Source organism: Saccharibacillus alkalitolerans (assembly GCF_011090185.1).
Taxonomy (GTDB): domain Bacteria; phylum Bacillota; class Bacilli; order Paenibacillales; family Paenibacillaceae; genus Saccharibacillus; species Saccharibacillus alkalitolerans.
In genome coordinates this window covers 1-461373 of record NZ_JAAFGS010000004.1, presented here as the reverse complement: position 1 = coordinate 461373, position 461373 = coordinate 1, and the positions used below count along the sequence as shown (strand labels likewise).

The 461373-nt window shown below is 58.1% G+C and carries 370 protein-coding genes, 1 pseudogene and 1 riboswitch (1 of these 372 only partly in view); of the genes and pseudogenes, 281 read left to right on the top strand and 90 right to left on the bottom strand.

Going from position 1 to position 461373, the window contains the following annotated elements:
- From GYN08_RS13875 to GYN08_RS13865, 3 genes are all read left to right on the top strand, one after another.
- Nucleotides 1-482 carry the 3' end of a histidine kinase N-terminal 7TM domain-containing diguanylate cyclase gene (locus GYN08_RS13875; RefSeq protein ID WP_166275168.1) on the top strand. 1090 nt of this gene lie to the left of the window's left edge, so the window shows 482 of its 1572 coding nt (coding positions 1091-1572); its start codon lies beyond the left edge, outside the window; it ends in the stop codon at nt 480-482.
- A 111-nt stretch (nt 483-593) separates the two neighbouring features.
- Complete coding sequence (locus GYN08_RS13870) at nt 594-1562, top strand: radical SAM protein (protein WP_166275166.1); 969 nt, start codon at nt 594-596, stop codon at nt 1560-1562.
- A 186-nt stretch (nt 1563-1748) separates the two neighbouring features.
- Nucleotides 1749-1910, top strand: coding sequence for a DUF3934 family protein (locus GYN08_RS13865; protein ID WP_166275164.1), 162 nt, complete (start codon nt 1749-1751; stop codon nt 1908-1910).
- A 153-nt stretch (nt 1911-2063) separates the two neighbouring features.
- Here GYN08_RS13865 and GYN08_RS13860 read toward each other — a convergent pair whose 3' ends face one another.
- Nucleotides 2064-2900 carry a YkgJ family cysteine cluster protein gene (locus GYN08_RS13860; RefSeq protein ID WP_166275162.1) on the bottom strand — a complete coding sequence of 279 codons (837 nt, stop codon included), beginning with the start codon at nt 2898-2900 and terminating at the stop codon, nt 2064-2066.
- A 251-nt stretch (nt 2901-3151) separates the two neighbouring features.
- Here GYN08_RS13860 and GYN08_RS13855 point away from each other — a divergent pair, with 251 nt between their 5' ends.
- Genes GYN08_RS13855 through GYN08_RS13840 form a run of 4 tightly spaced genes read left to right on the top strand, consistent with a single transcriptional unit; the run spans nt 3152 to nt 6233 of the window.
- Nucleotides 3152-4132 carry an NUDIX hydrolase gene (locus GYN08_RS13855; protein ID WP_166275160.1) on the top strand — a complete coding sequence of 327 codons (981 nt, stop codon included), beginning with the start codon at nt 3152-3154 and terminating at the stop codon, nt 4130-4132.
- On the top strand, nt 4129-4686 hold the full coding sequence (locus GYN08_RS13850; protein WP_166275158.1) for an NADAR family protein: 558 nt from the start codon (nt 4129-4131) through the stop codon (nt 4684-4686). The genes GYN08_RS13855 and GYN08_RS13850 overlap by 4 nt, the downstream gene beginning before the upstream one ends.
- A 1-nt stretch (nt 4687) precedes the next feature.
- Complete coding sequence (locus GYN08_RS13845; RefSeq protein ID WP_166275156.1) at nt 4688-5740, top strand: TIGR02452 family protein; 1053 nt, start codon at nt 4688-4690, stop codon at nt 5738-5740.
- 25 nt (nt 5741-5765) lie between these two features.
- Nucleotides 5766-6233 carry a macro domain-containing protein gene (locus GYN08_RS13840; RefSeq protein ID WP_166275154.1) on the top strand — a complete coding sequence of 156 codons (468 nt, stop codon included), beginning with the start codon at nt 5766-5768 and terminating at the stop codon, nt 6231-6233.
- A gap of 501 nt (nt 6234-6734) precedes the next feature.
- Here GYN08_RS13840 and GYN08_RS13835 read toward each other — a convergent pair.
- From GYN08_RS13835 to GYN08_RS13825, 3 genes are all read right to left on the bottom strand, one after another.
- On the bottom strand, nt 6735-7727 hold the full coding sequence (locus tag GYN08_RS13835) for a catalase family peroxidase (protein WP_166275152.1): 993 nt from the start codon (nt 7725-7727) through the stop codon (nt 6735-6737).
- 250 nt (nt 7728-7977) lie between these two features.
- Entirely contained in the window at nt 7978-8271 is a 294-nt protein-coding gene (locus tag GYN08_RS13830) for a putative quinol monooxygenase (RefSeq protein ID WP_166275150.1), read from the bottom strand.
- A 33-nt stretch (nt 8272-8304) separates the two neighbouring features.
- Nucleotides 8305-8928 (bottom strand): DedA family protein, encoded by a 624-nt coding sequence (locus GYN08_RS13825; RefSeq protein WP_166275148.1) that lies wholly within the window; start codon nt 8926-8928, stop codon nt 8305-8307.
- Between the two features lie 433 nt (nt 8929-9361).
- On the opposite strand from GYN08_RS13825, the gene GYN08_RS13820 reads away from it, so the two are divergent.
- Together GYN08_RS13820 and GYN08_RS13815 are read left to right on the top strand one after the other, a co-directional pair.
- The gene (locus GYN08_RS13820; RefSeq protein WP_166275146.1) at nt 9362-10321 is read left to right on the top strand and encodes a helix-turn-helix transcriptional regulator; all 960 of its coding nucleotides are present in this window, start codon (nt 9362-9364) and stop codon (nt 10319-10321) included.
- 158 nt (nt 10322-10479) lie between these two features.
- The gene (locus GYN08_RS13815; protein ID WP_166275144.1) at nt 10480-11037 is read left to right on the top strand and encodes a GyrI-like domain-containing protein; all 558 of its coding nucleotides are present in this window, start codon (nt 10480-10482) and stop codon (nt 11035-11037) included.
- Nucleotides 11038-11152: 115 nt separating this feature from the next.
- On the opposite strand, the gene GYN08_RS13810 is transcribed toward GYN08_RS13815, so the two are convergent.
- Entirely contained in the window at nt 11153-13828 is a 2676-nt protein-coding gene (locus GYN08_RS13810; protein ID WP_166275142.1) for a DUF4084 domain-containing protein, read from the bottom strand.
- 180 nt (nt 13829-14008) lie between these two features.
- On the opposite strand from GYN08_RS13810, the gene GYN08_RS13805 reads away from it, so the two are divergent.
- The 3 genes from GYN08_RS13805 to ypfJ all read left to right on the top strand — a co-directional run bounded on the left by GYN08_RS13805 (nt 14009) and on the right by ypfJ (nt 17732).
- Nucleotides 14009-15580, top strand: a complete 1572-nt coding sequence (locus GYN08_RS13805; protein ID WP_166275140.1) for a sigma-70 family RNA polymerase sigma factor — start codon at nt 14009-14011, stop codon at nt 15578-15580.
- Between the two features lie 69 nt (nt 15581-15649).
- Nucleotides 15650-16561, top strand: coding sequence for an EcsC family protein (locus GYN08_RS13800; RefSeq protein WP_166275138.1), 912 nt, complete (start codon nt 15650-15652; stop codon nt 16559-16561).
- A 310-nt stretch (nt 16562-16871) separates the two neighbouring features.
- Nucleotides 16872-17732: a KPN_02809 family neutral zinc metallopeptidase gene (ypfJ, locus tag GYN08_RS13795; RefSeq protein ID WP_166275136.1), complete on the top strand. Its 861-nt coding sequence runs from the start codon at nt 16872-16874 to the stop codon at nt 17730-17732.
- Nucleotides 17733-17895: 163 nt separating this feature from the next.
- Here ypfJ and GYN08_RS13790 read toward each other — a convergent pair whose 3' ends face one another.
- Nucleotides 17896-19293: a DUF2252 domain-containing protein gene (locus GYN08_RS13790; protein ID WP_166275134.1), complete on the bottom strand. Its 1398-nt coding sequence runs from the start codon at nt 19291-19293 to the stop codon at nt 17896-17898.
- A gap of 245 nt (nt 19294-19538) precedes the next feature.
- On the opposite strand from GYN08_RS13790, the gene GYN08_RS13785 reads away from it, so the two are divergent.
- Nucleotides 19539-19895 carry a nucleotide excision repair endonuclease gene (locus tag GYN08_RS13785; RefSeq protein WP_166275132.1) on the top strand — a complete coding sequence of 119 codons (357 nt, stop codon included), beginning with the start codon at nt 19539-19541 and terminating at the stop codon, nt 19893-19895.
- 113 nt (nt 19896-20008) lie between these two features.
- On the opposite strand, the gene udk is transcribed toward GYN08_RS13785, so the two are convergent.
- The gene (udk, locus tag GYN08_RS13780) at nt 20009-20647 is read right to left on the bottom strand and encodes a uridine kinase (RefSeq protein WP_166275130.1); all 639 of its coding nucleotides are present in this window, start codon (nt 20645-20647) and stop codon (nt 20009-20011) included.
- 305 nt (nt 20648-20952) lie between these two features.
- Here udk and GYN08_RS13775 point away from each other — a divergent pair, with 305 nt between their 5' ends.
- The 5 genes from GYN08_RS13775 (at nt 20953) to GYN08_RS13760 (ending at nt 25827) form a co-directional block, all read left to right on the top strand.
- Nucleotides 20953-22356: a GGDEF domain-containing protein gene (locus GYN08_RS13775; protein ID WP_166275128.1), complete on the top strand. Its 1404-nt coding sequence runs from the start codon at nt 20953-20955 to the stop codon at nt 22354-22356.
- Nucleotides 22357-22589: 233 nt separating this feature from the next.
- Complete coding sequence (locus tag GYN08_RS24075) at nt 22590-23510, top strand: methyl-accepting chemotaxis protein (RefSeq protein ID WP_328802947.1); 921 nt, start codon at nt 22590-22592, stop codon at nt 23508-23510.
- A gap of 245 nt (nt 23511-23755) precedes the next feature.
- Complete coding sequence (locus tag GYN08_RS23735; protein ID WP_235946244.1) at nt 23756-24049, top strand: PAS domain S-box protein; 294 nt, start codon at nt 23756-23758, stop codon at nt 24047-24049.
- Between the two features lie 15 nt (nt 24050-24064).
- A complete protein-coding gene (locus GYN08_RS23730) occupies nt 24065-24664 on the top strand; it encodes a methyl-accepting chemotaxis protein (RefSeq protein ID WP_328802946.1) in 600 nt (199 codons plus the stop codon).
- Nucleotides 24665-24837: 173 nt separating this feature from the next.
- A complete protein-coding gene (locus GYN08_RS13760; RefSeq protein WP_166275126.1) occupies nt 24838-25827 on the top strand; it encodes an LLM class flavin-dependent oxidoreductase in 990 nt (329 codons plus the stop codon).
- A 321-nt stretch (nt 25828-26148) separates the two neighbouring features.
- Here GYN08_RS13760 and GYN08_RS13755 read toward each other — a convergent pair whose 3' ends face one another.
- The 3 genes from GYN08_RS13755 to GYN08_RS13745 form a co-directional block, all read right to left on the bottom strand.
- Nucleotides 26149-27087, bottom strand: a complete 939-nt coding sequence (locus GYN08_RS13755) for an SDR family NAD(P)-dependent oxidoreductase (RefSeq protein WP_166275124.1) — start codon at nt 27085-27087, stop codon at nt 26149-26151.
- A gap of 209 nt (nt 27088-27296) precedes the next feature.
- Nucleotides 27297-28073 (bottom strand): sporulation protein, encoded by a 777-nt coding sequence (locus tag GYN08_RS13750; RefSeq protein ID WP_166275122.1) that lies wholly within the window; start codon nt 28071-28073, stop codon nt 27297-27299.
- 91 nt (nt 28074-28164) lie between these two features.
- Nucleotides 28165-29520 (bottom strand): hydroxysqualene dehydroxylase, encoded by a 1356-nt coding sequence (locus tag GYN08_RS13745; RefSeq protein WP_235946243.1) that lies wholly within the window; start codon nt 29518-29520, stop codon nt 28165-28167.
- 149 nt (nt 29521-29669) lie between these two features.
- On the opposite strand from GYN08_RS13745, the gene GYN08_RS13740 reads away from it, so the two are divergent.
- Complete coding sequence (locus GYN08_RS13740) at nt 29670-30590, top strand: CPBP family glutamic-type intramembrane protease (RefSeq protein WP_166275118.1); 921 nt, start codon at nt 29670-29672, stop codon at nt 30588-30590.
- A gap of 30 nt (nt 30591-30620) precedes the next feature.
- Nucleotides 30621-31388 (top strand): MerR family transcriptional regulator, encoded by a 768-nt coding sequence (locus GYN08_RS13735; protein ID WP_166275116.1) that lies wholly within the window; start codon nt 30621-30623, stop codon nt 31386-31388.
- Nucleotides 31389-31421: 33 nt separating this feature from the next.
- Here the strand turns inward: GYN08_RS13735 and GYN08_RS13730 are convergent, their stop codons facing one another.
- Nucleotides 31422-32336 carry a TIGR01777 family oxidoreductase gene (locus GYN08_RS13730; protein ID WP_166275114.1) on the bottom strand — a complete coding sequence of 305 codons (915 nt, stop codon included), beginning with the start codon at nt 32334-32336 and terminating at the stop codon, nt 31422-31424.
- 206 nt (nt 32337-32542) lie between these two features.
- Here GYN08_RS13730 and GYN08_RS13725 point away from each other — a divergent pair, with 206 nt between their 5' ends.
- The 3 genes from GYN08_RS13725 to rhaM all read left to right on the top strand — a co-directional run bounded on the left by GYN08_RS13725 (nt 32543) and on the right by rhaM (nt 35814).
- Complete coding sequence (locus tag GYN08_RS13725; protein WP_166275112.1) at nt 32543-34054, top strand: HD domain-containing phosphohydrolase; 1512 nt, start codon at nt 32543-32545, stop codon at nt 34052-34054.
- A 200-nt stretch (nt 34055-34254) separates the two neighbouring features.
- On the top strand, nt 34255-35331 hold the full coding sequence (gene rlmN, locus GYN08_RS13720; protein ID WP_166275110.1) for a 23S rRNA (adenine(2503)-C(2))-methyltransferase RlmN: 1077 nt from the start codon (nt 34255-34257) through the stop codon (nt 35329-35331).
- A 168-nt stretch (nt 35332-35499) separates the two neighbouring features.
- Nucleotides 35500-35814, top strand: coding sequence for an L-rhamnose mutarotase (rhaM, locus tag GYN08_RS13715; RefSeq protein WP_166275108.1), 315 nt, complete (start codon nt 35500-35502; stop codon nt 35812-35814).
- 90 nt (nt 35815-35904) lie between these two features.
- On the opposite strand, the gene GYN08_RS13710 is transcribed toward rhaM, so the two are convergent.
- The gene (locus tag GYN08_RS13710) at nt 35905-37416 is read right to left on the bottom strand and encodes a peptide MFS transporter (RefSeq protein ID WP_166275107.1); all 1512 of its coding nucleotides are present in this window, start codon (nt 37414-37416) and stop codon (nt 35905-35907) included.
- A 256-nt stretch (nt 37417-37672) separates the two neighbouring features.
- On the opposite strand from GYN08_RS13710, the gene putP reads away from it, so the two are divergent.
- The 6 genes from putP (at nt 37673) to GYN08_RS13680 (ending at nt 42723) form a co-directional block, all read left to right on the top strand.
- A complete protein-coding gene (gene putP, locus GYN08_RS13705) occupies nt 37673-39121 on the top strand; it encodes a sodium/proline symporter PutP (protein ID WP_166275105.1) in 1449 nt (482 codons plus the stop codon).
- A gap of 337 nt (nt 39122-39458) precedes the next feature.
- Complete coding sequence (locus GYN08_RS13700) at nt 39459-39671, top strand: hypothetical protein (RefSeq protein ID WP_166275103.1); 213 nt, start codon at nt 39459-39461, stop codon at nt 39669-39671.
- A 153-nt stretch (nt 39672-39824) separates the two neighbouring features.
- Nucleotides 39825-40436, top strand: a complete 612-nt coding sequence (locus GYN08_RS13695) for a hypothetical protein (RefSeq protein WP_166275617.1) — start codon at nt 39825-39827, stop codon at nt 40434-40436.
- On the top strand, nt 40433-41623 hold the full coding sequence (locus GYN08_RS13690; RefSeq protein WP_166275101.1) for a glutathionylspermidine synthase family protein: 1191 nt from the start codon (nt 40433-40435) through the stop codon (nt 41621-41623). The genes GYN08_RS13695 and GYN08_RS13690 overlap by 4 nt, the downstream gene beginning before the upstream one ends.
- Nucleotides 41624-42313, top strand: a complete 690-nt coding sequence (locus GYN08_RS13685) for a hypothetical protein (protein ID WP_166275099.1) — start codon at nt 41624-41626, stop codon at nt 42311-42313. It begins immediately after the preceding gene.
- The gene (locus tag GYN08_RS13680; RefSeq protein WP_166275097.1) at nt 42313-42723 is read left to right on the top strand and encodes a DUF350 domain-containing protein; all 411 of its coding nucleotides are present in this window, start codon (nt 42313-42315) and stop codon (nt 42721-42723) included. The genes GYN08_RS13685 and GYN08_RS13680 overlap by 1 nt, the downstream gene beginning before the upstream one ends.
- Before the next feature lie 72 nt (nt 42724-42795).
- Here the strand turns inward: GYN08_RS13680 and GYN08_RS13675 are convergent, their stop codons facing one another.
- Nucleotides 42796-43308: a DUF4178 domain-containing protein gene (locus GYN08_RS13675; protein WP_166275095.1), complete on the bottom strand. Its 513-nt coding sequence runs from the start codon at nt 43306-43308 to the stop codon at nt 42796-42798.
- A 186-nt stretch (nt 43309-43494) separates the two neighbouring features.
- On the opposite strand from GYN08_RS13675, the gene GYN08_RS13670 reads away from it, so the two are divergent.
- Nucleotides 43495-44523, top strand: coding sequence for a potassium channel protein (locus GYN08_RS13670; protein ID WP_166275093.1), 1029 nt, complete (start codon nt 43495-43497; stop codon nt 44521-44523).
- A gap of 309 nt (nt 44524-44832) precedes the next feature.
- A pseudogene (locus tag GYN08_RS13665) lies at nt 44833-45117 on the top strand (winged helix-turn-helix transcriptional regulator); the annotation flags it as partial.
- A gap of 414 nt (nt 45118-45531) precedes the next feature.
- Here the strand turns inward: GYN08_RS13665 and GYN08_RS13660 are convergent.
- Nucleotides 45532-47556, bottom strand: a complete 2025-nt coding sequence (locus tag GYN08_RS13660; protein WP_166275091.1) for an ABC transporter substrate-binding protein — start codon at nt 47554-47556, stop codon at nt 45532-45534.
- A gap of 299 nt (nt 47557-47855) precedes the next feature.
- Here GYN08_RS13660 and GYN08_RS13655 point away from each other — a divergent pair, with 299 nt between their 5' ends.
- A complete protein-coding gene (locus GYN08_RS13655; RefSeq protein WP_166275089.1) occupies nt 47856-50516 on the top strand; it encodes a cation-translocating P-type ATPase in 2661 nt (886 codons plus the stop codon).
- Between the two features lie 106 nt (nt 50517-50622).
- Here GYN08_RS13655 and GYN08_RS13650 read toward each other — a convergent pair whose 3' ends face one another.
- Nucleotides 50623-50805: a Fe3+ hydroxamate ABC transporter substrate-binding protein gene (locus GYN08_RS13650; protein ID WP_166275087.1), complete on the bottom strand. Its 183-nt coding sequence runs from the start codon at nt 50803-50805 to the stop codon at nt 50623-50625.
- Nucleotides 50806-50963: 158 nt separating this feature from the next.
- Here GYN08_RS13650 and GYN08_RS13645 point away from each other — a divergent pair, with 158 nt between their 5' ends.
- Nucleotides 50964-51998 (top strand): ABC transporter substrate-binding protein, encoded by a 1035-nt coding sequence (locus tag GYN08_RS13645; RefSeq protein WP_166275085.1) that lies wholly within the window; start codon nt 50964-50966, stop codon nt 51996-51998.
- A gap of 221 nt (nt 51999-52219) precedes the next feature.
- On the opposite strand, the gene GYN08_RS13640 is transcribed toward GYN08_RS13645, so the two are convergent.
- Entirely contained in the window at nt 52220-52654 is a 435-nt protein-coding gene (locus tag GYN08_RS13640) for an Rrf2 family transcriptional regulator (RefSeq protein ID WP_166275083.1), read from the bottom strand.
- Nucleotides 52655-52892: 238 nt separating this feature from the next.
- Here GYN08_RS13640 and GYN08_RS13635 point away from each other — a divergent pair, with 238 nt between their 5' ends.
- The 5 genes from GYN08_RS13635 to GYN08_RS13615 all read left to right on the top strand — a co-directional run bounded on the left by GYN08_RS13635 (nt 52893) and on the right by GYN08_RS13615 (nt 56377).
- A complete protein-coding gene (locus GYN08_RS13635; RefSeq protein ID WP_166275081.1) occupies nt 52893-53264 on the top strand; it encodes an IDEAL domain-containing protein in 372 nt (123 codons plus the stop codon).
- A 200-nt stretch (nt 53265-53464) separates the two neighbouring features.
- The gene (locus GYN08_RS13630) at nt 53465-54523 is read left to right on the top strand and encodes a glycosyl hydrolase family 18 protein (RefSeq protein WP_166275079.1); all 1059 of its coding nucleotides are present in this window, start codon (nt 53465-53467) and stop codon (nt 54521-54523) included.
- A gap of 122 nt (nt 54524-54645) precedes the next feature.
- Nucleotides 54646-55266, top strand: coding sequence for a hypothetical protein (locus GYN08_RS13625; protein WP_166275077.1), 621 nt, complete (start codon nt 54646-54648; stop codon nt 55264-55266).
- 188 nt (nt 55267-55454) lie between these two features.
- The gene (locus GYN08_RS13620; RefSeq protein WP_235946238.1) at nt 55455-55778 is read left to right on the top strand and encodes a PadR family transcriptional regulator; all 324 of its coding nucleotides are present in this window, start codon (nt 55455-55457) and stop codon (nt 55776-55778) included.
- 77 nt (nt 55779-55855) lie between these two features.
- Nucleotides 55856-56377 (top strand): DUF2812 domain-containing protein, encoded by a 522-nt coding sequence (locus GYN08_RS13615; protein ID WP_166275073.1) that lies wholly within the window; start codon nt 55856-55858, stop codon nt 56375-56377.
- A gap of 225 nt (nt 56378-56602) precedes the next feature.
- Here the strand turns inward: GYN08_RS13615 and GYN08_RS13610 are convergent, their stop codons facing one another.
- From GYN08_RS13610 to GYN08_RS13595, 4 genes are all read right to left on the bottom strand, one after another.
- Entirely contained in the window at nt 56603-57016 is a 414-nt protein-coding gene (locus tag GYN08_RS13610) for a hypothetical protein (RefSeq protein ID WP_166275070.1), read from the bottom strand.
- Between the two features lie 248 nt (nt 57017-57264).
- Nucleotides 57265-57801, bottom strand: coding sequence for a DoxX family protein (locus GYN08_RS13605; RefSeq protein WP_166275068.1), 537 nt, complete (start codon nt 57799-57801; stop codon nt 57265-57267).
- 260 nt (nt 57802-58061) lie between these two features.
- Nucleotides 58062-58724 (bottom strand): TetR/AcrR family transcriptional regulator, encoded by a 663-nt coding sequence (locus GYN08_RS13600; protein ID WP_166275066.1) that lies wholly within the window; start codon nt 58722-58724, stop codon nt 58062-58064.
- The gene (locus GYN08_RS13595; protein ID WP_166275064.1) at nt 58717-59943 is read right to left on the bottom strand and encodes an MFS transporter; all 1227 of its coding nucleotides are present in this window, start codon (nt 59941-59943) and stop codon (nt 58717-58719) included. The genes GYN08_RS13600 and GYN08_RS13595 overlap by 8 nt, the downstream gene beginning before the upstream one ends.
- A gap of 197 nt (nt 59944-60140) precedes the next feature.
- On the opposite strand from GYN08_RS13595, the gene GYN08_RS13590 reads away from it, so the two are divergent.
- Together GYN08_RS13590 and GYN08_RS13585 are read left to right on the top strand one after the other, a co-directional pair.
- Nucleotides 60141-61622, top strand: coding sequence for a DUF3999 family protein (locus tag GYN08_RS13590; RefSeq protein ID WP_166275062.1), 1482 nt, complete (start codon nt 60141-60143; stop codon nt 61620-61622).
- Nucleotides 61623-61714: 92 nt separating this feature from the next.
- On the top strand, nt 61715-62413 hold the full coding sequence (locus tag GYN08_RS13585; RefSeq protein WP_166275060.1) for an NAD(P)H-dependent oxidoreductase: 699 nt from the start codon (nt 61715-61717) through the stop codon (nt 62411-62413).
- A gap of 219 nt (nt 62414-62632) precedes the next feature.
- Here GYN08_RS13585 and GYN08_RS13580 read toward each other — a convergent pair whose 3' ends face one another.
- The 4 genes from GYN08_RS13580 to GYN08_RS13565 form a co-directional block, all read right to left on the bottom strand.
- A complete protein-coding gene (locus tag GYN08_RS13580) occupies nt 62633-63922 on the bottom strand; it encodes a WD40/YVTN/BNR-like repeat-containing protein (RefSeq protein ID WP_166275058.1) in 1290 nt (429 codons plus the stop codon).
- 218 nt (nt 63923-64140) lie between these two features.
- Nucleotides 64141-65769: a formate--tetrahydrofolate ligase gene (locus GYN08_RS13575; RefSeq protein ID WP_166275056.1), complete on the bottom strand. Its 1629-nt coding sequence runs from the start codon at nt 65767-65769 to the stop codon at nt 64141-64143.
- A gap of 127 nt (nt 65770-65896) precedes the next feature.
- Nucleotides 65897-66490 carry an immunoglobulin-like domain-containing protein gene (locus GYN08_RS13570; RefSeq protein ID WP_206023745.1) on the bottom strand — a complete coding sequence of 198 codons (594 nt, stop codon included), beginning with the start codon at nt 66488-66490 and terminating at the stop codon, nt 65897-65899.
- Nucleotides 66491-66693: 203 nt separating this feature from the next.
- Nucleotides 66694-68109 carry a family 43 glycosylhydrolase gene (locus tag GYN08_RS13565; protein ID WP_166275052.1) on the bottom strand — a complete coding sequence of 472 codons (1416 nt, stop codon included), beginning with the start codon at nt 68107-68109 and terminating at the stop codon, nt 66694-66696.
- 293 nt (nt 68110-68402) lie between these two features.
- Between GYN08_RS13565 and GYN08_RS13560 the strand changes: the two genes are divergently transcribed.
- From GYN08_RS13560 to GYN08_RS13500, 13 genes are all read left to right on the top strand, one after another.
- On the top strand, nt 68403-69725 hold the full coding sequence (locus tag GYN08_RS13560; RefSeq protein ID WP_166275050.1) for an extracellular solute-binding protein: 1323 nt from the start codon (nt 68403-68405) through the stop codon (nt 69723-69725).
- Nucleotides 69726-69767: 42 nt separating this feature from the next.
- On the top strand, nt 69768-71582 hold the full coding sequence (locus GYN08_RS13555; protein ID WP_166275048.1) for a cache domain-containing sensor histidine kinase: 1815 nt from the start codon (nt 69768-69770) through the stop codon (nt 71580-71582).
- Entirely contained in the window at nt 71575-73209 is a 1635-nt protein-coding gene (locus GYN08_RS13550; protein WP_166275046.1) for a response regulator, read from the top strand. Before GYN08_RS13555 ends, GYN08_RS13550 begins: the two co-directional genes overlap by 8 nt.
- A gap of 985 nt (nt 73210-74194) precedes the next feature.
- Nucleotides 74195-75517: an ABC transporter substrate-binding protein gene (locus tag GYN08_RS13545; protein ID WP_166275044.1), complete on the top strand. Its 1323-nt coding sequence runs from the start codon at nt 74195-74197 to the stop codon at nt 75515-75517.
- A gap of 262 nt (nt 75518-75779) precedes the next feature.
- Nucleotides 75780-76715: a carbohydrate ABC transporter permease gene (locus tag GYN08_RS13540; protein WP_166275041.1), complete on the top strand. Its 936-nt coding sequence runs from the start codon at nt 75780-75782 to the stop codon at nt 76713-76715.
- Nucleotides 76716-76732: 17 nt separating this feature from the next.
- A complete protein-coding gene (locus GYN08_RS13535) occupies nt 76733-77545 on the top strand; it encodes a carbohydrate ABC transporter permease (protein WP_166275039.1) in 813 nt (270 codons plus the stop codon).
- Between the two features lie 94 nt (nt 77546-77639).
- Complete coding sequence (locus GYN08_RS13530; RefSeq protein ID WP_166275037.1) at nt 77640-79481, top strand: glycoside hydrolase family 2 protein; 1842 nt, start codon at nt 77640-77642, stop codon at nt 79479-79481.
- 313 nt (nt 79482-79794) lie between these two features.
- A complete protein-coding gene (locus tag GYN08_RS13525) occupies nt 79795-79980 on the top strand; it encodes a hypothetical protein (RefSeq protein ID WP_235946237.1) in 186 nt (61 codons plus the stop codon).
- A 198-nt stretch (nt 79981-80178) separates the two neighbouring features.
- On the top strand, nt 80179-80460 hold the full coding sequence (locus GYN08_RS13520) for a hypothetical protein (protein ID WP_166275033.1): 282 nt from the start codon (nt 80179-80181) through the stop codon (nt 80458-80460).
- A 161-nt stretch (nt 80461-80621) separates the two neighbouring features.
- Entirely contained in the window at nt 80622-81665 is a 1044-nt protein-coding gene (locus GYN08_RS13515) for an alpha/beta fold hydrolase (RefSeq protein ID WP_166275031.1), read from the top strand.
- Between the two features lie 26 nt (nt 81666-81691).
- Nucleotides 81692-82699 (top strand): alpha/beta fold hydrolase, encoded by a 1008-nt coding sequence (locus GYN08_RS13510; protein ID WP_235946235.1) that lies wholly within the window; start codon nt 81692-81694, stop codon nt 82697-82699.
- A 98-nt stretch (nt 82700-82797) separates the two neighbouring features.
- Nucleotides 82798-83673, top strand: coding sequence for an SDR family oxidoreductase (locus tag GYN08_RS13505; RefSeq protein WP_166275029.1), 876 nt, complete (start codon nt 82798-82800; stop codon nt 83671-83673).
- A gap of 171 nt (nt 83674-83844) precedes the next feature.
- Complete coding sequence (locus GYN08_RS13500) at nt 83845-84432, top strand: GNAT family N-acetyltransferase (RefSeq protein WP_166275027.1); 588 nt, start codon at nt 83845-83847, stop codon at nt 84430-84432.
- 211 nt (nt 84433-84643) lie between these two features.
- On the opposite strand, the gene GYN08_RS13495 is transcribed toward GYN08_RS13500, so the two are convergent.
- The 5 genes from GYN08_RS13495 to nikA are packed head-to-tail and all read right to left on the bottom strand — an operon-like array spanning nt 84644 to nt 89565.
- Nucleotides 84644-85432: an ABC transporter ATP-binding protein gene (locus tag GYN08_RS13495; RefSeq protein WP_166275025.1), complete on the bottom strand. Its 789-nt coding sequence runs from the start codon at nt 85430-85432 to the stop codon at nt 84644-84646.
- Nucleotides 85429-86226 carry an ABC transporter ATP-binding protein gene (locus tag GYN08_RS13490; protein WP_166275023.1) on the bottom strand — a complete coding sequence of 266 codons (798 nt, stop codon included), beginning with the start codon at nt 86224-86226 and terminating at the stop codon, nt 85429-85431. Before GYN08_RS13490 ends, GYN08_RS13495 begins: the two co-directional genes overlap by 4 nt.
- Nucleotides 86223-87080: a nickel transporter permease gene (gene nikC, locus GYN08_RS13485; RefSeq protein WP_166275021.1), complete on the bottom strand. Its 858-nt coding sequence runs from the start codon at nt 87078-87080 to the stop codon at nt 86223-86225. The genes GYN08_RS13490 and nikC overlap by 4 nt, the downstream gene beginning before the upstream one ends.
- A complete protein-coding gene (nikB, locus tag GYN08_RS13480; protein ID WP_166275019.1) occupies nt 87077-88024 on the bottom strand; it encodes a nickel ABC transporter permease in 948 nt (315 codons plus the stop codon). Before nikB ends, nikC begins: the two co-directional genes overlap by 4 nt.
- A complete protein-coding gene (nikA, locus tag GYN08_RS13475) occupies nt 88024-89565 on the bottom strand; it encodes a nickel ABC transporter substrate-binding protein (protein ID WP_166275611.1) in 1542 nt (513 codons plus the stop codon). The genes nikB and nikA overlap by 1 nt, the downstream gene beginning before the upstream one ends.
- A gap of 180 nt (nt 89566-89745) precedes the next feature.
- Here nikA and GYN08_RS13470 point away from each other — a divergent pair, with 180 nt between their 5' ends.
- Nucleotides 89746-89919, top strand: coding sequence for a hypothetical protein (locus GYN08_RS13470; protein ID WP_166275017.1), 174 nt, complete (start codon nt 89746-89748; stop codon nt 89917-89919).
- 95 nt (nt 89920-90014) lie between these two features.
- Here the strand turns inward: GYN08_RS13470 and rluF are convergent, their stop codons facing one another.
- The 4 genes from rluF to GYN08_RS13450 form a co-directional block, all read right to left on the bottom strand.
- The gene (gene rluF, locus GYN08_RS13465) at nt 90015-90728 is read right to left on the bottom strand and encodes a 23S rRNA pseudouridine(2604) synthase RluF (protein WP_166275015.1); all 714 of its coding nucleotides are present in this window, start codon (nt 90726-90728) and stop codon (nt 90015-90017) included.
- 151 nt (nt 90729-90879) lie between these two features.
- Nucleotides 90880-91482, bottom strand: a complete 603-nt coding sequence (locus GYN08_RS13460) for a response regulator transcription factor (protein ID WP_166275013.1) — start codon at nt 91480-91482, stop codon at nt 90880-90882.
- Nucleotides 91483-91485: 3 nt separating this feature from the next.
- Nucleotides 91486-92727, bottom strand: coding sequence for a sensor histidine kinase (locus tag GYN08_RS13455; protein WP_166275609.1), 1242 nt, complete (start codon nt 92725-92727; stop codon nt 91486-91488).
- A gap of 229 nt (nt 92728-92956) precedes the next feature.
- Nucleotides 92957-94030, bottom strand: coding sequence for a fatty acid desaturase (locus GYN08_RS13450; RefSeq protein ID WP_166275011.1), 1074 nt, complete (start codon nt 94028-94030; stop codon nt 92957-92959).
- 240 nt (nt 94031-94270) lie between these two features.
- On the opposite strand from GYN08_RS13450, the gene GYN08_RS13445 reads away from it, so the two are divergent.
- The 6 genes from GYN08_RS13445 (at nt 94271) to GYN08_RS13420 (ending at nt 99773) form a co-directional block, all read left to right on the top strand.
- On the top strand, nt 94271-95053 hold the full coding sequence (locus tag GYN08_RS13445; RefSeq protein ID WP_166275009.1) for an MBL fold metallo-hydrolase: 783 nt from the start codon (nt 94271-94273) through the stop codon (nt 95051-95053).
- 23 nt (nt 95054-95076) lie between these two features.
- Nucleotides 95077-95808: a response regulator transcription factor gene (locus GYN08_RS13440; protein WP_166275007.1), complete on the top strand. Its 732-nt coding sequence runs from the start codon at nt 95077-95079 to the stop codon at nt 95806-95808.
- A complete protein-coding gene (locus tag GYN08_RS13435) occupies nt 95792-96952 on the top strand; it encodes a sensor histidine kinase (protein WP_166275005.1) in 1161 nt (386 codons plus the stop codon). Before GYN08_RS13440 ends, GYN08_RS13435 begins: the two co-directional genes overlap by 17 nt.
- A gap of 79 nt (nt 96953-97031) precedes the next feature.
- Entirely contained in the window at nt 97032-98126 is a 1095-nt protein-coding gene (locus GYN08_RS23725) for a M23 family metallopeptidase (protein WP_235946232.1), read from the top strand.
- Nucleotides 98127-98151: 25 nt separating this feature from the next.
- Nucleotides 98152-99102 (top strand): helix-turn-helix transcriptional regulator, encoded by a 951-nt coding sequence (locus GYN08_RS13425; protein ID WP_166275003.1) that lies wholly within the window; start codon nt 98152-98154, stop codon nt 99100-99102.
- Nucleotides 99103-99167: 65 nt separating this feature from the next.
- Nucleotides 99168-99773: a DinB family protein gene (locus GYN08_RS13420; protein WP_166275001.1), complete on the top strand. Its 606-nt coding sequence runs from the start codon at nt 99168-99170 to the stop codon at nt 99771-99773.
- Nucleotides 99774-99894: 121 nt separating this feature from the next.
- On the opposite strand, the gene GYN08_RS13415 is transcribed toward GYN08_RS13420, so the two are convergent.
- The gene (locus tag GYN08_RS13415) at nt 99895-100476 is read right to left on the bottom strand and encodes a TetR/AcrR family transcriptional regulator (RefSeq protein WP_166274999.1); all 582 of its coding nucleotides are present in this window, start codon (nt 100474-100476) and stop codon (nt 99895-99897) included.
- Nucleotides 100477-100700: 224 nt separating this feature from the next.
- On the opposite strand from GYN08_RS13415, the gene GYN08_RS13410 reads away from it, so the two are divergent.
- The 3 genes from GYN08_RS13410 (at nt 100701) to GYN08_RS13400 (ending at nt 105441) form a co-directional block, all read left to right on the top strand.
- Nucleotides 100701-103745, top strand: coding sequence for a hybrid sensor histidine kinase/response regulator (locus GYN08_RS13410; RefSeq protein ID WP_166274997.1), 3045 nt, complete (start codon nt 100701-100703; stop codon nt 103743-103745).
- A gap of 95 nt (nt 103746-103840) precedes the next feature.
- On the top strand, nt 103841-104290 hold the full coding sequence (locus GYN08_RS13405) for a LytR/AlgR family response regulator transcription factor (protein ID WP_166274995.1): 450 nt from the start codon (nt 103841-103843) through the stop codon (nt 104288-104290).
- Entirely contained in the window at nt 104275-105441 is a 1167-nt protein-coding gene (locus GYN08_RS13400; RefSeq protein WP_166274993.1) for a response regulator, read from the top strand. The genes GYN08_RS13405 and GYN08_RS13400 overlap by 16 nt, the downstream gene beginning before the upstream one ends.
- Before the next feature lie 152 nt (nt 105442-105593).
- Here GYN08_RS13400 and GYN08_RS13395 read toward each other — a convergent pair whose 3' ends face one another.
- The 6 genes from GYN08_RS13395 to pepT all read right to left on the bottom strand — a co-directional run bounded on the left by GYN08_RS13395 (nt 105594) and on the right by pepT (nt 112178).
- Entirely contained in the window at nt 105594-106319 is a 726-nt protein-coding gene (locus GYN08_RS13395) for a DsbA family oxidoreductase (protein ID WP_166274991.1), read from the bottom strand.
- 199 nt (nt 106320-106518) lie between these two features.
- Entirely contained in the window at nt 106519-107139 is a 621-nt protein-coding gene (locus GYN08_RS13390) for an acetate uptake transporter (RefSeq protein WP_166274989.1), read from the bottom strand.
- A gap of 392 nt (nt 107140-107531) precedes the next feature.
- Nucleotides 107532-108653 carry a 5-methyltetrahydropteroyltriglutamate--homocysteine S-methyltransferase gene (locus tag GYN08_RS13385; protein WP_166274987.1) on the bottom strand — a complete coding sequence of 374 codons (1122 nt, stop codon included), beginning with the start codon at nt 108651-108653 and terminating at the stop codon, nt 107532-107534.
- Nucleotides 108654-108904: 251 nt separating this feature from the next.
- Nucleotides 108905-109852, bottom strand: coding sequence for an aldo/keto reductase (locus GYN08_RS13380; protein WP_206023744.1), 948 nt, complete (start codon nt 109850-109852; stop codon nt 108905-108907).
- 466 nt (nt 109853-110318) lie between these two features.
- Complete coding sequence (locus GYN08_RS13375; RefSeq protein ID WP_166274985.1) at nt 110319-110924, bottom strand: pentapeptide repeat-containing protein; 606 nt, start codon at nt 110922-110924, stop codon at nt 110319-110321.
- A gap of 18 nt (nt 110925-110942) precedes the next feature.
- On the bottom strand, nt 110943-112178 hold the full coding sequence (gene pepT, locus GYN08_RS13370; RefSeq protein ID WP_166274983.1) for a peptidase T: 1236 nt from the start codon (nt 112176-112178) through the stop codon (nt 110943-110945).
- Between the two features lie 412 nt (nt 112179-112590).
- On the opposite strand from pepT, the gene GYN08_RS13365 reads away from it, so the two are divergent.
- The 13 genes from GYN08_RS13365 to GYN08_RS13305 all read left to right on the top strand — a co-directional run bounded on the left by GYN08_RS13365 (nt 112591) and on the right by GYN08_RS13305 (nt 126301).
- Nucleotides 112591-113142, top strand: coding sequence for a guanylate kinase (locus GYN08_RS13365; RefSeq protein WP_166274981.1), 552 nt, complete (start codon nt 112591-112593; stop codon nt 113140-113142).
- 1058 nt (nt 113143-114200) lie between these two features.
- The gene (locus GYN08_RS13360) at nt 114201-114401 is read left to right on the top strand and encodes a cold-shock protein (protein WP_018976919.1); all 201 of its coding nucleotides are present in this window, start codon (nt 114201-114203) and stop codon (nt 114399-114401) included.
- 119 nt (nt 114402-114520) lie between these two features.
- Nucleotides 114521-114736: a cold-shock protein gene (locus GYN08_RS13355; RefSeq protein ID WP_166274979.1), complete on the top strand. Its 216-nt coding sequence runs from the start codon at nt 114521-114523 to the stop codon at nt 114734-114736.
- Between the two features lie 263 nt (nt 114737-114999).
- Nucleotides 115000-115998, top strand: coding sequence for a beta-ketoacyl-ACP synthase III (locus tag GYN08_RS13350; protein WP_166274977.1), 999 nt, complete (start codon nt 115000-115002; stop codon nt 115996-115998).
- Between the two features lie 127 nt (nt 115999-116125).
- Nucleotides 116126-117412 carry an ATP-grasp domain-containing protein gene (locus tag GYN08_RS13345; RefSeq protein ID WP_166274975.1) on the top strand — a complete coding sequence of 429 codons (1287 nt, stop codon included), beginning with the start codon at nt 116126-116128 and terminating at the stop codon, nt 117410-117412.
- Between the two features lie 237 nt (nt 117413-117649).
- On the top strand, nt 117650-118657 hold the full coding sequence (locus tag GYN08_RS13340) for an NAD-dependent epimerase/dehydratase family protein (protein ID WP_328802945.1): 1008 nt from the start codon (nt 117650-117652) through the stop codon (nt 118655-118657).
- A complete protein-coding gene (locus GYN08_RS13335) occupies nt 118654-119583 on the top strand; it encodes an MBL fold metallo-hydrolase (RefSeq protein ID WP_166274971.1) in 930 nt (309 codons plus the stop codon). The genes GYN08_RS13340 and GYN08_RS13335 overlap by 4 nt, the downstream gene beginning before the upstream one ends.
- Nucleotides 119584-119755: 172 nt before the next feature.
- The gene (locus tag GYN08_RS13330; RefSeq protein ID WP_166274969.1) at nt 119756-121099 is read left to right on the top strand and encodes a F390 synthetase-related protein; all 1344 of its coding nucleotides are present in this window, start codon (nt 119756-119758) and stop codon (nt 121097-121099) included.
- On the top strand, nt 121077-122315 hold the full coding sequence (locus GYN08_RS13325) for a GNAT family N-acetyltransferase (RefSeq protein ID WP_166274967.1): 1239 nt from the start codon (nt 121077-121079) through the stop codon (nt 122313-122315). The genes GYN08_RS13330 and GYN08_RS13325 overlap by 23 nt, the downstream gene beginning before the upstream one ends.
- A 168-nt stretch (nt 122316-122483) precedes the next feature.
- Nucleotides 122484-123608, top strand: a complete 1125-nt coding sequence (locus GYN08_RS13320; protein WP_166275603.1) for an ABC transporter ATP-binding protein — start codon at nt 122484-122486, stop codon at nt 123606-123608.
- Nucleotides 123598-124416, top strand: a complete 819-nt coding sequence (locus tag GYN08_RS13315) for an ABC transporter permease (protein WP_166274965.1) — start codon at nt 123598-123600, stop codon at nt 124414-124416. Before GYN08_RS13320 ends, GYN08_RS13315 begins: the two co-directional genes overlap by 11 nt.
- Nucleotides 124413-125234 carry an ABC transporter permease gene (locus GYN08_RS13310; RefSeq protein ID WP_166274963.1) on the top strand — a complete coding sequence of 274 codons (822 nt, stop codon included), beginning with the start codon at nt 124413-124415 and terminating at the stop codon, nt 125232-125234. Before GYN08_RS13315 ends, GYN08_RS13310 begins: the two co-directional genes overlap by 4 nt.
- Nucleotides 125231-126301, top strand: a complete 1071-nt coding sequence (locus GYN08_RS13305) for an ABC transporter substrate-binding protein (RefSeq protein ID WP_166274961.1) — start codon at nt 125231-125233, stop codon at nt 126299-126301. The genes GYN08_RS13310 and GYN08_RS13305 overlap by 4 nt, the downstream gene beginning before the upstream one ends.
- A gap of 120 nt (nt 126302-126421) precedes the next feature.
- Here GYN08_RS13305 and GYN08_RS13300 read toward each other — a convergent pair whose 3' ends face one another.
- Complete coding sequence (locus tag GYN08_RS13300; protein WP_166274959.1) at nt 126422-128005, bottom strand: M56 family metallopeptidase; 1584 nt, start codon at nt 128003-128005, stop codon at nt 126422-126424.
- A gap of 32 nt (nt 128006-128037) precedes the next feature.
- Nucleotides 128038-128445 (bottom strand): BlaI/MecI/CopY family transcriptional regulator, encoded by a 408-nt coding sequence (locus tag GYN08_RS13295; protein ID WP_166274957.1) that lies wholly within the window; start codon nt 128443-128445, stop codon nt 128038-128040.
- Nucleotides 128446-128713: 268 nt separating this feature from the next.
- Between GYN08_RS13295 and GYN08_RS13290 the strand changes: the two genes are divergently transcribed.
- Entirely contained in the window at nt 128714-130642 is a 1929-nt protein-coding gene (locus GYN08_RS13290) for an acyltransferase family protein (protein WP_166274955.1), read from the top strand.
- Between the two features lie 162 nt (nt 130643-130804).
- Here GYN08_RS13290 and GYN08_RS13285 read toward each other — a convergent pair whose 3' ends face one another.
- Together GYN08_RS13285 and GYN08_RS13280 are read right to left on the bottom strand one after the other, a co-directional pair.
- Entirely contained in the window at nt 130805-131320 is a 516-nt protein-coding gene (locus tag GYN08_RS13285) for a hypothetical protein (protein WP_166274953.1), read from the bottom strand.
- A gap of 204 nt (nt 131321-131524) precedes the next feature.
- Nucleotides 131525-133600, bottom strand: a complete 2076-nt coding sequence (locus GYN08_RS13280) for a DUF2207 domain-containing protein (RefSeq protein WP_166274951.1) — start codon at nt 133598-133600, stop codon at nt 131525-131527.
- Nucleotides 133601-133758: 158 nt separating this feature from the next.
- Between GYN08_RS13280 and GYN08_RS13275 the strand changes: the two genes are divergently transcribed.
- The 8 genes from GYN08_RS13275 (at nt 133759) to GYN08_RS13240 (ending at nt 141523) form a co-directional block, all read left to right on the top strand.
- Complete coding sequence (locus GYN08_RS13275; protein ID WP_166274949.1) at nt 133759-134742, top strand: aldo/keto reductase; 984 nt, start codon at nt 133759-133761, stop codon at nt 134740-134742.
- A gap of 90 nt (nt 134743-134832) precedes the next feature.
- Entirely contained in the window at nt 134833-135474 is a 642-nt protein-coding gene (locus tag GYN08_RS13270) for a pyroglutamyl-peptidase I (protein ID WP_166274947.1), read from the top strand.
- Between the two features lie 330 nt (nt 135475-135804).
- On the top strand, nt 135805-136362 hold the full coding sequence (locus tag GYN08_RS13265) for a hypothetical protein (protein ID WP_166274945.1): 558 nt from the start codon (nt 135805-135807) through the stop codon (nt 136360-136362).
- A gap of 149 nt (nt 136363-136511) precedes the next feature.
- Nucleotides 136512-137048: an RNA polymerase sigma factor gene (locus GYN08_RS13260; RefSeq protein ID WP_166274943.1), complete on the top strand. Its 537-nt coding sequence runs from the start codon at nt 136512-136514 to the stop codon at nt 137046-137048.
- Nucleotides 137045-138454 (top strand): DUF4850 domain-containing protein, encoded by a 1410-nt coding sequence (locus GYN08_RS13255; RefSeq protein ID WP_166274941.1) that lies wholly within the window; start codon nt 137045-137047, stop codon nt 138452-138454. Before GYN08_RS13260 ends, GYN08_RS13255 begins: the two co-directional genes overlap by 4 nt.
- A complete protein-coding gene (locus GYN08_RS13250) occupies nt 138451-139425 on the top strand; it encodes a hypothetical protein (protein ID WP_166274939.1) in 975 nt (324 codons plus the stop codon). Before GYN08_RS13255 ends, GYN08_RS13250 begins: the two co-directional genes overlap by 4 nt.
- 113 nt (nt 139426-139538) lie before the next feature.
- On the top strand, nt 139539-140210 hold the full coding sequence (locus GYN08_RS13245) for an NAD(P)H-dependent oxidoreductase (RefSeq protein ID WP_166274937.1): 672 nt from the start codon (nt 139539-139541) through the stop codon (nt 140208-140210).
- Between the two features lie 653 nt (nt 140211-140863).
- A complete protein-coding gene (locus GYN08_RS13240) occupies nt 140864-141523 on the top strand; it encodes a LysE/ArgO family amino acid transporter (protein ID WP_166274935.1) in 660 nt (219 codons plus the stop codon).
- A 544-nt stretch (nt 141524-142067) separates the two neighbouring features.
- Here GYN08_RS13240 and GYN08_RS13235 read toward each other — a convergent pair.
- Nucleotides 142068-143567 carry an alpha-amylase gene (locus tag GYN08_RS13235; RefSeq protein ID WP_166274933.1) on the bottom strand — a complete coding sequence of 500 codons (1500 nt, stop codon included), beginning with the start codon at nt 143565-143567 and terminating at the stop codon, nt 142068-142070.
- A 381-nt stretch (nt 143568-143948) separates the two neighbouring features.
- Between GYN08_RS13235 and GYN08_RS13230 the strand changes: the two genes are divergently transcribed.
- Complete coding sequence (locus GYN08_RS13230; protein ID WP_166275601.1) at nt 143949-144536, top strand: nitroreductase family protein; 588 nt, start codon at nt 143949-143951, stop codon at nt 144534-144536.
- A 108-nt stretch (nt 144537-144644) separates the two neighbouring features.
- Here the strand turns inward: GYN08_RS13230 and GYN08_RS13225 are convergent, their stop codons facing one another.
- On the bottom strand, nt 144645-145562 hold the full coding sequence (locus GYN08_RS13225; RefSeq protein WP_166275599.1) for a DUF72 domain-containing protein: 918 nt from the start codon (nt 145560-145562) through the stop codon (nt 144645-144647).
- A 177-nt stretch (nt 145563-145739) separates the two neighbouring features.
- Here GYN08_RS13225 and GYN08_RS13220 point away from each other — a divergent pair, with 177 nt between their 5' ends.
- Nucleotides 145740-147167 (top strand): DUF3658 domain-containing protein, encoded by a 1428-nt coding sequence (locus tag GYN08_RS13220; RefSeq protein ID WP_166274931.1) that lies wholly within the window; start codon nt 145740-145742, stop codon nt 147165-147167.
- Nucleotides 147168-147266: 99 nt separating this feature from the next.
- On the opposite strand, the gene GYN08_RS13215 is transcribed toward GYN08_RS13220, so the two are convergent.
- The 3 genes from GYN08_RS13215 to GYN08_RS13205 all read right to left on the bottom strand — a co-directional run bounded on the left by GYN08_RS13215 (nt 147267) and on the right by GYN08_RS13205 (nt 151285).
- Complete coding sequence (locus GYN08_RS13215; RefSeq protein ID WP_206023742.1) at nt 147267-148766, bottom strand: amidase; 1500 nt, start codon at nt 148764-148766, stop codon at nt 147267-147269.
- Nucleotides 148767-148965: 199 nt separating this feature from the next.
- Nucleotides 148966-150585 carry a histidine kinase N-terminal 7TM domain-containing diguanylate cyclase gene (locus tag GYN08_RS13210; protein WP_166274927.1) on the bottom strand — a complete coding sequence of 540 codons (1620 nt, stop codon included), beginning with the start codon at nt 150583-150585 and terminating at the stop codon, nt 148966-148968.
- 190 nt (nt 150586-150775) lie between these two features.
- The gene (locus tag GYN08_RS13205) at nt 150776-151285 is read right to left on the bottom strand and encodes a hypothetical protein (protein WP_166274925.1); all 510 of its coding nucleotides are present in this window, start codon (nt 151283-151285) and stop codon (nt 150776-150778) included.
- Between the two features lie 205 nt (nt 151286-151490).
- Here GYN08_RS13205 and GYN08_RS13200 point away from each other — a divergent pair, with 205 nt between their 5' ends.
- On the top strand, nt 151491-152090 hold the full coding sequence (locus GYN08_RS13200; protein ID WP_235946230.1) for a TVP38/TMEM64 family protein: 600 nt from the start codon (nt 151491-151493) through the stop codon (nt 152088-152090).
- A gap of 190 nt (nt 152091-152280) precedes the next feature.
- The gene (locus tag GYN08_RS13195) at nt 152281-154380 is read left to right on the top strand and encodes a glycoside hydrolase family 36 protein (protein WP_166274923.1); all 2100 of its coding nucleotides are present in this window, start codon (nt 152281-152283) and stop codon (nt 154378-154380) included.
- 270 nt (nt 154381-154650) lie between these two features.
- Here the strand turns inward: GYN08_RS13195 and GYN08_RS13190 are convergent, their stop codons facing one another.
- Nucleotides 154651-154827, bottom strand: coding sequence for a CsbD family protein (locus tag GYN08_RS13190; protein WP_166274921.1), 177 nt, complete (start codon nt 154825-154827; stop codon nt 154651-154653).
- Nucleotides 154828-155430: 603 nt separating this feature from the next.
- Between GYN08_RS13190 and GYN08_RS13185 the strand changes: the two genes are divergently transcribed.
- Nucleotides 155431-156957 (top strand): ATP-binding response regulator, encoded by a 1527-nt coding sequence (locus GYN08_RS13185; RefSeq protein ID WP_166274919.1) that lies wholly within the window; start codon nt 155431-155433, stop codon nt 156955-156957.
- 117 nt (nt 156958-157074) lie between these two features.
- Here GYN08_RS13185 and GYN08_RS23965 read toward each other — a convergent pair whose 3' ends face one another.
- Nucleotides 157075-158526: an HNH endonuclease gene (locus GYN08_RS23965; RefSeq protein ID WP_268952879.1), complete on the bottom strand. Its 1452-nt coding sequence runs from the start codon at nt 158524-158526 to the stop codon at nt 157075-157077.
- Between the two features lie 137 nt (nt 158527-158663).
- Entirely contained in the window at nt 158664-160028 is a 1365-nt protein-coding gene (locus GYN08_RS13175; RefSeq protein WP_166274917.1) for a TrkH family potassium uptake protein, read from the bottom strand.
- A 295-nt stretch (nt 160029-160323) separates the two neighbouring features.
- Between GYN08_RS13175 and GYN08_RS13170 the strand changes: the two genes are divergently transcribed.
- On the top strand, nt 160324-161277 hold the full coding sequence (locus GYN08_RS13170) for a 1,4-dihydroxy-2-naphthoate polyprenyltransferase (protein ID WP_166274915.1): 954 nt from the start codon (nt 160324-160326) through the stop codon (nt 161275-161277).
- Nucleotides 161278-161426: 149 nt separating this feature from the next.
- Here the strand turns inward: GYN08_RS13170 and GYN08_RS13165 are convergent, their stop codons facing one another.
- A complete protein-coding gene (locus tag GYN08_RS13165; RefSeq protein ID WP_166274913.1) occupies nt 161427-162233 on the bottom strand; it encodes an alpha/beta fold hydrolase in 807 nt (268 codons plus the stop codon).
- Between the two features lie 540 nt (nt 162234-162773).
- On the opposite strand from GYN08_RS13165, the gene GYN08_RS13160 reads away from it, so the two are divergent.
- The 11 genes from GYN08_RS13160 (at nt 162774) to GYN08_RS24070 (ending at nt 176582) form a co-directional block, all read left to right on the top strand.
- Complete coding sequence (locus GYN08_RS13160; protein WP_166274911.1) at nt 162774-164012, top strand: ABC transporter substrate-binding protein; 1239 nt, start codon at nt 162774-162776, stop codon at nt 164010-164012.
- A gap of 279 nt (nt 164013-164291) precedes the next feature.
- Nucleotides 164292-165158 carry a carbohydrate ABC transporter permease gene (locus tag GYN08_RS13155; protein WP_166274909.1) on the top strand — a complete coding sequence of 289 codons (867 nt, stop codon included), beginning with the start codon at nt 164292-164294 and terminating at the stop codon, nt 165156-165158.
- Nucleotides 165158-165985, top strand: coding sequence for a carbohydrate ABC transporter permease (locus GYN08_RS13150; RefSeq protein ID WP_166275593.1), 828 nt, complete (start codon nt 165158-165160; stop codon nt 165983-165985). The genes GYN08_RS13155 and GYN08_RS13150 overlap by 1 nt, the downstream gene beginning before the upstream one ends.
- A gap of 238 nt (nt 165986-166223) precedes the next feature.
- On the top strand, nt 166224-167387 hold the full coding sequence (locus tag GYN08_RS23960) for a winged helix-turn-helix domain-containing protein (RefSeq protein ID WP_166274908.1): 1164 nt from the start codon (nt 166224-166226) through the stop codon (nt 167385-167387).
- Between the two features lie 115 nt (nt 167388-167502).
- Nucleotides 167503-168828, top strand: coding sequence for an MFS transporter (locus GYN08_RS13140; protein WP_166274906.1), 1326 nt, complete (start codon nt 167503-167505; stop codon nt 168826-168828).
- A gap of 251 nt (nt 168829-169079) precedes the next feature.
- Complete coding sequence (locus tag GYN08_RS13135; RefSeq protein ID WP_166274904.1) at nt 169080-169925, top strand: hypothetical protein; 846 nt, start codon at nt 169080-169082, stop codon at nt 169923-169925.
- Nucleotides 169926-170011: 86 nt separating this feature from the next.
- Nucleotides 170012-170824 (top strand): ABC transporter ATP-binding protein, encoded by an 813-nt coding sequence (locus GYN08_RS13130; protein WP_235946228.1) that lies wholly within the window; start codon nt 170012-170014, stop codon nt 170822-170824.
- Nucleotides 170825-170828: 4 nt separating this feature from the next.
- Nucleotides 170829-172532 (top strand): hypothetical protein, encoded by a 1704-nt coding sequence (locus GYN08_RS13125; protein WP_166274902.1) that lies wholly within the window; start codon nt 170829-170831, stop codon nt 172530-172532.
- Between the two features lie 151 nt (nt 172533-172683).
- Nucleotides 172684-174129, top strand: coding sequence for an ATPase domain-containing protein (locus GYN08_RS13120; RefSeq protein ID WP_166274900.1), 1446 nt, complete (start codon nt 172684-172686; stop codon nt 174127-174129).
- Nucleotides 174130-174145: 16 nt separating this feature from the next.
- Nucleotides 174146-174391 (top strand): hypothetical protein, encoded by a 246-nt coding sequence (locus tag GYN08_RS13115; RefSeq protein WP_166274898.1) that lies wholly within the window; start codon nt 174146-174148, stop codon nt 174389-174391.
- Between the two features lies 1 nt (nt 174392).
- Nucleotides 174393-176582, top strand: a complete 2190-nt coding sequence (locus GYN08_RS24070) for a LuxR C-terminal-related transcriptional regulator (RefSeq protein ID WP_328802944.1) — start codon at nt 174393-174395, stop codon at nt 176580-176582.
- A gap of 132 nt (nt 176583-176714) precedes the next feature.
- On the opposite strand, the gene GYN08_RS13105 is transcribed toward GYN08_RS24070, so the two are convergent.
- Nucleotides 176715-177398 carry a CidB/LrgB family autolysis modulator gene (locus GYN08_RS13105; RefSeq protein WP_166274896.1) on the bottom strand — a complete coding sequence of 228 codons (684 nt, stop codon included), beginning with the start codon at nt 177396-177398 and terminating at the stop codon, nt 176715-176717.
- Nucleotides 177395-177766 carry a CidA/LrgA family protein gene (locus GYN08_RS13100; RefSeq protein ID WP_166274895.1) on the bottom strand — a complete coding sequence of 124 codons (372 nt, stop codon included), beginning with the start codon at nt 177764-177766 and terminating at the stop codon, nt 177395-177397. The genes GYN08_RS13105 and GYN08_RS13100 overlap by 4 nt, the downstream gene beginning before the upstream one ends.
- Nucleotides 177767-177952: 186 nt before the next feature.
- On the opposite strand from GYN08_RS13100, the gene cidR reads away from it, so the two are divergent.
- Nucleotides 177953-178864 carry a cidABC operon transcriptional activator CidR gene (cidR, locus tag GYN08_RS13095; protein WP_166274893.1) on the top strand — a complete coding sequence of 304 codons (912 nt, stop codon included), beginning with the start codon at nt 177953-177955 and terminating at the stop codon, nt 178862-178864.
- Nucleotides 178865-178969: 105 nt separating this feature from the next.
- Here cidR and GYN08_RS13090 read toward each other — a convergent pair whose 3' ends face one another.
- Together GYN08_RS13090 and GYN08_RS13085 are read right to left on the bottom strand one after the other, a co-directional pair.
- Nucleotides 178970-179200 (bottom strand): hypothetical protein, encoded by a 231-nt coding sequence (locus tag GYN08_RS13090; RefSeq protein WP_166274891.1) that lies wholly within the window; start codon nt 179198-179200, stop codon nt 178970-178972.
- Nucleotides 179197-180102, bottom strand: a complete 906-nt coding sequence (locus GYN08_RS13085) for a helix-turn-helix domain-containing protein (RefSeq protein ID WP_166274889.1) — start codon at nt 180100-180102, stop codon at nt 179197-179199. Before GYN08_RS13085 ends, GYN08_RS13090 begins: the two co-directional genes overlap by 4 nt.
- Before the next feature lie 187 nt (nt 180103-180289).
- Here GYN08_RS13085 and GYN08_RS13080 point away from each other — a divergent pair, with 187 nt between their 5' ends.
- From GYN08_RS13080 to GYN08_RS13060, 5 genes are read left to right on the top strand one after another with little or no spacing between them, the layout of a single operon-like run.
- Nucleotides 180290-181060 carry an ABC transporter ATP-binding protein gene (locus GYN08_RS13080; protein WP_166275587.1) on the top strand — a complete coding sequence of 257 codons (771 nt, stop codon included), beginning with the start codon at nt 180290-180292 and terminating at the stop codon, nt 181058-181060.
- Complete coding sequence (locus tag GYN08_RS13075; protein WP_166274887.1) at nt 181057-182001, top strand: hypothetical protein; 945 nt, start codon at nt 181057-181059, stop codon at nt 181999-182001. The genes GYN08_RS13080 and GYN08_RS13075 overlap by 4 nt, the downstream gene beginning before the upstream one ends.
- A complete protein-coding gene (locus GYN08_RS13070; protein ID WP_166274885.1) occupies nt 181994-182791 on the top strand; it encodes an ABC transporter permease in 798 nt (265 codons plus the stop codon). The genes GYN08_RS13075 and GYN08_RS13070 overlap by 8 nt, the downstream gene beginning before the upstream one ends.
- A 56-nt stretch (nt 182792-182847) precedes the next feature.
- Nucleotides 182848-183528, top strand: coding sequence for a response regulator transcription factor (locus GYN08_RS13065; RefSeq protein WP_166274883.1), 681 nt, complete (start codon nt 182848-182850; stop codon nt 183526-183528).
- Entirely contained in the window at nt 183516-185174 is a 1659-nt protein-coding gene (locus GYN08_RS13060; protein ID WP_166274881.1) for a HAMP domain-containing sensor histidine kinase, read from the top strand. Before GYN08_RS13065 ends, GYN08_RS13060 begins: the two co-directional genes overlap by 13 nt.
- A gap of 193 nt (nt 185175-185367) precedes the next feature.
- Here the strand turns inward: GYN08_RS13060 and GYN08_RS13055 are convergent, their stop codons facing one another.
- A complete protein-coding gene (locus GYN08_RS13055; RefSeq protein WP_328802943.1) occupies nt 185368-187257 on the bottom strand; it encodes an LTA synthase family protein in 1890 nt (629 codons plus the stop codon).
- A gap of 313 nt (nt 187258-187570) precedes the next feature.
- Between GYN08_RS13055 and GYN08_RS13050 the strand changes: the two genes are divergently transcribed.
- From GYN08_RS13050 to GYN08_RS13000, 11 genes are all read left to right on the top strand, one after another.
- Entirely contained in the window at nt 187571-188743 is a 1173-nt protein-coding gene (locus GYN08_RS13050) for a C40 family peptidase (RefSeq protein WP_166274877.1), read from the top strand.
- Between the two features lie 226 nt (nt 188744-188969).
- Complete coding sequence (locus tag GYN08_RS13045; protein ID WP_166274875.1) at nt 188970-191261, top strand: helicase C-terminal domain-containing protein; 2292 nt, start codon at nt 188970-188972, stop codon at nt 191259-191261.
- Nucleotides 191262-191529: 268 nt separating this feature from the next.
- The gene (locus GYN08_RS13040; RefSeq protein ID WP_235946224.1) at nt 191530-192051 is read left to right on the top strand and encodes a MarR family winged helix-turn-helix transcriptional regulator; all 522 of its coding nucleotides are present in this window, start codon (nt 191530-191532) and stop codon (nt 192049-192051) included.
- Entirely contained in the window at nt 192048-193796 is a 1749-nt protein-coding gene (locus tag GYN08_RS13035; RefSeq protein WP_166274873.1) for an ABC transporter ATP-binding protein, read from the top strand. Before GYN08_RS13040 ends, GYN08_RS13035 begins: the two co-directional genes overlap by 4 nt.
- Nucleotides 193793-195661 carry an ABC transporter ATP-binding protein gene (locus GYN08_RS13030; protein ID WP_166274871.1) on the top strand — a complete coding sequence of 623 codons (1869 nt, stop codon included), beginning with the start codon at nt 193793-193795 and terminating at the stop codon, nt 195659-195661. The genes GYN08_RS13035 and GYN08_RS13030 overlap by 4 nt, the downstream gene beginning before the upstream one ends.
- 243 nt (nt 195662-195904) lie before the next feature.
- Complete coding sequence (locus tag GYN08_RS13025; protein WP_166274869.1) at nt 195905-197953, top strand: putative bifunctional diguanylate cyclase/phosphodiesterase; 2049 nt, start codon at nt 195905-195907, stop codon at nt 197951-197953.
- Nucleotides 197954-198140: 187 nt separating this feature from the next.
- The gene (locus GYN08_RS13020; RefSeq protein ID WP_166274867.1) at nt 198141-199094 is read left to right on the top strand and encodes a diacylglycerol/lipid kinase family protein; all 954 of its coding nucleotides are present in this window, start codon (nt 198141-198143) and stop codon (nt 199092-199094) included.
- 220 nt (nt 199095-199314) lie between these two features.
- A complete protein-coding gene (locus GYN08_RS13015) occupies nt 199315-201537 on the top strand; it encodes an MMPL family transporter (protein ID WP_166274865.1) in 2223 nt (740 codons plus the stop codon).
- A gap of 261 nt (nt 201538-201798) precedes the next feature.
- Complete coding sequence (locus GYN08_RS13010; protein WP_166274863.1) at nt 201799-202749, top strand: nucleoside hydrolase; 951 nt, start codon at nt 201799-201801, stop codon at nt 202747-202749.
- Between the two features lie 311 nt (nt 202750-203060).
- On the top strand, nt 203061-203534 hold the full coding sequence (locus GYN08_RS13005; protein WP_166274861.1) for a Dps family protein: 474 nt from the start codon (nt 203061-203063) through the stop codon (nt 203532-203534).
- 224 nt (nt 203535-203758) lie between these two features.
- Nucleotides 203759-205024 carry a nitric oxide synthase oxygenase gene (locus GYN08_RS13000; protein ID WP_166275583.1) on the top strand — a complete coding sequence of 422 codons (1266 nt, stop codon included), beginning with the start codon at nt 203759-203761 and terminating at the stop codon, nt 205022-205024.
- Nucleotides 205025-205146: 122 nt separating this feature from the next.
- Here GYN08_RS13000 and GYN08_RS12995 read toward each other — a convergent pair whose 3' ends face one another.
- Complete coding sequence (locus GYN08_RS12995; RefSeq protein ID WP_166275581.1) at nt 205147-205869, bottom strand: 3-ketoacyl-ACP reductase; 723 nt, start codon at nt 205867-205869, stop codon at nt 205147-205149.
- Between the two features lie 275 nt (nt 205870-206144).
- Between GYN08_RS12995 and GYN08_RS12990 the strand changes: the two genes are divergently transcribed.
- The 3 genes from GYN08_RS12990 to GYN08_RS12980 all read left to right on the top strand — a co-directional run bounded on the left by GYN08_RS12990 (nt 206145) and on the right by GYN08_RS12980 (nt 208575).
- On the top strand, nt 206145-206615 hold the full coding sequence (locus GYN08_RS12990) for a hypothetical protein (RefSeq protein WP_166274859.1): 471 nt from the start codon (nt 206145-206147) through the stop codon (nt 206613-206615).
- A 141-nt stretch (nt 206616-206756) separates the two neighbouring features.
- The gene (locus GYN08_RS12985; RefSeq protein WP_328802957.1) at nt 206757-207257 is read left to right on the top strand and encodes a sigma-70 family RNA polymerase sigma factor; all 501 of its coding nucleotides are present in this window, start codon (nt 206757-206759) and stop codon (nt 207255-207257) included.
- Nucleotides 207250-208575: an anti sigma factor C-terminal domain-containing protein gene (locus GYN08_RS12980; RefSeq protein ID WP_166274855.1), complete on the top strand. Its 1326-nt coding sequence runs from the start codon at nt 207250-207252 to the stop codon at nt 208573-208575. Before GYN08_RS12985 ends, GYN08_RS12980 begins: the two co-directional genes overlap by 8 nt.
- A 53-nt stretch (nt 208576-208628) precedes the next feature.
- Here the strand turns inward: GYN08_RS12980 and GYN08_RS12975 are convergent, their stop codons facing one another.
- Genes GYN08_RS12975 through uxuA form a run of 5 tightly spaced genes read right to left on the bottom strand, consistent with a single transcriptional unit; the run spans nt 208629 to nt 216516 of the window.
- Nucleotides 208629-209435, bottom strand: a complete 807-nt coding sequence (locus GYN08_RS12975) for a Nif3-like dinuclear metal center hexameric protein (protein WP_166274853.1) — start codon at nt 209433-209435, stop codon at nt 208629-208631.
- 28 nt (nt 209436-209463) lie between these two features.
- A complete protein-coding gene (locus GYN08_RS12970; protein ID WP_166274851.1) occupies nt 209464-211617 on the bottom strand; it encodes a glycoside hydrolase family 3 C-terminal domain-containing protein in 2154 nt (717 codons plus the stop codon).
- 27 nt (nt 211618-211644) lie between these two features.
- Nucleotides 211645-213732, bottom strand: a complete 2088-nt coding sequence (locus GYN08_RS12965) for an alpha-glucuronidase (RefSeq protein WP_408015068.1) — start codon at nt 213730-213732, stop codon at nt 211645-211647.
- Nucleotides 213729-215423, bottom strand: a complete 1695-nt coding sequence (locus GYN08_RS12960) for a mannitol dehydrogenase family protein (RefSeq protein WP_166274849.1) — start codon at nt 215421-215423, stop codon at nt 213729-213731. The genes GYN08_RS12965 and GYN08_RS12960 overlap by 4 nt, the downstream gene beginning before the upstream one ends.
- Nucleotides 215407-216516 (bottom strand): mannonate dehydratase, encoded by a 1110-nt coding sequence (uxuA, locus tag GYN08_RS12955; RefSeq protein WP_166274847.1) that lies wholly within the window; start codon nt 216514-216516, stop codon nt 215407-215409. Before uxuA ends, GYN08_RS12960 begins: the two co-directional genes overlap by 17 nt.
- 203 nt (nt 216517-216719) lie before the next feature.
- Between uxuA and GYN08_RS12950 the strand changes: the two genes are divergently transcribed.
- Entirely contained in the window at nt 216720-217400 is a 681-nt protein-coding gene (locus tag GYN08_RS12950; protein ID WP_166274845.1) for a GntR family transcriptional regulator, read from the top strand.
- Between the two features lie 163 nt (nt 217401-217563).
- Here the strand turns inward: GYN08_RS12950 and GYN08_RS12945 are convergent, their stop codons facing one another.
- The gene (locus GYN08_RS12945; RefSeq protein WP_166274843.1) at nt 217564-219867 is read right to left on the bottom strand and encodes a hypothetical protein; all 2304 of its coding nucleotides are present in this window, start codon (nt 219865-219867) and stop codon (nt 217564-217566) included.
- A 174-nt stretch (nt 219868-220041) separates the two neighbouring features.
- The gene (locus tag GYN08_RS12940) at nt 220042-221580 is read right to left on the bottom strand and encodes an FAD-dependent oxidoreductase (RefSeq protein WP_166274841.1); all 1539 of its coding nucleotides are present in this window, start codon (nt 221578-221580) and stop codon (nt 220042-220044) included.
- 202 nt (nt 221581-221782) lie between these two features.
- Here GYN08_RS12940 and GYN08_RS12935 point away from each other — a divergent pair, with 202 nt between their 5' ends.
- Nucleotides 221783-222034: a hypothetical protein gene (locus tag GYN08_RS12935; RefSeq protein WP_166274839.1), complete on the top strand. Its 252-nt coding sequence runs from the start codon at nt 221783-221785 to the stop codon at nt 222032-222034.
- Nucleotides 222035-222316: 282 nt separating this feature from the next.
- The gene (gene abc-f / locus GYN08_RS12930) at nt 222317-224317 is read left to right on the top strand and encodes a ribosomal protection-like ABC-F family protein (RefSeq protein ID WP_166274837.1); all 2001 of its coding nucleotides are present in this window, start codon (nt 222317-222319) and stop codon (nt 224315-224317) included.
- 449 nt (nt 224318-224766) lie between these two features.
- Here abc-f and GYN08_RS12925 read toward each other — a convergent pair whose 3' ends face one another.
- Nucleotides 224767-225633, bottom strand: coding sequence for a manganese catalase family protein (locus GYN08_RS12925; protein WP_166274835.1), 867 nt, complete (start codon nt 225631-225633; stop codon nt 224767-224769).
- 352 nt (nt 225634-225985) lie between these two features.
- Here GYN08_RS12925 and GYN08_RS12920 point away from each other — a divergent pair, with 352 nt between their 5' ends.
- The 4 genes from GYN08_RS12920 to GYN08_RS12905 all read left to right on the top strand — a co-directional run bounded on the left by GYN08_RS12920 (nt 225986) and on the right by GYN08_RS12905 (nt 231020).
- The gene (locus tag GYN08_RS12920; protein ID WP_166274833.1) at nt 225986-226924 is read left to right on the top strand and encodes an aldo/keto reductase family protein; all 939 of its coding nucleotides are present in this window, start codon (nt 225986-225988) and stop codon (nt 226922-226924) included.
- Nucleotides 226925-227147: 223 nt separating this feature from the next.
- Nucleotides 227148-227864, top strand: a complete 717-nt coding sequence (locus tag GYN08_RS12915; protein ID WP_166274831.1) for a hypothetical protein — start codon at nt 227148-227150, stop codon at nt 227862-227864.
- Nucleotides 227865-228141: 277 nt separating this feature from the next.
- Nucleotides 228142-229536 carry an MBOAT family O-acyltransferase gene (locus GYN08_RS12910; RefSeq protein ID WP_166274829.1) on the top strand — a complete coding sequence of 465 codons (1395 nt, stop codon included), beginning with the start codon at nt 228142-228144 and terminating at the stop codon, nt 229534-229536.
- Between the two features lie 32 nt (nt 229537-229568).
- Nucleotides 229569-231020: a copper amine oxidase N-terminal domain-containing protein gene (locus GYN08_RS12905; RefSeq protein WP_166274827.1), complete on the top strand. Its 1452-nt coding sequence runs from the start codon at nt 229569-229571 to the stop codon at nt 231018-231020.
- A gap of 109 nt (nt 231021-231129) precedes the next feature.
- Here the strand turns inward: GYN08_RS12905 and GYN08_RS12900 are convergent, their stop codons facing one another.
- From GYN08_RS12900 to GYN08_RS12890, 3 genes are all read right to left on the bottom strand, one after another.
- Complete coding sequence (locus tag GYN08_RS12900; protein WP_166274825.1) at nt 231130-232494, bottom strand: helix-turn-helix domain-containing protein; 1365 nt, start codon at nt 232492-232494, stop codon at nt 231130-231132.
- A gap of 10 nt (nt 232495-232504) precedes the next feature.
- Nucleotides 232505-233842, bottom strand: a complete 1338-nt coding sequence (locus tag GYN08_RS12895; RefSeq protein ID WP_166274823.1) for a hypothetical protein — start codon at nt 233840-233842, stop codon at nt 232505-232507.
- Nucleotides 233843-234443: 601 nt separating this feature from the next.
- On the bottom strand, nt 234444-235670 hold the full coding sequence (locus GYN08_RS12890) for a DNA-binding protein (RefSeq protein ID WP_328802941.1): 1227 nt from the start codon (nt 235668-235670) through the stop codon (nt 234444-234446).
- 632 nt (nt 235671-236302) lie between these two features.
- Here GYN08_RS12890 and GYN08_RS12885 point away from each other — a divergent pair.
- From GYN08_RS12885 to GYN08_RS12865, 5 genes are all read left to right on the top strand, one after another.
- Nucleotides 236303-237163 (top strand): uroporphyrinogen-III synthase, encoded by an 861-nt coding sequence (locus GYN08_RS12885; protein ID WP_166274819.1) that lies wholly within the window; start codon nt 236303-236305, stop codon nt 237161-237163.
- Nucleotides 237164-237240: 77 nt separating this feature from the next.
- Nucleotides 237241-237627 carry a phasin family protein gene (locus GYN08_RS12880; protein ID WP_166274817.1) on the top strand — a complete coding sequence of 129 codons (387 nt, stop codon included), beginning with the start codon at nt 237241-237243 and terminating at the stop codon, nt 237625-237627.
- A gap of 1 nt (nt 237628) precedes the next feature.
- Nucleotides 237629-239302 carry an ABC1 kinase family protein gene (locus GYN08_RS12875; protein WP_166274815.1) on the top strand — a complete coding sequence of 558 codons (1674 nt, stop codon included), beginning with the start codon at nt 237629-237631 and terminating at the stop codon, nt 239300-239302.
- A 266-nt stretch (nt 239303-239568) separates the two neighbouring features.
- The gene (locus GYN08_RS12870) at nt 239569-241011 is read left to right on the top strand and encodes a SulP family inorganic anion transporter (protein WP_166274813.1); all 1443 of its coding nucleotides are present in this window, start codon (nt 239569-239571) and stop codon (nt 241009-241011) included.
- A 106-nt stretch (nt 241012-241117) separates the two neighbouring features.
- The gene (locus GYN08_RS12865; RefSeq protein ID WP_166274811.1) at nt 241118-242740 is read left to right on the top strand and encodes a DEAD/DEAH box helicase; all 1623 of its coding nucleotides are present in this window, start codon (nt 241118-241120) and stop codon (nt 242738-242740) included.
- Between the two features lie 492 nt (nt 242741-243232).
- Here GYN08_RS12865 and GYN08_RS12860 read toward each other — a convergent pair whose 3' ends face one another.
- Nucleotides 243233-243670, bottom strand: a complete 438-nt coding sequence (locus tag GYN08_RS12860) for a MarR family winged helix-turn-helix transcriptional regulator (protein ID WP_166274809.1) — start codon at nt 243668-243670, stop codon at nt 243233-243235.
- Between the two features lie 255 nt (nt 243671-243925).
- Here GYN08_RS12860 and GYN08_RS12855 point away from each other — a divergent pair, with 255 nt between their 5' ends.
- The 4 genes from GYN08_RS12855 (at nt 243926) to GYN08_RS12840 (ending at nt 247941) form a co-directional block, all read left to right on the top strand.
- Nucleotides 243926-244168: an aspartyl-phosphate phosphatase Spo0E family protein gene (locus GYN08_RS12855; RefSeq protein ID WP_328802939.1), complete on the top strand. Its 243-nt coding sequence runs from the start codon at nt 243926-243928 to the stop codon at nt 244166-244168.
- Between the two features lie 393 nt (nt 244169-244561).
- Nucleotides 244562-244993 carry an AbrB/MazE/SpoVT family DNA-binding domain-containing protein gene (locus tag GYN08_RS12850; protein WP_235946222.1) on the top strand — a complete coding sequence of 144 codons (432 nt, stop codon included), beginning with the start codon at nt 244562-244564 and terminating at the stop codon, nt 244991-244993.
- A 320-nt stretch (nt 244994-245313) separates the two neighbouring features.
- Nucleotides 245314-246186 carry an ABC transporter ATP-binding protein gene (locus tag GYN08_RS12845; RefSeq protein ID WP_166274805.1) on the top strand — a complete coding sequence of 291 codons (873 nt, stop codon included), beginning with the start codon at nt 245314-245316 and terminating at the stop codon, nt 246184-246186.
- Between the two features lie 360 nt (nt 246187-246546).
- On the top strand, nt 246547-247941 hold the full coding sequence (locus GYN08_RS12840; protein WP_166274803.1) for an FAD-dependent oxidoreductase: 1395 nt from the start codon (nt 246547-246549) through the stop codon (nt 247939-247941).
- 80 nt (nt 247942-248021) lie between these two features.
- Here GYN08_RS12840 and GYN08_RS12835 read toward each other — a convergent pair whose 3' ends face one another.
- Entirely contained in the window at nt 248022-248990 is a 969-nt protein-coding gene (locus GYN08_RS12835) for a phosphotransferase family protein (RefSeq protein ID WP_166274801.1), read from the bottom strand.
- Nucleotides 248991-249248: 258 nt separating this feature from the next.
- On the opposite strand from GYN08_RS12835, the gene GYN08_RS12830 reads away from it, so the two are divergent.
- On the top strand, nt 249249-250082 hold the full coding sequence (locus GYN08_RS12830; RefSeq protein WP_166274799.1) for a formate/nitrite transporter family protein: 834 nt from the start codon (nt 249249-249251) through the stop codon (nt 250080-250082).
- A 600-nt stretch (nt 250083-250682) separates the two neighbouring features.
- On the opposite strand, the gene GYN08_RS12825 is transcribed toward GYN08_RS12830, so the two are convergent.
- Both GYN08_RS12825 and GYN08_RS12820 read right to left on the bottom strand, forming a co-directional pair.
- Entirely contained in the window at nt 250683-251267 is a 585-nt protein-coding gene (locus GYN08_RS12825) for an LOG family protein (RefSeq protein ID WP_166274797.1), read from the bottom strand.
- A gap of 168 nt (nt 251268-251435) precedes the next feature.
- Nucleotides 251436-252224 carry a hypothetical protein gene (locus GYN08_RS12820; protein ID WP_166274795.1) on the bottom strand — a complete coding sequence of 263 codons (789 nt, stop codon included), beginning with the start codon at nt 252222-252224 and terminating at the stop codon, nt 251436-251438.
- Nucleotides 252225-252576: 352 nt separating this feature from the next.
- On the opposite strand from GYN08_RS12820, the gene GYN08_RS12815 reads away from it, so the two are divergent.
- The 3 genes from GYN08_RS12815 to GYN08_RS12805 all read left to right on the top strand — a co-directional run bounded on the left by GYN08_RS12815 (nt 252577) and on the right by GYN08_RS12805 (nt 256568).
- Nucleotides 252577-254697, top strand: coding sequence for a molybdopterin-containing oxidoreductase family protein (locus GYN08_RS12815; RefSeq protein WP_408015071.1), 2121 nt, complete (start codon nt 252577-252579; stop codon nt 254695-254697).
- Nucleotides 254698-254794: 97 nt separating this feature from the next.
- Nucleotides 254795-256015, top strand: coding sequence for an MFS transporter (locus GYN08_RS12810; RefSeq protein ID WP_166274791.1), 1221 nt, complete (start codon nt 254795-254797; stop codon nt 256013-256015).
- A 49-nt stretch (nt 256016-256064) separates the two neighbouring features.
- Entirely contained in the window at nt 256065-256568 is a 504-nt protein-coding gene (locus GYN08_RS12805) for a GNAT family N-acetyltransferase (RefSeq protein WP_166274789.1), read from the top strand.
- A gap of 40 nt (nt 256569-256608) precedes the next feature.
- Here GYN08_RS12805 and GYN08_RS12800 read toward each other — a convergent pair whose 3' ends face one another.
- A complete protein-coding gene (locus tag GYN08_RS12800) occupies nt 256609-257166 on the bottom strand; it encodes a GNAT family N-acetyltransferase (protein ID WP_166274787.1) in 558 nt (185 codons plus the stop codon).
- A gap of 214 nt (nt 257167-257380) precedes the next feature.
- On the opposite strand from GYN08_RS12800, the gene GYN08_RS12795 reads away from it, so the two are divergent.
- Entirely contained in the window at nt 257381-259084 is a 1704-nt protein-coding gene (locus GYN08_RS12795) for a glutamine--tRNA ligase/YqeY domain fusion protein (RefSeq protein WP_166274785.1), read from the top strand.
- 414 nt (nt 259085-259498) lie between these two features.
- Nucleotides 259499-259831 carry a KGG domain-containing protein gene (locus GYN08_RS12790; protein ID WP_166274783.1) on the top strand — a complete coding sequence of 111 codons (333 nt, stop codon included), beginning with the start codon at nt 259499-259501 and terminating at the stop codon, nt 259829-259831.
- Between the two features lie 172 nt (nt 259832-260003).
- Here GYN08_RS12790 and GYN08_RS12785 read toward each other — a convergent pair whose 3' ends face one another.
- The gene (locus tag GYN08_RS12785) at nt 260004-261236 is read right to left on the bottom strand and encodes an MFS transporter (RefSeq protein ID WP_166274781.1); all 1233 of its coding nucleotides are present in this window, start codon (nt 261234-261236) and stop codon (nt 260004-260006) included.
- Nucleotides 261237-261597: 361 nt separating this feature from the next.
- Between GYN08_RS12785 and GYN08_RS12780 the strand changes: the two genes are divergently transcribed.
- A complete protein-coding gene (locus GYN08_RS12780) occupies nt 261598-262266 on the top strand; it encodes a TorD/DmsD family molecular chaperone (protein ID WP_166274779.1) in 669 nt (222 codons plus the stop codon).
- Between the two features lie 177 nt (nt 262267-262443).
- Nucleotides 262444-264030, top strand: coding sequence for a gluconokinase (locus tag GYN08_RS12775; protein ID WP_166274777.1), 1587 nt, complete (start codon nt 262444-262446; stop codon nt 264028-264030).
- Between the two features lie 121 nt (nt 264031-264151).
- Here GYN08_RS12775 and GYN08_RS12770 read toward each other — a convergent pair whose 3' ends face one another.
- The 5 genes from GYN08_RS12770 to GYN08_RS12750 form a co-directional block, all read right to left on the bottom strand.
- Nucleotides 264152-267508, bottom strand: a complete 3357-nt coding sequence (locus tag GYN08_RS12770; protein WP_166274775.1) for an efflux RND transporter permease subunit — start codon at nt 267506-267508, stop codon at nt 264152-264154.
- Between the two features lie 215 nt (nt 267509-267723).
- Nucleotides 267724-268671: a TetR/AcrR family transcriptional regulator gene (locus GYN08_RS12765; RefSeq protein ID WP_166274773.1), complete on the bottom strand. Its 948-nt coding sequence runs from the start codon at nt 268669-268671 to the stop codon at nt 267724-267726.
- Nucleotides 268672-268855: 184 nt separating this feature from the next.
- Nucleotides 268856-269170 (bottom strand): DMT family transporter, encoded by a 315-nt coding sequence (locus tag GYN08_RS12760; RefSeq protein ID WP_166274771.1) that lies wholly within the window; start codon nt 269168-269170, stop codon nt 268856-268858.
- A 1-nt stretch (nt 269171) separates the two neighbouring features.
- Nucleotides 269172-269546, bottom strand: coding sequence for a DMT family transporter (locus GYN08_RS12755; protein ID WP_166274769.1), 375 nt, complete (start codon nt 269544-269546; stop codon nt 269172-269174).
- Between the two features lie 32 nt (nt 269547-269578).
- The gene (locus GYN08_RS12750) at nt 269579-270163 is read right to left on the bottom strand and encodes a TetR/AcrR family transcriptional regulator (RefSeq protein WP_166274767.1); all 585 of its coding nucleotides are present in this window, start codon (nt 270161-270163) and stop codon (nt 269579-269581) included.
- Nucleotides 270164-270400: 237 nt separating this feature from the next.
- Here GYN08_RS12750 and cls point away from each other — a divergent pair, with 237 nt between their 5' ends.
- The 7 genes from cls to ychF all read left to right on the top strand — a co-directional run bounded on the left by cls (nt 270401) and on the right by ychF (nt 279956).
- On the top strand, nt 270401-271915 hold the full coding sequence (cls, locus tag GYN08_RS12745; protein ID WP_166274765.1) for a cardiolipin synthase: 1515 nt from the start codon (nt 270401-270403) through the stop codon (nt 271913-271915).
- Nucleotides 271916-272207: 292 nt separating this feature from the next.
- Entirely contained in the window at nt 272208-273761 is a 1554-nt protein-coding gene (locus GYN08_RS12740) for a phytoene desaturase family protein (protein ID WP_166274763.1), read from the top strand.
- Nucleotides 273758-275233, top strand: a complete 1476-nt coding sequence (locus GYN08_RS12735) for a phytoene desaturase family protein (RefSeq protein ID WP_166274761.1) — start codon at nt 273758-273760, stop codon at nt 275231-275233. Before GYN08_RS12740 ends, GYN08_RS12735 begins: the two co-directional genes overlap by 4 nt.
- On the top strand, nt 275230-276102 hold the full coding sequence (locus GYN08_RS12730; protein WP_166274759.1) for a phytoene/squalene synthase family protein: 873 nt from the start codon (nt 275230-275232) through the stop codon (nt 276100-276102). Before GYN08_RS12735 ends, GYN08_RS12730 begins: the two co-directional genes overlap by 4 nt.
- A gap of 142 nt (nt 276103-276244) precedes the next feature.
- A complete protein-coding gene (locus tag GYN08_RS12725; RefSeq protein ID WP_166274757.1) occupies nt 276245-277384 on the top strand; it encodes a glycosyltransferase in 1140 nt (379 codons plus the stop codon).
- 100 nt (nt 277385-277484) lie between these two features.
- Nucleotides 277485-278534: a type 2 isopentenyl-diphosphate Delta-isomerase gene (gene fni / locus GYN08_RS12720; RefSeq protein ID WP_166274755.1), complete on the top strand. Its 1050-nt coding sequence runs from the start codon at nt 277485-277487 to the stop codon at nt 278532-278534.
- 321 nt (nt 278535-278855) lie between these two features.
- Nucleotides 278856-279956: a redox-regulated ATPase YchF gene (ychF, locus tag GYN08_RS12715; protein WP_166274753.1), complete on the top strand. Its 1101-nt coding sequence runs from the start codon at nt 278856-278858 to the stop codon at nt 279954-279956.
- A 106-nt stretch (nt 279957-280062) separates the two neighbouring features.
- Here the strand turns inward: ychF and GYN08_RS12710 are convergent, their stop codons facing one another.
- From GYN08_RS12710 to GYN08_RS12700, 3 genes are all read right to left on the bottom strand, one after another.
- Complete coding sequence (locus GYN08_RS12710; RefSeq protein ID WP_166274751.1) at nt 280063-281325, bottom strand: DUF2087 domain-containing protein; 1263 nt, start codon at nt 281323-281325, stop codon at nt 280063-280065.
- 191 nt (nt 281326-281516) lie between these two features.
- Nucleotides 281517-281978 carry a chemotaxis protein CheX gene (locus tag GYN08_RS12705; protein WP_166274749.1) on the bottom strand — a complete coding sequence of 154 codons (462 nt, stop codon included), beginning with the start codon at nt 281976-281978 and terminating at the stop codon, nt 281517-281519.
- The gene (locus tag GYN08_RS12700) at nt 281969-282832 is read right to left on the bottom strand and encodes a response regulator (RefSeq protein WP_166274747.1); all 864 of its coding nucleotides are present in this window, start codon (nt 282830-282832) and stop codon (nt 281969-281971) included. Before GYN08_RS12700 ends, GYN08_RS12705 begins: the two co-directional genes overlap by 10 nt.
- 412 nt (nt 282833-283244) lie before the next feature.
- Between GYN08_RS12700 and prfA the strand changes: the two genes are divergently transcribed.
- From prfA to GYN08_RS12285, 83 genes are all read left to right on the top strand, one after another.
- Nucleotides 283245-284312, top strand: a complete 1068-nt coding sequence (prfA, locus tag GYN08_RS12695) for a peptide chain release factor 1 (RefSeq protein WP_166274745.1) — start codon at nt 283245-283247, stop codon at nt 284310-284312.
- Nucleotides 284313-284331: 19 nt separating this feature from the next.
- Nucleotides 284332-285228, top strand: coding sequence for a peptide chain release factor N(5)-glutamine methyltransferase (gene prmC / locus GYN08_RS12690; RefSeq protein WP_166275575.1), 897 nt, complete (start codon nt 284332-284334; stop codon nt 285226-285228).
- Nucleotides 285229-285580: 352 nt separating this feature from the next.
- Complete coding sequence (locus GYN08_RS12685) at nt 285581-286837, top strand: FtsW/RodA/SpoVE family cell cycle protein (protein ID WP_166274743.1); 1257 nt, start codon at nt 285581-285583, stop codon at nt 286835-286837.
- Nucleotides 286838-287004: 167 nt separating this feature from the next.
- Nucleotides 287005-288285 (top strand): FtsW/RodA/SpoVE family cell cycle protein, encoded by a 1281-nt coding sequence (locus GYN08_RS12680; protein ID WP_166274741.1) that lies wholly within the window; start codon nt 287005-287007, stop codon nt 288283-288285.
- Nucleotides 288286-288328: 43 nt separating this feature from the next.
- The gene (locus GYN08_RS12675) at nt 288329-289564 is read left to right on the top strand and encodes an L-threonylcarbamoyladenylate synthase (RefSeq protein ID WP_166274739.1); all 1236 of its coding nucleotides are present in this window, start codon (nt 288329-288331) and stop codon (nt 289562-289564) included.
- Nucleotides 289565-289603: 39 nt separating this feature from the next.
- Nucleotides 289604-290185: a low molecular weight protein arginine phosphatase gene (locus GYN08_RS12670; protein WP_166274737.1), complete on the top strand. Its 582-nt coding sequence runs from the start codon at nt 289604-289606 to the stop codon at nt 290183-290185.
- Between the two features lie 172 nt (nt 290186-290357).
- Nucleotides 290358-290440: riboswitch (ZMP/ZTP riboswitch) on the top strand.
- Between the two features lie 177 nt (nt 290441-290617).
- Nucleotides 290618-291202 carry a TIGR01440 family protein gene (locus tag GYN08_RS12665; protein WP_166274735.1) on the top strand — a complete coding sequence of 195 codons (585 nt, stop codon included), beginning with the start codon at nt 290618-290620 and terminating at the stop codon, nt 291200-291202.
- Nucleotides 291203-291303: 101 nt separating this feature from the next.
- Nucleotides 291304-292551, top strand: a complete 1248-nt coding sequence (locus tag GYN08_RS12660; RefSeq protein WP_166274733.1) for a serine hydroxymethyltransferase — start codon at nt 291304-291306, stop codon at nt 292549-292551.
- Between the two features lie 545 nt (nt 292552-293096).
- A complete protein-coding gene (locus tag GYN08_RS12655) occupies nt 293097-293978 on the top strand; it encodes a carbohydrate ABC transporter permease (protein ID WP_166274731.1) in 882 nt (293 codons plus the stop codon).
- On the top strand, nt 293978-294814 hold the full coding sequence (locus GYN08_RS12650) for a carbohydrate ABC transporter permease (RefSeq protein WP_166274729.1): 837 nt from the start codon (nt 293978-293980) through the stop codon (nt 294812-294814). Before GYN08_RS12655 ends, GYN08_RS12650 begins: the two co-directional genes overlap by 1 nt.
- 13 nt (nt 294815-294827) lie before the next feature.
- Entirely contained in the window at nt 294828-296099 is a 1272-nt protein-coding gene (locus GYN08_RS12645; protein ID WP_166274727.1) for an ABC transporter substrate-binding protein, read from the top strand.
- Between the two features lie 288 nt (nt 296100-296387).
- A complete protein-coding gene (gene upp / locus GYN08_RS12640; protein ID WP_166274725.1) occupies nt 296388-297017 on the top strand; it encodes a uracil phosphoribosyltransferase in 630 nt (209 codons plus the stop codon).
- A 141-nt stretch (nt 297018-297158) separates the two neighbouring features.
- The gene (gene wecB, locus GYN08_RS12635) at nt 297159-298331 is read left to right on the top strand and encodes a non-hydrolyzing UDP-N-acetylglucosamine 2-epimerase (RefSeq protein WP_166274723.1); all 1173 of its coding nucleotides are present in this window, start codon (nt 297159-297161) and stop codon (nt 298329-298331) included.
- Between the two features lie 256 nt (nt 298332-298587).
- Nucleotides 298588-298830 (top strand): AtpZ/AtpI family protein, encoded by a 243-nt coding sequence (locus GYN08_RS12630; RefSeq protein ID WP_166274721.1) that lies wholly within the window; start codon nt 298588-298590, stop codon nt 298828-298830.
- Entirely contained in the window at nt 298823-299281 is a 459-nt protein-coding gene (locus tag GYN08_RS12625; protein WP_166274719.1) for an ATP synthase subunit I, read from the top strand. The genes GYN08_RS12630 and GYN08_RS12625 overlap by 8 nt, the downstream gene beginning before the upstream one ends.
- Nucleotides 299274-300086, top strand: a complete 813-nt coding sequence (gene atpB / locus GYN08_RS12620; RefSeq protein WP_166274717.1) for a F0F1 ATP synthase subunit A — start codon at nt 299274-299276, stop codon at nt 300084-300086. Before GYN08_RS12625 ends, atpB begins: the two co-directional genes overlap by 8 nt.
- Before the next feature lie 128 nt (nt 300087-300214).
- Nucleotides 300215-300439, top strand: a complete 225-nt coding sequence (gene atpE, locus GYN08_RS12615; protein WP_087798618.1) for a F0F1 ATP synthase subunit C — start codon at nt 300215-300217, stop codon at nt 300437-300439.
- Between the two features lie 124 nt (nt 300440-300563).
- Entirely contained in the window at nt 300564-301049 is a 486-nt protein-coding gene (gene atpF / locus GYN08_RS12610) for a F0F1 ATP synthase subunit B (RefSeq protein WP_166274715.1), read from the top strand.
- Nucleotides 301046-301591, top strand: coding sequence for a F0F1 ATP synthase subunit delta (locus GYN08_RS12605; RefSeq protein WP_166274713.1), 546 nt, complete (start codon nt 301046-301048; stop codon nt 301589-301591). The genes atpF and GYN08_RS12605 overlap by 4 nt, the downstream gene beginning before the upstream one ends.
- Nucleotides 301592-301609: 18 nt before the next feature.
- Nucleotides 301610-303124 carry a F0F1 ATP synthase subunit alpha gene (atpA, locus tag GYN08_RS12600; protein WP_166274711.1) on the top strand — a complete coding sequence of 505 codons (1515 nt, stop codon included), beginning with the start codon at nt 301610-301612 and terminating at the stop codon, nt 303122-303124.
- Between the two features lie 186 nt (nt 303125-303310).
- Nucleotides 303311-304174, top strand: coding sequence for an ATP synthase F1 subunit gamma (gene atpG / locus GYN08_RS12595; protein WP_166274709.1), 864 nt, complete (start codon nt 303311-303313; stop codon nt 304172-304174).
- Nucleotides 304175-304198: 24 nt separating this feature from the next.
- Complete coding sequence (gene atpD, locus GYN08_RS12590; RefSeq protein ID WP_166274707.1) at nt 304199-305599, top strand: F0F1 ATP synthase subunit beta; 1401 nt, start codon at nt 304199-304201, stop codon at nt 305597-305599.
- Nucleotides 305600-305630: 31 nt separating this feature from the next.
- Complete coding sequence (locus GYN08_RS12585; protein WP_166274705.1) at nt 305631-306053, top strand: F0F1 ATP synthase subunit epsilon; 423 nt, start codon at nt 305631-305633, stop codon at nt 306051-306053.
- 356 nt (nt 306054-306409) lie between these two features.
- Nucleotides 306410-306664: a DUF1146 family protein gene (locus GYN08_RS12580; protein ID WP_235946220.1), complete on the top strand. Its 255-nt coding sequence runs from the start codon at nt 306410-306412 to the stop codon at nt 306662-306664.
- Nucleotides 306665-306826: 162 nt separating this feature from the next.
- Nucleotides 306827-308173 (top strand): UDP-N-acetylglucosamine 1-carboxyvinyltransferase, encoded by a 1347-nt coding sequence (gene murA, locus GYN08_RS12575; RefSeq protein WP_166274701.1) that lies wholly within the window; start codon nt 306827-306829, stop codon nt 308171-308173.
- A gap of 207 nt (nt 308174-308380) precedes the next feature.
- Nucleotides 308381-309379 (top strand): rod shape-determining protein, encoded by a 999-nt coding sequence (gene mreB, locus GYN08_RS12570; RefSeq protein WP_166274699.1) that lies wholly within the window; start codon nt 308381-308383, stop codon nt 309377-309379.
- 161 nt (nt 309380-309540) lie between these two features.
- Entirely contained in the window at nt 309541-310419 is an 879-nt protein-coding gene (locus GYN08_RS12565) for a flagellar hook-basal body protein (protein WP_166274697.1), read from the top strand.
- A gap of 16 nt (nt 310420-310435) precedes the next feature.
- Nucleotides 310436-311242 (top strand): flagellar hook-basal body protein, encoded by an 807-nt coding sequence (locus tag GYN08_RS12560; protein WP_166274695.1) that lies wholly within the window; start codon nt 310436-310438, stop codon nt 311240-311242.
- 105 nt (nt 311243-311347) lie between these two features.
- Nucleotides 311348-311566, top strand: a complete 219-nt coding sequence (locus GYN08_RS12555) for a DNA-directed RNA polymerase subunit beta (protein ID WP_235946217.1) — start codon at nt 311348-311350, stop codon at nt 311564-311566.
- Between the two features lie 198 nt (nt 311567-311764).
- Entirely contained in the window at nt 311765-312199 is a 435-nt protein-coding gene (gene fabZ, locus GYN08_RS12550; protein WP_328802935.1) for a 3-hydroxyacyl-ACP dehydratase FabZ, read from the top strand.
- Between the two features lie 51 nt (nt 312200-312250).
- Entirely contained in the window at nt 312251-313963 is a 1713-nt protein-coding gene (locus GYN08_RS12545; protein ID WP_166274693.1) for a phospho-sugar mutase, read from the top strand.
- Nucleotides 313964-314156: 193 nt separating this feature from the next.
- Nucleotides 314157-316175: a DUF5693 family protein gene (locus GYN08_RS12540; protein WP_166274691.1), complete on the top strand. Its 2019-nt coding sequence runs from the start codon at nt 314157-314159 to the stop codon at nt 316173-316175.
- Nucleotides 316148-317275, top strand: coding sequence for a polysaccharide pyruvyl transferase CsaB (csaB, locus tag GYN08_RS12535; protein WP_166274689.1), 1128 nt, complete (start codon nt 316148-316150; stop codon nt 317273-317275). Before GYN08_RS12540 ends, csaB begins: the two co-directional genes overlap by 28 nt.
- Nucleotides 317276-317284: 9 nt before the next feature.
- Complete coding sequence (locus GYN08_RS12530; protein ID WP_166274687.1) at nt 317285-318052, top strand: WecB/TagA/CpsF family glycosyltransferase; 768 nt, start codon at nt 317285-317287, stop codon at nt 318050-318052.
- A gap of 101 nt (nt 318053-318153) precedes the next feature.
- Nucleotides 318154-319275, top strand: a complete 1122-nt coding sequence (locus GYN08_RS12525; protein WP_166274685.1) for a glycosyltransferase family 4 protein — start codon at nt 318154-318156, stop codon at nt 319273-319275.
- A 261-nt stretch (nt 319276-319536) separates the two neighbouring features.
- On the top strand, nt 319537-323454 hold the full coding sequence (locus tag GYN08_RS12520; protein WP_166274683.1) for an S-layer homology domain-containing protein: 3918 nt from the start codon (nt 319537-319539) through the stop codon (nt 323452-323454).
- 168 nt (nt 323455-323622) lie between these two features.
- Nucleotides 323623-323964 (top strand): hypothetical protein, encoded by a 342-nt coding sequence (locus GYN08_RS12515; RefSeq protein WP_166274681.1) that lies wholly within the window; start codon nt 323623-323625, stop codon nt 323962-323964.
- A gap of 557 nt (nt 323965-324521) precedes the next feature.
- On the top strand, nt 324522-327494 hold the full coding sequence (locus GYN08_RS12510) for an S-layer homology domain-containing protein (RefSeq protein ID WP_166274679.1): 2973 nt from the start codon (nt 324522-324524) through the stop codon (nt 327492-327494).
- A 181-nt stretch (nt 327495-327675) separates the two neighbouring features.
- A complete protein-coding gene (gene metK / locus GYN08_RS12505; protein ID WP_166274677.1) occupies nt 327676-328878 on the top strand; it encodes a methionine adenosyltransferase in 1203 nt (400 codons plus the stop codon).
- 138 nt (nt 328879-329016) lie between these two features.
- A complete protein-coding gene (locus tag GYN08_RS12500; protein WP_166274675.1) occupies nt 329017-333402 on the top strand; it encodes an Ig-like domain-containing protein in 4386 nt (1461 codons plus the stop codon).
- Nucleotides 333403-333696: 294 nt separating this feature from the next.
- A complete protein-coding gene (locus GYN08_RS12495; protein WP_166274673.1) occupies nt 333697-336393 on the top strand; it encodes a stalk domain-containing protein in 2697 nt (898 codons plus the stop codon).
- Between the two features lie 81 nt (nt 336394-336474).
- On the top strand, nt 336475-337671 hold the full coding sequence (locus GYN08_RS12490) for a sensor histidine kinase (RefSeq protein ID WP_166274671.1): 1197 nt from the start codon (nt 336475-336477) through the stop codon (nt 337669-337671).
- Nucleotides 337643-338368: a response regulator gene (locus tag GYN08_RS12485; protein WP_166274669.1), complete on the top strand. Its 726-nt coding sequence runs from the start codon at nt 337643-337645 to the stop codon at nt 338366-338368. The genes GYN08_RS12490 and GYN08_RS12485 overlap by 29 nt, the downstream gene beginning before the upstream one ends.
- Nucleotides 338369-338612: 244 nt before the next feature.
- Nucleotides 338613-340787, top strand: coding sequence for a DEAD/DEAH box helicase (locus tag GYN08_RS12480; protein WP_235946216.1), 2175 nt, complete (start codon nt 338613-338615; stop codon nt 340785-340787).
- Nucleotides 340784-341614, top strand: a complete 831-nt coding sequence (locus GYN08_RS12475; protein ID WP_166274667.1) for a ComF family protein — start codon at nt 340784-340786, stop codon at nt 341612-341614. Before GYN08_RS12480 ends, GYN08_RS12475 begins: the two co-directional genes overlap by 4 nt.
- Nucleotides 341615-341750: 136 nt before the next feature.
- Complete coding sequence (locus GYN08_RS12470; protein ID WP_166274665.1) at nt 341751-342146, top strand: TIGR03826 family flagellar region protein; 396 nt, start codon at nt 341751-341753, stop codon at nt 342144-342146.
- A 198-nt stretch (nt 342147-342344) separates the two neighbouring features.
- Nucleotides 342345-342617, top strand: coding sequence for a flagellar biosynthesis anti-sigma factor FlgM (gene flgM / locus GYN08_RS12465; RefSeq protein ID WP_166274663.1), 273 nt, complete (start codon nt 342345-342347; stop codon nt 342615-342617).
- Between the two features lie 107 nt (nt 342618-342724).
- On the top strand, nt 342725-343225 hold the full coding sequence (locus GYN08_RS12460; protein ID WP_166274661.1) for a flagellar protein FlgN: 501 nt from the start codon (nt 342725-342727) through the stop codon (nt 343223-343225).
- 20 nt (nt 343226-343245) lie between these two features.
- Nucleotides 343246-344838 carry a flagellar hook-associated protein FlgK gene (gene flgK / locus GYN08_RS12455; protein ID WP_166274659.1) on the top strand — a complete coding sequence of 531 codons (1593 nt, stop codon included), beginning with the start codon at nt 343246-343248 and terminating at the stop codon, nt 344836-344838.
- A 20-nt stretch (nt 344839-344858) separates the two neighbouring features.
- Complete coding sequence (gene flgL, locus GYN08_RS12450; RefSeq protein WP_166274657.1) at nt 344859-345764, top strand: flagellar hook-associated protein FlgL; 906 nt, start codon at nt 344859-344861, stop codon at nt 345762-345764.
- A gap of 108 nt (nt 345765-345872) precedes the next feature.
- Complete coding sequence (fliW, locus tag GYN08_RS12445) at nt 345873-346319, top strand: flagellar assembly protein FliW (RefSeq protein ID WP_166274655.1); 447 nt, start codon at nt 345873-345875, stop codon at nt 346317-346319.
- Nucleotides 346319-346549 (top strand): carbon storage regulator CsrA, encoded by a 231-nt coding sequence (gene csrA / locus GYN08_RS12440; RefSeq protein ID WP_166274653.1) that lies wholly within the window; start codon nt 346319-346321, stop codon nt 346547-346549. The genes fliW and csrA overlap by 1 nt, the downstream gene beginning before the upstream one ends.
- A 122-nt stretch (nt 346550-346671) precedes the next feature.
- Nucleotides 346672-347439: a flagellin N-terminal helical domain-containing protein gene (locus tag GYN08_RS12435; RefSeq protein ID WP_166274651.1), complete on the top strand. Its 768-nt coding sequence runs from the start codon at nt 346672-346674 to the stop codon at nt 347437-347439.
- Between the two features lie 205 nt (nt 347440-347644).
- The gene (locus tag GYN08_RS12430) at nt 347645-348412 is read left to right on the top strand and encodes a flagellin N-terminal helical domain-containing protein (protein ID WP_166274651.1); all 768 of its coding nucleotides are present in this window, start codon (nt 347645-347647) and stop codon (nt 348410-348412) included.
- Nucleotides 348413-348565: 153 nt separating this feature from the next.
- A complete protein-coding gene (locus GYN08_RS12425) occupies nt 348566-348943 on the top strand; it encodes a flagellar protein FlaG (protein WP_166274649.1) in 378 nt (125 codons plus the stop codon).
- 12 nt (nt 348944-348955) lie between these two features.
- A complete protein-coding gene (fliD, locus tag GYN08_RS12420; protein WP_166274647.1) occupies nt 348956-350449 on the top strand; it encodes a flagellar filament capping protein FliD in 1494 nt (497 codons plus the stop codon).
- An 18-nt stretch (nt 350450-350467) separates the two neighbouring features.
- Nucleotides 350468-350851 carry a flagellar export chaperone FliS gene (gene fliS / locus GYN08_RS12415; protein WP_166274645.1) on the top strand — a complete coding sequence of 128 codons (384 nt, stop codon included), beginning with the start codon at nt 350468-350470 and terminating at the stop codon, nt 350849-350851.
- Nucleotides 350851-351195, top strand: a complete 345-nt coding sequence (locus GYN08_RS12410) for a hypothetical protein (RefSeq protein ID WP_166274643.1) — start codon at nt 350851-350853, stop codon at nt 351193-351195. The genes fliS and GYN08_RS12410 overlap by 1 nt, the downstream gene beginning before the upstream one ends.
- Nucleotides 351196-351407: 212 nt before the next feature.
- Nucleotides 351408-353189, top strand: a complete 1782-nt coding sequence (locus GYN08_RS12405; RefSeq protein WP_166274641.1) for a motility associated factor glycosyltransferase family protein — start codon at nt 351408-351410, stop codon at nt 353187-353189.
- A gap of 16 nt (nt 353190-353205) precedes the next feature.
- Entirely contained in the window at nt 353206-354192 is a 987-nt protein-coding gene (locus GYN08_RS12400; protein ID WP_166274639.1) for an SDR family NAD(P)-dependent oxidoreductase, read from the top strand.
- Nucleotides 354193-354216: 24 nt separating this feature from the next.
- Nucleotides 354217-355116 (top strand): aldo/keto reductase, encoded by a 900-nt coding sequence (locus GYN08_RS12395; protein ID WP_166274637.1) that lies wholly within the window; start codon nt 354217-354219, stop codon nt 355114-355116.
- Nucleotides 355113-355901: an SDR family NAD(P)-dependent oxidoreductase gene (locus GYN08_RS12390; RefSeq protein WP_166274635.1), complete on the top strand. Its 789-nt coding sequence runs from the start codon at nt 355113-355115 to the stop codon at nt 355899-355901. Before GYN08_RS12395 ends, GYN08_RS12390 begins: the two co-directional genes overlap by 4 nt.
- Nucleotides 355895-356578: a cytidylyltransferase domain-containing protein gene (locus GYN08_RS12385; RefSeq protein ID WP_166274633.1), complete on the top strand. Its 684-nt coding sequence runs from the start codon at nt 355895-355897 to the stop codon at nt 356576-356578. The genes GYN08_RS12390 and GYN08_RS12385 overlap by 7 nt, the downstream gene beginning before the upstream one ends.
- Nucleotides 356575-357660: a UDP-2,4-diacetamido-2,4,6-trideoxy-beta-L-altropyranose hydrolase gene (pseG, locus tag GYN08_RS12380; protein WP_166274631.1), complete on the top strand. Its 1086-nt coding sequence runs from the start codon at nt 356575-356577 to the stop codon at nt 357658-357660. Before GYN08_RS12385 ends, pseG begins: the two co-directional genes overlap by 4 nt.
- Before the next feature lie 61 nt (nt 357661-357721).
- Nucleotides 357722-358768, top strand: a complete 1047-nt coding sequence (gene pseI / locus GYN08_RS12375; protein WP_166274629.1) for a pseudaminic acid synthase — start codon at nt 357722-357724, stop codon at nt 358766-358768.
- Nucleotides 358768-359724 carry a dTDP-glucose 4,6-dehydratase gene (locus GYN08_RS12370; RefSeq protein WP_166274627.1) on the top strand — a complete coding sequence of 319 codons (957 nt, stop codon included), beginning with the start codon at nt 358768-358770 and terminating at the stop codon, nt 359722-359724. The genes pseI and GYN08_RS12370 overlap by 1 nt, the downstream gene beginning before the upstream one ends.
- 35 nt (nt 359725-359759) lie before the next feature.
- Nucleotides 359760-360935 (top strand): UDP-4-amino-4,6-dideoxy-N-acetyl-beta-L-altrosamine transaminase, encoded by a 1176-nt coding sequence (gene pseC / locus GYN08_RS12365; RefSeq protein ID WP_166274625.1) that lies wholly within the window; start codon nt 359760-359762, stop codon nt 360933-360935.
- Between the two features lie 5 nt (nt 360936-360940).
- Nucleotides 360941-361417 carry a GNAT family N-acetyltransferase gene (locus GYN08_RS12360; protein WP_206023735.1) on the top strand — a complete coding sequence of 159 codons (477 nt, stop codon included), beginning with the start codon at nt 360941-360943 and terminating at the stop codon, nt 361415-361417.
- Nucleotides 361418-361482: 65 nt separating this feature from the next.
- Nucleotides 361483-363456 carry a glycosyltransferase family protein gene (locus tag GYN08_RS12355; protein ID WP_166274621.1) on the top strand — a complete coding sequence of 658 codons (1974 nt, stop codon included), beginning with the start codon at nt 361483-361485 and terminating at the stop codon, nt 363454-363456.
- Between the two features lie 211 nt (nt 363457-363667).
- The gene (locus tag GYN08_RS12350) at nt 363668-363865 is read left to right on the top strand and encodes a cold-shock protein (protein ID WP_037287260.1); all 198 of its coding nucleotides are present in this window, start codon (nt 363668-363670) and stop codon (nt 363863-363865) included.
- A gap of 434 nt (nt 363866-364299) precedes the next feature.
- Nucleotides 364300-368121 carry a collagen binding domain-containing protein gene (locus tag GYN08_RS12345; RefSeq protein ID WP_166274619.1) on the top strand — a complete coding sequence of 1274 codons (3822 nt, stop codon included), beginning with the start codon at nt 364300-364302 and terminating at the stop codon, nt 368119-368121.
- Nucleotides 368122-368423: 302 nt separating this feature from the next.
- Complete coding sequence (gene hpf / locus GYN08_RS12340) at nt 368424-368990, top strand: ribosome hibernation-promoting factor, HPF/YfiA family (protein ID WP_166274617.1); 567 nt, start codon at nt 368424-368426, stop codon at nt 368988-368990.
- 196 nt (nt 368991-369186) lie between these two features.
- Nucleotides 369187-371634, top strand: a complete 2448-nt coding sequence (gene secA / locus GYN08_RS12335) for a preprotein translocase subunit SecA (protein WP_166274615.1) — start codon at nt 369187-369189, stop codon at nt 371632-371634.
- A gap of 229 nt (nt 371635-371863) precedes the next feature.
- Nucleotides 371864-372980 (top strand): peptide chain release factor 2 gene (gene prfB, locus GYN08_RS12330; RefSeq protein WP_166274613.1). Its coding sequence is split into 2 segments (ribosomal slippage): nt 371864-371935 and nt 371937-372980, totalling 1116 coding nucleotides; the frame shifts between segments, so codons are not numbered across the junction.
- Between the two features lie 9 nt (nt 372981-372989).
- Nucleotides 372990-373865: a YitT family protein gene (locus GYN08_RS12325; protein ID WP_166274611.1), complete on the top strand. Its 876-nt coding sequence runs from the start codon at nt 372990-372992 to the stop codon at nt 373863-373865.
- Nucleotides 373866-374262: 397 nt separating this feature from the next.
- Nucleotides 374263-375315 carry an N-acetyl-gamma-glutamyl-phosphate reductase gene (gene argC / locus GYN08_RS12320; protein ID WP_166274609.1) on the top strand — a complete coding sequence of 351 codons (1053 nt, stop codon included), beginning with the start codon at nt 374263-374265 and terminating at the stop codon, nt 375313-375315.
- A 38-nt stretch (nt 375316-375353) separates the two neighbouring features.
- On the top strand, nt 375354-376586 hold the full coding sequence (gene argJ, locus GYN08_RS12315; RefSeq protein WP_166274607.1) for a bifunctional ornithine acetyltransferase/N-acetylglutamate synthase: 1233 nt from the start codon (nt 375354-375356) through the stop codon (nt 376584-376586).
- Between the two features lie 117 nt (nt 376587-376703).
- Nucleotides 376704-377471: an acetylglutamate kinase gene (argB, locus tag GYN08_RS12310; protein ID WP_235946268.1), complete on the top strand. Its 768-nt coding sequence runs from the start codon at nt 376704-376706 to the stop codon at nt 377469-377471.
- A gap of 398 nt (nt 377472-377869) precedes the next feature.
- Nucleotides 377870-379063 (top strand): aspartate aminotransferase family protein, encoded by a 1194-nt coding sequence (locus tag GYN08_RS12305; protein ID WP_166274603.1) that lies wholly within the window; start codon nt 377870-377872, stop codon nt 379061-379063.
- Between the two features lie 103 nt (nt 379064-379166).
- Nucleotides 379167-380123, top strand: a complete 957-nt coding sequence (gene argF, locus GYN08_RS12300) for an ornithine carbamoyltransferase (RefSeq protein ID WP_166274601.1) — start codon at nt 379167-379169, stop codon at nt 380121-380123.
- Between the two features lie 199 nt (nt 380124-380322).
- Nucleotides 380323-381555 carry an argininosuccinate synthase gene (locus GYN08_RS12295; protein ID WP_166274599.1) on the top strand — a complete coding sequence of 411 codons (1233 nt, stop codon included), beginning with the start codon at nt 380323-380325 and terminating at the stop codon, nt 381553-381555.
- A gap of 763 nt (nt 381556-382318) precedes the next feature.
- Entirely contained in the window at nt 382319-383722 is a 1404-nt protein-coding gene (gene argH, locus GYN08_RS12290) for an argininosuccinate lyase (protein ID WP_166274597.1), read from the top strand.
- Nucleotides 383723-383919: 197 nt separating this feature from the next.
- Nucleotides 383920-385044 carry a diguanylate cyclase gene (locus tag GYN08_RS12285; protein WP_166274595.1) on the top strand — a complete coding sequence of 375 codons (1125 nt, stop codon included), beginning with the start codon at nt 383920-383922 and terminating at the stop codon, nt 385042-385044.
- 86 nt (nt 385045-385130) lie between these two features.
- Here GYN08_RS12285 and GYN08_RS12280 read toward each other — a convergent pair whose 3' ends face one another.
- A complete protein-coding gene (locus tag GYN08_RS12280; protein WP_166274593.1) occupies nt 385131-385919 on the bottom strand; it encodes an alpha/beta hydrolase in 789 nt (262 codons plus the stop codon).
- A 256-nt stretch (nt 385920-386175) separates the two neighbouring features.
- Here GYN08_RS12280 and GYN08_RS12275 point away from each other — a divergent pair, with 256 nt between their 5' ends.
- Genes GYN08_RS12275 through GYN08_RS12265 form a run of 3 tightly spaced genes read left to right on the top strand, consistent with a single transcriptional unit; the run spans nt 386176 to nt 389165 of the window.
- On the top strand, nt 386176-386754 hold the full coding sequence (locus GYN08_RS12275) for a prepilin-type N-terminal cleavage/methylation domain-containing protein (RefSeq protein WP_166274591.1): 579 nt from the start codon (nt 386176-386178) through the stop codon (nt 386752-386754).
- On the top strand, nt 386735-387286 hold the full coding sequence (locus GYN08_RS12270) for a pilus assembly FimT family protein (protein WP_166274589.1): 552 nt from the start codon (nt 386735-386737) through the stop codon (nt 387284-387286). The genes GYN08_RS12275 and GYN08_RS12270 overlap by 20 nt, the downstream gene beginning before the upstream one ends.
- 34 nt (nt 387287-387320) lie before the next feature.
- Nucleotides 387321-389165, top strand: coding sequence for a hypothetical protein (locus GYN08_RS12265; protein WP_166274587.1), 1845 nt, complete (start codon nt 387321-387323; stop codon nt 389163-389165).
- A 105-nt stretch (nt 389166-389270) separates the two neighbouring features.
- Here GYN08_RS12265 and GYN08_RS12260 read toward each other — a convergent pair whose 3' ends face one another.
- Complete coding sequence (locus GYN08_RS12260) at nt 389271-394190, bottom strand: DUF5057 domain-containing protein (RefSeq protein ID WP_166274585.1); 4920 nt, start codon at nt 394188-394190, stop codon at nt 389271-389273.
- A gap of 421 nt (nt 394191-394611) precedes the next feature.
- Here GYN08_RS12260 and GYN08_RS12255 point away from each other — a divergent pair, with 421 nt between their 5' ends.
- From GYN08_RS12255 to GYN08_RS12195, 13 genes are all read left to right on the top strand, one after another.
- Nucleotides 394612-396276, top strand: a complete 1665-nt coding sequence (locus tag GYN08_RS12255; protein WP_166274583.1) for a GspE/PulE family protein — start codon at nt 394612-394614, stop codon at nt 396274-396276.
- Between the two features lie 47 nt (nt 396277-396323).
- Entirely contained in the window at nt 396324-397373 is a 1050-nt protein-coding gene (locus tag GYN08_RS12250) for a type IV pilus twitching motility protein PilT (protein WP_166274581.1), read from the top strand.
- On the top strand, nt 397373-398581 hold the full coding sequence (locus tag GYN08_RS12245; protein WP_166274579.1) for a type II secretion system F family protein: 1209 nt from the start codon (nt 397373-397375) through the stop codon (nt 398579-398581). Before GYN08_RS12250 ends, GYN08_RS12245 begins: the two co-directional genes overlap by 1 nt.
- 135 nt (nt 398582-398716) lie before the next feature.
- Nucleotides 398717-399229 (top strand): prepilin-type N-terminal cleavage/methylation domain-containing protein, encoded by a 513-nt coding sequence (locus GYN08_RS12240; RefSeq protein ID WP_235946212.1) that lies wholly within the window; start codon nt 398717-398719, stop codon nt 399227-399229.
- 297 nt (nt 399230-399526) lie between these two features.
- The gene (locus tag GYN08_RS12235) at nt 399527-400282 is read left to right on the top strand and encodes a prepilin peptidase (protein WP_166274577.1); all 756 of its coding nucleotides are present in this window, start codon (nt 399527-399529) and stop codon (nt 400280-400282) included.
- A gap of 15 nt (nt 400283-400297) precedes the next feature.
- Nucleotides 400298-401968 carry a pilus assembly protein PilM gene (gene pilM, locus GYN08_RS12230; RefSeq protein ID WP_166274575.1) on the top strand — a complete coding sequence of 557 codons (1671 nt, stop codon included), beginning with the start codon at nt 400298-400300 and terminating at the stop codon, nt 401966-401968.
- Nucleotides 401949-402602, top strand: coding sequence for a type II secretion system protein M (locus GYN08_RS12225; protein ID WP_166274573.1), 654 nt, complete (start codon nt 401949-401951; stop codon nt 402600-402602). The genes pilM and GYN08_RS12225 overlap by 20 nt, the downstream gene beginning before the upstream one ends.
- A 407-nt stretch (nt 402603-403009) precedes the next feature.
- Nucleotides 403010-403696 carry a cell division ATP-binding protein FtsE gene (gene ftsE / locus GYN08_RS12220; RefSeq protein ID WP_166274571.1) on the top strand — a complete coding sequence of 229 codons (687 nt, stop codon included), beginning with the start codon at nt 403010-403012 and terminating at the stop codon, nt 403694-403696.
- Nucleotides 403686-404594, top strand: a complete 909-nt coding sequence (gene ftsX, locus GYN08_RS12215; protein ID WP_166274569.1) for a permease-like cell division protein FtsX — start codon at nt 403686-403688, stop codon at nt 404592-404594. Before ftsE ends, ftsX begins: the two co-directional genes overlap by 11 nt.
- Before the next feature lie 53 nt (nt 404595-404647).
- The gene (locus tag GYN08_RS12210; protein WP_166274567.1) at nt 404648-406030 is read left to right on the top strand and encodes a M23 family metallopeptidase; all 1383 of its coding nucleotides are present in this window, start codon (nt 404648-404650) and stop codon (nt 406028-406030) included.
- A gap of 204 nt (nt 406031-406234) precedes the next feature.
- Entirely contained in the window at nt 406235-407686 is a 1452-nt protein-coding gene (locus GYN08_RS12205; protein WP_166274565.1) for a S41 family peptidase, read from the top strand.
- Between the two features lie 68 nt (nt 407687-407754).
- On the top strand, nt 407755-409155 hold the full coding sequence (locus GYN08_RS12200; RefSeq protein WP_166274563.1) for a PDZ domain-containing protein: 1401 nt from the start codon (nt 407755-407757) through the stop codon (nt 409153-409155).
- 263 nt (nt 409156-409418) lie between these two features.
- On the top strand, nt 409419-411257 hold the full coding sequence (locus GYN08_RS12195) for a methyl-accepting chemotaxis protein (protein WP_166274561.1): 1839 nt from the start codon (nt 409419-409421) through the stop codon (nt 411255-411257).
- 89 nt (nt 411258-411346) lie between these two features.
- Here the strand turns inward: GYN08_RS12195 and GYN08_RS12190 are convergent, their stop codons facing one another.
- The gene (locus GYN08_RS12190) at nt 411347-412165 is read right to left on the bottom strand and encodes an OmpA/MotB family protein (RefSeq protein WP_166274559.1); all 819 of its coding nucleotides are present in this window, start codon (nt 412163-412165) and stop codon (nt 411347-411349) included.
- Nucleotides 412162-412941, bottom strand: coding sequence for a flagellar motor protein (locus GYN08_RS12185; RefSeq protein ID WP_166274557.1), 780 nt, complete (start codon nt 412939-412941; stop codon nt 412162-412164). Before GYN08_RS12185 ends, GYN08_RS12190 begins: the two co-directional genes overlap by 4 nt.
- A gap of 440 nt (nt 412942-413381) precedes the next feature.
- On the opposite strand from GYN08_RS12185, the gene uvrB reads away from it, so the two are divergent.
- The 7 genes from uvrB (at nt 413382) to GYN08_RS12150 (ending at nt 429078) form a co-directional block, all read left to right on the top strand.
- Nucleotides 413382-415376 (top strand): excinuclease ABC subunit UvrB, encoded by a 1995-nt coding sequence (gene uvrB / locus GYN08_RS12180; protein ID WP_166274555.1) that lies wholly within the window; start codon nt 413382-413384, stop codon nt 415374-415376.
- Between the two features lie 415 nt (nt 415377-415791).
- Nucleotides 415792-418668, top strand: a complete 2877-nt coding sequence (gene uvrA / locus GYN08_RS12175) for an excinuclease ABC subunit UvrA (protein WP_166274553.1) — start codon at nt 415792-415794, stop codon at nt 418666-418668.
- Between the two features lie 281 nt (nt 418669-418949).
- The gene (locus tag GYN08_RS12170) at nt 418950-419996 is read left to right on the top strand and encodes a S1C family serine protease (RefSeq protein ID WP_166274551.1); all 1047 of its coding nucleotides are present in this window, start codon (nt 418950-418952) and stop codon (nt 419994-419996) included.
- 43 nt (nt 419997-420039) lie between these two features.
- Complete coding sequence (locus tag GYN08_RS12165) at nt 420040-421911, top strand: stalk domain-containing protein (RefSeq protein ID WP_166274549.1); 1872 nt, start codon at nt 420040-420042, stop codon at nt 421909-421911.
- A 195-nt stretch (nt 421912-422106) separates the two neighbouring features.
- Nucleotides 422107-423732, top strand: coding sequence for a PA2928 family protein (locus GYN08_RS12160; RefSeq protein ID WP_166274547.1), 1626 nt, complete (start codon nt 422107-422109; stop codon nt 423730-423732).
- Nucleotides 423733-423890: 158 nt separating this feature from the next.
- On the top strand, nt 423891-426317 hold the full coding sequence (locus GYN08_RS12155) for an S-layer homology domain-containing protein (RefSeq protein ID WP_166274545.1): 2427 nt from the start codon (nt 423891-423893) through the stop codon (nt 426315-426317).
- Between the two features lie 247 nt (nt 426318-426564).
- Nucleotides 426565-429078 carry a U32 family peptidase gene (locus tag GYN08_RS12150; RefSeq protein ID WP_166274543.1) on the top strand — a complete coding sequence of 838 codons (2514 nt, stop codon included), beginning with the start codon at nt 426565-426567 and terminating at the stop codon, nt 429076-429078.
- 115 nt (nt 429079-429193) lie between these two features.
- Here the strand turns inward: GYN08_RS12150 and GYN08_RS12145 are convergent, their stop codons facing one another.
- Complete coding sequence (locus GYN08_RS12145; protein WP_328802956.1) at nt 429194-431533, bottom strand: O-antigen ligase family protein; 2340 nt, start codon at nt 431531-431533, stop codon at nt 429194-429196.
- 363 nt (nt 431534-431896) lie between these two features.
- Between GYN08_RS12145 and GYN08_RS23695 the strand changes: the two genes are divergently transcribed.
- The 14 genes from GYN08_RS23695 (at nt 431897) to GYN08_RS12075 (ending at nt 449856) form a co-directional block, all read left to right on the top strand.
- Nucleotides 431897-433285, top strand: coding sequence for an ABC transporter permease (locus GYN08_RS23695; protein ID WP_235946208.1), 1389 nt, complete (start codon nt 431897-431899; stop codon nt 433283-433285).
- Between the two features lie 11 nt (nt 433286-433296).
- Complete coding sequence (locus GYN08_RS12135; RefSeq protein WP_166274539.1) at nt 433297-434562, top strand: ABC transporter ATP-binding protein; 1266 nt, start codon at nt 433297-433299, stop codon at nt 434560-434562.
- A 26-nt stretch (nt 434563-434588) separates the two neighbouring features.
- A complete protein-coding gene (locus GYN08_RS12130) occupies nt 434589-435506 on the top strand; it encodes a class I SAM-dependent methyltransferase (RefSeq protein ID WP_328802933.1) in 918 nt (305 codons plus the stop codon).
- A gap of 2 nt (nt 435507-435508) precedes the next feature.
- A complete protein-coding gene (locus tag GYN08_RS12125; protein WP_166274535.1) occupies nt 435509-437074 on the top strand; it encodes a coiled-coil domain-containing protein in 1566 nt (521 codons plus the stop codon).
- Between the two features lie 10 nt (nt 437075-437084).
- Nucleotides 437085-438869: a glycosyltransferase family 2 protein gene (locus tag GYN08_RS12120; RefSeq protein WP_166274533.1), complete on the top strand. Its 1785-nt coding sequence runs from the start codon at nt 437085-437087 to the stop codon at nt 438867-438869.
- A gap of 152 nt (nt 438870-439021) precedes the next feature.
- Nucleotides 439022-439969, top strand: coding sequence for an acyltransferase family protein (locus GYN08_RS12115; protein WP_166275563.1), 948 nt, complete (start codon nt 439022-439024; stop codon nt 439967-439969).
- Between the two features lie 21 nt (nt 439970-439990).
- Nucleotides 439991-440734 carry a sugar phosphate nucleotidyltransferase gene (locus tag GYN08_RS12110; protein ID WP_166274531.1) on the top strand — a complete coding sequence of 248 codons (744 nt, stop codon included), beginning with the start codon at nt 439991-439993 and terminating at the stop codon, nt 440732-440734.
- 18 nt (nt 440735-440752) lie between these two features.
- Nucleotides 440753-441301, top strand: coding sequence for a dTDP-4-dehydrorhamnose 3,5-epimerase (gene rfbC / locus GYN08_RS12105; RefSeq protein ID WP_166274529.1), 549 nt, complete (start codon nt 440753-440755; stop codon nt 441299-441301).
- A gap of 55 nt (nt 441302-441356) precedes the next feature.
- The gene (gene rfbB, locus GYN08_RS12100) at nt 441357-442376 is read left to right on the top strand and encodes a dTDP-glucose 4,6-dehydratase (protein WP_166274527.1); all 1020 of its coding nucleotides are present in this window, start codon (nt 441357-441359) and stop codon (nt 442374-442376) included.
- Complete coding sequence (gene rfbD, locus GYN08_RS12095; RefSeq protein ID WP_166274525.1) at nt 442376-443218, top strand: dTDP-4-dehydrorhamnose reductase; 843 nt, start codon at nt 442376-442378, stop codon at nt 443216-443218. Before rfbB ends, rfbD begins: the two co-directional genes overlap by 1 nt.
- Nucleotides 443219-443230: 12 nt before the next feature.
- On the top strand, nt 443231-444157 hold the full coding sequence (locus tag GYN08_RS12090) for a glycosyltransferase family 2 protein (protein ID WP_166274523.1): 927 nt from the start codon (nt 443231-443233) through the stop codon (nt 444155-444157).
- A 205-nt stretch (nt 444158-444362) separates the two neighbouring features.
- Nucleotides 444363-447338 (top strand): S-layer homology domain-containing protein, encoded by a 2976-nt coding sequence (locus tag GYN08_RS12085; protein WP_166274521.1) that lies wholly within the window; start codon nt 444363-444365, stop codon nt 447336-447338.
- A 179-nt stretch (nt 447339-447517) separates the two neighbouring features.
- Nucleotides 447518-448471, top strand: coding sequence for a glycosyltransferase family 2 protein (locus GYN08_RS12080; RefSeq protein ID WP_166274519.1), 954 nt, complete (start codon nt 447518-447520; stop codon nt 448469-448471).
- A complete protein-coding gene (locus GYN08_RS12075; protein WP_166274517.1) occupies nt 448444-449856 on the top strand; it encodes an undecaprenyl-phosphate glucose phosphotransferase in 1413 nt (470 codons plus the stop codon). The genes GYN08_RS12080 and GYN08_RS12075 overlap by 28 nt, the downstream gene beginning before the upstream one ends.
- Nucleotides 449857-450118: 262 nt before the next feature.
- Here GYN08_RS12075 and mraY read toward each other — a convergent pair whose 3' ends face one another.
- A complete protein-coding gene (gene mraY, locus GYN08_RS12070) occupies nt 450119-451072 on the bottom strand; it encodes a phospho-N-acetylmuramoyl-pentapeptide-transferase (RefSeq protein ID WP_166274515.1) in 954 nt (317 codons plus the stop codon).
- Nucleotides 451073-451363: 291 nt separating this feature from the next.
- Between mraY and galU the strand changes: the two genes are divergently transcribed.
- The 8 genes from galU (at nt 451364) to ligA (ending at nt 461030) form a co-directional block, all read left to right on the top strand.
- Entirely contained in the window at nt 451364-452260 is an 897-nt protein-coding gene (gene galU, locus GYN08_RS12065) for a UTP--glucose-1-phosphate uridylyltransferase GalU (RefSeq protein WP_166274513.1), read from the top strand.
- 124 nt (nt 452261-452384) lie between these two features.
- Nucleotides 452385-453104 (top strand): glycosyltransferase family 2 protein, encoded by a 720-nt coding sequence (locus tag GYN08_RS12060; protein ID WP_166274511.1) that lies wholly within the window; start codon nt 452385-452387, stop codon nt 453102-453104.
- Nucleotides 453101-453496 carry a DUF2304 domain-containing protein gene (locus GYN08_RS12055; protein ID WP_166274509.1) on the top strand — a complete coding sequence of 132 codons (396 nt, stop codon included), beginning with the start codon at nt 453101-453103 and terminating at the stop codon, nt 453494-453496. Before GYN08_RS12060 ends, GYN08_RS12055 begins: the two co-directional genes overlap by 4 nt.
- A complete protein-coding gene (locus GYN08_RS12050) occupies nt 453480-454028 on the top strand; it encodes a GtrA family protein (protein ID WP_235946206.1) in 549 nt (182 codons plus the stop codon). Before GYN08_RS12055 ends, GYN08_RS12050 begins: the two co-directional genes overlap by 17 nt.
- Complete coding sequence (locus GYN08_RS12045) at nt 454029-455300, top strand: ArnT family glycosyltransferase (RefSeq protein ID WP_166274507.1); 1272 nt, start codon at nt 454029-454031, stop codon at nt 455298-455300.
- A 354-nt stretch (nt 455301-455654) separates the two neighbouring features.
- Entirely contained in the window at nt 455655-456359 is a 705-nt protein-coding gene (gene pcrB / locus GYN08_RS12040) for a heptaprenylglyceryl phosphate synthase (RefSeq protein ID WP_166275559.1), read from the top strand.
- 226 nt (nt 456360-456585) lie between these two features.
- Entirely contained in the window at nt 456586-458955 is a 2370-nt protein-coding gene (gene pcrA, locus GYN08_RS12035) for a DNA helicase PcrA (protein WP_235946197.1), read from the top strand.
- Between the two features lie 62 nt (nt 458956-459017).
- On the top strand, nt 459018-461030 hold the full coding sequence (gene ligA / locus GYN08_RS12030; protein WP_166274504.1) for an NAD-dependent DNA ligase LigA: 2013 nt from the start codon (nt 459018-459020) through the stop codon (nt 461028-461030).
- Nucleotides 461031-461373: the final 343 nt, after the last annotated feature.

The following is a 461373-nucleotide window of genomic DNA, read 5'->3' as shown; positions in this document are numbered from 1 at the left end:
TCGAAAATTCGGAGCGGGCGCTTGGGCGGCAGGCCGAAGGCGGGCCCGGCGTGTCGGTCATCATGTTCGACGTGGATCATTTCAAGCGGGTCAACGACACGTTCGGGCATGAGGCCGGAGACCGGGTTCTTACGGAAGTGGCGGCCGTTATTCGCGGCGTGCTGGACGGCCGGGGCATCGCGGGCCGCTACGGCGGCGACGAATTCGTGCTGTGCCTGCCGGACACCGGACCTCGGGACGCCTATGCGTATGCCGAGCGGATTCGGGCGGCCGTCGAAAAGCTTGAAATTTTCGTGGAAGAGCGGGTGGTCAGGGTGACGTCCAGCTTCGGCGTGTCGAACGTGGAGCCGGAACGCGGCAGCGAGGCGCTGTCCATGCAGACGCTGATGCGCCGGGCCGACCATGCGCTGTACGAAGCCAAGCAGCTCGGAAGGAACCGGGTGTGCTTGTACCGGGAATCCGAGCGGCGGGAAGCCGAATGAACGGGACGTTAGCTTTGTCATACCGGAACCGAAGCCGCCTTCGTTATAATGGCGAAGGATTCCGTGCCGCACGGAGGCATGGGAAATTCGGGGCGGAAGAGGTTGAAAGCATTGACGGTCGAAAACAAATACAAGGCGCTCGAACTGGAGACGCCGGGCGTGTACGAACTCGAAGGATTGGAGGTCGGCGTGACGTCCAATTGCAATTTCAAATGCGATTACTGCTGCGCGTACCGCCGGGACGACGGCTCGAAGATCGGCGCGGAGGAAGTCATCCGGCTGATTCGGGACATTCCGACGCTCAAGCGGGTCCGGCTATCGGGCGGCGAGGTCACGCTGCGCTTCGAGGACTGCGTGAAGATCGTCGCCTACTGCACGGAGAACGGTCTGGCCACGCAGCTCAACACGAACGGGAGCCTGCTGAGCCGCGAACGGATTCTTCGCCTGAAGGAGGCGGGGCTGTCCAATATCCACCTGTCGTTCAACTTTACCGATGCCGAGTCGTTCGGCGCTTACTACGGGATGGACCCGAGAGTATATGACAAAGTGGTCGAGAACATCCGTTTATGCGTCAGCGAAGGGTTGGAGACGGTGCTGGAGACGCTGCTCTTCGGGCCGACCCAGGAGAACATGCCGGCGATCAGCGCCATGGTGCATGATCTCGGCGTGCGCATTCACGAAATTCAGAACAGCATCGTCATGGATCATGCGGATCGTCCGGGCTGGAACGCCGTCGCGTCGCGCGAAGCGCTGGTGCGTTCGGTGAACGAACTGATCGCGAACCGCCGGCCGGACACCGAGCTGTACCTGACGTGCATGGATCGGTTCATGGACGAACTGGGCTTCAAGGAAGAGCCGGGCGTCTATTTTTCCAACTGCGTCGACGGCAAAAAGCAGCTTCATCTTCACGGCAACGGCGATATTCTGATCTGCGAACTGTGCCGGCCGGAAGTGATCGGGAACGTGTACGAGGGTACGGATTTGAAGAGCATTTACGCGAATCGGCCGAAGGCGCTGGCGGAGTTCCTGGAGAACCTGCCGTGCCCGGCTTACGACGCTTTGTTTCCGGCGGGGAGCTAGCGGATTGCGCCTGACGGGAAAGCTCCGGGCAGCGGGGGAAGGAGCCGTGCAGCCGGCGAAGGAAACGGATTGCTTCTTGTGTCTTGGCCGTCTCTGACGTACGATAGGACGACAGACGTTCATTCGCATCCGGAAGCGGCCACGCCGCGCTGGAGGCGGGGACGCGAAAGCGAGGCGAACAAATCGATGGCAAGCAAGAAAGGCGGCACGGGCCGAGGAACGGGCAAGAAGGGTTGGAACCGCTGGCAGAAGGCGGAGAACCGCAAGAAGAGCGCGCCCAAGCCGTACAAGAGCAAGGGCGAGGCGGAAGAAACGAAATCCGGAACTACGGGTTCGGACAGCGAATAAGCGGATCGTCCGGCTGCGGCCGGTGCAGATACAGCGAGGCGCCGCTTCGCCAAGGATCGGCATGCCAAAAAGGATCGTTCCCCCATCGGGCAGATGGAAGGGACGGTCCTTTTTTTGTCGGGCGGAATCTGGCGTTTCCCCGATTGCCTTACTTTACTCTCCGTGCGCTGCCATTCTCGCGTTGTGCTCGGACAACGGCAGGTCGAAGTTGTCGCGGCTGCCGAGCTCGGCGGTCCGGCCGCTGCCGTGCCGGCCGTACAGGACGAGCCAGTAAAAAATCGGGTACTGGCGCAGCAGGCGGCGCCGCGCTCCGACCCGCACGTCGGCAAGCTCTTCGTAGAGCGGCCACAGATCGGCGACGTTCGGCGTTATTTTGCGATGCGAGCGGCCTCCGTCGATATGCTCGCAGACCCGCTCCGGCTGCAGCCGCTCGCGCCACGATCCGTAAAACGTATGCGAGCTGCCGTGCGTCCGGCAGAGGAACGGCCGCGCCGGATAGACTCGGCAGCGTCCTTTCTCGCGGTCGAGCAGCGGGCAGGGAAAGCTGTTGCGTCCCGCATGATGCCGCACCGCGTCCAGCTCGCCTTTGCGGTCGACCGGATGCGTCAGCGAGGCGTGCATCTGCGGGTTTTCGCGTTCGAGCAGGAGCAGATTTTCTTCCGCCCGGTCGAAGGCTTCCTCGATCTCGGCCCTGCTCCAATGCCGCTCCATGTAGACGAGCAGCAGCTCGAACTCCACCTGGGAAACGGGGAAATAATCCGAACAGCACGCGCCGCAGCCTTCGCGGCAGGGCGGCTGCTTGGGGCTGTCCGCGCGGTAGCTCTCGATCGTGCGTTCGACTTCGCGGTAGAGACGGGTCATATGAGCGGCCCGGCTGTCCGGCGAGGCGGTCTTGTGGCAGCTGCGCAGCTTGCGTCCGCTTCCGCAGAAGCAGGGTTCGTCGTCGCTCGGATTTGTCGTGCGCGCCTTGGCTTCGGACGTGTTCGGCATGGGTTCACTTCCTCGGAATTGGATTCTGTTCCCATTATACGCCTGCGGCGGCGTTTATTCGAATCTGCGCGAAAACCCGGACTTTTCCCGCTCTCTGCCTGGAGGGCGGAGGCTCCGAACTTGACAGGAAGACGATAAAGTTTTATGTTTATTGATAGTAATATTTAGATAATATCAAAAAGGTTATAACGACAAAGCCCGCTCCGTTTCGCTTGCGCGAATGGTGCCGCGGGCGAAACGGAGGACTGAAAATGACGGACGGAAAAGCGGAGCGGCCGCAGGGCCGGAAGCCGCGGCGCGATGCCGACGGATTGACCGAAGAGGAGTTTCTCGCCGGGTACGACGCGGGCGATTACGAGCGGCCGTCGGTCGCGGCGGACATGGTCATTTTTACCGTGGCGGGCGAAAAAGAAGAGAATTACCGCAAGCTGCCTAAGCGGTCGCTGCGCGTGCTGCTGGTTCGGCGCGGCGGCCACCCTTATCTCGGCTGTTGGGCGCTTCCAGGCGGGTTCGTGCGACCGAACGAGACGGCCGGCGAGGCTGCGGAGAGAGAGCTGCGCGAGGAGACGGGCGTGGATCGGGTCTACATGGAGCAGCTGCATACGTTCAGCGACGTGGGACGCGATCCGCGCACCTGGGTGATGAGCTGCGCGCATATGGCGCTCGTGGACAGCGGGGAATTGAAGGTGCGGGCGGGCGACGATGCCGAGCATGCGGCCTGGTTCGAGCTGACTTACCGACTCAAGAGCGAAAGCCGGGAGAGGTTGGATGAGGGCGGAATGCTGCACGTCCGGCGCTGCGAGTTGAGGCTGACCCCCGTCCGAAGCGACGGAGAAGAAGCCGGCGACCCGCCGACGGACGGCGATGAGCTGACTGCCGTCGTCGAACACCGGCGTATCCGCACGAATCGGGCTTCGACGGAAGAGTACGCGATCGCGGGCAATAAAGGGCTGGCGTTCGACCATGCGAAGATCGTCGCGATGGCGGTCGATCGGCTGCGCGGCCGGCTGGAGGAAGGCGAACTGGCGCTGCATCTCATGCCGGAGCTGTTTACCCTGACGGAGCTGCAGCAGGTATACGAAGCGATTCTGGACCGGGAACTGCTCAAGGCGGCGTTCCGCCGCAAAGCGGAGCCTCTGGTGGAGAAGACGGACCAATATACGGAAAACGCGGGGCACCGGCCTTCGAGATTATACCGGCGCAGCCGCGAGGAATGGGGCGATTACTCATGATCTATACGCTGGAAGAACTGCGCAAAGCGCACGGCGCGGGAACCCGCTTGAAGTACTTGCTGTTCTGGGGACATACGCCGAAGACGCCCGGCACGGTCGACGCAAGCTGTCTGAGCCAGTGGTGGCCGAGCCGCTTTGCCGTCGACGGGATCGAATACAGCTGCGCGGAACAGTACATGATGGCGGAAAAAGCGAGACTGTTCGGCGACGAAGACGCCCGCGACAAAATTTTGGGAGCCAAGCATCCGAAGCAGATGAAGGCGTTCGGCCGGGAAGTGCGGAATTTCGACGACACGGTCTGGAAAAAGGAAGCGTACGGCATCGTGAGACGCGCGAGCACGGAGAAATTCCGGCAGAACGAAGAGCTGTGGAGCTTTCTCAAAAAGACGCGCAGCCGGATTCTGGTCGAAGCCAGCCCGGTCGACCGGATCTGGGGCATCGGTCTGGACAGGAGCGATCCGAACGCGGAAAATCCGCTTAAATGGCGGGGAACGAACCTGCTCGGCTTTGCGCTGGGGGAAGCGCGGGACGGGCTGCTGAAGGAGGAAGAATGAAGTGAACGAACGAGAGAACGGGCGGGTCGGGGACGGCCGGGAAGCGGCCAGAGACCGAATGAGACGCATCGCGGCCGAGACGGTGGAGATCGCCCGCGGCGGAGCTTACGTCTGCCGCGGCGAGAAGATCGTGATCGAAGAGGCGCAGCGCCGTTCCGAGGAGGACAGCATCCTCATTACGCCGGAGCGGGGTGCGAAGATCGTGCGAGAGTTCGGGCGGGCGGAGCCGGATGTTTCGTCGGCGCTTCGCGAAGAAGCCGAACCGGAAAGCGATAACGGGGCGGCAGCGAGCGGCGAAGCGGCCCTGACGGCAAAAAGAGCCGAGCCGCGGGAAGGCGCGGGCGAAGCTGCGGACGGCGAGGCAAAACGCGCCGCCTCGGCGGGCCCTTTGTCTGCCGGCCGCCCGCGCACGGACTACCGCGTCGTGAACGAATCGGCGGTGAAGACGGTCCGCGACCTGGCTTCTTCGGGAACGGGACGCATCGGCCTGCTGAACTTTGCCAGCGCGAAAAATCCCGGCGGAGGCTTTCTGAACGGCGCCAACGCGCAGGAGGAGAACTTGGCGATCGCGAGCGGGCTGTATCCGACCCAGCTCAAGCATCCCGGTTACTACGACGCCAACCGGGCCAGCGGCACGATGATGTATACGCATCACGCGATCTACTCGCCGGACGTCGTCTTTTTCCGCGACGAGCGCTTCGAATTGACCGCGCCTCCGGTGCGGGCATCGGTGCTGACGCTGCCCGCCGTGAATTACGGGCAGGTGCTGCTTAAGGGAGAGGATGCGGAGCTCGCCAAAGCGGTCATGCTGGAGAGAATGCGGCTGGCGCTCGCCGTCTTCGCCGAACGCGGCGATCGGGAGCTGGTGCTCGGCGCCTACGGCTGCGGCGTGTTCCGCAACGATCCGGCCGACGTCGCCGGATGGTGGCGCCGTCTGCTGGACGGCGAAGGCTGGGCCGCGCATTTCGACCGCGTGGTCTTCGCCGTGCTGGACCGCTCGAAGGACGGACGGACGATCCGCCCGTTCGAGCGTATATGGGGCCGGGCGCTGTAACGGGAGAAGCGGAAGGGGGACGGTTATGAATTTCACGGAGATCGAAGGCGACCTGTTCGCGCTGCCGGACGATTATGTGCTGGCGCACTGCATTTCGGCCGACGCCAAGATGGGCAAAGGGATCGCGGCCGAGTTCGTGCGGCGGTTCGCCCTGGAGCCGTTGAAGGCGAAGGCCGCGGCCGCGCCGCTCGAGGTCGGCGCGTGCTACCGGGAGGGCCGGGTGATGAACTTGGTGACGAAAGCGAAGTATTTCAATAAGCCGACTTACGCTTCGCTGACCGCCGCCGTCCGCTCGCTGCGGGACATCTGCGAGAGGGAAAGCGTGACGAAGCTGGCCATGCCGCGGATCGGCAGCGGCCTGGACCGGCTGCGCTGGGAGAAAGTGCGCGAAATCGTGCGGGAGCAGTTCGCGGGAATGGAGATCGAAGTGCGGGTATGCGTGCTTCCCGGTACGGAGAAGTCGGAGCCGCAGCGAGAACGGGAACAGACATAGCAGGAACGGGAACGAACATAGCAAGAACGGAAACGAACATAAAAACAGAGCGAAAATAAGTGCAGGAGAGCACTTATTTTCGCTTTTTTTTACGTTTTTGATGAAATAACTGCGCTGGAGCACTTATTTTCCGTTTTTCATGCGCAGAACCGCTTCTTTTCGCCAAATAAGTGCTCGTGTGCAGTTATTTGGCGATTTTATGGCGATTCGCGCCAAATAGCTGCTCTCATGCACTTATTTAAAAAGGCCGTCATGCCGTAACGCTAGCGCCAAGCCGCACGCGGCCAAACCGCACACCGCCAAGCCGCACGCCGGCAAGCCGCACGCCGGCAAGCCGCAGCAAAGCCGCCAGCCCGGCCGACCGCGGGCCTGCGGCCGAAGTCAGCCGCGGCACAGACCGAAAAAAGCCCGAAGCGCGGCATGTTCGCGTCTCGGGCCTGCGTCCTATATCCTGCTTGAAGCTTGCTTTCGAAGCGTATCACGGTACCACGGCCGCTGCGGTCAATGCCCGCCGCTGCGGCGTTTCAGCGATTCGGCATAGGTGTCGCGGCGGAAGTTGAGGATCGGGTCGTCGGACAGCGCGATGCCGTCGGTCACGGAGGTCGGGTCCATGATCAGGCCGTGCGGCTCGGCGACCGGTTCCAGCAGCACGAGACGTCCGGCGTCGATGCGGCGGCGGTCGCTCGGCCAGCGCTTGGTCGGATCGTCGGTCGGATCGCCTTCTTCGCCGAACACGATATTGAGCTTGAACGAAGGCGGCTGTTCCCGAAGCCTCGACTCCAACTCGCGTTCCAGGTAGTCGTCGGGCATCGCGGCGGCATCGTGAATGGATAGGGTCTGCACGCCCGAATCGGGAATCCATTCGAATTTGACCGGCCGGCGGCGTCCTTCTTCGTCGACGAGGAAATAGACGTGAATGCAGTAATACAAGTTGGTCGCGTAACTGGCCGGCGGCTTCAAACGCTTAAGCGCCAGCAGGCTTTGACGGCTTTCGCCGAAATGGCGCGCGAAGCGCCGCAGCGCTTCGGCCTTCGGCATCCGCCCCGACTTGGTCCGATTCAGCGTCATGAGCATCTCCATGAACGATTCCGGCGTCCTGGCGAAAAAGACCGGCACGGTCACGCCGACCAGGCTGGATCGCCCTCCGTCGGGCAGCAGGAACTGGACCGCCATGCCTTTGGCCGGCGACAGCAGATCCGCCAGTGCGGGATCGGTCGAGCTGCCCGAGAAGCGGACGATCGCCTTGACCTCCTGCTCCTGCAGATGCGGAGCGGTCGTGAAAGGGGCGGCTTTGCCGCTCGGCAGAAACGAAGCGCGGCAGCAGAAGCCGCGTGCGTGCGCGCGCCGATAACCCGGATGGGTGCCGGATACCCGTTCAAGTTCGTCGACGGCTTCTTCCGCCGGCGCGGCATACAGCGCTTCGCGGCCGTCGGGAGATTCGGGCGGGCCGCCGAACACGCCGTCCGCGGAATCGAATTCGGACTTGCTGGACATAACGCTCGTTCACCTCAGGCTTTCGGTTGATTGGAATTTGAATTGTCCGTTAATTCGGGCTTTACCCTTTCTTACCCCCATTTCACGCAAATAGAACCGCCCTACGCCCAACCGGGCGAAAAGCGGTTCTGTCGCGGAGCACGAGAAAAGCGGCAGCCTAGGCAACGTATCTGACGGAAGCCGAAGTACGCCTCAAAAGCCCGCGTAGGAATCTGCCCGTCCGCGGGCTTCGGCGTGAAGGGAAGGCCGGTCAGGCCGTTACCGGCTGCAGCCGGTAGACTTCGCGGCTCTCGACCAAATCTTCGATCGCCAGGCGGTAAGCCTTATAATGGTCGCTCTCCAGGTGAGCCTGAACGGCGTCCGCGTTTTCCCAACGCTCGTAAAACACGAACGTGAGCGAATCTTCGATCGATTCGTTCAATACGTATTCCAGGCAGCCGGGTTCGGCGCGTGTCGGACCGATCACTTTGATCAGCTCCCCGCGCAGTTCGTGCTCCCGTCCCGGTTTGGCTTTGAGCACGGCGGTCACGGTGATGGCTTCCATAACAATCCCCTCCTTTACTTCCCTCATACCCGCTTACGATCCGTTTTTAACTCCCCGGCTTCTTTTGCGGAAAAAGAGGAAGATCCCCGCCGCCAGCAGCAGGCCCAGAATGACGTATACCACGTTCGAGAACACGTCCATCTGCCCGACGACGCTTTCCCACGATTCGCCGACGGCGCTTCCGATCAGCGTCAGAACGGTATTCCAGAGCAGCGATCCGAGCGTGGTCAGGGTCAGGAAAGAAACCAGGTTCATGCGCACGCTGCCGGCCGGAATGGAGATGAGACTGCGCACCAGCGGCACGAGACGGCACAGGAACACGGCCCATTTGCCGAAGCGGTCGAACCAGCCGTAGGCTTTGCCCACGTCTTCCTTTTTGAGCCTGAGCCATTTGCCGTGTTTTTCGATAAGACGTTCCATGCGTTCCTGCTTCATGACGGCACCGAGCGCATACAGCGCGCCGGCCCCCGCCACGGACCCCAAAGTCGAAGCAATGATGACGCCGACGATGTGCATGTCCGTTTGCGTCGTCATGAAGCCTCCGAACGTCAGAATCACCTCGGACGGAATCGGCGGGAAAATGTTTTCGAGGGCAATCAGCAGAAAAATACCGAAATAACCCCAATCGTTCATGAAACTTGTGATCCAATTTTCCATGTTATTCACCTCGGTTCTGATTTTTGGCGGGACCCGGCTCCCGGACCGGCTGACGAACAAACATTGGCGGACGTGCAGAGTTGAAAGCCGAAGACGGCAGCTTGTTCTAATATGTAAGTATCGATATATTTTCAGAAAAAGAGGGATGTTTTCATTTTCGCTTAGCGGAACTCGCTTGAAGGCAGGTGTCCGGTACCCGCCCCGAAGTCCTCTTCCTGATAGTAAGGGATGGGAGAAGACGGTTGCAAGTTTGGAAAAAAAAGGGGCTTTTCGAGAGGGAGCCGCACAGAATTCGAACAATCCGGACGGCGGAAAAGAAAGCCTTATTTTTCGCTGCACTGGAACGTTTGTTTGCCGTACAATGAAGGTATGCATCTTGAACGTATACATAAGGAAGCGCGGAGCATTCTGGCGCGCGAGGAGGGATCAAGCGATGAAAATCGATCGTCTGCTGGCCATTACGATTCTGCTGCTGAACCGGCGAAGGATCAGTGCGGGTGAGCTTGCGGAGAGGTTCGAAGTCTCGACCAAAACCGTCTACCGGGATATCGAAACGCTGAGCCGAGCGGGCATTCCCATCGTGTCGCATCAGGGGGCGAGCGGCGGCTTCGAGCTGATGGAGCGCTATACGATCGGGCGGCAGATGCTTACTCCCGGCGAGATCGAAGCGCTGCGCAGCGCGGTCAAAGGAGCGGCGACGGCGCTGGACGACCGGACTTTCTCGGATTTGACGGAAAAAGTGCAGGCGCTGCTGGGAAGCGCGGGAGACGGAGCGTCCGGCCCGGGCGTCGTATTCGATTTCAATCCGTGGAGTCGGAGCGTGTCGGTACAAGGGCGCATCGATCGCCTGCGGAAGGCGGCCCGGGAATCGCTGCGGGTAGAGGTTCGCTACCTCGACATGAACGGCCGGGAAAGCCGGCGTACGCTGGAGCCGGCCATGCTGCTGATGAAAGGCGGCGTCTGGTATTTGCAGGCCTACTGTTTGCTGCGCGGGGAATTCCGACTTTTTCGCTTGTCCCGGATGCTGGAACTTAAGGAAACGGGGGAGCCCTTCATACCGAAGCCGGCGCCGCCGCTGGAAGCTTACGAATGGAAAGACGATTGGGACCCGGCGCCGAGGATCGAAGTGTCGCTGCGCTTCCGTCCCGAAGTGCGCTTGCGGGTAACGGACGAGTTCGACCCCTCGAGGATTGCCGAACTTGCGGACGGAAGCGTACGGGTCGGCGGCTCGTTCGCGGCCGACGACTGGTTCTACGGCATGCTGCTCAGTTACGGAGACCGGGTAATCGTCGAGTCTCCGGGCGAGATCGCGGCCGAACTGGTTCGGCGGGCGCGGAGCATCGTCGAAAGTTACGCGGCGCAGCCGCTATCGAGCGGTTCGGAAATCCGTTAACGAAGCCGGACGGAGAACGTGGACAGGAAGCTGTCCGCTTTGGGCGTGTATGCTGATGGAAATTGACCGAAGGCGCGCTTTCGGTTCCCGCTGCCGCGGTTCGGGCTTTTTTGCGGCCGGGGGAGATTCGGGGAGCGCCATAGAGAGGATGATTTTCGATGAACGCGTACAATGCCCAACATCTTGATTTCCTGCCGGCCGACGATCGGGCGGTCTATACGGATCGGGAAAGCTTTGCGCTGACCGGCGTGGCGGTGCGAACGACCAATGCGGCCGAGGCGGGAGCGAGCGGCCGGATTCCCGGCCTCTGGCAGGCTTATTATCGCAGCGGGCTTGCCGTAGAGCCCGGCATTCGCAATCCCCACTTGATTTACGCGCTGTATACCGATTACGAAAGCGATGCCTCCGGCGCTTATACGCTGGTCATCGGCCACGAATCCGCTCCCGCCTCGGAAAAATCGTCCGGCGAAGAAAGCGAACCGTTCGGGAGCGGTCCGGAACGTCTGAGAGCGTTCGTGCCGGGCGGCCGCTACCGCGTCTTCCAGACCCGCAAAGGTCCTTTCGGAGAAGTCGTGGCGGAAGCCTGGGCGGATATCTGGGCTCATTTCGAACGGTCGTCGGAGCGGCGGGCCTATACCGGCGATTTCGAATTGTACGACACCCGCGGATTCGATCCGGCTGCCGCCCAGGCCCGGATCTATATCGCCATTCGTTAAGCAAGACGAAGCCAAACGAAGCGAGACGAAGCAAGACGAAAATCCCTGCCGGACCCGGCAGGGATTTTTGTTTGATTCTTCTTCGGTCGGAAAAGACGCGCCGCCCAAGCGCGTCCTACAGCTCCGGTTGAAGCGGGAGCATGCGGCTGATCTCCTCGGGCGGAACGGGATGCCCGAACAGATAGCCCTGCATCTCCACGCATTCGATCGCCCGAAGGATGGCGGCCTGGTTCTCGCTTTCGACGCCTTCGGCGATTACGCTCATCTCGAGCGTGCGGGCCAGGTCGACGATATGCGAGACGATCATCCGATTGACCTGGCGGTTCTCCAGCTTGCTGGTAAATTGACGCGCGATCTTGATCTTGTCGACCGGGAACGTCTCCAAATAAGAGAGGGAAGAATAGCCGGTGCCGAAGTCGTCGACCGAAATCGTCAGGCCCAGCCGCTTGAGCTCCTGCAGGCGGACCAGTACAAGCTCGGGACGGCTCAAGGCGGCGGATTCCGTGATCTCCAAATCGAGCAGCTCCGGCGGCAGTCCGGTCTGCTCCAGCACGTTCCGCACCTGATCCGCGATATCCGGCCGATGCAGCTGCTGCGGCGAGAGATTGACGCCGACCTTGATCGGACTGCCTTCGTCGCTCCAGCGTTTGGCCTGCGTGCAGGCCTCCGACAATACCCAGCCGCCGATGGCCCCGATATGCCCGCTCTCCTCGGCGATCGGGATAAACTCCGCCGGAGACACCAACCCGAACTCCGGATGGTTCCAACGGATAAGGGCTTCCACCCCTTTCAATTCGAGCGTGCCGGAATCGATTTGCGGCTGGTAATGGAGGAACAGCTGCTCTCTCTCCAGCGCCAGACCGAGGTCTTTTTCCAGAATGAACTTCCGGGAAGCGCCGGGGTCGGTCTCGCAGTACATCCGGTGATGGCCCCGGCCGCCGTATTTGACTTGGTACAGCGCGATATCCGCTTTTTTCATCAAGCCGACCGGCGTATCGTCGTCGATCGGATAGACGGACAGTCCGATGCTCGGCAGAGCGAGGATTTCGTGTCCGTCGAGCGTATGGGAAGGGGTGAGCGCCTCCAGAATTCGCTGGGCGGCGGCTCGGGCCCCTTCCCGGTCTTGGATGCCGCGCAGGATAAGCGTAAATTCGTCTCCGCCCTGGCGGGCTACCGTATCTTCTTTGCCGATGCGGCGCTTCAGCCTCTCCGCGACGGAGATCAGAAGGCGATCTCCCACGTCGTGGCCCAGCGTGTCGTTCACGTTTTTGAAGCGGTCGAGATCGATGAAGACGACGGCGAACGTCTCGTTCGACTGCCCGGCTTCCTCGATCGCGGTTTTCAATTCTTCGTCGAACGCCGCGCGATTGGACAGCCCCGTCAGCGAATCATGGTAAGCCAAATAACGGATGCGTTCCTCGTTCCGCTTGTTGACCGTAATATCCCGGCCGATGCCGAAAATGCCCACGATCCGATTCCGAACGCGGATCGGAATATGCGTCATGCTGACCACGCTGATCCTGCCGCTCAGGCTGCGAACTTCGGCCTCGTAACGCTGAGGCTGCCCCGATCTGGCGGGAATCAGATGATTTTCGGCTTCCGCCAGGCTTCCGGCCGCAATAAAATCGGTATGGGACCTGCCGAGCAATTCTTCGCGCCCGCAGCCCAGCAGTTCCGAACAGGCGGCATTGGCGCTATCGAATCTGCCGTTCGAATCAAGCGAATACACGGGGTCCGGATGGTACTCGAACAGCGATTTGTAGCGCTCTTCGCTGAGTTCGAGCTCTTCCGTTTTGCGGTATACGCTGAGCAGCAGCTGACGGTTTTCCAGAAGGATCAACAGCTGGCGCACGATGACGAGCAGGATCGAAATGCCGGTGCCGATCGTGAAGGCGTCGATGCCCGCGGAACCGGAAATCATGAACAGGAACAGAACCATGACGTTCACGTAGGGAAGCAGCAGCCGCGGAATATCCAGACGTTCCACGCCGGCCTCTTCCTCTTCATCCGGCAGTTCCGCACGCTTGCTCTCCGGCTGCTGAAGAAAGCCGGCGTAGCCTACCAGAAGGAGGCTTAGCATGAAGAACGGATCGATCAAGCTGCCCGAGACGTAGCTGTCCGTCGACAGCAAATACAGATAAGCGGAGTCGACAAGAGCCTGAGTCATCAGGCCCATGAAGATGAACAGGATCAGCCGCTTCGGGAAGACTTTGCGGGTTCCCCAGTACAAGCTCATCGCCCCGAACAGCAGCGCAAGGTCGGTAATCGGATAAGCCAGATTGACAAGGAGAGTCAGCCAAGAGGCGCCGCCTTCCCGCAGGGTCGGGCCGATCAGATAATGCCAGCTGAACGTCGCGGCTACCGCCATAACGATCAAGATGTCGAAGACGAGCTTGAACGCGCCGTAGCTTTTTTTGAGACGGGTAAACGGATAGACGAAGGCGGCGAGATAGCAGACCACCTGCATAATGTAAAAGAAATCGGTCCAGCCGGGAGACGGCGGCTCGATCATCAGCACTTTTTCGTCGTACATCCAGACGGCTTCGGCAATAAAATAATTCCAGCACCCGGCCGAAAGCAGCGCCCAAAACGTTCGCTTTTCGCGGACCGATCGTTTGGCGGCTCCGGCCAACCAGAGGGCGGCGATCAAGCTGCCGGCCATCGACAGTACGTTTCCGCCCCAGGTGGACATCGATTCGTCATGACTCCATATCGTAACCCAAGCGTAGTAGAAAGTCGTGAATAGTAAAATAAAGAGAAAAGCGGCTGCGTTTTTTGCTGGATTGCGCATAAGGGGTTCCCTCTTTTTTATATAGTTCTTTAGTTCTATTATCATAATAGTATATCTTCCTTTTCATCGGTACAAAATAAAGAATAATTAGAGAAATATTGTCGAAATTGAGGACGCGGGTAACCGATTGTCCGGCGGGCGGCACTATAAGGGCAGGAACGCGCGGAAGGAGAACGAGGGATGAAAGAATGGGTGGAACAAGCGAGGCGGGGGAATGCCGAAGCGTGCGAGCGGATTTTTCGGCGGTTCAGCGGCATGGCGTACGCGGCCGCTTACGAAAAGACAAGGGATGCGCATCTGGCGGAAGACGTCGTACAGGAAGCCTTTGCCGAAGCTTTTGCCGGATTGGAAAAGTTGGAGAACGCGGAAGCTTTTCCGGGGTGGCTTCGAACCATCGTCATACGGAAAGCGGGCCGCCTGCTTCGACGCAAAAGAATACCGGTGCTGCCGATCGGGGAAGCGGCCGAAGCCGCAGCCGACGAAGGGGCCGATACGGCGAAGACGGCCGAGCTGCGCGAACTGCGAAGCCGGCTGTACGATTCCGTAGGCCGGCTGCCGAGCGGGCAGCGGGATGCGGTTCGGCTGTATTATTTCGAAGGTTATCCGGTACGGGACATCGCCGCCTTTCTCGGCGTGTCGGAATCGGCGCTCAAAAAGCGGCTGTTCGACGCCAGAAACCGGCTGCGTTCCGCCCTGCACGTCGCCGACTTCTCCGCCGCGTTCCGCGACTTGCATGAAGGAGGAAAAAACATGCTGCATATCGTAAACGGAGATCATACCGCGAAGCTGGTGCGGGAAGCGGGAATCGAAGGGGAAGTGCTGGTTTGGAGAGAATTGTATCCGTTCGGACCGGCGTTCGCCGATATGGAAGAAGCGTCGGCACGCTTCGCGCGGGCCGACGTTCTCGAACGGGAGCTGGGCATTCCGCGCTCTGTTTATTTGGACGGCTGCGCGGAGCAGGAGCGGCGCCTGCGGGAGCTGGAACGTTACGAAGAAGCGGTGCTCTGGTTCGAACACGACTTGTTCGACCAGACGATGCTGGCGCTGCTGCTGAACCGGATCGGCCGCGCGAAGTCCTGGCAGACCCGGGTCAGCCTGCTCTGCATCGGCGAATTCCCGGGCATCGAGGTGTTCCATGGACTCGGCCAGCTGCGCGCCGAACAGCTGAAGACGCTGTCCGGCACCTGGCAGCCGGCCGGCTCCGAGCAGTTTGAGCTCGCTTCCCGGTTCTGGGCGGCCTACAGCTCGCCGGACCCGGAAGAGCACGTCCGCTTTCTCGAAGCGGACAGCGCGGCACTGCCGTTCGCCCGCGCCGCGTTCGAGGCGCATCTGTCGCGCCTGCCGTCGGCGGAAGACGGCCTCGGCAGCATCCAGCGCGCCGTGCTCGAAGCGGCGGCTTCCGGCGCCGCCGGCCCGATCGAGCTGTTCCGGCGCTCGACGGACAAGCTGGTCGCCCTGGGGCTGGGCGACCTCGAATTCTGGCGGCATCTGGAACGGATGGCCGCCGGGCCTTCTCCGCTGCTGAGCGTCAGCGGAGAAGGGGCGTTCCCGAAGTACGGCCGTGCCGTGCCGGACTTCGGGAACCGGAAGTTCGCGCCGTCGGAACTCGGACGGCGCATTCTGGCCGGCGAAGCCGCCGCGCCCGCGGATGCGGCGGCTTCGCCGGAGTGGGCCGGCGGCCTGCGGCTCGCCGGCGCAAGTCCGCTCCGCTGGGACGCCCCCCTGCGGCGGATCGCGGAGCCGAATTCGTAACCGCTGCGGCCTCCCCGCGTATAAAGGGTAATCATACTGGAGATCCAGATACCTACGGGAGGGAAGCGAATGACGAACGAATGGGATGAGACGCCGCGCACGGATAGCGAGGGAGAAGAGGACGGAGCGGGAAGCGCGGACGGCCGCGAGCCGGCACCGTCCGTTCCCGACAGCCGAGCCCAGCTTCAAGCCGCGCTGGTCGAAGCGGAAAAGTGGATGAAAGATCAGCGCAAAATGCCGATCTGGGACAAGATTGCCCGGATTCCGTTCAAACTGCTCGACAAAGTCACGCCGAAATTCATTCACGAGAAGATCGGCAGCCTGCTCGACGAGCTGGGCAGCTATGTCCAGAACGGCGGCAAATACTTGATCGCCCGCCGCCGCGTAACGGGAATGCTGGAGAACATCGCCCGCAAGCGCGACGTGCCGGAAGCGGGTCCTTATCCGCTGTCGGTCATGGACGAGGCGGCCGGCCGCTTGGCCGGGGAGAGCCGCAATCTGGCTGCGGCGCAGGGAGCGACGACCGGAATCGGCGGCGTATTCACGCTGGCCGCGGACATTCCGGCCGTACTGGGTCTGTCGCTTAAAGTCATTCAGGAAATCGGGCTCTGCTACGGTTACGACGCGAACGACAAGGCGGAGCGGGTCTTCGCCGTCAAGGTGCTTCAATTCGCCTCTTCCGATCTCGTAGGCAAGCAGTCGCTGCTGGACGAGCTGAACTTGAAGGCCGGCGAGGACGGCAAACTTCCGCCTTCCGTCACCGCCATGTCGAAGATCCAGGGATGGAGGGAAGTCGTGACGACTTACCGCGACAGCTGGGGCTGGAAAAAACTGCTGCAGGCCGTCCCGATCGCGGGCATCGTGTTCGGCGCGTTCGCCAACCGCCAGACGCTGGGCGACGTGTCCGAAGCGGCTCATATGCTGTACCGCAAGCGCCGGATTTTGCAACGGCTGGACGCCCTGGAACCAAATCAGGGGTAGACGTTCGGGAAATCGCGTTCTTTCAAGCTGTTTTCAAAAAAGGCACACGGCGGGCAGCCGCCTGCCCTTCGATAAGTCCGGCATGGTTTCCGCCAAAAGGGAGCCGTGCCGAACTTTTTGGTTTGAAGAAGCCTTTTTGGAGATGTCGGCTCCCCGCTCTCCGCGTTGAACGCTGCAATCCGGGTTAATTCTGTGAAAGAGAGCAGGGGACGCGCCCGGCATTCGGAAGAGCAATGGGCGCGGCGGTCCCGAATCATAAGAAGCGGCGCGCGGCGGGAAGCCGGCGCACCGGCATCAAGGAGGAGCATCCATGCAGTGGAAGGGCAGAAGGGCGAGCGGTAACGTCGAAGACCGGCGCGGCCAAAGCGGCGGAGGGGGCGGGTTGAAGATCGGAGGCGGCCTGGGGATCGGCGGGATCGTCATTGTCATCATCGTCATGCTGATGGGCGGCAATCCGGGCAGCCTGCTCAGCGGCATCACGTCGACGGAGACGCAAACGCAGACGGCGGGCACTTATCAGGGAACGGCGGAAGAAGAGGAACTGGCCGACTTCGTTTCCGTTGTGCTGGCCGATACGGAAGACGTCTGGGGACAGGTATTCCGCGACAACGGGATGACCTATCGCAACCCAAAGCTCGTTCTGTTCACCGGCAGCGTGCAGTCCGCCTGCGGAACGGCGAGTTCGGCCGTCGGACCGTTCTACTGTCCGGGCGACGAGAAGCTGTATATCGACCTCAGCTTCTATGACGAATTGAAACAGCGCTTCAACGCGCCCGGCGATTTCGCCATGGCTTACGTGGTGGCTCACGAAGTCGGACACCACGTCCAGAAGCTGCTCGGCACGAGCGACAAGGTCGACCGGCTGCGCCGGACGCTCAGCGAGACGGAATACAACAAATACTCCGTCAAGCTGGAACTGCAGGCGGATTATTACGCGGGCGTCTGGGCGCATTACGAGCAGGGCCGCAACCTGCTGGAGCAGGGCGACCTGGACGAAGCGCTGAGAGCCGCCAGCGCCGTCGGCGACGACAGCATTCAGCTGCAGTCGCAGGGGTACGTCGTGCCGGACAGCTTCACGCACGGCACGTCGGAACAGCGCAAAAGCTGGTTCTACAAAGGATTCGAGAGCGGGACGATCCAGGGCGGAGACACGTTCGGCGGAAGCTTGTAAAGAGCTCGCCCGCAAATGACCCGGGACGGCTGCTTGCCGGGCGATTCCCGCCCGTTCGAATAAAAGCTTCGACATTTCGACGCATGCGAAAACCCCCGGATTCAGGCGAAGTCGCTTGAATCCGGGGGTTTTGTCGAACCGGCGTCGGAGTCGGCATTCCCGCTTACGGAGTTTCCGCCTGCGGCACGGCTTCCGTCCGCGTCTCCGGGAAACGCTGCGCGATCCATTCGCCGAACAGGGCGTAGTCCCGCTCGACGACGTCCGCGTAAGCATAAGCGAACTGCGAGAGATGCTTGACGAATGCCCCGCAGTCGTCGCCCATCGCCTTGACGATCTCTTTTTCGCTGTGATAAGGCAGAATACCCAGACTGACGTCGAAGTCGGCTCGCGCGTGCATTTTGGCGGTCAGCCGGCCCATCAGCGTCAGCACGCGCCGCATGTCTTCCGTCGTCCGCAGCGCTTCGAGTTTCAGCCGCTTTTTGTACGGCGAGCGCTCGCGCGCGTAAAAATGGCGGCCGTCGATCGTCAGGAACCCCAGGTAAGGATCGGCCTGGTGATGCATCGCCTGCTGCGTCGCCGTGACCCGCTTGCCCTGATGCGAGAACGTCTCCCAGAACGACTCGGAATAAGGCATGAAATAGGCCGGCACGGGTACCCGCACTTCCTTCACTTCCAGCACGGTGTCGTCGGAATCGCGGTCGCCCGTCGATTCGGCCGAACCGCCTTCGATCAGCACGTAGAAGCGGTCCAGCCCGATCGACGCGGTGCCCGATCCGTGCTTCACGGCAATATCCTTGATCCGGTAATGTTCCTCGCCCGAACGCCGGGACAGAACCGTATCCATATAGAACGGCCAGGCCTGTTCCAGGCCCTCGCGTTCTTCCGCCGACGGTTCGACCAACTCGGCGTTTTCAAGAAAGGCCCGTCCGGTTTCGCCCTGCATCCGAGCGGTCACCTTTTCCAGGAAATGTCCCTGCTGACGCTTCTCCAGCTTGCACAGCAGCTTGCGGACCGGTCCTTTGGCGCAGGAAGAATCGACCGAGAATCTTGCCGGGTCGTCCTTGCCGGAGGCGAACTTGTCCATCTGTTTGTAGTAGGAACGTACGTAGTGCGCCGCCGCTTCAAGCTGGCCTTCCGGCGAATAGCCGAGCTGACGGCCGACGAGCACGACGCTGACCGCCATCCTCACGACGTCGTACAGATAAGAACCGACGTATCCTTCGTCAAAGTCGTTTACGTCGTAGACGATGCGTCCGTCCCCGCTCTGAAAAGCGCCAAAGTTTTCGAAGTGGAGATCGCCCTGCACCCAGGTCGGTCGATCTTTCGGCGTATGGTAAGGGAAATACTGTCGGGTAACGTCGAAGTAGAACAGATAAGCGCTGCCCCGATAAAAGGAAAACGGGCCGAGCGCCATTTTGCGGTATTTTTCCGTCCGCTTGGCGTCGTTTAACCCCATTCGCTCTCCGTCGAATTCTTCGAAAATCGAAATCAGCGTATCCTGGCGCAGCTTCTTGCGCGTGCGCAGAACCCCCTCGGTGATGCTTGCATGAACGGTGGACATCGGTCTTCACTCCTTCAAATTCGGAAAATCGGCGGCAGTCCGTGCCTCTGCGCTTCGGTATCCATTCTCTCCCCGCGCTGCCGATTCCTGCATGGAAGAGCATACGCGGAAGATGCCATGAAGGTTGCGGGGCTGCCGATTTTCATGGCGCGGCAGAGAATTCTGTGGTAGGATGGCAGCGCCGGACGCGCTTTTTGCAAAGCCGGCGGGCATTAGCGCCAACCGAAAAAGAGGACGTGAACAGCATGATTCAAATTACGGTGCCGAAGCCGGACGTCTCCATCGAGAAGCAGGAGAACCCGCAGCTCAGCCACATTTACGGATTTACCGATTTTCACCTGATTACCCGGGAAGAAGGCGGCATCTTCATGTTCTACGGCGCGGACGGCGAGCTGCTCTTCGTAGGCAAAGCGCGCAAGCTCAGACCCCGCATCAAAAAACATTTCGAAGACAGCGTATCGCCGATGAAAAATCATCGCGACGAAGTGCGGCGCATCGACGTGTGCCTGGTCGCCGATCCGACGGAGCGCGAAATTTACGAGACCTATCTCATCAACAGCGGACGGGCCAAATACAACGTCGATAAAGTTTTTTACAAGTAAGCCGGGTCAAGTAAAGGCGTTTCGGCCGGGACAAACCAAAGAAGCTTATCTTTCGCAGGGCGCGAAACGCGCCTTTGACGGAAGATAAGCTTCTTTTTTTGGCGGGAATGCCTTTACGGGCGGCCGTTCCACTTGTGGTCGCCCGACAGATATTTTTCCGTCAGGATCGACAGCAGCTGAATGCCGACTTCGTTGTGTCCGCCTTCCGGAATGATCAGGTCGGCGTATTTCTTCGACGGCTCGATGAATGCCTCGTGCATCGGCTTGACCGTCGTGAGGTACTGATCGTGCACGGAACGGATGTTGCGGCCGCGTTCTTCGATGTCGCGCAGCACGCGGCGCAGGATGCGCACGTCCGGATCGGTATCGACGAACACCTTGATGTCGAGCAGCGCGCGAAGATGTTCGTCCGACAGCACGTGCAGTCCTTCGATGATCACGATGTTGTTCGGCTTAAGTTCCACCGTCTTGTCCGCGGAACGGGCATGGATGGTGAAGTCGTACACCGGAGCATAGGCCGTGCGGCCTTCCTTCAGTGCGTTCAGGTGCTCGACCATCAGGTCGTTGTCGAACGCGAAAGGATGATCGTAATTGATCGCTCCGCGCTCCTCAAGGGTCAGATCGGGATGATCTTTATAATAGTTGTCCTGAGATATGAAAGTGACTTTGCCTGCGCCGAGCCGGTCGATAACGGATCTTGCGACCGTCGTTTTGCCGGAACCGGTGCCGCCGGCTATACCAATAATAAGCATGGCGATCGATAAACCTCCCTAGGATGATGGCCGATTGCAATGGGATGCAATTTCAGTATTGTAGCATAGCGCGGCCGTTTTTTCACTCGATTTTATCCGATTCCCGCGGTCGTTTGCGCGTTTATCGAAAATTTTTGGCCTGACGCTCCCATCCTGTCTACAAAATGGATTGCGCGCGATGTAATCCGCCGCTACAATTGAGGAACGCGGCTGCTTTTAGCCTATGCTTTCGGAACGGCATTTCGCCCATTTCCCCGGCACGGGCTTTTGTGGGATGCGATACAGAAGAACGGGAGGAAGTCCTCTTGACCCATAAAACCGGCAGCCCAAGCTTAAGCCGGCTGATTCGCCGTTCCATGAATGCGTCCACGCTGTTTACCATTCTGGTGTTCGCGGTCATCGTCACCATATTGCTTTCGGTGGTGATCCGCCCTCTCGCGCAGCTCGGCGCGCAGCTCGTCGCCCATTCCACCATGCGCGAGATGACGTCTCCCGCTTTCCCGGAAAACCACGGCATCGACCGGCTCGAAGACCTTTCGCCCGCCGCAACCGGATTCGAACGCTGGTGGAAGACGGTGGAGCGGCAGGAGGTCGTGAATTACCGGATTCCTTTGATCGACGGGGACGAACCGCTTGTGTACGACGAAGGCCGCGAAATGCCGCGCGCGCTGCACACGGTCGATATCGTGGTCGAGCTGGGCGGAAAAGAGCTGTATCGCAGCGCTTACCTGCCGTCTGCCGGTACCGCCCGGGCAGCGCTCGAAGAACGGAACTGGCTGTACGAATATTTCAACAAGCCGTACTACGCCCCGATCCTGAGCGACGGCGGCGAAGAGATCGGCCTTATTACAGCCCGCATTTATCCGCCGCTGCTGGTCCGGATCGTCGGGGTGACGGCCGTCTTGATGCTGCTGCTCGGCCTGCTCTGCTTTTACGTCAACTACCTGCTGGGCAGGTGGCTGATCGGGCCGCTGCTTCGTTCCATGGCCCAGCTTCGCGGCGTGTTCCGCCGGCTGGCCGACGGCGATGTCGACGAGCTGTTCGAAAAGGGAATCCGGATGGACCGGTCTTACTCGGAAATCGAAGAGATCGCCGTGGAAGCAGGCCGGATCATCGACAATACGAAGATGTACATGGAGCAGCTGAAAGAAAAAAACGAGGAGCTGGAAGCGCAGAAAAAGGTGCTGACCCGGCAGGCGACGATCGATTCCCTGACCGGCCTCGTCAATCGGCGGTACTTCGTGGAGCAGGTTGTGGGAAGGCTCGATGAGCCGGGATTGATGCTCATGCTGTTGGATATCGACGATTTCAAGCGAGTCAACGACACCTACGGCCATGCGGCCGGCGATCTGATTCTGGAAGGGTTCGCCTCCGTTCTGGATGCCGGTTTCGGCGGAGAGGCGCTTACGAGCCGATTCGGCGGGGAAGAGTTTGCCGTGTTTATAACGCGGTTGACGGAAGAAGAAATGCTGGCAGGAGCGGAACGGCTCCGCGCGGCGATCGAAGCCTCGACGTTCGACCTGCCGGGGAGCCGCTCGATCGGGGTCACATCCAGCATCGGCATCGCTTATACGGACCCGCGCGGCCTGAACTTCGAAGAATTGTATCAGCAGGCGGACGCCGCGCTGTACGTATCGAAACGCGGCGGCAAAAACCGGGTTACCGTATTCGGGGATGCGTCCCCGCCTCAGGCGCCGACGGGAGACTGACCGTCCGCGCGTAAAAGGTCGGGCAAAAGTGAATGAGATCGGCAGAAAGGACGCTTCGACAGCTCGGAGCGTCCCTTTTACCGATCAAAAGGCTCCCGATTTTTGAAAAAAGGAGAGAAGACTAAGGAATCGGGGAATTTGTACCGATATAGTTGACAAGAAAGTTTGATGGGAAATATACTTGTGCAAAACCCTTATTATAACAGGAAAATAAAGGAAGGTCCGGTGGTTTAGTGAGCGGATTGAACGAACGGCAAGCCGAAGAGCAGGTAAGCGATGATTTGGTTGTAAAAGCGCTTGAAGAAAATTTGGCGATTATTCGGTTCGATCTGAACCGCCGGGTCGTCTACGTTAACCATAACTTCGCCAATGTAATGGGTTATTCGAAGGAAGAAATGCAGGGTATGGATCACCGCCGATTTTGTCTGCCGGAATTCGCGGGCAGTCCGGCGTACGACAAATTTTGGCGCGATCTGTTCAGCGGACGCAGTTACGAAGACAGAATTCAGCGCGTGACGGCATCCGGGCGCGTAATTTGGCTGCAGGCCACGTACATGCCGGTGTTCGGAAGCAACCGCCAGGTGCTTGGGGTATCCAAAGTCGCCACGAACATCACGGAGCGCATCGAGACCATCTCGACCGTCATGGACGAGCTGCAGCAGATGTCCGACGGATTGAATATTCGAGCCGAAGGCGGCATTCAGCGAAGCCAAGCGCTGCTTCAGAGCATCGAACATATTGCGCAGGTGTCGCAGGAGAATATGAGCACGCTGGCCAGCCTGCAGCGCCAGGCGGATTCTATCCGGGGCATCGTGCAGACGATTCAAGAGATCGCTTCCCAGACAAGCCTGCTGGCGCTGAACGCCGCCATCGAAGCGGCGCACGCCGGCGAGCACGGCAAGGGCTTCGACATCGTAGCCAAAGAGGTTCGGAAGCTGGCGAATCGGGCCGGCGATTCGATCGTGGAAGTCCGCCGGAACATCGAAGGCATTACGAAAGAAGTCGACAATATGGCGAACGGCACGAATCTGGCGCAGAACACCGTAACGGAGAGCCAGGAGCAGATCCGGCTCGCGATCGACGAATTTGCCGAGATTTCGGCGGCTTCCGGCGAACTGGACGCTCAGGCCAAGGAGTTTTCCAAGCTGCTTTAATTAAGGGCGATCCATATACGGAAAAAGCAGAGAAAAGAACGGGGCAGGACGTCCGGTTCTTTTTTTTAGGCTTATAATCCTGTTTTCCGGAAATTCAGGAAGGAATTTTTGAAAAAAATGTCGAAAAACATAAAACAAAGTCTTAAAAAGACGATATAATAGACAAGCAACCATTGCGCAAAATTAGATTGAGGGGTTTTTAATTTGGCGGTTTTAAATTAATTTAAAGAAACGGGTGATTACACATGGATAAGGGAACGGCAAGCGCCGTCAATAACGACCTGCTTGTGATGGCTTTGGAACAAAATCTGGCAATTATCCGTTTTGATTTGAACCGCCGGGTTGTTTACGTCAATCGCAGTTTTGCCGGAGCAATGGGATACACGGAGCAGCAGATGATCGGCATGCAGCACCGGCAGTTTTGTTTTCCGGAGTTTGCGAACAGCCCGGCGTACGACAAATTTTGGCGCGATCTGCTGGCCGGGCGCAGCTATCAGGACAAGATCGAACGGATGGATGCCCGAGGCGAACGGATCTGACTGGAAGCGACTTATATGCCGGTGCTGGACGAAGGCGGCAAAGTGCTGGCCGTGTTCAAAGTCGCAACCGATATCACCCGCCGTCAAAAGAATATCGAAGAGGTCGTGACCGAGCTGCAGCAGATGTCCGAGGGACTGAATGTGCGCGCGGAGTCGGGAATCGTGCGCAGCCACGAGCTGATGAAGAGCATCGAGGGCATATCGGAAGTGTCCGAAAAAAACATTTCGACGCTGGCCAGCCTGCAGAGCCAGGCGGAATCGATCCGGGGCATCGTGCAGACCATTCAGGAGATCGCTTCGCAGACGAGTCTGCTGGCCTTGAACGCCGCCATCGAAGCGGCGCATGCGGGAGAACACGGCAAAGGCTTCGATATCGTGGCGAAGGAAGTGCGCAAGCTGGCGGGCCGCGTCAGCGAGTCGATCGTCGAAGTGCGCCGCAATATCGAAGGCATCACGAAAGAAGTCACCAATATTACGGAAGGCACGAATCTGGCTCAGGACAATATCAGCCGCAGCCATTCGCAGATTCGTACCGCCATGGAAGAATTCGAGGATATTTCCGCGGCTTCCGAGCAGTTGGACGCGCGCGCGAAGGATTTTAACAATATTATTTGAGCGGCTCTCTATGGATTTCGCGAGGACGGCTGGCGATAAGCGATCGCGGCGCAAGGATGAAGGGCCAGCAAAACAAGCCGGGCAGGCGAAAACTCTCGGCTTTTTTTTCGTGCGCGGAGATATCGTATAATAGAAAACGGATACGGAACGGCACACGAAAGGAAGGTGACGGCATGCAGCTGTCGATTTTGGACTATTCGGAGATTCGTTCGGGCGCTTCGCCGGAACTTGCCCTGGAGGAAACGCTGCGGTTGGCCCGGGCGGCGGAACAATGGGGTTATCGCCGCTTTTGGGTGTCGGAGCATCACGGCAACCGGGTGCTGGCCGGCTCGGCGCCGGAGGTTCTCGTCTCCGCGCTGGCGGCTGCGACCCGGGGAGACATGCGGATCGGCTCGGGCGGCGTCATGCTGCCGATGCACAGTCCGTTTAAAGTAGCGGAAAGTTTCTCCGTACTCGCTTCCCTGTATCCGGGACGGATCGATCTGGGCGTCGGACGCTCGACGGGCGGGCGCGCCGAGACGTCGGCGGCTCTGCTCGACGGACGCAGCGGGTCGTTTCGCCGTTATCCCGAACAGGTCGCGAAGCTGGCCGCCCACGTCCGCGGCGAACAGGGGCCGGTCGTGACGCCGACGCCTTCGTCGCCGCCGGACTTATGGCTGCTCGGTTCCAGCGACAGCGGTGCGGAGATCGCCGCCGCGAACGGAATGGGACTGGCGTTCGGGCATTTCATCCGCGGCAGGGCGGGCCGCGAAGCGGTGCGGACTTATCGCGAACGATTCGTTCCCTCGGCCGAAGAAGGGCGCCCCCGGGTGCTGGTCTCCCTGTTCGCGGTCTGCGGAAGGGACGAAGCCGAGGCGGAGCGGCTGGCCGCCGTGTTCGACGATTACCTGCTCGATATCGCGGAAGGCGGCCGACTGGACCGCGTTCCCTCGCTGAGGGAGGTCGGCACCCGAACCTACACGGACGAACAGCGGCAGAAAATTCGGGCGGGACGCGGCCGCATGGTGGTCGGCGATCCTGCCGGCGTGCGCAGGCAGCTGACCGTGCTGGCCGACCTGTACGAGGCGGACGAGCTGATGCTGGCGACGGTGTCGCCGGATTTCGACATGAAAATGAGAATGTACGAGATGCTGGCGGAGACGTTCGGCCTCGGACGGGCATAAAAAAAGAAGCCGGAACGTTTCGTTCCGGCTTCCAACGTGTCGAGAAAGTCTAATGTAGCTAGAAGCGAGACGGCGGAGAGAGAAATTCAGTGAAGGAACGATAGTGTTCGCCTTTGAAATCGGGAAAATTCCGCTAAAATTCGATCTCTTTTCCCGATTTCAACACGCGACCGGAACGAATTTCTCTCGGAGCCGGCTTGCTTCTCTCTACTACGTGACTTTTTCGACAGCCTGGAAGCCGGAACGTTTCATTCCGGCTTCTTTCGCGTTTTTAGCAGCTGCGGGCCGCGGGGAAGTCAAAGTCGATCGTACCCGCCTCCTTTAAGGCGATACCTGATCGTCCGGCGATGCGCCGTCCGACTCGTTCTGCCGCTTCATCCGTTTGCGGATACCGCCGGAGACGCCGACGCCCGTCGCCATCGGCTCGTGAATGCTGCCCGAGGTATTTTCGGCGGGAGGCGCGTCCTGCATCACTTTTTGCAAATACTTGGCGTTGAGATCTTCGGTCAGGCCGGGCATCAGATTGCTGGAGATCGTCGATCCTTTGGTCTTGACGCCGACCTCGACCGATTCCTGCGGATCGTCGAGCAGCTTGACGATGGCGTCGACTACGCTGTCCGCATCGTCCATCGGCTTCATCTGGGCTTCGTGCCCGCTGTAATTGCCGGCATGTTCGAACCACGGCGTATCGGTCGCCCACGGATGCACGGCGCAGACGTGAATGTCTTCGAAGCCTTCAAGCTCCATCTCCTGATGAAGCGAGCCGTTCAAGCCGGCGATGGCATACTTGGTCGCGGAGTACGTGTTGTAGTAAGGGAAAGAAATCTTGCTCGTCACGGATGCGAGATTGATCAGCGTGCCGGCGCGGCGTTCCTTGAAATGCCGCAGCGCGTAATGACTGCCGTAGATCGTGCCGAAGACATTCGTTTCGACGACGCGGATATGATCCTTCAGCGGAATGTCCGTAAAAGGCCCGATCGCGCCGACGCCGGCATTGTTGATCCAGACGTCGACCTTGCCGTATTTGGCGATCGCCGCCTCGAACAGGCGGGCTACGTCTTCTTCCTTGGCGACGTCGGTCGTCACCGCGATCGCGTTGCCGCATTCCAACGCCAGTTCGTCGATCAGCGAAGTGCGGCGCGCGGCCAGCACGAGCTGGGCGCCTTCGGCAGCGAGCCGCTTGGCGACGCCGCGTCCGATACCGCTTGAAGCGCCCGTAATGACGACGGTCAGCAGGCTTTTGGGAATCTTGTTGGACATGAAGAGTTCCTCCTTCGGTCTCCCGGCCGAGCCGGGGCTTTTTGTAACCATACCCGTCCCGAAGAAAGCTTAACCCGGTTTCGTGCGGAAAAACGCCGGCGTAGGCGAATCGCAAGGAACGACCGCATGACAAAAAGGACCGCGGAAGGCGGTCCTGCATGCGCGGCGGCTGCCCGGCGGAGAAGCCGGAGCCGTGCTCCGCCGTAGGATCAATGCGCGTAGCGCGAAATCGTGTCTTCCAGAATGTCCGCGACGTGGTGAGGACCTCGGCCGAGGTCGCTTCGCGACAGGTTCAGGCGTACGAGACTCTCGTCGGTTCCCATCGCTTCGGAGAAGAATCCGCCCAGACCGCGCGCGCGCCGGTCGACTTCGAGCAGCAGCTCGAGATCGCCGTGCTGCTGGCGGAAAAGCACTTCCAGTTCGTCGAGATGGCCGCGGAACTTGGTCGTCGGCACGTATTCGAATTCCTGCACGAACGGCAGCGGTCCGCCCAGGCGCGGCGCGTAGTCGTTCGTTACTTCGCGCAGCCGGAAACCCAGCAGTTCGATCGCGTCGAGCGCGACCTGAATTTCGTCGCTCGGCGTCACGTTCAGCGCGTCGCGGTCCGTCGCGTCGGCGGCGCTCGGGATATCGAGACCCGTCTCGATCCAAACGCCGGAACTGCGCAGCGTAACCGGCGTGTATTCCGGCAAAGTGAAGCGGAACGGGACTTCTTTGCGTTCGCCGGCGCGCAGCGTAAAGCGCTCCGTCAGCAGGAATTTGGTGATCGTCGCCGTTTCGCGCACTTTGCGGTCGTCATGCTCGCGAATGTACTCCGATTTGAGGAACAGATAGATCCGGTCGACCTGCTGCTCCACCTGGCCGCCCTGTATGTATACGACGCCCGAAATGTCTCCGCCTACCGGAACTTCCGCGGAGTCGAGCACCGTATCCACCTTGGCATTTCCGATTCCTACGCTGGCCAACATTTTTTTGAAGAACGACATTATAGTTCACCCTCCGTTTGATTGATGCCAGATATACGCGGCGCCGCGTAAGGCGGTTTCGTTTCTGTTCGAAAATTTTCCGAAGGGACATTTAAGCTTTCAAAATGCCCCTCGCCGCCCGCTGACCCGAAATGACGGCGCCTTCCATCGTAGCCAGAAACGGCTGCTTCGTGTAGTCGCCCGCCAGGAACAATCCGGGAATCGGCGTAACCTGCTTCGGCCGCTTCTTCTCGTTTCCGGCAGCCAAGCGGTAAAAGTTCTCGTCGCCCCGAATGATCCGGTAATCGGTCGCGTTATCCACGCCGTCGAGCCCGATCGCTTTGAGACTGTCGACGGTACGCCGCCAAACTTCCTCCTCCGGCAGGTCGACCAGCGCGTCGGGGTCGACCAGAATGATCGACGTTCGGCCGGCTTTATCGCGGAACGTCGTGCGCGCCTGCTCGCCGAACGAGCCGAGCTGGGTGCCCGGACCGAACGTCGTCCGGTCTTTCGGCAGCAGAGGCTCCGTCAGCTCGAACTGGGCGGTAACATGCGGCATCGCTTCCAGTTCGAAAAACGGTTTGAACGCGGATACCGAGCTGAAATGCTCGGACAGCAGCTTCTGCGCGCGGCGGATATTTGCCGCCACGACGACCTGCGCGGCCCGCAGACGCTCCCCATTTTCCAATTCGACGCCGCGCACGGCCCCTTCTTCCGCGATCAGGCCGCGAACCGGGGCCGATGTGCGCACCGTGCCGCCCAGCCGTTCGATCGCGTCCGCCAGCGGCCGGCACATCACGTCGGTCATGCCGCCGCTGAACGCGCCGATCCGCATTTTGTGCAGGCGCGGAATGCCCGGAGCGAACAGGCCGAAGAAAGCGTACGACGAATACTGCTCCGGAGGCAGGAAGAAGATGCCCGACGACAGCGGCTCCAGAATGCGTTCCAGCGCCTGCTCCGTGACGTGATGGCGTTCGGCATATTCTTTCACCGGAATCTCGTCGAGCTCCTCGGGATTGGACAGATAATCTTTGAATCCGGCCGTAAAAAAAGGAATAAGCGACGCTTTGTCGGCCGGGGTGAGATAGCTGTTGTTGCCGAGCGCGCCGAGTACCGTCTTGAGCGGGGCGCGGACGAGATCCAGACCGAATACGCCGGGTTCCTCCGCTTCCGGGTGGCGGGCTTCCATCGACTTTTCCCAGAACAGCATATCGTTCAGCTTGATGCCGGCGCGCTCCAACAGTTCCGGCAGCAGCGTATAGTAGCCGATGAATTTATGGAAGCCGGACTCGACTTCCATGCCGTTCTCGTTCCAATTTGCGGTACGGCCGCCGACATAAGGGGCGGCTTCCAGTACCAGCACGGGCTTGCCCTTTTCGGCAAGTTCGAACGCGCAGGTCAGACCGGCCAGACCGGCACCGACCACGATCGTCAATTCTTCGGATGGAACCTTCGGATTTTGCGACAAGGGATTTTCCTCGCTTTCGGTTTGAGAGTCATAGCTTCCATTACCCGCTTCGCGCATCCTTGCGCTTGACTCTCAAGTATACCTGAGGGTTTATAGTGGCCCTAAACGAAGCGGAAAGAGCGGCTTCGGACCGAAGGAGGAGACGGGATATGGAATTTGGCATGAAACCTAGCCGGGAATCGAAATCCGATAAAAAGCCGAAAACGGGCAGGGGAGCCGCAGTAGGCTGGGCGAGCTTCGTGCTGGCTTTGTATGCGGCGGCCGCGGCGTATCAAGCGATGGAGCATTCGGGTATCGCCGTGCCGATTCGGCGTTCGCTCCAGGCGCTGATCATGGTCCTCATCGTCGTGCCGGCCGTGCTGTCGGCGTACAGCCGGAGAAAAGACGAGTTTCCGCTGCGCTTGCGGAACGGGTACTGGAGGAGGGAGATCAGCGCCGGATTGCTTGCGGCCGGAATCGCGGTTGCGCTGGCGGGCGCCGCATTCGGGATCGCGCACGGTCTCGGCTGGATCGTCGTCGAGGAGATCCGCTTCACGGGAACGCTGCTGACGGCAATGGCGTTCAATCTCTGCTTCGCGCTGTTCTATGAAGCGCTGCCGGAAGAGCTCGTGTTCCGCAGCTTGATTCCGGATGCGCTCGGCCGCCGGATGCGGGCCGCCGCCGCTTTTTTGCTGGCTCCGGTACTGTTCGTGCTGGCGCCGATCGCGACGCGCGCCCTGCAGGCGGCGACCGGCTTGGAGGCTCAAGCAGTCACCGCCGATTATGTCGTGCTGCTGTTCTTTTTTGCGATAGCGCTGCAGGCGGCCCGTTTCGCGCTGGGCGGATTGGGAGGCAGCATCGGCTTCCATCTGGCCTATCTTATGCTGGCACGGTTTGTCGTATTGGCGGAACCGGGCGAAGGTCTGGTACGCTACGTCGAAGCCGAACCGGAGACGGGCCGCCTGTTCGTGCTCTTCCTGGGCGTCGTGGTCGGCGGCGCTGCGGCTTTTGCCGTTATGGCGGGACTGCGCCGCCGGCGTTTGGCAGGGGGCGCGAAGCCGGGCTTGCCCCGAGCGCGGCGGTTGAGGTAAGCTCGCGGAGAAGCGAAAGGAGGAGACGCGATGAACGGAGAAACGTACAAAGTCGGCGAACTGGCCCGGCGTTCGGGCGTCAGCGTGGCCGCGCTTCATTATTACGAGGAACTCGGCCTGCTGCGGCCCGAACGCCATCCGGACTCCGGCTACAGGCTGTACGGGCCGGAAGATCTGGTTCGACTGCAGGAAATCGCCGTGCTCAAAGCGATGGGATTCAAGCTGTCGCAGATCGGCGATATGCTGCCGGCCGAAGCCGGACGGTCCCGCGAAGAGTCTTGGAAAAACGCGCTGCTGAGACAATCGGAATGGATCGCCGCGCGCATGGAGGAACTCGGCGCCATGAAAAAGCTGATCGACTCCGGTTTGTTCTCGATCGAAGTGAATCGGCAGGTCGTATTGGCAGACATGGCCGATTTCGTGCGCCAGCTGGAAGACTTCGGCTCCGCCCGCAAAGGCGCGGGGCGCGCGGCCTTTTTCTCCGACGAAGAGCTGCGCAGGCTCCCGCAGCCGGCCGAAACCGGGCCGGAAGCGGAAGTCTGGGCGGCGCTGCTGCGCAGAATCCGCGCGAACCTGCATCGTCCGCCGGAGTCGCCGGAATCGCTCGAGCTTGCGCGCGAGCTGCTGGGGTACGCGGCAGACGCATTCGGCGGCGACGAGCGGCTGATTGAGCGATATTGGACGTTCATCCGGCCGGACGAAGGCGAACAGGCACGGATTTACGGACTGGACGAGGAGGCTTTCGCTTACATCGAAGCGATCACGGACGAATATATGCGCCGGGACAGCGGCAAGTAGAACAAGCGCCGGGCGACGCTTGGAGCCGATGCTTCATCTGGCGATCTCCGCCATCGCCTCGCGCAGCGTCGGATAGCGGAATTCGAATCCCGCGCGAAGCATCCGTTCCGGCGCGACCCAGCGGCTTTTGAGAATCAGTTCCGTTTCCGTCCGGATCGCCACGGCGCCCATTTCCAGCATCCAGGCGGGGGCCGGAAGACCGAAGCGCCGTCCGTAGGCTTCGCGCATGATTCGCATCTGCTCGGCGTTCGTCACCTGCTCGGGGGCGGAAGCGTTGAAGACGCCCGACAGGTCCTGCCGCTCCTCCAGAAATTCGACCATGCGGCACAGGTCTTCGAGGTGTATCCAGCTGAAGCGCTGGTCTCCCGGTCCCTGATGCCCGCCGAGGCCGAAGCGGACAAGGTTGACATAAGGGGTCATGACGCCGCCGCCTTTGCCCAGCACGATCGCGATCCGCAGCACCGCTTTGCGCGTACGAGGCGTATCGGCCGAGAAAAAGGCTTCTTCCCATGCTTTGGCGACGTCGACGGAGAAGCCGCTGCCGATCTCTCCGCTCTCCTCGGTCATCGGGCGGTCGCGCGCGTCCCGATAGATCGTGGCCGTGCCCGAATTGATCCACAGCGCCGGCGGATGGGGCAAGGCGGCTGCCGCTTCGCCCAGAATCCTGGTCGTCTCCGTCCTCGACTCCATGATCTCCCGCCGGTTGCGTTCGTTGTACCGGCAGTTGACCGAACGCCCGGCCAGGTTTACAAGCAGATCCGCCCCGTTCAAAGCTTCCGCGATCTTCGCGAAATCATTCCAGGCAATATGTTCCGGGCGCCTCGAAATCATCTTGACGTCGTATCCTTTTCGGGCATACCGTTCCTGCAGGGCGCCGCCGATGAAGCCGGTCGCTCCGGCGAGAACGATTTTTCTTTTTTTATCCGGTCTCCCCGTTTCGAATTCCATTATTATCCTCCCTTGAGTCCCAAGTGTTTATCCGCAGCGCCGAAGCGCCGCCGTTTTGGCTTTTTACGCGAATTATAAGGAATTTGTACCCTTCCTCCCTTCAAATCACTCGCCAAGTTGACGATAAAGCGAAAAGGACGGAATCTATTTATAGTAAGAACGGGATTTCACGAAGCACGATCGACAACGGCTGGAGGAGAATCGGAATGAACGGATACCCGGGGAACGGGCAGAGCAGCCCCTCGACCGAGGGCGAATGGAATATTTTATTGATTGCGAACGAACGGAACGAAGCCGTACTGCTTTCCCGTCTGTTGGCCGATTTTCGTTTCGAAGGCCGCGGCGTTCGGCTGCTGTATGCCGACGGAGCCCTGGAGGCTCGCCTCGTGCTGGAGGAAGAGCGGGACATTGCGGTCGTAATGATGGAACTGGACGATTCGGGAGACCGTCAGCCGCTGGCGTTGATCGCCCACATTCGTCAAACGCTGCTGAACGCGGCCGTCCGGATCGTAATCGTAGCCGACAGGTGTTGGGCGGAAGCCGAAGAAGAGATCATGCAAAATTACGATATCAACAACTTCCGGCTCAAAGGCGAGTTCGACGGAGGAACGGCGCGCCTGAAGTCCGCTTTGGTCGGCTCGCTGCGAGGCTATCGGGACTTTAAAAAAACCGAGGACGAGAAAAAAAGTTTGGAGTACGTGGCGCTGTCCTCCTCGCTCATGCTGAACGCGGGCACGCTGGAAGAACTGGCGCAGGACGTGCTGCGCCATCTCGCCTCGATCCTGAACGCCCGGGCTTCTTTCGACGGATTGGTTCTGCAGAGAAGCGACCGGAAGTGGCGCAAGTTGGCCGCCGTCGGCAGATACAAGGAACTCGACGCGTCGACGCTGCCCCGCGAGGTCGAAAACGTGCTTCCTCGGCTGCGGACGCTCGATCCGGCTTCGCTGACGCTGGAAGGCTTCAGCTTCTATTCGCCGAGCGGCGCGGGCACCGAGCGTCTGATTTTCGTGGGCGGCGGCCGGACGCCGAGCGAGTGGGAATATTACCTGGCCGAGTCTTACTGCGCCAACACGGATGCCGTGTTCGAAAATATGGAACTGCGCCACGAAATCGAAAGCACGCAGAAGGAGATCATCTATACGCTCGGCGAGATCGCGGAGACCCGCTCCCAGGAAACCGGCTTTCACGTCAAACGGGTGGCGGAATATACCAAGCTGCTGGCGCTCAAATACGGGCTTTCGGAAGAGGAGGCCAACTTGCTCGCGCTGGCCAGCCCGATGCACGACATCGGCAAGGTCGGCATCAGCGACGCCATCCTCAACAAGCCGGGAAAGCTGACGGCGGAAGAGTATGCGACCATGCAGAGCCACGCGCTCTCCGGCTACGAGATGCTGAAGCACTCGAACCGTCCTATTCTTAAGACGGCCGCGATCATCGCGCTTCAGCATCACGAGAAGTACGGAGGCGGCGGTTATCCGCAGGGTCTGAAAGGCGAGGATATTCATTTGTACGGCCGGATTACGGCCATTGCCGACGTATTCGACGCGCTGGCCAGCGACCGCGTTTACAAGAAGGCTTGGCCGCTCGCCGATATCGTCGAGCTGTTCCGCAAAGAAAGAGGCGGCCATTTCGATCCGATACTTACCGATCTGTTCCTGGAGCATCTGGACGAATTTTTGGCAATTCGGGCCAGCTATGCCGACGAGAAAGTATTCTGATCGGCACCGGCGGTCACCGGGCGCAGGAACGCGGTTCGAGAGACGCGGGTTGCCCGCGCCTCTTGTGTTCATGCCTAAAATTTGGGACAATGAAGGACGAACGCTCGGCTGTACGGCTTCCCGCCGCACAGTCGAATTTTACGTACCGGAAGAAGGCGCAGGGCGCGTCTTTGCCGGTGTTGAAAAGAGGGTAACGCAGCATGAATAACAAACCGTCCATTTACGGACTGACATTGGAGGCGCTGTCCGGCTGGCTGACGCAAAACGGGGAAAAGAAATCCCGCGCCGCGCACATCTGGGAAGCGCTGTATAGCGCAAGAGTGAGCGACTTTTCGCAGATGACGGCGGTCAACGCGGCCTGCCTGGAGCTGCTGAAAGAGCGTTTTTCGTTGAAAACGATGACCGAGTTCGTCAAGCAGGAAGCTTCCGACGGCACGGTCAAATTTTTGCTTCAATTGCATGACGGAAGCTTGATCGAGACCGTGCTGATGCGCAAAAAGTACGGCTTGTCCGTCTGCGTCACGACGCAGGTCGGCTGCAACATCGGCTGCAGCTTCTGCGCGAGCGGCCTGATCAAGAAAAGCCGCGACCTGACGGCCGGCGAGATCGTCGAGCAGATCATGACGGTGCAGCATTATTTGGACGCGGCCGGCAAGGGCGAGAAGGTCACCAATATCGTCGTGATGGGCATCGGCGAGCCGTTCGACAACTTCGAGCATTTGATCAACTTCCTCGACGTGGTCAAGGACCGCAAGGGACTTGCGATCGCCGCCAAGCGAATCACCGTGTCGACGAGCGGCATCCCGGACAAGATCCGCGCTTTCGCGGATCTCGGCACGCAGACGCATCTGGCGATTTCGCTGCATGCGCCGAACAACGAGCTGCGTACGCAGATCATGAAAATCAACCGCGCGTTCCCGCTGGAGAAGCTGATGGACGCCGTCCGTTATTACCTCGAAACGACGGGCCGCCGGATCATGTTCGAGTATATTTTGCTGAGCGAGGTCAACGACGGCCTCGAGACGGCCGCGCAGCTCGCCGACCTGCTGGACGAGTTCAAGGAACTGGCGAGCATCAACCTGATTCCGTACAATCCGGTCGACGAGCACAGCCAGTATCAGCGCAGCACGCCGGAGGCGATCAACGGCTTTTACGACGTGCTGAAGAAGCGCGGCATCAACGCGACCGTACGCATGGAGCACGGCACCGACATCGACGCGGCCTGCGGACAGCTGCGCAGCAAGCAGATGAAGAAAGATCAGACGGCCGTTTCCTGAGCGAATCTGAGCGAATCCGAAAGGATTCGCTTTTTTGTGCTTTATGCTTTCCGCCCGGAAGAATATTGCGGCAATCATCCGAAAAATATCGATCGCCCGTATTTTTGAAGCGCCGGAAAAGATATAATGAATCCGATTATGGATAACGCTTACATAGGAGGGGAAATCATGATACGCAAAGCTTCGGTAATGAAGGTGTACAAGGAGCATCACGACGAATACCGCAGACGGCACGACGAACTCTGGCCCGAAATGGAGCAGATGCTGCGAGAACACGGGATGGTCGAATACTCGATTTTCCTTGATCCGGCGACGGACAATCTGTTCGCTTACCTGGTGATTACGGACGAAGAGCTCTGGGCGCGTTCCGCGGATACGGAAGTCTGCCGCAGATGGTGGGCTTACATGAAGGACATTATGGAGACCCATGCCGACGACAGCCCGGTATCCTTCGAACTGACGGAAGTGTTCCGTCTGGATTGACGTCGGAAGCTTCGGGCGCGCCATACCGAAAAGGCCTCATGCCGAGTGGGCAGAGGCCTTTTTGGTGCCGGTTCGGTGCGATATTCACGTCTAATGAATGCCTCGCATCGCCTTTCGGATGACCGGAGCGATCAGGAACAGCACGACGCCCAGCGCGATCGAAGCGCCGCCGATAATGCCGAAATACAGCGTCTCGTTCTCTTCCGAATACAGTTGGCTGATCAGGGCGTTGATCGCCTGGGCCGCCGCCGGTGCCAGAAACCAGAGGCTCATCGCCTGAGCCGAGAAGGCTTCCGGCGCCAGCTTGGTCGTCGTCGAGAGGCCGACCGGCGACAGGCACAGCTCGCCGAGCACAACGACGAAGTAGCTGAGCACGAGCCACAGCGGATTGACGAGCCCGCCGCCGCCGAATTGGCCCGGGAGCAGGATAACCAGGAACGAGAGGCCGGCGAACAGCAGACCGAGCGAGAACTTGACCGGGACGCTCGGCTGGCGGTCGCCGAGCGACGTCCACAGCCAGGCGAACACGGGAGCCAGCACGATGATGAACAGCGGATTGGCCGACTGGAACCAGGACGGCTCGATGTGGATGCCGGCGAAGTCCAGCTGCGTCCGCTGGTCGGCATAGACGCCGAGGATCGTCGCGCCCTGCTCCTGGATCGACCAGAACATGACCGCCGCGATAAACAGCGGAATGTAGGCGAGCAGGCGGGAACGCTCGATATCGGTCGTTTTGCCGCTTCGGTACATGACGGTGAAGTACGCGACCGGAATCAGCACGCCCAGGATGCTGATCGCGACCGTGAACGACCGGATCGTCAACCAGCCCGTCCAGGCGGCGGCCGCGACGATCGCCGCGACGATCAGCGCGCCGAGGCCGAGCCGGGTCAGCACCCGTCCGCGTTCCTCGCGGGTGAGCGGATTCGGCACGGTCGCGCCGGCGAGTCCCAGGTACTTTTTGCGCGTGAACAGGAAGACCAGCAGCCCGGCCAGCATGCCGACCGCGGCCAGGGAGAAGCCGAGATGATAATCCACCTTCTGCCCCACGGTGCCGACGATCAGCGGAGCGATCAGGGCGCCCATATTGATGCCCATGTAGAAGATGCTGAAGCCCGCGTCGCGCCGATTATCGTTTTCCGCATACATTTCGCCTACCACGCTCGATACGTTCGGCTTCAGCAGCCCCGTACCGATAATGATGAGGCCCATCGAAGTGTACAGCGTCGGCGCCCCGCCAGGAAAAGCCAGCGCGATATGGCCCAGCATGATCAAGATGCCGCCGTAGAATAACGACTTCGACTTGCCGAGCACGCGGTCCGCCAACCAGCCGCCGATAATGGTCGACATGTACACAAGCGACCCATAGACCGACATGATCGCGACCGCGGTCGACTGGGTAAAGCCGAGCCCGCCGTTTACCGTCGTATCGTAAATGTAGTACAGCAGAAGCGCCCGCATCCCGTAATACGAGAAGCGCTCCCAAAATTCCGTGAAAAATAGCGTCAGCAATCCTTTCGGATGACCGAAAAATCCGGTTTGCGGCACGCTGTCCACGATGTTTTGCTTGGTGACTTCCGCATTTTTTCCGGCACTGCCTTTCATTGATACCCCTCCACCTTTTCGACTTGCCTATTGCTTACATAACCCTAAACGGGCAGCACGACTAATAATATAAGGTTTTTTGGCCTAATGCACCGTCTTTATGCAAGAAATTCGCCGAATTCGTTTTCGAATTTGACATTTGCTCATGAAATCGTCAATTATATTGCTCTGCCGCGGTAAATCGATTACGATCATAAAATGGCTTTCGAAAACGGAAGGTCCAAAGAGACAACATGAAAGAAACCGGGGGAACAACATGATCAATACGCAAATTTTGATTTCGCTGACGGTATATTTGGCCGGAATGCTGCTGATCGGCTGGTTCGCGTACAAACGCACGTCGGGCTTATCCGATTACGTGCTGGGAGGGCGCAGCCTCGGACCTGCCGTTACCGCACTCAGCGCGGGGGCGGCCGACATGAGCGGCTGGCTGCTGATGGGACTGCCCGGGGCGATGTTCGCGCAGGGACTCAGCGCCGGCTGGATCGCCGTCGGGCTGACGATCGGCGCGTACGCCAATTGGCTCTACGTGGCGCCCCGCCTGCGGACCTACACGGAGGAAGCGGGCGACGCGATGACCATTCCTTCCTATCTGGAAAACCGCTTCGGCGACGGAACGCGGATCGTTCGCCTGGTTTCCGCGCTGGTTATCATCGTATTCTTTACTTTCTATATCTCATCCGGAATGGTGTCGGGCGGGGTGCTGTTCCAATCGAGCTTCGGACTGGATTACCGCACGGGGCTTTGGATCGTGGCGGGCGTCACGATCGCCTACACGTTGTTCGGCGGTTTCCTGGCCGTCAGTTGGACCGATTTCGTGCAGGGGCTGATCATGTTCCTCGCGCTGATTCTCGTTCCGGTCGTCACGCTGATCCATACCGGAGGAGTCGGCGGGACGCTGAGCGAGATTCGCGCCTTCGATCCCACGCTGCTCGATCCGCTCAAAGGCGCCAGCACGCTCGGCATCGTGTCGCTGCTCGCCTGGGGGCTCGGTTATTTCGGCCAACCGCATATCATCGTCCGCTTCATGGCGATTTCTTCGGTCAACGAAATCAAGAAAGCCCGGCGGATCGGCATGTGCTGGATGATCTTCTCCGTCTGCGGCGCCATGCTGACGGGTCTGATCGGCGCGGCTTACTTTTCGCGAAGCGGCCGGAATCTGGCGGATCCGGAGACGGTGTTTATCGAGCTGTCGCGAATCATGTTCCATCCTCTGATTACGGGCTTTCTGCTCGCCGCGCTGCTGGCTGCCGTCATGAGCACGATCTCTTCGCAGCTGCTCGTGACGTCCAGTTCGCTGACGGAGGATCTTTACCGGATTCTGCTGCGCCGCGGCGCTTCGGAACGGGAGCTGACGGCGGTCAGCCGCTCGGCGGTGCTGGTCGTGTCGATCGTCGCCCTGCTGCTGTCCTATACGAAAAACGATACGATTCTGACGCTGGTGGCTTACGCCTGGGCCGGTTTCGGCGCTTCGTTCGGCCCTGTCATCTTGCTCAGCCTGTATTGGAAGCGGATGAACCGCTGGGGCGCGCTTGCCGGCATGGCCGCCGGGGCGATTACCGTCATCGTCTGGGCCAACATCCCGGTCTTGAAGGAATCGCTGTACGAGATCGTACCCGGCTTCGCGGCCAATTTGATCGCGATCGTCGCCGTCAGCCTGCTGACGGGCGGGAAAAAGCCGGAGCTCCGCAAAGCCCGGACGTAAGCGCGCGCCTATGCGGCTTGCCGGAGAACGCCGATCGGCTGCGCGCCGCGGGTCCTTGATCTCTAACGTCGCCAGCCCGGCGTCCGCGCCTCAATGCGCGGGCGTCTTTTTGCCGTGTCCAAATATGAGAGCGTTTTCGCGGAATCCGAGTGCCGGTATATTGCCTTCATCGGAAAGACATCGTATGCTGGATGGGAATATCGGGAAGAAAAGGCGGCTCGGATACTTTTCGCAACGAATTCCGCGGACGTGCGTATACAGAAACCGTGAGCTGAAGAAAAAAAGCAGCGTGCACAGAAAAAAGCTGCGAATCCAATCCAAGAAGAGGGAGGATGCAATGGGACAGGATATCGGAGTCGTGCTGTTTGAAAAAATGGTGGGCGGCGAATTAAGACAGATCGAAGAGCGGCAGTGGAGCATGAATATGGTAGCCGCGCTCGAACATGCCAATTACCTCGTGGTACAGGGCAAAGAATACGAAGCGGTCGAAGGCCGACTGAATGTCGATACGGGCAAGCTGGAACTTCTGCTTGTGCCAATGCACGGCTAAAGAGCAGGGAGGCAGTTTTCGCTCAGAGGGAGGGAATGAAGGTTGGACCATAAAGAGAATCAACAAGCAGAATCGAAGTCCGGCGGCCGACAGGCGTCGGCCGATGCGCGGCCGCGCGTTAGCCGGGATTCCGATCCGGTTACGAGCCGGCCGATCAAAGTGCTGTCGACGTCGCTCGGCCTCGCGCTGATCGCCAATACGGCATTGGTGCCGGGCGGCGCGCTCGCTTCGAACGCGTCCGGATCGTCGGAGCCGAAGCTGGTGGAATGGTCGTCGGACGAAGTGAAGCAGTATTACGATCCGACGGTCGATTGGAGTCTTCCGATTACGCCGGAAGATCTGCGGGAAGAAGAACAGACGGCGCCTCCGGCTTCCGAGACGGGCGGTTCCGGCGACGGGACGACCGTCGTCAACAACTATTACGGCGGTTACGGTTCGCATTTCGGCTGGGGCGACCTGATGCTGTATCATTTCTTGTTCAATAACGCCGGCGTTTATTCGTCGCGCGGATGGTATAACAACCGGGGCGGTTACTACGCGGGCACGAGCCGTCCTTATACGCCGCGAAGCTACAACAGCGGCAGCTTCCAGAACCGGCCGGTATCCGGCTCCAGCGTCCGGCCGAAGACGTCGAACTCGACGGGCAAGATCACCCGGCGATCGACGTCGGCCGGATCGGGCAGCATCGGCGGCAAATCGAGCGGGCTCAGTTCCTCCGGTTCGAAGTCGTCCGGTTCGCGTTCGGGAGGATTTTTCGGGGGATGAGCGGCCTATTCGAAATTGTCGGCCGTCCGTCCCCGGACCGGGCGGCACGGGTGGAAGAGCTGCGTCGCCTGGGCTTTACCTGGGCCGATTACGAGGATGAACGATATTGGATCGACCAGGCCGCCGCGATGGACGAAGCCGTCCATGCCGAGCTTGAAGAAGCGTCGCGCCGGCTGTGGTCGGTGTTCGACAAAGCGGTGCGGTACGTTCACCGCCGCCGCGAGCTGTACGAACTGATCGGCATTCCGCCCGTCCTATGGAACATGCTCGATCAGGCGCCCGTGGCGGAAGGACCGGTAATCAGCCGCTACGCGAGGTTCGACTTCGCCGTGACGAATGAAGGCATCAAGCTGCTGGAGCTGAACGCCGATACGCCGACCGGATACGTCGAAGCGTCGATCGCCACGCCTTGGATGTGCGAGCAGGCAGGCATCCGCAGCATGAACGGTTCCATGCCGGAGCAGGTGCGGTCGGCCTGGGAGGCGGAGAAGCCGGATACCGCGGCCTGCATCGCCTACGGCGAGCACGCGGAAGATTCGGGGACCGTCGAAGCGCTGGTCAAGCACAGCGGCCGGGACATGCGGCTCGTCGACTGTCTGGAGCTTACGATCGACGACGGGCTGGTCAAAGACGGAAGCGGCGCTCCGATTCATCGGATGTTCGCGCTGTACCCGAAAGAATGGATGTCGGTCGACGACGGCGGCGAAGCGCTGGCTTATGCGGTCGAAAGCGGCCAGCTCAAGCTGTTCAACCCTCCGCATGCCATTCTGCTGCAGTCCAAAGGCATGATGGCGGTCGTCTGGGGGCTGCACGAACTGGGCATGCTGTACGACGAAGAAGAGCGCGAAGCGATCGGGCGGTATATGCTGCCTACATATAACAAGCCCGTTTTTTCCGGCGATTACGTATCCAAGTCGATGTTCGGCCGCGAAGGCGGCTCCGTGCGCATGTACGGGCGCGAAGGCGAGCTGGAGCTTCAGGACGAAGAAGGTTACGACACGAGCGGTCTGTTTCCCGTCGTGTATCAGAAAAGGGCGGACTTGCCGCGCGTGACGACGGCCGAAGGCGAACTGCATCTGCTCACCGGCATGTTCGTCATCGACGGCGTTCCGTGCGGCATGCTGGGCCGCGCCGGCGGATTGATCACCGGCAATGCCAGCCATTTTATTGCGTTGGGAGTGAAATGAATGCGGCGAAATATCGAAGCTGCCGGGTCGGCAAGCGGCCGGGCAGAGAGAAGCGGACAGCGTGCGCCGCGAAGCTTGGGCACAGGAAGACTGCTGCTGCTCCCGGTTCTGCTGCTGCTTGTGTTGGCGCTGGGAGCCTGCTCGAAAAATTCCGTGCTGAGCACGAATGCAGACGACGGTCCGGGCACCAATACCGTACCGTGGGATTACCGGATTCAGGAGGGCGAAGTCGGCGACCTGATCGGAAGCGACATGACCGTCCTGCCGGATAACGAACTGCTGCCGAACGACAACAATTACGCGACCGGACAAAAGGTCTGGACGCTTCAGTACATGAACGCCGAACTGACGACGGACGAAGAAGGACGCAACGATGTCCGCTTGTCCGGCTGGACGACGCTCAAGTCGTATCCGGACGAGGCGGCGGCAATGGCCGATCTGGAGAACTTGAAAGTGTCGGTTACGACGGATATCGACGTGGTCGGCGTGTACAAGACCGAGTACAACGGAGAAACGCGCAATTTCGCCGTACTTGAGCTGCCTTCGGGCAACCGCATGAAGCAGCCGGTCGACGAAGGTCGCTACGGCAAGCTTAAAGATGCGAAAACCGCTTCCGTCGTTCTGGAGGAAGTGCACGACTTTGCCGATTACGATCTGGCATATGCGAAATTTCGGGGGTGGGCCAAATAATGGACTTCGAGTTTGATTGGATCATTTTGTACAACCTGGTGATCAGCCTGGTAGCGATTATTGTGCTGCAGGTAGTAGGCATGCTGATTTTCTTCATCAAGACGCCGTTCAACGACATGGACGAGCTGAAAAAAGGCAATGTGGCGGTAGGACTGGCGCTCGCCGGCAAGTTTATCGCGACGGGCATCATTCTCGGCATTTCGGCTTATACCAATACGTCGATCTGGCATATGGCGCTGTGGTTCGTAGTCGGACAAGTCTGCCTCGTCATCGTGTACTGGGTGTTCGAGCTGCTTACGCCGAAGTTCAAAATCGCCGATCAGCTGCAAAAAGGCAATGTGGCCGTCGGGCTCCTGCTGTGCGCGGTATTCATCGGGACAGCGATCTCCATCAGCAGTCTGATTATCTAAACGCAGAAAAAAGGCCGCGTCCGCTGTGAGCAGCGGGCGCGGCCTTATCCAACTGGGCGAAAGGGGCTTGGCTTACGCGCCTCCGCCTCGAATGACTCTTACGTCGGCCGGAGGAATATCCTCGCCTTCGTAGAGCATGAAGCGGCCGTCCATCCATTCGATGCGCAGCAGCTTCATATTGTCCGACTGATACTGCCAGACGGACTGGTCGCCGCCCTGCATGAACGGGGTGCGGCCGGTCGTCGCGACGTGGCCGTTGTACTGCTCTTCGAGATGGTAGACGATACCGTCGAGTTCCATCGTCGTCGGGACTTCCTCGATCGAGTCGAGCCGCCCGTCGATGGGATGGTACAGCGCGTACTTGTTCTCTTCGCGCTCTTCAATAACCAGATAAGACAGATTAGAACCGTCGCGCAGCGTCAGGACGACGCTGTTGCGGCGGCTGTTGCGGGTCCGGCCGACCACTTCGTACGTGACGAGCGAGACTTCGCAAATGTCGCCGGGACCGATCTCGAGAATGCCGCGTTCGCGGATCGGAGCCTCGGGCTTGGCGAAAATGTTGCGGATGCGTTTGAACATGGACATGGATTTGACCTCCAACTTCGGGATAGCCCGGCGACTTTCGGATTTTTCTTCGGAAAGGCGCCGGCGCGGAATTCGAATGGACAACCTTATAGGTGGTACGTAATTTTCAAAGCCGCGTTTCGGAAAAAGCGTTCTCGCCGTATCATAGACGATTCGCGGTTCATTTCCAAGCAAGGAGGAGCGGGCGTGCACTTTTTTATCCGGCTGTCGACCAAGCTGATGCATTTAAGAAAAACGACGATCGGCATCATTATCGGAGTTTTCGTGCTGTTCAGCGCTTCGGTCGCTTATTCGATAGAACCATCTACCTTCGGGGACTGGTTCAACGCCTTCTACTGGGTGCTGACGACGATGGCGACCGTGGGCTACGGCGATTACTTCATGGAGTCGGCCGAAGGCAAAATATTCACCATTTTCCTGTACATATTCGGAATCGGGCTGCTCAGTCTGGTCATCGGCAAAGTCGTCGATTCGATTGCGGAGGTACAGCGGAAGAGAGGAGCGGGATTGTTGAGCTATCAGGGACAGGGACATGTCGTCATCGTCAATTGGAGCAAAAAGGCCAAATCGGCCATCGAAGAAATTCTGTGCTATGATCCCAGAACGCATATCGTGCTGATCGACGAATCGTCGCATCATCCGGTCGAGCATATGGAACAGGTTCACTTCGTCAGCGGCGATCCCGCGTCGGACGAAGTGCTCACCAAAGCGAGCATCGCGACCTGCCGGGCGGCGATCGTGTTCGCGGACGAACGGATCGAAGAGTCGGCGCTCGTCGACGGCAAGTCGCTGCTTATCGTGTCCAGCATCGAACGATTGGCGTCCGACGTGCATACGACCGTGGAGATTACCCAGGAGCAGCATGTGCAGAATTTCCGGCATGCGCACGTCAACGAGTTTATTTTGTCGCACGATGCCATCTCGAGGCTTGCCGTCCGCGCGGCGCTGCAGGAAGGCAGCTCCGACGTGATCAGCCAGCTGCTCAGCCGGGGCAACGGCAGCGACCTGTACGAGGTGGCGGCGAATCCTTCCTGGAAAACGTACCGCGACGCGTTCGACGATCTGCTGCTGCAGGGAGCGACGCTGATTGCCGACCGTGACGACCTCGCCATCAACCGCAAGCTGGACGCTCCGCTTCCGGCGGAAGCGAAGCTGTACGTGGTGGCCGACGCGGAGACGCACCGGAAGATCTCCATGGGCCGGGCCAGAAAATAAATGCAGCGCGAATCAAAGCTTGAACAGAAGGCGGTCGCGCGGTTTCGGGGTTGAAGCGGGCGGCGGGCCGATGCGGATCGGACCGCGGCATCGTTAACGGAAAGCCGCGTTTTGCGCAAGCAGCTCCAAACGATTAAAGCCCGGTCCGCCGTTCATGGCGGACCGGGCTTTGCGTTTTTCGGCACAACGGGAATTCGCTTACTCTCCGAATCCTTCCACGACCAGTTTGCCGATCATGCTGCCGCTTTCGAGCCTGCGGTGCGCTTCGCGCATGTTGCCGCGTTGAACGGGGAAAGGCGCCCGCTCGGCGTCGTCGAAGGGCCGAAGCGGTTCAACGAATTCCGCCGCATCTGCCCGACGATCACCCGACGGATGCTGACGCTGCAGCTGCGGGAATTGGAGAAAGACGGCGTCGTGCACCGCGAAGCGTACCAGCAGGTGCCTCCGAAGGTCGAATGTTCGCTGACCGAATTCGGCCGCACGTTGGAACCGATCATCCGGAGCATGAAAATATGGGGCGAGACGTACGGGAGCCAAAACGCCGGAACGTGCGGAACGGCCGAAGTGCGCGGGGAGACTGAAACGGCGGAGTAAGCGCGGGAATATGCTGAACCAGGAGTCCGGGAATCGGGCAATTCGGGGGCGGCGGGAGATCGTTTCGAGTCCGCGCCCGGCTTCCGCCGGGAAAAGAAGCGGGTGGACGCGCAGAATGGCAGGACGGCCGCTCGACAATCCGGGATAGGAGGACATCGCAGCAGGCGGCAGGCGAAATTGTTGCAGGAATCCATCATTTTGCCCGGCAGGGAGACACGGAAGACAAAATTGCTGCAGAGATCCATCATTTTTTCCGTTCTGAGTCAGATTCGAAGGCTGAGCGGAAAAATGATGGATGCTCGCAACATTTTAGCGCGGAATCGGCGAAGTCCTCAGTAAATGTTGGATGTTCGCAACATTTTGGTTTCCCGTACCGTGCAGTCATGCCGCTGCGCCGAAAACGAAAAAAGCCGCTTAGCGCTGCCGGCTTTCTTCCGTTTTTTCGGCTGCCGCCGGAAGAGCTTCGCCCGGCGGAAACCAGACCGTCCGCAGATCGATCCAGCCCTGCGAACCGAAGCGCAGTCCGCGGATGCGGGGCAGATACGTCGTCTGCAAAGGCGTCTCGTACAGCACATGCAGCTGATGCTCCGCGATCAGCGCAGTCTCGATTCCGTCCAATTCCCGCGCCCGGCCGCGAGGAGTCGCCTCGTCGGCGGCCCGGCGAAGCGCGCGCCGGACAAAGAGTCTCGTCTTGGAGTCCGCGTGCTCCGACATCGTCAGGTACAGGTCGAACAGCCGCAGCTGCTCGTCGCGGTCGCGGATCAGCGAGAACAGGATCAGGTCGGTCGCAAGCCGGGTCCGGCCTTTGAAGTCGTCTACCGTGACGATGCGTACCCGGCACCGATAGCCGTGCCGCTCCAGCCGCTCTTTGATGAGAGCGGCGTCTTTACGGTACTGCGGAATCGTGAGCAGGCTCAGCGCCGGCGTCTCCGGCGCTTTCGGCATCTCCGGCGGCTCCGTCCCGCCGCCCGAGACCGCGCCAGCGGCCTGCCGTCCCGCCGCCGGCAGTTCCCGCGCTCCGTCCGCCGCACGCCGGGCGTGCGGCTCTTCCGCGCCTGCGTCCCGCGCCCCCGCGGGCGCTTCCCCGGCTTCTGCGCCGCCAGGGCCTCCCGGCTCCGCGCCTGCCGCCGCGCTCCGCTCCGCCAGGGCGGCCATGACGGCCGCGCGCAGCGCCGGGTCGCGCAGCGGCCCGCTCTTCGTGTTGCACGTCACGAACTTGCGGGAGAATACCTCCGCATGCGCGCGGCTCCAGACCTCGCCGCGCGCGGCTTCCCGCGCCGCCGCTTTGTTGGCGGCGTGCGCCTCGCCTTTCCCGGGCGCCTCCTCCCCCGCGGGCATCCCGCTTTCCCCTCGCGCCGCTTCGCGTTCTCCGTCATCCGCCGGGACGCCGACCGGTCCGAACCCGGGCCACACGTGAAACGGCGAATCGCTTTCGCCGCCGCTCCAATCCCCGCCCTGCATGTTCCACGGGATATTGACGATCTCCACCCGGTCCATATGGGCGCGGCCCATATAATACGGGCCGAACGCTTCCAGCACGCAGAGGTCGCGTCCGAATTCCGCTACGCGGAACGGTCCCGTGCCGATCGGCCGCTGACCGAATTCCCGATCGCCGCGGCGCAGCGCGTTTTTCGGCACGATCGCCGCCCGGCTCGTGCACAGGAACGGCAGGAACAGCGCGTGGGCGCGCTTCAGCCGCATTTTGACCGCCAGCGGTCCCTCCGTCGCTACCTCCTCGATATTCCGCGCCATGAATCCGTACAGCACCCGTTCCGGCAGCCTCCGCATTCGTTCGAACGTATAAGCGACGTCCTCGGACGTCAGAACGCGTCCGTCATGAAACAGCACGTCTTTGCGCAGATAGAACGTCCACAGCCGCCCTTCCTCCTCCGCTTCCCAATGATGGGCCAGCGCGTGCAAAATATCGCCGGAGCTCTCTTCCTGCCGGACCAACCCGTCGAAGACGTGCCCGACGACGAACGATTCGGCGAGCAGGTTCGTGCGCAGCGGGTCCAGCGAATGAAGCTGCTGGCGGATCGGAAGCCGCAGCGTGTCGATCTGCCTGCCCGTCGACGTCTCCGAGTGATGGCCGAAATAAGCGCGCAGCGATTCCCTCAGCCGTTCCCGCATCCCGGGCGGCGGCGCGCCGCCTTCCGGTTCCCCGGCGATGCCCCGAATGTCGCCTCGGCCGATCGCCTCCGCGACCGACTCCGCCGCGATTTCTTCCGGCGTCACGATAAACGAAAGTCCCGACCTTTTCCCCCGTCCCCGGCGCGAATCCCAACGGACCCAGTCCGCTTCGGCCATCTTTCCGATGACCGTCAGCGCGCTGCGATGCGTGCAGTCGAGCGTTTCCGCCACCTCCGCCAGCGTGACCTGCGCTTCGCTTTCCGATCCGTACCTTTCGTGCAGCAGCAGAAATTGTTTATGCAGTTTCATGCCTTTCCCCCTTCGAAAATGCGAAAAAGCTTTTCCGATCCTTAATGCTCATTTTCTTATTTTAACATTCGGAATGGAAAAAGAATACAAAAGTCGTCCGGATTCCGGGAGTACGGGAAGCTGCTGCCGGAATCTTCTTTTCCGTCAAACTTACGAATCCATGAAATTTGCTGAAAAACGAGCGGGATTCGGAACTGTGCCGGCGTCTTATGGGTAAAAAGGAGAGAACGGCCGGCCGAAGCATCCGCTTCGATTCCATCCATAAGCCGGATCGTGCCGAATGGAAGAGGAGGGATTCCGTGGAGTTTTATCGCAAAAGCGGGGAAGAAACGTTGAAGGCGCTGAATGCCCGTCCGGAAGGAATGGAATCGGGAGAAGCGGGCAGAAGGCTGGAGGAGCACGGTTATAACGAGCTGAAGGAACGGGAAAAAGACCCGGTGTGGAAGCTGATTCTCGAATCGTTCAAAGATCCCATGGTGATCGTGCTGCTGGCGGCGGCAATCGTGCAGCTGGCGCTGGGCGAAGTCATCGAGTCCGTCATCATCTTCGCGGTGCTGATCATGAACTCGATCATCGGCGTGGTCCAGACCAAAAAAGCGGAAAGCTCGCTCGACGCGCTGAAGCAGATGTCGGCTCCCGCGGCCAAGGTCAAGCGGGACGGGCGCGTGCAGACGGTCGAGGCGAGGGAAGTCGTGCCGGGCGATATCGTGCTGCTCGAAGCGGGAGATTACGTGCCGGCCGACGGACGGCTGCTGGAAAGCAGCTCGCTGAAGACGGACGAAGGCATGCTGACGGGCGAATCGGAAGCGGCGGAGAAGCATACCGAAACGATCGGGGAGGAAGCCGGGATCGGCGACCGCCGCAACATGGTGTTCAGCGGAGCGCTGGTCGTCTACGGACGCGGCACGCTGGTCGTCACGGGCACGGGCGCGAACTCGGAGATCGGCAAGATCGCCGGGCTGTTGGAGAGCGCGGAAGCGAAGCAGACGCCGCTGCAGCGCAAGCTGGAAAGTTTCAGCAAAAAGCTGGGCGTCTTCATTCTGATTCTGTGCATCGTGATCTTCGGCGTCGAAGCGGGGCGCGAATGGTTCTCGGCCGGTTCCGGAGATAACGGGGGAGACATGACGGGGGCGATCTTAAGCGCCTTTATGTTCGCCGTAGCGGTCGCGGTCGCGGCGATTCCGGAGGCGCTGTCTTCGATCGTCACGATCGTGCTGGCCGTCGGAACGAACAAGATGGCCAAGCGGCATGCCATTATTCGCCGTCTGCCGGCGGTGGAGACGCTCGGTTCGACCCGCGTCATCTGCACGGACAAGACCGGTACGCTGACGCAGAACAAGATGACGGTCGTGGACGATTACGTGCCGGAAGGACGAACGGAACAAATTCCGGACGATCCCGCGGAATGGACGGAGTCGGAGCAGTGGCTGATGCGCATCGCCGTGTTATGCAACGATTCCCGCATCAACGAGGACGGACAGGAGATCGGCGATCCGACGGAGACGGCGCTGCTCGCCTACAGCGCGAAGAAGAACCGGAATCAGGAAGAGGTGCGCAGCGCTTACGGGCGGGAGGACGAGATTCCGTTCGATTCCGACCGCAAGCTGATGTCGACGGTGCACACGATCGGCGGACGGCGCCTGCTGCTCGTCAAAGGCGGCCCCGACGTCCTGTTGGGACGCTGTTCCGGCATCCGGATCGACGAGCGCGAAGAGGCGTTCACGGACGAGTGGCTGGAGAAGATCCGGGCCAAAAACGAGGAGTTTTCGGACCGGGCGCTGCGGGTACTGGCATTCGGCTACAAAGAGCTTGCCGGCGGCGGTTCCGTCAGCGAAGAAGACGAGAACGACCTGGTCTTCGTCGGTCTGACGGCGATGATCGATCCTCCGCGCGACGAAGTATACGGCGCGATCGAAGAGGCGAGAAGCGCCGGGATTCGTCCGGTCATGATCACCGGCGACCATAAGACGACGGCTCAGGCGATCGGCCGCGAGATCGGGCTGATGGAAGAAGGCGACGAGGCGCTGACCGGCCGGGAGCTGGACGGCCTGTCGGACGAAGAGCTGGACAATCGCCTTGAGCGCATCGCCGTCTACGCGCGCGTCTCGCCGGAGAACAAGATCCGCATCGTCCGCGCCTGGCAGAAGAAGGGCCGGATTACCGCGATGACCGGCGACGGCGTCAACGACGCGCCCGCGCTGAAGCAGGCCGATATCGGGGTGGCGATGGGGAGCGGCACGGACGTGGCGAAGAACTCCGCGGCCATGGTGCTGACCGACGACAATTTCGTCTCGATCGTCAGCGCCGTCGAAGTCGGTCGTACCGTATTCGACAACATCAAAAAGTCGATCGCTTACCTGTTCTCCGGCAACCTGGGCGCGATTATCGCGATTCTGTTCGCGCTTGTGTTCGATTGGATCAATCCGTTCACGGCGCTGCAGCTGCTGTTCATCAACCTGCTGAACGATTCGCTGCCCGCGATCGCGCTGGGAATGGAGAAGGCGGAGCCGGACGTGATGCGCCGACAACCGCGCGATATCGACGAAGGCATCTTCGCGGGCGGCACGCTGCAGACGGTGATTGTTCGAGGCATCCTGATCGGAGCGGCCGTTATCGCGTCGCAGTATATCGGCCTGCAGGAATCGCCGGAGATCAGCGTCGCCATGGCGTTCACCACGCTGATTCTGGCGCGCACGCTGCAGACGTTCGCGGCGCGTTCGCAGACGCAGACGGCGTTCGGCGCCGGATTTTTCGCCAACAAGTACGTCCTGGGCGCGGTGCTGTTCTGCTTCGTTCTGTACGCGGTCACGCTGATTCCCGGCGTCCGCGGCATCTTCTCGATTCCGGCCGAATTCGGCGCGAATCAGTGGCTGATCGCGGCCGGATTGGCGCTGGCGGCCGTCGTGCTGATGGAGATCATCAAGATGATCCGGGTACGGCTGGAACGGAAAAAGGCGTAAAGCGCGGCAAAAAGGAAGCCCGGGGCGCTGCCCGGACTTCCTTTTCGCGTTCCGCGAAGCGGACGCCGTGCCGCTCGAGCGCCTGTTTTCTCCGCCGCTTCGCCTGCTAGTCCCGCTCCGTCCAGCGTTCGCCGAAGCATTTTTCGCAGACGAAGCGGGCCTCGTTTTTCAGGTACGCTTTGATCTCGGTAAATCCTTTGCGTTTCGGATAACGCATCTTGAGCAATACCGTTTCGTCGCCTTCGATAGTTCTGCCGCAGATCGAACATCTTGCCTCGCCGCCCGGCATGCCTTTCGCCTCCTCTGTTTCCGTCCTGTTATCTTATACGGGGAAAGGGACGGGACGTTCGAAATATTCTTGATCCGGAAGCTTGCGCAGAGCGTATAATGCCGTTATATTTGTGGGTATGAGAATGATTATCAGATAAACGACAGGGGCTGTTCACCATGACAAAGAAAACGTTCAAAAGCTTGGCATTTACGCTGATCGGCGGCCTGGCGCTCGTCGTGAGCGCCTGCTCGAACGATACGGCAACAAATAACGCGGCAACGAAGGAACCGGCCTCCGAGCAGGCGGCAGGCGGCACGGCCGTTAACGAAGCGCCGGCGGCGGAAGAGACGGCGGCTCCGGCCGAAGACCGCGTAATGAAGGACTCCATGGGCCACGAAGTAACCGTTCCGGCCCAGCCGAAAGCGGTCATCGCTTCGTATCTGGAAGACAGTCTGGTCGCGCTCGGAGTGAAACCGGTCGCCCAGTGGATGGTCGGTACCGACACGGTTCAGGCCTATCTGCAGGAATCGCTGTCCGGCATTCCGGGCATCCCGTCCGACCTGCCGCTGGAAGTGGTAGCCAGCTATTCGCCGGATCTGATCCTGATGGACAGCGCCGAGCTGGTAGCGGGCGACAAATACCGGCAGTATTCGGCGATCGCTCCGACTTATGTGGTGGGCAACGCGCAAAACAACGACTGGAGACAAGAGCTGCTGACGGTCGGCGAAGTGCTGGGCAAAAAAGCCGAAGCGCAAAAAGTGCTGGACGATTACGAAGCCAAAGCCGCCGACGCCAAGGCGAAGTTGGAGGAAGCGGCGGGCGGAGAGAAAAAGGCGGCCGCGCTGTGGGTGCTCGACAAGGATGTGTATGTGGTCAATCAGAACCTGTCCAGCGGCGACGTGATTTACAACGATCTCGGCATGGCCGTGCCGGACGTCGTGAAGCAGGCATCGGAAGCGAGCGAAGCGAACTGGAGCAGCCTGTCGCTGGAACTGCTCGCCGGCATGGACGCGGATTACATCTTCCTCGTCAACGGAAGCGGCAAGGATAAGGAGCAGGTGTTGGCCGATCCGGTCTGGAAGAACATTCCGGCCGTCAAGGAAGGCCGCGTCTACGAGTTCGGCAGCGACAGCAGCTGGCTGTATACGGGCGCCGTCGCCAACGGCCAAATGATCGACGACGTGCTGAGCAGCGTCGCGGGCGCGAAGTAATTCGGGCAATCGCGACGCGCGAATAAGCGGCGGAAGACAAGCAAGCAGACGAACGGAGAAGCGCGGGCCGCCCGAAGAGGGCCGCTCGGCGCAGGCGACCGAACCGGGAGCGGGAACGGTCGTCCGAAAGCCGAAAAGCCGCGTCCGAAGACGCGGCTTTTCGGCGTTTTTGTATCTGCGGCTCGGTCCGCTTCCGAAGAGGCGAACCTTCCGCCCGGGATTCAGCGAACGTGAGGCTCGCCGCCGTTCACGATCCGGTCCAGCACGTCCTGCACCGTCACTCCGTCGAAGTAGTCGAGGTAGCGGCGTTCCGCTTCGCCGAAATAATGATCCATCGCGCCGGAGATGCCGGACGCGATCGCGCAGCCGCTTTCCGGGCTGCCGGTGCCTTTTCGCGGGCGCAATCCGTCGCAGCAGGCGGCCCGGTACACGTCGGCCAGGCGAATCTCCGAAGGCGCGGCGCTCAGGGAATAGCCGCCGCCGATTCCTTCCCGGGTGCGGACCCAGCCGTTGTCCCGCAGACAGCCCATCGTTTTGCGAACCCGGGCGGGATGGGTGTTGACGCTGCGCGCCAGTTCCTCGCTGTTGGCCGTTCCGGAAGGCGCGTGGGCGAGGTAGACGAGCAGATGCACGGCCGCAGGAAATTCGCTGTTCATTGTTTATCCCTCCTGAACTTGACTTAATATAAGGATAAGCTCCGAAGGTCTTGCGCAGAAGAGCGATGAATGCACGGTCTGACGTCATAACGGACGGAGACGGCGGATATCATCCTCACCTTCCTTGACCTATCGAACTGTATGATTTATAATTACAGTTATACTTCGAGTATAAATCCTTCAGCCGGATCTGACAAACAACAAACTTCTTAAACGGGGAAAAGAGAGGTGTATCAAGATGAGTAAATGGACGACGGGAGACTGGGTTCAAGCATATACCGACGACGGCGCTCTGGTACACGGTTATCTGATTGCGGCGAGCGCGCCCATTCAGACGGCTCTGCTGCAGGTAACCCACAGCGACAACCGGGAGTTGATGGGCAAAGAAATCGCCGTATCGGATCGCGGCATGAAGAAGTTGTCGGAGAATCCGCGCAAGAGCGAGCAGGAGCTGAGAAGCCTGATCGATCTGGCTCTGCAGATTCGCGACGAGGAATGGTTTACGGAACTGACGAACGAACTGCGGAGCGGTCCGAAGCGGGCCAGACGCAGAGACGACGGACAAGGATTCCGGCCGGTGAATCGCCTCGGCTCTTCGGATATCCGGTAAGACTGCGCAGCGGCGCGGGTGATCTTGCAAATTCGGCTTGACTATATAGATTGGCAGCTTGGGCATAAAGCGGGAATCGTCCGTAGGACGGGATCCGCTTTTTTGTATGCGCTCGGAGCGGACGCCGGGGATGCGGCCGCTTATAATGGGAAGACGCAGGAGAAACGAAGCAAGCCAATACGAACTCGGGAGGCGAAGACGTGCGGAAATATCGGGGAACGGCCGCTTTACTGGCCTTTTTTATGCTGCTGGCCGGATGCAAAAACGCGGAATCCGTGCAGGCGGCCAATGCGGACAAGCCGGTCGTGCTGGCTTATTATACGGGCGAATCGAACCGCTCGTTGAACCGGTACGGCGGTTATTTCGATGTCTTGTCGACGGATACGCTCAATACGGACGCGACAGGGAACCTGGTCGGCGGGGTGCCGGAGCAGGCGCTCGAGCGCGCCGAAGACCGGAAGATGGATCTGTACGCGCTGGTATCGAATTATGGAGAGAACGGATGGGATACGGATATCGCCGGCCGTGTGCTTAACGAGCCGAAAGCCAAAATTCGTCTGATTCGCAATATGCTGGATACGGTCCGGAAATACGGATATGACGGCATCAACATCGATTTCGAAGAAGTGCGGCCGGAAGATCGGGAGGCGCTCAGCCGTTTCGTGCGCGATACGGCGAGAGAGATGGGCAAATACGGGAAAAAGACGATGGTGTCCGTGCCCGCCAAGATGTCCGACGACCCGGAAAACGGCTGGTCCGGCGCTTTCGATTATGCGGCGCTGGGTCGTTACGCCGACCTGCTCCAGGTCATGACTTACGACGAGCACGGTATGTGGAGCGATCCCGGCTCGTCGGCGGGACTGGATTGGATCGACGCTTCGCTTAAGTTTGCCGTCTCGGAAGTCAAGCCGTCCAAGGTGCTCATGGGCCTGCCGGCGTACGGCAACGATTGGAACCTGTCCGATCCGAAGGACGAGAGCGGCTCGATGCTGACGTGGACGAAGGCTCACGCCCTGGCGCGCAAGCTGAAGAGCGGAGGAACGCGCGACGCGGAGTCGCTGTCCATGGTGCTGCGCTACACGGCGCCAGGCGGGGACCGGCATGTCGTCTGGTACGAAGATGCCTACAGCGTCAAGATGAAGACCCGGCTGGTCGGCAAGTACAAGCTGGCGGGCATATCGGTGTATGCGCTGGGAATGGAGGACGGGACGTTCTGGCAGGCGTTGAAAGCGGGGCTCAAGCCGGCGGGCCGGCCATGATTTTATGCGAAAAATCCGTGCCTTAAAATACGAAATTTAGTCTCCTTTTATCTTCTCTTTATCTTCTTATTTTATTCACTAAAATAAAAAGTAAGAAGAACGATCCAAGAGGAGGAACAAGCGTGCAAAACGGAAAGAGCGAAGACGTTATCCGGATTCGGGTGCTGCCGGAAGAGGCGACGGAGGTCGCGGAATGGGCGGGTCTGATGCTGAGCGAGCTGGTGGAGGACGAGTCGGCGGGAAACGGAGAGCCGGTGCGGCTTCGCGATCCGGAGCGGGCGGCGGAGCTGCTGGAGCTGCTCGTGCTGTGCGCGGAAGAAGGGGCGGACGCTTCGGCGGCGCTGGAGCCCGCGATGAAGCTGCGCGAAGCGGCGCGGGAGCGGAACGAAGGGCTGGAAGCTGCCAGGCTGCCGGACTCGAACGATTCGGCGCGGCCTGAAGCCGCTGCTGTCGGCTGCACGAGGATGCGGGGGGCAGGCCGCTTCGCTGCGGCTGAGTCGGAGCGCTTCGCCGCCGGTTACCCTTCCGATTGGCATCCCTACTACGGGAGCGGCACGGAGGATTTTTCGGAAAACGAGGACATTCCGGCTTACCGCAGCGGCGAAGAGCGCGATGAAGTGCTGATGGCCGTCCGTTTCGGCGCCTCCGCTTTGATCGACCTGGCGCGAAGTCACGGTATGCGGGTTCCGGATCGCAAGATGCCGGGGGAAGGCCGGCCTCATCCGCCCCGGTTTATTCCATGAATCGGCTTCGCGAATGATTCGAGCCGTTCAAAACGAGAAGAAGGCGTCTCCGCCGGAGACGCTTTTTTTGGTTGTGCGGAAGCAGCTGAACGAAAAATCGATGCGGCTATATCGACAGGCGATATAGTTCGTGTTATTATATCGTCATGCGATATATCGCTTGGCGATATTGGGAGGAGGATCGACGCTTGGAAAATCGGGACAGTCAGCCTCTCACGGAGGCTGCGTACTACATTCTGCTGGCTCTGCACGAACCGCGGCACGGCTACGGCATCATGCAGACGGTGCGGGAGATGAGCCGAGAGAGGGTCAATATGGGGCCGGGCACCCTATATGGAGCCTTGAAGAATATGACGGAGAAGGGGTGGATCGAGCCGTTCGGACCGGAATCGGAAAGCCGGAAAAAAGAATATTCGATTACGGACGAGGGCCGCCGAATAGCGGCGGCCGAGCTCGAACGTCTTCAGGAACTGGCCGCCGAAGGAGTGAAGATCATCCTCGGAAGCGGATGATGCGGACGAGGAAGCTCCGTGCGACGAGCAAAAGGCCGCAAGCCGAAGATTTTGAGAGTACTGGGGGGAGAGCCGATATGATCATGAAGCGGACCAAATGGTTTTTCGATCACGAAAAGGAAGAAAAGTGGCTGAACGAAATGGGAAAAGACGGCTGGCAGTTAAAAAAAGTCAAAGCGAGACGGTACACGTTCGAGCGCGGAAAGCCCGGAAGCCACGAATACGGCATGCTGCTGCTCGATGCGGTGCCGGCGCTGTCCCGAAACAGCCGTTCTTACATAGACTTTATGGAAAGCAGCGGAGCCGAATACGTATCGCGTTGTTTTCGTTGGGCCTATTTTCGGCGCGAAACGGACCAAGGGCCTTTTCGCGTTTACACCGATCGGGACTCTCTGCACTCGCATTACCGCCGAGTCGCGATGATGAACGGGCTTATCGGCGTCGCGAACGTCACGATCGCGCTGAGCAACCTGGAACGCGGAATCGAGATCGGCTGGGTGCTTTCGAACGCGATCGTGTCGCTGCCTTTTCTGTGGGCGGCGTACCTATACGTGGGGAAGATGCGAAAAGCGAAAAAAGACGAAGCTTTATACGAATAAAGGAAGACCGCGGCGGAGCCAAGACCCGGATATGCCAAAACGGCCGTTATACCGAGCATTTTTGCGAAGATTCGAAATCTCGTTTTCCGACGTTTTCAATACGAAAGCAGTCTCCCTGGCTTGCCGGATAAGGCCAAGGGAGACTGCTTACGATGTCGTCCGACAGGAGTCCGCGTCCTTAAGCTCGCGCATCTCCGTTATGTATGAAGGCTTAGTTGTACAGAATCAAGCGGCGTGACGCTCGATCAATTCGTCGATCTTGGACAGTTTCAACTCGTTCTGACGAAGCGCGCGCAGTCCGAGGGTCCCCAAGACGATAATTTGCGCCACGCTAATGACGCCGGTCAAAATAGAGCTCAGACCCAGCGGCCAAGCCAAATAACCGCTGCCGCCGAACAAGGCCCCGATGCCGCCGAAGACTCCCAGTATGCTGCTTCCCAGCGGCACGATCATCGCGACCAGCGCAAACGCGATCGCCACCACTACCGCTTTAAGGGCGCTTTTCTTCAACCATTCGTTCGATTCGAACAGGAGCACGTAACCCGCTGCGATGATAAGCGCGGTCGTGTTTACCATAGCCAGAAAATATACCCCCGCAGCCAATAAACCGACCGAAATTCCGACTCTTGATTTTTCCAACCCAATCTCTCCTTTCCGTATTTTTATAGGTCGACTGACCTCCGCTCTCGCGAACGTAAGCCTAAGCTTGGTAGCTTGTTTTCATTATAGAAGGAATTGTTCTAATTAACTGTATAAAATCTATATTTTCCCTTAAAATAATTCAATATGCCTGGTTTTTTATACCAAAAGATCGCCTCCTCGTTTTTCAGAGCGAGGGGCGATCTTTTAGGGCTTTTCTATTCAAGGGTAAGGGTCAGAAGAGACGTTTAAGCGGTGGCTTTGGCTCGGCTGCCCGGTGCGCTCTCTGCGTCTTGTTTATTGTTTTTGCGTCCCCAGACATGAGCTCTGAGGTAAGGGATCACCCAGCGGTCCAGACCGATTTTGCCGGCGTTCATGGCGGCGACGACGATGAAGATTTCAGCCAGGATCAGGTACGGGTTGGTGCTGACGGTGCCCGAGAAGAGGAACGCGAAGTTCATGACCATGCCCATCAGAGCGGCGAAGGTGGTGAACGTGCCGAGGATCAGGCCCAAGCCGACGGCGAATTCGCCGATCGGAACCAGTACGTTGAACAGTCCGACGTTCGGGATGGCGAAGTGTTCCAGGAAGTTGGCCCACAGAGGCTGCACGGCCGGATGGTCGCCGCCCGCCTGCGCCAGAGCGCCCTGCAGGAAGCCCGTAGCGTCGAATCCTCCGCCGGTCAGTTTGCCCCATCCTCCTTCGATCCACTTCAAGCCGATGTATACGCGCAGTACGGTCAGCAGCCACATTGCCACTTTGTTGGTTCTCAGCCAGTTGTTCATTCTTTCCACTCTCCTATAAGTTTATTGAGTCGTCTTTAGAGGCGGCTCTTTTTGTCTTTGGTTGATGATCATCTCTTCCATGTCCTTATCTTAAATTAAATCTAAAATTTTAAATGTGATAAATATCACAAAGTATAAATAAAATTTAAAATAAATAGGTTCGCGGCGGGAAAAAGAAAGCCGGCCCTGTTCTCTTTATTAAAAAGAGGGCAGGGCCGGAAGATTATCGGGCGGCATTTGTCGTTTCGTTGATCGGGAGATTACGCTTCGCCTCGCAGCGAGCCGAGAATCGTGTCGATCAGCCGCCGCGAGATGCTCCGGTGCCGGTCGTCCGAGGTTTCATGCCCGGCATCGTCATCCGTTACATAGGCGAGGCTCAGTTTTTGCAGCAGGCCCATCATCGCCGTAAAAATGAATTCGCCGGTCTCGCGCAGATCGAGGTCGCGCCGCAGCGAGCCGTCGCGTATGCCGGCTTCCAGCGCATCGTTGAGGAAATGCCGTTCCTTTTTCTCGAGGATAAACGTCCGGTAACGCTCCCGAAGCGCCTTCTCCGGAGGATAGGCATCGTAATGCAGATCGAACAGCAGGATGAATTTCATGTAATCCCGGCTGCGCGCCGCGTAAAGGCTCCACGCCTCGAGCATGGCCCGAAGCAGGGAAGCGCCGTCGGCCCATCGGGTTTCGGCCGCGGTCTTTTTCACGAAGTTCTCCATATGTTCCAGCGCTTCCATCTGCACTTCGAACGCGAGCTCGTCGATCGAATCGAAGTGTTTATAGTAGGTCACGCGGCTGATGCCGGCGAGCTCGCAGACGTCTTTGACCGTCACGCCGGGAAACGCGCGCCTCAAAAATAAGGTCCGTCCGGCGGCGACCAGTTCTGCGCGGTTGCGATGTTTGCGGTTTTGGTGCCAGGTCTCAGTCATGGTTCCTCTTCCGTTTCCTTGCCGGCGCCGTGGCGCGTTCTCCCGTCAGAAAGAGCGCCGCCAGCAGAATTACAGCTCCCAAAATATAAGGCGAATTCAAGCGGAAGTCAAACAGCCAGCCGGCGAGGAGAGGGCCGATCATGCTGCCGAGGCTCGTATATGTCGTGTTCAGGCCCGCCGCGTAGCCCTGCCGATCTCCGGCGGCGTTGGCGATCAGCGTGCCGACGGTCGGCCGCAGGAAAGCGTTGAACGCGAAAAAGAGCGCCGATACCGCCAGCAGGTAAATCAGGTTGATCTTGACGAGCATCAGCAGCAGCGCCGCCGCGGTGACGATCAGCGAGAGACGGATCAGCTTCGTCTCGCCGAAGCGGCGAACCATGCGGTCCAGCAGCCATACCTGGCAGACGATGCCGATCACCGCTCCCAGCGTGATGACGACGGAGATTCGGCCAGCGTCGAAGCCGTATTTTTGCTCGACGAACAGCGCGTAGACCGTTTCGTAATTGACCAGTCCGAGCGTCATGACCAGGACGAGCAGCAGATAGCGGAAGTACGGCGTGCGGAACGAGTCGGCGACCTGCCGCGCGATCGGCGCGCGTCCGGTCCTCCCGGCGCTTAGCGCCGCCGCTCTGCGCTCGGGCGTCAGCGTCTCGCGCAGCAGCAGCGACATGATCGTCGCCAGCAGCCCCAGCCCGGCGGCACAGTAATAAGGCACGCGGATGCCGAACTCGGCAATGATCCCGCCCAGTCCGGGGCCGAGCACCATGCCGAGATTCATCGACGCGCCGAGATAGCCCATGCCTCTGGCGCGGGTGTCGGGCGTCGTGCTGTCGGCGACGTAAGCCATGACGGACGGGACCATCAGGCCGAGCCCCATGCCGCCGATGAAGCGTGCGGCGTACAGCAGCGTCAGCGTATGGCCGACCGCGAATAAATAATCCGAGATCACGGTCAGGAACAGGCCGGCGATGATAAGCTTTTTCCGTCCGAACCGGTCGGACAGCTGCCCGCCGATCGGGGAAAACAAGAACTGCGCCGCGCCGAAAGCGGCGACCAGATAACCGGCGGCCGTTCCCGCGGCGCCGAACTGCTTCAAATAATCCGGCAGAATCGGAATGACCATACCCTGCCCGAGCAGCGCGATAAACAGATTGAGCATCAGCACGAACATCGGAAGGCCGACAGCGGCTGGCTTTTCGGGAGAAGAAGAAGGGGACATGCGGCGGGCTCCTTTTTTAAGGTTTACACTGTGTAATCCTTGCATGGATCAGAATACTCTTTTTTACCGGCAAAGTAAATGTCTCGGATTCCCGGTGTTTAAGGCGTAAACGGGTAAAAGAAGGGCAGGACCCTGTTGATGAACGGAACAGACCGATTGCTGCGCTGCGAATTGGCCGGCCCGTGAGGAGGATGAAAATGCAGAGAAAGAAGCGAAATGGATCGGATAATAGAAACGGCGTCGCAAAAGTCGCTCGGCCGTCGGAGGCTGCTGCTTCGGAGCGGCGCAGAAGCCGGGCGGCGCGTACCGGATTATGCGCGCTGCTGCTGGCCGGGGCGATTGGAGCGATCCTGCCTTCCGGAGCCGAAGGACCGCTCGGCGCGGCGTCCGCCGCGTCCGTAAGCGCCCGTCCGGCGGAAGAAGAAGCGCAGGCGTCCGGCGTATGGACGTTTTCGAAACAGATTCAAACGGAGCAGGGAGCTCGCTATCAAGCGCTGATGCTGGATTCGGACATTTACGCACGGGCGCAGGAAGATCTGAGCGACGTGCGGATCGCCGACGCGTCGGGACGTTTTGTTCCTTATTACACGGATTCGGGCGAAACGGGAGAACCGGGGGAGAAGCGCGGCTACATGCTGGAGCGAATCGCCCGGGTCGTGGGAGCGGAGGAGAGCGTATTCGATTTTCGGGTCGTGCCTTCCGCAGAAACCGAAGAGATCCGGGGGACTCGCTTGAGATTCGATCTGCCGGATAATTCCGTTCTCGAAACGGTGAAAATCGAAGGCAGTTACGACGGCAAACGCTGGGAAAAAGCGGCGGAAGGGGAACTGTATTCAACCGGCGAGGGCGTGTTTCGCAACATCATCGAGCTGGATGCCTCGGAAACCTACGGGTATTACCGCTTGACCGTGCCGAAAGAGGCGGAGAACGTCGACTTTGTCGACGGCATACTGTTTGACGTCGGCGGCAGCGTTGTCGGCAGCGCGTTCCGCCGTGCGAAAGAGCTTCCTTTCAATGTGGAGCCCGACGGGCAGATGTCCGAAATTGTGCTGTATAATGCAGACAAGCTCAAAATCGACAGGATTAAGGTGAACGCTTCCGCCGCGGACGGATCGGATCGTTTCAGCCGCTTGTATTACGTGAGTCGGGAAAAAGGCAGCGATATCGCCACCCAGATTCTGTCGCCGGATCGGCTTAATCGGCTGGAGATTGCGGGAAAGCAGGTCGATGATACGGAAATCCGCTTGGCGGAACCGATTCGCGGCGAACAGCCGAGGGTTGCCATCGTCAACGGCGGCAATCCGCCGCTGAGCATCCGTTCGATCGAGGTCGGCTACCGGGTCGATCGGCTGGTATTCGAGGATACGGGAACCGGCCCGTATCGGCTGTTGTACGGAGCGGAAGGACAATCGCCGCCGGAGTACGAAATCTCGGCGTCCCGTAAGGAGATCGAGGGGACGGGACCGGGGCAGGCCGAGCTCGGACCCGAGACGGCGGAGCAGTTCGTGCCTCCCGATCTTCTCGAAGTGTCGGGAAGAGCGGAAGAGAGCGAGGCGATGGTCGGACCGGGCGATTCGCTTCGGATCTTTCTGTACATCGTGCTGGGCGGGACGGTTCTGCTGCTGATCGTATGGTGGAGCCGAAGACGGAAAGGGAAGCGTGGAACGGAGGAAACATGACGGGACGGGCAGGCGGAACGCGGGCATGGAGCCGGAGGAAGAAGTGCGCTAAAATTGAAGGGATACCGTAACGCAGGGAAAGGGGAACTCCAATGAACGATCAGATGAACACCGAGTCGGCGGCTCACGATTCGATCAAGCGCCGACTGCTGGACGCTTACCAATTCCGTCACGCCGTGAAAGATTTCGATCCCGGGCGCAAAATTTCTTCGGAAGATTTCGATTTCATTCTGGAATCCGGGCGCCTCTCGCCGAGTTCTTACGGTTTCGAGCCGTGGAAATTCGTCGTCGTGCAGAACCCGGAACTTCGGGAGAAGATTGCGGCGCATGCCGGCGGGGCACGCCGCCAGCTGGCTTCGGCCAGTCATGCGATGCTCGTGCTGGCGCGTCTGCCCCACGAGATGGTCGCGGACTCGGATTATATCTCGTACATGCTGAACGAGGTGCAGAAGCTGCCGCCGGACATCGCCGAGATGAAGCGCGGGACGTACGACACGTTTCTGCGCACCGGTTTCGCGCTGCAGGGCAACGAGCGCGCCATGTTCGAATGGGCCTGCCGCCAGACGTATCTGGCGCTCGGCAACATGATGACCGCCGCCGCGATGATCGGCATCGATTCCTGTCCGATGGAAGGCTTCGTCAAGCACGAAGTGGAGCGCGTGTTGACCGAAGAGGGACTGATGGACGCGGGCCGCTTCGGCCTGGCGTGCATGGCCGCTTTCGGCTACCGGGCCGGCGAGGCGCCGGCGAAGACGCGGCGCGCCGCTTCCGAAGTGGTGGAGTGGCGGTAGGCAACCCGCCAATCCGCCAAGCCTTTAGGCTTCAAGGAGCGTAGGATGCGGCCTGCCGGCCTGCGAAGCCGGACGATCCGTCGGAGCCGCTGCCGAAAAAAGACCCCCGAGCCGCTTCAGGCTCGGGGGTCTTGAGCATTTCGGGGAACCGGTATCCGGCTCCCTTTATTCGCGAAGCGTACGGCATACGGCGTACGGAAGATGACGCATGCCTGAAATTTATGATTTCGCGTCCGCATCGCCGGCCGAGGAAGCCGGATAGATGATCTCCCAGGTCTTGCCGTCGTCGAGCGTGCGGGTCAGGTAATTTTGTCCGTCGGCCATGCTGCCTGCCGCATAGCCCTTCCCGCCGGCGAAGCGCTGGGCGAAATCGACATCGTATCCCGCTTCCGTGCCGTTGACGAACGTTTTGCCTCCGTCGCGGGTCATCAACAGGCCGCCTTCCACGGGACCGGCTCCGGGCGAAGCGAAGATCCAGCCTTTTTGTGCGTCGACAAAGTCCATGCCCGTCAAGAGCGGCCGATGGCTGCGCAGCTTGGCGTGGACTTTGGTCCACTTTTTGCCGCCGTCCGTCGTACGGTACAGGTCGCCCGCCATCATGCTGGGATCGTCGGTCAGCAGGAAGCCCGTCTTGGCGTCCGGAAAATCGAGCGCGGCGCTGCGGAGTCCGCTGCTGTCGCTGTTTTCCTCGTCGGTCGGACCGGCGGCCAGCTGTTTTTTCCATGTCTTCCCGCCGTCCGAAGTATGCAGCACGACGACGTCTTTGGCGTCGACCGCCCCTTTGAAAGGCGGCATCGTGCCCGATACCCAGCCGTTCTTCGCGTCGGCGAAGGAAACATGCTGCGGTTCGAATTCCGGGTAGCCCAGCGGCGCTTCGGACCAGGCGCTTCCGTCGTGCGTAATCAGCAGTCTGCCGCCGACAAGCGCATAGGCGCCGGTGCCGCCGGTCGCGACCAGATTGTTTTTCGTCGGGAATTCCTCCGTATAGGAGACGGCTCGGCTCCACTGCGTCTGCCAGGTTCGTCCGCTATCCTTCGTATGCAGAAGGCGGGCCCGGGAGTAGCTCACCGTTCCCGATTTTTCCGATGCTCCGTCATAGACGAGAGCCCAGCCGGCTTTCGCGCTCGACAGGCCGAGTCCGGCCGCATATTGGCCCGGAAGCCGCTGCTCGCTCCAACTGCGTCCGCTGTCATGCGTCGTCAGCAGCCGAAGCGGCTGCCGGTCCGCGTCCGAATCGCCCGAGCGGACCATCCAGCCCGTCGTCGCGTTCAGGAAGCGGATCTGCTGCAGCCGCACGAATTCCGCTTCCGTCTTGGCTTCGTTTCCCGCCGCTGCCGTGAAGGAAGAGGGAGAGGCCGGGAGGGAGGAAGCCGCCGCCGGTGCCGGCTTCGATCGTCCGGCCGCTTCCGCCGTATCCTGTCCGGATAGTCCGGCTCCCATCGCGATTCCCGCCGTCAATATTCCCGCGCCCAATAGAGGGAGGATGATTTTGCGTTTCTGTGCTGCCATATTTTCAGCTCCTTGTCTCGATCGTTAAGTAAGTTTTTTTCAATAAGTATGCCTTTACCATTTTCAGGGATCTGTCTGCGCCGTTCAACCCGCGGATTGTTACCGGGGGTGCCAGTTTTGTAACCTTGAGCCTTCGAGGGGAAAGCGGCGGGCAGCAAAAAGGACGGAGCCGGCACGGCCGGTTTCCGTCCTTTCTTTATTGCGGCGCTCTCTTTTCGTTACAGCAGCCCTTCGATCGTTCCGTCTTCCTCCAGCGTCATCCGCTGAGCGGCCGGCGCTTTCGGCAGCCCGGGCATCGTCATCGTATTGCCGGTTTCGACGACGACGAACCCGGCCCCCGCCGACAGCGATACGCGCGATACGCTGACGGCGAAGCCTTCCGGCGCGCCGAGCAGCGAAGCTTGATCGGAGAAGGAGTACGGCGTCTTCGCCATGCACACGGGCAGGCCGCCGAAGCCCCGCCGTTCGAAATCGGCCAGCGCTTTGGAAGCCGCGGGCGAGTAATCGACGCCGCTTCCGCCGTACAGTTCCGTCACGATCGTTCCGATCTTGTCTTTCAAGCTCGGCGTCAGCCCGTACAGCGGCTTGTACGCGGAAGGCTGCTCGAGCGCGCGCAGCAGGGCGCGGGCCAGCGCCTCGCCGCCGGCCGCGCCTTCCGCCCAGACGTCCGACAGCTCGGCCGGGACGCCGAGTTCCGCGCAGGCGTCCAAAATCAGCCGCAGCTCGCTCTCGGGGTCGGCGGCAAAGCGGTTCACCGCCGCCAGTACCGGCACGCCGAAGCGCCGCAGATTGCGCAGATGCCGCCGCATATTGCCGAGACCGGCTTTCAGCGCCTCGGGGTTCTCCTCGCCCAGTTCCTTGACCGGCACGCCGCCGTTGTACTTCAGCGCTTTGGCCGTGACGACCAGCACCGCCGCATCCGGCTGCAGCCCGGCCTGCCGGCACTTGATATCGAAAAACTTCTCCGCGCCCAGTTCCGCGCCGAAGCCCGCTTCCGTCACGACGACGTCGCCCAATTTCAGCGCCGTCTTCGTGCCGATCACGCTGCTGCAGCCGTGCGCGATATTGGCGAACGGACCGCCGTGGACAATGACCGGCGTCCCGTCCAGTGTCTGGACCAGATTGGGCTTGACGGCGTCCTTGAGCAGAATCGCCATACCTTCGGCGGCGTGCAGGTCGCCCGCCGTGACGGCTTCGCCTTCGGTCGTATAGCCGACGACGATTCGCTTCAGCCTTTCCTTCAGGTCGGCCGCGTTTTCGCTCAAGCAGAGCACGGCCATGACTTCGGAAGCGGAAGTAATCAGGAAGCCGCTCTCCTGCGGCAGTCCGTTGCCCGCGCCGAGTCCGGTCACGATGCTGCGCAATCCGCGGTCGTTCATGTCGACGGCCCGTTTCCAGACGATCCGCTTCGGATCGAGCCGGAGCGCGTTGCCGTGATAGACATGGTTGTCGATCATCGCGGCCAGCAGATTATGGGCGGAGGAGATGGCGTGCAGATCGCCGGTAAAATGCAGATTGATGTCTTCCGCCGGCACGATCTGCGCCCTGCCGCCGCCCGTCGCGCCGCCCTTCATGCCGAAGCACGGGCCGAGCGACGGCTCGCGCAGCGCGGCGACGGTCTTCGTGCCGAGCGCGTTCAGCGCCTGAGCCAGTCCGATCGTCGTCAGCGTCTTGCCTTCGCCGGCCGGCGTCGGGTTAACGGCGGTGACGAGCACCAATTTGCCGTCCGGCCGGTCTTTGTGTTCCTCCGTCAGCGAAGGATTCAGCTTCGCTTTGTACTTGCCGTACAGCTCCAAATGCTCTTCGTCGATGCCGGCTCTCGCGGCCACTTCGTAAATCGGTTTCATGCCGGAACGTTCCTCCTGCTTTCGATTGATAGATCGATGGGTAGTTCAATGGATACGAACAGAGGTATTATCGTCGATGCCGGCAGGAGATGCAGCGGAAATTGTCACGGGCTTCTCGCCCGCTCCCTTACTCGCCATCCTGCTTTACGGTAAACCCGCCGTACACGGTCTTCGTTTCTCCGCTTTTTTCGAACTCGACACTCTTGACATAACGGTAGATGCCGGGAGGGAAATCTTCCAGCTGGACCTGCTGCCGCCCGACGCCGCCCGGAGGCACGCCGAGTCCGATCGCGTCGATCGCGACCGTTCGGCCGAAAGGGACCCTGCTCCAGGAGCTGCCGGTCTTCATCTCGATCCCGTAATCGACGCCGTAGTACGCATTTTCTTCTCCTATATTGAACAGCGCCATCGAGATCTCGGAGTCGGGACCGTAGACTTCCTGCTCCGCCAAGACGTAGAACGTTTTTCCGCCGCTGCTCCACCCCGCAATTTCGGCGCGGCCGTCATCGGCCGCATCGCCGTACCCGGTCGGCCAGTGTTTGCCGCCGAAGTCGTCCGGCAGTCCGGAGCCTCCCGGACCGCCTCCGCAGCCCGCCGACAGCAGAAGCGGCGCCAATATCAGTACGTACAGCAGCGCGGATGCGTTTTTGCGGATTCGTCTTCCCTCCGCGGCATACCGCTTGGGATTCCGTTCGGATCGGGTTCGAATCATAGCCATCATGCCTCTCCTTCCCGGCCGATGGGCCGCCGTCCTACGTTCGTTCTTTTAATAAAACGGAACAACGCGAAGGAAAGTTGCCTCGCGCATCGCAATCCGCCTCCGCCGAAACGCCGAAAAGCCCTGAATGCGCCAGGCATCCGGGACTTTTCGGCGTTTCGCGTATTCGGGTCGCAAGGACAAACGACTGATTTTACTGCGCGCGCCTACTTTCCGATCCGGAACAAGTCGAACCCGTCGAGTTCCGCGTATCCGTTCCCTTTCGCGAAACGGATCGTATGCTTGCCTTTGCTCAGGCTCATTTTTTGCGTCGAGGTGCCCCAGTTGTCCCAGCCTTGATTCGTCACGAAGAAATCGCTCGGCTCGCCGCCGTCCACGGACAGCTTCAGCGTCGACCAGTCTCCGCCTTCGGTGCCGTTGCCGGTGCGCGCGTAGAGGATGTACGTTCCGCTCTTTTTCACGTTCACGTCGATTTCCACGTAGCTGTCCGGGGTATCGATATAACCCACCTTGGCGCCGCCCGAACTGTCTTGATGCCGCGAGACTTTCGCCGTTCCGGCGAGCCGCCCGTCTTCCGCTTCGTAGCGGTCGCGCTCCGGCTCGCCGCTCGGCAGCTCGATCGGCGCGTTCGGATTCGCCGGAGTGCCGAAGTTCGGCGTCTTGTCGGCGTTCCACGTGAAGCGCTGCGCCCGCACCTCGCGGTCCCAGCCGGAACCCTGCCGCTTGGCCGCATGGTAGACGATCCAGTCTTCCCGGCCGTCCGGCGACTTGGTAAAGCTGGCGTGCCCGGGTCCGTATACGCCGTTCCCCGTCTTGAACACCTGATCCGGCCTTTTGGTCCACGAAGCCGGGTCCAGCAGATCGGCGCTTTTCTTCGCCGTGAGCAGGCCCAGCGAGTAGTCGTCGGTCCAGCTGCCGCTCGCGGAATAGACGACGCTGATGTCGTTGCCTTTGGTGAGCACCTGCGGGCCTTCGTTGACGTAAGGCGTATGGTTGGTCTCCCAATCATGCTCCGGACGCGCGATCTCCACTCTCGGCGAGTCGATCGTCCACGGATTGCTCATATGCGCGATGTAGAGAATCTGCTGCACGTTCTCCGTGCCTTCCCAGCCCGACCAGATAAAGTACAGCTCGCCGCGCGCTTTCAGCACCGTGCCGTCGATCGCCCAGCGGTCGGTGGAATCCGTAATCGGTCCCTTGTCCGTCCAAGTGCCTTTCATCGGGTCGAGCGAACGGTTCTCCATGACGTACATCCGGTGATTGGCGTTGTCTCCGTCGTCCTTCGCGTAGTAGATGTACCAGGCTCCGTCGATATGGTGCAGCTCCGGCGCCCAGACATTCTGCCCGCCCGTCTCGATCACCCGGGTCTCGCCCGCGTCGACGCCGGTCAGCGTTTTCGACTTCCAAAGCGTGACGTTGCCTCCGGTCGTTTTGGTGTAATAATAGTAGCCGTCGGCATGCCGATACATGAACGGGTCCGCCCCGTCCTGCATGATCACGTTGTAGAAATCGTTCTGTTTTTGCGTCGAAGCGGCTTGGGCCGAATCGAAACTCCCTCCGCTCAGCGTCGTGCCCAGCAGCATGAGCGCGAGGCCGCCTTTGATCCACGTTGTTCGGTTCATTTTTCCGTCTCCCCTCGATTTTTCTTCCCTGTATAAGCGCTTACAAAAATCTCGCGGTGTTGGCGAATGAAGGTACACGAACAACGTAACGCAGCCGCCGCGCGGTGAACAGGACGGATCTTTGGAGGGAGCGGTCTTATTTTTTGAAAAAGGCTTTCTTTTGCGATCGAATGGACATATTTTTAGGTATAGACGGTATTTTGGGGAAAAGGCCGGAAAGCGGCGCTTTTGCGCCTTTTGGATTTACAATGGGGAAAAGGCGGAATGGGACCGAAACGAGGAGGAGAAGCGGGATGCGCCGTTCGGATTTTTGGTATGGGAAAAGAACGCCGCTGTGGCTGGTACCCGTGCTGGCCGGAGGAGTGCTGCTGCTCGGATGGTGGTTGACGGGAGAAAATGAAAGCGGATACGAAACGCCGGCTGCCGCGGAAGAACCTGTAACGATCGAATTCTGGACACCTTTCAGCGGCGGGGACAGTTCCTTCATGAACGCGCTGGTCGCGCGGTACAACGAGGAGAACGGCGACGGCGTGACGGTGCGGATGAACAACAACAAGCTGGACGATTATTATGCGAAGCTGTCCACCGCCATCGTGACCGGAGAAGCGCCGGATATCGCCATCGTGCATGCCTCGAAATACGCCCAATACGTGCCGGCGGAATTTCTGTCGCCCATCGGGGAAGACGAGGCGGTGAAGGCGGGCGTGGACTGGACGGGCTACAACCCGAATATCCTGCGCCGAACCGAAGTGGACGGCAGTTATTACGGAGTGCCGTTGGACGCTCACTTCGGAGTACTCTATTACAACAAAAAATGGCTCGAGCAGGCGGGGCTGTACCGGAACGGGAAGGTGAGCATCGAGCCGGGAGAGCGGGGTTTTACCGATTTTCTCGAAAAAATCCGCGCCGAGGTGCCGGAAGACGTCGCGCCGCTCGCCGTGCCGAATATCCGCATCGATTCGCTGTGGCTGTGGTGGTCGCTGTACAGCCAGATCGACGGCGGCGGCAGGCTGTACAGCGCCGACGGCATGCACGCCGATCTGAATACGGCCGCGGCGAAGAGGTCGCTCGATTACGTCGATTCGCTGTATCGGGAAGGGCTGATCCCTCCGGATATCAACGATGCGACCAGCCAGTTTGCCCAGGGAAAGGCGGCTACGCTTTTCCTCGGCGTCTGGTCGATCGGGCTGTTCGAGCAGGCCGAGAGTCTCGACTTCGGCGTAATGCCGCTGCCGCAAATTTACGACCGGCCGGCCTCATGGGGCGACGCGCATACGCTGGCGCTGCCTGCCCAGGCGGAAGCCGACCCGGCCAGACGGCAGGCGGCGCTGCGGTTCGCCGATTGGCTGACGCGCCGCGGCGGCGTATGGGCGCAGGCGGGACATATTCCGGCTTACGAAGCCGCCGCGCATTCGCCGGAATTCCTGGCGCTGCCGCATCGCCGCGATTATGCCGAAGCCGCCGACGACGTCGCCTACTTCCCGGATCACCCGAAGCAGGGAAGAGTGAACGACGAGCTGGTGGCGGAATTGGAGCGGCTCTGGTCGGGCAGCCTGACGGTCGACGGCCTGCTGGCGAGGTTAGGGCCGAGAATCGACCGGATTTTGGAAGAATAGCCTATGCGCAACCGCGTCTTATCGGATTTGGAGGGATCGACTATGCGCAACATCGCGGCTTACTGGAGAGACCGGTATTGGAAGGACAGGGGGCTCGCGTTCAAATTGATCTGGATCAACCTGGTGTTGATTGCCGTTCCGCTGCTGCTCTCCTCGCTGCTGAGCGGCATCGGCTATTCCAAGTCGATGCAGCGCAACGTCGGGGCTTATCAAGCGGACGCGGTGCGGGAGTTCAGCGCCAATCTGGATATCTACATGAACGAGCTGGCGCTGCTGTCGACGCTGCCTTATCAGACGCCCGACCTGCTTGATTATCTGGAGCGGAGAAATGCGGGAGAAACGTCGGTGTACGAGGAACGGATGCTGCTGGAGGACTTCATGCGCCGCATCCGGGTCAACGGCCGGATCGATACGATCGGAATTACGCTGCAGGCGGAGAAGGTTCGTTCCTACGTCGAACCGCCGGACAGCCCCGGGCGCTTTACCGAAAAATACGACCCGGATCTGAGCGCCTTTTACGTATCCGCCTCTTCCGGCCGGGCGGTATTCGCGGGGCCGCATACGGTGCGATCGGACAACGGTTCGACCTACAGCGTATTCTCGGCCGTGCGCGTGATCCGCAGCCTGGAGAGCGGCAGTCCGCTTGCCGTGCTGAAGATTGACGTGCCTTCGAACGATCTGCGCGAGCGGATCGCCAATCTGTCGGGAGACGGAGAGCGCTCCGTGGCGGTACTCGACGACCGGGGCATTCCGATCTACGAGAGCGGAACTTTTCCCGACTCGACCGGAAGCTTGGCGGCCTATCGCGGCGCGGGTACCGTGACGCTGGGCGGAGGCAAGGCTTCCGTGCTGATGACTTACGTGACTTCGCCGGTGACGGGCTGGACGGTGCTGCAGGCGGTTCCGCTGAGCGTGCTGCTGCGGGACGCCGAGACGGTCAATCGGCAGATGCTGCTGGTCGGGCTGGCCTGCCTGGTCGCGTCGATTCTGGTTTCCGTTCTGTATTCGCTGCGGATCACCCGGCCGCTCAGCCTGCTGCGCCGTTCGATGAAGCAGGTGGAAAAAGGCGAGTTCGGCATTTCGATCCCGGTCGAACGGGAAGACGAGATCGGCCATCTCAGCCGGACGTTCAATCTGATGGTTTCCCGGCTGGGGACGCTGACCTATCGGCTGTACGAAACGGAAATCCGCGAGAAGAACGCGGAGATCGCGTCGCTGCAGAGCCAAATCAATCCGCATTTTCTCTATAACACGCTGGGGTCGATCAGCATGTACGCGGAGCTTGAAGGCAACCGCGAAGTGGTCAGCATGACCAATCATCTGAGCGCTCTGCTCCGCTACAGCATGGGCGGCGGACGAGCCGAAGTGACCGTTCGCGAAGAGATCGAGCATATCCGAGGTTATCTGGCCATCCAAAGCATCCGCTACGAGGAACGGCTGCGGTTCCGCATCGAAGCCGCGCCGGGCCTGATGGAGCAGCCGGTGATCCGCCTGACGCTGCAGCCCGTGGTCGAGAACGCCATCGTGCACGGATTGGAGCGCGGAAGCGGCGAAGTCGAGATTCGGATCGCGATCGCGGAGGACGGCGGGCGCGTCGTGATTGCCGTCGAAGACAACGGGCCGGGCATGGACGACGAATCGCTGCGGCGTCAGAACGCGAAGATGGAGGAGGGACGGCTGCCGGAAGGACCCGGCGGACATGGGCTCGTGAACGTGCACCGCAGGCTGGCGTTGAAATACGGCGGCGGATTCGGAGTCTCGCTTGAGCACTCGGCGAGCGGCGGCATCCGCGCGCTGATCCGGCTGCCCGCGATTCGGGAAGAAGAACAGGGAGAAGGGAGAGAGGGCATTGGCTGAACGAAAAGTGCTGGTCGTCGACGATGAAGCGATCTTCCGCAGAGGGCTGCGCCATCTGATCGGAATATCCGGCACATCTTGGGAAGTCGCCGGGGAAGCGAAGGACGGGCTCGAAGCGCTGGAAGAGATCGAGCGTCTAAAGCCTGAACTCGTCATTACGGATATTCGGATGCCGAGGCTGGACGGCATCGGGCTGCAGGAGAAGATTCGCGAACGCTACCCGGATATCCGCTGCTTCGTGCTGAGCGGATACAACGATTTTCGCTACGCGCAGAGCTCGCTGCGCTACGGAGCAAGGGATTATCTGCTGAAGCCGATCGACAAGGAAGAGTTGTACCGGGTGCTGGATCTGGTGGACCGCGAACTTCGGCAGAAGGAAGAACAGGCGGGTGAGCGCCTGCGGGGAGGCCGCCCCGCCGCCATTTCGGCGGAAGACCGGGAGCGGCTGCTGGACGGCTTGGTCCGCGGCGAACTGCCGCATGCGCGTCCGGGCGAGCTGCGCGAATCCGGCATCGAGTTCGAACGCGGCATATACTGCCTGGTCGCCGAGCTGGACAAAGATTCGGTGGAACGCAGCCGCTACGAGCGTCAGGAGGCGGAGCTGTTCTCGCTCTATATCCGCCAGTTCATCGAGGAAGCGCTGGCCGGCATCCGTGCGGGGTTCGTGTTCAGACGCGGAGAAAGCGTCGTGGTGCTGCTGGACGCCGAAGTCTCGGAGACGTCCCGCGAAGAGATCGCGGGATTGGCCAGGCATGTCGCGGCGAAGATTCGACGCGACGCGGATCTCACGATTACGATCGGAATCGGCGGAGGGGTGCACGGCGTCGAAGAAGTGTCGAAGTCTTACGGCGAGGCCAAAATCGCGCTGCTGTACCGGCTGACGTCCGGCGGCAACCGGGTGCTGCTGTACGAGGACCCGCCGCGTCAGGAAGCGTCGTCGGCGAAGACGCCGCTGACCAACCGCGGGTACCTGGAGCAGGCGCTGCTCGAAGGCGGAGGCGAAGATTTGGGCGAGCGGGTGCGCGAAGGCATCGAGCAGCTGTGCGGCTCCGCGGCAAGTCCCGGCATCATTCACGAGCAGGTGTGCCGGATGCTGCTCGAAGCGTACGGATTGGCCGCGGATCGCGGCCTGCAGGACGACTGGCCGGAAGGCCGCGACATCGGCGGCGCGCTGCAGGGGGCGCTGGCGATCAGCTCGCGCACGGAGCTGTCCGCCTACTGCGCGGGGCTGCTGCGTTCGCTGCAGTCGCTGATCCGCCGGAGCGACGAAGGCGGAGGGCTGCATGCGGTAGACAAAGTCGTCCGGCATATCGAGGAGCATTACGCCGAGCCGATCACGCTGGGGAGCATGGCCGAACTCGTGTATCTGAACGCGTCCTATTTGAGCAGCTTGTTCAAAAGCCGCCTCGGCCGCTCGTTCGTGGAGATTCTGACCGCCGTGCGGGTGCGCGAAGCCTCGAAGCGCCTGCTGCACACCGACGACAAGATCGCCTCGATCGCCTACGAGACCGGTTTTTCCAACATCCGGCATTTCAACCGCGTGTTCAAAGCCGAGACCGGCCGGACGCCGAAGGAGTTCCGAGAGGCGCTGCGTCCCGAGCGGGAATCTCCTCATTCTCCGGCTTGATCCGTCTGATTGATCGCCTGGCTGATCGCTTGACTGACTGATTGTCTGGCCGATAGCCCAACTGGTCGTCTGACCGATCGCCTGACCGATCGCCTGACCGATCGCCCTCCTGACCGATCGATAGGCAAAACGGCGTTTATTCTCGCGGGGACAGCGTGCCGTGTCGCAGTCTTCCCAAATAACTGCGTATGAGCACTTATTCGGCTTCAAAGTGCTCTTTTTAAGAAAATAACTGCATGGGAGCAGCTATTTGAAGTTTGAGCCGCCTTTTTCCGCCTTTTTTCGTAAAATAGCTGCTCTGGCGCAGTTATTTCGAGAAATCGAGCAATATCTGCGCAAATAGCTGCTCTGGTGCAGTTATTCTTAAGAACCGAGCAATATCTGTGCAAATAGCTGCTCTGGCGCAGTTATTTCGAGAAACCGAGCAATATCTGCGCAAATAACTGCTCCTACGCAGCTATTTAACAAAAATCGCCCGCAACCCCCTCCGCTTACTCGAACGCCTTTTCCCTTTATCCCTCATCGTCTTTTTCCATGACGAATAGAGGGCGGGAGAATCTTCGGGCAGACGGACACCCCGAACCCGGCCTTTCGTTCAATAAGCCGGCTCCCCGTTCGGCGAGCCGGGTTTCTCGTCGGCCCGGCAGTCCGAAAGCCGGGAAACGGCCGGAACCTTCCAGCCTTTTCCCGACCTTTTTCCGCTGCCGCCGCATGCCGCCATGCCGACTCGATTAACCTTCGAATTAACATAGACGCCTCTTGCACTCCTTTTCCGCGCTTAAGTAAGCATGTGGGTAAATTCTAAAGATATGTCCACTCCGCCTAAAGAAGCGTCATTCAATAAACCCCTCCCCCGCTTTATGATATTCATGTAAGCGCAAACAAAACGACGGATACGGACGGCATGCCGATCGGTGGGGACAGCGCGCCCGCCGCTTCGGATTCTGTCCGGCCGATTCCACAACATTCAGGGGAGGCCAGAGAAATGAGAAAAAGACGCACGTTCAAAATGGGCGCGATGGCCATGACGCTCATGCTGCTGCTGAGCGCCTGCGCCGCGGGCGGTCCGGGCACGGCGACGGATACGGGCACGACGGGCAGCACCGGCGAAGGCGGCGAAGCGCCTGCCGGCAAGACAAGCATTTCGTACTGGACGCCGTTCAGCGGCGGCGACGGCGAGTTCATGACGCAGATGATCGAGAAGTTCAATTCGGAAAACGAAGAGATTCACGTGGAACAGCTCGCGAATGCCGCAGGCGATTATTATACCAAGCTGCAGACGGCGATCGCTTCGGATCAAGCGCCGGACCTTATGGTTCTGCACTCGTCTCGGATGCCGCAGTTCGTGCCGTCGGGGTTCGTAACGCCGCTCGACGATCTGGCCGCGGAAACCCAGCTCGATTGGGGCGAATTCAACCCGACCATTTTGGAATCGACCGTCTACGAAGACAAGCACTATTCGATTCCGCTCGATACGCACGCCATGGTCATGTATTACAACAAGGAATACCTGGAGAAAGCCGGCGTGCTCGGCGAAGACGGCAAACCGGTCTACGACCAATCGCCGGAGGGCTTTACGGAGTTCCTGACCAAGATCAAGGACGCCGTTCCGGCCGACGTGGCGCCGCTCGCTCAGCCGGACGTGCGAATCGATTCTTACTGGATGTTCTGGGGCTTCTACAATCAGCTCACGGACGGAGGCAAGTTCTATGACGCCGAAGGCAAAGCCGAGCTGAACAACCCGCAGGCGCTGGAAGCGCTGGAGTACGTGAACAGCCTCTACACGTCGGGCCTGATTCCGCCTAAGATCAACGACGCGGTCAAGCTGTTCCAGGACAAGCGGGCTGCCGTGCTGATTACCGGCGTATGGAGCACAGGCTCGTTCGAAAGCATCGAAGGCCTCGATTTCGGCGTCGTGCCGATGCCGCAAATCTACGACCAGCCGGCAACCTGGGGCGACTCGCATACCTTGGCGCTGCCGAAGCACGGAACGGAAGACCCGGCCAAGCAAAAAGCGGCGCTCACGTTCGCGAAATGGCTGGCGGACAACGGCGAAATGTGGGCCAAAGCGGGCCATATCCCGAGCGTAACCCGAGTGCTGGAATCGCAGGCGTTCAAAGACATGCCGTACCGCAGCGATTACGCGCAGTCGGCGGACTTCGTCAAATACTGGCCGCGGCACGAGAAGCAGGGCCAGATCAACGATAACATCATCAAAGAATTCGAAAAGATGATGGCCGGCAAGCAGGATCCGAAAACGACGCTCGAAAAGGCCGACGCGGTCATCGACAAGACGTCGGGCAACTGAGCCGGCGGCGGAAAAAGAGGGAAGCGGACGGGTCGGTCCTGACGCCGTCCGCTTTCTTTTTCATCGCGGGAACGCCCGCGGCTTTCTTTACCGGCGCCGCTTTCGTACGTCGCCCGTCTCGCTCAGGGGGCTGCGGCATTCGGCTCGGCGGCCGCTTCCTTCCGGGCTCCGCGCGACTTCCGCTGCCCCGGTTCGCGGTTTCCGCGATTCGTTTTCCGAGTTCCCGTTCCATATTCCGAATTCGAAAGGAGTGGCCGTAACCATGGCTTCCAAGACATTGAGCGAAGGCGGCAGTACGGGCGCTCGCGCCCGCGCGCCGAGAAGTTCGCTGCGCCGACAGGGTTGGATTACCGGTGTCATGATGGTTCTGCCGTACACGATCTTTTTCCTGCTGTTCTCGCTGATCCCGATCCTGTACGGGTTCGGCGTCAGCTTCTACGATTGGTCGCTGCTCGGCGACAAAACGTTCGTCGGCCTGGAAAACTACGGCAATCTGATGCAGGACGAAGAATTCCGCGCCAACCTGCTGCATACGGTACTGTTCACCGTCGTCAGCGTGCCGCTGATCACCGGCTTCGGCCTCCTGCTGGCGGTACTCGTCAACGGCATCCGCAAAGGCCAGGCTTTTCTGCGGATTTCGTTCTTCATGCCGTATGTGCTGTCCGTATCCGTCATTTCTAGCATCTGGGTCATTTTTCTTCAGCCGTATACGGGACTGTTCAACCAAATCCTGCGCGGCATCGGATTGATCGACAGCGAGATTTTCTGGCTGTCCGATTCGACGCTGGCCTGGGTCTCGATCATCATGGCGACGGTATGGTGGACGATCGGCTTCGTGTTCGTGCTGTTCCTCGCGGGCCTGCAGGATATTCCGGAATCGTTCTACGAGGCGGCGGGGCTGGAAGGGGCGAGCCGCTGGCAGACGTTCCGCTACATTACGTTCCCTTCGCTGTCGCGCGTAACCGTGCTGGTCGTCGTGCTGCAGACGATCGCGTCGTTCAAAATTTTCGGTCAGTCCAAGCTGATCACCGGAGGCGGTCCCGCGGGAGCCACCAAGACGGTGGTGTTTTCGATCTACGAAAACGGCTTCCAGACGTTCCAGATGGGCTACGCTTCGGCGATCGCGTTCGTGCTCATGCTGGTCATTCTGATCATTTCGCTGCTGCAGACGCTGCTGCTGCGCAGATTCGGAGAATAGAATAAGGAGGAGTCCACATGCTCGATCGCATTTATCCGTACGTCGTCCGCATCGCGGCCGTCCTGTTTGCCGTCATGTTCCTGATCCCGATCGTTTGGATGCTGGCGCTCTCGCTGACGCCCGAAAGGGGCAGCCTGTTCTCCGGCGGCTTCAACCTGTCGCTCGACAACTATATGACCGTGCTGAACCGGGCGCCGATCTTCGGTTGGATGGGAAACAGCTTAATGGTATCGTTGATTACGACGGCGCTGGTGCTGCTGCTGGCGTCGATGGCGGCGTATTCGTTTTCCCGCATCCGCTTTCCCGGCAGCAAAGTGCTGTTCGTCCTGTTCCTGTCGGCGATGATGATTCCGGGCGAAGCGACGCTCATTCCGCTGTACCTGCTGATGCGCGACGTCGGCCTGCTGGGCACGCGCACCTCGCTGATTCTGCCGGCGATCGCCGGCCCGATGGGCATTTTCATCCTGAAGCAGTTCTTCGACGGACTGCCGAAAGATCTGGAGGAAGCGGCGCGCATGGACGGAGCCGGCTTTTTCAAGATCTGGTACCGCATCTTTCTGCCGCTGTCTCGTCCGGCGCTGGCCGCGCTCGGGATCTTCACTTTCATCGGCGCGTGGAACGACTACGTCTGGCCGCTGATCTCCATCTCGGACAAGGCGTACATGACGATCACGCTCGGCCTGCCGATGTTCCAAAGCTCGTACAACCAGGAGTACGCCCTGCCGATGACCGCGAACGCGCTCGCCGCCATTCCGGTGCTGATCGTGTTCCTCATTTTCCAGAAGCAGATCATCAAAGGCATCGCGTTTACCGGCGGCAAAGAAATGTAAGAAGAAGGCTTGACTGCCGCGAAAAAAAACAACACGGCGAAACGAAGCGTCTTCTGCGCGTCGTTCGGGCCGGTTGAACGTTCAAGGAGGGCTTATGTCTAATTCCAACCAATCTTCGCTTCGGCAATCGCAAAACGGCGCTCAGGCGCTGCCCCGTCCCGAGTATCCGCGGCCGCAGCTGCAGCGCGCCGAATGGTCGAACCTGAACGGCGAATGGGAATTCGCGTTCGACGACGAGCGCCGCGGGGACCGCGAGCGCTGGTACGAGCCGGACGGAGCCGGTTTCGACCGCGTCATCCGCGTGCCGTTCGCGTTCCAGAGCAAGCTCAGCGGCATCGGCGATCCCGGCTTCCACGATCTGGTCTGGTACCGCCGCCGCTTCGATTCCCCGTCCGAATGGGCGGGCAGACGGATTCTTTTGCATATCGGAGCCTGCGATTACCGATCGACGGTCTGGGTGAACGGCCGATGGGCGGCTTCGCACGAAGGAGGCCATACGCCTTTTCATGCGGACGTGACCGACCTGCTGAACGCCGACGGGGAGAACGTTGTCGTCGTGCGGGCCGAAGACTTCAGCCGCGACGTGACGCTGCCCCGGGGCAAGCAGTTCTGGAAGGAAGGGTCCGAGAGCATTTTCTATACGCGCACGACGGGGATCTGGCAGACCGTCTGGCTGGAGCCGGTGCATGAGGCGCATCTGGAAAAGGTGAAGTTTACGCCCGATATCGATCGCGGCGAGATTCGGATGAGGATGTTCTTCTCGCGGGCGGCCGCGGACGCGGGAAGCCGGGCGGGGGACGGTCCGATCACCGCCGTCATCCGCGTATCGTTCGAGGGGCAGCCGGTCGCGGAGGAGCGCTTCCCGGTGCTGCACGCCGAGGAATCGAGGGCGATCGGACTGAACGACTTCAACGATCACGGTCTCGGACGCTGGTGGACGCCGGAGAAGCCGAATCTGTACGACGTCGAAATCGAGCTGATCCGCGGCGATCGGACGCTCGATAAGGTCGGCAGCTACTTCGGCATGCGCAAAGTCTCGATCGAGAACGGCCGGTTCAGCCTGAACAACCGTCCGTACTTTATGCGTCTGGTGCTCGATCAGGGTTATTTCCCGGACGGCGTGCTGACCGCTCCGACGGACGAAGATTATGCGCGCGATATCCGGCTGACCAAGGAAATGGGCTTCGACGGCGTGCGCAAGCACCAGAAGATGGAGGACCCGCGCTTCCTGTACTGGTGCGACAAAATGGGGCTGCTCGTCTGGGGCGAAGCGGCGAACGCCTACGCGTATTCGGAGGAATACGTCCGCAGCTTCACCCGCGAATGGCAGGAAGCGCTCGACCGCGATTACAATCATCCGTGCATCGTCGTCTGGGTGCCGATGAACGAGAGCTGGGGCATCCCGAACGTGCAGATCGACCGCAGGCAGCAGGAACACGGCCTGACGCTGTACCATCTGACGAAATCGCTCGACGAGTCGCGCCCGGTCATTTATAACGACGGCTGGGAAATGATGAAGACGGATATCGTGGCGATTCACGATTACGAATGGCGCGAGGAAGTGCTGAGCGAGCGGTATGTCTCGGCGGAAAAAGCGACGCAGGCCATGCCGGCCAACCGGCGCATCTTCGTCGGCGGCAGCCGCTACGAAGGGCAGCCGATTCTCGTCACCGAGTTCGGCGGCATCGCCTACAAGAAAAGCGAGTGGGAAGGCTGGGGCTACTCCGGCGCGGAGAACGACGAAGACTTCCTGGCCCGGCTGGGCGCCGTCATTCGTCCGCTGACCCTCTCCGGCGTCGTGCAGGGCTTCTGCTACACGCAGTTGACCGACGTGGAGCAGGAGATCAACGGATTGGTGACGTACGACCGCGTGCCGAAGGTGCCGACGGAGGAGATCCGGGCGGTGGTGCGGGGCGAACGGCAAGAAAGCGAATAGGCATTTCGTGAAAACGGCTGTCCGTGTCCCTTGGGGGCCGGCAGCCGTTTTTTTGTGAACGGCGGAGCGTCTTCGAGAGGAGCGTGAAGGCTGAAAGTTCAAAAATAAGGTATGTCCTTCAAAAGCGGACATGTTTCTTCTTCCTTCATACAAACCTCCTTTTGACACATAATGTTCACCGTAAAAGCTGTGTTTTCAGTGTGGACGCCTCTATCCATTCCTTACATCGCGAGTTATAATGAAAGCGTAATCAAATTCACATGAAGACGTCGATGAAGACGTTGATTTTCATCATCCAAGGAGGATGGGGAGCATGATGGCAGGACTGAAAGAATTCAAAAGTTGGATCAGCGGAACGCGGCAGATGGAAGTGGCTTGGGGAGAAGAGGATTACCGGAAGTTGGAGTTCTCGGCAGCGCGTCACCTGCATACGCCCGAAGTGCGGAGTCCGATTACTTACGAGGAAGAAGCGCGGATGAAGATGGTTCAATACCATTAATCCGCTGCCCGCGTTGTCGATATAGATGCACGAAGCGAACCGGATCTCAGATCGGGCCGCGGCTGCCGGGAAATCCGGCAGCCGCGGCCTTTATTTATTTGTCCGAGGTCATTCCCGGATGGGCCATGCCGTGCTTCTTATGCTACAATTGGAGCGCGTGCAATCGCCGCGAGACGATCTGCGAAAGGATGAACGAGAATGAGCGAACAACAGGTGAACGAACGCGAGCTGATCGCGTATATCGTCGATAAAACGGGAGCGGACGAGGCCGGCATCAAAACGGTGCTGAAGCACGAGCAGGCCTTCATCGAAGCGGCGGCCAAAAAGCCCGGCGACACGATCGAACTGGACAGCGACGAGCTGGTCGACTACGTGATGAGCCGCAAAGACGTTAAGCTGAACGAACTGCAAGTCGAGAACGTGCTGGATGCCGAGATGGCTTATTTGATCGACAAAGGACTGGCGGGGTACGAGGACTAGACTCCGGAGGCTCGTACGGAACCGCTGCAGGAAGACGCGTCTGTACGCGGAAATTTGCGGGATGCGCTGCACGGCGGATCGCCCGGCAAACTTTCGCGGAACGGGACGCGTCTTTTTGTATGGAGAGGCAGGCGCTTGCCCGCGACGAAAGGGGAATGTAAATGGAGAGATTGGACGGCACGGATCGGAACGAACCTGCGGAACGACCGGCGAAGCCGGCACGGAAGCCGAGAAGGCCGCTGCGGCGAATCTTGACGGTATTCAACGGGATGCTGATCGTCCTGCTTGTACTGCTGCTGGCGGGTTTCGTCTACCAATGGTTCGGCGAGCGAAGCGACCGGGAAGCCTATGTCGCGCCCGGACAGCGGGTCGAGGTGGACGGGCGCATGATGCACGTCTATCACGAGGAGAAGCCGGGCAAAGCGGCGGACGAAGGCACGGTGGTGCTGATCTCGGGATGGGGCACGGCCAATCCCTACGCCGACTTTTCGCCGGTCTATCCGCTTCTGCGGGACAAGGCTTCCTTCGCCGTCGTCGACCGTTTCGGCTACGGATACAGCGACGTGACGGACGAGAAGCGGAAGATCGACCGCATGGCGGAAGAGCTGCACGAAGGATTGAAAAAAGCGGGCGTACGGCCTCCGTACGTGCTGACCGCGCACTCGCTGGGCAGCTTGGAAGCGATCCGTTTTGCCCAGCGTTATCCCGACGAGGTAAAAGGAATCGTCATGATCGACAGCGGATCGCCCGAATTCTATCTGGATTTCCCGGTACGCACGATGCAGCTGCAGCGGGTGGCCATCAAGTCGGGCCTCGTGCGGGCGCTGTATCATGTCAAAGGATTCGATGCCTACCTCAACGGCCAGAGAAACGGGCTTAAGCTGCTGTCCCCGGAGATGAAGGAGCAGGACCGGCTGGCGACGCTGCTCGTGGCGATCAACGACAACGTGACGAACGAAATACGGGAGGCCGCCGCCAACGCGGGCAGGGTGATCGAGGACAAGAGCCGGCTCGATCTTCCGATGACTCAGCTTGTCGCCGACCAGTTCGGAGCGGTGACGGAAGAATGGCTGGACGACCAGCGGCGGTTCGGCGAATCGTGGTCCGAAAGTTCGAGCGTGGTTTTGGTACAGGGCAGCGCGCATTCCATTCAGGCTTATCATCCGGAGGCGGTTGCCGAAGCCGCGCTTGAGCTGGCGGAGTAAGCCGACTTCCGCAAGAAGGAGAGAGGATGTTGAAGAAAAGAAACAGAACGCTGCCGCATCGGCTGGTCACATTTTTCATCCGGACGCTGCTCATCCTGCTTGCGCTGCTGCTGGCGGGTTTCGTCTACCAATGGTTCGGCGAACGGAGCGACCGGGAAGCCTATATCGCGCCCGGACAGCGGGTCGAGGTAAACGGGCATAAGATGCACGTGTACCACGAAGAGAAGCCGGGAAAGGCGGCGGACGAAGCGACCGTGGTGCTGATCGCGGGCTGGGGCACGCCGAATCCGTACGCGAATTTTTCGCCGATCTACGATAAGCTCAGAGGCAGAGTGAGCTTTGCCGTCGTGGAGCGGTTCGGATACGGCTACAGCGAGGTGACGGACGACAAACGGGAGATCGACGCGATGACGGAGGAACTGCACGAAGCGCTGGAAAAAGCGGGCGTCCGTCCTCCTTACGTATTGGCTCCGCATTCGCTCGGCGTGTTGGAAGCGATCCGGTTCTCGAAATTCCACCCGGACGAGGTCAAAGGACTGGTCATGATCGATACGGGATCGCCGGAGTTCTACGAAACGTTCCCGTCGCAGGCGCTGCAGTCGCGGCTGCAGCGGATCGCGATCAAATCGGGCATCGTCCGCGCTCTGTACCATGTGCCGGGATTTGCGGAACGGGTCGCCGCCGGGCGCAACGGGCTCAAGCTGCTGACGCCGGAGATGAAGAAGCAGGACCGGCTGGCCACGCTGCTGGTCGCCAACAACAAGAACGTGACGGACGAAATGCGGGAAATGCATGCCAACGCCCGCAAGGTGGTTCAAGACAAGGAGAAACTGAACATTCCGATGACCGTGCTGGTCGCGGACCATTTGGGCAGAACGAGCGAGGAACGGATGGACGCGCAGCGGCAGTTCGCCGAGACCTGGTCGAACGATTCGCAGGTCGTGCTCGTGCGGGGAAGCGGTCATTCCATGCAGGCTTATCAGCCCCAGGCTATCGCGGATGCGCTGATTGAAAGGGTAGAGAAAACCCGCTGACGAAAAGGAAGTTGACAACGATTTGTTCCTGGAACTATAATGGTTACAATTAAGCGGGAAAGCCCGCTCTGAAACCAAACCGAAGGAGCGATCCATTCATGGGCAAAATTATCGTAACCGGAGCTTCCGGACATCTCGGCACGGCGGCGATCCGCCATCTGCTGGACCTCGGCGTGCAGCCGGGCGATATCGTCGGTGTCGTGCGCGACAAGGCCAAGGGAGCGGCATTGGCCGAGCTCGGCGTCGAGCTGCGGCTCGGCGATTACGACGATGCGGCGTCGCTGCCGTCGGCGTTCGAAGGCGGGGAGAAGCTGCTGTTCGTCTCGGCTTCCTCGATGGACAATACGCTGCGCATCCGCCAGCACGCGGCCGTGGTGGAAGCGGCGCGTAACGCGGGCATCAAGCATATCGCTTATACGGGCATCGCGTTCGGGGAGAAGATGACGACCGGGCTGGAGAACGTTCACTTGGCGACGGAGTACATGATCCGCACGACCGGCGCGGCTTACACGTTCCTGCGCAACGGATTTTATCTGGAACTGCTTGTCAACGAAGGAACGGCCGGCGTCGTCGAAGGCGGCACGGTTATCTCCGCGGCTCCGAGCGGCAAAATGAATTACGTGACCCGCGACAATCTGGCCCGTGCGGCCGCCGTCGTGCTGACGCGCGAGGGCCATGAGAACAAAGCGTACGAGCTGACGGCTTCGCATCCTTTCTCCTACGACGAGTATGCGGCCGTGCTGGCGGAAGTCTCCGGCAAGCCGGTCGTTCATAAGGCGCTGCCTGCTCCGGAAGCCGTAAGCGCGATGGTCGCTGCCGGCGTGCCGGAAGGCGGCGCGGGCTTTCTGATCCATGTGGTCGACGCCGCGATCGAAAGAGGCGAATTCGGCCTGCCGTCGGACGATCTGGCGAACCTGATCGGGGACGCGTACACGCCGCTGAAAACGGCGGTAGAGCAGGCGCTTAACGGCTGATTTCTTAAGGCGAAGAAGAACCGCCCGCGGGCTTTCCGGTGATCGGAGACGCCGCGGGCGGTTTTTTCGTCGGAACGACTGCCGAAAGGGACTCGATTTTCTCGCCGTCTTGTGATAATATAGCCGGAAAATCCGATTTGGATCAATCCACGGCGGCAGAGAGGCGATCATATGACAGAAGACGTTTTGATTCGCATGGCAGAAGAAAAAGACGCGCGGGAGCTGCTGGAAATCTACGCTCCTTACGTGACGGACACGGCGATTACTTTCGAGTACGAAGTCCCCGAACTCGAAGACTTCGCGGGGCGCATCCGGCAGACGCTGCAAAGATACCCGTATCTGGTGATCGTGCAGAGCGGGCGGATCTGCGGCTATGCGTACGCGTCCGCGTTCAAGACGCGCGCCGCTTACGACTGGGCTGTCGAGACGAGCGTGTACATGCGGCAGGACTGCCGGGGTGCCGGGCTCGGAAGCCGGCTTTACCTGGCGTTGGAGGAGATGCTGCGCAGACAGAACATCCTGAATCTGAACGCCTGCATCGCTTATCCGCGCGAGACGGGACCGTATCTGGACGATTCCAGCGTACGCTTCCACGAACGGTTCGACTACGAGAAAGTCGCCCATTTTACCAAATGCGCGCACAAGTTCGATCAGTGGTACGACATGATCTGGATGGAGAAGATGATCGGGGAGCATCCCGAGAAGCCCGAGCCGATCATTCCGGCGGGGGAACTGGACTTAAGCTCATTCCAATTCTGATTCCGAGCAAAAAGACGCAGACCGTCAGGTCTGCGTCTTTTTGCTGCGGAAAAGTCCGATCCACGGCGGGAACCGTTCGTTCGGGCTGCGATTCGCGGAGGTTTTAGTCGCGGCCGAGAAGCGGACCGTACCGCTCTTTTTCGCGGGAGAAGCGCTGCCCGCGCATCGGCCGGGTTGAGCGTTAGCTTTTCCGCGCGGTCTAACGAATGTGTCAAAAGATCGAAATCAATTCCCGGGTGTACGGCTGCCGCTCTTCCGCGAAGAGGTCGTCCGCGCCGAAGCGGTCGACGATCTCTCCGCCGCGCATGACCATGATCCGCTGGCTCATCCGGTGTACGGCGGCGAGATCGTGCGAGATGAACAGGTAAGACAGGCCCAGCGACGTGCGCAGCCGGGTCAGCAGATCGAGCACGGCTCCCTGCGAGATCACGTCGAGGCTGGCCGTCGGTTCGTCGAGCACGACGACGTCCGGCTCGATGCCGATCGCCCGCGCGATGGTTGCGCGCTGGCGCTGCCCGCCGCTGAGCTCGTGCGGATAGCGGCCGGCCAGTTCGGCCGGAAGCTCGACGGCTTCGAGCAGCCGCCGGATATAGGCGTAGCGCGACGTATACGCGAAGTGGCTCAGCTTCGCGTCCCGGCCGAGCTGCTCGTAAGGGTCGATCAGCGAATCGGCGACTTTGAGCTTGGGATTCAGCGCGGCCGTCGGGTTCTGGAATACGATCTGGATGCGGCGGCGGTGCGGGCGCAGCTTACGGCCGTTCAGCCGGGCGATATCCGTATCGCCGAGCAGGATCGAGCCGCTGTCGGCGTCTTCGATGCGCAGCAGGCAGCGGGCCAGCGTGCTTTTGCCGCAGCCGCTCTCGCCGACGAGGCCCAGGCATTCGCCGCGGCCGATGGCGAAAGAGACGCCGTTTACGGCCGGGCGGTCCGCGCCGGCATAGGTGCGCACGAGGCCGTCCACGGCGATGACGGGCGATTCCGCCGTATATTCCCTGTTCATGGTCTTTCTTCCTCGAGCCCCGACTTCAGCGAGCGGCCCAGGACGGGAGCCGCTTCGATCAGCTTTCGGGTGTATTCGTGCTGCGGATGGTCGAGAATGCGGTGCTTGCCTCCGGACTCGACGATCCGTCCTTCCTGCATGACGGAGAGCCGGTTCGCGTACCGCCGGACGTGCCGCCAGTCATGCGTGATGAACAAAATCGCGCAGCCGGTCTCCGCCTGTTTGCGCGCCAGCAGCTCCAGCACGCGGTGGGCGGAGACGCTGTCGAGCGCCGTGGTCGCCTCGTCGGCGATCAGCAGCCGCGGCGAGAGCAGCAGCGCCGTCGCGATCGCGGCCCGCTGCAGCTGCCCGCCGCTCAGCTGGAACGGATAGCGGCGCAGCAGCGCGGCGTCCAGTCCGACCGACTCCAGCGCCTCGGCGGCTTTGGCGCGGCGCACGAACTTCGAAGTCTCCCCGTGGACTTTCTGGTATTCGTCGAAATGTCCGCCGATGCTGCGAAACGGCGTGAACGCGCCCTGATAATCCTGAAAAATATACGAGATGCGGCTGCCCCGAAGGGCGCGCATCTCGCGGGGGCCTCGCTCCAGCAGGTCGCTTCCTTCGAACAGGATTCGGCCGGACGCATGCAGATTGGGCGGCAGCAGCCGGCCGACCGCCTGCGACAGCAGGCTTTTGCCGCTGCCGCTCTGGCCGACCAGCGCCATGAATTCGCCTTCGCGCACGGCCAGCGAGACGCTGTCCACGATGGTGCGGTCCCGTCCGGCGATGCTCAGCTCTTCGATGGAGAGAATCACGGCTGCACCTCCTTTTTCACGTCGAACCGGTCTCTCAAGTAATCGCCCAGCATGTTCGCGAGCAGCACGACCGAGACGATAGCGAGCCCCGGGTAAACCATGAGCTCCGGCCGGGATTGGAAGTACGGCCGCGAATCGTTCAGCATCGTGCCCCATTCCGGGGTCGGCGGCTGAGCGCCCAGTCCGATGTAGGACAGCGAGGAGATCAGCAGAATAATTTTGCCCAGATCGAGGCTGACCAGCACGAGCACATGTCCCGCGATATGCGGAAGCAGATGCTTGGTCATGATGCGGATATCCGACAGGCCGTTCGTGCGGGCGATACGGATGTAGTCTTTTTGCGATTCGGACAGGACGGTGCTGCGGACGAGGCGGGCGTAGCTGACCCATTTGACGATGACGATCGCCAACACCAGATTGCCGATGCCCGCGCCGAGCAGGCCGCTCAGCACGATGGCGACGATCGTGTCGGGAAAAGCCAGAAAGCCGTCGGCGATCCGCATGAACAGCTTGTCGACCCAGCCGCGCTTGTAGCCGGCGAGCAGGCCGAACGGGATGCCGATGATCAGCGCCGCGCCCAGCGCCAGCAGGCTGTAGCCGATCGTCTGGACGCCGCCGAGCAGCAGTCGGGTCAGCACGTCGCGCCCCAAATGATCGGTGCCGAGCGGATGGAGGGCGCTTGCGCCGAGCAGCCGGCCGCGCAGGTCGGTCAGCGACGGATCGTGCTTCAGATACAAAAAAGCATAGGCGGAGGCCGCGACGGCGAGCAGCGCGAACAGGGCGGCGATCGACGCCTGCCAGCCGTGCTTTTTTTTCTTCGGCGCGAACGGCGCGCGCAGAGGCAAGCTCTTCATCGGTGGGCCTCCTTTTCCTTAAGCTTCATTTCGGGATTCAAATAACGGTACGACAGGTCGACGGCCGTGTTCACGACGAACACGACGACGGCCATAATCAGGATGTAGCCCTGGATCAGCGGATAATCGCGCTGGCGGATGGCGTCGACGACGAGCTTGCCGATGCCGGGATAGGCGAACAGCACTTCGATGACGACGACCCCGCCGATCAGGCTGCCCAGGCTGACGCCGAACACGGTAATGACGGGCGGCAGGCTGTGGCGCAGCGCGTGCAGCCAGAAGATCCGTTCTTCGGACAGTCCTCTCGCCCGCGCGGAGCGGACGAACTCCTGGCTGAGCGAGTCGAGCAGGCTGGAGCGCAGCAGACGCACGTAGACGCTGGAGATGGCGAGCCCCAGCGTCAGCGACGGCAGGATGAGCGATGCGAAGCCGTCCCGGCCCATCGTCGGCAGGCTGCCGAAGCGGACGCCGAACAGGTCGATCAGGATCAATCCGAGCCAGAAGCTGGGTACCGCCGCGCCGACGATCGACAGCATGCGGCTCAGCGTGTCGATCCAGCTGCCGCGGTACACCGCGGACAGCGAACCGAGCGGCAGGGCCACGAGCAGCATGACCAGCAGCGCGCCGAACGTCAGCTCGGCGGTGGCCGGCAGCGCCCGCAGCAGCGTCTGCATGACGGGTTGGCCGGTCGAATACGAGCTGCCGAAGTCCAGCCGGACGAAGTCGAGCAGCCAGTTCCCGAACTGGATCAACAAAGGATCGTTGAAGCCCATCTCCTCGCGCATCGCCTCGACCTGCTCCCGGCTGACCGACAGCTCGTCCACGTTCAGGATCGTCAGCACCGGATCGCCGGGAGCCAGCCGGATGAACAGGAAGCTGACGAACATGATGAACAGCAGGAAGACGAACACTTCGAGAAATTTGCGGAGCAGAATGCGAAACATTACATCACGTCCAGCTTATTGGTGATCATGTAGTACTCGCTGCGCGTCGTGACCCAATTTTTGATCTTCCTGCCGTCGTAGGCGACGATCGTGCCCGGATGCAGAACGAACGAGTTCATCACGTTGTCGTGCACGTAGTTGGCGGCCCGCTCGGCAAGTTCCGCGCGCTTGGCCGGGTCGACGGTCAGATTCAGTTCGTCGATGATCGCCGTCAGCTTCGGATCTTCCGCGCCGCTGAAGTTCAGCGATCCCGTCGGATGGTACGTCGCGTTCAGGTAATAGCCGGCGTCTCCGCGCGGCGCGGTCAGATTGCTGTACGTTGCGATGTCCCAGTCCCGGTTCGACGCCATATATTCCTCCGGCGTGTCGATCTGGCGGATTTCCACCTCGATGCCGATCTGCTTGGCGTCGGACTGGAACACCTGCGCGATCAGCGGCAGGTCGGCGCGGGAGGAGTAGGTCAGCAGCGTCAGCTTGAGCGGCCGGCCGTTCTTCGTCATGGCGCCGTTTTCCCGCTTGTAGCCGGCTTCTTCGAGATAGCGCACGGCGGCGTCGGTTCCGCTCTCGGAAGCGGCGCTGCCGTACTTCGGCGCGAACGGCAGCGACGGAAGGAACGGCCCGATCGCCGGCTCGCCGTAGCCCAGCAGGATGGTATCGACGATGCCCTGGCGGTCGATCAGCGCGTCCAGCGCTTTGCGCACGTTCAGGTCCTTGATGCTCTCGCGCTCCATGTTCATCGTCAGCTGATGCACGCGGAACGTCGAAGTGGATTCGACGACCATGCCGTCGATCGCTTTGAGCGACTCCAGGCTTTCCACTTCCGGACGGTAGACGATGTCGACTTGGCCGGATTTGAGCGCGAGCGAGCGGGCGTTGGCGTCCTCGTTGAACGAGAACGTGACTGTATCGAGCGGCGCGGCGCCGTCCCAATATCCGTCGTAGCGGCTCAGCTCGAGCTTGCTGCCCGGGGTAAAGGAATCGAGCTTGAACGGCCCCGTGCCGACCGGCTTGTTCACGATGTCCGGTTCGCTCACGTCGATGATCGCCGTGTTCGGATTGACCAGTTCGGAAGCGAACTCCGGAAACGGCTGGGTCGTGGTGATTTCCAGCTTGTCGCCTTCCGCTTCGATCGTATCGATCTTCAGCGCGTTTTGGATCGCGGCGCTCTCTTTCAGGGCGCGTTCCAGCGACGCCTTGACGGAATCGCCGGTCAGCGGCTTGCCGTTCTGGAAGGTGACATTGTCGCGGAGGTCGATCGTCCAGTGCTGGCCGTCCTCGCTGTTCCAGCTCTCGGCGAGCCACGGGGCGACGGTCAGATTGTCTTCGTCGAGACGCACCAGCGTTTCCGTAATGCCCGCCCGCAGCGGTACGTAGCTGGAATCGACGTGCGGGTCGAGCGAGCTGGTAGAGAAGTTATACAGGAAATGGACGTTTTTGACGGCGGCATCGGACGCTTGGGCGGCAGGATTCGCATCGGAAGAAGATCCGCAGGCGCTCAGCAGTCCGGCTCCGAATACCAGGGAAGCGAGCAGCGGGAACATTTTTTTACGCAAAGGTAATACCCCTCTCTAATTCGTAAACATTATGATTAAAGCAATAGCACTCATATTATCGTAATGATTACGTTTTGACAAGGTATGTAAGTTGTTTCGTATAGGTAAGAGGATTTCGGCTTTTGGGCGAAAAATGGGTATTAACGATTAAAGAGGAGGGAGATCATCATGTTTCATAACAATTTGAACGGGGCCGATGAAGAAGCCGCCAAGCGAAGAGCTGAGCATTACGCCGACCGAGCGAAAAAAACGTCGATCAAACGAGCTTTGATCACGGTCGTGATCACCGTCGGCATCGTATTTTTGGTTTTGTACGGACTTGATTATCTGGGGATCCTTTAAACCTATGCGCTCCGCGGCTTGAAGCTGAAGAAACGCAAGCGAACGTAAATCCAAAAAGACGAACCTGGGGAGGTTCGTCTTTTTGCGAAAAGAAATTAACTGCTGCGCGGCTTGTAGTTCAAATCCTTGAACAGCCGGTCCAGCTCCTTCGGCGTGAGGTCGCGCCATTTGCCGGTCGGCAGGCTGTTCAGGTGAATGTTCATGATCCGGATGCGCTTAAGGGCACGGACGTTGTAACCGAGCGCTTCGCACATGCGGCGGATTTGGCGGTTGAGTCCCTGGGTCAGCGTGATCTGGAACACGAACTTGGACAGCTGTTCCACTTCGCACGGCAGCGTCTTCGTATCGAGAATCTCGACGCCGGCCGCCATCTTTTTCAGGAACTCCGGGGTGATGGGACGATCGACGGTCACGATGTATTCCTTCTCGTGGCGGTTCTCCGCGCGCAAAATTTCGTTGACGATGTCGCCGTCGTTGGTCAGCAGAATCAAGCCTTCGGAGTCTTTGTCGAGCCGTCCCACGTGGAAGATCCGCTGCGAATGGCCGACGAAGTCGACGATGTTGCCTTTGACGCTGCGTTCGGTCGTGCTGGTAATGCCCACCGGCTTGTTGAGCGCGATGTAGACGTTCTCCTGCGCGGCCTTTTCCTTGATCCGTTTGCCGCTGACCCGCACGTCGTCTCCCGGCTCCACCTGGCTGCCGAGGTCCGCCTTGGCGCCGTTGATGGTCACTTTGCCTTCGGCGATGATCTTGTCCGCGCCGCGTCTCGACGTGAAGCCGGACTCGGCGATATATTTGTTAATCCGCAATGGTAAGCACACCTTTCGATATTCTCTCTCTACCATAACGTAAACCGCAAAGGGTTGTACAGACGGAAGAGAGGGATGAGATCCCGGACAAGTCAAAAAGCCGGGCGCGGGGCACGGCTTCGCCAAAGGAATCGACATCAGCGGGAAAATCTCACTTGAACCAGCCCTTCTCCTTGAACCGCGTAATCGCCTCGATCCGGTTGCCGACGCCCAGCTTGTCCAAAATGACGGACACGTAGTTGCGGACCGTGCCGTTCGTGAGCGACAGCTCGCTTGCGATCTCTTTGGTGTTCTTGCCTTCGGAGATCAGCAGCAGCACTTCCTTCTCCCGGTCGGTGAGCGGATTCTCCTCGGCGAAGGCGGCATCGTCGACCAGCTCGGGCGCGTAGATCCGCCGGCCGGACATTACGCTGCGGATCGCGTCGGCCAGATCCTCGCTGGGGCTGTCTTTCAGCAGATAGCCGTGCGCGCCGGCCTTGATCGCCCGCTCGAAATAGCCGGACCGGGCGAAAGTCGTCAGGATCAAGACGCGGCAGCCGGAACCTTTGAGCTCTTCGGCCGCTTCCAGACCGGTCTTCTTGGGCATCTCGATGTCCATGACGCAGATGTCCGGCTTGTGCAGGCGCACGAGCCGGACCGCCTCTTCGCCGTCGCTTGCGCGGCCGACCACTTCCATGTCGTCCTCCAGATCGAGCAGCGAAGCCAGCGCGCCGAGCAGCATCCGCTGATCTTCCGCGATCACGATTCTGATCATGCTTCAATCCTCCTTATCGTGTGCCGGACCTCCCCGACCGATTTCGGTCTCCGGGCGTCGGTCCGCCGTTTCTTCATGCGCGTCGCGCTGCGCAAGCACGTTCGGAATCCGCATCGTCAGCAGCGTCCCCTGCTCGCCCGGCGGACGGGACGAAATTTCGAGGCTGCCGTTCACGAAATCCAGCCTTTCCCGCATGCCGCGCAGCCCGCTGCCGCGCGAAGAGCCGCCTCCCTGCCGCACGCCGCCGCGCGTCTGCGCGCCGAACTCCTTCATCCCGCTTCCGTTATCGGCGACGCGCACGACGAGTTCCGCCGGCAGCGGCTCGATCTCGATGGAGCAGGATGTCGCTCCGCTGTGCTTGACGACGTTGGTCACGGCTTCCTTCAGACACATGCTGACGACGTTTTCGTTCAGCAGCGAGGTGCGGGTCTGCGCCGGATCGCCGATCAGCGTGAATTCGATCTCCGCCGCTTTGAGAATCTGCCGCAGTCTCAGCACCTCGTCTTCGATATGCGTGCCCCGCATCTGCGTAACCAGCTCGCGAAGTTCTTTGAGCACGACGCGGGCCGTCTGCTGGACGTCGCGGATTTCCTCTTCGGCTCTGCCGGGATCTTTGGAGACCAGGCGGGCGGCCAGGTCGCTTTTGAGCCCGATCAGCGCCAGATTCTGGCCCAGCGTATCGTGCAGGTCGCGCGCGATCCGCTGACGTTCTTCCATGACGACCAGCTCGGAGATCCGTTTGTTGGCGTCTTCGAGCTGTCCTTCCAGCCGTTCGTTCCGGTTGCGGTTGTAAGTGGTCACGGGCAGCAGGATCACGGCGATGATCGTGAGCGCGACGAACGGCCACTGCGCGATCATCAAGGGATCGTGCCGCAGGAATCCGAGGTAGACGGAAGCGAGCGCGGCGGTCAATTGAATCGAATACATCGTGAAAAATCCGCTTTTGCTGCGGATATTGCCGACGAAATAGGCTGAAAATACCGCGAAATACACATAACCGAACATAAGCGTCATCGCGACCGAGAACACCAGCTGCATGCTTGTCCAAAAATACCGGAGTTTGCCTTTGGACGCAAAGGCCAGCAGGTAGCAGACGAAAAATCCGGAAACCATGAAAATGCCCGTTATCGCATGGAACGCGGTGGACGAACGGAAAATGAAGTAAAAAGGCAGAATATAAAAGACGACCCATACATAAGGATTGAGACCGGTGCTGCGCTGGAAGATCTGATACCATTTCTGCATGAACGTCCATCCTCCGTAAGCCGATGCCGGCGGCGGCGCGAACCCGGCGGGTCCGTGCGCCGCATGATTTTTTGTGACCATTATACCTCGCGGCCTCCTTTTTCCAAAATCTTTAAGCCGCTTCCGGACGCGGGAGCCGCCCGGCCGATATGACGAAGACCCCCGGAGCGAAAGCCCCCGGGGGTCGGTCTGCCGGACTGCGAACCGCGCGGCGTTCTGATTCGATGCGTCAGTCGCGGGGCAGCAGCGGTTTCTTGTTCAATTCGCGCGATACGGCTTGGACGGCGTTTTGCGGAAGCCCGCTGCGCACTTTTCGGCCGTAACCGGTAAACGTCTTGGTTTCTTCGTCCCACAGACGGAATTTCAGAGACTGCAGGCTGGTGCGCAGCGTGATCGTCGTCGCCTTTTGCAGCGGAACCGAAGAATCATGCGCCTTTTCCAGGTTGTAGTTCGGCACTTTCGGACTCAAATGATGCACATGGTGGAAGCCGATGTTGCCCGTGATCCACTGCAGCGGCTTCGGAAGTTTGTAGTACGAACTTCCTTCGACGGCCGCGTTCACGTAGCTCCATTCTTCTTCGTGCTCGAAATACGAATCTTCGAATTGATGCTGCACATAGAACAGCCAGATGCCGAGCAGTCCGGAGAAGAAGAAGACCGGAGCCTGCACGAGCACGAACGCCTGCCAGCCCATTGCCCAGGTCAGCGCCGCGTACAGCAGCACGATCAGCAGATTCGTCAGGTACGTGTTGCGGCGTTCGAGAGGCTTGGCGCCTTTGCGGTTGAACCGCGCCTGAATCAAGAATACGAAGATCGGCCCCAGACCGAACATGACGAGCGGATTGCGGTAAAAACGGTAAGCCATGCGGGTCCAGAACGGCGCTTCGGCGTATTCTTCGACCGTCAGCAGCCACATGTCGCCTTCGCCGCGCTTGTCGAGGTTGCTGCTCGTCGCATGGTGGCGGGTATGGCTGTATTTCCATTTGCGGTACGGCATCAGCGTAATGACGCCGGTGATCGTGCCGACGATATCGTTGGCTTTTTTATTGTTGAAAAAAGAACCGTGGCAGCAGTCGTGGAAGATGATGAACGTCCGAATGACGAAGCCGGACGCCACGAGCAGCAGCGGCAGGGCCAGCCAGTAGGATACGGACAGGGCCAGATAACCGCCGACCCAGAACAAGATCAGCGGGACGAGCGTATTGAACATCTGAAGGATGCTGGCTTTTGTATCTGTTTTTTCGTAAGGTTTCATATGCTGCTTGAGTTCCGTAATCGGGTTATGGCTTCGGGACGCGGTCATGGATGATTCCCCTTTCGCGGACATTCCTCGGAACGCCTCTATGCTTACGAGTATAAGGGAATCGCAAACGGGGCCACAGTCATAAACGTCAGTAGGCGGGCATGACAAATGTCATATCGCTAATTGGCTTACCGGAAATCCGATTCTGCCGGGTTCCGCGCGAGAGGCTTTCGGTGCATTTTTTCCTTGGCAGCGAAGCGTATAATAAAATGGAATTCACGACCTGGGAGGCCTGCCATCATGTTTCAGGATAACTGGTTTACGGTGCAGCGCATCGACGATTCTACCTACGCGATCAGCGAATACGGACACTGGGAGAAGGTCCATTCGTTTCTGCTGCTCGGACGGGAGAAGGCCGCGCTGATCGATACCGGGCTCGGCATCGACGATATCAAACGCATTACGGACAAGCTGACGGACCTGCCGGTCGATGTGCTGACGACTCATGTTCACGCCGATCATATCGGAAGCCACGGTCGGTTTGAACGCCTTTACGTGCACGAGCTGGACCGCGGCTGGCTGGAGAATGGAATCGAAGGATTGAGCCTTGAGCAGATTCGCCGCGACATGGGCCGGGATATCACGCGCCCGGTGCCGCCCGGCTTCGATCCCCGGACATATACGCCGTTTCGCGGTTCGCCGGCCGGTACGCTCGCGGACGGCGATACGGTGGACCTCGGGGACCGGACGTTGTCCGTTTACCATACGCCGGGCCATTCCCCGGGACATTTGAGCTTTTTCGACCGGGGCCGCGGTTACCTGTTCACCGGCGACCTGCTGTACGACGAGACGCCGGTATACGCTTTTTATCCGTCCACGAGCCCCGAAGACCTGATCGCGTCTTGGGAAAAGATCGCGGATATCCCGAATGTAACAAAGGTATACGGCTCGCACAATACGCTGGGACTTGCGCCGGACATTTTGGAACGGGCGAGATCGGCGGCAGGCTGGCTGCGGGAAAACGGACTGGCGAAGTTCGGTACGGGCACGCACCGGTTTAACGGGTTCAGCGTGCAGTTTTGAAAAAGAAAGCAGGGAGACGGAAAATGAACGGAAACCGCGAATTGCTGATCGTAGACGACGATAAAGACATTCTTGACGTGACGCGAACCTACCTGGAACTCGAAGGATATACCGTGCATACGGCCGCGAACGGCAGGGAGGCGCTGGAATTGTGGGAGAAAACTTCCGTGTCGCTTGTCATGCTGGACATTATGATGCCGGAACGGGACGGGCTGGACGTGTGCCGGGCGATTCGGGAAAAGTCCGGCGTGCCTATTTTGTTTCTGAGCGCAAAAGCCGGCGACGCGGACAAAGTGATCGGTCTGCGCACCGGGGCGGACGATTACGTCGTGAAGCCGTTCAGCCTGTCGGAGCTGTCCGCCCGGGTCGAGGCGCTGCTGCGCCGGTACCATATTCTGAGCGCGTCCGGCAGCGGGCGAGCTGCGGAGGCCGCGTCGGCCGAAGGCGGCGGGCTGCGGGTCGGCCGGCTGTCGATCGATCCCGCGGCGCGCGGCGTCGCTTCGGAAGGCCGGGAAATCCGGCTGACGCGGACCGAATACGACCTCCTGCTGCTGCTGGCGGAGAACCGGGGCAGGGTATTCACGCCGGAGCAAATGTATGTCCGCGTGCGCGGAGAAGAAGCGCTCGAAGGAGGAGCGGCGGCGATCATGGTGCATATCGCCAGGCTGCGCGAAAAGATCGGCGACGGGGACCGGCAGACCCGCATCATTCAAAACGTATGGGGAGTGGGATACAAAATTGAAAAAGAAGGGTAGGCTGCCGGGCATTCGGGCCAAATTCTATGCGGCGATCGCGCTGGGCATGGCGCTGGCCGGATTGTCGATCGCGGCCGTGCAATCGGCGCTGCCGCTGCTGTCCGGCGCCGCTCGCGAGCAGGTCGCGCAGTGGGAAGAATCGTACGCTTGGGTTTACTTCTTCGCTTTCGCGCTGCTGGCCTTGTCTTTTGCCTCCCTGTTTACGCGCAGCCTGATCCGGCGGATCGAGAAAATGGGCGAGACGGCGGAAGCGATCGGCCGCGGTGACCTGGCGCGCCGGACCGGTGACCGAAGCGTCGACGAGCTGGGCAGGCTGGCCCGGCATATCGACGAGATGGCAGGCCGATTGGAGGCTTCCGGCGAACGGGAACGACAGGCCGAAGCCGAGAAGAACGCCATCATCGCCGCGCTGTCGCACGATATGCGCACGCCGCTGACTTCTCTGTCGGGCTATCTGGAGATGGCGGAGCTTCGATTGAATCCGCTGCTGAAGCCGCTGCGCCGGGAGTGGGAATCGGATAGCGGGAAGGGGGAAGGCGCCGTCCCGATCGGCGAAGCGCTCCGCTGCATCGGTTCGGCCCGGCGCAAGACCGGCGAACTGAAGGATCAGGCCGAACGGCTGCTGGATTACGCGCTGCTGGGGGCGGACGGCAGGGAGGCGGATTTTGCCGTTTTCGAACCGGAGACGCTGCTCGGTCAGGTGATCGCCGACTTCCTGCCGGAGCTGGAACGGGCCGGCATGCGGGCGGAACGGCGGAGCCGTCCCGAAGCGAAAGGGGCAAAAGTGCTCGGCGATCCCGCTTTGCTGGCCCGGCTGCTGGGCAATTTGATCGAAAACGCCGTCCGCTACGGAAGTTCCGGCGGCCTGCTCTCCGTTCGCACCGCCTGCGCCGAGGGCTTCTTGACGATAGAGATCGCGAACGACGGAGAACCGATTGCGGAGCGGGACCTGCCGCGTGTGTTCGACCGCCTGTACACGGGCGAGAAGTCGCGCGGCGCCGACGCGGGCGGACGCGGCCTGGGGCTCGCCATCGTGCGCGAAATCGCCCGGCTGCACGGCGGCAGAGCGGAGGTCCGCAGCGGAACGGAAGAGACCTGTTTCAAGATTGTGCTGCCGCTGGCGCCGGACCCGTCCGAATCTTAAGAAAGTCGTAATCGTTTCGCCGCCGAATCCGTAAGCATTCCCGTTCAGAATCGAAGAAGAACAAGACGGGAGGCGAAGCATGAATCGGAAGAAGGGAAGAGTCGGCGAAAATGGCGGCGAAAAGGAGCGCACGGGGAGGAGAAAGGCGTGGACCCTTGCGGGCTGGGCGGCGTTGTTGCTGCCGGCCGCGCTGTGGGCGGCCGTCTATTTGTGGAGAGGCGTTCCGAGCGTGCTCGCCTGGTGGCTTATTCAGGCGTACAGCCTGCTCGCCGTTTTGCTTGTCGCGCTGGGAACGGCGGCGTGCGCGTTCAAAGTATCGGCGGCGCTGACGCGTCTTGCGGCCGGCCGCGGAAAAAGGGCAGGACGTGCGGGATGCCCGCCGGTCTCGGAGAACGGCGGAGCCGGCGGGCGCGCCCGGGTTCGAGGAAATAAGGTTCTGCGGACAGGACGGACGGGTCGCGCGCTCTTGGCGGCCGGTATGCTGCTGGGGGCCTGGCCGGCACTGTGGTTCGCGGGAGTCGGCCAGATGGCCTACCCGGCCGACCCGGCACGAACGGGCCCTGCGGCGACGGTCGTTTCGCCTTTTGCGGAAGAAACGGTCGTCGGCTGGGGAGGAGACGCCTTGGAAGGCAATTATCATGTCGTCGCCCCGAACGAACGCTGGGCGTACGATCTGCTGGCCGATCCGGCCGGAATCGGCAGTTCCCGGCTCGGGGATTACGGCATCTACGGCATGGAAGTGTTCGCTCCCGCGGCAGGAACGATCGTGGAGGCGGAAGACGGGGAAGCCGACCATGCGCCGGGAGAATCGGAATCGGCCACGCTTGCGGGCAATCATATTTACCTGCGGCTCGACAAGACGGGGACTTATCTCGTGTTCGCGCACCTGATGCAAGGATCGCTCAAGGTCGAAGCCGGCATGCACGTGGAGGTCGGCAGGCCGCTGGGCAGGGTCGGCAACTCGGGCAGTTCCAGCGAGCCGCATCTGCATCTGCATCATCAGCGGCAGAATCCGGCGGAAACGAATATGTTCGTTTCCGAAGGACTTCCGCTGTACTTTGAGGGCGAGTCGGGGGCGTTCATGCCGGTCGGAGGCGTAACCGTGCGGAACGGCCGAGACGTTCCGACGGGCGAACGGCTGGCTCCTTATACGGGAACCGCGGAGGTTCCGTAAAAAAACATCCGGGGAGGCGGCGCTTTTGAACAAAACCGATCGTATGCTTGCGATTCTGCTGCGTTTGCAGCGCGGCGGAACTCTGCGGGCGGAAGATCTGGCGCGAACGTTCGAGACAAGCGTGAGAACGATCTACCGCGACATGCAGGCGCTGAGCGAATCCGGCGTGCCGCTGCTGGGGACGCCGGGCACCGGCTATTCGTTGATGGAAGGGTATTTCCTTCCGCCCGTCATGCTGACGGCGGACGAGGCGCTCGCGGCGTTGGCGGGAGCCGACTTCACCGCGCGGCATTTTGCCGGCAGGGTGCGTCTCGGGTCGGGCACGTTCCGGGAGAAACTTGAACTTATTCTGCCGCCTGCGCTGCGGGAAGAAGTAGAGCGTCTGCGGGATACGACCAAGCTGGTGAACGAGAAGCGGTGGCCCGCGGAAGAGGAAGAACTCGAGCGCACGGAGCAGCTGCGCGAAGCGGTGCTGGAACGGCGCAGGATAGAGTTCGTTTATATCAAAGCCGGAGAAGAAGCGCGGGGGGCGGCAGAAGGGGAACGCCGCAGAGCGGATCCCTACGGACTTGCGCTGGTCCGCGGCGTCTGGATGCTGATCGCCCGCTGCGAGCGGCACGCGGCGATTCGCCATTTTCGCGTGTCGCGGATAAAGGACTTGACCGTCATGCCGGAAACTTTTCGCCTCCCGGGCGATTTTCGGCTGTCCGATTACCGGGCGGAGGACGACCGGGCGATGCGCGCCGTCGTCCGCGCGGATGCCCCGGCGGCCGAGCGGATCCGGGAACAGCGCCCGTACTACCTGGAACGGATCGAGCAGGACGGGGGGGAGCGGCTTCTGCATTTCCGCATGCGGCAGGCGGAGGACCTGCTGCCGCTGCTGCTGGGGATGGGCGCTTCCGCCGAAGTGCTCGAACCGGAGGAGCTGCGCCTGCGTCTTCGCGAAGAACTTCGCAAAATGCTGGATCGCTACTGACAGGAAGGTGTCAGGAGAGAGACGTTAAAATGGGGACATTCGATCATAAAGGAGACGATATTCCCATGAACACTCCGTATCCCGCCAATGCCGACAGCCGCGGCGCTTCCGCGCAGGACGGCCCCGTGCTGCAAAGTTTGAAGGCTTCCGCGCTCCGTTACCGGGAACTCGCAGCCAAGCTGAGTCTGGAAGAGCTGCGCCGGCACCCGTCGGACGACGAGTGGTCGCTCGGCCAGATGCTGATGCATCTTGTCGGCTCCGCCCTGCATATGCAGCTTGCGAACGCGAAGCGCTGCCTGGAGACTTCCGCTGCCGACGAAGTCTTCGAGGGCAAGACGGAAACGGGCGAAGCCGTGTTCCGGACGGGCAGTTTTCCGCCGGTCCGGATCAAAGTTCCGGCTTCGCCGCAGTACACGCCCGCTCAGCCGGAAAGCAAGGAAGAAATTTTCGCCGGGTTGGAACGCGTCGTCGCGGCGGCGGAAGAGCTGGAGCCTCTCGTCGCGGAAAGGTCCGGGCAGCGAACCGCGCCGCATCCGAGCTTCGGCGGTTTGAATGCGGCCGAATGGTTGAAGCTGACGGAGATGCATTACCGGCATCATTTTCTCCAGGAAGAACGCCTGCTGGACTGGCTGCATGCGGACCGCCGAACGGCGCCTATGCCGCCGAGCTGAGCTTGTGCCGTCCGAACGCGAGTAAGCCGCGGCAGGGCAGCGAAAAAGAACGGAAGCGCGGCATGCTTCCGTTCTTTTTTGCGCCTGCAGCCCGACATTCCGCTTAGACTCCGGCATTTCGTCATTCGGCGGCCGGATAACGATGCAGAATCAACGCTTCAAGCAGGGCATAGGCTCTTTCTAAATCGAGTCCGGGCTGAAGCAGCTTCTGCAGCGCCAGACCGTCGAAGCAGGCCAGCAGGATGGCGGACAAGGCGTCGCGCTCCTCCTCTCCGATCTCGGCCAGCGCCGTATCCAGCACGCCGGAAATGCCGCCGCGTCCGATCTCGAGCAGGTCCGCCACTTCTTGGGCCAGCGCGTCGCTGCGCAGTCCTTGGGCAAACAATTCATAGCGCAGCTTATACCATTCGGGATCGTGTCCGCCGTCCGCGCCGCGCTCCGGCGATTCGCCGCTGCCGAACATCCGCTCCGCCGGCCCGTCCGTTTCCGCTGCCCCGAATTCTTTTCCGTAGCGCTCGCGGCTCTGCCGGGCGACCTCCAGCAAAATGTCCTCTTTGGTCCGGAAGTAGTAATGGATCAGCCCGGGCGCGGACAGTCCGGCTTCCGCCGCGATTTCTTTGATCGAGGCGTTTTCGTAGCCCTTGTCCGCAATCGTTCTGGCCGCCGCTTCGACGATCTGCGTTTTTTTTGGATTTTTTTTCATGCGGCCTCCTTTTTCGGTGCGAATCCTTTTTTTAGCGTATCAGGTCGCCTTTTCGGCCGCAATCGCGTCCGGAGAATTTCGGCGAACGTTCCCGGAACGGCGAACTTTATTGGAGAAAAGCGGGGCTTGGCCTTCATCATGCGCCCGCATGCTCCGAAAAAAGAACTTAGCAAGCAAATAACGGCCTTTGCCCGAGCATGGCCGACGGGAATGAGATCGATGGTATGTTGAAAAGATGGCTGGCTCTGCTGCTCGCTTCCTGCTTGATTCTGGTCGTGCCCGCTGCCGGATTGTGGCAGAGCGGAGTGCTGCAGCGGAACATGCCCCGGGCCGAAAACGGAAGGATCGATTTGGACGGATGGGACTACGAGCGGAAGGGAGCGGCTCCGCTGGGCGGCGAATGGACGTTTTATCCGGGACGTCTGATCGATCCCGAAGACCTCGCGGAAAAAGACCCTTCGGGTCTGAACGCCGCCGTACCGGGAGCCTGGAACTCCGCCATGCCGGAAGGGCCGCTCGGATACGGAACGTATCGCCTCGAGATCGGCCTCGGCGGCGAAGCGAACGGCGATTACGGCCTGCGCATCGCGAATATCCGCATGGCAAGCCGGGTCTATCTGAACGGCGAGGAGGTGGGAGCAAGCGGGAATCCCTCGCAGAACCTCGGAGCCGACGTGCAGAAAAACGTGCCGTATACCGGTTTTGTGCGCTTGAGCGGAACGAAGGCCGTGCTGGTCGTGCAGGCGTCCAATTTCAGCTACGCTTCGGGCGGCATTGTCGACACGATTGCGTTCGGGCCGGAAAAAATCATCGTGCACGAGCAGCAGGGCGGTTGGATCGTGGATCTGTTCGCGCTGTTCGGCTTTCTGCTGCCGGGGCTGCTGTTCCTGCTGCTGTACGCGCTGCACAAGCGGGAGCTGCCCCAGCTGTTTTTGGGCGTGTTCTGTCTGCTTGGCGCCGTTCACGTGCTGACGCATGGCGAGAAGCTGATCGACTACTTCCTGCCCCATATGCCTTACGCGGCGATGCTTAAGATGCAGGCCGTATCGTCCAGCCTGTTCTACTTTTTCCTGATCGCTTACATGAATGCGCTGAGACTCGGCGTTATTCGCAGGAGCGTACTGATCGGCTATGCAGTCCTCGCCGGATCGGGTGCGTTTCTCGGTCTGGTGCTGCCGATGACGGTCTTTTCGAAGTTGGAGGGCGTATTGTTCTTGGCAGGCTTCCTGAGCTTGGCGTATACGAGCTGGATCATGGTGCGGTGGCTGAGAAAGAGCGCGGAAGATCTGTATCTGGTCACGCTCGGACTGATGAGCATTTCGATGTTCATCCTGCTCAGCCTGATCAATTTGCTGACCCGATTCGATACGGACGTGCTGGCGATTTACGAGCTCGTTTTATTCGTGTTTGCCCAGACGGTGCTGCTTGTCCGCAGGTTCGTCCGCACGTTCACGGATGTGGAACGGTTGTCGGAACGGCTGATGACGCTCGACGGACTTAAGGACGAATTCATGGCCAACACGTCGCATGAGCTCCGTACGCCGCTGCACGGCATCATCAATATCGCCCGTTCCATGCTGGAGGGGGCGGCCGGGCCCGCTTCCGAGAAGCAGCGGGAGAACCTAGCCATGATCGTGACGACGGGCCAGCGCTTGGCTCTGCTCGTCGGAGATATTCTGGATTTTTCGAGATTGAAGGAAGGACGCCTCCGGCTGGCCGTGCAGACGCTGCATCTGCCGTCGATCGCCCGTTCGGTCGCCGAGGTCGTCTCTTATACGCTGGACAGCAAACCGATCCGGATCGTGCAGGAGTATCCCGACAATCTGCCGGGCGTACGCATGGACGAAGATCGGCTGCGGCAGATTCTGTATAATCTGCTCGGCAATTCGGTGAAGTACACGGAACGGGGAGAGATCGGGATTCGCGCTTGCGCGGACGACGATTGGGTGACGGTCGAAGTCTTCGATACCGGAATCGGCATCGACCGGGAGCAATGGCCCGAAATTTTCCGTCCTTTCGAAAGGGCGGACGAGGCGCTCGGCATGGAAGGCGCGGGCCTGGGGCTCAGCATTACCCGGCAGTTGGTGGAGCTGGGCGGGGGGAAGATCTGGCTGGATTCGCGGCCGGGAGAAGGCACCCGATTCTTCTTTACGCTGCCGGCTTCGCCCGCAGTGCCGGAACCCGCCGGGAAGAGCCCGCTCGGGACGGGCGCGGCGTCGAACGCGGACGAACTGCCGGAGGCCGGGACGAACCCTCCCGCCGCCGACGCGGGCCGCGTCCTGATCGTCGACGACGATCCCGTCAACCGCCGCGTTCTGCTGAATCTGCTGTCTACAGCGGGCTACGAGGCGGAAGCGGTGGCGGGAGGAGCTGAAGCGATGGCTTTTCTGGAGCGGAAACAGGGAGTGGAATTGGTCGTTACGGATTGGATGATGCCCGGGATGTCGGGGCCGGAGCTGTGCCGGAAGCTGCGCGAGCGGTATACGCTGGCTCAGCTTCCGATTCTGCTGCTGACCGCGCGGGGGCTCCCGGAAGAGATCCGGGCCGGATTCGAATCCGGAGCGAACGATTTCTTGAGCAAGCCGGTCGACGCGGGCGAACTGCGCGCGCGCGTCGGTACGCTGATCGGCATGCGCCGTTCCGCGGAGGAGGCGGTTCGTACGGAAATGGCGTTTCTGCAGGCGCAGATCAAGCCGCATTTCCTGTACAACGCGCTTAACGTCATTATTTCCGCCTGCACGACCGATCCCGACAAGGCGATCGACCTGCTGATCGAACTGAGCCACTATTTGCGGGGAAGCTTCGACTTCCGCAACCGCGACCGGCTCGTGCCGCTGCAAAAGGAGCTTGAACTGGTGCACGCCTATATGGCGCTCGAACAGGCGCGCTTCGACGACCGCCTGGCGTTCGAGTGCGTAACCGACGAGCCGGTCGGCGTTTTCGTGCCGCCGCTTAGCATTCAGCCGCTGGTGGAGAACGCCGTGCGCCACGGCGTCATGCAGCGAGCGGCAGGCGGGACCGTGCGATTGGAGATCCGGGACGCCGGTTCCGCCGTCTCCGTACGGGTAACGGACGACGGAGTCGGCTTGAAGGCGGAACGATTCGAAAAAATTATGGCCGGCGGCGAGGGAGGGGTCGGACTGCGCAACATTCACCGTCGGCTGTCCGAGCTGCACGGCGCCGCGCTGAAGTTGGAGAAGCCGGCTCCCGGCGCGGGGAAAGGCACGACCATCGGATTCGATCTGCCCAAGAACGAACTTCTTCATTAACGGCTCGTTCGGTTCAGAAACGGTTCAGTCCTTGCCGTTATGCTGGGAAGAACGCCTGCAATCGGCAGCGGTGTTCCCGGGGAGGGATAAGAATTATGCGTATTTATGTATTGGACGGGGATCCGGAAGCTTTGGCGCGGACGGCAGGCTTGTTGGGCAGTTATCCCTATGTTAAATTGGTCGGGAGCTCGAGCGATCCTTCGGTCGGCCTGAACGAAGCGATCCGCCTTGCGCCGGACGTTTTGTTCGTCGATACGCATCTCGGTTCTCTGTCCGGCCTGGCGGCTTCGGACCGGTTGAAGCGGGAACTGCCCCGCTTGCATGTCGTCTATGTAACGGAGAGCCGGGAATACGCGGTCGAGGCTTTCGAACAAGGAGCGTTCGATTACTTGATCAAACCGCTGCTTCGGGAAAGGCTGGAACGGACGCTTGGACGTATGAAGCTTTTCTGCGGCGGTTCCTTTTCGGGGAACGGGAAGCTTGATCTTCCCGACATCAGTCATCTTAGACAGGACGGAGGAAACGACGGATGCGGGCAATGCTGATCGACGACGAAAAACCGGCGCTGATTCATCTGGAGCGCCTTCTTCGGTCCGACGGACGCGTGGATCCCGCCCTGCTCTGCACGTCGGCGGGCGAAGGGATCGAGCTGCTGCGAACGGAACGGATCGATGCGGTGTTTTTGGACATCGGAATGCCGGAAATGAACGGACTGGAGGCTGCCGAATATATTCAGCAGAACCATCCCGGCGTCGCGATTATTTTCGTTACGGCTTATTCCGACTACGCGGTGGAGGCGTTCGACCTTCAGGCGATCGATTATCTGCTGAAGCCGGTCGGTGCCGCGCGGCTCGGACAAGCGATCGGACGGATCGTCTCCGCGCCGAAGGCTCCCGAAGGGCGGGAGTACGCCCCGCCGTCGTCCGCCGGGTCGCGAACGCCCGAGATCTGCACGCTGCGCCGGCTCGAACTGTACGGCGCGGCCGCCGGAGCGGTGCACCCCGTCAAATGGCGGACCGCCAAAGCGCAGGAGCTGTTCGCGTATCTGCTGCATCGGGGAGAGCAGTGGGTGCCGCGCGGCGGGCTGACGGATCTGCTCTGGCCCGATATGCCGGAAGACAAAGCGGTGACGCATCTGCATACTTCCGTCTATCAGACCCGAAAAATTCTGAAGGAATGGAAGCCGGAGATGCGGCTGGAATACCGGCAGGAGAGCTACCGTCTGCTGCGCGGCGGAGCGGAGACCGATGCGGAACGCTTCGGTCGGGAAGGGGAGCGGCTGATCGGGGCGGTGAAAGGCCGCGAAGAACAAGTCCGGCAGCTGTTGTCGCTGTATCGGGGAGGCTATCTCGAGCAGCATGATTATCCGTGGGCGGAATCCCGCGCCGAACAGCTGAAGCGCCTGCGCCTCAAGCTGACGCTGGAGCTGGCGGAGGAAGAGCGGCATTCGGCCCGGCCGGGCGGCGCGATTTTTCTGCTTGCGGCTTTGCAGGAAGAGGAGCCGTTCGAAGAAGAAGTGTGCCGACAGCTGATGCTGGCCCACGAACGCGCGGGCGATCGGAAGTCGGCCTGCCGGTGCTACGAGATGTTCGCGCGCCGGCTGGACGATGAACTGGGCACGGAACCGGACCTCCGCACCAGGCAGCTTTACGAGCGGCTGAACGGGCAGGCCGACGGCCGCGCAGCGCGTGCTTGAGACGTCGGCGGCAATGAACGAAGCATAGAAAAAAGCTTTCCGGACCAATGGCCGGAAAGCTTTTTTTTGCGATGAAGAGCCGTTGTCGCGGAGCTCGCTTCCGTCCGGCCCGTCGGGACGATTCCGGAGCGCGCCGATCGGAAGAGAGGCCCTTATTCCGGCTTCGCCTGCGGCACCGCGCACGAACCGTCCGCGCATCCGTCGGCATCGGACGTGTCCGCGCCCAGTACGGTCAGCGGGGAACGCTCTCCCCACGCGCGCTGCAGCGCCTGGTCGAACACTTCGTCCGGCTGCGCGCCGGATACGGCGAACTTGCCGTCCAGCACGAAGAACGGCACGCCGCGAACGCCGAGCTGCATCGCTTCGTTCTCGTCCGCGCGGACATTTTCGCCGTAAGCGCCGGAATTCAGCACGCCGAGCGCTTCGTCTTTGTCGAGACCGGCTTCGGCGGCGAGTTTCGCCAGCTCTTCGGAGTCGCCCAGGAAGGCGCCTTCCGTGAAGTAGGCCTGCATCAGGCGTTCGGTCAGCGCCTGGGAAAGGCCTTTCTCCTCCGCGAAGTGGGCGAGACGGTGCGCGTCGAACGTATTCGTATAGCGCATGCGGTCGAAATCGTAATCCAGGCCCACGCTGCGCGCGGACTCGCCGACGCTGCGGTTGGAAGCGATCGCCTGCTCGCGGCTCATGCCGTACTTGCCGGCGAGCAGATCGTGAATGTCGCCTCCGACCGCTTCGCGCGGGTAATTCGGATCGAGCTCGAAGCTCTTGTAGACGACTTCGACTTGATCTTTGTTCGGGAAGCGCTCCAGCGCGTGTTCGAGGCGGCGTTTGCCGATATAACAGAACGGGCAGACATAGTCCGACCAGACTTCGATTTTCATGAAAAGGACTCCTTTGGCCGACTTGCGCGGCGCGCAAACGGTATGATTTTACTTACTTAAACTTATTATAGTTACATTTAGTAAGTAAATCAAGTTTTTTATTTGGCGGAGACTATTGCCCGAACGCCAAACATCCCGCCTCGCGGACCGGCGCGGGCGGGATGTTCGAAAGCGGGCGTCTCGGACGCCGCCGCTTGCTTTACGGGCGAGGCTTGAAAATGCCGAAAGCGCGGCCGATCGGCACGAACTCGCGGCCGAAATGCGCATTCAGCACATTGGCGCCGCAGCCGTACAGCGACAGAATGCCGATGCCCATCTCCGCGTAAGCGGCCAGTTCGTGGAAGAACTCCGGCGCGCCGAACGCGTCGAACGTCAGGCCGAGGAACAGAACGTCGATCAGGCAGAAAATGAAGAACAGCACTTTATTGGTCTCCATCGCCCCGATCGTCATAAACAGGGTAAAGACCAGATAACCGGCAAAAGCGAAGCCGAGCTGCTTGCCGTCGACGGCCGAAGCAAGTTCGGGACCGAACGTGCCCATTTTCATCAGCCAGTTGGTCGCCATGGCGAACCAGAAGAAGGCGTAAGCGCCGAAAGCGGTCATGCCGAACGTATTGTTGTGCTTGGCGTCCTGAATGCTGGCGAAGAGCTGGGCGAACGCGCCCAGGAATACGGCCCAGGAAGCGGCGTAGCCGAGGCCTTCCGTCAGACCGAGCTTCTGCGACGAAGCGACGAGCGTGACGATGGCCAGACCGAACAAGCCGATGGCGCCGGGATCGGCGGTCACGACTTTGACGGGGGTAGGGGACGGATGGTTCATAATTCTTTCGATTCCTCCAACTGTGGTTAAGATCGGCCTGCGGGCCGTTTTGCTCTGCGGTCCGCGCAGGCGCGGCGTTAAAACGAACGAAGGCGCGAAAAGAACGGGATGAGACTGCGTATGAGCGGCATCCCGTTCTTTTCGCGCCCGGTATGGCGGACATCCGCCGGCCGGATATTCCGTTGTCGTTCCGGCTGCCCGGAACTTGCATGCTGCCGGACTCCCGCCCGCGCAGCATACTTGCCTGCCACATTGTACCTGAAAAAGAAAGCGAAATGAATATGGAAAACGTGTTTTTTGAAGAAAACTTTCTGAAATGATCGACATATGCCAAAAAAACGAAAAAAGCCCCGGAACGGCGTCCGCCGTCCGGGGCTTGAGGCCGAAGGAGCTTACTTCCAGACGTCCTCGGCAATTTCCGCAACGTGGCGAAGCTTCTCCCACTGCTGTTCTTCGGTGAGCAGGTTGCCTTCTTCCGTAGAGGCGAAGCCGCACTGCGGGCTCAGGCACAGCTGATCCAGGGAGACATAGCGGGAAGCCTCCTCGATCCGGCGCTTGACGGCGTCCTTGTCTTCCAGATCGCCGAATTTCGACGTGACGAGTCCGAGCACGACCTGCAGGTCTTTGCGGTTCACGTAGCGCAGCGGCTCGAACGAACCGGAACGTTCGTCGTCGAATTCCAGGAACAGGCCGTCCAGGTTCAGTCCCTGGAAGATCGCTTCCGACGCGGCGTCGTAACCGCCGGAAGCGGTCCAGGTCGACTGGAAGTTGCCGCGGCAGATATGCATGGTGATGACCATGTCTTCCGGTTTGTCCTTGATCGCCTCGTTGATGGAGCGCACGGAATATTCCTGCAGCTGCTGCATCGTGAAGCCTTTGGCGCGGAACGGTTCCGGCATATTGTCCGCGAAGAAGATCGACCACGACGTGTCGTCGAGCTGGAGGTAGCGGCAGCCCGCTTCGTAAAACGCCCGGATCGCTTTGCGGTAAGCCGCGCTCAGGTCGTGCAGCAGCGCCTCGTGGTCTTCGTACAGCGGGTATTCGTTCCGGCCGCGGAACTGCAGCATGTTCGGGCTCGGAATGGTCATTTTCGCCGTCGCGCCGTCCGCGACCGAATGCAGATAGCGGTAGTGGCCCAGCATCGGATGATCCGTAAAATCGATCTTGCCCGTCATTTTGACCGCATGGGCTTTGGTCGTCACGCCGTGGAACTGGATGCCGGATTCCGGCGAGAAGCCTTCCACGCCGTCCAGATGCTCCAGGAAGTCGAAGTGCCACCAGGCGCGGCGGAATTCGCCGTCGGTCACGACCTGCATGCCGGTTTCTTTTTGCAGCTTGACCGCGCGTTTGACCTCTTCGTCTTCGACCGCTTTGAGCTGTGCCGCGTCGATCTGTCCGGCTGCCAACTGCAGACGAGCCTGCTTGATCGACTCCGGCCGCAGCAGACTGCCGACCTGATCCGCGCGGAAAGGAGCCGTCGTCCGCCGGAGTCCCGTATTCGAAGCTTGTGTCATATTCCATTCTCCTATCTTCACCTTGATTTCGGCGCATGGATATCCTTATCCGCTTCTCCGCTGGCCTTCGTGCTGTTATGCGGTATACCGATAAAGCCGATGTTTATATGAAATGCTAACAGAGCTTGTCGGGATTGTAAATCTTGTCGGGACAATTGAACGGGGCGAGAAAAGAAGCGTTCGAGCGTCCCGGCCTTCGGAATTAAAAAGGACCTGTCCGTTATACGGACAGGTCCTGAATTTCGGGAAGATCAATCCCAAAACAGGAAATCGATCTGCTCGATCTGCTGAGGCGTCAGCTTGACGTCGAGCGTCTTCAGGTTGGCGGCCACCTGCTCGTCGTTCTTCGCGCCCGGGATAACGGCGTCGATCGCGTCGCGGGTCAGGTACCAGGCCAGAACGACGTTGGCGATGCTGGCTCCCTGCGCGCCGGCGATTTCGCGCAGCCGGTTCACTTTTTCCACGTTGCGCTTGAAGGTCTCGCCCTGGAACATCGGGTTCTTCAGCTTGCTCTCGTCCAGCTTGTCGTCCGCGCCGTATTTGCCGGTCAGAAGGCCCGAAGCGAGCGGGAAATAAGGGACGAACGAGATGCCGTTTTCTTTCGCGTACGGCAGCAGTTCCGCTTCCGCGCCGCGCTTGAACAGGTTATATTCGCCCTGGAACACGTCGACGTGCCCGTCCTTGTTCGCTTCGCGCAGCTGATCCATCGAGAAGTTGGAAACGCCGATCGCGCGGATCTTGCCTTCCTGCTTCAGCTTCGCCAGCTCGCCGACCGCTTCGTCTTTCGGCGTGTTTTCGTCCGGGAAGTGGATGTAGTAGAGGTCGATATAGTCGGTGCCCAGCCGCTTGAGGCTGCCTTCCACCGATTCCCGCAGGAAAGCCGGCGAATTGTCGAAGACGGTGTCTTCGCCGACGAATTTATGCGCGCCCTTGGTGGCGATGACGATTTCGTCGCGGCGCCCGTATTCCTTCAGCACCTCGCCGATCAGTTCCTCCGAACGTCCCGGTCCGTAGATGAACGCCGTATCCAGGAAGTTGATGCCGCTGTTCAGCGCCGATCGCACGGATGCTTTGCCGGCTTCTTCGTCCAGGTTCGGGAAAAGGTTGTGTCCGCCGACCGCGTTGGTGCCGAGACCGACCGGAGTTACCTTGAGACCGCTTTTGCCCAGCGTTACCTGTTCGTGCACTGCTTTCGTCATTGCAAAAACCTCGCTTTCCGCAAATGAAAATAGGCGAAATCCATACGCCGAGGGGCGCAGATCGCTCCGTATCCTTTTTATTTACCCAAAAAGCAAGCGAAAGTAACGAACAATTCCGATCAAACCGTTCGGGAAAATGAGGAGAGGGCGGGTAAGAAAAAAGAGGACTTGGGAAAGTCCCCAGGCTGTCGAGAACGTTACTTCAGCGCGGGAAGACTCCGAGAGAAATTCGTTCCGGTCGCGTGTTGAAATCGAGAAAAGGGATCAAATGTTAGCGGAATTTTCTCGATTTCAAAGGCGACCGCTGGCAGCGTATGCTTCCGAAGTGGCTTTCTACGAAAGCCTGTACTTCACTGAATTTCTCTCTACGTCTTCTCGCTTCCAGTTACGCTAGATTTTCTCGACAGCCTTAGGACTTGGGAAAGTCCTCTCTTTCTTCCGCGCGGGGTTGAAGAAAGAGCCGCGATCAGTCTACTTTCGCACCGTACGAACGCATGAACAGCACCGCCTGCTCGCGGTCCATGCGCACGTTTTTGACGTCCAGCGATTTGAAATCGACGCCGTCCAGCACCGCGTCCCGCAGATCCGCGCCCTGAAGTTTCGCCTTGGCGAGCTGGCAGCGGGTCAGGTCCGCGCCGCGCAGGTCGGCCTTCTGCAGGCTCGTTTCCGACAGGTCGGATTCGAAAAAGCGCGCGCCGCGCAGATCCTGGCGGTCCAGCCGGGCGTGGCGCAAATTCGTGTACGACCAGTCGCCGCGCACGACGGTGAACCCGTCCAGTTTGGCGCCCGAGAAGTCGGAACCGGTCATTTTGCAGCCGTCGAACTTGGCCGCGAACAGATTCGCTTCGACGAAATCGCAGTTCTCGAACGCCGATTCGATATGGATCGAACCGTTCATCGAAGCGCCGCGGAAGTCGCAGTCCGTAAAGCGGCAGCCTTTGGTCAATATTTCTTCCAGCGAACCGTAAACGAACCGGCAGCGTACGAACGTGCAGTTCGTCAGCTCGCCGTCCCGCAGTTCCTGGGCGCCGAAGTCGACGTCTTCGTAATTCCGGTTTTCGTATTCGAACATAAGCCGTCTTCCCTTCGTTTAAGCTTGACGCTCGAAAGATTGGACGACTTCGAGAATGACTTCGGTCGCTCTGACCATATTATCGACGGATACGTATTCGTAACGGCCGTGGTAGTTCTCGCCGCCGGTGAAGATATTCGGCGTCGGCAGGCCCATGTAGGACAGCTGCGAACCGTCGGTTCCGCCGCGGATCGGCTTGATGACCGGCTTGATATCCAGCTTCTCCATCGCTTCGCGCACGATGTCGACGATCTCGATGACCGGCTCGATTTTTTCGCGCATGTTGTAATATTGGTCGCGCAGTTCGAGAATGACGTTCTCTTCGCCGTACGTCTGACGGAATTCGGCGGCGATCGTTTCCATCAGCTTTTTGCGGTTCTCGAAGCTTTCGCGGTCGAAGTCCCGAATAATGTAGGAAAGGGTCGTTTGGTCCGTTCCGCCGTTAATGTCCAGCAGGTGGAAAAAGCCTTCGTAACCTTCCGTGAATTCCGGCGATTCCTGTTCCGGCAGCCGGCGGTGGAATTCCATGGCGATCTTGGCGGCGTTGATCATTTTGCCTTTGGCCGTGCCCGGGTGAACGCTGACGCCTTTAATGGTCACTTTGGCCGCGGCGGCGTTGAAGCTTTCGTATTCCAGCTCGCCCAGCGGTCCGCCGTCCATCGTGTAGGCGTATTTCGCGCCGAACGCTTCCACGTCGAAACGCTGCGGGCCGCGGCCGATCTCTTCGTCCGGAGTGAACGCGACGCGGATCTTGCCGTGTTTCAGTTCCGGATGCGCGATCAAGTGGTTCATGGCGGTCATGATCTCGGCCATGCCGGCCTTGTCGTCGGCGCCGAGCAGCGTCGTGCCGTCGGTCGTCATGAGCGTGTGGCCGACGTAATTCGGCAGTTCCGGGAACTCTCGCGGAGACAGCACGATGCCCAGCTCTTTATTGAGCACGATATCGCCGCCGTCGTAGCTGTCCACGATCTGCGGATTCACGTTCGCGCCGGTCAGTTCGGTCGCCGTGTCCAGATGGGCGAGGAAGCCGATGACCGGGACGTTGTCCTTATCTGTATTGGCTTCGAGCGTCGCCATGACGTAGCCGTTCTCGTCGAGAGTGATTTCCGTAAGGCCCATCTCCGTCAGCTCGCGCACGAGCTGTTCGGCCAGTTTCATCTGACCCGGCGTGGACGGGCAGGTCTCGCTGTCTTCGTTGGACTGGGTATCGAAACGGGCGTAGCGGTCGAGACGTTCGATCAGCTCTTGTTTCACGGGTATATTCCTTCTTTCCGGTAGGCCGCTCCGGCGAGCGCCGCGGCAGGCCTGGGCGTTTCCGCCGAGCCGACCGGAGCCGGAGAGCGGAAACGCCCGTACCGGCCGGGCGGCGGGAGCGGCGTTTCGATTTGGCGGCCCCTTCGGATGCTCCTCCGGAACGCGCGCATACCGCCATTTTAGCACGAAAAAGGATTTCGGAAAAAGCTTCGGAGGCGCTCGGGGAAAGCGAGCCGCGAGAAGGCGGGCCGTTTCCCGGACACGCGTTCGCCGAACCGGACAGAGGCGAGTAACCCTCGCGCTGGCGCGGCGTCCGCAAACGTGCGACAATACCTTTTGCATGTAAAAAAGGCCGGCCGCGGAGGAAACGCGCTCAGCGCTCCCCGCGGCCCGGCGGTCGGAGGTTACGGAGATGAACGTATCGCTGGTTGTGTTTCAAGGCCCGAGCGCTTCGGGCAAAACGACGCTCCAGGCGGTGCTGGGACTGCCCCGCATCGTTACCTGGACGTCGAGAGCGCCGCGAGAAGGCGAAATCGACGGCGTCGATTATCATTTCGCGGAGCGGGAGACGCTGGAGCGCATGATGCGCGAAGGACGGATGCTCGAGACGAGCGAATACCGCGGCCATCTGTACGGCACGTCGCTGGCTTCGATCGAAGAGACGGCGCGGGGCGGCGGTCTCCGTTCGATCGTGCTCGACCCGAGCGGCGCGCGGGTCGCCCGGGAACTGCTCGGCGAGCGGGCGCTGCTGCTCGGCGTGTCGGCTTCCCGGGCCGAATGCGAGGCGCGCCTGCTGGCGCGCGGCTCGGATGCCGCGCAGATCGCGGCGCGGCTCGCCGGTTACGACGAAGAGATCGCGGCCCTCGAGGGCTGCGATCTGATCGTGCGAAGCGGCGAGGGCGGCCTGGAACGGGCCGGCGAGATCGTGCGCGCGCTGCGCCCGCTGCTCGGCGCGGGGGATTGACGCCCGAGCGGAACCTGCGCGGCACACGCGCCGGGGCGGCTGGCGGGGGAACGCGACGGGACAAGTCGCGCCGGGAAGGCTGCCAGGGCGAAGCCCGGTCTGCGCGAGCGATTCGGCGCGAGGCCGCCGGTGCGCGAGCGAAGTCGCGTTCCGGGCTCGGGGCCGCTCGTGAGGGAAGAGCGCTACGGCGAGCGGGAAGCCGGATTAAAATGAAATAGATGCACAGGAGCAGCTATTTTCCGCTGTAACGAGCTTTTTTTGAAAATAAGTGCAGTTAAGCAGCTATTTTTGATAATTTGGCGCGGGAAGGTTCGTTTTTCGCAAAATAGCTGCTCTGCTGCACTTATTTTGCGATTGGTTCGATTTTCGGGAGAAATAGCTGCTTATGCGCAGCTATTTCTAAAGGCGCGAGAATCGCAAGGATTTCTGCGCGCCTCCTCGCCGCGAGGCGACCTGCGAAAAGCAGGAAATGCGGTTTGCTGCGCCGTTCGTGGAGGCGGGGGGGTTCGTTGACCGAAGGCCGCAAAGACTGGGCGGCTTCCGCCGGCCCTCGCCGCTTACCTTGAGCGTCACCGCAGAGCCTTCCGCTTGGCGCTACCGCTCAGCCTTCCGCTTGAACGCTACCGCAGAGCCTTCCGCTTGGCGCTACCGCTCAGCTTTCCGCTTGAGCGTCATCGCTCAACTTCTTCGCTTGGGCGCTGCCGCTCTGCATTTCCGCCCGGCATCTTCCCTCGATCTTGCCGCGATCCGTCGGCCGTTTCCGGGCGGGAGGGGAATCGCGGCCAACTCCGCTTTCCCGGAAAAGACGCCGATTATGCCGATCGATTGAAATCAAATTGAGGAAACGTTTGCTTTTAACAAAACCCTGTGGTAAGATCATAGGTAACAGCGAATATGCATCCTGATTTCACATATTGGAAAGGGTTGTCATGTATGGGTTATGGAACCTTTTCCAATGTGTGATTTTTTTATATCCCCACGGACCATAAAAAATGCATGTTGCCGGAACTTGGATTATCTCCAAAGCTCCGGAATCAAATTTTTGGAGGTTTTCTCTCATGGAAACAGGAACAGTAAAATGGTTTAACGCAGAAAAAGGCTACGGCTTCATCGAAGTTGAAGGCGGAAGCGACGTATTCGTACACTTCTCCGCAATCCAAGGCGACGGTTTCAAAACCCTCGACGAAGGACAGCGCGTTGAGTTCAACATCGTTGAAGGCAACCGTGGACCGCAAGCTGAGAACGTTACTAAGCTGTAAGCAACCAAAGAACGGACTGCTCTTAACCATGCGTTGAGAGCGGTCCTTTTTTCAATTGCGGAAGTTTGCATATCCGGGACCGGTCGCGGCCCCTATTCAGACGTAGGGAGGCATCGAGCATGTATTTTCGTAAAAAGCAGGACGAAGAACTGGTGCAGGAAAACACCGCGGTATGGACTTGCGAGAAGGATGACTGCAAAGGCTGGATGAGGGACAACTTTTCCTTCGAGGATCAGCCGACTTGCCCGATCTGCTCTTCTCCAATGAAACGCGATACAAAAATGCTTCCGGTAGTGGCGAATCCGACGGGCGATCCGAAACCGGAAGCCAAATAAAGCCGTATTGCATTCGACGGCGGAACGGAAGCGTTGAAATAGACGGAAGCAGGACGAAAAATCGTCTTCGGTACGAATCGCTCTCGGCGGGCGGCGAACCGAAGGCGATTTTTTTGCGTTCTGTCGGTTCGGGTGCTGCTAGGCGGCCGCCGAAGAAGCCTGTGAGGAATCGCGCGGACGGTATGTCGTATAATGAAGGCAAAAGACAACCGATCAAGCGGGCCTCGGGCTGCGAGTCGGGATTTCGGTAAGGGGGAAAAGGCATGCAAGCGCGTCATGTGAAGATTACGGGAACGGGAAGATACTTGCCGGGAGGAGGGATAGCGGCGGAAGAAATCGATCGTAGGCTCGGAACCGAACCGGGATGGGTCATGCGCAAAACGAGCGTGGCGAACCGGCATTTCGCGGGCGACGAGACGGCTTCGGAGATGGGGGCGCGCGCCGCCAGGGAAGCGCTGGACGCCGCCGGCCTCGCGTTTGCGGATATCGACTGCCTCGTCTGCGCCAGCGGCACGGCGGAACAGCCGATCCCGTGCACGGCGGCGCTGATTCAGCGCGCGATGGGCGAGGAGAACTCCGGCGTGCCTTGTTTCGACATCAATTCGACCTGTCTCAGCTTCGTCACCGCGCTCGACGTCATGTCTTATCTGATCGAAGCCGGGCGCTATCGCCGAATTCTGATCGTGTCTTCGGAGATCGCCTCCAAAGGCTTGGATTGGACGAACAAAGAGAGCGCGGCGCTGTTCGGAGACGGCGCGGCGGCCGCGGTGGCGGAGCGCACTCCCGAAGGCGAAGCTTCCCGCATTCTGCAGGCGCGCATGACGACTCATAGCGCGGGGGCGGCCCACTCCGAAATTCGCGGCGGAGGCAGCGGCCTTCCCGCTTCCCTCTACCGCGAGGAGACGGCCGCCGACTATTTGTTCTCGATGGACGGCGAAGCGATCTTCCGCCAGGCGTCGCGCCTGCTGCCGGCCTTCATGGACGGGCTGCTGGGACCGGCGGGGCTGTCCATGTCCGACTTCAAGCTCGTCGTGCCGCACCAGGGCAGCGTCATGGCGATGAAGCTGCTTCAGCGCAAGCTGGGCATTTCCGAAGAGCAAATGCTGTACATCGCTCCGCATTACGGCAACGTCATTGCCGCTTCGATTCCGCTGGGGCTCGACATGGCCGCGCGGGAAGGACGGGTGAAGCGGGGCGACCGCGTGCTGCTGCTCGGCACGTCCGCCGGCCTGTCGCTCGGCGGGGTCGCGCTCGTCTATTGACGGACCGGCGGAAAGCCGGGAGGGCGAGGAAGCCTGAGCGGGAGCCGGGGAACGGTCGGGACGACCGGGACGCGGCTCTTCAAGCGGCTGCGGGTTCGCCGTTCCGACGGAAAAAGGAGGGAAAGGCATGAAAGGATTGCGCGTCCTGATTACCGGAGGCCGCGCGCCGTGCGCGCTCGATTTGGCGCGCGCTTTTGCGGCGAGAGGGGCGGAGGTGTACGCCGCCGAGAGCCTCGAGCATCCGCTGTGCGCGGCGTCGCGCGCGGTCAGGAAGAACTTCCGCGTGCCGGCGCCGGCGCAGGACCCGGACGGCTTCGCGGCCGCCCTGCAGGGAATCGTGCGCAGGGAGGGGATCGGTCTGCTGCTGCCGACCTGCGAGGAAATGTTTTACGTTTCCGCGTACCGGGACGGCTTCGGCCCGGACTGCCGCGTGCTCGCGCCGCCGCTCGGGACGCTGCGCGAACTGCACAGCAAGTGGGCGTTCGTCGCGCTGTGCGCGCGGCTGGGTTTTGCCGTGCCGGAGACGGTGCGGCTCGGCGGGGACGGCGAAGCGGTAATCGCGGGCGAGATTCCGCGGCGGCGGCCGGGCGATCCGGCTTACGTGCTGAAGCCGGAATTTTCCCGTTTTTCGGCCGGGGTGTCAAGGCACCGGACGTTGGGCGAAGCCCGCGGGGCGGCGGAGCGCGCGGGCGGGACGTGGGTGGCGCAGGCCTTCGCCGGAGGCGAACTGCTGTGCACGTACGGCGCCGCGCACGAAGGGCGGCTGCTCGCCCACGCGGCGTACCGGGCGCCGCAGACGGCGAGCGGAGCGTCCGTCTGCTTCGAGCCCGACGCCGATTCGCGGGCGCGGGAATGGGTCGCCCGCTTCGTGGAGCGGACGGGCTTCAGCGGCCAGCTGGCGTTCGACTTCATCCGGACGGAGGAAGGAGCGCTGCTGCCGATCGAATGCAACCCGCGGGCGACAAGCGGCGTGCATCTGCTGCTGGCGCCGCAAGCGGGAAGCGCGCCGGGAAGCGGAGCGAAGTCCGCTTCCCGGCCTGTGCCCGGGCTGCCCGACATCCTCGCTTATCCGGAAGCGGCGGCGGAGACGATCGAAGCCGCTCCGGCCCGCACCCCCATGCTGCTGCTGCCCATGCTCGGCAGCGGGCTGAGCCAGCTGCATTCGCCCGTGCGCTTGGCGCGTTGGATGCGCGATTTTCGCGGCTCGCGCGACGTGCTGCTGCGGCGCGGCGACGCCGGCGTGCTGCCGCAGGCGCTGAGGATGATGCTGGAGCTTCGCCGCAGCGCCCGTTCGGCGGGAACTTCGATGTCGGAAGCGTCCGTATCCGACATCGGCTGGGACGGACAGCCGATCGGAAAGCGGAAGGCCGACGGGGTTCCGATCGGGCTTCCCGGCGAAAGTGCCAAAAGGTAAAGGATTCGGACGTGTGGATAAGAGAAGGAAAAGAAAAAGCCGAAAAACGTTATCCACATGTGGAAAAGTGTTTCGAGAGAGCTTTTTCAGGCTTTTTTGCACCTTAATCGGGGATATCCGGGGGATAACGGGGATAAGGTCGCTCGCTTTCTGTGGATTGCCGGGGCGGAGAAAAGTTGTGCACAGCAAAAAAAAGCCGCCGAAAACAGAGGCGGCGAACGGCTGGAGGGAATGGAGATGAACGTATTGGTGACCGGCGCGACAGGGTTTCTGGGCGGCAAGCTTGCGCGCGGTCTGCTGGAAGACGGACACGAAGTGACGGGGACCGGACGCGGCGAACAGGCCGGCAGGCGGCTGGAACGGGACGGAATCCGGTTTGTCCGAGCGGAGCTGAACGACGCCGAAAGCATGATTCGGACCATGTCTGCCGGCTTCGACGTCGTGCTGCACTGCGGAGCACACTCCGCTGCGTGGGGGAGCCGGGGAGAGTTCGAATCGGCCAACGTGCGCGGCACGGCGAACGTGGCCGAAGCCTGCCTGCTCGGCGAAGTGCCGAGACTCGTGCACGTATCGACGCCGAGCGTGTACTTCGGGGCGGGGAGCCGGACGGGCGTGCGCGAGACCGATCCGCTGCCCGCAAGGCAGTCCGGCTTCTATGCGCATACCAAGCTGCTGGCGGAGCGCGAGGTCGAACGGGCCGCGCGGAAAGGGCTGGGGACCATCATCCTGCGGCCCCGAGCGCTGTACGGCCCCGGCGATCGGACCATCCTGCCGCGCCTGATCGAAGCGAACGCCCGAACGGGCGTGCCGTTTATCGGCGGAGGCCGCGCGCTGATCGATCTGACTTACGTGGACGACGCGGTTCGGGCGCTTAAGCTGGCCGCACTCGCTCCGCCGGAAACTTTGGGCGGCGTATACAACGTGAGCGGAGGCAGCCCGGTCCGCTTCGCGGACGCGGCGGAGCTGCTGTTCGCCAAGCTGGGCCGGCCGCTTCGGGTCAAACGGCTGCCGTATGCCGCCGCTTATGCCGCGGCTTCCGTCATGGAGCTGGCCGCCCGGCTGCGGCCGTCCGGCGGCGAGCCGATGCTGACCCGTCCGCTCGTCGGCATGCTCGGCAGCAGCCAGACGCTGGACATCGGCGCGGCCAAGGAGAAGCTCGGCTACAAGCCGCTCGTCGGCCTCGAGGAAGGGCTGGACCGCTTCGTCGAATGGTGGAAGGAACAGGAGGGGGGAAAAGCGAGATGAAGAAGGAAAACGAACTTTGCGGCGCTCGGTCCCCTCTGGACCGCCTCTGGGAGCTGACCGGTGCGGCAGCTCCGCGGGTGACGCTGCGCATCTTCTCGGCCGGCAGCTGCCGGCATCCGGAATGGGTGACGATCCGCGGCGGAAGCCTGCGCAGCGTTCGCATTCCGGCGCTGTTCGCCTGCATCGGGCATCCGGTTCTGGGCCCCGTTCTGTTCGACACGGGCTATTCGGAACGGTTCTTCGCGGAGACCGATCCGTTTCCCGCCCGCTTGTACCGCATGGTAACGCCGGTCGAATTCGATCCCGGAGATAGCGCGGCGCGGAGGCTGGCTGCCGCGGGATTCGATCCCGCTTCGATCCGGCGCGTCGTCGTATCGCATTTCCATGCCGACCATGTGGCGGGGTTGCGGGATTTTCCGAAGGCCGAGTTCCTGTACGAGCGCGAAGCGCTCGATTCCATGCGCCGGCTGCGGGGCATCGGAGCGGTCAAGCGCGGCTTCCTGCCGGGCCTGCTGCCGGAAGACTTCGACGCCCGCGCCCGTCCGTTCGCGCCGGAATCGCGCATCGAAGTGCCGGAAGGGCTGCTGCCCGGCTTTCCCTTCCGCCGCGTGACCGACGTGCTGGGCGACGGCAGCCTGCTGGCCGTCGATCTGCCCGGGCATGCCTACGGCCAGATCGGCCTGCTGCTGCGCACGGAACGCGGTCCGGCGCTGCTGTGCGCCGACGCCGCCTGGTCCGAGGCGGCTTACCGCGAGAACCGTCCGCCGAGCGCGCTCGCCGGCATCATCATGCCGGACCGCCGCGCCTATGCGGACAGCTTCCGCGCTCTGCGCGCTCTGCACGAATCGTTTCCGGAGCTGACCATCGTTGCGTCGCACTGCCCGGAAGCGGAGCGGCGGTACGCCTCGGGACAAGTCTGTCCGTAAAGGAGCTCGGACGGCGTAAGACTTCGGCACACGGCGGCGTTTCGACAGCTAGAAGCCCAGAAGCCCAGAAGCCCCGAAGTTCCGGCGTCCAAGCAGACAAATGCGCCGCCCGGGGCCGGAAGGCTGTCATCGTCGTCCGCGCATTCATTTTCGAAAAGGAGGAATCCGCATCATGAATACCGATTCGCTGCATATCGTTCTGCAGTACGCGGCGGCCCGGAGGCGGGCGGCTTTCCGCGATCGCGAGAGTCTGGAGCGCTGGCGGGAACCGCGCATCGTCCGGCATCTGGAAGAAGTACGATCGCGTTCGCCTTTTTACCGGGAGCTGTGGGAAGGACGGGACGTGCAGGATTGGCGCCGCTTTCCGCAGATCGACAAAAAATTGATGATGGATCGTTTCGACGCGCTGAACACGGCGGGAATCCGGCGCGAGGACGCGATGAACCTGGCGCTGGAAGCGGAGCGCACGCGAGATTTTACGCCGGAGATCGGCGGGCTGACGATCGGGCTGTCTTCCGGAACGTCGGGCAGCCGGGGATTGTTCCTGGTCAGCCGGCAGGAGCGTCTCGCCTGGACGGGGACCATTCTGCAGCGCGTGCTGCCGGGTTCGCTGCTGCAGCGTCATAACATCGCCTTTTTCCTGCGCGCCGACAGCAATCTGTACGGCTCGGTGCGCAGCCGGCGGGTCGCGTTCGAATTCTACGATCTGCTGCATCCGCTGGAGCGGCACGTCGCCCGGCTGAACGCGCAGCGTCCGAGCGTCCTGGCCGCGCCTCCGTCGATGCTGCGGCTGCTGGCGGAGGAGGCGAGGGCGGGCAGGCTGAAGATCGCGCCGGGTCACCTGGTCTCGATGGCCGAAGTGCTCGACCCGCTCGATCAAAAGATCATCGAGGAGACGTTCGGGCGGCGCGTTTACCAGGTCTATCAATGTACGGAAGGATTTCTGGGCGCCTCCTGCTCCCACGGTACGCTTCACCTCAACGAAGACGTCGTCCACATCGAAAAAGATTACGTCGACGAAAAGCGCCGGACGTTCGTCCCGATCGTGACCGACTTCGTGCGCTTCGCCCAGCCGATCGTCCGCTACCGCCTCGGCGACCTGCTGACGGAACGGGAAGCGCCCTGCCCGTGCGGTTCGCCGTTTACCGCCGTCGAGCGCATCGAAGGCCGGAGCGACGATCTGTACGTGCTGCCGGCGCGAAGCGGATCGGGCTTTGTCACGCTGTTCCCCGATTTCGTCTCGCGGACGATCATCGGGGCTTCGGCGGACATCGAGGCGTACCGCGCCGTGCTGCATGCCCCGGACCGTTTGACGCTGGAGCTGGACGTGCGCGCTGAAGATAAGCGGCCGGAGATCGAGGAGGCTGTACGCCGGGCGACGCAGCATCTATGCGAGCGGATCGGGGCCCGCAAGCCGGAAATCACTTTCAAACCCTACGCTTTCGTGCCCGGGGGAACCAAGCTGAGACGGGTGCAGAGGAGGTTTGCCGTCAATGAGCGGATGGAGCCTGTATGAAGACGATCGGCTGGAGCGCTGGCTGGCGGAAAAGGCGGCTGCCGGGCAGACGGAATCGTCGGAAGCGGCCGGGCGCCGCGCTTCTGAGCGCGATGCTTCCGGGGAGCCCGCCGCGAGAGCGGACGAAGCCTCCACGCTTCGCTGGATCGCGGCGATGCACGCGGAAGGCGTATCGGCGCTGATCGCGAACGTCGATACGAAGCTGCGCGTCCTGCATAACGAATCGCTCGGCGTGACGCTGCCGCTCAGCGTAGGCGACCGCGAGTACGGCGACTCTTATGTCTTTTCGCCGTACACGCATTACGTCAGCTATGCGCGCGAAGAGCTGTCGATGCTGCAGTCCCGCGCGGCTCGCGTCTTGCTCGGCGCCGTGCTGACACCCGCCGGCTGGCTGCTGAAGGCGTCTCGCTTCAACCGGGCGGTGCAGGTCGGCAACCGGCTGCTGTCCACCAATCTGTATCCGGCGCTGGGCGCGGCGGAGATCCGGGGCGCCGCAGAGCTGCTGCTGCGCGAATTTCCGGACCGTTCGATCATCTTCCGCTCGCTTAATCCGCGGACGACTCCTCTGTATCTAGAGACGCTGACGCAAATGGGATTCCGCCTGATTCCCAGCCGCCAGGTCTATCTGTACGATTCGCCGAAACGCGTTCCTTCGAAAGCCCGCTGGCTGCAGAAGCGCGATTACGGACTGCTGGAGAAAGAAGGCTATGCCGTCTGCGGCCCCGAAGAATTGTCGGCGAACGACGCTCCCCGGCTGGCGGAGCTGTACCGGCTGCTGTATATCGACAAGTACTCGGCGCATAATCCGGTATTCACGCCCCGGTTCTTCGAGCTGGCGGTAGGGCGCAGGCTGTTGAACATACACGCGCTGCGTTCCCGCGCGACCGGACGTCTGGACGCGGTGCTCGGTTATTATATCCAGGACGGAATCATGACGACGCCCGTATTCGGTTACGACACGTCGATGCCGCAGACGGCCGGTTTGTACCGGATGCTGTCGGCCGTCCTGCTGCGCCTGGCCGCCGAGGAAGGGGTCCTGCTGCACGAGAGCGCCGGGGCGGCCCGGTTCAAACGCAACCGGGGCGCGACCGCGGAAATCGAATACAGCGCGGTGTACGACCGGCACCTGCCGCCGCACCGCCGCATGGGCTGGGCGCTGCTTTCGCCGCTGCTGAACCGGGTCGGCGTGCCGATCATGCGCAAGCACAAATTTTAACCGCATTTGACCAAGAAAGCGACCTGCGTATACATAGAAATGTAGCGTTTATACGTTTTTTTCTATAGAATAACGGTTAGAAACAGGTTAACCGTACAGCCAAATTACAGAAAACGACCGGAGCCGATCGGGGTCCGGATCTCTTGTTGTCAGAGGAGGGGTTTCGCCATCGCAGAGCCAAACATCATTCGTTTCGAATCCGTGACGAAGACGTACGAGGACGGGCTGACCGTCCTGAAACATATCGATTTCGAAATCGAGCGGGGCAAGTTCTACACGCTGCTCGGTCCTTCGGGCTGCGGCAAAACGACCATCCTGCGCATGATCGCGGGTTTCATGGAGCCGACGGGAGGATCGATCTACCTGGACGGACGGGTCATCAACAAAGTGCCGCCGGAGAAAAGACAGGTCAATACCGTTTTCCAGGATTATGCCTTGTTTCCGCACCTGAACGTGTTCGAGAACGTGGCTTTCGGGCTGCGGATCAAAAAGCTGAAAAAAGACGTCATCGCGGCCAAAGTGACCGAGGCGCTGAACATGGTCAATCTGGACGGTTACGAGAACCGTGCCATCACCGAGATGTCCGGCGGCCAGCGCCAGCGCGTGGCGATCGCCCGGGCGATCGTCAACGAGCCGGAAGTGCTGCTGCTCGACGAGCCGCTGTCCGCGCTCGATCTTAAGCTGCGCACCGAGATGCAGTACGTGCTGCGCGAACTGCAGCAGCGGCTGGGCATCACGTTCATCTTCGTCACGCACGACCAGGAAGAGGCGCTGGCGATGTCGGACTATATTTTCGTCATGAACGAGGGCCGGATCGAGCAGAGCGGCACGCCGAACGACATTTACGACGAGCCGATCAACCGGTTCGTGGCCGATTTCATCGGCGAATCGAACATCGTGCCGGGCGTCATGATCGAGGACTATCTGGTCGAATTCAACGGAAAACGGTTCGAGTGCGTCGACGCCGGTCTGCGCCCGAACGAGCCGATCGAGATCGTCGTGCGTCCGGAAGACTTGGAGATCACGACGCACGAAGCCGGCAAGCTGAAGGTCAAAGTCGATTCGCAGCTGTTCCGCGGCGTTCACTACGAGATCAGCTGCTACGACGAATCCGGCCAGGAATGGCTGGTCCACTCGACCAAGCGGGCCGAGGTCGGCGCGCAGATCGGACTGACGTTCGATCCGGAAGCGATCCACGTCATGCGCTTCGGAGAGACGGAAGAAGAATTCGACCGCCGGCTCGAAGCATACGAAGAAGACGAAGAAACCGAGGTCGGCAGTCATGAACGGTAGAAGCAGCTTGAACGCGCGGTCGCTCGCCTACATTCCGTATTATTTGTGGGTCGTGCTGTTCGTGATCGCGCCCGTCGTGCTGGTCGTCTATTATTCGCTGTTCGACGTGGAGGGCAACTTTACGTTTTCCAACTATGCCGACTTCTTCACTCCGGTGTATTTGAAAATGACGATCAGCTCGTTCTGGTACGCGTTTCTGATCACGCTGTTCTCGCTGCTGATCGCGTATCCGGCGGCGTACCTGCTGACGCGGACCAAGCATAAGCAGCTGTGGCTGCTGCTGATCATCCTGCCCACGTGGATCAATCTGCTGCTCAAAACGTACGCGTTCATCGGCATCTTCGGCACGTACGGCCCGATCAACGCGCTGCTAGGCGCGATCGGCTTCGGCGAGCAGCAGCTGCTGTTCACCGGCGGAAGCTTCGTGTTCGTGTCGATCTACATCTTCGTGCCGTTCATGATCATGCCGATCTACAACGCGCTCGAAGAACTGAACGTGTCGCTCACCGACGCCGCCCGCGATCTGGGCGCGTCGAGCTGGATCACGTTTCGCCGGGTCATTTTCCCGCTGACGCTGTCCGGGGTGAAAGCGGGCTGCGTCGCGGTATTCATCCCGGCGCTGTCGCTGTTCATGATCACGCGCCTGATCGCCGGCAACAAGGTCATTACGCTGGGCACCGCGATCGAGCAGCATTTTCTCGTCACGCAGAACTGGGGAATGGGTTCGACCGTCGCCGTATTCCTGATCGTCGCGATGGCCGTCATCATGTTCCTGACCGGCGGGAATAAGAAGGAGGTGCGGAGATGAGGAAGAAGAACGGCTTCTCCAATCTGTACCTGGTACTCGTATTCGCCGTCCTGTACGCGCCGATTCTGTATTTGATGTATTATTCGTTCAACAGCGGCGGCACGATGCACCACTTCGAGAGCTTCACGCTGGATTATTACAAAGAAGTATTCGCCGACACCCGCCTGATCATCATCGTGATCAACACGCTGGTCATCGCGCTGCTGTCGTCGACGATCGCGACGATCATCGCCGTGTTCGGATCGTTGGCCATTCATAACATGCGGCGCGCGAGGTTCAAAAACACGCTGTTGTCGCTCAATAACGTGCTGATCGTCAGCCCGGACGTGATCATCGGCGCTTCGTTCCTGATCCTCTTCACGCTGGTCGGCGTCAAGCTCGGCTTCGCGTCGGTGCTGATCTCTCACGTGGCGTTCAGCATTCCGATCGCGGTGCTGATGATCCTGCCGAGGCTGCAGGAGATGAGCCCGACGCTGATCGACGCCGCGCGCGACCTCGGGGCGAGCCGCCGCGACGTGCTGACCAAGGTCATCCTGCCGTTTATCCGCCCGGGCATTTTCAGCGGCTTTTTCATGGCGTTGACTTACTCCCTGGACGACTTCGCGGTCACGTTCTTCGTGACGGGCAGCGGCTATTCGACGCTCGCCGTCGAAATCTACTCGCGGGCGCGGCAGGGCGTATCGCTGTCGATCAACGCTCTGTCCACGCTGATCTTCCTGTTCACGATCTTCCTCGTCGTCGCGTATTACATCTCGACGCGAAGAAGCGAGAAGCGCAGAAACGGCGAGCCAGCCGCCCGAATGGGGGTGCCGAGATGAAATCGATGACGCGTACCCTGATCCTGATTCTGGTCGCCGCGTTCGCGCTGATGTTTCTGGCGAACCGGCTGAATTCCAGCCAGGGTTACAGCAGCGGCAACACGCTGACCATCTATAATTGGGGCGATTACATCGACCCCGAACTGCTCGACCGTTTCCAGGAGGAAACGGGCATCACGGTCATCTATCAGACGTTCGATTCGAACGAAGCGATGCTGACCAAGATCGAGCAGGGAGGCACCACGTTCGACGTGGCCGTTCCGTCCGATTACGCGATCGAGAAAATGCGGGAAGAAAAGCTGCTGATCCCGCTCGATCACGACAAAATTCCGAACATGAAGTACATCGATCCGAAATTTCTGGACCTGTCGTTCGACCCCGGCAACGAATATTCGATGCCGTACTTCTGGGGCACGCTCGGCGTGGTCTACAACCCCAAGCTGACGGATCTCAAGTTCGAGAGCTGGGAAGACCTGTGGGACCCGACGCTGCGCAACGACGTGCTGCTGACCGACGGCGCGCGCGAGGTGATCGGAACGGGACTCGTCAGCCGGGGCTACTCGCTCAACGACACGAACGGGGAGCATTTGCAGCAGGCGCTGGACCATCTGATGGATCTCTCGCCGAACGTCAAAGCGATCGTCGGGGACGAGATCAAGCTGCTGCTGGCGAACGGCGAAGCGGCGGCGGGGCTCGTCTTCTCCGGCGACGCTTCGGAGATCATGAGCGAGAACGAGGATCTGGACTACGTGGTGCCGGAGGAAGGTTCCAATCTGTATTTCGACAACATGGTCGTCCCGAAGACGGCGCAGAACGTCGACGGGGCGATGAAATTCATCAACTTCATGCTCGATCCGGAAGTGAACGCCCAGAATACGGAGTACGTCGGCTATTCGACGCCGAACGACGCCGCGCTGGCGCTGCTGCCGGAAGAGATTTCGGGCGACGAGCGGTTCTATCCGCCGGACGAGCTGACCGAGCGTCTCGAAGTGTACGAGAATCTGGGCAAGAAGATGCTGGTCAGATACAACGAGCTGTTCCTGCAGTTCAAGATGAACGGTTCCTGATTCTGCGAACAGCTCCGGACGGAGACGCAAACAGAGCAAACGGCTTCGCGATCCACGATAAAAAGTGGACCGGCGAAGCCGTTTTTTCGATTCGTTCGGTTCTCCGGGCTTTTCAGCAAGCTACCCTTCCAACCCGTAATAGGCAACCATCCAGCCGCTCTCGGTGTTTTGCATTTCCAGCGTCAGATAGTAGAGCATATCCTTGTCCGAATAAGCCAATTCCATCGACGCGGTTTGCGTCCCGCTCGTCCTGTCTTCGACCCCCAGCTTGAGATTGACGGACTGTACCGCGCTATGCTCCGTTGCGGAAGGATAATCGTTCCGCCTATGGTCGGGATCGGTCAAATAGGCGTTCATCTGCTCGCGGTCGCCGGCAAGATAAGCTTCCGTGAACGCCCTGGCCGTCTGCTCCAACTGCTGCCCGCTCTCGCTGCCCAGGAAATCGCGCGACGCGTCGTCCCGGACCGTCGTGCGGTAAGGAAGATCTCCGAGAGTCCGATTCGACGGAGCAGGTTCGTTCGTTTCCGGAGAGGCGTCCGATGCGGCCGGTTCGTTCGCGTCCGAGGAAGGCGGATCGCCGGCCGGTTCGCCTTCTTGAGCATCTTCGGGTTCGGCCGCTGTCCCGGAAACGGCGGAATCCGCGGCCGGCGTCGGTTCGGCTGCCGGAGGCGTCTTCGCTTCGCACGCCACCAGCACGCCGGAGGCGATCAGAAGCGAGGACAGCAGCAGTCCGGCCGGCAGTCCGCCGGATTTCCCGCGGGTGTCGAGAATGCTCGCGAAACGCCGCAGCATCGCTTTTTTGCCTCCGTTAAAAGGGGTCGCCAAAGCCGAATTTCGGCTTGTCCGCGCGCTCATCAGGGACAGGATCACCCGGCTGTACCGCTTGCGATATTCCATGTCCCGGCCTTTGACGGCTTCGCTGTCGCAGACGTGCTCGACGTCTCTGCCGGCTTCCCGCGCGAGCAGATGCACGAACGGATTGAACCAGTGCACCGACTGCGCGGCGAGCAGCACGGCTTTGTAGACGAGATGGCGCTGCTTATGATGAATGAGTTCGTGCCTGAAAATAACCTCCAGCTGCTGCCGGTCGTACGTCTCCGCCGGCAGCCAGACGGTCGGCCGCAGCAGTCCGGTCAGCATCGGACCGCTCAGCGCGGGGCTGATCTTAAGACGGACGCATCCGCGTATGCCGAGCCGGGACAGCGTTTCTTCGAACATTTCCAGTTGAACCGGCTCGGCGGCGTCCCTCGCCCATCTGCGGACTTTGCGCATGAAAAGGATATGGCCGGCAATATGGAACGCGGGGAAAGCCAGCATGCCCGCGAGCCAGAGGAATCCCGCGATCTGCGCCGCCGTCAGGGGCGGCTTCGCCGGAGGAAGAAGGTCGGCCGCGGTCTTCGGTTCGCTCTGCAGTCCGGATGCCGCTTCCTTGCCGGTCGCGGCATTCGCGGCAGGAAGCGCTTCGGACGCAAACGCAGGCTGTGCGGATTTGGTGGCGGCCGGCCGCTCGATCTGCAAAGGCGCCTGCGGCAGCGAGAAGTTAAACGGAATCAGCAGCCTGATCGCCACGGCGAGCCAGATCCAGTACCGCCATTTGGCCGCGTATCGTCTGCCGATCAGCGGGCGAAGCAGCAGCAGGACCGCGATCACCAGCGAAACGCTTATCGTAATTTCGAGCAGGGTCGCAAGCAGGTGTTCAAGCAAAGTCATTCCTCCTTCAGGGGGATCGTCCGGGCTTATTCCTCGTTTTTGTTCGGGGTTCCGCCTTGGGTCCGGTCGTCGATAAAGTCGCGCAGTTCCTTCAAGTCCTTTTCCGTCAGCGAATCGCTTTCGTACAGGGAAGCCACGAAGCTTTTGAGGGAATTGCCGTACAGTTTCTCCAGGATCGTTTTGCTTTCGCTTTTCAAATAGGTGTTCTCGTCGACAACGGCTTGATAGACATTGAACCTGCCCCGGCGCTCCGAGGAAACGAAGCCCCGTTCCTGCAGCCGGTTCAAGAAGTTGAGGACGGTGGTGACGCCCCATGTCTTGCTGCCTTCCAGCGCTTTCATAATGTCGGCTGACGTGACGGGCTGCCGAGAGTCCCAGATGATCTTCATGACTTCAAGCTCCGCGTCCGGAAGCCTGCCCGATTTGTTTTTCATGCTTAACGCTCCTTATTCGACAAATGGTGAATGTTTGAGCTGATTTTACAATTGTCGAATAAAGAAGTCAACCCTTGATACCGCCGCTCCATCCATTTTTTCGGATGTCCGAATGCGCGATCCGGAAAAATAAAAGAGGCTGTTTCTGGATATCGGAGCGAGTCCTGCTTATAATAGGACGTAGTTATCTTGAACCGGACCGCTGCTTGGCGGCTCGTATCCCCCGCCGGAGAATGACAGAATCCGACTCATCGAAAGGGCAGAGGCCATGATCAACGGACAATATGCAGGCAACGAAGCCAAAAGCGAAAATAGACGTCATGAGCGGGAAGAGTTCCGGCCGCCGAGTCGGCGGAATCCGGCGGCCGGGCAGCCTAAGGCAAGCACCGGGCGCTATATGCCGGGACTGGACGGCCTGCGCGCGCTGGCCGTGCTGGCCGTCATCGCGTATCATCTTCATACCGAATGGGCGCCCGGCGGCCTGCTCGGCGTTACTATGTTTTTCGTGCTGTCGGGTTATCTCATCACGGATATCCTGCTGGCGCAGTGGGATCGCAGCGGACGATTCGATATGAAGGATTTCTGGGTCCGGCGGGCCAAGCGGCTGCTTCCGGCGATGCTGGCGGTCGTGCTGGCCACCGTCCTGTGGTCGGTGCTGTTCGACCATTCGCGGCTGCCGGCGATGCTGGGCGACGTCCCGGCGGCGCTGTTTTACTACAGCAACTGGTGGTCGATTTTCCATCAGGTGTCTTACTTCCAAAGTTTCGGTCCCCTCTCGCCGCTCGGCCATTTATGGTCGCTCGCGGTGGAGGAGCAGTTCTATATCTTCTGGCCGGTGCTGCTCGGCATCGGGTTGATTCTGGCGCAGAAGAACCGCGGCAAGCTGGCGCTGGTTCTGGCCGGCCTCGCGCTGGCTTCGGCGCTGGCGATGGGCATCATGTACCGGCCGGGCGAAGACCCGAGCCGGGTCTATTACGGCACCGATACGCGGCTGTTCTCGCTGCTGATCGGGGCGGCGCTGGCCGTCGTCTGGCCGAGCCGCAAGCTCAAAACGAATATTTCGAAGTCGGCGACGAAGACGCTCGACATTACGGCGACGATCTGTCTGATCGTGATCGCGATCCTGATCTTCAAGTCCAATGACTACGGCACGTTCCTGTACCGCGGCGGCATGGTGCTGTTGTCGCTGGCGACGACCATTCTCGTCGCGGCGCTGGCGCATCCCGCCTGCCGGCTCGGACGCGTGCTGGGCGCAAAGCCGCTGCGCTGGATCGGCGCCCGCTCGTACGGCCTGTACCTGTGGCATTATCCCGTTATCGTGCTGACGACTCCGCTGGTCAATACGGGCGGACCGAATATTACCCGTATTCTGCTCCAGCTGTTGGCCAGCTTCGTGCTGGCGGCGCTGTCGTACCGTTACATCGAGCAGCCGGTACGCACGGGCGAATTCGGCAAATGGTGGCGTCGCGTCATGCGCGAGCCCGGCATCGGCCGCAAACGCCTTGCCGGGACGCTGGCCGGAACGGCTGCATTGGTGCTGGTGCTCGGCTTCGCGATGAGTCGGCTTGCCCCTCCGGCCGAAGCGCAGACGCCGTACGCCGGCACGGATATTCCGGCGGCGGAAGCCCAGGTTCCGAACGCCGCAAGTGCATCTGCCGGTACGGGAACGGATTCCTCTGCCGGCGCGGCTGCGGGAGCCGCTTCCGATACTCCTCTGCCGGCGGGAACCGGCATCGGCATGACGGCGATCGGCGATTCCGTCATGCTCGACATCGAACCGTATCTGGCGGCGGAACTGCCGGGGATCAAGGTCGACGGATTGGTCGGCCGCCAGATGTCGCAGGCGCCCGCCCTGATCGACCAGTTGAACGCGCAGGGACAGATCGGCACGACGGTAGTCATTCAGCTGGGGACTAACGGTTCGTTCACCGATCAGCAGTTGGACGAACTGCTGACGAAGCTGCCCGAAGCAAGGAAGATCGTGCTGGTCAATACGCGCGTGCCCCGCCCGTGGGAGAGCGTCGTCAACAGCGCGCTGGAGCGCGCGGCGCAGCGCGACGAGCGGGTCATGCTGGTCGATTGGTATTCGGCCAGCGCCGGGCATGACGAATATTTCGCCCGGGACGGCGTGCACTTGATGCCGGCGGGAGCCCGGGCCTATACGGAACTTCTGATAGAGGCGCTCAAAAACGGATAACGCCGGTTTTGACGCTGCACGGCTGAATTCAAACGGATGGCAAACATACCCAAAAGCCCCTTTTCCGCTCGGCGCGGGCAAGGGGCTTTTGGGTATGCGGCGGGATTCGTTCGGGTGTCGCGGCCCGGCAGCGAATTCCGCAGTGCGCTTTCGAGCCAGGATTCAGATCTTGACGCCGGGCTTCTTGCCCAGCGGCATCAGCAGCAGCGCGCCCAGGCCGATCAGCACGAAGGCCAGCAGCGGCTGTTCCATAAACGTGCGGGTCGTCAGCGCTTCGATCGAGAAGACGGCGAAGAACAGCAGCGACAGCACGGTCAGGATGTTGATCGGAATGAGCAGCCAGCGGTTGCGGCCGCCGAAGCAGTAAAACTCGAACAATCCGACGGCGGGAGCCAGAATGAAGCCCGGCCACATGACGTCCCAGCTGTCGAACAGCATGGCTGTCTGACAGACGATCGCGACGGTCACGAGCACTCCGCCGGGAATCAGCAGTCCCGGAGCGCGGCCGCGGGTCATCGAGAAGTACATCCAATGGAAGAACAGGCCGAGCGGCAGGATGAACAGGGACGCCCAGAAGTAAGCGAAGATCGTTCCCGAATCCATGCCGGTCCCCTGTCCGAGCAGCAGATAAGCGCCGAGCAGAATCAGCAGCGGTCCGAGAATCGCTTTTTTTGACATGACAACCTCTCCTCTGTTTTGAGTATGGTAAAAGCGCGGCAGGTTGGACTTTACGTCCACTATACGTCAGAGCCGCCGCATGCGCCTCGTCCAGCGGGTTGAAAACGTCTCGGTCTCGGGACCGATTTGTCGGCGGCCGGAGAGAGCGAACGGCCGAAATTCAAAGCGTTCGCTCCGGCTGCGCTTCTTGGTCCGAGCGGCCGCCTAAAACGCTCCGGCACCGCCTCCGCCGCTGCCGCCCCCGCTGCTTCTCCCGCCGCTGCCGCCAGAGTAGGAGGAAGAGTCCGAACCGCTGCCGGGAGGCGTCGGATAATCGAGCGATTCGGCGAAAGTATCGAATGCGACCATCGAAGCGTCGAGGTTGGCGGAGAGCGGATAACGTTCGTCCGTATGTTCGTATTCGAATTTCGGTCTCGCTTCGGGTCCGTCCCCCTTGCGGCGATGCAGGCCGGCCGCGATCAGCCAAGCGGCGAGCCGCTCCGCTTCTTCGGGTGTCAGATGCCGCATGGCTGCGGGCTGTTTGGACTGCGCGGTCAGCTTCTCCCCGAAGCGCTTGATGCCCGCCCGAATGCGGATCGCTTTGCCGGAAGAGAACCCTGCCGGCAGCGTGAACGCGATCAGCAGCGACGAGGCCAGCAGAAGCGCGGCAAGCCGGAAGTCGTAGCGTTCGTTCAAATTGAGCAGAACGATGGACGCGAACAGGCCGCTTCCTCCGACGGAAAGGCGATACATCAGACTGCCGTTCTGATAATTGGACAGGCTGAACCAGGTGCCGGCCGCGCCGATCAGCACGAACAGCACACCGCTCCAGATCATCGTGCCGCCGGAAGCGACGCCGGCCGCGAGCAGATAGGCGATCAGAGCGCCGAAAGCCCAGGCTATTCCCAGGGACAGAGGAGCAAGCAGGCGGCTGCGCCGGACATCGCTTCGCAGCGCTTCTTCTTCGCCCGCGAGCTCCGCCCATTCTTTGAAATGCGGCTTGAAGACCCGGTCGTACGTTTTCTGCGCTTGTTCGAGCTTGGCGGGATCGCGGCGCTCCGCCCAACCCGCTCCGCCCAACGAACGAAGGGAACAGGCCGATTGCGGGCCGTTCGGAAACAGCCAGTCCAGCAAGAAGTTGTCGGAAGGCTGCAAAAAGGCGCCTCGCACCGGTTCCAGCCAATAACGACGAGGATCGGACGATTTGCGGTGTTTGCCTTCTTTGTGAATGCGAAGCGCGCCTTTTCGGTGCAGCGACAGCAGCCCCGCCGCCAGATCTTCCGAGTTCAGCCATCCTTTGCGCCGTATGTAGGCGATATGCAGCGGATCGAGCTCGAGCAGCTCTGCGTCGGTCGGTCTGCCGCCCGGCGAGAACAATCGGCGCATCAGCGGGAGCAGGGCCCACAGCAGAGCGAGCAGAACCGCCGCCCCGGCCAAGAAGACGATTACCCGCGGGATGGACGGCAGCCGCTCGCGCAGCTCGTACCGCTCCTGAAGCTTCAGCTCGCGCCGGTCGGCCAATGCGCGGCCCGGCTGCGCATTCGGCACCAGCTCCGCGGGAAAGCGGACATGCAGGCGCGATTCGCTGTACTTCGGCAGCAGGTCGTTGGCGTAACGCAGACTGCGGCCCGTTTCTTCGACGATCCGGCCGCCGTATTTGTCTTCCAAAAATACAGAAGTCCGTTCAGGCTGTGCATCGCCGGGCAGGTTGACGGAGACGCTCAGATGACGGATATCGCTCTGATTGTCTTCGTCGAAGAACGACCAGTCCAGCAGCGCCGTTCCGTTCTCGGTACGCACGACTCCGCTGAGCACATAGCGATAAAGGATGGTGACGGTCTCGTCTTCGGCTTCGTTGTAAGCCCGGTAGACCGGCAGTCCGTTCTCGTAGCGGCTCGACGTTTCCAACTGCCTGGTCGCTTTCAGGCCGCTTGCCGGAGACTCGTCGTCGAACGAAAGGCCGGTCGGCACGACATAGGCGTCGAACGACTCGACGGCTCCGTAGCCGTAAGCGGGAAGAGCGCGGAGCGCTCCGTCATAGCGTCCTTTGAACCGGTAATCGTATACTTCGTAAACGGTCAGGCTGCCGTCCGTGCCGATGTAGGCGCTGACTTCCGTACGATCGATCCGATAGCTGCGCTCGTTCAGCGTCTCGAAGGTCGAGCCCGCGATAAACAGGACCCCTAGAATGACGGCGATCCATACCCAAGTTTTTCTTTTTTTCCGGCCTGCGTCCCCGCTGGGCAAGGAAGGTCGGCGGGATTTCGCATTGCGTTTTATTTTCGGGAAGCGTGTGAACATGAGTCTCTCCTATAACGTGTTTTCTTTTCATCATACCCTCCCTTTACGTGCCGGAGAGGAAGACGTTGCAGGAAGAAGAAATCGGCACGATTTTGCAATCGCTTACTTTTTCTCGTACATTAAGTGAGAGAAAGTAAATCGTCGAAGGAGGCATAAGCATGAATTACAGACAGCTTGGCGATACGGATCTGCGGATCAGCGAGGTGAGTTTCGGAACGTGGGCGATCGGAGGAGACTGGGGGAATTCCAGCGACGAAGAGGCGCTTCGGGGACTGCGGCGCGCGATGGAAGAAGGGGTCAACTTTTTCGATACGGCCGACGTATACGGAGGAGGACACGCGGAGAAACTGCTGTCCGAAGCGACGAAGGGTCACGAGGACGATATTCACGTCGCGACCAAGTTCTGCCGGGCGGGAGACATTCACGATCCGGCGACTTATTCGGAGGAAGCGGTCCGCCGCTACTGCGAGGACAGCCTTAAGCGGCTGAACCGGGAGAGGATCGACCTGTATCAGATCCACTGCCCGCCGACGGAGATTTTGAAGGACGGCTCCGTGTTCGGCGTGCTCGACAAGCTGAAGGAAGAAGGGAAAATCCGGCATTACGGCGTCAGCGTGGAGACGGTGGAGCAGGGCATGCTCTGTCTGAACGTGCCCGGCGTGAGCGCGCTTCAGGTCATCTTCAATCTGCTGCGTCAGACGCCGGCGGAAGAGCTGCTGCCGAAAGCCGCGGAAAAAGGCGCGGGCATTCTCGTCCGGCTGCCGCTGGCAAGCGGGCTGCTGACGGGCAAGTTCACGAAAGAAAGCACGTTTGCCGAGAACGATCACCGGAATTTCAACGCCAACGGCGAGCAGTTTAACGTAGGAGAGACGTTCGCGGGCCTGCCTTTCGAAAAAGGGGTGGAGCTGGCGGACGAGCTGAGGTGGATTGCCGAAGGCCGCGGCGACATGGCTCGCGCTTCGATGCGCTGGATTCTCGATCAGCCCGGCGTAAGCACCATCATTCCGGGATTCAAAAACGTGCGTCAGGTCGAAGACAATCTGGAAGCCGCGTCGGTACCCGGCTACAGCGCGGAAGAGAGCCGAAAGCTGTCCGACTATTACCGTGACCGGGTCAAACCGCATATCCGCGGCGAGATCTGATTTTACGGGTAAGCGGAATAGGCCAAGGCGGCTGGTTTCGATAAAAGAGGAAATGATAAGATAGGCTAAAACCGACGGAGGAATCCATTTATGAACATTTTGCTTTCCGGCTTCGAGCCGTTCGGCGGCTCGCCGATCAATCCGACGCAGCAGTTGATGGAACAGATCGCTTTGGAGGACTTCGGGGATGTGAAGCTGCACACGCTGCTGCTTCCGGTCCGTTACGACGACTGCGCGGAACGTCTGCTCGAAGAGACGACCCGGCTGCGTCCGGACGCCGTAATCGCCTGCGGACTGGCGGCGGGCCGGACGGCGGTGACGCCGGAACGGATCGCGATCAACGTCAAAGATACGGAAGCCTACGCCGACAATGCCGGCCGGAGTCCGCAAGACGAACCGATTCGCGCAGACGGGCCGGACGGTCTGTTCGCGACGCTGCCGATTCGCCGGATCGTCGAAGAGCTGAAGGCGGGCGACATCCCGGCCTCCGTCTCGAATACGGCCGGAACGTATATCTGCAACAATACGATGTACGCCCTGCTCGACGAGCTGAACCGGGCGGACTCGGACACGCTCGCCGGCTTCGTCCATTTTCCGGCTTCGACCGCCCTCGCCTCGCTGAAGCCCTCGCTGCCTTCGCTGCCGCAGGAGACGCTGCTGGAGGCGCTGCGGATTATCGTTTCCGTCACCGCGGAAGCGGTACGAAACCGGGCGGCCGCGGCCGGCCGTTAATCGGCTTGGCCGACTGCGGCCGTGCCGATGCGGACACGCTTTGCGGCCTTAGAAATCTGCTTATTGGCTTGCGGAAACCTGCTTTACCGGTTTCTGCAAGTTTTTTTGCGTTCGGCTGTTAGAAAGGTTTAAAACGGGGTAATGTATACGAAATCAGTGAGCTTTGAGCTTCATTCCGATTTGTTTCGGCCCAACGGCCCCTCATCCCGCGGAACGGCTTTTTCGCTTCATGCGAACGTTCGGCGGAATATCGGCTTTTACGAACGATAAATGTGCATTTGGCATTCGACCTAGATTTCTATTTTCAATCGGGAAAGGCGGATGGCTTCAATGAGCAGTATACAAGGCAGAGCAAGTTCAGTGCCCGCGATCAGCGGAATGTCGGCTTTAAACACGTCTTACACGCCCAGCCGGCACGGCAAGGCACCGCTGGAAAATCGCAAAGCGAGCCTGGAGGTCGAGCTGTCCAGGGTTCTTCAACTTCCGGCTTCGTCAGCGGACCGCGAGCAGCGGGCGATGCGCATTCGCCGTCATATCGCCCTGCTGGAGCGGCATATCGCGCTGCTTGACGCGGCGAACGGCGAACGGCCCGAATTTACGGTTCAAGGGCGCCCCGACCGCCAGAGTGACGAATCGGTTCCGCAGGAAGAACCTTCGTTTTCCCTGCCGGACGAAGCGGAAGAAGAGTCTGCGCCGGAGCAGGCTCCGGTGCGCAGTACGCCTTCGAAAGGCGGAGACGATTACGCCCGCGCCATGCTGGGCGCATTCGAGTCTCCGGGTTCGCTGTATGCGGCTCCGACGGTTCCGGGTGCCGCCCAACCGTGGGAGACTCGCACCGAGCCGACACGGGCCGCCAAGCTCGGACGCAATTTCGACGTCAGCGTTTGACAAGCGGCAAGCGCGATCGCAAGGCCAAAAGGAGAAGCTCCGCATTTTCGGCAGCCGCCGAAAATGCGGAGCTTTTTGTTTTTTTGCGCGTTCAGCAACTTTTATTCCTTCTGGGGGGTCAGTTTGGATAGAAGAGAAGGAGGGGCGGTATGTCGTACGAGATGCAGGACGTGGCCTCCATGAACGCGGATGCTTTCGAATCGGTCATGGAAACTTACGGGGAGGACGTATGGAATTATCTCTATATGATGACCCGAAGCCGGGAACTGGCCGACGATTTGGCCCAAGAGACTTTTATCCGAGCCTATAAATACATGCATGCTTATCGGGGCGAGGCTTCGCTGAAGACCTGGCTGCTGCGCATCGCGCGCAACCGCTGGTATTCGTACCGGCGGCTGGCTTTCGTGCGGAAGGTGACGCTGCCCGGGAACGTGCCCGAGACGAGCGCGTCCGGGTCTGCGGAAGAGGAGTTTCTGCGGGCGGAGCTGACGAGCGACGTATGGAAAATCGTGCTGAAGCTGCCGCTGAAATACCGGGAAATCCTGATGCTGCGGGCCCATTACGACATGACGATGGAGGAGCTGGCGGGAGCGCTCGGCATTACGGTCTCCGCGGCAAAAACGAGGCTGCAGCGGGCACGGCGGAAAGCGTCGGAATTATGGGAAAAGGAGCGGGGCGAAGCATGACCAAAAAAGACATCGATTGGGAAAAAGAGCTGAAGCAGAAGCCGTTTCGCAATAATTCGTTTACGCCGCAGATGATGCGCCGCGTCGAAGAGAAGGTGAAGGAAACGCCCCGCCGGTTCGAACTCTGGGGGAGGAGGGCGGGAGTCCTGACGCTGAGCGCTGCGCTGCTGGCCGGCATTTTCGCGCTGGAGAGCGGAGGCATACTGGACGGACTGAGGCAGAAGCCGCCTCAAGCCGCGGTCACGTTGCCGGAAGGGAACGGACCGCGCACGCCGGCCAACCTCGGCTTTCCGCTTAAGGACGGGGCAGCCGGTTCGGCCGTCAACGTTCCGCTAACGGTCGTCAAAGCGAATCTGGCGGTCGACGACGGCGAATCGTCGGACGCCCTGCCGGAACTGCCGTCCGTCACGTTCGCGCTGACCGAAGAAGAAGCGTCGGCGCTTCAGGCGGCGCTGATTTATCGGCCTGACGGAGAGCGCGGATATCTGCTGCTGGCCCCGAGAAATTGGACGCTATCGGAGGCCCAGGTCGGCGCGAACGGTTCGTTCGGGGTGACTTGGACGAATCCCGACAATTCCGGCGGCTCCGATGATCCGGACCGTTCGGGGGAAAAGTTGACGTATACCGAGACGGGAACCGTCGGCAGCGTCGTTTCGGGCATCGGAACGTATTTCCCCGAACGCGCGGAGTGGGCGGAGCAGAAGGCGTTCCCGCCGGAAACCCGGGAAGGGATGACGCTGCGTTCGCTGTATTCGAACGACGACGGAACATCGGGATTTTCCCGCTACGACTGGACCCGGCAGGGCGAAGGAGCGGTCGCCAGCGGAGCGGTCTACTACTCGCTGGACAAGCGTACTTACGGATTGCGGCACATGGAGATGACGCTGCGCGGAACCGCCTACAGCGGAGCTGCGGATACGATCCTGCGCTTCTTCGAAGCGAACGAAGGCGCGCAGCGGACAGAGTCCGTCCCGGGACCGAATCCGAATGAAGAATCGCAAAAGGGGATCAGCATCGAAACGGTGAAGCAAAAGCTGTCCGAATCGGGGATGAAGCTGACGTTCCGGCAGGATCGCGACCTTCCGTTTTACGATCGGCCGATGGACGGCGTGCATGAGGAGGAGATGATCATCGACCGGAATTCCGCGGATGCGGCCGATTTCGAGCGGCTGACCGTTCTCAGCTTCGACAGCCGGGAAAAGGCGCAGGCCGAAGTCGAGCGGATCGACCGAACCTTCCGTTCGTCGGCCGGCGGAGAAGGACCGGACATTTATCCGCATGTGTTCAGCGAGGGAGGGCTTGTCATTCTCTATTGGACCAGCGGAAGCAGCGAGACGCCGTTCCGTTACGACAACAAGATCAAGGGAGCGCTGCGCGCGCTCGAACAATCGGAGGTTCAGCCATGACTACCATGAATAAGAAAAAAAACGAACGAAAACGCCTCGGCGGTCTGCTGGCGGCGGGACTGGCCGGGGTAATCCTGCTGAGCGGCTGCGGCGCTCAGGAGGCTGGCGGCAGCCGGGCCGGCAGCAGCGCCGCAAACGAATCCGCGCAGGGAGAGGCTGCCCCAGCCGGCGGGGCGTCGAGCGCGGCCGATGCCGTTCAAGCTGCCGATCCTTCGGAAAAACCGCAGCAAGCTTCCGACCTGTCGGCCTACGCGCTGGATATGCGGGACACGCGCCGCAGCGTGGAAAAAGATCGAATCCGCTGGATCAACGGAGACGTCACCGTGACGGCCGAGGTAGCGAAATATTACGACCAAGCCGATGTCGTCACCGCCGATTTCGATTCGCTGCGGCTCGAAGCGCCGTCTCTGCCTGATCCCGTCGAGCTTCCGGAAGCGCCGAAAACGGTCGATGCGGTGACCGTGTCGCCCGACCGGCAGTACGCGGCGGTCACGGCCGGCTATCACGAAAGCACCAAGTTGTTCGTCGTGAATCTGGCAAGCGGGGAAGTGCGGAACGTGAACAAAGAATTCGAACAGGAAGGATACGGATTTACGGAGGTGATCCACGGCGCGGCCTGGATGCCGAGCGGTCCGGTGAATAACGGAGGGCATATTATGGCGCTCGGATACGGGCTGATCGGCGAAACGAAGGCCGGAATGTATAACCTGGACAATGCCCGCTTGTTCGAAGTGCCGATTCCGAAGGCAAACACGATATTCGGTTATTCGGGCTGTCTGTGGAGCGCGGACGGCCGAACGTTCGATTTTATCGGAGAGACGTATAGCAAGGAAGGAGAGGAATCGTTCGCCGTGTTCCGCTACGACCCTCAGTCGAGAGAAACGGTCGAGGCGGGCCCGATCTCCCGGGCTCAGCTTGTGAATCGGTATGAAAAAACGCAGGGCCCGACGGTGTTTGCCGCCGACCGGTGAGCCGCCGAAAAGACCTCCCGATTGACCGGAATGTGCAAATGGAGTAGAATGATTCGGTAATTAAAAGTAACCAATTATCGTTTTGCATATATGGGAAAAGGATGGCGGATGAAATGAGCAGCGAAACAAAAAGACAAGAAATTTTGGAGGCATACCGCTTCAGACATGCGACAAAATCTTTCGATCCCGCCCGGAAAATTCCGGACGAGGAATTCGAATTCATTCTGGAAACGGCGCGGCTGTCGCCGAGTTCGATCGGACTTGAGCCGTGGAAATTCGTCGTCGTGCAGAATCCGGAACTGCGGGAGAAGATTCGCGCGGTATCCTGGGGCGCCCAAGGCCAGCTGCCTACGGCAAGCCATTTCGTGGTCATTCTCGCGCGCCGCGACGTCCGTTACGATTCCCCGCATCTGGCGCAGCACATGCTGAACGTCAAAGGCTATCCGCAGGAATTGGTCGACCGGATGACGGGCGAGATTTATAAGTCGTTCCAGGTAACCGACTTCGATCTGCGCGACGAGCGCAGCCTGTTCGACTGGGCGTCGAAGCAGACGTATATCGCGCTCGGCAACATGATGACCGCCGCCGCTCAGATCGGCATCGATTCCTGCCCGATCGAAGGCTTCCACCGCGAGAAGCTGGACGCGGTGCTGGAAGAAGCCGGCCTGCTCGAGGACGGCGCCTACGGCGTCAGCGTCATGGCCGCTTTCGGCTATCGGAACAAGGACAAGGAACTGCGGCCGCAGACTCGCCGTACGCCGGAGGACGTCATCCGCTGGGTGTAAGGGGCGGATCGAACCGTACGGTATGGAATACGGCACGATAAAGGATAAGGATCGCCGGAAGGCGGTCCTTTTTTGTATGTATGCTTGTATGCTCGCGGGACATTTTTGCTTCCGGCGGCGAGCGGGATAGCGGTGAGCCGGCCGGATAAGCAATTGTCCCGCTCCCGACTCCTGGGCCCCGGCTCTTGCTTGATTCCTGCTGCCGACTTCTGGCTCCCGCCCCCTGCTTGACTCCAGCGCCCGACTTCTGGCTCCCGTGCTCTCCTTTTCGAAATAGCTGCGAAAGAGCACTTATTTTGCCTCAAAATGATCTTTTGGAGAAAATAAGTGCAGGAGAGCAGCTAATTGTACGTTTAATCTCCTTTTTCGGCCTGTTTTCGTGAAATAGCTGCTCTGGTGCAGTTATTTTTAAAAGTCGGGCGATAATTGAATAAATAAGTGCTTATACGCAGTTATTTTTCAACTTGGCAGGGTGCGTACGCCCGCTCTCGTGCAGTTCGAATCTCTCTTCGGCTTCGCAGACGGTAGAGGCTTCGGGGGAAGTCGGAGCGTCCCGTCCGAATCGGGTGGGTGAAAACCGTCCAATCGGCGGTTTTCTTTTTCTCCACGCATCGTATGATGGAAAAGGAAAAGAAAAAGGAGTCGATGTACGATTGGAAGCCATCCTGCACGGATTTATTCTGGCCTTCGGCCTGATTCTGCCGCTCGGCGTGCAGAACGTCTTCGTATTTACCCAGGGGGCCGCTCAGCTCCGCCTGTCCCGCGCGATGCCGGCCGTTCTGGCCGCGTCGCTGTGCGATACGCTGCTGATTCTGCTGGCCGTGTTCGGCGTCTCGGCCGTCGTGCTGAAGTTCGAAGCGCTCCGCATCGCGCTGATGCTGGCGGGGGTCTTATTCCTCGCCTATATGGGCTTGTCGCTGTGGCGCTCGAAGCCGGCTGCCTGGGGGAGCTCCGATAATCCGGGCACTCCCGGCAACGGGAACGGTACGGACGGCGCCGAGGCTCCGCCGCGCGCGCTGCCGGCTTCGAAGCAGATGATTTTCGCGATTTCCGTCTCGCTGCTCAATCCCCATGCCCTGCTCGATACGATCGGGGTGATCGGCACGAGCGCGCTCGTCTACGAAGGGCCGGCAAGGCTGCGCTTCGCTGCGGCCTGCGCCGCCGTCTCCTGGGTCTGGTTCGCCGGATTGGCCGGAGCGGGAGCCGTGCTGCGCCGATTCGACGGAAGCGGGCGATGGATGGCCTTGTTCAACAAAGGCTCGGCGCTGTTTATCTGGGGAACGGCGCTGTATTTGCTCTGGAGTTTGGCGTAAAATACATGGCTCAGGCCCTTGCCTGCTGCCGCGCCGAGAAGGCGCCTTCTCGGCGCGGCCATCCCGCATCGGGCCTGCCCCGGGCGTCTTCGAATCGCCGAATCCGCATGACAAAAATCCGTCCCTACGGCGAAATCGCCGCGGAGACGGATTTTTCGGCATGCCCGATCGAAAGGACGAGCGGAAAAGACGGTCCTGCTCGGACCGCCGAAGCCCGCTCGCTTTTTCAGAGCCTGCTCGGACCGCCGAAGCCCGCTCGCTTTTTCAGAGCCTGCTCGGACCGCCGAAGCCCGCTCGCTTTTTCGGGTCCTGCTCGGACCGCCGAAGCCCGCTCGCTTTTTCGGGTCCTGCTCGGACCGCCGAAGCCCGCTCGCTTTTTCGGGTCCTGCTCGGACCGCCGAAGCCCGCTCGCTTTTTCGGGGCCTGCTCGAATCGTCTAAGCCCGCTCGCTTTTTCGGAGCCTGCTCGAATCGTCTAAGCCCGCTCGCCTGTTCGGAGCCTGCCCGCATCATCGAAGCCCGCGAGGACCTTCCGTCCGTTCGCTTTACTGACCCTGCGCGTCCGCCGCGCAGTCCATGTTCCGGTCTTCTTCCGGAAGCGCCCAGACGGACACGCTGCCGCCGTTGACCGGGAAAGTGGCGAAGCCGTCTTCTTCGATCACGATTTTTTCGTCGCGCGTGTTCGTCAGGTCGATCCATTCCTCGCCGGCGCGTTCGGCGCCGACGTTCATGCGCTTCTCGCCGGCGTCGCCGTTGGAGATCACGACCGCGCAGCCGGAGCCGGCCACTTCTTCGATGCCTCTGCGCACCCAGCCGATCGTATTCGGATGATCGAAGTAGTCGTCCTGGTCGCCGTACGCTTTTTGGCAGCGGGCGTAGAGCAGCGGATCGATCGCCATCTTTTTGCCGTCGATCGGGTGTTCCCCGCCGATGCCGAAGTAGTCGCCGTAGAACACGCACGGGTAACCGTCGCGCCGCAGCAGAATGAGAGCGTACGCGCTCTGTTTGAACCAGTCCTCGATCCACGATTCCAGCGATTCGCCCGGCTGGGAGTCGTGGTTGTCCACGAAGGTGACGGCGTTCGTCGGGTGGGTCTGGACCAGCGTGTCGTCGAAAATTTTCGTCAGGTCGAACGCGCTGCCCGACTTGGACGCTTCGTGCAGCTTATAGTGCAGCGCGACGTCGAACAGGTCGATGCGGTAGTCGACATTGTCGAGGAATTCCCGGCAGGCGTTCAGGTCGTTGTTCCAGAACTCGCCGACGATGTAGAAATCTTCGCCGCGCTTGCGGGTCATTTCGCCCGCGAACTCGCGGATGAAATCATGGTTGATATGCTTGATCGCGTCGAGTCGATAGCCGCTGCACTGCAGCGTGTCGACGAGCCATCGGCCCCATTCCATCATTTCCTCGCGCACTTCCGGAATTCGATAGTCGATGTTGGCGAACATCAGGTAATCGTAATTGCCGAATTCGTTGTCCACCTTGTCGTCCCATCCCCGATTCTCGCCGCCGATCCGGTAGATCCCCGTGTTTCCGGTAGCGTTGTCGTAGTCCGTGCCGTTAAAATACCGGTAATCCCACTTGAAGGAAGAATACTGGTCACCGCGTCCCGGGAAGGTGAACTTGGTCCAACCTTCGATCTCGAACGGCTCTTCGGAGATGACGACGTTGCGGTCGTTCGGATCGACTTCGACGACTTTGAATCGCTCTGTCTCGTCCGCGCCGGCCTTATGGTTCATGACCAGATCGACATAGACGGCGATGCCGAATTCGTGGCAGGCCGCGATGGCGCTTTTCAGTTCTTCCTTCGTACCGTACTTGGTGCGGACCGTGCCTTTCTGGTCGAATTCGCCCAGATCGTACAGATCATATACGCCATAGCCGGTATCTTCCGCGGACTGCCCCTTGGTAACGGGCGGAATCCATACGGAGTCGATGCCCCACTTTTTCAGCTCTGGGGCCATTTCTTTCAGCCGGTTCCAATGCTCTCCGTCTGCCTGCACATGCCATTCGAAAAATTGCATCATTGTGTGATTTGCGGTCATAAACAAAGAGCCTCCTCATAATCTGCGTTGGATGGGGGTTCGGCTGACAGATCGCGCCGCGCCGGGGAAATACGTTGAATCGGGTATAAAAAAGGACGCATAAGGCGTCCGGCGTAATCGGTTGAGTCAAGGACAGGCCGAGGGCCGCCCTTCAAGTTGTAAGGCATCAAAAAGTCGCTAGCTAATAAGAATAATACAAGTTACCCGAAAGCGGGAGGAGCTAAACGAAGCGCACATTTTTTTACATAATTCAGGATTTCAAACGGATTTTGTGATTGGCAATGTTAAAGTTTCGGGGGCGCTGCTTGGGAGGGGGAGAAAAAAGGTAATAATAAGTTGGACTACTTTTTCGAGGAGGCGTTATTCTTGACGACCGAAAATATGCTGGAACTGATGCGAAACAGACGCAGTATCTACGGAATCAGCAAGGAACAGACGGCATCCGACGAACGAATCCGCGAACTGATCGAACAGACGCTGCTGCACGTGCCGTCGGCGTTCAATTCGCAGAGCGCGCGCGTCGTCGTGCTGCTCGGTGAACAGCACGACAAGCTGTGGGACTTCACAACCGCCATTCTGAAGGAGATTGTTCCGGCAGAAAACTTTGGACCTACGCAGGAAAAAATGGACGGATTCAAAGCCGGTTACGGCACGATCCTCTTCTTCGAGGACGAGTCGGTGATCCGCGGCATGCAGGAGCAGTTCCAGGCCTATCAGGACAATTTCCCGATCTGGTCGCAGCAGTCGTCGGGCATGCACCAGTACGCGATCTGGACGCTGCTGGAGGCGGAAGGCTACGGCGCTTCGCTCCAGCACTACAATCCGCTGATCGACGAGAAGGTCAAGCCGGAATGGGACATTCCGGAAAGCTGGAAGCTGATCGCGCAGATGCCGTTCGGCAAACCGACCGCTCCGGCCGGCGAGAAGCAGTTCAAGCCGCTGGAAGAGCGCTTGAAGTGGTTTAAGTAAGCTTCGGCGTTCGCTTGAGGCGCAGCCATAGACCTATGAAAAAGACCGCTCTCCGATCGTCGTCAGGACGCCGGGGCGGTCTTTTTCCGTTTTTCGGATTGTTTTATTTTAAAAAAGCTTTTCCTGCCGCGGTTCGGGTTCATCCCGCGATTCCGGCTCGTTCGGCTGCAAAGACGGATCTTCGGACTGCTGCGGCGGCCACGGCGCGCCTTCCGGAATAGGCTGTCCGAGCAGCTCCATCAGTTCCAGCGCGTTCGGCGTGGCATCCTTGTCGGAGTTGTTGTTGAACGCGACGTACACATGTTTCGACTGCTTGGCCAGATCGAGCAAAATGTCGCGCCACTCCTTCAGTTCCTCCGTGCTGTAGCGGTACAGATAGCGCAGCTTGCGCCAATTGGGATCGCTGCTCTTGTGCCAGCCGCCGACGTTGCGCCCGTGCATGCGGACGTACGTGGCTTCGTCGCTGGTCGCCCGTGCGATGATCGGGATGGAGCCGCTGCCGGCCTGCGGCTCGTCGACGACGGTCTGAATCCAGCCTTCCTTGCGCATGAAATCGAGCGTCTTGTCGCGGAACTGCGGCGAATACCACGATTGATGCCGGAATTCGAGCGCGCACGGCACGTCTTTCATGAATTCGCGCGTGACGCGCAGCTTCTCGACGTTCTCGCGGGTGCAGTCGAACCAGGGCGGATACTGGAACAGCGTCATGGTAAGCTTGTTCGCTTCGACGACGGGCGCGAGGCTCGTATGGAAAGCGGCGAACATCTCCTCCGGCGTATCGAAGTAATTCTTTTTGCCGCGCAGATGGCCGGTCATGCCCTGATACGCCTTGATCACGAACCCGAAATCGTCCGGCGTCTGCGACACCCACTTTTCGTAGTTCTTCACGGGCTGGATCGCGTAAAAGGAGCTGTCCAGCTCCACCAGCTTGAACGTCTCGCTGTAAGCGGGCAGCCGCTCGGCGGGTTTCTTTTTGCCGTACAGTTCGTCGTGGTCGCTGAAATTGGTCAATCCGATCGTGATGATGGGAATCCCCTCCTTGGCGAGGCTTTAACTTGCGCTGTCTTAGTTATTAAACGAAACGGCGCGGACGAAATCCGGGAAAAGAATGCGGCCGCAGGTCGTTTTCCGATAAAATGGAACCGGAGACTGGGCGTCGGGAAGGCGCGGAAGACGAACAGAAGCGGCGGGAGGAAAATAACGATGGACGAGAACGATGAAAAGGTTGCGGCGCAGCAGGCGGAAAAATTGAAGCATGCGGCCGCGGTGCGGCAGATGGCCGAAGACTTGAACGAGGCGCAGCTGCGAGACGTGCTGACGAAGTTGATGCTGCACCGGGAAGCCGGCCGGGAGTGGATGGAATTCTGCCGATCCGCGGTGGAAAAGGAATGGAGGCCGGCGGATCCGGAAGGCATGGAATACCTGCATATCGCCCCGGACGTCTCGACGGGAGGCAGCCTGAAGCAGGCTTTTCGAACGGAGATCGAACGGGAACAGCAGCGGGTTGCGGCTTGGCGCGATCATCTGGCCTGCGGGCCGCTTACGGGAGTGGAGCAAAGAGAAGGATGGCTTCGGCGATTGGCCTGGCTCGGGCAGATGCACGGCTCGGACGATCTCGACGGCATGCGCGATCTGGACAAAGGCTATCGGGAGATAACGGAGCTTCCCGGACGCGTATCGGCCGACACGGGGATCGTGATCTGGGCTGCGGGAAACGCGGCGGAGCAGATCGCTCTGCGCTGGCTGCTGTTCCTGTTCCGCGAATTTACGGGCAGCGTGTACGTGATCGATGCTCCGGCTGTTACGGCCGGTTTGACCGGTAGATCGGATGCCGTCTTTTTGAAAAGCGGGGAGCTGTCGGCGGATAAGCTGCGTTCGGTCTGGGAGCGCGCCGTTCAAACCGGCTTGGCCGAATACGCGCTGACCGGGCAGCGGCGGCGGCAGATGGAAAGCGAATGGGAAGTCTTGTCGGCAGGCAAGCATACCCTTCACCGATATGGGGAGGGCCGGATTGTCGGGGTGCCGGAAGATTATTATGACGCTTATTTGCTGGAGACCGCGAAGAAAGTCTGCGGCCGCCGCGGCGAGTATCGCAAAGCCGCGCGCGTCATCGGCGAAGCACTGGGACAGAGCGAGGAACCGCTGGACGACAGCTTTCTCAATCACCGTTTGAGCTCTCTCGTTTATGCGGGACGATTGGAATTCAAGGGAGTTCCCCGGCAGATGCGAATGTACGAAGTCAGGCCCGCGGCAAGCGGTTCGGCCGGGATCGGCCGAGCGGCCGGCTCCCGGGAAAAATCGGCGGAAGAACTGGCGCAGCGCCAGCTTGATCGGTATAACGCCCACGATCTGGAAGGTTTTTTGGACGTGTACGCGGAAGACGCGCGCCTCTACAACCTGCTGGACGGCTCGCTGATCGCGGAAGGAAGGGACGCTATGCGCGAGCGCTATCGCAGACGCTTCGAAGTCGACAAGGTGCATGCGGAGCTGGTGAACCGGATGGTGATCGGCAGCCGGGTTATCGACCACGAGCAGGTCACGCAGGCGGGCTCGGACCGGGCGACGCAGGCGGCCGCGATCTACGAAACGGCCGGCGGGCTGATTCGCGAAGTCTGGTTCGTATACGAATAAACGGCGCATAACCAAGCAGAAGGCCCGACTCCGCAGAGCGGAAACGGGCCTTCTCAAGCGGGAAGCGCGTTACGCGGCGAGCTTTCGCCCGCCTTCCGGTCAGCCCATCATCGGGTTGCCCCGCATCCCGATCCACAGCTCCGACTGTTCCAGCTGCGCGGCCATGCGCAGCAGCAGATCCTCGCGTCCCTTGGCCGCGATCATCTGCACGCCGAGCGGCAGGCCGTCTTCGGTCAGATGCAGCGGCAGGCTGGTCGCCGGCTGGCCCGTGAGATTGGCGAGCTGGGTGAACGGGGTATAGGTCAGGCTGCGTTCGAAGATGTCGTAGAGCATCTGACGCTGTTCGTTCGTCGACAGCTCGCTGACCCGCATCCACGGCGCGATCTCGCCGGGCTTGTGCGTCAGTTCGCCGACGCGCGGAGCCTGGAAAGCGGCCGCCGGCGTAACGTACAGATCGTAGCGGGCGGACAGTTCCGCCATTTGGGCCGCGGCGACGTCCCATTCGTTCAGGCTGTGCACGAACTCGGCGGCCGAGACGTTTTTGCCGGCTTCCGCGAATACCCAGGTGATGATGTCCACTTCGTCCGGGCGGATGGCGCGGCCGAGCATCTGTTCCAGCGAGATGAACATGGCGGAGACTTCGCCGGCGTTCATCGTGTAATAGTTCTCCATCAGCCGCACGCCGTTGACCGGGCTCAGCTTCTCTTCGACGTCGTGTCCCTGCTTCTCGAGCCAACGGACGGTCTTCATGACCGCGGCCGCGGCGTCTTCGCTTACCGGCGTGCCGACCGGCGAAGCGGTCGTGTAGGCGATGCGAAGCGGGCGCGGATGAGGCGTCCGCATATCTTCGGCGTAGACGCCCGGATAGAGGGGCGTCTGGAACGCGGCTTCGGGCTGCAGCACCTGCAGCAGGTCCAGCAGCGCGGCGCTGTCGCGCACGGTGCGCGACAGGGCGAAGTCGATCGACGCGCCCTGCCATTGTCGGCCGACGCCGGGGCCGACCGGGGTTCGGCCGCGCGTCGGCTTGAGGCCGAACAGGCCGGTGAACGACGCCGGGATGCGGATCGAGCCGCCGCCGTCGCTCGCGCCGGCCGCCGGCACGATGCCCGAAGCGATCGCGGCCGCCGCGCCGCCGCTGGAGCCGCCCGGGGAATGGTCGGGATTCCACGGATTCCGGGCCGGACCGTGCAGCGCCGGTTCGGTAATGTTCTTGAGTCCGAACTCCGGCGTGTTCGTGTGGCCGAGCGGGATGAAGCCGCCGGCGCGCAGCCGGGCGACGTAGTTGGAATCCCGGCGGGCGATGTTATTTGCGAGCAGCGCGGAACCGGACGTCAGCGGTTCTCCGGCCAGCGCCTGCGAGATGTCTTTCAGCAGGTACGGCACGCCGGCGAACGGGCGCTCCGTGCTGGGAAGCGGCATGGCCGCCGCTTCTTGCAGCGCGGCTTCCCGGCGCTCGCGGACGACGGCGTTCAGCCGCGGGTTAACTTCGTCCATCCGGGCGAACGCGGCTTCGGCCAGCTCGGCGGCGGATACTTCGCGCCGGCGCAGCAGTTCCGCCAAGCCGACGGCATCGTATTGGACGTATTGTTCGAACTTCATGGACATCTCCTTCTTTCTTCTGCGCCGGACTGCGCTCCCGGCAGAGGGAGGGGAGGCATGCAGCCGTGCGGCGGATCATGGAATCATTGTACAACAAAGCCGGCCGGGAAACGAAATTCCCGGCCGGCCGTCGATCGTACTCGAGTTCGCGGTGTCGTTCCTATCGGGCTCCGGCCGGCCGCTTCCGGCCTGGCGGCTTTCAGGCCCCCGCCGCTCCTTTTTTCAGGTCCGGTTCCGCCTCGTCCTCTTCCTCGAGCCGTTCGCCCGCGGCCAGCTGCACGTTGTTGCGGCCGCCCTGCTTGGCGCGGTACAGCGCGTCGTCCGCGAGCTTGGTCAGCCGCTTGAGCGGCCGGCCCGGACGGGCTTCCACCAATCCGAAGCTGGCTGTCACGCCGACCGGTCCGGCGCTTGTCGATACCGGGCCGGAAGCCAGTTCGCGTCTGACGCTTTCGAGCAGGGCGTAGGCGTTTTCCACGGTCCGGCCCGGCATGCACAGCGCGAATTCTTCTCCGCCGTAGCGCCCGAACACGTCCCGGTCGCCCAGATAAATTTTGCAGGCGTGCACGACGTGGCGAATGACGAGGTCTCCCACATCGTGGCCGTAGGTGTCGTTGATCGACTTGAAGCGATCGATATCGAACAGGGCAAGGGTCAGCGGTTCGCCGGCCTGCCAGGCTTCGAGGATCAGCTTTTCCGTGCGTTCGACGAAGTGGGTACGGTTGTAGATCTGAGTCATGCCGTCGTGCGTCGCCATTTTCTCCAGCTTGCGATGGAGCAGGACGCTCTCGGTGACGTCGAGCACGACGACGGTTCTGCCCGCCATGGCTCCGCCTTTGCGGTTATAGACAGGGGAGGAGCGAATGCGGTAATAGCGGACTTCGTGTCCGTCCACCCATTCGATCTGCCGATCTTCGGCCTCGAGAAAGGCCATGTCGGCGTCTTCGGGGCGAAGATGGCGCTTGGGAAAGGCGTCCGCGGCTCCCGCCCCGATCAGATCGGGCTTCAGGAACGGAAACATCCGGGAAGCGGCTTTGTTGTAATCGGCGAGCCGCCCGGCAGGATCGAGAATCAGCACGCCGTCGCGCATGCTTTCCAGAATGTTCTCGCGCACGATCGGAGTCGAGGTCAGCATGCCGGCGGAAAAAATGGCCCAGCAGTAGAGCAGATTGGTCAGACTCATCGTAGCGGGAACGGGATCGATATGATGCGGCGTCAGGTTAACGGTGTAGATCAGGGAGGTGAAGATCGGCACGAAAAGACCGATGAACATGACGGCCGTCTGCTTGCGGTAGACGTTCAGCGTGCGGCGCATGTGGAGGGCCAGCAGCCACATGCCCACCACTCCGCATCCCAGCGTATAACTGCCGTTGACGACGTACCAAACGCCCATTTTGAAATCCGCAAGAATCCACGGCACGTCTTCGCGCAGCCCGATACTTTGATAGACGAGTCCGTGCAGGTCGTTGGTCAGCATCAGCAGGGAAGTCATCGCGGGAATGGCAAGCATGGCGGCGGCTGCGCGGGGAGTCATCATTCGTTCGCGTCCGATGTAGTGGAAGACGACCAGGAGGTTCAGCGGCGAGATAAAAGGAAGGCCCAGATACTCGAAGGCGATCCAGAACTTGATGCTTTCAAGCGAAGAACTGGCCAATTCCAGCGCGCTGCCGAACGTATACACGGCGGTCGCCGCGGACATCCATACGAACAGGCTCATCCCCGTGAAGCGGGTTTTATGAAAAGAGGCATATAAGGCGAGCAGGATGCTGAATACGCCCGACATCGCGAAGAGGGCAATAAAAGTGGAGAATGCGGCGCTCATAAACGTGGAGACTCCTGTCTGTTGAGTGATGATTTACATGGATGGATGCAAGCTGAGGCGGCGGAGCATGCACTGATCGCAAATATTTGCAATGAGCAGTCTCACATGTTCAATAGCATGAAAATCATATCACAAAAAAGCGCCGTAAAGGCGCTTAATCGAGCGGAAATCCGGAAATAAATTCGCGCATTCAAACAGAAGACCAGAGGGCCTTCAGCGGACCGTCTTCGCCGTGCAGAGGGTCGGTACGCGGCAGCGGAACTTCGGCGATCTCGCCGAGCGCCTGCTCCCGTTTGCCGTCGTTTTCGACTCTCGTGTTGTAATCCATGCCGTCGGGGTAAGCGCCCACGATTCGAAAGCCGCCGCTGGCCGTGATACGCTTATGGCCGGTGCCGGCGGGAAGCACGACGACGTCGTCCGCCTTCAGGTCGAACGCCCGCCCGCTTTCGCCTCCGAGCTGGAGCAGGATCGTGCCGTGCGTAACGCCGAGCACTTCGTGCGTGTTGCTGTGATAGTGGTGATAGTCGAATACGCCGTTTTCCCAGCTGTTGCGCCAGCCGTTGCCGTTGAACACCGATTCGGCCCATTCGGGCTTATCGCTCAGCGCCCCCGGATACAGAATCACGGGAAGCTTCGGATTGTTGGGGATGATGCCGTCGTCCTCGAAGAAAAAAGGTTGCGGGTCGCTTTTGACCTTCATCGTTTACGCCTCCGTTTCGTCGGCCGTTCCCGAATGGCGGAAAGCTTTCGGCCGTATGGCCATCATTACCCCCGAATGCGCCGCGGCGAACGGGCGGGGTTGCGAGAAAATCCACAATTCGGCGGCAAAAAACGTCATTTACCCGATATAATAGCGGATATGCCGGCTGCGGCCGGACCAAGGAAACCAGAGAGGGGCGCGAATCTTGCCGGACCTTTACCTGTTATCGTATATGACGGAGGAAAATTTGCACGAGTGGCTGGAACGCTTTCGCTCGCTGGGTCCGCTGCCCGGCATTTTCCTGACGTTTCTGAAATCTTTCGTTCCCCCGCTGCCGACCGCCGTGATCGTAGGCGTCAACGCGGCGGCTTACGGATTGTGGCTCGGCTTCCTGTATTCGTGGATCGGGCTGATCGCAGGCTGCATGACGACGTTTCTGATCGTACGGGCGATCGCGTCGCATCCGTATTTTCTGCGCTGGGCGGAACGGCCGAAGGTGCAAAAAAGCATGCTGTGGGTGCGCCGCAACGCTTTCAGCTTCGTGTTCATTCTCAGCATGATGCCGGTCGGCCCGTTCGCGATCGTCAACACGGCGGCCGCGATCGCGCGCATGCCGAAGCTGGCGTTTTTCCTGGCCATTGCCGGAGGGAAAGCGATCATGGTGCTGGCCGTGTCGTACGTGGGGCACGATCTGGGGCGGTTTGCCGAGCGGCCTTACGAGCTGCTGTACGTGATCGCGTTTTTGGCGCTGTCGTTTTGGGGGAGCCGGAAGGCGGAAGCTTACTTTACCCGGGAGTCGGCCTAGGAGTTTGGGAGCGCGGAGATTTGCGGGGGAGAGGAGCTGCCTCGGGAAGCTTCCGCTCCTATACGGGGCTTACCTGTGGTCCGGATGAAATAAAGCGTTATCATCCGGTCGGCCGTGCGGTATAATCGGGGTAGCATCACAGCACACAAGTCTGCGCGGAAGAAGGCGGCGGACGGAGAAGGGGAGCGGGATGGGGCAGAGAATCGAGCTTTTCGAAAACGGTTTAAATCTGGTGGTCGAGGTGACGAAAGAAGGGGATGTGCGCTTCCTCCACGGGGGCTGCCTGCCCTATGACGAGTCGGCGGTCGACGAGAAGGCGAAGCCGGGATTCCGGCTGCTGGAGGTACAGCTCAGCGGGGAAGACCGCGACGAGTACCACGGCCGCAGCCACCGGGCCTCTTATCCGGGACTGCGGATGCGGTACGTCCGTCATTACGAGGAGCGGAACGGAATCGGGCTGCTGTTTGCGCTGGAAACGAAGGACGAAGCGACGGGGCTTGCGGCGGCGTCCTTTTTCCAATTCCATGACGGGCTGCAGGTATTCAAAAGCTGGACGGAACTGCGCAACGAAGGCTCGGAAGAGATGGGCGTGGAATACGTCTCGTCGTTCTCGCTGAACGGATTGGCGAAGGAGGGGGCTGGCGATCAGGACGACAAAATGAAGCTGCATCTGGCGCACAACGGCTGGCAGAGCGAAGTGCAGTGGCGGACGAACACGCTGCCGGAGCTGGGCTTGTCGCATATGACCGACCGCAGTTCGAAAAGGGTATCCCTAAGCAATACCGGCTCCTGGGCCGCCGCCGAACACCTTCCGATGGGACTGCTGGAAAACGCCGAGGCGGAGACGACGCTGTTCTGGCAGATCGAGCACAACGGATCATGGCACTGGGAGCTGTTGAACCAGTTCGACCATCTGTCGCTGCTCGTCAGCGGGCCTTCGGAGCACGACCACGGTTGGTGGAAAAGGCTGCAGCCTGGCGAGACATTCGTCAGCGTGCCCGTCGCGGTCGGCTCCGTGCGCGGAGGATTCGAGGAAGGGATCGGCGAGCTGACCCGCTACCGCCGCCTCATCCGCCGTCCGAACACGGACAACGAGAAGCTGCGCATCATTTTCAACGATTACATGAACTGCCTCTGGGGAGATCCGACGACGGAGAAGCTGCTGCCGCTCATCGATGCCGCCGCGGACGTGGGCTGCGAATATTTCTGTATCGACTGCGGCTGGTACTCCCCCGGCGTCTGGTGGGACGGCGTGGGGCAGTGGCTGCCGTCGGAGGAGCGCTTCCCGGAAGGCATCAAGTACGTGCTCGATTATATCCGCGGCAAAGGCATGATTCCGGGACTGTGGCTCGAAATCGAGGTCATGGGCGTCAACAGTCCGAAGCTGGCGGAGACGGACGATTCCTGGTTCTTCATGCGCCACGGAAAAAGGGTCAAAGACCGCAGCCGCTATCAGCTCGATTTCCGGAATCCCGCGGTCGTCGCCCACGCGGACGAAGTCATCCGGCGCCTGGTCAAAGATTACGGCGTCGGCTACATCAAGATGGACTACAACATCAACGCGGGGCTCGGCACGGAAACGGATGCCGACAGCTTCGGCGACGGGCTGCTCGGGCATAACCGGGCGTACTTGTCTTGGATCGACCGGGTGTTCGAGGCGTATCCGGAACTCGTGATCGAGAACTGCTCCAGCGGCGGGATGCGTATGGACTATGCCATGCTCAGCCGCCACAGCATCCAATCGACGAGCGATCAGGAGGATTACGTCAACTACGCGCAGATCGCGGCGAGTTCTCCGGCGGCGCTCACGCCGGAGCAGTCGGCGATCTGGTCGTATCCGCTGCGCGAAGGCGACGACGAAGAAGTCGTGTTCAATATGGTGAACGCGCTGCTGCTGCGGGTGCATCAGAGCGGGCATCTGGCGGAGCTGAGTCCGCCGCGCCGCGAGCTGGTGCGCGAAGCGCTGGAGGTGTATAAAGCCATTCGCGGCGATATCCGCGACAGCCTTCCGTTCTGGCCGCTGGGGCTGCCGAAGGTCGAGGACGGCTGGGTCAGCTTCGGCCTGCGCCGAGGCGGCAGGCGTTATATCGCCGTATGGCGGCTGGACGACGAGGCGAACGAAGCCCGGCTTCCTCTCTCCGGAATGGCCGGCAAAGCGGCGGACTGCCGCCTGTTGTATCCGCAGAGCCGCCCCGGAGGCGGCTGCGTCTGGGATGCGGAAGCCGGTGTCCTTAAGGTAAGACTGGAGCGCAGTCGTACCGCGAGATTGTTCGAAGTGACGGAGCGCTGACCGGCTGATCGAACGCGGTGATCCGCATTCGGCCCGGTTCCGAATTTTTCCGGAACGGCAAAAAACCGCATCCCGCATTCGCGGGGGCGGTCTTTTTTTGATTTCGTAACCGAAGCCTTCAGGCTAAGGCCGACGCCGATCGGCTCGGCGCCGTTCGCTCGATGGAAGTCAATCCTGTGTATGGGAAGAGCGCGAATGTCGCGCAATGAACCGCCCGAAGGCGGAAACATCAAACACTGCCTCAAGCTTCGGCCTGGCCGGCTTGGGGAATTAATGGCGGTCTTTGAGATCGCCGATTTTGTCTTGAACTTCGCCCTTGGCCTTATCCATTTTACCTTCAGCCTGCATCGAAGGATCATTCTTGGCGTTGCCTACCTGGTCTTTGATTTCGCCTTTGGCTTTGTTGACGCCGCCTTTGATTTTATCGCTCAATCCGTTGTCTGCCATGCTGAACAGCTCCTTCTCTTCTAGGGATAAATTCAGGTGCGTTTCTGATCTTTATATACCCGCACAGGTCGCTTTCTAAACGAAAAAAGCCCCTGTTCGAATATTCGGCGATCCTGCAAAAGGGAAGAACGGACGGCGGATCGAAAGTAATCAATTGTTTTGATTGGACGCCTCCCCCCGTCGTAGTGCTATAATGATTCCAAATACGACCCACCGCGAAATTCGGAAACTTTTTCTCCGGCACGCCCAACGAATGAGGCCGATCTCCCGTTTTTTGGAGTATAGAGAGCGTTTCGATCCTTTGGATGCCGCCACTTCTTCCGCACCCGATCTGCCGGATGGAGGCTTAAGTCTCTCCGGTCCGATACACTTGCCATCCTTGCCCTTCTCCTTCCGCCGACGAACATGCCGAACACAGGGCTTCTATTCAAAAAAATGATCGCTTTGCACGTTCTTTACTTTTTTGCCTCTTGTCCGCAGTTCGGGCCGCTTGAACGGGCTCGGCTGCCGGACGGCCGACCGCTGCCGATCGAGGAAACGGAATTGCCGGTCAGCGCACGATAGAGAAGTTCCTGATCCTTATGGAAAGCAGGTGAACGAAAAATGGAATATTCGACGCAAACGGGATTATGCCCGTCGCCCGCTCTGAGCGAAGCCGCCGAGGATCTGCTGGCGCTTGCCGCGGATATGACGGAAGCGGAGACGCTGTTTGTCGCCAAACGGACGGATGCGGGCATGCGGACGCTGATTGTCTGGGGACGGAAGCAGGACGGCATCCGGGCCGGCGAACCGCTGCGGATTCCCGAAGGAAACCGCGGCCCTATCGGCCTGACGGTGCCGCTGCCGTTTTCGGTACAGGGAGAACAAGGGCTGGTCGGGGCGCTCCGCGAGGGCGAGGCTTTCGGAAGCAGGGAAGAAACCGCGCTGAAACGGACCGCTTCGGTGATTGCCCGCCTGGCCGAGTCCGAACAGAAGAGCGGTGCGCTGAAGAGGGAAAACCAGCTGCGGCGCGGACGGGAAAACGCCGAGCAGGTCGCCCGGCAGACGGGAGAGCTGCTCGCCATCATGGGTCATGAGATCCGTACGCCGATGAACGGAATCGTGGCGATGTCCCAACTGCTGAAGGAGACCGGGCTGACGGAGGAACAGCGGCAGTATTTGCAGATTATCGAGGACAGCCAGCAGTCGCTGCTGGAGTTGGTCGGAAGCATCCTCGATTACGGCAAGCTCGAAGCCCGGCAGATGAAGCTTGAGCTTGCGCCCATGGACTTGATCGAAGCGCTTGAAGAGACGGCGTACCAGTTTGCCGCGAAGGCGGCTCAGCGTTCGGAGCTCGAGCTTACGCTGGATCTGGATCTGGACCCGTCGCAGGTTCTGATCGGGGACGTGCGCAAGATTCGCCAGGTCGTCAGCAACCTGGTCAGCAACGCGGTCAAGTTCACGCCCGCCGGCGAGGTGCGGATTACGGCGCGGCGGCTGGAAGGCGAAGGACCGGAACGGGCCTGGATCGAATTTTGCGTTTGCGATACCGGCATCGGCATCTCGGAAGCGGGGATCGAGCGGCTGTTTCACGACTATGCGCAGGTGCATCGGCCGGAGGAAGGCGACTACGGCGGCACCGGGCTGGGCCTGTCGATCAGCAAGCGTCTGGTCGATTTGATGGGCGGGAAGATTTGGGCGGAAGGCAGCAAGGGGCAGGGGACCCGAATGACTTTCGTGCTGCCTATCGAAGTCGGAGACGGACACGGCGCTCCCGTTCCCGATACGGATGCTCTGAAGGGACGGCGGGTTCTGGTTGCGGCCGGCGGGAGCGGCACGCGCGACACGCTGACGCGGCTGGTCGGCCGTCTGGGCATGGAAGTCCGCCAGGCCGCCGGCGCAGAGGAGGCGGCGCTGATGCTGACGCGCGAAGGACCTTTCGATCTGCTGCTCAGCGATTGGGATGTCGTCGGGGAAGCGGAGGCGCGGATGTCCGCTTCTCCCGCTTCGCCGCCGCTCGTGCTTCTGCTTCCGCTCGCCCACGGCGCCGCAGCCGAATCCGGGGGCAGGCCTCCGGTCGCTTCGCTCACGAAGCCGGTGCGCAGGGCGAGGCTGTTCGCGGCGCTGAACCTGGCCTGCGGCGAAAGATAACGCGGAGCCGGCCGTCCGCTTCGCCCAAAAAGACCTTTCAGGCAGGCCCGCAGCGGTGCGGGTACCCGAAAGGTCTTTTGCATGAAGAAAAAAGGATGCGGCCGGCGGGACGATCCGTTACCGTTTTGCCGATTGCGTTTCGGCATCCGATTCGCCGAAAGAAGGTTCGAACGGTTCGGCATCTTCCATGAATTCGTCCAGGTCGCGATCCGCTTTGTTCTGGTTGCAGAGCATGCAGGCGCAGACGCAGTTGAGAGGCGTCGTATGGCCGCCTTTTGCCCTCGGCAGCAGATGGTCGATCGTATCGCCGTATTCGCCGCAAAAATGGCAGGTGTAGCGGTCCCGTTCCAAAATATAACGCCGGAAAGAACGGTTCGTGTACAGCCGCCGAATCGTAAAGCGATTCACGACGACGGCCGCGTGCTCGCGCACGAGGCAGCGCGCCATTTCGAGATCCGTCTCCTGCTGCCAGCGCCGGCCTTTATCGGTTCGGCCGCGCATGCGGATCGTACCCTGCCGCGTCGGTCGGAGCTCGTTCTCCCGGGTCGGCTCCAGAAGGGCATCGGCCGGCGGCTCCGGCGGCGGACGCCGGACGCGCCGTTTGGGAGCGGCAAGGGCCGCTTCGGCCTCTTCCGGCAGCGCTCTCGGCGGCCGTGCCGCCGCCGAAGGCGGAAGCGGATCGGAAGCCGCTTCGATCTCGCGGCCGGCGGCGCGGCGCTTGCGGCATTCGCGGCAGGCGCCGCGCCGCGATTCGCTGCCGGACCTCTTGCCGGTCCGGCGCAGGAAATCCCCCAGCGGCTTGCTTTCGCCGCAGTACAGGCAGACCTTGACGCCGCGCGTCTCGGCGTCGGAGCCCGAGTCGCCTGCCGCTTCGTTCGCAGGCGACTCGGGCCGCGGAGCGGCGGGCGGCGGAATTTCCGCCGCCGGAAAGCGGGGCTCCGGCGGCTCCGTGCCGGCCCCCGTCGCCGCCTTCGCGGCGCTCCGCCGACGCTTGCGGCGGCGTTTGCGCGGCTTGGCGCCTGCTTCCGCAGGCGGCTCGGATTCGGCCGGAACGTCCCGGCCGCCCTGCGGCTCAGGTTCGGATTCGCCGGACCCGGCGGTTGCCGCTTCGTCTCCTTCGCCGGCCGGGGCGGCCGAAGCTTCTTCCGCAAGAGCGCCGTTTCCTGAACCGGATGCGTCCGCTCCCGAACCGGAGCGCTTGCGGCGTCTGCGCCCGCGCTTGCGTTTGCGTCCGGCGTTCGCGTCGGCTTGCGGGTCCGCTTCCTTCCCGTCCGCGCCGCCGCTCCCTGCCGGCGTCTGCGCTTCGCGATCCGTCTGGCTCTGCGGTCGAAGAGCTTCGGTGCCGCTCCGTTCCGCCGCGCTGTCCGGGGCGGCGTTTTTTTTGGCGCCGCGCCGCCGCTTGCGCTTGCGGGAACCGTTCCGGGCAGGCGGCTCGCCGGCCGAATCCCGATTCGATTCGCTGCGTTCCTGTGCCGGATTTTCTGCATCGTGAACGGAGGAGGGGGGAGGCGTCGGCGGGTTTGTCGAGAGCTCGGGCGTCGTGTCTTTAGAGGGTCTTTTGCGTCCCATAAGTATTCCTCCTTTCTAAGTAGGGCGTTTGCGTCGTCGATAAGGGGCGTCCGGCGAAGAATAAGCGGCAGGAATACGCGTCTGTCCGGCGTGCCGGTCCGAGCCGATGCGGGAAGCCGCCGCACCGGCGTTTTTCGTCAGCCGATCGTGATTTTGCCTTCCGGGTACCGGAAAGGTTCGCTATCCATTCTCGGCGTCAGCGTGAAGGCGAGCGTAACGGGGCCGAGACGGCCGATAAACATCAGCGCGATCACCATCAGCTTGCCGAACGGCGTCAGCTGAGCGGTCAAGCCCATGGACATTCCGGCCGTCGCGTAGGCGGAAGTCGTCTCGAACAAAATGCCGAGGAACGAATAATGTTCGGTAACGGACAGGATGACGGCGGCCACGACGATCATCAGAAACGAGAGCAGCGAGAACGTGATCGCTTTATACACGCGGTCCGGAGCGATCCGGTAGCGGAAAAAGACGATGTCCTGTTTGCCCCGGATCATGGCGAGTACCGCCCCGACCAAGATGGCGAACGTCGTCACCTTGATACCGCCGCCCGCCGAACCGGGAGCCGCGCCGATAAACATCAAAAGGACGATGAAAAACTGTGTCGCCTGGCGCATCGAAGCGACATCGAGCGTCAAAAGACCCGCCGAACGGGAAGAAATGGCCTGGAAGATCGAAGCAAACAGCTTGCCGGAGAAATCCAGCGGCTTCAAGGTCGCGGGGTTCGTGAATTCGAATATCAAAATGACCAGCGTGCCGACCCCGATGAGAATGCCGGTCATCGACAGGACGACTTTGCTGTGCAGCGACAGCCTGCGCGCCTTGTGAAACGAGAGCAGATCGGCAATCACGATAAAGCCGATGCCGCCCAGCAGGATCATCGGCATCGCAATCAGGTTGACGAGCGGGTCATCGACATAATGGATTAAGCTGCCGGCCCGTCCTTCGATGGCGCCGAACAGATCGAAGCCCGCATTGTTGAAGATGGAAATGCTGTGAAAGACGCCGAAATAGGCGGCCTGGCCCGGCGGCATCTCGAAAGAGAAGCGCAGCGAGAGCAGTACGGCTCCCACCGATTCGATGACCAGCGCGTACAGCAGCACTTTGCGAATCAGCCGGATAATGCCGGCGGTCGAATGTTGATTGAGCGTCTCCTGGAGGATCAGGCGCTCCCGGAACGTGATCCGGCGGCGGAAGGCCAGGGCGATGAGCGTGGCGACCGTCATGAAGCCGAGGCCGCCCACTTGAACAAGGGCAAGAACGACCACCTGTCCGAAGACGCTCAGATCGACGCCGGGATTCAGCACCGACAATCCGGTTACGCAGGTAGCGGAAGCGGCCGTGAACAGCGCATCCAGGTAGGGCATGGAGTGTCCCGCAGTCGATGCGATCGGCAGCGAAAGCAGGCCCGAACCGGCCAGGATCATAATGAGAAACCCGACAGCCAGCACTTGGGGAGGGTTGAGCCGGAGTATCGGGTTTCGGTTTCGTACAGGCTTAAACATAAAAGATTCCTCACGTTGATTGAGAGTAGGATAGGCGATCGATCGGAACCGAAGTTACGGGGCGCCTTCGTTTCCGGGACGGAAAGCGGCGCGCCCGGCAAACATCGCCTTCGGCGAAGCGGCGCGGGATAAATGAGATTTCCGATTCATTGTATTACCAGCGTCTGCCAAAGTAAAGAACCGGGTATGTCCTGCCGGTGACGCCGCGTACCTTTCGTGCTAAGATTTGAAGATTGGGAGAGCGGAATCCGGCACGCGGGCTTCGGCGGAAACCGCATCCGGGAAAGGAGATTTCATGCTTATTTTTCGCAGTTTTCTCGACCTGGTCGAAATTCGGACCAAAGCGGCCAGCATGCTGCCTTTTGCGCTTGGGACGGTCTATGCGCTGCTCAGGTTCGGCGAATTTCATCCGGCGCACTTTGCGCTGATGCTATTGTCGCTGCTGTCGTTCGACCTGGTCGTCACGGCAATGAACAACTACTACGATTACCGCAAAGCGGTGCGTACCCACGGTTACGGGTACGAAGAACATAACGCCATCGTCAGGCACGGGATCAAGGAATGGAAAGTCGTCCTGACGATTATTCTGCTGTTCGCGACCGCCGTGGCGGCCGGCATTCTTCTTGTCGTCCGGACGGGGCCGCTCGTGCTGCTGCTCGGCTTTCTGTCGTTCGGCGTCGGCATCCTGTATTCGTTCGGACCGATCCCGATTTCGAGAATGCCGCTCGGCGAACTGTTCTCGGGCTTGTTCATGGGATTCGTCATTACGTTCGTCTCCGCGTATATCCAGGTAGCGCCGGACCGGATCGCTTCTTTGGACTATGTCGGCGGTTGGTTCGATCTTCGCGTCAATGTGACGGAGACGCTGCTGGTGCTGCTGGTTTCGATTCCCGCAGTCGCCGGCATCGCCAATATCATGCTTGCCAACAATGTATGCGACATGAATGAGGACGTCGAGAACAGCCGCTATACGCTGCCTGTCTATATCGGCCGTTCCAACGCGCTCAAGCTGTTTGCGGCCATTTATTACGCCTCTTACCTCGACCTGTTCGTGCTGCTGTGGCTCGGGGTGCATCCGCTGCTGATCCTCCCCGTTCTCGCTACGCTTGTTCCGCTGCAAAGAAACATTCGGACGTTTACCGAGGATCCTTCGAAGCGCCGGACGTTCGTCTTGGCCGTCAAAAATTTCGCGCTGCTCACCGGTGCGCGGGTGGTTGTGATCGCCGCGGCGGCTTGGATTGTCTATTAACCGCTTCTTGGGCGCCTCGGACAAGAAGCTGGGCCGCGGAGAACGGTTGCGAACGGACGCGGCGCGCTGCACGACCCGCAAAGAAACCGCCCTTCCGAATTCGGAAGGGCGGTTATCGTCATGTCTGCGTGTTTCGCCGGTTCGCGCCGTCAGCGCAGGAAAGCGGCGAGCTCCTCGTTGAACTTTTCGGGTTCGTCCATCATCATGGCATGTCCGCTTTTCTCGAACGGCACGACATGCGATCCCGAAATGCCGGCATTCATGGCTTCGGCCAGGCCGAACGGACAGATTTTGTCCTTCTCGCCATGGAAAATCGCCGTCGGGACGGTGATTTGTGCCAGGTCGCCGCGAAGATCTTCGTCGCGCAGCATTTCGGCGGCACGCAGCGTGCCGACCCCGGAAGCCTGGAAGGCGACCATTTCGACCCAAGCGAACGACGAGACGCTCGGCGTTTTATGGGTGAGCTTTTTGCCGAACGACGTAATCATTTTCGGGCGATCTTCCATCGTAGGCCGGATGATCTGCTCGTTGACATCTTCGGCGATCATGGCGTCGGGCACGCCTTCGCGCACCGTAAAGCTCGGCGCGGCCGCGCCGAGCAGCAGCAGCTTCGAAATGCCGTGCCCCTGATGGCGTGCCGCATAGCGGACGGCTGTCGCGCCGCCCATGGAGAAGCCTACCAGTACGGCGTCCTGCAGGTCCAGCGCGTCGATTGCCGCGCGGACGTCGTCCGCATAACGATCGTACGTATAACCTTCCCACGGCGCGTCGGATTTGCCGAAGCCGCGGGCGTCGATGCCGATGCAGCGGTATCCCTGCGCGGGAAGGCGCATATATTGATATTCGAACATTCGGGAGTCCAGCGGCCATCCGTGCAGGAAGATGACCGGCCGCCCCTGTCCGACGTCTTCCACGTAAATGTTGATTCCCGGTTCCACTTCTACATATTTTCCCATGAATGAAAGCCTCCTAGGATGGTATTGTCTTACGATGCATGCTTCTTAACTGGGGGTGCCGAACCGAGCCGAGCCGCGCCGCCGGGCCGGGGGAAGGGACCGCGGCGAAGGTCTGCGGCCAAACGATTATTTATTACCCGAAATCGGGCGACGAATCGCTGCCTTGCGAAAAACTCGGCGCCGAACATATTTTGCCGCTTCGGGTTCCGCCCGGCCGGCAGCGGCCGAAACGCCTTTTCGAACCGGGATTTTTCGGGCATTCGCGCCCGCAGTCTTTCTCTATCGGAGCTTGCTTACGTGACGGCCGATTTTTTTTCGGAACGCTTCTCCCCGCTCTCCGCGCGGATTTGCGTCCCGTCTTGACCGAAACCGTTTTATCGACAAGATTCGCGCCCGACTCTTCAGGGGTATTGTTAAGCGAACGGACGGGGATCGGCTCTGAAAAATCAGTTGACCGGCCGCGCGGCCGGATGCCGCGCGCGAAAGCCGATGCTGCCGTCCGAAAAGCAAACAAAACGAGACTGCGGGGAGGCGCATCACATGGCAAAATGGAGCAGACTGCTGGGGGCCGCGTGCCTGCTGGGCGTGCTGCTGACGCTGACGGCCTGCGGAAGCGGCCAATCGGCTGACGGGAAAGTACATATCGAGTTTTTCCAGAACAAGCCGGAAGCTAAAGCTTCGTTCGACCGCCTGGTCGCCAAGTTCAACGAAGAGAATCCGAACATCGTCGTGACGCAGACCAATCCGCCGGATGCGGAGACGGTGCTGATGACGAGGGTCGTCAAGGAAGACGTGCCCGACGTCATCGGGATGGGCGCGACGGACACGTATTCCGTGCTGGGCAAGAGCGGCATATTCGCCGATCTGACCGGAGAGCCGGTGCTGGACGGAATTAATCCGCGCTACATGCAGATGCTGACGGACCTGACGGGGCAGGAAGCCATCAACGGCATTCCTTACGCGGCCAATGCCGACGGCATCATGTACAACCGGGACATCTTCGACAAGCTGAATCTCGAAGTGCCCAAGACATGGGATGAGCTGATGGATACCGCGAAGAAAATTCAGGACGCGGGCATTACGCCGTTCTATCTGACTTACAAAGACGACTGGACGTCCAACCTGCTGTTCAACGCGCTGGCGCCGAATATCGCGGGCATCGACTTCCTCCTGCAGCGCCGCGACGATCAGGTCTCCTTCCAGGACGACGTGATGCGCGAAGTGGCGGAAAAGACGCTGGCCGTCCTTCCTTACGGAACCAACGACAATTTCGGCCGCACTTACGCCGACGGCAACCGCGCTTTCGCCAACGGCGAAGCCGCCATGTACATTCAAGGCACATGGGCCATTCCGGAGATCCGCAAAGCGAACGCCGATATCAACCTCGGATTTTTCGCCACGCCGACCGGCGACGACGCGGAGTCCAACAATCTGGTATCCGGCGTCGATACGCTGCTGGCCGTCTCCGAGAGCACGCCGCACCGCGAGGAGGCGCTTAAGTTCATCGGATTCCTGCTGGAGGAGGAAAACATCTCCCAGTACATCGAGGAACAGACCGCGTTTTCCGCCGTCGAAGGCATCGACCAGGACGACCCGGCCCTGACCGAGCTTCAACCCTACTTCGAATCCGGCCGCCTGGTCGACTTCGCCGACCATTACATCCCCGCCGCCGTCCAGCTCAACTCGCTGGTGCAGGAATTTCTGCAGCGCGGCGACGTCGACGCTTTCCTGAAGCGTCTCGACAGCGAATGGGACAAAGTCGCGAATCGCAGATCTTAAAGCAGCCGCAGAATCAGTGTTTCCCATAGCCTTTTCGCTTTGACGAGGGGAAAGTCCGGGCGCAAGCCGCCGACACTCCCCTCCGCAGCGCAGCCGCCCCGATCGTCCCGACAGGCGATCCGGTCCGGCGAAGCGCATCGCAGTTCGGCGGCCTCGATACAAGGCCGCCTGCCTTTAACCTAAAAAACGCAACTCGGCACGCGAGCGCCTCTCCCGAACAGCGCCCCCGACGCTCCGGCTCCATGCCGGCGAGCGCGCCGAGTTCAGAAGGAGGACCACATGGCAAAAAGAAAAGCGGCCTTTTATTGGATGACCGTGCCGGCTTTGCTGCTGTTTTTCGTTTTCCATACGTTTCCGGCGCTGCAGGGAGTATTTTACTCCTTCACCAACTGGAACGGATTCGCCAAAACGTACGATCTTGTCGGCTTCAAAAACTATTATTATCTGTTCCAGGACGACAACGTCGGCAACGCGTACTGGTTCACGTTCAAGTTCGCGATCGTCGTCACGATCGTCATCAACGTGCTCAGCCTGCTGATCGCGATGGGACTGAACGCCAGCATCAAAGCCCGGAATTTTTTCCGCGGCGTGTACTTTCTGCCGAACATCCTGAGCGTTCTGATCGTCGGCTACATATTCAACTATCTGTTCTCCAACGTGTTTACCGTCTGGGGCCAGAACCTGGGCATCGAATCGCTGTCCACCAACCTGCTCGGCAGCCAGGGGCTGGCCTGGCTCGGCGTAGCCTTCGTCGCGATCTGGCAGGGCATTGCGCTGAATACGATCCTCTACCTGTCCGGCCTGCAGACCATTCCGACGCAGCTGTACGAAGCATCGGGTCTCGACGGCGCGAATAAATGGCAGGAATTTTGGAAGATCACGTTCCCGCTTATCGCTCCCTTTTTCACGATCAACATGGTGCTGGCGATGAAGAACGCGCTGATGGTCTTCGACCTGATCGTCGCGCTGACCAACGGCGGCCCGGGACGCGCCACGCAGTCGATCTCGCATCTGATCTATACGGGCGGTTTCGAAGGCGGAGAATTCGCGTACCAGTCGGCGAACTCGGTCATCTACTTCATCGTCATCGCGGTCATCTCGATCGTGCAGATCCGATACTTGCAGAGAAGGGAGACGGATATGTGATGAAAAACCGCACCCGCACCAATTGGCTTGCGATGGTTCTCATCGCGCTCGGCACGGTCTTTATTCTGTTCCCGCTGTATATGGCCGTGACCATCGCGCTGAAAAACCAGAACGACATGCTGAACTCCATCTTCGGCCTGCCGACGAATCTGCGGTTCGAGAACTTCGCGCGGGCGATCGAAATGACGAATTTCTTCCAGGCGCTGCGCAACAGTGCCATCGTCACGGTCTCGACCGTCGTGCTGACTATTTTGACGAACTCGCTGGTCGCTTACGCGATCGCGCGGAATATGAACAAGCACAAGTTTTTCAAAGGGCTGTACTTCTACTTCATCAGCGCCATGTTCATTCCGTTCCCGATCATCATGCTGCCGATCGTCAAGCTGACGGCGTCGCTGGGCATGACCAACCTGCTCGGCCTGATTATCCTGCATACGGTATACGGGCTGGCGTTCAATGTGTTCATTTACGTCGGTTATATCCGTTCTATCCCAATCGACCTGGAGGAAGCGGCGACGGTCGACGGAACGGGCACGTTCGGCACCTTTGTCCGGATCATTTTCCCGCTGATGGCTCCCATCAACGCCACGGTGGGCATCCTGATCTGCCTGTCCACATATAACGACTTCCTGCTGCCGCTCGTCATTATCAGCAAGCAGTCGCAGTATACGCTGCCGCTGGTGCAGTACGTCTTCCAGGGACAGTTCAACACGGAGTTCAATCTGGCCTTCGCTTCGTACCTCCTCGCGATGCTGCCGATGATTATCGTCTATCTGTTCGCGCAGAAATGGATCATCAACGGCGTCACGCAGGGCGCGGTGAAATAGGGAAGCTTCGATCGAAGCGCCGCGCCCGGGGAGCCGCCTGCTTCGGAGCCGGATCGCGGCGGAAAATCGGCATGTTCACGAAAAACGTTCGGACGCCCCTCGGCGTTCCGGACGTTTTTGGCGTACGGGGAAGGGCTTCGGCGGAACCGTGCTGCGCGGATACAGCGAGCTTCAGCGTGCAGGGAGTCCATGCGGTATAATAGCGAAATAAGCCTCGTGCCGGAGAGGAGAAATGAAGATGTCGGCAATCACATTCGACGACTCAAGGTTCGAAGCGGAATGCGGAGGCATCCGGCTTGAACTGCTCGCCAAAGAATACGCGCTGCTGCGATTCCTCTATACCCACGCCAATCTCGTATTCAGCCGCGAGCAGCTGCTCGACCGGGTATGGCCCGGAGAGTATCCGGTCGACCGGACGGTCGACGACCACGTCTACAGGCTGCGCAAAAAGCTCAAAGCCGCCCGCGGCCCGAAGATCGAAACGATCCGCGGCGTCGGCTACTGCCTGACGCTGCGGCCGGAGGCGGGCGGCGCCGCGCCTTCGCTGCGGGATCCGTCGGTACAGGAAGCGATGAACGGCGTGTTTGCCCGCTACCACCGGATCGGTCAAGGACGGGCCATGCTGTCGCTTGCGGAGCAGCGGCAGCAGCTCGGCTTCGAACTGAACGCTTTTTACCGGCTGTATATCCACTTTATCAAAGGGGACCTGGGCTGGTTTTTGGATAAGGAAGAAGCGCCGATGAGCGAGCGCATTTACTGGCTGCTGCTGTTCGACATGTTTGCGGATACGCCGCAGCCCAAAGCCTCGCTGTGCGAGCGGGCGCTCCGGTTGAACGCGCTGCATGCCGAAGGGCATCGGGAAATGGAAATCCTCAATATTGCGGACCTGTACGCGGCCGAAGGGCGGATCGAAGAAGCGGCGGCGACGATCGAACGCGGACGCCGCGCGGCGGCCGAGCAGGAGCTGGAAGGGTTTGTCGTACCGATCGAAATCAGCGCCCTGTACGTCAGTCTGCTGGCGGACGATCCTTCGGCGGCCGCGGAGCAGTCCGCGAAGGTCGCCGAACTGCTGAAAGCCGAGCCGTATCTGCGGGAGCTGGCCGGATACCGCATGCTTGAAGGCGCGAGAATGATACTGACGGGGCGAGAGGCCGAAGGATCGGCGCTGCTGGACGAAGGGCTGGAGACGTTCGAGCAGTCGGGATTCGTCCCGCATCGACTGCTGTCGCTGCTGCGGACCTGCGGCGTGCTGCGCCGGCGGATGCCGGGCAGCGAAGCCGAACGCCGCTGCTGCTGCAGGCTGGCGTCGGAATATGCGAACTTCGGACCGGCGGAGCATTGGCCGCGGCTCGAAAGCACTATCGAACAATACCTGAACGAGCTGGAGCGGACGAAAACGTAAGGTCCCGAACGAAAGAAGCGGGCCGCCCTGATAAACCTCTGACATTTCCCGTTTATCCTGAATCCGTGCAGGACGGAAGAGTCCCCCGTAAGGGGGCGGGAAAGGGAGAGTGGAAATGGAAGACAGAATTTTGAAAAAAGACGAGGGAAGGCGCGGAAGCGCGAAATCTTCGCTGCTGCGTCATCCGGTATTCGGCCGAACGTTTTCGGCTTACGGGATCTCCGTGTTCGGAGACTGGTTCGACGTCATCGCGATCCAGGTGCTGATCGGCTACCGCTGGCAGGCCAGCCCTCTGGAAATCGCGCTGGTGCCGGTATGCATGGCGCTGCCCGGCATTCTGCTCGGGTCCGCCGCGGGAGCGGCCGCGGACCGATTCGATCCGCTCAAGCTGATGAGAATATGCGATCTGCTGACGGCCCTGGCGACGGCGGCCATTCTGCTGGCGCCGAACATCCACTGGCTGCTTCCGCTTCTCGCGCTGCGCGCCGCGCTCGGCGTGTTTAACGTTCCGGCCCAGCAGACGCTGACCCGCCGGGTCGTTGCGGAAGAGCAGCTGCTGGACGCGTCTTCCTTGAACGGGCTGGTCAGCCAGCTGTCGCGGGTGGCGGGTCCGTTGGCGGGCGCGGGCGTCCTTGCGCTGCTGTCGCCGCAGATGTGCATTCTGGTCAATTCCGCGGCAAGGCTGCTGTCGTACGGCATTCTGAAGACGGTGCCGCGGGCTGCCCTTCCCGACCGGGCGGCGCAGCCCCGGCGCGCACACGACATCGCGGCCCGCCGGCAAGAGAATGCGACCGGAACCAAAGGACGCTTCAGCCAAGAGTTCCGCGAAGGCTGGTCGTTCGCGCGGCGCACGCCTATCCTGCTGAATCTGCTGCTGTTCGCTCTCTGCGGAATGCTGACGATTCAGATGATCGACTTTCAATTTATCAGCCTGTTCCGCGAGATCGCGCCGGACAGCGAAACGGCCATCGGCTGGCTGCTCGCGTCCTCCGGCGCATCGGCTGCGGCCGTAGCGGTTCTCAACATGCGGTTCGAGCCGCTCCGCCTCAGCGGCTACGCCTTCAAGCTGGGCGGAGGATATATCCTGATCGGACTTTCGATCCTGCTGCTCAGCCTGCTTCCGGCAGGCGCCTCGGGCGGCGCGATCGTCTTGATCGGGCTGCTGCTCGGAGCCGGCAACGGGTCATTTATGGTTACTTTCAATTACGCGCTGCAAAAAGAAACTCCGCCGGATATGACGGGGCGCATCTTCGGCATTCAAAATACGCTGCTGAGCGCCGTCATGATTGCCGCTCCTCCGCTGGGGGGCATGCTGGTCCAAATGTTCGGGCCCGGCGCGGTGTTTGGGGCTTCCGGCCTGGGCGTGCTGCTGCTCGGGACTGCCGGACTTGCGTTCGGTTCGATCATTTGGCCCCAAAAAAGCAATTTATCAAGCAAATGAGCGTTTTTTGGCCCCTTTCCGGAAGGAAAGGGGCTTTTGTCATGGAACTGTAATATAGGGTTACAACTTTTTCTCTGGAAAATTCGCCGGGATGACTTAAGCTAGAAGGTGGAGGGTTTTTCCTGCACAAACCGGGACTCTCTCCGACGAACCGTTTAGAATCGTCTCCTGTTCTTACAACCTATTCGGCGCTTCGAGACAAGCGCCTTGAATTCCATATATCCTTCGGGAACGAAATGAGGACCTCAATCATGAAAAAAACACGCCGCCTTGCCGTCTCCGTCCTGGTCTGCCTTTCTATCGCCGCCGCGGCTTTGACCGCTTCCGCCGCCGCCCCGATCAAAGTATATCGGGACGGAACCGAAGTCGTGACCGAAGCGGCGCCCCACTTCGTCGAAGGGCAGGTCATGATCCCGCTCAGCCTTGCCGGAGAGCTGTTCGACCACAAGATCAGCTACGACGACAAAACTCGCGTTCTTAATGTAAATGCCCGAAGCGGCCTGATCGCCAAATCGGAAGACGGCAAATTTTCCGTTACCGGCACCGAAGATCCGGGCGGCATGTGGGACGATCTGCACTTGAACAGCGGCGAGAACGGCGCTTATCTTCCGGGAAGAACGCTCGGTCCGGACAGCAATTACCCGCCGGAATTCGCTTCGGCGAATCTGACGGGCGGGTCCGAACCCGATCTGGTCGTTCTGCTTACGCAGGGATACGGAACGGGCGTTTATATCAATGAAGCCGTCGTCTATGATGCCGACCTTAGACAGGTGCCGCTGGAGGAAGCGCGGGTCGCCATGCTCAAGCAATTCCGATCTTCGGTTCTGCCTGACGGATCGGTGAAGGTGGAAGCGGGCGGCACAGAGACCGTCATCGCCGAAGAACGTCTTTTGACGGAGAAGAAGAACCGGGACGGCGCGCCGGGGATCTGGAACGTGCTCCGCTACGAAATGGAAGGCGGCAGGCTGACCGCAACCGCCGGCGTGCAGTTGGGCACATCCGAATTTATTGGAGACCTTAAGATCGAATATACGTATAAGAACGGTGTACTGCAGGCTGGGACGGCCGTATTTGCTCCCTACGACGAGTATCGCTGATTCGCGGCGTCCCTCCTGAACATAGCTTGCGGCCGCCGCCCGGCATCCGGGCTGCAGGTCCGGCGAACACGAGGAGACGAAGAAATATGGAAGCTTCACAAGCAAGAATGGCGGACACGGCCGGCGGACCGGTATTGTCGATCCGGGATTTGCGCATGAAGTACGACGACCGGTACGTGCTGAACGGAATCGATCTCGAAGCCCGCGAGGGACAGGTCATCGGGTACATAGGTCCCAACGGGGCGGGCAAGAGCACGACCATCAAGATCATGCTTGGGCTTGTTCGCGGTTATACGGGCGAAGTTCGCTTGTTCGGGCAGGATATCGCCGAAGCGGGGCCGGATTACAAGCGCCGCATCGGCTATGTGCCGGAGACGGCGGAAATGTACGACAATTTGACCGCGCGGGAATATTTGACCTTTACCGGCGAGCTGTACGGACTGGCGCCGGATCTGGCCGAGCGTAAGGCAAGACTGCTGATGGAAGGGTTCGGGCTCGGGCATGCGATCGACTCGCGCATCGCCTCGTATTCCAAAGGGATGAAGCAGAAGGTGCTGCTCTCCTCCTGCCTGCTGCACGATCCCGACCTGATCTTCCTGGACGAGCCGCTGAGCGGGCTCGACGCGAACAGCGTCATGGTCATCAAGGAGCTGCTCGATCTGCTGGCCGGGCAAGGCAAAACGATCTTTTATTCGTCGCATATCATGGACGTCGTGGAGAAGATCAGCAGCCGGATCGTGCTGCTGAGCGGCGGGCGGGTAGCGGCCGACGGCAGCTTCGAAGAGCTGCGAGCCAGAGGCGGCGAGAAGTCGCTCGAAGAGCTCTTCAACCAGCTGACCGACTTCCACGAGCATCAGGAGATCGCGCAGCGGCTGGCCGACGTCGTGAAGGAGCGCTGAGACGATGAACGATTATCGCGTTTTGCGCGCGCTGGACCGCGCGCGGTTTCTGTTCGAGCGGATGGGCGTGGATTATCCGCTCATGCGCCGGATTCTCGGTCTGAAGCTGACGCTCGACGGGCGCCGGACGACGGGAGCGGCGGCCCTGTTCGGCAGCAAGTCGAAATCGAGCTCATGGAGTTTGGGCAAAGGCAGCGGCTTGAAGCCGAAGGACCAGCCGGACGAAGGTTCGGGAATCGGACGGACGCTGTTTTTCTACGGACTGTACGGTGCGCTTTCGTCGATGTTCCTGCTGCTCGGCGGCCCTTATATGCTGCAGGCGGGAATCGTGCTGTCGGTGCTGCTGTTCGTCATGATGACGGCGATGCTGTCGGATTTCTCCTCCGTTATGCTCGATGTGCGCGACAAGCCCATCCTGCATACGAAGCCGGTGGACGGCCGGACGCTCGGCATGGCCAAAGCTCTTCATATTCTGATCTACTTTACGCAGTTTGCGCTGGCGCTGGGCATCGTCCCGGTCGCGGTCGGCGTGTTCCGTTACGGAGCGGGGTTCGGTCTGCTCCTCCTTCTCTCGCTTATGCTGGGCGGGCTGCTGGTCGCGGTGTTCACGGCTTTCGTCTACCTGCTCGTACTAAAGCTTTTTGACGGCGAAACGCTGAAGGACATGATCAACTACGTACAGATCGGCATGACGATCTTCATGCTCGTCGGCTATCAGATCGCGATTCGGGCACTGGATTTTTCCCGCTTCACGGGCGACTTCCGGGCAGGGTGGTGGGAGCTGGCCCTGCCTCCGCTGTGGTATTCGGCCGGATTCGAATGGCTGCTTAACGGCCGGGGAGAACCGATCTACCAGGTGCCGGCGCTGCTCGGCTTGGTCGTGCCGCTGCTCGGAGCTTTTGTCTTCTACAAGATGATGCCCGGTTTCGAGCGCAGCCTGGAGAAGCTGAGCGGGACCGTTTCCCGGCGCCGCGGTTCGCGGGTCAAGCGGTGGAACCGCATGTGGGCGAATCTGCTCTGCCGGAATGCCGAAGAACGTGCCTTCTACGTGTTTGCGGCTTCGATGCTGGCGGGCGAGCGGGAGTTCAAGCTCAAAGTGTATCCGTCGCTCGGATTCTCGCTTGTCGTGCCTTTTATCTTCCTGTTCAGCTTCGCGGCGGCGGGAAGCGGCGGATTGGCATCGATCGACTTCGCGGGAGGGGTCGCTTACCTGAACGTATACGCCTGCGCGATCATGATCCCCACGCTCGTGCTGATGATGAAATACTCCGGCAGCTTCAAGGGCGGCTGGATTTATACCAGCGCGCCGATCCGCAATATCGACGCCGTCTACCGGGCGACGCTCAAAGCGATGTTCGCCCGCCTTTTTCTGCCTCTGTTCCTGGTGGAGTCGATCGTCTTCGTGCTGCTGTTCGGCGTACGCATCGTGCCGGATTTGCTGGTGATGCTGGCCGTATCGGTCCTGCTGCTTCCGCTCACCCTTCGGATGCTCGAACGCGAACTGCCTTTTTCGCTGCCGTTTCCGTCGTCCTCGGACCAGAGCGGCGGAATCAAGACTATCGGCATCATGATGCTGCTTGGGGTGTTCGCGACCCTGCATTACGCGGCGGTCGCGTTTATGCCGGCTTTCGGCATCTGGGTGCTGCTGGCACTCGCGATCGGAGCCAACATTTGGGCGTGGAGCGGTACCCTTTTTAAAAGCGATTGAATCGCCTTTTACAGCACTATGGAAAAAATGGAAAAGCTATTTCAAACTTTAATGTAATCGGGTAAGATCAAGATAAGAGGAATTTCCTATTCCCCATCAAATAAAAAAGTACCGGCATCAATCATTTCGATCTAAGGGGGTCACGGAACTTATGCAAGAGACGGGGCTGGGTCAGGATATCGTACACACGGGGGTTCCGGGGCTGGATGAGCTGCTCGGCGGAGGCGTTCCGCGCGGAACGACGATCATTCTCGAGGGGAATCCGGGCACGGGGAAAACGACGCTGGGGATCCAATTTTTGCTCGAGGGTGCCAGGCAGTACGGCGAGTCGGGCATCTATATTACGTTCGAAGAACTCCCGGAACAAATTTACCGGGACATGTCCGGCTTCGGTTGGGACCTGCGGGAGCTGGAACGTCAGAACAAGCTGCGAATCATCTGTCTGGAGCCGGACGTGCTGCTCGATCAGATGATGCGTACCGACGGGCTGTTCGAGCAGCTGATCCGCGAGATCGACTGCAAGCGCGTCGTGATCGACAGCATCAGCTTGTTCCGAACGCTCGGCGGGCAGCAAACGGACGGACGGGAACAAATCTATTCGATCCGCAACATCATGCGCAAATTCAACCTCACCGCTTTTTTCTTGAGAGAGTACGGGGAGACGGAAGGACGGTCCACGCCTTTCGAAAACTACGTCTGCGACGGCATTATCCGCTTGTCGCTGCGCGAGCACTTGGAGAAGTTCCGTAAGCGCACGATCGAAATTCTCAAAATGCGCGGAACGTGCATCGTGGAAGGCGAGCATCATTATCGTTTCCTGAAAGACGGAATTTGTATTCTGCCCGCGCTGTCGATGGTGGAAGACAAAATTGTGAGCGACGGCGTCGCCCGCTTAAGCACCGGAATCGAATCGCTCGACGAGATTCTTCTTGGCGGGCTCCCCCAGGGAAGCGCATTCATGATGGACAGCAACAGCAAAGCCAATTATAAATATTTAATGACTTCGATTTATGCGGAAAGGATCAAGCAGGGGGACTGCGTGCTGTTCATGCTGTCCGGGCTCAGCTCGGTCGAGACGCTGGAGCAGTCCCTGCAGCTGTTCGGTGCTTCGCTGCGGGAAGCCGCACTCGAAGAAAGGGTCTTTTTCATCGATCACTATCACCGTAAAGTCGATCCCGTATACGAAAATCTGGTCGTTCACGTCGATCGGCTTTCGAATGAAGAGTACCAAAAGAAAGTGTACGAGGCGATCAATCCGCACTTCCGCGAAACGATAGTTCAGGGGAAGCGCTGGTTCATCCACTATGACCTCAATACGATCATTTCCGAGCGCGGACGGGAATTCGTCAAGCGCAATTTCGCCGACGAAATGGCCCGCTGCAGAGCCGCCGGCATCACGGTGCTCTGCCAGAGCAATTTCACGGAAATCGGGCTGGAGACTTCGTCCTTCCTCGAGCGGGCTTCCAACGGAGTCATCCGCACTTGGGTAGACGGAAGTTATCAGTATCTCCAGATTACGAAATCCCCGGGCGGCCGCATGTCGGCTCCCCATATCGTCGATAATATCAGGGAAAGACCGTATGTTAGGCTGATATAGGGGGCACACGAGAAAGATGACGATTTCGGATCAGGAGTTGTTGAAGCTGCAGATGGAGTGCACCATGTTTTTCGAGAATAACCCTTACGCCTACGAAACGGCGAGAGGACTCGCCAAAAAGCTCGGCCGGGCTGTAGAACCGCTTCAAATCGCATTGAATCGCTTGGCCGCAATCTCCATCCTGGATAAAAGAGGTGAAGGGAACATGGCTATTTATTCGTACAAAACCCCTTATACTCAAAGCGAAGTGGAGATCCATTAATATGATCGAAAAAAGTTGGGCAATGGACGTCAGGAAAACCGTCGAAGAAATTCAACACACTTATGCGGAATTTACGCGGCTCTCCATCTTGATCGTGGACGGCCAGGGGCGGCCTCTCGTCAAGCCGTCTTCCTACCATCCGTTTTTCAAAAAGCTGGTCGACGCGGACGAGGAGACGCGCGAACGATTCTGGCAGGAAGTCCGCCATTACGCGGGACTCACCCGCCCGGCCCTGTGCGACCTTTGGCTGCCGGGCGTCAAATTCATAATCGCGCCGTTCAAGTCGCCCGCCGGAGACGTCGTGTATTACGTGCTGGCGGGGGTACTGATCCAATCGGGGACCAAGGAGATGCTGGAGGAAGAAGTCGCCGGATCCGGGCTGTACGACGAAAGCCGCAAGCTGCTGCTGGATCTCGTGTTGGAAGCGGAGGAGCTGTCCGGCGAGGAAGCCGAGACCTGGCGCGAGAAGATCGGCAAGCTGGCCGAGACCGCCGAACGCATTCTGCGTTCCGCGCATCGCGAGGCCTACGTCCGCGACCGGCTGTCGGAGCTGCGAGGCGTGCTGTCCACGGCGCGCAGGGAGCGGGATTCGATCGACCGGACATTCGAGCAGTTCATGGACGTCAGCGGCGGGTCCGACGTGATGGGATACGCCGAACGGGTCGGCCCGGGCGAGTATCGGGTCAGCCGCGTTGTCGGCGAAGGAGGAAGCGGGCTTCAAGATGCCGAGTTCCGCGAGGGCGAAGGCTTTTTGGGGCAGGCGGCGCTGAGCGACAATCCGATGCAGTGGACGGATATCCAGCGGGATCCGAGATCCTTTTTCCTGAAGCAGAACGGGATCGGGGAGTTTTACGGGCTGCGCTGCTTTCCGGTCCGCGTAGGCGGCGAGCAGTTGGGCATTCTGTTTATCGTCTCCCGCAAAAAAGTGCAGACCGATGCGCTGCTGAGGGAGTTCGAAGACGTGTTGATCGCGTTGGTCGGCGAATATATTGCCAGCGGCACGATCGAGGCGCGGATGGAGCGGCAGATTCAGCGTCTTCGACCGCTCATGGAAGTGACCCGGTTCATGATTTCGGCCCAGAATACGCAGCGGATCATGTTCATGCTGGTCGATATGAGCTTAAGCCTCGTATGGAACCCTTCGTCGGCGATCATCGTGCACGAGAGTTCGAGCGGGGAAAAAGTTCAGATCGTATCGCGGGGCATTGCCAACGATTTTGCCGAACAATACGCGCGCGACGTGGCCAAACGGATTCTTCGGGAGAGCACGGGGGCGAATTCGGCCGGATTCGAGCTGTCGCAGACCGAAGAGGGCCAATTGATGATCGAGTATCCGATCGTCTACGCAGGCAAAACCCGCGGCGTTCTGGCCGTTTCGCTGAGCAGCGAGCAGGAAGCGGAGGAATGCCGGGAAGTGCTGCTCGCTCTTGCGACGATGGGCAGCATCATTTTGCAATCGGTATACGATCAGCAGCAGATGAATCTGCAAAACGAGCGGTTCCTGAAGCTGATGTACACGTCGGCCAAAGCCGGTCAAGACGATCAGGGCAAAAACACGGATTTGGCGCTGCGCCTGCTGGACGAATACGCTCGCTACGGCGGAATCGCGGCGGAGGAAGCTCCTTTCCTGCAGCGGACGGCCATGCTGTCTGTGCTGGACGATGCGTCGCGAAGCGAACTGAATGAAGCTTTCGCCGGAGAGTTGGCCGTCTTGAAGGAATATCAGGAAATGCTGGATTCGGAAGGACAAACAGGAACTTTTTCCTATTCCCGTCCCGCTCAGGTGCTCCGGACCGTGCTGTATTTTGCGGCGCTCGACGAAGAGACCGCAGGCCGGCTGCATCTGACCGGCGTATCGCCGGAGCTGTTCAACCACTTCCGCAAATTTATGGCGGTCCGCCATACGGTGCAGAGCGAAGTGGTGCTGTCCGACGGAGCTGCCGCTTCCTTCAACCCCGCCGAGGCCGAAGAACGGGGCATCGAAGCGATCGTTCGGGAATTCGGCCTGTCGAAGCGCGAGAAGGAAGTATTGGAATTGGTCGTGCGGGCTTCGAGCAACAAAGATATCGCCGCCAAGCTGTTCATCAGCGAACACACGGTAAAGAACCATTTGACGAACATCTTCAACAAAATGAGCGTGAGCGACCGGGCGCAGGCGATTGCGAGAGTGTTCAATCGGGGAATCGGATAGCGGGGCTGTCTTCGCGGGCATCCGCCGTACGCGCAGGCGCTATCCGGTTAATGCGGGAATGTTTCTTGACGCACGGCGAAAAGCCCCCTCTCTCCATGGCGGAGAGAGGGGGCTTTCGCTTTTTTAATGCATTTATCCCAGCATGCCGAGCAGCACGGGAGCGGCTACCAGCGTGAACAGCGCCGCCAGAATCATGGAGATGCTGGAGATCGTGCCGGTGAGCGGATTCAGCTCGAACGCTTTCGAGGTCCCCGTGCCGTGGGCGCTGGTGCCGAACAGGACGCCCCGGGCGATATCGCCTTCGATACGGAGCAGCTTGACGACGGAAGGGCCCATCATGGCTCCGAGCAGTCCGGTCATGATGACGAATACGGCCGTGATGGTCGGTACGCCGCCGATCATCTGCGATACGTTCATGGCGATCGGCGTCGTGACCGAACGGGGCACGAGGCTGCTGGCGAGCTCGCCGTTCAAATGCATGACTCGCGCCAGCAAAGCTGACGACAGCATCGCCATCAGCGAGCCGAACAGGACGCTGGCCACGATTTCGCCGGCGTGCTTTTTGAGCGTCTGCAGGTTTTTGTGCAGAGGAACGGCAAAAGCTACGGTAGCCGGCTGCAGCAGCTTGGACAGCCAAACGCCGCCTTCGTTGTAATGATCGTAAGAGGCGTGCGTAAGCAGCAGAAGCGCAACCAGAATCGCCGGCGTTACCAGCAGCGGAGACAGATAGACCCGGGGATATTTGCGATAAAGCCACTTGGCGGCATAGTAAATGACGAGAGTGGCGGTCAAATACGTGACGGCTTGATTGATCATGAAGGTTGACGCTCCTTTCTTCGGGATAGGGCTCCGGCCAGCAGCCCCGAGCTTGTCATGACGATCAGGGTGCTGAGCATGACGACGGCGAGGATACGGATGCCGTCCTGCTCGAGCAGCGGAATATAATTCATCACGCCGACGGCGGCGGGAATGAAGAACAGCAGAAGTTCGGCCAGCAGCCAGGTGGCGCCGAGTTCGATCCATTCCAGCTTGACGATACGCAGCTGAAGCAGCAGGAAGAGAACGAAGATGCCGAGGATGCTGCCGGGCAGCGGAAGATGCGTCCAGGCCGCCAGCCGGTTCATCAGCTCGGAAAAGCCCATCAGAAGCGCGACCTGGATCGCGGCGAGCAGCACTTTTTTCATAAGAAGGTCGGTCCTTTCCGATTATTGAATTGAAAAACGCTGCAGCAGCGTTCTGTAATTTCTTCTCTGTAATGAAAATTTTACATCTATTCCTTTCATGAGTAAAATGAATAAAAAGAATATGAATCATTACTTTTAGCTATGCATGAAGATGAGGACAGTTAAAAAGAAAGGCGGCTTATCGGCATGGACATCCGGCATTTGCAGTATTTTTTGGAGACGGCGCGGCTGAGGAGCTTTACCCGGGCGGCGGAATCGCTGTACTTGAGCCAGCCGGCGATCAGCAAGGCGATCCGGCAGCTCGAAGAAGAACTCGGCGTCACGCTGTTCGACCGGATCGGCAAAAAGATCGAGCTGACCGATGCCGGACGCGTCGTCATGGAACAGGCACAGGCGATCACGCAGTCGTTCTCGAACCTGTCGGCGCAGCTGGGCGATCTGGAGGAACTGAAGCGCGGGCATCTTCGCATCGGACTGCCCCCGATGGTGGGATCCAGCTTTTTTCCGAAAGTGATCGGGGCGTTCCACGACCGTTACCCGGACGTGACGATGCAGGTGTTCGAAGACGGGGCCAAAAAAGTCGAGTCCGACGTCGCGGAAGGGCTGCTGGATATCGGGGTGGTGGTGCTGCCGCTCACGTTCGACGTGTTCGGCTCGTTCCAGTTCGCGGAAGAGAGGCTGAACCTGATCGTGCCGGCGTCGCATCCTCTGGCCGGAGCCGCAAGCGCGAAGCTGGGCGAGCTGGCGCACGAAAATTTCGTCTTCTTCCGGGAAGATTTTACGCTGCACGACCGCATCATCAATGAATGCCTGCAGGCCGGTTTTCACCCGAGAATCGTCTACGAAAGTTCGCAGTGGGACCTCATCAGCGAGATGGTGGCGGCCGGCCTAGGCGTCGCGCTGCTGCCCGAAACGATCTGCCGGCAGGCGTCCGGGAAAGCCGTGACCATCGTCCCGCTGGAGGAGCCGGCGATTTGGTGGAGGCTGGGCGTCATCTGGCACAAAGAGCGGTATCAGTCTTACGCGGCGCGGGAGTGGATCTCGTTTACGCGGGAATGGCTGGGCGGCACGCCCATCAAAGACGATGAAGGACGATAAAGGGAGAGCGATCGGAACAGGCAGCAAGAAGCCGCCGTCAAAAAGATATCCTTTTGACGGCGGCTTCTTTGCTTTTGCGTAAAAAAAGGCGATCGTCCGGGGCGTTCAGCTTCGCCGTCTCGCCCTTTGGCTTCTCCAGCCTCCCGCGGCGGCAAACGCGAACGAGATCAGGAAGATAACGCCGCTGCGAACCGACCACAGCGAATCCGCTTCAAAAGGAAACTTGCCCAGCACGCCGCCCAGATACCAGGAGATCAAGTAATTGGCGAGGCAGACGATCGCGGCGACGACGGCGGAAGCGGCGGCGACACGCACGGCATCGGACAAGCGGCTCATCGGATGTCCTCCTCGAACGACAGATTGACCGGCTCGTCGTGCAGGGTGCCCGAGGTCTCGAGATTGGTGGTCGGAACCGTATCCGGCACTTCTTCGAACGAAAATCCGTCTACCCAGAGCTGTCCGGTTCCGCTCAGCAGGGCGCCGAACGAGATGCTGTCGCTCCGCGGCGGAACATCGAGCACGATCGCGTAATGATTCCAATCCGTCGTTCCGGTCAGCGGGCGGTTCGCCATGTTGTCGAACTGGAGCACGTCGCCGTCGGCCGCGTCCACCCGCATCCACAGCGCCGCGAAGCCCTGCTCGACTCCGCGCGTTTTGGCGAACGCCGATAAACGGACACGCTTGCCCCGGAACTTGTCGGCCCGGAACGCCTGCATCATCGTGCCGAACTGTTCCGGCGAGTCGGACATGACCGACTTCAGATAGCCCGACCCGGTGCCCCGGTGCACCTCTTTGCGATCGATTCCCATTTCGTAGTGAAAAGGATGACTGCCGCTCAAAAACCAACCTTTGACCGGAGCTCCCGTCTGATCCTGCTTCGTTTGCATCGAATCGTCCTCCCGAGACAGCATGCCGCCCATCCATCTGCGGTATCGCGCGGGCGGCAGCCCGTAAATTTTTTTGAATGCCCGTCCGAACGCCTCCTGCGACTCGAACCCGAACCGGAGCGCGAGGTCGAGGATACGTTCGTCGGTATGCAGCAGCGCGGAAGCCGCGCCGGCCAGCCTTCTCGAGCGGATATAGTCCGACATCGTCATGCCGGTCTCGCTCCGGAAAATCCGGTGGAAATGGTGGAACGAGAACCCGGCTTCGGCCGCGATCCGCTCTCCCGTCAATTCCCGCTCCAGATTCCGCTCGATATAGTCGATCGTTTTTTGCACGGCAGGTTGATAGCTCACGTGAACGCCTCCCTTACGTACAGACTATCAAAGCCGGGCGGATCGGTTTTGACTTTTTTTGCGAAAAGCGTCTGCGGCGTCCTTTATGGTTTCTTTAGATTTGCCTCTTACACTTGCCTTATCCGAACAACGGACGGACTCGGACGACGGACGAGCCGGGACAAGGAGGCGAACGAAAATGGAAAACATGCAGGACAAGCGTGCCGGGCGGGTTGTCATTCCCCAGACGGAGCATCCGCTGGTCGAGATCGGGAACGTAACGAAAAAAGTGCGGCGGAGAACGCTGTTGAAAGACGTGTCGTTCAATGTGGAACAGGGCGAGATCTGCGGGCTGCTGGGGCCGAACGGCGCAGGGAAAACGACGCTGATTCGCGTCATGACCGGATTGATCCGGCCGGATTCGGGGGACGTGTTCATCGGAGGAAGCAGCGTAGTGCGCCAGAGGGAGAACGCCGCGGCGCATATCGGAGCGATCGTGGAATCTCCGATTTTCTTCCCTTATATGACGGGGCGCGACAATCTGGAGAACCTGGCTCTGCTCCACCCCAATCTGCCGGACCGCAAGGCGCGGCGCAAAAGGGTGAACGAAGTGCTCGAGATCGTGCGCATGGACAAGCGGGCCGACGAAAAAGTCAAAACGTATTCGCTCGGCATGAAGCAGCGGCTCGGGATCGCGCAGGCGCTGCTCGGCGACCCCGAACTTCTCATTCTCGACGAACCGGCCAACGGCCTCGATCCGATGGGCATCCGGGAACTGCGCGAACTGATTCTGCGGCTCAAGCACGAATTCGGCAAAACGGTGCTCGTCTCCAGCCATCTGCTGGACGAGCTGCAAAAAATCTGCGACCGGATCGTCGTCATCCGCGAAGGCGAGCGCGTCTTTGCGGGCAGCCGGGAAGAGATGATCGGGCGGCACGCCGGCCTGGAAGAAGCGTTCGTGGAGATGATGACGACATGAAGACGGCGGGGAAGTCGATCGACGAAAAGAAAGGCTTCGGCGCGGCGTTCGCCCCGGACAGGACGGCAGCGGACCGGGAGCGGCCGGTACGGCGCAGCGGCGGCGGAGTCGGCTTCGGCCGGCTGCTGACGGCCGAATGGCGCAAGCTCTGGAAGCGCCGAAGCGCGAAGCTGATGGCGCTGGCCGGGCCGCTGACGGGGCTGGTGTCGGTCAAGTATTTGCTGTCGCAAAACGCGGCGCTCGACCCCGGGCTGCCCGAATACGCGACGGCGGGCAGCGTGCCCGTGCTCGCGCTGGCCGAGATGCTCGTGACCGTGTTCAGCGGCATGATGCTGGTGCTGGCGGGACTTACGGTCACGGAAGAATACCGCGGGGGACAGCTGCGGATGGGCATGCTGCGGGCCGTATCCTTAGGCCGGATTATGGCGGCCAAGTGGGTGGCCTGCCTGCTGTTCATGCTGATCCAGCTGGGGACGTACTTCGTCTGCACGGCGGCGGCCGGTCGGGCGCTGTTTCCGAACCCGGAGAGCTATCCGCTCTTTTACGGGGCCGGCCGGGTATCGTACGGAGAGGGCCTGCTGTACGATCTTCGCTACTATGCGCTGGCCGCGCTGGCGCTGGGCGTGCTGCTGACGGTATTTTTCTGGCTGGCGGCGGTCGGGCGTTCCTCGACGGTGACATTGGGTCTGGGCATCGGATTCCTGCTGGTTTCCTATATGCTGCCCACGCTGCTGTCGTATTTTCGGCCGCTGTTCGGCACGGAGGAATACGTGCGGATATACTTTTTGTCGCTGGTGACGATCGAGTGGGAAGGCATCGCGGCGATGCTGGCGGACCTGCACGGCCTGCGGCTCTGGAATCTGGGCGTGCTGGCGGGATACGGACTGCTGTTCGGCCTTATGACGGTATGGACTTGGAAGAGGAGGGATACTTTTGAATAAAGGAAGCGGAGTCGGCATGGGCAATCTGATCCGAAGCGAGGCCCAGCGGGTGTTCAAAAGAAAGAGAACGTGGGCGGTCGCGATCGTATACATAGTGTTCGTGCTGCTGGAATGTCTGTTTTTGACGATGATGAATACGAGTTTTTACGATGCGGAGCACAGCGTGGCGCTGAACTCGCTGAACACGGCGCCGTTTCTGCTGCGGGAACTGGCGATTCTGATGAACTTCGTGGTCATTCCGATGCTGGCCGCGGACAGCTTCGGCGGCGACGTGTCGTCGGGCGCGCTCCGGCTGGCGCTGATCCGGCCGATCTCCCGGGGCAAGCTGTTCCTCGTCAAGTGGCTGGTGCTGGGAATGCTCGTGGGAGGACTGACGCTGTTTACCTGGGCGGCCGGAACGGTCTTTGCCGGCATCGCGATGCCGCCGGCTTCCGAAACGACGCTGATGGGGGCGGGCGCGGTAGGCAGAATGGGCGCGCTCGGATTCAGCCTCGGGTTTTATGGCGTCGCGCTGTGCGTTTTTCTGGCGCTGATCGGCGTAGGCGGCGTCGTGGCGCGCCTTGTGCCCAATCCGGTGCTGGCGTATATCGGCATTCTGGCGGTTATCGTGGGCGGCCTTTACGTGTCCGACGCGCTGGTGTTTCTGCTGTCGGTATCCGACTCGATCTTCCATTTCCTCGGCCGGACAGGGGGGAGCGACGCCTCGCTCGGCTGGATTCTCTGTGCCCTGCTGGCGGGCTGCGCTATAATAGGGACGTTGGGTTGGCAGCGAAGGGAATGGAATCAGTAAAGGCCGGGCGGTAAGAGGAGAGCCGTCCGGAACGGAAAGCGAAGGGGGAATCGGCTGTGTCGGAACGGGTCATGCTGGTGGACGACGAGCGGGATATCGTGGCTTTTATGCGCGATGCGTTGGAGGATGAAGGATACGAGGTGCTGTGCGCGTACAGCGGCGAAGAAGCGCTGGCGCTTCTGCCGTACAAGCCGGACGTGGTCGTGCTCGACGTAATGATGCCCGGAATGAACGGATACGAGCTGTGCGAGGCGATTCGCGAAAGCGCATCGTGCCCCATTTTGTTCGTCAGCGCGAGGCGCTCCGAAGAAGACCGGGTGCGCGGGCTGATGGCCGGCGGGGACGATTATCTGGTCAAGCCGTTCGGCCTGCGCGAATTCAAGACGAGAATCTACGCGCATCTGCGCCGGGAAAAAAGGGACCGAAGCGCTTCAGACCGCTTTCTGCGCTTCGGTTCCCTGGCGATCGACGCGCAGGGGCGCGAAGCGCGCGTCGGCGAACGGGCCGTGCCGCTGACCGGCAGGGAATTCGACATCGTGCTGCTGCTGGCGCTGCATCCGTCGCAGGTCTTCGCGCGCGAAGATATTTATGAACGGATCTGGGGGCTGGAAGCGGACGGGGACTCGGCGACGGTCACGGAGCATGTCAAAAAAATAAGGGCCAAGCTGGGCGCGGCCGATCCGGAACTGAACCCGATCGGCACGGTATGGGGAGTCGGTTACAAATGGCAGGCTTGAGACGGGGAGAAGGGAAACGCCGGCCGACCGAGGGAGGCGCGGCCGCGCCGGAATCCTTGATCGGCCGCAGGGCTTCCGGTGAGGGCGGGTCGTCGGAGCGTGGCGCCGGCGGTAAGGACGTACCCGGCGCCGCCGGACCCGCGGAGCCGGGGGAAGACGGGAAACGCAGCCGCGCGCCGCGCGAACGGCCGCTGAAAAGCTTGATTCAGCGGGCTTTTCACCGCACGTTCCTGCTCAGCGTGCTGGCGACGGTGCTGACCTGGGCGCTGGGGCTTTGCGTGCTGGCGCTGTGGGGCGCCTCGCTGAGACCCGCGAATTATTACGAGAGCCGGATTCCGGAGGTGGTCGCGCAGCTTCAGGCGCTGAACGATCCCGTCTCGCTTTCTTCCCGCGCGGAGGTGGAAGCGATCGTGCCTGCCGAAGGCATGGGCTACGAAATGTACGACGCTTCGGGAAGCCGGGTCTACGGCTCGTTCGAAAGCGAAGGAAAGGCGGCGATCCGCGGCGGAGCCGACCTGCTCGCGCGGCTGAACGATCATGTCTCTTCCGGCGGCTATTACGTGCAGTATGAACCGCTGGCCGGTCTGGACGGCCGTCTGGCCGGAGCCGTCGCGCTGCGTTATAAGCTGACGGCCGCTTCCGCCAATCCCGCCCAGGGTCTGCCGCTCGTTGTCGGCGCGCTGCTGATGGCCGCCGCGCCTTTCGCTTACCTGTACGGCTTCACGGTGTGGAGCGGACGCAGGCTGAGCCGCAGGCTCGAAGAACCGTTCGGACGCCTGATCGAAGGCGCGGAGAAGATTCGCGAGCACGACTTGGACTTCTCGCTCGGGCCCCGAGGCACCGGCGTCCGCGAGCTGAACCAGCTGCTCGCGGCGTTCGAACAGATGCGCGAGGCGCTGCGGGAGTCGCTGAGCCGGGAGTGGCAGCTGGAGCGCGAACGCCGCGACATGATCGCGGCGGTGGCGCACGATCTGGGCACGCCGCTCAGCGTGATCCGCGGGCATGCGGAGGTGCTGCTCGAGGACGGAGGCAAGCGTCCCGAGCGCGCGCAGCGCTATGCCGAGACCATTCTCGGGGCGGCGGAGCGTTCGATCGCGCTGACGGCCGACCTGTCGGAGGCCGCGCGGGTGGAGCGACCGGACTTCGCGCTCAGTCCGGAGCCGGTCGACCTGGAGGCGGCCGTCCGCGCCAAAGCGCGCGAATACGCCTTCCTGTGCCGCCAGCGGGGAGCGAAGTTCGCGCTCGAGGCGCGGGACCTGCGGGCCGAGGGCGAACGCGGCCCGCTGAGACTGGACCAGCACCGGATCAATCGGGTGCTGGACAATCTTGTGAGCAACACCCTCCGCTATGCGCCGGAGGGCGGCGCCGTCGCGCTGGAGCTTCGGATCCGGCCCGGCGGGGCCGAATTCGAAGTGCGCGACGACGGCCCCGGCTTCGCGGAGGCCGGGGGCGGCCGCATCTTCGAGAAGTTCTATCGCGAAGATGCGGCAAGGGCTTCCGCCGCCGACCCGGGCGGCGGGGGGCACTCCGGTCTCGGGCTGTTCATCGCCCGGACCATCGTGCGCCGGCACGGCGGCGAGATCGCCGCGCACAACCGCCCGGAGGGCGGCGCCTGCGTGCGTTTCTCCGTCTCGGAGCTCGACTGACGACGCCTAGAGCCGAACGGCCCGCCCGGATACAATTCCGGGCGGGCCGTTCGGGTTCGCGCGGGAGCGGCGTCAACGTCTTCCGCCGCCTCCCCATTACAGAAAAGCCCCGCCGACGGCCTGTGTCCGTCGGCGGGGCTTTTGTCGATGCTGCGGCCCGTTCCCGGGCCTTCCGTCCGTGCAGGGGAGCGCGTTACTCCGTTCCGGCTTGCGGATGTTCCGCTTCCGGACGGTCCGGCTGCTGCCGCACATAGCTGCTCGACAGCTCGAACAGCTCCAGCATCCGGTTGAATTGATCTTCCGTGACGCCGGAAGAAGCGGTGCCGCCTTTTTTCAGCGGATAATACGTGCCGTCCTCGTAGCCCGTTCCCGGAATGAACAGCGTGTCTCCGGTAATCAACGAACCCGACGGCCAATAATAACGTTCGGGAATCATATTCTCGCTCTGATTCAGCAGGTCCTGTCCGAAGTGGATATGGTTATCCAGCGAAATGCCGAGCAGATTAGCGGCCGTCGGCATAACGTCGACCTGCGCGCCGAGCTGCGTCTGCACGCTGCCGGCGTCCGCGCCGGAGCCGAGAATCATGAACGGGATGTTCGGCATGTCGCTGTACGTATAGTCGTGGCCGAAGATTTCCTTCGCCAGCGCCAGGTCCCGTTCGTCCATGGAATGCAGCGGGAGGCCCAGGTGATCGCCGTAAAGCATCAGCAGGCTGTCGTCCCACAGTCCTTTTTCTTTCAGTTCGTCGATCAGCAGGCCCAGGCAGTAATCCGAATAGTTCTGGGCGCGAATATATTCGCCTACCAAAGTCCCTTCGTAACGCTCCGGCAGCGTCATTTTGTACTTTTCCTTCGGAATGGTGTACGGATGGTGCGAGCTCATCGAGACGATCTGCGCGTAGAACGGCCGATCGGATTCGTCCATTTTTTGCAGTTCGTCGGTCGTCTTGTCATACAGCACTTCGTCGGAAGAACCGAAGAAGACCATGTCGTCCGTGCCGAAGAAGCTCTTGTCGTAATACTTGTCGAAGCCCAGCGCCGCGTACAGCTGGTTCCGGTTCCAGAAGGAGACGTCGTTCGTATGGAAAGTGGCCGTTTGGTAGCCGTTTTGCTCCAGCAGCTTCGGCAGGCTCGGCAGTTCCTTTTCCCCGTAAGCGACTACGGCCGCCTTGCGCGGCGGAATGTAAAACGACGTATTGACCGTGAACTCGGCGTCTGACGTATTGCCTTGTCCCGCGCTTTGGTAGAAATTCGGGAAGTACAGCCCTTCGCCGGCCAGCTTGTTCAGATTCGGCGTGATTTCCTGCCCGTCGATCTTGAGGCCGACCATGAAGTTCTGCAGCGACTCCAGTTGAAGGATGATCAGGTTTTTGCCCTTGGCCGCTCCGAAGTAAGCCGGCTGCCCGGATTTTTCGATGCCTTTCAGCCCGTCGATCTTCTCCTGCGTGATCTGGGCGAGAGGGATCGGTTCTTCGTCGCGGTCGGTCAGCAGCGTATAGGCTTCGTAATTCAGGATGCCCATCTTTTCGGCTTTGACGACCTCGTTCATGCTCGCGCGGTTCGGCCAGACGTTCATGGTGCACAGAATAAGCGATACGATAAGCAGACTGCCCACGACACGCCGGCTCATGCGATGATGAACGACGTTCTGCCGCCACTTTTTCGCTTTCTTGCTCATGAAGAACCAGACGCTCAGCACGATGATGTCGGTAAAGATCAGCAGATACTGGGGAGCAAGCAGAGAGAAGACGCTGTCGCTGACCTCGACGGCCTGCCGGCTCTGGTCCAGCGCATGGTAATTGACCACGACGCCGTAATATTTGAAATAAATGACCGCCGTGAAGAACAGCCCCGTGACGAGCAGGTTGGTGATCATGTACCACAGCAGTTTGCGTTTGGACGCCAACCATTCGAACAGGCAGAACAGAATCCACAGGAACGGAATCTCCGTCAGCAGAGGTCCCCAGATCGGGGTATTCTCGAAGATCGGTCCCCAGGCGATATAGCCTTTAACCAACAGAATCAGGGTGAACAGAACGAAAGGACGGGTCAGCAAGGACCACCAGTTTTTAATCGGCTCCACGATGCAAAGCTCCTTTTCTATATGCGGAAATGTCGGGTGCTTCGGGAAATTCCCCGGTCGCATGCCTTTTTATTAAGGATAAACCAATCGGAACGTTGTAAATCCTTAGCTATTATGCTCCCGGCCGCAAAAGTTGTCAAAATCGTTTTTGTTTCGTTTCCAAATTGCTCAAAAAGCTGGCGATTCCGGCCGATAGAAGTTAAAATATCGATAGAATGTAAAACAGTCGGCCCTTTTCAGCATCAATCGCGCATAATCGTCGTTTTCGGCCGCTTTTTCCCGGAAGCGCTTATCGACTCACAAGGAGGCAATCATGAACAGAAAGCTCTTCAGCCTGGTCGCAGCATCGTCTCTACTAGTGACTGTGCCTGCCGTCGCGCAGGCGTCCCCCGGCAAAGTCGACCGTCCGGTTAACCTCAGATCCGCCCCCTCGGCATCCGAAGGGAGCGTATACCGCACCCTGCAGCCGGGCACCAAGCTCGAAGTGGTCACCGAGCTGAACAATTACTGGCTCAAAGTCCAGATCGGAGAGAAGACGGGATACGTCTCGTCTTCTTACGTGACCTATACGAAAGAGTCGTCTCCGAGCGTCAAGGCTGCTTCTTCGGGCGGCAAAACGTCTTCCGGCACAAACAAGGCAAGCAAGGCGTCTTCGACGTCCTCCGTCAAGCAGGCCGCGGCGTCTTCCGCTCCTTCAGCCGTCAAGACGCTGATCGAACCTCCCGCCCCTGCGGCTGCGCCCGCTCCCGCCGCTTCCGCGGCCGGAAGCGGCGTCGTGACGAAGAACGTGAACTTCCGCACCGCGCCCGTGACGGGCAGCGACGTTCTGCGCGTGCTGTCTGCCGGCGAGACGTTCACGGCCGTCGAATTGGCGAACTCGGCCTGGCTCAAGATCACGGACGCGAGCGGCGTGACCGGATACGTCTCGACGGGTTACGTATCCTACGCGCTGCCGGACGGCGGAAGCTCGTCTTCTTCCCAGATCCCGTCCTCTTCGGCACCGCTGCCTGCGGCGGATATTCCCGCGGTGCCGTCTCTGCCTCCGGTCCCTTCGGAGCCTTCCGCTCCGTCGCCCGGATTCCCGATCGGAACGGTCATCTCGCCGGATACGGCCGACCGGGTCATCAATAATGCGCTGTCTTTGCAGGGCATTACCCGCTACGGTTTCGGAAAGAACGAAGCGCCGGTCCTGTTCGACTGCTCTTCGTTTACCCGCTATGTATTCGGACTTGAGGGAATCAGCCTGCCGCTCGGAACCGCCTATCAGAAGGACATCGGCATCCCGGTGGAAAAAGGCGAATGGCAGAAAGGGGATCTGCTGTTCTTCTGGAGCAGCGTTCCCGGACTGATCGGGCACGTCGGCATTTATGACGGCGAAGGCCATTTGGTGCATAACAGCGCCAGCAAAGACGGAGTGGCCGTAGCCGACCTGGATCTGAAATACTGGCAGGATCATTACGTATCGGCACGACGCGTGCTTCAATGACGCAGGGCGGCTTCGCGGCCGCGCTGCCTACCGGCGGCGGTTCATCCGGCCGGAACGCCGGCGCCCGCGGCTTTCGCAATCGCGAAAGCCGCTTTTTTGCGCGGCCGAATCGGGACGCGGAGCGCCGACGCCGTTTCGGCTATAATAGATAGACGTGCGTGGACGCGTTTTCGTCTGCGCCGAAGCGAAAAAAACCATTCTACATCCCCGGAAAGGGGGAGCTTGCATGACCCATACCGTCAAAACCTCCGTGCGCCCTCTGGTGGAATACGTTTTTCGAAGCGGCAGTCTGGAATCCGGCACCCGCTTCGGCAGCGCGCTTCAAGAAGGCACTCGCATTCATCGCGAAGTGCAGGAGAAATACGGAGAGAACGACCGCAAAGAAGTCTTTTTGAAAACGGAATTGTCCTGCGCCGGCGGCGAGCTGCTGGTGCAAATCGAGGGCCGCTGCGACGGGCTGCTGCTCGGCGAAGACGGCCTCTATACGATCGACGAGATCAAGTCGACGTCGGAAACGGCGGAGCAGATCGGCGGCGGCCGCGACGTGCACTGGGCGCAGGCCAAGTTCTATGCTTATATGTTCGCCGAGGAGATGGGGCTGGAGCGGGTCGGCGTGCGGCTGACCTACGTGCACAAGCCGGGCGGCGAGCGCAGCGTGCACGAAACGCAGCAGACGGCGGAGGAATTGGCCGCTTTCGTGCGGGACGTGGCGGAGCGCTACGCGCCGTACGCGCTGCTGCTCAAGCGCCGCGAAGAGAAGCGGGACGCGGCGGCCGCTGGGCTGCCCTTCCCGTTCGGCCGCTACCGGGAAGGGCAGCGGCTGTTCGCCGGGGCGGTGTTCAAGACGGTGCGCGAGGAGAAGAACCTGCTCGCGAGGGCGCCGACCGGCACCGGCAAGACCATCTCCACTCTGTTTCCGGCCGTCAAGGCGATGGGCGAGGGGCTGATCGGACGCGTCTATTATCTGACCGCCAAGACGACGACGAGAGCCGGCGCCGAAGAAGCGCTGTCCATGCTCGAGAAGAGCGGCGCCTATCTCAGTTCCGTGACGATCACGGCCAAAGACAAAGTCTGCTTCAAGGAAGAAGAAGACTGCGCCGGAGGCGCATGCCGCTTCGCGGAAGGCTATTACGACCGGATCAACGGCGCGCTGTACGATTTGTTCGAGAACGAAACCCGGGTTACCCGGGAAGTGCTGGAGACGTACGCGCGCAAGCATACCGTTTGCCCGTTCGAGTTTTCGCTCGATGCCGCTTACGCGGCCGACGTGGTCGTTTGCGACTACAACTACGTGTTCGATCCGCGCATCGCCTTCAAGCGGCTGTCCGACGAGCAGCGGAGCCGCTCCGCGCTGCTCGTCGACGAGGCGCACAATCTGGTCGAGCGGGGACGGGAGATGTTCTCGGCGGAGCTGTTGAAGTCCTCGTTTCTGGCGATCAAGCGGGGATACAAGGATGTGCACGAAGGCGTGCGCGCCGCGGCCGACCGGGTGAACGCCTACCTGATTCTGCTGCGCAAGCAGGCGGGCGAAGAAGGCCGGTTCGTGGGCAGCGAGCCGCCGGAAGTCATGTTCAAGCTGCTTGAACCTTTCGTCGACCAGGCGGAGCACGCGCTCGTGACCGTGAACGGAAGCGAAGCCGAAGAGGAACTGCTGGAAGCGTATTTCGCCGCCCAGACGTTCCTGAGGATCGGCCGGCTGTACGGCGATCAATACGTGACGTACGTGGAAACGGACGGCAGCGAGGTGCGAATGAAGATGTTCTGCCTCGACCCCTCGGAACTGCTGCTTCAGGCGTCGAAAAATTACCGTTCGGCCGTCTACTTCTCGGCCACGCTGTCGCCGCTCGGGTTCTACCGGGAGATGCTGGGCGCGGCGGAAGACGATTATACGCTGTCGATTCCGTCTCCCTTCAGCCCCGATCAGCTCGAAGTCAAAATTTTGCCGCTGTCGACAAGATTCAGGGACCGGGAGCGTACCCGGGAAACGCTGGCCGCGGCTCTTGCGGAGACGGTGTCGCAGCGGCCCGGCAATTATCTTTTCTTCTTCCCGTCTTATGCCTACCTTCAGGAAATCCGGCAGGCCTTCGAGACTCGGGTCGATCGCGATAAAATCGAGATTATCGGACAGGATTCGGGAATGTCGGAGGGCGAACGGACCGTCTTTCTCGACGCCTTCTCGGCGGGCCGGGAACGGACGCTGGTCGGCTTCGCCGTCATGGGCGGCGTCTTCTCGGAAGGCATCGACCTGACGGGCGAGCGCTTGACCGGCGTGGCCGTGATCGGCGTCGGACTGCCGCAGATCGGGCTGGAGCGGGACATCATCCGGGATTATTACAACGAGCGCGGACGCAGCGGCTTCAATTACGCGTACGTCTATCCCGGCATGAACAAAGTCCAGCAGGCCGGCGGACGCCTGATCCGCACGGAGCAGGACCGGGGCGTCTTGATCCTGGCGGACGACCGTTTCCTGCAGGAGCCCTATCGCTCGCTGCTGCCGGACGAATGGGGAACGCGTTGAATGCCGCTTCGGATTCGGAGCCGCAAAGCGTTCGGGCGTCCATGCCGCAACAGAAAAGATTCTCTGCCGCAAACCGGCGGAGGATCTTTTTTTCTGCGGCGACGCTTTCCGGGAGCCTTATATGCGAAAGTTGACAGACCTCATGTACGGGCATACAATTAGGTAACTAATAGATTGCATGGCTAAATATTTGCAAACCTAAATACTTTGTTTTCCATAAGACGGAATCCTTGCGTTCCGATAACGGAAAAAGGAAAGGAGCAGCGAAATGGAATCGCGTATAAGCCCGATGGCGCGCGAACTGATGATCACGATCCGGCGTTTCCGCCACCGCGGCAAAAAGAATCATTCCGGTCCGATGGCGGGGCGCAAGCAGAGCGAAGGGATGCTGCTGATGGTGCTGCGCAGCCAAGTCGACGACGGAGAACCGGGCATCATGGTATCGGAACTCGGCCGGATTTTGGACGTCACGTCGCCCACCGTCACCCAGCTGATCAAAGGGTTGGAAGCGGACGGCCTGGTCGTCCGCGGCACGGACCCTTCGGATCGCCGGGCCGTCCGGATTACGCTGACGGACGAGGGCGTGCGGGTGACCTATTCGTTCATAGAAGAGATGGAATCGATGATCGGCGGGCTGACGGACTATTTGGGGGAGCAGGATACCCGGATGCTGGTCCAGCTGCTGAACCGGGCCCATGACTATTTCGTTCTGCGCGAGGCGCGGGAGGACGGGGAGTCCGGGCAAGACAGGGGCGCGGGAGCGCCCGACAAAGGAGAGAGACCGTTATGATGAAATTGTTCCGCATGCTGAAGCCCTACCGGGTCGGCGTCATATTCGTCCTGCTGATGGTATTCGTGCAGGCGCTGTCGGAACTGTATCTGCCGACGCTGATGGCGGATATCGTCGACAAAGGCATCGCGCTGAGCGACGTGCCCTACATTTGGAAGATCGGCGGGCTGATGCTGGGCGTGGCGATGATCGGGATGATCTGTTCGATCGCGGCGAGTTACTTGTCCGCCAAAGTGTCGATGGGTTTCGGCCGGGACCTGCGCAGCCGGGTATTTTCGCACGCGCAGCGTTTTACGCTCAAAGAATTCGATAAATTCGGCACGGCTTCGCTCATCACGCGCACGACCAACGACATCACCCAGATTCAACAGGTGCTGACGATGATGCTGCGGATGCTGGCAATGGCGCCGATGATGATGATCGGCGGCATTATCATGGCCGTATCCAAGGACGCCAAGCTCTCGCTCGTTCTGGTCGTGGTGATCCCGGTACTGGCGCTGCTGATCCTGCTGATCGGGCGCAGCGCGCTGCCGCTGTTCAAGGCGATGCAGAAGAAGATCGATAAGCTGAATCTCGTGCTGCGCGAGAACTTGACCGGCATTCGGGTCATCCGCGCGTTCGGCCGCGAGCAGAGCGAGCGGCAGCGCTTCGATCATGCGAGCGGCGACCTGATGAATACGGCGATTCGAGTCAATAAGCTGATGGCGGCCATGATGCCGGCCATGATGCTCATTCTCAACTTCTCGACGATCGCCATCATCTGGTACGGCAGCCACCGGATCGATGCGGGCGAGATGGAGCTGGGCAATCTGATGGCTTTCATCCAGTACGCCATGCAAATTCTGTTCTCCCTGATTATGGTGTCGATCATCTTCGTCATGGTGCCGCGGGCTTCCGTATCCGCCGGCCGGGTCAACGAAGTGCTCGAAGCGGTGCCGGATATCGAGGAATCTTCTTCGCCGCAGACGCCTTCCCGCCGCGGACAGCTTGAATTCCGCGACGTCTCGTTCAGTTACGAGGGAGCGGAGGAGCCGGCGATTCAGAACATTTCCTTCAACGCCGGCCCGGGCGAAGTGACCGCCATCATCGGCGGCACCGGATCGGGCAAGTCGACGCTCGTCAGCCTGATTCCGCGCTTCTATGACGTTTCATCGGGAACGGTGCTGGTCGACGGGGTCGACATTCGGAATCTGGCGCAGGAATCGCTGCGCGGCAAGATCGGTTACGTGCCGCAGAAGGCGCTGCTGTTCACGGGCAGCGTCGCGGAAAATATCCGTTACGGCAAGGAAGACGCCACCGACGAAGAAGTACGCGAAGCGGCGCGGATCGCGCAGGCGGCGGAGTTTATCGACGGGCTCGAAGAAGGCTACGACTCGCCGGTATCGCAGGGCGGCTCGAACCTGTCCGGCGGACAGAAGCAGCGTCTGTCGATCGCCAGAGCGCTGGTACGCCGTCCGGAAATCTACATTTTCGACGACAGCTTCTCTGCGCTCGACTTCAAGACCGACGCGAGACTTCGCGCCGCGCTCAAAGCCGAAACGCAGGACGCGACCGTTCTGATGGTCGCGCAGCGGGTCAGCACCGTCATGGATGCCGACCGGATCATCGTGCTCGACCAGGGCCGGATTGCCGGCATCGGCCGCCACGGCGAGCTCATGCGGACCAGCGACGTCTACCGCGAAATCGTGTCTTCGCAGCTGTCCGAAGAAGAGATGGTCGCGCAGGCAGAGGGGGGACTGAAATGAGCGAACAAAAAAGCAGCAAGGCGCCGGCTCCGCGCAAAGGACCCGGCATGGGACCCGGACCCGGAGGCATGATGATGCCCGGAGCCAAACCGAAAAATTTCAAAGCGACGTTCAAGCGCTTGGCGGGCTACCTGGCTCCGTATAAGTTCCATCTGCTTGTGGTGCTGATCACGGCAATTCTGAGCACGGTGTTCAACATCCTCGGGCCGAAAATCATGGCCAAAGCCGTCACCCGGCTCAGCGAGGGCGTCATTGCCAAGATGCAGGGCATCCCGGGGGCCTCGGTCGATTTCGAATATATCTGGCAGATCATTATGATTCTCGCCGGCCTGTACGTCGCGAGCGCGCTGTTCGGCTATATCCAGCAGTTCGTGATGGCCGGCGTCGCGCAGCGCACGTCGTACGGTCTGCGCAAAGAGGTTAAGGACAAGCTCGACCGGCTGCCGCTGAAATATTACGACAGCCATCCTTACGGCGACGTGCTGAGCCGCGTCACGAACGACATGGACAATATCAGCAACACGCTGCAGCAGAGCTTGACGCAGATCATCACGTCGCTCGTGACGATCATCGGCGTCATCGTGATGATGCTGACGATCAGCCCGATCATGACGCTGATTACCGTGCTGACGATTCCGTTCAGCCTGATCGTGGTCATCATGATCGCCAAGCGCTCGCAGAAGCATTTTGCCGGCCAGCAGCGCTCCCTCGGCGATCTGAACGGACACGTCGAAGAAATGTACAACGGCCAGCGCGTCATCAAAGCCTACGGCCGCGAAGACGCTTCGCAGGAAAAATTCGAAACGTACAACAAAGAGCTGTACGAGTCCGGTTGGCGGGCGCAGTACATTTCCGGTCTGATCATGCCGCTCATGTCGTTCATCGGCAATATCGGCTATGTGCTGATTTGCGTCGTCGGCGGGATCTTCGCCACCAACGGCCGCATCAATATCGGCGATATTTTGGCTTTCATCCAGTATGCGAGACAGTTTTCCCAGCCGATTACCCAAACCGCGAATATCGCGAACATCATCCAGTCGACCATCGCTTCGGCGGAGCGGGTGTTCGAAGTGCTGGACGAGGAAGAACAGTCGCCGGACCGCAAACTTGAGCGTCACCTGACGGGCGAGGGCGCGGTAACCTTCGAACATGTGCGCTTCGGTTATTCGGAAGACAAGCCGCTGATCACGGACATGAACATCGAAGTGGCTCCGGGCCAAACGGTCGCCATCGTCGGCCCTACGGGTGCCGGGAAGACGACGCTGATCAACCTGCTGATGCGCTTCTACGAGATCAACGACGGTTCGATCAAGATCGACGGCGTGGATACTCGCGAACTCGACCGCGGACGCCTGCGCAGCCTGTTCGGCATGGTGCTGCAGGATACCTGGCTGTTCGGGGGCACGATTCGGGAGAACATCGCTTACGGACGCGAAGGCGCGACGGAGGAAGAGATCGTGCGTGCCGCCGAAGCGGCGCGGGCGGACCACTTTATCCGAACGCTGCCGGACGGCTACGACACGGTGCTGAACGAAGAGGCGTCGAATATCTCGCAGGGACAAAAGCAGCTGCTGACGATCGCGCGCGCCGTGCTGGCCGATCCGCGCATCTTGATCCTCGACGAAGCGACGAGCAGCGTCGATACGCGGACGGAAATTTTCATCCAGCAGGCGATGGGCGAACTGATGCAGGGGCGCACGAGCTTCGTTATCGCGCACCGTCTGTCGACGATCAAGGGAGCCGATCTCATTCTCGTCATGAACCACGGCGAAGTGATCGAGCAGGGCACGCACAAAGAGCTGCTGGCTTCCGGCGGATTCTATGCGGATCTTTATAACAGCCAGTTCTCGGAAGAAGCCGTATAACCCGTTTTTGGGGTTCGGCATTAACGGCCGCGGCAGAGAAGAAAAGGAAAGGACCGGCATATTTTGCCGGTTCTTTTTTTGTTGGCGGGGAAGGAGGCGGCGTTTTTTTCTTTCCGAAACGATAGTTCTAATGGATTTCGCCTATTTATTCGATATAATTAGGGAAAGGTTTTACTTGCCTCAAGCAAGAGCATCTGAGGGCAAGCCTAACAACATATCATAACGCAAAGTGGGTACCGATTTATGATCTCTGTCCTTGTCACAGGTTTAACGGAGAAATGGGACGGCGTGCAGGTCGTTCTGTCGCTGTCGGTCGCGCTGCTCTCCGCTTATTTGGGCTTTCGTTTGGCCTCGGGAAAAAGCCGGACGGGCAGAGGAGCGAAGCGGCTTCGTCCGATCTTCGCGGCTCTGGTTCTCGGCATGGGGACCTGGCTGGTCCATGTTATAAGTTTGCTCTCGTATCATCATCGCATTACGCTGCGTTACGACCTCCTTACCGCGTCGGCGGCGATCGCGGTTGTCAGTTTATCCGCATACATAATGTTCCTTTTGTTCGCCAAGCAGCAGCCGTTGACCAGCCGACTCGCCGGTGCGGTATTCGGTGTCGGCGTCATGGTGATGTCCGCTCTGGGCATAGCGGCGCTCCGTCCGAATTTCGTCGTGGGCGTCGATCCGACGATCGGACTGTTTTCGGCGGCCATCATCTTTATCTCGGGTTATTTTGCCTTATACGTGCTCGGCAACTTCCGTCTTTCGGCGGGTTACAGACTGGCCGAGCTTTTTGCCGCGCTGATTCTCGGAGCGGGAATCTTTGTCATGCAGTATACCGTGCTGGGAGCGCTGCGCAGCGGCGGTGTACGCTCCGCGGCTGCCGCGCTCGGTTATACGGGGCTTCCGCCCTCGTATTTCGTGGCCGGTATCTCGGCGCTCGTATCGGTCATTCTGGCCATTACTTGGATGTTCATGGTGTTCGAACGCCGAACGCTCAAGCAGATCGCCTTTTTGGACCCGCTGACCGGGCTTCGGAACCGTTACGCGCTGTCCGAGGAATCGGACCGCCGTCTGGCGGAGGAACGCCTGGGATCGATGGTTCTGATCAACCTCGACCGCTTCAAGGTCATCAACGACACATTGGGCCGGGATCTCGGCGACCTGCTGTTGACCCACGCCGCGCAGCGTATCCGGGACCGGATTCAGGAGCGCGAAGCACTGTTCCGGATGGACGGCGACGAATTTCTGCTGGTCGGAGCGGAGAACGATCCGGACAAACTGCTGGAACGGGTAAATCGCATGCTGGAAGAGATCGGTCGGCCCTATATGATCGAAGGTAACGAATTGTACGTCACGGCGAGCGCGGGAGTCAGCCTATTCCCCGAGCACGGCCGAAGCCGCGGGGCGCTGCTGAAAGCGGCGGATGCGGCGCTCGATCAGGCGAAAGCTTCGGGAAAAGACAAAACCGTTTTCTTCAATGCCGGAATCGGAGGGCAGCTGAGCCGCAAAATGGAGCTTGAGAAGGACCTCAGGCTGGCGTTCGAATACGGCCAATTTTTCATCGTGTATCAGCCGAAATGGAACGCGCGCAGTGGAGAAGAAGCCGGGTTCGAGGCGCTGCTGCGCTGGCGCCATCCCGAAAAAGGAATCGTCTCGCCCGGCGAGTTCATTCCGATCGCGGAGGAGACGGGGCTTATCGTGCCGATGACCCGCTGGATGCTCGGCGAAGTCTGCCGTCAGAACAAAAGCTGGCACGACGAAGGGCTGTTCCGGGTCTGCATCTCCGTCAATATGTCGTACCGGGTATTCGAAAGCATGACGCTGTTCGACATGGTGGACGAAGCGCTGCGTTCGAGCGGCCTGCCGGGCAAGATGCTCGAGCTGGAAATCACCGAATCGATCGCGATGAAAAATATGGCGATTACCCTCTCCCAGCTTCAGCGGGTGCGCGATCTGGGAGTCCAGGTGTCGATGGACGACTTCGGGACCGGCCATTCTTCGCTCGGACGGCTGGACGAAATTCCCGTGGATACGCTCAAGATCGATCAGTCGTTTGTCAAAAGCAGCAATCTTGCTTCCAAACAGGCGCTGATTGTCGGCATTATCGGCATCGCGAGACTGCTGGATCTGGAAGTCGTCGCGGAAGGCGTCGAGACGGAAGAGCAGGCGGAATTTTTGCTGTCCCGGGGCTGCGTGCTTATGCAGGGTTATTACTACGGACGTCCCATGCCCCCGAAAGAAGTGGAAGCCGGAAAATGGCGGATCGGCGCAGCGACTGGCGGAACCGCCGAGATGGAATGACCGCAGCTCCCCGTACGCCCGCGCAAGAGACCGGGCGTGCGGGGAGCTCGTTTGTCATGCCGCTTTTTCGGACGTTTTTCGGGTATTGCTTTCGGCGATCTGCATCCGCCTCCTTCGTCTCTGGGTAATAAGTAGAGACGAGGACCGGGATCGCCGGTTCGTGATCAAGCGAACGGGAGATGAGCGTATGCGTTGGGAAAAAGCCATGCTGGTGTATAACCGGAAAGCCGGTAAAGAAAAAGCGGGACAGCTCGGCGAAGCGGTGGAAGCGTTGGCGGGGGAAGTCGGCGAACTTACGCTGGCCCAGACCGTCGAGCCGGGGGACGGCGAAAAAATATGCCGCGAGCGAGGCGGGGACTACGACCTGCTGCTGCTGCTCGGCGGAGACGGCACGGTACACGAGTGCATCAACGGGGCTGCGGCGGCCGCTCGGGCGCCCGAAATCGCGGTACTGCCGGGCGGAACCTGCAACGACTTTGCCCGCACGCTTCAACTGCCGATGCAGGTAGGGCGCGCGGCGGAAGAAGTGCTGGCCGGACGGGTGCTGGATACGGATGTAGGCACGATTAACGGCCGGATTTTCACGAACTTCGTCGGTATCGGCCTGATCACCGAGACGTCGGAAAATATCGACTCGGAACAAAAGGAACGGATGGGCAAGCTGAGTTATTTTCTCAGCACGCTGCGGACGCTGCGGCAGGCCGAACCGTTCGGGTTTCGACTGACGCACGACGAGGGCGTCGTCGACAGCGAAGCGGTTATGATTCTGGCGGCCAACGGCCGCTCGCTGGGGACGGCGAAGCTTCCGTTCGCGGGAGACGGACTGCATGACGGAATGCTTGACGTGCTCATCGTGCGCGAAGCCGGACTTTCGCTCGCCTGGCAGGTGCTGAACGGCGGCGACCTGACCGATTATCGCGAGAGCGGGGGCGTGATCGAATACATTCGCACCTCTTCGCTTCGCATCGAGACGGATGAGCCGAAACGGATCGACAGCGACGGAGAAGTCTATCTGCAGACGCCGGCCGAGATTTCGGTGCTCCCTGCCAAACTGCGCTTTTTCTACGGTCCCGAAGCGGCCGGCCTTCTGTCTGACGAACCTGCCGACAGCGGTTCCGGTCCGGGGTTGTTCGGAAGCTGACGCTTTATCTTCATAAAAGAGCCGGGAACGCGCGAACGATAGCGTTCCCGGCTCTTTGCATTTCCGGAAACGGAATAAAGGGTTGACCGCGAATGACCGATGAGTCATAATGTGTTGGAATGACTAGCCGGTCATTATCGGCCGAGTCGGATTTTTCGAGAGATATTTTTGCGGATTTATAACGAACAGGCATGCCGAAGATGCCGAACAGGAGGAAAAGATGAAAGACGGAAAAGGAATCTCCGGCGCATTGTCCGGCCCTATCGGACGTTGGGTCGTCCTGGCGATCTGGATCGCCGCGGCGGTCCTGCTGAACGTGATCTGGCCGGGGGTAGGCGAGCGGGAAGACAACGGAGCGGCCAACCTGGGCGACAATTATCCGTCCGTACAGGCGGCGCAGGTCGCGGAACGGGAATTCCCCGGCGACGGCGGACAGCCGGCGCTGCTGGTCTGGAGCCGCAGCGGAGGACTCGGCGATGAAGACTTGAACGGATTGGCGAAGCTGACGGAGTCGCTGGAAGCCGATCCGCTGCCGCAGCAGGAAGGTCTGCTGCCGCTGCATCGACTTCCGGCTCCCGCCCGTCAGGCGCTGCTGTCGGAAGACGGCAGCACGATCGTGCTGCCGATCAATTTTGCCGAAGAGGCGGACACCGACGAGCTCAAGGAAGACGTGGAACAGCTTAAAGCGCGCGCGCTTTCCGTTCTGGGCGGCGATCCGTTCGCGGCGCCGACGGGGACGGAAGAATTATCCGCCCGCGTGACGGGACCGGTCGGCATCGCGATCGACGGAGGCGCGCTGTTCCAAAACGCCGACGTGTCGCTGCTGATTGCTACGGTACTGCTGGTTCTCGTTATTCTGCTGTTGATTTACCGTTCGCCGATTCTGGCCCTCATTCCGATCGCAGCCGTAGGTTTCGCGTATCTGGTCATCAGTCCGGTACTGGGAACGCTGGCCGACCGGGGCTGGATCACGGCCGACTCGCAGGGCATTTCGATTATGACGGTCCTGCTGTTCGGCGCGGGAACGGACTATTGTCTATTCCTGATCACCCGCTTCCGTCAGTGCCTGACGGAGACGGCCGATAAACGCAGCGCGCTGAAAGCCGCGATCTCCGGCTCGTCCGGCGCCATCGCGATGAGCGGACTGACCGTCGTGCTGTCGCTGTTCACGCTGCTGCTGGCCCAGTACGGCGCCTACCACCGATTCGCGGTGCCGTTCGGCGTGGCGATCCTCATTATGGGCATCGCGAGCCTGACGCTGGTGCCCGCGCTGCTGGCGATCATCGGCCGGGCTTCTTTCTTCCCGTTCGTGCCGCGCACGCCGGAGATGGAAGAAGAACGGGCGCGCCGCAAAAACAAGCCGGTGCGGCGTGCCAAGAAAAAAGACAGCCGAATCGGCCGCGTCGTGACGACCCGTCCCTGGACGGTCGTGATCGCTTCGTTGATCGTGCTGGGCGGGTTGGCCGCGGCTTCTTCGCAAATCCGATTCACTTACGATCTGCTGTCCGCCTTCCCTTCGGACATGCCGTCCGTCGAAGGGTTCGGCGCTATCGCGGAAGGCTTTACGCCCGGCGAACTGGCGCCCGTTCAAGTCATGGCCGACTCCGAAGGCAAAGAGACGGGGATGCGGGAGAAATTGGCCGGACTTCCTTTCGTCGACGAGGTAGCCGAGCCGGAAAAGGGAGCGGAAAACGCGAATATCCAATCGTACAGCGTGAAACTGAACGTCAATCCGTATTCGAACGAAGCGATGGACGATATCGGAGAGATTCGGACGGCGGCGGAATCGGCGCTGACGGAAGCCGGCGTCGGATCCCCGGAAGAAAAAGTATGGATCGGCGGGCAGACGGCGACGCAGACCGATACGCGCGCGGCGACCGATCGGGATACGGACCTGATCATCCCGGTCGTCATCGGTTTGATCGCGCTTCTGCTGCTGGCTTACCTGCGTTCGGTGGTAGCGACGGTCTATCTGATCGCGACCGTCGTGCTGTCTTACTTTTCCGCGCTGGGGCTGGGCTGGCTCATCCTGCATCACGTGCTCGGGCAGGAAGCGATTCAGGGCGCGATTCCGCTGTACGCGTTCGTGTTCCTCGTTGCGCTCGGAGAGGACTATAACATCTTCATGATCTCGAGCATTTGGAAAAAAAGCCGCAGACTGCCGCTCAAGCAGGCGATTCGCGAAGGCGTCGGAGAGACCGGCACCGTGATTACTTCGGCCGGCGTCATTCTGGCGGGCACGTTCGCCGTTCTGGCATCGCTGCCGATCCAGGTGCTCGTCCAGTTCGGAGTCGTCGCGGCGCTGGGCGTGCTGCTCGATACGTTTATCGTGCGTCCGTTCCTCGTTCCGGCGATCACGGCGCTGCTCGGCCGGGCGGCGTTCTGGCCGGGACGCGCACCCGAGCGGACGGAAGACCCGGCGGCGTCTGCGCGGACGACGTAAACGGCCCGTCCGACGATTCCGCGAAGCCCGGCATGCGGGCCGCGCCCGCCTCAGGCTTCCGCTCACTTCGAACGCCGCCGGCCTTCGCAAGCCGGACTTCGGAGGCGGAAGCGCGCTTTTTTCGCGCCGTTTCGCGATTTTTCCGAATAGCCTTTACTCGCTTGGCCGCGCGGGGCATAATGAATAGTGTTGTGACGGGTAGGCAATAAATGAAGATTGACGCGAGGGTTAACGACCGACGGGTATTGGAGAGTGGAACGTTTGAAAACACCGGTATATTTCAATCATGACGGCGGCGTGGACGATCTGGTCTCGCTGTTCCTGCTGCTGCAAATGGAAGACGCGGAAGTCACCGGCGTATCGGTCATTCCGGCCGACGGTTATCTGGAACCGGCGACCGACGCCAGCCGCAAAATCATCGACCGCTTCGGCAGGGGACGGGCCGTGGAAGTGGCGAAGTCCAATTCCCGAGGCAAAAATCCGTTCCCGGCGGAATGGCGCATGCATTCGTTCTTCGTGGACGCGCTGCCGATTCTGAACGAGTCGGGCACTATGGAAGCTCCGCTGTCGCCTCTTCCGGCGCACCGGCACCTGATCGACACGGTCAAGCGCACGGAAGGACAGACGACGCTGCTGTTCACCGGACCGCTGACCGATCTGGCGCGCGCGTTGGACGAAGCGCCGGAGATCGAAGAGAAGATCGCCCGCCTGTTCTGGATGGGCGGCACGTTCCAGACGGGCAACGTGCAGGAACCGGAACACGACGGCACGGCGGAGTGGAACGTGTTCTGGGACCCGGAAGCGGCCGATCGCGTATTCCGCAGCGGCATCGAGATCGATCTCGTCGCCCTGGAAAGCACGAACAAGGTTCCGCTGACGCCGGCGGTTCGCAATCGCTGGGCGTCGGAGCGCCGTTTCGAAGGCGTGGACTTCCTGGGACAGTGCTACGCTTTTTGCCCGCCGCTCGTCTACATGGAGACGAATTCGACGTATTACCTGTGGGACGTGCTGACGACCGCTTCGCTCGGCAAGCCGGAGCTGGTGGAACGCCGCACCGTAAACGCGATCGTCATTCCGGACGGCCCCAGCCAGGGACGCACGGTCGAGACGGCCGACGGACGGCCCGTACAGCTCGTGTACGACGTCGACGGAGCCGGCTTCTTCGACTACATCACGGAGCTGGCGAAAGGGGCCGCGCACGAGCGCAAGTAAGACGCTCGTGCCTTGCGTCTTGCTGCGTAAGCCGATACCAGAGCGTAAGTAATACGCTCGTGCCTCGCGTCTTGCTGCGCAAGCCGATACCGCAGCGCTCCTGATTCGTTCTGGCCCGGCGCCTTCCTTAATTAAGGAAGGCGCTTTTTTTGTCTGCTGCGGCGATCGGGCGGGCGGGGATCGCCGTTTCGGCCGCCGCTCAATTTCGTGAAAAAACTTTCGGCAAATGCTCGCTTTTTTGAAATAAGAGTGCTATAATTTAAACAAGATTTAGAATAAGTCTAAATTTAAAATAAGGGAGCGAACATAACATGGAAACCGTAAAAACGAACGCGAATGTCGATGCCGCAGCCGAACTGCACCGCGCGCTTAATAAGCAGGTAGCCGATTGGTCCGTGCTGTACACGAAACTGCATAACTTTCACTGGTATGTAAAAGGCACGAATTTCTTCACGCTGCACGCCAAGTTCGAAGAATTCTACAACGCGGCCGCCGAGCGGATGGACGAAGTGGCGGAGCGTCTGCTGACGATCGGCGGATCGCCCGCGGCCACGATGCGCGAGCACCTCGAGTTGACGAGCGTGGCCGAAGCAAAAGGCGGAGAGACGGCCGAAGAGATGGTCGACATCGTGATCCGGGACTTCCGCACGGAGGCGTCCGAGCTTGAAGAAGCGATCGAAATCGCCGGAGCGCTGGAAGACAAGGCGACCGAAGATATGCTGATCGGCCTCAAAGCGGCTATCGAAAAAGACGTTTGGATGCTGGAAGCTTACCTGGGACGCTAAGCTCCTGTCGTTTTCCGATCCCGTTCAAGTATTGAAAATGATTCATCCGGCCGGATCCGGTCTGCCCGCCCCCAGCGGAGCGGTCGGCCCGGCTTTTTGGCATACGCGCCGCTCTATCTTTTTGACACCAAATTGCCCCGAAAGAGACGCTTATTACTTACAATACTGCCTTATGATACAGATAGATGTGATTCTAATCATTTACAAGGCGGGGTGTAATGGCAATGAATGAGCAGCCTGCTCTTTTTGCGGAAGCGGAGCTTTTTATCCGGGAATGTTATGCGGAACTGGGACGGACCGGCGAAGAAACGGAGCTTCGGATTCGGGAGATCGCCCGGGAGATTGAGGAGAGCGGCACGTATCGCCACACGTACGAAGAGCTGCGGCACGGCGCGCGAATGGCTTGGCGGAACAGCAATCGCTGCATCGGCCGACTGCCGTGGGACAGCCTGCACGTGATCGACCGCCGGGATGCTTCTTCCGAAGAGGAGATTGCGGAAGCGCTGTTTGAACATTTGGATTATGCGACGAACCGGGGGCGTATCCGGCCGACGATCACGGTCTTGAGACCCGAGCAGGGAGAGCGGCCAGGGGCGCGGCTGTGGAACGAGCAGCTGATCCGATACGCCGGCTACGAAACGGAAGACGGCCGCAGGGTCGGCGATCCTGCTTCGCTGGAGTTCACGGAAGTCTGCCGGCAGCTGGGCTGGAAGGGCGAAGGAACGGACTTCGACGTGCTGCCGCTGGTGATTCAGCTTGACGGCGGAGCGCCCAAATGGTTCGAGCTGCCGCGGGAAAAAGTGCTCGAGGTCGACATTCGGCATCCCGACCTGCCGGGCTTCGACGAGCTGGGGCTCAAATGGTACGCCGTGCCGGCCGTTTCCGGCATGCGGCTGGAGATCGGCGGCATTCGCTACGGAGGCGCGCCGTTCAACGGCTGGTATATGGGCACGGAGATCGGAGCGCGCAATTTCGCCGACGAAGGACGGTACAACCTGCTGCCGGCCGTCGCGGACCTCATGGGACTCGATCGCAGCCGCCGCAGCTCGCTCTGGCAGGACCGCGCGCTGGTCGAACTGAACGTCGCGGTGCTGGAATCGTACCGGGCCGCCGGCGTAAGCATGATCGATCACCATACGGCCGCCGCGCAGTTCGAGACGTTCGAGAAGCGCGAACAGGAAGCGGGCCGCGCCGTGACCGGCAACTGGGCCTGGCTCATTCCGCCGATGGCGCCCGCGACGACGCATGTGTTCCATAAACGCTACGACAATACGATCGTGAAGCCGAACTTCTTTTACGGGAAAAAGCCGTATGCCGCCCGGGTAGGCGAAAAGGGCTCGGACAAAGCCGCCGCGCAAGTTCCGGCCGGCGTCTGCCCGGTTACGGGAACGACTGCGGCGCCCGATGCTTCCGATACCGGGAGCGTTCGAAAGAGGGTTGAAGCCGGTGAGCGGCAGGCCGGAGCCGTCCGCGGCTGTCCGTTCCATTGAGCCGGGCAGGCCGCCTTCCGAACGGGGCCGCGACGAAACTTGCATAGAACAGAAGAAAGCCCCGCCGAATTCGGCGGGGCTTTCTTCGTGCGGACGGGATACGCGGCCCGAAAGTCCGCGGCTTACTGCGGATTCGTCGTCCAGATGCCGGCGGACTTCACGAAGACGCGCGCAGGGAGCTTCAACGTTGCCAGAATCAGGTCGGCGACGTCTTCCGGCTGCATCATGCGGTCTTCGTCGCCGATCGGCAGGTTGTTGTTGACCGACAGTTCCGTGTTGACCGTGCTCGGGTTCAGCGTCATGACGCGGATGTTCGATTTGCGGACTTCCTGCATCAGCGCTTCGCTCATGCCGATCAGGGCCGCCTTCGACGCGCAGTAGGCGGAACCGGTCGCGAAGCCGCGCTCGCCGGCCGTGGAAGCGACGTTCAGAATGCTGCCGCTGTTCTGCTCCAGCATGAACGGCAGAGCGGCGCGGGTCGTGTAATAAGCGCCCATCAGGTTGACGCGGATAATCCGTTCCCACTCGTCCGGATCCATCTCGGCGAGTTTGCCGAACGAAGCGATGCCGGCGTTGTTGATCAGAATGTCGATCGCGCCGAGCTGTTCGTGCAGGGCGCTTACGGCGGCTTCGATCTCCGTGCGAACGGAGACGTCCGCAGCCTGGACAAACACGTTCACTCCGTACTTTTCCGACAGTTCGTTTTTCAGCGATTCCAGGTCGGAAGCGGTACGGGCGATCAGGCCCAGATGCACGCCTTCTGCGGCCAACGCTTCGGCAGCGGCTTTGCCGATGCCTTTGCCCGCTCCGGTAATGACGGCCGTTTGGTTTTTGAGTTCAAGCATAGTCACTGTTCATGTCCTCCTTGAATTTAAAAAATCCCTCCTTAAAAGTGTAACGGACCCGTCGCGATTTTCCAAGCGAACACGGGGTAAGAGTAAGCGGAGAAGAAGCTTTTTTGCGTTTCTCCTTGGTAAGTTGTTTCAAAAAGTTAGAAAGCGGGTAAAACTATTATTTGTTTCCATTTTTCTGTTTTTAGCGGTATACTATTCTCCGGCTTCCTCTTTAGAAAAAGCGGCGGCCTGCCGATATTTATAGAAAAAGGAACGGGAGAAACCGCATGAACAGAACCCTTATCGAAGATACCGTAGCCGACGTCCTGGCCCGTTCGAACAGCAAGATCGAAGTCGTGTTGGAAAATCTTTTTCCCGGAAAAAGATTGGTCGGCGGCAAATACTGCCTCGACGACAACCGAATTACTCTCTATCTCGGCGTACTCGAAGAACAATGTAGGCTGCTGTTCGGATCGCTCGACTCGTTCGAAGAATACGTGCGCGTCGTCCTGGCTCACGAACTCGGCCACGCCAACGATCCGGAACTTGAATACTTATCCGAGCGGCTCGTGAAGATTCGCGGCAAGCTTTCCCGTACCCGGGTGTCGCTTCGCCTGGAAGAGAACGCTTGGCGTTATGCGGATTCGCTCGTACGCATGGAAAATCCCGCCGTTTTCGATACGATCATGGGGAAATCGCTGAGCTCGTATTACGAAGTGCTGCCCGAGTATGCCGAATTGATGGCGACGACGGCGTAAAGACGGCCTGTTCGTTTTATTTTGACCGACGCTTCCGGCGCCGGCTCCTTTTTCGGGAGTCCGCGCCGGAATTTTTTTTGCGCAGATGTAACTTTCGGCAGCTTCGGACGTGGTTAGGGTGCTGCGGGAGGAGGGAAGGCTATCCGTTCACTGGATGACATTTATCGCCGCTACATGCGGGACATTTATCGCTATCTTTTATTTCTTTGCCACGATCATCATACGGCGGAGGATCTTGTGCAGGAGACGTTTACCCGCGCCTATCTGCATATCGAGAGCATTGACGATACGGACCGGATCAAACGTTGGCTGTTTCGCGTAGCGCACAATGCCTTTATCGACCGGATACGCCGCGAAGGAAGGGTCAGCTTAGGCGAAACGGAATATTTCGAACAGCTTTGGGATCGGGAAACGCCGGAATCGCTGCTGCTCGGCAAGGAAGCGGGCGAAGAAGCGCTGAAGCTGCTCGAAGAGCTGCCGGAGCCGCAAAGGCGAGCTTTTTTGCTGTATCACCACTATGAATGTTCGTATGCCGAAGCTTCGGAAATCATGGGAATCGGACTGTCTTTGTACAAGTCGCATCTGTTCCGTGCCCGGCAAAAAATGAAAGCTTACACCGAAAGGAGAATGCGCCGTGAATGAGGATTTTAAACGCAGGCTGGCTGCTTATAGAGACGGTACGCTGACGCAAACAGAGCGGGAAGAAGTCGAGCGCGAACTGGAAAAGCTGGAAGCCTACCAGTCGTATCTCGACGAGCTGATGGACGAAGAAGAACATCCAGATCGGCTGATGCGGAAAGAAGAGGGAGGCGGACGTGCCGAAGAAGGCGGGAAAAAGATGCCGGAAGACGAAATCGAGCGCATGCGGCGCCGGAAGGAAAGACGGATTATCCGGCGCGCCAAGTGGAAATCGCGCGGCATCACGGCGCTCGTTACGCTCGTTGTCCTGGCTGCCGTATGGGCCGGGTCCGGATGGCTGTCGCAGTCCTATTATGCGAAAACGGGCGAGTACCGCGGCATGAACCGGCAGGATCTTTATCAACACGCGCTGAGCCGGGTGGTGGAGACGACGATGCCGAACCGTTATCTTGCGTTCGATCAGCAGGAGCCGGGTACTTTTTTCACGCTCGGAATCGAAGGTCTGGTGCAGCATCCGCTCGGAAATACCATTCGTTCGGAAGCGCGTGTCAATCTGGACTACCGGTTCGGCCGGCTTGAAAAAGCGTGGGTCGAGAAAAGGGACAGTGCGTACAATCCCTACAGCAAAAATATGGCCGGCGAAAATTATGGGAAGTTCTGGATGCCGGGCGGCAGCGAGCGCTCGCAGGAAGAAGCGAAAAATGCGGAAGCCTGGAAGGCGCTGCATGACCTGCCCCGATTAACTTCTTCGGAGCTGTATATTTCGCTGGACCGGGAGTACGCGCAGCAGGAGCTGGACGCGAAATTTGCCGGCATGCGCGTGCAGCCGAGCTGGTTTGCGGTCCGGACCGGGCAGGAATGGTCGGGTTACGGCACCACGTATACCCTCGTCGACGAGCATGGGAAAGAGACGAAAGCAGCCGCGGAAGATTATCTCAACTTGAGCGTGCAAAATCCGGTCGGAGCCGGCCGGGGGATCGGATACGAGTACGTTCCGCGCATCGGCGAGAAGAACGAAGAATTCGAGAAATACCAAGCGCTGTCCTGGAGCAGCGGCATGGTGGAAGCGTTGAAAGAGGCCGCGCGGAACCCGGCTATCGCCGAAAAGCTGAGCGGAGTCGATTTCGCCGCCGCCGCGAAAGAAGTCGAGAACAACGGCGCGAAAGTGTACGGCGTCGTCGTCACCGGCCGAAGCGAAGACCTGGCGAAGCTGCGCCAAGAAAAGTGGATGCGGGGGGCCATCGTGAGATTGGGCGACAGCGTCCTGGACACCGGACGGATGGAGCCCTATACGCCGGATAAGCTATTGCCTTCGAAATAAAAAGGAACGACCGCGGGAAAGAATCGCTCCCGCGGTCGTTTTGAGTGCCGCTTTTAGACAATCCGGAACAGAGGCTCTTCGCGCAGATGGCGCACGGGAATTCCGGGAAACTTTTCGGCCAGCCTGCCGGCCAGCGCTTCCATGCCCGGTTCTTCGCTTTCGGCATGGCCCAGCACGATCAGTCCGCAGGAGCGGCCGAGGCGGTTCGCTTCGCGCGCGTATTCGGGCGTCTCCCATTCCGGGCCTTCGCCGTAAACGACCAGATCCAGGCCGTGTTCCTCGATAAGAGGAACGGTCGAGTGTATTCCTCCGCGGTATCCGACCCATACGCCGACTTTGGCGCAGGACGCTTCGGCATCGCCGCTCACGCGAAGGTAAGCAAGGCCGAGCCGCCGCTTGATCTGCGCGGCGATAACGTCTAGCGGAGCGGAAGGAAGCTCCAGCAGGCAGGCTTCGGGCCGGTGTTCGCGCACGTAAGGCGTCCAGCCGAGCGCTTCGATCAGTCCCGCGGCGATTCCGTCCGGCCGATATCGGTGCAGGCCGTCGTGACAGCGGAACACGGCGACGCCGGATTGTTCGACCCGCCGCCGCTTGGCGAAGGCGATGCCGCTTTCCGGCGTTTCCGGATCGCGTTCGTGATGCGAAAAGAACAAGCCTTCGTGTCCGATCACCAGGTTGGCGCCGGATGCCGCCGCCCGCTCGATAATCGACAGCGTCGGCATGAAGGCGGTGACGATGCCCGTAACGGGGCTCGAGGGATCGCCGCAAAAAAGTTTATCCGCGGTCGGCTCCGGCAGAGATCCTTCTGCCGGAGCGAGCAGGGCGTCGATCACGTCCTGCACGGTCGGGGAACTGAGCATGTTATAGGCTCCCTTCGAATATTCTCGGTCAAGCCCGGCCGGCGGCCGAGGCGGTCAAGACGAACGATTCCGGCGTTCGGCCGGTCAGTTCGACGCTGCGGCGGTCGGGCTGGCTGAAGCCGAGATGAAGCGTATAGGTTCCTTCGGCGATCGACGAAGCGCCGTCTTCGCCGAAGAGGGCGAAAGCGTCCGGCGGCAGGAACAGTTCGATTTCCGCGGAAGCGCCGGCTTCCAGGCTTACTCTGCGGAACGCTTTGAGCTGCGCGTTCGGCGCTCCTTCGGTTTCGGATTTGACGTAGGCCTGCACGACTTCGGCGGCGGCGCGCGTTCCCCGGTTAACGAGGCGGACCGTCGCGCGAACGCCGTTCTCCGTCACGGCATCGGTATCGATCCCGGCCGATTCGACGTCGATCCCGCCGTAGGTCAGGCCGAAGCCGAACGGGTACAGCGCTTCGTTTTTCATATAACGGTAGGTGCGGTTCTCCATCGAATAATCGGTGAATGCCGGCAGTTCTTCCGTCGTGCGGTAAAAAGTGACCGGAAGCTTGCCGGAAGGCGCGAATTCGCCGAACAGCAGCTCCGCGATCGCCCGGCCGCCCTGCGCGCCCGGATACCAGCCCTGCACGATGGCCGGGATATGCTCGTCCGCGTAATTGACGGCCAGCGCGCTGCCGGCGAGCAGCACCAACGCGACCGGCTTGCCGCTGTCGCAGGCGATGCGCAGCAGTTCTTCCTGCTGGCCGGGCAGCCGCAGATCCGGCTTGTCTCCGCTGGCGAACGCGTTGCCCATGTCGCCTTCCTCGCCTTCCAGTCCGGAGTCGAGGCCCAGGCAGACGACGATCAGATCGCTCTCGGCACAGACGCCTTTCGCTTCCGCCAGGCGGTCGCCGGGAGCGGCAAGCCCGCCGACTTTGTCCTGGAACAGATGGCAGCCTTCCGAGTACAGCACGCGCACGTCGCCGCCGAGATAATCCTGCAGCCCTTCGAGCGGCGTGATGTAGCGGGAAGCGGTGCCTTCGTAGTTGCCGACGAGCGCGCGGCGGTTGTTGGCGTTGGGACCGATGACGCCGACGGTGCGGAGCGCGCTTTTGTCCAGCGGCAGCAGACCGTCGTTCTTGAGCAGCACCAGCGACCGGCGCGAAGCTTTCAGATTGAGCTCTCTCATGGCCGGCGAGTCCGTCTCGGCATAGCCGATCGAAGAGAACGGCACATTCTCCGGCTCGTCGAACAATCCGAGCTTCATCCGGGTCGTGAACAGGCGGGTCACGGCTTTGTCGATCTCGTCCTCCGTCACCAGCCCCTGGTCGACGGCATCCTGCAGGAAGAGGAAGAGGCTGCCGCAGTTGAGGTCGCAGCCGTTCTTGACGGCCAGCGCCACCGATTCCGCCTCGTTCGACGTGACTTTATGATGCAGATGGAAATCCCGGATCGCCCAGCAGTCGGAGACGACATGGCCGTCGAAGCCCCACTCGCCGCGCAGAATTTGCTTCAGCAGCCGTTCGCTGCCGCAGCACGGCTCGCCGTTCGTGCGGTTGTACGCGCCCATGACCGCTTCGACTTTGGCTTCCTGCACGCAGGCTCGGAACGCCGGCAGATACGTCTCGCGCAGGTCCTTGTCCGACACGACGGCGTTGAAGCTGTGGCGGACGTCTTCCGGGCCGGAGTGGACGGCGAAATGCTTGGCGCAGGCGGCCGTTTTCAAATAATTTTCGTCGTCGCCCTGCAGCCCGCGGATGAAGCGGACGGCCAGCCGGGAAGTCAGATAGGGATCTTCGCCGTACGTTTCGTGTCCCCGGCCCCAGCGCGGATCGCGGAAAATGTTGACGTTAGGCGCCCACAGCGTCAGTCCTTTATAAATGTCCGTGTCGCCGTAGCGCTGCTGCATGTTGAATTTCGAACGCGTCTCCGTCGCCACGGCGTCGGCCACTTCCTGAAGCAGCTCTTCGTCGAACGTCGCCGCCAGGCCGATCGCCTGCGGGAACACGGTCGCCGTGCCGGCTCTCGCCACGCCGTGCAGCCCTTCGTTCCACCAGTTGTAAGCCTTGACGTTCAGCCGTTCGATCGCCGGGGCGGAGTGGACCATCTGACGGATTTTTTCTTGGAGCGTCATCTGCGAAACCAACCGCTTGGCCCGTTCTTTGTACGTTCCGATTTTTTCCTCGTTCTCCGACACGTTCGGCATGAATGTTCCTCCTTTTAGATGGGGAGACTAAGCGTAAATGTTCCGTCCTTGTTCGTCGGGAATGCCCGATTTTCGGTAAAAATACGTATTCACGACGTCCCGCCACTGCCTCGCGTTTTCCAGTTGGCCTTCCAGCCGCCGGAGAATATGCGAGAAACGTTCGTCGTCGACGCCGCCCTCCAGTTCCCGCCAGCGTTCGATCCAGCTTTCCACTCTGGCCGCGCCTTCGAAACGGCTGTCGTAAATATGCTGGATCACCGTTTTGCCGGACTTCAGTACATGCGTATACGGCACGTGATGGAAAAAGAGCAGCAGTTCGTCCGGGCAGGACTCCGGCGAGCCGTAGAGATCGCGGTTCTCCGCCGCGTACTGGCCCGCGTAGCCCGTTCCGGTGCCGAGCGTCCGGTCGACGCCGATACCGTTCCGGTCGGCAAAATGATAAGTACCCCATTTCGAGTATTCGTAACCGTCGACGTCGACGGCGTAATGATAGTGCGGCTGCACCATCCAGCCCACGCCCAGAGGGGCGGTGTAGCTTTCGTAGACCGGCCATGATTCCATGAGCAGCTCCCGGACGAAGGCGGCGGCCGGGGTTCCGGCGCCGAACGTCAGCGCGCTCCATTCGGCGGCGATCTCTTCCGCGTCCAGGTCGGGATTCCAGGCAAGGCGTCCGAAACCGAACAGGTTCGCCTGCGCCAGATGATGCCCGGTCCAATTGTCGTCGTTTCCGATGTTGGAGACGGCCGCGACTCCGCTGTGCGGGAGCGGATGCACTTCGCCGGCCGCGATCCGCTTGACGGTGCTGCCCGGACCGTTCAGGAACGTGTCGAAGTCCAGCGACTTTTTCCACTGGGGGACGAGGAAGCAGACGTCTCGCTGCTGGCCGGTGTATTCTTGGGCGATCTGGAATTCCATGACATGATTCGTCTTAGGCATCGCTCCGAACAGGGGAGAGACCGGCTCGCGAACCTGGAAGTCCATCGGCCCGTTCTTGATCTGCAAAATCACGTTATCCCGGAACCGGCCGTCCAGCGGACGGAAATGATCGTAAGCCGCCCGCGCGCGGTCGGTGGAGCGATCCCGCCAGTCCTGGTGGCAGTCGTAGACGAAGCAGCGCCACAGCACCAGCCCGCCGAACGGGGCCAGCGCGTCGGCCAGCAGGTTCGCGCCGTCGGCGTGGTCGCGCCCGTAGGTGAACGGTCCCGGCCGGTTCTCCGAATCGGCCTTGACCACGAAACCGCCGAACTCCGGTACTGCCGCATAGATCTCCTCCGCTGTACGTTTCCACCAGCGGCGGACGCCTTCATCCAGCGGATCGGCGGTGCCCAGCTCGCCGAGCTCGATCGGAGCCGCGTAATTGACGCTCAGGAACAGCCGGATGCCGAAGCTTCCGAAAACGTCCGCCAGACGCTTCACGTCGTGCAGCAGAGGGGCCGCGATGAGCTTGGTCTCTTCGCGGTGAACATTGACGTTGTTGACGGAAATGGCGTTGATGCCGACGGAAGCCAGCAGCCGGGCGTAATCGGCAATGCGTTCCGACTCGAGCAGAATCCGGTTGTCCCGGTAAAAAATCGACCCGCCGGAGTAGCCGCGTTCCACGCTTCCGTCCATATTGTCCCACTGGTCGATCATGCGCAGCACGCTGCGGGGAGACTCGACTTCGTGCAGCTCCCGCGGTCCGTCTTGTTCCGTGCCGATCAGGCGCAGAAAGCGGAATACGGCGTGGAGCAGCCCCCGCTCCGAACCGCCGCGCAGCACGGCGTATCCGCTCCCGCTCCATTCGGCCCCTTCGCTGCCGAGGCCGATGCGCAGAGCGTAAGCTTCTTCGGACAAAGGAAGCGCGTTCAACTCGTTCAATGCCGGCCGTGCCGCTTCGGGAGAGCCGAGCGTCAGGATCGGCGGCCCGGCTTTCAGCGTCAGCGAAGGCTGCAGTCCGGTCAGCGTGCCGATGCCTCGGGACAATTCCCGCAGCGCGGCCGCTCCCGGACCGTTCGGCCGCAGTTCCATGCTGGCTTCGATCCGTTCGAGCAGCGGCCGCCAGGCTTCGATCCGCTGCCCGTCGCGCCAGCGCTCGGCCGGCAGCCAGGCTTTGTAACCTCTCGATGTGTCGGTCAAGATCGTTCGCTCCTTTCGATTGAGGAAGCTTCCGCCGCTTCGTATCCGAGTTCCCGCTCCAGCGTCCGGCGTACCGCTCCCGGACCGTCCAGCATGCCGCGGAACATGCCTTCGATCTTGGCTCCCAATCCGGCTTCGTACAGATCGACGCCGAACAGCTCGGTATCCGCCAGAATCGCGCGGACATTCAGCGCGGCTGCGTCCGGCAATCCGGCAGTCTGCGCCTTCGCTGCCTTGGCTTGCGTCCCGTCCTGCCGCAGCAGCCGTTCCCGCAGCTCGTCAAGCCTCGGATCGGGGCTCGGTTCGAACGGTGTTCCGGTATCGTCGATGCCCAGCAGGTACCGGCACCAGGCGGCGACGGCCAGCGGAATCGCGGTCAGATTCGCCGCGTCCAGATCGTTCCGATCCTTATGCGCCCGGATCGTATGCCCGAAGCGGATGCCGATTTTCTTCGACGTGTCCGAGGCGATCCGCTGCGGCGTATCGGGGATGAACGGATTCGGCAGGCGTTCGTTCAGCACCTCGTCCAGGAACTTTTCCGGCGGCAGGATGCCGGGATCTTCCACAACCGGGAGTCCTTCGTCCCGTCCGATCCGTTCGGCCAGCCTGCGCAGCAGCGGATCGCGCATTTCGTCGGCGATTCGCGCGTAGCCGAGCAGGCAGCCCGTGACGGCAAGCGCCGTATGCAGCGGATTCAGACAGGCCGTCACTTTCATGCGATCGGTTCGATTGACCGTTTCCCGATCGGCAAAAAGGATGCCGGCCGCCTCGAGCGGCGGCCGTCCCGCCGGAAAGTCGTCCTCGATGACCAGGTATTCCGCCGTCTCGGCATTGACGAACGGAGCGGCATGCGTGTGGCGGGAAGACGTCGTCTCCTCCAAGCCTCCGATGCCCAGTTTCGTCAACTCTTCCCGGATCGCCGCAGAAGGACGCGGGGTAATCTTGTCGATCATGGTCAGCGGAAAAGAGACCCGGCTTCGGTCTTCCAGGTAGCGGACGAAGCCTTCTTCGGCCAAACCGCGCGCCGCCCATTCGCGGGCGACGGTGGTCAGGCCGGTCCGCAGCACATCGCCGTTGTGCGGGCAGTTGTCCAGGCTTACGAAGGCAAGCGGAAAAGCCCCCTTCAGATAGCGGCGGTACGCCAGCGCGGCCGCCGCGGCCATGACCTGTTCGGCGCGTTCGGGTCCCGCGTCGAAATCCCGCCGCGCTTCTTCGGTATAGGCGCCGCCGGCTTCCGTCAAGGCGTAACCTTTTTCGGTTACGGTGAAGGAAACCAACTGAAGGCTGGGATTCTCGAAAGCCCGAACGAGCCTTGCGTAATCGTCGGTTCGAAACGGATCCGCGCAGAGCGCTTCCGCGACGCTGGCGAGCACTTCTTTGCGCAGATGTCCGTCCGCGGCCATCTCCACCAGCAGCGTCAGATTGTCGTGCGGCCGGTAGACGCGATCGATCGATTCCGAATCGGGAGTGCCCGCGGCGATGATCCCGGTATCGGCCAACCCTTCGTTCAGCAGCTTCTGTTGAGCTTTGGCGATCAGGCTGCGGAAGATGTTGCCCGCCCCGAAATGGAGCCAGCGGGGATGATCGAGCGTGTTCTCCGCGATCTTCCCGCGGTCGTAACGCGGCAGCTCCACCCCGGCCGCCTGCCAGGCTTCAATGCGGCCGAGTCCCCGTTCATTCAGCTCCAACACGGACTTCGCCTCCTCTCGGACCCGCAAGCCGGGCCTCTTCGAGTCCGTCCCAGACTCCGAGCAGATACATGGCGCCGAAAGCCCGGTCATATAGTCCGTAACCCGGCCTGCAGACGGCTTCTTCGCCCCACAGATGGCGCCCGTGGTCGGGTCTTGCGTAACCTTCGTAGCCGTTCTCGTGCAGAATCCGCACCAGCTCCGGCAGGTTGACGCTTCCTTCTCCTCGTTTATGCGCCACTTCGACGAAATCGCCGTTTTGGAACACTTTCACGTTGCGCAGATGAACGAAATGGATACGGTCGCTGAACTCCCGGACAATCGCCGGCAGGTCGTTGCCGGGATGGGTGCCCAGCGACCCGGAGCAGAACGTGAGTCCGTGATAAGGACTGTTCACCGCCTGCAGGAGGCGGCGGATGCCGTCCTGATTGCGCACGATGCGCGGCAGCCCAAAGATCGGCCAGGCGGGATCGTCCGGATGAATCGCCATTTTGACGCCGCATTCTTCGCAGACCGGGATGACCCGGTTCAGGAAATAGACCAGATTATCGAACAGCCGCTCCTCCGTCACGTCCGCGTAAGCGGCGAACAGCTCGTCCAACCGCGAGAGACGGTCCGGCTCCCAGCCGGGCACCGTAAACGTTCCGCCTCCGCGAATGATCATCTCCGCCATTTCGCGCGGATCAGCAGCGATGGAAGCCTTTTCATAAAACAGGGCGTTCGAGCCGTCCGGCAGCGGATAATAAAGGTCGGTGCGCGTCCAGTCGAACACGGGCATGAAGTTGTAGCAGATCACTTCGACGCCGACCCCGGCCAGCTTGCGGATCGTATCGGCATAAATGTCGATGTAGCGGTCGCGCGAGGGGAGTCCGATTTTGATGTCGTCGTGCACGTTTACGCTTTCGACCACGGCTGCGGAAAATCCTTTGGATTTGATGCGGTTCGCTTCCGCGAGAATTTCGTGTTCTTCCCAGACTTCTCCGGCCGTCTTGCGGTGCAGGGACCATACGATCCCGCTCACGCCCGGAATTTGACGGATCTGATCGAGCGTAATATTGTCGTTGCCTTCGCCATACCAACGCCAGGTCATTTTCATGAAATAGCCTCCCGGTGGATCCGATTCGTTTGACGGAAATCTTGTATACAAGAACAGGTATATCATAGTTCCGTTCTTCTGTTATGTCAATTGATCGTTCTTATTTTCATAAAAACGTTGTATACTAGATATGCAAGCGGATCGCGAGCAGAACCGCCGTACTTGCGGGATAAGAGAATTCATCGGGGAAAGAGGGCGACGGCATGATCGGCAAGGCGGATATTTTGCGCCAGTTGAGGAACGAGATTGTGACGCTGGAGCTGAAACCGGGCAGCATACTCAGCGAGACCGCCCTGTCGGAACGCTTCCGGATCTCGCGCACGCCGCTTAGGGACGTTCTGAAGCAGCTTGCGAATGAAAATTATATCGACGTTTATCCGAAGAAGGGCAACCTTGTATCCTATATCGATCTGGAATCGGTCGAGCAGATCATCTATTTGCGCAGCACATTGGAAAAAGATATCGTCAAAACGCTCGCCTCCCAGGCCGCTCCGCTGCCGCTCAAGGGCGTGCTCGAGCTGAAAGAAATTCTCGGCCGGCAGGAAGAGGCCATCGGGCAGGACCGGGCGCACGAAGCTTTCCTGCATTGGGACGACGCTTTTCATAAGTCGCTGTTCGCGCTGGCCGGACGTGTCTTCCTGTGGGACTTGATTCAGCAGTCGAACGTGCATTATGCCCGGTATCGGAGGCTGCATCTGCTGAAGAAGGAAAAGCTGGAAGCCCTTCTCGGCGAACACCGGCTTATCCTCGACAGCATAACGAACCGCGATATCGGACCCATCGACGAAATCGTGCAGCATCATTTGCACGAAGATATCAATGCGGCGTATCTGCGGGAAAACTTCGCGGATTATCTGAACTTGCCGCGGCTCGATTCGCTGTAAGCGGCTTCGGGAGAGCGGCGCGGGAAAGTCGGGCCTTGGACCGCGTATCGGAACGCGCACTCGCAAATGTCAAAACGGGATGAAACCGGGCGATGGCCCGGTTTCATCCCGTTTTACGTTTGCTGCGCCACAGCGCGCCGCCGCTTTTGCGCCGCCAGTGTGGTTACCGCCGCGTCGTCCCTTTGACCGGCTTGTCGTATTCGGCGAAGGCGTCCTTCAAAATGTCGAAGCTCTTCTTCGGACGCTCGTGGTAAGCCGGGAGGTCCCAGGCGTCCCAGGTATACGGGCGCGATTTCGGCGCGGCGATGCCTGACGCTTTGGCTTCCGGGGAAGACAGAACGGCCGATACCGATACGCCGTCCGTGTCGATCGGCGTGATGGCGTCGGTCTCGTACGGATACTCCCAGACCTTCAGCTGGCTCGGGTCCGTAAAGCCGAGCAGCATCCAGGGGATGCGCAGTTCCAGGGTGTCGCCCTGAATGTACCAGTCGGACAGGTTGTTGAACCGCTCGCTGTCCGGGTCGTTGGTGCCCCAGTGCAGTTTGCCTACGTTGAAGGCTTCGAACGGAGTGTTGACCTTGGTTTGCGGCAGATACAATTCGCGGTTCAGCGCCAATTTCCACGGCAGGAAGATCCCGGCCTCGGCGTCCGCGTATTCCGGCTTGTACGGTACGGATTTCAGCTTGTAGCCGTACTGCCAGGTGAACTGGTCGTAAGCGCTGTTGACGTAGAGGCGGCCGCCTTTCCCGCTTTCGAACCGGGCCAAAAATTCTTGGCCGTCGTCGAACTCGATACCCGGCGCGATATTCGCCCGCGTGCTTCCGCCCTTCGTCGTATTGAAGCCCAACGTCAGGATGTCCTTATCGAAATCCCAGCTTCCGCCTTCTTTTTGCAGCAGTACGTACAGGTCGGACGTGTCGTGGGTAATCGCCATTTTGAGTCCGCCGCCGACATCTTCGGCTTTAATCCCGCGTCTTTCCCAGTCGTCCGTCTTTCCGTCGATCTTCATGAGGTCTTCCGGGTTCTCTTCCGGTTCCAGCGCGATGACGCCGAAGTGTTCTTCGTTCGTCAGTCGGTTGCGCCAGAGCGCGCGGCGCTCGCCGGGAAGTTCCAGTTCGATCGTATTCCAGGTGAACTTGAACCATTCGTCCTGCCACTCGAACAGCATCGCGCCGTCGTAATCCTCGTTATAAATCTGCTTAAGCATGCCTTCGTTCAGCAGGCCCTGCTCCTTCTCGGTATGCATGCCTTGATTGCGTCCGAGCAGGCCGTAGTGGGCAATGCCGCGAGAACTCGGCATGCCGTATTCGGCGATGATCAGCGGAATGCCCTTGTGATGTTCGCGCAGCTCGTGCAAATAGCCGGCGTAAGGGTCTTTTACGCCCTCGTCGTTCACGTAATCCAGATATTTCTGATCCCGGCGGAGAGAGTCCGGATAGTAAGGATATACGTGGTAGGCCGCGAAGTAGCCGGCCGACCAGTTGGCCGTGGGCCCGATGTGCATGGGATCGACGGGTACCAAATCTTCCTGCTCCAGCGGTTCGTTCGGGTGGTCGAGCGGATCGGTCGTCACCCAATTGGTAAAGGAGACGGGATGCTGCCAGCCGTGCTTCGTTTCTTCTTCGGCCAGCACGTCCAGCATTTCCGCCAGCCAGCTTTCGAATGGCGATGCTTCGGTCTTGGCGCTGAAATACTTTCCTTCGTAAGGCTTCATTCCGCCGTTCGCTTCGTTGGTCGCCGTGACGGCGTAAGGATACCATTCCGTGCCGACGACCCAGCCGAGCAGGTAAGGAGACACGTCGGCTTCATACCGGCCCGAAGCATGCCCGGATTTCTCCGGCAGATCGGCCTGTCCGTGCACGACCGCCACCACGTCGCGAATTTCTTGTTCGAAGCTGTCTTTGATCGTTTCCGTGAACGCGTCCGTTCCGCTGCCGTCCTCGCCGATCAACTCTTCTTCCGGCGACCAGATGCCCTGCATGAGCATCAGCGGTTCGTCCTGCGCCGCGTTGTACTCCGCCAGCGCTTCGTAAAAATAAGGCGGAAGGATGGTGTAGATCCGCACGGCTTTGATATTCATGGCTTTCATCTGCGGGAACCAGCGCAAATAGTCTTCCTTGGTCGGAGAAAGCTCTCCGGGATAATGTCCCGGCGTCGTGGCGCCGAAGTTGATGCCCGGCCAGAACGATTTTTTCCAGCCGTTTCCGTCGTAGACGGCGAGCTGTCCGTCAACCACGGACGAAGTCTGCTTGATGCCGTCTTTTTCGAAGACGGGCACATGCGCGGCCGGTACGACGCCGGATGAGACCTCGGTATCGACAGGGTCTGAAGCCGCTTGCGTACCTTCGTCCGGCGAGACCAGCTTCCATACGCCGACGCCCGCCAGCACGAGAACGATGAGGGCCAGGAAGCTCAAAAATACGTAAGGAATCTGCCGGGGCCTGCGGAATTTTTTGCGGGAACTCATGATCCACCTCGGTCTGTGTAAGTTTCGTGTTCGGCATTTCTTGTCTTTATTGTACCGGTAAGGCGAAGCTTCTGGCCGAGTTTTTTCTTTATTTTCTCTTTATCGGCACAATAAATCGAAAAATGACCCCGATCTCCCGAAAAGGGAGTGGGGTCTTGAAGAAGAAAAGGAGCGTTATTCCTGAATGCGTTCCAGAGGTTCCTTCGCGGGGCCTTCGAGCACTTCGCCGGTATAAGAAAAGCGCGAACCGTGACAAGGGCAGTCCCAGGAACGCTCGGCTTCGTTCCAGGCGGTCTCGCAGCCCATATGCGTGCAGGTGGTGTCGACGATATGCAGTTCGCCCTTCGGATCGCGGTAGGCGCCGACCTTCTTGCCGCCGTGGCGGACGAGCGCTCCCTGATCCGGCTCCAGATTGTCGATTTTTTCGTGCGCGCCGGCGAATTTGCCCGAGATCAGCTCCTTCGCCATTTTGAAAGTGGTCGTGATGTTCTGGTTCATGCTCTTGTCGTTGAAGCGGCCCGGGTTGAACAGATCCATGTAAGGATTCGAGCGCCGCAGGATATTGTCCCGCAGCAGCAGGCCGGCCACCGTACCGTTCGTCATGCCCCATTTGTTGAAGCCGGTGGCGATGAAGGTGAACGGGTAGTCCGAAGAGAACGGGCCGATATACGGGATTTTGTCCAGCGTCGTCACGTCCTGCGCCGACCATCTGAACGGAATTTCGCGCACGCCGAAGGTCGTGCCCGCGAATTTCTCAAGCTCCACATAGTGCTCGAACGTATTGTCGCTTTTTCCGGTCCGGTGATTCTCGCCGCCGATAATCAGCACCTCTTCGCCCTCGAACGTCGCGGAACGGATCGAGCGCTTCGCGTCGTCGATGCTGAGATACATCCCGCCCTGGAAGCTCGTTTCCGGCTTGACCGCCAGCGCGTAGGAACGCTCGGTCGACAGGCGGGAGAAGTAGCCGGCGGCTTTGTTCCAGAACGGATAGTGCGACGCGACGACCAGCTCGTTGCAGAACACCGTATTCTCCTGATCCAGCGTGTACAGCTCGATCGGCTTGCCGTATTTCGTGTCTTCGATCGTCGTGTTTTCGTAAATCAGGCCGCCGTTCTCCACGATTTTTTCGACCAGGAATTTCAGATACTTGAGCGGGTTGAACTGCGCCTGGCCCGGCATGGAGATGGCGCCTTTCGCGTCGACCGGGATCGCCAAGGAATCGTGCCATTGTCCCGGAATGCCCAGTTCCTGATACGCTTCGAATTCTTTGCGCAGTTCGTCCAGCTTGTCTTCCTGGGTCGTGTACAAGTAAGCCGTCTCTTCCTTGAAGTCGCAGTCGATGCCGTGCGTCTCTACGGTTTCGCGAATAAAACGCAGAGCTTCGGTATTGGCTTCGTAATAACCTTTGGCGATCTCCGGTCGGAAGTTGGTCAAAAATTCGCTGTAAATCAAGCCGTGCTGGGCGGAAATTTTGGCCGTCGTATAGCCGGTCGTGCCGTCCAGAATCCGGCCCGCGTCGATCAGCGCGACTTTATAGCCTTCCAACGACAGCAGGTAAGCGGTCGTGACACCGGCAATTCCCGCGCCGACGATCGCGGCGTCGACCTTGAGGTCTCCGCGCAGTTCGGGAAAGGTCGGCAGCGTGGTTACGGTTCTCCACATCGATCTCGGATATCTCGGCAGCTCGGACGGAACGTTGAATTTTTCGCTCATAAGGGTGAACCTCCTCATTCGGTCGGGATTGGCTGAACTCTACCTTTCTTATTTACCACTCCGGCGAATTCAGAAACGAAACGGCGAGCATCGGACGGACCGAAGACCCGGTTCGCATAGGCGGAAGCCGCTAAAAAAACTTGCCATCCGGCGCGAAACGCGGTTAATATGAATGTATACGACGACAAGGAGGTGAGAGAGGATGCGGGATAAAAATTCGTTTGCGGGTTTGTTTGCGATACTGAAGCGGCTGCCGATGGCGCTGAGCGGTATTGTTCATGCCAAATTGCACAACGGGATCAGTCTGTCCAAATTTGAGCCATCGACGCTGAAATTTGCGAACGGAATCCGTCTGTCCAAATTCAAGCATGAACAGCGAAATGCCGCTCCTGTCTCGCGTCTGCGGATCGGGTCTGCGCTTTTCGCGCGGCCGCTTCATCATCCGCAGCCTTGACCTTTACGGACCGCCACGGTCCGCTTCATAAGGGTCCGGCATGCCGGGCCGCGCGTATTTGCGCACATCCGAACACGATTCGAGGCCGCAGGGGGCATTTCCCCTGCGGCCTTTTTGCGTACCCGAAAACGCGAGAATGCGGCGGAAGCGCGCTGCCTCGCTTCCGTCCGTCTGACGAGCAGCCGCCGGGGAAACGCCTTCCCGGTCCCGAACGAAGGGAGCGCAGGCTATCGATCCGGCATCGGCCGGAATCTATCCCAACATACGAAAGGATGAACGAATATGTTAATGGTCGGCTGCCATCAAGTCAAAAAGTTCTACGGGGCGCAGGAGGTGTTGAGCGAGGTATCGTTCGACGTCTACGAAGGAGAGAAGGTCGGGCTGCTCGGCGGCAACGGCGCGGGCAAATCGACGCTGTTCCGGCTGCTGGCCGGTTCCGAGCCGCCGGACGAGGGGACGGTGTCCCTGCGCAGGGGCGCAAAAGTCGGCGTGCTCGACCAGATACCGGATTACGGGACGCTCAGCGTCGAAGACGTGCTGCTCGGCGTGTTCGCGGACACGCTTGAGCTGCAGGAACGACTGCGCGGGCTGGAAGGGCAAATGAGCGCCGCGGAAGGCGCGGCGCTGGAGAAGATGCTGCGGGAATACGGCGAGGCGCAGGAGGCGTTCGAGCGATCGGGCGGCTACGAAATTTCGGCAAAAGTGGATGCGGTGACTCTGGGCCTCGGCATCCCCGCTTCGCATCGGCGGCGTCCGTTCGCGGAACTGTCGGGCGGAGAGAAGACGAAGGTGTCGCTCGCCGCGCTGCTGCTGGGCGAAGCGGACCTGCTGCTGCTCGACGAGCCGACCAACCATTTGGATATGGAAGCCGCGGCCTGGCTGGAAGGATTTATCCGCGATTCGTCCGCCACGATCGTTGTCATATCGCACGACCGTTATTTCCTTACGCAGACGGCCGAGAAGATCGTGGAGTTGGAAGACGGGGAAGCGACGGTCTATCCTTGCGGCTACGCGCAGTACCGGGAAGAACGGGAAGCCCGCCTGCTGCGGCAGTTCGAGGAATACAAGGAACAGCAAAAGGTCATCAAGCAGATGAAAGAGGCGATCAAGCGGCTGATCGAATGGGGCAAGCAGGGCGACAATCCGAAGTTTTTCCGCAAAGCCGCTTCGATGCAGAAAGCGCTCGAACGAATGGAAAAGATCAAACGTCCGGTGCTGGAGCCGGCTTCGATCGGTCTGTCGCTGGAAGCGGACGGGCGTACGGGGGAAGATGTGCTGACGCTTCAAGGAGTTCGCAAAGCTTACGGCGGAAAAATACTGCTGCGCGAAGCGGACGGACTGCTCCGTTACGGCGAACGTGCCGTGCTGATCGGAGGCAACGGCGCGGGAAAGACGACGCTGATGCGAATGGTGCTCGGCCTGGAAAGTCCTGACGGCGGCGAACTGCGCCTCGGTTCGCGGGTGAAGGTCGGCTATTTGGCGCAGGAAGAGTCGCCGCCGCAGGATCGGACGAGCGTGCTCGACTACTACAAGGGACAGGCGGCTATGGAAGAAGGCGAGGCGAGAGGCCGCCTGGCGAAGTTCCTGTTCTACGGAAAAGAGGTGTTCAAGCCCGTGGCAGGTCTGTCCGGCGGCGAATGGAGCCGTCTGCGTCTGGCGGTGCTGATGCGGCAGAAGCCGAATCTGCTGCTGCTCGACGAACCGACCAACCATCTCGATATCGCCTCGCGCGAAGCGCTCGAGGAGGCGCTGGAAGAATACGACGGCACCGTCCTGGCCGTCTCGCACGACCGATTCTTCATCAACCGCATCGCGCAGCGCGTCTGGGCGCTGGAGGGCGGAACGTTGGGCATTACGCTCGGCGGATACGACGATTACCGCGAGGAGCGGAGGAAAGCGGAGCGTGCCTTGACCGCTTCCGCGGAAGAAGGCGGAGCGGCGGCCGGCCGCGGCGGAAAGGCGGGCAATTCCGGCGCAGCGGAGCGTATGTCGGCGGGAGCGGCTCGCGGGCGCGGAGGTTCCGGAGCTTCAGGCGCCGACAGGTCGGGAAACGGTGCCGAGGCCAAGGCCGGACGCGCCGTGAACACGCGCCGCGATCCTGCGAAGCTGGAGCGGAAAATCGCCGTCTTGGAAGCCCGCTCGGCGGAACTGGGAGAAGCCCTGCTCGATCCGGCTCATGCGCTGGATGCGCGGCGGCTGAGCGAGTGGTTGAAGGAGAAGGAGGAAACGGACGCGAAGATCGACGCGCTGACCGAAGAATGGCTTGCACTGGAAAACAAGTAGAACTGGAAAACAAGTAGAAGGACACCGGAAGAAGTTGACGACAAAAGACGCCTCACCAGAAGGAGGCGTCTTTCGCGCCTACGGGATACTGCGAATCGTCGTTCTTCGATAACTGCGTATAAGCACTTATTTTGCTTTCAAGTGCTCTTTTTAAAGAAATAGATGCAGGAGAGCAGCTCATTTTGCGCTCGAACTCTTTTTATTCTTCTTTTTTACGAAATAGCTGCTCTGAAGGCGTTATTTCTGATAATTGAGCGAAAATCGGACAAATAACTGTTTCTATGCAGTTATGTCCTATGCAGTTATGCCGAAGCTTACGACAAAAATCCGACCCTTCGTTTGAAGAAACGGGTTTCCTGAAGTTCCGTAAACGAAGAGGCCCTTCCGCAAGGAGGGGCCTCTTCGTTCCGTAACTTTCGAGATCTATTTCGTATCGGCGGGCCCGCTTTTTACAGCAGTCCTTTGCCCGATTTCGTGCCTTCGTTGGACAGTTTCGGCAGTGCGCCCGGACGGGAATGAATCGCATCCTTGGCCGGCGTCAGCATCGGCTTTTCGCCCATCGGCTGCGGGTTCGCCACATACTCGAACTTGCCCTGGTCGTCCATCGTCGGGCCTTTGGCCCAGCGGCCTTCGGCGCTTTCTTCGCCCTGCGAGAAGTTCATGAACTGATGCGACACTTCCTGCAGTTCCAGCTCGCGAGGGAACGAAGCCGGCACGATCGAGCCTTCCATCGATTCCATCTCGGCGATTGCCGCCATCCACTGGTTCTGGTGCATCGTATCGCGAGCGATAAGGAAGGACAGCATCTGGCGGATGCCAGGGTCCGTCGTCATCTCATACAGACGCACGACCTGCAGACGGCCCTGCGATTCTGCATTCAGGTTGGCGCGGAAGTCGGCGAGCAGGTTGCCGCTGGAGATGATATAGCGAGAGTTCCACGGGTAACCGACGCTGTCGGCCGGCTGTGCGCCGAGACCCGACACAATCACGTGCTGCGGATTCATTCCGCCGAGAGCCGCGGCGATGACCGGGTCTTTGGCGGCCTGATCCACCTGATCGACCGGCGCACCGTCCAGAAGCTGGGCGATCATGGTGGCGAGCATTTCGACGTGACCGATTTCTTCGGTACCGATGTCGAGCAGCATGTCACGGTATTTCTGGTCCGCCCGGCAGTTCCAACCTTGGAACAAGTACTGCATCATAACGGAAATTTCGCCGAATTGGCCGCCCAGTACTTCCTGTAACTTCTTGGCATACAACGGATCCGGTTTCTCCGGCTTTGCATGATATTGCAGTTCCTTCATGTGGATAAACATTGTCATTCCTCCTCTTTGGGGTGAGTTCGATTGCTGACTGTTCGGACTCGACGACACGCCTATTGCATGCGAAACTGACAAAATGATGTATATTTGGTACGGCGCTGTTGCCTTTTCCGTTATTGATTTACCCACGCCAACGAGAATCAATCTCTTTTAGGAATCGAAAAAAAGAAGATCGTCCCCTGCGGCGAGCTCAAAACGTCCGCACGCTCGCCTTCGTGCGCGCAAGTTTGACCTGGCGGCGGCAGTGAGTGAAGATAGAAGCGAACCGGACACCGCCGGAGCGGCGGACTTTTCGGCAGGCATCGAGGCTGGGATGCATCCTTATCCAACGGAGGCGAAGAAACGAATGGAATATCGGAGACTGGGCGGTACGGGACTGAAGGTAAGCGAGATCAGCCTGGGAAGCTGGCTGACTTACGGCGGCTACGTCGAACGGGAAAATGCGGTCAATTCGATTCATGCGGCGTACGACGAGGGCATCAACTTTTTCGACACGGCCAACGTATACGAGCGCGGCGAGGCGGAGAAGGTGGTCGGCGAAGCGCTGAAGCGCTATCCGCGCGAATCGTATGTATTGGCGACCAAGGTATTCGGCAAAATGGGCGAGGGTCCGAACGATTCGGGCTTGTCGCGCAAGCATATTATCGAGCAGTGCAACGCCAGCCTGTCGCGGCTCGGACTGGACTACGTCGACATTTATTACTGCCACCGCTATCATCCCGAGACGCCGGTGCAGGAGACGCTGCGAGCGCTCGACGACCTGGTGCGCCAGGGCAAAGTTCTGTATGTCGGCGTCAGCCAGTGGACGGCGGCGCAGATCGAGGAAGCGCTCGGCACGGCGGATCGTTATCTGCTGGACCGAATCGTGGTCAACCAGCCGGTCTACAATATGTTCGACCGCTATATCGAGCAGGAGATCATTCCGCTCGGCGAGCGCAAAGGCGTCGGGCAGGTCGTCTATTCGCCGCTGGCGCAGGGCCTGCTCACCGGCAAATACAAACCGGGCGCCGAAGCGCCGCAGGACAGCCGCGCGGCGAAGCTCGGCTGGGACGAAGACCGCCTCAATCAGGAGCGGATATCCAAAGTCGGCGAGCTGTCGAAGATCGCGGACGAACTGGGCATCAAGGTCAGCCAGCTGGCGATCGCCTGGATTTTGCGCCAGCGCAACGTGGCCAGCGCGCTGGTCGGAGCCAGCCGCCCCGAGCAGGTCAAGGAAAACGCATCCGCTTCGGGAATCAAGCTGGACGCGGGCGTATTGGAACGGATCGAAGCGATTTTGGGCTGAATGCGCGTGCGAAAAAAGAGTCGGATCGTCCTGACGAACGCCGGAGTTTCGTCGGTTCGGCTCCTCGATCAAGCGTCGGTCGCGTTTTGCGCGGCCGGCGCTTTTTGTCGCGGAAACCATAAAAAAATTTTATTTGAAAACGACGCTTATCGCTATTATCCGGCGGCCCCGATCATACGATATATCTGAGTGTAAATATTATGATGCATTGGGGATACGACAGATGGCGACCGAGCCGAATCACTTACCGACTTACCGATATTCGGAAACGAACCGCGCCGCAAAGCGCAGGCCCGATTTTTTCTCGCGGATGGCCGAAAGGCGCAAACAAAGTTCCGAACCGGATCCGGATTTTGCCCGAACGGACTTGTGGCATAACGCGGCGGCGAACGCCGTTTATCTGCTCGGCAGCCTGCTTTTTTTGACGGGCGAGATGGAGACGGGCAGCATCCTCTTTTTGGTCGGAAACGCTGCGGTTTTGCTTAGGCTCTTCGTCTCCGGAGCAGGCGGATCGCGCGTCGGCGTGCTGAACGAGAGCGTGCCGCTGCTGCTGAGTTTGGCCGGCTCCTGCTTTTTCTATATGCGCGATGTGCCGCCAGGCACTTTTTTGTTCATCGCGGGCAGCCTGTACGCTTTGACGCATCGACTTGCTCCGGCGGTCCGTAAACGGGAAGTTTCCGCTCTTCGGGCGCTGCTCCCGCTCTCCTTATCCCTGATCGGCTGCTTCTTTTTCCTGACGAGCGTTCGGATCGCGGGCACGCTGCTGTTCATCGTCAGCAACGCGATGCTGCTGCATCGGTCGCTGCACGTTCTGGCCGGCGCCTATTCGCCCGAACAAAACGGCATGCCGCTCTCGGAAGCCGCGGAATTCGGTTCGCCGGAGGTCCCGGAATGGGTGACGGTTCCCGTCATCGAGACGCAGGCCCAACTTTATCAATAAAAATTGCCGAGCATGCCGGAATCCTTTTCCGGCATGCTTTTTCGGCTCCGCTTCGTTTTGCGCGCAAAGTCGGAAGAACTTGAAGAATCGCTTGATTTTCCCGCAACTGCGTTGCCTAGACAGGCGTCGAATGGTTATAATGGACGTTGTGCCGAAACGGCGTCTCCAAGGCGCTTTTGCCCGCGCTTTGAGCTTGTTTAATAGGTGAATCTCGCAATCGCAGCACTGCGTACCCGCTTCCCGGCGGACCCGCGGGACGAAGAGAGGAAGGGAAGACGTGCTTTTCAATTCTTATGAATTCATTTTTGCTTATCTGCCGGTCGTGTTCATCGGTTACTTTCTGCTGAACCGGTTCAAGCTTTACAACACGGCCAAGATCTGGATGGCGCTTGCTTCGCTGTTCTTCTATGCTTACGAGGATACCCGCTATCTGCCGCTCATCCTCGGCTCCATCGCGTTCAACTACATAGTCGGCCGCGGTCTCGGCCACATCAATTCGAACGGGGTCAATCATAAAGGCAAGTGGCTGTTGATCCTCGGCGTCGTCGGCGACGTCGCGCTGCTCGGTTACTACAAATACGCCGACTTCTTTATCGAAAACTATAACGGACTGTTCGGACAGGACGTATCGCTGCTACATATCGTGCTTCCGCTCGGCATCAGCTTCTTCACGTTCACGCAGCTCGCTTATCTGGTCGACGCTTACCGCGGCAACGCGCGGGAATACAATATCGCGAACTACGTGCTGTTCGTGACGTTCTTCCCTCACCTGATCGCCGGCCCGATCCTGCACCACAAGGAAATGATGCCGCAGTTCGACGACCCGGAAGGCAAACGGGTCCGCGCGGATAACATCTCGCGAGGCATTTTCATCTTCTGCATCGGCCTGTTCAAGAAAGTAGTCATCGCCGACCTGTTGGCGCCGATCGCGACGGCCGGCTTCGACAGCGGCCAATCGCTGCACTTCGTGGAAGCCTGGACGACGTCGCTCGCCTATACCGGCCAGCTCTATTTCGACTTCAGCGCCTACTCGGACATGGCGATCGGCCTCGGCCTGATCTTCAACATCAAGCTGCCGATCAACTTCAACTCGCCGTACAAGGGCGTCAGCATCAAGGACTTCTGGGCGAGATGGCATATGACGCTCAGCCGCTTCCTGAAAGATTACATCTACATTCCGCTCGGCGGCAATCGCAAAGGAACGACGCGGACTTACGTCAATCTGTTCCTGACCTTCCTGATCGGCGGCTTCTGGCACGGAGCGGGCTGGACGTTCATCATCTGGGGGGCGCTGCACGGCGCCGCGCAGGTTGTCCAGCGCCTCTGGCAGCTGACCGGCATCAAGATGAACAAATTCGTCGGCTGGTTCATTACGTTCAACTTCGTCAACATCGCCTGGGTCTTTTTCCGCGCCCAGCACTGGTCGGACGGGGTGCGCATTCTGAAGGGAATGTTCGGCATGAGCGGAGTCATCATTCCGCCCGACCTGCTGACTTCGGGTCTGCCGCTTGTCGTGATCGCCCTGCTGATCGCCCTGCTTGCACGCAACTCGATCCAATTGACGGAGAGCTTCAAGCCGACGCTGAGCCGTGCGGTGTTCGCCGCCGCCCTGTTCGTCGTCTCGCTTCTGTATTTCAACCAAATCAGCGAATTCCTCTACTTCAATTTCTGAAATAAGGGTTCGGTTCATCATGGGGGAAGGTTATGGATAACAAGGGGTACCGCAAGTTCTTGATTAAGTTTACGGCCAGCGCGCTCGTGTTTGCCCTGCTGGTCGGCCTGTTTATGTACCTGGTCGACCCGCTGCAAATGTACCGGAAGTCGACGTTTTATGCGCCGCTGTATTCGTCGCAGGAACGTTATCAGAATGCGGGCCTGGCCCGCAGCTACGAGTACGACACGATCATTCTCGGCAGCTCGATGACGCAGAATTTCGTACCGTCTTACGTGGAAGAAGTCATGGGCGGCAGCGTGATGAAGCTGTCGATCGAGGGTTCGACGGCGATGGAACAGCATGCCGTCGGCAAGGTCGCGCTCGGGACCGGCCAGGTCAAAAAAGTCATCTGGGGTCTCGATTATTTCGCGATGCGGCAGGATGTCGACGCCGTCTCGGAAAATATGCCGATGTACATGTACGACAACAATCCGTTCAACGACTACGAGTATTTGTTCAACATTTCCAACATCAAGCATGCCTGGAGGGCGCTGACTTCGTCCGAGGACGAATACAGAGCGTTCCGGAATCTCGATACGCTGCGCAACTGGGACAAATCGGCCAAGTACAGCAAGGAAAAAGTGCTTGAAACTTGGGAGAAAGCCCGCATCAAGGAACAAAATTACGGCAAAAACGAGTTTTCGCTCGACAATGTGAAAGCCGTGTTCGACAAGTACGTGCTGAGCCTGATCAAGGAGCACCCGGAAACGGAATTCACCTTCTACTACCCGCCTTATACGATTCTGCGTCAGCAGGTCTGGGCGGAGACGAATCCGGTTCGGGCCGAGAATCAATACGCGATGAAAAAATACATGTTCGATCAGTTCAGCAAGTATCCGAACGTGAAAGTGTACGACTTCCAGGAAGATACGTCGATCACTTACGATCTGGCCCAATATAAAGATCTGTCGCACCACAGCCAGGCGATCAACGAGCTGATTATCCGCGAGATCGCGAAAGGCAAAAACCTCGTGACCGCCGACAACGTGGACAAGTTCAACGAAGAGCTGGAGAGCCAGCTAGCGCATCTGGCGGTCGATATGGAGAGCGGGGCGTTCAGTCTGTTCGTCTATGTCGACGGCGAGGAGGTCGAATTCAGCGTGCCGGCCCAGGTGCGGGAAGGCCGGATTCTCGTGCCAATCAAGGAACTGGCCGCGGCGCTCGGCGCCGAATTCGGCTTCGACGGCACAAGCGTCGTCAAGCTGCGCAAGGGCGACATCACTGCCGCGCTGACCAAGGGAAGCTCGAAAATGACCGTTCAGACGGGCGAGGACGCAGCGAACGCGAAGACGATCGATCTCGGCTATTCGATGCAGAACCTCAGCGGCAGCATGATGGTCGCGATCGAACCGGTGGCGGAAGTATTCGCAAAGTCGCTTGAAGTGACCGAGCCGGAACAGTACGTCAAAGACATTCGGATCGAGACCGATTCGGCCGAATAACGGAGATCGCAAAAAGCCGGAGCCGTAAAAAGCGCCGCGAAACGGGAGTATTCCCGCTTCGCGGCGCTTTTGCGTGCCATCGTACGTTCGGCGGCTGGAGGACTTTCGCTTATGAACGCTCCGCTTCGCCCGTACCGCTTGCTTGGCTCTGCACAAAAAGCGGCGGCAGGGAGAGGAGCGAAGCCAGCTGGCGGAAATGCTGCTGATTGTTCAGTTCCTGCGACAACTGCCAACAGGTTCTTACATGCTCCGCCGATTCGGTCCGTCTTCCGTGACGATGATGGTATACCGCCAGATGATAATGCAAGCTGGCGAACGTGCTGCGGATGATCGCTTCCGGATAATAATTTTCGGGAACCCGCTCGAAATATTCGTCGATCGGTATATAACGCTCGCTCAGTATGTCGTCGATGTCCGCGCCGTGCCGGTTTGCCGCTTTGACAAGATTGACGAGGCAGAGAAGGGTCTCGGCCGGATAGCGATCCATGTAATCGGCATACTGCGGCAGAATCGAGAAATTGCCGAGCATCAATTCAAGATCCAGACCGTTGCCGAGCGCGAAGACTTTGAATCTTTCGACTTCTTGCCGGCCGTCGTCGTCCATGACCTCGAAGCCGCTCAGATCGCCATAACGTTCCCCGTAAGGTTTGGCTTCTTCGAAACGTTCTTGTTCGATCAGCGCCAGCTGCTTGTGCAGCAGGGCGCTCGCGTAGTAAAACACGAGAGACTTGGCCGGCAGCGCCTTCGGTTCGTCGGGAGCTTCAAGCACGGTTCGGCCCGAGCGAATGCCTTCGTACAATTCGGAAGCGGCATCGAACAGCTCTCCCGCCATGACTTCCATATCGGCGTACTTGCCCAGTTCGTAGTACAGATTGCTCAAACGAAGCAGCGCGTCAAGCTTCAAGCGTCCGGGCAGCAGATGCCGGAAGGGCTCGAATTGGACGGCCGCTTTGAGATTTTCTTCTCCGTCTTCGCTCAGCCGCGTGCGGAACAGGCGATATTGGCTGACGGACAATCGAACCGAATGCTGATGCTTTTCATGCTCGGCGACAATTTCGTAGAACGGAGCGGACTGGGCGAGCTTGCCTTCCAGGAACAGCGTCTCGGCCGTCTCGAACACGAACGGCAGGTACTTGAGATCTTCAAGCAGCCGCTTGAGCACCTGGCGGACCAGGTCGGTGCGGCCCAATTCGGAGCAGGCCAGCAAAAAAGGCTCGATCCGCCGCCGGTTCGGTTTGTCGCCGTAAAAGCATTCGCCCACATATTCGTCAAACAACCAGCCTGCCGGCATGTTCAACGCTTCGGTGATGGTGGCCAGTTGGTGAAAAGATACGGGTTTCGGCGGCGTGCTGTTCAAAATCGCGCTGAATACGCCCCGGTTTATGCCGGATTTTTCGCTCAGCGTTGAGAAGTTGTACCCCTGGTTCGCCATTTCTTTTTCGATAGCGGAGCGGAGTTTAAACGATTTTTCCATGATGCACCTCTCAGAGCTCGGTCGGTTCCGCCTGCCCGCTGTACATCAGCGTGAGAGAGGAAAGCAGGCGGAACATCCGGTGATTGTTCAATTGATGGGACAGCTCGCAGCTCTGCAGAGCCGCCTGAAGCGACTCTTCGAGCCGTCCCCGGCTGAAGTGGTAGATAGCGAGCTGATACAGCAGGCGGGCGAATCGGTTGCGGCTGAGCTGCCTGGAGCCGGCGTCGTCCTGCAAATCCAAATACTTCTGCAAATCGAGCGGGAAGCGGCGCAGCCAGGGATCGACGGAAATCGCGCAGCGGGTCGCCGTCTTAAGAAGAACGATCAGGCCGGATACCGTCTCCTTCGGATAAGCTTCCAGCAGCCGGATGTATGCCGGCAGCGCGTCAAGGTCTCCCGCCAGCAGCCGGCATCCCACACGGTTGGCATGGGCAAAGCGTCGGAGCATCGACACGGCTTCTTCCGCGCCGTCTTCCGAACCGGCCAGCCAGCCGAGACTTTCGTAAAGGCTTGAACAAGCTTCGGCTTCTTGATACTCGTTCCTTTCGGAAAGCGCGATCTGCTTCATCATGTAACCGTGCCCGTAATAAACGGCCGCAGGCCGTTCCAGCTTGCGGTCGGGCTTGAACGGTTTGTCAGGCGGATGCTCTTCCGTGCCGAACAGATGCAGACAGAGCGCGATCAGCTCGTCGGCCACATTCTCCAGCGCTTCGGTGTCCATCCGGTTGTAGCAGAGGTTTCCCATGACGATCAGCGACTCCAATTTCAATCCGTACGGCAGATTATCGCGGTAAGGCAGAAAAGCGTTCAGCGCCCTGAAATTGTTCTCTTCGTCCTCGCTCAGCTCGAACAGGAAGAGGCGGTAATGGCATATCGCCTTTTCGTCCGAATGGCGGTCCCTGTTATGGGCGAGCACATATTCATATAAACGTTCGGTCAACGGTTTGGTTTCTTCTTTTTGCTGCCGCTCCGCGAGTTGAAAGAGCAGCGGCAGATAGCGGGGTTCGCCTTTCAGCCTGTGAAGCACTTTTTCGAGAAAGTCCGGATACCCCATCTCGATGCAGCGTTCAAGAAAAGGCTCGATCCGGCTCCAATTGGGCTTTCCGCAGAAGAAGCATTCATCGACATACAGATTGAAAAAGGCGTCTTCCGGCAGTTCGAGCGCTCTGGAAATTTTGGTTAGATGGTGGAAAGACATCGGACTGATCCGGGAATTTCCGCCGACAAAAATCATGCTGAGCGTCCCACGGTGAATGTCCGATTTTTCGGATAAAACGGCGAAATTGTATCCCAGCTTCCACATATTCTGGGTGATGGCCGAGCGGAGTGGGTTGGAAGTTGTCATCATGTCGTACACCTCGGTCAGAAATATGAAAGGCCAATCCGGCGAATGGCGCAGGCTGCGGAGCGGGTAAAGCGCTTTGCGCCCGGTTGAGCCCGCGGCTGGGTAGGGGCTGTAATTGATTTATTATAAACGCCGATAGCGAAACGATAGCGATATATCTTTAATATCTCCCTGCGTTGCGGTGCTGCGTTCAGAAAAAAACTTGTCGGGATTTTGCACATCCCGAGCCGTTTTAAAGAGCCGCAAAGCCTATTGGAAGCGATAATCCGAAGAAATAAGCGCAAAAAAAGCCGGCAGCGGATTGAATCCGAAGCCGACGGTTCCGCTAATGCTCTTTCCTAGAAAAAGGCGCCGCTTTAGGGCTAGCGCAGCAAAGATAACGGCTTTATCCGCATGAGTCCTTCACAAGCCGGTTATGAAAGCATAAAAACGAACGGCCCTGCGTATGGAAAACGCAGGGCCGTTCGTTTTTATACGCGCTTAGGTTCCGATTCCGTTAACCAGCGGCTTGATGACGAGGTCCGCGTCAAGGTGGGCCGGGCTGACCGGAAGAGCAAAGAGCAAAAAGGACGCAGCGAAAACCAAAATAGTACCTGCAATAGACTTACGCATTTTGATACATCTCCTTCATAATCGCTTCATACTTCTTTTTGTGCTCGGACGTCGCAAATATTCTGAATTCTTCGAAAAAAGGAACACATTTCATAAATACGTTCTTATTGCGTATTTTAATAGATTTTTCGAGTGCTTGTAAAGAATAATCAATGGCAGTCGCATAATTTTCTTTTTTGACGTAGTAGATGGAAAGCTCATAAAAAAGATTGGGCAAGATCCGATTAATGGTGGTCGATCCGTAGTAGTTTTGCTCAATCTCGGGAGGGTTTTCTTCATGACCGATATAGGCGGAAAATTTGTGGATCACTTGGTCGATGAAGAAATTGTGTTTATTCGCGGACTCGATAATGGTTAAAAGGCTGGGCAAGATTTCTTGAGGATGTTCTTCCAAAAAAATTGTGTACTTATCCAAGTATTCAAAATTTCCCATCAACACTTCGAGATTGAACAGGTTGGCTTCCGCAAAAAGCTTGAACTTGTCTACTTCGTTCCTTCCTTCCTCGTCCAGACCCTCAAACCAGCTTAGATCGGCATACCGTTCGATAAAACGCTTGGCCTCTTTATAATGACCTTGAGCTTCAAGCATCCCGCCTTTGACTAAATATCCCTGACCGTAATACTTTACGAGCGGACGTTCCGTCATTAAAGGTTCGTACTTTTTATTTTTATTTCTTTTCAAAGTTTCGTTTTCATAGACGCTTTGAGAAAACTCGATCAACTCATCCGCATAATGTTCCGTGGTTTTCCAGCGTTCAAGAGAATAATACACGTTCGTCAATTGAAGCAGCCCGTCCAGGCGATGATGCTCCGGCAGCTTTCCGCAAAACGGTTCGAACCTCAGCGCGGCGCGGAGATTCTGTTCGTTGTCTTCGCCGATCGCGGCACGGAAAATTCGGTAGTGGCTGACCGCCAGCCGCTCGGAATGATGATACTTTTCGTTCTCGACCACGCATTCGTAAAAAATCAGCGATTCCTGAATTTTTCCCGACATGAAAAGAGTCTCCGCGATGTCGAAGATCATCGAGATATGCTTCAGATCTTCGAGCAGGCGGGACAGCACTTCGCGGATGCAGTCCGTTCGTCCGAGTTCGGCGCAGCGGATCAGGAAAGGTTCGACGCGGCGGCGGTTAGGCTTCCCGTCGTAAAAACATTCTTCAATATAAAGATCGAACATCCAGCCTTCCGGCCTGCCGAAAGCGCGGGTAATGGCCTCCATCTGATTCAGCGAGATCGGCTTCGGCGGGCTGCCGTTGAGGATGGCGCTGAAGATGCCGCGGTTGATGCCGGATAATTCGCCGAAGCTGGAAAAGTTCATCCCGAGTTCCGCGATGCCTTTTTCGATTTCCGAACGGAGAGTAATTGTCGTTTCCATGTCTGCACCTCGCTCGCGTTGCTAAAATCCATTCAAATTCGAAGCTTCTCATATAATTCTTTTAATACTAGTAATTTACAATATACATGAAGAAATGAATAAAGGTCAATCGCTTTTATCAAGGAAAAAACAGGAAGGAAAACGGGCGGCCGGAACGGTTCCGAAAGGGGAAGCCTCGTTCGAAAGCGGATAACGCGCAAAATTCAATTGTGGGTTAAATTATATATCGGAAGAGTCGGGAAGGATATGATAGTAATTTTGATCGAAAGTGAATATAAGTATTTTTAGGGTAAAAGAGAGGGTCGATTCCTTTAAGCGATTCGGGCGTTTTGCCTGCGGCGGTTGCAATTTTGCGCTGGGGAAGCGAAAATAAATGCAAAGCAGCCGGAAGGCGGAAAGCGTCGGTTTTTAAGCGGTTGTTGATGACGTCCGCAGGGGAAGCCTTCTATATAAGGATAGGGGAAGGGGCAAATCGCTTGGCGAAGAGGCTGGAAGGAAAACGCATCGCGATTACGGGACCGCGCAAAGCGGAGGAACTGAGCAAAATCGTGCAGAACATGGGAGGAACGGCACTGATTCGTCCGGCGCAGGGAACGGTGTTCCTGGACGAACCGGAGCTGGGGAGCGGGATCTCCGAATGGATTCGGTTGAAGCCCGAATGGTCCGTCTTGACGACGGGCATGGGCTTAGAAGCGCTCATCAATGCGGCTCAGGAAATGGAATTGGGCGAGGCCTTCATGGACACGTTGGCGCAGTCCAAGATCGCGGCGCGCGGATACAAGACCGCGAACGCGTTGAAGAAGAGGGGGCTTGCTCCGCTCGTGCGCGACGACGACGGCAGTACCGAAGGTCTGCTGCGGCAGATGGAGCAATACGACTTTGCCGGCGGCAGCGTTCTCGTCCAGCTGCATGGCGACCCGGCTCCGAAGCTGGTGGACTGGCTGGAAGGGCGGGGAGCATCGGTGCGCACGGTTCTGCCTTACCGGCATATCGCGCCGCCGGAAGAACAGCTCCAGCAGCTGCTGGACGACATTTTGGAACGCCGGGTCGACGCCGTGACGTTCACGAGCGCGCCGCAGGTACGTTTCCTGATTCAGCATGCCGCGGCCGGCGGCCTCGAAGAAGCGCTGCGCGCTTCCTTCGACAACGAAGTGGTAGCCGTGGCGGTCGGCAAGGTGACGGCCCAGTCGATCCGCGAAGAAGGCATTGACCGGGTGATCGCGCCCAGGGAAGAGCGGATGGGCAGCATGATGGTCGAATTGGCGAAGTATTACGCGGCTTCCCGCGGGGAAGAAGCGCAAAGCAGGGAAGTCGCGCAGGCGGAAGACACCGTCTGACGGGGGACCGCCGCCGCGCGGGCCTGACGCAGACGGGGCAAGCGAACGTATTCCATTTGAAAACGGAGGAATCATTCATGAGTGATCTGTTGAAAAAGGCATTGTCGCTGGGAATCGGTCTGACTGTAGCAAGCAAGGAAAAAGTGGAAAAAGTCGTCGACGATCTGGTAAAGAAAGGCGAAATCGCGCCGTCCGAATCGAAAGCCGTCGTGAACAGGCTGATCGAGCGCGGGGAAGAGGAACGTTCCGCGATCAAAGGCATGGTTCAGGAGCAGGTGCGCCGCGTGCTGCAGGAACTCGACGTGCCGGCCGGCAGCGACGTCGTGAGCCTGGAACAGCGCATTGCGGTGCTGGAACAGCGCGTGGCGGAGCTCGAAGGCGCTAAGCCGGAAGCGACGGCGGACCCGGCCGCGGAAACGAACAACTACCGACCGGGGACTACCGGGGAAACGACGGCGGAGTAAGATGGCCGTCCATATCCGCCATGCCGGCCGCTACCGGGAAATCGCGGTCGCTTTAATCCGGCACGGCTTCGGCTATATGGTCGAGGAGATGGGGCTGACGCGTGTGCTACGTCTGCCCATTCGCTGGATTCGGCGCGAAGCGCCTGAAACGAAAACGCTGGGAGAGCGCATTCGGCTTGTGTTCGAGGAACTCGGGCCGACGTTTATCAAATTGGGTCAGCTGGCGAGCACCCGCTCCGATCTGCTGCCGGCTTCCGTCGTCCAGGAACTGGCGAAACTGCAGGACGACGTGCCTCCGTTCGGGGCGGAAGAAGCCCGGCGCATTGTCGAATTGGAGCTGGGAGGACCGATCGAGAACGTGATGAGCGAGTTTTCGGAGCAGCCGATCGCCGCCGCCTCGATCGGGCAGGTACATAGCGCGCGCCTGATCGAAGGCGGGCGCCGCGTCGCGGTCAAAGTACAGCGTCCCGGCGTCAAAAAACTCGTTATGCGGGACCTTGAGATCCTGCACGATCTGGTCTCGCTCGGAGAGAAACGGTGGGAATGGGTGAACCGCTATCAAATGCCCCAGCTCGTCGAAGAGTTTTCGCGTTCGATGGAAGCGGAGCTGGACTATACGTCGGAAGCGCGCAACATGGAGCGGATAGCCAAGCAATTTCAGCAGGACAAACATATTCACGTGCCCGAGGTGTTCTGGGATCATACGTCCGAACGGGTATTGACGATGAGCTATGTCGAAGGAATCAAGCCCGCCGATCGGGATCAGCTCGAACAGAAAGGGTATGATGTCAAAAACATCGCCTCGCTGATCGTAAACGCCGTGCTGAACCAGATTTTCATCGCCGGCTTTTTCCATGCGGATCCTCATCCGGGCAACGTGCTGATCATGAAAGACGGTTCGATCACGTTTCTCGATTTCGGCATGGTCGGACGTCTGAGTTCGGACATGCGGGAGTACCTCGCTTCCCTCGTGATCGCCCTGATGCGGCAGGATACGCCGGCGATGGTACGGGCGATCAACCGGATGGGCATGGTGCCCGAAGAGACCGACCTGCTCGCGCTGCGTCGGGATCTGGACCGGCTGAGGGAGCGCTACTATAATGTGCCGTTTTCCGAGGTGAACCTGGGGCAGGTCGTCAACGACTTTTTCACGACGGCCAGACAGCACGGCATCGGCATTCCGCCGGATCTGCTGCTGCTGGGCAAGGCGTTGGTGACGACCGAAGGCATGGTCGAACGTCTCGATCCGACGCTCAGCATCGTGACGCTCGCCGAGCCGTTCGGCCGCAAGCTGGCGCGCGAGAAGCTCGGTCCGGCGCGTCTCGGCCGCAAGGCGGTCAGCGGGGCGCTGGGCCTGACCGATTCGCTTGCCGGGCTGCCGGATCGGCTGCGGCATCTGACATCGTTTATCAGCGGCGGCCGGGTCAAGGTCGAGCTGGAGATGCCCGAGCTGCGGCGGGCTTCCAAAGGAATGGACCGGTTGGTCAACCGTCTGGCCTTCAGCATCGTGCTGTTGGGGTTTTGCATCGTGATGGCGGGCCTCGTCATCGGGGCGGCGGTCGCGGGCAAAGAGACGGTGATTTGGAATTATCCGATCATCGAGATGGGATTGGTCGTCGCCGTCTTGATGGTGATGCTGCTGCTGTTCTCCATTTTTAAATCGGGCCGATTCTAGACGGATTTCGCAAATGAAAATCGTGAAAATACAAATTTTATGTGTAAATTTTCAAAAAAGGCAGAATGAAGCGTGACGGGAGGCGAAAAGAGCCGAAAATGGCCTCCTGACTCCTTTTTCTGCCGTTTTGCTCTGCTGGCCGGATCTCTTTCCGTTCTGTATAATGAGGGTCTTGACTATAACGGACCCGGGTTTTTCTGAGAGGGGAAAACTCAACAACATCATACGGGCCATTTTTTACAAATGTCCATGGAAAGAGGATGGTTATGGAGTTAAGAAAGCAGTGGTTCGGCAACGTGCGCGGCGACATTCTGTCCGGCATCACGGTGGCGCTCGCGCTTATTCCGGAAGCGATCGGATTCTCGATCGTGGCGGGTGTCGATCCGATCGTCGGCCTGCACGCTTCCATCGTCATTGCGATCGTGATCGCGTTCGTCGGCGGACGGGCCGGCATGATCTCGGCGGCGACGGGAGCGATGGCGGTGCTGATGGGAAGTTTGTACCGCGATCACGGGATGGAGTATCTGCTCGCGGCCGGCGTTCTGGCCGGGGTTATTCAGGTGCTGCTCGGCGTACTCGGAATCGGAAGGTTCATTACGTTTATTCCGAAGCCCGTAATGACGGGCTTCGTCAATGCGCTGGCGATCATTATTTTTATGGCCCAGCTGCCGCAGTTTGTCGGCGCGGGTCCGGCCATGTACGCCATCATAGCCGGGACGCTGGCGATCATTTATATTTTGCCTCGCTTCACGAAGGCGGTTCCGGCTCCGCTGGTGGCGATCGTCGTCATGTCGCTGATCGCGGTATGGCTGGGTCTGGATGTGAAGACGGTCGGACAGATGGGAGAGCTCGGCAGTACGCCGCCGTTGTTCCATATTCCGCAGATCGATCTCACATGGAGCATGCTGATGACCATTCTGCCCGTGTCGATCTCGCTGGCGATGGTCGGCCTGCTGGAGTCGCTGCTGACGGCCACGATCGTGGACGATATGACGGAAACGAAAAGCAACAAAAACGTCGAAGCGCGCGGACAAGGCATTGCCAATATCGTGACCGGCTTCTTCGGCGGCATGGCCGGCTGCGCGATGATCGGGCAGTCCGTCATCAACATCAAGTCGGGCGGCCGCGGCCGGCTGTCCACCTTTACGGCGGGCGCGTTCCTGTTGGTCATCCTGCTGCTGCTGGGCGATATCGTCAGTCAAATTCCGTTGGCGGCGCTTGTGGGAGTCATGATCATGGTTTCGATCGGGACCTTCGATTGGAGCTCGTTGACCCGGATCAACAAAATACCGCTGGCCGATACGGTCGTCATGCTGGTCGTGGTGGGCATCGTCGTCGCCACGGACAATCTGTCGATCGGCGTAGGCGTGGGCGTCGTGCTGTGCACGCTGCATTTCGGTTGGAAAATCGCGCGGCTGAAAGTGACTTCGGAAATGAGCGGCGGGGTAAAAGTATACGAGGTTCGCGGGCAGATGTTCTTCGGGACGGCCTCGCATTTCGTGGATTACTTTACGCCGGCAGCCGATCCGGATAAAGTGGTTATCGACTTTTCGCATTCGCATGTATGGGATCATTCGGCCGCTTCGGCGGTATCGAGAGTCAAGTTCGAATATTACAAGCTGGGCAAGCAAGCAGAAATTCGCGGACTGAACGACGAGAGCCGCGTAACGATCGAAAAATCGGGACTTTCCGCGCCTTCGGGCCATTGATTTCGGAAAGGGGGTATCCGTTAACGACGGGTGCCCCTTCTTTTGGAATCCGCGTAAGCGGATGCCAGCATCGCGGAAGCAGTCCCCATACGGAGGAATAATGACTATGACGACATTTAAAGATTTGGGGATCGCTCCCGAGGTGCTGGAACGCTTGCAGGCGCAGGGGATTACCGTGCCGACTCCCGTACAGGAAGCTTCGCTTCCGCTGGCGCTGGAAGGACGCGATCTGATGGTACAGGCGCAGACGGGCACAGGCAAGACGCTGGCCTTCATCCTGCCGATTCTGGAAAAGATCGCGGCGGGACGCCAATGGCACGACGGCGGACGCTCGGAAGGTACAGGGCTGCCGCCTGCTCTGGTAGTGGCGCCGACGCGCGAGCTCGCGCTGCAAATTACGGTCGAGGCGCGCAAGATGGCGGGACCGGACATGCGAATCTTGTCCGTATACGGCGGCCAGGACGTGGAAGCGCAGCTGCACAAGCTGAAAAGCGGCTGCGATCTCGTCATCGGAACGCCGGGCCGGCTGCTCGACCATATCCGCCGCGAGACGCTGAAGCTGAGCCGCGTGAAGACGCTGGTATTGGACGAAGCCGACCAGATGCTCCACATGGGCTTCCTGACGGAAGTGCAGTCGATTATCGAAGCGACGCCGCCGTCGCGCCAAACGATGCTGTTCTCGGCGACGCTGCCCGATACGGTACGGCAGCTGGCTGGCGCTTATACGAGAGACGCCGAACAGATCAGCATCACGCCGGCCGAAAAAGTCCCGGCGCGCAATATTCGCCAGATCGCGCTGGAATGCACGGACCGCAGCAAGTTCGCCGCGCTGAAATTCATTATCGACCGTGAGAACCCTTATCTGGCGGTCGTATTCTGCCGGACGAAGCGCCGCGCTTCCAAACTGAACGAAGATCTTCAGACGGAAGGGTACAACTCCGCCGAGCTGCACGGCGATTTGTCCCAGAACAAGCGCGAACAGGTGATGCGCGCGTTCCGGGAGGCCCGGCTGCAGATTCTGGTCGCGACGGACGTCGCCGCCCGCGGTCTCGACGTCGAGGGCGTCACGCACGTCTTCAATTACGATATCCCGCAGGATACGGACAGCTACATTCACCGGATCGGCCGTACGGGCCGCGCCGGGGACAAAGGTCGGGCGTATACGTTCGTCGCGCAGCGCGATCACGGGACGCTTGATCTGATCGAACAGGCGACGAGACAAAGACCGGAGCGCGTCGTGTATCAGAACGGCGGCATCGTTCGGGTCGCGGACGCGACGCGGCGGCCGGATCAAGGCCGCGAAGCATCCGTCAAAGGCGGCGCGAGACGCGGCGCCGGCGCCGGCCGACCGCAGGAAGGCGGCCGGGGCCGCCGCGGCGAAGGAGCGGGCAGCCGCGAGAGCGCGCGTGGCGAAGGCCCGCGCGGCACTCGGCGCGTAGCCGGCGGCGAAGATCGCGCCGGACGCGACGGCGCGGGGGCGAACCGCCGCGGCGGCAGTTCCCGCGGCACCGGAACGGGCCGCGGCTCGCGCAGCGAGGGCGGCTACGCCGGAAGCGGCCGCGAAGGCCGCAGCGGCGAATCGGGCCGCGGCGGCTACGACCGCGGCGATTCCGGCCGCGGAAGCAAAAGCGGTTCCGGCCGCAGCGAGGGCGGCCGCAGCAACGGCGGCAGCGGGCGGAGCGGCAGCCGCGGCCCCGACCAGGGCGGCGGACGCGGACGCCGCCGCTGAGCCCTTCGCCGACGGGCTCGGCGGGGTAACCGTCTCCCTCATCCCGGAGACGGCCGCTTCTCCGCTCCCGCAAGCCAAAAAGCCCCGGAATAGAATCCGGGGCTCAACGTGTCGAGAAAGTCTAACGTAGCTAGAAGCGAGACGGCGGAGAGAGAAATTCAGTGAAGTACAGGCTTTCGTAGAAAGCCGCTTCGGAAGCATACGCTGATAGTGTTCGCCTTTGAAATCGGGAAAATTCCGCTAAAATTCGATCTCTTTTCCCGACTTCAACACGCGACCTACAGCCTTTCGAAGAAAGGCACTTCGTAAGCATACGCTAACGAATTTCTCTCGGAGCCGGCTTGCTTCTCTCTACTACGTGACTTTTTCGACAGCCTGAGCCCCGGAATAGAATCCGGGGCTTTTTGGCGCGGCAAAACTTCGGTTTGGGAAAGTCTCGGGCGGCAGGTTCCGCGAAACGGGGCTCTCGCGGCATCGCCGCCAAGCGCCGGTCTACGATCCGGGCTCGCTTTTTAAATTGTCGTACATTTTATTCATCAGCCTCCGGAACTGATCGCGTTCCTCCGGCGTAAAGCTGTCGAACGTTACGGCGTCCAGCTCTTCGACCGCGGCGCGCACGCGGCGCGAGATATCCCGGCCGCCCGGAGTCAAACGGACCCGCCAGATCCGCTGATCGGCGGGATCGGAGAAGCGTTCGACAAATCCGGCCTGTTCGAGACGCGAGAGCATGACGGTAAGGGTGGCCGGCTTGATATGCATGCGTTCGGCCAGTTCTTTTTGGTTCAATCCTTCCTGATCGGACAGGATGAAAAATAACGGCGCTTGTCCGGGATGGATGTCGAGCGACTGGTGAGCGACATGCATCCGGCTGTGATGAGCGCGGAGCGTTCGGATAAACAGATGGGTCAATTCGGTGGAATCGGACAGCACACGCATCCTCCTTTTCTTGTGCGGGACGTAGTCAGGCACCGTTAAAGCCGGGGCCTGACGGCAGACGAAGTTCGCCTTCGGCAAGCTCAACCAGATATACCAGAGAAGCGAACGCTCCGTCAAGAAAATCGTCTCCGGCATTTTTCCGCAGGCACTGTAATGACTTCCACAAAAAAGTGTTCTTTTATCTGAATTTAGCAAAAATTGTTTTTTACTATCAGAGCCTATTATAGAAAAGTAAGCACGAGAGAGAAGGTGACCGTATTGGCTTACAATTCTTATCGCAACGAAGAACCGCTGTACACCATGATCGAGCACTTACGGCACGAACTGCTGAAGATCACGGAACATAAAAGTTTTTGTGACCGGGACGTTGTCGAGTTGAGCCAGCGGTTGGACGCTTATATTGTACTCGCACAGCGGCAGAAAGCCGGAGGGCCCCGGATGGAATCCAGAGAGCTGCATCATGCCTCTTCATACGGGTCCGCGGGAGTTTGACTTCTTGCGAGTGATTGACAAACTTAATAATGGCGCTGAAGCAGTACAATGAAATCTCGTGAAAAAACCGTTTTGTCAAAATGAATGGATTCCGGCCCCACCGATCCGTCTTTTGATCAAAGCGGTTTTTTTGTGTTCGAAAACGTTGCGGTTGAGCGTGTTTACAGTTTTCGTTTTTTTATTTTTTTGTTATCTTGATGTAGTTACGCTTTACCGTTACAATAAATTTAGTGTAACAAAAATGATATTTATAGAAAATGAATTTGGTTTTTTAGACATTTTTTGAATAAAAAGTAGAAAAAAGCCTGAAATATGCTATACTGCATATTAAATAAACTTTTTTGCTAAACTCTAACTTAATATAGAGAGGAATTCAAAATGAAGGATACCGGTATGATTCGTAGTTTGGACAGTCTCGGAAGGATCGTGATCCCCAGCGAAATTCGGGGAACGAGAAATATCGAGATCGGCGATTCGTTGGAATTTTTTGTGACGGACGACGGCATGCTTGTCATGCGCAAGTACAAGTCGACCGAATGTGCGTTTTGTCGTACGTTGGACAGCGTGGTTTATTACAAGGATCAGTTCGTGTGCGGCTCTTGCCTGGAGGAACTCAAGCATGCCCCTGCGGTTCCGGTACATCATGCGCCGACGGTCGAGGAGTCCGCTTCCAAGAAGCGGGTACGGGTATCCGACATGCTTCCTCGCCTGGAGCAGGCGCTGATCGATCATCCGGAAGCCAGCCAGAGCGAGATCGCCCAAATGCTCGGCATCAGCCAGAGCCGGGTCAGCCAGCTCAAGAAGCAGCTTAAGTATAAGGCGTAATCTCCTGCCAAACTACCGATCCTATACGTTTTATATATGCTGCGTACGCCTGCCGCGTGCGCTTCCCTCGTGGAAGAGGCCCGAAAGCCCTCCTGGTTTTCGGGTCTTTTTGTTGCGTTCGGAAGAAGAGAAGCGTTTAAATTTAACTTGACATTTGATAATGATTATCAGTATCTTAAACTGTAATGAAGAAAGCATGAAGTTCCGATGATGTATATAACCGTTATCCTATCGCGACGTTCCAATGTTTGGTTTTATCCATACAAGCCGTTAAGCCAAGTGCACGGCCGCAGAATTTTCGGAAGGGAATGATCCGCTCTATGTTCCGCTTAAGCACCTCGCATCTGGATATTGCCTATGAAGACCGCCTGATCGTTAAGGATCTCAATATCGAAATCCCGCAGGGGAAAATTACGGCGCTTGTCGGAGCGAACGGTTCCGGCAAATCGACCATTTTGAAAACGATGGCGCGTCTGATGCGTCCGAAAAACGGCAGCGTACTGCTGGACGGCAAATCGATTCACAAACAATCTACGCGGGAAGTGGCGAAACAGCTGGCGATTCTGCCGCAGACGCCGACCGCTCCGGAAGGCCTTACCGTAACCGAGCTTGTTTCTTACGGCCGTTTTCCGCACCAGAAAGGATTCGGCGCCTTGAAGGCGGAGGACAAGAAGGTCGTAGAGTGGGCGCTGGACGTAACCGGCATGCGCGACTTCCACGACCGCCCTATCGACCAGCTCTCGGGCGGCCAGCGGCAGCGGGCCTGGATCGCGATGGCGCTGGCTCAGGAGACCGACATTCTGTTCCTGGACGAGCCGACCACTTATCTGGACATGGCGCATCAGCTCGAAGTTCTGCAGCTGCTGCACGACCTTAACAAGACCGAGGGACGGACGATCGTCATGGTCGTGCACGACCTCAATCACGCTTCCCGTTTTGCTCAGCACATGATTGCGATCAAGCAGGGGGAGGCGCTCGCTTCCGGCACGCCGCTGGAAGTCATGTGTCCTCTTGTGATGCACGAAGTATTCGGGATCGAGGCCGATATCGTGACCGATCCGCGCACGGGCGTTCCGCTGTGTCTGCCGTATGCGCTGTATGCTTTGTCGGAAGAGCAGCGCAAGCGCGAAGTCGTGCAGAATGCGGCCGCTCAGCAGGTCGGCGAAGACCGGCTGCGGACCGCTTCCCAGTAAAGTTTCCTGTTTCTTCAGACCGCATCCCGGCTTTTCTGCCGACGATGCGGTTTTTTGATATGACAAATTATACATTGAATACCGCGAATGAAGAGAAGAGATCGGTTTCATTGTGTCAAACATGTGAAAAATTACTCAAAGTCATGCTTTTCTCTTGCAATGTGAAATATGTCACAGTATAATAGAATTATCAGGTGAACGAATTCACAACATCGCCTGAAGGAACAGGTGAAAGATTTCACAGTTAGAAGGCCGTATCCCGAAAGTCCCATCTTTTTTATGCGGCATCATGTACCGAAATTCACAACCATCGTATTTACAAGCAGAACCCATAAAATCACTTACTGGAGGAATTCACTTATGAAAATCGCAGTTATCGGTTGTACGCACGCAGGAACCGCCGCTATCGTCCGCACCGCCAAGCTCTATCCGGAAGCCGAAATCACGGTATACGAACGCAACGACAACATTTCCTTCCTCTCGTGCGGCATCGCGCTGTACGTCGGCGGAGTGGTCAAAGACCCGAACGGCCTGTTCTACTCTTCGCCGGAACATCTGACCGCGCTCGGCGTCAAAACGCGGATGCGCCACGAAGTGCTGAACGTTGACGCCGCGGGCAAAAACCTGACGGTACGCAACCTGGAAACGGGCGAAGAATTCGGCGATACGTTCGACAAGTTGATCGTGACGACAGGTTCGTGGCCGATCGTGCCGCAGTTCGAAGGCATCGATCTGGACAACATCATCCTGTCGAAGAACTTCAACCATTCCAATACGATCATCGAAAAAGCGAAAACGGCGAATCGCGTCGTCGTCATCGGTGCCGGCTACATCGGCGTCGAGCTGGTCGAAGCGTTCGAGATGAACGGCAAAGAAGTCACGCTGATCGACGCCGAGAAGCGCATCCTGAGCAAATACCTGGACGCCGAGTTTACGGACCGCATTGAAGAATCGTTGGAAGAGCAGGGCATCAAGCTGGCTCTGAACGAGAAAGTCGTGCGTTTCGAAGGACAGGCCGGCAAAGTGCAAAAGGTCGTCACGACGGCGGGCGAGCACGAAGCGGACCTGGTCATTCTGTGCATCGGTTTCCGCCCGAACACCGAGCTGCTCAAAGGTCAGGTCGACATGCTGCCAAGCGGAGCGATCCTCGTCGACAACTATATGGAAACGAGCGTCAAAGACGTATATGCGGCCGGCGACAGCTGCGCGATCCGTTACAATCCGACGGGTCAAGCCGCGTACATCCCGCTTGCCACGAATGCCGTGCGCATGGGTACGCTGATCGCGCTGAACCTGATGGAGAAGAAGATCGCCTACATGGGAACTCAAGGCACCAGCGGCATCAAGATCTATGAAGACAACATCGCGGCGACCGGCATGACCGAAGCCGCGGCGCTGGAAGCCGGACTCGACGTGGCGACGGCGATGTTCGAAGACAACTACCGTCCGGAGTTCATGCCCGAATTCGAAAAAGCGACATTCAAGATCGTATTCGAAAAAGACAGCCGCCGCATCGTCGGCGCGCAGTTGATGTCCAAAGTGGACCTGACCCAGTCGATCAATACGCTGTCCGTCTGCATCCAGAACAAAATGACCGTCGAAGAACTGGCCTTCGTGGACTTCTTCTTCCAGCCGCACTACAACAAGCCTTGGAACTACCTGAACTCCCTCGGCTTCGCGGCGATGGACGCCCAGCCGCTCGGAGCGCGCGAAGAGAAAGCCGCCCGTTCGGTGCAGCAGAAAACGAACGTTTAATCGGATCGAAAAAGAGCCCGCCTACCGGCGGGCTTTTTTGCGTTCTTCCCAATGTTCGCTTCCGAAAAGAGGTCGCCTGTTCAGCTTCCTTCATACCACACAGGCACGTTCCGCTCGAATCCTTCGAAGTCTTCCCAGATCCGCTCCGACCGCTTCAGCGTATCGCCGATCTCCGGCTCGCCGAAGGGGACCGCCCAGACAATCGCGAACAGGCATTCCATCGCGCAGTAGAGCGCCATTCGCCCGAAGAAATCCGGATCGCGCGGCCCGCTCTCCAGGTAACCGTCGAGCTGGCCGCGCGCGAACGGCAGACTGATCCGGCTGGTGAACGTCTCGAGCCGGTTGAAGTCCCGAATCGGGTCCCCGATGTCGGAACGGTTGAAATCGATGATATTCAATCCGCCGTCCGGTCCCAGAATCATATTGCCGGGATGGTAGTCGCCCTGACGGAATCCGGGTTTCACCCCGTCCAGCAGCGGAAGTCTGGCCTCGATCCGCTTCAGCAGAGCGTCGTCGAAAGGCAGCCGGTATCCGCACCGCGCATACGCGGCTTTCTTGCGCTCGAACTGTCTGCGGACGGAGACGCCGGGCGATTTGGCATCCACCGGAACATTCAAGCCGTGCATGCGGCGCAGCCACTCCCCCGCGCCGCGGCCGAGACGGTAGGCTTCGTCGTCCATCATTCCGGGAAGCAGGCTCTCCGCGTCTTCGCCTTCGATCCAGCTTAGCAGCGAATAGGCGAAGGGGGAAGCGGAGGGATGCTCCGGTTCCCCGCTGCCCGAGCATAAGCCGAATGCGATCGGCCGCGACATGGGGATACCCAGCGAGTAAGCCTGACGAACCCGTTCGAATTCCGCCCGTTTGGCTTCCGCCAGCGAAATGTCCGAGACCCGCAGCAGCAGCGATTCTCCGTCCTTTACGGTAATGCGATATTTTCGGTCCGCGGACCAGCCTTTGTCGATCGGTTCCGAGCTGCTCCAGCCGTCGGAACCGGGAATAGAATCCATCCACGCCGGAATGTCGGTCGGGGCCGAGTGTTTTTCGTTCATGCCGCGTTCACCGCCTTTGTTCATTTCATCTATCGGACACTATACTCGCAAAAATACGGGCTGTATAGGGACGGGAATGCGGGAAAAGCGGGGAAATGCTTATGGACAAGAAAGGGAATCCTTTTTCCGAAAATACGTGAAAATATTCACTTTATCTCCCGTTTTATGAGGAATATCACGTACTGGCTTCTCCTTCTACGCTAAAATGGGGTACGACAAGGGATTATTCAAATTTTAGCTATAAAGGGGACATCCACAATGGCTTACAACAAACCGCCGCAAATCGCGGAAGTCACGGTCGAGAACGGTGTGAAGAAGGCCCATAATCCGCTTTCTTCCGTTCTGATCCTCGGTTTCTTGGCCGGTGCTTTTATCGCGCTCGGCTTCCTGCTGGATATTCGGGTCATCGCCAATACGCCGGCCGAATGGGGCAGCATGGCCAATTTCGTCGGAGCGGCGGTCTTCCCGGTCGGGTTGGTTCTGGTACTGCTGGCCGGCGGCGAACTTCTGACCGGCAACATGATGGCGGTGCCGCTGGCCCGGATGGCTCGACGCATTACGACGGGCGAGATGCTCAAAAACCTCGTGCTGATCACCGTCGCGAACTTCGCCGGGGCCATCTTCGTCGCCTACTTTTTCGGACATATCGTCGGCCTGACGGCATCGGGGCCGTATCTGGACAAGCTGGTCGACATGGCCGGTCACAAGATCGACAGCACGTTCCTGCAGTCGTTCATTTCCGGTATCGGCTGCAACTGGCTCGTGGCGCTGGCGGTATGGCTCAGCTACGGAGCGGACAACATGAGCGGCAAAATTCTCGGCATCTGGTTCCCGACCATGGCTTTCGTGGCGATCGGCTTCCAGCACGTCGTGGCCAATATGTTCCTGATTCCGGCCGCCATCTTCGAAGGGCACTTCACCTGGGGCCAATATTTCGGCAACTTTGTGCCTGTCTGGCTGGGCAATCTGACCGGTGGGGCGATCTTCGTCGCCGCCGCTTACTGGATGACTTATCTGCGCAAGGCCGAGCCGATAGCGGCACCGGCCGGACAAAGCGGTTACGGCGCGCAGGAACTGAAGAAGCACGCTTGAGCCTTTCTGCTCTCCGACTTCCGATTCGCGCGGAGCTTCCTTCCGGATTGCCGCGCCCTTCGGCAGCAGAACCCGTTTTCCGCCGTTCTTCCGGCGGAGGCGGGTTTTTTGGCGTCCAAGTCCGCCGGAAACGCGGCTAACGCGGAAAAGGCGAAACCGATCCGCCGCATTCTACCCTTTTTCCGCGGGCAGTCCTCTATTATGCTGCTTGTATCGGAAGCGCAAACCTGGACACTCTGTTGTCTCCGTTCAGCGTCTATACTAACGGCAAAAACAAACATGTGTTCGGGACCCTGCAAGCAAGGCGCCGGACCGGGCATATAAAAGGAGGAGAACGACATACATCCTTATTTGATGGAAAAGCGGATGGAAGAAGAAAGGCTGCGTATGGGGGGAATCGACCGGACGCATTGGAAAAACGAGCAGTTGAAGCGCGAACGCGGCCGGTGGAGAAAAGGAGGTTCGGAAAGGGGAAGAACGAGGTAAGCGGCGGAATCTTCCGAAAAGGGAAAAGGCTCCGCCCAAGAGCGGAGCCTTTTCTGCGCCGTTTTGCGGACGAGGAGCGTCCTTGTATCCGAATCCGGCCGTCGTTTCTTCCATTCAGGTTCGTTCTTCGGTCAAAATCTGCGGAACTTCCGGCACCCGGTAACTTTCCAGCAGATCAAGCAGTTCGCCGGGTTCTTCCGCATTCAGCATCATGTCGCGATGCTTCGGCGTCACGAAGCCTTCGCCGGTCATCCGGTCGAACAAGGCGATCAGCGGATCGTAGTAGCCGGCCGCGTTCAGGACGCCGATCGGCTTCGTATGCAGGCCGAGCTGCGCCCAGGTGAAGATCTCGAAATATTCTTCCATCGTGCCCGAACCGCCGGGCAGCGTCACGAAGCCTTCGGCCAGCTCCGCCATTTTGGCTTTGCGTTCGTGCATCGACTCGACCATGATCAGTTCGGTCAACCCGGGATGAGCGATCTCGCGGACCTGCATGAAGTGCGGCAGCACGCCGATCGCTTCTCCTCCGTGCTCCAGCACGGCATTGGCGACGGCGCCCATCAGCCCTACGCGCGAGCCGCCGTACACGAGAGTGATGCCCCGCTTCGCCATCTCGCGGCCGAGCGCGCGTGCGCTCTCCATATAGGCAGGGGAAGCTCCCTCTCTCGAACCGCAGAATACCGCAATGCTTTTTGGCATGAGTGAAGTCTCCTTTTCGTTGAGTCGTGAGCGTAAATGACGGCGTTAGGCCCAATATAGCACAGCCCCGGGGAGGGCAACAGTCCGAACGTCAGGTAAAAAGAATGCAAAATCCGAACCGATACGTTCATGCGATTCCGCGACCGTTCCGTCCGACTCCGTTCGACGCTAGAACTGCCACGTATAAAGCGCCTTGCCCTTCTCGTCGAGACCTTCGATATATCGTACGTCCCGGTCGTGTTCTCCGGGAATCAGGTAAGTCGCTTGATCTTCCGCGATAGGAATCTTTCGGACGCCGTCTTCGAAATGCATGACGATCTCGCGGATGCGCTCGTCGCTTACGGTGCCGCCGGTCCAATCCAGGGAATCGTCTCCGTCCCCGCCGAAGCCCATGGAGCCGTTGGCGGGCACGAAGGGCAGCATTTTTCCTTCGTCGGTCATTTCCGGAGAGAATTCGAGGTGTCGGTGCACATAGGAGTTTCCTACGTTTTTCGCCAATACCAGGCCCATATAACGTTCGCCTTTATATACATAAGGAAACGAAGCCAGCGTCTGCTTGCCGTTCGTAATCTCGGCATCGATATGCACGTCTTCAACCTTATGCTTGTATTCGTAAGCCGCGTCTTCCTTCACGATGGCCTCGAGCGACTTGCCGGTTATCGTCTTGGCGCGAACCAGGATGCTCGTATTGCCGCCTAAACTCACTTCGTCGGGATCGCCGGTCGACTTCGCTTCCGGCGCGTCTGTCCAGGCTTGGCGAAGCTGGGTCTCCTCGCCCTTTTTCCATGTGAATCCGAGCGCTCCCGAAGCGTAACCGACGCTGGGACGCTGTTGATCGGGATATCGCTCTACCCGGACAACCCGGTCGAGGATGATGCCGTTCGCCCATTCGGTCGGCGAACAGGCGGGAAGCGCGAGCAGGCACGCCAAAGCGGGAATCCATAACTTTTTTCGCATCAAGGGTTCTCCTCCTTAAAGTCGGACATCTGAAAATCGCTTCCTGCTTATGTAGAATGAACGCTCGAAGAAGCGGAAAAGTTGAACAAAACAAATTCGCCTTCACAAGTCCGGGGGAAGGATCTTGTGAAGGCGAATTTCGGGAGTGGTCCATGATATGGCAGCAGGAACAGTTCATGAAGGGGACATCACTTACTGCCTATTTGCCAATGCTTTTTAATACCCGCGGCCCCTCCCGATTGAAACACTGTACAAACAACTTCGAAAAAATATTTTGCGGAGAAATTGTGCTACAATGAAGGCCTGGAAGAAATCACGAACGAACGCGAGAAAGGAGCCGTCCGTCATGGAGATGACCGAACGGCCGAGCGGCGTGTTTCCGGCGGTCTGCCCGCTCGACTGCCCCGACACCTGCGGCCTGCTGCTGCACAAGGAAAACGGCAAAATCGTCAAGGTTACCGGCAATCCCGATCAGCCCGCGACGCGCGGCGCGATCTGCAATAAAGTTCGGCATATGGCCGACAGGGTTCATCACCCGGAGCGTCTGCTCTATCCGATGAGACGTTCCGGCCCGAAGGGTTCGGGGCAGTTTGTGCGCATCTCCTGGGATGAAGCGGTTTCGGAAATCGCCGAGAAATTCCGCGGACTGTCCGCGGAGCACGGACCCGAATCGATTCTGCCTTACAGTTTTTACGGCAACATGGGCGTGCTGAACGCCGAAGGCATGGACCGGCGATTTTTCGGCCGGCTCGGCGCGTCGAAGCTGGCTTACACGATCTGCAACTCCGCCGGCAACGCCGGCTGGAAATATACGATGGGTTTCGGCGGAGGCTCGAGCCCCGAAGATACGCTGAACGCGAAGCTGTTCATCGTCTGGGGCGGGAATATCGTCAGCACCAGCATGCACCAGGCGGTGTTGATGGAGCAGGCGCGCAAGAACGGAGCGAAAGTCGTCGTGATCGACGTGCACAAAAATATGACCGGACGCCGCGCGGACTGGTTCATACCGCTGCATCCGGGCACGGATACGGCATTGGCGCTCGGCGTGATGCACGTGCTGTTCGACCGGGGACTGACGGACGAAGACTTCCTGCGGCGGAACGCGATCGGTACGGAAGAGCTGCGCGAGCACGTCAAAGCTTATACGCCGGAGCGGACAGCCCGCATTACGGGCGTGCCGGCAGGCGACATCGTGCGGTTGGCTCTCATGTACGGCGAGACTTCTCCGAGCCATATCCATATCGGCAACGGCCTGCAGCATCATGATAACGGAGGCATGGCCGTCCGTACGGTGTGCTGCCTGCCTGCGCTGACCGGCCAATGGGCCCGGGGCGGCGGGGCGTTCAAGTCCAACGGCGCCTACGCGTCGCTGAACGACGAAGCGCTGCAGCGGCCGGATCTGCGTCCGAATCCGGGCGCGCGGACGATCAACATGAACAAGCTGGCCGACGCGCTGCTGACGCTTACGCCGAGGATTCGCGGGCTGTTCGTTTTCGGCAGCAATCCGGCCGTGGTCGCGCCCGAAGCGGACCGCGTGCGCGAGGGGCTGATGCGCGAAGATCTGTTCACGGTCGTGCACGAGCTGTTCCTGACCGACACGGCCAAATATGCCGATATCGTGCTGCCGGCGACGTCGAGCTTCGAAAATACCGATCTTTACACGTCGTACTGGCACCATTACGTCCAGCTTCAAGAGCCGGTTATCGGAGCCGTCGGCGAGAGCAAAAGCAACTTCGAGACCTTCAAGCTGCTGGCCGAAGCGATGGGCTTCGGGGAAGAAGCGTTTCGCGAGGACGAGGAAAGCGTCATCCGCGCCGCGCTGAACAACCCGGATAACCCGTATCTGAACGGCGTTACGTTCGAGAAGCTGCGGGAAGAACGGTTCGTGCCGCTCGATATGACTCCGAAAAAGGAGTATTTGAACCGGCTGTCGACGCCGTCGGGCAAAATCGAACTGTATTCGGAGCGGCTGAAGTCGCTCGGCCTGCCGCCGCTGCCGACTTACCTGCCGCTGGAAGAAGGTTTCGACGGAGAGAACCGCGGCGTGCGGAACTCCGCGTATCCGCTCATGTTCGTCAGTCCGCCGAACCACAATTTCCTGAACTCCACCTTCGCGAACGTGGAGAAGCATCAATCGTTGGAGAAGGAACCGCTGCTGCAGATTCATCCGCAGGATGCGGAGGCCAGAGGCATTGCGGACGGCGAGCGCGTCGAAGCTTATAACGATCGCGGCGTCTGCGCGCTCAAGGCGTCCGTAACCGATTTGATGCTGCCCGGAACGGTCGTGAGCCAGGGGCTGTGGTGGAACGCTCCGGAGGGACGCGAAGGAGAACGCGAAGCGCCGGCGGGAAGAGGCGGCCGCCGGTTGGCCAACGCTCTGACGTCGTCGAGGATCGCCGACATGGGCGGCGGTGCGACGTTTTTCTCCACGACGGTCGAAGTGCGGCCGGCAGATGCCTCTTCTTCGGCTTGAGGCTTAAGCCCGAGAGGCGGCAAAGACGGAACAATAGGCGGTAACGATGGAGCGGGCAAGGCCATCGGAGGCACTTTAGAGAGGAACATCGATTTTCATGAACTGGCTTCGACGATATCCCAAAGAAATTCAGGCCCTTTTGCTGGCCAGTTTGATCAATTCCACCGGCAGCGCGCTGATGTGGCCGCTGACGACGATGTACGTCTTCGGCGAGCTCGGACGCAGCATGCAGGACGCCGGCCTGGTCATCCTGCTGCAGTCGCTCGGCGGCATCGCCGGACAGCTGGTCGGCGGGGCGATGTACCACCGGATCGGCGTCAAAAAGCTGCTGGTCGGCTCGCTGCTGGTCAACGCGCTGTCGCTGTTCGCGCTGCCGGTCGTAAGCTCGCACTGGCACGTTTACATGCTGACGATGCTGATCGTCGGCTTCAGCAACGCGATGACGCTGCCGGCGATTCAGGCGTTCGTCGGCTTCCGCTTCGCCTCGAGGCGGGGCGAGATCTTCAATACCATCTATGTCGGCAACAACATCGGGGTGGCGCTGGGCACGGCGCTCAGCGGTCCGCTGGCGGACATTTCGTTTCCGCTGACCTTCGTGCTCAACGGCGTCACCTGTCTGCTGTTCGCCGTGTACTTTTTCGTGTATCTGAACCGGGTCGGCCGGGAAGGCGGCCTGCATGTCGAAGCGAAAACGACGAAGCGCAGCCAGGGCGCGCTGCCGCTGCTCATGAATACGCGCGTTTACCTGTATATGGGCCTGGGGGCGCTGTTTCTGTGGCTCGGCAACTGCATCTGGAACGGCGGCGTGTCGCCGTCCATTCTGTCCGACGGCAAGCCGGCTTCGTATTACAGCATCCTATGGACGATGAACGGCGTGCTGATCTTCGCGCTGCAGCCGCTGATCGCCTGGATGAAGCGTTCGTTCGCTTCGCTGCCGGAGACGCAGATGACGGCGGGCAGCCTGTTTTATCTGGCGGGCTATGCCGTTATCCTGTTCCTGCCGCATTATTGGGCGATGGTGCTCGCCATGTTTCTGGCGACGATCGGAGAAATGCTGTTCCAGCCGGCGATGCCGGCGTTCATCTCCGAACGGACGCATGCCGACGCCCCGTTCTACCTCGGCGTATCGGGCGGCATCGGTCAGGCGGGCCGGGTAATCGGACCTTACATTATGGGGATTTTGTACGACCGCGGAGGGCTTGAACCGGTAGCATGGCTCGCCGTGGGGGCGGCCGTGCTGTCGTGCGGATTTTTCGTTCTGAACCATAGGCTGCAGCGTTCCGGCTCCGCCGGGGGAGAGCGGCTGCGGGAAGCGTGAACAAGGTCCGCCGCGCGGAGCGGCGGACCGATATCGAGGAGGAGCGGGGATGAAGCGGATGAGCGAGAGCGAAATTACGATTCGGGAATCGCAGGTCAAGGACGCCAAGCCGCTGATGCGGATCGACAAGCTGGTCTGGAATTCGCGCAACTCGCCGCAGATTCCGGTGTGGAAGTCGCGCACGCATTATCTGCGCAACTGCCCGCCGGACAATCAGCTGGTCGCCGAACGATACGGCGAGGTCGTCGGATGCGTCGGCTGGCGCCCGCCGACGATGATGTTCAGCAACGCGCATGTAGCGGAGCTGTATATCGCCGTCCACCCGGCTTATCAAGGGCTCGGCATCGGACGCAAGATGATGGACGCGGCCAAGCTGCATACGATGAAGCGCGGCATCAAGAAGCTGAGGCTCCGGGTGTTGTCGACCAACGAAGACGCGATCCGCTTCTACATGCGCTGCGGCTTCAAGATCGAAGGCCGTCTGGAGCGGGAATACCAGATCGACGGCCGTTTCGTCGACGACGTGCTGATGGGCTGCTGGCTGCTCCCTTGATCCGGCAGCTTGTTCGGCTGCGCATGTCCGCCCGTTTTCCTTAAAAAAGCGGCCTTTTCGCGCTCCATTCTTCGGCCAGCATCCCGTATACCGCGTGGTCGGCGTAGCCGTCCTCGAGCTTCTCGGCCTGCCGCAGCATGCCTTCGAGCAGAAAGCCGAGGCGCTCCGGAACGGCCCGGCTGCGGCGGTTGGAGGTGGCGCAGCGGATCTCGATCCGGTTGAGGTCCAATTCGACGAAGGCATAGTCGATAAAAGCGCGCGCGGCGAGCGAGATCAGGCCGCGGCCTTCGAAGGAAGCGCCGAGCCAGTACCCGATCTGGGCGGAACGGCTGCTCCAGTTGATCTCGTGGAAACCGATGACGCCGGCCAGGCGATCGTATTCCCATAAGCCGGCCGTGATCGCGTCGTTGTCGGCATACAGCCGTGCGGCGTTCGCGATGAATTCTTCGGCTTCGGCGACGCCCTGCATCTGCTGCGTCCAGGGCATCCAGGGACGCAGCGTGTGCCGGGAGCTTTCGATCAATTCGAACAGCTCCCGCGCGTGGCCGCTTCGCAGCGGCTTCAACATGACAGACTCTTTCAACGGCAAACCGAACATGCGCCCAGGTCTCCTTTTCGGCGGATTATGCTCCTATGCTACCTTATCGCGCAAAACGCGTCAAAGCGCGGAGCCGCGCCGAAGCGGGGGAGACGGGCGTTTTTATTGAACGGTCGGGCCGGTTTGCGTTATATTTAAGTGCAGAAGCCTTGCAGGCGAACGATCCTGCGGAAAAAGGATACAGAAATCTGGGAATAACGAAAGGTTGATATCCGTGGAGAACGCCAAGACCCCACCGAATTTTATTAAAAGCATCATAGAAGAAGACCTGAAAAGCGGCAAAGTGAAAGAGGTCGTGACCCGCTTCCCGCCGGAACCGAACGGTTACATGCATATCGGCCACGTCCGCGCGATCTTTATCGACTTCGCGCTGGCCGACGAATTCGGCGGACGCACCAACCTGCGCTTCGACGACACGAACCCGGTGAAAGAAGACGTGGAGTACGTCAATTCGATCAAGGAAGACATCAAATGGCTGGGCTTCGAATGGGACAACCAGTACTATGCATCGGATTATTTCGACGAGATGTACGAGCGCGCCGTGCTGCTGATCAAAAAAGGTCTCGCTTACGTCGACGATCAGTCGGCCGACGAGATTCGCGAGAACCGCGGCACGCTGACCGAACCCGGCAAAAACAGCCCGTTCCGCGACCGGTCGGTCGAAGAGAATCTGGACTTGTTCACGCGCATGAGAAACGGCGAATTCGGCAACGGGGAGCGCGTGCTGCGGGCGAAGATCGACATGGCGTCGCCGAACATCAACTTGCGCGATCCGGTCATTTACCGCATCTCGCACGCGACGCACCATAACACGGGCGACAAATGGTGCATCTACCCGATGTATACGTTCGCGCATCCGCTCGAAGACGCCATCGAAGGCGTGACGCATTCCCTCTGCTCGCTGGAGTTCGAGGATCAGCGTCCGTTCTACGATTGGGTCGTTCGCGAATGCGAAATGGAAGGCCAGCCGCATCAATACGAGTTCGGCCGCCTGAACGTCAGCACCATGGTGACGAGCAAGCGCAAGCTGCGCAAGCTGGTCGAAGAGAACCTGGTCGACGGCTGGGACGATCCGCGCATGCCGACGGTCTCGGGAATGCGCCGCCGGGGCTACACGCCGGAAGCGATCAAAGCGTTCATTTACGAGACGGGCATCTCGCGCAGCCAGGGTCTCGTCGACATCCAGACGCTGGAGCACTTCGTCCGCGAGGACCTGAAGCTCAAAGCGCCGCGCACGATGGCGATTCTGCGCCCGCTCAAAGTGGTCATCACGAACTATCCGGAAGGCGAAAGCGAACTGCTGCCGGCGGAAAACAACACGGAGAACGAAGAAATGGGCATCCGCCAAATTCCGTTCTCCCGCGAGATCTACATCGAGCAGGACGACTTCATGGAAGAACCGCCGAGCAAGTACTTCCGCCTGTTCCCGGGCAACGAAGTGCGTCTGAAGCATGCTTATTTCATTAAATGCCATGACTTCATCAAGGACGAAAACGGCGAAGTGGTAGAGATCCACTGCACGTACGATCCGGCGACGAAGAGCGGCAGCGACTTCAACGCGCGCAAAGTCAAAGGCACGATCCACTGGGTGGACGCTTCCGCGGCCGTTCCGGCCGAATTCCGCCTGTACGAGCCGCTGCTCGGGGAAGACGAAGAATCGGAAGAGCTGGCGGCGGACGAGACGGAAGACGTATCCGCGAACGAAGTGGACGATTTCTTGAAAAAGGTCAACAAAAACTCGCTGGAGATTCTGCAGGGCTTCGTGGAGCCTCAGCTGAAGGACGCGCAGCCTCAGGACAAATTCCAGTTCTTCCGCCACGGCTACTTTAACGTCGATCCGAAGCTGTCCGAGCCTGGCAAGCCGGTCTTCGGACAGATCGTCTCGATGAAGAGCTCGTTCAAGCTGCCGAAAAAATAAATAATCCGGAATTCGCATCCGGTTCGCACCGCCGAAAGCCGCTTCGTTCGAAGCGGCTTTTTGGTGCTCCTTTTCCTGCAAACAGGGGCTTTTTACGTGGTTCAGGCAGAGACTTACGGAAAGGAAAGCCGCGTTCCGAAGAGAAAGAAGGGGAGGTTTTTTTAGTGTTTAAAAGCAAAACGAAAGGTTAAAGTAAAGCATGGGCGGCTGTGAAGCTGACACGGCATGACGGTCATTCGCCCAAAACTTCCCGGACTTTCGGCATTGTTTCCGGATGTCCGAGCAGTCTTTTTTACCGGGTCGATAAATGGTTCTAAATTACTTTTTATGAAGTGTTTAACTGTTTGCGGGAAGGGTAAATTAAGGCTGTGGCTCACAAGATTTCCCCAAAATTTAATCAAGGAGTGATTGAACATGGCACAGAACGACAACAACGGCAAGATGTCCCGCGAAGAAGCTGGGCGCATGGGTGGCGAAGCTACCGCGAAAAATCACGACAAAGAATTTTATCAGGAAATCGGCCAAAAAGGCGGCGAAGCGACGAAGAACTCCCAAGATTCCGACTTCTATCAGGAAATCGGCAAAAAGGGCGGCGAAGCCACTTCCGAATCTCACGGCAAAGAGTTCTATCAGGAAATCGGCAGCGAAGGCGGCAAAGCGCGCGGCAATTCGAGCGACGACAACGATGGCAAGATGAGCCGCGAAGAAGCGGGACGCAAAGGCGGCCAGGCTCGCAAAAACGACTAACCTTTTGTTCCGTCCGCTTCCCGCGGCAGCCCGGCGAGAGCCGAAAGGTCGAAGCGGAACGCCGGACAGCGATCCGATATTCATGAAAAATGCCCCCGAATCTCCGGCACGAACGGAGATTCGGGGGCATTTTCTGTAAGGCGCGAGACAAGGGCGGCCTGGATCCGCGGGGCTATTTGCCCGATGCCGTGATCGGCGCCTGCTGGCCGCTTCGGTAGAAGGTATAGCCCATGGCGGCAAAGCCTACGGCTCCGATAACCGAGAGCACCGTGCCGCTCTGATACATCATAGGCGCCCCGAAATTGTCGAACATCCAGCCGCCGAGAACCCCGGCAATGATGCCCGACACCCCGCTCCAGGAGAGCGTGAACAGCGCCTGGCCCGTTCCGCGGAACGAGTCCGGAACGAACATGCTCGTCATATGGGTGCCGACATAAAAGTAGCCGGCATACGTGACGCTGTGCATCATTTGGATATACACGATCTGCATCGGGTCGGTTACCGTCGACATCAAGTACCAGCGCAGCGCGAACAGCACGCTTACGGAGGTCAAGCAGATCAGCATGAAGCCGAGCCGGCGGCGGAAAAAGCGGTCGAAAATCATGAATATGGCGGCTTCCAGAATGGAGGCCGAAAAAACCGCCCAGCCGACCAGCTCGCGCGAACCGCCCAGGTCGGTAATATACAGCGTCATAAACGTGCCGTTCATGGCGTTCGGGATGGAGACCAGCACGCCCAGCAGCAGAAATGCCGTGAAAGTCGGGTTGCTCATAACTTTGCGGAAACCGCCGGGAGCCACGACCGTCGTGGCTGCCGCCCGGCGAAGCGAAGGCAGCACGACCGCCAGCAGCAGCGTCGCTCCGATCAGGCCCGTAAACAGCCACGGCACTCCGGGAGAAGTGCCGGCACGATCGATGACGAAGCCCGCGGCGGCGGCCGTCAGCGCCCAACCGATCGAGCCCCATAGGCGGAAAGCGCCGAATTTTCTTCCGGTTCCGTCGATGTAGCCGAGAATCATCGTGTTGCTCTGCGCAAACATGGGACTCTGGAAAAAGAAAAAAGCGATCATGGTCAAGTAAATCATCGTGTACGATTGAACCTGGAAAACGAGCTGTGCCAGCACCAACGTGCCGGCCAGCATCAGAATCAGCATACGGCGCGTATTCTCCAGCCGGTCGACCAGGTAACCCCAGAACGGATTGGCCACCAACGAGACGAACGGGCCGATCGCCATCAGCGTTCCGATTTCCAGCTTGCTCATGCCCCGATCCTGCAAATACAGCGGGAAAAAGCTGGCGAAGACCGCAATGGCGCCGTATAGGAAGAAATTGAAGGCTTTGAGCGGAACGAACGGCGAGCGTGCGGAAGAAAAAGTATGTGGTTGGTTCGATTGATCATGCGACACGTCGAGCACACCCCTTGCGGAAAATCGGTTATCGAAACAAAGTAAGGGTTTTCATTTTGCGTAAGGTTTGAAAGAAGACGCAAGCCGGTTGGCGGGGTCCTAATCGACAATATATCCCTTCCCCGGACAGATTACAACAAAATAATGCACAGCGTTAGCGAAAGAAAGGGGCGTCAGGCATGCAAAGCCGTTTCCCGGCAGGCCCGTAGCGGAATAAGCGGAGAGCGGCAGTCGAGAACTGCAACCATTTTGTCACATGAGAGCGGACAAGTTGTTTCAAATTGCGGTTATACTTAAAGTGTAAGCGTATCCAAACCGAACATTGCATATAGATATTATTTCCGTAAGGGGGTTCACGCAGATGACGACCGCAACGATGGAAAAGAACGGATCGACGGCCCGCGGAGACGAGCAGTGGGCGCATACCCGAATGACCTTGTATCAGCTGCTGAGCGATTTTATTATTTATAAACCGAGCGTACATTTGTTGATGAAATGGCGCCGGAAACTGGAAAACGCCGCCTGGGACAACGAAGCGTATTCCCGGTTCAAAGCGATCATCGGAGAACCGGGCGCGGCTTCGCTGCCGGCGTTCTGCGCCGGGGAGTCGCGCGAATACGACGTTTTGGTCGGACGCCGTCAGACGGCCGGAATTCCGCTCAGGGAGTCGTTTTATGCCGGCGGAGAAGCCGAAACTATCGCCTGCCGTGCCAGTGCGGAATACGACCGCGCAGGCGTGATTCTGAACAAGACGGCCGGCGAAAAAGACGACGAGCTGAGCGTGGAATTGGAATTCATGGCCGTTCTGGCCGAACGTATGACGGAAGGCGTGCGATCCCGGGCCGAACGCGAGCAGCTGGCGCGCATTCAATTGGGCTTCCTGAAAAGACATCTGCTGCCCTGGGTGCCTTCGTTCTGCTCCGAAATGCGCAAGCATACGGAAAGCCCGCTGTACTTGAATCTTTGCGGAATCATGGAGTCGCTGATTGTTTCCGACTCCGAATGGCTCGGCGCCCGGGTCGAGGACTGATCGGGCGGACTGCCGCATGTCCGAAGCTCTGCCTGAAACAGAGAAAGCGAAAGCTCTTTCCGCCAACAAGCCGTGTTCGCCGCTCCGACCGGAGCGCGCGAGCGCGGCTTGTTTGTTTCGGACGCCTGCTTGGTGTCCAATGAGCCATAGACCCGGGAATGAAGGAGGAGAGCAGATATGGGACTGTATATCGGCCTCGATATCGGAACGACAAGCACGAAAGCTTTCTTATATGAGGAAAAGGGAGATATTCGCGGCGGCGCGCAGGCGGCCTATCCGCTGCTTGTGCCGGAAGCGGGACGCGCCGAGCAGAGGCCGGACGAATTGGTCGACGCCGTCGCGGATGCGATTGGCGGAGCGATGAAAGACGCGAACGCGCAGGCCGGCGACATCTCGGCCGTAGGAATCAGCGCGGCGATGCACAGCTTGATGGCGTTGGACCGCGGCGGGCGTCCTCTGACGCCGCTGATCACCTGGGCGGACAACCGAAGCATCGGGGAGGCCAACGAGCTGCGCCAGAGGGGACAGGCCCTGCAGCTTTATCGGGCGACCGGTACGCCGATTCATCCGATGTCGCCGCTCACCAAGCTGCTCTGGCTTCGCAAGCACGAACCGGAAGTATTCGAGCGCGCTTCCAAGTTCGTTTCGTTCAAAGAATACCTGCTTCATCGGCTGTTCGGACGTTACGCGCTCGATGTGTCGCTCGCATCGGCCGCGGGAATGCTCGACCTGGAGACGCTGGACTGGAACGAATCGGCGCTGCGTCTGACCGGACTCTCGCGGGAGCGGCTGGGCGAGATCGTTCCGATTACGGAGCGTTTCGAAGGCATGAACCGTGAAATGGCGGAGAAGATGGGGCTGAATCCGGATACGCCGTGGATTGCGGGCGCGAGCGACGGCGCGCTCGCCAACGTGGGGGTCGGCGCTTTGGAACGCGGCGAGACGGCCGTGACGATCGGGACGAGCGGCGCGGTCCGTTCGTTCGCCGGGAAGCCGGCCACGGACGAGACGGGGCGCACGTTCTGTTACGCGTTCGAGCCGGAGCGCTGGCTCGTCGGCGGTCCGACGAACAACGGCGGCATCGCGCTGCGCTGGTATCTGGAAAAGTTCGTGATCGCAGAGGGAGAAACCGGCGACCTGAAGGAACAGGAAGCGCTGGACCGGATCGTGCGGCTGGCGGACTCCGTGCCGCCGGGTTCCGAAGGCCTGCTGTTCCTGCCGTATCTCAGCGGCGAGCGGGCCCCTTACTGGAATGCGGACGCCCGCGGCACTTACTTCGGAGCGACGCTGCATCACGGCCGGGCGCACTTCGGCCGGGCCACGATGGAGGGCGTGCTGTTCGCCGTCAGGACGGTGTCCGACGCCCTGACGGAACTTAACGGGGAGAGCCGGGCGCTGTTGGCCTCCGGCGGATTCGCCAGAAGCGAGATTTGGACGCAGATGCTGGCCGACCTGTCGGGTACGCAGGTCGTCGTGCCCGATACGTATGAAGCTTCGGCCTTCGGAGCGGCGGCGGTCGCCATGAAGGCGGACGGCGTCATCGGCGATTACCGCGATCTGAAGAGCGGCATCGATATTCTGCGTACGCATGAACCCGACCGCGCCCGCTCCGAGACTTACGAGCGTTATTATTCGCTGTTCAAGAAAGTGTACGGGCAGTTGGAATCCCTGTTCCCGGAAGTGGCCGAGCTGCAGCAGGGGACGGGCGTGAAGCCCGAAGACGAGAGCGAGAACGGGCATTCCGGGCCGGCGCGGGAAAAATAAGCCGGGAATCCCGCCTGGGCGGGAAAGCGGCGAACAGCCCGGCCGCGCGCATACGAGAAAGAGCCGCCCCTTTGCAGGGGCGGCTCTTTTTTATAGGCGGAAGCATGGCGTAAGACAAGCTTTAGTCCAGCGGAGTCTCGAGCTTCTCCAATTCCGCGCGTCTGGCGCGCGATTTGGAGCTGATCTTCATCAGGAACTCGTACACGACCGGCACGATGACGAGCGTGAGCAGCGTCGAGCTGATCAGGCCGCCGATAACGGTGATGCCGAGACCTTTCGAGATAATGCCCGCGCCGCCTTCCCAGCCCGCAACGAGCGGAATCAGGGCCCCGATGGTCGCCAAGGCGGTCATCAGGATCGGACGCAGACGGGTCGAGCCGGCTTCAAGCAGCGCTTCGCGGGTCGACATGCCTTCGCGTTCTTTGTGAATGACGCGGTCGATCAGCACGATGGCGTTGGTGACGACGATCCCGATCAGCATCAGCACGCCCATAAGCGCCGAGACACTGAGCGATTCGCCGCCGATCAGCAGGCCGATCAGGGCGCCGATGACGATAAACGGCAGCGAGAACAGGATCGCGAACGGCGCGAGGCCGCCGCCGAATGTCACGACGAGCACGAAGTAGACGATAGCGATCGCGGCCAGCATGGCGAGGCCGAGCTGCGAGAACGTATCGTTGATCTGTTCGGTCACGCCGCCGAATTCGACGGTGATGCCGTCCGGCAGATCCAAATCGTTGATCTTGTTTTCCAATGCGGTCGAAGCCCCGCCGACGTCGGAAGAGACGATATTGGCCGACAGTTGGGCGACCGTTTTGCCGTCCGAACGGGTGATCGTTTCCGGCGCGATCCCTTTTTCGACTTTGACGACATCGCCGACCGGCACGCTGATGCCCAGCGGCGATGGAAGTTCGGTATCTTCGATATCGGACAGGGCGGAGAACGTTTTGTTTTCCGTTTCGATGTAGACGTTGTAGCTCTGTCCGTCGAGATCGACTTCGGTCAGTACCGGACGCTGCGTGACCGGCGCGAGCGCCATGGCGATCTGTCCGGCGGTCAGCCCGTAGGAGCTGAGCGTCTGCTGGTCGGCGACCAGCGTGTACTGGCTGTAACCTTCCTCCAGATTGCTTTCGGCTTCTTCGAAGTTCGAATCGGCCTGGATGAGCTTCAAGATGTCGTCGGCGACCGGCTTGAGGTCGTCCGTGCTGTCGCCGTAGACGCTGACGCTCAGCTGGCTGCCGCCGAGGCCGCCGCCGAAGTCCATTTGTCCCCATTCGCCTTCGGGAATCCGTTCCTGCAGGCCGGCGATCAGGTCTTCCTTCACCTTATCGAAGTTCGGCGTATCGCTGTCGAACTCGGTATAGAACAGGGCGGAATTCGAAGCGCCGAAGCCCAGCGGACTCGAGCCGCCGATGGAATACTGCATGTTGGTCAGGTGAGGCTGTTCGCGCACGAATTGTTCCGCTTCGAGCATGCGCTGCTGCGCCTGTTCGTCGGTCGCTCCGGCTTCCGGCGCGTACGTGAACGTGAAGGTCTTGTCTTCCTGCTCCGGCAGGAAGCTGGTTCCGACGTACGGCAGCGTGAACAAGCTGCCTACCAGCAGCGCGACGGCGATCAGGAACGTGATCAGCTTATGCGACAGCGACCAGTTCAGGATGCGCTTATAGCCTTCCGCCAGGCGGCCCGGCTTGTCGTGCGAATGTTTCTTCTTGATGCCGCCGCGGAACAGCGTGTGCGCCAGCATCGGTACGAGCGTAACGGCGATGACCAGCGACGCCAGCAGGGCGAAGACCATGGTCAGCGCGAACGGCATGAACAGTTCGCCGACCATGCCGCTGACGAAGGCGAGCGGAACGAATACGGCGAGCGTGACGATCGTGGACGACATGATCGGCAGGAACATTTCGCGCGTGGCCGCGCTGATCAGCTGGCGTCCGCGCAGCTTCTCGGTGTCCAGCGTCATGCGCCGGTAAATATTTTCGATAACGACGATCGAGTCGTCGACGACCCGGCCGATGGCGACGGTCATGGCGCCGAGCGTCATCATGTTCAGGGTGACGCCCATCTGCTTGAGCAGCAGGACGGCGATCAGCAGCGACAGCGGAATCGACAGAATCGAGATGATCGTCGAACGGAAGTCGCGCAGGAACAGCAGAATGATCAGAACGGCGAACAATGCGCCGAAAGCGGCTTTCTCCAGCATCGTTCGCACGGAATCTTCGATCGGCTTGCCCTGGTCGAGCATGACGGTCAGATTCAATCCGGAATACTGGCTCTCCAAGTCGGCGATGCTGTCTTTGACCGCATTGACGACGTCGACGGTATTGGCGTCGTTCGTCTTCACGATCTGGATGCCGATCGACTCTTGGCCGTTCGTGCGGGATACCGACTCGGAGCTGCCGACGACTTCGAGCTTCGCGATATCGCTCAGCTTGACGGTCGGCAGCCCGGCGGCCGCGGCGCCTGCCGAATCCGGCACTGCGGCCGCCGCGCCCTGCTGGGCCGCGCCTTCCTGCGCGGCGTCAACGGCTGCGCCGCCGGCCTCGGCAGTCCCGGGTGCGCCGGCGGCTGCTTCCGGCGCTTGAGCCTCCGTTCCGGAGGCTGCAGTCGGCGCCTGCGTGCCCTGCCCGGCGGCGGAATCCTGTCCCTGCGCGCCGGGAACCGCGGCCGCATCCGCTCCGGCCGCTCCCTGTCCGGCACCTTCGCTTGCGCGGCCCTGCGGCTGCGAAGGCGTCACCGGAATTTCCAGCGCCTTGAGATCTTCGAGCGTCGTGACGCCGCCGTCCACCACGACGGCGGACTGCGAGTCGTCGAGCGTGAACAGTCCCAGCGGCGCGCGGACCGAAGAAGCGTTGACGATGTTTTTAACCGTGTCCTGCGTCAGGCCGTATTCGGCCATTTTGTCGGCGTCGAACGTCAGCTGGACTTCGCGGACGTACTGTCCCGACAGCTGCACCGAAGCGACGCCTTCGATTTTCTCGAGTTCCGGCAGCACCTGCTCCTGCGCGATCCGGGACAACTGCTCCAGGTCGTCCCCGCCTTCTTCGGAAGAGGCGCTGAGCGAGATGACCGGGAACGAGTTGAGGCTGAAACGGGTAATTTGCGGCCGTTCCACCCCTTCGGGCAGAGTGATCCGGTTCAGCCCTTCGCGGATCTGAGCGGTCGCCTCGTCCAGGTTGGCGCCGAAGTTGAATTCGACGGCTACCGAAGCGGCATTTTCCATCGAAGACGACGTGACGTTCTGAACGCCGTCGACGTTGCGAAGCATTTGTTCGAGCGGGATGGTGACTTCGTTCATGACCGTCTCCGGAGCGGCGCCCGGGTCGACGGCGGTGATGTTCAGGAACGGGACGTTAATGTCGGGAATCGTCTCCTGCTTCATGGTCAGGCCGGCATAAATGCCCGCCGCCGCCACGACGATCGTCAAAAACCAGATGGCGAGCTTGTTCCGCAGGGAAAAGCCGATAATACTTTTCATAAAGTGATTCTCCACTCCTCTTAATAGACTGCGCCCGTGGTCGGGCGTCTCGTTTTGGCGATCCGCCGTCCGGATTCGACGACCGAAAACGGCGGAGGCGATAAGCGGGTACGTCGACCAAACCTAATCTGAGGTTTGCGTTCGTCTGAAACGCATACGCTTTAGGTGCGATTCAGAGGGCGTCATTTACTTTTATCTTGGTCAATGTACCCGCGCTATGAAGAAGCCAGTTCGTCCAAACGGTACAGGACGATCGGTTCAAGCTGCTCCAGCGCGCCGTGCAGAACGCGGGCTTCCCTGAGATTGCCCAGCATGCCTTTGACGACGGCCCGTCGCGGCGAAGCATCCGACAGCTCCGCTTCGAGCACTTCCAGCGTCTCGAGCGCTTCTTCGCGTTCGCTGCGCAGCATCGGGCTCCAGGCGATCGTGTCCTTCATTTGGCGGATCAGGATGAACGGGCGCTTGGCCGCGCTCGACTCCTCCGGAGTCTCCCGCACCCAGTCGGCCCACAGCGTCGGGGGGACCAGCGGTTTCGGCTTGAGCTGCAGCATGCGCTCCGCGGCCGCATCCAGCGCAAGCTCCAGATGGCGGAGCGCTTCGGCCAGCGGAAGCTCGGGCATGCCCCAGTCGTCGGTAAGCTGAAGGTAGGAAAAGCTCAGGCCGCTGATCAAGATGGACAAGTCGCCGGAATAGGGATCGATCTCCGCTCCGTAGATGCCGATGAGGCTGCGCCGGATCTGGACAAAAGCGGTCGTCAGCACCGGATGATGCGGAGCACGGCCGCACCCTTCCGCTTCCCGGCGAGGATGAAGCCCGTCTTCGATGCCGCTGAACTCCCGCTCGCGGAGCTGCATCATCATAAAAGACTTGAACTCGATCAGCGAATGCAGCAGGACCTCGATTTGGGCAAGGAGCGTCTCCCGGGCGGATCGATCGTCCGCGGCCGCCGATTCGAGCTTCTCCTGCAGCATGCCGATCGCATACTCGTGAATGTAGCGGATCAGTTCTTCCTTGGAACGAAAATGCTGGTACAGCGTGCCTTTGGAAAAACCGCAGCGTTCCGCAATGTCCTGCATGGACGTCGCCTTGATGCCCCGCTCGGAGAACAGCGAAAGGGCCACGGCGAAAATGGTATGTTTGCGTTCTGCGGATTTATCGGACAAACGCTATGCGCCTCCTTTTTTGACTTGTTGGTTCTGTAATCGACTCGAGGGTCGGGAATAGTATAAACGAAAAAAACGGCCATCTCAACTTTGCCGGCATGCCGGCAAAGTTGAGATGGCCGTTTCGTCGGGGAAGAACAGGGAGCGAAAAGCCGGAGCGTTTCCGCTCGGGCCGCCGGCACCATCAAGAAATCAGCTTCAGTCCGACGGCCGCCGACAGGATCATGGCGATGAAGAGCAGACGCCGGGCTTCCTTCGGTTCGCCGTACAGGAACATGCCGACAAGCGCTCCGCCCACGGTACCGATGCCGGTCCAGACGGCATAAGCGGTCCCCATCGCGATATGCTGCATCGCGTACGTGAGCAGCGAAAAACTTCCGGTGAACGCGGCGATCAGCAGCGCGTAAGCGGGCAGCCCTTTGCGCATCGAGACCTGCTTCAATCCGATAACGCCGAACACTTCGCAGCATCCCGCCAAAACGATAGCCAGCCATGCCATGTCAGATCGCCTCCTTTTTGGCGGACGCGATCGAATCCGCTTCTTCCTTCGGGGAGTCGGTCACCAGCTTCAGTCCGACGACGCCCGAAAGGAGCAGCAGAATCAGCAGCGTCTTGGCCAAGCTGAACGGTTCGCCGAACAGCAGCGTTTCGGCCACGACCGTTCCCGCAGTGCCCAAACCGGTGAAAACGGCGTACACGCTGCCGATCGGCAGCACCTTCGAAGCGTTGATCATCAACCAAAAGCTGGCGGCGATTCCGAGCAGCGTCAGCAGCCACTCCAGCAGGTTCGAGGAGTGCTTCAGCCCGGATACCCAGGCCACCTCGAACAGTCCGCCGATAAAAACGTACATCCATCCGCGATTTGCACGGCTCATTCTATTCACTCTCCTTGAATTTGCTCCGAAGTTCAATGTTTAGCAAGCACGCCCCGGCAGTATACCGGCCACACGGCCGACAGGCGCCGTGCGGCGGTCCGGCGGCTGCCGTAGATCGCTTCGGCGAGCACGCCGTCGACGACCGTCACGTAGGCGATCGCCGCTTCCTGCGCGCCGCCCGGATGCAGACGGCCGGCATTTTCCGGCTGTCCCAGCATCCGGGTCAGTTCCCGTTCCGCCTGCCGGAAAAACGGATTCACCATTCCCATTACTTTGTCATGCAGCGAGGTAGGCGGGAAATAGCACATGCGCAGCAAAAATCGGGTTTCCGCGTCGGATTCGTAGTCGTCCATCAGGCGTTCCGTCAGCCCGAACAGCATCTCTTCGAACGGAAGGCCGGCGCCGTCCTGCGCAAATTGGAAGATCTGCCGCTTCTTGCGGCGCAGCGTCCGTCGGAATACGGAGAGGAACAGGTCCTCTTTGCTGCGGAAATGGGCATAAATCGAAGGTTTGCGAATGCCGACGGCGTCGGCGATCCGGCCGAGGGAAGCGCCCTCGAAGCCTTCGCTGGCGAATAATCCGAGCGCGACATCTTCAATGACAGGCTTGCGGGTCATGCCGGTTCCTCCTTTTAATCAAAAACAAACTAACGGTCGTTAGGTTAAAATTAACACGAAGGATTCGGAAAGTCAATCGGACGGGTAAAGACGGGGAACGAGACAGCCTGCGCGGATTGAAACCGATCGGACAGGCGGGCCGTAATTACCGTAACAAAGAAAAGGGTTCCGGTACCGGGTCTCTGCGGCGCCGCGCGGCGGACCGGCCGGAAACGTGCTTCAGGAGGGGGATGCCAAGTGAGACGCGGGTTGATCGTATTCCTGCTTGCCGTGCTGCTGTTCGTCTTTTATTATTTCGGCGCCGATTTGTTCGGAGCGACCGCCGCTGCCGTCATGAGCATTTTTTCCACGCTGACCGTCGTGTCGATCGCTTTCGTGATCTTTCTGGACAACCGGAATCCGTCAAGCACGCTGTCCTGGATTCTGGTTCTGGGGCTGCTGCCGGTGGTGGGGCTGATTTTTTACTTCTTGTTCGGGCAAAACTATTTTCGCCGCCGCAAGTACGACAAAAAAGCCGAGTGGGACCGACGCATATATCAGTGGAGCGAAAGGGATACTCTGGCCGGCGCGGAGAGCACGGCGAACTTCACCGAGGAACAGCAGCGGATTCTGCGCCTGTCCCGCCGCCTGTCCTTGATGCCGGTCTCTTATTCGAGCCCGACCGCCGTGCTGACCAACGGGGGCAGCACCTTTTCCGAGCTGCTGACGGCCCTGCGCGGCGCGATCCATCATATTCATATGGAATATTACATTTACCGGGCGGACGATATCGGCACGCAGATCCAGCGGCTGCTGATCGAAAAGGCCAAAGCCGGGGTCGAGGTGCGATTCATGGTCGACGCCGTCGGCAGCCTGCAGCTTCCGCGGCGGTTCCTCGACGAAATGCGCGAAGCGGGCATCAAAGTCGCGCTGTTCGGTTCCACGAAATTCCTGCTCGCCACGAGCCGCGTCAATTACCGCAACCACCGCAAGATCGTCGTCATCGACAAAAGCATCGGCTTTATCGGCGGCTTGAATGTGGGGGACGAATATCTCAGCCGCAGCAAAACCTACGGATTCTGGCGCGACACGCATATGCGGATCGAAGGGGAAGCCGTCAGTTCGCTGCAGCGCATCTTCCTGCGGGACTGGCGGCATATGACCGGCGAGCAGCCTACGGGCCCCGGTTACTTCCATTCCAAAGGCAGGGCGGACCCCGAGCACGGAGCGGTACAGATCATCGCGAGCGGGCCGGACAACGACCGCCGGGCGCTTAAGCATATCTTTTTCACGATGATCACGACGGCCAAGCGTTCCGTCTGGATCGCGACGCCTTATTTCATCCCCGATGAAGATATTCTGACCGCGCTGCGCACCGCCGCCCTATCGGGACTGGACGTGCGCCTGCTCTTCCCCGCCAAGCCCGACAAACGCCTGCCGTTCTGGGCTTCGCATTCGTACTTCCCGATTCTGCTGGATGCCGGGGTAAAGATTTACGAGTATGAAAAAGGGTTTCTGCATTCCAAGCTGCTGATCGTGGACGGGGAGACGGCGAGCATCGGAACGGCGAACATGGACATGCGCAGCTTCCACCTGAACTTCGAGGTCAACGCCCTGCTGATGAACAATGCCAGCGTGGCGCGCATCACGGCCGACTTCGAACGGGATCTGCTGAATACGACAATGATCGATCCCGCGACGTTCGGAGGGAACAAGCGGATGGCCGTGCGATTCATGGAATCGGCGGCACGTCTGCTGTCGCCTCTGCTGTAGGATCGGGCCAACCGAAAAAAGGATGAAAAGAAGAGCCGGATCGGCTCTTCTTTTTCGGCGCGGAAAGGCGAAAATATCCAAATTTGGTCCGAGCGGCGTTTGTGGGAAAAGGGTTGCTGTGGTAGGCTAAAGGAGAATCTTAAGGTTGGAAAGTTAAAATTTAAAAATTTGGCGTAAATAAGCCGTGCTCAAACCGATTTTACAAAACACATCATGCGCAAACCGAGCCGTCAGGCCGGTTATTGGGTAATAAAAAATCATGTGGGAAGTCTAATCAGGAAAGGTGAATGGCATGGGCAGAAAAGAAAAGAGCAAGACAGCGGTCATTGTAGGCGCGGGTCCGGGAGGATTGGCGGCGGCGATGCTGCTGGGCGCCAAAGGATACGAGGTCGACGTGTACGAAAAGCAGCCCGTTCCCGGCGGACGTTCGGGCAGGCTCAAGCTGGGCGAGTACACCTTCGATCGGGGAGCGACTTTCGTCATGATGCCGCAGCTGCTGGAAGAGTTGTTCGAGCAGGCGGGGCGTTCGGTGCACGATTACGTGGAACTTCACAAACTCGACCCGCTGTACGGACTGTATTTCGATCGGGGCCGAACCGTGCTGATGCCGTCGAGCGACAACGAGGAGACGGCCAAACGCATCAAGGCGCTTTTTCCCGGAGAAGAGGCCGGATTTTACCGCTTTATGACCGATGAGTCAGTCAAATACGAACATGTCGAACCGCTGCTGCGGCGGCCGTTCGGAGGCTTCGGCGATTATCTGAAGGCGGATGCGGTCAAAGCGCTGCCTTACCTGAAAGTCACCGATACGGTTTACGGTCAGCTGTCGCGCTATTTCAAGGACGAGCGTTTGAAATACGCATTCACGTTCCAATCGAAGTATTTGGGCATGTCCGCCTGGAATTGTCCGGGAACGTTCACCATTTTGTCATTTATGGAACACCGTTACGGCCTGCTGCATCCGAAAGGCGGAGTGGCGGCGCTGTGGGACGCCATGGTCGAAGTCGCAAAAGAACACGGCGTCCGCTTCCATATGGGCCGCCCGGTCGACAAAATTTTGACGGAACGGGGACGCGCGACGGGCGTTCGCCTTAAAGACGGAGAGACGCGCGCGGCCGATCATATCGTACTCGGAGCGGATTTCGCTTCGGCGATGAACCAAATGTTCGAACCGGACGTTCTAAAGAAGTATACCCCGAAGAAGCTGGAGGCGAAAAAATATTCCTGTTCGACCGCCATGCTGTACTTAGGGATCGACGGCGAAGTCGATCTGCCCCATCATTCGATTCATTTCGCCGACGATTACGCGAAAAACGTCAAGGAAATTACCGAAACCTTGACGCTGTCCGAAGATCCCTCCATCTACGTTCACAATCCGTCGAAGCTTGATCCGACGCTTGCGCCGGCCGGGAAATCTTCGCTGTATGTGCTGATGCCGGTTCCCAACCTGAAAGGCGACACGGATTGGAGCGGGCGGCGGGAAGAACTGAAGGGCCGGATGCTGGAGCGGCTGGAGTCGATCGAACAGCTGAAGGGGCTGCGAAGCCGTATCGAGGAGGAAGCGTTCTACACGCCGCTCGACTGGCAGGACTCGCTGGACGTCTATCAAGGAGCGACTTTCAATCTGTCGCATAATCTCGGCCAGATGCTGGCTTTGCGCCCGCATAACCGCTTCGAGGAAGTCGAGCGGGTATGGCTCGTCGGCGGAGGCACCCACCCGGGCAGCGGCCTGCCGACCATTTTCGAGTCGGCGCGGATCAGCGTCGATTTGATCGAAAAAGCGGACGGCCGCGTGCAGCCGCGCGCGTCGGCGCAGGCGCTGGGCGCCGCGGGGGGAGCGGAGTGAGCCGCGCGCCAAGAGTCGCCGTCGTGGGCGGCGGTATCGGCGGGCTGACGGCGGCGCTGCTGCTGAGCCGCCGAGGGGCGGACGTGACGCTGCTGGAAGCGCGAGACCGGTTGGGCGGACGGATCGCTTTCGAGCGCGACGAAGAAGATGCCCGCCGCATCGACCAGGGGCCGACGATCGTGCTGCTGCCGGAGATGCTGCTGTCGATTTTGGAGGAAGGCGGAATCGAACGGGGACGGATCAAGTTGATCGAATCCGACCCGCTGTACCGCATTCATTATTCGGACGGACGGGTCATGACGAAGCGTCGTCGGCCCGAACATCAGTCCAAAGAAATCGACAGATTGTTTCCCGGCGAAGGGGAAGGGTATATGCGGTATATGAACCATATGCGCGATCTGTATCCCGGCGCGCAAAAGGCGGTGCTGGAGCGGACGTTTCCGCGCCGCCGGGACTTTTTCACGCCGCGGCAGATTCGTCTGCTGGGCAAGCTGCAGGCGCATCGCAGCGTGAAAGCCGCTTCCGCCCGTTTTTTCAAGCATCCGGATCTGATCGACGCCTATTCGCTGCAGTCGCTCTATATCGGCGGCCAGCCTGCGGGCACTCCGGGCGTCTACTCGATTCTGCCGTATGCGGAGCACGAATTCGGCATCTGGATGATCGAAGGCGGTTACGCCCGCCTGCCGGTTATTCTGGAAGAAGAGCTGCGCTCGCGCGGCGTCGACATCCGGTTGAACACCCGGGTGGATCGGATGGTCGTCGAAGACGGGCGCTGTCGGGGTTTCGTGGCGAACGGCAGGCGGGAGGAATACGACGCCGTGCTGTTCAACGGCGACTTTCCGCTGCTGCTGCCGCTGCTCGAAGGCCTGCCGGAATCGGCGCAAAGCAAACCTTATCGTCCGTCGTCGGGCTGCGTGCTTGTTTTTGTCGGCACCTCGAAACGTTGGACGGATACGGCGGCGCATCAATTTTTCCTGCCTGACAGCCTGACGGACGGCCTGCAGGCGATCTTCGAGCGGGGGATGATTGCCGCCAATCCGTCGTTTTACGTATTCAATCCGGTCGAGCTCGATCCGAACGCGGCTCCGGAAGGGGAGAGCGTATTGTACTTCCTGATCCCCGCTCCGGACGCTTCGCGCATCGCCTGGTCCAAAGAAGGACGGCGGCTGGCGCGAAAGGTGCTTCAGGCGGCGGAACGCAGAGGATATCCGGGCCTGCGGGAATCCATCAAATGGATTAAGCTGCGCACGCCGGAAGACGCGCGCCGGGACGGCAATTACGTCGGAGGAAGCTTCGGCATTGCGCCGATTCTCGGCCAGTCGGGTCCTTTTCGGCCGCAGCCGAAGCCTTTCAAGAGCATAGACGGGCTGTATGCCGCCGGAGCTTCGGTTCATCCGGGCGGCGGCGTACCGATCGTGATGCAGGGGGCGAGAATGGCCGTAAATCAGCTTTTGAAGGAGTGGAATCCATGAACGAACACATTGTGCAGCAGTGCGAGGATACGATGCGGCGCGGCTCGACCTCGTTTTACCACGCCTTCCGGGATTTACCCGAAAGAAGGCGTCACGCGGTTTATGTCATTTATGCGTTCTGCCGCCTGATCGACGACAGCGTCGACGAGCCGGAGACGTCGCCGTTTACGATCCACGAGCTCAAGAAGGAATTCCTCGCGCTGGACAAGGCGGAAGGCCACTTCATCTGGCCGGCGCTGCGCTGGTTGTTCGCCAGCTTCCCGGCGCTCGACCGACGGCCGTTCCTGAATCAGATCGACGGCCAATTGTCGGATTTGACGCTGCTTCGTTACGAAACGATGGAGCAGCTCGAACGCTACTGCTACCTCGTTGCCGGAACGGTCGGCGAAATGCTGCTTCCGGTGCTGCGCGACGACCTGCATGACGAAGCGGCGGAGGCGGGCATCGCGCTGGGCAAGGGCATGCAGATCGTCAACATTATCCGCGACGTCGGAGAAGATCTCGGGCGGGGACGCCGTTATATTCCCGCGGATTTGATGGAGCGTCACGGATATACCGAGGACGATTTGGCCCGCGGCGTGATCGACGGTCGCTTCGTCGCCCTGATCGACGAGCTGCACGGATACGCGGCCTCCTGGTTCGAGAAGGGGCTGTCCAACCTGGACAGCTATCCGAAGCGCAGCGGTCTGGCCGTGGCGCTCGCTGCCGCGTTTTACGGCGCCATTTTCGATCAGGTGCGCCGCAACGGTTACGACGTGTTCAGTCGTCGGGCGATCGTGCCCGACGAAGAGCGGGGCGCGCTGCTGACGCGGGTGCTGGCCGCTTTCGGCGCGGTCGACGATTCGGCGGGCAGCGCCGCGGTATCGTAACGGGCGACTCGGGAAGCTCCCGCTCGGAGCTCGGGAGCCCGCTGCCCGAAAACCGGGCGGGCTCGATATTCGAAGCGTCGCGGACCGGTCTGTCCGCCAACGAGAAGTCCGACTGTTTCCGGCGAAAAAGGAGGCCCGTGCATTGACTTTGACCTTAATCTTGACTGCGGTCTGCGTACTGCTCGCCGCTCAATTGATCTTCGTCGTGCTGAACGCGCGCACGCTGCCGGTACCCGGCTCGCGCGCCAAAAGCATCGAAGGCCGGCCGCTGGTATCGGTGCTTATTCCCGCGCGCGACGAAGAGCGCAATATCGAAGACTGCCTGCGGCATGTGCTGGCTTCGGACGATTCGGAATTCCGGCTCGAAGTCATCGTGTACGACGACGATTCGAGCGACGACACGGGCGGCATCGTGCGGCGGATCGCGATGGAAGATTCCCGCGTCGGCCTGATGCAGGGCGGCGAGCTGCCGGAAGGCTGGAAAGGCAAATGCTATGCCTGCCACCGTCTGGCCGAACGGGCTTCGGGCGGATGGTATCTCATGCTCGACGCCGACGTGAAGCTCGGGCCGCTGGCGATCCGCGATACGCTGCGGTCCGCGCTGCGGAAAAAGGTCGGGCTGGTGACCGGCTTCCCCAAGCAGGTGACCGTCACCTGGATGGAGAAATTGGTCGTGCCGATGATGGAATTCGCCATTCTCTGCCATCTGCCGATCCCGATGGTGTCCCGTTCCAGCAGCGGTCTGTTCGCTGCCGCGCACGGCGCTTACATGCTGATCAAAAAGTCGGCCTACGAGTCCGCCGGCGGCTACGAGGCGGTCAAGAACGAGATGGTGGACGACATGGCGATGGCCCGCGCGGTCAAGAAGGCCGGCTACAAGATGATGCTGGCCGACATGAGCCGCCACGCCCGCATGCGCATGTATCACAGCACCCGGGAGGTCTGGGAAGGCTTCAGCAAAAACATGTTTTCGGGCCTCGGCAGAAACTACCTGCTGCTGGTCGCTCTGCTGGTCTGGTACGGGGCTTTGTACATCCTGCCTCCGATTGCCCTGCTGGCCGGCCTGTTCTCGGGCAGCGTCCATCTTATGCTGGCAAGCGGGGCGGCGATGCTGCTCGGCATGGCGGTGAAGGCGGTATGCGACGTTCGCGGCGGCCTGCCTCTCTGGCACGGCGTCTTCGTCTCGGCGACTATCGGCTGCACGATCGCGATCGCGCTGGCGAGCGTGTTCGGCGGGCTGAGCGGGCAGGGACACGAATGGAAAGGCCGACGGTACGGTTAACGTGCGTCTCGGCTCGTGCCGGCCCGGGACTGAAAGAAGCAGTATACATATGCGCGGCGGGAGAGGAAACCGGATTCAAGCGCAAGCGAAAGGAGCGGCCATGACAGATAAAATCAAGAATCCCGGTCCGTCGACCGGAGATCGAAAAAGCGAGCATGTCCGCCTGTGTCTGGAAGAAGAGGTGGCCGGCGTCGGCGTGACGACGGGATTCGAACGTTATGCGTTTCGCCACAACGCGCTGCCCGATCTGGACTTCGAGGCGATCGGCCTGGAGACGGCTTTTCTCGGCAAAAAGCTGGACGCGCCGCTGCTGATCAGCTCGATGACCGGCGGAAGCGCCGGCACGGGCCGGATCAACGAGCGTCTGGCCGAGGCGGCGCAGTCGAGAGGCTGGGCGATGGGACTCGGTTCCATCCGGGCCGCCGTGGAGCGCGAGGAGCTGGCGGAGACGTTCAAAGTGCGGCACAAGGCGCCGGACATTCCGGTCATCGCCAACCTGGGCGCGGTGCAGCTCAATTACGGCTTCGGCGTCGACCAGTGCCGGCGTGCGGTGGAGATCGCCGAAGCGGACGCGCTGGTGCTGCACCTGAACAGCCTGCAGGAAGTGTTCCAGCCGGAAGGGAACACGAATTTCGCCGGGCTGCTGCCGCAGATCGGGCGGCTGTGCCGCGATCTGGGCGTGCCGGTCGGCGTCAAGGAAGTCGGCTGGGGGATCGATGCGCAGACGGCTCGCCGACTGGCGGAAGCCGGCGTCGCGTTTATCGACGCGGCGGGGGCCGGGGGCACCTCGTGGAGCCAGGTCGAGAAGTTCCGCAGCGCGGACGCCATGCGCCGGGCGGCCGCCGAAGCGTTCGCCGGCTGGGGGAACGGCACGGCGGACTGCATCGCGGAGATTCGCGCGGAACTGCCGGACATGCCGCTGCTCGGCAGCGGAGGACTGAGAAACGGCGTCGACGCGGCCAAGGCGATCGCGCTCGGCGCCGATCTGGCCGGCTTCGGCCGCGCGCTGCTCGGACCGGCCGTGGATTCGGCGGAGAGCGCCGCCGCCGCGATGCGGCAGGCCGAGTTCGAACTGCGCACGGTCATGTTCGGCATCGGCGCGAGCGGCATCGGACAGCTGCGGGGAACGGACCGCCTGATTCGCCGGTAGGCGGATCGGGCGAAGCAACGGGCGAACGGAATAAGGCCGGCCGCACGAACGGACCAGAGGAAAAGGACTTCGGATACCGCCGCGGGGCGGGGGCCAAAGTCCTTTTTTATCGTGGGACGGGGCTTGAATCGATCTTTGATCCCGAACGCGGCCGGGGGGCGAACATGCGGGCGAAGCGCCTTTTTCCATTTCGGGAAATCGGAGAAGCCGCCTGTATCCGTTTGGTGCAAATGCTGATATAATGGAAGGCGATGCTTTTCGCGTGTCTTTGTTATTCCCGATTTTCCAATCAGATCAAACTCAGAGGAGTTGTGTATTCATATGGCATTGAAAGCCGGTATCGTAGGCCTGCCGAACGTCGGCAAGTCCACGTTGTTCAACGCAATCACGCAGGCGGGCGCCGAGTCCGCCAACTACCCGTTCTGCACGATCGATCCGAACGTGGGCATCGTCGAAGTGCCGGACGAGCGTCTCGACAAGCTGACGGAAATGGTCGAGCCGAAGAAAACCGTGCCGACGGCATTCGAGTTCGTCGATATCGCCGGCCTCGTGCGCGGCGCGAGCAAAGGCGAAGGCCTGGGCAACAAATTCCTGGCGCATATCCGCGAAGTCGACGCGATCGTGCACGTGGTCCGCTGCTTCGTCGACGAGAACATCACGCACGTCGACGGCAAAATCGATCCGGTCAGCGACATCCAGACGATCAATCTGGAGCTGATTCTCGCCGACATCGAGAGCGTGGACAAGCGAATCGAGCGCTCCAAAAAGAACATGAAGGGCGGCAACAAGCAGTACGCCCAGGAGATCGAAGTGCTGGAGAAGGTCAAAGAAGCGCTGTACAACGACCAGCCGGCGCGCAGCATCGACCTGACGGACGACGAGCTGCAGCTGATCCGCGAACTGCATCTGCTCACGCTGAAGCCGGTTCTTTATGCGGCGAACGTCGCGGAAGACGAGATCGCCGACGTGGCGAACAACGCTTACGTGCAAAAAGTCCGGGAATTCGCGGCTGCCGAAAACGCGGAAGTCGTGCCGATCAGCGCGAAAGTGGAAGAAGAAATTTCCGAGCTGGAAGGCGAAGACAAGCAGATGTTCCTCGAAGAGCTTGGCATCCAGGAATCCGGGCTGAACCTGCTGATCAAGGCGGCGTACAAGCTGCTCGGCCTGTATACGTACTTCACGGCCGGCGTGCAGGAAGTGCGCGCGTGGACGATCCGCAAAGGCACGAAGGCTCCGGGCGCCGCGGGCGTCATCCACTCCGACTTCGAACGCGGCTTCATCCGCGCCGAAGTGGTGGGCTACGAGGATCTCGTGAACGCAGGCTCCATGAACGGCGCCAAAGAGCGCGGCCAGCTGCGTCTCGAAGGCAAAGAGTATATCGTGCAGGACGGCGACGTCATGCACTTCCGTTTCAACGTATAATCGGGCAGCTCCCGCTCGGCTTGGGCCGAAAAAGGCAAAGCCGCTTTCCCCTCGGGGAAAAGCGGCTTTTTTGCTGCGGAAAAAGACGCCGGAAGGCGCGTGCCGGTTACTCCGACGGGCGGCGGTTGTATCCGCGTTCCCCGTACGGTTTCAGCTTGCCGAGCCACTTCGTCTCCAGTTCGCCGAGCTGCTCGCGGGTCGTGACATAAGGATTTTCGGACGGCTCGAGCACCTCGAGCACTTCGAATTCGAACGCGTCTTCGCCGTACTCCTTCCAATCGCGCTGGAGCTCCTTGTTCTGGAAGCTGCCGGCGTTCAGTTCGAAGCGCCGCCCGTCCATCGACTTCAGATTCGGCAGCGAAGCGACGAACGAGCGTCCGCTTTCCTTGTGCCGGATCCGGTAAATGCCGGCTTCCTGCTTCATCTCCTTGTACATGGCCTGCAGTTCTTTTCGGCGGTTCATCGGGAGTTCCTCCTCTTCGGTTTCCGTGCGCGCCGGAGCATCGGTTTTGTTTTTCGGTTCGGTTTGCAGCGCCCGGCGCGCTTTTTGCTTGTCGGCCGGTCTATCGCTGCCCGGTGCGGAAACGACCGAAGAGGCGAGCGGCCTGCCTCCCTGTGTCGTCCAGTAGACGCTGCCGTCCGGTTCGCGGTCCAGAAATCCGTATTCGATCAGGAAGCGGCGCAAAATGGCGTAATCGGCGTAAATCGGTTCGAGCGCCGCGTTGATTTCTTTCTCCGTATACAGCCGCTCGTCGTCGAGCCGGGCCGCGATGTGCCGGAGCACGGCGAGCCGCTGCTTTTCCTTGAGATCGAAAGTGCGGAGCGGGCCGTCCGGGCCGTTCGGAAACGCGCCGCCCAAAATCTCCCGTTCTTCTTCGTCCGTCAGGTTATAGCGGTCGTCGATCATGCGGGCCCGGGGATGCGGCGCGATGAAGGCCGGTTCCCGGCTGCCGCCTCCCTCTTTAAGCAGTTCCATAAGCGCGAGGAAAATGCGAGCCTGCCGTTCTTTCTCCTTCAGCACGAAGCGATGGTTGCGGATCGTCGAAGCGCTGCCGATGCCCAGCTCGTTCTTGATCTCGTCGTCGCTGCGTCCCTCGTAAAACAGCCGCAGCAGCGCATTTTGATGATCGGTCAGCCCGGTCGATTTTTTATCGAGACCGATCAGCGCCCGGAACGAAGAACCGTGCTCCGTCTCGATATGCCGCCGCATATATTTCTCCGCTTCGTAGAAGACGCCGTTTTCCGCATAGATCAGACCTTGTTCCGCGGATCTGCCGCAGAACAGGCAGACGAGCGTCTCGCCGGTGCGGGTGTATCCTTTTTTGAGATCTTCCAAGGGGGCGTTCCATAACGTGTCGGGAGACTGCATGAAGACACTTCCTCTCTTTGTTTGTTTAATTATAGACGAATTAAATATTTATTTGTTTATATATAAACACTAATTGTTCGTGTTTGTCAAATGACAGACGAAAATGCTTGATGTTTGGATATTCGGAAAACCGAAAAAGCCGCTCCGTCGCAAGCGACGAAAGCGGCTCTTCGTTTTGCTGTACACCAAACTCACTTTTCGAACGAAATCAATACCTCGACCGAAACGTCGCCCGCCAGCAGTTCAAGGCTCAGCACCTGCTTGGAGCTCATTTTGACGGAGATGTTCTCTCCGGAGAGCAGGGTCGGGGTAGAAATATCGATATTGATCCCGGTGCTGGCGAATCCGGTTGCCGCCGTAGCGGTCAGCATGTTGGATAACTCGGATAACGCGCTTCTGGCCATATCGTCAAGCTGTTCGACCGGCATGCCCATCATCATGGTCGAAGCGATTTTTTTGGCATTTTCCGTGTCGATTCGATAAACGACGTTCCCTTTCAGCGTGCCGACGATCCCGACCAGAATAATGACGCCGGAACAGGTGAGCTCCTGTCCTTTGACGCCGAGTCCGCCTTTGCGAACGTCGGCGAATCCCAACTGCGGCATCACGTTCATGAACGAATCGATAAACGGGTTAACGTGAGCTACGTCCATTTGTCCTCACCTCTTTTGAAACCGACATTCAGCAGCACTTCGCCGTAGCTTGTGTCCGCGGTCGCGCTCATAGTCTTAAACGTTGCTTGCGAAATCAGCATGCGGTCGCCGTGCATAATCGACGGAGGAGCGAGCCGCAGACCGAACGCTTTGTTTTTTCTATTCAAAATCGAGCATGCGTTGCCGGCCACGATATTGGTGTACTCGGCCAAGGCGGCGGTGATCTCCGCCGTGCTGGAAGGTTCTTTCTTCATCATCGCGGCTACCAGTGCTTGCGCCGTTTCTTTGCTGAGATCGATCATCAGTCTGCCGGAGAATTTGCCGATGATTCCGACGATCACGGCGATTCCGCGGGACTCGAAATCTTCGTGCAGTTCGGATTCGCTTTTGTAGGTGAGGAGGGTCTTCGTCATACGGTTCAGCCCGTCCTTAAGCGATTCCTTGAATACTTCGAAATATTCGTTTTCCAAATCTTTGAACAGTTCGTCGTATGCGGTGACCCGCTGGATCGCGGCGATCAGTTCGTCGGCATCCACCGGTTTCTGAATATAGCCGGATACGTGATTTTCTTTGGCTTCTTTGAGAATTTCTTCGTCCATCATCGAACTGATCACGATGACTTTGACGTTCGGATCGATCGCATGGACGGCACGCGTGCATTCCAGTCCGTCCGTTCCGGGCAGGGTCATATCCATCGTAACCAGGTCGGGCCGCGAGGCCGCGACGACTTGCTTGACTTCCTCCAACGTTCCGGCATCTCCTACGACTTCAAATCCGTTTTCTTCGAGAATGTTGCGAATGACCGCTATCGAAAAGGGTGAATCATCCACGATTACGACTCTTGCAGCTGCCATATGACCCCTTCCTTTCTCCTGTTGTCCAATTTGCTTAAGATGAATGAGTTTACGCCGGGAGTTCGGCATTCGGTCGTCGAAAGAAACCGTGCTGGGCCGGGACTGGCGTATTATTCTATAATATCGACAGAACGGGCGCGGATGTTGAGTAAAAAATGAAGAGACTGCGGGGGAAGTTTCGATAGGCAATCCTGCAGCACTGTGCTATAATTAAGAGTCGTCGCACACTGATGCGAACGGCTCTTTTTCTACCTTTTTTTATTCCTCATTAAACGTGAAAACGGAGGCATGAACAGCATGTTCATCGGCGTGCACTTATAGCGGTTATGAAGCAGCTGCCGGCCTATAAGCGATAACTCGAATTCGAAGTCCCCATCTCATATAAAAATCTAATATAAAGAGGTGACCAACCTTGTTGGATAAATTGCAAGCCCTGGTTGACCGTTACGAAAAATTGAGCGAACTGCTCTGCGATCCGGACGTGGCGAGCGACTCGAAAAAGCTGCGCGACTACTCCAAGGAGCAGTCGGATCTGCAGCCGACCTTCGAAGCCTATACGGAATACAAGCGGGTTGTCGAAGATCTTGACGCCGCCAAGGAAATGCAGGGCGAGAAGCTCGACGACGAAATGCGCGAAATGGTCAAAATGGAAATCGAAGAGCTGACCGCGCGCAAAGCCGAGCTGGAGGAAGAAATCCGCATCCTGCTGCTGCCGAAGGACCCGAACGACGACAAGAACGTCATCGTCGAAATTCGCGGCGCGGCCGGCGGCGACGAAGCGGCGCTGTTCGCGGCCGATCTGTACCGCATGTACAGCCGTTACGCCGACGCGCAGGGCTGGAAGGTCGAATTGATGGACGTGAACGAAAGCGACCTGGGCGGGTTCAAGGAAGTGATCTTCATGATCAACGGCCGCGGCGCGTACAGCAAAATGAAATACGAGAGCGGCGCGCACCGCGTGCAGCGGATCCCGGCGACGGAATCGGGCGGCCGCATTCATACGTCGACTTCGACGGTAGCGGTGCTGCCGGAAGCCGAAGAAGTCGATATCGTCATCAGCGACAAAGATATCCGCGTCGATACGTTCTGCTCCAGCGGAGCCGGCGGACAGTCCGTCAACACGACCAAATCGGCCGTTCGCGTGACGCACGTTCCGACCGGAATCGTGGCGACCTGCCAAGACGGCAAATCACAGAACTCGAACAAGGAAAAAGCGCTTCAGGTGCTTCGTTCCCGGATCTATGACGTCATGCGTCAGGAAGAGGAAGCGAAGTATGCCGGCGAACGCAAAAGCAAAGTCGGTACGGGCGACCGCAGCGAACGCATCCGTACCTACAACTTCCCGCAAAGCCGCGTCACCGACCACCGCATCGGCCTGACGATGCACAAGCTCGATCAGATCATGAACGGCGACATTCAGGAGATCGTGTCCGCGCTCACGATCGCCGAACAGGCCGAACTGATCGAAAAGGGAGTCTGATCGGTTGAATACCGATCCGTTGAATAAAGTACGTTCGGGCCGGGGCGGCTTTCAATTGCGCGATGGCTTGACGCTCCGGGAAGCCTTTGCGGAGGCTTCTTCTTTTTTGCGGGAGAAGGGCGTGGACGAAGCGGACGAAAATACCCGGCTTCTGCTGAAAGAAATTCTCGGCATGTCCGGAGCGCAGTACGTGATGGCGCTGCGCGACCCGTTCCCGGAGACGTTCCGGGAGCGCTGGGAGAACGCGATCACCCGCAAGGGCGACGGAGAACCGGCGCAGTACATTTTGGGAGACCAGGAGTTTTACGGTTTCTCGTTCGAAGTGACGCCCGACGTACTGATTCCCCGGCCGGAGACGGAACTGCTCGTCGAAGCGGTGCTGACGCGGGCGAAGACGCTGTGGCCGGAAGGCCCGGCTTCCGTACTCGACGTGGGGACGGGCAGCGGCGCCATCGCCGTCAGCCTTAAGCTGCTGCGGCCCGAGCTTAGGGTGGCGGCAAGCGATATCTCGCCGGGCGCGCTCGGCGTCGCGCGGCGCAATGCCGAGCGGCTGGGCGCGGACGTGCATTTCCGCGAAGGCAGCCTGCTCGAGCCGTTCGAAGGAGAGGCGTTCGATATCCTGGTATCGAATCCGCCTTATATTCCGGCGGCCGACATCGAGGAGCTGCAGCCGGAAGTACGCGATTTCGAGCCGCGAGGCGCGCTGGACGGCGGTCCTGACGGACTGTGGCCGTACCGCGAGATGATGAAGCAGCTCGATCTGCTGGAGCGCGATCCGAAGTTGATCGCGTTCGAGCTCGGCATGGGCCAGGCGGAAGAGGTGGCCGATATGCTGCGTTCGCGCGGCAGCTGGCGCACCGTCGAGACCGTGTTCGATCTGGCGGGCATCGGCCGGCACGTGATCGGGATCGCCTGAACGTAGAAGCTGCGGGACGAGTGCGCCGAAGGTTCGTTTATTGCGGACGGACCCCTGCGGAGGACGTTCGTACGGGATGCCGCGCATAGGCGGGGGCGACGGCGGCTTGCCGCTGCGCTTCCCGCCTTTTGCCGCAGCTGCAGGGAAGGAAAGGGCGCCCGTCGTCAACATGACAGGGCACGCATTATCGCCTACAATAAGAGAAGGCCGGTCGCATCGGCGAAGAAGACATAAACAGACAGAGAAAAGCTTGGCGGGCCGCGCGGCGGTCCGCCGGGCTGGCGCATGCGCCGGATAAGGCGCTGCCGGAGGGAATATTTGGCCTTAAGGCTTTTCGGAGGAAACGTACCGCATGCTGATGAAATGGAAACACACCGACTGGACCTTGATTATCGTGCTGCTGCTTATGATGGGGATCTGCATTCCCGTCGTGCACAGCGCCGTCGCGAACAGCGACAAGTTCAGAGGACTGGACGCGCAGATGATTATTTACTACATTCTCGGCTTCGGCGTTATTTTCTTCATGACGCTGGTCGACTACCGGGTGTACACGAAGTATTTCTGGATTGTATACGGGGGCGGGATGCTGCTGCTTCTGCTTACGCTGACGCCGCTCGGGCAGACTCAGAACGGCGCGCAGGGTTGGCTGAAGCTCGGACCGATCAGCATGCAGCCGGCGGAAATGTTCAAGCTGGCGCTCGTCATCGCGATCTCGGCGCTGTTGGCCCGGCGCAACAAAGATAGGCTGGGCTTCATCGCCGACGTGATCCCGATCGGGATCGTCGCTTTTATCCCGTTCGCCGTCGTCATGGTGCAGAACGACCTGGGGAACGCGCTCAGCTATGTGCTCATCCTGCTCGGACTGCTGTGGATCGGCAACTTGAAGTTCCTTCACGCGCTGATCATTTTCGTGCTGGGGGCGGGACTGCTGTTCGGCGGGATCAAAGCTTACGTCACTTATCACGATGAGGTCTCCGATTTTATGGCGAACACGCTGCACCGCGCGCACTGGCTGGACCGGATCGATCCGTGGCTGATGCCCGACGAGGCAAGCCGCGACGCTTCGTGGCAGACCAAGAACGGCAAGTTCGCGATCGCGGGCGGAGGCATGATGGGGCAGGGCTACATGAAGGGCGAAATGGTGCAAAATCCGACAGGTTCGCTCGTGCCTTATACGTATTCGGATTCCATCATCGTCGTCATCGGCGAAGAATTCGGGTTCGTGGGCATTTCTTTCCTGCTGGTGCTGTACTTCATCATGATCCACCGAATGATCGTCATCGCGCTGGAGTGCAAGGACAGGGTAGGCTCGTATATCATCATCGGGATCGTGGCCATGTTCATGTATCAGATTTTCGAAAATATCGGCATGTTCATCGGCCTGATGCCGCTGACGGGGATCACGCTCCCGTTCATCAGCTATGGCGGCACGTCGCTGCTCATCAACATGGCGAGCATCGGGGTCGTGATGAGCATCCGGGCCTGCACGCGGGAAGATGTCGTGAAGGACGAATTCGCGGACGTCAAAGGGGTCAAGACGGACGACGGAGGCATTCAGGCGATTCGCGGAGCTCTGTCGAGAGTAGGCGGGCGTTCGAAGAAGGCGTAAAACCGCCGAACGAAAAAGCATGAGCGGCCTGTTGGAAGGTACAAGAATAAACGGATATTAAGGGATTGCAAAGAAAGCGTACGACGGCTGGACGAGACATTCGTTTGACAATCAACCGACACGCGGCGGACCGATCGGCGCGGCGTGTTGCCGGGGGAGGCTGCGCGATGCTGGGCAAGATCAAAAATATCGACTGGACGATCGTAATCATTTTGCTGATGATGGCGGGGGTATGCATTCCCGTCGTTCACAGCGCGGTATCGGGCGGAAGCAATGCCAAAATGGCGGGTTCGGATAAGCTGATGGCGATTTATTACGTGCTGGGTTTTATCGTTTTCTTCATCGTGTCGTTTATCAATTACAAGCTGTTCGTCAAATACGCGCTCTATTTGTATATTTTCGGAATCGGCGTGCTGATGCTGGTTTGGAGTCCGCTGAGCAGCAACGGCATTAACGGGGCCAACGGATGGATCAGCGTTTTGGGAGTAAGCATTCAGCCCGCCGAGGTATTCAAGCTGGTTCTGATCATCGGAATCGGGGCGTTTCTGGTGCGCAAGCAGAAGGAGAAGCTGCGCTTTTGGAAAGACGTCGTTCCGGTGGGGCTTGTCGCGATGATTCCTTTTCTGCTCGTCATCATTCAAAACGATTTGGGGAACGCGCTTTGTTATGCGATCATCTTGGCGGCGCTGCTGTGGATCGGCAACTTGAAGTATACGCATGCGCTGATTTTCATTATCTTGGCGGGCGGCCTGCTGTACGGCGGCGTGACCGCTTACCGCGCGTACCATCCGCAGATCGTGTCGTTCGTGGGCGAACATATGAGCGAACAAAAGCACTATTTGAAGCGTCTCGATCCTATTCTTATGCCTGGTGTAAACGACAAGTCGGCTTATCACCAGACGCGAGCGCTCGAAGCGGTGGCCAGCGGAGGCATGCTCGGCAAAGGCTATATGAACGGGGACCTCTCGCAAAAAGTGCCGTATACGTACGCTGACTCGATCATTACCGTCATCGGCGAGGAGTTCGGGTTTGTCGGCATGGCCGTTCTGATGCTGCTCTACTTTATCTTGATTCACCGCATGATCGTGATCGCGCTGGAATGCCGCGATCGCGCGGGACCTTTTATTATCGTGGGCGTCGTCGCCATGTTCTTGTATCAAATCTTCGAAAATATCGGGATGAATATCGGCATCATGCCGATTACCGGCATTACGCTTCCGTTTATCAGCTACGGCGGTACTTCGCTGTTGATCAACATGGCCAGCATGGGCGTCGTGATGAGCATCCATGTGTATAACCAGGAATTCATAAAGACGGAAGACATGCTGCGGACCGACCATCTGGACGAGGCGGACAAGGGAGCGCAGCGCAAAATGCGCGGACTGAAGCTGCCTACGTTGGGATTCGGCCGGACGAAGGCGAAGATTTCGCGGGGCGAAGGCAGGTAAAGCCTGGCGCTAAGCCCCGAAGGGGAACGGAAAGAGGGGAAACATGGACTCGAAGCATAAGAAGTCCCGGCATACGACGGTGTGGACCGTAAGCGACCAGGGTTTCACGGGGAACAATTTAGCGGGCGAATCGTCCGGAGAAGCGGGCCGGGCCGGTCTTCGTGAAGCCGCCGACCTGCTCGCGGCGGGCAAACTGGTCGCGTTCCCGACGGAGACCGTATACGGTCTCGGCGCCGACGCCCGCAGTACGGAAGCCGTCGAAGGCGTATTCGCCGCCAAAGGACGCCCGTCCGACAATCCGCTGATCGTGCATATCGCCGACCGGGCGGAGCTGGAGAAGTTCGTGCTGGACGTCTCGGACGCGGACAGGAAGCTGATGGACGCGTTCTGGCCGGGACCGCTGACGCTGGTCCTGCCGGTGATTCCCGGCGCGCTGTCGCCGAGAGTGACGGCGGGCCTCGATACCGTGGCGGTCCGGATGCCGGATCACGGCATCGCTCTGGCGCTGATCCGCGCGTCGGGCTGCCCGCTCGCGGCGCCGAGCGCGAATCGCTCGGGCCGCCCGAGCCCGACCCTCGCGAGCCATGTGCGCGAGGACCTGGACGGCCGCATCGACGGCATCGTCGATGGAGGACCGGCCGGCGTGGGCGTGGAGTCCACCGTCGTGCGGACGAATGCCGCGGGCGGGGCGACCGTGCTGCGGCCGGGCGGCATCTCGGCCGAGGAGATCGGCCGGGTGCTCGGCGCGCCGGTGCGCGCCGTGTCCGCGGATCACTCCGCGGACATCGACCCCGCGGCGGCGTCCGAGGGGTCTTCTTCCGGCGCGCAAGGCGGAGAGGGCGCCGGGGGGCAGGAGACGGAGGGCGGCGAAGCGATGCGCGGAGCGTCCTCCGCGGACGAGGCGCCGCGTTCGCCGGGCATGAAGTATACGCATTACGCGCCGAGCGGACGGCTCGAAGTGGTGCTCGGCGCGGAGGAGCCGGCCGCGGAAACGATCCGCGGTCTGCTCGCGGCCGCGAGGGAGCGCGGAGAGAAGACCGGAGTGCTCGCGTTCGACGAGCATCTGGAAAGCTACCGCGATCTGGCGGACATCGCGCTGCCGCTGGGCAGCCGGCGGGATCTGCGGGAAGCGGCAGCGCGGCTGTACGCCGCGCTGCGCCGTTTCGACGAAGAAGGCGCGACTTACATGGTCGCCGAAGGCTGCGGAGACGAAGGCATCGGTTCGGCCGTCATGAACCGGATGGGCAAGGCGGCCGGCGGCCGGATTCATCGCGTCTGAATGACATCTTATCCATTCCGAAGCAAGGAGGCGGTTCGCTTGAAACACATTTTATTCGTATGCACGGGAAACACCTGCCGAAGCCCTATGGCCGAAGCTTTGCTGCGGCAGATGGCGCGTCGGCGCGGCATACAGCTGGATGTGCGTTCGGCCGGCGTCGCGGCGTCGCGGGGCGTACCGATCTCCCGCCATGCGGAGGCGGTGCTGCGCGATCACGACATCGGCGACCGCCTGACCAGTTCGCCGCTGGAAAGGGAATCGGTCGAATGGGCCGATCTGATTCTGACGCTGACCGGGGCGCATAAGAGCCACGTGCTGCGATGCTTCCCGGAAGCGCTGGGACGGACGCATACTTTAAAGGAATATGTGGAGGACGATCCCGACGTGCTGGCGGACCTGGAGGAACTGGACGGTCTGCTGGCGTCGGCCGAGCTGTCGCGCGCGCTCGGCGAGTCGGTCGACGCTTCGGTAAGCCGTCGGATGATCGAACTGCGGCAGCGCGTTCCGATTTTCGATATTTCCGATCCTTTCGGAGGTTCGCGTGATGACTACGAAGCGACGGCCGCGGAAATTCGCGCGGCTCTCGACCGTCTGCTCGACAAGCTGGAACGCGGCGAGTGACAGTCGATCGTATTCGCGCAAGGAAGACCGAGCTTCGCCCTTTGGGCGAAGCTTTTTTTTGAACGGCGGACAATTCCGAACGTAAGTGAAACGATTCCCATTGTTTGTCCGTCTTTTATCCAAAATGGAGTTGATTTTTAGCCTTTGCTGCCTTATGATGAAGGTGAAAATGCAGACCCGGTGTAACTGGCGACAAATGTGGGTTCAACCACGATGGAGCACCGGGGTTATCGGCCGGTCGCCTGGGCAAAGAGCAGCTTCGCGTTTTGCGCGTGGTCGCTCTTTTTGTTTTTGTTGAAGCTTTCGCAAGTTCGGCCGCAGCGTTCCCGGCGTTTGCCGCCGTCCCGCTTTTCTTTATGCCGCTTCGGCGTTATGATCGTTAGTGGAACGCCGGTAATCCGGCGAATGGCATTCAGCGAAGGAGTGACGGAGATGGAACAGGAACGCGAAGATTCGATCCGTCGTCAGGCGGCGCTGGCGGTACGGGAACTGGCGGAGACGGCCGGGCTTAAGCCCGGCCGGGTACTGGTCGTCGGCACCAGTACGAGCGAGGTGGCGGGCAGGCATATCGGAACGTCCGGCGCGCTCGAAGTCGCGCAGGAACTGCTCGCCGGCATCCGCGAAGCGCAGGAAGAATTCGGCTTCGACGTCGCGTATCAATGCTGCGAGCATTTGAACCGCGCGCTGGTGATGGAACGTTCGGTGCTGGAGCGGCTGGGACTGCGCGAAGTCTCGGCCGTTCCGGTGCCTAAAGCCGGCGGCTCGATGGCTTCCGCCGCGTATCGGAGCATGGAGGAGCCGGCGCTGGCCGAAACGATCGAGGCTCATGCGGGGCTCGACATCGGCGAGACGCTGATCGGCATGCATCTGCGCCGCGTGGCCGTCCCGCTGCGGCTGTCCGTGCGCCGGATCGGCGAAGCGCGGGTGAACGCGGCGCTCACCCGTCCGCCGCTGATCGGCGGGGAGCGGGCGGTGTACCGTCTGCCGGAAGAAGCCGATTCGACGTTTTGCGATTAGGCATGGGCGTCGGGCCTCTCCGCAAGCGCGGAAGGCTCCGACGTTTTTGAATCGATGATGCACAGACGAAAATTTTCGAACTCAGGGAGGAATACGTAAACATGGAGCATTTGAGAAAAAGCGACCCGGCCGTACTGAAAGCGATGGGACTGGAACTTACCCGTCAAAAGGCCAACATCGAACTGATCGCCTCCGAGAATATCGTCAGCGAAGCCGTCATGGAAGCGATGGGTTCGGTGCTGACCAATAAATATGCCGAAGGTTATCCGGGCAAGCGCTACTACGGCGGCTGCGAGCACGTCGACGTCGTCGAAGACCTGGCGCGCGACCGCGCGAAGGAGCTGTTCGGCGCGGAACACGCCAACGTGCAGCCGCATTCCGGCGCGCAGGCCAACCTGGGCGTGTACCTGGCGGCGCTCAAAGCGGGCGATACCGTCCTGGGCATGAACCTGGCGCACGGCGGTCACCTGACGCACGGCAGCCCGGTCAACGCTTCGGGCATTCTGTACAACTTCGTGGCGTACGGCGTGCGCGAAGACAACTTCCGCATCGACTACGACGAAGTGCGCAAAGCGGCGTTCAAGCATCGTCCTCGCATGCTCGTTGCCGGCGCCAGCGCATACCCGCGCACGATCGACTTCGAAGCGCTGGCTTCGATCGCAAACGACGTCGGCGCGCTGTTCATGGTCGACATGGCGCACATCGCGGGCCTCGTGGCAGCAGGCGTGCACCCGTCGCCGGTTCCGCACGCGCATTTCGTGACGACGACGACGCACAAGACGCTGCGCGGACCGCGCGGCGGCATGATCCTCTGCAAAAAGCCTTGGGCGCAGGCGATCGACAAAGCGATGTTCCCGGGCATCCAGGGCGGACCGCTCATGCACGTGATCGCGTCGAAAGCCGTCGCGTTCGGCGAAGCGCTCGACCCGTCGTTCAAGGTATACGCGCAGAACGTCGTCGCTAACGCCAAAGTGCTGGCCGACACGCTGATCGGCGAAGGCATCGACATCGTCTCCGGCGGCACCGATAACCACCTGATGCTGATCGACACGCGCGGCGTGGGCATCACGGGCAAGGATGCCGAGCACGTGCTCGACTCCGTCGGCATCACGGTCAACAAAAACGCCATTCCGTTCGACACGACAAGCCCGTTCATCACGAGCGGCATCCGCATCGGTACGCCTGCCGCGACTTCGCGCGGGATGGATCAAGACGCGATGAAGTCGATCGGACAGATTATCGCTTCCGTCCTGAAAGCGCCGAAGGATGAGGCCGTCCTCTCCAAAGCGCGCGCGAACGTGAAGGAACTGACCGACCGCTTCCCTCTGTACCCGGATATGCAGTATTAATCGTCGGGCCGCTTTTCGGCACGGTCGTCAAAACCCTCGGTTCTTTCGAACCGGGGGTTTTTGCGTCGGCAAAAAGGGGGAAACCTCTGCGAGCGGCGGACGGGCATACCCGGGAAGCGGAGGGAAAACCCGTCTGTACGGCCGTTTCTTTTTAGAAGAGAAGAGATCATTCGTTGGAGAAAAATGGTAATTTAAGGAAGAGTGACAGAGAGCAGCCGAAACAGGGTATATAAACAGTACGTTTTGCGTTTGCAATCGCTTTAACCGCGGACGCGCAAGCAAGCCTGTGGCTCACGTACCCGTTTTTGACCGCATCGGCCGTCGTTACTTTCATCCCGGTCCGTACATACAGCGAAGTCCGATGCCTTCGAATGGAACGACAAGTCCGTTTGCGCGTCCCATGCCGGGAACCGATGCCCTATCGCGCGTATAAGCGATTCCCGGATTGCAGCCGGATGGCGCCGTCCTTCTGCATCCCCGTTTCGGTTTCCGCCGAGAGGTTCCCGGAGGCTCCACAACAGACCCTACAGAGGAGAGGATTCGGATTGAGCCGTAAAAAAATTTCGCAGTGGACACAGCAGCTCGTTTTCGTAGGTCCGACCACGATCTTCTTCGTTCTGATTGTCCTGATTCCGTTTCTGCTCGGGATCTATTACTCCATGACAAACTGGAACGGAGTGTCTCGCAGCCTGGAGTTCGTCGGCCTGCGCAACTACGCCCATATCTTCACGTCCGATCCGGATTTCCGGAACGCTTTCTGGTTTACGGTGCGCTTCACGGTCGTCGCCGTGGTGCTGACGAACCTGCTCGGCTTCTTCCTCGCTTATTTCCTGATGAAGCCGCTCAAGAGCAAAAACGTGCTGCGGACCGTCTTCTTCATGCCGAACATGATCGGAGGCCTGCTGCTCGGCTTCATCTGGCAGTTCATCTTCGTGCGCGGATTTGCCGCGATCGGCGAAGCGACGGGCTTGTCGTTCTTCAATCTGCCGTGGCTCGGCAACGAGCCGACCGCGTTCTGGGGCATCGTCATCGTGTTCGTTTGGCAGTACGCCGGTTATCTGATGGTCATCTACATCGCCTCGCTCGGCAACGTCTCCAAAGACGTGCTGGAATCGGCGCAGATCGACGGGGCCAGCCGCAGCCAGACGCTCTGGAAGATCATCGTGCCGCTCGTCATGCCGGCCGTGACCGTCTGCCTGTTCCTCGCCATCTCCTGGTCTTTCAAAATGTTCGACCTGAACCTGGCGCTGACGAACGGCGGACCGTTCAACGCGACCCGCTCCGTGGCGCTCGACATCTACCGCGAAGCGTTCACGAACAGCCGTCTCGGCCTCGGCACCGCGAAAGCGGTCATCTTCTTCGTGATCGTCGCCATCATTACGGCCCTTCAGGTCCGCGCTACCAAGAGCAGGGAGGTTGAAGCTTAATGGAACAAGATTCGAGATACCGCGTCAAGACGTTAATCGTCGAAATTTTGTTGATTTTGATAGGCCTGCTGTTCCTCGTGCCGTTCTACTTCCTGCTGGCGAACTCGGTAAAGACGTTCGGGGAGATTTTGTCCGACGCCGCCGCCCTGCCGAGTTCGATCCAGTGGGCGAACTATAAAGCCGGCTGGGAAGCGATCGATTTCCCTTCCGCGCTGCGCAACTCGCTGATCGTCACGGTATTCAGCAACCTGCTGCTCGTGCTGTTCAGCTCCATGACGGCTTACCAGATGGTACGCCACGATTCGGTGTTCAACCGCGTGCTGTTCGGCTTGTTCGTCGCGGCGATGGTCATTCCGTTCCAATCGATCATGCTGCCGTTGATGGACGTGACGAGCCGGGCGGGATTCAGCGACAGCCTGTGGGGGCTCATACTCTGCTATCTGGGCTTCGGCGCGCCGCTGTCGGTGTTCCTTTTCCACGGCAGCATGAAGTCCATTCCGCTCGAAATCGAGCAGGCGGCGCGGGTGGACGGTTCAGGCACGTACGGCGTCTTTTTCCGGATCGTCTATCCGATGATGCGCCCGATGTACGTGACGATCATTATCCTGAACACGCTCTGGATCTGGAACGATTACCTGCTGCCTTCCCTCATCCTGACGAGCGAGAATCTGCAGACCATTCCGATCGCGACGTTCATGCTGTTCGGTCAGTACACGAAGCAGTGGGACCTGGCGCTTCCGGCGCTCGTGCTGGGCATCGCTCCGGTGATCATCTTCTTCCTGGCCATGCAAAAATACATCGTGTCGGGCATCGCGGCCGGCGCCGTGAAAGGGTAAAGGGGGAGATCAGATGTTCAAGAAGACATTCATGCTGCTGCCCGCCCTGCTTCTGACCGCCGCGGCCGTCCTGTCCGGCTGCAGCCAGGGAAGCGATTCCGGCGGTTCGGGGCAAAAAGTGATCAATATTTATCAGGGCAAAGTCGAAATTTCCGATCAGCTCAACGAAATGAAGCAGGTATACGAGGCGTCGCATCCCGGCGTCACGCTGAACATTCAATCCGTAGGCGGCGGCACCGATTACGCGGCTTCGCTGAAATCCCGTTTTTCGGCCGGCGCCCAGCCTGACATTTTCACGATAGGCGGCTTCCAGGAACGGGATCTGTGGCTCGAATATCTCGAAGACCTGTCCGATCAGCCGTGGGTGAAGAACATGGAACAGGTCGCCAAAGACCCGATGAGCGAAGACGGCAAACTGTACGGTTTTCCGCTGAACTATGAAGGCTACGGCTTCCTGTACAACAAGGACATCTTCAAGGAAGCGGGCGTGACCGAGATTCCGAAGACGCTGTCCGAATTGGAAGAAGCGGCGAAAAAAATCAAGGAAGCCGGCCATACGCCGTTCGTCAACGCTTATGCCGAATGGTGGGTACTCGGCAACCATAACGTCAACGTGCCTTTTGCCAGACAGGACGATCCGGAAGCGTTCCTGCAGTCGCTCGACGACGGAACCGCCGACATCGCGAGCAACGAAATCTTCGACGGATGGCTCGATCTGCTCGACCTGACGCTGAAGTACGGCAACGCCAATCCGCTGACGACCGACTACAATACGCAGATGTCCACGTTCGCGAACGGCGAGGCGGCCATGACCCAGCAGGGCAACTGGGTGCAGCCGACGCTCGACGGGATCAATCCGGATCTGAACGTGGGCATGATGCCGATGCCGATCAGCGACGATCCCGAAGCGAACGACAAGGTGTTCGTCGGCGTGCCGACCTACTGGGTCATCAATAAGGATTCGCCGGTCAAGGAAGAGGCGAAGGAGCTGCTGGACTGGATGGCGACCTCGCCGGAAGGTCAGGAATTCCTGACGACCAAGTTCCAGTTCATCCCGGCGTTCAACAATATTCAGGGCGATCCGGAAGGCATCGGGGCGCTCGGCGCCGACCTGACGAAATATATCGAAGAGGGCAAGGTGCTCAATTGGTACTTCCAGCAGCTGCCGATCGGCACGCCGCAGGACTATGCCAACCAGATGCAGTCGTATATCGCGGGACGGGATACGCGGGAACAGCTGCTTAACAATCTGCAGGAATCGTACGACAACCTCAAGGTGCGCTAAGCGTTTCAAGAGAGTCGAAGAAGCCGCCGGCCGTATTTTCGGCCGGGGCTTTTTTTGTGCGCGGATGCGGAAGCGGAGCGTTCGCTCCGAAAGGGATACGTTTTTGCGCGCGGACCGTTCAAGGCGGATGCGCGCAGGGCCGCGTAATGCTATAATGGACAAGATTTACGGTGCGCCGCGGCAGTTCCGATATCGGGAAAGGCGCACGCGACACGGGAAACCGATTGGGGTTTTCCGAAAACGGACGCCTGCCGGCGGTGCCGAACAATGTACGGAGGGACGAATTTTATGAGTAAACTGGTGATCTGCGATCATCCGCTGATTCAGCACAAACTGACTTTTATCCGGGACGTAAACACGAACACGAAAGATTTCAGAGAGCTTGTCGACGAAGTGGCGACGCTGATGGCGTACGAAATTACCCGCGAGGTGCCGCTGGAATCCATTCCGGTGGAAACGCCCGTCACGAAGACCGAGGGAAAAGTGATCTCGGGACGCATGCTGGGGCTGGTACCGATTCTGCGCGCGGGCCTGGGCATGCTGGACGGCGTGCTGAAGCTGCTGCCGGCGGCGAAAGTCGGACACGTGGGCTTGTTCCGCGATCCGCATACGCTGCAGCCGGTCGAGTATTACGTAAAGCTGCCGACGGACGTGCAGGAGCGCGAGCTGATTGTCATCGATCCGATGCTGGCGACCGGCGGTTCCGCGATCGCGGCCATCGACGTGCTGAAGAAGCGCGGGTGCACGCAGATCAAAATGATGAATCTGATCGCGGCGCCGGAAGGCGTGAAGGCGGTACAGGACGCGCATCCGGACGTGGATATCTACGTGGCGGCGCTGGACGAACGCCTCGACGATCACGGTTATATCGTGCCGGGCCTCGGCGATGCGGGAGACCGTCTGTACGGCACCAAGTAAGAATACGGAATCCGGTCTGGATCGTTCTGGGCTTCAAGGTTAAAAAAGCGCTTTATTTAATGAAGGAATTAAATCGTCCGACGACGGATCGGGCTTTCGGAAGAAGGCTAGATACCCGAAGGAAAGGTGAGCGAACAACAAATGAAAAAGATCAAAGTCATGACCATCTTCGGCGTGCGTCCGGAGGCGATCAAGATGGCCCCGCTGATTCTCGAGCTGGAAAAACACCCGGAGGAGATCGAGTCGATCGTCTGCGTCACGGCTCAGCATCGTCAAATGCTCGACCAGGTGCTGGAAGTATTCAAGATCACGCCGGATTACGATCTGGACGTCATGAAGGACCGCCAGACGCTGAACGAAATTTCGGTCCGCGTGCTTCAAGGGCTGGAGCCGGTGCTGCGCGAGGCGAAACCGGACATCGTGCTGGTGCACGGCGATACGCTGACGACTTTCCTGGCAAGCTACTCGGCGTTTATGCAGCAGATCAAAGTCGGCCACGTGGAGGCGGGACTGCGGACCTGGAACAAGCTTTCGCCGTATCCGGAAGAGATGAACCGTCAGCTGACGGGCGTGATCGCGGACCTGCATTTTGCGCCGACTTCATGGTCGGGCGGCAATCTCGCCAAGGAGAATAAGTCGAAGTCAAGCGTTTTTGTCACAGGCAACACGGTTACGGATGTGTTTCAATATACCGTGCAGCCCGATTACACGCACCCGGTGCTGGATTGGGCGAAAGGAAAAAGGCTTATTCTGATGACGGCGCACCGCCGCGAGTCGCAGGGCGAACCGCACCGCAACATTTTCCGCGCGGTGAAGCGGATCGCCGACGAGTTCGAAGACGTGGCGATCGTATATCCCGTTCATCCGAGCCCTGCCGTCAAAGAGCCGGCCCACGAAATTCTCGGCGGTCATCCGCGCATCTCGCTGATCGATCCGCTCGACGTCGTGGACCTGCATAATTTTTATCCGCATACCCACCTGATCCTGACCGACTCCGGCGGCCTGCAGGAAGAGGCGCCGTCGTTCGGCGTGCCCGTTCTCGTGCTGCGCGATACGACGGAACGTCCGGAAGGGATCGAGGCCGGAACGCTCGAGCTGGTGGGAACGGAAGAAGAGAAGGTGTATGCACGGACTCAAGCGCTGCTCAGCGACTCCACTTTGTACGAATCCATGAGCCGGGCCGCCAACCCGTACGGAGACGGCAAAGCGTCGCAACGGATTGTCAATGCGATTCTTCACAGTTTCGGTTTTAAAGACGAACGTCCTGAAGAATTTCACACAATGGACACAATTGATCCCGAAGTTGCATTGTGATTAACCAGCCAAACAGTATACAGTATAGCTGTACGGTTAATACGCTTTCAAAAAATCGGTCGGCCGATGTCAAATAACTGTCACAACCTTTCCGGAACGACCGGTAATCCTGTCACGTAAGTAAAGGCAGACTCCGTTTTTCGAACGTCAGATCCTTGACCGGTGCGGAAATTTGGGTAAAAAGGAAAAGTTCGGTGAATTGACAATAACTCTTACCGTTCAGTAAAATGAATGGGGATTATGAGGTTGACAAACGATGGATAAGCGCATGAAACCGGAAGGCAAAAGCGGCCCTTGGAAAGCGGTCGGGCTTGTCAGCGCAATTGGCGTCGAACTTGTTTTGTTTACCCTGCTCGGATTCTTTTTCGGGCGATGGATGAACGAGAAGATCGGCGGTTCCGGTTTATGGATCGGTCTTGGCGTCCTGATCGGACTCGTCGTGGGTGGTTTCGGCGTAGTTGCCCTCGTCCGCAAAGTTTTGGAGGGAAGCGATGAATAGCGAATTACCGAAATACATGCGCTGGCTTACACGCGTTACATACACGCTTTTGGCGATCGGCGCCTGTTGGATGCTGATCGCTCCCCATCATCACCCGGTGGTGTTGGGCATTGTTTTCGGAGCGAGCGTAAGCTGCATGAGCGCGTATTATCTGGGATACAGAGTCCGTAAAATCACGGATGCGGTATCGGAAGGAAGAAAGGCCCGGGGCGGGCTGGGGTTTGCCTGGCGGGCGCTTGCGGCGGTGGCGGCTATCGTGGTCGCGATCGAATTTCCGCACGAAGTCAATTTGATCGCCCTGATGGCGAGCCTGGCCGCCGCCCCGGTTATTCTGCTCCTTGTGGGGATCTTCGTTACCCATAAGGCCAGCAAGGCAGAATCTGTCTACTTCGAGCAGAAGCGGATAGAGAAAGAGAGAATGGCTGAAGAAAGGGGTGAAAAAGATGCATGAATCTCCGATAATCGAGCTCGGAGGTATTCGTTTCGACCTTTCGATCATCTTTATGCTGATCGTAAGCTGCACGGTCGTGTTCCTGATCGCCAAGCTGGCGACCCGGAAGCTGTCCGTGGAAAATCCCGGCAAGCTCCAGAACTTCATGGAATGGGTGATCGAATTCGTTCAGAATCAGATTGCCGGCACTATGGACATGAAGAAAGGCAGACCTTTCGTCACGCTGGCGGTAACGCTGATTATGTTCATCTTCGTCAGCAATATGCTGGGACTTCCGTTCGGTATCGTCCTGCACCCTCACAGCGCGGCAGACGCAACCATCTTCGGTCAGCCGATTCTTCCCGCCGTCGAAGCGTTCAACGCGGCAGCCGCAGCGGGCCAAGAAGCGCATGTCGAAATCGCATTCTGGAAATCGCCTACCGCCGACGTTTCCGTGGCAATGGCGCTGGCAGCAATGATCTTCATTCTGGTGCACTTCCTGGGAATCACGAAAAATACGAAGGCTTATTTCAAGCACTACTTCGAGCCGTATCCGGTATTTTTCCCGATCAACCTGATCGAGCAGTTCTCCAGCCTTCTGACGCACGGCATGCGTCTCTACGGCAATATCTTTGCCGGCGAGGTGCTGATCAGCGTTATTCTGAAGCTGGCGGCCGTCAACGTCGTAGGCCTTATCGCTTCGATTCCTTTGATGGCGATCTGGCAGGGCTTCAGTATTTTCGTAGGCGCCATCCAGGCGTTCGTCTTTACGATTCTGGCCCTTGTGTACATTTCCCAGAAGATCGATACGCACGAAGAGCACTAACCTGATTCGCGAGCGTCACCGGTTCACGTGTCCAATGCAAGGATGGGGTTACATAACCTAACCGATATCCAAGCTGGCTATATAAACAATTATTTCTCTAATACTTAAGGAGGCTTACACAAATGGGTTTGGGAGCTATGGCATTGATTGCCGCTGCAATCGCAGTCGGTTTGGGCGCACTCGGCGCAGGTATTGGTAACGGTCTGATCATCAGCAAAACGGTTGAAGGTATCGCCCGTCAGCCGGAAGCAAAATCGACGCTGCAAACGACAATGTTCATCGGTGTCGGTCTGGTCGAAGCCCTGCCGATCATCGGCGTGGTCCTGGCGTTCATCTTCTACGCCGCGGCATAAATTTAAAACAAGTCATGGCGGGGATGGCACAGCCTCCGCGCCTTCTTTTTGAAATGAGTACTTTATACGTATTGAAATAAACTTAAGCATGTTCCGTTTATTGAACCGGAAAGGAGTGACTCAGGTGGATATTGTATGGTCGTCTATCATTATTACGCTGATTGCCTTCCTGCTCTTGTACTGGCTGCTGAGCCGTTACGCGATCGGGCCGCTGATGTCCGTGATGGAGAAACGCCGCGAATTGGTACTGGGCCAACTGGAAGAAGCTTCGGCTACGCGCCAGGAAGCGGCCACTTATGTCGAACAGCAAAAAGAAGCGCTCCAGCAGGCGCGCAAAGAAGCGTACGACATTATCGAGCAATCCAGACAGACGAGCGGCAAGCAGGCCGATCAGCTGATCGCGCAGGCGAAAGACGAAGCCGGCCGTCTGAAGGACGAAGCGCTCCGCGACATCGAGAGCGAAAAGAACAAAGCGATGGCCGCCCTGCGCGGCGAAGTCGGACGCGTGTCCGTGCAGATCGCTTCCAAGCTGATCGAAAAAGAAATCGACGAGAAATCGAACGAGGGCCTGGTCGATCAGTATCTGAAAGACGTAGGGACGAAATCATGAGCCGCGATACGCTGGTCGCGAAACGTTATGCGCGCGCGCTGTTCGAGGTGACTTTCGCCGAAGGCAAAGTCGCCGAGACTCAGGCCGAGCTGCGCGCCATCACGGAAGCTTTCGCGTCCGATCCGGCCCTGCGCAAGTTCGTAGCTTCGCCCGGTGTATCCGCGGAAGACAAGAAGAAAGTGCTGAACGGCGCTTTTGAAGGCCGCGTATCCGTGCCGGTGATCCGTACGGTCGAACTGTTGATCGAACGGGGCCGGACACAGCTGTTCGGCGAACTGCGCGAGAGTTACGAACAAATTTCGAACGAGGCGCTCGGCCTTGCCGACGCTATCGTATACAGCGCTTTTCCCCTGACGGAAGAGGAGAAGGCGGCTGCCAAGGAACGCTTCGGCGTGCTGACCGGCAAAAAAATCACCATTCACAACGTTGTGGACAAAAGCGTGCTGGGCGGCGCCAAAGTCGTGATCGGCAATACGCTTTACGACGGAAGTTTGGCGGGCAAGCTCGCCCGTCTCGAAAAGTCTTTTGAACGGCAAGCATAGTGACAGGGGGGAAACCACTTGAGTATCAGACCTGATGAAATCAGCACGCTGATTAAGAGCCAGATTGAACAGTATCAGAACGAAATCGAAGTCGCCGAGGTGGGTACCGTCATTCAAGTCGGCGACGGTATCGCGCGTGCGCACGGCCTGGACAACGTATTGTCGGGCGAACTGCTCGAGTTCGAGAACGGCGTCATGGGCATGGCCCTCAACCTGGAAGAAGACAATGTCGGTATCGTCGTCCTGGGTCCTTACACGGATATCCGCGAAGGAAATCAGGTTAAGCGTACGGGCCGCATCATGGAAGTACCGGTCGGCGAAGCGCTGCTCGGACGCGTCGTGAACCCGCTCGGCCAGCCTGTAGACGGCAAAGGCCCGATCGAAACGACGCATTTCCGTCCCGTGGAAGGATCCGCTCCGGGCGTTATCGACCGGAAATCCGTACACGAGCCGATGCAGACCGGCATCAAGGCCATCGACTCGATGGTTCCGATCGGCCGCGGTCAGCGCGAGCTGATCATCGGCGACCGTCAAACGGGTAAAACGACGATCGCGATCGACACCATCCTCAACCAAAAAGGCAACAACGTGAAGTGCGTATACGTCGCGATCGGACAGAAACAGTCCACGGTCGCTCAGGTCGTGGAAACGCTGCGCCGCAACGGCGCGCTGGACTACACGATCGTCGTGACGGCATCCGCTTCGGACCCGGCTCCGCTGCAGTACATCTCGGCTTACGCCGGCTGCGCGATGGGCGAATACTTCATGTACAAAGGCGAGCATGCGCTGGTTATCTACGACGACTTGTCGAAGCAGGCTGCCGCTTACCGCGAACTCTCCCTGCTGCTTCGCCGTCCTCCGGGCCGGGAAGCTTATCCGGGCGACGTCTTCTACCTGCACTCCCGCCTGCTGGAACGTGCCGCTAAGCTCAGCGACGCGCGCGGCGGCGGCTCGCTGACGGCTCTGCCGTTCATCGAAACGCAGGCTTCCGACGTATCGGCTTACATCCCGACGAACGTCATCTCGATTACCGACGGCCAGATCTTCCTGGAGTCCGACCTGTTCTACTCCGGTCAGCGTCCGGCGATCAACGTCGGTATCTCGGTATCCCGCGTCGGCGGTTCCGCGCAGATCAAAGCCATGAAAAAGGTTGCCGGTACGCTGCGTCTGGACTTGGCGCAGTACCGCGAGCTGCAGGCGTTCTCGCAGTTCGGCTCGGACCTCGACAAATCGACGCTGTCCCGCCTTAACCGCGGCGCGCGCATGATGGAGATCCTCAAACAGGGCGTTAACCAGCCTCTGGCTGTCGAGCAGCAGGTCGTCAGCTTGTACACGGCGGTCAAAGGGATGCTCGACGATATCCCGGTCGCGGACGTTCGCCGCTTCGAACGCGAGTTCCTCGCATTCATGACGAGCGAGCACCAATCGATTCTCGATTCGATCGTACAAACGAAGGACCTCACGTCGGACAACGAGAAGGCGCTGGTTGCCGCAATCGAACAATTCAAAAAAGGATTTGCGACGACGGCTTAAGCCGCGGGGCAAATATTCAAGAGAAGCCGGCCGGGCTTTGAACGGGTGAAGCCGCGTCCTTCCCTTCAGGGAAGAGCGGCTTTGCGCGTAAGGGTCCGGTCGAGGGCTTCCTCATTACCGGAAATTTTATTTCAGCATAATCTTACGAAGTGATTTTGCTTACGCAAAATCTGGAGGTGAATACACATGGCTAAAGGAATTCGCGAGATCAAGCGGCAGATCAAGAGTACCCAGAACACCCGTCAGATCACCAAAGCGATGGAGATGGTCGCGGCTTCCAAGCTGCGCCGGGCGCAGGAGAAGACGGAGGCGGCTCGTCCGTACTCGGAGAAGCTGCGCGAAGTGGTGGCAAGCATCGCTTCCGCGAGCACGGGAATCCGTCATCCGATGCTCGAGAAACGTCCGGTGCGCAGAACCGCTTACCTGGTCATCACGTCCGATCGCGGGCTTGCGGGCGGCTACAATGCCAACATCCTGCGCCGGGTATCCAACGAACTGCGCGACCGCCACTCGTCTCCCGACGAATACATGCTGTATGTAATCGGGCGAAAAGGGCGCGACTATTTCCGCAGACGGGGCATTCCGATCGCCGAGACGGTAACGGAACTGTCGGACTCTCCTTCGTTCGCGGACATCAAAACGGTCGCTGCGCGTGCCGTTCAGGATTACGAACTCGGCCACTGCGACGCTTTATACTTATGTTATAACCAGTTCGTCAATGCGCTTACCCAGATTCCGCAGGTCGAAGCGCTTCTGCCGATGGAGCCGGTGTCTTTCGAAGGCGCGCTTCAATCGTACGAATTCGAGCCGTCGGCCGAAGCCGTACTCGGCGAGCTGCTGCCGCGTTATGCGGAGACGCTGATTTACAAAGCGGTGCTGGAAGGCAAGGCAAGCGAACTCGGCGCGAAGATGACCGCGATGGGCGCGGCAACCAAGAACGCGTCGAAGCTGATCAACGAATATACCTTAACGTACAACCGGGCTCGTCAGGCGGCCATTACGCAGGAAATTACCGAAATCGTGGCCGGCGCGAGCGCCGCACAAAGCTGAAGCTTGTAGGAGGGAAAACGAAGCATGAATACAGGACGCATCATCAGCATCACGGGTCCGGTTGTCGACGTGGAATTCGAACGCGGTCAGCTGCCGGAAATCCTTAATGCGCTCAAGGTTCAAAAAGCGACGGAAGCGGGCCAAGAAGCCCCATTGACTTTGGAAGTCTCGAACCACCTGGGCGACAATACGGTGCGCTGCATCGCGATGTCCTCGACGGACGGTCTGACCCGCGGAAGCGCGGTTATCGATACGGGCGCTCCGATCTCCGTTCCGGTAGGCGAAGTGACCCTGGGACGCGTGTTTAACGTTCTCGGCGATCCGATCGACGAAGCGGGAGAAGTCGTCTCTCCGGTTAACAATCCGATTCACCGTCAGCCTCCGACGTTCGATGAACTGTCGACGCAGGCGGAGATGCTCGAAACCGGCATCAAGGTCATCGACCTGCTGGCTCCTTACGCGAAAGGCGGCAAAATCGGTCTGTTCGGCGGCGCCGGCGTAGGCAAAACGGTTACGATTCAGGAACTGATCAACAACATCGCGCAGGAGCACGGCGGTATTTCCGTATTCGCCGGCGTCGGCGAACGTACGCGCGAAGGTAACGACCTGTACCACGAAATGAGAGAGTCCGGCGTTATCAACAAAACGGCGATGGTGTTCGGTCAGATGAACGAACCTCCGGGCGCGCGTCTTCGCGTCGCGCTGACGGGTCTGACGATGGCCGAGTACTTCCGCGACCAAGAAGGCCGCGACGTACTGCTGTTCATCGATAACATCTTCCGCTTCACCCAGGCGGGTTCGGAAGTATCCGCCCTGCTCGGACGGATGCCTTCGGCCGTAGGTTACCAGCCGACGTTGGCAACCGAAATGGGTCAGCTGCAGGAACGGATCACCTCCACGAAAAAAGGTTCCGTTACGTCGATCCAAGCGATCTACGTACCGGCGGACGACTATACCGACCCGGCTCCGGCGACTACGTTCGCGCACTTGGACGCTACCACCAACCTGGAGCGTAAAATTTCCGAAATGGGTATCTTCCCGGCCGTCGATCCGCTCGCTTCGAGTTCGCGGATTCTCGCTCCGGACGTTGTAGGCGAAGAGCACTACGAAGTTGCCCAAGGCGTCAAACAGCTCCTGGCCCGCTACCGCGAGCTGCAGGACATCATCGCGATCCTCGGTATGGACGAGCTGAGCGAGGACGACAAGCTGATCGTTGCGCGCGCGCGCAAAATCCAGCGTTTCCTGTCGCAGCCGTTCCACGTGGCCGAAGCCTTCACGGGCCTCAAAGGCCGTTACGTTCCGGTTAAAGAAACGATCCGCAGCTTCCGCGAGATTCTCGACGGCAAGCACGACGATCTGCCGGAAGCGGCATTCCTCTTTGTCGGCACGATCGAAGAAGCCGTCGAGAAAGCGAAAACCCTGTAAGCTGCCAAGCTTCGGGTGAGGAGGGATAGAAGTGAGCACCTTTTTGCTGGAAATCGTTACGCCGGAGCGTCTCATCTACTCCGGACAGGTCACCAGTATCACCGCAAAGAGCGTAGAGGGCGACCTCGGCGTTCTGGCGGGCCATATCGCGACGGTCGCTCCGCTTCAAATCGGCGCGCTTACCGTTCACCATGACGGAAAACGGTCGCATATCGCCGTGCACGGCGGCTTCCTTGAAGTTCGCCGAGACAAGGTGGTCGTGCTCGCCGAAAGCGCGGAGCTGCCGGAAAGCATCGACGTCGACCGCGCACGCGCGGCACGCGAAAGAGCCGAGCTGCGCCTTGAAAGCGGGAAAATGCATGCGGACGAGATCGATCACCGCCGTGCGGAACTCGCGTTGAAACGCGCGATGACTCGTCTGGACGTTACGACTATGGACGTTGTCAACAAATAATCGTCAGCCGGTCTCCCTGGAGATCGGCTTTTTTGCATAACGCTATATTTCCCCGGAAATAGAGAAAAGGATTAAAAGTCGAGAAGCGGGTGCCGATAAAGCAAAAAGGCGCGCTGCGATAAGCTTTCCGCGAAAAAACGCTTACACTTCCTTGAGCAAGCAAGCAAAACCCAGTTTATGAGCTTCGAAGGAAAGTTATGGGCGCTTTTTTGTAAAATTTGTTTGAAATGTGCTGGATTCTTCGCTCGCTTCCCAGTATTATAAAGAAGTCCGCAAAAATATTCGCTATGCGGATCTGCGGCTCGTCCCGATAAAGGGGACAGAGTTCGGCCAGACGAATGAAAGGGGCTTGGACGATGGCTGAAAATGCCCTGGCATCTTTTTCGCAAACCGGAATCTCCGGCATTCTGTCCATGGCCATATCGCTGGGCTGCATCATTTTGGCCTGGTGGGCGCTGCAGAATCTCAAGCTCGATCTGTTCATTCGCCACCCGCAAAGCCCGCAGGGGAAAATGCTGCATGTGCTGCTGGCGATCGTGCTCGGGCATTTCGTCGCGAACTTCATTTTGGAGTACATCGGATGGTCGCAGCTGCTCAGATTAAGCTTCTAGAGATTGGAATTGTTTTAAGTCGGAACGCTTGGGTTAATCAGTGATTAGGTTTGTTGGATCTCCAATTAATCAAAAGATGAACCGGTCGTTAGACCGGCATGTGCACAATACCACAAACAAACACAATTAAACGCAAATTAAACGCGCGGAGGGAATACGGAGATGAGCAAATTTATCGTCCGCGGCGGCAAACGATTGACCGGAACCGTCAAAGTTAGCGGTGCCAAGAATTCGGTGCTTCCTATCATCGCTGCCAGTCTGTTGGGACAAGAAGGAGAAAGCGTCATTTCGGACGCGCCTCCTCTTGATGACGTTATGACCATCAATAAAGTTTTGGAATCGCTAGGAGCGGGCATTACATACCGGGATGAAGTCATCCGTGTAGATGCACGAAACCTGACTTCATGCGAAGCGCCTTACGAGTGGGTGAGCAAGATGCGCGCCTCCTTCCTCGTAATGGGGCCTCTGCTTGCGCGCCTTGGATCTACCCGCATTTCCATGCCGGGCGGATGCGCGATCGGCACGCGTCCGATCGACCTGCACCTGAAAGGGTTCGAAGCGATGGGAGCAACCGTCACACTGGGCGAGGGATATGTCGAAGCCAAAAGCGACGGCAGACTCCGCGGCGCGAAAATTTATCTCGATATGGCCAGCGTAGGCGCCACGGAAAATATCATGATGGCCGCCACGATGGCCGAAGGAATCACGACGATCGAAAATGCGGCGAAAGAGCCGGAAATCGTCGATCTGGCCAACTACCTGAACGCGATGGGCGCGATCGTCCGCGGCGCGGGTACGGGCACAATCCGGATCGAAGGCGTGGAGAAGCTTGTAGGAGCTCCTCACACCGTCATTCCGGACCGTATCGAAGCCGGCACCTACATGGTAGCCGCTGCGATTACGGGCGGCGACGTGTACGTCGAAGGCGCCATTGCCGACCACCTCGGTCCGGTCATCGCCAAGATGGAAGAGATGGGCGTCACGATTCTGCCGGACGAAAACGGCATTCGCGTAGTGGCCGACAAGCCGCTGCGCGCCGTCGATATCAAGACGCTTCCGTATCCGGGCTTCCCGACGGACATGCAGTCTCAGATGATGGCGCTGCTGCTCAGCGCAACCGGAACGAGCGTCGTAACGGAGACGGTGTTTGAAAACCGTTTCATGCATGTCGACCAGTTCCGTCTGATGAACGCCGAGATCAAAGTCGAAGGACGTTCTTCGTTCGTCAGCGGCGACACGAAATTCGTCGGCGCCAAAGTAACGGCAACCGACCTGCGCGCTGGCGCGGCCCTGATCTGCGCCGGCCTGGTGGCCGAAGGCACGACGGAAGTCGGCGGCACTCACCACATCGACCGCGGCTACGTCAATTTGACGGAAAAGCTGGTCGGTCTGGGCGCGGATATCTGGCGCGTGTCCATGCCGGAAAAAGCGGAAGAAGCCGCTCCGGCGAAAGAAGCTTCGGTACGTGCGGAAGCTCCGATTTTCAGCGTGCAGCCGACGTGGGCTTAACGCCGGATAACCGGTTCAAACGGTTGAAAAATCCAAGTTCGAAAGAACTTGGATTTTTTGCGTTTTTGTCCTTGAAATGCGTCTATTTTCCGTTGATGAAGCCCCTATAAATATGGTATGTTAAAAGCTGGTAGTTTACAGGATAGCGGGCGTAAGCGCGCAGGGGAAAAGCCGAATAAACAAGGATGCTGGAGGCCGCGAAAAGACATGTTGAGCAAGGATATCGGAATCGATCTGGGCACGGCGAACGTGCTGATTTATGTAAAAGGTAAGGGAGTCGTGATTGACGAGCCGTCGGTGGTAGCGATAGAAAGAGAATCGAAGCGCGTGCTGGCTGTCGGCGAAGAAGCTCGCCGCATGGTAGGACGTACGCCGGGCAATATCGAAGTCGTGCGCCCGCTGCGCGACGGCGTAATCGCGGACTTCGACATCACGGAAGCGATGCTGCGCTACTTTATCAACAAAGTGGGCGGCCGAAGCTGGTACAGCAATCCGCGGATTTTGATCTGCGCGCCGACCAACATTACTTCCGTCGAACAAAAAGCGATTCGCGAAGCGGCCCAGCGTACCGGAGCAAAAGACGTTTATCTGGAAGAAGAACCGAAAGCCGCCGCGATCGGCGCGGGCATGGACATTTATCAGCCGAGCGGCAACATGGTCGTCGATATCGGCGGCGGCACGACCGACGTGGCCGTGCTTTCGATGGGCGATATCGTGACGTCTTCCTCGATCAAGGTGGCGGGCGACACGTTCGACGAATCGATCATCCGTTATATCAAAAACAAATATAAGCTGCTGATCGGCGAGCGGACGGCAGAAGATCTGAAGATCAATATCGCTTCCGTTCATCCGGACGGACGCCAGGCGGAAGTGGACATTCGCGGACGCGATATGGTCAGCGGCCTGCCGCGCACCATTTCCGTGACTTCGGCCGAAGTCAAGGAAGCGCTCGACGAATCCGTCGCGCTGATCGTCAGCGCCGCGAAGACGGTGCTGGAGCGCACGCCGCCCGAGCTGTCCGCGGACATCATCGACCGCGGCGTCGTACTGACGGGCGGCGGGGCTCTGCTGCACGGCCTCGACGACCTGCTCGCCCAGGAACTGAAAGTTCCGGTCTGGACGGCGGAAGATCCGATGCACTGCGTCGTCAAGGGCACGCAGAAGATGCTCGATCATCTCGACAAGTCGGCCAAGAAAAAAATCTGATTTTCCACTCAACATTTTCTCGGATCTGCCGATATATATAACACAAGGTGCGGGGGCTTTTTTTGGGAAGCGCCGGCCGCGAGGAAACGGACTGGGACAGCCAAGACTTTTGCAAGACGGAAGAGACCGCATCCGCGATATCGGAAAGGGGAAAACATCGAATGCTGAGAGGATTATACACGGCGACCGCAGGCATGATGACGCAGCAGCACAGACACGACACCGTCACGCAAAACATCGCCAACTTGAATACGACGGGTTACAAGCAGGTGGAGAGCGTCGCGCGTTCTTTTCCTGAAGTGATGGTGGCGCTGCAAAACGGCGACGAAGGCCGCGACAACCGTCAGGTGGGCAAGCTGAACACCGGGGTTTTTGCCGAGGAAAGCATTTCGATGATGGTGCAGGGCGACGTGACCGAGTCGAACTCTTCGGACGACCTCGCTCTGGTCTCCGACCTTCAGGTCGCCGACCCTAGAGGCGGGAACGTCGTGTTCGATGCTTCGGGCAAAGCGATTCAGGCGAACGGTCAGGTCGTGTACAAGCCGCAGGCGTTCTTTAACGTTCAGAATGCGGAAGGCGGCGTCAGCTACACGCGGGACGGCGATATGCATCTGACCGCGGACGGACGCCTGGTTACTTCCATGGGCCAGAACGTGCTGGGTCAGGACGGACAGCCGGTCGTGCTGGCCGGTTCGATGGACGATTACTGGGTGCGGGAGAACGGAACCATTTTCAATAAAGCGACGGGCGCCGCGTCCGGACGGATCGGCATCACGGTTGCGGCGCAGCCGAACGGACTGACCCGCGACGGCGAAGGCCTGTTTACGGAAAAGACGCAGGGAGCGGCTGCGCTTCGCGCGGCGACCAACGAAGACGCGATCGAAGTCAAGCAGGGATATCTGGAGCGCTCCACGGTGGACGCGGCCCAATCGATGGTGGATCTGACGGCTGCGCTTCGCGCTTACGAGGCGAACCAGAAAGTCGTGCAGTTCTACGACAAAAGCTTGGAAAAGGCCGTCAACGAAGTCGGAAGAGTATAACTAAGGAGGCACATTCATGAATAACTCGATGATCAGCGCTGCGGTGACGATGAACGGCCTCCAGCGCAAGCTCGACCTGATTTCGGACAATATCGCGAACCTCGATACCGTCGGCTACAAAGCCAAGCAGGGCAGCTTCCAGGACGTGCTGACGCGCGTTCAACAGCAGGGCAAGCACTTCCAACTCGACGGGCGCCGTACGGATGCCGGATACAATCTCGGTTTCGGCGCTCGGATGGGCGAAGTCACGATCGATCTGACCCAAGGACCGCTGAAAGAAAGCGGCCGTTTGTCGGATATCGCGATCGAAGGCAACGCCTTGTTCGAGATTCAGGCGAACGGACAGAAAGCCTGGACGAGAGAAGGCGGCTTCCAGCTGACTTCGATCGCCGGCGACGCCCGAAACGTCTACCTGACCACCAACGAGGGACATCCGGTTATGGGCACCAACGGACAGCCGATTCGAATTCCCGCGAATTCCAAACTTCAGGTAGACAGTGACGGAACGGTCCGCGCGCTGAATCCGAACGGCACGAGCACGGCGGCGGGACGGCTCTCGCTGGCGCGGGTGCAGCACTCGGAAGGTTTGGTACAGACGGAAGGCAACGTGTTCGTTCTGGCGGACGGCGTGAACGAAGCGGACGTATTGACGAACAACGGCGTAACGGCCCAGGTTCGTCAAGGTTACGTGGAACAGTCGAACGTGGATATGACCGCGCAGATGACCGAGCTGCTGCAGGCGCAGCGGGCTTATCAGCTGGCCGCCAAAGCGCTGACGTCGAGCGATACGATGGCCACTTTGGCGAACGGCATCCGTCAATAAACAAAAAAACGCGTATTCGAGCAAGGTTCATGCGCGGTACGACGAACAAGTCCGAAGCCCCGGGAGATGCCGGGGCTTCAGACTTTGCGGCAAGGAGGTATGGAAATGGAAAAAGTGATGGACGAGCAGAAAGAGACCCCGGTACGGCGCAAAAAGACGTTCGGCAGAAAAATGCTGCGGTTTATTCTTTTTCTGCTTTTTTTCGTGCTCTGTCTGACCGGAGGTTTGGTCTTCGGTTACGTATACATCGGCAAACAGGGGTGGGAGGAAGCCTTTAAGCCCGAGACGTGGATGCACGTTTTCGATCTCGTTTTCGCTCCGTAAGCGTCTTTTTCGTTTTCCGACTGTTTTTCAAAGCTAAAGCTCGCCGGGGCGCAAATGCCGCGCTTCAGGCGGGCGGCAAGAGCCGTTTCGGGCCCGCGGGGGCCGAAGCGGCTCTTTTTGCGCTTACTTTTCCTCGATTTCTTTTTGCTGCGGGAAACTGTATAATGATGGGGGAAATTGCCGAAAGGAGTTTTGTACGTGACTTTGGATTCGCAGCAAATTCAGGATATTATTCCGCACCGTCCGCCCTTCCTGTTGGTGGACCGCATTTTGGAGGTCGAGCCGGGCAAAAGCGCGGTAGGCATCAAGAACGTAACCGTTAACGAACCTTTCTTTGCCGGACATTTTCCGGGTTATCCGGTCATGCCGGGGGTATTAATAGTTGAGGCGCTGGCGCAGGTCGGAACCGTGGCGATGATGAGCGTGGAGGAGAACCGCGGCAAGCTCGGTTTCTTCGCGGGCATCGACGGATTCCGTTTCCGCGGCCAGGTCAAGCCGGGCGACACGCTGCGGCTTGAGGTCGAAATGACCCGTTTCAAGGGCAAGATCGGCAAGGGGCACGCCGTAGCGAAAGTGGACGGCAGCGTGGTGGCCGAGGGCGATATGATGTTTGCTCTCGCCGACCGCGAATAGTTCGCTACCGCCTCTTCACCCCAACAATCCGGACAGGGAGGTACAAGAAACATGTTGAACGAAAAAACCGCGGCGGTCGTCCAGCAGTGGCTCGAAGACCCAAGCATTGACGAAGAAACGAAACAGGAACTGCGCGGATTGGAATCGCAGCCGGACGAACTGGAAGACCGCTTCTATCGGGAGCTGGAATTCGGAACGGGCGGCCTGCGCGGAGTCATCGGCGCAGGAAGCAACCGTATGAACCGTTATACGGTGGGCAAAGCGACTCAAGGTCTGGCGGAGTACATAAACGAAACGGCTCAGGGCAAAGAAGGCCGGCCTTGCGTTGTGATCGCGCATGATTCGCGTCATTTCTCTCCGGAGTTCTCGTTGGAAGCGGCGCTGGTGTTGGCCGCCAACGGAATCGTGGCCAAGCTTTATCCTTCGCTCCGTACAACGCCGCAGCTGTCCTTCTCGGTTCGTCATCTGCAGGCCGACGGCGGCATTATGGTCACGGCCAGTCACAACCCGCCGGAGTACAACGGTTATAAGGTCTACAACCGCGAAGGCGGACAGCTGGTGCCCGATGAAGCCGAACGCGTTATCAGCCTGGTGCAGGGCGTGCAGTCGTTCTCCGAAATCAAGCGAATTACCCGCGAAGAGGCGGAAAGTCAGGGGCTGCTCGTATGGCTCGGCGATGCCGAAGACGAAGCGTTCATCGACACGGTCGCAAGCTTGTCGCTGAGCCGCGAACAGCTGGCGGCCGGTCAGGGCGACGATCTGCAGATCGTCTTCACGCCGCTGCACGGTACGGGCAACCTGCCGGTGCGCCGCGTGCTGGAGAAGATCGGCTTCAAGAATGTGGCCGTCGTGACGGAGCAGGAGCAGCCGGACGGCGACTTCCCGACCGTCAAGTCGCCGAACCCGGAAGAACGCGAAGCGTTCACGCTGGCGATGAAGCTCGGCGAAGAGCTGAACGCGGATATTCTGATCGGCACGGACCCGGACTGTGACCGTATGGGCGCCGTCGTGCGCAACAAGGAAGGCAAGTACGTCGTACTGAGCGGCAACCAATCCGGCGCGATTATGGTCGATTACGTATTGGGACGGATGAAGGAAGCGGGCACGCTGCCGGAGAACGGCGCGGTCATCAAGACGATCGTGACGAGCGAGATGGGCGCGGCGATCGCCCGTCATTACGGCGCGGAAGTGCTCAACACGCTGACCGGCTTCAAATATATCGGCGAGAAAATGACCCAATTCGAACAGACCGGGGAGCACACCTTCCTGTTCGGTTACGAAGAAAGCTACGGTTACCTGGCCGGCAGCTATGCGCGCGACAAAGACGCGGTGCTGGCTTCCATGCTGATCGCGGAAGCGGCTGCGTACTATAAGACGCAGGGCAAGACGCTGTACGAAGTGCTGGAAGGGCTGTACGCGCAGTTCGGCACGTTCATCGAACGCCTGGAATCGCGGACGATGAAAGGCAAAGACGGCCTGGCCAAAATTCAGTCGATTATGGCGGACTGGCGCGCAAACGCGCCGACCGAAGTGGCAGGCGTTAAAGTCGTGCAGACGCTCGATTACGAGACGGGCATCGACGGACTGCCCAAGGAGAACGTCTTGAAGTATATTTTGGAAGACGATTCCTGGTTCGTTCTGCGTCCTTCGGGCACCGAGCCCAAGATCAAAGTGTACTTTGCGGTACGCGGCGATTCGCTCGCGGATGCGGAACAAGCGGTACAGCGCCTGGTAACCGCCGTTACCGAGCGCGTGGACGCTTAAGAATCCAGACTTCAAGAAACCGACAATGAAACGGCCGCGGACCGAAATCCTCGCGTTCGCGGCGGTTTTTCCAGGAGTTCCGACGATGCCTCTTGCCGAAACGCGCCGAAGCGGCGCGTTTCGGCAGGAGGCGTCTGATTTATCAACTTAAGCAATGCCGAAGCGAACGCTCCGGCAAGGAGGTATACCGAAATTGAGTCAGAAGTGGCGGCAGTGGAACAAGGCTGCAAGTAAAGTGTTATGGATTCTGGTAATTTTGGGAATCGTGGCGTCCCTTCCGGTTGCATACGACCGGATCCGGACGGAAGGCACGTCCAAAAACGTGGAAATGATCTTTGACTATCGGGATCTCGTCCAGGGATCGTCCTATCAGGGCAATCCGAACGCTTGGATCAATGAGCAGCTTGACGTATTGAAGGAAGCCGGCATTCAGACGATGGCCGTGTATGAAACGACGCTGACGGAACTGTCCAACGCCAGAAGAATTACGGTGTACAGCGAACAGGACGCGGCGCGTCTGACCGGTAAAGTACTGACTGCCGATGAGAACGCTACATATCTGCTGTTTACGAACGCGGAGAGCCGGCAAAAGATCGAGCCGATCATCCGCAAAGCTTTTGCCAGCCAGGAGATCGCCGTCGAAGATTGGTCCTTGAACGGACGCGACGGTCTGAAGATCGCCACGCCGGTACAGAACGCCGTACTGAAGACGATGGAACCTGATCCGATTGCCATGGATCTGCTGAAGTCGAAAGGCTTTCATCTGCTGCCGCGTTTGGGTAACAGCACCGTCTACAACCAGGAATCGCTAGCTTCCCTGCTGGACCGTTTCAAAGCGCTCGGCGTCGAACGCATTTTGTTCGAAGGAGAAGAAGTGCCGGGGTATGCGGAAGAGCCGGACGAGCGGCATTTGGAAGACTTTGCGAAGCTGCTTAACGAGCGCGGAATCGGAATTGCCGCGATCGAAAATCTGAAGGGGCCTCAGCGCGGCTTCGAGACGTTGGCCAAGCAGACCAACTATAACGTGGCCCGTCTCTACTCGTTGAGCGGCCGCGATTCGTCGCTGGACCCGGATGTCATCGCGGACCGATTCGCGCTTGCCGCGAAGGATCGCAATATTCGCATGATGTTCATTCACACCGCTATTCAGACGAATACGGTCAAGGGAGAAATTACCGACACGATCGAGAATCTGGTCGAAAGTCTTGACGGGCCGGAAGGCGCGATTCAGCGCATCGAAAACTACGGGTTCCAAATGGGACAGGCCGATTCGTTCGAAGTCGCCGAGATGGCGGGGCAGAATTACTTCCGCTGGATTGCCATCCTGGGCGCGGTTGCGCTTGTCGCTCTGCTCGTCTCCGTCTTCGTTCCGCCGCTGACGCTGTTGGCCTTCATTTTGGGTCTTATCGGAACGGCCGGATTGTATGTGCTTAAGCCTCACGTCATGGAACAGGCGCTGGCGCTGTTCGCCGCGATCAGCGCGCCGACGATCGCCATGGTGTTCGCGGTTCGGAAGATCGATCGTCTGCACGACGCCGGCCAGAACATGAGTACCGGAAGAAGACTTGCTCACGGCATTCTGCTGTTCCTGCGCACGAGCGCCATGTCGCTGCTTGCGGTGCCGTTCATTATCGCCTTGTTGAACCGCGTCACGTATCAGCTGGTGCTGGAACAGTTCCGCGGCGTCAGCCTGCTGCATTTGGCGCCGATTGCGCTGACCGCGCTGTACGTGCTCTTTTACCGGAAAAATTCGGCGTTCGGCAGCGTGGGCAAGATTCTGCGCATGCCGGTGACGATCGCCATGGTCATTATTGTTGCGGTTATCGGCGTGGTCGGCATGTACTATCTGTCGAGAACTGGTAACAGCGGAAGTGCTACAGGTTTGGAAAAAGCGTTCCGTACGCTGCTTGAAAATACGGTCGGCGTACGTCCGCGCTTTAAAGAATTCCTGTTAGGCCATCCAATTTTTATCGCTGGGGTATTCGTTGCATTGAAGTATCGACATGCCATTTATGTCATGGTTATCGCATCAATCGGCCAGCTTTCAATCGTCGATACTTTCGCCCATATTCATACACCAGTCTGGATCTCTCTGGTTCGTGACCTGCTCGGCATCGGTTTGGGCATCATCGTCGGATTGGTCTTCGTGCTGGTATGGCAAATCATCGAAAGGTGTTGGAAAAAATGGTCGCCTCTTCTCGCAAAATTGTAATCTCGGGCTACTATGGATTCCGCAATAGCGGGGATGAAGCGGTATTAAAGTCGATTCTGACGGCTTTGGAGCAGGAGGGGAAACGAAGCGGCATCAAGTTTGAGCCGATCGTCCTCTCCGGCGATCCTTCCTGGACGTCCGGCATTTACGGCGTTAAAGCCGTACATCGGATGAGCATGAAAGAAGTGCGGCAGGCGATCCGGGACAGCGACGGATTGATCAGCGGCGGCGGAAGCCTGCTGCAGGATGCGACCAGCCCGAAAACGATCCCTTATTACGTCGGGATTATCCGTTTGGCCCAGTGGATGGGGAAACCGGTATTCGTGTATGCGCAGGGCGTAGGCCCGGTGAACAAAAAAATGTTTTATCCGCTCATACACGGCGCTTTCAAACGCAGCCACTACATCTCCGTGCGGGACCAGGAATCGGCGGCGCTGCTGCGCACCATGAAAATGGACGGAGGAAGGATCGAGGTGGTGCCCGACCCCGTCATGGGTCTGCCGCTTCCGACCGGGGCCGTCTCGAAATTCCCGGCCGAAAAGCCGGACGGACTGCCGAAAATCGGCGTGTCGGTCCGCTTCTGGGACGAGGATCGGGCAGAACTCGCCGGCATCGCGGACGGACTGCGGAAGCTGGCGGAGAGCCGGAATGTACACTTCTGCTTCCTCCCGTTCCATCTGCCGGACGACGAAGCGGCTTCGAATTACGTAATCGAGCGGATGGGCGACGTCAAGTCGCTCGGATCCAAAATCACGACGCGCCAGACGGAAGATCCGCAGGCGATGCTGCTCGAGGTCGGACGCTGCTCCGCCCTGATCGGCATGAGGCTGCACAGTCTGATCTACGCCGCTTCGCAGCGTGTGCCCCTTGCCGGGATCTCCTACGATCCGAAGATCGATAACTTCCTCGCGCGCCTGAAGACCAAGGCGATCGGAACGAGCGAACAGGTGCGTCCCGAGCGGCTGGCCGAAGAGCTTGCGCATTTGCTGGACGACGCCGAGGGCTGGAAAGCGGATCGCGAGCCTCTGATCGCCCAGCTGCAGAGCGAAGCTTCAAGGCCCGCCCGGGCGATCGCGGACTATTTTGCACAAAAAGGATGAGCGAAACCGATGAGTCATAGTCATAATGAAGCCGGAATCGGACAGATACCGGTCACTTCCATCCTCGGCGTCGAAGTCTCGAAGCTGGACATGAGAAGTACCGTCGACGTTCTGGAACGAGCTGTCGCTTCGGGAAAGCCGCATCAGATCATTACGGCAAATCCGATCATGATCATGGCGGCGCTGGAGAGCGAAGACAATATGCGCGCGATGCGCGAAGCGGAACTGATCGTACCCGACGGAGCGGGGGTCGTCTGGGCCGCCGAGGAATTCGGCGATCCGGTCGCCGAGCGCGTCGCCGGATTCGATCTGCTGCAGGAACTGATGAAACGCGGCGAACAGCTGGGATGGAGCGCTTATCTGCTCGGAGCGGCGGAGGAAGTGGTTCAGGAAGCAGCCAGCCGGTTACAGAAACAATATCCGAAGGTTCGAATCGCGGGCGTGCGCAACGGCTATTTCGGCGAGTCCGAGAATGCGGAGATCATCGCGAACATTCGCGAGGCCAAACCGGACCTGCTGTTTGTCGCGCGCGATGCCAAGACCCAGGAGCCGTGGATCGCCCGTTATAAGGAAGAGATCGGCGTTCCCGTGATTATGGGCGTGGGCGGCAGCTTCGACGTTATTTCCGGCAAGACGAAGCGTGCTCCGGTCTTCATGCAGAAGCTGCGTCTGGAATGGTTTTACCGGCTGGCGAAGGAGCCTTCCCGTCTGCCCCGGATGATGGCGCTGCCCCGGTTCATGCAAACGGTCAAAAAAGCGAAAAAAAGCATGAAATAAAGAGGATTCGAGGGGCAAAACCGCATATTCATGCTGGTATTCGGCCGCGGAGAGGGGTATAATAATTCCCGGTTGAAACACATTGGAGGTTTGAGACAATCATGTTCATCGTCTATATTCTCGGTTTCGTACTCTCGCTCGTACTGGCTCTCGGTCTGACGCCGCTCGTGAAGCGCTTTGCCGTCAAAGTCGGAGCGGTAGACGTGCCGAACGCCCGCAAAGTGCATACGCGCATCATGCCCAGACTCGGCGGACTCGGAATTTTTCTCGCTTTCGTACTCTCGCTGCTTGCCGTAATGCCGTTTCTTCCGTTCGATCTGGCGGAACGGGACTCGAACTTTATCAAAGCTTTTCTGATCGGCGGCTCGATTATCGTACTGACGGGCGCGCTGGACGACCGATTCGATTTGAACGCCAAACTGAAGTTTCTCATTCAGACCGGTGCGGCCTGCGTAGTCGTATTCGGTTTCGGCATTAAAGTAGATTTCGTCAACCTGCCTTTTTCGAATGATTATTCTACCCTGGAAAACTGGATCGCCATTCCTCTGACCATTTTCTGGATCGTCGGCGTCACGAATGCCGTTAACCTGATCGACGGCCTGGACGGCCTGGCGGCCGGCGTATCCGGTATCGCGATCGGCACCATTCTCGTCATGTCGTTGATCAACGGCAACCTGCTCGTAGCGATGCTCTGCCTGCTGCTGCTGGGCGGCATTGTCGGCTTCCTGTTCTTCAATTTCCATCCGGCCAAGATCTTCATGGGAGATACGGGGTCGCTGTTCCTGGGCTTCAGTCTGGCCATGCTGTCTCTGCTCGGATTCAAGCAGATCGCGGTGCTGTCTTTCATCACGCCGCTGATCATTATCGGCGTGCCTCTGTCGGACACTTTCTTCGCGATCGTGCGCCGCAAGCTGCAAAAGAAACCGATCTTCGCGCCCGATAAAGGCCACCTGCACCACTGCCTGCGCGAACTCGGATTCAGCCATCGCCAGACGGTGCTGATTATCTACGGGATTGCCGCATTCTTCGGCGTGCTTGCCGTTATCCAGTCCGCTTCCGCGATGTTCGAGGCCAACTGGGTCACTTTTGTCGTCATCTGCGTCATGATGTTCTTTATGCAGATCGGTGCCGAAATCATCGGGCTCGTCGGTCAGACGAAGCGTCCGGTGCTTCAACTGCTGTCGCGCCTGCGGGTCAAACCGCAGGATCGGGCGAAGCCTTAACGCAAAGATTCACGTGTCTCAGTCAGTCGCATAGAAAGTCATACCGAAAGCCCTGATTCCATAGCGTCTATGGAATCAGGGCTTTTTGCTTAGCCGCCTTTTTTGGAAGAAATCAAAAAAATAAGGGGGTTTTTATAACATATCGATTGCACATGGCCGATAAAAACAATAACGAGGAGAAAGGAGCGAGGCTTTGACTATTGGAATGAAGAGGTCGTTTCCGATCGTAGGCAGTCGTACAATATTTAAGGGGGATATGCTTTGAAAGCGAAATTTAGATCATTTATGAGTCTGCTGCTTGTAGCAGCGCTTGTCATAACGCTGATTCCGGGAGGGCTTGCCCGCGCGGCGGAAGTGACTACAAGCTTTTTCAATCCGGATAACAAAGATCTTCGCGAGAGTTCCCAATACCGGCTGGATAACAGCGCCGGAACGGACAAGATGCTGGATCGAAACAAAGCTTATAAAGTAACAAGCGGAAATCTCACGATTACAGGTTCTTACATGAAAGTAGCCGGTTCCTCGTTGAGCGCGGAAGTCCAGCAGCTCAATCTTGTGAACGGAACCTGGGTGCCGGATAACGCGAAAGTGGCTCCGGGTTCGATCACGTTGAGCGGTTCCAGCAATGAAAGCCGCTTCTCTTCCAATGTGACGCTTTATTCCGGGATGAACATGATTACCTTCTCGGGCCAGCAGGGCAGCCTGACGCGTTCGGAAACGTTCTATGTTCTGTTTGACGAAGTTCCTTACACATTAAACCTTCAAGCGTTGGGCGATACGCAGCCGATTACGCTGAACGAAGGCGCGCAGGTCGTCATCGCGGCCGAAAAAATCACTCTGCAGGGTAACGCGCAAAACATCACCAAAGCTACGGTACAGCTGAACGGGGGTACGGTACAGTCGACTTCCCTGCTTCAGGACGGCACGTTCTTCTCGCCCGAGCTCACATTAAAAGCCGGACTTAACGATCTCCAAGTCGTGATCGAGAACGGATCCAACACGGTCAAGTCCAATTACAAATTGTATTACTACAATAAGGATAATCCGTTCACGGAACTGGGTATTCGAGACGCTTCCGATTCTTCCGCCAAAGCATTGAGCCTGCTGAACGCCGAGCTGCCGGTATGGACTTCTACTGCGGCGCCGGTCTATGTGGGACAGATTCTGATTCCCGATAACGGAAAAGATTTTGCGGTAGACGGAACGATCGTTTTTGACCTTCCGGCCAGCGGAACGGGCGGAATCGAAGCCCAAGTGGTAGGCACCGAAGCAGTCATTCCGGGGACATCGTCCTCCATGCCGTCCTATCGCCTGGTGAACTTCCAATCGAAGACGGCGGTCCCGTTCGAGACGACGGCTGCGGGAGCCGTTGAGGAACCGACTCAACACCATAAGCTGACCCTGACTTACGGAGGCACGACTTATAAAGTCGAACGTCAAGTCAACTACACGTACAAGCCGGGACAGATCGTAATCGACAACCTGTATTATCTCCCGGACTACGTTCCAGGGGATGCGAAAACGGCAGCATCGCGCGTAGCCTTGAACGGAGCAAAGGTGTCGAAAAGCGATTTTTACATTGAAGTCGATACAAATTCGGCTCCGGGTTCGCTTGAGCTGATTGCCAAGTACCTGCCGACTTCCAAGACGCCGATCCAAGTCGAACTCATCGGACCGATCAATTCGGATCCGACCAAACTTATCTACCGCATTACGAACTTCCAGAACGGCTCGCAAACGGTTCGCTTCATGTACAGCGGTTCGTCTTACTATCGCGACGTAAAAATCGCCTATACTTCGCAGAGCTACATTTACGTGGAGAACCTGCAGGACGGACAAACGTACGAAATGAACTCCAAAGCGGCAACCGATGTGCCTGTAAAAGGCGAATACATCGGATTTAACCTGACAAGCGCCAACTTTGACGCCCGTTTATACGTAAACGGCGTAGAGGAGTCGGCTTCCGCAGCGGATGGAGGTTCGGTTCCCGGCTTCCTGAACGACGTCAAGAGCGACGGTAAGTTTTCCTTCAACCTTCGAGTATCCGCCGCCAACGGACCTCTGGTGTTCGGGGAAAACCGAATTGTGATGACGGGTACAGCGAAGAATGCCGACGGCACGGGACGCGAAATTCGCAAAGAAATGCGCATTTATATCGTAGACACCAACGTGTCGAACGTATCCAACTTCCAACCGGCCAAAGCGGACGGCCGGGTCAGCATGCCGGATATGGACGAAATCAAAGACAATACGTTTATGACGCAGTTCTTCAACCTGACGACCGACTTTATCTACAACAACAGCAAGTACACCACAAGCTTGAAAGAGCATGATCTGATCGCGCGCGGCAACGGCGCGGAAACGCTCTCGATCAGCCAGGGAACAAACGTGTTGTTTACCGCCGCCATTCCGGATACGCCGGGAACGACAAGCAGCACTTTTGTTTACAATAAACAGAATTTGAAGTACACCATTGTAGGTTCTCAGGATAACTTTGTCCTGCGCGTGGAAGGTCTGTCGATCGAAACGCCGGGCAGTTACTTCTATACGTTCAACCTGATCAACAAGACTGGCGCCAAAACCAGCCAGAAAATCGAAGTGGTACGCGAAGTCAGCGCCTACCGCCTGCTGTCCCCGCAGCCGAGCGTAGACGGCAAGTACGTGGTAACGCGCAACTACATCCACTTCGATATCGAAGCGGAAGGCGCGAAAGGCGTGAAAATCGGCAAAGACTCGGCCATTCCGCGTCCGGACCTTGGTCCAAACCGCTTTACGTACGACTTTGTAGGCCTGAAACAAGATAAAAATACGACGATCAAATTCACCATCGATCAAGTAGGCAAGCCTATTACGGGTTCGGTCGACGTGTATTACACGGGTACGGTGGCAGTAGACGCTTCTTACATGGCGCCTAAAGTCGCCAACAAGTACACGGTGTTCAATAAAGGTCTGCAGTTGAGCTTCCCTAAGGGAACGGTACTGGAGTCGAAGACAAACACCGGAATTGCGAAGTACTATCCGGACACGAAACTTCTGTTCGGTATCGCCGACCCTAGAGACGGCGTAGTGGAACGCCGCAACGACTACGGTAACCTGATCGGCTTCCCGGGAACCGGCGTATCCGCAGAAGAAACGAACTTGAAATCGTGGAGTATTCCCGACGAGTATCTGCTGCGTTTCAACTCTGTGGAAAACACGCGCAACTTTGGCCTTGTCTCCAATGTTTATTGGGTCAGCGGAGGAATGGGCGAGCGCGGCAACCAGGGCGACACAAGCTACATTCCGCCTACCAACGGAATTGCGCCGTACTCGGCAGTAGGACTGTTCGGCGATTCCGCGATGTCTTCGGAACGAATCGTGAAGCCGACCCAGCGCGGGGAATTGACCCTTTCTTACGACAAGAACGTTGTAGACGAAGTCGGTTCGACCATTACGGTCTTCCATTACGGGCCCGACCGTCAGTGGGAAAATGTGGGCGGCGAAGTCAATTCGAAAGCTCATACGATTACCGTTCCGTTCGACGAATTCGGATACTACAAAGTAGTGAAGCTGAGCCGGGGATACAGCGATATCACCAACCACGGCTGGGCACGGAATATTTTGAACGGCATGTATGCCAAAGGTTTGATGAACAATCTGCGTTTCGAACAGTTCGGTACCGACGATCAGACGACTCGCGGAGAATTCGCGACGCTGCTGGTCAAAGGACTGCAGCTGCCGATCAACTCCGACAACAAGCAGACCTTCGTGGATCTGGTGCCTGGAGCGAAGTCGACGACGTGGAGCTACGACTATATCGAAACCGCGGCTAGAGCGGGAATCGTAACGGGTCTGACAGACGGCGTCTTTGCGCCGGACCAGCCGTTGACCCGCGAACAAGCTGCCGTAATGATCGCTCGCGCCCTTAAATTGAAAACGGGGACGAACGACGACAAGCTGAAAGCGGCGGCAGCGAAAGCATTCGTGGACTCCGTCAAAGCGGACACCTACGCGCTCCCGTCGATCATGGCGGTCAACAGCGCCAAAATCATGACAGGTTCGGCTGTTGCGGTTCCGGGACAGAAGAAAGCAAGCTATAACTTCAACCCGAAATCCAATCTGACGCGTGCGGAAGCGGCGAAAATCGCGGTATCCTTGCTGCAGAAGAGCACAGGAGTATTCCCTAAAAACTTCGGCTAAACATTCATGGCAGAGGTTGCAAGCATGCAAAACCCGGGACCGGCGATACCGTCGGACCCGGGTTTTATTGTCGTTTTTGGGACGTCTTCCAATAAGATTTTGTGTTTTGAAGCGTTTTACGTTAAAATAGCGAATAACAATACTTTCTGCGAGGGTGAATAGGAGTAAATGAAACCGATCAAATCGAAAGCTCAGATTGATTATATGAAAGCCAAAACGAAATTCGAAGAACGTTCCAAAGTTTTGGAAGCTCGGGTAGCGGAAGAACAGAAGACTCAGGAAGTCGAACAAGAACTCATGGAGCAGCTTGTTCTGGAAACCGGATTCCACGATGCCTTCAACGAACTGGCAGAAGCGGAGAACGAACTGATTTCCTGGTCGCACGCGACGATCAAGCACGATAAGACTTACAAAGACAACAAGAAGCCGATCGACGAGATGTACGAGAAGCTCAATTCCGATCCGCAAATGCGGGCAAGAATCATTCAGCTGGCGCTGCGCATTCGCTAAGCGTCGGGTCCTCTATAATCTCTATTATATAGAAGATACGAAAAGCGCCGGGTTCGGCGCTTTTTGCGTTTACGGAAGTCTTAGAAGGTTTAAGTAAATGAGTGGGCACAGTTGTAGGAGGCTCCGCCTAGCTCTTCAAAAATGCTCCAGAAAAGCAATCGCAAAAAAAAGAAAAAAACTTTTAAAATGTCGCAACTTTTTTGTAACCTCTCGCGTCTAAGTCATTGAGTGTCAAAACAAGGCGCCAATAACTCCTGATTTTCTAAAGATTGGCCGCAAATCCGTAAAGTTGTGAAGCTTTGTGCGAAAATGGACTTTACGAGGGTTAGCGACCAATGTATAATACGGAAAGTGGGATTGGGCACCCCTTGTCTTTGTGCTTACTTATCTACCACATCGGTTTTAAGTTTCTGTGATACCCGTCACAGACCTCATTTATACTTACCTGCTCAACTCTGGAAAGGGGGTGCAATCAGCTAATGAGTAACATGAGCGAATGCGAACCAACTACAGACAAAAAAAACACATTTACACTCCAAGGAGGAGAACAAAAAGGTATGAAGAAAATTGTATCCCTGGCCCTTTCTACGGCTATGGCTCTCTCGATGTTCGCTTCGGTAACTTCCGCGGCAACACTGACTACGCAGGAAAAGTACAACCAACTGGTTGACCAAAAGATCTTTGCAGGTTACCCGGACGGTAACGCTTACCTCGACAAAGACATGACTCGCGCGGAATTCGCGAAAGTCGTAGCTCTGCTGACTGGTCTGGACACTTCGGCTACTGGCACGAACTCCTACCAGGATCCAAACTATGCGAACGCTTGGTACAAGCCTTACGTTGAAGCCGTAACAAAAGCCGGCTACATGAAAGGTACAACGACTGGTTCGAAAAAACTGTTCAATCCGAACGGTAAAGTAACGGTTCAGGAAATGGCAGCTACGCTGGTGCGCGCCGCGAAGCTCGACGTTCCGACTACGGGCATCAACAACAACGCTTCGGCTTGGGCTAAAGGCGAAGTACAAGCGGCAATCAACGCTGGCCTGATCAGCAACACGGCTAACTTCACGGCAGCTGCAACTCGCGGCCTGCTCGTTGACACGGCTTACGCTTATCAAACAGCAGTTGTTAAACCGGCTGTAACTTCGTACGAAGTACAAAACAACGGCCGTACTGTTGTCTTCACACTGGCTAACGGTGAGAAAGTAACAGTAAACCTGGAGAAAGCACTCGTAGCCAACACGGCAACGACTGTTAACTTCACTTACGACGGCAAAGAGTACAGCGAAAGCGTAACTTGGACTGTAACTTCCGCTACTCAAGTTGAAGGCGTAACAGCTACCAACCTGCGCGAAGTAACGGTTAAGTTCAACGGCAAAGTAGACCCTGCTACGGCTACTGACGCTAAGAACTACACGCTGGGCACTGGAACAATCGCTTCCGCTTCGATCTCCGAAGACGAAACGACTGTAACGCTGCTGCTGTCCACGACGCTGACGAACCAAGTGGAAAACACACTGTCGGTTCAAAACGTCAAAGCCGGCGACCGCGTAATCACAGCTTCGAACGTTCGCTTCACTCCGGTTGACAACGCTCTGCCGACAGTAACGAACGTACGCAGCCTGGGAACGAAAGCCATCATGGTAACGTTCAGCGAGCCGATCCAAGACGCAGCTAACACTGCATTCCGTCTGGACGGACAAGCCTTCTACGGTTCCGTACAAACGACTGGCCGTGAAGTTGTTCTGACTCCTTACGGCGGCGCTCTGACAATCGGCGAACACACGCTGACAGTCGGCAACGTAACAGACTTCTCCGGTCTGAGATCGTTGAGCAGCGACAACAAGTTCACTGTAGTTGAAGATACTACGGCTCCTACAATCACTAGCGTTGAAGCTACTCTGGAAAGAGCGGTTGTAACGTTCAGCGAAGAAGTGGATCCATCCACAGTAGCAGCAGCTAACGCTTACTGGACTGCAGGTTCGAGCTCGACACAACGTACTGCAAGCGCAGTAACGAAACTGTCGAACACGAAATACTCGTTCGACTTCTCGGCTAACCCGCTGCCGGCTTATGCAGCTACTCTGACGCTGAACGGCGTTAAGGACTACTCCGGCAACGCGCTGAACCCTAACACTGCAACGGTTACGGCAACTGTAGACGTGACTAAGCCTGTTGTAAACAGCGTACGCGTTGAAACTAACACAACTGGAACTGCTCCAAGAAGCTTTGTTGTCACTTACAGCAAACCGCTGAGCGATGCTTCGGCTTCGGTGAACAACTTCCGCGTCACGAACTCCAGCGGCGTAGTACAAGGTATTCAGTCCGTAGCATTCGTTCCGGATTCCAACTACACTGCAATTCGTGTGACGACTTACGGAGATCTGCCTTCCGGCAACAACACTCTGCGTATCACAGGCATTACAGACAGAACGCAACTGCGTAACGCTGCTGATGACTACACAGGTACGCTGAACGTAGCAAATGCTACACTGCCTTCGCTGGGTACGCCTTCGATCAACCCAACGACTCGCACAGTAGTAATTCCGTTCAACAAAGCTATGGACATCGCAAGCCTGACTAACCGTTCTAACTACCTGATCACGTTCAACGGTCGTCAAGTGGTACTGCCACAAACGGTGGAAGTACAAGTGACTCAAAACGCTCAGGCAGTAGTACTGACGTTCCCGGCTACAATCGATAACACGGCTGTTACTTTCGGCAACACTCTGACTGCAGTCACTGTACAAGCAGTAAGAGACGCTCAAGGCAACGTGCTGAGACAGTTCACTGAAAACCAAGGTGAAAACAGAATCGCGCTGGCAGCACAAGCTGTAACACTCGCTCGTTACAGCAATGACTACCCTGCAAACTATGTAGCGGCAGTTACAGCAGCTAGAACGGTACAAGTTAAGTTCTCCCAAGGTCTGGGTACAGCAAATGCCAGCGACTTCCGTGTAAACGGCACAACTCCAGTCGCAGCATCTGTTAACGGCAGCGTAGTTACGCTGACTACCGCTTCGGATATCAGCAACACGACTATGCCGACAATCGAGATTGTACAAAACAACTCGCTGAGAACTACGGCTGGTACGGCTGTATACGAAACTGGATACACAGTTCAAGCAGCTAACGTTCTGGATCTGGTTGCTCCTACTGTAACGACTGCAGCAGGCAACACGCTGGCAACAACAACAGTAGCGAACGGTACTTATGCCGGAAGAACAGCAATCGTACTTCCGTTCTCCGAGAACATTCAAGTAGTAGGCGGCGCAGAACAAGCGGCTTACGATCTGACAGTTACTCGCGTAAACGGCAACGCTCGTCTGGTTGCAGGCACAGATTACACTACTGCAGTATCCGGTAACGAACTGTGGGTAATCTTGGCTCCTTCCGCAAGAACAGTCGTTTCGACATACGATGTGACTGTGAACGCGAACCAACAGCGTATCACTGATACTTCTGCAGCTAACAACAAAGCAACGGGTGACGTAACTCGTCGTTCGGTTGAAGTGCCAGTACAACCTTAAGTACTGCTTTTGAGAAGAAGCCCCCTGACGAGGGGGCTTCTTTTTTTGTTTTATTTGACACTCCCTGCTCAATCCGTTACCATTAACACCGAGGATGGAATCATTGACCTTTTCCCGCCGGGGAAAGGTTCGTTTTTTGTATACGGGAAATTTTCACTGGGAACTTAGGAGGTACACGCTTATGTCTCTTCAAGGACGGCGTTTGTTTACGTCCGAATCGGTAACGGAAGGTCATCCGGACAAGATCTGCGATCAGATCTCCGATGCGGTATTGGATGCATTTTTGGCCAACGACCCGAATGCACGGGTTGCGTGCGAAGTGTCGGTGGCGACAGGGCTGGTTCTTGTCATCGGCGAGATCAGCACGAAATCGGAATACGTGGATATTCCGTCGATCGTTCGCCAGACGGTTAAGGATATCGGCTATACTCGCGCCAAATACGGGTTCGACTACAATACATGCGCGGTGCTGACGTCGCTCAACGAGCAGTCGGCCGATATCGCGCAGGGCGTCAACTCCGCGTTGGAAACCCGCGATCCGGAACAGATGAAGCTCGAGACCGAAAATATCGGTGCCGGCGACCAGGGACTTATGTTCGGCTTTGCGTCGAACGAGACGCCGGAACTGATGCCGCTGCCGATCGCGCTGTCGCACCGCATCGCGCGCCGCCTGGCGGAAGTGCGCAAGGACGGCACGCTCGATTATTTGCGTCCGGACGGCAAAACGCAGGTAACGATCGAGTATGACGGCGACAAGCCGGTTCGGGTCGATACGATCGTCGTGTCTACTCAGCATGCCGAAGAAGTCACGCTGGAACAGATTCAGCGCGATATCAAAGAACATGTCATCCTGAGCGTCGTTCCGGCCGAGCTGCTGGATGACGCGACCAAATACTTCATCAATCCGACCGGCCGTTTCGTGATCGGCGGACCGCAGGGCGACGCAGGTCTGACCGGCCGCAAGATTATCGTCGACACCTACGGCGGCTATGCCCGTCACGGCGGCGGCGCATTCTCGGGCAAAGATCCGACGAAGGTCGACCGTTCGGCGGCCTACGCGGCTCGTTACGTGGCGAAGAATCTCGTTGCGGCCGGGCTGGCCGACAAATGCGAGATTCAGCTCGCTTACGCGATCGGCGTAGCCAACCCGGTATCGATCAGCGTCGACACGTACGGAACGGGCAAGGTCAGCGAAGAAACGCTGGTGAAGCTGGTGCGCGACAATTTCGATCTGCGTCCGACGGGCATTATTCGCATGCTCGACCTGCGTCGTCCGATTTATAAGCAGACGGCAGCATACGGTCATTTCGGCCGCACGGATCTGGATTTGCCTTGGGAACGTACCGACAAGGCAGAGGAATTGAGAGCGCAGGCCGGCGATTGAGCCTAACGCTTCGAAACGAAGAACCCTGGTTTCCAGGGTTCTTTTTTATGGCCTTTTCCAACCTTTGCCTAACATTCTTGCTTACTAATGCCGACAAATAAAAAGAATGTGTTCTCTTAGGAAAGGAAGGTACAAGTCATGAAAAACAAAATTGCCGCAGGCCTGGCCTGCGTGCTGGCCGCGAATCTGCTCGCTTCCGGTCCCCTGCCTGTCATCGGCGGTTACGCATCCGTACAGGCCGCCGGAGAAACGGCAGCCCTCCAAACGACGTTCGTTCCCGCGACGACCGCCGTATCGCTCCGTCCTGCGCTGTATGCGACATTCGCTTCGGCGGTGAAGCGCGGCGATACGCCTGCCAGCAAATTTTTCACGATAAAGAAAAAAGCGGACGACGCCACGGTGCTGAAAATCGCGGGCGACAAACTGCGCATTTCCGCCGACGGGCTGCGGGTCGATCTGCCGTTGGAAGCCGCAGTATGGACCAATGCCGCTTCGACGTCGCTTGACGCTCAGACGGAGTATTACGTGCTGGCGGATTCGGGCATTCTCCAGACGGTTCCGCAGAGCGCGTCGGCTTCCGCTCAGCCCTGGACAGGCGTGGATTCGAAGACGACCTGGACGTTCCGTACGGACGCGTCGGATACGGCGGCGCCTAAGCAGCTGTTCCAGTCTCCCAAAAAAGATGCCATAGGAATAGCGGTCAATACGGATATTACGCTTGATTTCGACGAATCCGTCTATTACGAAGATGCGGACGTATCGAACGTAAAAATCATCAAAGCGGACGATCCGACTGCGCAGGGAATTGCCCTGACGGCGGAACAGCTCAAAGGAAAAGGCACCTCGCATATCACGATAAGCGGCCTTGCCCTGGACAACTTTACGACCTATGAGGTCAGCTATCCTTCGGGCTTCTTCAAAGACGCGGGTAATCTGCCGGCAGCCGAAGGCAAGTGGAAGTTCCGGACGGTATCCAAAATCGATAAGGCGCCGACCGTGTCGTTCTTTTCTCCGCGTCCGGGTAATGCAGGCGCATCCGTAACCGATCCTTTGACGATGACGTTCTCGGAAGCCGTTAAGCAGACTTCGGGCGAAGAAACGATCCGAATCTACCGGCTCGATACGAATAAGCTCGTACAAACCGTCAAAGCTTCGACGCTGACTCCCGATGCCGATAATCCTGCGCTTGTGCGCATTCCGCACGATGCTCTGACCCGAGGCACGACCTATTACGTTATGGCGGACCCGGGAACGTTTGTCGATCTGGACGGTCGTCCTTACGCGGGAACGGCAAGCACAAGCGAATGGACGTTCACGACGACGGGAGATGCCCTGTCGCTTACCGCGTTGAGTCCGGCAAACGGAGCGGCGGGCGCGGCAAAAGGCAATGCGCTGAAAATGTCGTTCAGCCGTGCCGTGTATCCTTCTTCGTTAAGCGGAACGACGCTGACGGTAAAACGCGGCGACGGCACGGTGCACGAGAGCTTGCCTCTCGATTCCGACCGGATCTCCGGATTTGGAACGACGGCGCTCTCGGTCAGCCTGTCCAAGGCGCTGGAAGCCGGTTATGTCTATACGGTTACGCTCGCGGACGGCTCGCTGCAGGATGCGGAGGGCAATGCTTTCCCGAATGCCAACCGCCCGCTGAACTGGACGTTCTCGACGGTAACCGACGGGCAGTCGATCTCGCTGGTCTCCATGACGCCGGTTGATCGCAGCATCGACGTAGCCCTGGATACGCCGATTCGTGTTTCTTTTAACCGCGATATCGCGACAGGAAGCGGCAAGGTGGGCCTGTACAAGTCCGGCGGCTCGGAAGTGCCGGCTCAAGTTTCGGTTAATCCGTCCAATCCGCGAGAGCTGCTGATCGTGCCGGGAACGAAGCTGGAGCAGGGAACTTCGTATTATGTCGATCTGGCTCCGGCTTCGGTAACGGATGCGGTAAGTACGGGAATCCAGTTCGCCGGGCTCAGCGGCAAAGACAAATGGAGTTTCCGTACCGTATCCGCCGACACGACGGTTCCGACTATTCAAGGCGCCACGATGAGCAGCAGCGGCCAAATTCGGCTGATGTACAACAAGCAGCTGGATGCCGTAAGCTATCCGCTGCTGAGCAGCTACACGGTTACCGTCAATGGGGAAAAAAGAGCGCTGAGCGACATCTCGGTCCGGGGAGAAAGCGTTTATTTAACGCTTGGAACTGGAGCGGCGGTCGGTCAGGACGTCAAGCTGTCCTATACGCCGGACGTCCGTCCGCTGCGCGACTTGAACGGCAACAAGGCGGCGGCGCTGTCCTCGTACGCGGTCACCAACAATATCGACACCGCGCTGCCGAAACCGGTGGAAGGCACCGCTTATTCGCGCAGCGTTCAACTGACGTTTGCCAACCTGTTGGGAGCAGTGGACAGCCGGGCATACGGGCAGTTCAGCGTTACGGCGGACGGAGGCTATATCGGCGTAGAGGGGATTACCTCCGGCTCCAAAACGTTGACGCTGTACACGACATCGGATATTCCGGAAGGTTCCGTCGTCAAGGTGAGCTACTCGCCGGGCGCTTATCCGGTCAAAGACTATTTGGGACAAAACTTGTCGGCATTCAACGCGTTCCACGTCCGTAATCTGCTCGATCGCCGGCCTCCGGAATTCGTATCGGCGGAGCTGTCGGGCAAGGAACTGATCTTGAATTACAACGAACCGCTGGCATCGGACAATCTTCCGGGCAACAGCCAATTCTCGGTGCTGGCCAACGGCCTGCCGGTCTACGTGACGAACGTGGCCGTAGACGGCTCGAAAGTGCGTCTGACGCTCGCATCTTCGTTGATTGCGGCAAACGGAGTCAGCGTTTCCTATGTGCCCGGAGTGTTGAAGCTTACCGATCTGAACTTGAATGCAGCCGGGTATTTGAACCTGCAGCCCGTGGGGGCGACGGCGGGAACGAGCGGAATCCGTTCGGCCACCGTCAACGGCAGCGCGCTGCAGATCACGTTTACCGGGGCGCTGCAGGAATCGACCTCCCAGCAGAGTTCGCAGTTCAGCGTGTTCGTCGACGAAAGCTTCGCGAGCGTGGAGTCTTCCTCCATAACGGGAAGCACGGTCAGCGTGAACCTGATCACTCCGGTCAAAGCCGGACAGAAAGTTCAGGTTTCTTACAGTCCCGGAACGAACCCGCTCAAAAATACCGGAGGAACGCAGGTTCCTGCCTTTACGCGCCTGGCCGTCGACAACTTGACGGGAGCAGCCGGCAGCGCAGCGACAGGTGCTTCGCTGCCTGTGATGAGCGGAGCCGAATTCGGCAAAAGCATGTCCGTTCTCGGCAGCTCTTCGGCTGCGGCGTCGAATTCGAGCACGAAATACAATCAGGATACGCATACGTATACGCTGTCGGCTTCCGCGCTTCAATCGGCGCTCGAAGCTTCCCTGACGGCAGGAACGCGTGCGGTCGTATTCGAGGCGCCTTCGACGGACAACTCGGCCGTGGTGAACATCCCGCTCCCGATTCTGACGGAAATGCATAAGAAATCGAGCAATCTGTCGGTAGCCGTGCGGTATAAAAACGCGCTGTACGAACTTCCGCTGAAAAACCTGCAGGCGCTGGCGACAGCTTCGCAGGCTAGCGCTTATGTGCAGGTCGTCATCGAGCCCGTGCCTGCAGCTTCTTCCATCTCGACCCGCTCGATGCTGATGGATAACAAGGCGCAGCTGCTGTCCGATCCGGTAGATATTCGCGTTACGCCGCTGACTTCCGGCATGGCCGCAAACACGAGCGCTCCGGCCGTAACCGGCAATTATTACTTCAAGCTGTCGGGAGCTTCCCCGGCTGCTTCGACTTCCGTGGTTTACGAAGATATCGACTCGGCCCGTCCGTTCTTCGTTCCGAGCTACGTCACCTCTTCCGCTACGGGAGCGGTAGTCAGCGGCACGACAGTCGGCAATCGGGTGTTGACGCCCGTTACGTCTTCGTACGCGTATTCGGACATGACTTCCCACTGGGCAAAAGATACCGTAAACGGACTGGCTTCCAAATTCATTTTGGAAACCCGCAACGGCAGTGCGTTCTCGCCGAACACGACGATTACGCGCGGATCGTTCGCGGAATATATTGCCCGGGGAATGGGACTGCCTTACGACACGTTGGCGGCTAACCAATTCAAGGACGCCAACTACAGCCGTTATCTCGGGGGCGCGATCGGAGCCGCGGTCAACGCCGGAATCATTAACGGCAATACGGACGGCACGTTCCGTGCCAACGATCCGATTACCCGCGAGCAGATGGCCGCGATGATGGTCCGCGCGCTGAATTACGCCGGAGTCGACACGACGTTGAACGGCAGCACGGCCGGCGTGCTGAGCGCCTTCAAAGACAGCGGACAGATTACGTTCACCACGGAAGCGGCCAAGGCGGTCAGCGCCGGAATCATCAAAGGCGGCTCCAACGGAAAGTTCAATCCGAAAGGAAATGCTACCCAAGCGGAAGCGGCTACGATGCTGCAGCGCGTGCTTCAAGAAGCAGGTTATTTGAACTAATCCCATTAAATGAAACGAAAGACCCAAGCAAGATAGTCATCTTTACACAGGATTTTCGGAACTTGTACGGAAAAGCGATCGTTTCTGCAAATTATTTGTAGAAATGATCGCTTTTTCTCTTTTCATTTTGTGGAAGTAAGGTAGAATGGTTTGTTGTAGTTGCTTTTTTGTCGTTTTGGCAGGAACTTTTGGGCGCCGTTTCAGTCTATTAGAATAGGGGCGTATATTGGGCTTTGTCAGACAGTCATACATACGCGAACGAATCTTTAGAGATAGGGAGCGAAACCGAACATCATGAATAAGCAGGGCTTCAAAAGGTTTAAAGCAGGCAAAAAATGGATGGTCGCCGTACTGGCCGGAGCGCTGCTCGTGCAGCCGACGGCCGTCCCGGGCTGGGGGGCGCTGACGGGTTCGCAGGCGGCATTCGCGGCCGAAGCGGTGTCGATCAGCAAAACGGGGGAAGATATCATTACGTCCGGCGCAAAACTGTTGACCTATAAATATTCCGTACCCCGCTCCGGAAAAACGGCAACGGGCTTGGCGGACGTCATTCAAGTGGATCTGCAGAACCCTTACGTTAAGATGGATGTCATGACGGGACGCGGCGGAAAATTCACGACGTTGAATACGGTCAGCGGCATGGCCAAGGAGACGGAGGCCGTCGCCGGCGTCAACGGAGACTATTTCAATACGGCGGCGGAAGGGGCGCCTATGGGCGCGCAGGTATCGAACGGCGTCCTGATGTCCAGCCCGTCCGAATTGAAAGGCATGTATGCGTTCGGCGTGACGAAAGACCGCAAACCGGTCATCGACCAATACGATTTTGCGGGAACCGTGAAGGCGGCCGACGGGGCGGCGTTCGATCTCGCCGGCATCAACCAGGTATCGTATTATACGGAGCCGAACAACAGCTACAGCCACGTAAACGCGATGTACGTCTATACCGAAGCTTGGGGGAATACGGAACGGCCGAAGAACAGCGCGACGATTCCTTCCGAGGTGCTGGTGGAAAACGGTGTCGTAACGAAGGTGTCGCTGGGCAAACCGCTGGAAGGTACCGTACCGGCGGGCGCTTACATCCTGCGGGCGCACGGAACGGCGGCGGCTTACATGAAGGCGCACTTAACCGCCGGGGCCAAGGTGCAGACCGACTACAGCCTAGTGTCCAAAACGACGGGTCAGAAGCTTGATCCGTCGTCGCTCGAAGTCATGATCGGCGGACATACGATCCTTGTCGATAACGGCAGGGCGGCGGCTTTTTCGCGCAATGTCAATTCGATCGGCGGCTACCGGGCCCGCACGGCGGTCGGCTACTCGCAGAGCGGCCGCTACGCCTACATCGTCACGGTTCAGGACAATGACGGCAGCAGCGGCATGTCGCTGAGCGAGCTGCAGGGCCTGATGACCAGCCTGGGAATCTGGAAAGCGATCAATCTCGACGGCGGCGGATCGACGACGATGGTTACGCGTCCGCTCGGCGAGGAACAGGCGCAGCTGACCTTCACGACCGAATACGGCGGGCAGACCCAGCGCAGCGTCGTCAACGGGCTCGGCGTCTACACGACGGCTCCCGCGGGCCAGCTAAAAGGTTTTGCGGTGAGCGGCAAACAGCAGCTGCTGATCGGGGAGACGGCAAGCTACAGCGTCAAAGGCTACGACACTTACTATAATCCGATGAAAGCGTCGGCGATCAGTCCGTCGTGGAAGTCGAGCAGTTCGAACGTGGTATGGAACGGAAGCGCCTTTACCGCGAAAAAAGCCGGCACGGCTACGTTGACGGCTGTAAGCGGCGGGGTCAGCTCCTCGCTGAAAGTCGAAGTGCTGGGAGCGGACTCGCTGTCGGCGTTGAATCTCGGCGCGGCTGCAGCTCCGCTTAAAGCCGGCACGGTCGTTCCGCTTCCGGTGACGGCAACGCTGAAATCCGGCGGTACGGTCAGCATCGATCCGTCCGCATTAAGTTGGGAATTTGTCGGGTTCAAAGGAACGATCCGGGACGGCGCGCTCAACGTGTCTTCCGTAGACAGCGGCGTCAAAGTCGGTTACGCGATCGCGAGTTACGAAGGATTCAAAACGATGCTGACCCTGGCGGACGTGCAGGAGACGAATTGGGAAAACTTCGAAAATGTCTCGTACGGCGTAACCTTTACCGGAAGCCCTTCTTCCGTGACCGGCAAAGCGCAGATCAAAACGGGAACCGGCACGCATTCGAACTCGAAGGTGCTGCGCCTCGATTACGATATGACGTCGGGTACCGGCAGCAAATACGCCTACGTCAACCTCAACGGTTCATCCGGCAAAGCGCTGACGTCGGGAGCCAGCTCGATGAGTCTCGACGTGCTGGGCGACTCCAGTTATAATTGGCTTCGTGCCGAGGTCGTCGGTGCCGACGGCAAGACCGTGTACGTCGATTTGGCCAAGAGCCTGAACTTCAGCGGTTGGAAGACGTTGACCGTCAACTTGAACCAATACGGAAACATCGCCTATCCGGCCAAAGTCAAACGGATTTACGTCGTCAATCTGGCGGAAGGACAGGATGAGCGTTCGGCGAGCGGCTTCGTGGAGATCGATAACGTCAAGACGACGTCGCCGGCCGATGCCGGCGCGCTCGGTCTGCCGGCGAACGTGATGGCCAAGATGACGGTCGGCTCGAAAACGCTGCTGACGAACGGCGCGTCGAGTCAAATGGACGTCTCTCCGCTGGTAAGAAACGGTGCGACGTACCTGCCGGTCAAGTACATTACGGATACGTTCGGCGGCACGTCCGGTTGGGAAGCCAAAAGCGGATCGATTACGGTTCGCCGGGGCGATCAACTTCTTGTATTAAACTTGAATAAAAAGGACTATATCCTAAATGGCAAACGCAAAATGTCCGACTCGGCGACGATAAGTGCTTCAAATAGGACTTTGGTCCCAGTTAGACTGGTTTCCGAGCAGCTTGGATTACATGTAAAATGGGAACAAGAAACGAAGACCGTGACTATCGAGTCATGATACGATAGGTTCTGAACGATCACCGAATTTACGCTATCCACTACCAGGTGAACGCCGGAAAGAATGGAGTCGATTTTCCCCGTGGATTTCCAAGCGGATGCTTTAGACCGAGTCATCAAGAATGCCATTCAGGTCGTCGAAGACAGCAAGTATCAAATTTTTGAGATATTGGATCAATCCCGCGCCGAACTCAATTCGCTCACCGAAGAACTGCAGAGAGTGATCCAGGAAACTTCCGATACCGCCGACAAAGTCGACGATCTCGAAAAGAAATTCCGTCTTTCCCGTATCCGGCTCACGGAAGTGAGCCGGGATTTCGTCAAATATACGGAGCAGGATATTCGGCAGGCCTACGAGCGGGCGACGCAGTTCCAACTGGAGCTTTCGGTGTACAGGGAAAAAGAGGCTTATTTGAGAGCCCGGCGGGACGAGCTCCAGCTTCGCGTGCGCAACACGATGAATTCCGTCGAGCGCGCGGAGTCGCTGGGTTCGCAAATGAGCGTGGTCACCGAATATTTGTCCGGCGGGGAAGTCGGGCAGGCGACCAAAATGTTGGAATCCGCCAAAACCCGCCAAATGGTCGGCCTGAAGATCATTCTGGCTCAGGAGGAAGAACGCAAGCGCATTTCTAGAGAAATTCACGACGGACCGGCGCAATTGATGGCTAACATGGCGCTCCGGACCGAAATCGTCGAACGCATGCTGGGCAAGCAGGATTACGGACGCGTTCAAGAAGAAGTGGCGGATCTCAAGAAGCAGGTGCGTTTCAGCCTGGAAGAGATTCGCAAAGTCATTTTCAATCTCCGGCCCATGGCGCTTGACGACCTCGGATTGATTCCGACGCTTCGCAAGTACACGCGCGACTACGAGGACAAAAACCGGATTCGCACCGTATTCGAGACGAGAGGCAAAGAGTATCGGCTCTCTTCCGCAATGGAGGCTGCCGTCTTCCGCTTGATTCAGGAGGCGCTCACCAATGCGGCCAAGCACGGAGACCCGACTCACGTCGTCGTCGAGATCGCCTATCAGACGCAGCTTGTCAAAATCTCGATTCGGGATAACGGACGCGGCTTTAACACGGATATCTTGGAACAAAAGGCGAATCAGCATGCGCACTTCGGTTTGATTGGAATGCGGGAAAGAGTCGAGCTGCTTGAGGGAAGAATGGAGATCGAATCAGCCGAGAATCAAGGAACCAAAATCGTGATCCATATCCCGACGAATGTAGAAAATGGAAAGGGGTATGAAGATGGAGAGCATGAACTCGGAACAACCTAAAATTAAAGTGCTTTTGGCTGACGATCACCAGTTGTTCCGTGAGGGATTGAAAAGGATTTTGAACATGGAGGACGATATCGAGGTGATTGGGGAGTGCAGCGACGGCATTCAAGTGCTGGAATTCTGCAACGCCTACAGACCCGACGTCATCCTGATGGACATCAACATGCCCAACGAGAACGGCGTGGAAGCGACTTCGAAACTCCGCGAAATTTTTCCGGATATCAAAGTCATCATGCTGTCGATTCACGACGATGAAAGCTATGTCTTCGAGACGCTGCGCAAGGGAGCCAGCGGTTATCTCTTGAAAGACATGGAAGCGGAGTCGCTGATCAACGCGATCCGCAGCGTGGCGGCCGGTCACGCCTATATTCATCCCAAAGTGACGGGCAAACTGATTCAGCAGCTTCAGCGCATGACGTTCGTCAACGAGCGCGGCGCCATGTTCGACGGCGTTCAAGACGAGGAAGCGGGCGTCAAGTTCATCGGCGGCGAAGACAATCCGCTGACGCGCCGCGAAGCCGAAGTTCTGCGCCTGATGTCCGAAGGGAAAAGCAACAAAGCCATCGGCGAGTTCCTTTTCATCAGCGAAAAAACGGTCAAAAACCATGTCAGCAGCATTTTGCAGAAGATGGAAGTCGAAGACCGTACACAGGCCGTTATCAACGCGATCAAGATGGGCTGGGTCACGCTGTAACATCGACATTCATTTTACAAGCGAAAGTAGGGAATTGATAAGCGGCTCCCAGACTTTGGGAATCGGGCTTTTGCAAAAAAACGAAGCTCGAAAATGGTTAGTAAGTGAAGAAAATAACGTAATGTTCGGATGATCGAAGATCGCCGAACCGGGAATGAAGCACACTCCTTATACGCTCGCAAGAGCGAAAAGGATGTGCTTTTTTTGTGCTTTTTTTAAAAAAAACGGATGAGGGGGCAGGGGCATGAAGGCGGCATTGTACGCGGCGGAAACGACGGAGGGGATGGTGCTGTGTCTTACGCTGCATGCTGAGGTAGACCGGCTGTGGCGGCGCGAAACGGGAGCGAAGATGGTGCTTATCTCAAGCGGGATGCCGCTTCAGTGGGCGATCCGTTTGAACGGTACGCAATTCGGAAAGGAGGCGGCCGACTGGAGCGTCGCGGAATGGGGCCGGCGCCTACGGCGGGAACTGGGCAGCGTCCTCGTCCGAGAAAATCCGCAGACGATGGATTCCCTGCTCGGAATCGGAAGCGGGGTAGAAGGCTGCACGGCAGGATCGACGCAGCCGGCCGGCCAAAAGCCGCAGCGGGGCGAAAGCGGCGGAGAAAGCCTCGCTGCTGCGGCGCAAGAAGCGGCATGCCCGAATCGACTGACCGGGCAGGCCGAGCGGCTGGCCTCCCTGATGGAAGGGCGATCGCTGCTGAGCGGAGAACTGTGCTCGATGCTGAAAGAATCGGCGCCCGAGCTGGAGCCGGACTGGAAGGCGATCGTTCAGTTGGCTTACTTGCGAGGCGTGCTTTTTCTGCGCAGCGCGGTAGAAGGGAGCCGGAATCCCGGGCGGCAAAACAGCGGGGGTCACCGCTGCGCGCGCTGCGGCAGCCAAGCCCGCGGAGGTCCCTGCGGCTCCTGCGGCTCGGCGGACTGCGCGCGCTGCGAAGCCTGCCGCGCGCTCGGACGCAGCCGCTCCTGCGAGCTGCTGCTGCAGGGGCGGCCGCAGGCGCGAAGCGGCAGGCCGCGCAGCCGGCCGCTCGGGGAATCGGCCGGGTCCGGGCTTCCGGCCGTCCGGGAAGCGAACGCCGGCCTGCGCGCCAGGCTGGCGCGCTGGAAGCTCAGCGCGGCTCAAGCGTCCGCGGCGGAGCATGCGCTCCGGTTCCTCGAGACGGAACCGCTCTCCCCTGCGGGTGCGGCCGCCGAGAAAGGAGGCGTTCGAGGAACCGCCGCGGCTTCGGGCGGACAGGCAGGGGTTCCCCGCAGTCCAAAAAGCGGCTTCAAGCCGGATACTGCCCATTATGCCGCTTCCGATCCGGGCAGCCGCTTTCTGCTCTGGGCCGTGACCGGGGCGGGCAAGACGGAAATGCTGTTTCCGCTGATCGAGAGCGTGCGCAGCCGCGGAGGCAGCGTGCTGGTCGCTACGCCGAGGCGCGACGTCGTGCTGGAGCTGGCGCCCCGGCTCCGCAAAGCTTTCCCTGATGAAGCGGTCGTCGCCTTGTACGGAGGCAGCGAGGAGCGCTGGCGCCGGAGCGGGCTGACGCTGGCGACGACGCATCAGCTGCTGCGCTTTGCCGGCGCTTTTGACCTCGTCGTCATCGACGAGCTGGACGCCTTTCCTTTTCACGGAGATCCCATGCTTGCCTACGCCGCGGAAGTCTGCCGCGCTTCGGGCGGAAAGACTGTATATTTGTCCGCCACGCCGCCCGCCGAGCTGCAGTCTCTGGTCCGCCGGAATCGGCTGGCCTGCGCGAAGGTGCCGGTGCGCTATCATCGCCATCCGCTGCCCGTGCCCGAGCGGCTGCGAGCGCCTTCCCTCGCCGAATGTCTGCGCCGTCGGTCGCTGCCGGCGCCGCTGCTTCGCAGATGGCGGACATCGCTCGAACGCGGGGCGCAGATTTTTATCTTTGTCCCGAAAATCGTTCTGGCGGAAGCGCTGGCCGTGCTGCTGCGGCGAACGTTTCGGGGGATTCCGGTAGGCGCGACCTCTTCGGAAGATGAGGCGCGAGGCGGCAAGGTACTTTCTTTTCGCTCCGCCGATTTGCGCATCCTGGTAACGACAACCATCCTGGAAAGGGGAGTGACCGTGCCGCGCAGCGACGTGTATGTGCTGGATGCGGACAGCGGCCTGTTCGATGAAGCATCGCTTGTGCAGATGGCGGGGCGCGCGGGACGCTCGGCCGACGATCCCGCAGGACGGGTCGTGTTTGCCGCCGCGCAGAATACGAAGGCTCAAGCCGGAGCCTGTCGGCAGATCCGAAGAATGAACCGGCTGGCAAAGCCTTTTCTGCTGCCGGAGACGGTCGGTCGAGGCAGGCTGCTTCAAGTTGGCCGTCTCGTTGAAGCGGTTTGCGGCAAAGGGTGTCTTCCGTTCCGAAAGCCGGAAAAGAAGGCCGCCTCCGAGCGGGACAATCGGGAGAAGCGGCGATGAGGGGCGGAGCCGAGCGGGCGCTGTCCGTACTGCGCAGGCTGCTGGCCCCGAACTTCGAGCCGTGCTTGGCATGCGGGAAGCCTGTCCGTGCCGGCGCTTCGCTTCCCGGGATCTGCGAGCGCTGCGCGGCCGGGGTGCCGTGGATCGCGCGGCCGCGCTGTCCCGTATGCGGCCGGGCGCAGGGCTGCCCCGACTGTCTGCGGCCCGAAGCGCGGGAAAGAGCTTTCGAGATGAACCGCAGCGCGGTTCTCTATGACGCGGCCATGCGCCGATGGATTGCGGAATACAAATACGGCGGACGGGAAGCTTTCGCCGAACCTTTTTCGATCATGCTGGAGCAGGCTTACCGAAACCTGGTACGGGAGATGTCCGCAGAACGAAAAATCCGCTATCGCTCTCCGGGGTGGAAAGCCGATCTCGTAACCTGGGTTCCGGTCAGCGAAGAGCGCCTTGAAGAACGGGGCTTCAATCAGGCCGAGCTGATTGCCCGTCAAATGGCGCGCCGCCTGCACATCCCCGCGCATGCGCTGCTGGAACGCCGCGTGCATACCGGAAAGCAGAGTTCCAAGACGCGCGCGGAGAGGCTGCATAACCTGGACGGAGCATTCGGCCTGCTTCCTAATTTAGACCCCCGGTTTTTTCGGAAGTGGGACCTCATAGGAACTGAAAAACGTCCCAGAGGGTCTTTTCCTATTGCTATCCTACTTGTCGACGATATTTATACGACCGGAACGACCGCCGCGATCTGCGCATCGGCGCTGAAGCAGCTCGAATCGCTGCTCGGATGCTCCGTTCTTGTCTACAGTTTGACACTGGCACGTTCTTAAAAGCGCTTGTAATCGCCTCGCATTACGATAAAATGAGAGAAGCGGAAAGAAATTTAACAGAAATAAGAAGGATATCCGATATATATGGTTAGCTTCTCCATACTACTTCCAATGAAAGACAAGGAGGCACCTACAGATGAATTTGTCCAACTGCCCGCGCTGCGGTAAGGTTTTTGTGATGAACTTTAAAGGAATTTGCGCCAACTGCGCGAAGGATATCGAAAACGAATACGAAGCTTGCGTCAAATATTTGCGTGAAAATAAAGGCGCCCATATGCAGGAACTGTCGGACGAGACGGGCGTCAGCGTGCGGCAGATCACGACATTTATCCGCGAAGGACGCATCTCGATCGCGAACGCGCCGAATATGGGTTACGGCTGCGAAGTGTGCGGAACCTCGATTCGGGAAGGAAATATGTGCGAATCCTGCCGTTCGAAGCTGGCCGGAGACCTGCGGGAGGCGGCGAAAGAACAGCCCAAAACGCAGCAGAAAAATTCGAGCGGCGCCTACAAAGCGTTCCGCAACGACTAAAAAATCCGTGCCGCCTTACCCAGCAATAGGAACATCGAAACAGAAATAGCCCAAATTTACGCTTGACAATTTAATTTTTTTCTCATTTTAGCTCTAAACATTGTTTGGATTCGCACCGATAAACTTATTATAAGCTTATCGGTGCTTTTACTTAGACGGCTAAAACAAAACTCAAACCTTTAGGAGGTTGACTATATTATGAAGATCAACGACACATCGAGAATCGGAGCCCTTAACCCTTACCAACGCACGAACGAAATGCAGCGCACGGAAGAAACGAAGAAAACGGCGCGCAAAGACGAAGTCACGATTTCCACGGAGGCGATGGAGATGCTGCACGCAGCAAACAAACCGGCCGATAGCGAACGCGCTGCACGTATCCAGGAGCTGAAGCAGCAGGTATCCGCAGGCACTTATTCGGTGGACGCAAATAAAATTGCCGAAAAACTCTTACCTTTTCTTGCGGAATAACCGATAAAGGTTGTAACGGAATGGGGGACTTTTTCAAAAGCCCGGTATGTCCGGCGCTTTTGGGGAAGTCCTCTTTTTAAAATATTCGGAAAGAAAGGTGAAGGATCTTGGCACTCAAGCAGTTAATCGGACAGCTGGAACAGCTGAACCGTTCCCATCTTGAAATGATCGAAGTCGCGGAGGAGAAAAAGACGGCTGTCATCAAAAACGACATCGACACGTTTATCTCCACGATGAACCGGGAGTCGAAGCTGCTCAAGCGCATCCAGGGGGAAGACGAGCGGCGCGGCGAACTGGCGTATGCTTTTATGCAGGAGCGCGGCATCAAATCCCGGCTGAAGCTGACCATCGCCGAGATTTCGAGACTCGTTTTCGATCCGGACGAGAAGAGGGAACTGCTCGACGTGCACGCCCGCCTTTCGGATACGCTTATGCGGCTCAAACAACTCAACGATGCCAACCGCCAGCTGATCGAGCAGGCGCTGTCGTTCATCGATTTTTCGATGGAGCTGATGTCGCACAGACCCGAGCAGGAAGCCACTTATCAGCATCCCGCCGCACAAGCTTACGGCTACAGCCGTTCCGGCATGTTCGACCGACGCGGTTAACAGAGTAAAGGAGAGAAGCTATGACATCGACATTCCATTCCCTGGAGACGGCCAAGCGGAGTCTGTTCACCCAGACGACGGCGCTCAGCACGACGGGGCATAACATCGCAAACGCCAATACGGCAGGTTATTCGCGTCAGGTCGTCAACATGAAAGCGACCCCGGCCTTCGAGACGCCGGGGCTGCGCAACTGGGTCAATGCGGGCCAGCTCGGCAGCGGGGTAGAAGCGAGCGCGATCGTGCGGGTACGCGATTCTTATCTGGACGATCAGTTTCGGGGAGAAAATGCGGGCATCGGTTCTTGGACCGTACGTCAGGAGACGCTCAGCAAGCTCGAGGCGATCGTGAACGAACCTTCGAATACCGGTCTTAGCGCCGTAATGAACAATTTCTGGTCGGCATGGTCCGACTTCAGCAAGGATCCGCAGGATATCACGAACCGGAAAATCATCAAGGAAACGACGTTGGCGATGACCGACTCGCTCAATCAGACATCCAAGCAGCTTGACGCCATGACGACCGACCTGACGGCTAACATCAACCTGAAAGCGACAGAAGTCAATTCGCTTCTCAAGTCGATCGCCGACCTGAACGCCGGCATCAAAAAAGTCGAGGATATGGGGAACAACGCCAACGACTTGAGCGACCAGCGCGATTACGCGGTGGATCAGCTGTCGAAAATCGCGAACGTGACCGTAACCAAGCTGGATACGGGATACCAGGTAACGCTCGGCGGAACCGTTGCGGTAGCGGGGACGACCGTGACGCCGGTCACGGAAGCAAGTTTAAAAGCGGCTTACGACGGCGGAGGACTCAATAAAGGCGAACTTTACGGCATGTTCGTATCGCGCGACGATTATGTGGTCGATTACCGGAAACAGTTGGACACACTGGCCGATACGATGGCGAACGGCGCGTTCCAAGTTACGATTCCGGCAGGCAGCGTACTCCCCGAAGGCACGACTTTATCCGTCATAAACGCGGACGGCACGCAGACAAACACGACATTTTCGAATGCGGCCAACAACCGAACACTGAACACGCCGATCAACGTAAAAGTGAACGGCATCAACGGTCTGATGAAAATGGGTTACACGATCGACGGCGCAACTCCTTCCGCAGGCGTCGAGCTGTTCTCGGCCGGCGGCAGCGGCGGCGCGATTACGGCGGGCAACATCACCCTGAATCCGCAGATTCAGAACAATCCGAACCTCATCGCCTCCTCCTTCCGGGTCACGAACGCGGGAACGACGGGAGAAAAAGTGGTTACGGGTAATGCCGGAATTGCTTTAATCATGGCCGACATGAAAAGCACCCGTTTCGATTTCGGCAGCGCGGCTTCCACGCCTGTGACGATCGACGACTATTTCAGCTCGATTACGGGCCAACTCGGCGTGCAGTCCAAAGAAGCGGCACGACAGGCTCAGAACGCGACCGACCTGGCCGATCAGGTAGAGTCGCTGAGACAATCGGTCAGCGGCGTATCGATGGACGAGGAAATGACCAACCTGGTTAAGTTCCAGCAGGCTTATAATGCCAGTGCGCGCTTTATGACGACTTTCGACGAGATGCTCGATAAACTGATCAACGGCACCGGTACGGTCGGCCGCTAATTTAGGGGAGGAATAAAAAGATGACCATCCGGATGACATCCAATATGATGAGCTCCACGCTCCTGGGCAACCTGAACCGCAATCTGTACAACATGGATAACTTGGAGAATCAGATTTCTACGGGACGCAAGATCACCAAGCCTTCCGATGATCCCGTAGGCGTCACCTATGCGCTTCGTTACCGCTCGCAGTTGGCCGGCAACGAGCAGTTCCAGCGTGCGACGGATTCGGCGCAGAGCTGGCTGGACGAGACGGACAGCCAGATGGGGAGTGCGACAAATGTGATGACGCGGCTTAAGGAACTTATGGTACAGAGCAGCACGGGAACGTACTCTGATTCCGACATGCAGTCGGCCGCCAATGAAGTCGAACAGCTTAAAAAGCAGCTGGTGGATATCGGAAACAGCAAATTCGGAGGGAAATTCATTTTCAACGGTCAGGAATACGGCACGATGCCGTATCCGACGGAAGCCGGAACGGACTACTCGCAGGTGGAGACAGATAATACTGCAGTAAAATACGTTATTGGAGAAAATATTCAGTTCCAGATCAATACGACAGGGAACGAATTTTTCGGTATGAGTGGTGTTGAGGATAACGTATTTGCGGTAATGGACCGCGTTGTTTCGGCTATGCGGAGCGGAAATTCGGAAGGAATCACGGCAGAAATGGGCAACGTTGAATCTCGAACAAACCAAATGGTTTCTTCACGTTCCGAAGTGGGTGCACGTACGAATCGGGTTGAATTGGTCAACAGCCGTCTTTTGGATCAAGAAATGAATACGACGACGTTGCTGTCGAAGACGGAAGACCTTGATGTAGCGGAAGCGTTGATCAAAGCGACAAGTGCGCAAACGGTGTACGAAGCTGCGCTCAAATCTTCAGCCAATATCATGAGCACTTCATTGATCGACTTTATGCGTTAATTTCGAAGTTTAATGCTTGTTTTGTTGAAATTTAAGAAACAGAGGGATAATCTGAAGCTATGGGCCATGGTCCGTAGCTTTTTTAAATCGCTAAGGAGGATCTAAAATATGGTACAAATTCAATCCGTCCATTTGGGCGAACTAACGGTGGGCGAAGAGGATCTGATCACATTTCCCAAAGGAATTCCCGGTTTTGAAGAAGTTACGGAATATGTGCTTTGCGACGTGGATGGGACGTACAGTTATTTACAGGCAGTCAACCAAGCGGAACTTGCCTTTATCGTAACGGATCCGTTCTTGCACTTTCGAGATTACGAATTCGAACTTTCTGATGAATTGATGGACGAGATACAGTTAAAAGAAGAAAAAGGGATAGCCGTTCGTTGCATTGTAACCTGGAATAATGATCCGGCCAGAGTTACGACAAATTTGCTTGCGCCGCTTATTTTTAACGTTGCTGATCGGCTGGGTAAGCAGGTAGTGTTGCAAAACACCACGTATAAGACAAGACACTTCTTGAATTCTTCGATTTTAAAGGAAAGCGGTGAGTCCTGATGTTGGTGCTTTCGCGAAAGAAAGGCGAGTCGATCGTAATCGGCGACGATATTGAACTTACGGTACTGGCAGTAGAAGGAGATACGATCAAGTTAGGGATTAAAGCTCCGAAACATGTCGATATTCTGCGAAAAGAGATTCTGGTTTCCGTACAGGAGAATAACGAAAGCGCGGCGCTGGATCCTAAAGAGATCATCAAGATGATGCAAAAAAAATCCTCGGAATCTTGATTTTTTCTTTAAAAGACTTAAGTCTTTCCGGGAAGCGGACGATATATAAAGTAAGGCAGTGAAACGCCTCAAATCAACCACATGGACGTGGGAATCAACCAATTCAGGGAGGAAACAACACAATGATTATCAATCACAACCTGCAAGCCGTCAACACGCACCGCAACATGGGACTGAATAACGCAGCAGCAAGCAAGAACATGGAAAAACTGTCTTCGGGTCTGCGCATCAACCGTGCTGCCGACGACGCAGCCGGCCTGTCGATCTCCGAGAAAATGCGCGGACAAATCCGCGGTCTGGAACAAGCACAGCGCAACGTTCAAGACGGTATCTCGTTCGCACAAACGGCTGAAGGCGCAATGAACGAAGTCAGCGCGATGCTGACTCGGATGAAAGAGCTGAACGTACAGAAAGAAAACGGAACGTACAGCGCAAGCGACAAATCGAACATCAATGCCGAGCTGAACGCTCTGGGTTCGCAGATCGACGCAATCATGACGAACACGAAGTTCAACGGCATCAGCATCAAGAGCAACGTATCGGTGCAAGCCGACGACAGCACGTTCAAGATTTCGATCTCCGGCGTAGCTACAACCGGATTTGCAGGTTTGTCTTCGGCAACGACGCTGGCTAACGTAAGCACAGCGATTGAGAACGTGGCAAAACAGCGTTCGAACCTTGGTGCCGTACAAAACCGTCTGGAATACACGTCGAACAACCTTGGAACGACAGTAGAAAACCTGACGGCTGCAGAATCGCGTATCCGTGACACTGACATGGCGAAGGAAATGGTTGCCCTGTCGAAGAACAACATCCTGCTGCAAGCTTCGCAGTCGATGCTGTCGCAGGCAAACCAGTCGCCGCAAGGCGTACTGTCCCTGCTCCGCTAAGTTTAAAGTTTTGCTTAAAAGCCTGCTTTCGAGCAGGCTTTTTTCTTTTTTGTCTTCTTTAATTGGGAATACTTTTTTTATTTATTTTCCTCCTATGCTATTCAAAGTTTCGAAAACACGGACGATATATAAAGTAAGGCAGTGAAACGCCTCAAATCAACCACATGGACGTGGGAATCAACCAATTCAGGGAGGAAACAACACAATGATTATCAATCACAACCTGCAAGCCGTCAACACGCACCGCAACATGGGACTGAATAACGCAGCAGCAAGCAAGAACATGGAAAAACTGTCTTCGGGTCTGCGCATCAACCGTGCTGCCGACGACGCAGCCGGCCTGTCGATCTCCGAGAAAATGCGCGGACAAATCCGCGGTCTGGAACAAGCACAGCGCAACGTTCAAGACGGTATCTCGTTCGCACAAACGGCTGAAGGCGCAATGAACGAAGTCAGCGCGATGCTGACTCGGATGAAAGAGCTGAACGTACAGAAAGAAAACGGAACGTACAGCGCAAGCGACAAATCGAACATCAATGCCGAGCTGAACGCTCTGGGTTCGCAGATCGACGCAATCATGACGAACACGAAGTTCAACGGCATCAGCATCAAGAGCAACGTATCGGTGCAAGCCGACGACAGCACGTTCAAGATTTCGATCTCCGGCGTAGCTACAACCGGATTTGCAGGTTTGTCTTCGGCAACGACGCTGGCTAACGTAAGCACAGCGATTGAGAACGTGGCAAAACAGCGTTCGAACCTTGGTGCCGTACAAAACCGTCTGGAATACACGTCGAACAACCTTGGAACGACAGTAGAAAACCTGACGGCTGCAGAATCGCGTATCCGTGACACTGACATGGCGAAGGAAATGGTTGCCCTGTCGAAGAACAACATCCTGCTGCAAGCTTCGCAGTCGATGCTGTCGCAGGCAAACCAGTCGCCGCAAGGCGTACTGTCCCTGCTCCGTTAAGTTTAAAGGCTGTTTCGAAAAACCCCGCTGCTGCGGGGTTTTTTATTTTTTATCCCTGAATTCCATAAAGATTTTGAGTTAAATTCCGATATATAAAGTAACGACAGCTTAGTAGAACGGCAGTGACATACTTAATCAGGGTGGAGGTATATTATGGATTCGAGTATAGCAGGGGGACTGGGAGGAGCATCGCCTTTACCGCAGTCTTCTTATCCTAAGAAAGAATACAATCCTAAGCATGATGACAATAAAGCGTCGGATTTGCTTCAACCTGCCTCCATGACGACAATCCCGCAGTTGCATCAAGATCATGAAAAGATGGTTCAGGAACTTAAGAAAGCCATCGATGCCATTCAGGGGCCTCAAAAAACGTTGGAAATATCGGTCCACGAACAGACCAACGCCATTATGATTAAGGTTTTGAACAGAGAGACCGGAGATATGATTCGCGAAATTCCTTCGGAAAAAATTTTGGATGTAGTGGCAAAAATGATGGAATTTACGGGTATATTGGTCGACAAAAAAATCTAAGGGGGTCTGGTTATGGTTACAAGAATCTCGGGGATGGCTTCGGGGATGGATATCGATGCCTTGGTAAAATCTATGGTCAACGCTCGTAAAGGACCGCTTAACAAGCTGAATGAACAGAAACAGCTTCTGGAGTGGCAGCGCGATGACTATCGTAAGATGAGCACCAAGTTGGTTACATTTATGCAGGATAGCATTTCCAAGCTTGCACAGAGCAGCACAATCAATGCTCAGAAAGCCACGATCACGGGAAATACCGGTGCACTTACTGCAAGTGCTTCCTCTGTTGCAAGCAGTGGAACAATGACAATCGAAGTTACTAAATTAGCAACTTTTTCCAGCGTCCGCAGCGCACAAGGGTTGAATAAAGACAGTACTACAACCAAGCTTTCCGATCTCGATAGTTCGTTTGGGACGGCCTCGGTAGTTACGATCGGCGGAGCGGATATAGCACTCACTGCCGATGAAACCATTCAATCCTTTGTCGATAAGATCAATAGTAACAGCAAGACAGGAGTCACCGCCTTTTACGATTCTGCGGCGGGTTTATCCCTCACGTCCAAGACTGCCGGTCCTGATGCGGTTGTGGTTGATGCCTCGATTAAAAATGCCTTCAACTTGACGATGGATACGTTTGGCTCCAAAGCTGAACTAAACGTAAACGGTCTGAATATTGAGAAGGACTCCAATAGTTTCGACCTTAACGGCGTGGCGATCACTCTTAATGCCGCAGGCGGAGCGGCGACTACGGTGACAGTTTCCAAAGACACCGAAAAAGTGGTGCAGGCCGTTCAAGACTTCGTTAATGCCTACAATGACGTGATTTCTACCGTCAATGGCAAGATTAGCGAAGAACGCTATAAAAAATATACACCGCTCACCAGTGAACAAAGGAAAGAAATGAGCGACGACGAAGCCAAGCTTTGGGATGAAAAAGCTAAAAGCGGCATGCTCAAGAATGACAGCATCCTGCAACGAACAATCGGCGATATGCGCGCAGCTTTAATTCAAGGGGTGGACATCGGCAGAGTTGTAAATGTCGATGGAGTAGATGTGAATAAGCCATTGATGATGTCCGAACTCGGTATCACCACAGGTACGTACGACACTAAAGGCAAGCTTAACTTGGATACGGCAAAGCTTACGGCAGCACTTGAGGGAAATCCTGATATTGTTAATCAATTTTTTGGGCAGAATTATTCAAAATCCACTTTAAATAATCAGTATACGGTAGAAGACGGGATCCTTGCGAAGACGAGAAAAATTTCGACTGCCGCTTTGTCCAGTTTGGCAGAAAAAGCGGGTACGTCCAAGGTCAGCAGCGACCTCAACTCCACGTTTTTGACTACAAGTCTTATGGGACAACGGCTAACCGCTATCGATCGTCAAATTACCGATTGGAACAGTCGCTTAAATCGAATTGAAACGAATTATTATAAGCAGTTTACGGCCATGGAAACGGCCATCAATAGGTACAATGCAACGATGTCCAGTCTTTCCGGCATGTAACCACAAGGAGGAAAAACCTTGATCTACTCACCTTACCAAAAGTACCAGCAGACTCAAGCCCAAACCGCATCCAAGCCTAAACTTCTGATTATGCTGTATGATGGAGCCATTCGCTTTGTAAAGGCGGGAATCGACGGGATTGCGGAACGTAATTACGAATCGGCGAACAACAATCTCTGCAAAGCACAAGCAATCGTGCATGAACTTACTTCTTCCCTAAATTTCGATTACCCGATTGCATCGGAACTCGCCCGTATTTATGAGTACATGCTGCATCTTCTGATTGAAGCAAATGTGAAGAAAAATGCGGCTCCCGCGGAAGAAGTGCTTGAACATCTCAGTGAACTACGCGAAGCATGGATTGAGGCAGGAAAAGTATCTGGTATGGCGGGAAATATGTAATGGCAGAAGCGGTAGTGAAAAAACTGCTCAACGAGCTGCAATCTATTACCGAAGACGCGATCTCTCGTTTGAATACGATGGATAGCGATGAACTGGAACTTTTGGCGAATCGGCGTGAAGAATTGGTGCTTTCTATTGAAGAGTATCGGAACAGCATTAACGAAGAAAATCGTGAACAAATTGCCTATATTCTTAGTTTCGATATGACTATCCTTAAAAGAATGTTATTTTTAAAGAATGAAGCCGGAGAATGGATGCATAAGCAAGGCGCAATCCGTACGCAGCAGTCGGCTTACCAAAATGCGTACTCACTGGACAGTATGTTCATCGATCATCGTAAATAAGAGTTTTGATAAAAAAGAAACACTCTCATTATGACGTTTGTCGCTAAGGGCGAACGAACTCATATTCGAGAGTGTTTTTTTTCTGTATAAAGCAGAAAGTTCAAGTTGAAAGGAGACAAGAGGGGGGATTTTTTTTTGAAGGTTCACTCTATCTTCCTTAAATCCGATATAGTAGGTATAGAAATTAATAGCCGGGAATGGAGATTGTGAAAATGACTTATTTCAACGAAAATCTTAGCATAATCCAACAAAGGTTTCCCAATATTGCGAATCGTATCGAGCAGTTTAATCGCACATCGGAGGGCAGCAGCTCCATCTTTAAGGAGCCTCTTAAACGAGACGAAAGTTGGTTGACAGCGGTCGAAGGTTCGGTAAACGACATGAAGGTTGTTTTTTTATATGGATTTAGCCAAGGCTTAGGTCTTTCTGATTTATTGGAAAAGTATCCAGATCGCTTTTTTATAGTGTATGAGCCGGACGAAGCGGTTTTTAATCATTCAATGGAAAATTATCAGATGAAGGACTTATTGGCATGGCCTCAACTGTTGTGGGTTTCCGTTGGGCCTACTCAGCTCAAAATGCTATTTTATAAAATTTGCACTTACATGGATCAAGAATTGGCTTTTGTAGCATTGCGCCATCATTTGGAGAAGAATATTGAGGTGCTTCACGATCTGAGGGAAAGCTTCGAAGAGTATCGAGCGACTTTTGTATCAAATAGACATACTGAGAGGCATTTTCGGAAAATTTGGCTGCAAAACAGCTTGAACCAATTGGCCAGCATGCTGGTATCGCCATCCGTAATGGAATTGGCCGGTTCCTTTTCGGGTTCGACTGCGGTAATTGTTGCTTCGGGGCCTTCTTTAGATAAAGACATCGCATGGTTGCGAAAATTCCAACCTCATGCCTTGATTATTTCAGCGGGCTCCAGCATCCAAGCACTGCTTCGGCATAATATCGAGCCTCACTTAGTTACCGTTATGGACGGAGGGGCCATAAACGCCAAAGTTTTCGAAAATCCGAGAGCAACAAAACCGCCTCTTTTTTTTGGTTCAACGGCTTATTACGGGGTATCGGATAAAAAAAACGATGACACCATTTATGGGATTGTACAAAATGATGAAATCGGAAAGTTTTGCATGGGTATGGAGTCACAAGATCCGACCATACTTCCTACGCCTACCGTTACCGGAACTGCAATCCAAGCTGCGGTTTGGTTAGGAGTTTCAAGGATTGTCATGATGGGTCAGGATCTATCCTTTTCCGAAGGGAAATTTTATACAAGCGGCGTAGAACATACGGATGCAACCCATAACGAGACGATCGTAGAGCGATCGCAACATACCGTGCTTAACGTTTACGGAGGATATAATCAGACTACTCAAAATTTTTTGTTCATGAAAGACGGCTTGGAAAGTCTTATTTCCATCCTGCCCAACATTGAATTCATTAATGCTACTCGCGGAGGAGCAGCGATCGAAGGCGCAGCATGGAAACCGGCAGAAGAAGTTTATTCTTTGCTTGTGGAACAGCGTGTCGAATCCAATGCTGTGTCAAAGCTGCTCGAGCAGACTCATACTTCAAACGAAGATAAAATAAATACGGTGAAATCTAGACTTCTGAATATATCGAGCGACATAAGCGTGTTGAGAAGCGAGCTGAACATGCTGAAAAAGCAGATTGATCGGCTTTCGGAACAAAGTCGTTCGAATGCGAACAAAGCTTGGAGAACAATGGAGTCAGTCGAAGTACTTTGGGGAAATATCGTGAATAGAGATTGGTTTAATCCAGTATTTGAAACTCTGCTTACGGATCGATTAAATGAATTCGATCGAATATTGCCAGAGATCGCGACGGAAACAGACATTCGAAAAAAAGCCGATTTGGCTTATCATCATCTCCGTAAACTGGGAGAAGACATTACAAAAGAGCTTCCTTATTTGCAAGAGAACGTAACGGAATCATTAAAACGGATCGCAGAAATCCATATTTAAAGGACGGGTCGAAACAATGGACGAAATGTATCGGGGCAAGAAAATTTTAATTATCGGTGGAACAGGAACGATCGGTCGGCACTTGACCCGCAGTCTACTTAAAGTGGAACCTCAAGTCGTTCGCATCCTGAGTCGGGATGAACACAAGCAATATGAAATGAATATTGAATTTGCGAATGAGGCAACTCGGTTGCGTTTCTTGATTGGCGATGTAAGAGACCGCCAGCGGCTGAACAGAGCCATGGAAGATATCGATTACGTGTTTCACTTGGCGGCAATGAAACACGTTCCGTCTTGCGAGTACAATCCTTTCGAAGCGGTACAGACCAATGTCATCGGCACTCAAAACGTTATACAGGCTGCCATAGAAAATGGAGTTCAAAAGGTGCTGTTTACAAGCACGGATAAGGCAATCTCTCCGACAAATACGTATGGAGCGACAAAGCTGACGGCGGAAAGGTTGATTTCTGCGGCAGAGTATCAAAAAGGGTCAAAGTCTACGGTTTTTTCCTCCGTACGTTTCGGGAACGTGATGGGGTCCAGAGGGTCGGTCATTCCCTTATTTACAAAGCAGGTGTGTGAAGGGAAAGAAATTACGATTACAGATCCGGAAATGCTGCGATATATGATGACACCATCGCAGGCGATCGAGCTTATTCTTGAAGCGAATAGGCTGGCGGTAGGAGGGGAAGTTTTCGTTCTTAAAATGCCGGTTATCCGGATTGGCGACCTTGCTGAAGCGATCATTGAACTTACTGCCGAAAAATATGCTTTGGATTATGCGCGGGGAGTCAGGGTTATCGGATTGAGACCTGGAGAAAAACGCTACGAAGAATTAATGACAGTCGACGAACAAATGATAGCGAAAGAAGCAGAGCGTATGTTCATTATTCCTTCGTTGTTTAGGGAGAAGGCAGAGCAGACTTTAGTCGCTCTCCCTGATATGAAACCCATTGAGAAATCTCAGGTTAAGCAATGGTTGACTGAGGAAGATCTGATCTGACTTCGTTTATAGGGAGGGAACAGAATGAAGCTTGCTTTGGGCACAGCGCAGCTTGGAATGACATACGGAATTGCTAATCAAACGGGAATGCCGAATGCGAACGAAGCTTACAAAATTTTGGAATATGCGCTCGACCATGGTGTTTCGGCCTGGGACACAGCGCCTGTTTACGGAGAAAGCGAGAGGCGGATCGGAGATTTTCTGAAAAGCTCAAATCGGCAAGCCAGGGTTTTGACCAAACTGCCTCCATTATCTTCCGAACTTGAAGTGGATTCGCTCTATGACCGCTTGCGGCACAGCATCCGCGAATCCCAAAGCAAATTGGGTGTTTCTTCGTTGGATTCATGCCTTCTCCACTCCCCATCCAATCTGTTTTCGCATAACGGGAAGGTAGTCGAGGCGCTTATCGAATTGAAAAAGGCGGGAGAAATAAAGCGGGTTGGGGTATCGACGTACACTCCCGACGAAGCTAAAGCATTCCTGAACATCGAAGGTTTGGATGTCATACAACTACCGATCAATATTATGGATCAGCGTTTGGAGCGTCAAGGGATTTTAAATCAGCTTACACAAAAAAACGTAACCATATATGCTAGAAGTACTTATCTTCAAGGACTCTTATTGATGAATCTGGACAGCCTGCCCGAACGCATGCATCATTTCTCTCCATATTTAGTCGAATTTATACAGCTTGCCAAAGAGTTTAACCTGACACAAGCTGAGCTGGCATTGCTTTATATTCGTGATTTTTACAGAGTCGATTACTTGATTGTGGGATGCGAAAGTTTAGAGCAGTTAAAGGAAAACATAAGGATAATCAATCTGCCGGCTCTGCCGAAAGACATAAAAGAGAAAGCGGAAAAACTTTTCTTTAGCGTACCAGAGTCTATCTTGAATCCGAGCAAATGGGAGGTTTCGAAATGAATGCCGCCTTATTCGATCTTTCCGGAAAAACAGTGGTTATCACCGGGGCAACCGGCTATCTTGGAAGCGCGATGTGCCGAATTTTGGCAGAGCAAGGAGCGACGGTCGTTGTAACGAGTCGGCGAGCCGAAGAGTGCGAACGCTTGGCTGAGGAACTTCGCATGAACTTTGGAGGAGAACATCTAGGCATCGGATTGGATGTTTTAAGTACAACTTCGATCAATGAGGCGTTTGACCGGATTATAAATATATTTGGCAGTGTCGAAGTTTTGATCAATAACGCAAACGTAAGCACTCCGGGCAGAATCGAATCTTATACAGACGAAGAATGGGAAAAAGGCATAGCGGGAAGTCTGCATGCGTATTATAAGTGTATCAGAAAAGCGATTCCCCATATGTTGAGTCGAAGAAACGGAAACATTATCAATATCGCTTCCATGTATGGAATTGTCTCTCCCAATCCTGAAATTTACGGCGACTCAGGACAAAATAATCCTGCCAACTATGGGGCAGGCAAAGCGGCTATCATCCAATTGACGAAGTATGTGGCATGTCATTATGGAAGGGACGGAATCCGTTGCAATGCGATCTCACCCGGTCCCTTCCCCAATCGGGAAACGCAAAAAAACAAAGAGTTTACATCAAGTCTTAATGCCAAGACGGCGTTGGGAAGAATCGGACAACCAGAAGAGTTGCAGGGCATTATTGCGCTTTTGGCTTCGGATGCTTCAAGCTATATTACCGGTCAGAATATCTCTGTGGACGGAGGATGGACGGCATGGTGAAGAAGGTGGCAATCATTCAAGCCAGATTGTCTTCTTCTCGGCTTCCTGCAAAAGTGCTCAAGAGCTTGGACGGCAAAACGCTGATTGAGCGGGTCGTAGAGAAAACCAAGCAGGCGCAGAGACTTGATGAAATTTGGATTGCCACGTCTACGCGCGAAGAAGATGATCTGCTGGAGATGGAATCTTCCCGCCTCGGCGTATTCTGCTTCAGAGGCAGTCTTGAAAACGTACTGGACCGTTTTTATCATGCTGCCGTATCCTCGGATGCGGATTGGGTTGTAAGGATCACTGCCGACAATCCCTTGACGGAACCCAGATTTATCGACTCGGGACTTGACTATGCGGAAAAACAAGGAGTCGATCATGTCCGCTTTGAACCCGTACCGTATGGTTCCGGCATTGAGGTGATTCGACGATCTGCTCTTGAAAAAGCGTTTTTCCATGCTCAAAGCGATTACGAAAAAGAGCACGTTACGCCTTATATTTTAAATAACCCCGCATTCAATAAAGCGGTTCTGCAGCCCAAGCAACAGGAGCTACGGAGATCGGATATCATAGTAACGATAGATACTTTTGAGCAATATGTACAATCCTATAAAATGTTTCGCCACTTTAACGGCGCAGAAGTTACTTTGGAACAAGCGATTCATTATTATGAAGGGCTGCATCGTACATGAAAATAGCTATTCGAGCAGATTCTTCCGTTTTCTTGGGAGCCGGACACGTTATGAGGTGCTTAACGCTGGCCGATATGTTGAAAAAAAGCGGGGCAGAGGTATGCTTTATTTGTCGGGAGATTTTCGGCAATCTGATTGGTTATATAGAAAGTCTAGGCTATGAAGTTTTTGTCTTGCCCGGTATTAACGAAATGGATGTTGGAAGCCTCGGAGAGCTCGTGCAAGCGTTAAAGGACGATGAGAAAAAAGATCTGGCCGCAACCCGGACTTTTTTTGAACATTCCGCAGTATTGGATTGGTTGGTCGTCGACCATTATGCGTTGGGAGAAGATTGGGAAAGTGGAGCCAGAACCTTTTCAAAGAAAATTTTCGTCATTGATGACTTGGCGGATCGCAAACATGACTGTGATATACTGCTTAATCAAAATCCCAATGCCTGGAATAAACCTATATATGATAGATTGGTGCCTTGTCACTGTAATAAACTTTTGGGAACTTCGTATGTGCTGCTCCGTCAAGAGTTTCGAAACATGCGGTTTTCAAAAAGAACGAGAGAGGGAGCTTTGTCACGGATTTTGGTCTTTTATGGAGGCAGCGATACTTCGAATGAAACCGAGAAGGCACTGAATGCCCTTCAGGGACTGAGAGATGACCAACTTCATATCGATGTTGTGGTGGGACAAGCCAATCCTCATAAAAGTATGATCGAGCATATGTGCAATGCGATGCCAGGAGCCGCATTTCACTGTCAAATCGATTACATGGCAGAATTGATGAACAAGGCCGATTTAGCCATAGGTGCCGGAGGTTCTACAACTTGGGAACGCTGTTACTTAGGGCTACCTGCGCTGGTAACTATTCTGGCGGAAAACCAGCGTAAAGGCATTGAAGAGTTGGAAAGCGAACAAGCTTTTATCAACTTGGGATGGTATCAAGATGTCAGCGACAAACATATTTTTGAACAACTTAATCGGCTGCGTTCCAATCCTGAAACTCTTCGGTCCATGAGCAGGCGCTCTTTGGAGTTAATGGATGCGGGAAAACTATTTTCCGAAAAACAATGGGTCGAAATGTTTGTTTGACTGACCTTCCCTGCTAATTTTATCGATAAAAGGAAAAGGAAAAGGAATGAGGAGGGAAAAAATGGAATTTAAAATTGGGGAGAAATGGATAGGTAAAGGACACAAGCCGTTCATCATCGCCGAAATGTCCGGGAATCATAACCAATCTTTGGAACGAGCATTGGAAATTGTAGAGGCAGCAGCAAAGGCTGGTGCGGACGCCTTAAAGTTACAAACCTATACGCCTGACACGATGACGCTCGACATTCATGAAGGAGACTTTTTCATTCAGGACCCTAAGAGCCTATGGAAAGGAAACTCGCTGTATAACTTATACCAGGAGGCGTATACTCCTTGGGAATGGCATAAGCCGATTTTTGACCGCGCTTGCGAGTTGGGAATGCTTGCGTTCAGTACTCCGTTTGACGAATCGGCAGTCGAATTTTTGGAAAGCTTAAATGTGCCGGCTTACAAAATCGCTTCATTCGAGAATACTGACATTCAATTGATTCGTAAGGTAGCCTCCACGGGCAAGCCAATGATTATTTCGACCGGAATGGCATCAATCGCAGAACTGGACGAAAGCGTACGTGCCGCTAGAGAGGCGGGGTGCGAACATTTGGTTCTTCTGAAGTGTACAAGCACTTACCCGGCTACTCCCGAAAACACAAATATCTCTACGCTGCCGCATCTGGAACAGTTATTCAAATGTACAGTAGGCATGTCCGATCATACGATGGGGGTAGGCGTTTCTGTTGCTGCTGTGGCTCTCGGAGCCGCTGTAATCGAAAAACATTTTACGCTTCGCCGATCTGACGGAGGAGTCGATTCCGCCTTTTCAATGGAACCCGAAGAAATGGAAGCTCTAGTCGTCGAATCGGAGAGAGCTTGGCAGTCGCTTGGCAGCATTACTTACGGAGCGACGGAGCGCGAAAAAGAATCCGTAAAGCTGCGCCGATCTTTGTATATCTCGCAAGATCTCAAAGCGGGAGACATCTTGAGCCGCGAGAATATTAAAGCCATTCGACCGGGCCTTGGCCTACCGACTAAATTTTTGGATGAAATGATTGGACGAGCGGTTTCAAAGGACGTAAAAAAAGGCACACCATTAACATGGGAGGTTATTTAATGGAAAGTCAAAAAGTTTTGCTGACGGGTGGAGCCGGTTTTATTGGCCGCTGGGTGGCCAAAAGATTGTTGGATGAAGGTCATGAGGTTTGGATCCTAGACGACCTTTCCAACGGCCGTGAAACGAATATTGCCGAATTCAAAGAGCATCCGAACTTGAAAGCTTTCATTCGCGGTACAATTTTAGACGAAGAATTATTGAGCAACCTGTTCGAGGAGCACCGCTTTTCTGTTTGTTATCACCTAGGGGCTTCAATCAACGTTCAAGATTCGATCGACGATCCGCGTACGACTTTTAACAACGATACAATCGGCACCTTTTATATTTTGGAACAATGCAAAAGATACCAAACAAAGGTTGTATTTATGAGCACTTGCATGGTATACGACCGCTGCAACGACGAAAAAGGGATCAATGAAAGCCACCCGACCAAACCTGCTTCGCCTTACGCAGGGGCCAAAATCGGAGCGGAAAACATGGTTCTGTCTTATTATTATGCCTACGGGCTGCCTACTGTGGTAATCCGTCCCTTCAACACTTACGGACCTTTCCAAAAGACGGGTGGCGAAGGCGGTGTCGTGGCGATTTTTATAAAAAACGACCTGGAAGGGAAGACGTTGAATATTTACGGCGAAGGCACGCAGACCCGAGATCTTTTGTATGTCGAGGATTGCGCTCGTTTCGTAACGGCAGCGGGTTTTGAAGACAAGGTAAACGGAGAAATCGTAAATGCAGGACTCGGACGCGACATTTCCGTAAACGAGTTGGCTCTTTTGATCACGGGAGATTCCAATAAAGTTCAGCACGTCGATCATATCCATCCTCAAAGCGAAATCCAAAAATTGCTTTGCAACTCTGCAAAAGCCAAACGCCTTCTTGATTGGGAACCGCAAGTATCATTAGAGCAGGGTATTGCGTTAACCCGAGAATGGATTCGTAGCGGGGGACTTCGGTGAGCGGAACAGGAAATTCCAGAAAAGGGGATAGCGGAATGGAGTTAAAAAAAAGAGACAACCTGCTTCCTTACGGTAAACAATGGTTGGACGAGGCAGATATTGAGGCTGTTCATCAAGTGCTTCGTGGCGATTTTATTACACAGGGGCCTGCTATTCAAGCCTTTGAACAAAAAGTAGCAGAGTACTCTGGGGCTAAGTACGGAGTCGCGTTTTGCAATGGTACAGCGGCGCTACATGGAGCCTGTTTTGCGGCGCAGATCGGTCCGAGAGATGAAGTCATTACGACTCCTTTGACCTTTTTGGCGAGCAGCAACTGTGTATTGTATCAAGGAGGAATCCCTGTTTTCGCGGATATTCTTCCTGATACTTATAACATTGATCCAGAACAAATCAAAGCGAAGCTGACTTCTTCCACAAAGGCTGTTATCCCAGTCGACTTCAGCGGTCAGCCCGTTGAAATCGATCGGATCATGGATATTGCAAAAGATCACAATTTGATTGTAATTCAGGATGCCGCCCATTCTTTGGGAGCCGAGTACAAAGGGAAAAAAATCGGTGCGTGGGCCGACATGACTATGTTCAGCTTTCATCCTGTCAAACATATTACGACAGGCGAAGGCGGAATGATTGTCACCGACAGCGAACTGTTTTATAAAAGACTTTTGCAATTCCGAAATCACGGAATGACCAGAGATCCGGAAGAAGTGCGCAGCAACGAAGGGCCTTGGTATTATGAAATGCAAACGCTCGGCTACAATTATCGAATGACGGACATTCAGGCTGCTTTGGGCATTTCGCAAATGGATAAGCTTGATAAGTTTGTGGAGAAGCGGAGAATGTTGGCGGACTTGTACGAACAAAAGTTGAGTAAGATTCCGGGCGTCATTTTGCCGCATCAACATAAGGATGCTCTATCCAGCTGGCATCTATATGTGGTTCGTTTTACTTCTGAATTCGGTACCCTCAACCGCAAAGAAATTTTCGAGGCATTGCGAGCCATGAACGTGGGAGTTAACGTTCACTATATCCCGGTATATTTGCAGCCTTATTATCGAGAACTCGGATATAACAAAGGCATTTGCCCGAATGCTGAAGCATATTACGAAAATGCCATCACTCTTCCTTTGTTTCCGGGCATGGAGGAGGAGGATGTAGAATATGTAGTTGAATGTATTAAAAAAATTTCGCTTCATGCTCGCGATGAGGGGTGAAAGAATTGTTTCGATTCCGAGAAGCGCAAGAATCCGACATCTGGTTGTTATACAACTGGGCCAATGATCCTGTCGTACGAGCAATGTCTTTCAATAAGTCGAAGATTTCTGAGGAAGAACACAAGAGTTGGTTTAAAAATGCTTTGGCTTGCCAAAATCCTATGATTTATGTGGCTGAGTTTGAGGAGAACGGTACCGCGGTTGGAACTGTGAAGCTGGATCAAAATCAGGTTATCGGAATCACCTTGGACGTTGAATACAGGGGGAAGGGCTTGGCGACACCTCTTTTGAAGCGATTTTTACAATTCATTGAAAATAGATTCGGCTATTCTTTTTCTATTTATGCTTATATCAAAGATGAAAATTTCGCGTCTATTTCGACGTTTGAAAAGTCGGGATTTCAACTTCAAGGGAATTTCGAAGAAAAAGGTTTCAAATTTAAGAAATACGAATATAAATGTGGGAATGATGGGAATGAATGATAAGGAGGGCTACATAGCTTGCGTGGGGGAAGCGACAAAAATTCTAACAGATTGGCGGGTGCTTCATGAAGATTCTGATATTCAAAGGTCCGGGCATTATAGCGCCTCATATTATTCAAGATTATGCGGATGCATTTCAAGAAAAAGGGTACGAAATCGGGATCTTGGACTTAACGCAAAAGTTCGATTTGAAAGATGTTGTAAATTTTGCTCCTGATTTGGTGATCGGGTACGGTTATGTAGGGGTTTTTCGTACCGGCGATAATCATTTTTTGCTCAGAGAACTTAATATCCCAGTGGTATGTCTGCATTATGATAATCCGTTTTTTGGACTGAACACTGCATACGAAGAAGAATTCATGCGCTATCCTGAATATTATTTTCACTTTATATGGGATCAGACATACCTGGAGGCTTTTCAAGCGAAAAAAATCGAAAATTGCCATAAGATTATGCTGGCAACAAATCCTTCTCGATTTACTCCTCTACTTGGTGAAGTTCCGACAAAAGGACGAATTTCGTTTGTAGGCAGTATCTACGAAGAAGCGAAAAAAGACGAGGATACGATTGAAGAGTTATTCATACAGTTTATTTTGGCTCAGAAGTTAAAAAACATAGAAATACCTGTAATGAACCTTTGTTACAAAGCTTTTGAATTACCGGAGTTTGAACCGATCGCGCTCTTGTTTAAAAATCATCCGGAAGTTTTTTGGAAACAAATTTATTATTCGATTCATCAAGTAGGGAGCAAGGAATACAGAAAGTACATGATCGGAAGTTTGGAAGGGATCGATGTACACGTTTACGGAAACGGTTGGAAGTCTGGAAATGATATTGTCGCACATCCGTCGGTTCCCTATGCAGAGTTATCCTCTTTGTATCAAAGCTATGAAATCAATCTGAATATTTCTTCTTTGCAATTGGAAACTTCCGTAAATAATCGAATCTTCGACGGGTTTGCATCCAAAGCTTTTGTGCTAAGCGATTATAAAAAAGATATGGAACTGGTTTTTCCGGACCTATGGAAATATATTTCATTTACCAATCTCGAGGATTTGGTAAGCAAAGCGGACTATTTTCTGACTCATCCCAAGGAAAAAAAGGAATTAATAGATGTTTTGTATGAAATAGTACTGAACAAACATACTTACGCGCACAGAGTCGAAGAAATTATGGAAGTAATCCTTGATAAGCAGGGGACAAGTCAGAGAAACGATTCGGCTCCGATTGCGAACTTAAAGAAGTATGACGAGCTTACCGAGCAATGCCCGCTTTGTCAGGCTCTTGGTTTCACTTTGCTTCACTCCATTGAAGGCCACGATCATTTCGTTACCAATCTACATCGTTGTTCGAATTGTGCAGCAGTATTCATGAATCCTCGTCCTACCGAAGAATATCTGGAGTGGTTTTATAACGAAGTGTATTACTCCGAGGCTCATAGAAAGAAAATGGGATGGAGTACCGACTTAAGCGAGGTAAGCGCCGGTGCGCTGCGCAATTATGAAGTGCGGATGGATTTGGTGGAATCGTTTACGAACCAAACCAAGTTTCCAAGGGGAAGGCTACTTGATATCGGATGTTCGACGGGGAATTTCTTATTGGAAGCACGTTCTCGTTACTGGGACGTCCAAGGGATCGAGGTATCCGATAAAGCTGCCGAAAAGGGCAGGGCAAACTATGATCTTGATATATTGAGCGGAGTATTGAATAATCGAACATTTGAAGATTCCAGTTTCGATGCGGTAACGGCATGGGACGTTTTGGAGCATATCGCTGAGCCACACGAATTTATGGAGAATATAAACCGCATATTAAAACCGGGCGGTCTATTGGCCCTGAACACACCGAACGTCAGCTCGACGGCGAGTTATCATTCTTCTTATCAATGGAGACACCTTGATCCTCCACTGCATGTAATTCTGTATGATCATATTTCGCTGCGTATTTTGCTAAAAATGTACGGTCTTGAGATTTTGAAAATCTCTTCCGGCTCCGAGTATTTAGGGCAACTGCAGGTTGTGGCAAGGAAACCGGAATAAAAAGATGTCAGTGATTCACTGAATGGGAAGCCGGGTATATAAGATCAAGCCTATTATTTCGACTTATACATCGTGGTATCCTGTTCATAATTCGTTGGAATATAATTGCATGAAACCATTTTATATTCCAATTGACAGCGAAGAAGACGCGGTGGTATATTCGAGTAGTGGATCACACCTATTTATTTGATAACGAAGGGAATGTTCGTGCATGCAAGGTAAAGTAAAATGGTTTAACGCAGAAAAAGGTTACGGTTTCATCGAAACGGAAGAAGGCGGCGACGTTTTCGTTCACTTCTCGGCGATTCAAATCGAAGGATTCAAAACGCTGGAAGAAGGACAATCCGTTGAGTTCGACATCGTTGAAGGCGCACGCGGACCGCAAGCTTCCAACGTCACTCCTCTGTAAGTCGTCGCAGCCGTATACCTGACCTACATAGATGATTAAGCGTTAATGATTTATGCTGGTTAGAGAGTACACATGGCTCAGCCGGAAGACCTCACCTCAGGTGGGGTCTTTTTTGTGCGGAAAAATATTATCGGTTAACAGGTCTTTTTGCTCAAAAAAATCCATAAACTCACTTTCCGAAATAAAATTAATTAAAAGTACAGGAATTAAAATGATAAGCGTTTACCCGGGGCGTTTTGCGTTTAACAACCATCAGAGGGATGGGACTAATTGCCTGGTTTGTCCCTCGGACTGCCTTACCCAAAAACATCTAAGGAGGGGTTTTGCGCGTGAAGGGAAGGAATCGGAAGGTCTGGGCTATTTGCCTCATTCTTATGTTGGTACTACATACTGCGTTGGGGTTTGGAATAGGGAGAGTCGAGGCGGAGGAAGCGGTGACGCCGGTTGAAGAGGGGGTATCTCAGCCGGAAGCCCAAGCTGCGGAGCAGCCTGTCGTTTCGGAACCAACAGGTACGGATCAATCGGAACCCGCAGCTGGACAAAATGCCGAAGTGACGGAAGAAGCTCCGGTCAGCGGCGAAGATGCAGCGGTGCAGGAAGAAGACGGAACGGCAGAGGCGGCCCCGGTCGGCGAAGAAACGCCGGAAGAAGCCGCGCCTGTCGAAGAAACGCCTGCCGAAGAAGCTCCTGCCGCTGAACCCGCGGATGAAGAGCCGGCGAGCGAAGAACCGGCAGCGGAAGAGCCTGCGGCGGACGAGCAGGATCCGGATGCCGAAAAATCGGCTGAAGAAAAAGAAAAAGTCGAAGCTTTCGCGGCAGATGCGGAAGCGCTCGAAGCTTCCGTTATCGAAGACGACATCATTATGAGCGTTGCGCTTCGCAGCGGAGACGGGACGGCGATCGAACCGGGCACGGTACTGGATCCTGAAAAAGGAATCAGCATCGAATACGGTTGGGCGCTGCCGGACGGTTACGGAGGCGGTTCCACTTACACGTTCAGCCTGCCGGACGAGTTCGAAATCTACACGCCGATCGTCGACGTCCCTCTTGAAGACAGCGAGGGCGACGGTACGGTGGGCAGCTTCAGCGTGACGACGGACGGACAAGTGACCATCACTTTCGACGACTACATCGAAGACCACTCGGACGTACGCGGAACGCTGACGATCACGTCGACATTGAAAAAGACGGTCGTAAACGGCAGCGAAGAAGTAACGGTAGTCTTCCCGGTCGGGGGAGGCAGCGCGACCTACGTGCTCTATTTGAAATCGAATGCTCCCCTGACGGTCGACAAGAGCGGCGAAGCGAACGGAGAGGGCGGCATCGAGTGGACGGTGGACCTTAACACGACGCCGCAGCGCCTCGGCGGAGTCGTGCTTACCGACCCGACTCCGGAAGGACTTTCGCTGCAGCCGGATACGGTTCGCGTCTACAAAATGGACGGAAGTTCCGGGAACGGTACTCCGGTAGCGGCGGGAGATTACACGCTGACTGCGGACGCGAACAATTTGAATTTGAACCTGGGCAGTATTTCCCAGGCTTACCGGGTCGTGTACACGACGGACATTAGCCCCGGCGACCTGACTGCGTTCACCAACACGGCAACGCTCGCAGCGGACGGCAAAGACAGCGTCAGCGCCAAAGCGACCGTCACGATCGAGCGCGGAAACGGACTGCTCGACAAAGAAGTGACCGGTTACGACAAATCGACCCGATCGATCGATTGGCAGATTCGTTATAACATCGGAAGCGCGGAAATCGCCCAGCAGGACGCCCTGCTGACGGACCGTTTCGACGATGTGCAGAAGCTGGTCGAAGATTCCTTTGAAGTGCGCGACGAAGCGACGGGTGCGGTCCTTGCGAGAGGAACCGATTACACATTGACTGCTGTCGGCCCTTCGGGCGGCAAAGCGGGATTCGATCTCCAGTTCTTGAGAGACGTATCCTCGCCGATCGTCATTACGTATACGACGACGGCGGCCGGAACGACTTATCTGAATCAAACAATCACCGTAACCAATACGGTAACGGCGGGCGATCTGACGGCGGAAGCGTCGCAGAGGCTGGAACGCAGCAACATTTTCTACAAGCTCAATACGTCGACCGACTACAATCTGAAGCAAACGGCTTGGCAGATCGTCATCAATACGGATGAACTGACGATCGACGGCGCGGTGCTGACGGATACGATCCCGAACGGAGGCCTGCAGGTCATTCCGGGCTCGCTGTCTATCGAAACGAATGACGGCACGCCGCTTCCGATGGACGACTACACGTTGACGTTCCCGAACGACAAGGAAAAAGGGTTTGTGGTAACGTTCAAAAATCCGATTACCGACCGGATCGTCATCACGTACACGACGAGCTACGACGCCAATACGCTGTTCGTTGCCGATAACGGGTTCGTCAACCGATCCGTGCTGACAGGCAGCATCGGCGGACAAGAGATGACAAGCACGTCCCAAGTTCGCTTCTATCCGAACGATCTCCAACTGAATAACGGAGCGAAAACAGGCAGCTACGACGCTTCGTCCAAAGAGATCACCTGGAACGTTCGGGCGAACTACAATCAAAATACGTTAAGCGACGCGGCGATCGTCGACACGCTTACGAGCGGGCAGCGGATCGTCGACGGCTCGCTGGAAGTGTATCGTCTCATCCCGGCGGTAAGCCAGAACGGCTCGCCGACCCGCGGAGCGCTGGTCGATGCGTCGGCTTACACGGTAACGCAGCCGGGCGAGAGCAACGGCAATCAACTGCGCATCGACTTCAACGATTCCATCAACACGGCTTACGAGATTATGTTCAAAACGACGCTGGCCGGACAAGTTATCGATTCTCCGGTTCATAACGAAGCGTCCCTGCTGGACGGAGCTGCCGTTAAAAACACATGGACCGCTGACGTCAGCGTGCCGAACGGCGGAGAGTACGTCTCCAAGACGGGCGTGCAAAACGGGGAATGGATCGACTGGAGCGTCGCGATCAACAGCGGACAGTCTTATGTGACGAATGCCAAGATCGTAGACACGCCGACGCCGAACCAGATTCTCGACCGCAATTCGTTCCGCCTCTATGAAACGTCCGTAGCGGCAGACGGCACGGTAACCCAGGGCGACCTGCTTACGCCGGGAACGGATTACAGCTTGACCTTCACGAACGACTCCGCGAGCGGTCAAGAAACGTTTACGCTCGCATTCAACGATCCGATCGAATCCGCTTACGTGTTGAAGTATTCCTCGTTCATCAATGCCGAAGATCAAGAACAAGTCGGCAATCGGGTAAGCTTCAGCGGAGACGGTGTGGAAACGGGCACGATCGACACCGAAACCACGATTACCGTGCGTACATCGACGGGCAGCGGCAGCGGTTCGGGCGTGCGCGGAGCGCTGGAAGTCACCAAAGTGGACGCGGCCGACGCCGCCAAGCTTCTGGCGGGCGCTACGTTTACCCTGCAGGATGCGGGTCAGTCGAGACCGGCCATGACCCGGACGACGGACGCCAGCGGCAAAGTAACGTTCGATCGTCTGCTGTACGGTACTTACACGCTGACCGAGACCGCCGCTCCGCAAGGATACCGGATCGGCGACGAAGGCGCGGTCCGCACGATCGTCATTGACAGAAGCGTGATTCAATCCGGCGGAACGCTGCGCCTCACGGTCGAAAATACGGCAACGGGCGGCGGAACGCCGACGGATCCGGGAACGCCGACGAACCCGACAGACCCGGGAACGCCGACAACGCCGACGAACCCGACGGACCCGGGAACGCCGACAACGCCGCCGACGCCGGGAACGCCGACGACGCCAACGACACCGCCGACCAACCCGGCTCCGCCGACGACAATTCCGAGCGAACCGGTGCCGCAAGGGCCTCCGTTCATCATTCCGGTTACGCCGGATAACACGACGCCGATCATTCCGATTCCGGATGACGGAGTTCCGCAGGGAACGCCGGAAGTGCCCGTTCCTCCGACGGATAACGGAACGCCTGTCATTCCGATCCCGGACGAAGGCATTCCGCAAGACGTGCCTGTCCTTCCGATCCCGGACGAAGGCATTCCTCAGGGAACTCCGGTTCTTCCGATCCCGGCCGACACCGTGCCGCAAGGCACGCCTGTCGTTCCCGGAACGGTGGTGCCGAACGAGCAAACCCTGCCGCAAACCGGCGAGGAAAGCAAGCTTCCGTTCGTTTTATCGGGAGCCGGCCTGATCCTTCTCGGACTTTTGCTGAAACGGATGGGCCGTCCGGCGAAGTAACCGACGCGGCGAATCTGCGGCGAAGCGCGAAGGAATGAACATTTTTTTCGCAGATCAAGCCTCTTCGAATGCCCGAACGGGTATCCGAAGAGGCTTTTTGCGTTCTTTGCGAAACGGGATGCGCCGCCTGTCCGGGCTTGCCGTTTTCGTTTGCCCGACCCGTTTTTGGGTTAAAATAAAGAAATAACGGCGCTTTGCCGAACCCTGCGGGGGACGCGAAGCAATTTGCCGTAAAAGCGTTAACACTCTTTTTACTCGGCGTTAACGCTGTGTTATAATGGTGACATAAGGAGGAGTGCCCTATGGATTTTGCGATTCGCGGACAACACATTGAAGTTACTGACGCTCTGAAAGATTATATCGACAAGAGACTCAGCCGACTCGACAAGTACTTCGATATTCCCCCTGCTACTGAAGGTACGGTTACGCTCAGCGTAACGCGAGGCATTCATAAAGTGGAGGTGACGATTCCTCTTCCAGGCGGTATCTTCCTTCGCGCGGAAGACCGGAGCGACGATATGTATACGTCGATCGACTCGGTGCTGTCGAAACTGGAGCGCCAGATTCGCAAACACAAAACCAAGATGAACCGCAGATTCCGTCAGGACGAAAGTCTTAAGGGATTGTTCGTCGACGAGGGTACCAACGCTTCCGTTTCTCCGTCTACGGACGAGGAGGAGGCAGAGGAAGAACTCCAAGTAGTGCGCAACAAGCGTTTCCTGCTCAAACCGATGGACGTGGAGGAAGCGATTCTGCAGATGAATATGATCGGCCACAACTTCTTCGTCTTTTCGAACATCGAGTCCGAAGCGGTTAACGTGGTTTACCGCCGCAACGACGGCAAATACGGGCTGATCGAACAGGAATAACGACTCACTTTCACAAAACCATCACGAATTTTGAAGAAAATGAGCCTTGTCCGCACCGGATAAGGCTCTTTGTGCGTATATAATATGTTAGGGAATTTACGGATACCGGCCGGACGACGCTTTGCGCGGTTGCCCGTGTCCGCTCAAGCTGGTACAATTTAGGCAAACCATCCGTTTTGCACGAAAGGGGCACAACATGTTAGGACTTGTCAAAAAAATCTTCGGGGATATGAACGAACGGGATGTCAAGAAGTTCATGCGTACCGTGGACATCATTAATAAAATGGAACCGGACTTCGAAAAGCTCACGGACGAACAGCTGAAGCACAAAACCGTCGAATTCCGCGAGCGCCTGGAAAAGGGCGAATCGATTGACAGCCTGCTGCCGGAAGCGTTCGCCACGACGCGCGAAGCGTCCAAGCGCACGCTCGGCAAACGCCACTACGATGTGCAGCTGATCGGCGGCATCGCCCTGCATAACGGCCGAATCGCGGAAATGAAAACCGGGGAAGGCAAGACGCTCGTCGGCACTCTTCCGGTCTATTTGAATGCGCTCCTGGGCAAAGGCGTGCACGTCGTTACGGTCAACGATTATCTGGCACAGCGCGACAGCGAGGAAATGGCGCAGGTCTACAACTTCCTCGGTCTTACCGTGGGCCTTAACCTGAGCGGCATGGAGCACGCGCAGAAGCAGGAAGCTTACGCCTGCGATATCACGTACGGAACGAACAACGAGTTCGGCTTCGACTATCTGCGCGACAACATGGTGCTGTATAAAGAACAAATGGTACAGCGTCCGCTCTACTTCTGCATCATCGACGAAGTCGATTCCATTCTTGTCGACGAAGCGCGTACGCCGCTGATCATCTCGGGGCAGGCGCAGAAGTCGACCGAGCTGTACTTCCTGGCGGACCGTTTCGTGAAGCGTCTGCAGGCGGAAGAAGATTATACCGTCGACATTAAGGTCAAATCCGTGTCGCTGACCGACAAAGGCGCGGCGAAAGCGGAACGCGACTTCGGCATCGACAACTTGTACGATCAGAAGCACGTCATGCTCAACCACCACGTCGTGCAGGCGCTCAAAGCGAACGTCATCATGCGCCGCGACGTCGACTATGTCGTGGTCGAAGACGAAGTCGTGATCGTCGACGAATTTACGGGCCGTCTCATGGCGGGCCGCCGTTACAGCGACGGTCTGCACCAGGCGATCGAAGCGAAGGAAGGCATCACCGTCCAGAACGAAAGCATGACGCTGGCGACGATCACTTTCCAGAACTACTTCCGGATGTACCGCAAGCTGGCCGGGATGACCGGCACGGCCAAGACGGAAGAAGAAGAATTCAAGAAAATTTACGGCCTCGAAGTGCTGCAGGTGCCGACCAACCGGCCGAACCAGCGTATCGACGCGCCGGACGTCGTGTATAAGAGCGTGGCCAGCAAGTTCAGAGCCGTCGTCAAGGAAATCGAAGAGCGCCATGCCAAGAATCAGCCGATTCTGGTCGGTACGGTCTCCATCGAGAACTCCGAAGTGCTGTCGGACATGCTGAAGAAAAAAGGCATCCGCCACCAGGTTCTGAACGCGAAGTATCATGCCGAGGAAGCCGAGATCATCTCGAACGCCGGGCAGCCGGGCGCGGTTACGATCGCGACCAACATGGCCGGACGCGGTACCGATATCATGCTGGGCGAAGGCGTGCACGACGTGGGCGGCCTGCATATCATCGGTACGGAACGCCACGAATCGCGCCGGATCGACAACCAGCTGCGCGGCCGCGCCGGACGCCAGGGCGACCCGGGTTCGACGCAGTTCTATCTGTCGCTCGGCGACGAACTGATGAAGCGGTTCGGCGCGGACAACGTGCTCAACATGATGGAGCGTCTGGGCTTCGAAGAAGACCAGCCGATCGAGAGCCGCATGATCACCCGCGCGGTGGAATCGGCACAGAAACGCGTCGAAGGCAACAACTTCGATACGCGTAAAATCGTTCTCCAGTACGACGACGTCATGAACCAGCAGCGCGGCGTCATCTACAAGCAGCGCATGGAGCTGCTGGAATCCGAGAACGTCAAGCAGATCGTGCTCGACATGATCAGAGCGACCGTCGAACGGATCGTCGAAGCGCATACGGCCGACGACATCCCGGAAAACTGGGAATTGGAAGAGATCGCCGACTATGTCAACGCCAAGCTGCTCGAAGAGGGCGAGATCACGAAGGACGAGCTGTGGGGCAAGGAAGCTTCGGAAATTACCGAGTACCTGTACGGCAAGGTGGAGCAGCGTTACGACGAACGCGAAGCCTCGCTCGGCGAAGCCATGGTCCGCGAATTCGAGAAGGTCATCGCGCTTCGCGCGGTCGACCGCAAATGGATGGACCACATCGACGCCATGGATCAGCTCCGCCAAGGTATCCACCTTCGCGCTTACGGCGGCACGGATCCGCTGCGCGAGTACCAGTTTGAAGGATACGAGATGTTCAATCAGATGATCGCCAGCATCCAGGAAGAAGTGGCGACCTACATCATGAAAGCCCGCGTGGAATCGAACCAGCAGCGCGAAGCGGTCATCGACGAGAAGAAGATCAGCACCAACAGCCCGACGCCGGAGAAAAAGGCTTCCCGCAAGGAACGCCGCGCCCAGCGTTAAGGAAATTCGCAGATAGGCGGAACGTTTGCGAGACGGATAAGGGGAAGCGCCGGAGCAGAAGGACGTTCCGTCTTTCCCGTGCGCGACCGCTCTGTCCGCGGACATACGGCCCGGTTCCCGGATACAGCTTCCGGGACCGGGCCGAAGGGCTGTTTACGGACCTGTAAGTTCTGCCCAAATAAAAGGGAGGCCCCAGCGGCTCCCTAAACTATCCAAGAGGTGACCACATATGATCGATCCGAAAGTGAAGCAGGATCTGCGCGAGATGGCGCAGAAATTAACCAACCTTAGGGGGTCTCTTTGACTTAGATCTCAAACAGGAGATGATCTCCAACTTCGAAGAGAAAATGTCCGCCCCGGATTTCTGGGACGATAACGACAAGGCGCAGGCGGTCATCGCGGAAATGAACGCGGTCAAAGGCTCCGTCGACCAGTACGCGAAGCTTCAGCAGGATTACGACGACGCCGCATTGATGGCCGAACTGGCGGACGAAGAGAACGACGAGGATATGGCAAGCGAAGTGGCCGGCAGCGTCGAAGACCTCGTGAACCGCATGAACGAGTTCGAGCTGCAGCTGCTGCTGAGCGAGCCGTACGACAAGCTGAACGCGATTCTCGAGCTTCATCCGGGCGCGGGCGGTACCGAGTCCCAGGACTGGGGACAGATGCTGCTGCGCATGTATACCCGCTGGGCGGAAAAACGCGGCTTCAAGGTCGAGACGCTCGACTATCTGCCGGGCGACGAAGCCGGCATCAAGAGCGTCACGCTGCTGATCAAGGGCTACAACGCCTACGGTTACCTGAAGGCGGAAAAAGGCGTGCACCGTCTGGTGCGCATATCGCCGTTCGACTCGTCGGGCAGACGGCATACGTCGTTCGTATCGTGCGACGTCGTGCCGGAAATCGACGACACGATCGATATCGAAATTCGTACGGAAGATCTCAAGATCGATACGTACCGCGCCAGCGGCGCCGGCGGTCAGCACATCAACACGACCGACTCGGCGGTGCGCATCACGCACATCCCGACGGGCGTGGTCGTCACGTGCCAGAACGAACGCTCCCAGATCAAGAACCGCGAGCGCGCCATGACGATGCTCCGTTCCAAGCTCTACGAGCGCAAGATCGAGGAGCAGCAGCGGGAGCTGGCCGAAATCCGCGGCGAGCAGTCCGATATCGCCTGGGGCAGCCAGATCCGTTCGTACGTGTTCCATCCGTACAGCATGGTCAAAGACCATCGGACGACGCACGAGACCGGCAATATCGGCGCGGTCATGGACGGAGAGCTGGACGGCTTCATCGACGCCTATCTGCGCAGCCAGCTGAAGATCGAGACGGCGGAGTAAATCGGCACCATGCAGACAAGCAGAAGAAAACCCGTGATTCCCGTGAACGGCTTCAAGCGCAACGTGCTCGACGTCGTTCTCATTGTGGCGGGCTCCTTTATTACCGCGCTGGCGTTCAACCTGTTCCTGCTGCCCAACCAGATCGCTTCCGGCGGGGTATCGGGGCTCTCCATCATTATCCATGAATGGTTCGGACTCGAGCCCGCCTTCACCCAGTGGCTGTTCAACATTCCGCTGTTTGTCGCCGGTGTCGTGTTCCTGGGCCGTCAGTACGGCGCACGGACGCTGATCGGCACGGTATGCCTGCCGCTGCTCATCTACGTGACGCGGGACTGGCCGATTCCGACCGCCAATCCGCTGTTGGCTTCGCTGTACGGCGGTATCGGCGTCGGCCTCGGCCTGGGTCTCGTATTCCGGGGGCGGGGCTCGACCGGCGGACTGTCGATCGTGGCGCAGCTGCTGCAGAAATACAGCGGCCTCAGCCTGTCGCTGTGCGTCATGCTGACCGACGGAACGGTCATCGCGCTGGCCGGCTTTACCCTGTCGCTCGAGAACGCGCTGTATGCGCTGATCGGATTGTACGTCACGGGCAAAGTCATCGACGCCGTGGAAATGGGTACGGGCTACACCAAGGTCGCTTACATCATCACGGATAAAAGGGAACAGATGACCCAAGTCATCTTGAAAGACCTCGATCGCGGGCTGACGGAACTTGCCGGGCGCGGCGGCTATACGGGCGAAGTGCGTCCCGTGCTGATGGTCGTCGTCGGCCAAAGCGAGACAAGCCGTCTGAAAACGCTCGTGCGCTCGGTCGATCCCGAAGCGTTCGTGGTCATCAGCAACGCCCAGGAAGTGCTGGGCAAAGGGTTCAAAATTCAGATTTAACAGATAACGCCGCATGGGGACGAGTTGCCCGATGCGCTTTACGGACAAAGAGCCGCATGCAGATCATACGATCTGCATGCGGCTCTTTTATTAGGCGGACGGAGTCCGCTCTTTCCCGATTTTCGTTCGGGCTCTCGTTCCTTTCCTGCTGTTCAAAAATTTGGAGATCGCGGAAGGTCGAGTAGACGCCGGATCTGGTTTATTTATAGTAGAGCCTGTTCATTGAAAAATGGGAGCGCACGGCCCTGTCTCGAAGAAAAAGCTGCTCCTGCCGCAGAATGTGAACTTTTGCATGAAAGGTTGTATTTATATGTCGTTGAACGTATAATAATACATATTATTTACGTTTTATGCACGGAATCGTTCGAAAAAATGCGAGAAGCGGAGGTCGGAATGCATGAGCAGCGATACAATCAAAGCGGCGATCGTCGGCGCGACCGGTTACGGAGGCGCGGAGCTGATCCGACTGCTGCAGGCTCACCCCCATGCGGAAGTGAGCTGCGTGCTCTCTTCGTCGAACAGCGGCACGCCGCTGAGCGAGAGTTTCGCCCACTTGACGAACATTATGGATCTGGAGCTGGAAGCGATCGAACCCGCGGCAATCAAAGCCAAGGCCGATGTCGTCTTCCTCGCCACGCCGGCCGGCGTGAGCGCCGAATTGACGCCGAAGCTGCTGGAGCAGGGACTCAAGGTAATCGACCTGTCCGGCGACCTTCGGCTCAAGGACGGCGCGCTGTATGAAAAATGGTATAAACGCGCTCCGGCTTCGGCCGAAGTTCTGGAGCAGGCGGTATACGGACTCAGCGAAGTGTACGGCGAAGCGGCGGCGGGGCGGTCGGCGATCTCCAATCCGGGCTGCTTCCCGACGGCCACGCTGCTGGGACTGATTCCGGCGGTCAAGGAAGGCTGGATCGATCCTTCGACGATCATTATCGATGCCAAGACCGGCGTCTCCGGCGCGGGGCGGGGAACCGGACTCGGCACCCATTACGGCGAAATCAACGAAAGCGTGAAAGCTTACAAGGTGAACGCGCATCAGCATATTCCGGAAATCGAGCAGGTGCTGGGCGAGACGGCCGGACGCGAAGTTGTCATCACGTTCACGACCCATCTGATCCCGATGACGCGGGGAATTCTCAGCACGATGTACGCATCGGTAAGCGGCTCGAAAAGCACGCAGGACTTTATCGAATTATACGAAAGTTTCTATAAAGGAAGACCGTTCGTACGGATTCGGAAAAACGGCACGATGCCTGCGACCAAGGAAGTGGCGGGCTCGAACTACTGCGACATCGGGTTCTCCGCGGACGAACGCACAGGGCGCGTGACGATCGTGTCGGCCATCGACAATATGGTCAAAGGCGCGGCCGGACAGGCGATCCAAAATCTTAACCTGATGATGGGATGGGACGAGGCGGCAGGCCTGAACTTCATTCCGATGTATCCTTGATTATTGCGCGATTATACAGCGAAAGGCGGAAGCGTCTCATGGCAGCAGTTCCTTCTTATACCGTCGTCGAAGGCGGTACGATCATCACTCCGCGGGGATTTCGGGCTGCGGGTCTGCACTGCGGACTGAAAAAAACGGAAAGAAACGATATCGGCGCCATTGTGTGCGAGGTACCCGCGGCGGCGGCGGCGGTATACACGACGAACATCTTTCAGGCGGCGCCGCTTCAAACTACGCGCGAAAGCCTGCATAACGGCAGGCTGCGCGCGATCATCGTAAACAGCGGCAACGCCAACGCCTGCACGGGCAAGCAGGGAGACGCGGACGCGTACGAAATGCGGGCGCTGGCGGCGGAAAGTTTCGGCGTGGAAGCGGAAGACGTCGCGGTCGCTTCGACCGGCGTGATCGGCGAGAACCTGAAAATGGACTGCGTGCGGGACGGCATTGCCCGGCTTGCGGGAGCGCTGACGGACGAGACGGACGGCGGCGAACAGTTCAGCCAGGCGATCCTGACGACCGATCTCGTGAAAAAGGAACTGTGCGTGACGCTGCGAATCGACGGACAGCCCGTGACGATCGCCGGAGCGGCCAAAGGTTCGGGGATGATCCATCCGAATATGGCAACGATGCTGGCTTTCATGACGACGGACGCCAAAGTCGGCAGCGAGGCGCTGCGCAAGCTGCTGAAGCGAACCACCGACGGCACGTTCAACATGATTACGGTGGACGGGGACACGAGCACCAACGATATGCTGGTCGTCATGGCGAGCGGACTGTCCGGCCAAAAAACGGAACTGGACGAACATCACCCGGATTGGGCCGCTTTCGCGGAAGCGTTCGCGGCGGTCTGCGAGCATCTGGCCAAGTCGATCGCCCGGGACGGCGAGGGTGCGACCAAGCTGGTCGAGGTAGTCGTGAGCGGCGCGGAGAGCAGCGAATCGGCCCGGGCGATCGCCAAGACGGTTATCGGGTCCAGCTTGGTCAAAACGGCCGTATACGGCGCGGACGCGAACTGGGGACGGATTATCGCCGCGGTCGGCCGCGCGGGCGTCCCGGTCAATCCGCACACGGTCGATATCAAGCTCGGCGATATCGATGTGCTGGCCTCTTCCCAGCCGGTCCCGTTCGACGAAGACTTGGCGCTGGAATACCTGAAAGGCGATACGGTGCGGATTTCGGTTGAACTGCACATGGGCGAAGAACAAGCGACGGCCTGGGGCTGCGACCTGACGTACGATTACGTGCGGATCAACGCGGCTTACCGGACTTGACGCGAAGGAGGACAGGCCATGAATCGACAGCCTTACTTGGATAAAAGCGAAGGCGGCGCAGCGGCCGCCCCTGAAGCCGCCCTGCCGGCAGGCGGTACGTCCGCCGCGTCGTTCGTCATGAAATGCGGCGGCAGCACGCTGGCGGCGCTGCCCGAAGCGTTCTTCGCCGACCTGGCGGAGCTGCAGGCCGGCGGCGCGCGGCCGGTCATCGTGCACGGAGGCGGACCGGCAATTTCCGGGAATCTGGAGAAGCTCGGCATCGAAACGGAGTTCGTGAACGGACTGCGGCGGACGACGGAAGACGTGCTCGACGTCGTCGAAATGGTGCTGGCGGGCACGATCAACAAATTGATCGTGCGGCGCATCCAGTCCGCCGGCGGGAAGGCGCTCGGGCTGTCCGGTTCGGACGGCTCGCTGATCCAGGCCGAACCGGTCGCGAACGCGGCAGAGGTGGGCCTCGTGGGCGATGTCGTCCGCGTGGAAGCGGACATCGTCGCCGGCATTCTGGGCATGGGCTATATGCCCGTCATCGCTCCTCTCGGCGTCGATGCCGGCGGACAGCGCTACAACATCAACGCCGACACCGCCGCCGGAGCGGTCGCTTCCTTCATCGGCGCGCAGCGGATGATCGTGGTCACCGACGTGCCCGGCATCTTGAAAACGGTCGACGGCGTCAAAACGGCGCTCCCTTCCGTGACTTTTGCCGAGATCGAAGAGATGATCGCAGACGGCGAAATCTACGGCGGCATGATCCCCAAGGTGCGCGCCGCGATGAAATGCATTCACGGCGACGTGCAGGAAGTCGTCATCGTCGACGGCAGCGAAGACCGCGTCCTGAGCCGCCTCCTGTCCGGCGAACGGATCGGAACGGCGATAAGGCGATAAAGCTAACGCGAATCGGGCTTCTCTCGAATTGTTCGATCCCTGCCGCCTGTACAGGAAGAAGTCGAAGCTCGGGTGATAGAGACGATAAAGAGCGAGCGGAACATGTTTGAAGGTCTTAAGGTTATCGAGACCTCGGCAAATCTGCTCGAGTCTTGTATAAGAGGGAATCGGTACATAGAATCGATTCTGTGTTCTCCCGTATTAATTTTTTTGTCCGATCACGACGCGCAAGCGTACCAAGCGGAGGGAGAAGTCCAGTGTAGGAGCGCCAGCGTTCGCCTTTGAAATCGGGGAATAACCTTATTTGAATTCAATCCAATTCTCCGATTTCAACACGCGACCGAAACGGACTTCTCCCGGAGCCTCGCGCCGCATTCCCGAAAGGAGCGTGCAAAACCATGACCGAAGAAAGCGCACTGTTTCAAACCTACGCCAGATACCCGCTGGCCTTGACGAAAGGCGAAGGCAGCTGGCTGTGGGACGACAAAGGCAACAAATACCTCGACTTTATGAGCGGCCTGGCCGTTACCAACCTTGGCCACGCGCCGAAGAAGGTCGCCGACAAGCTCAAGGAGCAGATCGACACGCTGTGGCACACGTCGAACCTGTTCGTCGTACCGAAGCAGGAAGAAGCCGCGAAAAAACTGGCCGAAGTCGCGCAGGCCGACGCCGTGTTTTTCTGCAACAGCGGCGCCGAGTCCAACGAAGCCGCGATCAAGCTGGCCCGCCGCTACTTCCAAAAAGTAAAAGGCGAGGAGCGCTACGAGATTATCACGCTCGGCAAGTCGTTCCACGGCCGCACGCTTGCGACGCTCACCGCGACGGGACAAGATAAGGTCAAAGAAGGCTTTCTGCCGCTGCCGGCCGGCTTCGTGACCGTACCGCCGCATGACCTCAAGGCGATCGAAGACGCGATCACCGACCGCACGGCGGCCGTCATGATCGAGATGGTACAGGCCGAAGGCGGCGTGTATCCGCTGGACGAGACGTACGCCAGGGGGATCGAGCAGCTCTGCCGCGACAAAGGCATCCTGCTGATCGTCGACGAAGTACAGACGGGCATGGGCCGTACCGGCGCCTGGTTCGCGCATCATCGCTACGGAATCAAGCCGGACATTTTCACCGTCGCCAAAGGCATCGCTTCCGGATTCCCGGCCGGCGCGATGCTCGGACGCGCCTACTTGAAAGAAGCCTTCACGGCGGGCAGCCACGCGACCACGTTCGGAGGCACGCCGCTGGCCTCGTCCGCGATCCTCGCGACGATCGAGACGATGCAGGAAGACAAGCTGCCGGAGAGAGCGGCGGAAATCGGCGAGCTGCTGATGGATCAGCTGCGCCGGCGGTTGAAAGGCAATCCTTTCGTGAAAAGCGTGCGCGGACTCGGCCTGCTGGTCGGCATCGAATGCGCGGAACCGATCGGCGAACTGGTGCTGGAAGGGCAGAAGCGCGGCCTGCTGTTCGTGCCGGCCGGGCCGAACGTTATCCGTCTGCTGCCGAACCTGTACGTAACCGAGGACGAGGTGGAGCAGGCGGTCTCGATCGTCGCTTCGCTGATCGAAGAGAAAGTTCCGACGCCTAGTGCGCAGGCATAGCATCAAGTCGCTGCGGAGCGTTTTGGGAACACGGCCGCCGGGGCCGGTTCCGGGACGCTCTCTCTTTTTAGGGAATATTCATTATACGGAGGAGAACGCTTATATGGACCTGACTCAGCAGGCTCACGGACTCGCGCTCAAAGGCCGCGATCTGGTGGAGCTGACCGATTACACGACGGAAGAAATTCAGTATCTGCTCGATCTGGCGATCGAACTCAAGCGCAAGCAGAAAGCGGGCGAGGCCTTTCGGCCGCTGGAAGGCAAGACGCTCGGCATGATTTTCGAAAAATCGTCCACGCGCACCCGCGTTTCGTTCGAGGTCGGCATGTTCCAGCTCGGCGGACACGCCCTGTTCCTCAGCAAAAACGATATCCAGCTCGGGCGCGGCGAGACGATCGCCGACACGGCCGGCGTGCTGTCCCGCTACCTCGACGGCATCATGATCCGCACGTTCGGGCACGAAAACGTGACGGAGCTGGCGAAATACGCCGATGTCCCGGTCATCAACGCGCTGAGCGACCTGGGGCATCCCTGCCAGGTGCTTGCCGACCTGCAGACGATTCAGGAGCATAAGGGCGCGCTGCGGGGCAAAAAGCTGGCCTACGTCGGCGACGGCAACAATATGGCCCATTCGCTGCTGCTCGGCGGCGTGAAGATGGGCATGGACGTCAGCATCGCGAGCCCGGAAGGCTACGAGTCGGACGCCGGCATCGTGCGCCAGGCGCGCGAGATCGCGGAGCAGACCGGGTCGAAGATCGCGATCGTGCGCGACGCGCGCGAAGCGGTCGAGAATGCCGACGCCGTGTATACCGACGTCTGGGCGAGCATGGGCTTCGAGGAAGAACAGAAAGTGCGCGAGCTGGCGTTCAAGGACTACCAGGTCAACGAAGAGCTGGTGAAACACGCCAAAGCCGATTACCTGTTCCTGCACTGCCTGCCGGCGCACCGCGGCGAGGAAGTGAGCGCGGGCGTCATCGACGGCAAAAACAGCGTCATTTTCGACGAAGCGGAAAATCGCCTGCACGCGCAGAAAGCCGTCATGGCGACGCTGATGGCGTAAGCCTGCACGGAGCGGCCTTGCCGGGAAAGAACGAAACCGAAAGTAACGTTTCTTTATCCGCGGCAGAAGGAGAAGCGGATTGGGGCGACGAACAAGGAAAGATCGAACGAACGCCGATCGCCGGGCATCCGCGCCGCGAAGTTTCGGAGCGGGATCGGGGAGATCGGCTCGACCTATAAGAGCGGAGGAATGACAAACCATGGCTAAAGAAAAAATCGTGCTCGCGTATTCCGGAGGACTGGATACGTCGATCATCCTGAAATGGCTCAAAGAAACGTACGACGCGGAGATCATCGCTTTCACGGCGGATATCGGACAGAAAGAAGAGCTGGACGGCCTCGAGGAAAAAGCGCTGGCAACGGGGGCTTCCAAAGTGTACATCGACGACCTGCAGGCCGAATTCGCTTCGGATTTCATTTTCCCGATGTTCCAGTCCGGCGCTCTCTACGAAGGCCAGTACCTGCTCGGCACCAGCATCGCCCGTCCTCTGATCGCCAAGCGCATGGTCGAAATCGCCCGCGCCGAAGGCGCGACCATGATCGCCCACGGCGCGACGGGCAAAGGCAACGACCAGGTTCGTTTCGAGCTCGGCGTCGCCGCACTGGCTCCGGACATCAAAGTCGTGGCTCCGTGGAGACTCGACGAGTTCCGCGACACGTTCCCGGGACGCGCCGAGATGATCGCCTACGCCGAAAAACACGGCATCCCGGTGACGGCTTCCGCCGCCAAACCTTACTCCACCGACCGCAACCTGCTGCATATCAGCTACGAGAGCGGCGTGCTGGAAGATCCGTGGTTCGATCCGAGCGCCCCGGAAAACAAAGACATGTTCCTGCTCAGCGTCGATCCGCAGGACGCGCCGGACGAGCCGGAAATGCTGGAGATCGAATTCGAGCAGGGCAACGCGGTCTCGCTGAACGGCGAGAAGCTCAGCCCGCTCGAAGTGATGGATAAGCTGAACGAACTCGGCGGCAAGCACGGCATCGGCCGCGTCGACATGGTCGAAAACCGCTTCGTCGGCATGAAGAGCCGCGGCGTATACGAGACGCCGGGCGGCACGATCCTGTTCACGGCTCATCGCAAAATGGAGTCGTTGACGATGGACCGCGAAGTCATGAACCTGCGCGACTCCCTCATCACCCGCTACAGCACGCTCGTCTACAACGGCTTCTGGTTCGCGCCGGAGCGCCTTGCGCTGCAGGCGCTGGTGACGGAAAGCCAGAAAAACGTGACCGGCACGGTCCGCGTAAAGCTGTACAAAGGCAACATTATCGGCGCCGGCGTCAAAAGCCCGGTCAGCCTGTACAACCCGGACATCGCCACCATGGAAGCCGATCCGAGCCAGGCTTACGACCAGAACGACGCGACGGGCTTTATCAGCCTGAACGCCCTTCGTTTGAAAGTGGGCACAGGGGTCGCGCAGAATAAGTAGGCTTTGAAAACAAAGCCCGGTGCGCAAGTGCGGAAAAGGCTTGGACGCGGCTGACGGGAAAGATTCGTTCCGGTCGCGTGTTGTAATCGGGAAGCTAGTATTAGACTTGGATGGAGGCTTCCCGATTACAAAGGCGACCACTCCGTTCCTCCACCGAATCTTCCCCTCCGCCGCTAGGCCTTTTCCAAGCGCACAAACTTCTTCTTCTCTCCCCCTGAAATGGGAGGGGAGAGAAGAAGGTCCGGCTTTGATTCTAAGCCGGACAGAGCGCGCAGCGGAAACCCGGTCCTGCGAACAGGACCTTGCGAAGCCCAAACGGTTCCCCTCCGAACGGGAACCCGGCCGCACAGGAGCAGCGCAGCGCTCCGCCTGCGGCCCCGGGTCTCGGCCGGACAGGAGCAGCGCAGCGCTCCGCTTCCGGCCCCGGGTTCTCCCGGTCGAACAGGGCCTGCGAAGCGGCCCGCCTTCGACCCCGGGTCTCGGCCGGACAGGAGTGGCGAAGCGCTCCGCTTCCGGCCCGCCCCTTCGCGCACGCGCCGCACAAGGCAGCGAACAGCTGCCCGCGCGAGGCACCCGAACCGACCAAGAGCCGCGGCCGCCGAAGGCAGGCCGGGCGGCGGCTCCACGCTCCAGCACCAACACACCAACACGCATACCTCCCGCCAACCGCCACCGTAAGCTTTTCCGAATTGCGGGTGTCCAGAGGGCGGCTGCCCTTTGGGGCCCTCCCTCGGGGAGGGTTTGGGAGGGGAAAGGACTTTCGATGAGCAAACTATGGGGAGGCCGCTTCACGAAACCGACCGACCGTCTGGTTGAAGAATACACCGCCTCCATCAATTTCGATAAAGCGCTGGCCGAGGAAGACATTCAAGGCAGCCTGGCGCACGTGGCCATGCTGGGCAAATGCGGCATCATTCCGCAGGAAGACGCCGATACGATCGCGCAGGGACTGATGAAAGTGCTGCACAAGATCGAAGCCGGAGAAGTCGAGTTTTCCGTCTCCGACGAAGACATTCACATGAACATCGAGAAGCATCTGATCGAGGAAGTGGGACCGGTCGGCGGCAAGCTGCATACCGGCCGAAGCCGGAACGACCAGGTGGCGACGGACATGCACCTGTATCTGCGCAGCCGCGTCGTCGAGCTGACGGGACTCGTGCAGGCCGTGCAGCAGGCGCTGCTCGAGCAGGCCAAGCAGCACACGGCGACCATTCTGCCGGGCTATACGCATCTGCAGCGCGCGCAGCCGATCCTGTTCGCGCATCATCTGCTCGCTTACGTATCCATGTTCCAGCGCGATGCGGAAAGACTGATGGACAGCTACAAGCGCATCAATATCCTTCCGCTCGGCGCGGGCGCGCTGGCGGGAACGACGTTCCCGATCGACCGTCATTTCGTGGCCGAGCAGCTCGGCTTCGACGGCGTGTACGAGAACAGCCTGGACGCGGTCAGCGACCGAGACTTCATCCTGGAGTTTTTGTCCGGAGCTTCCATCCTGATGATGCATATGTCCCGCCTCTGCGAAGAACTGGTATTGTGGAGCAGCACGGAGTTCGGTTTCGTCGAACTGGACGACGCGTTCTGCACGGGCAGCAGCATCATGCCGCAGAAGAAGAACCCCGACGTGGCCGAACTCGTTCGCGGCAAGACGGGACGCGTCTACGGCAATCTGATGGGCCTGCTGACGGTGCTGAAGTCGCTGCCGCTGGCTTATAACAAAGACATGCAGGAAGACAAGGAAGGCATGTTCGACACGGTAGCGACGCTGGACGGCGCGCTGCGTCTGTTCGCTCCGATGATCGCCACGATGAAAGTCCGTACCGGCCGCATGCGCGAAGCGGTGAACAAGGACTTCTCGAACGCGACCGACATCGCGGACTTCCTCGTCGGCAAAGGAATGCCGTTCCGCCAGGCGCACGAAGTGATCGGCAAGACGGTGCTGTACTGCATCGAGAACGGCAAATACCTGCTCGATCTCAGCCTTGAAGAATTCAAAAACTTTTCCGAACTGTTCGACGAGCAAATTTACGAGGTGCTTCAGCCGGAGAACGTCGTCAATGCCCGCAACGTCTACGGCGGTACGGCGGCTCCCCAGGTGGAAGCGGCGATCGGCCGCGCGGAGTCGACGATCGGACTGACGACGGAGTGGCTGAACAGCAGACTGTAATTTTCTCGCGCCATGCGCGAAAAAGCGAAATGCCTCCTTCGGGAGGCATTTTTTGTTAGCGAATCCTCGATTTTGAAAATGATTTTGTTAGTTTGCAGAAAGCTCTGATTGAGGTAAAATGTAGGAAAAGCGGTTGTACGTTCATTCGACGGCGGCTTAATTCGCATTGCTGCAGACTGCGAGGCCTAACGAAATTCATGTTCAGGGAACTGTTTATCAATTTTACCATCTTGTCGACGTTGTTGTTTTTCGGCAATATTTTTTTAAATCGTTTTCGGCGCTCTTCGCTGGCTTCGATTTCCGGTACCTGGCTGCCCTGGTTCACCGGGGCGGCGCTCGGAATTGTCGGAATCATTCTGATGAAATTTTCGTTCCCGATCGGAGATAACTCCGTGGTCGATCTGCGCCAGACGGCGATCATCATCGCCGTTTATGTCGCCGGTATCCCGGGCGGCTTGATCGCGAGCCTCTCGATCGCGGCATTTCGCCTGTTTTTTGTCGGGAGCTTCGGGTTGGCGTCCTGCATAGGCGCCGCGAATGCTCTCGTCACGTTCCTGCTCGTCATCGCGGTGCTGAAAAAAGGACAGCTGGAACCGGGGAAGTGGGCGGCCGCTTTTGCCGTGCAGTTCGTCGCGTTTCTTCTGGGCATTTCTTTTGCGATCGGCGCGGACGTGGCGAATATTGTCCCGGTGTATTCGGTTATTGTCGTAGGTACGGGGATATTCACGTTTTTCATGCTCCGCCATCTCAAACACTCCAACGATTTGTTCGCCTTTATGGAGGATGCCGCCCATCGCGATTTTCTGACCGGCCTGCATAATCCGAGAGCCTTTCATCTCGCGTACGAACGCCGGATAAAGTGCGCATGGAAAAAAGGGGAAGACTTTGCCCTCATTCTGCTCGACATCGATCATTTCAAACGGGTCAACGATACTTACGGGCATCCGGCCGGGGACGCCGTGCTGCGGCAGCTGGGCGCTATCCTCTCTTCCTGTTCGCCGGCCGACGGTTACTGTGCGCGCAAAGGAGGAGAGGAGTTTGCGATCGTCATCGACGGAGGCGACGAATCGGCGGCCGCGCGTATCGCGGAAAAGGTGCGGTCGAGCGTGGAAAAGCATCCTTTCCTACTGGAAGACGGTACGTGCCTGCAGCTGACCGTGTCGCTCGGATACGGACTATCGAACGAAGGCCCGGTCAAGACTCTGTTCAGCCGGGTGGACGATGCGTTATACCGGGCGAAAGAGAAAGGCCGCAACCGCGTCTGCCGAGCGCGGTCCAGGCCGGGCCGTTCGGGCGAAGCGGCGTCGTCCGTCATCCGGTAAGCCCGAGCCGCCGTTCTAAAAATTCCGGCACCGAACAGCCCCGTTTCCGCATAAGCGGATACGGGGCTCTTTTTTTGCGCGGAGGATTACTTTTTCGCGTCGTCCAGCGGCAGCCAGGCCAGCACGTTTTGGATCATTGTGTCCCAATAGCCCCATTCATGTTCGCCGGGGCCTTCTTCATAAGTGAAGTCCAGCGAACTTCTTTCGGCCGCCTGCTTGAAGGTCTGATTATCCCGGTAAAGGAAGTCTTCCGTGCCGCAGCACTGATACAGCTTCGGCTTCGGCCCAGGCGAGTTCGATACGCGGTCCAGCAGGAAGAGCAGGTCGTCCTCGCTGCCCCGGACCTTTTTGTCGCCGAAAATGGTCTGCAGGAGACCCGAGCGCGGATTATCGGGATTTTCCGTCATGGCGGCGATATCGAGCGCTCCCGACAGGCTTGCGCCCGCCGCGAACAGATCGGGTCTGCGCAGAGCCAATTTGAACGCCCCGTAGCCGCCCATCGACAGGCCCGCCGCGAAGTTGTCTTCGCGTTCGGCCGACAGCGGGAAGAACGAGCGCGCCAGTTCCGGCAGCTCCTCGCTGATAAACTCCCAATACTTTTCGCCGTAAGCCATGTCCGTATAGAAGCTTCGGTGGACCTGAGGCATCACGATCGCGATGCCGTAAGCGGCGGCGTAGCGTTCGATCGACGTGCGGCGCACCCAGATCGTATCGTCGTCGGACAATCCGTGCAGCAGGTAGAGCGTTTTGTGCGGGCCGGGCCGTTTGACGTTTTTCAGGCCGATCTGCGAACGCGTCTGCTGCGGCAGAATGACGTTCATCGACGTGCTGAGACCGAGCGATTCGGAATAGAAGTTGCAGGTCAGTAAAGCCATGATTGAATGGGCCTCCTTGGCAAACGCTTATCGTATTTTAGAGAACGCTTTCTTCGTATACATCCTTTCCACCTTCTTTCGTCATTCTCCTTCCGTTCCAACCAACTAGGGCCGAAAGACCCAAATAATCATTGCTTGCTTCCCGGAAAGGCGCCTATAATGAAAGGAGGAAAAAAGGCCGATATATAAGCGAATGCCGCCTCTCGGGCCGTCACTTGAGATGACGTCGCAGGCGTGCCGGAAGGAGGAGACCTTTTTGTTGGATCGGTTGAAAAAAGAGCAGGGGTTCACCTTGATCGAAGTGCTGGCGGCGCTGCTGATCGTATCGATCACGGCATTGGCCTTCACGGCTTATTTCAGCAACGCGATGACGTTCGCGAAGACGAACCAGAACAAGACCATCATGTCGAATCTGGCGCGGAACGCGCTTGTTTATATGCAGAAGCAGGATTTCGAGCGGTTGGAGGCTTATTTCGATTCGAGCAGCGCGACGGTCGTTCGGGCAGCCGAGGCGGAACAGCCGAGAAGAGTCGGCATTACGCCGGAAACGTTCGAGAACTGTACCGCTTCGTCCTCCGGGGCATGCGCTTTTCGGGACATTTTCGAAGGCGGAAATCTGGAGCCGGTCACGGCCGTGCTCAGTCCCCGGGTCAACGGGATCGCCTACCGGGTAGTCATCGAATACCAACAGGATCTCAACCGGGCGCAGAATGCCGGCGGCGCCCTGCTTCTGCCGATCAGCGCGACGGTAACGACGGCTGCCGACGGAGCGGCCGGCCCCGGGGCGAATGCGGTAACCGTGGAGGGATACGTAAATGCGCAATCGATTCGTTAACGGCCTGAAGCGCGAAGAAGGCGTGACGCTGATCGAGCTGCTTGCCGTACTGTCGCTGATGGCGATGATTCTGGGCGTCGTCTCGACCACCATTTTCTTCGGTTTCCGCAGTTACAACCATGTGGGAACGGAGAACCGGCTGCGCGAAGAAGGCGATATTTTGATGTCGTCCGTCATTACGGAGCTGTACGTTTCCGCGCCGGACCATGTGTATGCGCTGGCCGACGGCAGCGGCTTCCGGATGGTCAACGTCGATGCCAGCGGAACGGAAGTGGCCTCGACGGAGAAGATCGTGAGAATCGTCGACGGGCAGCTGCAAATTCAAAAAGCCGGCCTGTCCGGCGAGGGTGATGCCTATCAGTCGACGAAAGTGGATTCCCGGATCGTGCCCGAGCTCTCTTCGATCGAAATCGAGGGCGACACGGCAGGAGGGTTCGATTACTACACGACCGGATTGATCAATATCAAGCTGGTGCTGCAACTTGGCGAGAACGGATCTCGGCTCGAGCTCGAGAGCCGGTTCGGGTTTTAAGAATGAAAGGGCTCAGAAAGGAGAGCAGCCTCTGATGAAACGTTTGCGCGGGGAAAAAGGCTCGGCGCTCGTCATGGTCATGTTCATGATGCTTATCCTGACGCTGCTGGGCGTCGCGGTGCTGAGTGCGGCGGTAGGCGGAGCAAGGCGGACGCTGACGAGAGAAAACGACATCCAAAGCCTGCAGCTGACGCAGAAAACGCTGGACGAGTCGGTCGCGTATATCGCGGCCAATCTGGAAGGGCAGCAGGTAAAAGCGGATCGGCTCAAGACGACGCTTGACAGCGTGGTAGCCGGCATACCGGCAAAACAGCCGGATTCGGACGGAGGAGTGAAAACCGACCTGGCGCTGGCATCCGGCCGACTGGTCGATGCCTCGGTTTCCGCGGATTTCAAAGCGACCGATCCGATCAAAGGGAACTCTTCGTATACGGTTACCCTGGTCGCCGAAGCGGACGTAAACGGAGTGAAGCGCACGATGCAGCAGAAAGTGCGCGTCAGCTTGTATCCGGATTTCCTGAACTACGCTTTCGGCTCCGAAGAAGACCTGATCTTGAACGGTTCTCCGTATATAAAAGGAAACATTTACGCGGGCCGTTCGCTTCGGGTGAGCAACATGGCAAACTACGCGTACAACGGAAACAGCGGTTTGCGTCAGGCAAGTCTGTTTCCGAAAATGGCGGAACGGGAAGATAAGTCGCCGCCGCTGGCTTTCGTGCAGTCGCTGGATCAATTTATCCTCTCCGAAAACAATTACCCGGCCAGATCCGTGAACCGCGGCGCCGCGGGCGAAGCGCTGAGCGGAGAACTGATCAAAGCGAACGTGCTCAAAGGGCTGGGGATCGACCTGAGCCAGGTACGGATTCGCAAAAACGAACAGTTTATTCAAATCAATGTCGACCGCTCGTTCCGCGAAAAGCTTGCCGGAGCGCTTAAGGTAGACGAAAGCGCGCTTCCGCAGGCTGCGGGGCTGAACGACTATTTGAACGGCTACGACGGGGCGCTCAAGATGCCCGAGAAGCCGGTGGAGCCCGTCCAGCCCGAGCCGCCGTCTTCGGACGCGACCCAGGAAGAACTCGATCAATACGACAAAGAGTACGGGCAGTATAAGAAAGATCTGGCGCAGTACGAGCAGGACTATCTGGATTACCAAGCGGCCCTGACGAAATTGTCCGACACGCTGTCCGCAATGAACGGAACCGTTGTTTTTAACGGCAATTTGAATGTGGACGGCAAATGGCTGCGGGACCTGATTCAGACCGGGAAAAGCACGAAGGCCGGCGGTTACGATACGGCCTGGCTGGTCGTGAACGGCGACCTGACGGTTGCCAATACGGTCGACGACTCGGAACTTCGCTTATACAGCAACATTCTCGTCACAGGTTCCGTAAACCTGGCCAGCCGCATCAACGTCGATTCCACGCTGTTCGCGCTGGGCGGCACCACGATTCAGGATGCGACCATTACGGGAGCTGCCGACGGCGGCGGAAGCGACAAAGAAATCGTATTGATCTCCAAAGGCTCCATTTTGCTTAATCGGGTCGATGCGTTCAAACCGAATAACGAAGCGAGAACGCTGCGTGGATTTTTCTACACGGACGCGACGGCGGAGCTGTACGGAGTCGGTTCGAATTTCGATTTGCGCGGAGGCTTTTTCGCCAAAGGCAATCTGACGGTCAATGCCGTCGTCGGCGATTCCGTGGAAGCTCCGAGCAGGCAGCATATCGTATTCGATGATCAGACCGGAACCAAGACCAGCCGATTCAAAGTCAATTACAATGACGAAGTGTTCGAACATCAAGGATTGGCGCTGCCTCGGGTCGACCGGGTGAGCGTCAAAGCGGAGAAAATCGAACTGGCGCCGGCTTCGGCGGATTGAGCGGAAGCGGAAGGTTTGAAAGCCGGACCCGCGACAAAAAGCTCCCTCACGGGAATCCGTGAGGGAGCTTTTTTTATGCTTGTAGGACACTGGTAACGGCGGGGATCAGTAGCGGTCCCCGGAGACCGGGGCATTCGGGTCGGGAGCTTTATCCACGATAACCCGGGTCGAAGCCGTAATGATCGGCGACGAATCCGTTCTCTGGTAAGAGACCGTTACGACCACTTCGCGTCCGGCTTTGCTTCCGGTCACTACGCCTTGATCGCTCACGCTGACCGCGGTCGGATCGGCACTGGTCCACTTCAATTGATTTTGAATGTCCGGAATTTTGATGCTGCTCGGTTCGACCACCAGGGAGCGCGTTCCGTTATGGATAAGGTCGACTGCCGCGCCCTGCATAACCGGGGTCGTGGCCGGCAGCAGCAGTCCGGTCACGACCGGGCTCACGATGACTTTGTGCTCGGCCGTGAACGTTCCGGCCGGCGTATCGATCTTAGCGATCACTTTGACCGGTCCCGGTTTGACGCCCGTCAACGAAACGGCGGTCCCGTCCGAATTCGGCGTGCCGAGCTTGGCGTAGGTGCTGTTCGTGCCGGCAGGGTCCGTATCGTCGACGACCGACCAGGCGATCGGCCCCCGCGTTCCCGTATAGGCTGACGGCAGCAGCCCGGCCGTCAGGTCGATCGGTTCTCCCGCGTAGACCGTATTCGGTCCTTCCACCGCGAAGTCGAGCACCCAGACCGTTTTCGTGGCCGTCTTTTCGATCGGATAGTCGCCGGCCGTTTTTACCGTAACGATGACGGTGACCGGTCCGGGGGTTTTGCCTTCCAGAACCGCAGTCAGCTGAGGCGCGCGGCCGGTCGGCGTCAAGATCGCTTTGCCCTCGCCGTCGGCGATGCTCCAAACGATGCTGCCGATATTGGCTGCGGCCGGCTTGATATCCGCAGCCAGGTCGACGGTTCCGCCTTTTTTGACGGTATCCGGACCGTTAATGATCACGCTATCCAGGCTGTCGGTAACGTCGATCTCGTAAGTGGCGCTCAGTTTCTTCGTTGTTTTGGTTTTCGTGTTTACGATGTCGGCGGTCGCGTGAAGCGTGACTCTGCCGCTTTTCACGCCGGTCACTTTCAGCGACGACGGATCGGCTTGAGGAACAAGCGTGACTTCGCCGCTTCCGGTACTCGTGAACGTCCAATCGACTTTGTCGATTTTTAAGTTGGAGGCGTTCACGACGGCTTTGATATCCGCGATAGTCTGTCCGACGTTCACGGACTGGGTTCCGGTAATCGACAGCGCGGGCGCTTCGACTCTAACCTTCGCGGAGCCGCTTACGCCGCTTCCGTCCGTCGCGGTCGCCGTGATCACGGCTTCGCCGACTTTGACGCCTTTCACGCTGACGCTCGCGGCCTTGCCGTCTTTCGTTCCCGTAGGATATTCGATCGTTACGGCCGGGTCGCTGCTTGACCAGTTCAGGAGCGGCTGGTCCGCAAGCGCTCCGTTAGACAGCGTCACGACGGGAACCATGGCGGTGGAATCGTCGATCCATACCGCTTGATCTTCCATGGCGATGCTTTTGATTTTGATCACGCCCGTAAAGAGGATTTCCGGGAACGGAATGTCTCTCGGCTCGCCGGATACCGGAACCGCCGGAGGTTCCGTTCCGGCGAACGGCGCGCTGTTCAACGTGACGCTACCGGAAGAAATCAGCTCATTGGCCACGATCGACCCGTTCACCGAGCCGTTTCCGTTGTTGTAGTTCACGGTCGCGTAAGGCGCCAGCACGCTGCTGTCCACCTTGGAACCGTTAACGCCTTTCGGGAACAGATTCGTCGGCGCGTTGCCGACGTACAAAGTTCCCGTTCCGGTGTAATTGATCAGGGTCCGAGTCGGATCGGCAGACACGATATTCGACAGGCGCAGCGATCCGCCCGAAATGTTCACGACCGCCGAAGCGCCCTGGGGCACCACGATCTTCAGGTCGTTCATGTTCGTCGTATCGGCGCTGTCGATGCGGAACACGTTTAATCCGGCATCGGTTCCGGTCAGGGTCAGCACGCCTCCGTCGGTCACGCCGGAAGCCGGCTGCCGGTTTCCGTTGACGGGCATGGCGGCATAAGAATCGGACAGGGCGGTCAGGTTGCTTTTGGCATCCGCGAAGTCGAAAGCCTGCGTGATCCGGTTTTTCAACGCGTCGGCGTCTCCGCGAATCGGCTTGGGATTCACGTAATCCGGTCCGCCGTAAGCGCCGCCGTAAGACAGTTTGGTGGCGTCTCCGTTCGCGTAGCCGAACTTGACGCTTCCGCCTGCGATCGCGCTGCTGAACTCCCCGAAATCAAGGCCGGGAGCCGTCAGATCGCCTTTGGCCATGATCGCGTTTTTATAGATATTGCCTTTGGAAATGGTCAAGTTTCCGTTGGTCACGAAAGCCGGCGAAGGCGAAGCAGCGTCCAAAGATTGGCCGATCGTCGCTGACGTAGTGACGGAACCGTTGATCGCTACCCCTTTTTGAATCATGCCTTCCGACAGCGTCGTATCGGAGGTTCCCAGCACGATCAAGCTGTAATTTTGCAGCTGCCGAACGGCTGCCGAATGGGAAGAAGTCGCATGGACGTCTTCGTAGGTCAAACGGGCCTGATTCAGCGTGTAGCTTCCTTTTAACGTCGGCACGAGATCGAGGTGGAACGAGATGCCGCTGCCGGCATCCGGTTTATACGTGGCGCCGTCCAGCGTATACAAGATCTTGTCGAACTTCTTGCTCAGCGAGTAGCCTTCTTCGACGGTTCCCGTTTTGCTCATGCCTTCCGGAAGATCGCCCGAAATTTCAAGTCCCGCTTGGAGTTTTTCCTTGTATACGATGTTGGAGATTTCCAGCTGCTTCAATCCGCTCTCGCCCGAACGGATCTCCGAGGCCGAAATCGGCTGCGGGGTTACCGTGTACGTTATGCCTACCGGGCTGCCGGTCAAAAACTCGTAGTTGGGCGGAATGACGTCAAGCGCGCGATCCGCGAGCAGGCTGGCCGCGACTTTTTTGATCTTCAAATCGATCGTTTTTTGGACCGTCGCCCCCTGTTTGTCGTGGGCGGTGATCTCGATCTGAACCGTGCCCTCTTTCAGTTGTAAAGGGTTCGTGAATTTTTCGGTGATGACGGACCCTTTCGGCACGTTCTTTTCCGCTATGGCCATATCGTTCACATACTCGCCGTTCACTTTGAAGCGGACGGACGAGTAGACGGTCGGATCCTGCAGATCCAGGTCGTTTACCCGATAGCTGAATACCAGATCTTTCAAATAGGAAGGCTTGGTCGTCTCCGAATCGAGCGGCGCGATCACATCGATCGTCGGCGCGTGGTTCGAACCGATAAACGCCCGGAACATCGTATTGACGAACAGCTTCTGCTCCCATTCGGGGAAGCCGGTGTTGGTATGGCCCGTGCCGGAATAGGTCACGTTTCCTTTGGAATACGTGTAGTAGTGATCATAGCTGTCGTCGGTATCGCGTTTGCTCGGATCGATGTCTTCGCTGACGATGTTGTACCAAGGCACGATATTGGGATCTTCGAGATTGAGCATGTAATACTGGTTGTGCGTTCGCGCGATCTGACCGACATATCCTTTCGGATTGCCGGGTTTCAGGGACAAGTCGTACGGGAACTGGGTCAGCATGCCGCTGTTGACGATCTTGGTTCGCGTCGACTTGTTGGGAGCGCCGAGGCCCATATTGGTATAGAGCTCGGTTTGGCCCGTCGTTTTTTGGAAATTTTTGATCCAAGGATTGTAGATGTTGCCGATCATGGTGTCGTGCGTGAACATAACGGCCTGCCCGGTCTTGATGAATGCATTGACGCCGTCTGCGGCTTCGGGCGTCAGGCTGCCGGCCGTCTGCGTATTATAGTTGTCGATAAAGCCGAAAATGACCATATCGTATTTGCCGTTCAGGTTCGAATAAGAATTGGCGCCGCCCGCCGTGTTGAATTCGCTGAACAGCACCGGCGTGATCTGGATGTCGTAATCGCCCGTCTTCAAGTAAGTCTGGTTCATGTTGCCGGGCTCGAGCAGGCTGCTGACGCTGTCTTTGGGCATGACCTGCAGCACGCGGATGACCGTCTGCTTGTCATGGACGCGAACGGCTCCTTCCGCGTAATCCCGCAGCCCGTTCGCGCTCACTTCCAACCGCCAGTACACCGGACCCGAGAAAGTCTGCGGAAGTTTGTAGGTCAGCGTTTCGGCTCGTTCGGTCAGCGTGGAGCTGGCCACGACATTCTCGTCGGTCAGCTTGAGCACTTTGTCCACGCTGACATACAGCTTGGCATTGACCGGGGTTTTGAAGTTTTTGACGTTGTTGGCATTGAAGCTGAAAGTCAGCGTATCGCCGGTCGTATACACTTTGGTCGATCCAGCCAGAAAGTCCAGCGGCTTGGCCACAACTTCGATCTGCGGACGCTGCTTGTACAGGGCTGCTCCGTTTTTGATGTCGCCGACTACCGCGGCGAGCGACGAATCGTCCACGACGATGACGTTGCTCGGACGCGTCGACGCGTTTTTGTATTTGCCGTAAAGCGCATAAAGCTTGCCTTGAGGATCTTGGTTTTTGATCGAAGCATGAAAAATGACCGGAAGCCCTTTTTGAATATAGTCGTTTTCGATGATGCCCGCTTTGAGCGTCGTGATGTCGTTCATGATCGCCGTCGTGTCGTGCGCTTGGCGCTGAGGATCGGACGGACCGGAAGTGAACGTCTGCGGCAGCGCCGTGCTGTACGTTCCTTTGCCGAAGTAAACGGCGTCGTATTTGCCGTTCAATTCGTCGCGCATGGCGACGAACGTCTTCATCCGCATCGTATCCACCGTGACGTTGGGCGTATCTTGAAGCGCGTTCTTCAGGGCGTAGGGCCCGTTGTCGATCACTTCCAAAATTTTGATCTTGTAAGCGGGTTCCGTACCGGCCATGACTTTCCACATGCCGAACGGTACGCTCACCAGAATAAAGGCCAGAACGACAGCCCAAATTCCGATCGATTTCTTTTTCAACTGGGATTCCTCCTCGATTTGTTTATATAAAGGGATCAGTGAACGTAAGGTAGCCGGCTTCTCGTCCCATATGCCTAAAAACTCCAAAAGTGGAGAGAATCTTACGAAATAATTGTCAAAAACCAAGGGCTATGGTATATAATCATTTTAGGTCATAAGCCTTACGTTCTCAATACTAATTGCTTATTTTTGCTAAATAAATTGCGTAAAATTATAAACGTGCGTGATTTTTCGATTTTTTTCTTAAAGCCTCTAAAAAGGCCTTCCCGAATTTACGATATATAGAAAGACGATTGGGGTCGATGGTCCCGAATTTTCTGGACCTTGTGCCTCATGAGCTTGTTAACTCTTCTTTTTTTCGGTTAAACGGGGCAAAGTTTGAATCCTGACTTTCAATAAATACGGCGGAGATGAAGCGGGCATGGCAATCATTAAGAAAAGGCTCGGCGACCTGCTTGTCGAGAACGGCATTATTTCCGAGGAGCAGCTGCAGCAGGCGCTTGTCGAGCAGCGGGAGACCAAGCGCAAGCTCGGCGACCATCTGATCGCCCAGGGCACCATCACGGAGCAGCAGCTGATCGAAGTGCTGGAGTTCCAGCTCGGCATTCCCCATGTCAGCCTGTTCAAATATCAGATCGATCCGGCGATTACCCAGATCATTCCGGAAAGCATGGCCAAGCGCTATCAGGTGCTCCCTTTCATGAAGGAAGGCGGCAAGCTGATGGTCGCCATGGCCGATCCGCTCGACTATTTCGCGATCGAAGATCTGCGCATGAGCACGGGATTCCGCATCGAGCCGGCCATCTGCACGCGCGACGAGCTGCAGCGGGCGATCGCGCGGCACTACGGGCTGCGGGACTCGATGAACCAGATGATGGGCGAGCTGCCGAGCGCGGAAGAGATCGAGGAGACCGAGATTACCGACGAAGACTCGCCGATCGTCAAGCTGGTCAATCAGATGATCCAGCAGGCCGCCCAGCTGCGGGCTTCGGACATCCATGTCGATCCGGGCGAGAACAACTTGGCGATCCGCTACCGGATCGACGGCGCGCTGCGGACGGAACGGATGATTCCCAAGCAGATGCAGGGGTTCATTACGGCGCGCCTGAAGATCATGGCCAAGCTGAACATCGCCGAGCGGCGTCTGCCGCAGGACGGCCGGATCAAGATGCAGGTCGACTACCGCATGATCGATATCCGGGTCTCGTCGCTGCCGACGGTGCACGGCGAGAAGATCGTGCTGCGTCTGCTTGACTTGACAACCGGCGTGCAGTCGATGGACAAGCTGGGGTTCGACGAACGCAACGCGTCCGTGTTCAAAGACATGATCGAGCGGCCGTACGGCATCATGCTGCTGACCGGGCCTACCGGAAGCGGCAAGACGACGACGCTGTATTCGGCGCTCAATCACCTGAATACCGAGGAAGCCAATATCATCACGGTCGAAGATCCGGTCGAATACCAGATCGAAGGCATCAACCAGGTGCATGTGAATCCGGCCGTCGGCCTGACGTTCGCCGCGGGTCTGCGTTCCATTCTTCGTCAGGATCCGAACATCGTCATGGTCGGGGAAATCCGGGATACCGAGACGGCTGAAATCGCGGTGAGAGCTTCGCTGACGGGCCACCTGGTTCTCTCGACGCTGCATACGAACGACGCGGTCAGCAGCGTGAGCCGCCTGCGGGACATGGGCATCGAGCCGTACCTGATCGCGTCGTCGCTGATCGGCGTCGTCGCCCAGCGCCTCGTGCGGAAGATATGTCCGGAATGCAGGACGGAATACACGCCTTCGGAACAGGAAAAAATTCTCATGAGCAACCAAGGGGCCTTCGCCGATAAGTTGTATAAAGGCAGAGGATGCGGCAACTGCAGCAGTACGGGATACCGGGGCCGCGTCGCGATCCACGAAGTGATGCCGATGACGGATACGCTTCGCAGGCTGGTCAACGAATCGGGCAGCATCGAGGACATGCGCGAAGCGGCCAAAAGAGAAGGCATGACGTCGCTGCTGGAAGACGGATTCCGCAAAGTCGCGATGGGAATTACGACGCTGCAGGAAGTCATGAAAGAAACGGTTGCCCACTAGGGTGTCGGATTAAGGGATTCGAATGAACGGCGGAGGAGCTGCTGAAGATGAACGAACAAACGCGGACAATCGAAGAGCTGCTGCGCGAGATGCATGCCAAGGGAGCGTCGGACCTGCATATCGCGGTCGGAGCGCCGCCCAGCGTGCGGATCCACGGCTCGCTGATGCCGCTGAGCGGGGAGCCGGTCGGTCCGGCGGAAGCGGAAGAGATGGCCGCGATGCTGCTCGGGGAGGAGCGGTCGAGACGTTTCCGGACCGAAGGCGAGATCGACTTCGCCTACGCGCTGCCGGGAGCGGACCGCTTCCGGATCAACGTCTACCGGCAGAAAGGCCATGCGGCGATCTCGGCGCGCTCCATCCCGGAAAAAATTCCGACGATGGAGCAGTTGGGGCTTCCGGCTTCGCTGGCGTCGTTGGCGCATCGGCCGCAGGGGCTGATTCTCGTGACCGGCCCGACCGGCAGCGGCAAGTCTTCGACGCTGGCCGCGATGATCCACGATATCAATACGAAGACCAGCAAGCATATCGTTACGCTGGAAGATCCGATCGAATTCATGCACGAGCATCGCAAATCGCTGGTGCATCAGCGCGAAGTGGGGCTGGATACCGCGAGCTTCGCGGACGGTCTTCGGGCCGCGCTCAGGCAGGACCCGGATGTCATCCTGGTCGGCGAGATGCGGGACCTGGAGACGATCTCGGCGGCGATCACCGCGGCGGAGACGGGGCATCTCGTATTGGCGACCCTGCATACGACGGACGCGCCGAAAACGGTCGACCGGATCATCGATGCGTTTCCGGCTTATCAGCAGCCGCAGGTGCGCACCCAGCTCGCCTCGGTGCTGACCGCGGTGATCTCGCAGCGACTGCTTCCGAACCGGGGAGGGCAGGGAAGAACCTGCGTCACCGAAGTGCTGGTCAACACGCCGGCCGTCGCCAACCTGATCCGTTCGGAGAAGATTCATCAGATCCGCAGCGTGATGCAGACGGGCAAAGCGTTCGGCATGCATACGCTGGGAATGAACATCCGCGAGCAGCTTCAGCGCGGAGCGGTTGATCCGGCGGCGGCCAAAGAGTACATGACGGAGGTGACCGCCTGATGCCGCAGTTCGAATATCAGGTACGCACCAGCGGCGGCAAGAATCTCAAAGGCAAGCTGAACGCGAGCGACAAAGCCTCTGCGATGGAAGAGCTGCGCAAACGCGGCTTGAAAGTCTTCTCGCTCGTCGAGAAAAACAATACGGTATTGTCGAAAGAAATCTATATCGGCAATCCCGTCAAGTCGATCCATTTCATCATCTACTGCCGCCAATTCGCCACGCTGATCCGCGCCGGCATCACCATCGTGGACGCGACGACGATCTTGGCGGGACAGACCGAGAGCAAGGCGCTCAAGGGCGCATTGATCCAGGTGGCTTCCAGCCTGCTGAAAGGGATTCCGTTCTCCCAGGCCGTGCAGGAGCACAAACGGATTTTTCCGCCGCTGTTCGTGAGCATGGTGCGGGCGGGGGAGGAGACGGGCGATCTCGAAGGCACGCTGGAGCGGCTGGCCGTCTTTTTCGAGAAGCAGCACTCTACCCGCGAAAAAGTAAAATCGGCGCTGACTTATCCGGCGACGGTCGCGATTCTGGCGATCGTGTCGACGGTGTACCTGCTCTGGGCGATCGTGCCGCAGTTCATTACGATGTTCGATTCGTTCGATGCCGAATTGCCGGCGATTACGGTAGCGGTTCTGGCGCTGAGCAACAGCATTCAGCATTACTGGTACTTCTGGGGACTCGCCCTGCTGATCCTGGCCGCTGCATTCTTCATAGCCAAGAGAACCGAGCAGGGGTCCTACTGGATCGATTACATGAAGCTGAAAATTCCGGTATTCGGCAAGCTGAACCAGAAGAGCTCGATCGCGCAGTTTACCCGTACGTTCGCTTCATTATATGCAAGCGCCGTTCCCGTTCTTCAATCGCTGACGATCGTCGAAGACGTGGCGGGCAACAAAGTAATCGGCAAAGTAATCCGCAGCGCGGGCGATTCGCTCCGCCAGGGCCGATCCCTTTCGGCTCCGCTGGAGAAGTCCTGGGTGTTTCCTCCGCTGGTCACGCAAATGATCGCGATCGGCGAAGAGACCGGGGCGCTGGGCGACATGCTCGGCAAAGTGGCGGATTTCTACGAGATGGACGTGGACAACACGGTCGATCGGTTGAAGTCGCTGCTGGAACCGCTGCTGATCGTGTTCCTGGCCGCGGTGGTCGGCACGATTATGGCGGCGATCATGCTTCCGATGTTCACGCTGTACAGCAGCGTTTCCTAAAAAAGCGCGCGGCTCCGTATGAAGGGCTCGAGAACGATCGGGATATGTACGGCGCCGCGATAAAGCCTTGTGTTACGAGGCTTGCAGGCAGTACCGGAGCAATCCGGAAATTTACTTACGGGAGTGAATAACCCAATGAATCAGGCAGTAGAAGCGGTTAACGAAGTGGAAGTAACGGAAGCACGCAAGTCGACGTTCATGCAGCGCGTATGGGCGAAAATGGGCAAGGAAGAAAAAGGCTTTACGTTGATCGAGCTCTTGGCGGTATTGGTTATTATCGCGATTATCGCGGTTATCGCGATTCCGTTGATCGGTAACATTATCAGCAATTCGCGTAGTAGCGCTGACGTAGCAACCGCTAGACAGGTCTATGATGCTTCCAGATTGTATATTACAGGCGAACAGAATGGTCAATTCTTCACTCCGGCTGTCGGCACTACTGCAGCTGCAGGGGCAAGTGTAACTGTCGCCAATATGCAAACTAAAGGATACCTGGATAGCCCTCTCTCTCTGCCAAGTAACAAAAAGACAATTAGTGCAGGTACTGTTACCTATACGGCCACAGGTTCACTCAACACAGTAGCTTTGACTACTGCTGATGGAGAAGTAACATTTACAGCAGCAGAAATCTTAAGTCAAAAAAAATAATTAATTTTTAATGAAGCTTGATTAATTTAACTGTGTTAGAGTTTCAAAAAACCGGAAAAACCCACCGTTTTTCCGGTTTCTCTTTATCCCTTATCTTTTAATCTCTTAATCTTTTCTTCTCTCTCCACCCCTAAGATTGGAATCTCAGCGGAAGGCTAAAAGGATTGTGGAAAAGCGGAGCGGTCGCCTTTACCCTCCAATTTCACCCTTTGCCTAATCTCATCAGGAAATTGGAGGGTAACAGCGATTGGAACAACCTTTTAGACTGCAGCGTTTTATTCCAATCCTCTGCACACCATGACCATTTTCATCGCCACCTACATCACCGTCATCGGCCTGCTATTCGGGTCCTTTTTCAACGTCGTCGGCCTTCGGGTTCCCGTCGGAGAATCCATCGTGCATCCGCCGTCGCGCTGCGGCAGCTGCGACAGCAGACTGGGCGCCAAAGACATGGTTCCGGTATTCAGTTATCTGTTTTCAAAAGGGAAATGCCGGCACTGCGGAGTCAAAGTCTCGCCGGTGTATCCGCTGTTCGAAGCGGCGACCGGAATCCTTTTCCTATGGATGTATCTCCGCTTCGGCTTGACGGGGGCGGCCGCGATCGGCATCGTGCTGGCCGGCCTATGCGTCATTGTCACCGTCGCGGATTTGAAATACATGCTCATTCCCAACAAAGTGCTGCTCTTTTTCGCGCCGATTCTGATCTTGCTCCGCTTCGTCTTTATGGAGGCGCCCTGGTGGCATTACGCGCTGGGCGGGCTGTTCGGCGGCGGATTGATTCTGCTGATCGTGCTGCTTACGAAAGGCGGCATGGGAATGGGCGACGTGAAGCTGTTCGCGCTATGCGGACTCGTGCTCGGCATCGGACCGGCGGTACTGGCCTTTATGCTGGCCTGCTTGTTCGGCACGGTCGTCGGCATGCTGCTTATCGCTTCGAAAATCGTGCAGCGCCGCCAGCCCGTTCCGTTCGGTCCGTGGCTGGCGCTGGGCACATTGATCGCTTACCTTTACGGAACGCAGATTATCGGCGGGTATTTCTCGCTGATCGGTTAGGAGGAACCACCAGGCATGCTCGGACTCGGAAGCAAAAAAGCGGGACTGACGATCGAACAGAACGGCGTCCGCTTCATTCAACTCAAAAACAATAAAACCTGGGAAATCGAGAAGCAGAGTTTCCTGCCGCTCGATCCCGGAACCATCATCGAAAACCAGATCGCCGACGAGGAAAAGCTTCGCTCGCAGATTCGCCAGTGGGCGGAGCAGGAAGGGCTGAAAGGAAGCCGGGTCGCTCTGTCCGTGCCTCCTTCGCAGGTCATTATCCGCAAAATGGGAATTCCGGCCGTGCAGCCCAAGCAGGTGCAGCAGCTGGTCGCGCTCGAAGTGGAGACGGGCCTGCATCTGCCGTTCGAAGAGCCGGTGTACGACTTCATTCCGATCGGCCGGGATATGCAGATTCAGGATGAAGGGTTCGAGGAAGAAGTGACCCGGGTGCTCGTCTTCGCGGCGCCCCGAAAGCTGATCGCCGAATATGTCGAGATCTTGGACGAAGCCGGCATCAAGACGGAGAGCGTGGAAGTGTCCGCCACGGCGCTCGGACGCATGGCGGAAATCGCGCGGGGCCAGTCGTTTGCCGACACCATGCTCGTTCATCTGGAACACTCGCAGCTCGACGTCTATATGTTCCGCGAAGGCCAGCCGGTATTCATGCGAACGATCAACCTGCTCGATATCGTGGAAGAAGCGCCGCTGTTCGAATCGCAATCGTATCTGGATCAGAAAACGGCGCTTCGCGACGACCGGCTGTCCGGAGAGCAGGTACTGGAGATTACCGCCGAAATTTCGCGTATGCTCAACTTCTATCAATACAGCCTGCACGACGGAGCCGCCCGGATTACGGAACTGGTAGTCACGGGGACGGAAGCCAGCCGCGGACAGCTCGTGAACGAACTGCGTCAGGCGCTGGCAGAGATCGATATTCAAGAGCTTGAGCTGGAATCTTCGCCGGGCAAAGTCGCGGACGCTTCGCTGAACCTTTACCGGGTGGCCGTAGGCGCCGCTCTGCGGGACGATAAAAACAGCCTGATCGACCTGATGCCGCGGGAAGACCGGGAAGCGAGGGTGCTGCCGTATGCGCTGGGAGCGCTGCTGCTGATCTGGATTCTGGCTGTCGGCGGAGTCGCCGCGTTTTATTTTGCGCAAAAAAGCGACCTTGCCGGTCAAAGCGAGCAAATCGACCGCCTTATCGCGGACAGCCAGGTCAAGCAGCTTGAATTGGCCGGCCTGCAGGGCAGCGGCGGTTCGCCGGAAGTGCTGATCCGTCAGTTGGAAGCGTCGCGGATGGATGCGGTGTCGGTGCTGGAACAGCTTGACGCGGCGCTTCCCGATCGCGGCGTGATCCGGAATATTTCCTACTCGCAAAACAGCACGGTCGACTTGACGGTCGATGTGGGCACGATTAACGATGCCTCGGTCTACCTGGCGAATCTCAAAAAGCTGCCGTTCGTTTCGGGCGCCTCGATTTCTTCGTTGGCGGAAGAAACCGATACGGGCAGCGGAAGCACGCTTGCATCGACCGGTTTATATGCGGCGGTGTACAGCATCTCGACGGGAACGCAGGCAGGCGGATCGGACGCGGCGGCCGATTCCGTACAGGCGATCGGCGGCGCGATTGCGCCGGATGCCGCATCTTCGGATCTTACGACACAGGAGGAAAGCGTCAATGATGGAACGAATCCATAATAACCGTCAGGCGCTGGTGCTGGGCATAGCCGTGCTGTTCCTGCTGCTGCTGGTGCCTTACATGCTGATGATCCGCCCGCAAACGGAAGATATCGCGGCGAACGAGGCGGAGATCGCGCGGCTTCAGCAGGAGAACGACGTTTATCAGAGAAAAATCGACGAGTTGAAGACCGTAGGAGCGGGGGAGCTCAGCGCCGAGCAAATCGCGGCCAAGCTGCCCGCCAATCCCGATCAGGAACGAATCGTGACGGATCTGTACAAGGTCGGGCTGGAGACCAGCGTGATCTTGTCCGACGCCTCGTTTTCGGACGAAAATACGGCGCAAGCTTCGGAAGCGGCGCAAAGCGCAGGTTCATCGGCGGCGGGGCAGGTCAAATCGGTCTATGTGACGGCGAATATCCGCGGCAGCTACGAAGGGATCAAAGCCTGGATGAGCGCCATTCAAGACCTTCCGCGTCTCACCTCGGTCGAACAGTTTACCCTGACCAAGCCGTACGCGTTCAAAGGAACCCTGCTCGAGGCCACCGTCACGTTCAACGCCAGTTACCTGCCTCAAAGTTCGGCGGCCGTTCCCGACCCGGCTGCTGTTCCGGACAGTAACGGAACCGACACATCTGCCGATCCTGCCCCGTAACGGCGCCGAACCGAACTGGACGCGCGCCGGAGGCATCGGTTATACTGGGGACGGACGATCGAACCGGCGTGTCCGCCGGATTTATAACGTGAATGCCGGGGGAGCACCCCGTAAGCTTCGGAGCCGCTTACCGGCGTGCCCGAAGCTTTTTTGCAAGGGAAGAACAATGAGAAAAACCTCCCCCATAGCCCTAGACATTATGAGAAGTCCGGGTCTCTACTCATGCAGGGACAAATTTGTTACAATGACATACATAGAGAAGAGCTTAGGCGGCACGACCGATTGACGAGGGGCGGTTGTGCGGCTGGATATAGAGACCGCGGCATGCAGGCGGTACCAAGGAACGACAGGCGCGCGGGGGACGCAAAGCGCCGAAGGCTGCAAATTCAAATTCGGGAAGTGATACCGTGATCGACATGCAGGATGTGTGGAAGACATATCCGAACGGAACCCATGCGCTCAAAGGGGTTTCGGTCCAGATCGACCGCAGCGAATTCGTGTACGTCGTCGGCCCTTCGGGCGCCGGCAAGTCGACGTTCATGAAGCTGATGTATAGAGAAGAGGTACCGACGAAGGGGCAGATTTCCGTCAACGGATTCAACCTCGGCAAGCTGAAGCAGCGCAACATTCCGCTGCTGCGCCGCAATATCGGCGTCATTTTCCAAGATTACCGGCTGCTGCCGAAGCTGACCGCTTACGAGAACGTCGCGTTCGCGATGGAAGTGATCGAAGCGCCGCGCAAGATCATGAAGAAGAGAGTCATGGAAGTGCTCGACCTGGTCGGGCTGAAGAACAAAGCGAACCGCGAACCGGCGCATCTGTCGGGCGGCGAGCAGCAGCGCGTGGCGATCGCTCGGGCGATCGTGAACAATCCGTCGGTCATCGTGGCGGACGAGCCGACCGGCAACCTCGATCCGGAGACGTCCTGGGGCATCATGCAACTGCTGGACGAGATCAACTTCCGGGGCACGACGATCGTAATGGCAACCCACAACAAGGAGATCGTCAACACGATGCGCAAGCGCGTGCTCGCGATCGAGAACGGGCAGGTCGTCCGCGACCAGCTGAGGGGAGATTACGGTTATGAATTTTAATACCCTTCTGCGGCATCTTCGCGAAGGCACGAAAGACGTATTCCGGAACGGCTGGATGTCGGTCGCTTCGATGCTGTCCATCGTCGTATCGCTCTCCCTGCTGGGCGTCGCGCTGCTGCTCGTGCTGAACCTCGACCGGGCGGCCGACGAGGTCGACAAGCAGGTGGAGATCAGCGTGTACCTGAACCTCGATATCGAGCAGGGACAGCGCGAGGCCGTCGAACAGGAGATCCGGAACATGCCGGAAGTGCAGGAACTGACTTTCGTGTCGAAGCAGGAAGGCCTGGAAGCGATGCGCGAGACGCTCGGCGACGCGATGGTGAAGGGCTACGAAGAGACGGGGACGAACCCGCTGCCCGACATGTTCAAGGTTCAGGTCATCGAAGCGACGACGGTGCCGTTCGTGGCGGACAAGATTTCGGCGCTCAACGATTCGAATCCGAACGAGCCGATTTACGAAGTGGATTACGGAAAAGGAACCGCGGAAAGACTGTTCCAGTGGACGCAGACGATCCGCGTCGTCGGCCTGCTGCTCGTCGTGGGTCTCGGCGTCATGGCGATGTTCCTGATCGCGAACACGATCAAGGTGACCATCATCGCCCGCCGCAGAGAGATCGCGATCATGAAGCTGGTCGGCGCGACGAACCGCTTTATCCGCTGGCCGTTCTTTATCGAGGGCGTGCTGGTGGGAATGACCGGAGCGGCCTTGACGTTGGCGATTGTATTATACGGATATTTCAGAGTTCAACTGGCGGCCGCCGACTGGAGTTCGGCGCTGTTCACGTTAATCCCTCTCCAGGAAATCTGGCTGTGGTTCAGCATTTTGATTCTCGGTCTCGGCTTCCTGATCGGAGCCTGGGGCAGCACGATTTCGATCCGCAAGTTTTTGAAGGTCTGACGCTGGCGAACGGCTGCCAACGATAATTCGGAATAAAGGATGGGGAACCCGTTTTGAAAAAAACAGCTTCGGTATTGGCCGGCGTCTTGTTGGCCGCATTGATCGTCCAGCCTGCCAGCCTTCATGCTTCGGGCTCGACGGATAAAATCGACCGCCAGCTCGAAAAACTGCAGCAGCAGGAAAAAGACGCACAGACGCAGAAGAAGGCGGCGGAGGCCGACAAGAAAGCGGCCCAGCATTACAAAAACAAAACGTCCCAGTACCTGGAGCAGGTGCTGGCGAATATCGAAGTGGTCGGCGGCAAGCTGACCCAGGTAACCATGGAACTGTCGGAGACCGAAATGCAGCTCGAGCAGACCCAAAAAGATCTGGAAGCCGCCAAAAAGCGGATTTCCGAGCGCGAAGGACTGCTCGATACGCGGGTCCGCATGATGTATACCGACGGGGCCGTTTCCTACCTCGACGTGCTGATGGCTTCCGCCGATTTCGGCGATTTTCTGAACCGTGCCGATTCGATTAAGCGCATCATCGGCCAAGACCGCAGCATTCTGGAAGAGCAGAAGCGCGACCAGGAGATCGTGGTGGAAAAACAGGCGGATCTGAAGATGCAGCACGCCACGCAGAAGACGCTGCTCGCGCAGGTGGAGGCCCATAAGAAAGAACTGGACGCCAAGGAACAGGAGAAGCGCAAGCTGATCGCCCAGTACGACGCCGATATCGAAGAAGCCGGCGAGATCAGCGAAGAGCAGGACGCGATGCTCGTCGAATTCGCGACCAAGCGTGCGGATCTGGAACGCGAGAAGCGCGAGATCGAGGAAGCGCGCCGCAGAGCCGAGGCCGAAGCCGCGCTGCGCGTCGCCCAGGAGAAAGCCCGTCAGGCCGCGGCAGAGAAAAAGGCCGAGGAGCAGCGCCAGGCCGAACAAGAGGCGGCCCGTGCCGCGGCTGCGGCGGAAGCCGCGCAGTCTTCGAGCGACTATTCGTACAGCAGCGGAGATACGTCTCCCCTGCCGGACAGCGGCGGAAGCCAATCGTCTTCGAGCGGTTCGATGCTGACGCCGGTGGACCACTACCGGATGTCTTCCGGCTTCGGCACGCGGGTGCACCCGATTACCGGCAAGGTCAAGAAGCACACCGGCGTCGATATGGCGGCTCCGCAGGGTACGGATATCCATGCCGCCGAAAGCGGCGTCGTAACCGTCGCCCAGTGGTGGAACGGTTACGGCAATACGGTCGTGGTCGATCACGGGAACGGAGTCTGGACGCTCTACGGACATATCCGCGACGGAGGCATTATGGTGACGCCGGGCCAGACGGTTCAGCGCGGCCAGAAGATCGCCGAAATCGGATCGACCGGCAATTCGACCGGACCGCACCTGCATTTTGAAGTAAGAATCAACGGCGAGCCGGTCAACCCGGTGCCTTACCTGGGCTGGTAAGCCCGGCGAAGGAGAAGCCTTTGCACCATCCGAATTCCCGCCCGGCGCGTTCCGGGCGGGTCTTGCGTTTGGCGAAGGCTTCGTCCAAAATAAGAAGCACAGCCATTTCGATTTTTATAGCGCGTTTCATGTTCGGGGAAACGCGGCATAAACCGTAAACGGTCGGAGTCACAGGTTGAGGATATTTCCAAGGAGGCTTGCACCATGATAAAAAAACGGACGGCGGTTCTGTTGGTCATTGTGGCAATGATCATCGGAGGGGGAGCGGTGCTGGCCTTGACGAATTATCCGATCTTCGCAAGCAGCGGAGCAAGCGCGAGCACGGGTCTAAGCCAGAGCGAACTGAACAAGCTCAATACGGCGGTCAAGTTGATCGAGGACAACTATTATAAAGACGTGGATCACGGCAAGCTGGTCGAAGGCGCGATCAACGGCATCGTCGGTTCGCTGGGCGATCCTTATTCCGCCTATATGCCGGCCGAACAGGCCAGCGAATTCAACGAATCGATCGAAGGTTCGTTCACGGGGATCGGCGCCGAAGTCGAGCTCAAGAACGACCAGGTCACGGTCGTGTCTCCGATCAAGGGATCTCCGGCCGAGAAGGCCGGCATTCAGGCGAAAGACGTGCTGCTGTCGGTCGACGGCAAATCGCTGGCAGGTCTGGATCTGCAGACGGCCGTATCCAAGATCCGGGGGCCGAAGGGAAGCAAAGTGACCATCATGGTCCGGCGCCCGGGTACGCAGGACCCGATCAAATTCGAAATCACGCGGGACGACGTGGAGCTCGAGACCGTCAACGCCCATATGGAAAACGGCGGGGTCGGCGTGATCGAAGTCACGCAGTTCTCGTCCAACACGGGCGAACGCTTCAAGGAAGAGCTGACCAAGCTCGAAAAGCAGAACATGAAGGGACTCGTCATCGACCTGCGCAGCAATCCGGGCGGTCTGCTCAACGTCGTGGTCGACATGGCGGAGCAGTTCGTGCCGAAAGGCAGCATCATCGTGCAGGAAGAGCAGCGGAGCGGAGCGCGTCAGGCTGTTCGTTCGACAGGCGCCAAATCGAAAAAAGCTTACCCGGTCACGGTGCTCATCAACGGCGGCAGCGCCAGCGCCTCCGAAATTATGGCCGGCGCGCTGAAGGAGTCGGCGGGAGCGAAGCTGATGGGCGAGAATTCGTTCGGCAAAGGCACCGTTCAGACAAGCATTCCGAATCGCCTCGGCGACGGAACGCTGCTTAAGCTGACCATTGCGAAGTGGCTGACGCCGGACGCGGAATGGATTCACGAAAAAGGCATCAAGCCGGACGAAAAGGTCAGCCAGCCGGATTACTTCTCGGTGGTTCCGATCGACAAGGAACAGACGCTCAAGTACGACATGAACAACGAAAGCGTCAAGAGCGCGCAGATCATGCTGAGCGGACTGGGCTATGACGCCAAACGCAAAGACGGATACTTCGATGCGGAGACGAAAAAGCAGGTACAGGCTTTCCAAACCGCGCAAAAGCTGACGGTCAGCGGCATGATCGACAAAAAAACGGCCGAAGCGCTCGAAGCGGCCATTTTGAAACAGATCACCGACAAGGCCAACGACAAGCAGCTGAATCAGGCGATCGACGAGCTGAAGAAGGAAACGCTCGCGCCTGCGTCGAACTCCTAAAACAGCGTGTTAACGAAGAGAAGGCGCGAGCCTTCTCTTTTTACAAGCGGGACGAAAAGGAGAAACCGATGAACGAATACTTGGAAATGATCCTGTCGGCACTGCTGGAATTGATTGTTCAGCCTTTTTATTGGGCAGGTCTGCTCATTCTGCTCATGTATTATCGGCGTCAGGGCATGTTGGAGCGCAAGCTTTTTCATATCCGTCTGCACGGATACGGGGGACTGGCGGCGCGTTCGCTGCTGGGCGGACTGTGCGCGGGCGCGGCCGTATCGCTGATCATGGCCGGACTCGGCTTTACGCTGACGCCGTCCGGAGCGGCGGCGGTATGGATTACCGCGCTCGTGCTGCTGGCGTTCCGGATCCGTTTTGCGAATTTTGCTTACGCCGTCGGCGCATTGGGCGTGCTGCAGTTCGCGTTGAGCTGGATTCCCGGGCTGCCGGATACGGGAGTAGGGGGCAGCGTGCTAGGCGCGATTCAGGGTCTGAATATCCCTGCGCTGCTGGTCTTGGCGGCTCTCCTGCATCTGACGGAAAGCGCATTGATTGCTCTGCAGGGCAAGCACTTTGCCCTGCCGACTTACATACCGGGCAAGCGCGGCCGTCCGGTCGGAGCTTACGTGCTGCGCATGCTCTGGTTGGCGCCGACGCTGCTGCTTGTTCCGGCCGAAGGCGGCGCAATCTCGCTGCCTTGGCATCCCCCGCTTAACGGCTGGTTGGGCCTGCCGGAAGCGGCGGGCTATACGCTGCTGTCGCTTCCGGTCATGTTCGGCATGCAGGAAGCGACATGGACACAGCTGCCGGAACGAAAAGCTTCCCGAACGGCGCTGCGCGGGCTGCTGTTCGGAGGGGTTCTGCTGATTCTGGCGGCCGGCGCGGTATTCTGGCCGTCGATTACCGTCATCGTCGCCGCAGCGGGCATCGTTCTGCGCGAAGCGCTGATTCGCGACGCGGTTCGCGAAGAAGACGGCCAGCCGTCCCTCTACGCGCACTCGGGACGCGGACTTAAGATTTTGGCCGTCCAGCCGGGCAGTCCCGCCGAAGACATGGGCATCCTGCCGGGCGAAACAATGCTGAAAGTGAACGGAAGCCTGGTCGGCACGACTCAGCAGATGCACGAAGCGCTGCGAATCAATTCGGCGTTTTGCAAGCTCGAAGTGCAGAATCGCAGCGGGGAGAGCAAATTTCTGCAGCGTCCGATTTACGCGGGCGATCATCACCAGCTCGGTTTCGTATTTGCGCCGGACGACGCTTCGTTATCCGAGCGTCCTTCCCGGCCGCTCTCTCTTCCGGGATTGTGGAGCGTGCATACCGAACCGGGGCGGATTGAAGTCGAACCGATACTTCTGGCGTCTCCCGCATCGGATGCCGGACTTCCTTCGGCGGACAGTCAGACTCTTACCGCCGAAGAACCGCTGGAGGATCGGAAGAGCAAAGCCTCTCCCGCCGCTTCTTCACCCGTAGATTAACTAGACGATCGAAGGGCGAAAGACGTGATTTCCTGTTAAGGAAATCATGTCTTTTTTTGCGTTAAGGGGCTGTTTCCTTAGGATATGTGAGTAGTTCTTTTGGTTGGTTCCTTCTGTCCTTTTTGCTTCGTTCTTATATGAAAAAGTTGAAAGATGGACCTTTGTTCATAAAAATCTTGCACAGATTTTACGGGGAACTGATAGAATGAAGAAAATCCAAACGAATGGAAGACTTTTAGACTAGCCGGGGGGCGATGAGCAAGATGCGGAATTTCAAGGTCAAAACGAAAATATTGTTGCTGACGCTGTTGTCCGGAATCATACTGCTGGCCGTGGGCTGCACCGGGTATTTCGCGATGAAGCAGATGGCGGCGGCTTCGGAGAACATGTATCAGAACAATCTGCGTTCGCTGAACGCGATCGGGCAGGTGAGCTCGAACAACAGCGCGATCGAAGCGTACGTCATGGAAATGATGCTGACCGAAGACTACACGGCAAACCAGAATTTGTCGATGAGCATCAGCGACAGAACGGCGCGCAACGCGATGGCTTATTCCGAACTCGAAAAGATCGCGCTCAGCGCGGATGCGAAAGCGTTGTATGACGAGTACAGCAAGCTGACGCCGAACTACTTCAACGTTCGATCGCGGATCGTGGATCTGGCGACCCGCAATCAGGACCGAGAAGCTTACGGGATGTTCAGCTCGGAGCTGCAGCCGATCCGCGAACAAGTCAACCAGGTCGTGAACAAGCTGAATACTCAGCTTCTGCGGGAAGCGCAAAACAATAACGAGGCTTCGCTCGATCTGGCGTCTGCTTCCACCCTCTTGATCTTTATCTGTATCGGCGTCGGCGTGCTGCTGATCGCCGGAGGAGGGCTGCTGATCGCGCGCCTTGTATCCGATCCGCTGCGTCAGATGCAGCAGATGATGCGGAAGGCGGAGGGCGGGGACCTCAGCGTGCAGGGCACGTATCTGTTCCGCGACGAAATCGGCCAGGTTACGCAGTCGTTCAATCGCATGATCGCCGGTCTGCGCGACATGATCCGCCAGGTCGACGACAGCGCTTCTGCTCTGTCCGCCTCCTCGCAGCAGTTGGCCGCGAGCGCGGAACAGACGACGGGAGCGGCGGGACATATCGCGACATCCTCGGCCGAGCTGTCCGCCGGTTTCGAGACCCAGGCGAAGGCGATTGTAGGGGTCAGCGGCTTCGTTGACGAAATGGAGGGCAATATGCGCCGCCTCGGGAAAACCGGGGAAGAAATTGCCGGTTCCGTGCAGGGCGCCAACGAAGCGGCCGAACGGGGCAGCGAAGAAGTCCAAAAAACGATCGGACGCATGAACGAGATCGACCGCAGCGTCGCCCATGCGCTGGAAGTCGTGAAAGGGCTGCGCGGCCGTTCCGAAGAAATCGGGGCTGCGGCGGTTCTGATCGACCAGGTTGCCAAGCAGACCAATCTGCTGTCGCTGAACGCTTCGATCGAAGCGGCGCGCGCCGGAGAAGCCGGCCGCGGCTTTGCGGTCGTGGCCCAAGAGATCCGCAAGCTCGCGGAGAGCGCGGCCGACTCTACCCGAACGATCAGCCGGATCATCGCCGCCATTCAGGAAGAATCGGAGGCGGCGGTTACTTCGCTTAACGAAGGAGCCGACCGGGCCAAACGGGGCGTGGAGAGCGGGCGGGAAATTTCGGAAGTGTTCGGCCGAATCCGCAGTTCGGTCACCGGAGTTCGGCAGGAAACGGGCGAAGCCGGCGAATTGATCAATCTGCTGATGAGCCAGACTTCGCGGATCGCGGACGCGATGCGCGAAGTCAGTTCGATCGCTCAGCAGGGAGCGGCCGGCATCGAGGAAGTCAGCGCCGCCGGCGAAGAGCAGCTCTCGACAATGGAGGAAGTTCAAGGTTCGGCTCTCTTCCTGTCCGAGCTTGCGGAAGGGCTTCAGTCTGCTCTTTCTCGCTTTACGCTGGACGGGACGGGGACAGAAGGAGCGGTGATTTTGGCTTCCGAGGTTACAGAGAATGCCGACATTCCGAAAGGCATTCAAGCGGGCGGCGAAGACACGAATGATGCCGAAGAGACGGACAAGCTGAATCCCGTCGCTTAAGATTTGCCCGCCTGCCGATTTTCGAACAGGACAAAAAAAGCGCGATCGCCTCGAAAAAGGCGATACGCGCTTTTTATTTTGCCGCTGGCTTACTGCGCCGCGGCCGCCTCGTCCGACTGCAGCTGACGCAGTACGGTAATTTCGACGCGCCGGTTCTGCTGGCGCCCCTGCGGCGTCGAATTGTCGCCGACCGGGCGAGTATCCGCGTAACCCGCGTACTGGAACTGGGTCGGATCAAGCCCGCGCGCGTCGATAAAATAGCGGAGCACGGACAGCGCCCGGTCGCCGGACAGCTCCCAGTTGTCCGCGTATCGTCCGCCCGTGATCGGCTGGTTGTCCGTATGGCCTTCGATGCTGATCGTGGCGTCGACCGTACCGAACAGGGCGGCCAGACGATCCAAAATGCCGGTGGCGCCTTCCTTCAGATCGGCGCGCCCGACGTCGAACAGGAAACGGTCGCTGAGAGTGATCGAAATGCCCTGCGGTTTGTCGGCGACGAAAATTTGGTCCGCCAACCCGTTATCCGCCACATACGACTGGATCGTCTGCAGGAAGCTTGCCAGCTGACGCTCCTGTTCGCGGAACTGAAGCTCGCGCGCGGTCGGTTCGTCCTGGCCCTGCTGTTCGTCGTCGGTCGCTCCGCCCTGGGCGTTTCCTTTCGTGCCGGGCAGCTGCTGTCCGTTGTCGCCGACGATTTTGGGACCGCCGTCGAGAATGTTGGTGCCCGACTGGAACGTCGTCTGCAGCGAAGAAGAGACGGCTTCGTACTTCTCCGCGTCGATCGTGCTGACTCCGTACATGATGACGAAAAAGATCAGCAGCAGCGTCAGCAGGTCGGCATAGGTAATGAGCCAGCGTTCCTGCTGATGCGGCGGGGCGTCTTTGCGTCTTCGGCGTCTTCGGCTCATCGCAGCTCCGCTCCGTCCGCTTGATCTTCCCTGTAGTCATCGAGATACGTGGCCAGCTTCTTGCGGACCAGATTCGGGTTCTCCGCGTTTTGGACGGACAGCAGGCCTTCGAGCATCATCTCCATCACTTGGACCTCCTCTTCTCCGCGCGCGCGAATCTTGGATGCGATCGGCAGGAAAATCAGATTGGCGCTCGCGACTCCGTATAGGGTGGCGATAAACGCTACGGCGATCGACGAACCGAGGTTTGCGGGTTCCGTCAGGCTGCCGAGCACCCGGACCAAGCCCATGACCGTCCCGATAATGCCCATCGTCGGCGCATAGCCGCCCGCCGATTCGAAAATTTTGGCGTATCCGTCGTACTTGTCCTGCCGCTTGTCGATCTCGAGTTCGAGAATCTGGCGGATCAGCGGCTGATCGCCGCCGTCGACGATCAGACCGAGGCCTTCGCGCATAAAAGGATTCTCGTGCGTCTCCGCCGTCCGTTCGAGCGCCAGCATGCCCGAGCGCCGGGCCGTCTGAGCCATGCCGGCCATGTCTTCGATCAGCTCCTCGGCGTTCACCCGGCGCGAGCCGAAAGCCAGCTTCAGCGCGTCGGGCAGCGCCCGCAGTCTTCTCCAGGGGAAGCTGACGAAGACCGCCGCCGCGGTTCCGCCGAAAACGATCAGCGCCGCGGCGCCTTGAAGCAGCCCTCCCGCCTCGCCGCCTTCCCATAAAAATCCTCCGATCAGCGCGGCGAATCCGGCGATGATTCCGATAACCGTAGTGATGTCCATACGTTCGTTCCTCTCTGCAGCCCAAGCTTGAAATTAGCATGTGTCGTTTTCATAAATAATTGCAACGGATGGAGAAAAAGAGTATACTTAACGGGAACACGTATTCTTATTAAGAGGAAGCGAAACCGCCAAGGGGCTCTTTTCTCCGCCGGCGGAAGCGCCGTTTTTCGCAGGATACGATTGGGTTCGCTTCTCGGTTCCCGAAGTTTTTTTCGGCTTTTTCGATCATCGCTGCATCAGACATAATAACCGATAGGACGGGCAATTTTCATGCTTTGAATACGGGCGGCTCCGCAGCCGCTTCGTTTTCCGCGCGAAAATGTGGTTATGTACAATATAAAGCATCCGGACGGCGTGTCAAACGAAAGCGATACGCCGGTTTTTTTCGTATTCTCTGTTCAAATACTATCACTTCAAATGATGAGGGTGAAATAGGGCCAATGAGCGATATTGTGATGAGTAACAAACCGTTTGAAATCGTTTCGGAATTCTCGCCGCAGGGCGACCAGCCGACCGCGATCGAAGAATTGGTCGAAGGGGTGCGGGCAGGAAAAAAACACCAGACGCTGCTCGGCGCAACCGGCACGGGCAAGACGTTCACCATCGCCCAGACCATCGCGAAGCTCGGCCGGCCGACGCTTGTCATCGCCCACAACAAGACGCTTGCCGCTCAGCTGGCCAGCGAGTTCAAGGAATTCCTGCCGAACAATTCCGTCGATTATTTCGTCAGCTATTACGACTACTACCAGCCGGAAGCTTATGTCCCTTCTTCGGATACGTATATCGAGAAGGATTCGAGCATCAACGAAGAGATCGACAAGCTGCGCCACTCCGCGACCAGCTCGCTGTTCGAGCGGCGCGACGTCGTGATCGTGGCGAGCGTCTCCTGCATATACGGCCTCGGTTCGCCGCAGGAGTACGGCAACCTGCTGCTGTCCCTGCGCGTCGGCATGGAGAAGTCTCGCCAGGACATATTGTCGCGGCTTGTGGACATTCAGTATCAGCGCAACGATATCAACTTCGTACGGGGGACGTTCCGGGTCCGCGGCGACGTCGTCGAGATTTTTCCGGCTTCGCGCGACGAGCAGGCCGTTCGGATCGAACTGTTCGGCGACGAGATCGAGCGGATTACCGAAATCGACGTGCTGACCGGCGAGATTGTCGCCGAGCGCGAACATATCGCCATTTTCCCGGCTTCCCACTTCGTTACCCGCGAGGAAACGATGAAGATCGCCATCAAAAACATCGAGCGCGAGCTGGAAGAACGCCTGGCCGTATTCCACGAGCAGGGCAAGCTGCTGGAAGCCCAGCGGTTGGAACAGCGTACCCGCTACGATATCGAGATGATGAAGGAAGTCGGCTTCTGTTCCGGCATCGAGAACTATTCGGGACCGCTGACGTTCCGCGAACGGGGGGCGACGCCGTACACGCTGCTCGATTATTTCCCGGACGACATGCTGATCGTCATCGACGAATCGCACGTGACGCTGCCGCAGATCCGCGCCATGTACAACGGCGACCAAGCGCGCAAAAACGTGCTCGTCGACCACGGCTTCCGGCTTCCGTCGGCTCTGGACAACCGTCCGCTGAAGTTCGAAGAATTCGAGGACAAAGCGAATCAGCTGATTTACGTTTCGGCGACGCCGGGGCCTTACGAGATCGAACACTGCGACGAGATGGTCGAGCAGATTATCCGTCCGACCGGTCTGCTGGACCCGATCATCGAGGTGCGCAAGACCGAAGGACAGATCGACGATCTGATCGGCGAGATCCGGCTGCGGATCGAACGCGACGAGCGGGTGCTCGTCACGACGCTGACGAAGAAGATGGCCGAAGACCTGACGGACTACTTGAAAGAGATCGGCATCAAGGTTCGCTATCTGCACTCGGATATCAAGACGCTGGAGCGGATCGCCATTCTGCGCGACCTGCGGCTCGGCGTATTCCATGTGCTCGTCGGCATCAACCTGCTGCGGGAAGGTCTCGACCTGCCGGAAGTGTCGCTCGTTTCCATTCTTGATGCCGACAAGGAAGGCTTCCTGCGTTCGGAACGTTCGCTGATCCAGACGATCGGCCGCGCCGCCCGGAACTCCGAAGGCCGGGTCATCATGTACGGCGACAAGATCACGGAGTCGATGGACAAGGCGATGAAGGAGACGGAACGCCGCCGCGCCATCCAGATCGCTTACAACGAAGAGCACGGCATCACGCCGCAGACGATCAAGAAGAAGGTCCGCGACGTCATCGAGGCGACCAAGGCGGCCGAGGGAGGAACGGACTTCCTGTCCGGCGCCCAGGGCAAGATGACGAAGAAGGAACGCGAGAAGATGGCCATGCGCCTGGAGAAGGAAATGAAAGAAGCCGCCAAAAATCTCAACTTCGAGCGCGCCGCCGAACTGCGCGACGCTCTGCTGGAGCTTAAGGCGGCCGATTGATCCGCATCGCGTCTTTCATCCCGATATTCCTGTTCATTCTATCCGATATATCCGACACACAGCGTCCGCAGCCCTGCGGGCGCAATCTTTTGTCTACCCGTAACAGCCGATTTTTCGGAAGCCGCGCTTCCCAAAAAGATGAAGAGGCCAACGATTCAATAGACATGTCGCTGGCAGCAGCGAAGGCGCAGGCCGTATCCTGAAGAAGCGAAGCGTTCGCCTTTGAATTCGGATTTCCCCCATGAAAAATAAAATCAAAGAAATCCGAATTCAACACGCGATCGTAAGGATACGGCCGGAGACGCAGCGTCTTCCCGGCTCATGCGTATTTTGAATCCGGCCCCCGATCTTTTTCGGCAAGCCGCATTCCCGCGAAAAGTCGCATTAAAAAGCATAACAGTGGAGGTTGAGGCCGGTGGCAAGCGAAAATATCGTAATCAAAGGTGCCAGAGCACACAACTTGAAAAATATCGACGTGACGATCCCCCGCGATCGCTTCGTCGTCCTGACAGGCCTTAGCGGCTCCGGCAAATCCTCGCTCGCGTTCGATACCATCTACGCCGAGGGCCAGCGCCGCTACGTCGAATCGCTGTCCGCCTACGCGCGCCAGTTCCTCGGCCAGATGGAGAAGCCGGACGTCGACTCGATCGACGGCTTGTCGCCGGCCATTTCGATCGACCAGAAGACGACGAGCCGCAACCCGCGCTCGACCGTCGGCACGGTCACGGAAATTTACGACTATCTGCGCCTGCTGTTCGCCCGGATCGGCAAGCCGCACTGCCCCGATCACGGCGTGGAGATTACGTCGCAGACCGTCGAACAGATGGTCGATCGGATCATGCAGTTCCCGGAGAAGACGAGATTGCAGATTCTGGCTCCGGTCATTTCCGGCAAGAAAGGCGAGCATAAGAGCCTGTTCACCGAGATTTCGAAGCAGGGCTTCGTCCGGGTACGCGTGGACGGCGAGCTGCGCGATCTGTCGGAAAGCATCGAGCTGGAGAAGAACAAAAAGCACACGGTCGAGATCGTGGTCGACCGGATCGTCATCAAGGACGATGTGCAGACCCGACTGGCGGATTCCATCGAGACGGCGCTGAAGCTGTCCGGCGGGCAGCTGCTGGTCGACATCATCGGTCAGGAAGAGCTGCGCTTCAGTTCGAACTTCGCCTGCCCGATCTGCGGATTCAGCATGGATGAACTGTCTCCGCGCATGTTCTCCTTCAACAGCCCGTTCGGCGCCTGCCCGGACTGCGACGGTCTCGGCCACAAAATGGTCGTCGATCCCGATCTGCTTGTGCCGGACGAGCGCAAGACGATCGAAGAAGGCGCCTTTACCGCATGGAGCGGCGGTCTGTCGAACTATTATCCCCAGTTCCTGGCCGCGGTCTGCGAACATTACAAGATTCCGACCGACGTGCCCGTATCCGAACTGACCCAAGATCAGAAAAACAAGATTCTTTACGGCAGCGACGGACAAAAAGTGAAGTTCCGCTACGAAGGCGACTTCGGCCGCAGCAAGGAAGTGACGGTCGCGTTCGAAGGCATCATTCCGAACCTGGAGCGCCGCTACCGCGATACGTCGTCCGAGAGCATGCGGGAATATATCGAAGGCTTTATGGGCACCAAGCCTTGCGGCACATGCAAAGGCAAACGTCTGAAGCGCGAAGTGCTGGCGGTGACCGTCGGCGGCGAGAACATCGCGCATGTGACCGATCTGTCGATCTCCAAAGCCTCCGAGTTTTTCGACAAGCTCGAACTGACGGAAAAAGAACGCTCCATCGCGAACCTGATCTTGAAGGAAGTATGCAGCCGCCTCGGCTTCCTGGAAAACGTCGGCCTGACCTACCTGACGCTGAGCCGCGCGGCCGGCACGCTGTCGGGGGGCGAGGCGCAGCGGATCCGGCTGGCGACGCAGATCGGATCGAGTCTTATGGGCGTCCTGTACATTCTCGACGAGCCGAGCATCGGCCTGCATCAGCGCGACAACGACCAGCTCATCAAGACGCTGGCGCATATGCGCGACCTCGGCAATACGCTGATCGTCGTCGAGCACGACGAGGATACGATGATGGCCTGCGACTATATCATCGATATCGGTCCGGGCGCGGGCGTGCACGGCGGACAGATCATCGCCCAGGGAACGCCGCAGGAGATCATGGACAATCCGGACTCGCTGACGGGCCAATATTTGAGCGGACGCCGCTTCATTCAAGTGCCGCTGAACCGGCGCCGGCCGGGCGACCGCTGGCTCGAGATCCGCGGCGCGAAAGAAAACAACCTGAACAACGTCAACGTCAAGATCCCGATCGGCCTGTTCACGACGGTAACCGGCGTATCGGGCTCCGGCAAGTCTTCGCTCGTCAACGAAGTGCTGCACAAGGCGCTGGCGCGCGACTTGAACCGCGCGCGGGTCAAACCGGGCAAGCATAAGGAAATTCGCGGCCTGGAACATGTCGACAAGGTAGTCGACGTCGACCAGTCGCCGATCGGCCGCACGCCGAGATCGAACCCGGCGACGTACACGGGCGTGTTCGACAACATTCGCGACCTGTTCGCGACGACGAACGAAGCGAAGGTGCGCGGCTATCAGAAAGGCCGCTTCAGCTTCAATACGAAGGGCGGCCGCTGCGAAGCGTGCAAGGGCGACGGCATCATCAAGATCGAGATGCACTTCCTGCCGGATATCTACGTGCCCTGCGAAGTCTGCAAAGGCAAACGCTACAACCGCGAGACGCTGGAAGTGAAGTACAAGAACAAAAACATTGCCGACGTATTGGAGATGACGATCGAAGACGCGGTCGAATTTTTCCAGAACGTGCCGAAGATCAGCCGCAAGCTGCAGACGCTGCTCGACGTGGGCCTCGGCTACGTCAAGATGGGTCAGCCGGCGACGACGCTGTCGGGCGGCGAAGCGCAGCGCGTGAAGCTGGCTTCGGAGCTGCACCGCCGCAGCACGGGCAAGACGATCTACATCCTCGACGAACCGACGACCGGCCTGCACGTGGACGATATCGACCGTCTGCTGAGCGTGCTGCACCGCCTGGTGGAATCGGGCGATACGGTGCTCGTCATCGAGCATAACCTGGACGTCATCAAGACGGCGGATTACTTGATCGACATGGGCCCGGAAGGCGGCAGCGGCGGAGGCGACGTCGTGGCGATCGGTACGCCGGAAGAAGTGGCCAAGGTGGAAGGTTCCTATACGGGCCGCTACCTGGCGCCGGTACTGGAACGCGACACGCAGCGGACGCGGCAGGAGCTTGAGCCGGATCGCCAGCCTCTGGGCCAATAATTTCGCTTTCGGACAACCGCGGTTCGCTTCGGTGCCGCGGCGGGCCGGAGCCGCGAAACGGAAAACGGCCGCTGCCGGAGCGGCCGTTTTCTTTTTTACATAAGGGAGCGGGCATAAAAAGCTTCATTTTTCCGGCTCCGTGGAATAAAGTGGATAATGAGTCACCGTTTCGGATTTGCCGCCGGTCCGATCCGGGTTTGGCGGCTGTCTTGCCGGGTATGTTAAAGTGGGGTAGATTGTGCCGGAATCCGGACATGCGAAGAAAGAGGGTTGTCGACGGAATGAGAAAAACGGGAACAAAAGCGGCCTGCCTGCTGTTAGCGGGAGCCATCGGGATCGGCGGTATCGGCCTTTTCCCGGAAGCGCGGGCTTCGGCCGCCAAGACGGCGGGAGCCGCTTCGGCCAAAACGATTCCGCAGGTTATCGCGCAGGTGTCGCCTTCGGTCGTGGGCATTATCGGCGAAGTGCCGGTGGATGCCGCGGACGATTGGAGCGGCGGCGGGGAAGAAGGCGGAGAAGGCTACGGGCTGGCCCACGGATCGGGCGTCATCATCCGCTCGAACGGCTGGATCGTCACGAATGCGCATGTCGTGGAAAGCATGGAGAATATCCAGGTCGTGACTTCGGAAGGAAAGTCGTACAAGGTGCGGGAAGTGTACAGCGACCCGGTTAGCGATATCGCCCTGATCCATATCAACGTGACCGGCTTCAAGCCCGCCAAATTTGTCGCCAAAAGCGAAACGACGCTCGTCGGCGAGCAGGTCGTCGCGATCGGTACCCCGGTGTCCCTGTCGCTGCGCAATTCCGCCACGGTCGGCATCGTCAGCGGCCTCAACCGGGCGACCAATGCGCAGTACCGTCTGATTCAGACGGACGCGACCATCAATCCCGGCAACAGCGGCGGTCCGCTGGTGAATATGCACGGAGAGATTTTGGGCATCAATTCGATGAAATACGCGGCGGTGGATATCGACAATACCGGCTTTACGATTCCGGCCGATACGGTGCAGTACATCGTCAATCAGCTGTTCAAGCAGCATAAGGTGATCCGCGCCGGACTCGGGCTGGAGCTGGAAGAAAGCTTTTCGGCGACCGTAGGCCTTCCTTCGGACGATCCGCTGACCGTAAAGGAAGTGCTGTCGAACGGGGCGAAAAAAGCCGGAGTCAAGAAAGGCGACGTTCTGTACAGCGTGGCCGGGCATCGCATTACCGCTTTGGTCGACCTGAACGAGCTGATGAAGAAGTATGTGCCGGGACAAGCCGTGCGCGTACTGATGCAGTCCGAAGGCGATATTGTGGAACGCCGGATCGTATTGGCCGAAGAGTGACGGATCGCGGCAGGCAGAACGGGACGAAAGAGGAGGAAAGCGATTGAATTTGGCGAAAAAAGGCGCGGCGCTGCTGCTGATTATGCTGCTGGTCATCGGCACGAGCGTACCGGCTTTCGCGGCGGAACGGGTGACTTTGACGCTGCAGCTGCGGATCGGCAGTTCGTCGGCGCTCGTAAACGGCGAAAAACAGGTTGTGGAGAAGCCTTATGTTCAAAACGGAACGGCGATGGTGCCGCTCGGCGTATTCCAGCGGGCCTTCGGTACGACAAGCCGCCTGGAAGGCGACGATGTCGTCCGGGTCGCTTACGGCAAGCGTACGCTTACTTTTACGATCGGCAGCAAGACCGCCTGGATCAACGGCAAGAAGCTGGCATTAAGCGCGGTGCCCGTTATGAAAAGCGGGACGCTGATGGTGCCGCTGCGCCCGGTAACGGATATGATCGGCGCAAAGGTCAAGATTACGGCAGGCACGATCGTGGCGACGCTAGCATCGGACAAAGGCATTCCGGGGCAAAAGCCTGCCTCGAACGCGACGGACGAGACCGAGCGCGTCGGCAGCAGTTATGCCGGCTGGTCGATCGACTATCCGGCCGATGCCCTTGCGCAGCTCGGAGACAGCGAGTATTCCGCCACGATGAGCGATGCCCAGGGAAGCTACATGCTGCAGATCCATGTCTGGAACGAGGACGCCGATGTCCCGGTATCCGACATGCTGGAGCAGCTTAAGCGCGAAGCCGGCGAAGCGGGCGAGACGGTCATGGACGAAATGACGCTTCCGGACGCCGCCGTCCCTTACGCGCAGCTTATTACGCGGGATCTCGACGGCATTTATTGGGAAGCCCGCCGCTATTACGACAAAGGCCGGGTGTATTCGCTGTATTTGGGCGACTCCCTCGTGGAAGATTACCGCGGTTTTGAGACGCGGGCCGCCCTGCTCGATTCTTTCCGCACCTCCTTTGCCACCGCGGGAAGAAAGACGGAAGATCTCTCGAACGTGAAAAACGGCCGCATGGACGCCTCGGCGCCCGATTACGGCGTTTCGCTGAAAGTACCGGCGGGCTGGGTTCCGACGGGCGGCGGGGCGTTGGAATACAGGGGAGAAGACGGATCTCTGCTGTCGCTCAGCGTAACGTCCGCGGCGAAGGGAGAGACGTTGGAAGATTGGCATAAGCTGCTTCAAAAACGCACCGACGAAATTTTTCTGCCCGGTTATGCGGAACCGATCTCCGTCGAGCCCGTAAAGATATCCGGGCAAGATGGCCGCATCGAGAAATTGACATTCGATTCGGGCGGCGGTAAGCAGTACTGGAACTGGCTTGTGACCAAGCACGAAGGATACTTCTATATTCTGCATTATGCCGCTCCCGAGGGGGCCTACAGCGATTCGGTATTCGGGAAGATCGTTCAGTCGGTCGAAATCGACTTCGATACGGTCGCTTCCTCGTTCGGCAGATTGGGGCAAGTGCCTTACCTCAAGGACAAATCGCTCAGCGCGACTTACAGCACGCCGGACTTCGTGATGAGCGCGCCCGCTTATTGGACGTCGCAATCCGGATTGAGCGCTCAGCCGTCCGTGCGCTATGACCTGCCGGGAGGCCTGCTGCAGGTGTCGCTCGTCGACGTAGGCTTCGAAGCGGCGGCCGCGCAGACGCTCAAGCATTACGAAGAGTTGAAGCTGGACGATGCCACGCTCGCTTACGAGGCGCCGAAACGAACCGTATTTGCGGGAGCTCCCGCGATCCGGATCGCTTATACGGGAACGGACGGAAGCCCTTATCGGGCGGAAGATCTTTACTTGCGCCACAACAATCGAACGTACTGGATTCATTACAGTCTCGACCAGGCGAGCGCGACGCCGGAACAGCTGGCGGGAATCGAACGCGCGCTGCAATCGTTCAAGTTTCTTAAGTAAGACACGGTAAGCTTCGCGCGTCGGCGTCCTCCTCGGAGGATCCGTCGGCAGGCGAACCGGCATGCACCGGCCCCGGTTACCGCGGCCGGTCTTTTTGCGGAGATTCTCCGCGTACATAGGACGAAGTGAAGGTTGGCCCGGCGCTGCGGGACGAACCTGGAACGCGCGCCCGAATTTGAAAGGAGTCTTGTTTGAATGGAACCGACAATTTGGGAAAAGATTCTGCTTGCTTTTCGCTATAACGACTCGTTGTGGCATAACATTTTTTTGACCATTATTTATGCGCTGCTCGGCATTGCCGCGCTGCTCGCGCTCTCCGGGTTCATGCGTGCGCTGACCCGTCCTCGGGATATTCGGGACGACGCTCCCCCTCGCCGCAATCCGCTGCGCGTACTGCTGAATCGCTTGTTCGGCACCTTTATGTTTCTTATTTTTCCGGTAGGCTTATTTCTGCTGCTGACGGTCATGCTCGGAAGCTCGGACAGCGCCAGCATCGAATCGGGCACGCTGGCTTACGAGCAGGACGGGACGGAGATGTCCGTCGTCATAGTCGACAAGTTTATCGCCAATTCCCATGACCGCGGGGTGACCAGCGGCACCAGCAAAGCTTTCGTGTACGCGATCAACGCGCAGACCGGCGAACCGGTGTGGAAAACGTCGATCGGCCGCGCCTATTCGCCGTTTCTGCTCGGACAAACGGACAAGCGGATCGCGCTGTTCGACGGCTCGGGTCCGGTCGTGCTCGATAAAGCGGACGGCGCGGAATTGGCCGACGCCGCCAAGCTCGAAGCTTCGAACGCGCAGTCCAAAGCCGGCTTCCCCAAAGAAGCGGGGCGCTATAAATGGGACGAGAAGTTGAAAGCGATCATTTTCCAAGGGCTGGACGGCGGGCTGTATGCGCTCGATCCGGATAAGCTTAACGTCGAAAGTCTGCCGAGCAGCCGGCTTTCGGCTTACTTCGGCAGCGAAGCGGCGCCCACTTACACGGCGCAGCGGCTCGGTCTGATCCGATCGGGAGCCGGCGACGGAAAATACGCGCTTTTCCTGAACGAACGGCAGGCCGACCTGCTGAAAAAAGGAACGTTCGGACAGGAAGACGAGTCCGACTCCGGCGTCAGCGATCCGAGAATGCAGCTGTATAAGGGAACGCTGCTCAAGGGAGGCGGCACCGCGTCGAAAGACTTGAAACCGCTGACGGACGAGATCTTTTTGAACGGAGGATTTCTGAGCGCCCTTCGGACGGACGACAGCACCGCGAAAGATCCGTACCGTGCGGCGGCATTTGCGGATTACGAAAAAGTGGTCAAGGAACCTCAGGCGCCCGGCGCTCCCGAGAGCATCGATTGGCCTTCGCGTATGACGGTGGAGCAGTACGAGCGCTACAAAGCGGAGGAAAAGCGGCGGTCCGATGCTTACTACGCCGAGCGCGACCGCTACGATGCACAGAACGAGACTTACCGCGCGCAGCGGGATCTGTACACGAATACGGCTAGGGCTCTCCTGTGGTCCAACAGCGGTTCGGAGTATCCGCCTTTTCACTATTCCGGCCCTTCGGGCCAAGATGTTTTTCTGATCGTGCATGACAAGACGGCGGAGAACTCTTCGGACATCCTGATCAGCGCGTTCGATCTCAAAGCCGGCCAAGTGCTCTGGACCGTCGATACCCGATTATGGTCGGTCGACAGCTACGATGTGGCGGGCGGCTATCTGTCGCTGATCGGCAAAGGAGCCCAAAGCAATTCGTATCTGTTCAGCTTGTCGCTGGAAGACGGAAGCGCGAAAGGCTACGATTTCCGGTATGACCGGTCTTTAACGTTTTAAATAAGTTATTTAGTATTTTGTTTGTAACTAATTGACTAGGAATAAAAAGGGGCTGTATGCTGTTGTTACTAATGCCTGATGAAATAGTCCTGCTTTCGGGAAAAGGGAGAGATACAGTGGGCCTATGGGATTGGTAATAACGGAGAAGAGGGGACAATATGAAAAAAACAGCAGGTCTTTTGCTCTCATCGCTGCTGGTGAGCAGCACGATCTGGACGGGGGCAGCCTTTGGGGAAAGCGCTCCTGCTTCGAGTTCGTCAGTCGTACAGAGTTCCATTTTTAAGGACCTCAATAATCACTGGTCCAAGCAGGCGGTCGAAAAGTGGCAGAACCGCGGCATTATTAAAGGGGCGGCCGAAGGAAAGTTTGCTCCCGAACGGACGCTGACGCGCGCGGAATGGGTGACGCTGGTCAACCGTACTTTCCAGCTCAACCGGCAGAAAGCCGAAGCGCCAAGCGACGTGAAGGAAGGAAGTTGGTACGCCGCAGACGTCAAAGCGGCGCTGACCGCAGGCTATATCGGGATTACCGGCGACGGTACGTTTCAAGCCGATCGTCCGCTGACCCGCGAAGAAGCGGCGGTCACGCTGGCGAATCTGCTGCGTCTGTCGACCGTTCAGCCCGACACGGACGCGTTTGCCGATTTCAAGACGTCGACGGAAGCCAACGGAGCTCCGGTATATGCGGCGGTCGAAGCCGGCCTGCTCAAAGGCTACGCGGATAAGACGTTCCGTCCTCATAAAGCGCTGACGCGCGCGGAAGCGGCCGTTCTGATCGATCGCGCGGCCGAAGCTTACGGCATGTGGATCGGGGAGCAGGGCGAATACGGTCCGGCAGACGGCGTCCGACAGGAAAAAGGCAGCGTCCTCGTCAATACGCCGGGTGTAACGCTGCAGAACCTGGAAATCGCGGGCGACCTGGTCATCGGCAAAAACGTCGGCGAAGGAGACGTGACGCTGAAGAACGTGACGGTACGGGGCAACACGTACGTATACGGCGGCGGCGAGCACAGTATCCATATCGAAGGTTCCCACCTGGTGAACATTATTGTCGATAAAAAAGAAGGCACCGTCCGCATCGTGGCTCAGGGCGAGACGACGGTTCAAGAAGTCGTCGTTCGCACGGGAGCGAATCTCGAAGCGGAAAAAGGCGTGACCGTCAACAAAGTCGAACTCACGAACGAACTGCCGGCCAATTCCGAAGTCCGTCTGGCGGGTTACTTTAACACCGTTAACGTCCAGGCTTACAGCCTGGCACTCGACATCCCGAGCGGCTCGATCGGCGAGCTGAACGTGTCCAAGGACGCCGAAGGCGCCGTGCTGAACACGGGCAGCGAATCGCGCATCCTGACGCTGCTTCTGAACGCCGCCGCCAAAGTGGCGGGCGTAGGAAAGATCGACAGCGCGACGATCAACGCCAAGGACATCACGTTCGACAAGTCGCCTACGGCCGTCAAGGTCGGCAAAGACGTCCCGGCGGATACGAAAGTATCGGTAGGCGGACAGCAGGTGGCGGCGGGCGCGGCTTCGGCACCGGCGGCGGCTCCGGCTTCGCAGCCCGCCGCTCCTTCGGCTCCGGCGCCTGCGGCGCCGAGCGGCGGAAACGGCGGTGAGACGGCGGCTCCTGCGCCGGCGCCGACTCCCGAGCCGATTCCTTGGCAGCCGGTGAAGGTCGAACTTCGCGATAAGACGGTGAGCGTCGGAGAATCCGTTTACTTCACAAGTTCGATTGACGGTACCGCTTATATTTCTTCGAGAGGAATCGCTTATTACGATCTGCCTACGCTTGCGCTGGGTGTTGAGAGCGGCGAGGTGCAGACCAAACAGGTAAAAGCCGGGGAGCTGAATTATTTTTCGACTTCCGACTTAAGAAATATAGAGTACTTCAGAAATTATGAATTCAACGTAACGGTTTATGCCGAATCCAATAAAGGTTACGGGACGGCTGAAGTTGAAGTTTTCGACGAGAGCGAAGAACTCGTTCGGTATCCCGTTGTCTCGCATTACGGCGGCGAACCGGAATACTTCTCCTTCAATTACAATCGGCGTTTGGGTCTTGCCCCGGGCAGAGAACTGAACGAGATTGTTCAATTGAAGCTTGACGGGGAAGAAAGCTACAAAACTTTCGACTCTAGCCTGGGAACCGTAGAGATCGTGGGAGGCAAGGTGTTTATTCGGCCGCTGCAGGATCAGTTGGGGCGAAACTTTATGATTAAGCTCACGGCGGGAGCCGTTGTCACATCGGACGGACAGCTCAACAAAGAGCATATTCACGGGCCTGACAACTCGTTCACAAGAATCAAACTCCTTTCGCACGGCGGCAAGGCTTATGCAACCGTGAAAAAGGGAGAAACGATCGAATTCTCGGTTGAATACGGAGGCATCGTATATCTGGCTCCGCAGATCATCAGCGGAGGTTTGGACGAATACGATCGGAAAGTAGCGGAAGGCTGGGCGAAGAAAAGAGTCGTGACGAACGAAGAGGCGAATTTGCCGCTGACGATCTCGACGGAAGGACTGTCCAAGGGAGCGTATAATCTGCACATTTGGGGAGGACGAAGCATTTATATCGAGATCGAGGATTAGGATTCGGACGGCTTCGAATTCATCATGCTGAGAGGCGAGCGGAACATTCCGCTGCGCCTCTTTTTTTATGTCCGAGTCTCGTTGAAAAGCTGTCCTTCCCTTCGCAACTCTGATACAATAGATAAGTTCAAAATTAAGATACAGCATCAGTCGTGACGATATAAGAATGGACCAACATAAGCGGTTAGCCTGTTATACACGTCCTTTTTTAAAGGGGAAAAAACAGCGCGCAGGAGGATAACGATATATGAGCGTAAACAAAATCACAAGACGCGACGTCGAACTGCTGGCTCCGGCCGGCGATTGGGACTGCATGCGGGCTGCCGTGGCGAACGGCGCGGACGCGGTCTTTTTCGGCGTCGAGAAGTTCAACGCGCGGGCAAGAGCCAACAACTTCCGGATGGACGAACTGCCGGAGATCATGGGCTTTCTTCATAGCTACGGGGTAAAAGGATTCCTGACGTTCAATATCCTCGTGTTCGAAAACGAACTGGAGGATGCCAAAGGACTGATCGACGCCTGCGTAACGGCGGGAGTCGACGCGGTCATCGTGCAGGATCTGGGATTGGTCAAAATGATCCGCGAGATCTCGCCGGACTTCCCGATTCACGGTTCGACCCAGATGACGATCACGTCGCCGGAAGCGGTCGAGTTCACGAAGCCGTTCAACATGGAGCGGGTCGTGCTGGGACGGGAAAACAACCTGAAGCAGATCCAAAAGATCGGCGAACAGGCCAAGCTGCCGATGGAAGTGTTCGTGCACGGCGCGCTGTGCGTGTCGTACTCGGGCCAATGCTTGACGTCGGAAATGTGGGGCGGACGCTCCGCCAACCGCGGCGAGTGCGCGCAGGCCTGCCGCCTGCCGTACGATCTGATGGTCGACGGCGAGCACAAGCCGATGGGCGATATCGCCTACCTGTTGTCGCCGAAAGACCTGGCCGCGATCGACATCATGCCGGAACTGATCGAAGCCGGCGTGACCTCCTTTAAAATCGAAGGCCGCCTGAAAACGCCGGAGTACGTCGCGAACGTGGTGAGCAAGTATAATGCCGCGATCAACCGCTATTTCGACGGCGACGATTCCAAGCCTTCGGAAGAGGAAATCCGCGAGCTGCAGCAGAGCTTCTCGCGCGGCCTCACGCACGGCTTCCTGGACGGCACGAACAACAAGCAGCTCGTGGAAGGCACCTTCCCGAAGAGCCGCGGCGTATACCTGGGCCGCGTCGAGCAGATTCTGCGCGACGGCGTCGTCTGCCGGATCGAAGCGCCGCTGAAGCGCGGCGACGGCATCGTGTTCGACGCCGGAGACCCGACGAAGAAGGAAGAAGGCGGACGCGTGTACGACGTGCGCCGCAAAGGCGTAAAGCTTGAAGGCGAAGCCGGCCAAGGCTGGGTCATCGACATCGTGCCGGGCCGCAACGACGTCGATCTGCGCCGCCTGCACGTGGGCGACCGCATCTGGAAGACGAACGATCCCGCGCTGGACAGACGCCTGCGCCAGACGTACGAGACGGACAAACCTTACCGCGTATTCCCGCTGAGCGTCAAAGTCATGGGCAACCCGGGACAGCCGCTCGTGTCGGTCTGGACGGACCTGGACAAAGGCACCACCGTTCGCGTCGAATCGGAGATGGAACTGGAACTCGCGAAGAAGCGCCCGCTGGGCTACGAGATTCTCGAAGAGCAGTTCGGCCGTCTCGGCGGCACGGTGTACCAGCTCGAGGAGCTGGACGTGCAGCTGCACGGCGACGTGATCGTGCCGATGCGCGAACTGAACGCGATGCGCCGCCGCGCGGTCGAAGAACTGGCCGGCGAGCGTCCGAAGCCGCCGGCCTACGTGCACCGCGATATCGCCGTATACGGCGATTCCTCGCAGCCCGCGCAGCCGGTCGACCGCTCGGAAGCGCGGATTACGGCGCTGTGCCGCAGTCTGCCGCAGGTCGAAGCGGCATTGGAAGCCGGCGTGGAGATGATCTACGCCGACTTCGAATTCATCAAGCAGTTCCCGGCGGCCGTCGCGGCCGTACGGGCTGCCGGCAAGCGAATCGCGCTGGCGACGCCGCGCATCCACATGCCGGGAGAGAACGGCTACCACGCGAATATCCTTCGCCTGGAGCCGGATGCCGTGCTCGTCCGCAATACAGGAGCGCTGTATTACTACCTGCGCCACCGCATGGAGAATCCGGATAAGAAGCATCCGGAACTGATCGGCGACTTCTCGCTCAACGTGGCGAACCACAAAGCCGTCGATCTGTTCCTGGAAGCCGGCCTCGACCGCGTGACGCCGTCGTACGACCTGAACATCCAGCAGATGGTCGATCTGCTGGGCCGTTCGCAGACGGACAAGCTCGAGATCGTCATCCATCAGCATCTGCCGATGTTCCATACCGAGCACTGCGTGTACTGCACGTTCATGAGCGAAGGCACGAACTACACGAACTGCGGCCGTCCGTGCGAAGAGCAGCGCGCGTCGCTGCGCGACCGCATCGGCATGTCGCACCCGGTCCGCGTCGACGAAGGCTGCCGCAACACCGTCTACAACGCGATCGAACAGTCGGGTGCCGAGTATCTGAACGAATTCCTGGACGCCGGCGTGCCGAGCTACCGCGTCGAGTTCCTGGAAGAAACGCCCGAACAGGTGCACGAGGTCATCGACCTGTACACCCGCGCGCTGCGCGGCGAGATCAGCGGCTCGGAAGTATGGCGCAAGCTGAAAGCGACGAATCAGCTGGGCGTTACTCGGGGGCAGTTGGTGAAGTAAGGTTTTGAGAGAGGCAAAACAAGCCATTTAAAAAAGCGTATTCCGTCCTCTGACGGAATACGCTTTTTGGTTTATCGATAAGACTAAAGTAGGAGTTTAGCTAACAGAACTCTTTTTAGAATTGGACAGCCTCCAATTGCTTGAGCTGCTCTTGCATACCCGGAGCGGCAGCAGTCAGGCCTTTCAATACGCTCGGGTCGGAATCGCCGAGTTTGTTCAAGGCAACCAAATACCACAAAGCGGCTTCTTGATTCGCCGGATCGGCGTAATCGTCTGTTAAGATGCTCTTCAGAAGGTCCGCCGACTCTTGGGTCTGCCCGTTAAAATACATCAGCTTGCCGGCGTTCTGCTGCATGCTGCGCGAAGCGGCGAACTCACGGCCTTGCATTTGTCCTTCCGGAAGGTTTTTCAAGTCTTCGACGCCCGCTAGGAGACGATTGTAAGCTTCGATCCCGCGGTTCGCATAGTACTGCATCGAAGCGGTATCTTGAGCATTAAATGCTTGATAGCTTTCGTTAAAGGCGCTTTGAATCACTCTCTCGTACCAGCTTGCATCCCAGACGTATTTGTCCAGGCTGTCGCTCATCAAATCAAATGCGGCTTTCTGATCGCCGCGAAGCTGGTAGCTGTAAATCATCTGATTAATCAAGTTTTTATCGTAAGGCTCGGCTTTAAGTGCTTTTTGCAGCAGCTCGTCGGCCTCTTTGATGTACATTTCATCTTGAGTCTGCGAGTAGACGTTCTGCAGCACGGCAGCCAACTGGGCGGCCGTGACGGGATAAGTGTTTCGAATGTCCAATGTCTCGTCCAATGGCTGTCGAACGTCCTCATACGTCTGCTGTACTCCGGAATCAAGCATGTTGGTCGCTTTGATGGCGGAGTTGGAAGCCACGAGATAGCGGGCAGCGACGACGATCATGACGACTCCGAGTATTCCTGCCAGCAGGGTATAAAGTCCAGGCAGCCAGGAGCCCGATTTGCCTGTCGAATTGCCGCCGGCCAATCCTTTTGAAGAACCGAGCAGCGAATTATTTTTTTTCTTTTCGGCCGCTTCGGCTTTTGTTTTCCCGAACGGCACGGGAACGATGCCTGCGGCCATACCGCCCAAGGAGAAGAAGACAAGCAGGCTGATGTACATGTAACTCATGTTAAAATCCAGAATGCTGTGAAGCAAAATGGAAAAGGCGATCAAGAAATAGAAGAAGTGCGAATCTTTCCGTTCTCCTGCCTCCATGCGGAAATAACGACGCAAATATTGGACAAAGAGATAAAGCAGGAAAGCCATAAAGATGACAAAACCTACAATCCCCGTCTCATCCAAAGACTGCAGGAAATAGTTATGGGCCTGATTGCTTATATACGGGTTGTTCTGATATTTTTCGTAAAGCACGGCCCAGGCTCCGCCGCCGGCTCCGATTACCGGGTAATCTTTGACGACTTTAAGAGAGTCTTTATAAAACGTAATCCGTTCCAAGACGCTGTGCTGTTGGAAATTGATATTTTCGACGCGAGTACGAATATTTTCCGGCAGAACATTTTTAACGCTCGTTCCGATTACAAGCAGGGCCAGAAGAGCCGCGACGACGAGACCGCCGAGCGGCAGCCACAGACTGGACGTTTTGCGCGACGACCATCCTTCGAGCTTGCGTTCGAGCAAAGGTTGAACATAGCGGCCGACTGCCCAGAGCAGCAAGGCGTTGGCGAGGGAGGCGGCGATCAAAATTCCCCAGGCTTTGAAAGCATCCGAACCGTTATAGACTTGATTCAATTGAAGTCCCAGTTCCGTAAGCGGTCCGAGAACGGCAAAAGCCGCCGCTGCGGAAATCAGCAGATTGATAATCCAGATCAGCTGCTGGGCCGGCTTGAGCAGCAGCAGGACGATAAGGAACGCGACCGGCAGCATGACAAGCCCGCCGCGGGATAACGTGAGCGCGATCGACAGAATGATCGGAACCAGCATGAAGGCATGAATCGCTCTATCCCACCAACGATTCGTCCGCGCGACCGTAAACAATACGACGAACAGCATGGCCATAAGAAAAGCCGCGTATGTATTGGCGTACTGGAATACCGAAGTTAGACGCAGACCGTTCGAGTCGGTCATGACAGCATCCTTGTATACGCCGCCGGTCACGATTTGCGTGAACCATCCGACAAGGCTTCCCGAAAAAGTCCGTTGTCCTAACCAATTCAGCAGGCCGAAGATTACAATCAGGTAAGTCGTCCACAGCAGCGTGACGCGCATAATTTTATTCGCCAGCGGATGCTGCATCAAAAACAGTCCGATGACAAAGAACGCGGCGTTCGCGCACATGATCAACAGCATATTCATGGCGAGGGAATGCGAAGCGGCAGAAATCAGCGAAACGGCGTACATCAGCGGCAGCAGCCAAACGGCGATCGCCGTAATATCCCGCTGATTCAGAAGCGTCAGATGCTTCGCGAAAGCCGCCACGCAGAGCAATAGAAGAACTCCCGCGCAAATAACCCCCCGGAACAGAGAAGGCTCGAAGGTAAGTCCCTGCCCGTTAAAAAGACCCTGCTGGAAAGGCGCCCAGATTAAGAATATAATGAGGGCTGGAATCAATGTCCAGAGCAGCATAGAACTATTGCCCATCTGTTCAATGGATATTCGTTCCTTTTTGCTCGACTCGTCATACATATTACCGTATACTTGATTGGTCAAGGTGATAGCTCCTTTTCTTGAAGGTACTAGGGTATTTTAGCATATAAAAAGAACTTACACTATTTGTACTTCAAATGAAAAACAGGATAAAAATCGTAAAAGCCAAAAAATGAAAAAAAGGATATGGATGCATTGTCTAAAAAATTAAAGTATTTGATATTAATGATTTTATTGGTTTCTTTTAGTGTGAGTTGTTTTCTGGTCTATTTCAAATTCAATCCAGGGGAAAGCACAATTAGTTTTGAATTGAAAACCAATCAGGCACTTGATGCGAAGGTGTATTACCAAGACGACGGCAATGAGACTTACATAGAAAAAAAATCCTCCCTTGAACATCTTCCCGCTGATGATCAGTTTCACCTGTTATCTTTTACATTGCCGGAAAACACAACTCGATTCAGATTAGACTTGGGCGAACAAGTTGCTAAAGTGACGATTGTCGGTATTGAGATCAGTATAGGGAAACACACGAAAACAATTCCCTTGAATCTTTTATCGGATGAAGCCGAGCAAAATGATATTAGCAGCGTTCAACTTCAAGGAAAAGAACTTATGGTTACGGTACAAAACGGAGATCCTTTTTTTGACGTTAATGTTTCAGCAGGAGCCATAAGAACTTTTTTGGCGAGCAATCCAAACTACTATACAAATGTTATGACCTGGTCTATGATCGCTGCGCTTTATTGGTTGTTGATTGCCTTTTTGATGGCTAAGCTGAGCTTGTCTTATTTGAAAAGCTTTTTTGACAGTATTATTTCGTCAAGAAGCGTATTATTAAGTTTGGCCAAAAATGATTTGAAATCTAGATTTTCCGGATCGAATTTTGGCATTTTGTGGGCGCTTATTTCGCCTTTGCTTACGATTTTGGTGTATTGGTTTGTCTTTCAGATCGGCTTCAGAAATTCGGCTGTGCAGGACATTCCGTTTATTATTTGGTTCATTCCCGGTATTATTCCATGGTTTTTCTTCTCGGATTCTTTAAATATCGTGACGAATAGTTTTGTGGAATATAGTTATTTAGTCAAAAAAGTTGTATTTAAGATCGAATTGTTGCCTTTAATTAAGTTGGCTTCGGTTTCCTTTATTAACATGTTCTTTGTGCTTATTTATCTCGTTTTTTACTTCTCGTATGGAAATGAATTTTCTTGGATCAATTTTCAAGCGATTTACTATTTATTCGCGTTACACTGTATGTTGTTTGGCTTAACGCTTTTGACTTCAACAATCGTTGTGTTTTTCAAAGATCTAAGCCAGATTCTGGCCATTTTACTTCAATTCGGATTCTGGTTAACACCAATCGTGTGGGATACGAGTAACGCGCCAGGTTTCCTCGGAAAGTTTTTTGAATTGAATCCATTGGTCTATATTATCGAAGGATTCCGCGACTCTTTCTTATATGATCATTGGTTCTATGAAAAGCCTGCGCTGACTCTATATTTCTGGGGATTGACTTTATTCATTGTTCTTGCAGGTTTGCTCGCCAACAAAAAACTTAAGCCTCATTTTTCTGATGTGTTATAGGGGGTCATCGAGTGTCTGTGATTTCGGTTCAAGATGTAAAAAAAGTGTACAAGTTGTATGATAAACCGCTAGATCGTTTGAAAGAAGCTTTTCATATAAGAAGAAAGATTTATCATACTGATCATTTTGCGCTTAAAGGCGTTTCGTTCGAAATCAAAAAGGGAGAAACGTTGGGCTTGATCGGTAAAAACGGTTCAGGCAAATCAACGCTGCTCAAAATTATTACAGGCGTTCTGACTCCGACTTCAGGCGCTGTGCACAGTACTGGTAGAATTGCAGCACTGTTGGAACTGGGAGCAGGATTTAATCCGGAGTACACAGGGATCGAAAATATCTATTTGAACGGAACGATGATGGGCTATTCGCGTGAAGAAATGGAAACGAAGGTTCCGGCAATTATGGAATTTGCGGACATCGGACAGTTTATTCATCAACCTGTCAAAACGTATAGCAGCGGTATGTTTGCACGCTTGGCTTTTTCTGTAGCCATTAATGTAGATCCGGATATTCTGATCGTGGACGAAGCCTTATCGGTAGGGGATATTTTTTTTCAAAGCAAATGTTATCGAAAATTCGAGGAGTTTGCGGAAAAAGGAAAAACGATTCTTTTTGTCAGTCACGATATGGGCAGTATTATCAAATATTGTGATCGTTCGATCGTCCTGAATGAAGGAGAGCTGATTGCGGAAGGTCCTTCGAGAGATATGGTCGATCTTTATAAAAAGATTGTCAGTAAAAATTTTTTGAATGAAGAAACCGAAAAGTTTGAACAACAAACCGCAGCCGACAAGAACAGTTTTTGGAAAGAAAAATTGGGCAATTTAAACTCAAAGTATCTGGATTACGGAAATAAGAGAGCGGAAATCATCGATTATGCATTATTTGACGGAACAGGCGCAATTATGAGTACGGTGTCTAGAAGCGAAACTTTTAGTTTGAGAATGAAAGTGAAATTTCACGATAAAATCAAAGAACCGATTTTTGCTTACACCATCAAAGACGTCAAAGGAAATGATATTACCGGAACCAATACGATGTTTGAAGCAATTGGAACAGGCACAAGTGCTGATGGTTCGATCTACGAGATTTCATTTGAACAGGCTCTTCCTTTGCATAACGGAGAATACTTGGTTTCGTTAGGTTGTACCGGTTATGAAGACGGAGAGTTCCAAGTGTATCATCGGCTATACGATTTGTTGATTTTGAATATTATTTCCGACAGAGCTACAGTAGGCTTTTTTGATGCGGAGTCCAAGATTACAGTTAAAAGAAATTGATTCTTATTTCGAAGCATCAAAAAGGGGTGCGCAATTTGAAAATCGGACAAGTTGAATTGAATTTGGACTACTACAAAGGATACGATGCATATAGCGATGGAGACATTGAGGACGAGATTTTGAGCTATGTCGAAAATGAAGCCGATCTGGCAGACATTATTCGAAAAGATGATCGCTGGCCAATTCTTTATCATCTTTCTCCGATCAGGAGGAATTTGTTGGAATGGATTGAATTTGATCACACGCAGGTGGGGTTGGAAGTTGGAGCGGGTTGCGGAGCGCTGACCGGGGTATTGTGCGAAGGTTCATTAAAAGTCGATGCGATCGAGCTGTCTCTTAAAAGAGCGAAGATCTTGGCTGGGCGAAATAAAGACAAAGACAATCTAAATGTACTTGTCGGCAATTTTAACGATATTCCGTTAGCCGATCAAGCTTATGACTATATTACACTGATCGGCGTGTTGGAATATGCAGCTCACTATACGAACACGGCAAATCCGTTTCAAGATTTTCTCAACAACTTGTATAGCAAGTTAAAACCTAACGGTCGGTTGATTGTCGCGATTGAAAACAAATTCGGGTTGAAGTATTGGTCGGGAGCGAGAGAAGATCATACCGGCGAGTTTTTTGACGGCTTGGAAAATTACAAGCCAGATTCCAATGCGCGCACATTTTCCAAAAGCGAACTTGACACTTTGTTGCAACAATGCGGATTTGATCACTGTGAGTTCTACTATCCTTATCCCGATTACAAAATGCCTAAACAGATATTTTCAGATGATTATTTGCCGGATGCTTCATTTGGCGGTGAAACGCCGAATTACGATATGGATCGGGTTCGGTTATTTAATGAGAAAAAAGTGCTTAACAATGTGATACAGAATGAAATGTTCCCCTTTTTCTCTAATTCGTTTCTAGTAATCTGTCAGAAAGGAGCCGACTAACGATGAAAAAGGTTACTTATGCGAAGTTTAATCGTGAAAGACTGCCTAATTTTCAGGTCGGAACTTTTCATTTCACGGATCAACAAGGAATCAAAAAGGTAGAAAAAAGGCCATTGACCTCCGCAGCTGAAACTCATATTGATGGTATTTTTCAAAATTCGCTTTTGTTAAATGAAAAGTATCTTAATGTAAACGTATTGACCGGAGTCAAAGAAAATAAAAGCATCGTTTACCCTTATGTAGAAGGAATTCGCTGGGACAAACATCTGTTTGAGCAGTTTACTTCAGGGCGTATGGATGAGTTTCATAACACACTTCGTGAATATTGGGATATGCTGGTGAATCTGCAAAGCAGCGAAGAGACCGATTTTGAAACGGATGAAGAATTTCAACAGATCTTCGGCAATAAGCTGAAAATGAAGTCCGAAAGATATCTACAGCCTGCCAATATTGATCTAATTCTTGAAAATGTGATTATTGACGAATCGGGTGTTAAAACGATTATTGATTGCGAATGGGTATTTGATTTTAAAATCCCGCTTAAATTTATATTTTTCAGAGGGGTTTATTCTTTTTGGATCAAGTATCAAGTTGAATTGCAATCGCATCTTTCTTTGCTAGATTTAGTTTCACCTTATAAGATTACGGCTGATATGCTGACGGATTTTCTCGAGATGGAGGAGAAACATTTTCAATTTTTTGTAAACGGTGCGGACTATCAGGTCGGTTTTCATGGGCAGTATATTAAACCCAATCACTCTTTGCAAGAATTGTATGCAAGTAGAGCAAGCCAAGCGTTTAACGTAAAGTTGTTTTATGCAAATGAAGAAATTTACGATGAGGATCATTCTATAGTTATAAGTACTGCCGCTTCCGATGAGTTTCGCGAGTATTCGTTCAAGATCGATAGCCAAACGTTGTTTGCGGATCTGCCTTTGCGTTTGGATCCTTTTGATCGCTCGGGATGGGCGAGCATACAAAAGATTAAGATTTATGAATCGGGCAGCGGTAAAGGAATCATAATTTCTGATAAATTAGAACTTCAAAACTTGTTTACTTACAACGATCAAGTTCTCTTAATTCCTGACGATCAAAACTTTTCCTTTATTTCTTTGATGGAAGACCCACAGCTATTTATCAACCTGAAAAGTATAAGCAAGGAATTCTTACACTCTGATCTTGTTTTTGAAATATCTATGCGGTTTGGGGTTTTAGATAAAGAAATTTTCGAGAAAATATATATGGTGTACAAAAAAGATAAACAAGATTTAGAATACGTTATATCTTTTGAAAGAAAAAATTATAATAAACTATTAAATGATAGTAATGAGAAGTTAAATGATCGTGATAAACAGCTTGAGAAACAAAATGAGAAGATTGAAATGCTGCAAAAAGAGCTAAAGGAAACGAGAGAAACTTTAACAAAGGTAGAGTATAATTTTACTGAAGCTCAAGAGCAATTAGATAATGCTAAAAAAGAACTAAATGAATTATTGCATTCAAAATCTTGGCAAATAACTCGACCGTTAAGAGCATTGATGGCTGCTTTTGCGAAAAGAAAGATATGAGGTGTGACTGTTGATTGATATTGATGTGATTTTAGTGACATATAATTCAGAGAAATGGATACCCGGATGTTTAAGTAGCCTAGAAAAAGCGAATTATCCTAAAGAAAAGATTACTCTTACATTTGTCGATAACAACTCAACGGATAAGACCAGAGAATTGCTTGAAAATTATAAAGGCAAGCAGACATTCGGCGCATTCAACACGTTCTTTATGGAAAAAAATTTAGGGTTTGGTAAAGGCAATAATTACGGAGTAGAAAAAACGAATCAGGCTTACGTATACTTTTTAAATGTGGATACAGAAATTGATGAGGATTGCTTCTTGGCTTTGTCTAATGCAGTAGAAAAGGGGCCTAGTGAAGCAGCTTTATGGGAAAGCCGACAGTTCCCTTACGAACATCCTAAAGTATATAATCCTGTAACGTTGGAAACGAGCTGGTCCAGCGGTGCATGTATGCTTGTTGACCGCCAACGTTTTATCGAAGTTGGTATGTTTGACGATAAAATTTTTATGTACGGAGAAGATGTGGATCTGAGCTGGAGAATGCGAGCCCATGGTTATAAGCTTCAATACATCTCCAAGAGCATAGTAACCCATTACACATATATGAGCGCTAACGAAGTTAAGCCGAATCAATTTTATAATAGTACGTATATGAACTTTATGCTCCGATATAAGTTTGGTACATGGAAAGACATTTTTAAAGGCTATGCCATGTATCATGGTCTTTTTTTCGTGAATGGACCCTCCGAAGGACATAAAAAAATCATCTTCAAAAAAATCATAGGGAGCTTTTTTGAAGGGATGAAGTACCGCCGTTGGTATCGGAAAAATAAAGACAAAAATTTCAAACCTGGCTTTAAGCTTTGGGATTACGAAATCATTCGAGATGGCGCCTTTTACGTAAATCAACTTCCGGCGGAACAACCTTTGGTTTCGGTACTGATTCGAACATGTGGCAGACCGAATGTTCTTCGCGAGGCTCTGATTAGTGTAAGAAACCAAACCTATAAAAATATTGAAGTAGTTGTTGTAGAGGACGGTCCCGATATTTCCCGCTCTATGATTGCAACAGAGTTTGCAGATCTCAATATTGTGTATCAGGCTACAGGCGAATCTGTGGGAAGGTGTGAAGTAGGTAATATAGCTTTGGCGACGGCCACAGGAATTTATTTTAACTTTTTGGACGACGATGATTTGTTTTATGCGGAGCATGTTGAAGTATTGGTGGATCAACTGTTACAGCATCCTAATCATAAAGCCGCTTACTCCATAAGCTTTGAGGTTCCGACGGAAGTGATTTCAAGGGAGCCTTATGTTTATAAAGAATTGTTCCATAACGTTCAGCATAAACAGCCATTCAATCGGCTGGTCTTGATGCATCACAATTATTTTCCTATTCAGACTGTTATGTTTAAAAGAGAGCTTTACGAAGAACTTGGAGGCATTGATTTATCTCTTGAAGTGTTAGAGGACTGGGACTTGTGGCTACGCTATGCATTAAGACACAATTTTAAGTATGTAGAGAAACTGACTTCCTTATATCGTATTCCGGCGCATCCTGTACATCATGGGAACAGACAAGAGCTGTTTGACCGTTATTTACAAATTGTAAGGAATAAACATATGAATCAAAGACTTGAAATTACGATGGCAGACATTTTTAAAGATGCCGAATATTTGATGAACAAGCCGGCGACAATCATTCATACTATTCGTAGAATGAATGCAAGAACTTTTGCTTTCAAAGTAAGAAATAAATTATTTTATTGGGCGAAAAGGGTGCTGAAATAAATATCCATGAAAAGTAGATAAGGAGGAATCATCATTACAACAGTTGGTGAACGTCTAAGCGGAAGAAATAATAATCTCGACCTCATAAGATTAGGTGCGGCCATCTTGGTTATTTTTTCGCATGCTTATCCTCTAACAGGAAAAAGTAGTGAATTACTCGCCATATTATCGAATGGACATTTGGGGGTATAGCGGTAGCTACATTCTTTATCATCAGTGGTTTTTTAATTAGTGCAAGCTTTGAAAGATCTACAATCAAGCAATATGTTATAAATAGAACTTTGAGAATATTTCCTGGACTTCTTGTAGTATTAGCATTAACTGTTTTTGTTATAGGCCCTTTATTTACTCGACTAAGTTATTCTGATTATTTTTCTAATGTAATAACATGGAGTTACTTTAAAAACATTTTGTTGGTAAATGTTCAATACAGTCTTCCAGGTTTGTTCGAAAATAACTTGTATCCAAATGCTGTAAATGGCTCTATATGGACACTTTCTTATGAAGTACTTTGTTACATAGGATTATTGATTTTAGGTTATTACGGTATATTTAAAAACAAAAAGGCAGTATTGCTTGTTTTTTTGTTAATTACTGCAATGAGTTTTTTCTTGCCTAGTACTTATTCTGCTACGAATTTGAATGGTTTTTTATTAGGTGAATTATTGAATTTAATTCAGTTTCTTGCAGTAGGCATGGTTTATTATGCATATAGGGATCAAATTAATCTTACTTATAAACTCGCTTTGATTTCTCTTTTTGCATTATTTGCTTCGCTTTATTTAGGTTTTTTTAAAGAAACATTTTTAATAGCAGGCTCATATTTGATTTTTTATGCAGCCTTTTATCTTCGACCTATAATAAAGTTTTCAAAAGATAAATATGTAGATCTTTCTTATGGAGTTTATATTTACGCTTTTCCTATTCAACAAACAGTTCAACATCTAATGCATAATCAAACATCACTAGCCGTAAACTTTTCAATATCATTACTTGTTACTTTATTATTCGCTACATTTTCATGGTACGTTATTGAAAAGCCTTTTTTGCAATTAAAACACTACAAAAAGAAACAAGAAATTCTAGAAAAAAGCTGGTAACAAGCTGAAGGAGATGAACCAATGAAAGGGATAGTTTTGGCAGGCGGAACAGGGACTCGTTTATATCCTTTAACTAAAGTAACTAATAAACATCTTCTCCCTGTAGGGAAATACCCAATGATTTTCCACTCGGTTTACAAACTCAAATCCGCCGGGATCGAAGACATCCTCATCGTAACCGGCAAAGATCACATGGGCGACGTCGTTAACCTTCTCGGCAGCGGTACGGACATGGGCGTGTCTTTTACATACAAGGTACAAGACGAGGCCGGTGGTATTGCACAGGCCCTGGATCTTGCCGAGCACTTCGTTGGCGAAGATCAAATGGTCGTCATTTTGGGAGATAACGTCTTCGAAGACGATATCGCTCCGTTTGTCGAAAATTTCCGGACCCAAATGCTCGGAGCCAAAATTCTGATCCAGGAAGTTCACGATCCCAAACGCTTCGGCGTTCCAGAAATCGACGGAGACAAAATTGTATCGATCGAAGAAAAGCCGCAAAACCCTAAAAGCAGTTATGCCGTAACAGGAATCTATATGTTCGACCATAGCGTATTCGATATTGTCAAAACGCTCAAACCCTCCGCGCGCGGCGAACTGGAAATTACCGACGTCAATAACGCTTATATCGCGAACGGCCAACTCACCTATGACGTGCTTACAGGCTGGTGGACGGATGCGGGAACTCACGCTTCCCTGGCCCGCGCCAACGAATTGGCCCAAAGCATCGTTTTCGGAGAAGAATTCGGCAAACTTAAGCTTTAAGAAGGAGGCGTTCGGATTATGAAAGTCACTCCTCTGACTCTTGAAGGAGCTGCACTCATCGAACCCGTGGTACACGGCGACCACCGCGGTTTTTTCATGGAAAGTTACAACGAAGCGCTTCTGAAAGAAGCGGGCATTCACTATAACTTTGTTCAAGACAATCAGTCTCTATCCGCGCAGCCCGGCGTACTTCGCGGCCTGCATTACCAGCTCAATCCCAAAGCTCAAACCAAACTGCTTCGCGTCGTGTCCGGCGCGATTTACGACGTCATCGTCGACGTGCGCCGAGGTTCGCCGACTTTCGGACAGTGGGAAGGCTTTATCTTAAGCGAATTCAACCATCGCCAGCTTCTCGTGCCGAAAGGCTTCGCCCACGGCTTCTGTACGCTGGTACCGAATACTCAGGTCATGTACAAGGTGGATGAATATTATTCGCCGGAGCACGATCGCGGCATCCTCTGGAACGATCCGGCGCTCGGTATCGTTTGGCCGACATCGAACCCGATCCTTTCCGAAAAAGATCAAAAGCATCCGCTGCTCCAAGACGCGGAACTCAACTTCGAATAGCATAAGGCTCTCCGTGAGGAGAGCTTTTTACACGAGAACAGGAGGAACATTATCCATGAAACTGCTTGTCACCGGCGGAGCCGGCTTTATCGGCAGCAACTTTGTCCTGTATATGCTTCAGCAGCATCCGGACTACGAAATCGTCAACGTGGACGCATTGACTTACGCGGGCAACCTCGAGAATCTTAAGGCCATCGAACAAAATCCAAAGCATACGTTCGTCAAAGCCGATATTTGCGACGCTGCCAAAATGGACGAACTGATCGGCCAGGGCGTCGACGTGGTCGTCAACTTTGCCGCGGAATCGCACGTGGATCGCAGCATCCTTGAACCGGACGTTTTCGTCAAAACGAACGTGCTTGGCACTCAAGTTCTGCTCGACGCGGCCAAAAAGCATAACATCACCAAATTTGTCCAAGTCTCCACCGACGAAGTGTACGGCACGCTCGGCGAGACCGGCCTGTTTACGGAAGAGACGCCGCTTACGCCGAATAGCCCGTACTCCGCTTCCAAAGCCGGCGGCGACCTGCTGGTCCGCGCTTACCACGAGACGTTCGGACTGCCGGTCAACATTACGCGGTGCTCCAACAACTACGGCCCGTATCAGTTCCCGGAGAAGCTGATCCCGCTCATTATCTCCAAAGCGCTGAACGACCAGCCGCTGCCGGTATACGGCGACGGTCTCAACATCCGCGACTGGCTGTACGTGGAAGATCACTGCAGCGCGATTGACCTGGTTATCCACGAAGGCGCGAACGGCGAGGTTTACAACATCGGCGGCAACAACGAGCGCACCAATATCCATATCGTGCGCACGATTCTGGAACAGCTGGGCAAGCCGGAGTCGCTCATCACTTACGTTCAGGACCGCCCGGGACATGACCGCCGCTACGGTATCGATCCGACGAAGATTACGAACGAGCTCGGCTGGAAGCCGAAGCACAATTTCGAAACCGGCATCCGCGAAACGATCTCCTGGTATCTGTCCAACACGGACTGGTGGACCCGCATCCAATCCGGCGAATATGAGCAGTATTATGCCAAGCAGTACGGCCAACGGCTGGGAGAAGCATGATGAAGGTACTCGTTACCGGAGCAAAGGGACAGCTGGGGCAGGACGTCGTTCGGCTTCTCGGCGAAGCCGGCCATGAGGTCAAAGGCTGCGATCGCGCAGATATGGACATCACCGACCAGCAGCAGTGCGAAGAGGTCATCGGCGGATACCGTCCGGAAGCCGTCATCCACTGCGCCGCTTATACGGCGGTCGATGCGGCGGAAGAAGACGCGGACGGCGCGTACCGGATCAATGCGGCCGGCACGCGCAACATTGCCGCCGCCGCGGAAAAAGTCGGAGCGAGGCTGGTCTATATCAGCACGGATTACGTGTTCGACGGGCAGGCGGAGCGTCCTTACCGCGAATACGACAATACGGCTCCGCAGACCGTTTACGGGGAAAGCAAGCGGGCGGGAGAAGTGCTGGCGCAGTCGTTGAACTCCAAAACCTTTATCGTCCGAACCTCCTGGGTGTACGGGCAGCACGGCGGCAACTTCGTGAAGACGATGCTGAAGCTGGGCGCGGAGAAAGAAAGCTTGAGCGTCGTGCATGATCAGATCGGTTCGCCTACGTATACTGTGGATTTGGCCCGTTTTCTGCTACAATTGATCCAGACGGAAAAATACGGCGTTTATCACGCTTCGAATTCCGGACAATGCTCCTGGCATGAATTCGCTCAAGCCATTTTCGAGACGGCCGGTCTGCAGGTGAACGTGCTGCCGGTGACGACGGAACAGTTTCCGCGTCCGGCCAAGCGTCCCGCCTACTCGGTCATGGATCACACCGCGATTCGGGCGAACGATCTCGAAGACCTGCCGCATTGGCGGGACGGATTGGAGCGATTCCTGGCGCAGGTCAAGTAATGAGGGTGAACTGTGGGTACAATCGAAGTCCTGCTGTCTTCGTATAACGGGGAAGCTTACATAGAGGAACAATTGAACAGCTTATCTTCGCAGACGCATGTGGACTGGTCGGTCCGGTTTCGCGACGACGGTTCTTCCGACGGCACGATGCGGATCATTGAAGATTGGCGGCGGCAGGCGGCAGGACGGATTACTGGGGGAAAAGGCGCTAACGTTGGAGTCATCCCGAGCTTTTTTGAACTTATTCGTCAAGCCGACGAAGGGAACGACTGCTTCTGCTTCTGCGATCAGGACGACGTATGGCTGCCGGAGAAGATGGAGCGGGCCGCGCAGCGGCTTGCCGATATCCCTGCAGACGTGCCCGCTATGGTGTTTTCGCCCACGCAGCTCGTCGATGCGCAGTTGAAGCCGCTTGGGCAGTGGCCGGATGCGCCTCGCAGACAGCCTTCTTTCTATAACGCTCTTTATCAAAACGTCGCCGTCGGCGCCACCGTCACTTTCAACCGTGCCGCTCTGCTGTTGATCCGCGAGCGTATGCCCGACAGCGGCAAGGTGCTGATGCACGACTGGTGGTTCTACCTCTGCGTTTCGGCATTCGGCGAAGTCATTTACGATCCCCGGCCTTCCATCCTGTATCGCCAGCACGGCGGCAACGTGGTAGGAGGCGAGACGTCGCCGATCGGCAAGCTGAAAAAGAAATGGGCCGGCTTCCGCAAGCATCGGGGGACGCATAAGCTTGTCGCTCAAGCCCGGGAGTTTCATCGCTTGTATGCGGAGCAGATGACGGATTCCGAGAAGCTGGCACAGTTGGAGTCGTTTATCGCGCCGCGCCCAAGGCTGACTCAGCGGTTGAACTATTTATCGCGTTCCAAGCTGTATCGTCAATCTCGAACGGAAAATCTCCTTTTTCGTTTTTTGATCTTAATTGGATATATTTAAATTTTAGCTATCTAATCCTAGATGGCTATTTTTTTTGCAAAAAAGAGAAAAACAATACTTTTGACTCACTCTTTTGTACCCAAAAATCTTGCTGGATATGTTAATATAAAGAGGACTAAAGCCTAATATATGGATTGAGAAGGATTGATAGGGGACTCGATCTAATAGGTGTAAGCCAGACAAAAAACAGAGGTGGGATAGGTTCATGAAAAAAGGGTTGGTCCAAAAAACGATCGCCGTGCTGCTGGGCGCAGCGATCGCGCTCCCGACGGGTACGGGAGCTTTGGCGGCAGGCGCTTCAACTGCGCATGCGGGCGCGGCGACGAAACACGCTGCGAGCGTCAACGGTCACTGGGCGCAGCAGGTGATGCAGGAATGGAAAGACAAGGGGTACATAAACGGGTATGCAGACGGGGGACTGCATCCCAACGATCGGGTCACCCGAGCTCAGCTGGCGGCTCTGATCAATCGATCGTCCGGCTTTACGGCAGCCTCGGAAATATCGTTTAAAGACGTATCCGGCAAAGCTTGGTACGCCGGGGATGTGGCGAAAGCCGCGGCGGCCGGTTACATGAAGGGCGACGGGAACGGAAGCTTTCGTCCGACCGGTGAGGTCACCCGCCAAGAACTGGCGGTTGTGCTGGCTTTGCTGTTGAAGCTTGAACCTGACGCTAATGCCGCCGCGTTCTCGGATACGGTCGGCAGCCCGGCTTGGAGCAAGGGCGCGATCGGCGCGGTAACGAAGGCGGGTCTGATGCAGGGAAGCGGGGCGCGCTTCAATCCTGCGGCCGCGGCTACGCGCGCGGAAGTCGTGACGGTGCTGGATCGCGCGGCCAAGCAAGCGGCCGAATCCGCGGTAACTTACGATAAAGCGGGAACTTACGGCCCGGAAAAAGGCACCGAGACGCTTAAGGGATCGGTTAACGTAACGCAGTCGGGCGTAACGCTGCGCAATACGGTCATCGAAGGCGACCTGCTGTTAGGCAAGCAAATCGCCAACGGCGACGTGACGCTGGAGAACGTAACCGTCAAAGGAACGACGAAGATCGAAGGCGGCGGTCCGAACAGCATCCATATCGTCGATTCGGTATTGGTGACTGTACTGGTCGACAAGCGCGACGGCAGCGTGCGGATCGTGACGGAGGGCAGCAGCTCGGTATCGCAGATTACGCTGCAATCCGGCGCTTTCCTGCAGGAGGCCGGCACAGGATCCGGGTTTGGGAACGTAAGGCTCTCGGAGCTGATTCCGGCGGGTTCGACCGTACGGATGGCCGGTCAATTCGAAAGCCTGGAAGTTTCCGCCGCTTCGCTGAACGTTAATCTGTCTTCCGGTTCGATCGGAGAAGTGACGGTCGGCGAAGGCGCGGCCGGTACGAATCTGAATGTCAGCGCAGCGGCTCGTATCGCGCGGCTGATTCTGAATGCGGCGGCCAACGTAACGGGAACGGGCGCGATTGAACGTGCTCAAGTCAACGCTTCCGGTACCAGCTTCCAGACGCGTCCGCAGCAGCTGAACGTAGGCGCAGGGGTTTCTGCTCCTTCCGTGGCAGCGTCCGGCCCGGCCTCGACGGGCGGCCCGGCTTCGACGAGCGGCGGTTCGAACGGCGGCGGAAACGCAGCAGCGCCGGTTCCGGTAACGGATCGGCTCGAAGTTGCCAACGGCAGCGCCGTTTTGCAATTCGTCAATCCGGTAAGCGGCCTGACCCTTGCGGATCTGAACGTGACGGCAACCGTTACGGAATCGGCATACGCCATGCCTTATACCCTTGAGTCTCTCAACTTCGACGCAGCGTCCAACAAGCTGACGTTTGCGCCGATCTCGCTCGACGAACACTACGGCGAAACGCTGCAGGTCAAGGTAACGCCGGCGGCAGGAACGACGAAGTTCTCCGCTTCGCTGAGCGGATCCGCTTTGATCGAAGGGTTCTCGGGAATTGTGACCGACGTCGATAACCGGCCGGTCGCGGACATGCGTATCGACTTCCGACGGGGAATGGGCAACGTTGACGGCGCAGTCGCGGCTTCGGTGTCTACGGACGCGAACGGACGCTATACGGTATACGCGCCGGCAGGCATTTATACGGGCGTGACTTCGAAGGCCGGCTTTATTTCGGGTACGGTTGTAGCGGTCGGCGTAAGCGACACTTATAACCGCTCGGAAAATCACACGGCCATCAAAATCCCGGCGGGCGATGAGATTCGCATCGTTTTGACCTGGGGAGAACGTCCTCGCGACGAAGATTCCCATTTGCTCGGGCCGGCAGGAGACGGTTACGGTTTTCACACCTGGTTCGGCGAAAAGCAAGCTTACGATGAGGGCGAGCTGATTGCGGATCTCGACCACGACGATACAAGTTCGTTCGGGCCGGAGACGACGACCATTCGCAAAAAAATGGACGGAACGTATCAGTTCTACGTACACAATTACTCGGGCAACGGCGCCGGCGATCAAACGCTTCGCAACTCGGGCGCCAAAGTCGATGTATACGTGGGCAGCCAAGCCCTTCCGGTAAAAAGTTATACCATTCCGGCGGGAACGGGCAGCGAAATTTACTGGTACGTATTCGATATGACTCTGAATGGTTCGGATATCGCTTTTACCGATCGAAACGAATTTGCCGACCGAGCTCCGACCGCCCTTTACGGACAGACGAGACCGAGTACCGAAGGCATTCTGAATGAGGAAGCGTACAAACTGCTCAGCGTGACTGACGTTACTTATCGGAAGCGCAATGAGAATGTCCCGTTGACTCTTGAAGGAACGACTATTCGCGAGGATGTTGACTTTAACATCAAGCAGATTCGGGAAGTCGGCGTAACCGATGACGTGTATACGGTAGTCGGAGATGTATACACAGTGACAGGAAATGTCTACATCGGTAAGCAGGGCCGGAACATCGTGTTCACGAACTATAATTTGGGTACGGAAACTGTCGTGTACAAAGTGTCGGTCGAGTTGAGTCTGAACGGACGGACCCTGGAACGCGATATTGAAGTCGTCGTCCCGGAACTTCACGATCTGCTTGAGCAGATTATGAGTCGCGCTGCGGCCAAGCTTGAAGAACAAGGCGCAGATCCGCAGCTGCAATCGGCTTACGATCGAGCGGCGGCGGCTTTGAATGCGGAAGAGCCGGAAGCGAAAATCGCGGCTTACGAAAGTCTTGTCGACCTGCTGCGTTAAAAGGAAGCGGGAGCGGCGATTAACGCCGATCCCAACTCTTTCCTGAACAGAATCCAAAGTTCCATTCCATCGATCTCTGTGGTACTCTGTATAGAGGAATTCAGAGATCGTTTTTTTTGCTTTCACTCTTATATTTACCTAATCTTCACTATTAATATTGTCAGGAGCGTACTTAAATCATGGACGTAAGTATATTGATTCTCAACTATAATACGTGCCAGCTGACGATGGATTGCATTCATTCGGTGTTTGCTTCGCAGACCCGGTACACATACGAAATCATTCTGATCGACAACAACTCGTCCGACAATTCGGTCGAAGTGCTCTCCCGCACGTTCCCTTCGGTCCGCATGATCGCCAACCGCGATAATGTGGGTTTTGCCAAGGCCAACAATCAAGGGATGCGGGTGGCAAAAGGCCGCTACGTGCTGCTGCTCAACTCGGACACAGTCATTCAGCCGGATACCCTGCAGACGATGGTTTCCTATATGGACCAGAACCCCCATGTCGGCGCGTCGGGCTGCAAAGTGCTGCTGGCGGACGGAACGCTGGACAAGACCTGCAAGCGCGGGCTGCCGACGCCTTCGGCATCCTTCTACTATATGTTCGGATTTTCCAAGTTGTTCCCGGATAAGCCGAAGTACAACCAGTATCAGCTCAGCTACCTGGACCCGGACGAAGAACATCCTGTCGACTGCCTGGTCGGCGCCTTTATGCTGGTCCGTTCGGAAGCGATCCGGGAAGTCGGCATGCTGGACGAGAACTTTTTTATGTACGGCGAAGATTTGGATTGGTGCTACCGCATCAAGCAGGCCGGCTGGGCGATCCGTTACTACCCGCGGACATTCATCCTGCACTACAAGGGAGCGAGCAGCAAACGCCGTCCGGTGAAGCTGCTGTACGAATTTCATCGCGCGATGGTCGTATTCTACCGCAAGCATTACCGCGAGAAATACGCCTGGCCGGTGAACGGCTTTATTTATACGGGCATCGGCGTGAAGTTCATGATGACCCTGGTGCGCAACAGACTGCGTCCGGTCAAGGATACGCAGAATCCTCCGCCCGGTGGAGGAGAAAGTCCGGCGCTGCCGGTTCGAGGTGAAGCATGCTCCGCAAAAATCAGCAATTTCTGACCCAGGTGTACATGGCCTCCGATATGGCGGTCATTCAAGCCTCCTTTCTGCTGGCCTGGTGGCTCCGCTTCGAAAGCGGGCTGTTCGGGTTCGTCTATCCGATTCCGATCAAGTATTACTTCGTTTGGAGCCTGGTGTACGGCGCGATCGCGCTGCTGACCGGATTGATCAGCGGACTGTATTCGCCCAAGCGGCGCAAGCGGTTCGCGGACGACTTCATCCGAGTGATGCAGACGCACGTTATCGGATTCTTTCTGCTGCTCGGCGCGATGTATTTTGCCAAAGAAATCAACATCTCGCGTTCGTACCTCTTTTTGTACATGGCGCTCAGCGTATTCCTCATTGTTTTGTATCGCTACGGCGTCAAGCAGACGCTTCGCGTGCTGAGACGGAAAGGCTACAACAAACAGTACATGCTGATCGTAGGCGCGGGCGCGCTCGGTCGGCGTTTTCATTTGAACATGCAGCATTATCCGGAACTCGGCTATGAGATCGTCGGATTTCTGGATGACGAGCTGGAGTGGAAAAAGGGAGAGACCGAGTACCCCGAAGTTATCGGCAAGCTGCGCGATCTGCGCGCGGTGCTGGACCGGTTCAAAATTATCGACGAAGTCATATTGGCGCTGCCTTACGGCGATTCGGATAAATATCCGGAACTGATGGCCGTATGCGAGCAGGCCGGCGTACATATCATGATCGTGCCGGATTATTACGATTTCCTGCCGACGCGCCCCGTATTCGACAACTTTGCGGGCATGCCGCTGATCAACGTTCGCGAGGTGCCGCTCGATCTGGCCGCCAACCGCTTTTTCAAAAGGCTGTTCGATATCCTGTTTGCCGCGCTTGCGATTATCGTGACGTCTCCTATTATGCTGGCCGTCGCGATCGGCGTGAAGCTGACTTCGCCGGGCCCGGTCATTTTCAAGCAGGAGCGGGTGGGATTCAACAGACGGACGTTCTCGATGTACAAGTTCCGTTCCATGCGCGCTCCGATGGCCGACGAGGACGACGAAGATACCGGCTGGACGACGGAAAACGATCCGCGACGCACCAAATTCGGAGCTTTTATCCGCCGGACCAGCCTCGACGAGCTGCCGCAGTTTTTCAACGTGCTGCTGGGGCAGATGAGCGTGGTCGGCCCGAGGCCGGAACGACCATACTACGTCGAAGTGTTCCGCGACCAGGTGCCGAACTACATGCTGAAGCACCATGTTCGCCCCGGAATTACGGGATATGCCCAATGCGCGGGGCTGCGCGGGGATACGTCCATCGAGAAGCGGATCGAATACGACCTGTTTTATATCGAAAACTGGACGTTCCTGTTCGACATACGGTTGGTCTTTATCACGATCTACAAAATGTTTACCGACAAAAACGCCTACTAAAAAATGGCCGTCTCTTTTGGAGACGGCCGTTTTTATTTCGAGAAAGACCCATTCCCTCAAGGAGAAAACGATAGGCGGAGGGAGAAATTCAGTGAAAGACGCCTTTGAACTCGGAAAGCTTCTTCAGTTAAATTCCATCCGGCTTTCCGAGTGAAACAGCGGCTTGAACGAATTTCTCCCGCAGCCGTCCAGCTTTCCCTCAACGAACGGGACTTTCCCGAAAAAAGCCGTGCTCCCGAGAGAGCACGGCCCTTTTTTAACTCTACATCCACAAATACCAGATCAACCAGCTCAAGAAAGCTCCGATCCAAGACACGCACCCGAATACCGCCACAATCTTTCTCTCATTCCACCCGTACTTCAAGCTGTAATGATAGTGGATCGGCGTCATGCGGAAGATGCGCTTTTTGGTCCGTTTGTAATACGCGACCTGGATGATCACCGAGAACTGTTCCGCGAAGTAAATGATGAACAGCAGCGGCACCAGGATTTCGACCTTTTCGAGCACCGCCATCAGCGACAGGGAGCCGCCGATCGCCAGCGAGCCGGTATCGCCCATGAACGCTTTGGCCGGATACTTGTTGTACAGAAGCAGTCCGAACAGCGCGCCGATCATGACGAGCGAGAACAGCTTGATCGCCGGTTCATCCGAGATCACGAAGAAGAACAGATAAGTCGGAATCGAGACGATGATCAGCAGACCGTCGAGGCCGTCGGTGAAATTGATCGCGTTGGCCGAACCGACGATGAACAGCAGCATGATAATAAAATAAATGGCGGCCGGCAGCACCCAGACAAATCCGCCCGGGAATGCGATGGTCGGCTCCACCCCGAAACTGTTCATGGCGATCAGCAGCAGCGTGATGGTGAAAGCGAACTGGAATACCAGCTTGGCTTTGCCCGATATGCCCTGCGGATCCTGGAAAGCGGCTTTTTTGAAGTCGTCGCTGAAGCCCACGATGCCGAACAGGACGAACGAGGCGGCCAGCAGCCACATCAGCGGCGTCGGCTGGGCGATCAGGGCGATAAGCACCCCGATCATGAAGACCATGCCCGCCATCAGCGGCGTGCCTTTTTTGGCCTGATGGTCGGGCGGAAGCTCCTTGCGGATCGGCTGCAGCCATCCGATACGGCGCAGCGTGCGAATCCACACGGGAGTCATCAGAGCGACAAGGACAAACGAGAGAACGGCGGCAATCAACGTGTAAAAGTTCATGGGTTTTGGCAATCTCCAATCGGCATTTCAGATTTTGAAGCGGTTCTATCGGTTAATAATAGACGTAAAGGGTTATGTAACTTCCTTATTTTAAGCAATTTGCACGTCCGCCACAAGAGAAGTCCGGAGAATTTGGCTTTTTCCGAATTCGCGCGATAAAATGAAAGCGACCGGGCAGGCTCGATACACTGTCCTTTCCGGTACGATGACGGAAACGGCAGGGCGGACGAAGCGGCGGGTTACGATAACCTACATATGTGAATCCCAATTATCACTAGGAGGAAACCAAAAATGAGTACACAGAAAATCCGTAAAGCGATCATCCCGGCTGCCGGTCTCGGCACGCGCTTCCTGCCCGCTACCAAGGCGATGCCGAAGGAGATGCTGCCGATCGTCGACAAGCCGACCATCCAATATATCGTCGAAGAAGCCGTGAAATCGGGCATCGAAGATATCATTATCGTAACGGGCAAGGAAAAACGCGCGATCGAGGATCACTTCGATACCTCTTTTGAATTGGAATACAACTTGGAAGAAAACGAAAAATGGGAAATGCTCGAAGAAGTGCGTCATGCGTCCGACATGGCCGACATCCACTACATCCGTCAAAAAGAACCGAAAGGCCTTGGCCACGCCATTTGGTGCGCTCGCAAGTTCATCGGCAACGAACCGTTCGCGGTGCTGCTCGGCGACGACATCGTCGAATCCGATACGCCGTGCCTGAAGCAGATGCTCGACGTGTTCGATAAGCACCAAGCTTCTGTGGTCGGCGTGCAGGAAGTGCCTTGGGAAGACGTGTTCCGCTACGGGATCGTGAACAGCGAAGCGATCGAGGGGGAAGAGCGGACGTTCAAAGCCAACGGTCTCGTCGAGAAGCCGAAGCGCGAAGACGCGCCGTCCAATCTCGCGATCATGGGCCGCTATATCCTGACGCCGGAAATTTTCGACATTCTGGAAAATCAGCCGACCGGCGCGGGCGGCGAGATTCAGCTGACCGACGCGATCGCCACGCTCGGCGAAACGCAGGACGTGCTGGCTTACAACTTCGAAGGGCAGCGTCACGACGTGGGCGTGAAGATCGGCTTTATCGAGACGACCATCCATTACGCGCTGAAAAACGACGAAATGCGCGAGCCGCTCGCCGCGTATATGAAGAAGGCGCTGGCCGAACTCGAGGAAAAGCGCTAAAATAACGGAAACGCACAGCCCGGCCGCCGGCCGGGCTTCACTGTGTCCGCCTAGGATCCTTTCATGCCGGCACCGAAGTACCGCCCTCCCCAAAAATGCGGAGGCAGCAAAGGAGAGTCGCATTTTGACCGCTAACCTTAACCCGAAAGTTCTGCTTATCATTCCCGCGTTCAACGAACGCGAAAATATCGGTCCGCTGCTGCTGTCCCTCCGGGAACACGGCTACGAAGCGCTCGTCGTCAACGACGGTTCGACCGACGATACCGCCTCGATCTGCAGCGCCATAGGCGCCAGCGTCGTCAGCCTGCCGTGCAATCTCGGGATCGGCGGCGCCGTCCAGACCGGCTACAAATACGCCTACGCGCACGGCTACGATATCGCCATCCAGTTCGACGGCGACGGGCAGCACCGCGCGGAATTCATTCCGGCGCTGATCGCCCCGCTGCTGGCCGGCGAAGCGGATCTTGCGATCGGCTCGCGCTACATCGAAAAAGAAGGCTTCCAATCGACCTTTCTGCGCCGGGCGGGCATCCGTTATTTCAGCCGGCTGATCCGGCTGATTACCGGACAGACCGTCACCGATCCTACATCGGGCTTTCGTGCCGTTAATCGAAGCATCATGGCTATGTTCACCGCGCATTATCCGACGGATTACCCGGAGCCGGAATCGATCGTGCATGTGCTGCGCCTCGGCGGACGGGTCGCGGAAGTGCCGGTTCTTATGTCCGAACGCGCGGGCGGACGCTCGTCGATCCGCAGCCTGCGCTCGGTCTATTACATGATTAAGGTCTCGCTGGCGATCCTGATCGACTCGCTTCGGGGAAGCGGGGTGCATCGTACGTGATTACCCTTAAGCTTCAGCTTCTGCTCATCGCCTTCAGCGCGGCCGTATTTATCGTGTTCATCAATCGCACGCGCCGCTACAAGCTGGAATTGAAATACGCGCTGGTTTGGATTTTTCTGAGTACGGCCGGAGTCATTGCATCCGTTTTTCCGCAAATCTTCTTTTTCATCGCACGGGTGATGGGTATCGAGGTGCCCGTCAATGCGGTATTTCTGCTGGCCGTCTCGTCTATCTTCCTCATTTTGTACAGCATGACCGTGTCGCTTTCCAACCATTCCCGCAAGATCCGGACACTGACGCAGGAACTGGCCCTGATGAGCCGCCGGATCGAAGATCTCGAAAGCCGAACGCGTAAAGCGGAAGGAGGGAACGGTCATGCGAGCGAATCCTGAACATGCGAAAAACGAAATGCCCGTTTCGGCCGTATCCGATAGACGGGCGCAAGAAGATGCTTTGTCGCGAAAAGAAGCATCTTCTTCCGCCGCCGCTCTGCCGGATCGTCTGCTGCGTTTTCTGCCCCGGATCGTTCGCGATCATCTGGGCGATTTTATCAAGTACGGCGTAATCGGCGTGTTCGGCACGCTGCTGCAGACAGGAACTCTTTTTCTTTACGTGGAAAAAGGGCACGGAGACCCGCTGATCGGGTCGGCGCTCGGCTTCATTCTGTCGCTGCTGTTCTCGTACGCCGCCAACTCGCGCTGGACGTTCAAGGAAAGCGGAAGTTCGGCGTCTGCGCTGGTCAAATATACGGTCGTTTCCTGCGCGGGCCTGCTGCTTAATCTGCTGATCCTTTATCTGTTCGACCGGGTGCTGGGCTGGTGGTACGGTTACGGGCAGATTACGGCGATCGTGCTTGTTCCGATTCACAACTTCATTCTGAATAAAGCTTGGGCGTTCCGGACGCCGAAGCGGGAGGGCCTATAAGTGTTCGCTCTAAAAGAAGAAACCCGGCAAACGCGCATCCGCCTGCTGCTGCTCTGCCTGGTCGTGTTTGCCGCCAGCTGCATCGTTTCCCTCGGATACGGCGATCGTCTGCTGCTCGGCTCCTATGCCAAAATGAACGACGACGACGTGAAGTATTCGCAAACCGCGGATATTCTGCTCGACACCGGCGTCCTGACTTACAACACGGGCGGCGAGCCGTCCACGTTCATCATGCCGCTCTTTCCGCTCATGCTGGCCGGAGCCAAATGGCTGGCTGGCGAAGCGGGAGGCATCGTGCTGCTGCGCCTTGTTCAGGGAGCGTTCCAAGCGCTGGGCGTGTACCTGATGTTCGTATTGGCACGGCGGGTATTCGGCGGCGGACGCATTCCGATGACGGCTGCCGTGCTGCTGGCGCTGTATCTGCCCGACTACTTTATCTCCGCGTCGATTCTGACCGAGTCCACGTTCCGGCTCTGCCTGATGCTGACCGTCTGCTTCATGCTGCGGGCGCTCGACAGGCCGGGAGCCGGCGGCTGGGCGCTGTTCGCCGTTTTTTGGACGTCGCTGTGCTACTTCAAGCCGCACGCGGCGCTGCTGCCGCTGATTCCGGGACTGTTCTGGCTGGCGCGCCGGTATGCTTTCAAAAGAATGCTGACGTATACGGCGGTCATCCTGGGCGTGTTCGTGCTGCTGATGTCTCCGTGGTGGATTCGCAACTACGAAGCGTTCGGCCGGTTCATTCCGTTTACCGAGGCGGCAGGCAGTCCCCTGATTCTCGGCTCCACGGCGTTCGGTCAGGTGCCGGACGGATTCTACGAAAAGTATCCCGAATACGGCGGCGATGTCATGCAGGGTTCGGACGACGATCTGGCGCAGGCGGCTGGGCGGATGATCGCTTACGGGTTCACGCACGAACCGCTGAAATATTTGGCGTTCTATACGCTGGGCAAGTTCGGCGGCCTGTACGGTATCGCCTATTGGGAACGGCCGATTCTCGGCATGACGTGGGCGCATTATTTTCCTGTCCATGCGGCATACGTGCTGCTGGGACTGTACGGCATGTTTACGGCTTTAAAAAGAAAGCTGCGCGCCGCCTATGCGCCGCTTGCCGTGCTGGCTTACTTCACGCTCATCTACGTGCCGTTTATCGCCATCCCGAGATACGGCTATCCGAATCTGTTTCTGTTTGCGCTGTTCGCGGCGCCCGCGCTGTTGGCTATGTATGACCGCTGGCGGAAAAAGCGCGAGGATCGCAGCGCCGCAGGTGCATAAACGAGTGCCGGAACCGCTCCTTTTCGGAGCGGTTTTTTGCTGCCCGACATCTGTTCGCATTTGATCCGAAGCAGCATAGAATAAGGCTATTCTCTACTGCTCGCATTTGATCCGAAGCAGCATAGAATAAGGCTATTCTCTACTGTTCGTATTTGATCCGAAGCAGCGCAGAATAAGGCTATTCTGCACTGTTCGTATTAAGTACGAACAAAAAATTGACACCGTCTGATGCGTAGCATAGACTTATGTTGGAAGAGCCTGCTCGAGTGCGCGAAGCCGTGGCGGAAGGCGTCCAAAACGTCGGGAATTCGGACTATGCACCGGCAGGCGGAGAAGGCGGATGGAGGAATGGAATTGAGTCAGATATTCAAGACGTGGAGACATGTCTTCAAGCTGGACCCGGATCGGGAATTGTCCGACGAGGAACTGGAAGCGGTGTGCCTGTCGGGCAGCGACGCCATCTTGGTCGGCGGGTCGAGCGGCGTAACCTACGACAATACGGTGGAGCTGATGTCCCGCATTCGCCGCTACGAGCTGCCCTGCGCGCAGGAGGTTTCGACGCTGGATTCCGTCGTGCCCGGATTCGACCTGTATCTGATTCCGATGGTCCTTAACACGGATCGCTCGGAATGGATCACCGGTCACCACCGGACCGGGCTGGAAAGCTACGGCGAGCTGATCCCGTGGGATATGCTGGCCGCCGAAGGCTATATCGTGCTCAATCCCGATTCCGCCGTCGCGCGTCTGACCGGTGCCGACTCCGGCCTCGATGCCGGAGCGGCCGCGGCCTGCGCCCGCATGGCCGACAAGCTGATGCGGCTGCCGATCGTCTACGTCGAGTACAGCGGCACATACGGCGATCTGGATCTGGTGCGCGAAGTGCGCCGAGTCACGGATGAAGCCGTCGTCTTCTACGGCGGAGGCGTCCGCGACTATGAGACCGCCGGAGCCGCGGCCGAATCGGCCGACGTCGTCGTGGTCGGAAACGTCGTTTACGACGATCTTGCGGCCGCTCTGGACACGGTCCGCGGCGTGCGGGAAGCCCGACAAGCCCGGTAAGGATCAGCCGGGCCCGCGCTCGTCTCCGGCTTTTAAACGGAATTTCAAAGAATGAAGTCCCTGTCACCAGCCAATCCCGGAATGCATAATTGCGTGCATTCCTTATGCTTGTTACCCTAACCAACTCAATGCGCGAAGAAAGCGAAGGACACGGAGATCGCGAAGGAGCGAAGCGGCTCCCTGTCCGTATCGCCTCCCGAGCGCAATGAAAGGAGCACCCCTCATCATGTCGTTTAACCTCGAGGAATCCATTGCCCGCCTGAATCCGCAGCAGCGCAAAGCCGCGCTCAAGACGGACGGCCCGCTGCTTATCATGGCCGGCGCGGGCAGCGGCAAGACGCGCGTGCTGACGCACCGCATCGCTCACCTGATCAAAGCGAAGAAAACGGCCCCTTGGGGAATTCTCGCGATCACCTTTACGAACAAAGCCGCCCGCGAAATGCAGGAACGGGTCTCGGCGCTCGTCGGCCCGGAAGGCAAAGAGATCTGGGTATCGACCTTCCACTCCATGTGCGTGCGCATCCTGCGCCGCGACATCGACCGGATCGGTTTTTCTTCCAGCTTCTCTATTCTCGATTCCGGCGACCAGCTGTCCGTTATCCGCAACTGCATGAAGGACCTGAATCTCGATACGAAGAAGTTCGAGCCGAAAGCCGTCCAGGCTCTGATCAGCGCGGCCAAAAACGAACTGATCACTCCGAAGATGTACGAACAGAAAGCCGGCGGCGACTTCATGGAATCGATCGCTGCCAAAGTGTACGGCATGTACCAGAAGCGTCTGCGCAGCAACAACTCGCTCGACTTCGACGACCTCATCATGAAGACGATCGAACTGTTTGGCGAAGTGCCGGAAGTGCTCGATTTTTATCAGAAAAAATTCCGCTATATCCACGTCGACGAATATCAGGATACGAACCGCGCGCAGTACATGCTGTGCCGCATGCTCGCGGACAAGCACCATCAGATCTGCGTCGTCGGCGACAGCGACCAGTCCATTTACCGCTGGCGCGGCGCCGATATCACGAACATCCTGAATTTCGAGCAGGATTATCCGGAAGCCGAAACGATCCTGCTGGAACAGAACTACCGCTCGACGGCGAACATCCTGAACGCGGCCAACAGCGTCATCGGACGCAACACCGGACGCAAACCGAAGAACCTGTGGACGGACCAGGAAGGCGGCGCGAACATCCGCGTATTCCGCGGCAGCACGGAGCATGACGAAGCCTACTTCGTCACCGGCGAGATCCACAAGAACATCAAGAAAAAAATGAATTATAAAGATCACGCCATCCTGTACCGCACGAACGCCCAGTCCCGGGTCATCGAGGAAGTGCTGATCAAATCCGATATTCCGTACCAGATCGTCGGCGGCATCAAGTTCTATGATCGAAAAGAAATCAAGGACCTGCTCGCGTACCTCAGACTGCTGTCCAACCCGGACGACGACATCAGCCTCGTGCGCGTCATCAACGTGCCGAAGCGCGGAATCGGCGACACGAGCGTAGCCAAGCTGGCTGCCGCGGCGGCGGAGCGGGGCGTGTCCATGTTCAAAATTCTCGAAGTCGTGGATGATCTCGGCTTCGCCGGACGCACGCGCAACGCGCTGGTCGAGTTTTACGACATGATCGTCTCGCTGCACCGGATGGTCGATTACCTGTCCGTCACGGAGCTGACCGAGAAGATTCTGGAGCTGAGCCAATACCGGATGGAACTGCAGAAGGAAAATACGCTGGAATCCAAAGCCCGCGTCGAAAACATCGACGAGTTCCTCTCCGTAACGCTCGAGTTCGAGGCGCGCAACGAAGAGAAGTCGCTGGTCGCGTTCTTGACGGATCTGGCGTTGATCGCGGACATCGATTCCATGGGCGACAAAAAGGAAGAAATCGCCGACGACTCCGTCATTCTCATGACCATGCACAGCGCGAAAGGACTGGAGTTCCCGGTCGTGTTCATCATCGGCATGGAAGAAGGCGTCTTCCCGCACAGCCGGGCTTTCCTGGACAACGACGAGCTTGAGGAGGAACGCCGCCTCGCTTACGTGGGCATCACCCGCGCCGAGAAGCAGCTGTATCTGTCCTGCGCTCAGATGAGAACGCTGTTCGGCCGCACGACGGCCAACCCGCCTTCGCGTTTCCTGCAGGAAATTCCCGCAGAACTGCTGGAAGACACCGGCGTCAATCCGGACCGTTACCGCCGGGGCGGCGATCCGGACAAAGGCTACGGCAATTCGCGCGGAGGAGGCCGTGGCTTCGGAGGAGGCGCATCCTCTTCGGGCGGCTTCGGCGGCGCGGGACGGAGCGGGCGGACCGGCGCGAGCTCGTCGCCGACCGGCATGGGCAGACCGGCCGTGGCCCAGCGCTCGTCGGGCGTGACCGTTACGCCGGCAGGCGGAGCCAAACCGGCGGCCCGGAGCACGAACAGCACCGACGCTTTCCAGGTCGGCGATAAAGTCGCCCACGGCAAATGGGGAGAAGGGACGATCGTATCCATCAAGGGCAGCGGCAACGATACGGAACTGAACATCGCGTTCAAGGCGCCGGTCGGCATCAAACGGCTGCTCGCCGGATTCGCGCCGATCACGAAGGTCGAGTAGGCCGAAGCCGATCGTTCAATAGAGGCCGAAGATCATATCTTACCGAAAAGGACGGAGAATCCATGGACGCGATGCACGAAATGGAAGGGCTGGTCGAGGAGCTCAACCGGTACAGCTATCACTATTATACGTTGGACAAGCCTTTGGTCAGCGACAAGGAGTACGACGTGCTGTACGATCGGCTGGTCAAGCTGGAGCAGGAGAGCGGTATCGTGCTGCCCGACTCTCCGACGCTGCGGGTAGGCGGAGAACTGCTTAAAGGCTTTGCCCCGCACCGTCATTTGGCTCCTCTGTGGAGTTTGGACAAAGCCCAGAACGAAGAGCAGTTGAACAGCTGGAACAATCGGGTCGTCAAGCTTTGGAACGATTACAATACGAAGAACCCGGAAGAACCGCTGCCGGAGCTTGGGTACGCCTTGGAGCTGAAGTTTGACGGACTTACGCTTAATCTGACCTATACGGACGGCAAACTGGTGCAGGCGGCGACGCGCGGCAACGGAGTGGTCGGCGAAGGGATTTTGGAGCAGATCAAGACGATTCGCTCCGTGCCGCTGACCATTCCGTATAAGGACGGCACGATCGAGGTCCAGGGAGAAGGGATCATGAATCTTTCCGTACTCGAAGCTTACAACAAGACGGCGCTCGAGCCGCTCAAAAATGCCCGGAACGCCGCAGCCGGCGCTCTGCGCAACCTGAATCCCAAAGTGACGGCGAGCCGCAAGCTCAGCGCTTTCTTCTATAATGTAGGCTACAGCGACGCAAGGACCTTCGCCAGCCATATGGAGATGATGGATTTTCTGCGGGAAAACCGGTTCAAGGTCAATCCGTACATTTTCTACTTCGAAAAGTTCGAGGACGTCATGGAGCAGTTGGAAGAAATCGTGCGGAGGCGCAGCGAACTGGACTACCTGATCGACGGGGCGGTCATCAAAGTGGTCGACGTGCGTACCCGCTCCGTGCTCGGCTATACCGACAAGTTTCCGCGCTGGGCCGTGGCCTACAAATTCGAAGCCGAAGAAACGACGACCGTGCTCGAATCCGTATCGTGGGAAGTCGGCCGCACGGGGAAAATCACGCCGATCGCACGTCTCGAGCCGGTCGAGCTGGCGGGCGTGACAGTCAAAAACTGCACGCTTAACAACGTAGGCGATATCGAGCGAAAGAATTTGAAACATGCCCTCGGCAGCCGGGTGTTCATCCGCCGCTCCAACGATGTTATTCCGGAAATTCTGGGTAAAGTGACGGAGGAGAATGACGGCGAAGAAATCGTCTATCCGGAAAAATGCCCGGCATGCGGATTCCCGCTCGTTCAGCGCGGCGCTCATTTGTTCTGCGATAATCGGTTGTCCTGCAAGCCCCAGGCGATCGGCCGCATTACGCACTTCGCATCGCGCGACGCGATGGATATCGAGACGTTTAGCGTAAAGACCGCGACGCAGCTGTACGATGAACTGAACGTGCGCGAGCCGGCTGAGCTGTACGAGCTCGAGCGGGAGTCTCTGGTTAAGCTGGAACGCTTCGGCGAACGCAAGGCAAGCAACCTGATCGAAGCGCTGGAGCAGAGCAAGACGCGCGATCTGGCTTCCTTCCTATTTGCTTTGGGTATTCCGAATACGGGCAAAACGACGACCAAAATGCTGGCGGATCATTATCGCGATCTCGACAAGGTCATGAACGCGACGGCCGAAGAACTGATCGAACTCCCGGATGTAGGCGGAATCGTCGCGGAGAGCATCGTCAACTTCTTCAACGATCCGTTCATGCGGGCAGGCGTGGAAAAGATGCGCCAGCTCGGCGTCAACCCGACGGTGCCGGCGGAGCCTGCCGAAATAAAGCAGGATTCCTACTTCAGCGGCAAAACGGTCGTGCTGACGGGAACGCTGCATCAACTGACGCGCGACGAGGCGGCCGAGAAACTGGAGGCGCTTGGAGCGAAGGTTACGGGCAGCGTATCCAAGAAGACGGATATCGTGATCGCCGGCGAAAAGGCAGGCAGCAAACTTTCCAAAGCGCGGGAACTGGGGATTGAAGTCATCGAGGACGAAGATGAACTGGTAAGGCTGCTGAATGAGTAGTCGGACGAAGCGCAGCAAATAAAAAGAGGCCGAATATATCGGCCTCTTTTTATTAACGAAAAAGAATTTCCGAAAAAGCTTGCTTTATGGATATGTAAATGATAAGATATTTCTTGTCGCTTCTAAGACGTGCTCAACACCGACAAACATCGGGTTGCAAAACTCGATAAAAAAGTTGTTGACAAGAGAAGCGGAAAAGAGTAAGATATAAAACGTTCGGCAAACGAGTTTGCCGGCCGCAAGTTCTTTGAAAACTGAACAATGAGTGAGTTAGGAACGAAAACCGCTGACCCCTTCGGGTAAAGCGATTTGAGTTCCCGCGACAAGCGACAAGGTTTTTGAC

Coding starts and splice junctions, on each gene's coding strand:
- GYN08_RS13195 (WP_166274923.1), top strand. CDS start 152,281: ATGGGGCAGAGAATCGAGCTTTTCGAAAACGGTTTAAATCTGGTGGTC.
- csrA (WP_166274653.1), top strand. CDS start 346,319: ATGTTGGTGCTTTCGCGAAAGAAAGGCGAGTCGATCGTAATCGGCGAC.
- GYN08_RS13690 (WP_166275101.1), top strand. CDS start 40,433: ATGAGCGGCCTATTCGAAATTGTCGGCCGTCCGTCCCCGGACCGGGCG.
- GYN08_RS13420 (WP_166275001.1), top strand. CDS start 99,168: ATGAACACTCCGTATCCCGCCAATGCCGACAGCCGCGGCGCTTCCGCG.
- argH (WP_166274597.1), top strand. CDS start 382,319: ATGAGCAAACTATGGGGAGGCCGCTTCACGAAACCGACCGACCGTCTG.
- GYN08_RS12650 (WP_166274729.1), top strand. CDS start 293,978: ATGGAACAAGATTCGAGATACCGCGTCAAGACGTTAATCGTCGAAATT.
- GYN08_RS12835 (WP_166274801.1), bottom strand. CDS start 248,990: ATGAACGAAAAACACTCGGCCCCGACCGACATTCCGGCGTGGATGGAT.
- GYN08_RS12915 (WP_166274831.1), top strand. CDS start 227,148: ATGGCGACCGAGCCGAATCACTTACCGACTTACCGATATTCGGAAACG.
- fliD (WP_166274647.1), top strand. CDS start 348,956: ATGGTTACAAGAATCTCGGGGATGGCTTCGGGGATGGATATCGATGCC.
- csaB (WP_166274689.1), top strand. CDS start 316,148: ATGGTCGCCTCTTCTCGCAAAATTGTAATCTCGGGCTACTATGGATTC.
- pseI (WP_166274629.1), top strand. CDS start 357,722: ATGGAATTTAAAATTGGGGAGAAATGGATAGGTAAAGGACACAAGCCG.
- GYN08_RS13580 (WP_166275058.1), bottom strand. CDS start 63,922: ATGGCAGCACAGAAACGCAAAATCATCCTCCCTCTATTGGGCGCGGGA.
- GYN08_RS12480 (WP_235946216.1), top strand. CDS start 338,613: ATGAAGGCGGCATTGTACGCGGCGGAAACGACGGAGGGGATGGTGCTG.
- GYN08_RS12385 (WP_166274633.1), top strand. CDS start 355,895: ATGGTGAAGAAGGTGGCAATCATTCAAGCCAGATTGTCTTCTTCTCGG.
- GYN08_RS12190 (WP_166274559.1), bottom strand. CDS start 412,165: ATGAGCCGAAGACGCCGAAGACGCAAAGACGCCCCGCCGCATCAGCAG.
- GYN08_RS13835 (WP_166275152.1), bottom strand. CDS start 7,727: ATGTCCAGCAAGTCCGAATTCGATTCCGCGGACGGCGTGTTCGGCGGC.
- secA (WP_166274615.1), top strand. CDS start 369,187: ATGTTAGGACTTGTCAAAAAAATCTTCGGGGATATGAACGAACGGGAT.
- GYN08_RS13100 (WP_166274895.1), bottom strand. CDS start 177,766: ATGAAAAAAGTGCTGCTCGCCGCGATCCAGGTCGCGCTTCTGATGGGC.
- GYN08_RS12510 (WP_166274679.1), top strand. CDS start 324,522: ATGAAGAAAATTGTATCCCTGGCCCTTTCTACGGCTATGGCTCTCTCG.
- GYN08_RS13585 (WP_166275060.1), top strand. CDS start 61,715: ATGAACGATCAGATGAACACCGAGTCGGCGGCTCACGATTCGATCAAG.
- atpD (WP_166274707.1), top strand. CDS start 304,199: ATGAATACAGGACGCATCATCAGCATCACGGGTCCGGTTGTCGACGTG.
- GYN08_RS12350 (WP_037287260.1), top strand. CDS start 363,668: ATGCAAGGTAAAGTAAAATGGTTTAACGCAGAAAAAGGTTACGGTTTC.
- rfbC (WP_166274529.1), top strand. CDS start 440,753: ATGAAAGTCACTCCTCTGACTCTTGAAGGAGCTGCACTCATCGAACCC.
- pcrA (WP_235946197.1), top strand. CDS start 456,586: ATGTCGTTTAACCTCGAGGAATCCATTGCCCGCCTGAATCCGCAGCAG.
- GYN08_RS12760 (WP_166274771.1), bottom strand. CDS start 269,170: ATGGCATGGCTGGCTATCGTTTTGGCGGGATGCTGCGAAGTGTTCGGC.
- uvrB (WP_166274555.1), top strand. CDS start 413,382: ATGAGCGATATTGTGATGAGTAACAAACCGTTTGAAATCGTTTCGGAA.
- mraY (WP_166274515.1), bottom strand. CDS start 451,072: ATGAACTTTTACACGTTGATTGCCGCCGTTCTCTCGTTTGTCCTTGTC.
- GYN08_RS13120 (WP_166274900.1), top strand. CDS start 172,684: ATGCAAGAGACGGGGCTGGGTCAGGATATCGTACACACGGGGGTTCCG.
- GYN08_RS12645 (WP_166274727.1), top strand. CDS start 294,828: ATGTTCAAGAAGACATTCATGCTGCTGCCCGCCCTGCTTCTGACCGCC.
- ftsX (WP_166274569.1), top strand. CDS start 403,686: ATGAATTTTAATACCCTTCTGCGGCATCTTCGCGAAGGCACGAAAGAC.
- flgM (WP_166274663.1), top strand. CDS start 342,345: ATGAAGATCAACGACACATCGAGAATCGGAGCCCTTAACCCTTACCAA.
- GYN08_RS13310 (WP_166274963.1), top strand. CDS start 124,413: ATGAGGAAGAAGAACGGCTTCTCCAATCTGTACCTGGTACTCGTATTC.
- GYN08_RS13805 (WP_166275140.1), top strand. CDS start 14,009: ATGAAAGAATGGGTGGAACAAGCGAGGCGGGGGAATGCCGAAGCGTGC.
- GYN08_RS13400 (WP_166274993.1), top strand. CDS start 104,275: ATGCGGGCAATGCTGATCGACGACGAAAAACCGGCGCTGATTCATCTG.
- GYN08_RS13220 (WP_166274931.1), top strand. CDS start 145,740: ATGGACGAGAACGATGAAAAGGTTGCGGCGCAGCAGGCGGAAAAATTG.
- GYN08_RS13335 (WP_166274971.1), top strand. CDS start 118,654: ATGAAGAAGGAAAACGAACTTTGCGGCGCTCGGTCCCCTCTGGACCGC.
- GYN08_RS13565 (WP_166275052.1), bottom strand. CDS start 68,109: ATGAACCGAACAACGTGGATCAAAGGCGGCCTCGCGCTCATGCTGCTG.
- GYN08_RS12880 (WP_166274817.1), top strand. CDS start 237,241: ATGAGTGATCTGTTGAAAAAGGCATTGTCGCTGGGAATCGGTCTGACT.
- GYN08_RS12685 (WP_166274743.1), top strand. CDS start 285,581: ATGCTGATGAAATGGAAACACACCGACTGGACCTTGATTATCGTGCTG.
- GYN08_RS12200 (WP_166274563.1), top strand. CDS start 407,755: ATGAACGAATACTTGGAAATGATCCTGTCGGCACTGCTGGAATTGATT.
- argJ (WP_166274607.1), top strand. CDS start 375,354: ATGGCAGCAGTTCCTTCTTATACCGTCGTCGAAGGCGGTACGATCATC.
- GYN08_RS13030 (WP_166274871.1), top strand. CDS start 193,793: ATGAGCGAACAAAAAAGCAGCAAGGCGCCGGCTCCGCGCAAAGGACCC.
- GYN08_RS13035 (WP_166274873.1), top strand. CDS start 192,048: ATGATGAAATTGTTCCGCATGCTGAAGCCCTACCGGGTCGGCGTCATA.
- nikA (WP_166275611.1), bottom strand. CDS start 89,565: ATGTTCCCGCTGCTCGCTTCCCTGGTATTCGGAGCCGGACTGCTGAGC.
- GYN08_RS13850 (WP_166275158.1), top strand. CDS start 4,129: ATGATCTATACGCTGGAAGAACTGCGCAAAGCGCACGGCGCGGGAACC.
- GYN08_RS13865 (WP_166275164.1), top strand. CDS start 1,749: ATGGCAAGCAAGAAAGGCGGCACGGGCCGAGGAACGGGCAAGAAGGGT.
- GYN08_RS13440 (WP_166275007.1), top strand. CDS start 95,077: ATGAACGGAAACCGCGAATTGCTGATCGTAGACGACGATAAAGACATT.
- GYN08_RS13710 (WP_166275107.1), bottom strand. CDS start 37,416: ATGAAAGGCAGTGCCGGAAAAAATGCGGAAGTCACCAAGCAAAACATC.
- GYN08_RS12370 (WP_166274627.1), top strand. CDS start 358,768: ATGGAAAGTCAAAAAGTTTTGCTGACGGGTGGAGCCGGTTTTATTGGC.
- GYN08_RS12875 (WP_166274815.1), top strand. CDS start 237,629: ATGGCCGTCCATATCCGCCATGCCGGCCGCTACCGGGAAATCGCGGTC.
- GYN08_RS13385 (WP_166274987.1), bottom strand. CDS start 108,653: ATGACACAAGCTTCGAATACGGGACTCCGGCGGACGACGGCTCCTTTC.
- GYN08_RS13635 (WP_166275081.1), top strand. CDS start 52,893: ATGAGTAAATGGACGACGGGAGACTGGGTTCAAGCATATACCGACGAC.
- GYN08_RS13375 (WP_166274985.1), bottom strand. CDS start 110,924: ATGTTCGAATACGAAAACCGGAATTACGAAGACGTCGACTTCGGCGCC.
- GYN08_RS13205 (WP_166274925.1), bottom strand. CDS start 151,285: ATGAAGGTCAAAAGCGACCCGCAACCTTTTTTCTTCGAGGACGACGGC.
- GYN08_RS13570 (WP_206023745.1), bottom strand. CDS start 66,490: ATGATGGCTATGATTCGAACCCGATCCGAACGGAATCCCAAGCGGTAT.
- GYN08_RS12485 (WP_166274669.1), top strand. CDS start 337,643: ATGGAGAGCATGAACTCGGAACAACCTAAAATTAAAGTGCTTTTGGCT.
- GYN08_RS12995 (WP_166275581.1), bottom strand. CDS start 205,869: ATGCTTGAACTCAAAAACCAAACGGCCGTCATTACCGGAGCGGGCAAA.
- GYN08_RS13685 (WP_166275099.1), top strand. CDS start 41,624: ATGCGGCGAAATATCGAAGCTGCCGGGTCGGCAAGCGGCCGGGCAGAG.
- putP (WP_166275105.1), top strand. CDS start 37,673: ATGATCAATACGCAAATTTTGATTTCGCTGACGGTATATTTGGCCGGA.
- GYN08_RS13590 (WP_166275062.1), top strand. CDS start 60,141: ATGCAGAGAAAGAAGCGAAATGGATCGGATAATAGAAACGGCGTCGCA.
- GYN08_RS12470 (WP_166274665.1), top strand. CDS start 341,751: ATGAATTTGTCCAACTGCCCGCGCTGCGGTAAGGTTTTTGTGATGAAC.
- GYN08_RS12975 (WP_166274853.1), bottom strand. CDS start 209,435: ATGCTCAGTTCCCCGACCGTGCAGGACGTGATCGACGCCCTGCTCGCT.
- GYN08_RS12945 (WP_166274843.1), bottom strand. CDS start 219,867: ATGAGTTCCCGCAAAAAATTCCGCAGGCCCCGGCAGATTCCTTACGTA.
- GYN08_RS13500 (WP_166275027.1), top strand. CDS start 83,845: ATGACAGAAGACGTTTTGATTCGCATGGCAGAAGAAAAAGACGCGCGG.
- GYN08_RS13640 (WP_166275083.1), bottom strand. CDS start 52,654: ATGAACAGCGAATTTCCTGCGGCCGTGCATCTGCTCGTCTACCTCGCC.
- GYN08_RS12840 (WP_166274803.1), top strand. CDS start 246,547: ATGAAAATCGCAGTTATCGGTTGTACGCACGCAGGAACCGCCGCTATC.
- GYN08_RS12665 (WP_166274735.1), top strand. CDS start 290,618: ATGGAACAGGAACGCGAAGATTCGATCCGTCGTCAGGCGGCGCTGGCG.
- GYN08_RS13155 (WP_166274909.1), top strand. CDS start 164,292: ATGGCAAAAAGAAAAGCGGCCTTTTATTGGATGACCGTGCCGGCTTTG.
- GYN08_RS13140 (WP_166274906.1), top strand. CDS start 167,503: ATGGAAGACAGAATTTTGAAAAAAGACGAGGGAAGGCGCGGAAGCGCG.
- GYN08_RS13210 (WP_166274927.1), bottom strand. CDS start 150,585: ATGAGCGCCGCATTCTCCACTTTTATTGCCCTCTTCGCGATGTCGGGC.
- rfbB (WP_166274527.1), top strand. CDS start 441,357: ATGAAACTGCTTGTCACCGGCGGAGCCGGCTTTATCGGCAGCAACTTT.
- mreB (WP_166274699.1), top strand. CDS start 308,381: ATGTTGAGCAAGGATATCGGAATCGATCTGGGCACGGCGAACGTGCTG.
- GYN08_RS13450 (WP_166275011.1), bottom strand. CDS start 94,030: ATGACCGCGTCCCGAAGCCATAACCCGATTACGGAACTCAAGCAGCAT.
- GYN08_RS13725 (WP_166275112.1), top strand. CDS start 32,543: ATGAACGGATACCCGGGGAACGGGCAGAGCAGCCCCTCGACCGAGGGC.
- fliW (WP_166274655.1), top strand. CDS start 345,873: ATGGTACAAATTCAATCCGTCCATTTGGGCGAACTAACGGTGGGCGAA.
- GYN08_RS13150 (WP_166275593.1), top strand. CDS start 165,158: ATGAAAAACCGCACCCGCACCAATTGGCTTGCGATGGTTCTCATCGCG.
- GYN08_RS12675 (WP_166274739.1), top strand. CDS start 288,329: ATGGACTCGAAGCATAAGAAGTCCCGGCATACGACGGTGTGGACCGTA.
- atpG (WP_166274709.1), top strand. CDS start 303,311: ATGGCTAAAGGAATTCGCGAGATCAAGCGGCAGATCAAGAGTACCCAG.
- GYN08_RS13015 (WP_166274865.1), top strand. CDS start 199,315: ATGAAAGACGGAAAAGGAATCTCCGGCGCATTGTCCGGCCCTATCGGA.
- GYN08_RS12705 (WP_166274749.1), bottom strand. CDS start 281,978: ATGGACGTAGCTCACGTTAACCCGTTTATCGATTCGTTCATGAACGTG.
- GYN08_RS13345 (WP_166274975.1), top strand. CDS start 116,126: ATGAAAGGATTGCGCGTCCTGATTACCGGAGGCCGCGCGCCGTGCGCG.
- GYN08_RS12295 (WP_166274599.1), top strand. CDS start 380,323: ATGGCTAAAGAAAAAATCGTGCTCGCGTATTCCGGAGGACTGGATACG.
- GYN08_RS12925 (WP_166274835.1), bottom strand. CDS start 225,633: ATGTTTATCCACATGAAGGAACTGCAATATCATGCAAAGCCGGAGAAA.
- GYN08_RS12225 (WP_166274573.1), top strand. CDS start 401,949: ATGATGGAACGAATCCATAATAACCGTCAGGCGCTGGTGCTGGGCATA.
- GYN08_RS13340 (WP_328802945.1), top strand. CDS start 117,650: ATGAACGTATTGGTGACCGGCGCGACAGGGTTTCTGGGCGGCAAGCTT.
- GYN08_RS12405 (WP_166274641.1), top strand. CDS start 351,408: ATGACTTATTTCAACGAAAATCTTAGCATAATCCAACAAAGGTTTCCC.
- GYN08_RS13170 (WP_166274915.1), top strand. CDS start 160,324: ATGCTTATTTTTCGCAGTTTTCTCGACCTGGTCGAAATTCGGACCAAA.
- GYN08_RS12825 (WP_166274797.1), bottom strand. CDS start 251,267: ATGCCAAAAAGCATTGCGGTATTCTGCGGTTCGAGAGAGGGAGCTTCC.
- GYN08_RS13275 (WP_166274949.1), top strand. CDS start 133,759: ATGAATTACAGACAGCTTGGCGATACGGATCTGCGGATCAGCGAGGTG.
- argF (WP_166274601.1), top strand. CDS start 379,167: ATGGACCTGACTCAGCAGGCTCACGGACTCGCGCTCAAAGGCCGCGAT.
- GYN08_RS13735 (WP_166275116.1), top strand. CDS start 30,621: ATGAACGGAGAAACGTACAAAGTCGGCGAACTGGCCCGGCGTTCGGGC.
- GYN08_RS12755 (WP_166274769.1), bottom strand. CDS start 269,546: ATGAGCCGTGCAAATCGCGGATGGATGTACGTTTTTATCGGCGGACTG.
- GYN08_RS12990 (WP_166274859.1), top strand. CDS start 206,145: ATGAACAGAACCCTTATCGAAGATACCGTAGCCGACGTCCTGGCCCGT.
- GYN08_RS13445 (WP_166275009.1), top strand. CDS start 94,271: ATGTTTCAGGATAACTGGTTTACGGTGCAGCGCATCGACGATTCTACC.
- GYN08_RS12895 (WP_166274823.1), bottom strand. CDS start 233,842: ATGATGACAACTTCCAACCCACTCCGCTCGGCCATCACCCAGAATATG.
- nikC (WP_166275021.1), bottom strand. CDS start 87,080: ATGAAGAGCTTGCCTCTGCGCGCGCCGTTCGCGCCGAAGAAAAAAAAG.
- GYN08_RS12815 (WP_408015071.1), top strand. CDS start 252,577: ATGACCGAACGGCCGAGCGGCGTGTTTCCGGCGGTCTGCCCGCTCGAC.
- GYN08_RS12750 (WP_166274767.1), bottom strand. CDS start 270,163: ATGACCCGCAAGCCTGTCATTGAAGATGTCGCGCTCGGATTATTCGCC.
- GYN08_RS13395 (WP_166274991.1), bottom strand. CDS start 106,319: ATGAAAATCGAAGTCTGGTCGGACTATGTCTGCCCGTTCTGTTATATC.
- GYN08_RS13535 (WP_166275039.1), top strand. CDS start 76,733: ATGCTCGATCGCATTTATCCGTACGTCGTCCGCATCGCGGCCGTCCTG.
- GYN08_RS13350 (WP_166274977.1), top strand. CDS start 115,000: ATGCAAGCGCGTCATGTGAAGATTACGGGAACGGGAAGATACTTGCCG.
- GYN08_RS13405 (WP_166274995.1), top strand. CDS start 103,841: ATGCGTATTTATGTATTGGACGGGGATCCGGAAGCTTTGGCGCGGACG.
- GYN08_RS13815 (WP_166275144.1), top strand. CDS start 10,480: ATGAACGCGTACAATGCCCAACATCTTGATTTCCTGCCGGCCGACGAT.
- GYN08_RS12565 (WP_166274697.1), top strand. CDS start 309,541: ATGCTGAGAGGATTATACACGGCGACCGCAGGCATGATGACGCAGCAG.
- GYN08_RS13820 (WP_166275146.1), top strand. CDS start 9,362: ATGAAAATCGATCGTCTGCTGGCCATTACGATTCTGCTGCTGAACCGG.
- GYN08_RS13510 (WP_235946235.1), top strand. CDS start 81,692: ATGTTGAAGAAAAGAAACAGAACGCTGCCGCATCGGCTGGTCACATTT.
- GYN08_RS13680 (WP_166275097.1), top strand. CDS start 42,313: ATGGACTTCGAGTTTGATTGGATCATTTTGTACAACCTGGTGATCAGC.
- GYN08_RS12580 (WP_235946220.1), top strand. CDS start 306,410: ATGGCTGAAAATGCCCTGGCATCTTTTTCGCAAACCGGAATCTCCGGC.
- GYN08_RS12845 (WP_166274805.1), top strand. CDS start 245,314: ATGTTCCGCTTAAGCACCTCGCATCTGGATATTGCCTATGAAGACCGC.
- pseC (WP_166274625.1), top strand. CDS start 359,760: ATGGAGTTAAAAAAAAGAGACAACCTGCTTCCTTACGGTAAACAATGG.
- GYN08_RS13190 (WP_166274921.1), bottom strand. CDS start 154,827: ATGGCAGACAACGGATTGAGCGATAAAATCAAAGGCGGCGTCAACAAA.
- GYN08_RS13060 (WP_166274881.1), top strand. CDS start 183,516: ATGGCAGGCTTGAGACGGGGAGAAGGGAAACGCCGGCCGACCGAGGGA.
- GYN08_RS12410 (WP_166274643.1), top strand. CDS start 350,851: ATGGCAGAAGCGGTAGTGAAAAAACTGCTCAACGAGCTGCAATCTATT.
- GYN08_RS12530 (WP_166274687.1), top strand. CDS start 317,285: ATGAGTCATAGTCATAATGAAGCCGGAATCGGACAGATACCGGTCACT.
- GYN08_RS13360 (WP_018976919.1), top strand. CDS start 114,201: ATGGAAACAGGAACAGTAAAATGGTTTAACGCAGAAAAAGGCTACGGC.
- GYN08_RS13760 (WP_166275126.1), top strand. CDS start 24,838: ATGCAGCTGTCGATTTTGGACTATTCGGAGATTCGTTCGGGCGCTTCG.
- GYN08_RS13730 (WP_166275114.1), bottom strand. CDS start 32,336: ATGGAATTCGAAACGGGGAGACCGGATAAAAAAAGAAAAATCGTTCTC.
- GYN08_RS12560 (WP_166274695.1), top strand. CDS start 310,436: ATGAATAACTCGATGATCAGCGCTGCGGTGACGATGAACGGCCTCCAG.
- GYN08_RS12325 (WP_166274611.1), top strand. CDS start 372,990: ATGCAGACAAGCAGAAGAAAACCCGTGATTCCCGTGAACGGCTTCAAG.
- GYN08_RS13410 (WP_166274997.1), top strand. CDS start 100,701: ATGTTGAAAAGATGGCTGGCTCTGCTGCTCGCTTCCTGCTTGATTCTG.
- GYN08_RS13460 (WP_166275013.1), bottom strand. CDS start 91,482: ATGATCAGAATCGTGATCGCGGAAGATCAGCGGATGCTGCTCGGCGCG.
- GYN08_RS13455 (WP_166275609.1), bottom strand. CDS start 92,727: ATGCAGAAATGGTATCAGATCTTCCAGCGCAGCACCGGTCTCAATCCT.
- GYN08_RS12805 (WP_166274789.1), top strand. CDS start 256,065: ATGAAGCGGATGAGCGAGAGCGAAATTACGATTCGGGAATCGCAGGTC.
- GYN08_RS12545 (WP_166274693.1), top strand. CDS start 312,251: ATGTTGAACGAAAAAACCGCGGCGGTCGTCCAGCAGTGGCTCGAAGAC.
- rlmN (WP_166275110.1), top strand. CDS start 34,255: ATGAATAACAAACCGTCCATTTACGGACTGACATTGGAGGCGCTGTCC.
- rfbD (WP_166274525.1), top strand. CDS start 442,376: ATGAAGGTACTCGTTACCGGAGCAAAGGGACAGCTGGGGCAGGACGTC.
- GYN08_RS13075 (WP_166274887.1), top strand. CDS start 181,057: ATGAAGACGGCGGGGAAGTCGATCGACGAAAAGAAAGGCTTCGGCGCG.
- GYN08_RS13650 (WP_166275087.1), bottom strand. CDS start 50,805: ATGCCGGGCGGCGAGGCAAGATGTTCGATCTGCGGCAGAACTATCGAA.
- GYN08_RS12970 (WP_166274851.1), bottom strand. CDS start 211,617: ATGCCGAACGTGTCGGAGAACGAGGAAAAAATCGGAACGTACAAAGAA.
- GYN08_RS12255 (WP_166274583.1), top strand. CDS start 394,612: ATGGCAATCATTAAGAAAAGGCTCGGCGACCTGCTTGTCGAGAACGGC.
- GYN08_RS12935 (WP_166274839.1), top strand. CDS start 221,783: ATGCGGGATAAAAATTCGTTTGCGGGTTTGTTTGCGATACTGAAGCGG.
- GYN08_RS13290 (WP_166274955.1), top strand. CDS start 128,714: ATGATCAACGGACAATATGCAGGCAACGAAGCCAAAAGCGAAAATAGA.
- GYN08_RS23725 (WP_235946232.1), top strand. CDS start 97,032: ATGAATCGGAAGAAGGGAAGAGTCGGCGAAAATGGCGGCGAAAAGGAG.
- GYN08_RS23730 (WP_328802946.1), top strand. CDS start 24,065: ATGCCGGTGCTGGACGAAGGCGGCAAAGTGCTGGCCGTGTTCAAAGTC.
- GYN08_RS13305 (WP_166274961.1), top strand. CDS start 125,231: ATGAAATCGATGACGCGTACCCTGATCCTGATTCTGGTCGCCGCGTTC.
- GYN08_RS13365 (WP_166274981.1), top strand. CDS start 112,591: ATGAACGTATCGCTGGTTGTGTTTCAAGGCCCGAGCGCTTCGGGCAAA.
- GYN08_RS12630 (WP_166274721.1), top strand. CDS start 298,588: ATGGATAAGCGCATGAAACCGGAAGGCAAAAGCGGCCCTTGGAAAGCG.
- GYN08_RS13750 (WP_166275122.1), bottom strand. CDS start 28,073: ATGTCGTTCTTCAAAAAAATGTTGGCCAGCGTAGGAATCGGAAATGCC.
- GYN08_RS23735 (WP_235946244.1), top strand. CDS start 23,756: ATGGATAAGGGAACGGCAAGCGCCGTCAATAACGACCTGCTTGTGATG.
- GYN08_RS12400 (WP_166274639.1), top strand. CDS start 353,206: ATGGACGAAATGTATCGGGGCAAGAAAATTTTAATTATCGGTGGAACA.
- ypfJ (WP_166275136.1), top strand. CDS start 16,872: ATGCAGTGGAAGGGCAGAAGGGCGAGCGGTAACGTCGAAGACCGGCGC.
- GYN08_RS13785 (WP_166275132.1), top strand. CDS start 19,539: ATGATTCAAATTACGGTGCCGAAGCCGGACGTCTCCATCGAGAAGCAG.
- GYN08_RS13325 (WP_166274967.1), top strand. CDS start 121,077: ATGAGCGGATGGAGCCTGTATGAAGACGATCGGCTGGAGCGCTGGCTG.
- GYN08_RS13165 (WP_166274913.1), bottom strand. CDS start 162,233: ATGGGAAAATATGTAGAAGTGGAACCGGGAATCAACATTTACGTGGAA.
- flgK (WP_166274659.1), top strand. CDS start 343,246: ATGACATCGACATTCCATTCCCTGGAGACGGCCAAGCGGAGTCTGTTC.
- GYN08_RS12905 (WP_166274827.1), top strand. CDS start 229,569: ATGGATAACAAGGGGTACCGCAAGTTCTTGATTAAGTTTACGGCCAGC.
- argC (WP_166274609.1), top strand. CDS start 374,263: ATGAGCAGCGATACAATCAAAGCGGCGATCGTCGGCGCGACCGGTTAC.
- GYN08_RS13530 (WP_166275037.1), top strand. CDS start 77,640: ATGTCTAATTCCAACCAATCTTCGCTTCGGCAATCGCAAAACGGCGCT.
- GYN08_RS12355 (WP_166274621.1), top strand. CDS start 361,483: ATGAAGATTCTGATATTCAAAGGTCCGGGCATTATAGCGCCTCATATT.
- GYN08_RS13025 (WP_166274869.1), top strand. CDS start 195,905: ATGATCTCTGTCCTTGTCACAGGTTTAACGGAGAAATGGGACGGCGTG.
- GYN08_RS13575 (WP_166275056.1), bottom strand. CDS start 65,769: ATGAAACCGATTTACGAAGTGGCCGCGAGAGCCGGCATCGACGAAGAG.
- GYN08_RS13810 (WP_166275142.1), bottom strand. CDS start 13,828: ATGCGCAATCCAGCAAAAAACGCAGCCGCTTTTCTCTTTATTTTACTA.
- GYN08_RS23965 (WP_268952879.1), bottom strand. CDS start 158,526: ATGGGACGCAAAAGACCCTCTAAAGACACGACGCCCGAGCTCTCGACA.
- GYN08_RS13125 (WP_166274902.1), top strand. CDS start 170,829: ATGAACGATTATCGCGTTTTGCGCGCGCTGGACCGCGCGCGGTTTCTG.
- GYN08_RS12240 (WP_235946212.1), top strand. CDS start 398,717: ATGAATCAGGCAGTAGAAGCGGTTAACGAAGTGGAAGTAACGGAAGCA.
- nikB (WP_166275019.1), bottom strand. CDS start 88,024: ATGTTTCGCATTCTGCTCCGCAAATTTCTCGAAGTGTTCGTCTTCCTG.
- GYN08_RS12770 (WP_166274775.1), bottom strand. CDS start 267,508: ATGAAAAGTATTATCGGCTTTTCCCTGCGGAACAAGCTCGCCATCTGG.
- GYN08_RS12430 (WP_166274651.1), top strand. CDS start 347,645: ATGATTATCAATCACAACCTGCAAGCCGTCAACACGCACCGCAACATG.
- GYN08_RS13495 (WP_166275025.1), bottom strand. CDS start 85,432: ATGAACAGGGAATATACGGCGGAATCGCCCGTCATCGCCGTGGACGGC.
- GYN08_RS12700 (WP_166274747.1), bottom strand. CDS start 282,832: ATGGCAGCTGCAAGAGTCGTAATCGTGGATGATTCACCCTTTTCGATA.
- GYN08_RS12285 (WP_166274595.1), top strand. CDS start 383,920: ATGTTCAGGGAACTGTTTATCAATTTTACCATCTTGTCGACGTTGTTG.
- GYN08_RS12305 (WP_166274603.1), top strand. CDS start 377,870: ATGACCGAAGAAAGCGCACTGTTTCAAACCTACGCCAGATACCCGCTG.
- GYN08_RS12940 (WP_166274841.1), bottom strand. CDS start 221,580: ATGAGCGAAAAATTCAACGTTCCGTCCGAGCTGCCGAGATATCCGAGA.
- GYN08_RS13250 (WP_166274939.1), top strand. CDS start 138,451: ATGACTACCATGAATAAGAAAAAAAACGAACGAAAACGCCTCGGCGGT.
- GYN08_RS12395 (WP_166274637.1), top strand. CDS start 354,217: ATGAAGCTTGCTTTGGGCACAGCGCAGCTTGGAATGACATACGGAATT.
- GYN08_RS13800 (WP_166275138.1), top strand. CDS start 15,650: ATGACGAACGAATGGGATGAGACGCCGCGCACGGATAGCGAGGGAGAA.
- GYN08_RS13390 (WP_166274989.1), bottom strand. CDS start 107,139: ATGAACCATCCGTCCCCTACCCCCGTCAAAGTCGTGACCGCCGATCCC.
- udk (WP_166275130.1), bottom strand. CDS start 20,647: ATGCTTATTATTGGTATAGCCGGCGGCACCGGTTCCGGCAAAACGACG.
- GYN08_RS13045 (WP_166274875.1), top strand. CDS start 188,970: ATGACCCATACCGTCAAAACCTCCGTGCGCCCTCTGGTGGAATACGTT.
- GYN08_RS12865 (WP_166274811.1), top strand. CDS start 241,118: ATGACGACATTTAAAGATTTGGGGATCGCTCCCGAGGTGCTGGAACGC.
- GYN08_RS13470 (WP_166275017.1), top strand. CDS start 89,746: ATGTTTCATAACAATTTGAACGGGGCCGATGAAGAAGCCGCCAAGCGA.
- GYN08_RS13700 (WP_166275103.1), top strand. CDS start 39,459: ATGGGACAGGATATCGGAGTCGTGCTGTTTGAAAAAATGGTGGGCGGC.
- GYN08_RS12155 (WP_166274545.1), top strand. CDS start 423,891: ATGAAAAAAACAGCAGGTCTTTTGCTCTCATCGCTGCTGGTGAGCAGC.
- GYN08_RS13105 (WP_166274896.1), bottom strand. CDS start 177,398: ATGATCAATCAAGCCGTCACGTATTTGACCGCCACTCTCGTCATTTAC.
- GYN08_RS13520 (WP_166275033.1), top strand. CDS start 80,179: ATGAGCGAACAACAGGTGAACGAACGCGAGCTGATCGCGTATATCGTC.
- GYN08_RS12085 (WP_166274521.1), top strand. CDS start 444,363: ATGAAAAAAGGGTTGGTCCAAAAAACGATCGCCGTGCTGCTGGGCGCA.
- GYN08_RS12080 (WP_166274519.1), top strand. CDS start 447,518: ATGGACGTAAGTATATTGATTCTCAACTATAATACGTGCCAGCTGACG.
- GYN08_RS13185 (WP_166274919.1), top strand. CDS start 155,431: ATGGAATATTCGACGCAAACGGGATTATGCCCGTCGCCCGCTCTGAGC.
- hpf (WP_166274617.1), top strand. CDS start 368,424: ATGGATTTTGCGATTCGCGGACAACACATTGAAGTTACTGACGCTCTG.
- GYN08_RS13270 (WP_166274947.1), top strand. CDS start 134,833: ATGAACATTTTGCTTTCCGGCTTCGAGCCGTTCGGCGGCTCGCCGATC.
- GYN08_RS12775 (WP_166274777.1), top strand. CDS start 262,444: ATGGGACTGTATATCGGCCTCGATATCGGAACGACAAGCACGAAAGCT.
- GYN08_RS13595 (WP_166275064.1), bottom strand. CDS start 59,943: ATGTCCCCTTCTTCTTCTCCCGAAAAGCCAGCCGCTGTCGGCCTTCCG.
- GYN08_RS13040 (WP_235946224.1), top strand. CDS start 191,530: ATGGAATCGCGTATAAGCCCGATGGCGCGCGAACTGATGATCACGATC.
- GYN08_RS12870 (WP_166274813.1), top strand. CDS start 239,569: ATGGAGTTAAGAAAGCAGTGGTTCGGCAACGTGCGCGGCGACATTCTG.
- GYN08_RS13860 (WP_166275162.1), bottom strand. CDS start 2,900: ATGCCGAACACGTCCGAAGCCAAGGCGCGCACGACAAATCCGAGCGAC.
- GYN08_RS12900 (WP_166274825.1), bottom strand. CDS start 232,494: ATGGAAAAATCGTTTAAACTCCGCTCCGCTATCGAAAAAGAAATGGCG.
- GYN08_RS13295 (WP_166274957.1), bottom strand. CDS start 128,445: ATGAAAAACAAATCGGGCAGGCTTCCGGACGCGGAGCTTGAAGTCATG.
- GYN08_RS13830 (WP_166275150.1), bottom strand. CDS start 8,271: ATGGAAGCCATCACCGTGACCGCCGTGCTCAAAGCCAAACCGGGACGG.
- GYN08_RS13245 (WP_166274937.1), top strand. CDS start 139,539: ATGAGCAGCGAAACAAAAAGACAAGAAATTTTGGAGGCATACCGCTTC.
- rhaM (WP_166275108.1), top strand. CDS start 35,500: ATGATACGCAAAGCTTCGGTAATGAAGGTGTACAAGGAGCATCACGAC.
- GYN08_RS12390 (WP_166274635.1), top strand. CDS start 355,113: ATGAATGCCGCCTTATTCGATCTTTCCGGAAAAACAGTGGTTATCACC.
- GYN08_RS13525 (WP_235946237.1), top strand. CDS start 79,795: ATGATGGCAGGACTGAAAGAATTCAAAAGTTGGATCAGCGGAACGCGG.
- GYN08_RS12890 (WP_328802941.1), bottom strand. CDS start 235,670: ATGGAGGCCATTACCCGCGCTTTCGGCAGGCCGGAAGGCTGGATGTTC.
- GYN08_RS13825 (WP_166275148.1), bottom strand. CDS start 8,928: ATGGAAAATTGGATCACAAGTTTCATGAACGATTGGGGTTATTTCGGT.
- GYN08_RS13755 (WP_166275124.1), bottom strand. CDS start 27,087: ATGTCCAACAAGATTCCCAAAAGCCTGCTGACCGTCGTCATTACGGGC.
- GYN08_RS13315 (WP_166274965.1), top strand. CDS start 123,598: ATGAACGGTAGAAGCAGCTTGAACGCGCGGTCGCTCGCCTACATTCCG.
- GYN08_RS12110 (WP_166274531.1), top strand. CDS start 439,991: ATGAAAGGGATAGTTTTGGCAGGCGGAACAGGGACTCGTTTATATCCT.
- GYN08_RS13505 (WP_166275029.1), top strand. CDS start 82,798: ATGGGCAAAATTATCGTAACCGGAGCTTCCGGACATCTCGGCACGGCG.
- GYN08_RS13840 (WP_166275154.1), top strand. CDS start 5,766: ATGAATTTCACGGAGATCGAAGGCGACCTGTTCGCGCTGCCGGACGAT.
- GYN08_RS13790 (WP_166275134.1), bottom strand. CDS start 19,293: ATGTCCACCGTTCATGCAAGCATCACCGAGGGGGTTCTGCGCACGCGC.
- flgL (WP_166274657.1), top strand. CDS start 344,859: ATGACCATCCGGATGACATCCAATATGATGAGCTCCACGCTCCTGGGC.
- upp (WP_166274725.1), top strand. CDS start 296,388: ATGAGTAAACTGGTGATCTGCGATCATCCGCTGATTCAGCACAAACTG.
- GYN08_RS13600 (WP_166275066.1), bottom strand. CDS start 58,724: ATGACTGAGACCTGGCACCAAAACCGCAAACATCGCAACCGCGCAGAA.
- abc-f (WP_166274837.1), top strand. CDS start 222,317: ATGTTAATGGTCGGCTGCCATCAAGTCAAAAAGTTCTACGGGGCGCAG.
- GYN08_RS12950 (WP_166274845.1), top strand. CDS start 216,720: ATGATCGGCAAGGCGGATATTTTGCGCCAGTTGAGGAACGAGATTGTG.
- GYN08_RS12050 (WP_235946206.1), top strand. CDS start 453,480: ATGCGAGCGAATCCTGAACATGCGAAAAACGAAATGCCCGTTTCGGCC.
- GYN08_RS12170 (WP_166274551.1), top strand. CDS start 418,950: ATGAGAAAAACGGGAACAAAAGCGGCCTGCCTGCTGTTAGCGGGAGCC.
- galU (WP_166274513.1), top strand. CDS start 451,364: ATGAGTACACAGAAAATCCGTAAAGCGATCATCCCGGCTGCCGGTCTC.
- fni (WP_166274755.1), top strand. CDS start 277,485: ATGACAGATAAAATCAAGAATCCCGGTCCGTCGACCGGAGATCGAAAA.
- GYN08_RS13515 (WP_166275031.1), top strand. CDS start 80,622: ATGGAGAGATTGGACGGCACGGATCGGAACGAACCTGCGGAACGACCG.
- GYN08_RS12525 (WP_166274685.1), top strand. CDS start 318,154: ATGTTCATCGTCTATATTCTCGGTTTCGTACTCTCGCTCGTACTGGCT.
- GYN08_RS12830 (WP_166274799.1), top strand. CDS start 249,249: ATGGCTTACAACAAACCGCCGCAAATCGCGGAAGTCACGGTCGAGAAC.
- GYN08_RS12495 (WP_166274673.1), top strand. CDS start 333,697: ATGAATAAGCAGGGCTTCAAAAGGTTTAAAGCAGGCAAAAAATGGATG.
- GYN08_RS13555 (WP_166275048.1), top strand. CDS start 69,768: ATGCGCAACATCGCGGCTTACTGGAGAGACCGGTATTGGAAGGACAGG.
- GYN08_RS12730 (WP_166274759.1), top strand. CDS start 275,230: ATGAACGAACACATTGTGCAGCAGTGCGAGGATACGATGCGGCGCGGC.
- GYN08_RS12280 (WP_166274593.1), bottom strand. CDS start 385,919: ATGGCTTTACTGACCTGCAACTTCTATTCCGAATCGCTCGGTCTCAGC.
- GYN08_RS12710 (WP_166274751.1), bottom strand. CDS start 281,325: ATGCAGTCTCCCGACACGTTATGGAACGCCCCCTTGGAAGATCTCAAA.
- GYN08_RS12245 (WP_166274579.1), top strand. CDS start 397,373: ATGCCGCAGTTCGAATATCAGGTACGCACCAGCGGCGGCAAGAATCTC.
- GYN08_RS13130 (WP_235946228.1), top strand. CDS start 170,012: ATGGAAGCTTCACAAGCAAGAATGGCGGACACGGCCGGCGGACCGGTA.
- GYN08_RS12500 (WP_166274675.1), top strand. CDS start 329,017: ATGAAAAACAAAATTGCCGCAGGCCTGGCCTGCGTGCTGGCCGCGAAT.
- GYN08_RS13380 (WP_206023744.1), bottom strand. CDS start 109,852: ATGACGAAAGCAGTGCACGAACAGGTAACGCTGGGCAAAAGCGGTCTC.
- GYN08_RS12790 (WP_166274783.1), top strand. CDS start 259,499: ATGGCACAGAACGACAACAACGGCAAGATGTCCCGCGAAGAAGCTGGG.
- GYN08_RS13215 (WP_206023742.1), bottom strand. CDS start 148,766: ATGAAGTTCGAACAATACGTCCAATACGATGCCGTCGGCTTGGCGGAA.
- pilM (WP_166274575.1), top strand. CDS start 400,298: ATGCTCGGACTCGGAAGCAAAAAAGCGGGACTGACGATCGAACAGAAC.
- GYN08_RS13645 (WP_166275085.1), top strand. CDS start 50,964: ATGACAAAGAAAACGTTCAAAAGCTTGGCATTTACGCTGATCGGCGGC.
- GYN08_RS12555 (WP_235946217.1), top strand. CDS start 311,348: ATGGAAAAAGTGATGGACGAGCAGAAAGAGACCCCGGTACGGCGCAAA.
- GYN08_RS13265 (WP_166274945.1), top strand. CDS start 135,805: ATGAGCAGTATACAAGGCAGAGCAAGTTCAGTGCCCGCGATCAGCGGA.
- GYN08_RS23960 (WP_166274908.1), top strand. CDS start 166,224: ATGTCGGCAATCACATTCGACGACTCAAGGTTCGAAGCGGAATGCGGA.
- GYN08_RS13090 (WP_166274891.1), bottom strand. CDS start 179,200: ATGAGCCGCTTGTCCGATGCCGTGCGTGTCGCCGCCGCTTCCGCCGTC.
- GYN08_RS12850 (WP_235946222.1), top strand. CDS start 244,562: ATGATTCGTAGTTTGGACAGTCTCGGAAGGATCGTGATCCCCAGCGAA.
- GYN08_RS13080 (WP_166275587.1), top strand. CDS start 180,290: ATGCAGGACAAGCGTGCCGGGCGGGTTGTCATTCCCCAGACGGAGCAT.
- GYN08_RS13230 (WP_166275601.1), top strand. CDS start 143,949: ATGCTGGAACTGATGCGAAACAGACGCAGTATCTACGGAATCAGCAAG.
- GYN08_RS12425 (WP_166274649.1), top strand. CDS start 348,566: ATGGATTCGAGTATAGCAGGGGGACTGGGAGGAGCATCGCCTTTACCG.
- argB (WP_235946268.1), top strand. CDS start 376,704: ATGAAATGCGGCGGCAGCACGCTGGCGGCGCTGCCCGAAGCGTTCTTC.
- GYN08_RS13560 (WP_166275050.1), top strand. CDS start 68,403: ATGCGCCGTTCGGATTTTTGGTATGGGAAAAGAACGCCGCTGTGGCTG.
- GYN08_RS13235 (WP_166274933.1), bottom strand. CDS start 143,567: ATGACCGCAAATCACACAATGATGCAATTTTTCGAATGGCATGTGCAG.
- GYN08_RS13280 (WP_166274951.1), bottom strand. CDS start 133,600: ATGTTCACACGCTTCCCGAAAATAAAACGCAATGCGAAATCCCGCCGA.
- GYN08_RS12195 (WP_166274561.1), top strand. CDS start 409,419: ATGCGGAATTTCAAGGTCAAAACGAAAATATTGTTGCTGACGCTGTTG.
- metK (WP_166274677.1), top strand. CDS start 327,676: ATGTCTCTTCAAGGACGGCGTTTGTTTACGTCCGAATCGGTAACGGAA.
- GYN08_RS13675 (WP_166275095.1), bottom strand. CDS start 43,308: ATGTCCATGTTCAAACGCATCCGCAACATTTTCGCCAAGCCCGAGGCT.
- GYN08_RS12920 (WP_166274833.1), top strand. CDS start 225,986: ATGGAATATCGGAGACTGGGCGGTACGGGACTGAAGGTAAGCGAGATC.
- GYN08_RS13020 (WP_166274867.1), top strand. CDS start 198,141: ATGCGTTGGGAAAAAGCCATGCTGGTGTATAACCGGAAAGCCGGTAAA.
- GYN08_RS13540 (WP_166275041.1), top strand. CDS start 75,780: ATGGCTTCCAAGACATTGAGCGAAGGCGGCAGTACGGGCGCTCGCGCC.
- GYN08_RS12205 (WP_166274565.1), top strand. CDS start 406,235: ATGATAAAAAAACGGACGGCGGTTCTGTTGGTCATTGTGGCAATGATC.
- GYN08_RS13615 (WP_166275073.1), top strand. CDS start 55,856: ATGATCATGAAGCGGACCAAATGGTTTTTCGATCACGAAAAGGAAGAA.
- GYN08_RS13175 (WP_166274917.1), bottom strand. CDS start 160,028: ATGTTTAAGCCTGTACGAAACCGAAACCCGATACTCCGGCTCAACCCT.
- GYN08_RS12625 (WP_166274719.1), top strand. CDS start 298,823: ATGAATAGCGAATTACCGAAATACATGCGCTGGCTTACACGCGTTACA.
- GYN08_RS13415 (WP_166274999.1), bottom strand. CDS start 100,476: ATGAAAAAAAATCCAAAAAAAACGCAGATCGTCGAAGCGGCGGCCAGA.
- GYN08_RS13255 (WP_166274941.1), top strand. CDS start 137,045: ATGACCAAAAAAGACATCGATTGGGAAAAAGAGCTGAAGCAGAAGCCG.
- GYN08_RS24070 (WP_328802944.1), top strand. CDS start 174,393: ATGATCGAAAAAAGTTGGGCAATGGACGTCAGGAAAACCGTCGAAGAA.
- GYN08_RS13160 (WP_166274911.1), top strand. CDS start 162,774: ATGGCAAAATGGAGCAGACTGCTGGGGGCCGCGTGCCTGCTGGGCGTG.
- GYN08_RS12125 (WP_166274535.1), top strand. CDS start 435,509: ATGAAAAAGGTTACTTATGCGAAGTTTAATCGTGAAAGACTGCCTAAT.
- GYN08_RS13855 (WP_166275160.1), top strand. CDS start 3,152: ATGACGGACGGAAAAGCGGAGCGGCCGCAGGGCCGGAAGCCGCGGCGC.
- GYN08_RS13260 (WP_166274943.1), top strand. CDS start 136,512: ATGTCGTACGAGATGCAGGACGTGGCCTCCATGAACGCGGATGCTTTC.
- pseG (WP_166274631.1), top strand. CDS start 356,575: ATGAAAATAGCTATTCGAGCAGATTCTTCCGTTTTCTTGGGAGCCGGA.
- GYN08_RS13050 (WP_166274877.1), top strand. CDS start 187,571: ATGAACAGAAAGCTCTTCAGCCTGGTCGCAGCATCGTCTCTACTAGTG.
- GYN08_RS12780 (WP_166274779.1), top strand. CDS start 261,598: ATGACGACCGCAACGATGGAAAAGAACGGATCGACGGCCCGCGGAGAC.
- GYN08_RS13005 (WP_166274861.1), top strand. CDS start 203,061: ATGGAAACCGTAAAAACGAACGCGAATGTCGATGCCGCAGCCGAACTG.
- GYN08_RS13605 (WP_166275068.1), bottom strand. CDS start 57,801: ATGAACAACTGGCTGAGAACCAACAAAGTGGCAATGTGGCTGCTGACC.
- GYN08_RS12075 (WP_166274517.1), top strand. CDS start 448,444: ATGCTCCGCAAAAATCAGCAATTTCTGACCCAGGTGTACATGGCCTCC.
- ligA (WP_166274504.1), top strand. CDS start 459,018: ATGGACGCGATGCACGAAATGGAAGGGCTGGTCGAGGAGCTCAACCGG.
- GYN08_RS12235 (WP_166274577.1), top strand. CDS start 399,527: ATGACCATTTTCATCGCCACCTACATCACCGTCATCGGCCTGCTATTC.
- GYN08_RS12660 (WP_166274733.1), top strand. CDS start 291,304: ATGGAGCATTTGAGAAAAAGCGACCCGGCCGTACTGAAAGCGATGGGA.
- GYN08_RS12800 (WP_166274787.1), bottom strand. CDS start 257,166: ATGTTCGGTTTGCCGTTGAAAGAGTCTGTCATGTTGAAGCCGCTGCGA.
- murA (WP_166274701.1), top strand. CDS start 306,827: ATGAGCAAATTTATCGTCCGCGGCGGCAAACGATTGACCGGAACCGTC.
- cidR (WP_166274893.1), top strand. CDS start 177,953: ATGGACATCCGGCATTTGCAGTATTTTTTGGAGACGGCGCGGCTGAGG.
- GYN08_RS12250 (WP_166274581.1), top strand. CDS start 396,324: ATGAACGAACAAACGCGGACAATCGAAGAGCTGCTGCGCGAGATGCAT.
- GYN08_RS13000 (WP_166275583.1), top strand. CDS start 203,759: ATGAATGAGCAGCCTGCTCTTTTTGCGGAAGCGGAGCTTTTTATCCGG.
- GYN08_RS12605 (WP_166274713.1), top strand. CDS start 301,046: ATGAGCCGCGATACGCTGGTCGCGAAACGTTATGCGCGCGCGCTGTTC.
- atpB (WP_166274717.1), top strand. CDS start 299,274: ATGCATGAATCTCCGATAATCGAGCTCGGAGGTATTCGTTTCGACCTT.
- GYN08_RS13545 (WP_166275044.1), top strand. CDS start 74,195: ATGAGAAAAAGACGCACGTTCAAAATGGGCGCGATGGCCATGACGCTC.
- GYN08_RS12810 (WP_166274791.1), top strand. CDS start 254,795: ATGAACTGGCTTCGACGATATCCCAAAGAAATTCAGGCCCTTTTGCTG.
- GYN08_RS13330 (WP_166274969.1), top strand. CDS start 119,756: ATGAATACCGATTCGCTGCATATCGTTCTGCAGTACGCGGCGGCCCGG.
- GYN08_RS12185 (WP_166274557.1), bottom strand. CDS start 412,941: ATGGACATCACTACGGTTATCGGAATCATCGCCGGATTCGCCGCGCTG.
- GYN08_RS12160 (WP_166274547.1), top strand. CDS start 422,107: ATGGAACCGACAATTTGGGAAAAGATTCTGCTTGCTTTTCGCTATAAC.
- GYN08_RS12265 (WP_166274587.1), top strand. CDS start 387,321: ATGAAACGTTTGCGCGGGGAAAAAGGCTCGGCGCTCGTCATGGTCATG.
- GYN08_RS13115 (WP_166274898.1), top strand. CDS start 174,146: ATGACGATTTCGGATCAGGAGTTGTTGAAGCTGCAGATGGAGTGCACC.
- GYN08_RS13285 (WP_166274953.1), bottom strand. CDS start 131,320: ATGTCAAAAAAAGCGATTCTCGGACCGCTGCTGATTCTGCTCGGCGCT.
- wecB (WP_166274723.1), top strand. CDS start 297,159: ATGAAAAAGATCAAAGTCATGACCATCTTCGGCGTGCGTCCGGAGGCG.
- GYN08_RS12740 (WP_166274763.1), top strand. CDS start 272,208: ATGGGCAGAAAAGAAAAGAGCAAGACAGCGGTCATTGTAGGCGCGGGT.
- GYN08_RS13355 (WP_166274979.1), top strand. CDS start 114,521: ATGTATTTTCGTAAAAAGCAGGACGAAGAACTGGTGCAGGAAAACACC.
- uxuA (WP_166274847.1), bottom strand. CDS start 216,516: ATGAAAATGACCTGGCGTTGGTATGGCGAAGGCAACGACAATATTACG.
- GYN08_RS12515 (WP_166274681.1), top strand. CDS start 323,623: ATGAAACCGATCAAATCGAAAGCTCAGATTGATTATATGAAAGCCAAA.
- GYN08_RS13660 (WP_166275091.1), bottom strand. CDS start 47,556: ATGAAACTGCATAAACAATTTCTGCTGCTGCACGAAAGGTACGGATCG.
- GYN08_RS12270 (WP_166274589.1), top strand. CDS start 386,735: ATGCGCAATCGATTCGTTAACGGCCTGAAGCGCGAAGAAGGCGTGACG.
- GYN08_RS12680 (WP_166274741.1), top strand. CDS start 287,005: ATGCTGGGCAAGATCAAAAATATCGACTGGACGATCGTAATCATTTTG.
- GYN08_RS12475 (WP_166274667.1), top strand. CDS start 340,784: ATGAGGGGCGGAGCCGAGCGGGCGCTGTCCGTACTGCGCAGGCTGCTG.
- GYN08_RS12150 (WP_166274543.1), top strand. CDS start 426,565: ATGAGCGTAAACAAAATCACAAGACGCGACGTCGAACTGCTGGCTCCG.
- GYN08_RS12435 (WP_166274651.1), top strand. CDS start 346,672: ATGATTATCAATCACAACCTGCAAGCCGTCAACACGCACCGCAACATG.
- GYN08_RS12820 (WP_166274795.1), bottom strand. CDS start 252,224: ATGCGAAAAAAGTTATGGATTCCCGCTTTGGCGTGCCTGCTCGCGCTT.
- GYN08_RS13135 (WP_166274904.1), top strand. CDS start 169,080: ATGAAAAAAACACGCCGCCTTGCCGTCTCCGTCCTGGTCTGCCTTTCT.
- ychF (WP_166274753.1), top strand. CDS start 278,856: ATGGCATTGAAAGCCGGTATCGTAGGCCTGCCGAACGTCGGCAAGTCC.
- GYN08_RS13740 (WP_166275118.1), top strand. CDS start 29,670: ATGGAATTTGGCATGAAACCTAGCCGGGAATCGAAATCCGATAAAAAG.